A 461373-nucleotide genomic window follows, 5' to 3' on the forward strand; every position below is an offset into this window, starting at 1 on the left:
AAGGACTACAAAAAGCGGTATTAGCGCACAATGCAGATGTCGGTATCGCGCTTGATGGTGATGGCGACCGTATTGTGATGGTGGATGACTTAGGTCATCTAGTCGACGGTGATGGTATTCTCTATGTGCTCGCAACGCAAGGCAAGCAGCTGGCGAAAGGGGTTGCCGGTACCTTGATGAGTAACATGGGTCTAGAGCTGGCGCTGCAAGCGAAAGGTATTGAGTTTGCGCGAGCTAAAGTTGGCGATCGTTACGTGATGCATGAGCTAGAAGCAAAAGACTGGATATTGGGCGGCGAGCCCTCCGGTCATATTTTGTGTTTGGATAAGAGCCGCACCGGCGACGCGATTATAGCAGGGCTACAAGTACTCGCAGTGATGCAAGAACAAAATAGAGCCTTGAGCGCTTTAATAGAGGATTTCACAGTCTTACCGCAAAAGCTAGTGAACGTGCGTCTGGCGAAGATGCAAGATCCGTTTGCCAATCCAGAGCTGGTCGCAGCTTTTGATAAAGCCCGTACCAAGCTTGAGGGCCGTGGTCGCCTGCTTATTCGTCAGTCAGGCACTGAGCCGATGATTCGGGTAATGGTCGAGTCCGATGATGAGATAGAATGTGATGTGATGGCGAACGAGCTCGCCGATCAAATCAAAGCTCACTTGGGCTAGGCGCATTTAACAGTCACAAAAGGAGTCTTTATGAGTATGGATTTTACCGATCAGCGTTTGTCTTACGAAAAAGGTGAGTTGGATCAGTCTTTGGTACCAGAGTCGCCATTTACGCTATTTAAAGCTTGGATGAATGAAGCGCTAGAGCAAAAAGTACAAGAGCCTTATGCGATGAGTCTTGCGACATGCGGCGCAGATAACAAGCCTAGCGTGCGTATCGTCTTATTGCGGGAAGTGACGGATACCGGTATCGTCTTTTATACCAATTATGAGAGCGCAAAAGGTCAAGACATTGCCCAAAACCCGAATGCTGAGGTGCTATTTTTTTGGCACGAGCTTGAGCGTCAAGTGCGTATCAGTGGCTCTATTGCCAAAATAGCTGCTGATAAGTCGGCTGAGTATTTTCAGAAGCGCCCGCACGATAGTCAAGTTGGTGCTTGGGTGAGTCAACCACAAAGTGGTGAAGTGGCCAATCGAGAAGTGATGGAGGATAAGTTTGCTCAGTTATTACAAGAGTACCCTCAAGATACCAAAGTGCCAACGCCTGAATTTTGGGGTGGTTATGAGATTACTATCGAGCGTATTGAGTTTTGGCAAGGCCGTGCCAATCGCGTGCATGATCGTATCGTTTATAGCAAAGAAAACAGTCGTTGGACGACCAAACGCTTATTGCCTTAACTAGTGCATAGATTAGGGTCTGTTAACAGGCCCTAGTTTTATCATGACCATTTGAGCTAGTATTAGGGCGTGTTGAACATTCACAAATGCGCACTGCTGATAGCTAAAATAGTTCTAGTTTAAGTGAAAATTGCAGGTAATGCTTATTGCATTGGCTAGATTTTCGCAACGACTAGGGCGATTTTAGCATCAGCCTGCAGGGACAGGACTATTTTTTGCCGCTTTATTGATAAAAATAGACGCTTAGAACGACTAAACTTACCATTTTTATCTGCAAATCGCCTAAAAAATAGTCTCTGTCAGTGCCATGGTCGAATGTTCAACACGCCCTAGAGTGTTTTTTATTTATGTTCAAGGAATAGTGAAATGGATTTTGCTAATGCCATCCCGCCCAAAGCGCCTAGTGCTTGGCTTGATATGGACGCCCTCGATTATAATATCAGCCTAGTCAATCAAAAGACCCAAGCCGTCAAGCTGCTTAGCGACTAAGTCGATTCGCTCTATTGATATGCTCAACTACATCAAAGACAACTCGCCACATTAATTCAAAGATCAATTCGATAGCAAAGTGACGTTAAATGGCGCTTTTTATGTGCTATCTGAGATGGCAAGGATGAACCCAAACTGGACCAAAAAGGTCAGTCAAATATCTGCCAGCTCCATTCCCAATACTAAGCGCGAAGGTTACAGCTATGAAGTGTTTCCAACGCCGCGCGGCGTCAAATTCAACGAGTCAGAATACTTTATAAAGCTCTCTGATTTTGAAGCTTGTATCTCTGAGGTTAATGATATTTTATTGCAAGGTAATAAAGGCTCGCACTTTCCTATCGAGGTACGTACTCACAAGGGCGAGAGTGGTATGCTCAGTCCCACGCAAGGTGAGGACTGTGCGGTACTATCCTTTCACGTATATAAAGGCATGGATAGCGAACCGTTATTCGACTGGTTATATGAGTATATGAAAAAGTGGCAAGGCCGTCCGCACTGGGGTAAGGTCAATAAGTTAAATGCAAATGAGCTGCACGCTTTGTACCCTGATCTAAAGCGCTTTTTGGAAATCAGACAGCAGTATGATCCTGATAATATGTTTATAAATAGCTGGCTTGAAGAGAAGTTTTTAGGGCGTAAGATTTCACGTTAACCGCTGTTAAGCAAAAAAAACAGCTCAATGAGAGCTGTTTTTGACTTACTAAACATGAGTCATAGTAATATGCATTTTGCTACTTAATCATATTAGGTTGTACCGCTTCGTCATAGTTATCCTCGAGGCGCATCGCTCGCTGATAACTATCTAAGCTAGCTAGCTGCAAAGCGTATTGTTTGACATGGACATAGTCATCTAATTCTTTATTGCGTGCCATCAAAATTAAGTCAAAAGAGAGCATAAAATCGGCTCCACTCAACTTATTAGCAACGATAAAAGACTTATTTTCTACGACTTTATCTAAATAGCTGAGCAATTTATGCTTTTCACGCGCGATATAGCGATTTAACCACACATCATCGCTCTTTATAGAGCCGCGTGTAAACACCTCTAATAACATAGGCACCATAAGTGAGCTTTCAGCAAAATGTATCCATTGTAGGTACTCGCCATACTCTTTGCTATCGGGAGCTGGGCGCAAGCGTTTAGACGCAAAACGCTCAATTAGCAGCTCAGTGATAGCCCCTGATTCTGCAAGAAGTTGACCATCAACTTCTATAACAGGAGACTTACCTAAAGGATGCACCAGCTTTAGACTCTCTGGTGCCATAAAGGTCTTTGCATCCCGCTGATGACTGACGATTTCATAAGGGACGCCAATCTCTTCTAGCAACCACAGAACGCGCATAGAACGCGATTGGTTTAAGTGGTGCAAGCGAATATTACTATTAGGTTTGATACCTTATCTCCTCTAGGCATTGAGCTTGTTGAGCAAACGTTTGGCAGCGTCTTCTGATGACGCTGGGTTTTGACCGGTGATAAGCAGGCCATCTTCAACGACATAAGACTCCCAGTCGTTTGCTTTTTGATAGTCGCCACCGTTGGCTTTGAGCGCATCTTCTACTAAGAAAGGTACGACATCGGTAAGGCCGACAGCGTCTTCTTCTGAATTGGTAAATCCGGTGACAGTTTTACCTTTGACTAAGTACTCACCATCGACTTTGACGTTCTTGAGCGCTCCAGGAGAGTGACAAACAAAGGCAACGGGTTTATCTTGCTGTACAAAAGTCTCAATCAAACTAATCGAGTCTTTATCAACTGCTAAATCCCATAATGGACCATGGCCACCTGGATAGAATACGCTGTCGAAATCTTCAGCTTTCATATCCGCAAGTTTTTTGGTATTGGCAAGGTGCTTTTGCGCCTCGCTATCTTCTTTGAAGCGCTTAGTATCTTTGGTTTGAGCGTCTTCGGTATCGCTACTAGGATCAAGCGGCGGCTGACCACCAGCAGGCGAGGCGAGGGTGACATCAACGCCAGCGTCAATAAAAGCGTAATAAGGCGCAGCAAACTCTTCTAGCCAAAAGCCAGTCTTTTTACCAGTATCGCCTAATTCGTCATGTGAGGTTAGTACCATTAAAATCTTCATAGTTACCCTTATTGTTTGTTATTTTGCTAATCGTTTTAGAGTTAATGACCTGCCACTCGGTACATCCTAAAAATTGAGCCGTACCGAGAAACAGCGCCATATTGTTTGTAAACTAAGTGGTTTAACAAGTCAAGTTGAGTTATTTAATAAATTGAGCTATTGACTAAGCAACATCAGCGACTTTGACCACGGTTTTACCGAAGTTATCGCCATTGAGCATACCGACAAAAGCATCAGGCGCTTGATCTAAACCATCAGCGATATACTCTTTGGTTTTGACTTTGCCTGAGGCTACCATTTCGCTCATGGTTTTTAGAAACTCAGGGAAGTGCTCGCCGTACTCTTCAAAGATAATAAAACCTTTGACCGTCATACGTTGTCTTAAGATCAGACCCATCAATACACTTAAACGATCTTTACCATCGGGTAGTTCAGTCGCGTTATATTGCGAGACAAGGCCGCAAACAGGAATACGCGCATGGGCGTTCAATAACGGCATGACCGCATCAAAGACTTTACCGCCGACGTTTTCATAATAGATATCGATACCATTAGGGCAAGCGGCTTTTAGCTGCTCAGCGAAATCATCGGCATAGTGATCGATACACACATCAAAGCCAAGCTCATTGACAGCAAACTCACACTTTTCTTTACCGCCTGCGACACCGACAGTGCGTGTGCCATAGGTATTACCAACTTGTCCGACTGTCGCGCCAACTGGGCCTGTAGCGGCAGCAACGACTAGAGTCTCGCCTTTTTGCGGTTTACCGATGTCAGTCAAACCCATATAACCGGTAAAACCTGGCATACCTAAAACGCCTAAGCCATAAGAAGGATTGGCCATGTCTTTATCAAGTTTTAGTACGTCTTCGCCATCACTGACGCTATAATCTTGCCAGCCTGAGTTGGCGACTACCAAATCGCCTTCGCTAAATTTATCGATATTGGACTCGACCACTTGCGCCACCGTCGCGCCCATAATGACATCACCGACTTCTAGCGGATCAGCATAGCTTTTTGCATCGCTCATACGACCGCGCATATAAGGATCAAGCGATAAATAGACGGTACGCAGTAGCATCTCATTGCTACCTGCTTTTGGCATCTCACTTGTTGCCATCTCGAAGTTATCGGCGTTCGGCTCACCCGTAGGGCGACTGGCTAACTTAATTTGACGGTTCTGTTGTTTGTTTTGTTGTTTGTCAAAACTCATGAATGATCTCCTATTTTATTTATTATTGATCAACTGCATATCTACAACACTAAAACTCATGGTCGTAGACAAAAACTGATACATACACGGCTTAATAAGTAGCAAAAATTGATCCCAATAACCCATATTAGCAATTCACAGCGTATTACTCGTATGGGCTATTGAGGGTAAAGCGTTACGAAGCTTTACTGGTTGTTGCCCGCTCTAGAATACGGCGTGAGACTGTTAAGTCATTCTTATCATGCTCACCTAATTTGACCATCTTATGCGCCTCTAACTGCTCAATGATAGGATCGATAGCAGAGTCATCAAGATCGACGTCAGCTAGGCTTACGGGGAGACCTAAATCACGGAAGAAATCTTCGGTGCGAACAACAGCAGCTTCTATAACCTCATCATCGCTTTGGTTATTATTCGCTTCAATATTCCAGACATTACGCGCGTACTGTAGGAGCTTGTCTTTTTTGCTGTCTTTAAGCTCGCGCATGACTGACGGCAATACAATCGTCAAGGTGCGGGCATGATCGATAGCGTGTAATGAGGTCAGCTCATGACCTATCATGTGCGTGGTCCAATCTTGCGGCACGCCCGTACCAATCAAGCCGTTCAGCGCCATCGTCGCCGTCCACATGATATTTTTACGCGTTTCCATATTGTTAGGATCAGCTTTTACCGCATGGCCTTCTTCGATAAGTATTTTTAGCAGACTCTCAGCAAAAGCGTCTTGTACTTTGGCGTTAACTGGATAAGTAAGGTACTGCTCCATCACATGTACAAACGCATCTGCAACGCCATTCATGACTTGGCTATCGGGTAGGGTAAGGGTTTTGGCAGGGTCTAAGATGGAGAACTTAGGGAAAGCTAGCGGATTGCCAAAAGGCAGTTTGGCCTGACGTTCGCTATAGTTGACTACGCCGCCTGAATTCATCTCAGAGCCTGTGGCTGGAATGGTCAATACCGCACCAAGATCCACCGCTGAATCTAGTTTTTTGGTATAACCAATCAGGGCGTCCCATGCTTTTTCACGTGAGACTGTGCCTTCGTCTTCTTTGAGTGAAGACACTAAGGCGACAAACTTACTACCGTCGATAACTGAACCGCCGCCGACCGCTAAGATAAAGTCGATATTATGCTCATTCACTTGATCCGCAGCTTTTAACAAAGTAACAAATTCTGGATTGGGTTCTATACCGCCAAACTCAAAAACCTCGCGATTACCGTTCGCTGATAAGGCAGTTCTAACCTCGTCCAAAGTACCCGTACGCTCAGCTGAGCCGCCGCCATATGTGATAAGGACACGAGCATCAGTCGGCACAAGATCTGAGAGTTGTTCGATTTGGCCTTCGCCAAAGACGATACGGACAGGGTTGTAGTATTGAAAGTTATTCATAAAAATCCTAAATGATTAGCGTGATGATTTAATGTGAGCTGAGTAGTGATTAGCAGTGCTTTGTTAAAAGCTTTGACTAACCGCTATTTGATAAGTAGCGATAAGTAGCCATTAACTATCTTTTGATGAATAGCATTGTACAGAAATTAGACCAGTCGTCTAGTAAGTAAAGTAAAAAAATAGGCCTTAGTTACAAAACAACGTAAGAAAGAGAGCCCTATGAGATAGTTAGAGAATGCCAGTCGCCATAGTTAACGACTAATGACTAACGACCCAATTGGACCGTTGTCATCTGCCACACCTCTGCTAACGAAGTGTTGGACTGACTGATTTTGGCAATCAAGCTGGCGCCAAGCCAGGAAAAATACCAACGCTTAGCGATACTTTCAGCGGAGACATTGTCAAGCTTCGGAATAGATTGATCGCTCCATCCTGCCTTGATAAGCTCAGTTAACCAGTTAATCGTTTGTTGATAGCCGTTATTCAGAGCTTCTCGCATCGGCTCCGAGATATCAGCAACTTCAGCGCTGAGTTTAACGACTAAACACTTTTCAAGGTCACAGCCGTTTTGTTGGGTGTCGTACCAGTTCTGAAAATAGTCATAGATCTTTTGCTGAGCGCTACTGTTTTCGTCTGCAATAAGCTCTAAGCGTCTTTTATAACGAGTAAAGTAGTGGGTGATAATCTCTTCGCCAAAAGCTTCTTTGGAGGCGAAATAATGATAAAAAGAGCCTTTAGGCACCCCTGCTGTGTCTAGTATTTGCTTGATACCTACGGCAGTAAAGCCTTTAGAGGCAATAAGCCGATAACCCGTATCTAGCAGATGGGTCTTAGTGTTAGATAACGTTGTATCAGAGTGTCCACTATCTAAAGAAGGTAGTGAGTCAAAAGTAGCAGCGGTAGACATAAAAGTTATGTTCTCCTAATTTTATAATTTTGCTTATATTAGCGTTATCTCTTTAATTTATAGTCATTGTATTTTACTGAACTTGGTTACTCAAAGCACTGAAGACAGAATAAAATAAAGAGGCATCAGTTACGTTCAGTCAACAAACTTTAATGCAAAATAGTCTGAGTTTTAAAGCAGCTATGTTAGCATTAGACCAGTCGTCTAGCAAGCTGACTTTCAATGGTTGAGTAGTTATTGAGCTAAGAGAAGTGAGTTTAAACTCGTCCCAATACTACGAGTACAGCTACTAAAAATGTTAATAAAAGAGCCACTAGTAATTTATAAAGTTACTGAGCTACTGAGCTGCTTACAGATACCATGTCATTAGGGCGTGTTGAACATTCAAATATTAGGACTGCTGATAGATAAAATCGCACCAAACTAGGCGTAAACCGACGATAATGTCGAGGCCTTAGCTAGGTTTACAACACCGTTTGGGGTGATTTTAGCATCAGCCCTTTGGGGCGGGGCTCTTTTTTGCCAATACATGGCGAAATTGTCTATCCTAGAATGACTAGGCTTCGAAAATTTCACTGCGTATTGCCTGAAAAATAGCCGCCGCCAGTGCCACATTTGAATGTTCAACACGCCCTAACCTAATAAATAAAAAGGAAAAGTTATGTCAAATAATACTGAAACTAAAAAAAACGCTTATAGTGACTTTGACTTGCAGTACATTGCAGGCGAGTGGCAACAAGGGCAGGATGATAGCGTCAATACGAATACCAACCCTTTTACTGGTGAGACTTTAGTTAATATTCAGCAAGCGACAGAAGGTCAGCTTGATGAAGCCTTTAAGGCGGCGCAAAAAGCACAGCAACAGTGGGCACAAACGATGCCTACTGAGCGCTCAAGCCTACTATATAAGGTAGTTGAGATTTTAGATCAGCGCCAAGAGGAGATTGTCGATTGGCTGGTGAAAGAGTCGGGCAGTACTCGTATAAAGGCAATGGTGGAGTTTGGTAGTGCGCGCGCTATCACGGTAGAGGCAGCAACTTTTCCTAATCGTATGCATGGTGAGATTCGTCCGTCTAACATACCAGGTAAAGAAAACTTCGCTTATCGCGAGCCTATCGGCGTGATTGCGGTGATTAGTCCTTGGAATTTCCCACTGCACTTGACCCAGCGCTCTATTGCCCCTGCAATAGCCTTGGGTAATGCGGTGGTGCTAAAACCTGCTAGCGATACACCTATCACCGGCGGTCTGCTACTCGCCAAGATCTTTGAAGAGGCAGGCTTGCCAAAAGGCTTGCTCAACGTAGTCGTCGGCGCAGGTAGCGAGATTGGCGATGCTATCGTCACGCACGACATTCCAAGCTTTGTCTCCTTCACTGGCTCCACCGCAGTTGGCAAACACATCGGCGAGCTTGCTAATGGCGGCGATACTATCAAACCTGTCGCATTAGAGCTTGGCGGTAACAATCCGTTTGTGGTATTAGCAGACGCCGATCTAGAGAATGCGGCAAAAGCGGCAGTCTTCGGTAAGTTCTTGCATCAAGGTCAAATCTGTATTGCTATCAACCGCATCATCGTTGAAGATGCTATCTATGATGAATTCGTTGAGCGTTTCGTTGAACATGTAAAAACCATCAAAGTCGGTGATCCTAATGATAAAGATACGGCTGTTGGTCCTATCATTAATCAAGATCAGCTCGACTCTTTAAAAGATAAAATCGCTAAAGCTCAAGAGGAAGGCGCTAAGACATTACTCAGCGGTGAGATTGAAGGTCAAGTTGTGCCGCCTCATGTCTTCACTGAGGTAACTGCTGATATGGACTTATTCCGTAATGAGATCTTTGGGCCCTTAGTTGGCATTATTCGCGCACAAGATGAGGATGAGGCGTTGAAGCTTGCCAATGATACTGAGTATGGATTATCAAGTTCGGTGTTTACGACAGATATGGAGAAAGGCTTACGTTTTGCCCGTGGTATCAGAGCTGGGATGACTCATGTCAATGACATCACCGTCAATGACGAGAGCGTAGTACCATTCGGTGGTGAGAAAAACTCAGGTATTGGCCGCTTTAATGGCGAGTGGGTGCTAGAGGAGATGACGCGTCTGCACTGGGTGTCTTATCAGCACAAACCGCGTGACTATTCGTTCTGATCGTTCTGATCGTTCTGATCGTTCTGATGCTTTCTAATGCGTTCTAATTCATTTTCATAAATATTTTAACTCGTAAAAAGACTGCTCTAGTAGCAGTCTTTTTTTGTACCTAAGAGGGTTAATTTCACTCATAAACGAATGGGTTGAGTCTACTATTTTAGATTAAAGCCCAAAATAGATTGGATCTCCTCGACTGACATATTTCTGACTAACGCTTGCTCTTCGACATCTAAGCGGTTGCTGTGCTCTTTAATCAAAGTATAGATACTGCGGGAAATCTCAGCAGTAGAAGCATAGTACATTTGCGGTTCTTCACGGGTGAGCTGAGTCAAAAACCTATTGATGATTTTACGTTTTTCTGCCGAAGCATTGTCTTCACTCACAGTTATCTCCTTTAATTATAGTTATCAAGATCTGTTTGATGATTGACCATTTAAGCAGGCTGCTTGTTTGTAGTCAATGTTTATTCTAGTCGTTATATTTAAGACTATTCGCCAATACTAAGCCCGCTTTTAACACGCCATATACTGTATCTTATTTTTTATCACATTATAGTTACTCTCAACAGTAACTATGATTAGTTAAGGTTTAGTAATAGCTAAGCACAATTACAAATGGCAGATAAGACATGACTAATGAGCAAAATAAAAACGTAGTAATGGTGCTATTTCACAACGATTTGCGTATTCATGACAATGCGACATTGAGTAAAGCGGCTGAGCAGGCCAAATCAGGTAACCTTAAGTCAGGTTATCTACTGCCGGTATATGCTGTCGATTTGACTGAGGCGCTCAATCAAGAGGCTTGGGGTCAGGCTTATCATTTCGATAAGCTTGGGCATGCCCGCCAGCAGTTTATCAATGAAAGCTTGATCGATTTAGACAGGTCTTTGCAGAGTCTTGGGAGTCGATTGCTGTATTTGCGACAAGTGGATAAAGAATCAAGCGCCAATACTTTTAATCAGTTATGCCAGCTCATAGAGCAGCAGCAAGTGAGCGATATTTTTGTCAGTGATAGTGCCGATTATGCGCAGTTAAACGTTTATAATTTGTTGCGCGCTAAGTATGCTAATATTGCTTGGCATAGTGAGTCGATCAATACCTTGTATCCTATAATGCCGACCAAAGAGCTACCGCAAAGCTTTACTCAGTTTCGTAAAAAAGTCGAATATGCTCAAGATTTACTCAAAGCTGAAACAGATTTAGTAATAACCGAAACCCTAAGATCGCTGTCACCATTGCCTGCAGCACTGATTAATGAGTCAAAGTATGCTCTGCAATTACCCTCAGTTGACAAACCAAATCCTAATGACGAAAAAGATAAACCCAAATATCAAGGCGGTGAAAGTGCTGCGCTGAATCATCTAAAAAGCTATTTTGCTTCTAACGCCCCAAGCAGCTATAAAACCACCCGTAACGCTTTGGATGAGTGGACGCATTCAACGAAGTTCTCAGCTTGGCTTGCTAATGGCACACTATCAGTAAAGGTATTGCTCAATCGTCTGCGTCAGTACGAGCGCGAAGTCGTGACCAATGGCTCAACTTATTGGATCTGGTTTGAGCTATTGTGGCGTGAGTATTTTTACTGGTATGCCATAAAGCATCAAGAAGATTTATTTTTATTTAAAGGTATTGGCGATTATAGACCTTCGACGCGTCATGATGATCAGCGTTTAGCGCAGTGGCAAAATGGTGAGACTAAATATCCAATTATTAATGCTTGTATGTGCCAGCTCAATCATACTGGTTATATGTCGAATCGTGGTCGGCAGCTGGTGGCGAGCTGTTTTATTCATGAGCTAGATCTTGATTGGCGTTATGGCGCAGCCTACTTTGAGCAGCAGCTGATCGATTATGATGTTGGGAGCAATTGGGGCAACTGGCAATACTTAGCAGGAGTAGGGGCGGATCCTCGCGGCTCTAGGCAGTTCAATCTAAAAAAACAAACCCAGCAGCATGATCCTAACGGCGAGTTTATGGATAAATGGCTGTCATAATGAATTCTAATATGTAGTGTGAGTTGTCAATCATGAAAAAACTCAGTCCTTATCTAACCTTTGCCGGTAGCATTCCCTTTATCGCTTGCGCCATCTTACTCATAGTAGGAGTCGATAGTGTTTTAGCTTTAGGAAAAACTAGCAATATTCTAGCGACTTACGGCTTAGTGATTGCCACCTTTATGGCTGGGGCGCAGTGGGGTAATCATTTGGCTTTAGCGGACGATAACCCTTGGGCTGCAAGGTTGCCTATCTTGAGTAACCTGATAACTTTGGTATTATGGTTTGGCTTTTTACTGTTATCGACAGCGGCTTTTATTTGGCTGTTAGTGATAGGGTTTATCAGCTTACTACTCATTGATTATGGACTTAATCAAGCGAGTATCATCAACACTAAATACTTTAGCGTTAGAAAGTATGTGACTTTGATTGTTGTTATCTCATTGATAATTTCTGTAGTACAAATATAAATAATTAGGGCGTGTTGAACATTCACAAATGCGCACTGCTGATCGCTACTAGTTAATCAAAGCTGTGTTCTAGTCGTCGTTAAAATTGCAGATAATGCTTATTGCATTGGCTAGCTGATTTTATTTAAACAGTCGCAACGACTAGGGCGATTTTAGCATCAGCCCTCACGACAACAACAGGGACAGGACTATTTTTTGCCGCTTTATTGATAAAAATAGACGCTTAGAACGACTAAACTTACCATTTTTATCTGCAAATCGCCTAAAAAATAGTCTCTGTCAGTGCTATGGTCGAATGTTCAACACGCCCTAAGAATATTTCATTGAGTGCTATATATGAGCTACCATTTAGGTGGCTTTTTTTTGTGATTTAAAAATTCTAGCTAGCTTCTCACATATTAAAAGAATGACAGATATTGAATAACTTATAACATTCATTTAAAATGAACCTTAAATAACAGTTATTTAAATGAATCACTAATCATAAGCTGAACGCTATGCAAGCAATCAAATTACCGACGCAGCCACCAAGCTCACCGCACCCTATTCTCAATTTGAGCTTTCGCGTTTTCTTTAGTGGGGCGGCAGTCTTTGCAGTACTTATCATGACTTTATGGGCGTTCGTTTTTACCAGTCATACTGATATCGCCGCGCAGACATTGAATCCGCTGTATTGGCATGGTCATGAGATGATTTATGGTTATGCTTTAGCCGTGGTCGCAGGTTTTTCATTGACCGCTGTGCAGACTTGGACTGGGGTGAAGATGCCTCATGGCTATAAGCTGCTAGCTATTTTTAGCTATTGGTTAATTGCGCGCTTAAGCTGGCTAGCCTTTGGTTTAGGTCTAGATGTTGGTGCGGGGCTACTACTATTAGCGGCTATATTTGATATGTTGTTTGTCGCCTCAATGGCGTGGGTAGTGTTTCGAGCCGTACTGCAAGTTAAGCAATACAAGCAAATGGGGATTTTGGCCAAACTTGCGCTACTCACCTTAGGCAACGGACTGTGCTATTGGGGCATTTTTGCTAATGATATGACTGTCACTAAGATAGGGGTGTATTTAGGGTTTTATCTAATTATCGGCTTAGTGTTGACGATTGGCCGGCGCGTGGTACCGTTTTTTATTGAGCGCGGATTGGCCCATGATGGTATTGATGTCAAAGTACGCAATAGCAAATGGCAAGATGTCTTGAGTCTGGTTTTTTTCTTGACTTTTTTTATCATTGATCTATTTTATCCTAATAAATATCTGCTCACTATCACTGCTCTTGGCGTCGCTATAGTCAATCTCATACGTTTAGCCGGTTGGTATCACCCAAAGATTTGGCAAAAGCCTTTACTTTGGTCCTTGTATTTAGCGTTTTTGGGCATGTGTTTAAGCTTCGTCTTATATGCTTTGCAGCCTTGGCTTGGCTTTAGTCACAGTCTGGCGGTACACGCTTTATCTATCGCTGGCGTTGGTATGATGACACTGGCGATGATGGCGCGAGTATCATTAGGGCATACAGGGCGCAATATTCATCAGCCGCCAAAGATGGTCAATGTGATGTTTGCGCTCATGGTATTAGTATTTGTCAGCCGCGCATTTTTACCTATTATCGCTGTCGAACATTACTTATTATGGGTGATGATTGCGCAAGGCGCTTGGATTAGCTGCTTTGTACTATTTTGCATCAGCTATTTACCGATATTGTCCAAGCCCAGACCAGATGGTTTGTTTGGTTAAATTTGAATTGTTAAGGAGCATCTGCCCATGAAGTTGACGAACTATAGTGATTATGCGCTGCGCTCCTTAATCTATCTCGCCGTAAAGCCTGAGCCGCAGGCTTTAGCGAACATCAGTGATATTGCTAACAGCTATGATATCTCGAGAAGCCATCTGACAAAGATTATTCATCAATTAGGTCAATTGGGTTATATAGAGACGATTCGCGGTAAAAATGGCGGTATCAGGCTCGCCCGTGCGCCTGAAAATATCAATTTAGGTATACTCATTAAGCAGATAGAGCCGGACTTTGCGTTGGTTGAGTGCTTTGCGGCAACTGTACCTAAGACTGATGCCACGACGCAACAAGGCTTACCGATAACCTTGATTGATGAAACGGCTGATGAGACAGCTAACAAGGCCTCATCAGTTATAAAGCAAGGCTGCGTCATCAGTCCTGTATGCCGATTAAAGGGGGTGTTTTTTGAAGCCCTTACTGCTTTTGTGAGCGTTTTAGAGGGCTATACTTTAGCTGATATCATTAATAATAAAATTGAATTAAAGGCTTTGTTATCTTAATTCAGTATTCGTGCTAAACATCAGAAGCGATAAAACATCTGGCTCGGATGCATATAAGCAGCGATATCATGTAATAGCGTACTGCTTTATAGTAAAAGTTGTGCTATAACAATATATAACTAGCCTAAATATAGTCGATGCACTCTAAAAAGCGCATAGCGCTACTGGGATGAATTTTGCGCAGCCTCTGGGAACGCAGCACGCAAGTAAAATTTATACCAGTAGCGCGTTTAAATTTATATAACAGTTTTATTTTCAACTGACTATAGCTTCTCATTTCCCATAAAAGAGATAATCCGATGTTTAAAATAAAAGTAGAGCGTACCGTAAATAAACCGATTGATGAGGTGTTTGAAGCCATAAGCGATCATGCCAGTTATGGATTATTCAAAGCGGTAGGGACGGCTAAGCTACTAACAAAAGGCGATAACGAGCGTAACGGCGTTGGTGCTTTACGTACCATTCAGACGGGGCCAGTCAAATTTTGGGAGCGAATTACGGCGTTTGAGCGTCCGACTCATATGCAGTACAAGATTGAAAAAGCCAGACCTGTTAAAGTGGATCACCGCAAAGGGAGCATAGATTTAAAAGATTTAGGCGATGGTACTACGCAGGTAACATGGATATCTGAAGGTCGATTAGTGATACCATTACCCCTGATCGGCCGCTTGCTTGATCGCAAGATGCAAAAACAAGGTACGGTAGGATTTAGTAGTATACTCAAATCCGTAGAAAGCCGCTAATTTAGCGGCTTCGTCTATTTTAAATTTTGAGCTTTATCTCGTAATCTTATTCTGCTTTGTTCTTAGCCGCTTCAAGCTCATTGAAGCGCGCTAACTGCTCAGGTGTGGCTGGCTGTTGATACTTCTGCTTCCACTCAGAGTAGGGCATACCATAGATCAGCTCACGAGCGTCTTCATAGTCGATGTCGATACCACGCTCCTCGCCAGCCGCTTTATACCACTTGGACAAGCAGTTGCGACAAAAGTCAGCAAGGTTCATCAGCTCGATATTTTGTACATCTTTACGCTCGTCTAGATGAGCCAATAAGCGACGAAATGCCGCAGCTTCTAGTTCGATATTGGACTCTAGTTTTGCCATAGTTTTTCCTTATCTTTACTGTGCATCTATAAATGCAGAGGCTTTTATTAAACTTAATCTTCCTTAAGCATTTTCAAGCTTAGGGCGAGCCTTATTTACGGCTTTAAGTAACGCTTCTTCAAACTCGCCTTGTTTAAATTTGACTAAGTAAGAGTGCGCGGCGCAGAAGTTACGTACGTCCCAGTCATGAGCAATTTGAGTCGCCCAGTCACAGTACTCTTTACCTGCATTCGGCGCGTCCTTCAGCGCTTTTTTGGTTGTGGGATGCAGCATCACCTCTGGCAACATTTTTTCGAGCAATTTAGAAGGAGGGCTCATAAAGGTATCATCAACGTGCAAGCTTTTACTAGCAGGATGATAGGCTAATAACGAGCCTGCATGAATCATCTCATTAGCATGGATATAATCGATGCCTTGGGACATAGAGAACTCAAGCTCAGGATAGCGCTTAGCGACCACATCACTCTCGACCAAGTCTTCACTCCAGTCCACCTCAGGCACTTGTTTGGCGTGGCGAGTACTGCCGTAAAAGGTAGCTTGCGGGAAATCTTGTGCCATCTGTGCGCAGTGAACCGTGTGGAATGGATGTACGTTCAATACCGCTTCGACGTCTTGACCGTTATTAGTCAATGCCATCACTTTATCGCGCACTTCACCTGTCAGCTTATAGCTGTCTAAGAAGATAAACTTGCCGGACTCTAATTTGACAAGCGAGCACTGCGTACCGATATTGATAACGCCGCCGATGCGAAACTCGCCGCGTATGTTCCAAAACCCTGACCCTAGATCATGTATTTTTTCTGACATGGTTATTCTCCTTAATGATGTTAAGGCGTGTTGAACATTCGCAAATAGGCACTGCTGATCGCTAAAATTTTTCCAGACAAGGCACAAAGCGACGATAATGCAGATGCCTTAGCGAGATTTGTAACGCAGTATGGGGCAATTTTAGCATCAGACCTCACGACAACAACAGGGACAGGACTCTTTTTTGCCGCTTCATCGTTAAAAATAAGCGCTTAGAATGACTAAACTTATTATTTTTAACATCGAATCGCCTAAAAAATAGTCGCTGTCAGTGCCATGGTCGAATGTTCAACACGCCCTAATAATTTTAATTGTAAACTCTATGATAGTACATCATTTGATAAACAAGTCACTAGTAATTTGATAAACAAGTCACTAGTAAATAGTAATGGATTCAAGCCGCTAGTATCGTTACACAACTTTTGTAACTTGTCCCAAGCTTTACAGTTGCCGTAACTGCATATCGATTAGGCCTTTCGATTAAGTCTGGCTAGAGGCCGCTTCTAAATCAGCGCGCGCGTTATCAATTCTCGATAGCAATGCAGCTTCAAACTCACCTTCTGCAAAGACGACTAGACCAGAATGGGCCCCGCAAAAGTTACGCACCTCTCGCCACTCGTGAGCAAGCTTTGTCGCCCAGTCGCAGTACGCTTTGCCAGCGTCAGGCTCATCTTTTAATGCTTTAAGTGTGGTCGCATGTAGGTTGATACCGGCTTGCACATCATTAAACTTCTTTGATGGCGGTATCTCAAAGGTATCGTCGACATAGATGCTTTGACTAGCAGGGTGATAAACCAATAGTGAGCCTGAATGTACGGAGTCGTCTGGGGCGATGTAATAGATACCTTTTGGTTGTGAAAACTGTAGCTCAGGGTAGCGCTTAGCGACAGCGTCGCTTTCTACGTAATCCTTGCTCCAGTTGACCTCGGGTACCTGCTCATGATGGCGAGCGCTACCATAAAAAGTAGCGTGCGGAAAATCCTTGGCAACGCGCGCACAGTGTACGGTGTGAAAAGGATGTACATTGAGCACGGCTTCAATATCTTTACCATTATTGGTCAGCGCCAGCACTTGCTCGCGCACCTCACCAGTTAAAGTATAGCTATCTAGCAAAATAAACTTCCCTGATGCTAGCTTAACGAGCGCTGATTGATTACCGATATCGACCATACCATTTCTGACAAAAGAGCCTCTAATGTTCCAAAACCCAGCGCCTAGGTCATGTATCTGATCTTTTTTAAATTCTTCTGACATATAAGCCTCTATAGTGAATGACGTTCACGAATGTATAAACGTAGTTTTTTAAGTGGTTTTTGAATAATTCTTTTTATTCATTCGGGAACCATAATACGCTTAATTAGTTAGACTTATCCCTACAGTAACTTTTGTTGTACAGGGAACATACAAGCCAAGTATGTAAGTCAGTTACGGACAGTCAGCGTAATCATAATTCGATATACGCGGGCTTATGCTATAGTCTTCTCGACCACATAAGAACTGATCAAAGCGGGTATCGCCATTGATATGGCGCTGCATCCACGCGATACTAGGCTTGCTTAGTAGCTTTTCATTCAAGCGGTAACTTGGACAGAGATGGCTGGCGTTATTGACCTCAATCTTCATCTTAGGCCCTGTCGCTTGTTTATAAAACAAATTGGTATACTTGTTATTAGCCGCAATAACATCGTACTCACAGGAGATAACAAAAGTCGGCGTTGTTACTTCACCATAGCTTCTATCATGATAAGGGGCGAGTGGCATAATGGCGCGTACGTTGCTACGCGTAGATGCCAGTTTGAGCGCGCCGCCCCCGCCCATGGACCAACCAATTGCCCCTAAGCGATCAGGATCTACTATATTGCCTACGGTATTATCGCTGATTACATAATCTAAAGCGTGGCTTAGCTGCTTAGCGCGGCTATCGGGTCTATCATAAATAGAGTTGGTATTCATTGTAATCACGACAAAGCCCCAAGCAGCTAGGCGGGGTCCCAACCATTTAATCGATGATTCATAAGAGACGTAGCCAGGTATCACAGCAATTGCGCCCAAACGTCCGCAGTTGCCAGCGTTAGTCGGATAGTAAATAGTGCCACCGCCAAAGCCGTCTACTAACTCACGTGGTACTTTTTTGCTAGCAATGTTAAAGGGTCCGTTATTTTTTGTTTGACTTAAATTATCAGCGCTAATTGCACTGTCAGTAATACAAGTGACATCTTGGTTGAGCGATGCTACCGACGTTGAGGTTGGCGTTGGCACTATGTGTGTCGTTTCTGTTAGTGCAATCTTAGCTGAAGCAGGCGCTGTAGACAGTAGCGCGTAGGTAGCTATTGTGATTGTAGCTATACTCAAACGCGTTAGGCAATTTATCATAGTAGTTGTCTTTTGATAGTTGTCTTTTAAAAAGTTCAATGCATTGCTTAATAGTCAATCTTAACAAGAGAGTAAGCTGATAAAAGCCGATTTATAATAGGTTTTAATAGTTAATATGTCAAAGAGAGCGATGTATAAGCTTAGGACTTGTTGGACGTTGTTTTTGCTGGACGTTTAAGAATGTCCATACTCAGATAGAACACCGAGCCACTTGAGAGCCTAGGTGATAAGTATCAATAACATTTTGTGCCCTTAAAACCGATATCGCTTGTGCTATAGTGCTTCATTAATTAATAAGCGCTAAGGGTTAGTAGGTAATTAAAATACCTAGAGCGCTACTTTCTTTTTACTTACGCTTTTTAGCGTCCAATATAGTCAGTACTTTGTGAATCATTCTCTTAATCAAATACGAAATAGCTCGTCATCACTCAGCAACGCGCCCTCACTCATCCTAAAAATAACCATTGGTCTGATCGGAGTGTTTGCTTTTTTGCAAGTGTATTCTATCCAAGCGATTTTGCCTGTATTGATGGCAGATTTTTCGGCGACTGAGGTACAAGCAGGCATGGTTGTGGGCGCAACAATCTTAGCTATCGCTATTATGTCGCCGTTTTTGGGTATGTTGTCGGACGCAGTAGGGCGCAAGTCGTTTGTCGTTGGCGCTTTATTGTTTTTGACGCTACCTACTGCGCTGATTGCTCAGAGTACGACTATCGAGTGGATAGGGCTATGGCGTTTTATCCAAGGCTTGTCGGTGCCAGGTATTACTGTGGTCATCATAGCTTATATCGGCGAGGAGTTTGAGGGTTCAAGTGTGACTGAGCTGATGTCTTTTTATGTCTCAGGCTCGGTGCTTGGCGGCTTTATGGGCCGGTTTTTATTAGGCCACTTGCATGAGTTTTTTGGTTGGCGACAGGCATATTATGTGTTGGCTATATTGACGTTGATTAGTGCGCTTTGGGTAGCAAAGACGCTACCAAGCTCGAAGCATTTTGTAGCCAATCCAAACTTTCGCTCTGCCATAAAAACGCTCGGCTCGCATCTCGTCAATCGCTACGTGGTCACCGCCTGCTTACTTGGCGCTTGTGTGCTATTTTCACTGGTGGGCTGTTTTACCTTTATTAATCTATATCTCGCTGATACACCATACCACTTAGGTACCGGCGCACTTGCGAATATTTTTGCCGTTTATCTGATAGGGGTGATCATTACGCCGCTCTCGACTATTCTATTGCGCCGCTTTGGCTCAGCGCGCACGATTATAGTGGCGGTCATTATCTCGATGCTTGGAGTGCTGTTGACGCTAGCGACGCCTTTATGGCTGATCGTTATCGGCCTAGGGGTGATGTCCTCAGGGGTGTTTGTGACTCAATCGGCGACCATCAGCTATATCGCGGTCAATGTCAAACAAGGCCGCTCGCTAGCCTCAGGGCTATATTATTTGTTCTATTACGCAGGCGGCACGGTAGGCGCTTGGCTTTGCGGTCTAGCTTATGCTTATGGGCAATGGCAATTTACGGTATGGCTGCTATTATTCGTACAAGTATTAGCGCTGCTGATTGCAAGTTTTGGCATGATAAAAACCAAGTCAAAAGCTGCTTAGCTTGTACAGCTATGATCGCTTGTTAGCCTACCACTTACGCAAGCTCACTTTACAGCGCATTTAAATTTTTTTAGTATTAAGCGTATCTTGATTTGAAATTATTAGTATTCAAATGGCTAAAACCTGCAAACTGAATTACTAAGCCATGTTAAGACACGAAAATAACGAACACCCTCAAAGGAAATGAGATTTATGTCAAATGCTTATCATAGCGCCCCGTCTGCTTACGATTATCCGCTGATTATCAAGCAGCTATTGAACCGTGCTAAGACGGTCTCGCAAGCCCAAGAAATCATCTATGCTGACAAAAAACGCTTTACTTATAGCGAGTTCTTTACCCGTATTAACCGCCTAGCCAATGTCTTAGATAGTCTTAACCTGGACGCAGGGGACGTCATCGCTGTTATGGACTGGGACAGTCATCGCTATCTTGAGTCCTACTTCGCGATTCCGATGTCTGAATATGTGCTGCAAACGGTGAATATTCGTCTGTCGCCTGAAAAGGTGTTATATACGGTTAATCACGCCAAACCAAAAGTGCTGATGCTTAATTCTGAATTTGCGCCTTTAGTCAAAGACTATCAGTTTGAGAACTCCAGTATCGAGCACATTATCTGGCTTGATGATAATGGCACCACAGTTGAAGGGGTGTTCGGTGATAATCAAAGCCGCGTCATTGGTGAGTATGAGACGCTATTAGCAGATGCCAGTGATGAGTTTGAGTTTCCAGATTTTGATGAAAATACTATCGCCACTACCTTTTATACTTCAGGTACCACAGGTAATCCTAAAGGCGTTTTCTTTAGCCATCGTCAGCTAGTACTGCACAGCATGGCGGAGGCGGCAACCTTAGGAATGCTCCCAGATAAGCAAGGCGTCAGCTATGGCGACGTCTATATGCCGATGACGCCGATGTTCCATGTGCATGCGTGGGGCTTTCCTTATACTGCGACGATGACAGGCCTCAAGCAAGTTTATCCAGGTCGTTATGCGCCTGATACTTTGCTCGATCTCATCATCAATGAAAAGGTCAGCATTACGCATTGTGTTCCGACGATACTACAAATGGTGCTAAAAGAAGCCCAAGATCGTGATAAGAGCTTTGACGGTCTAAAAATGATCATCGGCGGCTCGCGATTGACCGAAGGATTAGCCAAAGCGGCTCTCGCGCAAGATATCGAGGTCTACACCGGTTACGGTATGTCAGAGACTGCGCCGCTCATTGGTCTGACCGAGTTCACTATCGATGAGCCTGAGATGAGTGTTGATGAAGATATCACCCGCCGCTGCATGTCAGGCAAGCCTGTAATGATGGTCGATGCGCAAGTGTGGAGTACCGATAATAAATCAGTTGGTACAGGCGCAGACAATACTGGTGAGCTGGTGCTACGTGCGCCTTGGCTGACGCAAAGCTACTTCAAAAACGACGATGCCGGTACTGAGCTGTGGGAAAACGGCTACATGCACACTCAAGATATCGCTTATATGACCAAAGACGGCTACTTCAAAATCACTGATCGTCTCAAAGACGTGATCAAATCAGGCGGCGAGTGGATATCCTCGCTCGAGATTGAGACTATCTTGTCGCTGCACCCAGCAGTAGCCGATGTCTCGGTCATTGGCGTCCCTGATAAAAAATGGGGCGAGCGTCCGGTAGCTCTGATCGTTCTCAAACCGAGCCATCAAGACACCACTGCTGATGATATTATAGCGGTTGCTGAGCAAGCGGTTGCTAAAGGTATCATTCCTAAATATGGCATCCCGAGTGAGTTTCAATTCTTAGATGATCTGCCTAAAACCTCAGTCGGTAAACACGATAAAAAAGTCATGCGTGACGAGTATAACGAGCAGAATAAAGGCTAATCGGCTTGCTTTAAGTGGCTGTGTTTATTTTATCAATGAATGATAAGTTTATTATCAGCTCGTAAAAAGCTCATGAGTATTCATGGGCTTTTTTTAGTTTAACAAGCGATTTGTATTCACTCACAGCCAGATGCCCTAAAGCGCTTGACCCTAATTTGACATTGTTGTTATAGTCGATGACCATCAAATTGTTAATCTACTCTTCACTGACAGCTCAATCGCTATCTTTCATAACATATTTTGTGATGACTCAAACAAGATAAGGATATCTTATGCATCATGTTCAACAGCTCATCAATGGTGAGTTCAGCCAATCTAACACTAGCGAATGGATTAACATTACTGATCCTGCCACCCAAGATATCATTGCTAAAGTACCACAAAGCACCGATGATGAGATCAATGAAGCCGTCGCCACTGCCAAAGCTGCATTTGCGACTTGGCGCAAAACGCCTATCACCACTCGTGCGCGTATCTTCTTAAAGTATCAAGCACTCATTCGTGAGCATATGGATGAGCTTGCGCAAATTCTAACCGCCGAGCAAGGCAAAACCCTTGCTGATGCGCGCGGTGATGTCTTTCGCGGTTTAGAAGTGGTCGAACATGCGGCGGGCATTGCTAACCTGCAAATGGGCGACTTTGTCGAAAACGTCGCCTCAGATGTCGATACTTATAGCATTTGGCAGCCGCTTGGCGTATGTGCTGGTATCACGCCGTTTAACTTTCCAGCGATGATTCCGCTATGGATGTTCCCGATGGCCATTGCCACGGGCAACACCTTTATCCTAAAGCCTTCTGAGCAAGATCCGATGGTGACTATGCGTTTAGTCGAGCTAGCAGTAGAGGCGGGCGTGCCAGAAGGGGTATTGAACGTAGTCCATGGTGGTAAACCAACCGTTGACGCTATCTGCGATCATCCTGACATCAAGGCGGTGTCTTTTGTCGGTTCTACCGCAGTTGGCAAACATGTCTATGAGCGCGCAAGTCGGTCAGGTAAACGCGCTCAGTGTATGATGGGCGCCAAAAATCATGGCGTCATCTTGCCTGATGCCAATAAAGAGCAAACGCTAAACCAGCTGGCAGGCGCGTCCTTCGGTGCAGCAGGACAGCGCTGTATGGCTTTGTCAGTTGTGGTGTTGGTCGGCGCAGCAGGCGAGTGGATCGATGATATCAAAGCCAAAGCTGAAACTTTAGTGGTCTCTGCAGGTAAGAACGACAAAGATCTAGGCCCGCTCATCTCGCCTGCGGCAAAAGCTCGCGTTGAGCATTTAATTAATACAGGAGTTGAGGAAGGCGCAAGCTTACTTTTGGATGGTCGCAGTATTCAGGTCGAAGGATTTGAGAAAGGCAACTTCGTTGGGCCGACGATCTTTGATCATGTCACCAGTGACATGCAGATCTATCAGCAAGAAATCTTTGGTCCGGTGCTTTGTATCATGCGCGTGGATAGCTTAGATGAAGCTATTGAGCTGATTAATAATAATCCTAACGGTAATGGCACTGCTATTTTTACTCAGTCAGGAGCGGCGGCGCATAAATTCCAGCAGGACGTCATGGTCGGTCAAATCGGTATTAACTTACCGATTCCTGTACCGCTACCTATGTTTTCGTTCTCAGGCTCACGCGCCAGCAAGCTTGGCGATTTAGGACCTTATGGCAAGCAAGCCGTGCAGTTCTATACGCAAACCAAAACAGTCACCGCGCGCTGGTTCGATGATGAAGCAAGCCGCGGCAAAGTCAATACCACCATCTCAATGTAAGCTGTATTGTAAGCTACATTTTGCCGCACTATTTAAGGATAACTGCATGGATTTTTCACTAACCGACGATCAAGTAGCTTTTGAGCACAGCGCTCGTCAGTTCGCACTAAAAGAGCTAAGACCCAACGCCGCCGAATGGGATCGCAGCTTGTACTTTCCTATTGAGGTCATCAAAAAATCAGGAGAGCTTGGCTTTTTAGGCCTTTATACCAATCCTAATTATGAGGGTTTAGGATTGCCGAGACTGGACTCAGCGATGGTGTTTGAGGCGCTAGCTTGGGGCGACACTGCGGTGGCGTCTTATATGAGTATCCATAACATGGTGTCATGGATGATTGGGAAGTATGGTCATGACGCGCTATGCCAGCAGTATCTGCCGAAGATGGTCAATGGCGAGTGGTTAGGCAGCTATTGTCTGACAGAGCCTAATGCAGGCTCTGATGCGGCGTCCTTACGCACCAAGGCGGATAAACAAGGCGACTATTACGTCCTCAATGGCGAGAAAACCTTTATCTCAGGGGCGGGGTCAACTGATGTGTTGGTCGTTATGGCGCGCACAGGTGATACAGGTGCTAAGGGCGTTTCTGCCTTTGTAGTCGATGCCCAAAGCGACGGCATTGAGTATGGTAAAAACGAGCATAAAATGGGTTGGAAAGCGCAGCCGACGCGTACGATTAGCTTTAACAATGTCAAAGTCCCTGCATCCAACTTATTAGGTGCTGAAGGTCAAGGCTTTAGCATCGCCATGAAAGGCCTTAATGGCGGGCGTATTAATATCGGTATCTGCGCGGTAGGCACAGCGCAGGCCGCGCTTGAAACGGCGACGAGCTACGTCAAAGACCGCCAGCAGTTTGGCAAGCCCATAGCAGGCTTTCAATCCGTACAATTCAAGCTTGCCGACATGCTCACGCAAACCATAACCGCAAGACAAATGATCTATCTGGCCGCTAGTAAAGTTGATAACAACGACCCGCAAGCGGCAACTTATTGCGCCATGGCAAAACGCTTGGCTACCGATTTGAGCTTTGAAGTCGCTAATGAAGCGTTACAACTGCATGGCGGCTACGGTTATCTCAACGAGTATCCGCTTGAGCGTCATGTGCGCGATCTGCGCGTGCATCAAATACTAGAAGGGACTAATGAGATCATGCGCGTCATCGTATCCCGGCAGCTGTTGCAAGACGACGGGCTTAGCTCTTTGCGTTAGTAGCCTTTTCTAGCCCGTTTTTAAATTCTATAAAGTTTCATAGGTCGTTTTATGAGCACAAATAATCAATCTAATAATCAAAGCATTGCTTCTCCAGAGCAAGAAGCTGCAGTACTTTTTGAGACCGAAAAGACGCATTGCGGTCATCAGCTTGGCATTATGACTTTAAACAGCCCAAAGTCGCTTAATGCTTTGAGCGTTGAGATGTGTCAACTGTTATCACAGCAGCTCGAAGCTTGGCAGACGGACAGCCAAATAGTCGCCATTATTCTTAAAGGCGCAGGTGACAAAGCCTTCTGCGCTGGCGGAGATATTCGCAAGCTTTACGACAGTATGTCAGAGTCTGCACCACTGCCCAATCCTTATGCAACTGAGTTTTTTGGGCATGAGTATCGCCTCTATCGGCAAATGCACTTTTATCCCAAACCGCTGATTTTATGGGGTGACGGGATTATTATGGGCGGCGGTATGGGACTGATGGCAGCTTGTAGCCATCGTATCGTCACCGAGCGTACTCGCTTTGCGATGCCTGAGATTACCATAGGTCTGTTCCCTGATGCTTCTGGTAGTTGGTTCTTGCAGCGTATGCCTGCTCATACAGGGTTGTTTTTGGGTCTGACCGGCGCTATGTGCCATGCCGGCGACGCCATCATTGGTAACTTGGCTGAATACTATGCCCAAAGTGGCGACTATGAATCTATCATTGAGCGCCTAAAAGCTGCCGATTGGCGCGCGGAGATGGAGCAAGGCTTTGGTAGGTTGCCAAGTGTTGCCAGCCGCGCTTTAGCGGCTCAGCCAGCGACTGACCTGCCTGAGAGTCATTTGGCCAAATATTGGCAAACCATCAATAAGCTTATGAATAGTGGCGGGCTGGCTGAGATTGATCATCTGCTACAAAACGATGACGCTCTAGCTAAGATTGATGCTGACTTTGCCGCCGATAAATGGACACAAAAAGCACTGGCAACTTATCGTCACGGCTGCCCAGTAACCGCCGCTTTGACTTATGCGCTGTATTATAAAGTCAGCGCTTTATCACTAGAGCAAGTGCTGTATTTAGAAGCCAATGTCGCCGTGCACTGCGCAGCCAATCCTGACTTTAGAGAAGGGGTGCGCGCGCTGCTCATTGATAAGGATAAAGCGCCGCAGTGGTCACGCACATTGGCAGACTGCCTAAGCGCTGAGGGACAAGCGTATATCGAGTCGCATTTTGACAACCCTTATGCCCCTTATCAGCATCCTTTACAAGACTGGCTTACCGCTGATGCTTTAGGCGCGCAGCATGTACGCTAGACTTTATTGAGTCAATAACCGATAACGACATCAAGGAATGATGGAATGAATAAAACTGCAAATGCAAGTGAGTCAGTCAAGGACAAAAAGCCTAACATCGCTTTTATTGGCTTAGGTAATATGGGCGCGCCAATGGCACAGAACCTGCTAAGCGCAGGCTACGCGCTGAGCGTCTATGATTTATCTTTGGCTGCGACCGAGCGTCTACAGCAAGCAGGCGCTAGGGTGGCAGATAGCCCGCAGCAAGCGGCTGCTAATGCGCAAGTAGTGATTAGTATGCTGCCCGCAGGCGAGCATGTGCTATCAGTGTATTTAGGAAGTAGCGAGAATAATCAAGAGCAAGCAGGCGGCGAACAGAAACAAGGACTGCTATCTCATCTTGCTAAAGACACCTTAGTGATTGACAGTAGCACCATTGCTGCAGCAGACGCTAGGCAAGTCGCAGCTGCGGCAAGTGCGCTTGGTATAGACTTTTTGGATGCGCCAGTATCAGGGGGCACCGGCGGGGCGATAGCAGGTAGTTTGACTTTTATTGTAGGCGGCGAGGCTAAGGCTTTTGCTAGAGCCGAACCTATCCTTGCTGCCATGGGCAAAAATATCTTTCATGCAGGCGAGCACGGCGCCGGACAAGTGGCTAAGATCTGCAACAATATGCTGCTTGGTGTCTTAATGACAGGCACGGCAGAGGCGATAAACCTCGGCGTCAAAAACGGCTTAGACGCCAAAGTACTCTCGGATATTATGCTACAAAGCTCAGGGCGCAATTGGACACTAGAGGTCTACAACCCGTATCCGCAAGTGATGGATAATGTCCCCTCTAGCCATCACTATCAAGGCGGCTTTATGAGTAAGCTGATGCAAAAGGATTTAAACCTTGCGCTGCAAACGGCTAGGCAGACTGAGGTCGACACGCCAATGGCACAGCGAGCCGCGCAGCTGTATAGCGCTCATACTGGCGAGCATGGTGACAAGGACTTCTCGAGCATTATGGCTATTCATGATCCATCAGTACTGCCTTAATAGCGTAGAGACGTGAGCACATTTTATTAGGGACACGCCCTAGAGTACCGCTACAGAGTGATAGCCACATCCGCTGATTATTTCATTTCAAACTCATAGCACAGCGTTTGGATATCCTGCGCCGCGACTCTAAGTCTGGGTACGTGTGTCTGAAGCGCTTCTAAAGAGACGCGGATAGTAGGTGCATTTACAAATAAAGACGCCAAATAGCGTGAGTCCTTATCGAGTATAGGCACGGCTACTGATACGGTCTCAGAGATAAACTCTTCGTTGTCTATGCCGACGCCTGACTTCGCGATAGTGTCTAATTCAGCAGTTAAAGCATCAACATCGGTAAAGGTGTTTTCAGTAAACCTATCAAGTGGGAGCTGTCGCAGCATCTTCGCACGGGTTTGCGTAGGCAGAAGACTAAGATAGAGCTTACCCGTTGCGGTACACCACATCGGCGACTGAGAGCCGGCTGGTAAATAGATCTGGATAGGCAGATCATTCTGTACGCGATTGGTATGTAGCATGCTCATCTGATGCGGTACAGCGATGCCGCAGCTCTCCTTTATATCATCCACCAATCCTTGTAGTATCAACTGCCGCTCCTGAAAGAACTGCTTTTGTTGCCACAGCTCTATACTCAGATTACGTACGCGCTTGCCTGGTATTATTCCGCCTCCTATATCTACGCCAATAAACCCTTCTTCGACCAAAGTCTGTATCAACCGGTGAATAGTAGGTTTTGGAATGTCTAAATCCTTTGACAGCTCAAGGGGTGAGAGCGGTCTTTGGGCATAAGACACGGCTTCTACAATCTCTAATACACGAGTAATAGATGATACTTTAGGCATAATATTGGCTCGATAGTTAAGGGGTGTCATTCATGCGATTGCTCAGCAGGCAACTCACTAATCTAGTGTTGCATAAAGAGTGTGGCTAGCTATTTCATCATCCAATTAGGGTATTATCAGCAAGCCATACTACTCATTTTGTCTCTCTGCCTCGCTAAGATACATCATTTCACATAACACAACAAACCGTAGTAATTAGTTATATAAGCTACACTGTTTAAAATCTTATAATAAGCCAAAATAGTATTCAGTTACTTAGATATGTCATTAAGAGTTTTTAGCTTACCGATACCACGTTTATTTACGCTTTTAAACGTTGTTCTCATTAGCGAGGTTACTCGCTTTGTAATGATGAGTTATTATTTACTAGATATATTGATACGCTAATTATTCTGTCTTGACATATCTTGTAACACTAATGCGTTTTATGACAGAGTGTAACGGCAATAATTACAATACCTACGTAATCTTTACATAATGGCAAACAAAAAGCGCTTCTTAGGGGGTGACTTTTAGAGTCAAAATTGTTTTAATCTGCTCAACAAAATGATGGTTTGTAAAAACGCTAAGTCATCATTCACTGTGGGCAAGCTACTTCATATTTTTAGGAGATTAATGATGAAACTTATTAAATTTACGGCAGTATCTGCCGCTATTCTAGGCTCAACTGCTGCTATGGCTGCCGATCCTATCGTTGTTGTAGATGATAATGATACGGTTGCTTACCCAGTAGCTGCTCCTGCGTATCAGTATAACCGAGATGCGGGTATCGTCCGCAATACTACTGGCGCAGTCGTTGGTACAACTAAGACTCTATTTAACACAGCAATCAACCCTGCTGCTGTTAGTGCAGAGATTGGTAGCTTAGGTTATGGCGCAAACCTCGCGTGGAGCATGAACGAGACTACTGAACTACAAGCCGGTTGGGCAGGTGGCGATGTATCTGATATCAAAGATGATTTCGACGTAGATGATGTTGAATATGAAATTAAAGATGCTGATTTTAGCAACCCATACTTAGGCGTACAGATGCGCCCTGCAGCGAACTGGTTTACTGTGGGTGCTGGTATCATTGTTCCTGATAACGATCTCGATGTTGAAGCTAGAGGTGAAGGCAATGACTTTGAAATTGGTGATATAAGCTACAATACAGACGAGGTAGGTACATTGGCTGGTACTGTAGAGCATCGTAATGATTTGGCTCCATACCTAACCATTGGTTTCCGTCCAAATATCTCTGATAGATGGGGTGTGTTCGGTGAAATTGGTGCAGCCTACATGGGTAAAACCGATGCCACAGTACGCGCTGTTGGTAACGGTGCTGAACTAGTCGGTTACATAGACGGTGCTGAAGAAGGTCAGGTTACGCGTGATGAAGTTGCAAGACGTGCTGAGCGTGAGCTTGAAGATGATGATTTGTTAGAGTGGTTCCCAATTGTTAAACTAGGTGCAACTTACCGCTTCTAATTTAAATACTGAATCTTTCTAATAGTTGATAAAAAAAGCGATCTTCGGATCGCTTTTTTGTGTTTTAAGTTTGCTTAAATGCTATAAGAGCGTTAGTTAAACTGAATATTACGCTAAATACTATTTATATCAGAATACTACTATCGTCTGATAGTTTGAAATATAAGCTACTCTACGCTGAGCGTCCTGGCTCAGCTCTATAAATAGCTCACGAGTAGAACTATTATTCTTAATAGTATCATCAGCACTATCATATTCGATAAGCATCTGAACTAGCGGTAGATCAGCGCGACCTAAACCTGCTGCAAGTGTTGTTTGATTGATTTTGATCAAACTCTCTTTGATTTGCCATATTAACCTGACCAGATAATCGCGTTTATCGAGTGACAGCTGCTCGAGCATAGCGATTTCACTGGGATGATAGAAGCGTTTGGCGACCTGCCATGCCACGCTATTTACCTCAATATCTATACCAATAGCGCTGTCAAAGCTCAGAGCGACGGCTACTCTATCTGCCGAATGACTGAAGCACACATAGTGGCGATGGTTTTTGAGTCGATAGGGGAACGCCGACTCATCTAAAGTATCTGCTATGCCAAGCTCAGCGAGTAATCTATTTAAGAGTATGCGTACGCCAGTACGTTGGCTTTGACGCTTAATTTTTTTATTTAATAAATCTTGCTTTGTAGCACCTAACGAAGAGAAGTCACTGGCTGGGTTATAACAGGGCGGCACGACACAAAATGTCTGCGAAGATAATGAGTCATGATCAAAGCCGCTAGTAGATAGAGTAATAGGCGTGAGGGCAGTCGAATGATCTCTCCATAATCGAGTGCCAATAGGCTGCAAGCGAGCAATAGCACAATGATGAGTCGCCGTAAGCTGCGTATAGTGGATGTCATTCAGTAAGATCATAAGGGCGAGTTAATACTATTAATAATCATAAGCGTATTATTATGGCAGGTATGAAGGATTAAGCGCAAAAATCCTTAGCTAATCTTATTGTAGAATACAAAAAAACCCAGTAATACTGATATTACTGGGTCAAAGTCAAAATACGAAATGAGATGAGAATAGGTTAATAACCAGTAAGCTGGCTATTAGTACGACAGCTCAGCACGGCGGTTTAAGGCGTAAGCCTCTTCAGTGTTACCAGCTGCTGCAGGACGCTCTTCACCGTAGCTAATAATACGGATATTATTGGCAGCGACGCCTTGCGCTGCTAGATAATTACGCGCAGCTTGTGCACGGCGCTCACCCAAAGCGATATTGTACTCGCGGCTGCCGCGCTCATCAGTGTGACCTGCGATTAGCACTTGTGTAGCTGGGTTTGCGTTTAGTAAGCCGACGTGTTGATTCAGTACGCTGGCAGACTGAGCAGTGATCTCACTACTATCAAATGCAAAATAAACCACAGCTTCCAGGTTCTCTGCAGCGTTGACAACGCCTACTTGGTTATCAACTACGACCGCGCCTGTATAAGCTCCTTGACCACCAGGGATACCTAAAGGCGCGACGACGACTTCAGAGGTAGCGCGTTTGGTGGCACAACCTGTAGTTAGGGCCACCGCACTAGACAAGACAGCTAGCGCAGTCATTTTGGCAAAACGGTTACTAAAAGAAGAAAGTTGTGACATTTGAAGCTCCTAAATAGGTAATTTATTTGTTGTTTTATATATCGCACAATAAACTTAGGTCATTGAGCTCTATCATAAAATCAATGTTACGTTGTGTAAGTAGCATTACTGTAAATAATACCAAGGTTCGGTAAATATTACAGTATGTGTCAGATAACTTATTCGTATAAGCTTTTATCTCTTAATTTTAGCGAAATTATCGACAACGCGTATAGATAAACTTGAGCCAGTGTTATTTATTACCAGCGATACTTATCCCAGTTTTCGGGATTGGCCCAGTATTTACTATTTAGCCAATTGGGCAGGCGTTTATAATCGTACAGATTAAACTGCCAAAGGGTTAAAGAAGAGGCTGATGGTAGCAGATGATCAGCCGTAGGAGAGTCTATGGCTGTGATAGCCGTGTCAACTGCTTGATCGCCTAAGATATCGAACGGCATAAAGCCGTACGCTCGCAGGTCTATCTTATCCTTGACAGCGATTAACAAATGAGCGGCGTACAGATCCCTATAACGCATTATAGTCGGTATAAATTGCTGCAACTGCTCGGCTGACATCGTAGGTAGCCAAAAGCAGGCAAGCTCAAAACGCTGAGGACTATACTGATGACTAAGCTTGGCTAAAGTGCTTATCTCAATATCTGGTTTTATACTATTTTCAACTCTGTTCTTTTTAGCCTTATTCTCTTCAGTCTTGTTCTCTTCATTTTCCTCTTTATCAGCATGACCATTCATAGCAAAGACCTCTTGCTCGTCTTGTTTTTGCAGCAGTAGGCTGAGACTATCAGCTTGCTGGCTATCTTCAACTGCCCAGAGTAGTTTGGGTAGCTTGAGTAGCTTGGGCGATGGGGTTGCCTCTTTTGTAACCTCTAATAAAGAGGGTAGAAGGGCTTGAGTGTAAGCTATCAGCAAGGCTGGGGTAAGAGGAGGAGAGTTAGGATTCATAAAAGGCGCCAAAGTGGTTAAATCGCGAGGTTGCTCTTGAAATTTACTTATTGAGGCCAATGTAGCGTTAAAGCTTAGCAGAATCAAACTTAATTTAATGAGCGCGTTTAAATAAGCGGCAATGACGCCGTATAAAAATAATAGACTCTAGCCTTCTTTAGAAAAACAATAGGATTATCAATGTCAACGACTCAAACTGATGCCAATATTATCAATGCAGACATGCCGGATGTTCCTACGCATATGCCCAGCAAAATCCATCTAAAAGACTATAAGCTGCCAAGCTTCGATGTTGATACCGTTGATTTAGATATTCAGCTGTTCGATGACCATGCTATCGTCGATAGTACTTTGGTGATGCAGCGGCAGAGCGATGGTGACTTAGTCCTCGATGGCGAGGAGCTTGAGCTGATAGCTATCACACTTAACGATGAGGTACTGTCTAATGATCGCTATCAGCAAGCTGATGGTAAGCTTATTATTAGTGATGCGCCAGATAAGCTGACTTTGCAGCTGCAAGTACGTATTTATCCGCATACCAATACTGCGCTTGAAGGTCTGTATATAGCCGGTAGTGGTAGCGATACGATGTTTGTCACTCAATGTGAGCCTGAGGGCTTTCGCAAGATTACCTTTTATCCTGATCGCCCTGATGTGCTATCTGTTTTTACTACCCGTATTGAGGCCGACAAGCGCTTTCCGACTTTACTTGCCAATGGTAATTTGATCGAAGCGGGTGAAGTTGCCGACGACAACACCCGTCACTATGCAATTTGGCACGACCCAACCAACAAGCCCAGCTATTTATTCGCGAGCGTCATCGCCGATTTAGAAGTATTGAGTGATAGCTATACCACTAGTGAGGGGCGCGAGGTCTTGCTTGAGCTCTACGCCAAGAGTGATGATATCGATAAGTGTCATGTGGGTATGCAGGCGCTCAAAGACTCGATGCGCTGGGATGAGGTCAATTATGGCCGTGCGTATGATTTGGATCGCTACATGATAGTGGCGGTCAGTCAGTTCAATATGGGCGCGATGGAGAATAAAGGTCTCAATATCTTTAACACTGCTTGTGTGCTCTCAAGTCCTGAGACGACGACGGACGCGCGCAGCTTCAGTGTCAAATCCATCATTGCTCATGAGTACTTTCATAACTGGACTGGTAATCGTATTACCTGCCGTGATTGGTTTCAGCTGTGTCTAAAAGAAGGGCTTACCGTCTACCGCGATCAATCCTTTTCTGCCGATCAGCAGTCAAGCGCGGTGCAGCGTATCGATGATGTTGCCACTTTGCGCGCGCATCAATTCAGCGAGGACGCAGGGCCACTGGCGCATCCGGTACGTCCTGAGAGCTTCGTTGAGATTAATAATTTTTATACCACGACGGTATATGAAAAAGGCGCTGAAATCGTGCGGATGATAGCCAATACTTTAGGCCCTAAAGATTTTCGAAAAGGTACTGATGAGTACTTCCGTCGTTATGACGGCCAAGCGGTCACAGTTGAGGATTTTTTATCTGCGCTTAGCATTACCGATAGTAAGATTGAGGACTTTATCGATTGGTATCGTCAGCCGGGTACGCCCGTAGTATCTGGTCATCAAAGCTATGATAGTAATTCACAGACTTTGACAATCACTCTTAAGCAGCAGACGCGCCACGTACCAGGGTTTGATGCACCAAAGCCGCTACCAATACCAGTGGCGACCGCGTTATTTGACAAAGATTCCGGCGCTATCATTGATGAGCGTATGCTGATGCTTGATCAGGCAGAGCAGACCTTTAGTTTTGATAATATTACGCAAGAGCCAGTGGTTTCTTTGCTGCGTGATTTTAGTGCGCCGGTGCAGCTCAATTATGATTATCAAGATGAAGACTTAGCGTTTTTGCTTGAGCATGAGACCAATGGCTTTAACCAATGGCAAGTGACACAGATGCTTGTCAATCGTATCTTGCTTACTACTCAAGGCAATAAAAAAAGCAGTCCTGATATCTATCTGCAGTCTTTAGCGAAGACCCTGCCTAAGCTTGCGGTCACTGATGCTATGCTCGCGGCGCGTCTGCTCGATATTCCATCGGTGCAGGAGCTGGCCTCAGCCATACACCAAGACTACGATCCTAAAGTGGTGAAACAGCAGCGCAATGGCTTATATAAGCAAGTGGCGCAGACGCTTAAACATGAGTGGACGGCTTTATATAATCAGTTGCCATTGCAGCCTTATTCAGATACGCCAGAAGCCCTTGGTAAGCGTGCCCTGCGTAATGTGGTCTTAGACATGGCATTGACTGCCGAAGTGGCTGGTGCAAAGGAGTGGGCACAGCAGCAATATGAGAATGCTAGCTGTATGACTGAACGCTTCGGCGCGTTAAAGGCGATGGTGAATCATCGAGTTGCTGGTGCAGATAAGTGTTTAGCGGACTTTTATCAGCGCTTCTATGGTAATGATTTGGTCATTGATTTGTGGTTTAGCGTACAAGCCTCGAGCGCTCATGTCACCACACAAGATATCAAAGCTTTACTCGTGCATGATGATTTTGACTGGAACACGCCTAATCGGATACGCTCAGTGATTAGCGCTTTCACCTCGCAGCCGACCGTACTTTGGACCGCTGAGGGCTTGTCTCTCTTTACAGGGGTAATCAAGACGTTAGATGGCACCAATCCGGTATTGGCATCTCGCTTGCTACAAGTGCTAGCGCGCTGGTATACGCTAGCAGAGCCGACTCGGCAGATGGCGCAAGATGAGCTTGTCGCTTTGCAGCAGCAAGTCTCCTCTAAAAACGTAATAGAGACGCTAGATAGTGTGCTCAGTGCCGCAGAGGCTTCTGCTTAATAGCTCAGAGCTGGTAGAACACAAAAAGCTCATCTTAATAGATGAGCTTTTTTCGTTAAGCAATACAACTAGCGATAATGTCAGCAACTATCGATTCGGCAGAATGTCTTTTACCGCGTCACGCAGCTCATGAAGAGCAGTCACTGTGCTGTCCCAGTCTAGGCAACCGTCAGTGATAGACTTGCCATACTCAAGCTGACTAAGATCAGCGGTGAGCTTTTGATTACCGCCTTTTAGGTGACTCTCAATCATCATACCGATGATGGATTTATTGCCATTTCGAATTTGCTCAGCGACGTTGTTGATGACCATTGGCTGCAAATACGGATCTTTGCCTGAGTTGGCATGGCTTGAGTCAATCATAATCTTCGTGCTGGTTTTGCCTTTTTTTAGCTCGTTTTCTGCAGCTGCGACAGCGGTTTCATCATAGTTTGGCTTACCATTGCCGCCGCGCAGTACGACATGGGCATAAGGATTGCCTTTAGATCTAATAATCGACACTTGACCATCAGCAGATAGACCTAAGAAGCTATGACCTGCTTTGACCGCTTGCATAGCGTTGACAGCGACAGTCATACCGCCATCGGTGCCGTTTTTGAAGCCGACAGGGCAGGACAAGCCTGAGCTCATCTCGCGATGCGTCTGACTCTCAGTGGTACGAGCGCCAATCGCTGACCAGCTGATAAGATCTTGCATGTACTGCGGCGTATTCGGATCGAGCGCTTCGGTCGCACAAGGCAAGCCTTTTTCGTTCAAATCGATCAAAAGCTTACGAGCACTGCGCAGACCTTTTTCGATATCGAAGCTGTCATTCATATCTGGATCGTTGATCATGCCTTTCCAGCCCACAGTGGTACGCGGCTTCTCAAAATAGACTCTCATCACCACAAAGATGCTGTCTTCGACTTCTTTGGCCAATACAGCCAAACGATCTGCGTATTCGTGAGCGGCCTTTATATCGTGAATAGAGCAAGGGCCAATAACCACAAATAAGCGCTTGTCTTTACCATCCAAGATGTCTTGAATCGTATGACGGCCTTTGAGTACGGTTTGATAGGCGGCATCGGTAAGAGGTAGCTCAGTTTTTAGCTCAGCGGGGGTGACTAAAGGGATGAATTGGTCAATGTTCACGTCATCAATGTCTGCATTGTGGATAACTGTTGTTGTCATGGGTATCTATCATTTAGCTGATTAGTGGGAATAATCATTATGAGGACAAAAGTGTGCGTTGACAAGGGTAGCTGTGCAGTTAATTGACTGATAACTGGAATGTGAAAACCAAAATTTTGTTATACTTGTTATTTTATGATTATATTAGGGCGTGTTGAACATTCACAAATGCGCACTGCTGATCGCTAAAATAGTTCTAGTCTAAGTGAAAATTGCAGGTAATGCAGATGCCTTAGCTAAATTTTTACAACGACTAGGGCGATTTTAGCATCAGCCCTAACTACAACAACAGGGACAGGACTATTTTTTACCGCTTTATTGATAAAAATAGACGTTTAGAACGACTAAACTTACCATTTTTATCTGCAAATCGCCTAAAAAATAGTCTCTGTCAGTGCCATGGTCGAATGTTCAACACGCCCTATTCTTTATTTCTATCATTATTGAAGGTTTGTCATGACTCGTTTTGCTAAGCCTACTCAAGCGGATGAACAGCGTGCACCCTTAGGTGAACAGGCATTATCTTCAGTGCCATCAAAAATGCCATCAAAAGCACAATTAACACCGCCATTGGTCATAGGGATAGTCGCCGGCGAGGTATCGGGGGATAGCTTAGGGGCAGACTTTATGCAGCAGATGAATAATCTGCGTGATGATATTGTTTGGGTGGGAGTGGGCGGACCCAAGATGCAAGCGCAGGGGCTACAAAGCCTGTTTCCTTTATCTCGGCTAGCCGTCATGGGTTTGGTTGAAGTAGTCGCGCAATTATCTGACCTTTTTAAAGCGCGCCGCGAGCTTTTAACTGCTTTTATGGATGCTCAGATAGATTGGTTTATTGGTATCGATGCGCCTGATTTTAATTTACGCGTCGCTAAGAAGCTCAAGCCCAAAGGCGTGTTCTGTGTCCAGTACGTCAGCCCTTCTATTTGGGCGTGGCGTGAGTCGCGTATCCACGGTATCAAAGAGGCGACTCATTTGGTGCTGTGCTTGTTTCCATTCGAGCTGCCCGTTTATGAGCGCTACAACCATCCGGCGATATGTGTGGGCCATCCGCTACTTAGAACGCTTGATGCTGAGCTGACTGAGACGCCGACCAATCAGCTACGCAGTGAGCTGGTTTGGCAAAACGATGGCTTGCAGCAGTTTTTTAGAGAGCGTTTTGAGGCAGTCAGTCAGCTTATCTGCGTCATGCCAGGCTCGCGCCGCAGTGAGATTACCGCTATTTTACCTTTGATGCTCGATGGTATGCAAAAACTGTTGTTAGTCGATCCCAAGCTGTGTTTTATTATCCCAACAGTCGATCAAAATCATCAATATATCGTGCAAGACGTGATAGATAAACGCTCTGAACCCCTGCGCGATGCTATTGCTGTAGTCTATGATGAGAGTCAGCCGAGTTTTAGTCAGCAAGCGATGGCGGCCTCCGATATGGTTATGCTCGCTTCGGGCACTGCAACGCTTGAAGCTATGCTGCTTGAGCGGCCTATGGTAGTTATTTATCAGCTTAATCAGCTGACTTATCAGATCGCTAAGCGCTTGGTCAAAGTTCCTTATGTGGCACTACCTAATATCTTAGCTGGAGAGAGGATAGTCACTGAGCTCATTCAAGAGCAGGCAACGGGCGAGAATATTTGCCGCACGCTGACTAAGCTTTTACAGCCGCGGGCCTATAATGAACAGCTACAGCATTTACTAGCGACTAAGCGCAATCTGCAGCAGCAGAGCAACCATGATCCCGCCAATAGCGTGGTCGAGCAATGGTTTGCCCAAATGAGAGCACGTACGCGTACCGCTCGCGATGCAACGTTCTAACAACCTCTCCAATCCTTATGATATAAAATAATTCCAGTGATAAAAATGAGTATTAATCCCCAAGTTTTGCCTATCGACACTTGTATTGAGCACATCACTATCAAAGGTCAATACACGTCCTTAGCCGCCCCTATAACATTAACTGGACAGTTACTTCTGTCGCAGCTCACAGCTGAGTATCCGCCGAGAGCGGTGCAAAGTGGCAGCTTACCCACATTACAGATAGGTATTGATGAAGCAGGGCGTGGGCCTTTGTTAGGGAGTGTCCATGTTGCGGCAGCTATTTTACCGAAGACTTGGTCAGATCTTATCGAAAACCAGCCGCTAAAAGACACACCTTTATCCATCTTGACTGACTCCAAAAAGCTCAGTGAAAAAAAGCGCGATACTCTTTATCCTTTAATACAACAGCACGCGCTTGGATATATTATCGCAGATATTCCAGCAGCGGTTATCGATCAGCTAAATATCTTGCAAGCGACAATGCTCGGAATGCGCTTATGCACGGAAGAACTGCTAGAGGCATTGGTTAGCAATGCTGCGAATATTCAAACAAGCCAAGTTGAGGTGTTAATCGATGGCAATCGCTGCCCTGAACTGAATTATGTTAAGTTGTCTGAATTTGGACTGTCCTCATCTGCTATTGATTGCCAAGCTTGGGTAAAAGGGGACGCGCGGCATACTAGTATAGCGGCAGCTAGTGTCTTGGCTAAAGTTAGCCGCGATCAGACGATGTACGCTTTAGATAGCAAGCATCCTGAGTATGCTATTGCTAAGCATAAAGGCTATCCGACTAAGGCGCACCTGCAAGCTATTGAGACTCATGGCGTGCTAGATGAGCACAGACGTAGTTTTTCGCCCATAAAACAAAGGTAGAGTATGTGAGTACTCCATCTACACTGATATATTTACCCTATAGTTATGCCACCACTATCATGTGAAATAGCCTAAGCGTGATGAGACAAATGTTTGAAATATAACATATTTTGGATATAATTAATTTAACAGAAAATGTCTCGTCACTATTGAAAACTGTTTGTCTTACGTTTATAGTTTGTAACTAGAGTCTAAACAGTATTCTAGTATTATCAAACATTAAGGACTGATGATGGTTTCAACATTGGCAGCGAAGCGCCTAAGCGCACTACTTTTTTCTGTTTTATTTCTAGCAGCATGTGGCGGCGGCGGGGGCAGCGATTCAGACACGAGTTCTGGCGCAGATGAATCTATTGAGCCTGAAGTAGAGAGTGATATTATAGTTTCAGACCCAATTGTTTCAGACTCAGATACGCCTAACACTGATAAGCCAGAGGACGAACAAGATGAATCAGTAGATCCCGCCCTACCAATCCCACCTACAGCAGATGATAAAGACCCGACTACCCCTCCAGCGACTCCGCCAGTAAGTAATAACCCTCAAGCGGTTTTGATCGCAAATAATGAGTTTAGTATTGCTCGTACCAGCTGTGGCCTTGGCGGACTGCAAATGGATAAGGAACTCGCTAGTATCGCCAGTCAGCATAGTCGCTATATCCAGCATGTGTTTGCGAATAGCACCCCAACCGTTTTTAATCCTCATTATGAAAATAAGATCAGTAATAACACTGATGTCACCGGCCAGAACAATCCATTTTTTGGCGGGGTTAGTTTTTCTGAGCGACTCGCAAACGCCCAGTACGAGAATCTAAAATACGGTGCGACTGAAAATATTGCCCAGACGATTTACTACAGCTCTTTAGGGACGCTTATCAGCGCTGATAACGCTGCCAGCTCGATGGCAAAGTCATTATTGGCAGCGCCTTACCATCTGCGTTCATTGATGCGAGCAAGCTCAAGCGTAGTCGGAACTGAGGTGGTCAGTTACAAGCCTTTTAATAAGGATCCCGAAAAAAATCAGGGTTATGTATTAGTCACTCATGCAGCAGCGACCGCGGCAAGTGTAAATGATACGGCGCAGGGGATTTTTACTTATCCTTGTGATGGCGTCACTGGCACAGTTACTGCACTATACAACGAAAGTCCTAATCCATTTAGAAATCCAAATGGTGGGCCTCCTACTCGAGATTTGAAAATCAATCCAATTGGCCAGCCTGTTTATATCAACATGCCTTCAGCTCAAAGCATCGAAGTGCGTAATGTTGAATTCCGTGATTTGAAACGTAAAACGAATGTATTGGTCAAACTGTTGGATAGTAATGATGATCCGTTTAAAGGGACTAATTTTGAACTACCAGCAAATGAGGCCTTTATCATGCCGCTCACAGACAGCCTAAAAAGCTGTGAGGCTAAACGTACTCAGAATCAAAGTCAGCAGTGTGGACTGTACGGTAATACTGAGTACCGCGTCAGCTTCGATGTGTTAGTCGATAATAAAGATCTACAAAGCAAATCATTTACCTTTAAAACCGGCGCTGTCAATTATTAGTCGCTATGGTTAAAATAAGCAGCAATAAGCAACGCTGAGATCCATTGGCTTTATAGCGTTAAGCTTGATGGCCAAACGCACTATTACAATGCACCGTCAATATTAACGACAAAACTTATGACTAAAAGGGGAGTCAGTGAGCGCTAGATCTTCTGCTATCATGCCGGTGTTATTATTGGCTTTGCTATTGCTAATACCTGCCGATGACGGAGTAAAAAGAGCCTATCTACCAGCACTTTATCTACAAGATGTAAAAGCGGCGATAGCACACTTGCAGTTAGAGGAGGCGTTTGCAGTCTTAGGTATAGAGATCGATGAGCAAGTTGATACGAGTATTTTAGCCCAAAAGGATAATAAGTTAAGCTCAGGTGAAAAGACTCAAAACCATGACAATAATGATAGTAATGACGATAATAACAGTAACGAAAGTATTAACGTCGATAATGATGATAATGCATCGGCTATAGCTAATAAGGTGTTTAATGACGCTAGAAGCCGCTGTGGCCTTGACACTTTATCGCCAGATGCTGAGCTTAAACAAGTCGCGTTAGGCCATGCGAACTATATTAAATACATTTTTGCTCATTCGCAGCCCTCGCTATTTTATCCGCACTATCAAAACGAGATTAAAGATATTAAAGCGGTTACTAGCAGCAATAACCCGCACTATAGCGGCCTAGATATCAAAAACCGCTTATTCAATGCCAGCTACGCCAATCTAAAGTATGGCTTCACAGAAAACATCGCACAGAGTATGTATTACCATTCTGCAGGCGAGCTACTCTCCGCAGAAGCGATAACCACTTCGATGGCTAGATCCTTGCTTGCCGCGCCTTATCATCTGCGCTCGCTGATGCAGCCAAGCTCGAAAGTAGTAGGGACGGCGGTCGTCGCCTACAAGCCCTATAATAAAGACACGCGCAATAATCAAGGCTATGTGCTAGTCAGCAACGCCGCTGCTACAGCTGACACGGTAGATGCTAACTATGCTGGTGTTTTAACTTATCCGTGCCAAGGCGTAACCAGCACAGTAACGGCTCTTTATAACGAAACCCCAGATCCAGTAAAGCATACCGGCCGCGACTTAAGTACCGATCCTATAGGTCAGCCTATCTATATCAAAGTGGCAGCAGCCGACACTATTCAGATTATCAACATTCGCTTTTATGATGAGCTGCGCAGAACAGCGATACCGACGCAAGTACTTGACTATCAATCAGATCCTTACCTAAATACAGACTATAAACTGCCCAAAAACGAAGCTTTTATCTTACCTATCACAGACGCAGTCGATAGCTGTAAGGCTAGCATAAAGCAGACAATGATAAAAAAAGCAAACAACTGCGGCTTGCAGGGCAACACTGAATATAAAGTAAGCTTCGATGTCATCATAAATGACCAACGCCTGATCAGTAAGTCGTTTAGCTTTATGACAGGCGAGGTGAACTACTCATAAATGAGCAGTCATCGAAAACTGAGTCGTCAGCATAGCCTTTTAATTAGGGCGTGTTGAACATTCACAAATGCGCACTGCTGATCGCTACTAGTTTATCAAAGCTGTGTTCTAGTCGTCGTTAAAATTGCAGGTAATGCTTATTGCATTGGCTAGCTGATTTTATTTAAACAGTCACAACGACTAGGGCGATTTTAGCATCAGCCCTTACTACAACAATAGGGACAGGACTATTTTTTGCCGCTTTATTGATAAAAATAGACGCTTAGAACGACTAAACTTACCATTTTTATCTGCAAATCGCCTAAAAAATAGTCTCTGTCAGTGCCATGGTCGAATGTTCAACACGCCCTATAATCCTTTAAGTATAGACCTCTAATCTGCGCCTAAAATGAAGAGCCCGGCTGCTGCAAAAACTCTTTTTCTTTGTCAGTCGACTCTCGGCCCAAAGTCTCATTACGATGCGGATAGCGACCAAATTGCTCAATAATATCTTTATGACGATGCTCAAACCCTAATGTACTTTCATCATTAAGCTGCTCAAATAATGGCAAATACTGCTCATGAATGGCTAAGGATTCAGAATGCATAAATGGCATGATAGTAAAGCGTCGCCATTCCATCGGTAAGCTATCAAAATGCGGCTGCTTGATCGCTTCTTGCGCAAGCACTACTGCCATGCCGTCTTGTGAAAAAGCACAAGGCTTGCCGCGGCATAAATTACGCGAGAACTGATCTAAGACAATAATCTCCGCCAAGCGTCCGGCGAGATTGGTAATGGAGCTATTGGCGTCGGCTTTATTGTCGCCGCGGCGCCAGTGAGCGCACTCACCATGTATAGCTGCTTGCCAAATTTTGCCAAACTTTGACTCAATACGCTGATCAAAATCGTCGTTTTTCTCAAACCAGTAAGGCTCGTTGTCTTCATTAAACCAAAATTCTAATACGGCACGCGCATCAGCATTGATATGTTGTAGATTAATATCTTCAGCATTTATTTTATTATGATTCGCTTGACTAGCGCTGGTAGAATAACCGGTTGAGAGTGACATAAGCTATTCTCCTAGTAATGAATTTAGCTTACTATAACTTAAATAGTAGCTACGGTCATGATGTTAAAATGTAGTATCCCTTGTGCTTGCAAAAGCGAATATAAACCTTATTATTAATCGCTACGAATGACCATCTGCCATCTGCTTCGACTCTTTAACCTATACTATTCCACTTTTTTGCTTATCTGATTTAGGCTGCTTTATATGAATTCAGTAAACCCATCCTTAAAGGCTTCCAAAGTGTCGTCTCAATTACCAGCGACTCCTTATTATTTACTCGATGAGGCGGCAATCGTCAGCAATATGCAGATTATCGCGCGTCTATGTGAGCTATCAGGAGCCAAGGCGTTACTCGCGCTTAAGTGCTTTGCAACTTGGGGAGTCTTTGACACGATGCAGCCCTATTTGCACGGTACAACTTCATCGTCACTCAATGAGGTGCGTTTAGGTTTTGAGACGTTTGGCGGCGCGCAAGATAAAGAGACGCATGCTTATAGTGTGGCTTATAGCAGTGATGAGATAGATGAGGTATTGAGCTATGCCGATAAGATTATCTTTAATTCTATCTCGCAGCTCACCGCTTTTAAAGAGCAAGCCTATGCACAAAACATTCCTGTAGGCTTGCGTCTGAACCCTAAGACCAGTAATTCTTCTTTTATCATTGCTGATCCAGCGCGCCCGTTCAGTCGTTTGGGCGAGCATGACAAAGATAAAATTGCAGCGGTGCTTGCTGATATTAGTGGCGTGATGATTCACAATAACTGCGAGAACGATAGCTTTGAGGCGTTCAGCGATAGTTTGGCAGATATCGAAGCGAAGTTTGGTGATGTTTTAGCTGAGCTCGAGTGGGTAAGTCTCGGCGGCGGTATTCACTTTATTGCGCCTGATTATCCATTAGAAAAACTGGCCGATAGGCTAAAAAGCTTTAGCGAAAAATACGGCGTGCAAGTCTATCTTGAGCCAGGCGAGGCGAGTATCCATAGCGCGGGCACGCTCGTAACAACGGTGCTCGATACGCTGCACAATGAAAAAAACATCGCAGTGGTTGATGCTTCTATCGAAGCACATATGCTCGATTTGCTTATTTACCAAGAGTCGGCAGCTATCGCGGCTATCAATGACGAGGCCGTCGATATCTTGCCCGCTGCAGAAATCTGTAATCAGCAGGCGCTAGACAATACCATCGTTTGTGGTCGTTCTTGCCTAGCGGGTGATATTTTTGGCGAATATGCGCTAGCGGATAAACTCAAGGTAGGCGACCAAATAAGCTTTGCTAATGCCGCAGGCTATACTATGGTGAAAAAAAACTGGTTCAATGGCGTCAACATGCCAGCCATTGTAATTCGCCGTTTAGATGGCAGCATTGATATCCAGCGTGAGTTTGATTATCAAGATTATAAAGCGAGCTTGTCTTAATTTTTACTCGCTAGATAGTGCTAAAAAAAGGATAAAATTGTTATAATTGCACTAGGTAAAGGTTATAAGACAAATAATAGTTTTTGCCCGACGGGTGTATGGGTTTTCCTCGGTCTTCCTTTTTAATTCATACACATCATTCATCTGTTACTGTTTTGCATAGCCACCTCTGTGGCATCGGCAGGAACACAAAGGAGGATTGTTCATTGAACATAAGTCAAACCAAGCTTAATAAAAAAGACGTTCTTATTATCGGCGCAGGCGGCGTGGCGCAAGTGGTCGCGCATAAATGTGCCATGCATAATGACGTACTCGGCGAGATTCATATTGCCTCGCGTACTAAGGCCAAATGTGATGAGATAGCGCAAAGCGTCCATGACAAAAACAGCTTTAAACGTCCAGCGACGTTGCACACTCATCAAGTCGATGCGATGGACAGTGCAGCGCTGATCAAACTTATCAACGACACGGGTATTGAGATCCTTATCAATGTCGGCTCAGCCTTTATTAATATGAGTGTACTAGAAGCTTGTATTGAGACAGGAGTGGCTTATATCGACACTGCTATACACGAAGATCCGCGCAAGATTTGTGAAACCCCGCCTTGGTATAACAATTATGAGTGGCAACGCAAGCAGCGCTGCGCTGATAATAATGTCACTGCTATCTTGGGCGCAGGGTTTGATCCGGGCGTGGTCAACGCTTACGCGCGCCTCGGCTATGACATGATGGATAAAGGTTCAGTCACTGATATCGACATCATCGATATTAACGCTGGCAGCCATGGTAAATACTTTGCAACCAACTTCGACCCTGAGATTAACTTTCGCGAGTTCACCGGCACGGTTTACTCTTGGCAAGATAGCCAATGGCAAACCAACGATATGTTCGAGGTCAAGCGTACCGATGATCTGCCTGTCGTTGGCGTGCAAAACAGCTATTTAAGCGGACATGACGAGATTCATTCGCTATCAGCCAATCTAGATGTACCGAATATTCGCTTTTGGATGGGTTTTGGTGAGCACTACATTAATGTCTTTACCGTCCTACAAAGTCTGGGCTTGCTCTCTGAGCAGCCAGTGACGACTGCCGAAGGTCAAGAAGTGATTCCGCTCAAAGTAGTCAAAGCGGTATTGCCAGATCCTAGCTCGCTTGCACCTAATTATACAGGCAAGACTTGTATTGGTGATAAAGTCAAAGGACAGATAGACGGTGTTGATTCTGAGGTGTTTATCTACAACGTCTCTGACCATAAAGAGGCCTATAATGAAGTGGGTAGCCAAGGTATCTCCTATACTGCAGGCGTGCCACCCGTCGCAGCCGCTATGCTTGTCGCGACTGGGGAGTGGGACACCGGCAAGATGGTCAATGTCGAGGAGCTAGACGCTAAGCCATTCATTAATCTACTTAATAAGATAGGTCTGCCAACGCGTATTCAAGACGCCAACGGAGACAGAGCGCTCGAATTTTAGGTTAAATATTAGTTTTATAAAAAAGCTTATCTGTTATAGATAGGCTTTTTTTGTAGACGCTGATATAGTTGATTAAGCTGATATATTTAATTAAAAAATATTAATAAGGACTAACCAATGGCAAAAATCCTAATTATTTTGGGAGCTATATTAGTAGTAATAGGGGCTATTTGGCTAGTGTTTCCAAGCCTGTTTTCGTGGATAGGCAATCTACCAGGCGACATCAAGCACAGCTCTGGCAATACCAAAATTTACTTTCCAATAATGACAATGATTGTGATAAGCGTTGTAGCAAGCATTCTGCTGAATCTATTTAATCGCTAAAAAGTCATGTCAGTTTTAGCCTAGAGTTTTGTTAAATTTTCTAAGCAGCGCTAGCTAATTCTGCTATAGTGAAATGACTGTATCGCGTTATATGATCGGTACTATCTATTAGTAAGCTATTAGCAAGGAGCGCTTTTCTCATGGAATTTGACTATGTCATTATCGGCGGCGGCTCAGCAGGATGCGTGATGGCCAGCCGCTTATCAGAAGATCCAACTATCTCAGTGTGCCTATTAGAGTTTGGCGGCGACGGCAAAGATTTGGCCGTACGTGTGCCTGCAGGCGTCATCATGATGATGCGCGACAAGCCAGTAAAGATCAACAACTGGGCATTCAATACTGTACCGCAAACCCAGCTCAATAATCGCATAGGATATCAGCCGCGCGGACAGTGTTTGGGCGGCTCATCCGCTATTAATGCGATGGTCTATACTCGCGGTAGTGCCAAAGACTATAATCGCTGGGCAGATAACGGCTGCGAGGGTTGGGGCTTTGATGATATGCTGCCTTTTTTCAAAAAAGCCGAAAACAATATTCGTGGTGGCGACGAGCATCACGGCGACTCAGGTCCCCTGCATGTGTCTGAGTTATTGAGCCCGCGGCCTATCTCTAAAGCCTTTGTTGATGCTTGTGTGGCTAATGGTCTCGACGCCAACGACGACTTTAATGGTACAAAGCAAGACGGCGCGGGCCTATATCAAGTCACCCACTTCCATGGCGATAAGCAGGGCCAGCGCTGTTCAGCCGCCGCCGCTTACTTGCACCCTATTGAAGAGCGTCCGAACCTCACCATCATCACCGGCGCTATGGTATCCAAGGTTATCATAGAAGATAAGCGCGCCACGGGTGTCGCTTACGTCAAGCATGGTGAAGAATATACGGTCAGCGCTCTCGAAGAGGTGCTACTATGCGCGGGCGCGTTCGGCTCTCCAAAGACGTTGATGCTATCAGGTATTGGTCCAAAAGAGCACTTAGAGCAGCACGGTATCGAGGTGATTCAGGAGTCGCCGGATGTTGGCGGTAACTTGCAAGATCACTTAGATGTGGTGTTCGATTATAAGGTCAATACCAAAGACATCATCGGTATCGGCCTAAGCACGGTTGCGCAGATGACGTCCGCCTTAGGACAATGGCGCAAAGATGGGACGGGCATACTATCGACCAATTATGCCGAAGGCGGCGCTTTTTATAGCGCTACGGATAAGACGCCAAAAGACTGGCCTGACACTCAGCTGCATTTTGTCATCTCGCGTGTGATTAATCACGGACGTGAGCTGAAGTGGGGTTACGGCGTTTCAGTACACAGCTGCTATTTGCGCCCTGAGAGCCGTGGCACAGTGAGACTGGCGTCAACCGATCCTAGCGAGCCGCCACTGATTGATCCCAATTATTTGTCAAACGACAAAGATGTAGAGTTTATGGTCGCGGGCGCCGAGCGTGCTCGCGCTATTATGGAAGAAGCGCCTCTTGCCAAGTTCATCACCGAGGACTATGCCGCGCCTTATATCAAAAAAGATGGCTTGCTTGGTTATATTCGCAATAAGTCCGACACCATTTATCATCCTGTCGGTACTTGCCGTATGGGCACAGATGAGCTGTCGGTTGTCGATACGGATCTGAAGGTGCGCGGTATTGAGGGCTTACGGGTGATTGATGCGTCGATTATGCCGACACTGATTAGCGCTAATACCAACGCACCAACCATTGCTATCGCCGAAAAGATAGCCGAACAAATGAAATCAGAACGTTATAGCAGTGGAAGCGTGCCGACGCAGATCACTAACTATGCCAAAGCTGAGCACGTAGCAGCAGGGTAATCAAGCTTTTGAAGCTAAACAAGCTATTAGAGTTTAAATAAAGTTTTCTAGTGTTTTAATACTAGAAGGCTTTTTAAGTAATCACAATTTTATCTTAATAGTTTTTATCATCTGCTTAAAAGGGCAATATAACGCTTTAACCGTAGGTGATATGAAGCTACAAACCGTCATAAAGCATGATTCGTTTTACAAAAAGCTAAGGCATGACTAGCAAGGGAGTATAGAGTTGTGCACTAAGAAGATGTAACAAAGTGATTTTGCAAGTGATATTTTAGACCTTGCAAACAACATTGAGTTTATGAGATATCAATTGGGGGTTTATGAAAATAGGTGATAGCAAAGAAAATAGGTTTGCAAATATAGAGCAGAGCAGCATGAACGGTTATGCACCAGAATATACAAAAAAAGAAAAAATAGTATTATTAGCTAAATATCTTACTATTGCAGCCGGTTCGATAGCTTTGATTGAGTGGTACTTACTACCCAAATTTAGCTTGTATATTGATAACATCAGTTGCTACGATTATAAATGGTTCACAGGTTTTGAGATTATGTTCTATGGATTGTTTGTAGGATTCCCTTTAGGGCTAGCAATAATATTGTTTTGTTTAGAAGGATTCAGAAATCTTAAAGTACTCCAACTAAATCAAAACCCTCTACCTAATGAGAAGGTTTGGAAACCGACCAAGTATAGTTACGGTTTAAAAGCAAAAGTAAAACCAATTGGTTTCTTTACTCTACTGACTTTACTGGTGCTGTTGAGTATTCTTGGCGCATATAAAGCAAGTCAGCTCCTCGCTAATGATACTCTCACAGACGATGCACCCTGTTTAGTCTAACTATAGTGATAATGCTCAAAGCAAGAGCCTAAATATAGCAGTTCAAGTAGAATGATTTAGCTCAAGCGCTATCGAATTAAAACTATCAATCCTCAACCTGCCTTTTATTACTCAAATAAATCAAATAAAGCGCGCCCGTCAGCCGAATCCCAAAAATACTGCTAATCACCTGATTTTCTCTCCTAAAGGCCCTAGAAATGCCGCTTCAGTGGCGAGCGCCATACCGCCCGATACTACGAATAACAATACCAAGATCTGCTTCATAGGCTGCCTTTATGAATCTTAGGGTTGAACGTTTTAAATCGTGCAATTGATAGTTTAAGTTTAAAAGCATTTCATAGTTTCGACGCATGTATTGTAGGGAGGGCGCGGGGTAAAGACAATAGTAACCGCGAGTGTTCATTTCCAATTAGCGATATAGAAAAATCAGTGACTGCGTAAACTGAGTATGAGATTCTATATAGTTCATGTTTTTGTTTCTGGTTTGGTATCGCTAGTAGATGTCAGCGTTAATAAGTGCTTACTTACGAATGAGAAGCGATTTGCTATAATTAGCCATAAACCGATTCATAAACGCGGCAAACTCTTATTTATTAACATTTAGCACCATCGTGCTCACTGTTTTGGTCACCTTATTATGCGTATACGTAAACTATTCAAATTTGAAAACGCTCACATCGTTCGTAACTGTAGCTCTGAGCGCTGCAAACACTCCATCCATGGTCACAGCTATCAGATTGAGCTGATTTTAGAAGCCACCCGTCTAGACCATGGGCAAATGGTTTATGACTTTGGGCTACTAAAATCTTCGATCAAAGATATTATCGACAGCTTTGATCATGCCATTTGTTTTTGGAACAAAGACGATCCTGAATATGTCGCAGCGTGTAAGAAATTTAGCGCACGTTGGATCAGCCTACCAGTCTCACCATCGGCAGAACAGTTTTCACGGGTGATATTTTTCTGGGCACAAGAAATACTGCGCCAGACGCAAATGCAAAATGGTGAAGCAGATGTCAGTGTGTATTCAGTGATTGCCCATGAGACCGCGACGGGTTACGCGCAGTGTTTCGCCGATGATGTGGCAAACGAGCAAATGGGTAAGCTGGTTTTAGAGGATTTTGAATTTAGTGAACAAGTTCGTGCTGAGTGGACGGACTCTGATCTGTATGCCAAGCTGATTCGCGGTGAAAGCTTCACCAACCCAACGGTGACTATGCAGGTTCAGACTGATGCATAATGATCAATCAATAGAAAACAGTGACACTGTGCAAACTTTGATACTGAACTCTGAGCAAGACACTCAGTCACTGGCTGAGCAATTAGCGACATTGCCGCTGACGGGCAGTGTATGGCTATCCGGGGATTTGGGCGCAGGCAAGACCACTTTGACACGTTATTGGCTACAAGCGTTAGGTCATAAAGGCGCGGTTAAAAGTCCGACTTACACCTTAGTGGAGCCTTATAGCATTGAGCAAAGCAATGGCACGATTAAGCCTGTTTATCATGCAGACCTATATCGTCTCCAAGATCCAGAAGAGCTATCTTTTATTGGTTTTGATGAGTATCTTGATGAGCCAAATGCGCTAGCTATTATAGAATGGGCGAGTCGCGCCGATAGCTATTTGCCGCCACCGGCTATATTTATCGATATGACGGAAGCCGATGACGGCGCGCGGCAGATTGAGTGTCGTCTCTCAAAAATAGGTCAAGCCCAAGGCTTAGACTTATCCACTTTGCACTTATAACTCTGCACTCATAATTCTGTTATGCTAGAAAATACCGCCATTAGTCGTATAAAAAAACTCTCGCCGCTACTGATCAATCAATTGGCGGCAGGCGAGGTGGTGACGCGTCCGGCCGCTGTGGTCAAAGAGCTGCTCGAGAACGCTATCGATGCCAAAGCCACACATATCGAGGTACATATCACTCAAGGCGGTATGGGAATGATACAGGTCGCGGACAATGGCGCGGGTATCCATCCAGATGATATGGTAATGGCCATTACTCGCCACGCTACTAGCAAGGTCGCTGATGTGGCTAACCTACAAGGTATCCGTACGTTAGGGTTTCGCGGTGAGGCCTTAGCCGCTACGGCTGCAGTCTCACGCCTGACTTTGATCAGTAGTCATGATGACAATGGTATAGGTCGACAGCTGCAAGTCTCAGGTGTACTTGCTGAGGAGCCGCCCTTGACGCCAGTGGTGCACAACCGCGGCACCACAGTCACGATTAAAGATTTGTATTTTAATGTGCCTGCTAGGCGCGGCAATCTAAAGTCTATCGCTACTGAATTTGCTCATATTGAAACCATAGTCCGTGAGGTTGCTTTAGCGCGTGCTGATGTGACGCTCGTTCTTTTCCATGATAATAAAAAACGTATCACCCTATCAGCAGATCGAGACGATGATACGACTAGCAGCGCCTCAGTAGCTAATATCCGCCAACATCTCCCTATCTCTCGACTAGAGCAAGCGCTAGGTTTAGCGCTACAAGAGAATGCTGTAGAAGTTGCTGTAGATTTATCAGGTCTACAGCAGCAGTACGCTGACTCGAGCAAGACAAGTCCATCAGCAATGACGCCAGCGCAAGTTAGCGGTTGGTTGTGGCCAGCTATGCAGCCGCAGCCCAATCTCCCAAAGCTAATCTATGTCAATGGACGCTTAGTCAAAGAGGCCATTATCAGCAATCAGCTCCGGCAATTAGCAGCAAGTGCTGAGATTGCGGCGCTGGGGTACGCGTTATACTTTGAGCTGCCATTATCTTGGTTGAATGTTAATGTGCATCCTAGCAAACAGCGCATCAAAATCAGCTCTCTCAATAACATCGTGGCGCATCTGAGTTATGCTATCAGCAACAAGCTCAAAAGCGCAGTGATAGACTATCCTTCGTTAGCATCATCAAGCCCAGAATTATTAGAGGACGAGATAAACGAAAATCAGCCTGATGACAGTGGGCATAATTTTTCGGCTTTTAAGCCGCAAGTACAGTCTGTTAAGCACTCTTATCAGCGCTCACAAGAGCCAGATACAGTTGCCAGTGGTGCCAATCAGGTAAATGACAACGCTGCGATAACGACAGCAAGCGATAAACAGTCCAGTACTCCCTCAGTATTACCTACAATAAGTGGCAAGCGTTCAATGCCTTTGCCATACTGTTTAGAAGTGATTACTGACTTGTCAGAGTATGAGCTTGGAGCTTCAGAAGATCTTGTGGGCGCAGTGAACGATAATGTCCCTAGCGCTTTGTCACCTTGGCTATTGTTTTATGCTTTAGTGCACAATCAAGGACAATTAATGGTGATAACAGAAGCGGAGTGGCATCAGCGGTTCGCTCGGTTATTTACAGCCAATGATTATCGGCAGTCTCATAAATCAGCCAGTCAGTTGACAATAAACCAAGAGATTAATGCGCAGATTAGCCATTACGCGGCACAAATGTCGACGCCAGATTTGCAAGCTTTTACCTCAGATATTATAGAGATACTCACGACCAAAGCCATTGTACGGACAGATAGCAAACCGTTAATTGGCTTATTATTATCGTCCGCTTTAGCTTAATCGTATTTAGCTTTATGCTGTCACACTCTTTATTAGGGCGTGTTGAACATTCGACCATGGCACTGACAGAGACTATTTTTTAGGCGATTTGCAGATAAAAATTATAAGTTTAGTCGTTCTAAGCGTCTATTTTTAACGATGAAGCGGCAAAAAATAGTCCTGTCCCTGTTGTTGTCGTGAGGGCTGATGCTAAAATCGCCCTAGTCGTTGCGACTGTTTAAATAAAATCAGCTAGCCAATGCAATAAGCATTACCTGCAATTTTAACGACGACTAGAACACAGCTTTGATTAACTAGTAGCTATCAGCAGTGCGCACTTGTGAATGTTCAACACGCCCTAAATGGTTAAACTCTTTTTATAGGCAACTTTATGTCAGACGCTCCTCATCCTATGTCAGATAATAGCGTCATTTGCTTAATGGCGCCAACGGCGAGTGGCAAGACCGCTTTAGCTTATGAGCTTTATGATAGTGGTCGTTATGAGCTTATCTCAGTAGATTCTGCGCTTATTTATCGTGGGATGGATATTGGCACCGCTAAACCTACGGCTGCAGAATTACAGCGTTATCCGCATCATTTAGTCGATATTATTGATCCAACACAAAGCTATAGCGTCGCGGAGTTTGTCAGCGATGTTGAGTGCCTGATTGATGAGTATCATGCAAAAGGTAAAATCCCGTTGTTAGTGGGCGGTACGATGATGTACTACATGGCACTAATAGAAGGCCTGTCGCCTGTTCCGGATAGCGATGAGCAGGTACGCAGGCAAGTCGAGCAGTGGCGACAAACAGCAGGTATTGGCGCTTTATACGATTATTTGGCTGACGTCGATCCTCAGAGCCATCAACGGTTAGCGCCTGCTGATACGCAGCGAATCACGCGAGCCGTCGAGGTATATAAACAAACCAATGTTCCAATAAGCGACTGGCAACATCAACCCAAACAAGCATTGGCCCATAATCCTAACCAGCAGTGGCATGTCTTATCCGTGCTACCGGAGCGTTCTTGGTTACATGAGCGCATTCATCAACGTTTAGATATTATGTGGCAAGAAGGCTTAGTGGATGAGGTAATCGGTTTACTTGAGCGCTATCCGCTGACCCCAAATATGCCTGCCATGCGCTGCGTGGGCTATCGTCAAGTGCTTGAATATTTAGTGCATATCGACCATCCAGTCTTTGAGCGCGCGCATTTAGATAAGTCGCTGTTTTATGAGGCTTTTGCTAATAGTACAGATGACAAGGTTAAGGTGTCTAATAACTCTGCAAAACCGATGCAGTCTCAGCAGCAGCATCTCGCTTGTGAAGCGATGCAAAATAAGGCATTATATGCTACCAGACAGCTGGCTAAGCGCCAGTACACTTGGCTGCGTAAGTTGTCCAAAGGCTTAGCGGTAGCAAATCAGTCCGCTATAGCGCCTGCACAAATTGATACAAGCATTACTGATACGCAACACAACATAGTCATAAGCTCATTTACTTCTATCGAGCAAGTGAGAGATTATTTAGGGTAGCCGCTACAGTACATTTATATAGCATCGCTATTTTGTATAGATAGATTAGTACAAATAGAATTAGCTAAAGAATAGAATTAGCTAAAGAGTAGTATGGTTGAATCGTTTTTATAACATTACGTAAGAAATGATGTGTAAGAAACGATTATATTAAATAACGATAAACGACAATAGAGCAGGGTGTTAACTGTTATAATTTAGACTGATTTTTCTTAGTATAAAATCACAGTACATTACAATAAAATAATAACTATTAGGAGAATTTTTATGTCAAAAGGACAGACTCTACAAGATCCATTTTTGAACTCATTGCGCAAAGACCGTATTCCAGTGTCCATTTTTCTAGTGAATGGCATTAAGCTACAAGGCCAGATTGAGTCTTTTGACCAATATGTGGTGTTATTAAAAAATACCGTTAGCCAAATGGTCTATAAGCATGCCATATCGACAGTAGTACCAGCGCGAAACCCTCGTAGCAGTACAGCGTCATCTTCTAGTAGCAGCGCACAATCCTCAGGCTCGGCTAGTGGCTACCAAGGCGGCGGCTTTGACCGAGGTAATCAAGCGGGCGGTATGAGTAGTGGCTACGAAGAGCGCGGCTTCCCTGCAAATCGTAGCGGCTTTAATCGTAGCGGTTTTGGACAAGATCGCGGGTTTGAGCGCGGCGGCTTTGGCCAAGACTCTAATCGTAGCGGCTTTGGAGCAAGCTCTGATCGAACGGGCTTTGGTCAGGATCGCGGCTTTGAAAACCCAGGCGAGAATACCGGCCTAAATGATACGCCAAAAGAGGACTTTAACGATAGCGACAATCATTAATCGCCATTATTCTTTCAAGTTTCCTAGGTCAGTTGGTATGGCCGATAGTTTCATGAAGCTGTTGTAGTAAATGAAGACCTACTCACGCAGTGGGTCTTTTTTGTATTTGCTCAACACATTATTGATCCCATTTAGAGCGCGGTTACTAAAGTAGTCGATAATATAGTAAAATAGGCCATCAAATAATCAATAATGAGTTATATATGAATAGCGGTAAAAGTCATCTCACTCATGAGCAGTTTATAGCGACTGCTATTGAAGCTATCAACACAGAAAAAACCGCCTTAGCGCTACTAACCGAGCAAATAGACGATCGGTTTGCTCAGGCTTGCGATATTATTTTGGCCTGCCAAGGACGCTTAGTGGTCACTGGCATGGGTAAGTCAGGACTGATCGGTCGCAAAATAGCCGCAACCTTTGCTTCTACGGGCACGCCGGCATTTTTTATGCATCCAGGAGAGGCCGGACATGGCGACCTAGGAATGCTAGTGCGCGGTGATGTGTTATTGGCCATCTCCAACTCGGGTGAGTCTGATGAGATCAAAACCCTACTCCCTGTCGTCAAGCGCCTTGGCATACCGCTCATTAGCATCAGCCGCGACAAGCGGGGGATGTTGCCTCGAGCGGCTGATGTCGTATTGACCTTAGGTCAGTCGCAAGAGGCGTGCCCGCTTAATTTAGCGCCAACCTCGAGTACGACCGCAACGCTCGCTTTGGGCGATGCATTAGCAGTGGCTTTAGTGCATGCGCGTAATTTCACTTCAGAGGATTTTGCGCTATCGCATCCTGCCGGTGCCCTTGGGCGTCAGCTATTAACGCGGGTTGAGGATCTGATGCACACCAGTAGTGAAAACCTGCCTTTAGTCAATCAGCAGGCGGTTCTCAACGAAGCGCTGTTTACCATGACTAATGGTCGTTTAGGTATGACGGTAGTCGTCGATGATAAAGATAAAGTAGTTGGGGTGTTTACCGATGGCGACTTACGCCGAGTACTTGAAAAAGGCATCGATTTGGCCACGCCGATGCGCGAGATTATGACTACAAATCCGCGTCATGTCAGTAAAACCATGCGCGCCTCTGATGCCTTAAGTGTGATGAATGAAAATGCGATCAGTCAGCTATTGGTAATGGATGAACAAGGTCATCTAGATGCTATTATTACCGTTCATGACTTATTGCAAGCAGGGGTAAAATAACCCCCTCTCACTGAGCATAAATTATAAATAAAAACTAGGGCGTGTTGAACCTTCGACCATGGCACTGACAGCGACTATTTTTTAGGCGATTTGCAGATAAAAATGGTAAGTTTAGTCATTCTAAGCGTCTATTTTTAACGATGAAGCGGCAAAAAAGAGTCCTGTCCCTGTTGTTGTCGTGAGGGCTGATGCTAAAATCGCCCTAGTCGTTGTGACTGTTTAAATAAAATCAGCTAGCCAATGCAATAAGCATTACCTGCAATTTTAACGACGACTAGAACACAGCTTTGATAAACTAGTAGCGATCAGCAGTGCGCATTTGTGAATGTTCAACACGCCCTAATAATAAGAGGTAGCCTATGCAAGATTTAATCGAAAAAGCCGGTAAAGTTAAAATGCTAGTGTTAGATGTCGATGGTATTTTGTCCAATGGGCAGATTATTTATGATGCAAACGGGGTTGAAATCAAAGCTTTTTCGGTACAAGATGGCGTAGGTATCAAGGCATTAGCACGTTATGGTATTTTGACCGCGATTATCACCGGTCGTCGTAGTCCTATGGTAGACAAACGCGCCAAAGAGATAGGTATCGATTATGTAGTGCAAGGCCGAGATGATAAAGTTGTGGCGCTAAAAGAGCTGATGACTATGGTGGATAAAGCTGCTGATATCACCACAGCAGACTGTGCTTATATGGGGGATGACTTGCCAGATATAAAGGCGATGCAAACAGTCGGGTTTGCGGCCACAGTACCTAATGCGCATTCCGAAGTTATCAATCGCAGTGATATGGTCACTACGCGCGCGGGCGGTTACGGTGCGGTGCGTGAGATATGTGACCTTATTTTGAAAGGTCACGGGCATTACGAAGCGTACATTGCAGGCTATACCTTAGAGGGTAGTGCTCCCCACAGTGCAGTGTCATCAGTAGGATAAATTATAGTGAATACTCGTGTCTTAATCATCTTGGCCCTAATCATCGCTGGTATCGCAGGATGGTTTTTTCAGCAGCAAGCAGAAGTAACGCCGCCAGTGAGTGTGGGTCCCTCAGAAGTGGACTACGAAGCTACTGATATTAAGGCGGTACAGACTAATGAGCAAGGCGAAACAGAGTATGAGCTCAACGCTGAATCGCTAAGGCATGATCCTAATACTAATCAGGACATAATGTCCGGTATTACTATGAACTGGGAGCCATCAGCTAAGCAGCTGTACCGTATTGAGTCAGGAACAGCAACGGTCAATCAAGAAACCGGTGAGCTACATCTGTACGGCGGCTTTAGTTTAGCTAGCCAAGATCAGCAAAAAACCACCAAAAATGGTGAGAAAATAGCGCCTATAACCGTGACAGGTGAAGCATTAAAAGGTAATACCCAATCAAAGCAAGTTTATAGTGAGCAGCCCGTACAAGTCGTCCAAGGCGCCAATCGTTTTGAAGCGGCTAGCATGACAGCCAATCTAGAAACGGGCGAGTATGAGTTTGAGCAAGTGGCCGTAATGTTTACTCCTGCTGAGCGTCAGGATAAGGCGCTTTTTTAACTCAGTATATTTAATTTTAAAGCGCTTTAACTATAAGTTATGAAATGTAAGTTGTTAACTATAAACTACCTTTCATTATAAAAATTTTAAAGTATAAAACGTCTAAAGTATAAAACCGTTATTGAATAATCACGACTACTGCTGCTTTTCATACCTATCATAAAAAGAGTATCCAAACATGAAATCAAGTCTTTTGCCTATAGTTCGTGCGCTAGCGCCCAAGCTATCAGCAGCATCTCATATAAGCGCCCTTCCAGTAGTTATGCTGCTAGCTCTGCCTATCTATAGCCATGCGCTACCTTCTGATGCCAATCAGCCTATCAAGCTACTTGCCGATCGTGCCACGTATAGCGAGAGTACTGGCGTAACGAGCTATTCAGGAACAGTGGTTATTACCCAAGGCACGCTCAAATTAACAGCGGATAATATTACGGTCAATCTCTCAGAGCAGCGCAGCATCCAATCAGCTGTGGCAACCGGTCGACCGGCGACGATGCAGCAAGTGGTGACCGCCGAAAAAGGCTTAGCAAAAGGCCGCGCTAATAAGATTGATTATAATGCGGTCACTGGCATCATGACTTTGACCGGCAATGCAAAATTAACGCAAAACGGTGCAAGCTTTGCAGGTAATGTGATTCGTTATAGTCTCAAAGCAGGGGATGTCGAGGCGACAGCGGGCGGTAATCAGCGCGTAGAATTGATCTTCCCGCCTAATAATAATACCAATCAGACGGGCATACGTTAGTTTACAGCCATTATTAAAACAGCCACTACTAAAATAACCACTACCTAAGACAAGTAGCGCATTATATTACGCCGGTAGCCTAATTATCGTTTTAAATTGACGCGTCTAGATAAGCGCTAAAGTGTATAAGACTTAAATAGAGCATGAGTAAGTTATGATAGACAATAATGAGAGCAGCACCTCATCAGCAGTGAGCCCTGCAGCGCCAGTACCCCTACGCTTATCGATGCAGAACTTAGGCAAGCGCTACGGTAAGCGCTGGGTCGTCAAAGACGTGTCGTTCTCTGTTGAACAAGGACAAGTGGTTGGCCTGTTAGGTCCAAATGGCGCGGGTAAGACCACTAGTTTTTATATGGTAGTTGGCCTCGTCAATATGGATAAAGGCCGCGTTAGCCTAGGAAAAATAGATCTATCTAAATATGCCATGCATGAGCGGGCGCGGGCAGGGATAGGCTATCTGCCGCAAGAGGCTTCCATCTTTCGTAAGCTGTCTATCGAAGATAATATACTAGCTATTTTGCAAACGCGCAGCGAGCTGTCTGCAAATGAGCAGCGCCAAGAGCTTGAAAAACTGATCGCTGAGTTCCATCTAGAGCATGTCCGTAGCTCTTTGGGCATGAGCGTCTCAGGGGGCGAGCGGCGCCGCTGCGAGATTGCTCGAGCTTTGGCTGCAGATCCAAAGTTTGTGCTATTAGATGAGCCGTTCGCTGGCGTTGATCCTATATCCGTGGGGGATATCAAAGAGGTGATACTCACCTTAAAAAATCGCGGTATTGGCGTGCTGATTACTGACCATAATGTTCGTGAGACGCTAGCGATTTGCGAAAAGGCGTATATTGTCTCAGAAGGCGCTATCATCGCTGAGGGCACTTCTCGTGAAGTGCTAGAGAACGAGTTGGTTAAGTCCGTCTATTTGGGTAAAGACTTTCAGGTTTAAAGTTTATTTCTGTTGATGAACTAGTATTTTATTTGTCATATCTTTCTTTTATGACGACTTTATTTTAATCGTTTATTAAACGACGTCAATTAGGTAGCCAAGTGGTCTTGGCTATCATCTCCTATCCTTTATTTTTACTACCTCCTTATTTAATACACTATATCTTCTTTTATTCCTAGACTTTTGAGCTTATATTCGTTTGAGCTCATAATTCACTTAAGGTGCATATACTATGGCAAAAAATAAAAGCAGCTACGTCTGCCAAAATTGTGGCGCTCACTTTGGTAAGTGGGCGGGGCAGTGCAGCGACTGCGGCGAATGGAATACCTTAGTCGAAGCGCCAGATGTTAGTATGCCGCATCATAATAAAAGCTCAGCTAAGTCGGCATCTAGCCGTGTTACGCCGCGTGCTAGCAGCGCCCCTGCAGGGAACTATTCGGGAACGCATAGCGCAGTGATGCCGCTAAATGCAGTGAGCGTCACTTTAGATACCCGCCTGCCAACTGGCATCAGTGAGTTTGACCGCGTATTAGGCGGCGGCTTAGTAGCAGGCTCGGTTGTGCTTATCGGCGGAGACCCTGGTATCGGTAAATCCACTATCTTGCTACAGACAGCGACCAATATGGCAAGAGCGGACTCATTAGCGGGTAGCGCGCTATATGTCACCGGTGAGGAGTCATTAGCGCAAGTTGCTATGCGCGCCAAGCGTTTAGAATTACCAGCAGACAGACTGCGAGTTTTGGCTGAGACTAATGTAGAGACCATTTGCGCCGCGTTGACTCAAGAGCAGCCCGCTATTGCCATTATTGACTCTATTCAGACGATCTACACTGATGCTATCAATTCAGCTCCTGGCGGTGTCAGTCAAATTCGTGAGTCAGCAGCGATTTTGACTCGTTATGCCAAGCAGACGGGGACTGCGCTGTTTTTAGTGGGTCATGTGACCAAGGAAGGTACCTTAGCAGGCCCTAGAGTGCTTGAGCACATGGTGGATACGGTACTGTATTTCGAGGGTCAGTCTGACTCGCGCTTTCGCATGATTCGCGCCGTCAAAAACCGTTTTGGTGCGGTGAATGAGTTAGGCATTTTTGGTATGACGGATATGGGGCTCAAGGAAGTCGCTAACCCATCAGCGATATTTTTAAGCCGTTATGATAAGCCCGTGGCAGGGTCGGTGGTCATGGTGAGCCGAGAGGGCACACGGCCACTATTAGTGGAGGTGCAAGCCTTAGTTGATGACTCACAAGGGCAGCCAAGGCGTATGGCACTAGGGCTTGATTATCAAAGAATGTCTATGCTGCTTGCGGTGATGCACCGGCATGGCGGTATCCATACGAGTGGGCAGGATGTCTACGTCAACGTCGTGGGCGGCGTAAAGGTGATTGAGACCGGCTCTGATCTAGCAGTGCTGCTCGCTTGTGCCTCTAGTATAAAGGAAAAACCGCTACCTTCGTCATTAGCGGTATTCGGTGAGGTTGGGTTGTCAGGTGAGATACGTCCTGTGCCGAACGGACAAGAGCGCCTAAAAGAAGCGATGAAGCATGGCTTTAAGCATGCCATCATCCCTAAGTCCAATGCACCCGCTGCCAACTCAGCTCAGTTTAAGGGCATCAATGTCATAGCCGTAGAGCGTCTTGACGATGCTATTGAAAGCGCCTTTGAGATAGACTTTTAGCTATTAATTGCTGTATCCGTTTATTATGCGCATCAAAAAGAGCGCCTAGTTCGTTAAACTAGGCGCTCTTTTTAGCTTAATAAAGCTATCCTTTGCAATAATAACAGCCAATCAAGATTAGGGACCAGCAACGCGTTCGATTGAGACGTTACCGACGCCTTTACTGGTGATGCCCAACTGCTTAGCTGCACCGTAAGATAAGTCTAAGACTCGCTTACCATGGAAAGGGCCACGATCATTGACTTTTACTACCACGCTTTTACCATTGTTTTTGTTGGTCACCTTTACATAGCAGTTCAGTGGTAGTGAGCGGTGAGCAGCGGTTAGGGCGTTCATATCGAAGGTTTCACCGCTGGCTGTTTTACGACCATGAAACTTACGACCGTACCATGATGCCAGACCCGTTTGCTTAAATTTGCCTACAGAATTGGAAGCCACAGCGGTCAAACGCTCTAGCACATCTTCGTCATTACTCGCCTGCGAGCTGTCGGCAGCTAGTAACGGGCTGTTTAATGCCAGTGAAGTTGGCTTGCGGGCTGATTTGACTAGGCTTGATGCACCATCGTGCTGGCGAGTTAACTCACCTAATACGCGATCAATATGGGAGGCGTTATCTTGAGATATTGCAGACAGCGCAGGACTCGTCTCTGCTGCTTGAGCATTAGAGATAACAGCAGAACCAGTAAATAGAACCACTGACATTGTCAGTAAACCAGATAGACGCTTATTCATATATACCTCTTTGACTTGTACTCTAAAACTTGAGCGCAGAAATATTAAATCATAATAACTTATGCCGATTACCAGTAGACCGGCTTTAATCGCGCTGGCTGTTTAGAGTGATACTGCTATGTATGCTAGTACTAGCAGATAAAAGCCATTATTTTTAAAGTAGAGTAAGTTTATCTTTATATAAACAATTCAATAACAAATAACATAATCAATGTCGGACTATACTTGCAAGTTATGGCTTCACTATATACTTATGAAAAGTTGCTTAGCAGCTCTGTATAAGTTATGTACCATATTACGATTTAAACAGGTTATCGTAATTGAACCGTAATGACAAGTAAAAAACCTTGCAATGTTATACAAATTACAGCTCTAGTTAAGTTTAGCTAATTAAAGCAACCTTTTTATAAAGTTACTCTGTTCTCAGCTAGTTTATATCTAGCGTCTATATAAGGACAAGGGACATAAAAATAAAGCTATTAAAGCACTGTAACTATAACTAAGACGTTAACTAAGACGTTGAATAAAAAGCGCTAGGCGGCTCTATGCGTATGGATAGACATTAGCAAACCGAAGCCTGCCATCAAAGTGACAATTGCCGTACCCCCATAGCTGATAAAGGGTAGCGGAACACCAACTACAGGCAGGATACCGCCGACCATGCCCACATTGACAAATATATAGACGAAAAATGACATGGCGATAGCCCCTGCCAATAGCCGACTGTAATTGTCTGGATGAGTAAAAGCGATGAATAGAGCACGGCTTAATAAACAGGCATAAATAAACATCAATAACATGACGCCGACTAAGCCAAACTCTTCTGAGAATGCCGCGATAATAAAATCTGTATGACCCTCAGGCAAAAAATGCAGGTGCGATTGCGTGCCGTCTAAGTAGCCTTTACCTGTTATACCACCAGAGCCAATAGCGGTCTTCGACTGTATAATATTCCAGCCCGCGCCTTGAGCATCTGCGTCTGGATTAAGCAAAGTCAAAACTCGCGTGCGCTGATAATCATGTAATAAAAAATACCAAGCAAAGGTCACAAGCGGTATTGATAGTGCGACAGCGCCAGCGATCATCCACCATGATAGACCCGCCAAAAATAACACAAAAATACCACTAGCTGCGACCAACAGCGACGTCCCCAAATCAGGCTCTTTGGCGATTAATAGAACAGGGATCATAATAAGCGCTAGTGTACCGACGATGCTCGTCCACGATGGCGGTAGCTCACGTCTAGAGAGAAACCAAGCGCACATCATCGGCATGCCAAGCTTCATAAATTCAGAAGGTTGTACGCTACCAAAGCCTGGTAAGTTGATCCAGCGCTGCGCCCCCATACGCACCTCGCCAATGAGCTCGACTAGTACTAATAAAAACAGCCCTAATACATAAAATATAGGTGTAAAGCTACGGTATATAGTTGGCGGTATCTGCGCCATAGTAAACATCACGGCAAAGGCTACCACGTAACTGACCATTTGACGCATGACCATACTTACGTTCTGAGTCGATGCGCTATATAAAATCGTCAGGCCGATACAGCACAACGCTAGCAGCAGTAAGGTGAGCCAAGGATCAATGTGGATGCGCTGCCAAATGTTAGGCTCATGACGCTGGCCGAGGTGATGGCTTTGACGTGAAAAACGATATTGCAAATTAGAGGACATAGATAGAGTCGATACTAAAGAGAGAAGGTCAATGAGACGTTACGGATAACGCTAAACTATAAAGAGGGCGCAAAAACACATGATTGTAAATGATTATAAAAAGTCACGTGATTATAAAGATTATGATAATAAATGTTAAAAGCGAAGCTATTGCTTATTATGATAGACGATATTTTAGCCTGCTTACTCAAAATTTGATAGTATCCATAGATTATACTACAGCTATAGACTCAATACTCTTTGTGAGTGCTTGCAAGCGATATTGACTTGATCATCTAGCGATAGGCGCTGTGTCTTAATAAATTCGATAAATATCTAGTGGTAATAATTGCATATGATAAACACAAAAAATATGGCAGCGCTTAGTAAGCTGATGTTATTAACGCTGGCGTGCACGACTAGTATCTATACGAATGCTGCTATCTTAAATGATAGTAGCGAGCGCCGTATTCAAGTACGTCAGGGCAGTAGTACGACTACTGGTCAGGTTTATATCTCCCCTGCCAATACCAGTGTCATCAGAGGCGACAGTATGCAAGGACTGATTGCCCAAAAAAACCGGCAGTACAATTTCGATGCCAAGCTCTCTATCGAAGAGAATCAGCGGGTTATCACGCCTAGCCGCTCACCGCGTTATAACACCTCTTATAATACTCAGTACGGCAGTCCGAATAACAACCACGACAGCTACTATGGTGATAGGAGTGCGGACTTCAATACTTGGTTAAACAGTAATCGCTTCCGCGCGCAGCAAGTCGCTGACTATCAGCGTTATCTCAGCTCACAGTTAGGGACACGAAACGTACCTCCGATGGAGCAGTTACTGACTACCGCTCGCAGCTGGGATCGCTGTGGTTATGAGCCTTTTCAGTTGCCGCCGCGGGAGCTTTGGTCAAATATGGTACCGACGCTAAGCTTATATAGTCAGCTAAAAAACCAAGGCGTGCTGCCTGCTAGTACCGAGATTCGTTCTGCCTATCGCAGTCCTAGCCTCAACTCCTGTGCAGGCGGTGCCAGAAATAGCAAGCACATGACGGCGAGCGCGATAGATGTTTGGGTGCCTGAATATGACGGAAATCTGTGGCAGCTGAGCCGTATGCAAGATAGCTTATGTCAGTTTTGGCAATATCAAGGTCAAGCTATGGACTTTGGTTTAGGATTATATTCGACAGGAGCGGTACATTTAGACTCGCAAGGTTACCGCAAATGGGGCTTTGGTAACACCAGTAGTAGCTCTTCTTGCCGCTACTAGTAAACCATTCTGAATAATTGTTTACCCTTTAGACCTATAGGTCATTTAATAATGTTTAATAAAAGCCTATAGTATGTTTTAATGCCTAGCCTGTTTTTGCAGAGAGGATAAGTTATTCCTCTGCTGTCATTGGGTAGTACTATCAAATATCAGAACTTACTATAAAATATTTTATTTTAAGGTTGAAGCGCTTAAAAAGGCTAAAAAAGCAAAGGGTATAACAGTGTCAGATAGACAATTGCCTCGAGTAGCGAACCGCTATTCAGCTCAGAGTAATCCGGTAGGGCTCACTAAAAAACACTCAAGCTTTTTGGCTCTAACAGTCAGTACAGGATTGCTCTTTATCTCTGCTTGTACTTCTGATAAGGCGAATTCGCCTATAGCAGATGAGCCAGCTGTAGTAAGAGAGCAAGTCCAGTCTGATATCGAAGATAAAATTGTGAACTCATACGCCCGTGTTGCTGCTAAAAAACCGGATCTATGCCCAAAGCTCGTTCAAAAAGAGGTAGATAATACTGTAATCGAACGCAAAGCTGAGGTTATGGTAAATAACAGCTGTGATTACTTCTTATATCCTAAAGTAGGCGAACACATAGCGGTCAGTCTTAATAACGATCAGATAGAAGCGTTATTGGTTACCCCAAAGATTTACAACTTTGCCAATGGCGACTACGAAGTGCTGTCTTACGACAAGCACGTGATACGCCTGTCTTATGATGGCGCAGGCTACAAGCCTGAGCAATTTAGTTATGATGTGACGATAGCCATTACAGAATAAGCTGTCTTGTTAGGGCGTGTTGAACATTCACAAATGCGCACTGCTGATCGCTACTAGTTAATCAAAGCTGTGTTCTAGTCGTCGTTAAAATTGCAGGTAACGCTTATTGCATTGGCTAGCTGATTTTATTTAAACAGTCGCAACGACTAGGGCGATTTTAGCATCAGCCCTCACGACAACAACAGGGACAGGACTATTTTTTGCCGCTTCATCGTTAAAAATAGACGCTTAGAATGACTAAACTTACCATTTTTATCTGCAAATCGCCTAAAAAATAGTCTCTGTCAGTGCCATGGTCGAATGTTCAACACGCCCTAATAAAAAATCAGCACAGCGCGTTTAAAGTTAAATGGCTATACGTTCAAACGCCCTACTAGGATTGTTTTTATCTTCCTGTCTTTTTATTCGCGCTTTACTCTTTAGCGCTATCGCCTTTATCCTGCCAAGGGTCATCCGCTCCCACAGTCACAATCAAAAACTTATTAGTATCTAATGTGCTGCGTAACGTTTCGTTGACTTCAGCGAGCTTGACGCTATCAATACGGCTCACATAATCCTTCAGATAGCTGTCAGGTAAGTGATAAAAATTCATCATCCCAAGCAAGCCGTTGATGCCTGCATTACTGGCGAAGCTCATAGGAAAGCTATTCTTTAGATTATCAGTGGTTAGGCGCATCTCATCTTTCGTAATTCCTTCCTCTAAAGTATCGTTAATCACGCCTAAGCTGGCATCGATAGCCGCGCGCGCTTTATCGTTGCGCGTTGAGAAGCCAATCTGATAGGGACCGCGCGCAAGCATTGGATTCATAGCGCCTGAGATACCATAAGTGTAGCCTAAGTTTTGGCGAATCTCAGTCATTAATCGCGCATTAAAATTTCCGCCTGCTAACACATCATTACCCACCGCAAAGTTGGTTTGCTGCTGCTGGGCAATAGGGTCAGTGGCACGCTTAGTACCCAGTTGCCCCATTAACACAGTGGTCTGAGTGCTGGGGAAGTCAATATGAATGTTTTGTGACTGCGTTAATGGCTTAGGCTCAGGTAATATCGGCGCCGTTTTGCCTCTTGGCAAGTTATTGGTGATGTCATTTGCCAGCCGCTTCGCTTGCGCTAACGTCAAATGACCTGTCATCGCAAGAGAGGCGTTATTTGCGACCAAATAGCGGTTCTGAAAGTCTTGCAAGTCTTTTTGGTTCAGAGTCGGCACCGTCTCAAGTGTACCAGAGGAGGGGTGAGCATAAGGGTGCGTGCCATAGAGCGCTTTGTTAAAAGCGAGACTGGCAAGGCTACCTGGATCTTGTTTTTGTTGCTGCAGACCGACTAGGAGTCTGGCTTTATTGCGGGCCAGTATTTGTTCATTAAAAGTCGGCTCAGTGAGCATCTGGGTCATCAAGTCGATAGCGGGGAGCAGATGCTCATCATCAGACAAACTTCTGAGCGAGACGATAAACATATCCTTATAAGCGCTACTATTTAGCGTAATACCTAGAGTCTCCACCGCGCGAGTGAAGTCATCTTCATCTCTGGTCTCAGTGCCCTGAGTGAGCATAGTGGCGACCATGTTAGCGATACCAAAACCTTGCTTGCGAATACTGCCATCACGGGCGCTACCGGCGTTGAAACGCAAATCGATATCGACGATAGGGAGGGCAGTAGTACGGACAAAGGAGACGGGTACGCCGGAGACAGTCGTGAAATGCTCAATATCAGGAACAGTCATTTTCAAAGGAGCAACGTTATCAAGGCTTGTGAGTTTTGACAGGGCGGCAATAGGCGCACGGCTATCAACATTTGCAGCTGAACCTTTATAGTCTTCAGCAATATCAGTATCGGCAAGAGCAGTATTAGAGAGCGCAGCTAGTCCTAACAGGAGGCTACTGGTTAAAGTGGTGAGTAAGGCGCTTGGCGTAGCCTTTTTGGTAGTTGACTTAGTGACCAATGACGGTTTTTTATTCATAGCTCTTTCTTATTTGTAGTAGGCATTTGAGTAGCAGTGTGCTCATTAGCGATGCTTTTTGACCGCATTATCAGTACTGGTGTTAGCCGTGCTGTTAGGCGGCACAATGTGCATAACGGTCAAATTGTCTTCGACGAGATACTTTTGACTGGCAGCCTGAATGTCAGCCACAGAGACTTCATCGAGCTTAGCTGGTAGGTTGGCGATTATTCGATCATCAATACCGATGGTCTGTAGCGAGCCAATCATACGCGCTTGTCCTGCCATGCTGTCTTGCGCGTAGACGAGACCGGTCACGGTATTGGTTTTTGCCCGAGCAATCTCGTCCGCCTCGATAGGATCGCGCATGAGCTTATCGATCTCATTGCTAATAGCTTGCTGCGCTTGCTCTAAGCTGACGCCTTCGCGCGGCGTGGCCTGAATAAGAAACAGACCATCGCCGCGATCAAACAAATCATAAGAAGTACCGACGCTCGTCAGTAAGTTCTGCTCCCGAATGAGCCGGCTCTCAAGTCTGGCAGAGAGTCCGCCATCGAGGACGTCTTGCGCTAACGATAAAGCATAGGCTTGGTTTTCGTGACCTAAGCCTACGGTCAGTAAGCTTGGCACGTTAAAGCCCATCAGCAGTACTGGCACTTTTACCGCTTGCTCTGAGTCGACCTTTTGATAGCCGCGAAAGCCTTGTTGACGAACGGATGGACGCTCAGGCAGCGTGCTTGGTTTAAGCTCACCAAAGTAACGTTTGACTTGTGACAATACCGCTTCAGGCTGCACATCTCCTACGATGACTAACGTAGCATTATTAGGCGCATACCAAGCCTGATACCAGTCTTTGAGCTCGCCTAGGGTGATAGATTCAAGCTCATCCATAGGCCCAATTACCGACTCGCCTTTAGGGCTATCAGGTAGGGCGAGCAGACGAAACGACTCATAAGCTTTGGCTAGCGGGTTATCATCGGTGCGTTGGCGGCGCTCCTCCATGACCACTTGATGCTCTTTGGCAAACTCCTCTTCATTGAACAACAAATTTGTCATGCGATCGGCTTCAAGCTCTAATGCGAGCGGCAAGCGATTGACCGGAAACAGCTCGTAGTAGCCAGTGTAATCGTAGCTAGTAAAGGCATTGTTTGAGCCGCCAAACTTAGCGATTAGACGCTCATAATCATCGCTTGAAACGTCAGCGGTGCCTTTGAACATCATATGTTCAAGTAAATGCGAGATACCGCCTTTATCCACGGGCTCATCTGTCGAGCCGACACGGTACCAGATCTGGGTCATAGCGACAGGAGCACGGTGATCTTCTTTGATAATGACTTTAAGACCATTATCTAACAGATACTCATGACGACCTGAGAGATCCATTTGTAAATCAGATGCGCTATTCGCCGTCTCGCTAGCCACGTTTGGTGAAGTAGCGGTCTGCGCTGCTGGAGTTGCAGTCACTGTTGTAGTCTGACAGGCAGCGAGCGTAGCTATCAAGCTTAGCATGCCCGCAGTTCGCCGTAATAAACGAGACGGTTTGGATGAATAATGGTAACGCTTCACAAGCATAATATTCTCAAATGTTAAAAACGATAAATAGGGCTATATCCATTAAAGTGCTACGCAATTAGATGGATTTATGCCCGCCAACCATGACGCTTGCGGTAGGTTTAAGACCTTGCGTAGTGTGACAACCACTCGTTACCAAAGCGGATGCCGCGATGGCTACAGCTAGAGCACCTGTCAGAACGGTCTTAGAAACAGTCGTTTTGGGCTGAGGTTTTTTATTAATGTTATGAGTGGATAGGGTAGATGACATGAGCGTTCCTGATAGTAAAAATCGAGTAATAAAAGCCTAGTAATAAAAGTCTGATCCTACTTGATCATAATGGCACTAAACAAATCGATGGCTAAGGATAGGCCAATCTTAATTAAACTGAGGTCGGAGTTTTGTGTCTAAATCTTAAGCGAAGCTTGCATAGCTCTTTATTTATTAAGTGTATAGCTAGTAACATATCTAATTGGTATCTCATTAGAATTTGGTAGCTGTGTTTTTATAAGCTTATTTTTATAAGCTTAGACAACTAGCATTAATGAGGCTGCACCGAATTATGCTAAACTAAGGTATATGCATCTATGCTTCTTATACGTTTCTTATAACACGGTAACTCATTAAAACTAGGGTCTATTAAACAGATCCCAAATAATACTTTGATCAATTTTAGGGCAAGTTTATGAATAATGCTGACAATCCCAATCGCGTGGTTATCAATCTAGATGGTGATCTAGATAATTTAGATGACGATGATATTACCTTACCCAGTTTGCCGGTGCAATCGGTCGATATTATTGATGAGGCGAAGTCTGCGAACACGACTCCTATTGAGCCTACAGAGGCTACGGAAACCGCATCAGATAAAGCTGCCAACGCTACGCAAGTGGGTAATATAGCGTTAGGATCCCCTATTGTGTCGCCGGAAGCAGACAGCGAAACGCCAAACCAGTCCACAGACGTAGCAGCTAGTGATGACAAGACTGATATCAATAATGACTCAGCTGAGTTTGATGTCTCTAAGGTTGACGTACCAAAAATGCCCTTACAAGCACAGTTAGGAGAAGCTACAAACGCTAGCAAAGAGGACGCTCATTTAGAACCAAGCACAAAGGCGACAGCGCAAGACGATCTACAAACCACTGAGCCTAAAGGCGGTAAAAAAGGCAGTTGGTTCAACCGGATGAAGTCAGGTCTGAGTAAATCGCGCAAAAATCTAGCTGAGGGGATGGTCAGTATTCTGATCGGTGGCAAAGAGATTGACGATGAGCTGCTAGAGGAAGTGGAAGATCAGCTGCTCGTTGCAGATATCGGGGTGAATGCGACTAATCGTATTATCAAGAGCTTAACTGAGCAGACCGCTCGTGGCGATCTGATTTATGCGCATTCTCTTTATAAAGCGCTACAAAACGAGCTGGTCGATATTTTGACGCCAAAAGTTGCGCCGCTGATGATTGATACTAGTAAAAAGCCCTTTGTGATTTTGATGGTTGGCGTCAATGGCGTGGGTAAAACCACGACTATAGGTAAGCTTGCCAAACGCCTGCAAGGCGAGGGTAAATCAGTAATGCTTGCCGCTGGAGATACATTCAGAGCGGCCGCGACTGAGCAGCTACAGATTTGGGGTGAGCGTAATAATATCCCTGTCGTGGCTCAAGGTCATGGCTCAGATAGTGCCTCGGTTATCTTTGATGCGATGCAATCGGCTAAGGCAAAAAACATCGATGTACTGATTGCTGATACTGCTGGGCGCTTGCAAAATAAAACCCATCTGATGAGCGAGCTTGAAAAAGTCGTACGGGTCATGCGTAAGGCGGATGAAACAGCGCCGCACGAAGGTATGATTGTCCTCGATGCTGGTACTGGCCAAAACGCGATTAATCAAGTTAAGCTATTTAATGAAGCAGTACCGCTGACTGGTATTACAGTGACTAAGCTTGATGGTACTGCCAAAGGCGGGGTAGTCTTCAATATCGCTGAAACTACCGATGTTCCTATTCGCTATATTGGCGTTGGCGAGTCTATTGATGACTTGCGCGCCTTTAGTCCTAAACAATTTGTCGCGGCGCTCTTTGAGACGGATGATAAAGAGTAGCAGCTGATGCTTAGTGCATTTACATAGGTCTTTGAGGACAAGAGATAATGATACTAGTTACCACGACCAAACTACAAACCTATAGGCTAGTCTTGATGGTGATTCAAAGTGAGGGCAGCTCAGCTGATAAAGACGAGCCGAAGCTTGTGCAAGTCAGCTGGCTGTCGCAGGATCAATGGTGGACGGACGCAAAATCATTTGCCAAGCTCAAAAAGCACTATCAATTGGCAGATAGCGACTTTAAGTTTATTGAAAAAAATAGCCTAAGCACAGACGAGCCGGCACAAGCGGTATTGATTGACGCTATTATTCAAATTCGGGAGTATGCGTTAGAAGAAAGGAGGGTTTTTGATTTGCCGCTTGACTTATCACTAGGGACTACATTTCAGCAACAAGTCTGGCAAGCGCTGCAAGAAATTAAGCACGGCGAAACCATAAGCTATGCTACTTTAGCGCGCCGCATCGGCAACCCCAAAGCGTTTCGCGCGGTCGCCAATGCCAACAGCAACAATCCTTTTAGTCTCGTTATTCCTTGTCACCGAGTCATAGCTAGCGATGGCAAACTTGGCGGTTATACGGGCGGCCTAGACAAAAAACAGTATCTGCTAGCGCTCGAAGGCGTGAAGTGCAAGAGGTAAAATTACGCTTAGGGCGTGATGAACATTCAAATGTGGCACTGGCGGCGGCTATTTTTCAGGCAATACGCAGTGAAATTTTCGAATCCTAGTCATTCTAGGATAGACAATTACGCCACGTATTGGCAAAAAAGAGCCCCGCCCCAAAGGGCTGATGCTAAAATCACCCCAAACGGTGTTGTAAACCTAGCTAAGGCCTCGACATTATCGTCGGTTTACGCCTAGTTTGGTGCGATTTTATCTATCAGCAGTCCTAATATTTGAATGTTCAACACGCCCTAGTTTTATATAAAAATAAAAGCTAAACGTTGTACACGTTTAGCTTCTATAAATATTAGAGTTTAATCAAATTGAGTCATGATGCACTTAGTTACTCTGACTCCAGCTGCGCCATAACCTCATCTGAGATATGGACATTGCTATAAACCTCTTGTACATCATCGATATCTTCTAGCATATCGAGCATTTTCATCACTTTTTCAGCGTCATCTACATTATCGATCTCCGCACTAGTTGCAGGGGCCATAGTGACCTCAGCACTGTCAGAGACTAAGCCTGCTTGATTAAGCGCATCTTTGACTTGACCGAAGCTTTCCCATTCAGTTGTAACAAGCAACGACTCGCCATCGTTCTCGACATCGAGCGCGCCAGCATCAAGTGCAGCCAGTAGCACATCGTCTTCGAGGCTGACATCATCGAAGCGAATCTCGCCGCGTTTGGTAAACAGATAAGCGACAGAACCGCTCGTGCCCAAGTTACCATCAAACTTAGTAAAAGCATGACGGACTTCGCTGACTGTGCGGTTGAGGTTATCAGTCATAGTCTCAACTAATACTGCTACGCCGCCAACACCGTAGCCTTCATAACTGACTTCTTCCATGTTTTCGTTGTCACCGCCGCCAGTGCCGCGATCCACCGCGCGATTGATAGTATCGCGGGTCATATTGACAGACAGCGCTTTTTCTACAGCGGCTCGAAGACGCGGGTTTTTATCAGGGTCAGGATCGCCTTGCTTGGCAGCTGACACAATCTCACGAATGACTTTAGTAAATATCTTACCTTTTATCGCATCCTGACGAGCTTTTTTGTGTTTAATGTTTGACCATTTGGAATGACCTGCCATATTACATCCTTAAAGTTTACCTAAACGGCTGATGTGTAAGTGTGCGATTTGTATATTGTTAAAAGCTATTTTTTGCTACACTGTGACAACCTGATTGTGGGTTAGTACGCAAATTAGCCTGAGTGAATGAGCAGTATTATAAACCACTTATAGCTATTTTGACAAAACTCCTCTTTGGCGACTAAGCCTATTTATCAGAATCACCTTCCGACTTAAGCCCTAAACTCTATGAAGCAACCAACCGCTGAAGCTATTACTCATATGCGTAATCGTATCCATGTCATCATTGAGGGCACAGATACGCGTCTAGGTAAGCTTTTTGATATCGTGTTACTGATTGCCATTTTGACCAGTGTCGCTGTGGTGATGCTCGATAGTGTGCTTTATATGCGTTTGCAATATGGCACTTTGTTTTTTTACGCTGAATGGTTTTTTACGATTTTATTTACCATTGAGTATTTGCTACGCTTATTTTCAGCGCCAAACCGCTTTCGATATGCCTTTAGCTTTTTTGGTATTGTTGACTTACTGTCGGTACTTCCAAGCTATCTAAGCTTGCTGTTTGTGGGCGTGCAGTATCTATTAGTGATCCGTATTTTGCGGATTCTGCGCGTATTTCGGGTGCTCAAGCTCAAAGCTTACATGCAGCAAGCGGGCTTTTTGGCCTCAGCCTTGAAGACCAGTCAGCAAAAGATTACCGTCTTCTTTTTATCCTTAGTGCTGCTCGTGACCATCTTTGGCTCGGTGGTATACGTGGTGGAGGGCCCAGAAAATGGCTTTACCAGTATTCCGCTTTCCATCTATTGGGCAGTAGTGACGGTAACGACTACCGGTTATGGCGATATGTCACCGAAGACACCGATCGGGCAAGCGATTGCATCGATGGTGATGATCACCGGTTATGCGATTATTGCCGTGCCTACGGGTATTTTTACCGCTGAGCTGGCGCGTAATATGCGCCCTCAGCTCAACCCTATTACTTGTCCAAACTGTGGTAAATTTGGTCATGCGGTAGGGGCTGGATACTGTGATCGTTGCGGCCACGCGCTACATGTTTAATCTAGTATCGGAGTGCTTAGTAGTAAGTCGTTTGTACTAAGTATTGGTACTAATTAATTGATGCTAAGACTAATACTAAAGCCTACTGATTTGGAGTCTCAGTAAGCTGCGGCGAGATAGGTGCTACCGACTCTGCTTTGGTTAGGTTAGCTGCTGAGGATTCTGCTGTCGTGACTTCTAGATATTCATCAACCAAAGGCGACAAATCAATCTCCACGCCAAGATTAACGAGATTCCAGTATTGTCCTGACACTGTCCGATCGAGCATCATCGTGGTCGCTGAGGGCTGAAACTGATTAAAGTACTTCAATGAAGTACGCATTTGCGTGATCGCTTCGTGATGGACTTGACTGCTTGCAAAGTCAAAATCGCCTTCGTGATAAGGGGCAATAGATAAAGGTTTAAGGCCGATAGCGAGCCACTGTTTATAAAACTCCCCTGGAATATCCGTATCATCGTCACGGCGTATGCCTAGCGCAATAAGATCTTGCTCAAGCGCGGTCACATCGCTGCGCACGGCATGCTGAGCAAAGCGGCGAAATAGCTGTACTTCATGATCACTATAGCTACGGATACCTCCGAAATCGTAAGCGATGACGCTGCCATCAGGACGAAACGCAAAATTCCCTGGATGCGGATCGCAGTGCATTCGGTACAAACCAAATAGTTGCCCGGCACTAAAATGAAATAGACGCTTAGCGATTTTTTGTTTGATATCATTATCCCAAGTAGCAGCGGTCGCTAGGCTCTCGCCCATCTCTTCGCTCAAAGTAAGAATACGCTTTGAGGAGTGACTGCCGATCACTTTAGGAATAACAAGCCCGGTATCGCTAGCATGAAACGCGCCAAACACTCTGAGGTTACTCGCTTCTTTAATATAATCTAGCTCATCATATAAGCTGCTACGAATCTCATCAAAGAGCTGATTTTGTAGCTCGCGACTCATATTGAGCACACCGGCGACTTTCAACGCCATTCGTACTTGCTTTAGGTCGCTATCGCAGTTTTCATCGACATTAGGGTATTGAACTTTGACGACTACGTTTTGACCTGAAGGCAGGGTTGCTTTATGTACTTGCCCGATAGAGGCGGCGGCGAAAGGCGTTTCTGCAAAATCAGCAAACAACTCACTAATAGGCGCTTTTAGCTCGCGCTCAACTTGCGAGCGTATCTGCGAGTAGGGCATAGGCGGTGCGTCTTTTTGTAGCTTCTCTAGAGCCTCTGCAACCTCTGGCGGAAAGACGTCTTTATATTGCGAAGCAATTTGCCCCACTTTCATCACCGCGCCTTTCATTTCACCTAGCGTCTCAGCGATTTGAATACCGACATCTTGCATCAGCTCTGATCGAGCTTGCAAGCGCTTTTCTTCATCGCTCGATAGATGTTTAAAAGAGTTTTTAGCGGCTTTACCTGCGATGCTTGCGGTCATACCTGCAAGCTTCATAAAGCGTTTTCCGGACGTTTTTGCCATTCATATCACCATCTATCGAGTATTGAGTCGTCACCTTTTTATTAAGGCGTTTTTGTTTTAATCAAGCGACTCTATTTATATTAATCACCAAAATTTAGGCTTAAAACACTCTGCTTAATCCGCTAAATTTGCTTGATATAAGTGAGCTAGCCAATACTCCAACGCCATCTGATAGCCTAAATGTCCAAGGCCGCAGATGACGCCGGTTGCAATATCGCTCAGATAAGAGTGCTGGCGAAACGGCTCGCGGCTATGAACATTGGATAAATGCACTTCGATGAAAGGCTTTTGTGTGGCGAGTAGAGCATCGCGGAGCGCCACCGACGTATGTGTAAAGGCACCGGGGTTAATAATGACGGCATCGACTTGTGTATCCTTATTCGCTAACAAACCATAGTGCTGAATCTCATCCACAAGTGTACCTTCGTGATTGGACTGAATACAGATAAGCTCAATATGATGTTTGGCTGCTTGCGACTGCAGGCGTGCTTCGATATCAGCTAAAGTCGTATGGCCATATATTTCAGGCTCGCGTTTGCCTAATAAGTTTAGGTTGACGCCATTGACTACGAGTAGCTTACGGTTATAAGTAGATGCATCCATACTGGCCTCAGTAAATAAAATAGCTCAATAACAATAAATAAAGGAGATAATAAGTAGATAACATAAGATAAAGAACGCTAGCGACAAAAATCTGACTTGCTAGTAACCAGTTATAATAACAGTTTAAGCAATATTGCTGAAAATTTATCCAAAAAGACTTTAACCCATAAAAATCGTACTAAAAGCCTTTAAGTTACTAAAAACCCGTGCTATGATATTTTTAAGCAACATAGGTTACAAATTTATTACTGGTGAGTTCAATAATAGTTTTGTCGTCTGCCTACCATTAGTTGCTATCTTATAACAATATAATAGCAACTAATGGGTCTGTAATTCTAATATCATTATCTTAGTACCCGTTTATATGCAATGTTGCAAAGGAATTTGGGGCTAAGCGCACTGTTTAGGAAGTTTTATTATGTCAGCTCGTGAGCAAGGTATCGTTAAGTGGTTTAATGACTCAAAAGGGTTTGGTTTCATTCAACGTGATGGCGGCGAGGACATCTTTGTCCATTTTCGCGCGATTCAAGGCGATGGTTACCGCTCTTTGAAAGATGGTGAAAAAGTGGAGTTCAGTGTGGTTGAAGGCGAAAAAGGCCTACAAGCTGAAGAAGTTAGAAAACTAGAAGAGTAGACGCTGCAGGCGTTATGGCGCTTTGTCATAATATTGGTAGCAACTACGCTATACTACCGAGTCAAACCTGTCTCATTTAGCCCGTATTGTATGTATAATCATATGTACAGGTAAAATGAGCCACTAGGTTTGGCTCTTTTGCGTTTTATAGCTAGGATATTGGCTTTTGCTTTGCACTAGTACTAGGGCGTGTCCCTAATTCAAGCGTTTATGACTAAATGGGCTAAAAATGGCTAAATCTTTGGCAAACGGTGTCAAATAGCTGGTCAATATCTTGATATTACCTGCGCTATTTTCCTTGTTTGCCTGCGATTTATCTCATTTTTATCACCATTTTTAAAATAGGGACACGCCCTAGCAGACGCTATCATTACTTTAAAAGTAATCGTAGTGAAAGTAGTGTTAGTGCTGATCAGCATGGGCTGTAGGCGTGTTAATAGACGCTTCACCTATAAGGATGATTTTTTGAGTAATTTTACCACTTTTAGTGACTTACCATTATCAGCGCCGACATTACGCGCTATTCAAGATTTGGGCTTCACTGAGCTCACCGCTATTCAAGCGCAAATATTGCCGCATACTTTAGCGCATCAAGACGCTATTGGACAGGCACAAACTGGTACCGGTAAGACCGCGACGTTTTTGATTACGATTATAGAGGCGCTACTGAAGCGACCTTTTGATAATGGCGAGGCGCGCTATCTAGGGGAGCCGCGGGCGGTAGTGATGGCGCCAACGCGGGAGCTTGCGCAGCAGATATTTGATGATTGTGTGGAGCTGACCAAATACACTGACTTGCATAGCGTTTGTATTATGGGCGGGACGAGCTATGATACTCAGCAGCATGAGCTTGAACGTAAATATATTGATATATTGATCGCCACTCCTGGACGTCTAATTGATCTGATGCATAAAGGGATGGTCTATTTAGATCGGGTAGAGGTATTGGTGCTCGATGAAGCAGATCGTATGCTCGATATGGGCTTCATCCCTGATATTAAGCGTCTAGTTGGCCGGATGCCAGCGAATAGTGATCGACAAAGCTTATTGTTTTCAGCGACTTTTAATCAAGATGTGATGAATCTAGCCTATCGCTGGCTACATGAGCCGCAGTTTGTCGAGATTGAGCCTGAGCACAAAACTAGCGAGCTGGTCGAGCAGCATTTCTACCTCTTGACCGAAGAGCAAAAGCTAGCTGCTTTGCAGCGTATCATTGCAGACAATAGTGTCGATAAAGTGATAGTCTTTGCTAATCGTAAAGATCAGGTAAAACGCCTTTATCATAAGCTGCGTCAAACACATAAAACCGTTATGCTATCGGGTGATGTCATTCAACAAAAGCGTGAAAAGTACTTGCAGCGCTTCAAAGACGGGAATGCATCTGTGTTGGTCGCAACCGATGTAGCAGGACGCGGCATTCATGTTGACGATATCAGCCATGTGGTCAACTATACTTTGCCCGATCAGCCAGATGATTATGTGCACCGTATTGGCCGTACCGGGCGCGCTGGACAAACCGGAATTAGTATCAGCTTTGTGAGCGAAGACGATGCTTTTAACTTGCCAGCCTTAGAGAAGCATTTGGATACTAAGTTTAGTCTTGAGCAGTGGCAAGAGTAGGGCGATATGTATCGTCTAGACTCGGGCGTGCCCTTATTTTTAAGCCATTTAGGTGACTAGCAATTAAATTAAGGACACGCCCTAATACAAAAAGCCCTTAATCTCAGTAGTGAGGTTAAGGGCTTTTGGCTAAAGTGTCTTAGTAAAATACGATTATTTCGAAATAAAGACGAGCCTTAGCTGTCGATAATTTTATATGTATGATGTCTACGAAGACGGCTCGTGGTGTGTATGATGACTCATGGCATCATCACTCATATCATGCATACTATGATCGACTGTGCTATCCATCTGGCTCATATCATGATGGGCTGTGCTGTCTGCATCAGACATCATCGCTGAGTGACTGCCATGATCCATTTGCCCATGGCCACCGCCGTGTCCACCGTGCATATTTGCCATGACCATAGGGATGGCAACGACAGCCAAGCCAGATAGCACCATGATTGCGCCATTGAGCTGTCTTAGATGAAAGCGGCCAATTTTTTCACGTAACCAGCCGACCGTCTCATGGGTGGCGACCAGCATCGGCACCGTGCCAAGACCAAAAACAAACATCAACGCTGCACCGCCCAAAGGATCATGAGCGACCACCGCGATGAGTAGGGCGCCATATACCAAACCGCAAGGCAAAAAGCCCCATAGTAGACCAGCTGTCAATGCACGTGGAAAGGTGTTTAGGGGAAAGACCTTTTGGCGTAGCGGGCTGAGGTATTGCCAAAAGCGCATACCAAAGCGCTCAAGCTTATTCAAAAAAGGCGCGCCAAGCATGGTCACACCCACAAAGACCAACACTGCGCCCAGTAAAATACGTGGCAAGCTATTGCCTTTCATGAGTGGCTCTAACACCGTCGTACCGATAAATCCTGCCAGCAGACCTAACAGTGCATAACTGCTCAGACGGCCAAAATGATAAGTAAAGACAAGAGCGCGGCGCTTGGCGGGGCTGACATCCTTCATCGATAGACTAAAAGCCGTGACTAAGCCTCCACACATACCTAAGCAGTGCGGAGAACCAAAAAAACCCATAAATAATGCGGCAATAAGTAAAGCTGTGGTCATACAGAACTTCTCCTAGCAAACAAGAGCACTGTCGGTCTTGATCTAAAGGTAGATAAAAATTAGGAGTTGGAGTGTGAATTATCTTCGTTGTTATCGATATGAGTATCAGCGGTATCAGAGGGTTGACTCGTGACCTCTTCATGGGCTTGAATCACCTGACGACGCTCTTGACGATCCTCTAAGATAATACGCTGAGAGGCGTTATCTAAATCCTCAAATTGATTGGATTTTACCGCATAACGCACCGCCCAAATGGCGACGACAAATAGCATCAAACTCAAAGGAATCAACAAAAAGATACTGAGCATCATAAACCTCTAACGGTTAACTCTAAAAAACGTTTGTCAGCGGTTATTATACGCTTAATAAGACTCAATTAGGAGAAAGGCACAGGCGAAAAATCTGTTATCGCTACTCATTGGTTTTTTGTGCTTTGCCTCTTGGGGTTAATAGCTGCTCTGTGCTTACCTCTTTAGCGTCACGGCAGTTATTCTGCGGGCGAATGATATCGCGTAAGTAGGCGGCAATCTCATAGACTGCACGCCTTGAATGGGTCAAGTTTTGCGCCGGCTCCATCCAATCTCGCTTAACCGGCAACGGAGCATTGAGAGCAGTACTTTTAATACCATTTAGAGCAAACTGCCTGCGCGCACGCGGCATGTGATAACGATCAGTGATTAAATAAACATGATGCAAAGGCACACGTTTCGCGGTAAAACGTGCGTTTTCGCAAGTATTCATACTGGCATTTTCGCTAATCAAACCATCGATACCATGCTCAAGTAGCCATTGGCCAAGCCAAGGGGCTTCTGCGCCACTAAGCACGATGGGTAAGGGTAGATCATGATACGCAGCTGCCGCAGTCTGTGCCCGGTTCAGGCTGTAGCTATTGAGAACAATTTGATTATTATTATCATTGGTCAAGCCGCCGCCTAGTACCACATAAGCGGTTGGCGGCGAGCTTATGGCCGACGAGGCCGTATTAGGGAGAGGCAGGCGCGTCAGCACGTAGACCACGGCTTGCGAAAATAGCGGCGTAAATAAGCTAATGAGTACTAAGACAACAGCAGTAGAACCCACTAAAAAGGTGATATTAATAATACGAAACACTTTGACCATACGCTCAGCTGCGCGCAGATAATAACGCCATAAACGTTTTGACAATGGTCGTTTAGTCGGCATGGCCACTTTGTCCAATACTAGCGTTAGTATTGACCCAAATAGGTTCGCGGGTTAAAGCGACCTTGAACTTATCATAGACTTGGCTACCAATAAACTCTTGGGATTTTGCGACATCTATTTGCCTCGCTTGGTAGGGCTGGTGATTGGTTAAGACTAAAGCTTGCCGCTGATGAGTGAGAATAGGCGCAATGCCGCCGCCTTTTAGCCCAGCATGCTCGATCAGCCAACCGGCAGCTACTTTGACCTTTTGCTCTGGCATCGGGTAGCCAACGATATCAGGATATCGGCTTTGCAAATCGTCGAACTGATCTTGATCGATGATCGGGTTTTGAAAGAAGCTGCCGCAATTGGGCAGCTGCTTAGGATCTGGGATTTTTTGCTGACGAATATGGATAATGGCCTGCATCACATCGCTAGGCGCAGGTTGAGACCGGTTATGCTGCTCAGCATAGCGCTGTGCTACCAATTTCACATCACCATAATTAACAGCGACTCGCGCCGGATCGGTATGCAAACGCAGGCTTACTCGGCTGATGAGCCAAGTATTGGGGCTGCGTTTAAACAGGCTGTCACGGTAGTCAAACTGACAGTCGCCAATGGACAAGTCATGCCAAGTTTGCGTAGGCAAATGATAAGCTCGCACTGATTGTAAGTAGTCTTCTAATTGTACCCCGTAAGCGCCGATATTTTGGACCGGAGCGGCGCCGGTTAAGCCTGGTATAAGGGCTAAATTCTCTAAGCCGTACCAGCCTTGAGTGACGGTATAAGTGACTAACTCATGCCAGTTTTCTCCTGCCATCACTTCGATATCGACATATTCTGCGGTCTGTTTGGTGACCTCAATACCGCGCATAAAGGGACGTAGCACAATAGCGTGCAGCTGCGCGGGGAGTAAGACATTACTACCGCCTGACAGAACAAATAAAGGTAGCTGACCGTCATCTCGTTTATTAAATTCCGCCATAAACGCATCTAGCTGAGACTCTTCAGTGATAGTCACCGCTTTGTCCGCTACGCAAGCTAGCGCCATAGTATTAGCATGTGACAAATCGTGTGCTAGATTATGGGAGAAGCTTAAGTCATTCGCACTAACGCTTGAGCGAGGTGGTAAAACTGAGGCCATAAATAGTCCTATGCGACTAATAAAGAATGATCTAAAAGTAAATGCGAAAAATCTTCAGTAAACCAAACAATCAAGGGAGGAGTATTATATAAGCCCCTTAATTCGTCTTCCAGCTCTCAATCCAAGCTTGCGTACTCGATTCAATACGTTCGATAACGTCCTCGAACGCTTCGCTTTCGCCTTGATAAGGATCAGGCACATCATCACCGCCATAAGTAGGATCTTCTTCACTAAACAAAGCCAGTTTTGCTAAGGTCTCTTCAGGCTCATCTATCCCGTCCTTTATCGCCTGCAAGTCCGTTAGATTTTGAGTGTCCATAGCCAAAATTAAGTCAAAATTCCGAAAATCATCGGCAGTCACTTGCCGAGCCACTAATTTACTAATGTTATAGCCGTTGAGTTTGGCATGACGCTGCGCGCGCGTATCAGGAGCGTGACCAATATGCCAATCGCCGGTTCCGGCTGAGTCTATCTTGATATCTAGACCAGCTATAGCAGCCTGTTGACGAAAAATCTCTTCAGCGGTAGGCGAGCGGCAAATATTACCCAAACAAACCAAGAGTACAGACGAGGGGGCAGAGGCTTTAATTGGCATAAAATAACCTTTTTTATCAGCATATTGATTATGCATTGACTCTATAGCGCGCAAGCTCCCCTAAAAAGAGCAGCTGGCGTCTACTTTCAATATAAAACGAATTATGGAATAGTGCTATGACTGAGCAACAATGTGCTTAAGTAAAAACGTAACGATCAATCACACTGTTATAAAATAGCCACTAGCGTAACGATAAATGATGACAAAGGCAAGAAGAGCGAAGAGATAAACGCTAGTAATAATAAGGGCTGTAGTGCTAAAGTATCAGTGGTTACTGACGTTATTAAAAGCTGATTTAGTCTTGTTTGTCTTTAAACCGCTGCAACTCTCGGCGCTGCTTTTTATTAGGCTTATTATCAGGACGCGCTAAATTGGCCAGTTTACGCTGCTCAGCATAATAGGCGCGGCGCTCAGTGCTTTCATCCGTCTCTGAATAGAGCATTTGCGCAGCAGAGGCGTTACCGCGCTGGGCGCTTAGGGCTTCAACGATGACCGTTTTTTCAGTCATTGCTGTCGCGGATCCCTGCCGAATCTGTAGCTCATCACCAACGGCAATCTCTTTGCTGGTTTTGACTCGGCTACCAGCATAATGCACACGCCCGCTCTCAATCGCTTCTTTGGCGAGCGTACGTGTCCGATAAAAGCGCGCCGCCCATAGCCATTTATCAATACGCATACGTACCGCTTCAGGTTGGCTATGGCTAGGCCGGTTATGGTTTTTGTTATGTTTACGCATCAAAACCTCATTAATATCAATAAACTATGATAGTAAATGGTGTTTTTTTTATAAATTAAAAGAGCGCTCGGTCTCTTATAAAAACCGCTATTTTAAAAACAGCTGATAAGCGACATTATCATTGAGCATAGTACAGTCATAGCCGATATCAAGTAGCGCATCTTGCAATTGACGCGAGTTGCTCATCGAGGCTTGTAGGCCAACCAACACGCGACCTTCAGCGGCGCCATGATTGCGATAATGGAACAAGGTGATATTAAAATCATCGCCAAGTTTTTCTAAGAAAGTCAGCAACGCGCCAGGACGCTCGGGAAAGACCACTTTTAGTAGCTGCTCGTTTTCGACATGAGCATGGCCACCAATGAGATGGCGGATGTGTGATTTGGCGATGTCGTCGTCGGTCAAATCGTGAGCGGTATAGCCATCATCTGCCAGTTGTTTGCTGATGGTGTGTCGCTCTTTTTCGCCTTCTTTTAGGGCGATACCGACGAAGATTGAGGCAGGCTCCATCGAGTCTGGTGATTTTTGACTATCGGCGCGGTAGTTAAACTCAGTAATATTACGTCCATGTAGGCTACGGCAGAAGTTTAAAAAAGCGCCAGTCTGCTCAGGAATGGTCACGCCAAAGATGGCTTCTTTTTTCTCGCCGATTTCGGTGCGCTCAGCGATATAACGCAGGCGGTCAAAGTTCATGTTGGCGCCGCAGATGATGCCGACGCAGTTTTTACCTTGCAAATCATGCGCTTTGATATATTTTTTCATACCAGCGACCGACAGAGCACCGGCTGGCTCAACGATACTACGGTTTTCTTCAAAGACATCTTTGACTGCTGCGCAGACTTCATCGTTAGTACAAGTCACGACCTCTGGTTCGACGATAGGCCCGGAGCCATCGCTTTTTTGCGTGCGCACCACATCAAAAGGCAGCTCACCGATTTGCGCCACAGCCACGCCATCGACAAACAGACCGACTTGCTCAAGCTTAACGCGCTCATTGGCTTCAAGAGCAGCTTTAAGCGAGGCGGATTGTTCCGCTTCTACAGCGATGACTTTGACATGCGGCGCAACTTCGCCTAAAAATGCGGCAACCCCTGAGATGAGGCCGCCGCCGCCAACCGCCACAAACACATAATCCATGTTGCGCCACTGCTGGGTGAGCTCAAGCCCTATGGTGCCTTGACCAGCAATCACCAACTCATCATCATAAGGCGGGATAAAGGTCAGGCCCTCAGCCTCGGCGCGGTTGATCGCATAGCGGTTAGCTTCATCAAAGCTGTCGCCGTGCAGATCGACATTACCACCTAAGGCGCGTACAGCCGCAACTTTGATATCGGGTGTGGTGGTAGGCATGACGATGATGTTATTAAGCATAAGCTTGCGTGCAGAATAAGCCACGCCTTGCGCGTGGTTGCCTGCTGAGGCACAAATGACGCCGCGAGCTTTTTGCTCATCGGACAGCTGGCTAATGCGATTATAAGCGCCGCGCAATTTAAAGGATTTGACAGGCTGCAGGTCTTCGCGCTTAAAGCGAATATCATTAGCAAAACGTTGGGTCAGCTTAGGAGCCGCTTCTAGTGGCGTTTGAATAGCAACGTCATAGACGGTGGCTTGCAAGATGGCGCGTACCCAATGTGACAGCATAATAATTCCTAAAAGAGAGTTAAAAAAGCAAATGGAGACAAAAAATTTAAATAGATTAGCCTATGCTGATTTTGCCTATCTTGCAAGACACAATTGCAGTTTTTATAGCAGTTTTACTGCCTTAATGGTTTTTGAGTAAAAAACAGTCTTCTTATAGGACTTAGATTAACACATGAAGTGCAATACCAAATGCAAGGTGAAAAAAAGACCTAGATGCGCTAGCATCAAAGTTTTTATCCACCGACCAAAGTGAGATTGCAACCATGAGCTATACGCATCTAAGCCTAGGGGAACGATACCAGATTTATGCCCTTAAAGGGGCAAAACATAGTATTAATTTCATAGCGAGGGCGTTAAACAGAAGTCCCAGTACCATATCAAGAGAGCTTAGGCGTAATAAAAGCCTACGAGGTTACCGAGCAAAGCATGCTAATAACAAGGCTTGTGACAGACGGGCTAACAACGCCACAACTATTGTGGCTGACCTCTGGGCATGGGTGACAGACAAGCTTAAAGAGAACTGGAGTCCTGAGCAAATATCTGGCGTTCATGCTGGTATCAGTCATATGAGCATTTATCGCTATATTTGGCGTGATAAGAGGCAGGACGGTACATTGTGGCAGTGTCTCAGACGTAAAGGAAAACCATACCGGCAGCGTCTAACCGCTGAGACTCGAGGCCGTATCAATGACAGAGTCTCGATTCATGAGCGCCCTTGTATTGTTGAAGAACGCTCACGTATTGGAGATTGGGAAGCGGATACCGTTATCGGTCAGCATCACAAGCAAGCGATTGTCACGCTCGTTGAACGTAAAACGGGGCTATTGAAGATGAAGCGTGTGGGTCATAAAACAGCACAGCAAGTATCAGAGGCAATGATAGAACTCTTAGCGCCAGTGAGGTTGCAGGTTAAGACCATTACCTCTGACAATGGTAAAGAGTTTGCTCAGCATAAGAAGGTGAAACAAAAGCTCTTTAGCCCTTTCTTCTTTGCCGATGCTTATGCGTCATGGCAGCGAGGAACCAACGAAAATACCAACGGCTTGATCAGAGAGTATCTGCCTAAAGGCTGTGACTTTAGACAAGTCTCTGATGATGAGATGCAGGACATTGAGAACAAACTAAATAACAGACCAAGAAAACGCTTAGGGTTTAAAACGCCTATGCAGGCGTTCTATAATATTAATTAGCGTTGCACTTGGTGTGTTAATCTAAGGGATGATGAATTTAAAAGTATTGAATTATTTTAATATATCTGTATTATTGGACATATGGAAATAACTAACGCTATCGCAAGCTTTGCCGCACTGTCTCAAGACACGCGTCTAAAAGCCTTTAAACTACTGGTCAGTCAGGAGCCTGAAGGCCTACCTGCGGGTGAAATAGCCCGTCAGCTATGTGTGCCGCATAACACCATGTCCGCGCATTTAGCCGTGCTGGCACGAGCCGGGTGGGTGGTGTCAAAACGCCAAAGTCGGCAAATTATCTATCGCGCGTCGTTGTCGCATATGGAGGCGGTCGTGCAGTTTTTATTGCAGGACTGCTGCGCAGGGCATCCAGAGCTGTGTGCTTCGCTCATAGATAGTTTAAGCGGCTGTGAGGCTGCCAAGTCTGATAAAAAAGACAGTCTGTAAAGCATACTCTAATAACTAGATTCAAAAAATAGGTGAAATCGCTATGAAACCCTTAATTTTTCACAATCCTAACTGCGGTACTTCTCGTAATACACTAGCTATCATGAAGGCGTCAGGCGAGCAACCAGAAGTGGTGGAGTATCTAAAAAACCCGCCGAGCCGTGACGAGTTGGTCGAGCTATTGGCAAAGATGAATATCTCGCCAAGAGAGCTATTACGTAGCAAAGAAGCTATCAATGATGAGCTGGGCTTAGACAATCCTGAGCTATCTGATGACCATATTATCGATGCGATGATCGCGCACCCTATCTTAATCAATCGTCCTATCGTGGTCACGGATAAGGGCGCAGCGTTATGCCGACCATCAGAGCGGGTGTTTGCATTGTTAGAAAACCCAGTGAGCAGCTTTACTAAAGAAGACGGCGAGACGATTTATCATGACAACAGCCAATAAAAACCAGCCTCACGCAGAGGGATCGTTAAAGCTAGATGACCTGCCTAATATTGATGCCAGTCAATTACAACCGATTGATATTGAGGCATTGATTGCACCAAATGACCCACGTCATCCACCTAAGATACTCGTCCTATACGGGTCGTTACGTGAGCGCTCATTTTCTAGATTAGCGGCTGAGGAGGCAAGTCGGCTGCTGCGTTGGTATGGCTGCGAGGTGCGGATGTTTAATCCGTCGGGGTTGCCGCTGCCTGATGACGCTGACAGCAATCACCCAAAGGTGCAAGAGCTGCGCGAGCTGGCGCAGTGGTCAGAGGGCATGCTGTGGGTGAGTCCAGAGCGTCACGGCAGCATCACCAGCATTATGAAAGCACAAATTGATTGGATACCGCTTGCACTGGGCGGCGTACGCCCAACTCAAGGCAAAACCTTGGCAGTGATGCAAGTGAGCGGTGGCAGCCAAAGCTTTAATACCGTCAATCAGCTGCGTATTCTTGGGCGCTGGATGCGTATGATTACTATCCCCAATCAATCATCGATTCCAAAGGCTTTTTTAGAGTTTAATGATGACAATCGTATGGATATGTCGCCCTTATATCTGCGCCTTGTGGATGTCTGTGAGGAGCTAGTGAAGTTTACGTGGCTCACTCGTGGACGCTCAGCCTATCTGACTGATCGCTATTCTGAGCGGGTGGAAAGTGCCGAAGCAGTGTCACAACGTGTCAATCAAAAGTCGCTGTAATATCTCCTAGTTATAATCAACACGCTGTAAATAAGGTTGCTCCATGCTCGCATTCATTATCTTTATCGTGACCTTGGTTTTGGTGATATGGCAGCCTAAAGGTTTGGGCATTGGTTGGAGCGCGCTGGGCGGAGCCTTGGTCGCCTTGGCTTTTGGTGTGGTGCAATTGTCCGATGTCGCTGTGGTGTGGGATATCGTTTGGGATGCGACCTTTACCTTTGTGGCGCTTATCATCATCTCGCTTATCTTAGATAGGGCAGGGTTTTTTGGTTGGGCGGCGCTTCATGTGGCCAGACTGGGCAACGGGCAAGGGCGTTTGTTGTTTCCTATGATTGTGATACTAGGCGCGTTTATCTCCGCGTTTTTTGCCAATGATGGCGCAGCATTACTTTTGACACCGATTGTCATCGCTATCTTGCTCCGGCTGAAGTTTTCACCGCCATCGGCATTGGCTTTTATCATAGCGACGGGCTTTATCGCTGATACCGCAAGTTTGCCGTTAGTGACTTCTAATCTGGTCAATATCGTCAGTGCCAATTATTTTGATATCGGCTTTGGGCGTTATGCGGCGGTTATGGTGCCAGTCAATATTGTCTCTGTCATTGCGACATTAGTAGTGCTATGGGTGGTCTATGCGCGCCAAATTCCAAAACACTATTCTATTGCCAATCTGAGCGCACCTGCATCCGCTATCGAAGACCCGCTGGTGTTTAAAGCCGCCTTTCCGCTACTTGCCTTATTATTGGTTGCTTATTTTGCCACCGAGTCATTAGGTGTGCCCATTTCCCTCGTCACGGGAGCGGCGGCCTTGGTATTAATGGCTATTGCAGGCCGCTGGTGGCAAGGCGGGCGAGATGCGGTTGTTTCGGTGTCTGATGTCATACGTAACGCGCCTTGGCAAATCGTCTTGTTTTCTGTGGGTATGTATTTGGTGGTATATGGCTTGGGTAACGCAGGGTTAACGGCTTATGGTGCCCAAATACTCAATTGGCTAGGGCAGCAAGGCAATATCATCGCCACAGTAGGCACGGGATTTCTTTCAGCGATTGTAGCTTCTATCATGAATAATATGCCATCTACCTTGGTAGGTGCACTAGCTATCGATAGCGCGCAAGTACCGGCTGCCACTCGCGAGCTGATGATTTATGCTAATGTCATTGGTAATGATTTGGGGCCGAAGTTTACACCCATTGGCAGTCTTGCGACCTTGTTATGGCTGCATGTCTTAGCAGAAAAGGACTATAAAATCAGCTGGGGGCAGTATATGAAAATCGGCCTGCTTATTACGCCGCCAGTATTATTAGCCACGCTGTTAGCGTTAGTGTTTTGGTTACCTCATGTTTCTGGGTTTTAAAAGGCATTTATATTAGTTATCAATTCCGGGTGGAATACCTCATTATTAGAATTGGTTTTACGCTGACATATATCAAGGTCATCGGTTATAATAGCCGCGCATTTTACCTTTTTTAGCCTTTAATTTTTTCAAGACGGTACGTTTGTTCTGCCAAGGATTTATGATGAGTGATCAGCAAGCACAAAAGCAAGCCGCAGCCAAAGCTGCTCTAAGTTATATCGAAGATGACATGATACTTGGCGTAGGGACGGGCAGTACGGTGAACTGCCTGATTGAGCTATTGCCGCAGGTCAAGCTTGCTGGCGCGGTGGCCAGCTCACAGGTGACAGAAGACAAATTGCGTGCTTTGGGTATCGAGATTGTCGATCTAAACTTTGCCGGCCAGCTTGATGTCTATATCGATGGTGCTGATGAAGTTAATGCGCATCTGCAACTCATCAAAGGCGGCGGCGGCGCGCTGACGCGTGAAAAAATCGTCGCTGCAGCGTCCAATAAATTCGTCTGTATGGTTGATGAGAGCAAACGCGTTGATATACTAGGCCGATCGTTTCCTGTACCGATCGAAGTCTTGCCGCAAGCGCGCTCCTATGTGGCACGTCAGCTAGCACAAATGGGCGGTGAGCCAGTCTTCCGTGAGGACTTTGTCACTGATTATGGCAATGTCATTCTCGACACTTATGACCTAGATGTCAGCAATCCTATAGCGCTTGAAAAAGAGCTAAATAATATCGTGGGTGTGGTCTGTAATGGTATCTTTGCCGCCAATCAAGCCGATGTTTTGCTAAAGGCGAGTAGTAATGGGGTTGAAACGATAACGCGTTAATAGGCGTCATTATTTATCGTTTAGCTTTTAACGCTTGAAGCTAGAACTTAAAACTTAAAACTAAGAAAAGGCAGACTACTATAAGTAATCTGCCTTTTTTGCTATCTGTTTTAAAAATATGTGCTTTTAAACAAATCGATTATCCATCAGTTAAACCGATAGTTTAATCTTATCCTTGAGCAAAAACTCCATCAAGGCCTTTTGCGCATGTAAGCGGTTTTCGGCTTCGTCCCAGACCACGGAGCGCGGATCATCAAGCATGTCGTGAGAGATTTCTTCGCCGCGGTGCGCAGGCAAGCAGTGCATAAAGACAACATCTGGATCAGCTTTATCTAATAGCGATGGTGTCACTTGATAGGGTGCAAAGCGGCGCGCGCGTGTATTTTGCTCAGACTCTTGACCCATACTGGCCCAGACGTCAGTGACGATAAGGTGCGAGTCTTTTGCCGCATCTTGCACATCTTCGACTAAGCTGACGCAATGCGAGAAACGCTCCATCAGCTTAGGATCAGGCTCAAAGCCATAAGGCGCGGCCACGCGTAGCTCAAAGCCGAACTGACTCGCCGCTTGCATAAAGGAGGCGCACATATTATTACCATCGCCGACCCAAGTGACGGTCTTGTTCTCGATACTGCCGCGATGCTCATAGAAGGTTTGCATATCAGCGAGGAGCTGACAGGGGTGAAAGTCGTCCGTCAAAGCGTTGATAATCGGCACACTAGAGTATTTAGCAAAGGTTTCGACTTTTTCGTGACCAAAGGTGCGAATCATTATGATATCGACCATGCTCGAGATGACGCGGGCTGAGTCCTCTAAAGGCTCGCCGCGACCAAGCTGCGTATCATTTGGTGATAAAAAAATCGCACTGCCGCCAAATTGTCCCATACCGGTCTCAAACGAAATACGCGTACGGGTAGAGGACTTCTCAAATATCATGCCAAGCGTCCGGCCCACAAAAGGCTGATAAATCTCACCTGCGTGTTGCATTTTACGCAGCTCGCTGGCTCGTTTGATTAAGGTTTCTAGTTCTTGTTTGCTTAAATCAGATAAAGTCAAAAAATGGCGCAAGCTCATAGCAGTCCTAGCAGTCGATCACGGTCAATTATAATGGTGGGCTATCAGCCGGTGTTGGTAGTTGTGCCTCAGCACACTGACCGCGGAGATAACAAACTTTTAGTATAGCGTAATTACCTTTAATGTAAATGCCCAATTTTTGCAGATTTCGAATAATAGACTAGGCTTAAAGATCAGACAGATTATATGGTTTGCACACGTGCAGGCCTTGCGCTTAAGCGGCAAAGAAGCTCATAACCGATAGTGCCTGCTTGGGCGGCGACGTCATCGACATGTGGCGCATTACCCCAAAGGACCACCTTACTATCTAGTGGTAACGCTTCGGGCAGAGCGCTGACATCGACAACGATCATATCCATCGCTACGCGTCCGCGCACCGGGCAAAGATAGCTTGTATAGCCTTGATCACTTTGATTACTTTTTTCTGAGTCCTCTGTTTTACTTTTAACCAGTACGCAAACGTGCGTCTCGTCATTTACTGCGCGAGGATAGCCATCACCATAACCTATGCTGACGAGTGCCGTTCTAGTGGGCTTATCCGCAATCCAGCGACTGCCATAACCAATAGCCTCACCTGTATTGACCGTAGATAACGCCATAATTTGAGCGCTAAATTCCATCGCCGGTTTTAAATTTAACTCGGACGCTGACTTATCAATGACGGGCGAGCTACCATAGAGCATGATACCGGGGCGTACCCAATCATAGTGGTGTTCAGGGAAGTTCACGAGTCCTGCTGAATTACATAGCGAACCTTGGATATCTTCGCTAACTGTCTTTTTTAATAGCGCTAGCATCTCATCAAAGCGCTGAATCTGTAGCGCATTTAACGGATGTTTGCGATCATCAGCATTGGCAAAATGCGTGGTTAAAATAAGCTGGAAACCGGCTTGATGTAGCTGCTTTGCCGCTTCAATTGTCTGCTGATAATCAAAACCCAAACGATTCATACCGGTATTATATTTAAGCCAAACTATTCGCGTCGCACTATCAGAGCTTGGGATATTCGCCAGCGCCCAATCAAGCTGCGGCTGATGATGAATCACGCAGCTGCAATCATAGTCGATAGCTTGTTGCCATTCATCCGCGCTGAATACCCCTTCGACTAAACCAATGCCTTTATCCCAGCCCAGCTGCCGCGCCTCAAGCGCCTCGGTAAAGCTTGCGACCCCAATACCATCCGCTTGCTGCAAGGCTGGTAATATCATAGCGACGCCGTGACCATAGGCATTGGCCTTGACCATCGCTAGTACCCTTGATTTAGGCGCTAAGCGTTTGGCTTGCATCAAGTTGTGAGTGAGGGCAAGAGGATCGATAGTGACGGTAGCGGTACGCATAATAGATTTCTTTTAGCAAAACTTTGCAGGGTTTTAGGTTAGGGCGTGTTGAACATTCACAAATGCGCACTGCTGATCGCTAAAATAGTTCTAGTCGTCGTTAAAATTGCAGATAATGCTTATTGCATTGGCTAGCTGATTTTATTTAAACAGTCACAACGACTAGGGCGATTTTAGCATCAGCCCTCACGACAACAACAGGGACAGGACTATTTTTTGCCGCTTTATTGATAAAAATAGACGCTTAGAACGACTAAACTTACCATTTTTATCTGCAAATCGCCTAAAAAATAGTCTCTGTCAGTGCCATGGTCGAATGTTCAACACGCCCTATATTCAATCGAAAATAAAATAGATACGATAGTATCATCGTGCTACTGGTACCAGTTTTTCTTTGCTTACTGTGCGCTTTGCACTGCAGAGGCTACGAAAAATCATCCTAGTAGCATCGTATCGGTTGTAAAGTGAATTGATTATATAAGTTTTTAAGTGAGTTCAAAGCCGCGGAACAAGTAAATAGCAAGCATTACTCATCATCAAAAGTCGCGCCTTGATAGTATTCAGGGGTTAAGTTAGTAAAGCGGGTAAATTGTCCCTCAAAAGCTAGGCGTATCGTACCGATAGGGCCGTTACGCTGCTTACCGATGATGACTTCGCCGACGCCTTTATGGTCTGAGTTTTCATTATAGACCTCATCGCGATAGATAAACATAATCAAATCCGCATCCTGCTCAATAGCACCAGATTCACGAAGATCAGACATGATCGGGCGCTTATTAGGGCGATTCTCAAGACTGCGGTTGAGCTGCGAGAGCGCAATAACTGGACATTCAAGCTCACGGGCAAGCGCCTTTAGACTACGTGAGATCTCGGAGATCTCGCCCACACGGTTGCCATCGAGGCTAGGAACTTTCATTAGCTGCAGATAATCGACGATAACCGCGCCAATTTTACCATCATGGTTTTTGGCGATACGGCGGCAGCGTGAGCGCAGCTCGGATGGGGGTAGCGCCGTACTGTCATCGATATATAGATGCTTGGATTGTAGATGCTGTATGGCGTTCATCATCTTCGCCCATTCATCTTCATTCATCTGCCCTGAGCGCAAATGTGTCTGGTTAATCGCGCCCCAAGAAGACAGCAGACGCATAACGATAGACTCAGCGGGCATCTCCATCGAGAAGACCACAACGGGTAACTCCTCATTAAATAAGATACCTTCCGCCAGATTCATCGCAAAAGTCGTTTTACCCATAGAGGGGCGCGCCGCGACAATAACTAGATCACCTGCTTGCAAGCCTTGGGTTTTATTATTCAGCTCAGTAAAAGGCGTTTGTAGGCCTATCATGCCATCAGGGTTGGATTTGAGCTCTTGTATTTGGTCGATGACATTGGTCAGTACCGAGGTGATACCGACAGGGCCGCGCTGTTCGGCGCGTTTATTATGCTGCTCGTTAATACTAAAGATAGTCGCCTCAACGCTGTCTAAAATATCGCTGACCGACTGATCTTTGGGGTTATAAGCGAGGCTGAGCATATCGTTACTAGCAGTAATGAGTTGGCGTAGCGTCGACAGCTCGCGAACCCGCTGGGCGTAAGCGGTCAGGTTAAATAGAGTCGCTGGGCTTTGGCTCAGAATATCCGCTAGATAGCTATCGCCGCCGGCGCTCTTAAGAAGCTTTTGCGCCTCTAACCAATCATGTACCATCACCGTATCATAAGGCTCGTTCACTGCCGCCAAGTGCGCAATAGCCGCGAAAATATGCTGATGACGGCCAGCATAAAAATCGTCCTTGGTAACAATATCGGCAATCTTGTCGTACGCCTCTTCAATACTCATCAAAGAGGCCAGCAAAGCCTTTTCGATATCGATATTGTGCGGGGGCTGCTGATTGAGTAAGTCGTCGGTTTTGTCGTTATCTGCCATGAGCGCCTAATATTAAAGTAAAAACAATACAAAATGATGCAATAACTACTATAGGTTTGAAGCCAATTATTGATAAGTGAGGAGTGCTGAGACTTCTAAAACGCACAATAAAACTCAGCGTATTGATGCTACAATTAACAGCGAAGTTTAACACATTATGCCCTTTTTTTAGCCATAATCGTTAAGTATCTTTATCTTGCTCAGTCGCTACTCACTGTTTCATTGGCTTTTGTGATTTAGGTAAAGACTAAGAGGATGTAATAAAAAAAATAATAAAATCAATGCTATAAATATAAGTGTTATAAATAAAAGGATGGTTTGATATGCAAGATCTATTAGCTAAGCGACCCTTACTCATTACTACCGGAGAGCCTGCTGGCATAGGCATGGATGTCGTATTAATGCTTGCTGATGCTGGTAAACTGCAGGATTTCGATCGGCCCATTTGGGTCACGGCTGACCACGAGGCGATGAGCGCGCGCGCTGATAGATTGCTCAAAGCCGGCACAATAAAAAACGATCCTAAATGGCAAGTGGTCGATTGGCAAATATTAGAAGACGATTTTGATAATAATAAAGATGACAGTGAAAAAACTATAGCGTCAGAAGGCGCGCAAAATAAGCTGAATGATAGCGGCTTTACCTTAATCAATATACCTTGTCATGCTCCGGTAGTGGCAGGTCGTATTGACACCAATAATTCCGCGATGGTCGCGCAGCAACTCGCTCTAGCGCACAAGCTTGCCACTAGCGCACAAATCGCTGCTATCGTCACCGGACCACTGCAAAAGTCTGCGCTAATAGATGCCGATATCAAACTGCCTGATGGCACTATGTTCAGCGGTCATACTGAGTTTTTTATGCAGCAAAGTGGCTGCGACAAAGTGGTAATGATGCTGGCTAATCAAGCCATGAAAGTGGCGCTAGTGACCACTCATCTGGCGCTCAGAGATGTAGCTGATGCTATTACTCCAGATAATGTGCGGCAAACAATACAAATCGTCCTCGATGATATGCACACAAAATTCGGTATGAATAATCCGCGTCTCTTAGTTTGCGGTCTGAATCCCCATGCTGGCGAGGGCGGTCATTTGGGGTTAGAGGAGATCAATATTATTAATCCAGTATTGCAGGAGTTTATCAATGCAAGTGTCGATATCTCTGAGGCGATGCCAGCTGATACGCTGTTTACCACTAGGCATCTAAAAGAGTGTGATGCGGTTATCGCTATGTATCATGATCAAGGTTTGCCAGTACTTAAGTCGCATGGCTTTGGCGATACGGTAAATCTCACCTTAGGACTGCCTTATATTCGCACCTCTGTTGATCATGGCACCGCGCTTGATTTGGCAGGGCGCGGCGGCGCTAACGACAGCAGTCTGTATCAAGCTTTATTGATGGCAAACGAGATGGCCAATGAAGCGTTATAGCTTGAGGGCTGCCACACACTATAAACGCTAGAGCCAATGCAGCTTAATTATGAGCTATGTTATAATTCTGATTACGTTAAGCGCTTAGGCTTATACAGCTTTGTTGCACAAACCCTGTATATCTATTCATTTTATATAAAGAACCTTTATGTCAAAACCTTCGTTCGATGCTAAAACTCTCTCGGCCAGTTTGCGCAGTGCCAAACACCAACCGCGTAAACGCTTTGGTCAAAACTTCTTGCATGATAGCAGCGTTATCCGTCAGATTGTCGATAGCATCCGTCTGGAGCGCGATGATAATTTGATTGAGATTGGTCCTGGTATGGGCGCTTTGACTGAGCCGCTGCTCGCGGAAGTCAATGCTATGAGCGTAGTGGAGCTTGATCGCGACTTAGCAGATAGCTTACGCATTCGCATAGGTGCCAATAGCCATCCTAACTTTACGATTATTAAAGCCAATGCCATGGATGTTGACTATCGCGAGTTGTATAGCGAAGAGAAAGGCAAGCTGCGAGTGGTTGGCAACCTACCTTATAATATCTCTACCCCAATTTTGTTTCATTTGCTTGAGTTTGCTGATGTCATTGAAGATATGCATTTTATGCTGCAAAAAGAAGTCGTTGAACGTATTACCGCAGATGTCGGTAGCAAAACTTATGGCCGTCTGTCGGTGATTATGCAGTATCACTGCGAGACCGACTATCTGCTGACAGTACCGCGCGGTGCGTTTAATCCGCCGCCGAAAGTCACAAGCGCGGTTTTTCGTCTGACGCCTCATACTACCAAGCCTGTAGTCGCTGAAGATGAAGATCATTTCGCTATCGTCGTTCGCGAAACCTTTAACCATCGTCGCAAAACGCTACGTGCTATTTTTAAGCAATCAGCCTTACTGCCCACACTAAACGAAGATGACTTTGCTGCTTGCGCTATAGATCCGCAAGCGCGGCCTGAGACTTTAAGTGTTAGCGACTTTGTCACCCTGAGTAATCGCTCGGGCACTTTAATGGTTACAGAGTAATAAAAACAAAGTAGGGTATTAGCGTTTTTTAGCTCTTTAAGACTTACTTTGAAAAATTAAGCTTTTCGTTTTAGCATTAATAATCAACTCTTGAGGTTTTATGAGTTTTCGTCATCAGTATGTCATAGGCGACCTACAAGGTTGCTATGCAGCCTTTCAGCAATTATTAAAGACTTTAGATTTTGATCCAAAACAAGACAAGTTATGGTTTGCAGGAGACTTAGTAGCACGCGGAGAGGATTCGCTAAACACTTTGCGTCACGTAAAGGTGCTGTGCGAGCAAGGCGCTGCTGCGACCGTGCTAGGTAATCACGATATCAATCTAATCGCGGTATGGCGCGGTGCGGCAAAACTTAAGGAAAAAGATAAAACCGCGCCTATCTTTGCCGCAAAGGACTGCGACGAGTTATTAGAGTGGCTGCGTCATCAGCCGATCTTAACTTATCCCAACGCGCAAACGGTGCTAGTGCACGCGGGTATTCCGCCGCACTGGAGTATTGATGAGGCGGCAGGCTATGCTAGAGAATTAGAAGCGCAGCTGCAAGGCAGTAAAAAGACTCTTGATAAGCTACTACCAAATTTATATAGCAAAAAAGCCGACGTTTGGCATGATGATATTAGTGGCTATACCAGATTACGCGCTATTAGTAATTACTTTACGCGCATGCGTTTATGCCAGCAAGATGGCAGCTTAGAATTTAGTTTTACCGCAAGCTTAGAGGAGGCCATGCCCGATGATTTTATGCCTTGGTTTGAATGGCAGGTGCCACGGACGCGTAAGATATTATTCGGTCATTGGGCAGCACTAAAGGGAGATGTGGACTTACCGCATGCGCGCGCGCTCGATGGTGGCTGCGTTTGGGGTAACTGTCTACTGACCTACCGACTTAGCGATGGCAAGGTAATCACCTCAAGCGCCCATTGTCCTAAGCCTTAGCACAGCGTCTGTATAAGGATAAAAGATAGTCTAATCTCCATTTGTTATCTTAAGACTAGAGCTAAACCGTCCAAACTACCTTAATTAATTGGGTAGTTTGGGAGGCTTTTTAGGTTTCGGCAAGGGCGACTTCGCATTACCAACGGCTTTATCACCAGATTGAGCTGCCGACTTTGATGTTACGGTTTTGGGCCCTGATGTCTCTGATTCTAAGTTTTCAGAATCTAAAGCCTTCGTCATTTGCTTATATTGGATATCATTGGCATAAGGCACGCTATTTAGCTCTTCATCTCTTAGCCCATCATCTAGATCGATAACTTTTTTGGAGTTATTAGCACCAGTGTGCTGCGCTGTATTTTGCGTATTATTTTGTACTGAAGCTCTTGTAACGTCTGCCTGCGTAGCAGAGGCGGGGTTGTTGTAATGAATATCGGTATTTTCTTGCGCGACCGATTGCACCACCTCTGGTGATATTTTGACATCAGATAGACGTCTTATTACATAGTTGCTTGGTAGGGCTTGGTTACCTTTTTGCGCCGAGCTGTCTTCAAATATCATGTGGCCTTGTCTATCGATACGAGCGTAACTCATCGGCTGAGGACGGGGCCAAAAAAAGTCAGAAGGATGGCTTATCACATGACCGAAAACAAGCCGTGTGAGGCGACTCCATTCAAAGAAGCGCACCTCTTTTGAGCGTAAGGCCACAAACAGCGCTAGCGAAAAGCTCACCATCAAATTGACAATACCGATTAAGGCCACTCCCAAAATCGAGATGGCAATTAAGCCCCAGCTCATATCAGCAGCGGGTAAATTAAACAGGCCATGAGCTAGGTTGGCTGAGGCAAAGGCGATGTGGCGAATATCAATAGGTAGACCAAAGATATAGCCTATCGTCGCGGTACTGCCTAAGAATACACCAAATAAAAAGTTGCCCATAATCGCGCCGAGATTGGCTTCTACAAAGCCGCCCAAACGCATGAGCCAAGATTTTGGTAAGATAAACTTTAGCAGCTTATGGCGCTGAATACGCGCGCCTATATGGTTATAAACCGCCAAGTTATCATAGTAGCCAGCGATAAGCCCCGATAAGAACAAATACACCCCAGCAATGGCAGCATGAGGCAGGGCAAGCGAGCGAAAGGGGTCGAGATCATGCAGTAAGCTGGCGGCTTTATCAGGATCGATCATCGGCACACCGCTGTATTGCCACCAAGCAAAAGAAATGAGCAGGGCGACTGGCATGGCGAGCATGATATTACCCATGATAGCGATAAACTGCGTGCGCAAAATATCGACGACCAACTCAGAGAGCTTGGTCAGCTGATGGGATTTTTTGCCAGAGCCATCAGAGATAGTCGATGCGATAGCCGCTGCCGTCATCGCTGGTTGTTTGGTCGCCACTGTACCATGGACGACGTGGATAAAGACAAACCCTAAGCCATATATCATGCTATTGACGAAGGCACGGCCCATAGGGGCAAGGGCTAAGTGATAAGCAGATATCTTCAAAGTCGCCATAAAGGCAATAAAGAAACCACCGATAGAGGCCTTTTTGAACATCTTTTTATAGCCGGCTTTGTCAGTGCTAATATAGTGCTCACCAACGCGGCTGGCATTTTCGGTGATTTTTTTGGAGAGCAGCTTAGTATTATTATCGATCAGATAGCCGATACTATAACGACGACTGGCGGTACTGATGAGTGATTGAATCAGCTCAATAATAGCGCCGTCACGCTTATGGTCTACATCTGAAACCAGCTCTGTTAAGATACGAATACGCTGCAGGCTTTGCTCAAGGCGCATCATCATATTGGTTAAGCGAATAGAGATACCCGTCTTATAGATACGCTTACGAACGGTCGCTACCGCCTCTTCACACTGCTCTAACATAACCAACAACGGGGCAGCATCCACCGCCTTTTCAGGGGTGATATCAGTTAAAGTGTCAAGCTCATGCACTTGACGGTACTGATTGACAAATAGGACCGCTTCTTGATTTTGTGCGACAAAAGAGGCGGAATAGTTCAGTATTTGTGGATAGGACTCCATAAGCTCAGGGTGTAGACCTATACCGCTGACTCGGTAGGAGAGGATAATAATAGCGTTTAGTATGCTGTTTTTGGCAGTAGCGACTAAGTATAAATGCTCCTCTTTAATCTGCAGGAGGGCAACTAGCGTATCCCATTTGTCTTTGTCGATATGAGCAAGCCAGCGCTCATCAGTGCTTTTGTCAAACAGATAGCTGACCAGCTCAACAACAGAGTCCTCTTGCGGCAGCAAAGGTAGAAAACGATGTCCTATCAGTCGTCGTAAACTACTAAAAAACCCCTGATCTGACATGATACCGGTATCGGTATACAAAGTAATTTGACGATATTCGGTAATTAGCTTTAACACAAAGCTGGCAAGCCCATCTCCGTATTCTGGATGTTGTTGCAAGATATCAATAAGTGCCTGTATCTTCTGATTGGCAAGCGCAGGCTTTTTGTCAGTGACTCGCAGCTCATCGATTAAGCGTTTGAGCACCGAAGGTTCTGGCACATCACTTAAAGCAGTAATCTGCTGTAAAATACGTTTTATTTCAGACACATGGCATCCTTAGTTGTTTTTATAGAGCAGGCCGTTTAGCGATAAAGATGAACAAACATTCAGTCAGCTGCTGATCTAGGTAAGCTCACACGATATTTTAATCGTAACCTAGCGTTTAAGGTTGATTATTTTGTTAGTAGTTATTTACGAGGCTCAAAAAGCAAAGTCACATGGACAAAAAACACGGACAAAAAAAGGACAGCTCGAAATGAACTGTCCTTTTTTATGAAATAGCTTTTAATAACTATTAGGCAACTATTATTTGGCAAGTAGCCCTATGAGTTAATAGCAGTCTCAAAATATGCAAGATCAAAGTCCATCATCGGATCACTACCAGTCTCGACCATCTGTACATGAGCATCGATGCGCGGCAAAATACGGCCAACGAAATAATCGGCAAGCTTGGCTTTATTGGTATAAAACTCACCCTCTTTACCGTCAGCAGCTTCGACCATCATCGCAAACATATACGAGTAGCATAGATAACCAAAGGCATGCATGAAGTCTACTGCACAGCCGTTGATCTCATTTTTGCGCTCACCGATATTAGCAAGTACCGTTGTGGTCAAGTTTTCAATCTTGTCAGTCGCTGCTAGTGTCGCTTGCTTCACTTGATGATCCGCTTGCATGTTGTTCACAAAGTCGCGAATCTCGCTTAAGAAGTTATTGATATATTTGCCATTATTACGCGCCACTTTTCGGCCTAATAAATCAAGCGCTTGGATACCGTTAGTGCCTTCATAAATCTGGGCGATACGCGTATCACGAACGATCTGCTCCATACCCCATTCGCGCACGTAACCGTGACCGCCGAAGACTTGCTGACAATCAATCGTGGCTTCAAGCGCTTTATCAGTTAAGAAACCTTTAGCAACAGGCGTCAATAAAGCCACGCGAGCTGCTGCTGCTTTAGCCACTTCGGGATCATCACTGAACTTTTCTTTGTCGAGATTCTGTGCCACATACATGGCAAAGCAGCGTGACGCCTCAGAGTTGGCTTTGGCATTAAGTAACATACGGCGCACGTCCGCATGATGGATAATCGCATCGGCAGGCTTTTCTGGGCTTTGTAATTGAGTATCGCTACGACCTTGACCACGATCATTGGCATAGATAACCGCATTTTGATAAGCCAGCTCAGTACCGCCAAGGCCTTGTAAGCCCATAGTGACACGCTCGTAGTTCATCATCACAAACATTGACGCTAGGCCCGTGTTTTCAGCGCCGACCATCCAGCCTTTAGCATTGTCAAAATTCATCACACAAGTGGCTGAGGCTTTGATGCCCATTTTGTGCTCGATAGAACCGACGGCTAAGGTGTTGCGCTCGCCTAAGCTGCCATCTTCATTGACCAAGAATTTAGGCACGATAAATAAAGAAATACCTTTTGAACCTTCTGGCGCGTTTGGCGTCTTGGCCAATACCAAATGAATGATATTATCAGTGAGGTCATGCTCGCCGCCAGTGATAAAGATTTTAGTACCAGAGATGTCATAACTACCATCATCGTTAGGCACAGCTTTGGTTTTGATAATACCCAAATCAGTACCAGCATGCGGCTCAGTTAAGCACATCGTACCTGACCATTCGCCGGCGTACATTTTCTCAAGATATGTCTCTTTTTGCTCTTCACTAGCCGCCGCGTTCATACATAGGGTTGCGCCAACCGTCAGGTTAGGGTAGAGGGCAAAAGATTGGTTAGTGGTAAAGATCATCTCTTCGGTCAGCATCGTGACCATTTTAGGAAAGCCTTGACCACCGTACTCAGGATCACCGCTCAAGCCCACCCAACCAGATTCAGCGTACTGCTTATAAGCTTCTTTGAAGCCAGTAGGAGTTGTGACTACGCCATCACCTTCAAAGGTTGCGCCTTCTTCATCACCGCTGCGGTTGATTGGTAATAAAACATTTTTTGATAACCTTGCCATCTCTTCTAAGATCATATCGACAGTATCCATGTCAACATGAGCAAGCTTATCAGTACTTTGCCAAAATTCATGGGCACGAAAGACATCGTTTAAGATAAAGCGCATGTCATTAAGGGGGGCATTATAAACAGCCATAAAAAATCCTTTCATTCAAATGTAGTAAAAAAATGGGCAAGTATCAGTGACGAAACTGGCCTAGAGTCCAGCTAAAATCAGATGATGATAAATGTGACAAGCTAGGTCAGCATATCGATTATCAAACAGACTAAGAGCATTGCAATCATTAAAGTTTAGCAAATTAGCGCATTATCATGTGTGTTTGTTCGTGAATACTGGGTGCACCAAAAGTTTTATAATAGACTTGTAGTTCTTAAGTAACACTTAAACCATAAAATTATAATTAAATATAATCTAATTAAAACATCTTATGTTAAAGTTTTGCAAAAACAAACAAAAACAGCGACATACCTAAGTATATCGCTGCTCTGTAAAGTAAGCAAAAGCTTGCTTCAACTCAATATTTTATGACAGTAGCTCAAAAGTACGGTCAGCTTAAAAAGAAAACTGTTCTGCATCCATACTCATAAACGGCTCAGCACCAGTACTGATACGTTGAGCATAAGTGCTGGTACGTGGTAGCAGCTTCGTGTAGAAGAACTGAGCGGTCTTGACCTTAGCATCATAAAACGCTTTTTCACTATTACCGTTGGCAATTTCAGTTTGGGCCACTAAGGCCATACGAGCCCATAAATAAGCTTGAGTGACATAACCACTAAAGTACATGTAATCAACCGCAGCGCCGCCTACTGCTTGTGGGTCTTGTGCTGCTTGCTCACCAATCTCTTTGGTCAGCTCGCCCCATTGCTTCACATGCTGCATCAGCGGACGGATAAACTGAGTCATGTCGCTATTGTCTTTATTTTCTTCACAAAAATCAGTAATAACTTTAGTGAAGTTGGCTAGCAATTTACCTTGTGAGCCTAAGACCTTACGACCAATCAAATCAAGCGACTGAATCTGCGTAGTACCTTCATAGATACAAGAGATAGTACTATCACGGACGTTTTGCTCTAAGCCGTATTCCGTACAAAAGCCACTACCGCCCATAACTTGTACGCCATGACCTGCCGCCTCTAAGCCAGTTTCGGTTAAGAAAGCTTTACCGATTGGTGTGAGCAGAGACAACATTTGATTGGCATATTCTTGGTCTTCGCCTTTACCTTTGGCGACGATATCAGCAAACTGAGACATATAGCCGATTAGCGCACGGCCACCTTCAGCGAACGCTTTGGTGGTCAATAACATATCACGAACTGCAGGATGGACAATGATAGGGTCAGCTGGCTTTTCTGGTGCTTTTGCGCCATCGAGTGAGCGGAAGGCTAAGCGATCTGTTGCAAAAGCTAAGCCACCTTGGAAAGCAAACTGAGCCGCAGTGACGCCTTGAATAGCGGTACCGATACGCGCCACGTTCATGAAGGTAAACATAGCGTTTAGGCCGCGATTTTCTTCGCCAATGAGCCAACCCGTTGCGCCATCATAGTTCATTACACAGGTCGCTGAAGCTTTGATACCCATTTTGTGCTCGATAGAGCCGCAAGAGACGGCGTTGCGTTCGCCTAAGCTTTGATCGTCATTGACCATGAACTTGGAGACTACAAACAATGACAAACCTTTAGTGCCTTCTGGAGCATTAGGTAGGCGGGCGAGCACGATATGGACGATATTCTCAGACATATCGTGCTCGCCAGCTGAGATCCAGATTTTGCTACCTTTGATGTTGTAGCTGCCATCATCGTTCGGCTCAGCTTTGGTACGCACTAGGTTTAGATCAGAACCACACTGCGGCTCTGTCAAACACATGACTCCTGTCCATTCGCCAGAGACTAATTTTGGTAGATATTTGTTTTTTTGCTCATCAGTACCATGATGTTCAAGAGTAGCGACGCAGCCCTCAGAGAGACCAGGATACATACCAAATGACCAGTTCGCAGTACCTATGAACTCAGAAATAGCTGAGTTAAGCGACATTGGCATATTCTGCCCACCAAACTCTTCTTCAGCTGTCAAAGAGGTAAAGCCAAGCTCACAGTACTGCTTATAAGCTTCTTTAAAGCCTTTGGGAGTAGTCACTACACCATTTTCAAAATGGCACCCTTCGGCGTCACCGCTTTGGTTCAAGGGCGATAGCTCATTTTCGGCGAAGCTAGCTGCGGTTTCTAGGTAGCTATCCACAATATCCGCTTCGATATGAGAATAATCAGCCATAGTTTGATAATGGGCGGTGCTATCTAGAAGCTCATGCATGACAAACTTCATATCACGAATAGGGGCTTTATATTGCATGGTGTCCTGTCCTTTTTTTGGGTATAACTAATGGCGGCTTATTGCCGTTACAGTTATTTAGTTGTTATATTTTGGTCATTGAAATCTATGGATTGAAAGCTGTTTAGCAGACGATATAGGCAGCCAATTATCAACTAAAAAGGCTTATGGCAGCTATCTAAAATTGCCATGATAACCATCAAAGAGGGATAACTATAATGATAACCATAGAGGTCTGAAAAATAGGCCGGTGACAGTATCACTCAACCTTCAACGCTTACCCCTAAAAGATAGGCTTTCAAAAGCAATTATACAAGTTTTGAGCTAATACTGATAAGTCATCAACCTGCCTTGCAACCTTTACGGGATAAGCATTAGCGTCAATTATTTATTCAAATATTGTAGCTTGAGCTAGTGATTTGAGCTCTCAAGCAGTTGAGTGGCAGCTTGTGCATCAACCGGACGGCCGAGCCAATATCCTTGTCCATATAAGCAGCCCATCTTACGCAGCTGCTCATAGTGTTGCTTCGTTTCTATGCCCTCAGCGACAGCTTGCATATCCAAAGCAAGCGCTAAGTCTAATATCGCTTGCACAATAGCTTGCTGAGTTGGGTTTGAGTCAAGCTCAGAGACAAAGCTTTTATCAATCTTGATGAAGTCAAAAGGGTACTGTTGTAAATAACTCAAAGAGGCGTAGCCGGTACCAAAGTCATCTAGCGCAAGACAAACCTTGAGTGCTTTGAGCTCGGTGAGGCGCTGCTTTATATTATCATTGCTAGGCAGCAGCGATGATTCAGTCATCTCTATATGCAGACGATACGGATCGATATGATAACGAGCTAATAACTGGCTAATGATTTTGTTAAAGTCAGGATGACTAAATTCGGTAGCATCAGCATTGATGCAAATATGCTGGGTACATTGCATGCCTTGCCATTGAACTAACAGCTGCGCGGCTTGCTCTGATAACTGAGAAAATAGCGCAAAGGAGAGACCATAACTGATGATATCAGCGATAAAGTCTTTGGGTTTTAAAACCCCGCGAGTTGGATGTTGCCAGCGAACTAAAGCCTCAAACCCCACAATAGATTTGGTCGCTAGATTGAATTTTGGCTGATAGTATGCGACGAATTGATTATCAGCAATAGCTTGGGCAAGTAGCTGCTTTTGATCGGGTAGACTTGCTGAGGGTTTGTTATTGGTATAAAGATTATCTGTCTTATCTTCACCTAGCAAGTACTCTGATCGCGGCTCTTTGACTTGGTTGCAGGTAGGGTCTTGTAGCGTACCAATATAAAAAACCTTATTGTCGATGGTAGACTGTTGAAAGACGATAAGGTAATCTAAAACTTGATGGTCTTTATTGGGTAAGGTAAAGGTTTTTTTGTAGCTATTATGATGTGCTAGATGGCTAGCCAAGTCTTTTAAAATTTCAGGCTTATGTTTTGTGAGGCACTGAGTGATAAAAGTGCCAAAAGGATAGCCAATAAGCAGATTTTCACGGTAGCCGGTGAGTCTCTCATAGGCACTATTCATCGATACATAGCGCTTGTCCGCGTCCAAAATAAAGACAGCTTGATCTTGCTGCTGATAATAGTTAGTGAGCAGATGTTGTTTGGACATGACTGAGAGAGGCTCAAAAGGCGTCATGGCGAATGTCGTAATAAAAACATAGGCTGTGTACCAATTAGTGGTGTCAAACAACCATTATAAACAAAAAGGTTTATAAAAATGTTGCTGTAGACTGAACGAACTATTGTTTTATAGTGCTTGACTTATCCTTGTTTAAAAGTGCTAGTCTATACCGTTAAGGCTCAGCGGACTAAGCCTGAGACAAAGCTGATTGTGACAGAGCATATAAAGTAGACAGCGCGACGACGGGCGCAGTTTCAGTACGCAGTACGCGCTCGCCGATTTGCCAAGGCAAAAACCCGACTTGCTCTGCTTGCTGGCATTCTTCGACGCTTAATCCTCCCTCAGGGCCTATGAGGAGCTGCAGATAAGGATTTGGTATCGCTAATACTTCTTTGAGCGCAGCTGGCATCAAAGGCTGATCGGCGGCAGGTACGCTCAATTGCAAACGCAAATCCACGGGGCGCTTAAGTTTCTGATAATACTCATCTTGGCTTAGAGTAGAGAGGTTGGCGCTGACTGCTGATGACAAGGATGATGATGACATATCTGCTGCATCCATACTATTGTCAGCCTCGTTTTGCGTTAACCACTGCTGAATGGGCAAAGGAGCTAAGATTAGTGGCACGCGATTCAAGCCACATTGCTCACAGGCGGCAATAGCAATTTGCTGCCAGTGCGCAAGCTTTTTCTCGACTTGCGCCGGCTTGAGGGTGACTTCGCCATGCTGGCTGCTGAGCAGTTGAATCGCGGTTACCCCAAGCTCTGTTGATTTTTGGATTGCATAATCCATACGCTCTCCGCGGCTCATAACTAAGCCGATCTTAGTCGTCACGGGGGCTACGCGATCGATATCATGATAAGCGAGTAGGGTAGCTGTCGCTTGTTTTTTGCTAATGGTTTGTAGCTCGACTTGATATTCGCCGCCAAAACCGTCGAACAGTATACCTTGATCGCCGATATTGGCTCGCAGTACGCGGCACCAATGGTGAGCGATGGCCGCAGTCAGCTCAAGGTTTTGGCCTATGGCTATGCTGCTAAGCTTTGGATATTCATTGTTATTAGTGGCATAAAAAAAACGTCGCACGCTAAAGAGTTCCTATCAGGATAAAATACGATAAAAAGACCAACCAAAAAAAACTGGCACTCCAAGAGTACCAGTAATTATACTTGCTTAAGCTAATATAGCAATGAGCGACTTTATCTATAGCTTTATACGCTAGCTGATTCAGAGCTCAAGGTTTTAGAGTTCAAATCATTAGAAACCAACTCATCAGAGACGAGACCTAAAGCCTCAACCAAGCGCTTATTTGGCTCAACCTTGTTCATACTATAAAAATGCATCGCCGGTACGCCCTCGGCAATCAAGCGCTCACAGAGACGGTAGACAACATCAAAACCAAACTCGCGAATGGCTTTGCGATCATCGCCTAAGTCAGCTAGCTGGCGGCGCACATAACGCGGAATATCAGCGCCGCAGCTGTCGGCAAAGCGTATCAGATTGCTCGAGTTGGTAATCGGCATAATACCGGCGACCAAGGGCTGCGCTACGGTATCAATACCGCGCTGCTCGAGCGCGTCACGTAGGTGCAAGTAGCTATCCGCGTTATAAAAGAACTGCGTAATCGCTGTATCTGCGCCCGCTTTATACTTATTGACTAAGTTGTCAATATCGAATAAGAAGCTTTTGGCTTGCGGGTGCATTTCAGGGTATGCGGCGACTTCGATATGGAAGTGATCGCCTGAGTGCTCGCGGATAAACTTGACTAAATCCAAAGCAAACGGCAGCTCACCCATACCGACTTGACCTGAAGGTAAGTCGCCACGTAGCGCCACTAAACGGTTGATACCTAGACCTTTATAAAGATCTAGCAGCTCAGCAATCTCTGCCTTATCGTCACCGATACAAGAGATGTGCGGAGCCACTGGCGTATCACTGCGCTCAAGTAATGCCTGTACAATACTCAAAGTACGATCACGAGTCGAGCCGCCAGCGCCATAGGTCACTGAAAAATACGTTGGTGACAACTGATTGAGCTCATCAAAGGTAGTGAGCAGCTTCTCATGTCCCTGCTCAGTTTTGGCCGGGAAAAATTCAAAGGAGAAAGCAGGCTTACTCATAGTCACATTCCTTAGTCATTACTATCAGATTTAGTATTTGTATTCTTCAGGCTTGAACGGCCCTTCGACAGGTACACCTAGATACTCGGCTTGTTTTTCGGTCAGCTTCGTCAAGGTACCGTTAAAGCCCGCTACCATAGCGGCGGCAACTTCTTCGTCAAGCTTTTTCGGTAGTACTCTGACATATAAGTTATCAAAACGCTCATCAACGGGCAGATCAGCGAATTTTTCTTCAAACAAGTACATTTGCGCCAAGACTTGGTTGGCAAATGAGCCGTCCATTACTCTCGATGGGTGACCGGTTGCGTTACCTAAGTTGACCAAGCGGCCTTCAGCGAGCAAGATCAAATAATCATTGTCATCGTCTGAGCGGAAGATTTGATGGACTTGCGGCTTAACCTCACTCCAGCGCCAGTTATCACGCATGAACTGAGTATCGATCTCGGTATCGAAATGACCGATGTTACAAACCACAGCGCCTGACTTCAATGCCGCTAGCATGTGCTTGTCACACACGTGATAGTTACCGGTAGTGGTAACAATTAGATCGGTATCTTGTAGTAGACGCGTGTTGATGCTGTCGCTACCACCAGTATTATCGCCATTGATATAAGGTGATAATACCTCATAGCCATCCATACAAGCCTGCATGGCACAGATAGGATCAACTTCTGATACTCGTACGATCATGCCTTCTTGACGTAAGCTTTGTGCTGAGCCTTTACCGACATCACCATAACCGATGACTAGAGCGCGACGACCAGCTAAGAACATATCAGTGGCGCGTTTGATAGCATCGTTTAAGCTATGGCGGCAGCCGTATTTATTGTCGTTCTTAGATTTCGTGACCGCGTCGTTGACGTTGATGGCCGGTACTTTGAGCTCGCCTTTATTCAGCATCTCAACCAAACGGTGTACACCAGTGGTGGTCTCTTCAGAGATACCATGGATAATATCGAGCATTTGCGGATAGTCATTGTGAACAAGTGCTGTCAAATCGCCGCCATCATCTAAGATTAAGTTGGCATCCCAAAGCTGGCCTGATTCTTCGCCGCCAACGTGGATTTGCTGACGCAAGCACCATTCGTACTCCTCTTCAGTCTCGCCTTTCCAAGCGAACACTGGGATACCAGCTGCTGCAATAGCGGCGGCTGCATGGTCTTGGGTTGAGAAGATATTACAAGAGGTCCAGCGTACTTCGGCACCAAGCGCGGTTAGCGTCTCGATAAGTACAGCAGTCTGAATAGTCATGTGAATACAGCCGGCGATTTTAGCGCCTTTTAGTGGCTGATCCGCTTCGTAGCGGCGACGCAGACCCATTAAGGCTGGCATCTCAGCTTCAGCAAGGGTGATCTCGCGGCGACCATAATCAGCAAGGCTGATGTCAGCGACTTTATAGTCAGTAAAAGAGGGATCGATCGTATGGGCAGAGGGAATGTTAGACACTGCGTCCATAATATGCTCCTATCGTTGATAATGATAAAAAGAATAAAAACGCAGGTGCCGTTGTTCATGCTTTTGATAAAAAGCTACCGAGCCTAACGCAGCATGTTCTAGCTGCGGTGCAACACCTCTCGGAGGTCGTTATTGTAATATATGCGCTGCAGATTGTCACCTTTTGGCTGTTATTATAATGATAAATAGCTATTTGCTAACATAAAAAAGGCTATCCATGGATAGCCTTAAGGATTGATAATTTAAGTTTGATTGGCGCTAGAGAAGCTTATTTCCAGTTATAAGTTAGTGAGGTAAAGAAGTTGATGCCATCTTGGTTATAGCGAGTACCAAAGCTCTCATTAGTCGTGTAGTCTTGATTAGTTAAGTTCTCAATACGGCTATTGACTGTCAGATTAGGGTTTAGATAATAATTGCCACTTATACTAAATAACGTGTAATCGTCCATAAAGGTATCATTGCTGGCAGAGGTATAGATCTTGCCGACATACTCTGCTTCTAGTCGAATATCATAGTCTAAATCTTGATAACCAATGTATGCGAGTGCGGTATTTTCAGGACGATAAACTAATTGCTTGCCTTTGTTATCACCTGAGCGCTCTTCTGCATCAGTATAAGTATAGTGACCACCGAACAATACGTTATTTAGTTGCCAATCTGACGTTAAGCTATAGCCTGATAATTTTGCTTCACTTATATTTACTGCTTTAAATTTGTTGGTAGCAGGATCAAAGGCATTATTAATAAGACCATCGACATCACTTCTAAACCCTGTAAGACGCGTGGTTTGTATAGCGGTATTAGACTCTATAAATGCTTCTAAATTATCACTTTTTTCGACGTCTAAGTTTTCGTTAGGTACATAAAAAGAGCTTTCTACATACAAATCATTCAATGAGGGCGCTCTATAGCCAGTAGCAAAGCTGGTACCTACACGCAAGCTTGGCAGTATTCTGAAACCATAACCAATACTATAAGTGGTTTCATTGTCAAACTGAGAGTTATCATCGTAGCGGATATTAGCTTGAAAGTCATGAACGTCTTTATTAACTTGATACCCTAAAAAACCACTTTTGATAGTGCGATCATTGATCTTATAACTGTCCGTACCATTTGCTGGTGTATTATCATCAATGTCAATCTCCTGCTTTAGCCATTCTGTACCAGCTTGTAATTGACCGACAGGCAGCTGATAGATACTTAATAGATTGGCTTGTCTTTGTTCAGTTTCAAACGCATCACCAACATTATTATCAAGCTTATCTAAGCTACTACCGACAGATAAGCGCAGGGTCAAATCGTTTTTATCGTATTCTGAAAAGATAGATACTGCGCCATTTTCTTGATCAATCTCTGCATCTGCTACATTGGTAAAGTTATCAAACTCAGTTTTTGATTTGGCATACAGTCCAGTTGCGCCAATACGAACATTATTTGTCACAGGCATACTAGCATTTAAAGAAAAGTTATTACTTTCAAAACCATCATCATCTCTATTAGCACCAGTGGCATTTTCAATAGCACTAATGCCTTTAGTTTGATTACGGCTAGCAGACAAGCTAAGACTTGCACCTTGTTCATTAGCAAATTGCGCCGCTGCACCGTATAGATAATGATCGTTAGAACCAACACCAGCAGTGACTGAATAGCTCGTCTGATTCGTATTTGAGCCTTTAGTAAAAATCTGAATAACACCGCCCATGGCATCTGCGCCATAGATACTAGAACCTGAAGCACCATATAATATTTCAATACGTTCAATTTGCTCAGCAGGTAGTAGCGCTAGAGTAGGTTGACCTGTTGACATAGAGCCGTAGCGTATGCCATCGATTAATACGAGCACTCTCTTACTATCATAACCGCGAACATAAAAGTTACTACTTTGACCCAAATCGCCATCTTGCTTGATATTAAACCCAGGTTGACGCTTTAAGACTTCTATTACACTTTGACCTTGATAACGTTGTAGCTCTTCCTTATCAATCACCCGTGTCTGCGCAACCACATTGCTTGTTTTAGTCGGTGTACGCGTCGCAGTGACCACGATCTCGTCAAGCTCAACCTGTGGCAACGAGTCATCGCTAATTGGGTTGGTAGGCGCTGCGGTAGCACTCATAGCGCATAAACCGAGTGTGCTTAAAATGCAAAGTCGTAGATAAGAGGCGGGAGGAGCTAAAAACAGCATAGTGTTTTCCAAAATTATCAAATCAAAAGGGAGCCGAAAAAATACCAATCACAAAGAAATGGTTAAAAATTATAAGAGTAAAATAAAGGCTTGAAAGAAACAGAACAATGCTGGCGCTGCTAAAAAAGCAATGCCTTTATAAAGCGTTTATTATTGCTGAATTATAACGGTTTGCAAGCGTTTTTAAGCCAATAATTATTCAGTATAAGCTGAGTGCTGCTCATTTTGATAAGTAAGCAAATGAACTAAGATAAGTCTGGCCACGAACTGGCAGGCGAGTTTTTTTATTAACTGAATCGAGGTTTTTGTAGCTTACAAAATAATGTGCCTAAAAAAAGGTAAACATAAATACTTCAGTAATAAATAATTGTTATCATATAGTGTATTAAATATAAAAATGTTATAAGATAAAACATCTCAACAGATATACTCAATTATCATGACTTACTCACTAGATTATCGCAAACAAGTTCTTAAAAGCTTAGCAGATGGCATGACTCTTTGCCGAGGCAGCCTCTTTTTTATGACATTAGTCCAACCACTATTCAAAAGTGGAAGAAACGGCTGCATAGTAAGAGCACTCGCAATGTTACGCCATCAAAAATACCGGATGATGCACTACGCAAAGACGTTGAGCGTTACCCTGATGACTATCACTATGAGAGAGCAAGACGGTTCAACTGTACTGCCCCAGCCATTTTGTGAGGCTTTAAAACGCCTAGGCATCAGTCAAAAAAAAAGACCTTAGAGCATCCAAAAGCATGTCCAATAAAAGAGCGGCGTATCAGAGTAAGCTTGATAACTTTAAACAGCAAGGTTACCCCATTGTGTATATGGACGAAAGCGGTTTTGAAAGCCAGACCATTCGTCCTCATGGTTATGCACTGATAGGCAAACCCTGTATCGACAGCTACAACTGGCAAGGTAAAAAGCGAACCAACGTCATTGGGGCTCTATATGAAAAGATGCTATTTGCACTGGATTACTTTGAACACAACATTAACAGCGGCATATTCTACGATTGGTGCAAACACACCCTAATCCCAAGCCTTAAAACCAAATGCGTGATTGTCATGGATAACGCTCGGTTTCATAAAAGTAGACGTATCCAAAAATTACTGAACAGGCATGGTCATCGTATTCTATGGCTGCCGCCGTACAGCCCAGACTTGAACCCTATTGAGAAAAAATGGGCTCAAGTGAAGTTTCTACGCCAAGGGTGGATGGAAAATGACTTATCCAAATTATTTTATGATGTTTGTCCTAGCCATAACACTTTTGTTTTGAACTGACTATAGCAAGGGTTTCATGCTGCAGTGTTCTAACTATTCTGTACCCACTCAAGTTTATACTCACTCAAAATCAGCTTACCGAGCCCAATAACTAAATGATGAGGTCCGTTTTGTCTATCGCGCGTCACAAAGAGTCAGTCACAGCACCGACACTGTCACTCAAGATCTTCACGATGATTACGCTACTGCTAGCGACACTGTTAGGAGTACCATCGGCGCCTGCATTTGCAGCAGAGCCAAACGCTTTGGGCGTCGGCAGTAATAATGCTAGTGAGGATAGTGAGGGTAGCGCTCGTGCCCCAATACCAGACTCTTTTGGGCGCGATACCCCTAGACAAACGGTACAAAGCTTTATCAATGCTTTGAGCGATAATGATTATTTACTGGCGAGTAATTATCTGAATTTGTCCAAATCAGATAACCCAACGCCTATCGTTCGTCAGTTCAAGCAGGCATTAGATGCAGGAGGGCGTTTTCAGCCTGATTTGCAAATCAATAATACGCCAGAGGGCAACCTTGCCGATCAGCTGCCGTCCAATCAAGAAAAAGTCGGTAACATCAATATCAACGATAAGAATGTCTCGCTCATACTAGAGCGAGTCGTCGCTGAAAATGGTAAGCAGTACTGGCAGTTCTCTAGCGGTACGCTAAGCTTAGTGCCAGATGTGATTGAAAACACGGAACCGACGCTCATCTCTCGCTATACCATGGAGAGCTTAGAGGACGAAAAGTTATTCGGCTATCAGTTGGCAGATTTGGTGGCTGCTATCATGCTAGCTTTGGGTAGCTTTTTAGTCACTTATATCGCAGTATGGCTCTGCTACCACTTTTTGCGTATCGCTTATCCTCGAGTGCGCGGTCAGCCTTTACCGCTACCAGATAAAATTATTCTGCCGCTTTCAGTCGTCATCATGGCATTGATACTCTCTGAGGTCATGGTCTACTCGGGAGTGTCTGTGACGCTGCGTGAGCCAATCAATCGCTTCACGGATATTGCTTCTTGGGTCGCGGTGACTTGGCTGCTGCTACGTATAGTAGATGTGATATTTACTCGCGCCGTCAATCTAAGCTATAAAAAGAACTACATTGAGCGCGTCTCTATTCTAGGTCTGATGCGTAAGTTAACCAAAGCGCTGCTGCTTATCTTTGCCGTAATTGCCATCTTTGGTAATTTGGGCTTTGATTTGACCACAGGTATTGCTGCTCTAGGTGTCGGTGGTCTAGCTTTAGCACTTGGTGCGCAAAAGACTATTGAAAACTTGGTCGGTAGTGTCGTGGTGGTCGCGGACTCGCCGGTACGCATAGGCGACTATTGTAAGTTTGGTACTTATGAGGGGACTGTTATCGATATCGGTATTCGCTCTTCTCGCGTGCGTACTTTAACCCGAACGATTGTCACTGTACCTAATGGAGACTTTTCTTCCATGCAAATTGAAAACTTTACCTCGCGTGATATGTTCCAGTTTTTGCATAATTTATATATTAAACGCAGTGCCGATATCAATGAGATCTTTGAGATGGTCAACGATTTAGATACGCTACTCAAAGAGCATGAACTGACCAACAAAGAATGGAATCAGGCCAATATCTTGGAGCTGCGTCAAGACTGTTATGTTATCCAGCTACGAGCCTATATCAACGCCAATAACGTGATGGAGTTTTATGGCAAGCAAGATACCTTATTAGTCGATGTATTGAGCAAAGTCAAAGACTACAAAGTGGAGCACGCACTACCCACGCAGCAGTTACTTGTCAATCAAGGTGATTTCGATAGCCATTCAGAGCCTAAGACTGCTGATGCTATCTCTGATGAGCAAACTGACACTACTGACAATGGCTCAGCGGACGAAGTAAACAGGCAAGCTGTAATTGCTCAAAAGGATAGCGATGCGCAGTTTGCCGAGACATCGGCTCAGGCAGATAGCTCTGATAGTAGTCAGATGGATAGCAAAACAGATAGTCGCAAGAGGGCGACAAAAGAGAAAAAAGTGGCAAAGTTGGCCAAAAATAAAGTCAGTAATCCCAATAAGTCTAAGCAAATTACCACACTGAGACTGGCCAAACGCCACTTTGAGCGCACTAAAAAAAGCTTCAATATCTCTATCTGGAATCAGCCTTGGAACAAGCATTAACTCTCATTACTTATGCACAAAACGGCGATGAAATAAGCGATTATAGCGACGTTACCGGTACTTATACCGGCATCGCTTCTTTGTCTTTTAGCCCGCCATAGTATGCCCACAGCAATAAGCTTGCGGCGCTAAGATAAGGCGACCAAGATTGCGTTGCTACTTTGAGCTGTTTTGGAGTAGGGCGCTCGGGCAACTCTAGCAGTGCCATGGCAGCGACTCGAATCGCTAAGTCATCGACAGCCAAGATATCAGCGCGGCCCAAAGAGAAGAGTAAATACATCTCAGCGGTCCAGCGCCCTATACCGGTAACTGCAGTCAAAGTGGCAATGACCTCGCCATCACTCATTGTTGTGAGTGCCTGATAGTCGATATCATGATCTACCAAAGAGCGCACATAGCGGATTTTTTGTCTGGAAAGTCCTTGCGCTCTTAAGTCATCATCATCGGCTTGTATAAGCGTCTTTGGCGTTATTAGGTTTGTATCCACCAACCTTTGCCAAATACTACTAGCCGCCGCCACGGATAATTGCTGCCCGACTATCGCTCGTAGTAAGGCTGCAAACCCGCCTTCATTACGCCGTAAACTTGGCACACCGACTTGTTCATAAACAGGCGCAAACCTGGGTTCTAATTCGATAAGCGCTTGAATATGTGTTTTTAGCTCAGCTGAGCTATCAAGGGTAGTCATGCTCATAATGGGCGCTCCTAATTATAAACGAGCTGTAAATTATCCATAAACCAGTCACAAAAAAGGACCGCGTTATGCAGTCCTTTATTAACATACTTATACTTTATTCACTATCTGCTTTAGGTTTCTTTAGTAGTACTAAAACCGCACCGTTACCGCCATCTTTTGGCGGCGCTGAACAAAACGCTAGCACTTCTGGAAGCTGACGTAACCAACCATTAACGCAAGTCTTTAAGATAGCCTCAGAGCCTTTACCATGGACAATTTTTACGATGGTTTCGTTATTTCGCTTAGCTTGCACCAGTAGCTGAGTCATGGCTTCGCGCGCCTCTTCGATGGTGCAGCCGTGGATATCTACCGCGTCATACCAACGAAGCTTACCTTGCTTAAGCTGAGTGAAGACTTTGTTTTGTAGCGTTGGCTGCTTATAAGAGAGATAAGCTTCGCTCGCAACTGGGTTCAATAGCGCTTGCATATCTGATAGGCCAGTACTTAGATCACCGTCTTCGTTGCCTTGCGCAGCAGCACGTTTCGACAAGGTCGCCGCGTCAGGTTTGCCGGCTTTATTCGCTTTGACTGGTGAGCGTACATTTTTGTCTTCTAGTTGCTGAACACCATGCATCGCTTGCATAAACAGCACTTTATCATCGTCGACATGCTCGCTGTCCATTTGTTTAACGGTTTTTTTGACTTGCTTTTGCGTTGGCAAAGCGACAGGCTCAGTAGGCTTTTGATTTTCTCCTTCAGGGCTATTGGTATCACGGCCTTTACTGAGTTGTCCTTTGAGCTCTTTGAGCTGATCTTGCATTTCTTTTGAAAATAGAGAGTTTGCCATAATAAGTATAAGTCTGTTTTGTTGATAAAATAAATAAGGAAGCTTTTAAGCTGCAGTGCTCTCACAGCGCTATAAGTAGGTGTACTTTACTACTTTACGCTTGTGTATTGACGCTCGCAAGTAAGGATTGTAACGCTTGTCCTGGATGATCGGTTTTCATAAACTGCTCACCGATTAAGAAGTGCTGAATACCTTGCGCTAGCATCAGCTCGATATCATCGCTGCTATGAATACCGCTTTCAGTAACGATAAGGGGTTCTATAGCCGAATCATCGTCAGCTAAGGTTTTAATCAGACTATCTTTAAGCTTTAGGGTGTTTTGTAGGTCCACCTCAAAAGTATTTAGATCGCGGTTATTAATACCATAGATATTGTGCTTGGAGCGTGGCAGTTGTAGCGCGCGCTCAAGCTCATCACTCGTATGAACTTCTATCAGCACATCCATACCCAGCTCAAGGCTTAGCGCGTGTAGCTGACCAGCTTGCGCATCGTCAAGGCAAGCCATAATCAATAAGATACAATCCGCGCCCAGCAAGTACGACTCATAGATTTGATAGATATCAATCATAAAGTCTTTGCGTAATACCGGCAGACTTGCCGCATTATAAGCTTGCAATAAGTACTGATCATCGCCTTGAAAATAGTCACGATCGGTCAGTACGGATAGACAACTAGCGCCGGCCTGCTCGTATTGCTGGGCAAATAAAGCGGGCGAGAAATTATGATTAATAATCCCTTTAGAAGGCGAGGCTCGTTTGATCTCAGCGATAATCCCGATGTCGGCTGCGCGTAAAGCATTGGCAAAGCCGCGGCGAGGCTGCGTCTCTTTTTCAGCTTTGGCTTGTAGCTGTGCTAGTGAGCGCTGTTCTTTGGCGGCAGCTACCTCTAGCTGTTTGGTGGCGACAATGCGCTGTAACACTGAGGGAATGTTGCTATCGGTTGTGGTACTTGCAGTCATGGTGATATCCATAATTAGGGATAATAATTAAAACGATAGATAAGAGCGATTGAAAAGGAGCTAAATGACAATTAAGCTTGCGCGGCGAGCTGCTGAGTGTAAGCGGCTAAGGAATTAAGCTTAGTCAAAGCACTGCCGTTTTGGATCACCTTCTGCGCACGGCTGACGCCATTTGGATAGTTGCTCGCGAGCCCTGCGGTATAGATAGCGGCGCCGGCATTGAGGGCGATCATATCACGCGCTTTTATAACAGAGCGGTCATGAGTTTCTTCACCAGATAAAGCCGCTTTGATAAGCTCAAGACTTTGCTCAGGAGAGTCGACATCGAGGCCGATAAGCGTTTGTGACTCCACTCCAGCATCTTCTGGCATCATCTCATAGACCGTGATCTCGCCGTCTTTGAGCTCAGCGACGGTAGTGGAGGTGGCAAGGCTAATTTCATCTAAACCGTCTTTGGCACCGACGACCATCACGTGCTCGGCGCCTAAGTTTTTCATAACCTTAGCCAGCGGCTCACACAGCTGAGCGGTAAAAACGCCAATAACCAGATTAGGCACGCCAGCAGGGTTAGTTAAAGGCCCCAAAATATTAAAGATAGTCCGTGCTTTTAAGGCGCGGCGCACCGGATTGGCGTAACGCATGGCGCTATGATGATTGGGAGCGAATAAGAAGCCAATCCCTTCATCTTCGATACACTTAAGCGCTTGGGCAGGGTCTAGCGCTAAGCTGATACCGGCTTGCTCTAATAAGTCTGAGCTGCCAGATTTGGTTGAAACTCCGCGGTTGCCGTGTTTGGCAACTTGTGCGCCTGCAGCCGCGGTGACCAAGGCAGAGGCGGTGGAGACGTTAAATAAATTTGCACCATCACCGCCAGTACCAACGATGTCGACTAAATAATCGCAACCTTTAGGCTCGATGTTCGCCGCTAAATTACGCATGGCGCTCGCAGCAGCGGTAATCTCGTCGATAGATTCGCCTTTCATTCGTAGACCAGTCAAGATAGCACCCATCAAAGCATCGCTACATCTGCCTTGCATGATGATAAGCATCACCTCGCGCATCTCATCAAAGGTCAGATCAATCCGCTGTAATATCCGATCTAAAGCCGAGGTCAGCAACTTGTGGACTTGCTCTTCTGAGAGTTCGGTAATCTGCTCTGGCGTGCTTTGGGTTAGGGAGTCAGTCGTATTTTCGGCGCTCATGATACCTCACTTATTATTATGTGTTTTGTTTAGGGCGTGTTGAACATTCGCAAATAGGCACTGCTGATCGCTAAAATTGTTCCAGACAAGGCACAAAGCGACGATAATGCAGATGCCTTAGCGAGATTTGTAACGCAGTATGGGGCAATTTTAGCATCAGCCCGCAGGGACAGGACTCTTTTTTGCCGCTTCATCGTTAAAAATAAGCGCTTAGAATGCTAAACTTATTATTTTTAACATCGAATCGCCTAAAAAATAGTCGCTGTCAGTGCCATGGTCGAATGTTCAACACGCCCTATTATCATTGGATGTAATAGCAAGCTATCCGTATTGACAGCTATTAACCCACTTGCGGTAACTCATCTGCGTCTAAAACTGCTAGATTATGAGTTTGCAAAAAGTTATTTAGCAGCTGGTAGCCTGCTGTACTTAAGATTGATTCTGGGTGAAACTGCACTCCTTCAATGGCGAATTGTTTATGACGCACGCCCATAATCTCCTCAATGCTACCATCAGTGTTTTGGGTCCAAGCGGTGACCTCTAGGCAATCGGGCAGGTTCGCTTTGTCTACAACTAATGAGTGATAACGAGTAAAATCAGTCGGGTTTGCTAAATTCTTAAACACGCCTTGGTGGTTATGATAAACCGAGGACACGCGGCCATGCATGACTGCGCCGGCTTTGACGACTTGACCGCCAAAAGCTTGGCCGATAGCTTGATGACCCAAGCAGATACCTAATATCGGAATCACACCTTTAAAGGTATCAATCAGCTCCAATGAGATACCAGCACGATCGGGATCGCAAGGGCCAGGACCGATGACAATAAGCTTAGGGGCCAGCATTTTGACCTGCTCGATTGTGGCTTGATCGTTACGCCAGACGGTGATGTCCTGCTGTAGTTCACCGAAGTACTGTACAATGTTGTATGTAAAGCTGTCGTAATTGTCGATCATTAGAATCATTAGTGTTTACTCATATTAAATGGACGGTTTGCTGCTGGTGTTTCGCTTTGCTATCTTACCACTATTTTTTGCGCGAGCAAATTTCTAGGGTGTTAACTCGTAAGCGCATCGGCTAGTAAAGTAATGCTGCCAATGCGCTTTGTCTATTTAAAAATAGCTATCGTGGAGAGATAGTATAGATTGAAGATAGTCAGATGCACTATTAATTAGTTGTATCACTGATCAGCTGCACTGTTTTGGCATCTAAATTCAAGAAAGCACTTTTATAGTGCGTTTTTGCGTTGTAAAGAGGCTTTTTTTAACAAGGTGAACAATGATAAAAGCGAAAGCTGTCCTCTTAATATGATAAATTAGCTTGTTTTAGGGCGTATCCACTGGCAAAATGCCTGTTTATTATGATTTAACCTATATATTGGCACAGCAGTTGCACAATTATTGTCATAGTCAGCTGTTTGCATTATCTTATAACAGTTGAGCAGCATCGATTAGGGCGTGTTGAACATTCGACCATGGCACTGACAGAGACTATTTTTTAGGCGATTTGCAGATAAAAATAGTAAGTTTAGTCGTTCTAAGCGTCTATTTTTATCAATAAAGCGGTAAAAAATAGTCCTGTCCCTGTTGTTGTAATGAGGGCTGATGCTAAAATCGCCCTAGTCGTTGTGACTGTTTAAATAAAATCAGCTAACCAATGCAATAAGCATTATCTGCAATTTTAACGACGACTAGAACTATTTTAGCGATCAGCAGTGCGAATTTGTGAATGTTCAACACGCCCTAGATATTGTTAAAATAGTGCCTTAGTATATTTATACATAAAGCAGTTTAGGATATAGCAAAGTTTGTTATAGTAGCTTGTCAAATAAGTATCGCGGTATAGGCAACGACTTTTTAGAACCAAATTTGAATGCCAAAAACGATAGTAGATGTTAATTACTAAATCCTGACAACCCCAACGGAGACTATTCATGTCGAATAAATTATTAGATCTTATCAAATCCTCAAATGCGAAATGGGTGGATTTTCGCTTTACCGATACTCGCGGTAAAGAGCAGCACATCAGCTTTCCAGCGCATAGCGTTGACGAAGAGGTGATGGAAGATGGCAAAATGTTCGACGGCTCATCCATCGCAGGCTGGAAAGGTATCGAAGCGTCAGATATGATCTTGCGCCCTGATCCAGAGACCGCTTTTGTTGATCCGTTTTTTGATGCAGTGACTGTCGTTGTGACTTGCGATATCATTGAGCCCTCAACACTACAAGGCTATGATCGCGATCCACGCTCTATCGCACGCCGCGCTGAAGAGTACTTAAAGTCGACTGGCATTGGTGATACCGCTTACTTCGGTCCTGAGCCAGAGTTTTTTGTATTTGACGATGTTAAATGGTCAGTCGATATGTCTGGCGTGAGCCACAAGATCACTGCTGAAGAAGCGGCTTGGTCAACCAATGAGACGTACGAGTGGGGCAACATGGCGCATCGTCCACGCGTCAAAGGCGGCTATTTCCCAGTCCCACCAATCGATAGCTCGCATGATATGCGTTCTGTCATGTGTGAACGCGTCGAAGAAATCGTTGGTGAAGGCCGCGTAGAAGTTCATCATCACGAAGTGGCTTCTTGCCAGTCTGAGATCGGTGTTGCATTCAACACGATGGTACGTAAAGCGGATGAAGTTCAGCAATTGAAATATGTTGTCCATAACGTGGCGCACCAGTTTGGTAAAACAGCGACCTTTATGCCAAAACCAATCGTTGGTGACAACGGTTCAGGTATGCACGTACATATGTCAATCTCAAAGGACGGCGTAAACACCTTCTCTGGTGATGAGTATGCTGGACTATCTGAGACCGCATTGTACTTCATCGGCGGTATCATCAAGCACGCTCGTGCATTGAATGCAATTACCAACCCATCAACGAACAGCTATAAGCGCCTTGTGCCGCATTACGAAGCACCTATTAAACTTGCTTATTCAGCGTCTAACCGCTCAGCGTCTATTCGTATTCCGCACGTGAGCAGTCCAAAAGCGGTACGTATCGAAGCGCGCTTCCCTGATCCAACGGCGAACCCATACCTAGCATTTGCTGCGCTATTGATGGCAGGTCTTGACGGTATCCAAAACAAAATGCACCCAGGCGAAGCAGCTGACAAGAACTTGTATGACTTGCCACCAGAAGAAGAAGCTCAAATCCCAACGGTTGCAGAGAGTCTAGATGTTGCGCTACAAGCACTAAAAGATGACCATGACTTCTTGTTAAAAGGCGATGTGTTCACTAAAGACATGCTAGAAGGGTTTATTGCTTTGAAAGAAGAAGAAGTACAACGTCTGAACGTAACTGTGCATCCTGTTGAGTTTGATATGTACTACAGCTGCTAGTAGCTAGCTGATAAGCGCAACCAATTAAGATAAGCAAAACCAGCTAAGGTAATCTTGGCTGGTTTTTTTGTTCAGACATATTGGAGAGTCTTAAATTTATATCGTTTTTTCATCGTTTCAAAGCAATTACGGTAATGGCCTAAACAATAAAGCATAATAATAACCATCACTATTATCTAGGCTAACCGACTATGACGACTATACTGAAACAAAAATTTGTGATAAAACAATCAGCAATAAGTCTGCTGACGTTTTTTACTATAACAACGGTTGGGAGTTTTATGCTAGCGGCTCATGCGGCTCCTATTTATAAAGTCGTTGATGAGCGTACCGGGCAGGTAACCTTTACCGATAGTCCGCAGTCGTATGAGCAGCAAGCGGACAAGCAGATCAGCCAAACGGGTATCAGTACTGGCAGCACTACTAGCAATAGCAGTAGCGTTAATGCTGCTAGCGGCAACCGTGCAGATACTAGCGTAAATAATAAGCAGACCAGTCAACCGGCAGCAGTACCAAAACCGACCCTGCAAACCGCCGTCAATTACCAGCTGACTATGATTGAGCCAAAGGCTGAGCGCGCTTATCAGCGTCCAGGACAAATTATCACCGTGAATTTACAACTGAGCCCAGCGCTGCAAGCCGGTGATAGCATCAGTATCTATCTAGATGATACTTTGATCTCGCAAGGCATAACCGCATCTATCGCTACAATCGACCTCAACCCAGGAGAGCATACGATTCAGGCGATAATAAAAAATAGCGCAGGACAGGTTGTCAATCGAATTAGCCGCAGCGTTTATGTCATTCAAAACACGGCAATATTAAGACAAAAAAAGCAACTTGCGCAGCAGCTGCAAGCCTATCAGCAACTGCCTTGGCAACAAAAACTATTACTGAAACTTCGTCAAAAAGAGAGTATCAATAACGATAGCCAATAAGTTACTGGGCTGAAGTGTGCTGAACTGAAGTGAACTGGGTTTTATTTTCTTATTCAATTTAATTGTCAGCGCGGCTATCATTGAACTACTCATTAATGGTGTGCTATTATTCTTAATAAATCTATCGTGGGTTTAATTGATTGGTCATGTTATTTTTATAATGAATATTGTGACCAATCTTGCAACTTCCAGCACGATATAAAATAATACTGGTAAAGCGCATGAGCTGGTACTCCGACACTCTCATCTGTGCCTAATTTGTTTGTCAAAACATATAATGACAATCCTTATCACTTATTGTCGGAGTTGCAGGAGTTCACCATGCCCACCAGCTCTCACTTGGCAGCTACCCAGTATAGCTGCTCTTCTATATATACTCGCCACTACCAGCCGCGTCATCTGCTAGCTTTGCAAATCATTCAGCAAATACATCAGCTTAATCTGCGTCCACAACACATCACCCGCATGCTCGGTTATCCGTCTAAGCATACTCTACCTGCCTGCGAGCGCTTGCGGCATGTATTGTCGAGCCCCTATTTAGGGTTAGATGGCAGTTATATTGATGGGCGCTTTACAGCGCAGGAGTTTTTAGCCAAGCTGTTCTTTGCGGTACAGATCGACTATGAGACAGTCGAAGATGACCTAGCTCACATTCAGTATCAACTAAGTATTGAAGCTGATAAGAGAGCGAATACTGACAGTGAAACGGATACTGTTAGTTCGCAGCAGAAGTGCTCAAGGGTAGAGCTAAAGACTGACTATAGTTAAGCCCACTGAAAGCAAGTTAAGTGGGCTTGAAGTATAGAGTAAGAAGGGATGCACTTGACTGCGAACTAAACAATTGGCTGACTAATCAGTCACTTAGTAGCTGACCATAGGTTCGGTACTAGGGATAGTACTTGCTATGTTAATTCGATCGGCGGTAGCGGCATCAGTTATGGAGAGCGAGATAGGGGCGGGCATAGCTGGAGTCAGCTCTTGTCCGCGGCAAACATCATCGCTTGGATCTAAGGATTTGTACTGCTCATAATAGCTGACTGCCAGCTCTTGCATCGCTAGACTAGCGGCTGAGTCATTGGCGTTGACAAAAGTTTCGCGCGCTTGCTCAAGCCAGCGATCCGCCATACGAAAGTGAGAGCCTGAGCTACGAAACCCATGCTCGCAGTGGTCGGCGGCAGCCCACACTAAACTGACCTCACTAAAAGCAAGCTCGCGCGGCGCACTAGCGATACCGCCGCTATCTTTGAGGGCGCTAATATTGGCCCAAAGATCAGGGCGCATCAGTGCTGAGGTCTCAGGAATATCAGTCATCAAATCTAGCTTATCTTCTTGGCCCTCTTGTAAAGCCTGTAAAATCATTTGTGCATCATTAAAAGCGTAGTCACCAGCGGCAGTCGTGCTATTAATACTGTCTTCGTGATTGGCATAATTGAGCCAAGCCTGCGCCTTATAAGCAAAGTACTGCTGCTCGGCGTTCATGCTAGCGAGCTGATACTCTTTTAGCTGTAACTGCATACAAGCGATTGCGCGCTGGCGAGGACTTTGGAAGGTGGTATAGCGAGACGCTGGCTCATTATTATCAGCGTTATCGTTGCAGTAGTTAGCAGTTGTTACTGGACTGATCTTCGCGTTTTCATTGAGCGAGATAGACGCTTGTGCGGAGGTAAGGGTAGTCAGTCCTAGTGCTAGTAGTAGTGAGGATGACAAGCTTACTGAGAGCATCGCTGCTCTCAAAGGTGGGCGTTTATTTACTATAGTAGTCATAGAGCAGACCTTAAATTAAGGTAAAAGTAATGTTAGATGGCTTATAAGGTAGAGTTAGGATCTAAGCGTGGGTTAGTGCTCGTATCATTACCTTTAAATAAGTCTTCGTCAAACTTAAATCGTAATCTAAAGTAAGCGCCCTGCTGAGTCGTGTCGTCATAAGCGATGTCGTCATCTTCAAAGCCCATAAAGTTATAGCCAAGTGATAACCAGAGGTTAGTCATCGGGCTGTAGCCAACTTCAGCGCCAAGCATGTAGGACATGTCATCGGCTTGCTCATTCCAGTAAGTGCCGGCCTGTAGGCCAATATCCCAGCGCTCAGTTAAGTCGTATAGACCTCGACCATATAGAGCATGGGCAGTGTTATCGCTACTGATGCCATCAGCACTAAATTTAGTATATTTACCGGCATAACGACCAGACAAGGTAAGCGGGCGAGTTGGGTGATAGTTACCATTCCATGACCAGATAATCGCATCTTTTTGATAGGTATCGTTGCTAATATTATTATCGTCTAAACGATATTCAAGTTTGGCGAGCATATCGAGCTGATTGCTATCATAGTCACGATAAGCTGCGCCTAACTGGAAACGATTGATAGTACGATCACCATCATCATAATCTACTTGTGAGTAGATGTCTTTAGCAAGCAAAGTTATCTCATCAGTGTAGCGATAAGCAATACCAGCGCTACCGAGTAGCGTATCGCTAGTCTCGCCCCAACGTTTCTCTAAGCGACCTGATACCTTGTAATCTTCCTGCGCTAGGTACTCAGCGCCTACGCCTAATGCAGTAGCGGTGTTTTCCGACTCACCTTCTAAGGATTCGACACGCTCAAATAACGTGCTTAGGGTCAAGCCTTCTTGCACGTACCATTTGTTTTTGAGGCCAATAGCGGCTTCTGCTTCGCGAGCGCTGATCGCATCGCGCATACGGTATTCGCTATAGACCTTACCATCTTTCATGTAGTTGGCGTCAAAACCAAATACCGTGCGTTGACGCTCTTCGGTATCATCAAGGCCGTAGCTGCCAGATAGGCTATTGATTAGATCATGACGAGCATATAAACGGCCCAAATTACCAAGCGGCGTCTCACCACCGATAGAAGTAGCATTGCGCTCACTGTTATCGATATCTTGCTCGTATTCTGCAAATACTAGCGAGTTATTGAGCTTCGGCAGGCGCGCGGTAATACGAGCGCGGGCAGTAGTGCCTTCGATGTCCTTATCCGCATTGCTAACACCATTCAGTGCTGACTGGTTGATAATGTCATCGTTAAATAACGTATCGTCAGTGACGTCTACGACATCTGTGGCAGCTTGAGTGTTGCGCGAGGCGGCTGTCGCGTCTTGTTTATAGTAACGGACACCAATCTCGCCGACGACATTAGTGCTGAGGCGCTGCTCGATACTGGCAAGCACTCCTTGACGGCTCGCTTCGGTAGTATGGTCTTTAGTGCGCACGCCTTCTAGTTTAAGCGCGGTCTTTTTATCATTGATGAGATGCGCGACCTCAAAGCCTGACTCTTGACGACCAGCAGTCTGCGGAGAAGCACCAGTGACAAAGCCTTCATCTGTATCATTATAATACGCTTTGGCGCGAGTGTTTTTCTTATCATCATAATCCAGCTCTACGCGTAGCGCATCGCCGTCAGCGTCTTGAATATCTAGTTTTTCAGCATTGATCTGATTGCTAGGCTGGAAGTTTGGATTATCAGCCTTATTCATCGCATATTCAGCGACCAGCTTTAGCTTGTCATTCATCTTGATAACGGTATTAACACTAGCAAGCTGTTCTTTATTAAGCGGATCATCACTGTTGACATAGCTGCCGCCGATAGCGACTTTATCCGTAAGCTGATGCTTAACGGCTACGCCGCCAACCAAATAATCGTCACCACCTTCGTCGACTTCTACCGTGACGCGTAAATAGATAGGATTACCCGCTAAGTCTTGGCTAGCGATAGGCGATTTCAAAAATAAGCTGCGGCTGATTGGGTCAATCTCATAATCTGCAAAACGCGTGAGGGTCTCACGGTTGACGATTAAGCCAGGGTTATTACGGTCGCGAGTGATCACTTCGATAGTTTCTGAGTTCTCTAACACGGCATCGAAGTCTTCAGCTAATGGGTAGGGACCTGAGATACCTAAACCGCGAGTTTCATTAACGCGCTGTGACGTGCTGGTCTCAGCGGCAAAGGCAGTCACACGCGTATTATCATCTTCATACTGGGCTTTCAGGCCCGTCAAAGTACGGTTGTACTGACCAAGCTTGATGCCTTCATCATTATCAATTTGCGTTTTTAGATCGCCGTACATGGCGAACGAGCGGCCTTTATCAACGCGTACATAGAGCTTGCTAGTTGACTGCGCGTCAAAACCTTTGGCTGAAGAGTCGCCGTAGACCGGATAATACTCGCCAGGCTCGATATCACGGAACAGGCGCTCGCCTTTTTTATCGCTGTCATAAGCGAGCGTTAATAGATAATCACCGCGTACTTTGCCTTTTAGGAACATAGCGGCGCGGCCTGAAGCGGCATAATCGTCATTACCTGATATCTCATGAAGCTCTTCTTCAAAAGCGCCTTGAGCGTCAGTGATTTGACCGCCATCAAAGTCTTTAAGCGAGATCGCACCTTCGACAATACCGACCGCGATCAGTGGACGTAGCTGCGCGGTAAACTGTAGCGGAATCACTTGTTTTTTGCTACCGGTATCGATGACCAGCTCGCCTTTACCCGGTACGCTTGGCGCGGTGACGGGTATCAGTAGCTCACCACCATTGACGGTAATCTGGGTGCCTGCCGCTTCTTTACTACCGTCTTTTAGGTTGATACGGCCGATATTGGTATCGATAGTAATCGGCGTAGAGGCGACATAAGGACGACCATCACGATCTTTTAGGCTGATGACGATTTGATATTCACTCATGCCATCGGCTGGGACTAAGCTATCTTGAGTACGATAGTCAATCGCTTGCAAGCTATCGGGCGTCAAGACGTTGATCGTCTTCTCAGAGATGACTTTGCCATTGACGTCAGTTGCCACGCCGCGCAAGGTGTTGCTGCCGCGCTTCAAATCAACCGCGTAATAGTCAAAAGCGGTTACTTTTTGCTTTTCTTGCTCGGCGGTTTTACCGATTTGCTGCTCTGATACGGCTTTGCCATTAGCATAAAGGGTAAAGCTGCTGCCTAGTGGCGCTTGTACTTGTACCATTTGCTTATAGCTGCTGAGCTGCTGGCCTTCGCTTAGATTAATAAAGGCAACATCGTTATTAGCAACCTCTTTTAGAAACTCTTCGAGTACTTTTTCTTTCGGTTGAGTGATAGTATTGACTTTTAGGTCGATACGTTCGTTAGCTGGACTGACCATCTCATTGACGATAGCTGAATCACATTGGATACCTTGATCTAGCGCGTCGTTAGACTTACAGCCGCTGGCATCGACGTTATCATCGTAATCGCGATCGTAGATAGGCTCTAGATCTAGCTTGCTCTTAATCGCTTGCTCAAGCGCGTTATTTTTTGCGCTGATAGACTTACTACGAGCGATGAGCTCTTCGTTTAGACGCTCAGTGCTATCACCCATACCGCCGACGATACCGAAATCGGCACGGTGCAGCTCGCCATATTTCAAATCGACGAAACGGCTACCAGCATCGCCAGTATTACGGTTGCTTTGAATCACTAGTTCTGTAGCGTTTGGAATAGTGGTGCGATCGACTTTTAACACGTGCGTCTTAGCGCTGACACCATAGAAGTTATACTTACCTTCAGGGTCGGTGACGATGAAGTTACCGTTTTCCATATAGATGCGCACACCTGCCACGCCAAGCTCGCCGTCTTCTTTTTGCTGGATGCCATCGCGGTTGATATCGTGGTAGACCTTACCGATGATGATACCGTCAGTGTTCATCACGCCGCGCTCAACCTCAATCTGCCACTGCGCTTCTCTTGAAACAATACTTTGGCCTTGCTCGTTATTGGCTACAGCGATAGCGCGGTTGATACCGTCGCCGCCTAGTGCAGAAGCACCGACCAATACGCGATAAGTGACATTTTTAGTCTCGCCAACAGCTAGTGTACCTAAGTTTAGAACTTGATATTTGCCATCCGCTTTAAACTCAGTCGTCTGTGCCTGATTAATATCAAGATCGGTATCCGCATCGCCAGCGCCTTGAGTGATACGAGCACTGCCCTCGATGTAGGCAAAACCTCGAGGCAGAGCATCTTTTAACTCGACATCGTAGGCAGTCGCTGCACCGTTATTGGTAATGTTAATGCTGTAGTTGACATAATCACCAAGCTCGGCAGTTTTAACGTCACCTTCTTTAGTGACTTGTAGACGAGCTGACTGATCCATCACAGTGATGTTGCTACTGATATTGCTATCGATGTTAACGCGATCACCCTCTGGCGTGATGCAGGCATCAAGCGTTACCGCTAGGGTATCGCCTTGCAGCGTCTGAATGATCTCATCATCAATAGCATTAGCATTGTTTTGGGTAGGCGCCGCGACTTGATATTTACCTGTGTTGTCGCCCGTCTCTGTGGCTTTTAGAGAGTACTTATCACCGGTAAGCTCTGAGGTAATCGTTATCCACACTTGATCTTTAGCATTAGGCTGCACGTTACACTGTGCGTAATTGGCTTCAACAAAAACATTTGAGCCGACTTGCGTAGTATTTTGAGTGGTGTCAAAGTTTTCATCCGTAAAACCAATACTTGGTCTAATGATAGTTAGTTTATCAGTCGCTGCAGCGGTCACCGACTCATCTTGGACGACGACTGCACCGATTTTGATCTCAGCAGTATCGTCACTAGCGGCGTTGCGATCGGTTAACGCCTGTACGATAAGCTGAATACTCTCGGCTTGACCCAAGGCAATTTGAGCAGTTAATCCGTCTAAGGCCAGCTGTTCATCAGTATCATCTATAATGCCATTATTGTTTATGTCTTGATAAACAACAAAGTTAGACAAAGTATTCGGGTAGTCGAAGCTGACAATAACGTCTTCATCATACGTGCCGTTATTCGATAGTACATTAATCCACTGAGCTGTATCGCCAGCATTGACAGTCTGCAGGGGAGGCTCAGTGATACTGACGTCATACTCAGGGAGCGTCAAGGATTTAAAGCTGACCTGATTTGAGGTGCCTGTTTGCGTGCTATTGCCGACTTTATAATTGGTCTGTGCAATGTTATTAATCGTTGTTACGCCCACGCCATCTTCGGCATGAGCGATATTTGCTTGCATAAGTAGCATCGAGGCTGCTAACGTCGTCAGTGCAGTTAGTGCACCTGTACGGTTACGAGGGTTACGAGACGAAAATACAGCTTGACGCATATTCGGTAATCCTACTTATGAAAGAAAATATAATGGATATAAAGATAAAGGGTAAAAGGGGAGTTTTCTTAACCAGATTAAGAAAACTCCTTTGATCATGAATTAATAATTATGGAGTTGAGTTAGTACCTGTCTGAGAGATCTTGGCAGAGAAATAGATAGTACCAACTTCTTGACCCGTTAGGGTATCAAACGTACCACCGATATTCTGACCTGATATGTTAGATGACGCCGGATCTGAGTTATTTGACGTAGTAGACGAAAAGTCGCCTTCATAAGTCAAAGTTTCAGCCAAAGTATCAGATAGAACGACACTAGTGATCTCAGTATTAGAGAAAGTATTCGTAGCCTCTAACTTGTAAAATGCACACTGATCAGCAGTAGCAGTCACGTTAGTCGTTACCCAGTTGCTTATCGATTGTGGATCAGTACCACAAGCTGCCGCTGCTTGGAATTTGAATAAATCAATACCTTGCATGGTTGTCGTTGACTCAGCACTAACATCGACAGGAGCAGGTGTACCATCTACATCACCTTGTGGTAGCACTGTGATGACGATCTCTTCAAATTTACCAATATCGCTGTCCTGATCGTTATTGCTGCCTGAACCATTAGTATCGACAACGACACCGATAGTCACTGACTCATCAGGAGCAAGACCTGCGTTGACTGCGTCATTTAAGTCATATTGCCCACTACCATTCGGTGTTAGTACGACTTCACCAGCATCAAATAAGCCATTGTCATTGGCATCTACAAACACAGTAACTGTATCGATCTCATTGATATCGATAGTTGGTGTCACTGTGAAGAAAACTTCATCTTCCGCGTCGGCTTCGGTTACATCAGTACCAGCATTGGTGATGGTATAAGTGTAAACATTGTCAGCGCTTTGTAGCGCAACTTCTTTGTCGTCGTCATCAGTAATGGTCAATGAACGCGTCTGATTCTTTGGCGTGACAGTAGCATCATCGTTGTTGTCTTCACCAACATCAGGGTTAGCTGGATCTTCGAAGTTATCTTCTGTGGTATTGTTATCATCGCCGTCACCTGAACTATCGGTTAGATCGATGTCACCATCATCATCAACATCGTCAGTGACAACAGCATAGTTGACAAAGTCGCTACCGACTGTTGCATTGTCAGCTGCTCTAGCACGGAAAGTAATCGTAATGGTATCGTTTTGATCGATATTTTGACCAGTCAAGGTAATCGTTCTACCGTCGCTTGAGATATCAGGAGTACCTGTGCCCGTAGTAGTCGGTGCTTGATAATTAGCTTCGCCATCTTGGATAGCAATTAGACCAGCAGGCAAATTATCAGTAATAGTAACGTCAGTACCATCAGCCGTACCTTCGTTTAGCACAGTAATCGTGTAGTCCACATAAGCGTTGGCATTATTCAGATCGATAATCTTGGTACCAAGATTGCTTTGCGCTGACTTCGTAATCGCATAGATAGGCGTCACTGTGATTGCATTATCAGTGTTAGTAGCGACAGCAGGCTGACCAAGATCATCTAGATATTTACTCGTTGAGGTAACTGTCAATATGCCATTGTCACCGATCACACGATCATCATTAGGATCTGTAACCGCGCTGATAACGATATCAGCAGACTGATCTGGATCGAGCTCTATAGTACCGCCATTCGCGACAGTTTCAACGTTACCAACTGGGTTGCCATCAGCATCACGGACTTGATAGGTAATCTCGCTATTGGCAATATCAAAGTCATAGTCATCGTTATCTTCATTTGAGATGTTGATAGTATAAGTATCGGTGACGTTACCGTCATTTGAGAGAGTATGAGTAAATTCAACAGACTCACCTGCCACTGGATTGACATCGATATCTTCGTTTTCATCATCGCCAGGGTTACCATCAGCAACAGTAGCAATCAAACTAAATGCTCCTGTCTCGCTGACAGTGATAGTCACCTCATTCGATTCGGCAGTTTGTTGAGTATTGTTGCCTGTGACATTATATGTCGCTGTAGCGATGTTCTTTACAGCAAAGGCATCGTCCAAGCTATAGGTGACATCATCAGCATTAGCAGTGCCAGCGATACCCATAGCAGCGATGACGCCGACGGTAAGCACTGAGTATTTAAAAGCGTTAGGTTTCATGCGGTAAATCTCCTAAAGGATATAAATGAGTAGTTCAAAACGAACTATTCAACGATGGTGTTCAGTGCCACAGCGGCAGACTTCTTAGCGGGTAGTAATTTAATATTCCAACGTAGAGTACGGTACTCAGAGTATGGAATCTTGACCATCTTGCCATCAACTTTGCGCATAAGCGGCATATCGGCGTAGTTCTTACCATCGATACTTGCCTGAGCGCTAGCGGGCGTTGCCTCACCATTAAATACCATGTTGGCAGGAATGGGCAAAATAACCGCTAAATCGTTGATGTCTTTATTGATAGTATTGGTATAGTTGGCTTTGTACTGAATAACAGTACCAGCGGGCGCTGTGCTTACAGGGGCATAGCTCACTTTGCCGTCAGTATTCTTGATGACTTTATTGGCAGTCAATTCCATTTCTAAAGCATCTTCAGCATAAGCGGTACTTAATAAAGTTGCAGATGCTAACGTTGCTAGTAGAGTTGTACGGAGTAGTTTAGAGATTTTCATATCATAAGCCTTGTTAAATTTACTGCTCATATAACTATATATTGTATTTATTCCTACAATATCTGTGCCATATTGAAAAATCAGGATAGATAGAAATAAGCAAGATAGTATACAAATTTAATAGTGACATTATCATGAATTAGTAACAATTAGTCATCACAAAGAAGATAAGTGGTAGATAGCGATAGTTGAACGGTAATACTGGCAAGTTAATCTACATAATTGAGAGTAATTTCCTTGAATAACAGTCATTTATAGGTCAACTAGTAATAGTTTGAATATACATCAGTTAATTTATAGTAATTACATGTTTTTTATGAAGTGACAAAAATAGACAGTCAAATGCCCAAATATCAGTAGTTTATAGGTAGGTAGTGAGTAAATTGTCACATAATAAAATAAAAGATAAATGTAATTTTTTTTACATATTATACACAAAAATACCCATAAGCACATCTAATACTTATGGGCATCTCTTTGTCCAAAAATAATATTAACGATCTGTTTTAATCTGCACCGAGAACGTCATCGTTGCGGTACCTTGCGGTACTAATGGATCAAGCGTGCTTTTAATAAAGTTCTCATCCGCTGTACGCGCTGCTTGATCTGTAATGATAGTGCCAGTACCTGTACTAGTCGTTGATGCCAGATCATCCCCTCTATAATTAGCAGTCGCTGAGAAGTTAGACGTCGCATCTGAGATGACTAGGTTTTGGATATTAAATCCTCGCTCTGTAGAGGAGGTATTGGTGGCTAAGATTTGATAAATAACACATTGACCAGGCGTAGCTGCCAATGGATCTTCAGAGCTACTAAAAGCGGTATCGGCAGTGCCGTCACACGTGTCATCTATTGCTTGACTCTTGACTAAAGTAACTCCTCTAACAAGAGTTGTATCTGTTACAGAGTCGATATTTGTAGGAGCGCCTTCACCACCAGCAGATAGCTCGACCACTGTAGTCTCTTCACTACCAACAACAGCACTAGTAGATGCCATATTGTATCTAACTTCCACTTTGTCACCTGGGTTTAAACCTGCGCCGCCAGGAAACTGATCGCCAGTGATGGTATAGACACCTCCAGCCTCGGTTGGTGTTACTGAAATGGGCTGGCTAGGTGTACCATTCGCTGGAGTATAAATTAAGAAGAACTCACTAAGCACAGGATTCACAGCGTCATTACTACCATCAGTAATCGTAAGGACTAGTGGGTTAGTACTATTACCTTCAACATTTTGACCCTTGTTGGTGATAATCGTCTGATGCGTGACTTGACCTGCTGTACCTGACGTTGGTGCAATCTCTTTAATCGTCGGATTGCTTAGCTCTAACTCACGTTTGATGGTCGCCAGTGGCTGAGTTGAGTCATTGCCATCATTACCAGTAGCATTGGTACCGTCTGTAAAGTCGGTATCATTGACAGTATAGAAGTCACCAACGTTCTCAACTGAGCTATCAGTACTATCGATTAGCGTATTATCAGTAGCTGCATTATTGTCCAGATCATCAGTAACTTTGACATGGTTCAATGCATTATTGGCTAAAGCAGCATTAGGATCTTTTTTGACCGTAAAGTTGATAGTAATACTACCGTTCACTGGGATGTTTACTCCCGTTAGCTCAAAGCCTTTGTCTGTCTGACTCAATGCGCCTTTAGTCGCGCTACCATCAATAGTTATACTGTTTGTGGTCAAAGCTTGAGCAATGAGTAGGCCCGCTGGTAAATCATCAGTGATAGTGACGTCGGTTGCATCAGCAGAATAGTCAGTCGATGGGTTTTTAATGACAATCTGATACGCCGCAGTGTCATTACTATCGTTTAGATCCAGTGCGTTAGTTACGGTTTTGACAATACTAAAGGTTGGCAACGTAGTCACTGACTTATCAACGTTGGTCAGCGTTTTATTAGCATCAGGCAATAATGAGCTAGTAGCAGTCAGGGTTAGATCTTGTGTATTACCACCTTTATTGCCTAAGGTTTTGGCGTTAATAGTAATGTCAATGTATTGCCCTGCTTCTAGTGGAATGGATTGATTGTTCCAAGTAGACACTGGAACATCTGTACCAGAGTATGCTGGATCAGTAATAGGTGTGCCATCAGCGTTGTAGCCTTGATACGTCACTGTAGAGTTATCTACATCGTACTGAGCGTCGTCACCTGTTTCTACGTTGCTTAGATTTAAAGTATAGGTATCTTTACGGTTACCAGTATTCTCAAGTCTATGTTCGAACGGGATAATACCATTAGGTGACACATCACCGCCATTATTGACATTATCGTTTAAATCACCGTCGTTATTTTGTGCCAGTAATGAAAAAGACAGCTGTTCTGATACTCGAACAATCACTTTATTAGAGACTACCTCTGGCTGCTCGACTCCCGCCACATCGTAACTTGCGACTGCAACGTTTTCGATATCGATAATATTAGTTGTCGTACCAGAAGTGGTATTAGTTGCGACAGCATGAGTAGAAAGACCTAAAGCGGCGGTAACGCCAACAGCGATCAAGCTATGTTTAAAAGGGTTCGGTTTCATAAAAAGATCCTAGCCAAAGTGGGTAAAGGGTTGGGTGATCAAATAATACAAATAGATATTATTTTGCTTAGCTGACGGTCGTATTGAGCGTCATCAGCATAAGCGGCACCGAACAAAACGGTAGAGGTAACCGCTATGAATACTGTGGTACGTAAAACTTTAAAATGTGACATATCAAAATCCTTTATATAACCGTGATGATCAGATTCTCATAGCAAAAAGCTTTCGAGATAAAAGATATGATGAAAACAAAAAGAGATAACGAGCTCTGTGCTAACTCCTGATGATAGTGCTATAGATTTTTTGTTGCTGCATCATTACAAATTGATAATCACAAGTCATTTAAAAGATGATGAATGGACGTTTACAGTCGTTGAATGGTATTACTGTCTATTGAGTTGAGTGAGAAGAGCAGCTACGACTGTGGTCTTAAAGTCTTGGTAAACATACCTGTTTGCAAATGAAGCTATAAAAAAACAGCCTGCCTAATAGAATATTAGGCAGGCTGTCTACAATTAGTAAGAGAGGAATATGAACAGGCTACTGACTCGTGCCGTACTTAGTATTAAAATAAAAATTACGTTTAGATCGTGGTTCTAACACTAAGTTTTTTGTTCGGACGGTACCGTTTTCACCTATAGCAGGACTGCTATTAGCACCACCACCCGTAATATAGTCAGCAGTAGCAAGCGCAGGATTGGCGAGTACCGAAGTTACAAGAGCACCGCCTGTCCCTTTTTTTTGTAAAACATCTTTCATAATGAAGTTATCAATCTTTGTGTTAGCGCGGTTGGTCGCTGTAATCTTGTAGGCAATACATCTGCCAGGTGCAATACCTTCAATCATTGCTGTACTAAATCCTGTGAGGGGAGTAGGCGCGTCATTAATACTGGCATAATCTAAAGTAGCAGGACAATCGTTTATATATTGAGACTTTTTGAGTACTAAAGCTCTATTCGCTGCAATCACTCTGCCGAAGTTATTATTTGGATAGTTATAAGTAGTCGCTGAAAATCCAGTATTGCGACTGTCACTAGTAGTACGAATAGGGTAAGTATTTCCTGTTCTACTCTCAACTAGGCAAAGATTTGTATTACTACCTAAAGTAGTTTTAGGAATACTAATCTGATAAGCACCAGTCGGTGCCTCAGGTTTGAGAACTGATTGGGTTGGATAAGTAGTTCCGTTTGCACAATTTGCCAACCTTACCGTACTTCCGCTAATACCTGACTCTTGAGGAGGATTAAATACGCCATTGAAGTAGTTCGGACGATTGGCGTAGACACCCGTGGTTAGATTGTCTTTAGTCGCGTCAGCTTCGGCATCGATAATACCACCAGCATCGTTAAAAACAATGCCTGAGAAAATGTATTGTGGAACGTAGCAATAGTTGTCTACTCTAAAAAATATTTGCTGATTGGTTGGATTTCTATAACTAGTACGATAATTGGCATTGGAGTAGCGAATTTTTACCGAACTGACGGGTTCTGAAAATTGTACTGAACCTTGACAGTCTACATCTAAATTGGTACCTGGGCACTCAGTGGCAGTGTTAGTATTGATGGTATATAGACCAAGGCCTGGAGTATTTGGTCGAGTATCTGGAAAAGGTCGGATATTTGAGCCTGCTGCCTGTAGAGATTGATAAGATCCGTTTATAGTATCGCCACTGGCAGTTACTCCTGAAAACAATACATAATCATCAAAGGCATTGCTATTATTTAATGCAAAGTCAATGTCAAAAGCACTCATAGCCACATTGGTCAAAAAAATAGGTTGCTCCGTTATACTGTTACGAAAGTCAAGATCAACTGAGGTAACAGAATCTACAGAAGGGAAATTGCGAAAAAGCTGAAATGCGCTATCATTACCTACCGTTGCTACAGCAAAGCTGCCACTAGTAGGAGGACCATTTTTTTCTGAAATCGTCATCTTTATCTGCAAAGGAATAGCGCCCGATGAATTACCAGCGATATTGACATAATCATTGCTATTGACTAGATTGGTATAGTCGCTGGACGTCAGGCTACCTTGAGCAAAGTTGCTATCACAAACCGCGCCAGGGTTAGGAGCAGCTGCATAAGACGACTGACTACTAAAAAATAGAGTCATAAATACAATAGAGACGAGTACTCTAAAGATAGACATACTCGTAAAATATGAATATAGAGAATGATGAGTGTTGTACATATTCTTGTGTCCTATGATCTAACTTTACCGAGTAATAAGCCATCTAGTCAAAACGATACTGCTAATATAACAAGCTATACTAGTCATAGTCGTTACGAAAGACTAACACTATATTATGAAAGGTAGATATAGTAGGACGAAGTGCAAATGAAGTGAAATTTTATATATAAATGGGCACTTTTGGAGATAAAAGCGCCCATTTAGAGTAGAAGTAAAAATTGAGATAAACCGATAACTATCAATTAGTTCGACTGAGTCGTACCGTACTTGGTATTAAAATATAAGGTAGCAGAATTGGGTTGGCTTGCGGTCACAGGCGTAGCTGCTAAACTAAATAAATTGGATAAGATGGTGCCATTGGTATCGTAAGTAACGCTTGGACTAGCAGTTGAAGTCGGAATAAACAACGGCGCTGGGCGCTTGAATACTGAGACCACAGTATCAGATTGTAGCTCGTCACTAATCTGCACTTGCTGAAGTCCGATATGACCACGGTTATAAGCCTGAATGCGATAAGCAATACAATTACCTGGATCGACATCGCTAATAGGGTTGATACTAAAGCCTAGCGTTGGATTCTCACTGCTACCAACACTTTGATAGTTAAGGCCATCATTACATTCATGAACGTACTGAGACTTGATCAGTACTAGAGCAGCATTTTCAGCGCGTACTTCGCCAAAATCTAAATTGCGAGAACCATCGCTCTCAGTTTTATAGTCAAATACACCATTGACTAAGGTAACTTCACGCTTATCTGGCGTGGTATCTACCGTATAATTCCAAGCGCTTGGCTCATTTTGCACCACGCAGACGCGAGTTCTATTGGTAAGCGCGTTGGCGGGTACAGTGAAGTTGTACCTGCCTCTAGTCGCTTGTATATTTGAGACAGGCTGCGGATTGGCTGAGGTAGTTGTGATATTGGTACCATTACAATCAGTTAAACGTATGCTCATGCTCGCATCATAAATGCCAGATTCAGTCGCACTATCAAAGACTGTATTAAAGTAACTGGCATTACTCGTAAAAGTAGAGGATATATTTTGTCTAGTGGTGCTGCTTGCTGTAATGCCGCCATTATCGTTGAAGACGATGCCTGAGAATGTATATTGAGACGGTGTGTTAGTAACGTTACAAGTGATTTCATCACCGTAGCTTACGTTATTTATCGCAAACGTGCGACGCGTACCGGCATTGTTAATTAACATCTCGCCACTGCTAAAGACCACATCCGTACCAGTGGTTGCGTTTGAACAGGTATAAGTGGTTTGGTAGTCAAGTAGATTACCATTGATGATTTGCTCAGAGATCGTATAGTTAACTCCTTCGGTCAGGGTAGTGACTGTGGTTGTGTTGTCAGTGACTACATCATTAGATCCAGTCGTCGTAAAAGCTTCTACAAAGGCATTGTTATCCGTGCGCCGCAATTCAATACGGAACTGATCATCACCGTCCACGCGGCTACCATCTAACAGTTTGTTCACGATAATCTTCGGTGGTGCAAGGCAGAAGAAAAAGTCAGAGTAGCCGATAGTATGTGGGCTATTTCTTTGAGTGAATGAGTTGTTATGTTTCAAGTTGAGTGCAGTGTTGGCGAGTTTATAATTCCAAGCTGCATCAATTGTACATTGTCCAGTACTACAATTGAGACCAGAACGACCTGTCACAACGTTACCAGCCGCGTTTCTAGTATGGAAATTTGCATTAAATGTAAGTTGACCTTGATTGGCAGAGACGTCAACTTGCTCAATATAGGGTACTCGTCCAGTAGTACCAGTAGAATCCAAATCCTGTATCTTGTAACCTACTTTAGTCACAGATCGATTGACACTTACATTCATACTATGATTGGTTTTGACTGCTGGTGAGTCGTGATCAAGGTTGATTGCATTCGTAGTGATGCCATTCAAAGAACCATAAAATGGTGGTACATCAAAGAAGTTATTTAGGTCTAACAGAATGGGGAAGTTGATTACAAATTCTTTATTACCTGAGGCTTCTGTGAACGTAAACGTTCTTGTAGTATTGCCAGCAGTCCAATTAAGCGCTTGAGAGGTAACCGGAAAGTTTTGAGTAGAGGCAGGCGGGGTAGCACCGATATAATACATCTTGTGATTGAATGGACAGGCTGCAACGGCAGAAGTTTCATTAGATACAAAGTTAGCCTGAGCCGAGCTTATACTCAGTCCTATAAATAACAGCATGACACTAAGTAGATTAATTAATCGCAAATCTTTCCGCTCGTAGTCTAGACGCATCATAGTCCCTTAAAATCGACTTTAATTTGTAAGAATGATTGTTATTCATCATAGAGTGAATTGTGATTACTTAATACTATTAAATGAAAACATATAATCTTTTATTAATAAGACGGCGTATTCATTACAACGATTTGTTTATTAATAATCAAAGACCAGTATTAGGTATCATATACTAAGCCTAAAGTTATCAATATTCACCTAATTACTATTCATTATTTCTTTGCTAAATACCTGTCGATTTGTCATTTCTTTAAAGCCATAAACAATCTAGCATTATGTGCCTATAATAGATAGATATAGTCTCCTAACTATTGAATAGTTTTCACAAGTTATTTAACAGTAACTGATACGACCATTTTATTCTAACGATAATCTGTCAGAAGACAGACAAGACCTAAAAAGGATTGACCAAGATGAATTATTACAAGGATGCCGATAGCACCGAAACACAGGAATGGCTAGATGCTTTTGAATCAGTGATTAAGCATGCCGACAAGGATCGTGCCCAGTTTTTATTAAAAGCGCTCTATAACATGTCGGTACAAGAGGGCTTGCCATTTAACCGTTTGGACACCGCTTATATCAATAGTATCGCAGTCGAAGACGAGCCGATGTACCCCGGTGATTTGGGCATAGAGCGTAAGATTCGGGCGCTCATTCGCTACAACGCGCTGGCTATGGTGATGCGCGCGAATAAGAACGATGATGATTTGGGTGGTCACTTAGCGACATTCGCTTCTAGCGCTACGCTGTATGAGACAGGTTTTAATCACTTCTTCCGTGCCGCTAATGATCACTTCGGTGGTGATATGATCTATTATCAAGGTCACTCCGCGCCCGGTATCTACGCGCGCTCATATTTAGAAGGGCGTTTGAGTGAGGATCAACTAGAGAATTTTCGCCGCGAAGTTGGCGGCAAAGGCTTGTCGAGCTATCCGCATCCTTATTTGATGCCTGATTATTGGCAGTTCCCAACGGTGTCTATGGGTCTGGGCCCCATCATGTCGATTTATCATGCGCATGTGCACCGCTATATGGAAAACCGCGGCTTACTTGAGTTTGAAGGCCGCAAGATTTGGACTTTCTTAGGGGATGGCGAGACTGATGAGCCAGAGAGCTTGGGAGCCATCTCTCTTGCTGGCCGCGAGAAGCTTGATAACCTCATTTGGGTCATCAACTGTAATCTGCAGCGTCTCGATGGCCCAGTACGTGGTAACGGCAAGATCATTCAAGAGCTAGAGTCGGTATTTCGCGGCGCCGGTTGGCACGTTATCAAGGTTATTTGGGGCGGTCAGTGGGATAATCTACTCGACAAAGATGACACTGGTGTACTCAAGCACCGTATGGAAGAAGTGGTCGATGGCGAATATCAGCTCTATGAGGCACGCGATCCTAGCTTTGTGCGTAAAGAGTTCTTTGGCAAATATCCTGAGCTTGAAGAGATGGCCAATGAATTATCTGATAAGGATATCTCCCGCTTGAATCGCGGCGGTCACGATCCGGTGAAAGTCTACGCCGCCTTCAGTGAGGCGATGAAGACCAAAGGTCAGCCAACCGTTGTACTAGTAAAAACAGTCAAAGGCTATGGTTTATCGACGCAAGCGCAAGCGGTCAATAAATCGCATCAGATCAAAAAGCTCGATCATGAGTCGTTGATGTATTTCCGTGATCGTTTTGATTTGCCGTTTACGGATGAGCAATTAGAGACGCTGCCTTTTTATCGTCCAGAAGAGGATTCTGCGGAGATGAAGTATCTAAAAGGTCGCCGTGAAGCGCTAGGCGGACATCTGCCTAACCGCCGTAGTGGTCATATCCCGCTTAATATTCCGGATTTGTCTATCTTTGATCGCGTGCTTAAGGGTAGTAAAGGTAAAGAGCAATCAACGACGATGGTGTTTGTGCGTCTGCTATCGGCGATGCTAAAGGACAAAGATATCCAAGACCGCGTCGTGCCTATCGTTCCTGATGAAGCGCGTACCTTTGGTTTAGAAGGCATGTTCCGTCAGTTAGGGATTTATTCTGCTTCTGGACAAAAATACACGCCAGAGGATAGCGAAGCGCTGATGGGTTATAAAGAAGCTATCGATGGTCATATGTTAGAGGAAGGCATCAACGAAGCAGGTGCAATGAGTACTTGGATTGCGCTGGCGACCAGCTATTCAGTCAATGCGCTGCCGATGATTCCGCTATATATTTACTACTCAATGTTTGGTTTCCAGCGTGTCGGCGATCTGGCTTGGGCAGCAGGCGACTGTCAAGCGCAAGGCTTCTTATTAGGCGCCACCGCAGGCCGTACCACCCTAAATGGTGAGGGCTTACAGCATCAAGATGGCCATTCGCAGATTTTATTTGGCGTTGTGCCCAACTGCGTGAGCTATGACCCGTGCTTTGGTTATGAGCTAGCCGTCATTATGCATGATGGTCTGCGCCGGATGTATGGCGAGGGTGAGCGCGTCTATTATTACTTAACGCTGATGAACGAAAACTATGAGCAGCCAGCGATGCCAGAAGGCGTAGAGGAAGGCATCAAGCGCGGCATGTACTTGCTTGAAGATAATGGCTCAAGCCAAGTGCAGCTATTAGGCTCAGGGGTCATTTTGCGCGAAGTACAAAAAGCGGCGCAAATCCTCAACGATGAGTTCAATATTACCGCAAACGTCTGGAGCGTGACCAGCTTCAATGAGCTGACTCGTGATGGTATGGCTTGTGATGACTACAACCGCTTGCATCCTATGCAAGAGGAAGAGGTCGTGCCTTGGGTCACAGAGCAATTAGCGCCGCATGAAGGTATCGTCGTGGCTGCCACAGATTATATGCGGAATTACTCTGAGCAAATTCGAGCATGGCTACCAGATAATCGCCCGTATATCACTTTAGGTACCGATGGCTATGGTCGTTCAGATACTCGTGAGCAGCTGCGTAGCTTCTTTAACGTTGATGCCGCTCATATCGTGGTGGCGACGCTCAAGCGCTTAGCAGACGAGGGCGAGGTTGAGATGCGCTTAGTCAAAGATGCGATCTCAAGCTTCGGCATCGAAGTCGATCAGCCGCCTGCTTGGCAGCAGCAGCCCCATTATGACCATTTCCCAGACGCTCCAGCACCTGATAACGTCAATCCAAATCCTGTTCCTGATTTTGTCGGTGAAGATGATGATGAAATCTCTAGCGAAGGCCGCGCCGAAGATCAAGCCGACGCCGAATTGCTAAATGATGATGACATCAAAGAATAGCCCACAATTACGTGACGATATAATAAGGAGAAACTAGGATGGATATTAAAGCCCCCGATTTAGGTGTCGAGAGCGCCGAAGTCAGTGAGATCATGGTAGCGGTCGGTGATGTCATTGCTAAAGACGACAATATCATTTTATTAGAGTCTGACAAGGCATCAGTGGAAGTACCAAGCTCTGCTGCTGGTAAAGTCAGCAAAATCAACGTTGAGGTTGGTGACCAAGTGAGCGAAGGCATGGTGCTGATCGAGGTCGATAGCGATGCCGATAGCGGCGCAGATGATGAGTCTGATGATAGCTCTAAAAATGAGCAAAAACAGCCTGAAGCGGATACAGAAAATAGTAAATCTACAGAAGCAGCTGCTACAAATAACGATAAAGCAGAGCAGACAAAGGATAAGTCTGATACTTCTGAGCCTGAAGAGAGTACTGGTCGTGCAACGACTCACGCGTTGCCAGACTTAGGCGTCGAAGAAGCGCAAGTGGCGGAGATTATGGTCAGCGTGGGTGATAAGGTCACCGCCGATGACTCTATATTGCTCATCGAGTCTGATAAAGCGTCGGTGGAAGTGCCCGCACCCGAGACCGGTACTATTGAGAAAATCCTCGTGCAAGCAGGTGACATGGTCGCCAATGGCCAAGACTTTATCGTGATTGTTGGCAGTAGTGCAGATAACACCAATAGTTCAGATAGTTCGACTGCTGATAATCAAACGTCTAAAAAGGACTCAGAAGCTAAGCAATCAGCAAACGAGAGTATATCCTCAAAGCAGCAGACAACGGGCGAGCCCAAACAAGCTGCAGCGCCATCGGCAAGTAAGTCGACTACTACTGATAGTCAGACTAAAAGCTCTGGCGATAAACTTACCGAAGCGCAAGTGAATGAGAAGTTCACGGAGGTGTATGCCGGTCCCGCCGTACGTAAGCTGGCGCGTCAATTGGGCGTAGATATCACCCAAGTATCCGGCTCAGCGCTCAATGATCGTATCTTAAAAGAAGATCTATTTGCTCATGTCAAAGAAAGCTTAAGCAAACAAAAAGCTGCGACGACTAGCGGTAGTGTAGAGCGTGGCAGCTTACCAAGCTTGCCAGATATGAGTAATAAAGAGATTTGGGGCGAGACTGAAATAGAAGACTTAAGTCGTCTACAAAAGGTCTCGATTCCGCAGCTCAATTACAATACTTACTTGCCGCAAGTCACACAGTTTGATTTGTCCGATATCACCGAGACTGAAAAACTGCGTAGTGAGCTCAAAGGCGGTATGAAAGCTGAAGGTATTGGCTTTACTATCCTAGCCTTTGTGGTAAAAGCAACTGCTCATGCCTTGACGCAGCATCCACGCTTTAACAGTCATTTGAGCGATGACAATACTCAGATTATCGTACGCAAAAGCGTCAACATGGGTATCGCGGTGGCAACCGATGACGGGCTTATTGTGCCAGTGATAAAAAACGTTCAAAACAAAGGTCTCAAACAAATCGCTATCGAGATTGGCGAGCTGGCAGGTAAGGCTCGTGATAAGAAGCTTGGCGCTAAAGACTTGCAAGGCGCGAGCTTTACGATTTCGAGCCAAGGGAACTTAGGCGGTACGGCATTTACGCCGCTGGTCAACTGGCCACAAGTCGGTATCTTAGGGGTGTCTGAAGCCAGTATGCAGCCGCGCTGGAATGAGAGTAAGCAGACTTTTGAGCCGCGTCTGATGTTACCGTTATCTTTATCGTATGATCACCGAGTGATCAATGGTGCTGATGCCGCGGTATTTACTCGCTACATTACGACTTTGTTAGCGGATCCGCGCCGTATTTTATTATAGATAGCTTCTATCTAATATTTACCATTAATGTTATCAAAAGATCGTCTAAGGACGGTCTTTTTTATACTTGTTGTGCCCGTCGTTTTTAATATAGGATTTGGATAACCGTTTATCTAAATGCAAAACCCAAAAAAGCCAGCAAGTAAGCTGGCTTTTTCTAGCGTCTGTGATAAGACCTATTAGCGATATTAGAACTGTTTAACAAAAGCAATGCCATAAACCCAAGGGCTGATGTCTACTTCGCCGATGTCAGTACCGTCAAGCTTGGCATCAGTTTTGATATCCATGTAGCGCGCATCGATACGGAAGGCTTCTGTTGGTGCAAATGGGATGTCAAGACCGATATGACCGGCAACGCCTACGCTGTCGTCAAGCTCTAAGTCGCCGTCGCCAAGAGCAACCTTTTCTTCAAAGAAAGTGGTGTAGTTCACGCCTACGCCTACAAATGGCTTAAGGTTCATTGGCATATTATAGCCATCGAAGTGATACTGCAGTGATAGCGTAGGTGGTAGGTGCTGGGTTTTACCGTCAACTGTGTCGCCGTTTGCATCGGTCAAAGTGATGTCATGATGAAACGGAATAGCGGCTAGTAGCTCAATACCAACGTTATTGGCGATAAAGTACTCACCACTGATCGTCGGACGGATATCATCATCAACTTCAACAGAAAAAGCACCGTCAGCCAAAGTACCATTGTCGCTTTTTGGGTCAACCATATGAGCACCGGCAGCGATACTCCAAGTACCAGCAGGTACGGCAAAGGCGGAAGTCATAGTCAGGGCAGTAGCAGCAGCTAAAACTAGGGATTGTAGTTTCATCATCTGATCCTTAATGTAATAAGTGACTATCAGCGAATTACTAGTGAGGGATGACACCAGTTCTGATATCCTATGTTACAGTGATAAGATAAAGTGTTTATCTTGTGTTTATTATACTATAAAAACCTTACAAAGAGTAGTGAATTAAAATATAACAGTAAGGTTTTTATATTATAGATGAGTCCCTAAAGAATTTAGATGAATATTAAAGCTACGAAGAGAATGGATATAAAATATAATAGCGCTTTGTGATAAGGAGGGAGAGATGACAGGTTATTGTAGTAATTCGCCGCTTCGTTGTAGCAAAGCGATGTCAATGACAATCTTAAGTGAGACAAGTAATAGTTGCCCTCAGTGTGGTCTCGCTTTAATATCTGATACTAGCAATAGCAGCTCAGTTATAGAACAGCGCGCGCTACAACTAGGGTTGGTCGTCTTTATCCTTTTGCTGTTAGCGCTCATTTACATTTATTATGAAATATTAATCTAAAAGAGTTTTCTTTATAAGTAATGAACGATTCCGTGTGCTAAATCAGTTTTGATATAGTCGAACCACTATTAAAGTGTTACAGCGTTAGACTCGTTTAGCCTACTACTGTAGTACTTGCACTCGTCTGCCTTGTACCACTTTTAATATTGATTGACTATAAGCACTGTAAGTTTAATAAGCCTTAGAATTTTGATAAACCCTAGAATTTTGATAAACATTGAAAGCTTATCAATCAGTGTAAACAGATCTTTTAAGCTTTGGGCTTTTAATGAAGTTAGTCACTATTTGCCATAAATTTCATTTTACTACATACCAGCTATGTGCTTAGAGTGGTAAACTTTAAACCTCGTAACGTCTTCTCTGTATTTAACTGTTTTAACTATTTTAACTATCGCTCTTGTTAAAAGGATCAGCATGGCCTTTCACCCCATCAGGCAAACTCGGCTCTTCGTCTATAATATTTTGCAAAACGATGAACATGACACGCTAGTTAGCCGTAGTGTTGATTACTTCCTAATTTTCTTAATCATGGCTAACGTCACAGCGGTGATTGCTGAGTCTGTTGACCAGTGGTATTACCCTTATCAAGAGTATTTTACGTTATTTGAAAACTTCTCAATCGTGGTGTTTTCGTTAGAGTATTTACTGCGGTTATGGAGCGTGGCCGAGGCAAAACCTGATAATACCACTTGGCGGCAACGCTGGGAGTGGCTAAAGAGTCCCTCAGCCTTGATCGACTTGATCGCGATTGCGCCAGCTTTCTTAAACTTCTTTGTGACTATCGATCTGCGCTTCTTGCGGATACTGCGCTTATTCCGTATTTTGAAGCTTACCCGCTATTTTGCTTCAATGCGTATTTTACTGGTGGTCATCAGTAAGGAAAAAGGCTCGTTCCAAGCAGTCATTTTTATCTTAATCATTATGATAGTGACAGCGTCTAGTGGTATCTACTTAGTGGAGAATCACGCCCAGCCAGAAGAGTTTGAGTCGATACCTAAAGCGATGTGGTGGGCGGTGGTGACTTTAACAACGGTTGGTTACGGGGATGTCATACCGATTACCAACGCTGGTAAAATATTAGGCGCGATTATTACCATCTTAGGGGTAGGCTTGGCGGCGCTACCCGCGGGTATTTTGGCCACAGGCCTTGCTAATGAGCTGGCGCAGCGCCGTGATGAGCTAGAACAAGACTTTCGTGAGCAGCTGATTGAAAGTGATTTTGATCTGGTGCAAAATCAGGCGATGATCGACAAAATCCGCCGCGAGCTGGGGCTGGATCGCGAGCAGGCGCAAGATATTGTGCTACAAGTGCTGCGTGAGCAGGAGCTTGAGCGCCGCGAAAAAGAAGTCTCTAAAGCAAAAAACTTCTGCCCGCACTGCGGAGAGGCACTACGCTAACGGCTCTCTAAAGAGGAGTGGCCGTTGGCTGTGCAATCGGTAGCGCGCGAGCAAGTTCGTGGGCGACTTGCTGCGCTAATTTTTCGATATCTTCAGCTGCTAGAGGTAGCTGCTGCACCGTTATATACCAGTCATCAACTCCGCGGCGCAAGTTTGCGACCCAAAGTCCGTAGCAGTCACGCGGCAGCTGTTTTAGATCGACAGTAAAAGCTCGGTTGTATTCGTCGTCACTCAAGTGCACTTCACCGACTTCTACGCCGGCAAGCGGTTGTTGATTGTAGGAATGAACAATCATAGCCACATGACGAATATGAGCGGGAATATGATCTAAATATAGGCGGATCTGTTCTTGATCTAAGGGCGCATTATATAAAGCCTGCTCACCGCGATCTTTACCATTTAGGCTATCGCCTTGATGCCTTACTGACTCCGCTTTATCACGCAGCTGCTTGAACCATACGATATCATCTATGACACAATCATCATCATAGAGTACGCAGGCAATATCGACATCGATAGCTTTGTCATTTTGTTTGAGGCGTTTTTTTAGTCCGGTCGCTTTTGGCGGCGTGAATTGATAATTCATCGCAAAAAACAATCTATCTGTGGCGAAACCAAGAGCGCTTAAGCTCTCTGATAAAGGCAGTGTAGGGGTGGAGGCTGACATAAATATCCTTCAATAGCGGCGGTTTTAATTTGTTTGAGCCTAATGAGTTTGGTAAAAGCTTATAGCGGATTATGACTGTTTCCTAAGACCGCTTGATAAAGCAGATCAGGTTTGGCAGCTAGTAAACCGTCACCAAAGCCGCGCAGCCACCAGACCAATTGTGAGGTCATATTGACGGTCGCTTTCACGCTCAAAGTATCGTCATCATTGATAGTGACGGTTTGATCTTCACTGAGCTGGCTTTCGGTCAAGCTTTTACCTGCCCGTCTTGTAAAGGTCAGTTCGACAGCAGTATTCTTGCCATGATCGGGTAGCTGGCTCAGTAGCGGATGACTAAAGCCCATACCGCCAGCATCTAAATAGCTGTCTAATAGGAAATCCTCAGGCGTTATCGCACTGGTCTCTAATATCTCAACACTCGCAAACCGATGCAGCGCAAAGGTGCGAATAATGAGCTCAGGGTCATCTGTACGCGTGGCTAACAGATAGATAATAACCCCGCGCTGAATAATGGCAATAGGGTTTAGAGTATATTCGCTAGCCTCACTTTTATTGCTACGCGTGTAACACGCTTTGATTTGTTGTTGATAAAATAGCGCATGATAGATGTTGTCTTTACTTTCTATATCGATAGGCGGCGCGATTAGCGGCTGCGTCGCCGGCTCAATACGCACGCGGTCGAGCCATGAATGGGTAACTTTGCTGTTTTTGAGCTGACGGCGCGCCAGATCAAACCAAGGAAATAACTCATCTAAGATAGCGGGCGGCAACAGCTGGGTCAGATTGGCCTCGACCATGTTGAAGGCGACCGCTTGCGATAGATTCATATGCGGCAAGCTCTGTAATGGCGCATCGTCACGCCAGCGCCAGCCTTGCGGATTGGCATTGTTTTTCTCAATAGGAAAGCGCTTAGCTAAGGCGTTGAGATCGCGCTGTACGGTACGCAAGCTAATATCAAATCCGGCTAACTTTAGCTGCTCATAAATATGAGTCGTACCGACCCAGCGATTGCGCTGTAGTTGCGATAATACTTGCCATTGCCGCGCAGTGGTAGCGGCACCATGGCGGCTAGCTGCCGAATCAGCCGCAAGATCGCCAGCTGAACTCATAGCATCAGAGTCGCTCAGTGGTTTTTCCATATTCTTTATGGTATCGGTGTCAGTCGCCTTAGTATGTTGCGCAGTCATTGGCTGATAACCTATATAAAGTCAAAACAAAATCAAAATTTGATATCTGAAGATCAAAGCTCTAGTGCAATATCGACTATAGCATCAAATCTGCTTTGCTTGTGTAGAGCAATACGAATTGACGCGCCATAATCGAAGGGTTTTATCATCGCAGAAAACATGACTAGCGTCTAGGGATGATTGCGCATGCTAAACTATCTGATACGCCTTATCGCTCATCGCTATCTACATTGTCGCTGCAGGCTAAATCATCGTTTGCTTGGCTTGAGCTGTTATTATCGCGATCACGTTTTTCGCTGAGCTCATCACGGCGCTTATCTGCCTTTATCTGGCGTTTGGCTTTGCGCTTTTTTTTGGCCTTTTTATCAGCTTTTTTGTCTTCGATCAGCTCATCTGCCGCTTGGCTCTCATCCCATGATATAAACCGCCTTAAAATTTTGCCAAATAAAGTGTCTTTATGATAGCGACCTTTTTTATTGAGAGTGTCAATCGGTAGGCCGGTCATCAAAGTGAGCGCTTCATTGATAGTACGCACGCCATAAACGTAGAAGCTACCAGCTTCGACCGCTTTAATAATATCGTCACGGAGCATAAGATGGTTGACATTGGCCATAGGAATGACCACCCCTTGCTCTCCTGTTAGCGCTTGCTCGCGGCAAGCGTCAAAGAAGCCGGCTATCTTGGCGTTGATGCCGCCAACGGCTTGTACTTCGCCTAATTGATTCATCGAGCCGGTAATCGCAAAGGCTTGGTTAATAGGCACGTTGGCAAGTGCTGATAGGAGTGCACAAGCCTCGCTCACAGTAGCGCTATCGCCATCGATATGAGCGTAGCTTTGTTCAAACGCTAAGGAAGCGCTAAAGTTCAGCGCATGATGTTCGCTAAATAGTGCGCGCAGATAGCTGGTCATAATCAGCATGCCTTTTGCGTGTAAGCTGCCGCCTAGATCGACATCACGCTCGATATCTAAGATATCTCCTGCGCCGGTGTTAGGCTGAATCACCGCCGTCAATCGCGCAGGCATGCCAAACTCACTATCAGCGTAGCTGACGACCGTTAGCGCATTGACTTGCCCAACGGCTACTCCCTTCGTTTGAATCAGTTGCTGACCGTTTTTTAACTCATCCCAGTACAAGTCGCGCAGGTAGCCTGAGCGTTCATCCATATCGTTAATGGCTTGCTTGACATGCTGAGCGCTAACGATTGTCTCATTAGTTTGATTCGTGCTTTGCTGCGTAGAAGTCTTGGTATCTAAACGCGCATGACGATGGGACTCGTGTAGCAGCTTGATCAAGCTATCACTATGTAAGCTAAGCCGGTTTTGATCTTCTGCTTGTAAGCTTAAATGCTCTAAAAGCGCCGCTTGTGCGTAGCTATCGAACGGATACAGATTGGCATGATCAATAATATCAGCCATCTTCGCGACTAGCGCAAGCTCATGCTCTTGACTGCGAATGACGTCGTCATGAAAGTCTGCGCGCACCTTAAATACCGCATCAAACTCCGGCTCTAGCTCTAACAGCTCGTAATATAGATCCGCTTCACCCAGCAAGATAACTTTGACATCGAGATCGATAGGGGCAGGCGCTAAAGATAAGCTACCGGTCAAGGTGAGCATTTGCTCAAGACTTGAGAGCTTGATCTTGCGCGATTGCAGCGCGCGCTTGAGACCTTGCCAAGCATAAGGATGCTCAAGCAAGTGGCTGGCCTCTAGCAGTAGATAACCGCCATTGGCGCGATGTAGGGCGCCGGCACGTATCATACTGACATCGGTCGTCACTGTACCTAACTGAGTGATTTGCTCCACATGACCAAGTAGGTTTAAGTGAGTCGGTAAGTCTTCAAATATCACCGGCGCGCCGCTATTAGGCTGATGACTGACCATGACGTTGACCGCATATCGACTCGGTGTGGTGGCCAGTAGCGCTGTGACAAACTCTTCATCATCCCCATTGACGATGTGCGGCGCGTGCGCGATCATATCGTTAAGTAGCGCTTGCAGATAATCAAGCACAGATGATTGGTCCGCGAACTGCTCGCGTACTTCAGTGAATAAAGGCTGCAGCGCTCGCTCGGCGATATCGTGATGCAGAGTTTCAATGGTGTCATTGGCTTCATCTTCTAATTGCTCTAAGGCAATGGTTAGCTGATTGAAGCGTTTTTGCATATGGTTTTTATGAGTGAAGTGACCTTTATTGTTATCAGCTTGCGTATTTGTATTGGCTCTGTTTTGCTCAGTAGCGTTATTTTTGGGGGCATCATCAGTACAGCTTTCAGCTGCTGATGCCAATTGGCTAGGATGCACAAACATCGCTTTATTGTCCGAGGCGCGAAAACTCAAAGCTAAGTCATATTGTTTGCCTTCAGCGTTTAAGGCCTCGTAAGCATGGCTTTCTTTTTCATGCGCGTCATTTTTTATCGCTTCAATCTGGCTTTGATAGTAGTCGCTACGAAAGCGCTGACTTAAGCGTTTTTTGGCCTGTAGCCATAAGCTATTGACTTGTTGCTGCAACTGCTTAGCTTGTCCTGCTGGCAGATGTAAGGACAAAGGCGTACGCGGATCGGCAAAATTATGCACATAGACCCAATCATTAGGCGTAGGGTTTTGAGCGGCGATTTGCTGCAATAAACGGCTAATGATGGTACGTTTGCCAAGCCCATTTTCGCCCGCGGCAAAAACATGGTAGCCACTAGCATCGATATCGATTGCCGTCTGCAAAGCTTTGATAGCACGCTGCTGACCAAAGCCGATATCTAAGGGCGGCGCACAGCGAGAATTATTAGGTAAGGGGTGAGCTTGAGTGTAACGCTTCAATTGCTTGGTATCGATCAGGCAGCGCTGTTTGGTTGCAGCGAAGACAGGATGAGAGGCTATTGATGCTTTATATTCACTCTGATTGGTATGAGTTGAAAGCTTCGATGGTTTGCTAACAGCAGTGGACGGTTTGATCATAGGGTATAGTAATCATCTAGATAAAAGAAATGTGGTGAAAAAACAATGTTAGGAGTAAAAGTGATAAGTGCTAGGAATAAACGTGATAAGTAGCAAAAGTAGCAAAAGTAACTATGACTAACATAACTCAATATAAGGTAGATAGTATAAGATGACCAAGATTGACGCAATCTATAACTATTCAAGTGTTGAGGTGCATGATAAAATAATCGGTTCAATTAAATATCGGTTCAATTAAATATCGGTTCAATTAAATAATGGATAACGTGTTATATGTCAGCTTCTGCCACTTCCTCATCCGCCAGCCTTACTATTGACCCTACTGGATTTGCAAAGCTTGGCCCGCAGTTGCCGCTACTCGCAGATATCTTGGCGCAGTCAACTGAGCAGTTATCTTTAACACTATCTGCGACCCAGCAGCGCCAGTTATTATTATACTTAGACCAGCTTTTATTGTGGAATAAAGCGTATAATCTAACCGCCATCACTGATCCTGTCGACGCCCTTATCAAACACGTTATCGATTGTTTGGCTATTATAACGCATTTACCAGCCGGGGATTTGTTAGATATCGGTACGGGTGCAGGCTTGCCAGCAGTGATTATTGCCATTTGTCAGCCTGAACGCCACTGCACCGCGCTCGATAGTAATCAAAAGAAGATCCGTTTTATCAGACAGATCAGTAGTCAGCTTGGTCTGAGTAATGTGCAGCCTATTGCCGCTCGTATTGAAGCGCACGAAGCACAATATCAAGTAGTGACCTCGCGAGCTTTTGCCAGCTTAACCGATTTTGTATCGGTGGCGCAGCCGCGATTAGCCGAGCAAGGCTATCTGTGTGCAATGAAAGGTAAAGCGCCAAGCGCCGATGAATTATCAGCGCTAAAGCCGGCTTGGCAGATAAAAACTATCAAACTAGCTGTGCCTCGGTTGGAGGATAGCCGACATTTAATTGAATTATGCAATAAAAGTGTCTAAGCTGTCGCCACTTTGTGTATGATAAAGCAGTCGTTATCAAGATAAGGCGACATGGTTAATAATAACAGCCTAGAAACAAAAGCTTGGCAATATTTGCTGCAAGCAGCCTTAGTACTAACCCTATGTTAAAATAAAAAGTTTGATATCAATACCAGTAATAGACCTAATAAATTGAGTGAGTGTATGGAAATCATAGCCATTGCGAATCAAAAAGGCGGCGTCGGTAAAACCACGACGGCTGTGAACTTGACCGCAAGCTTAGCCGATAAGCGTCAGCATGTTTTGCTGATTGACTTAGATCCGCAGGGCAATGCCACTACCGGCACCGGTCTGCATAAAAACGAGCTTGAACTAACCATAGCCGATGTGCTGCTTGATGGTGTGTCGTTGCAAGAAGCGATTGTTAAAAGCCCAGCAGGGTTCGATGTCATCGCGGCAAACCGTGAGCTGGCTGGTATGGATATTGCCCTGATGGGTCAGGCCAATAGCCATGAGCTGCTAAAATCAGCATTGAGCGACTTAGTGGCAGAGCAAGCGAATCAGCAAAGCCAGCCCTACGATTATATTATTCTGGACTGCGCGCCAAGCCTGAATCTTTTGACGGTGAATGCGCTGGTGGCGACAGATGGAGTGATCATCCCGATGCAGTGCGAGTACTATGCGCTAGAAGGGTTAGCCGATTTATCACAGACCATAGAGCGCTTAACTGAGCTCAACCCTAAGCTGCATATTCGCGGCGTCGTGCGTACCTTATTTGACGCGCGTAATACCTTAGCCAATGACGTGTCGCAAGAGCTAGATGCGCATTTTGGTGATATTATGTATCGCACCCATATTCCTAGAAACGTGCGTTTGGCAGAAGCGCCTGCGCATGGCATACCGGTATTGGCTTATGAGCGTTGGTCAAAGGGCGCTAGAGCGTATCAAAAGCTTGCGGACGAAGTCATTGAGCAAAGCAATTAAGATTGCAAGGTCTTTAAAGATAAGCCATTGTTAGAAATAAACAGTCGTTAAAGATAAAGATTGAACGCTGTTAGTCTTGAGTAGTATTTTTATAAGTGATGGCAGTGTCAAAGAGTCAGTCAATGTCTTCATCATTATCATTTGGTTTTTATTGTAGCGTTAGAGGATAAGGAATCATGGCGAAAAAACGAGGATTGGCTGCCAATCGAGGTTTAGATGCCTTATTAGGGTCAATAAAAAAAGAAAAACAAATCACCGCCTCAGCCTTGCAAGATGACATGGCAGCGCGCGCTGTTAATGCTGAGAACGATGACGCCAATGATGACCTTGCCAGTGATAACACGGCTCGTAAGGGTAAGAGTGCTACCACTTCTACAAGCGATAATGTGACAAGCAGTAAAGCGGCAGCGCCAAAATCGATAGCTGCCAATCAAGATGCCGTTGTTGATACTGATGCTAATAATGATATTGAGCCAGCGCCAGCTAAGCGATTAGCGCGTACTACTCGTAACCCTGTTAAGACGCGCAATAATAAACCTCGCAGCAATGAGCAAGATAGTACAGCGACTGAGGATCAAATCAGCTTAGTACAAATAGATGTGGGTCGCCTGCAAGCGGGTAAGTACCAACCGCGCCGCGATATGAGTGAGACGGCGCTCGCAGAACTGGCGGCTTCTATCGAGCAGCACGGCGTCATGCAGCCTATTGTGATAAGACCGCTACTCGCCAATGAAGATAAAAGTACGGATGAGGTCACGCACGAGATCATCGCCGGTGAGCGTCGTTGGCGCGCTGCAAAAATGGCGAATAAAACAGTGATACCAGCGATAGAGCGTGCCTTGTCCGATGAGCTTGCTATAGCGCTAGCTTTGATCGAAAATATTCAACGCGAAGATTTATCCGTTATCGAACAGGCAGCAGCGCTACAACGCTTTCATACTGAGTTTGGTATGAGTCACGCTATGATTGCTGAGGTAGTAGGGAAGGCGCGTACCACAGTATCCAACTTACTACGGCTCAATCAGCTTCATGATACGGTCAAAGACCACCTTTCAAATGGCGCGCTTGATATGGGTCATGCTCGTACGCTTTTGGCTTTATCCTCCAAGCAGCAGCCCATCATCGCCCAAAAAATCATCGATGGGAATATGACGGTGCGCGAGGCTGAAAAGCTGGTGAAGTCTATCTTGCAGCCTACCCAAAAAGCGCAGGATAAAAACGCCGCACAAACTCACGATGTCGAGCGCCTGACCCAGCGTTTGACAGACGCGCTAGGGGCGCAGGTTAAGCTCAAACACAAAAAAGGTGGTCAAGGTAGCGTTGAGATATTCTTCCACAACCAAGACGAGCTATCCGCTCTCATCAAACATCTAAACGTGCAAAGCTAGCCTGTATTGCTGTTATTGATACAGAAACTAATTAATAAATAAAGCATATTAAAAAATCTCAAAAAAGAGAAGCCTTATGTGGGAGTTGGTAAAAGCAGGTGGTTGGTTAATGATGCCCATTGTCATCTGTTCAGTTGTGGCGCTTATTATCATTATCGAACGGAGTAGTACTCTGCAGTTCAATAAAGTGGTACCGATAAAACTGCGCGAGCAGCTGATCAATCGCTTACGCGAGAACGGAACTATCGGCCGCACTCAGCTGGTCAATGTCAAAGAAAAAACTCCTTTAGGCGATATTCTGGCGACCGGTTTGCTCTATCGCCAGTATGGGCTTGACTCTATGACAATGCATATGCAAAACCGGGCGAGCGTGCAAATTCATCAATTGGAAAAGAATATCAATATGCTCGGTACAATAGGGGCTATAGCGCCGCTATTAGGCTTGTTAGGAACCGTACTGGGTATTATTTCATCGTTTTTAGCCATTACCGATGGCGCTATGCAAGATCCGACTTTGCTGGCCGCTGGCGTCTCGCAAGCGCTGATTACTACTGCTGCTGGGATGATTGTCGCTATACCGGCGCTGGTTGCCTACCGCTACTTTCAGCGGCGTATCGTTGATATTAACGCTCATTTTGAGACTGAAGCGGGGCTGATGATTCAAGAGCTTTATGATTATAAGCTGCTAAATGTCGCTCATAATTCAGCCTATGATCCAGCTCTGTTAGCAGGCGATAAAGCTGGTGTAGAGCGCTCAAATACTCAGCACAGCCATGATCATTCTTTAAACAAATCTTTTAGCTTAGAGTCTTAGTTAAAGATTGGCTCAAATACTGAAATATTGACACTACTTAGCACTATCAAAGAGATTGCTATGCGTTTTAGAAAGCCTACTGTCGAGCCGCTTGAGATCAATCTGACGCCAATGATTGATTGCTTGCTGTTTTTGATTATATTTTTATTGCTTGCAACCTCGTTTAATCACTTCAGCCGCCTCAATATTATCCTGCCTGAAGCAGAGGGCGTTGATGTTGTGGAGCAGCAAGAGAGTATCGAGGTGGCGGTACAAGAAGACGGTAGTTATCTGGTCAATGGTATAGCACTTGCCAGCAGTAATGCTGCAGAATTGACCAGTTTACTTCAGCAAGAGGCAGGGAGTAATCGTCAGCTGCTGTTCGTGATTGCCGCTGATGCAAATGCCACTCATCAATCCGTAGTACAAGTGATGGATGTCGCTGGCAAACTGGGATTTTTAAATATTAATATCAGTACTGTCGTGCCGCTAGGTCAGCCGCTGCCGCCCTAATTACGCGCAAAACGACAGAAAAACCAGTATTATCATTGAGTCATTAAACCATTGATAATACGTTTGTTCATCTGCCATACCCTATATCCACCGTCTTTTGCAGACATAGCTATCTTCTCCCTCATGATGGTATACTTTGTCGCAGTTTTCAGCCGCTCTGGTAAGAGTAATTCCTTTTGTTTTAACTTGGGGCTTTTATGAGCCAATCTCGCCTATCACATACTCATAATAATAAGGCTAAAGCTCAGCCTGAGCGAGTAGCACCGCCCAAACATAAGACCTTACTGCGCTTGCTACGTTATTTAAAGCCATATTGGTGGGCACTATTACTGACTGTGCTTGGCTTTGCGATTAATGCGGCTACTGAGATTTGGATTGCTAAGCTGCTGCAGTACATTACTGACGCGATTAACCAAAACGATCAAGCCAAGCAAAACCTATTTCCTTTGTTGATTATTGGTTTATTTTTCGTGCGCGGCGTCGGGAGCTTCTTAGGGAACTACTATTCAGCGCTAGTGTCCAGAAACTTAGTCTATGAGCTGCGAGTAGAGGTCTTTAACAAGCTTTTACGGCTACCAAGCTCGTTTTATTTGGCCAATCCTGCCGGTACCATCTCCTCAAAGCTTATCTTCGATGTCGAGCAGGTCACTGCTGCCAGTACCGATTCTATGAAGACAGTGTTACGCGATGGTCTAACGGTTGTGGCTTTGATAGGCTTTTTACTCTACAGTAACTGGCGATTGACCCTGATTTTGTTTTTGGTTCTGCCGCCTATCTTATGGCTGATCCGCATCGCCTCTAAGCGTTACCTTAAGCTCTCAAAGGGTATTCAACAAACGATGGGCGATGTCAGTCATATCACCAATGAGGTCATTGGCGGCTATCAAGTGGTCAAAAACTATGGTGGTCAGGCTTATGAGTCGAAGCGCTTTGATAAGACGTCTAAGAAAAACCTACGTCAAGGCATGAAAGTTGTTGTGACCAATAGTATTAATACTCCAGCGGTGCAGCTACTGATGGCGATGGCGATGTCGGTGGTGGTGTGGTTGGCGCTGCGTCCGCAAGTCATCAATAACATCTCGGCAGGGGAGTTTATCTCTTATATTGCCGCCGCTGGACTACTGAGTAAACCGGTACGCTCATTGACAGACGTCAATCAAAAATTGCAAAAAGGCATCGCAGCTGGTGAGTCGATATTTGCACTGATCGATGAGCCTGAGGAGCAAGATACCGGCACTTTAAACCCCAAACTCTCAGGCGCTCTACGATTAGATAAAGTCGGCTTAGTTTATCCTGACTCAACGGTAGCTCTACAAGACTTTAGCTTAGATATAAAAGCAGGCGAAACGGTAGCGCTAGTCGGGCGCAGCGGCGCTGGCAAGTCATCATTGGTCAATTTGTTGACGCGGACATTAGCGACGTCTTCAGGTCAGATCACGATGGATGGCATGCCTATTGAAGAGATTACTTTGGAGAGCCTACGCTCGCAGATTGCGATGGTCAATCAGCAAGTGGTGCTGTTTAATACGAGTGTCTTTGAGAATATTGCTTATGGTAGTTTGGCGACCAAAAGCCAAGCTGAGGTTGAGCGCGCGGCAAAAGATGCTTTTGCCCATGAGTTTATTATGAAGATGCCGCAAGGTTATCAAAGCCAAATAGGCGCAGAAGGACTGCAGCTCTCTGGGGGCCAGCGCCAGCGCTTGTCGATTGCGCGTGCGCTACTAAAAGACGCGCCTATTTTGATCTTAGATGAGGCAACGAGTGCCCTTGATAATGAGTCGGAATATTATATCCAGCAAGCGCTCGATAATGTTATGAAAGATCGCACCACCTTAGTTATCGCTCACCGCCTGACCACTATCGAGTCCGCTGATCGCATCGCTGTAATGGATGGCGGGCGTATCGTTGAGATTGGTACGCATGACTCGCTGCTACAACAGCAAGGCTATTACGCGCAGATGTATGAGCGCGATTTTGAGTAGTAAAAGATAAGCGACTGCTATATAGTCAGTTCGAAATAAAGTCGATACGCTTAATATGAACGCGCAACTGGTATTCATTTTTCTTGCATGCTGTGTCTTCGCTGTTTCGATGTTGCGCAAAATTAATTCCAGCTGCACTGCATCGGTTTTAAAGTGATTCAACTATACTTCCCAAATCAGATGGCAACCTAAGAGCATCGTTAGCGCTATGAAACTAGAAACACTAATTACTAAAGCATGGCAGCGAGAAGCGCTTTGGCTTTGGTTGTTACTGCCGTTAAGTGCGCTATACGGACTACTAACTGCTATACGCCGTAGAGCCTATCAGCTAGGATGGCTGAAAAGCTACCGCGCTCCTGTGCCGGTTATGGTCATCGGTAATATCAGCGTAGGCGGTAGTGGCAAAACGCCATTAATTATCAGCTTAGTGCACTATCTGCAGCAGCGCGGCGTCAAAGTCGGCGTCATCAGTCGCGGCTATGGTGGTGATACTGCGCAAATGCCAACGCTGGTGACTAAAGATAGCCTGCCAAGTGCCGTCGGCGACGAGCCTTGTTTGATCGTTGGTACAACTGGCGTGGCTATGGCGGTCTGCCCGAATCGTAAGCAAGCGATAACCACTTTGCTTGAGGCTCATGGGGATATCCAGCTGATTATCGCTGATGATGGCTTACAACATTATGCTATGCAGCGCGATATTGAATGGATTGTGGTGGACGCTGCACGCGGCTTTGGTAATCGCCAGTTATTGCCAGTAGGCTATCTACGCGAGCCGCTATCACGGCTCAAAGACAGCACAGTCATTTACCACCAAAAACTTGACGGTCTCATCTTAAGCGATAGCCAGCTAGCGACAGATAAATTAACTATGCACTTGCAGCCGAGTCCATTAAAGCAGCTGCTAGCGCACGAATTATCACAGATCGGTACGGTCAGTCTCAGTCAGCCTGTAGCACCTGAAGCTGGCAGTACGGTACACGGCGTTAGCGGTATTGGCTATCCGCAGCGGTTTTTTGATACTTTGCGTACGCTTGGTTTACAAGTCATTGAGCACCCTTATCCTGATCATTATGATTTTAGCTTAACTGAGCTGTGGCAATACACTGAGCATCCTATCGTAGTCACTAGCAAAGATGCGGTGAAAATAAAAGCGTTATGGCTGCAACAGCAACAACACGCTGCGAGTAGCGAAGCAGCTAAGATTGATCAGGACTGGCATGCGCTCGCTGCTAGGCTTTGGGTGTTACCTGTAAGCGCAGAATTATCCGCTGCTTGCTATCAGACGCTAGAGCAGCAACTCAAAGCGTTAGGTATTAACACTGCATTAATAGATACTGCCGCTTACGACTGAGCGCTTAACCCACAGTTTTAGGTCTGTGATTTATTATGGAAATAGCTATGACAACTGTACCTTTTAAGACTCACATCGTCATTCCGGCGCGCTTTAAAAGCACGCGCTTACCGGGGAAGCCGTTATTAGAGATACATGGCAAGCCTATGATCTTATGGGTGGCAGAAAAAGCCCGAGCAGCAGATTTTGCGGATGATATGTGTATCGCAACTGACGATAAGCGCATTGCTAAGCTTTGCATAGAAGCGGGCTTTGAGGTGGTTATGACCCGTCACGATCACGCTTCAGGCACTGATCGTCTTGCAGAGGTCGCTGCTATTAAAGGCTGGGGCAAAGAAGATATTGTCATTAATATGCAAGGCGATGAGCCGTTAGTGCCACCTTTGCTGTTAGAACAAGTCAAAACGCTACTGGTTAAGGATAGCGCTAGCGTCATGGCAACTTTATATGAGCCAATCGAAGACTTCGAGAGCTTTATGCGCCCCTCAGTGGTCAAAGTCGTGAATGCTACCGTCAATCAGCAACAGCGCGCGCTTTATTTCAGCCGCGCGCCTATCCCTTGCGATCGTGACCTAGCTTTAGCGATGGCTTGCGATAATAAAGACGGAGCATCACTAGATATAGACCCTAAACCGCCAAAAGCAGCTTATCGTCATTTGGGTTTATATGCTTATAGAGTCAGTCTACTAGAGCAGTTCGTGGCGTGGCCACAAACACCGCTTGAAGTGCTTGAGAGCTTAGAGCAATTGCGTATTTTAGAAAACGGTGGTCACATTGCGATTGCTGCTGCCGCGTTACAATTACCGGCGGGAGTAGATACGCAGGACGACTTAGATCGGCTCAACGCTATGAGCATAATTGATTTCCAGCAATACCATAACTCATAGGTTTCTAAAACTAATAGTTAAATAACCTAAGCAAAACGTTTGTGAAAACTCATTTGCAGATGCCGGTTGAGGGTAACAATTAAAGGTAATAAGGAATATGACCGACAGTATTTATTTTGCGCCGTTATTACCTTGGCAGCAGTCGCTATGGGATCAGCTGACTGAGCGCTTACTCATGCCGCCGCATCACTTACCGCATGCATTGCTAGCGGCAGGGATGTCAGGGATGGGTAAACGGGCGTTTGTCTGGCGCTTTGTCGCTTGGCTACTGTGTCACCAGCAAGCCAGTCATCGGCAAGGCGCTTGCGGTCATTGTGAGAGCTGTCAGTGGCTAAGATCAGGGACCCATCCAAGCTTACAAGTATTGCCTTTAGCAAGTTTGCCGCTTGCAGCTGAGCCAGATAATGCTCAAGAAGACACTAAGTCTAATTCTAAAAAATCGAATAGCAGTAATAAGTCATCCAAAGCCAGTAGTAAGGCGCAAGTCACTATCAAAGTCGATGATATTCGCGCGCTGCAGCCTTTTATTTATCAAGGCGGGCAGGGGGTGCGGATTTGTGTATTGGACTATGCCGAGCAAATGACTATCGCCGCCGCTAATGCGCTATTAAAGACATTGGAGGAGCCGCAAGCGCAAGTCCATCTATTTTTACTCAGTGATACGCCGAGCAAATTACTTCCGACTATCAAGAGCCGAGTACAGCAATTGCCTTTGCAGCATATTGAGCCTTCAGTGTCAGCCGACTATGTACAGCAGGCGCTTGGCAGCACCATCAATCGCGAAGCGGTCAGTATTGATGAGATCCAGCAGCTTCTTCAGCTCGCCAATGGTGCGCCTTTAGCTGCGATCGCTTTGGCACAAGCTGATTGGTATAGTAAACGCGCACTATGGCTGACGACTTGGCAGGCTCTGCGTAGCGGCAAGCGGAGCAGCCTAGCGGCAAGCGACTATTGGCAGCAGCAGCTGAACCTTGCCGACTTTATCAAATTAACCGAGCTTATGCTTTTGGATATTCGCCGGATAAATATGGGATTAGCAAGTATTCAAAACGATACTGAACTACCCAAAGCGCTAGCGCAGCACCAGCCAACAGAGATGTCGATGCAGGATATTGTCGATAGCTTGCAACACATTAAAGTTTCTCTACAACAAAATGTCCAAGAGAAGTTCGCCTATGATAAGCTCATGCAAGCATTAGCAGAGTTATAACATATTGACCTTAAAAACTGCAGTGAGGCGCATACAACTGCTTTAGCTGTTATAAATATATGGTCGATTCTAAATAAAATAGAGACATAGTTTTTCAAGGCGGAACTGGTATAAATTTTACTGGCTTGCTGTGCCTACGCATACAGAGGCTGCATAAAATTCATCCCAGTCCCGCTGTATCGTTTTTATAATGAACTTACTATAGTCAAATCTGCAATAAACCTTATATTCAAAAGCCTAACCTTCAAGGAGCTGATTATGGCGATGCCAGGACGCGGTGGAATTCTTACTTGTCATATCGAAGATATCACCACCTTATATGCCAGTTATTTGTCTTTTGTCGACAACGGCGCTTTATTTGTACCCAGCAACCTCGAGCAGCGTTTAGGCGATGAGGTGTTTGTGGCTTTTACTCTGCCAAACTCAAAAGAGCGTTTGCCAATGAGTGGCAAAGTAGTCTGGATCAATCATAAAGCCAACGCCCACCGCCCAGCAGGATTCGCGGTGCAAATCGGTAAAGATGTCACTGGCCAAAGAATTAAGAACGAAGTAGAGCGGCTGCTTGCCGGCAAGATAGACAGTCAACAAAACACTTATACGATGTAGGTTTTTGCCCTATTCTAAAAGATGTAGATTTTAAGATAGTCTACTATCTCTCAAGACCGTTCAATACTGCTCAATAACGCGATGGCACGTACATATCATCGGGGATAGGCTCGCGGTAGTACTCGTCATCACGCTTACGATCCGGCAGATCTACCTCTTCACGTGGTACTTCGACATAAGGGATTTGCTCTAGTAGATGAGCGATGCAATTAAGCCGCGCGCGCTTTTTATTATTACCCTCAACCACCCACCAAGGCGCTTCTGGGATATGAGTGCGCTCAAACATCGTCTCTTTGGCTTTAGTATAATCTTCCCAGCGTCGACGCGATTGTAAGTCCATCGGTGATAGTTTCCACTGCTTTAGCGGATCATGGATGCGGCTCATAAACCGTGAATGCTGCTCATCATCAGTAATTGAAAACCAGTATTTTACGAGGCGGATACCTGAGCGCACTAGCATACGCTCAAACTCAGGCACCGATTGAAAAAACTCTTCGTACTGCGCATCACTGCAAAACCCCATGACGCGCTCAACACCAGCACGGTTATACCAGCTACGATCAAATAAGACAATCTCGCCCGCCGCTGGCAAGTGTGCTACATAACGCTGAAAATACCACTGTGATTGTTCACGCTCGGTAGGCGCAGGTAGGGCGGCTACTCTACAAACCCTTGGATTCAGCCGCTGAGTGATGCGCTTAATCGCACCGCCTTTACCCGCAGAGTCGCGTCCTTCAAAGATAACGACAATGCGCTCGCCGCGATCGACCACCCAGTCTTGTAGCTTGATAAGCTCGCGCTGCAGGCGCACCAGCTCCTGAAAGTACAGTCGGCGATCCAGCCTTTCTTGTTCGCTCATCTCCCGCCCATCAAAACGAAAATCACGCACATAATCATCTATTTCGTTTTCTAGCTCTTCATCATAGGTATCGATTAAGTCTTGGTGCATTTTTCGACGAAGCTCATCGTCAAGAATGTCTTTTTCAATACGTTCGGCTAGGATGGCCTGTTCCTGATTGTATTGATCTAATTGCTCATGAGTGGTTAGAGATTGAAATTCAGTGGTTGTAAGTGGTTCTGTCATCACCTGTTTGTCAGAGCCAAAAATGATTTGTTTCATTTTTCTTAATAAAACTTTCGTCTTACCCATAAACATTACCTTTGTTTGACGTATCAGCTTTTTTTAATTACTATCTTGGTCGGTTCTATCATAGCAAAGTAAAGACAATAAAAAATGCCCTTTAAATACATTAAAGGGCATTTCTTTTGTCAACAAATATGTATTGATTAGAAGAACAGTTCAGCTTGTCTTCTTAACTTGAGAGGTATTGAGCTTACTTCTCTAAGATACAAGTGACGCCTTGACCACCAGCAGCGCAAATAGAGACAAGCGCACGGCCTGAGCCTTTTTCGTCGAGTAATTTAGCCGCTGTGGCTAAGATACGACCACCAGTTGCAGCAAAAGGATGACCAGCTGCTAGTGATGAACCGTTGACGTTAAGCTTGCTACGATCGATGGAACCTAGTGGCGCATCAAGACCTAAACGCTCTTGGCAGAAAGTCTCATCTTCCCAAGCGGCAAGCGTTGATAGTACTTGTGAGGCAAAAGCTTCATGAATCTCGTAGAAGTCAAAGTCCTGTAGGGTAAGACCTGCACGCTCAAGCATACGCGGTACGGCGTAAGCAGGTGCCATGAGTAAGCCTTCAGTTTCGCCAGACTTACCGATGAAATCTACCGCAGCGGTCTCTTGATGGACGATATAAGCCAATGGCTTTAGACCGCGCTCTTTGGCCCACTCATCGTTGGCTAATAGTACACATGATGCGCCATCGGTGAGCGGCGTTGAGTTCGCAGCGGTCATCGTTGGGTTGGCGTTTTTCTTGCCAAATACTGGCTTGAGCTTAGCGAGTTTTTCTAAAGTGGTGTCTGGGCGTAGGTTGTTATCGCGAGTCAGACCTTTATAAGGAGTGATCAAGTCGTCAAAGAAACCTTCGTCATAGGCACGCGCCAAGTTTTTGTGGCTATTGAATGCCAGCTCGTCTTGATCTTCGCGGCTGATGTTCCATTCAAGAGCAGTGATCGCTTGATGATCGCCCATAGATAGACCAGTACGCGGCTCGCCGTTTTGAGGAGAGTCGATGATGTCTTTTGGATTCAGACCCATCAGCGCTTTTAGACGCTGCTTGTTCGTCTTAGCCGCGCCTAGTTTGATCAAGACCTTACGTAGGCCATCACCGACTGCGATAGGCGCATCAGAGGTGGTATCAACACCGCCAGTGATAGCTGAGTCGATAAGACCTAATGCGATTTTGTTCGCTGAAGCAAAGGTCGCTTGCAGACCAGTACCACAAGCTTGAGCGATATCATAAGTTGGCGTATGCGGGTTTAGTGCAGTATTCAGCGCCGCCTCACGAGTCAAGTTTAAGTCGCGGCTGAGCTTAAGAACCGCGCCGGCAACCACTTCGCCTATTTGCTCGTCTTGCAAGTTATAACGCTCGACTAGACCATTTAAGGCTGCGGTAAGCATGTCAATATTACTGGCATCGGCATAGGGACCGTTTGAGCGTGCAAATGGAATACGGTTACCCCCTAAGATTGCAACGCGCTGCTGGCCTGTGCTTGACGCTGAACTTTTCTTTTTAGGCGTAGTTCGGGGTTTTTTGCTGACGGCTTTTGTTTCGTCTTTTTTATCTGTCATAGCTTCTTTCTCGTTAGTGTTGTTTTTAGTCGAGGTGCTTGTTTTAGTGCTGGTATTAGTGCTTTTGCTAGCAGTTGTGCGCTTGCTGGCTGGTTTTTTGTCAGCGCTGTTTTTACTAGAGCTATTCTTATCAGTGCTGTCTGTTTTGGCTTTATCAGCGCTATCCGTTTTTTCTTTGTCAGTGGAGGTAGACTCAGAAGCCGCACCAAGAGTAGCCAGCTCTTCCTCTTTAGCCGCTTTTTTATCGCTCGCTCTGTCTTCCGTGATCTTTGCTTTTTTATCCGCTTCAGCGCTATTCGATTGCTCGGTAACCCGATTGCCATCGGCATCAAGAATATCGATATGCTGCTTTAGGTCAGCGATAGAGTCATACTGCGTGTCGTTGTCTGTAGATGGCGTCGCACTTTGGCTGCTAGTCGTCGATTTTTTGGCGCTATCATCGTCACCTTTGACGACTGTCGTTCCAACAATAGGGCTGTCTTTTTTGTAACTCATAAAAGTATCCTTAAAGTAGTAGTGAATGTTAGGGTATAAAAGTATTCGTCAATAAAATCAGTCAATACATAATATGATAGCTGCTAATCACAATAGTGTTAATAACCTTCTTGTAGGGCTTTAGCAAATATTTACAGGGTAAAGCAACAAGAGTGCAAAAAATAACCTGCAAAGATTAGACTGAGCAGTATCGACTAGGCTGAATACTGAGTGGCTCATTCAATAATATATTGTTATCATTGACAGTGCAGATCATAACTTATAGTAAGTACCGATTAGATTTTAACATAAGCGGATTTTTTTTAAATGATTATAGAGTAACTGTGCTGTCTACGTTTGTGCTTGCGGCGGTCTATTGACTTTTATCTGGTTTGCAGATGGGGCTGGTAATTCGTTACTATAGACGCTTTAGACGCTTTAGACGCTTTAGACGCTTTAGACGCTTTGGTAAGACGAGTTAAAAGCGGTTTAAGACGGTTATTAATAAATAGGGTTACGGTCGACAAGCGCTAACGTTAGCGATGACAAATTGGTCAAACTCTATAGTAGGCTTATTGTGGCCAAAAGCTGTATAGCCGGAATTACTAAACACTTATAATCATCGCCCAAGTGAGTCTTTATAATAGGTATTGTTTTTTAGACTCTATTTTTATCTTTATATACAGGAGTATTTTATGTCAGACCGTTATGGTGATTTTGTACAGTCTTCAATTGGCAAAAAAGTAGCCAAAAACTTAGGGTTGCCGCAGCCGGTAAGTCTAGATCGTTTTGAGAGCGGTCAACGTTTGGTACGTGGTAGCGTCTTAGTTGGCCGTGCCGAAGGCGATGACATGAGTGTCAGTAACTCAGTTGCGCGTATCTTATCTGACTTGCATGCTGAGGTTTATGTCAATAGCCGTGATGACGCCAAAGATGCGTTGATAGAGGCAGGTATCGAAGCCAAAGCCAGTACAGGCAGCAAAGATAAGTTTAAAGTCTTACTATTTGATGCAAGCAATATCAGTAACGCCGATCAGCTCAAGCAAGTGTATGAGTTTTTTCATCAAGTCGCGCGTAGCGTTGAAAAGTCTGGCCGCGTGGTCATCATTGGTCGCCCGCCTGAAGATATCGACGATGTGCAAACCGCACTTGCTCAGCGCTCGCTTGAGGGCTTTGTGAAATCAGTGGGTAAAGAGTTCAAACGCGGTATCACCGCACAGCTCATTTATGTGTCTAAAGGTAGTGAGAAGAATCTAGATTCAGCGCTGCGCTTCTTTACCTCAGCTCGCTCCGCTTATGTTTCAGGTCAAGTTGTCCGTGTTGGCGCAGGTAACACCATCGATATCGATTGGTCACAGCCGCTTGCGGGCAAAACGATGCTCGTCACTGGCGCAAGTCGCGGTATTGGCGAAGCTATCGCACGGGTATTAGCTCGCGAAGGCGCGCATGTGATTTGTTTAGATGTGCCGCAGCAACAAGCGGACCTACAAAATGTCGCTAGTGAAATCAGCGGCTCGACCTTGACTGTAGATATCACTAGCGCCGATGCAGGCGAACAGATCGCTGATGCTGCGCAAAAGCGCGGTGGCCTTGACGCTATTATCCATAATGCTGGTGTGACGCGTGATAAGACGCTTGCCAATATGGATGAGAAAAAATGGGATATGGTTATCGATATCAACCTAAATAGCGTAGCTGAGCTCAATAAGTACTTACTTGAAAAACAAGTGCTAAAAGATGATGCGCGTATCGTCTGCGTCTCTTCAATCTCAGGTATCGCCGGTAACTTAGGTCAGACTAACTATGCGACTTCAAAAGCAGGTGTTATCGGTTTAGTCGATGCAACTGCCAGACAGTTGGCTAATGAGGGCAAAGGCATGACCATCAATGCGGTTGCCCCAGGCTTTATTGAAACACAAATGACAGAAGCTATCCCGTTCGCTATTCGTGAAGCAGGTCGCCGTATGAACTCTATGAGCCAAGGCGGATTACCTGTCGATGTGGCAGAAACCATCGCTTGGCTGGCGTCTCCTGCCTCTGGCGGCTTGAACGGTAATACGGTACGCGTCTGTGGTCAAAGCATGTTAGGCGCTTAATATACAGATTTTATGCAAGCTACTGATTTTATTAAGATAATTTGAGTCAGCTCACATATACTTACGAAAAAAATACTAATAATTGTTAAGAAAGCTGCCCGAGGGTGGCTTTTTTATGATAAAAACACAGGAATAGATAGCTATAAGACTTAAACCGTCAGCTCATTCGTTTTATTAAAAGTTTGCTAAGCCCTACCTAGGATAGATTTATGTCAGATACCCATTATGATGCCCTGCCAAAAGCGCATACCACATATGCCAATATCATCAAAAGCTTACTGCCAATCGGTGATAACACTAAAGTTAGTAAAGATGCATTGCCATCAGCTACTTATACTGTAGACGATTTACATATTGATCAAAGCAACTTGGATGATTATCGTAAAATTTGCGGCTTTAGTGACAACGGCAAGGTGCCGATTACTTATTTTGCGGTGCTATCACAGACCCTGCAGATGAATATGATGGTCAAAGAGCCATTCCCATTTCCGATGCTAGGGTTAGTACACGTTGATAACGTAGTGACTCAGCACCGTCCTATCGGTGAGCGTGAGACGGTGACCTTGTCAGTGAGTTTTGCCAATTTGCGTGATCATGCGCAAGGTCAGCAGTTTGATTTTGTGACGACGGTAAAATCGCAAGAAAACATCATTTGGGAGGGTACGTCTACTTATTTGGCTCGCGGTAAAAAACCTAAAGCCAATAGCATTGAGAGAAGTAAACCGCGCCCAGTGACCGTAAAGCCTATGGTTAATGAAAAAGGGGTGCATAAAGTGTTTGAGGTGCCAGAGGATATCGGTCGCCGTTATGCTTTTATCTCAGGTGATTTTAATTTGATTCATCTGCATCCTTTATCAGCAAAAGCATTTGGTTTTCCAAAAGCTATCGCGCATGGCATGTGGTCAAAAGCAAAGTGCTTAGCGCTGATGAATGATCTGCCGGATGCTTATAGCGCTGAGGTGTCTTTTAAGTTGCCTATCTTCTTGCCTTCAGAAGTAGAGCTCATCGCTGAACCTGTCGATCAACTCGAAAGTAGCGATGATCGTTGTAATTTTGGCCTATATAGTGCCAAAAATGACAAGCCGCACTTAGCTGGCGTCGTCAAGTTAATAGAAAACTCGCAGTAATAAACAGCACCGTTTTATTTATATTGAAGTAACTCACATTTGAGTAAGTAACGCTGATAGATATTCGCTATCAGCGTTAAATTGCTTTAATTTCGGCACTAAATACGCTCAGTATTTTATCGGGTTACCGCACTAAACATACCACTGTTCAGCGCCAAGACAGCTAACTCAGCCATTCTTAATTATTCACTTACTACTTATCTTCTTTTATCATTATGAGCCAAAATACAACTCAATCGACACCATCACAAGATGCAGATACTCGCTACGACTCTGATAATGGCGTCGTCCTCACCGAGGCGCTGTCGCCTTATTTTCGACCTGCTGAGCAGACTATCGTGTGCGGAGCGCTTGATGAACAAAAAGTGAGCGCTCTTGCGCAGGCAGGCGTGGAGCTCGTCATCAACTTACAAGCCGATGAAGAGCTGGCCTTCGATGAGGCCAAAGCCGTTCAACAAGCTGGCATGGCTTACGAGCATTTGCCTATCGCTAGCGCCGCTGATCTCAAGCAGCTCAACATCTTAGCCTTTGATAATATTTTGCGTCAACATCACGGCAAAAAAACCGTCATGCACTGCGGCTCCGGCAGCAGAGTAGGCGCAGCTGTTGCCCTACGTGCAGGCTGGTTACGTGGCCGGAAGATGGATACTGCTATGGAGCGTGGTCATAGCCATGGACTCACTGAGAAGCTTGAGCAAGAAACTTATAATCGGCTACTAGTACCGCGTTAAGCGATAACAGTTGCTAGCAGGCACATAGACGTTATAAATAAACAGGCGACCTATATTATATAAGTCGCCTGTTTATTTATAACTAAGTAATTTTATTAGCATAATTTTAAGGAAGAAATAACGATGAGCAAGAGTGTCAATAACGAGCTGCAACAAAAACTGCAACGCTTACTCAATGATTTGCAGCTAGAGGACGCGCCAGCAGGTGGCTCGGTAGTGGTTTATCAGGCAGGCGAGTTCGTAGCTGCTGCTAGCATAGGCCAAGCACAAAGCAATGATAAGTGGCAAGCAGATACTTTAGCGCTTAATTTTTCTACGGGTAAAGGCGTACTGGCGACGCTAGCGCACGTTTTGGTCTCTGAGGGTATGCTGGCTTATGACGAGCCGATTGCCAGCTATTGGCCTGAGTTTGCGGCTAATGGGAAAGCAAAGATTACGCTACGCAAGCTGATGTCGCATCAAGCCAGTTTGTTCGCCATTAGTGCTATCGATGTGGATAACGCGACTTTATTAAACTGGCCGAGAATGCTTGAAGAAGTGGCGGCAATGCCGATCAATGAGATTGATGCTGCTGATCAGTTTGTTAGTGCCTATAGCGCGCTGGTATATGGATGGATACTAGGCGGCTTGATAGAAAAAGCGACTGATATGACGCTAGCTGCCGCGCTAGGCAAGTATCTGACTGAGCCTTTAGGCATCGCGGGCAGCTGCTATTTTGGCGTGCCTGCAGATCAAGTCGATAAGGTCGCTAAATTAGCGAAAGACTTTATCAATACTGCGTCAGAGAATCGGTCACTGCCAACAAGACGCCATAAGCCAGTACTAAAAGCGGAGTCGGAGCAGACGTTAGCGGCTTATAGGCAGCTGCCAAGCTATGAGTGTTGGCAACAACTGGCTGACGAGAAAAAGTCTATATCACCAGCTGATAAAAAACAGCACGTTACGTCATTGACCGCTACGAAAATCAACCGTCTATACTTCGATCATAGCGCTATTAATGCCAGCAATTACCGCGCCGCACTAGTGCCAGCAAGTAAGCAGCCTATCGATTACTATGACGCACAAACGCTGCAAGCGGTTATACCTGCAGCCAATGGCGTCGCTTCAGCGCAAGCTCTCGCCACTATCTACGGGATGCTCGCTAATGGCGGCGTATGGCAAGGTAAAACTTTGATAGATGCAGAGACGTTTGCACAGCTGTCTCAGCCGCAAGTGATAGGGATGGATGCAGTGATGCCTGCTTCGATGAATTGGCGCTTGGGTTATCATAAGCTCTTTAGTATATGTCAAAGTAGCGATGATAGCGTGACTCCAAGCACTGAGCAAGGGTTTGGTCATATGGGTTATAACGGTTCAGTGGCTTGGTGTGAGCCGTCGCGGCAGTTGTCTTTTGCTTTTATTCATAACTTCGATGTCACAATGCTAAATGATATTCGTCAATTTGCGCTGACCGAAGCAGTGATAAAGATGATTGATACGCAGGATTAAGCACACAGTCTTTACCGGCGTGATTTATCTGGTGTCATATTCAATAGTGACGGCGCGCTTAGCCCATGAATGAAGATAGAGATCAAGATGACAATGATGCAAACTATCCAAAGCTTAGTGGCATCAGCTTCGCTAAATAGATCTTTATTAAGCGCATAGGATAGATAGTACAGTGTACCAATACCGCGAATACCAAGCGCAGAGATAGCATACTTTTCGGTATGATGCATATTCAGCCCAGTGAGTCCTATAACGCCGCCGATGGGACGTATGAGAAACAAGAAGGCCAAGCTGACAAGGTACACCGACCACGTCAGCTCAATGTCAGAATGTAGCCATTGACCAATAAGCATACCAAAAGCTACCAAGATCACTGACATCAGCAGGCCCTCAGATTGCTCTGCAAAGTCGTGTAGCTTTTGATGGTATGAGTGTTCATGTTCTGAGCGGCGAAAAGCAAAGGCGGCGATAAATACCGCGATAAAACCATAACTATGCACGTATTCTGCTACCCCATAAGACAGCAAGGTTAACGCAATAACAGTGTAGCCCTGCGAGATATTGGTCTCATCAGAAGGCTTCGAAAAAACAACTTTTGCTAAGAGTTTACCTACTAAGATACCGACGACAACGCCGGCTAATATCTTCCATAGTACCTCATAAGTAAACCACGACCACAACAGATCCCCAGTAATGCGCTGACCATCATTGTAGGCCTCAGCAATATTAATCGCTAAATAAACAAAGGGAAAAGCAAGACCATCATTGAGACCAGCCTCTGAAGTCAAAGTGAAGCGCGGGGTATCCTCACCGCCGCTATTTGGTGGCCCTACTTGAATACTAGACGCTAACACCGGGTCCGTTGGAGCGAGCACTGCGCCCAATAATATCGCTGCGCCTATAGTCAGTCCAAACGTGTAATAGCCGAGTACTGCCATAGCAAAAATACAGATCGGCATAGTGACCAGTAATAAGCGCAGCGTAGGACGCCATAAGTCCCAAGCCAGCTCAGTGTCTATCTTGATACCTGCGCCAACTAAAGACACCAATACCACAATCTCAGTCACCTTTTCGATGAGGAGGCCATTGTCTAAAGGGTTCAAAAAAGATAACGTTAGCCAAAAATAGCCAACGATCATCCCAAAGCCGACTTGCAGCATAGGCAACGAGATAGGGACGCGTTTGGAGATAATAGGAAAGATAGCCCCTAGTAAAAACGCGACGCCGCCTATCAACAGAATATAGTTATAATTTTCGATCATAAAAGTTGCGTATGCCTACAAGTTAGTATTCGCCAGTATCTAAATGGGCTGAATCGTTACTTATCATGTAGAAAAAGGCTAAACATTTCCGCAAAAAAACGTTATCACTTTAAAAAATACGTTGGTTTTTGGTAATAGCGCGTAGAGCAAACAGCGGCTACTGATAATAAGCCAGCTTATATAGACAACAAAAAAGCCAGCACTTAGGCTGACTTTTGAGGCGATAGCGTATTTATAAGTAAGCGATTAGCGCTCCACTTGACTGACATCACGTACCGCGCCAGTATCAGCGCTCGTCGTCATCGCCGCATAAGCACGTAGAGCAGGGGAGACGTGACGGGCGCGATCAACGGGCTTCCATGCGTCGCGGCCGCGTGCTTCCATCTCTTCGCGGCGCGCTGCTAAATCCGCATCGCTCACATCCATATTGATAGTACGGTTGGGGATATCAATGTGAATCGTATCGCCCTCGACCACTAAGCCAATAGCGCCGCCCTCAGCGGCTTCTGGGCTGGCGTGGCCGATAGATAATCCTGACGTACCGCCAGAGAAGCGGCCATCGGTGAGTAAAGCGCACTCTTTACCTAAGCCTTTAGACTTCAAATAAGTGGTCGGATAGAGCATCTCTTGCATGCCAGGACCGCCTTTAGGCCCTTCATAACGAATAATAACCACGTCACCTGCTACGATCTCATCGGATAATACCGCCTCGACAGCCGCATCTTGCGACTCAAACAGACGCGCGCGACCGGTGAATACTAAGATACTCTCATCGACGCCTGCGGTTTTGACCACGCAGCCTCGCTCGGCGATATTGCCGTAGAGCACAGCAAGACCGCCATCTTCTGAGTAAGCATGCTTAGCACTGCGGATACAGCCTGACTCGCGGTTGACATCGAGGTTAGGCCATTCTTTATCTTGCGAAAACGCTTCTGTCGTACGCACGCCGCCAGGAGCTGCTATATAACGCGCCCGCGCTTCAGTATTATCAGGATTCATGATATCCCATTTATCAAGAGCTGCGCGCATTGATGGGCTATGAATGGTAGGCACCTCTGTGCTCAATAAGCCAGCTCTATCTAGCTCTGCTAGTAGTGCCATAACCCCGCCTGCGCGGTGTACATCTTCCATGTGGTACTTTTGCGTGGCAGGCGCGACTTTTGATAGGCAAGGCACACGGCGGCTGAGTCTATCGATATCAGCCATCTTAAAGTCAATTTCTGCTTCATTTGCCGCAGCGAGCAGATGCAAGATAGTGTTGGTTGAGCCGCCCATTGCGATATCGAGGCTCATAGCGTTTTCAAACGCCGCTTTGCTAGCGATAGAGCGCGGTAGTACCGAATCATCATCTTGCTCATAACGGCGTTTCGCCAAATCGACGATAGTACGACCTGCTTCTAAAAATAGCTCACGGCGTAGCGCATGTGTGGCAAGCAGTGAGCCATTACCCGGCAGCGATAGACCTAGCGCTTCGGTCAGACAGTTCATGGAGTTTGCGGTGAACATCCCTGAGCACGAGCCACAAGTTGGACAAGCAGAGACTTCGATCTCTCGTACATCTTCATCGCTGATGGTATCGTCAGCGGCGTCCATCATTGCGTCGACTAGATCTAATTTGCGAATAGCGCTACCTTGCGAGTCTTCATTATTATGGCTTTTGCCGACGGTACTAGCGACGACTTTACCCGCTTCCATTGGGCCGCCTGAAACGAAGACTACAGGAATATTGAGACGCATCGCTGCCATCAGCATACCGGGCGTGATTTTGTCACAGTTAGAGATACAGACCAACGCATCAGCGCAGTGAGCGTTGACCATATACTCCACAGAGTCCGCTATCAAATCACGGCTCGGCAACGAGTAGAGCATACCGCTGTGACCCATCGCAATACCGTCATCCACCGCGATAGTATTGAACTCTTTTGCCACGCCGCCTGCGCGCTCGATCTCACGTGCGACCAATTGGCCAAGATCTTTTAGATGGACGTGACCGGGTACGAACTGCGTAAAAGAGTTGGCAATAGCGATGATAGGCTTACCAAAGTCGCCATCCGTCATCCCCGTTGCGCGCCATAACGCTCGTGCGCCTGCCATATTGCGGCCACCAGTAGAGGTTTTTGAGCGATAATCCATGTGTTATTCCTTACTAATCTAATAAAGGGTACGTTTGTTTTTTGATGCCATCGTTAGAATGTAACAGTGATAATTTGTATTGATATCAATAGCAGAGTGCCAGATAGCGCGCGGCACATAATCAGTGGCTAACGCTACTCAATGCGTTCTAGTATAGCCGCCTCAAACCAAGGCAGCTTAGGTTTGTGCTCTTCAAGTTTTGAGAGGATGCTTAGAGCGTGGGTAGCGGGTAACAGTTGGTAGTCATTGCCCGCAGCAATCGTCAGCACCCAATCATCGACACTGCTATCTTTATCGATACTATACTCATCGATGCTGATTAAAGCTTGTTTGTCGTTTTTGTAGAGCACATCAACGCGGCCAAAAAACTGCCAATCTTTAAAGGCAGCAATCACCGCATCAGCTTTGTTTTGGGTGTAAATTTGCTCAGTCGTTTTGGCTGTATTGGTCCAATGTAGCCGCACTGCTAATTGCAGCGCTTCACTAAAGACTACTAACGAGCCGATCACTTTGACATGCCAAGGCGTCGCTATCAAATCGGCGCTGATGCCCAAAGCTGCTGCCGCTTCTTTAGCACTCATCAGAGTATTAAACTGTGCCAGCAGCTTTGGCGTCAAAGGATGGGCCTGTTTAATAGCATCATCAAGGCTATCATAGTGATATAAGAATTGCAGCGGCAACTCCTGACTAACGGTTTTTTCGCTGATTTTGCAGTTATGAATGCGCCAGCTAGTAGCAGTATCCGTGAGCGCTTGTGCCAAGATAATCGCATTAGGGTCAATGACGTTTGCTTGCTTTTGTGACGTACCATCTTCAGCCTTAGCAGTAGATGTCATGTTATCTGATGACGCTAAGTTTGAGGAGTTTAAGGGAGTATTTTGATCAGTAGTCATATTCGTCGCTGATTGAGTCGGCAAGGCAGTTAAATCCATAACAGTTGTGTTATCAGAGTAGAGGTTTAATATAACATTGATAGCTAGAAAACGTTAATAAATTAGTGGAGTGACAAGGCAAAAGATTGGTTATAACTCTTTACTCTATCTAAAAAGCTGTCAGTCATTATTTATGCTCTCTTGCTATTTCGCTCACTATATTGCAGACTTCTTTTGTATTTGGATCGACGTTTTCAAAATATTTAGAACTAAAAATTACTATTAAGGATATAGACTATGAGTCAAAACAATCAACCTAGCCGCTACGATGACAGTAATATCTTCGCCAAAATGCTTAATGGTGATATTCCTTATCATAAGGTGTATGAAGATGATAAAACGCTAGCGTTCATGGATATCATGCCACAGGCCAAAGGTCATGTACTGGTCATTCCCAAACAAAAAGCAATCGATTTGGCTGATTTGGAGCCAGAATATGCGGCAGCGGTACTGATGACTGCCAAAAAAGTCATGCAAGCGCAGCGTCAAGTGTTTGAGCGCGAAGGTATCATCCAAATGCAGCTAAATGGTTCGCAAGCTGGGCAGACAGTGTTTCATTATCATGTCCATCTGATTCCATCGAGTATTCATGAGCTAGGCCGTCATGCCGTCACCCAAGCGGATCAAGGCGAGCTGGCAGATCTGGCGCAACAGCTTGCCGCAGTTATTGCAGGATAGTATGGCAATTGCAGACAAACAGATATATTTTATATATTAAAGGCGGCTAACAAGCTGCCTTTTTTGTTGCTTGGTAATAGTCATGTAACAATCGTTAAAGTAGAGTTACAAAGACAGAGATTGTCTGGGGTTTTTTAAAAGAGTGTGATAAATATCATAATGGCTGACTGTTGGTTAAACAGTTTTGTCTTTAAAACCCATTCATCAGACCAGTGCCTATAAGCAGTACAATGTCTGAAGTCAAAAATGTAGTATCAAACATTTATCAGACAGACATTTTATGCAAAAAATATTTTAACAAGCACGGTTGGTCGGTTTTGTCACTTTTTGAGGATATCACTTTTATGAGTAAATTACCTCGCTCCACTATTTTGTTGCCAGTTTTTGTCCCAGCGGCGGCTATCATGCTGCTATTGGTGATTGGTACCGCTATCAATCCAGAGGCGGCCGGCGAGCTGTTTAGTGCCGTCCTGGCATTTACCACCGAGACGTTCGGCTGGTTTTATATGCTGGCAGTTGCTATATTTTTGATGTTTGTCATCGTGTTGGCGTTTTCGCCTTATGGCAGTATCAAGTTAGGCCCTGACCATGCAGAGGCTGAATATCAGTTTCTCGAATGGTTTGCTATGCTGTTTTCGGCAGGTTACGGTATTGCCTTGCTCTTTTATGGTGTCGCCGAGCCGGTCTTACATTTTGCCAGTCCACCACTCTCAGAGCCGCAGACGATTGCGGCGGCCAAAGAGGCGATGCAGATTGCCTATTTTCATTGGGGGTTTCATATTTGGGCGATATACGGCGTCGTGGGGCTGTCATTGGCGTATTTTTCCTTTCGGCATGGCTTACCGCTGTCGGTGCGCTCAACCCTCTATCCCTTAATCGGTGACAAAATCCATGGGCCTATCGGACATACGGTGGATGTGTTTGCGATTTTGGGTACCATGTTTGGTATCGCCACCAGTTTGGGTCTGTCTGTGGCTCAGATTAATGCAGGCTTGAATTACTTATTACCCGATATGATTCCAGTGAGCACCACCGTACAAGTCATCATCATTGCGCTGGTGACCACCGCAGCACTGGTGTCTGTACTGGCTGGGATGGATAAGGGCGTCAAACGCCTGTCTATCTTAAACATGGTGCTGGCCACGGCTTTGATGCTGTTTGTGTTTGTGGTTGGGCCGTCGATATTTATCCTAAATGCCTTTATGGAAAATACAGGCAGTTATTTGGGCAATATCGTTGAGCGCACCTTTAGCCTACAAGCCTATCAGTCGAGTGATTGGATCGGTAGCTGGACGCTCTTTATCTTTGCATGGACGATCGCGTGGGCACCTTTTGTCGGACTATTTATCGCCAAAATCAGTCGCGGCCGTACCATTCGTGAGTTTGTGCTGGGCGTGATGCTTGTGCCAACACTGTTTACCTTCTTTTGGTTTTCGGTATTTGGGGATACCGCGCTGCATATGATTATGGTCGATGGTTATGAGGCGCTGATCGGCGAGGTACAAAACAACCAAGCCATTGCTTTATTTAAGTTGCTAGAAAACTTACCCTTTACTCAAATTGTCTCGTCATTGACCGTCCTACTGATTATTACTTTTTTTGTGACGTCATCAGACTCAGGGTCATTGGTCATCGACTCGCTCGCCGCCGGTGGTCGTAGTGATACGCCGTGGTGGCAGCGCTCATTTTGGGTAGTTACAGAAGGTGCTGTGGCGTCGGTGCTGCTGATCGCAGGTGGCCTAAGCGCCCTGCAGACAGCGGCTATCGTCAGTGCCTTGCCTTTTGCAGTGATTATCTTAATTTCGACATTTGGTATGTGGCGTGCGCTACGTATCGAGGGGCATCGTAATCAAAGTCTGGCCACTGACAACCATCTACCACCGCATCTGCTCAAATTAGACGCATGGCGTGATCGTATTGATTATATTACCAATCAGCCAACGCGCGAAAAGGTGCTCGGCTATATCAAGGGCACGGTGATGTCATCGATGCAGGAGGTTGCAGAGAAATTTGCCGAGACAGGCTGGTTGCCTGAGGTTAACTATGATGAGGTAAACAATCGAGCGGTACTAGAGCTAAAACGCGGTGATAATGTCGAGTTTTGGTACGAGGTGCGTCTATCAGAGCATGAAGTTCCTGACTATTATACTGAAGATATGGCGGGTAATCTGCCACAAGAGCACCATCACCGTGCCGAGGTCTATCTGCGCCGCGGTGGCCAAACCTATGACTTGTATGGTTATCAACCAGAGTCGGTGATCAATGATATCATCGATCAGTTTGAAAAATATCTGCATTTCGTCAATGTTTCGCCCGATATTTTGCCTTGGCGTATGCAGGAGCATGACGATGATATTACCCTAGAGCAGGGCAGTGTGTTTGATAAGTAAGCGGCGCATCGCCTATTTGGAAGTCATATTGAAAGTCATAGCGGCAAAGGATTGACGTGAATGGCTTGCAATATGCGTACGAACCCTTAGAATAACGGCTTGTTTTCTATGCAAATCAAGCCGTTTTTTATGTCTATAAATACTTCTGCGAATTCTGCGATGGCTGATTCTTCAGCACCAGTTGCCGCTCAGCATCCCTTATTACAGCCGCTTGATATCGGTGGTCTGAGTATCGAAAACCGTCTGATGGTCGCGCCCATGGCCGGCGTGACGGACAACCCTTTTCGTAGACTGTGCAAATCTTTTGGCGCAGGGCATGCTGTCAGTGAAATGATCATCGCCGATACCGCGCTCTATGCCCGTAAAAAATCTTTATACCGAGCCAATTTCGATGGTGAGATTGCGCCAATATCAGCGCAGATAGCGGGCGCTGAGCCGGATAAACTTGCTGAGGCGGCGCGTTATCAGATCGACAACGGCGCCCAGATTATCGACATCAATATGGGCTGTCCGGCTAAAAAAGTCTGCCGTAAGCTTGCAGGATCGGCGCTATTGCAGGATGAGGATTTGGTTGCGCGTTTGCTTGATGCGGCGGTAAATGCCGTTGATGCGCCTGTGACGCTAAAGACGCGTTTGGGCTTTGAAAATGGCCGTGAAAATATCTTGCGAGTTGCCAAGCGCGCAGAGCAAGCAGGCATAGCGGCTATCGCCATTCATGGGCGTACGCGCGAGGATATGTACACAGGTAATGCCCGTTATGAGCTTATCCGCGCGGTCAAAGACAGCATCAATATTCCGGTGATTGCTAATGGCGATATCGATAGCGCGCAAAAAGCGCAACAAGTGTATGAGCTGACCGGCTGTGATGCGGTGATGATAGGCCGCGCCGCACAAGGCCAGCCGTGGCTGTTTCGCGATATTGAGCACTACTTGCGTACCGGTGAACAGTTAGCTGCGCCTACTATCCGCGAGATCAAAGATATAGTGTTAGCGCACTTGCAAGAGCTGTATGACTTTTATGGTGAGTATTCAGGATGCCGTATCGCGCGTAAACATATCGCTTGGTACACCACAGGTATTCCTAGTTCTAACGCCTTTCGTCAAGCGATGTATGGCGAGGAGAGTACAGCAGGACAGTTTCGAGTAGTGGAGGAGTTCTTACAAGCGCACGAATGATAGTAAGCCTTTATTTTTCTGCTCAAAGGGTATGCAGCGTCAAAGCTGAGATGAAGTCACTAGACAAAATACTCGCTAAGCACCTTTTACGCTTAAGAGTGTCTCGATGACCATTGTATATATTCTCCAAATCAAGTAAAGTCAAAGATGCAGGTCTTGCTATGTAGTCTTTATAGGAGTAGGGGCTATATTTTGCTCGAGGTTACGCTGTACATACAGCCAGTCACATATACAATAATTAAATAACAAGGATGTTTTATGGCAAACCCTTCAAAGAAAAAAATTAGCAAAGTCGTCAAAGGTAAAAATATCATCATCACCGGTGCTTCAAGTGGCATCGGTGAGCGTACGGCTTTTTTACTTAGTGAATGCGGTGCACACGTTATCTTACTTGCCCGTACTGAAGAGAAGCTAAAGGTCGTCAAAGAAAATATCGAAGTATTAGGCGGCAAGGCCAGCTACTATCCTTGTGACTTGACCGACATGGACGATATCGAAAAGACCAGTCAGCTCATCCAAGAAGACTTCGACAGTATCGACGTACTCGTCAATAATGCAGGCCGCTCCATTCGCCGCTCCGTTCACGAGTCAGTCAATCGCTTTCATGATTTTGAGCGCACGATGGATATTAACTACTTTGGCGCAGTTAAGATTATCTTGGCTTTCTTACCCGGCATGATAGAGCAAAAAACCGGTCAAATCGTCAATATATCCTCGATTGGTGTACTAGCCAATAGCCCACGTTTTGGCGCTTATGTCGCCTCAAAATCTGCTCTAGATGCTTTTAGTCGCTGCTTAGCTGCTGAGGTCAAAGGCGATAACATTACCATTACCAATATCTTTATGCCGCTAGTACGCACACCAATGATTGCACCGACCAAACTATATCGCTACATGCCAGCACTGATGCCTAATGAGGCGGCTATGATGGTAGCCAAAGCTATCGTGAAAAAACCCAATAGTATCGCCAGCGGCATGGGTAAGTTTGCCTCTGCAACTTATTCGCTAGCGCCAGCCATCAACGTTGGCATTCAGTCTATCGGCTATCGTATCTTCCCAAGCTCATCGGCCGCGCAAACGACAGATACTAAGCCTACTTTAGCGCAGCGCGCCTTTGCTAGAATCCTGCCAGGCGAGCATCATTAAAATAGCATTTTAGTTGACTTGGTATGAATAAAAAGGATGCTTCAGCGTCCTTTTTAGTTTGTCGTCAGTTTTGTTAAGGGAACAACGAGTGGTTCCCTAGTGAGGACTTGAATCTTGGGCTATAAGCTAATGATATCAATATTTTGACTTTCTTAAATAGTCACAGTGTACTTCTTGGTGTACTTACCATAGATATTCTATCTATGATCGGTGCGCTAGTGAGGACTTGAAGAGACCATCCCAGATTCTGTGTAACTGACGTTTAGATTAAATACTTACACAAAATTTAGGAAGGTCTCCCAGATTCTTATCAAAGACTTCATCATCTATTATTCGCCAAACGGCAACTTGCTGATGGTCTTTGGTGGTGACTAGATTTAAAGTTTGTTCAATCATTGCTTGAGGTCTCATATCCTTATGATGTTTATTTGCTTCAAACCCAGTTACTTTACACTTAGCGGTTTAATTAAGCTACTTACTTGAGCTATTTGCTTCAGTTATTAGGCTTGGCTACTTACTCAACTTCAATATTCTAAAGGCGCCCTGAATAACTAAAGCAAATACGATGCTACCAATAATCAAATCAGGCGTACTAGAGTGTAACCAATTAACCAAAATCCCTGCAACAATTACCCCTAAATTGATAATCACATCGTTTGAAGTGAAAATCATACTGGCTTGCATATGGGCTTCTTCTCCTTCTTTGCTTTTCGATTTTTGTAGTAAATAGAGGCAAATCAAGTTTGCAATTAGCGCAAGAATCGATATGACTATCATGGTAGAAAAGTCAGGTAACTGCTCATTGCCAAAGAAACGTCTTAGTACTTCTAAAAAACCAAGAATCGCTAGCGTAATTTGAAAATATCCGGCAATTCTAGCAATCCGTTTTTTCTTAATGACCGTTCCACCGACCGCAAATAAGCTAATTCCGTACACCAAGCTATCTGCTAACATATCTAAGCTGTCGGCGACCAACCCCATCGAACGAGAAATCAGTCCCGTGCTCATTTCAATAATAAAGAAAGCAAAGTTAATGACCAGCACTATCCATAGTAGCTTTCTTTGCTCAGCATCTTTTTTGTGACTAGAGTCAGCATCAATTTTAAAATTATTGTTGGGATCAGAGGGGTCAATGGTTTCGGTCGAGAGTAGGGTGTCTCCTAATTTTAGGTCATGAATAGCAGTCTCTATCCCTTCTATATTGTCATGATGAAACACAGTTAATTGACGGTTAGGAATGTCGAACTCAAGATGTTCAATATTCGAGTGGCCCTCTAATTTCATTCGGATTAGGTTTTCCTCCGAAGGGCAGTCCATCTTCGATATTTTAAAAGTTGTTTTATTCATAGTTACATTTATATCCGGGTGGTGGTTCAAAAAGTAGGCTGTCTAAGTGACAATATAAAGAAAAATGGTTTCAAAAGCTATACCCCAAGGGAACCAGCTAATTCACTCTTCAAACCTATTTAAAGACTACTTAAAACAGACCACTATTAAACAACCACCTATAACAGACTCACGAAACTGTCATCTAGCCAAAAATACGCCACAATATCCAAAACAACCCTAGCATCACGACAGCGATAATCAATAGGCGTTTAGCCCAATAGGGCAGTAGGGGTTTTTTATAGCCGATATCATCGAGCTTACTATCGACACCGCGCTGCAAGCTCTTAAACCCTGATTCAGGAGGCGTAGATTTCACCCATTGTTTTTGTAGAGGCGCAGTATCTTCATTAGCGACCTCTCTATCTGAGCTAATAGCACTATTTGGAATGCCTTGCTTACTGGCGATAGAAGTGAGTTGTTGGTGTTGTTTGGTTTTGAGGGCGGCTTCATATTCATCGATACGCGCTTTAGCGGCGTCCATACTGATACCCTCGTCAGCGGCTAACGTCTTGATGGCCATGACAAGATTACCTTTTTCGATCATAATGACGACCGACTTTGGCAGTTTTTTACGGATGGCTTGAGAGCTGGCGTCTGGATTAAACATAAGGAGCCTTTTTTGATAGTAATATTTGGTCAGATAGCGTTTATTATAGCAACTCTAAAAGCGCTAAGGGACAAGCAAATCGTTACCCAAATCTTCAAAAAAAATGCTGCAACCCATTCGGATTGCAGCAAATAAAAGCTCGCTCTTTTTAAGCAACATAATGACTGTTAAATGAAGAGCGGCGTCATAAAACGCAAGTATTCACTTATAGATCTTTCCAGCGCTGGATAGACTCTTTGATCACCTCTTTGGCTTCCGCGACGTCGCCCCAAGACTCAACGACCGTAGTACCGGCTTTTTTGAGGTCTTTATAGTGACTAAAGTGGAAGTTTAGCTGGTTGATCAGCTGCTTAGGTAAGTCCTCTAAGCTGTTATAAGCGTTGCCCGTATCACGATCATCAGCAGGCACGACAACGATCTTGTCATCGACTTCACCATCATCAACGAACTTCATAACGCCGATAACTTTAGCTTTCAAAAAGATACCTGTTGGCAGTGGCTGCTCAGTGATGATTAGCGCATCAAGCTCATCGCCATCTTCGTCAAGGGTTTGCGGGATAAAGCCATAGTTACAAGGCTTAGCAAAGATTTGCGGATCAATACGATCAAGCTCGAATACAGCAAGCTCACGGTTCCATTCGATTTTGTGGCTACTACCAGTAGGTATCTCAACGACTACATTGATAACGCCGCCATCAACATCACCGGCGTCCAAAATCTGATTAAAATCTGCCATAAAGGGTCTCCAACTGTTGCTATTATTGAATATTAAAAAAGAATATTTGTGTTTATACCGCGCCATTAAACCACAAATCTCGCAGTGCTTAATGGCTGCCGAGTGCGAGTATAACAAGTTTGTATTTATTTTTCTTGTTTGCCTTAAGTCTATACTGGCACGATATTATGCAGTCTAAGACTTTGGCGGTACAGGACGCAGAGCAATATCGCCGGCGTGGCGCTGTGCAATATTATCAATAAGCATCTGGCTGACTCGCTTGTAACTGAGCGTCGCTTCGTTATTATTCATTTTGTGGTTATCCACGTCGTTATTATCAATAGAGACAAAATCTGCCAAGCGCAGCATTTGCATGCCCGCGTAACCGCAAGGGTTAATGGCGTTAAAAGCTGATAAGTCGCAGTTGATATTGAGCGCTAAACCATGATAGCTAAAACCGTGCTTTATTTTGAATCCTAATGAGGCGATTTTACCGAGCATAATATTATCAGTTGTCTGAGCTTCAGTATTAGCGTCATCGGTAACTGTCCCTGAGTAGATGTAGACGCCTGGGGCATCACGCCGGGCTTTGGCTTTAAAGTCTGATGCTGCGCTTTCACTGGAGCAGTGACTCTTGAGGCAATCATTGATCACGTCTTCTAAGGCTTGCTCTGCGTGAGAAACTAAATTGCGTACGCTCCAGCCTAAGCTGTCTAAGTCGAACAGCCAATAGATCACTAACTGGCCATGTCCATGCCAAGTCACTTGTCCGCCGCGATCGGTTTGAATGATAGGGGTATCTGTTTGCTGCAATATGTGCTCGGGTTTGCTGGCTTGACCTAAAGTATAGACATCGTTGTGATCGACAATCCATAGCTCATCGGGGGTCCGCAGCCCTTGCTGTTGTTTCACTTCGATGCGCTTGAGTATGCTTGCGCGCATTGCATCGCTCGTTGCCACATAATCAGCATCAGCAAAGGTGCGACTAATCAGAGTATCACTAAGAGGCTGCATAAGTCTCGCTATTTTAGAGGGTGTAGAGTGAGGTATATCCTCATAATAAAGGCTAAAAATAATCATTAAGTGTAGCAGTTTTTTTTATCTAATGAATATAGATATAGCGGTAAATTAAGTGCTTTTATGAGCTTAAGACAAAATTAGTAGCCGTTTTTAGTGCTCGTGTTTATATAGTACTACTTTAGCGCTCATGTATATCCGGTAACAAAATGATTAGCTGATGCGAACCTATAAGTCTGATAATCGTGCTTTTCATTCGCCAGTCAATACGCTACATTAGAGAGCAACCCGCTAGTGCGTCTTGACGCTAGCTTTTATGACAAGGATGACAAATGACAGATACACAGCAAAACAACTATCAGGCCGATGATCAGATTATTGAGCAAACACGTCATCATATGGCAAACGAGACGAGTCAGTCGCTGAGCATTGCAACGACCATTGATGAGATGCACGCGCAGTTTTCGCACTTATACAAGCTAAGTCGCGATCAGCCTATCAATGATTGGGCCACTCGCGCTGAGCAATTGGATAACTTGGAGCTGATGCTAAGCGAAAGGCAGGATAGCTTAGCGCAAGCGATCAGTGCCGATTTTGGCTATCGTAGTGAGTCTGAGACGCAATTTGCAGAGCTATTCCCAAGCTTTACCGGTATCAGTCACGCTAGAAAATACGGCAAAAAATGGATGAAACCGCGCCGTGCTTCCATCTCAGCACTTTATATGCCCGCTCATAATGAGATTCAGCCGCAGCCGCTAGGCGTGGTTGGTATTATGGTGCCTTGGAATTACCCGTTATTTTTGGCGGTAGGGCCGATAATAGATGCGCTTACGGCAGGTAATCGCGTCATGGTAAAAATGAGTGAAGCGGCGCCGAAATTTGCGCAAGCGTTTGCAGAGGCCGTGGCGCGCTATTTTTCGCAAGATATGGTCTGCGTAGTGTTAGGGGAGGTTGATATTGCTCAAGAGTTCAGCAAGCTGCCCTTTGACCATTTGCTCTACACTGGCTCAACCGCTGTCGGCAAAAAAGTCATGGCAGCTGCTGCGCCTAATTTGACGCCAGTGACGCTTGAGCTTGGCGGTAAGTCGCCGGTTATTGTGCTAAATGGTGCTAATCTTGAGTCAGCGGTTAACCGCGTGATGATGGGCAAAACTCTCAATGCGGGTCAAACCTGTATCGCACCTGATTATGTGCTAGTACAGCGTAAAGATCATGAGGCGTTTATCCGCTTAGCCAAAGAGTGGATGGATAAGCACTATCCTAATATCGCGGATAATCCAGACTATTCACGGATTATTAATAATCAACAGTTCAAACGCGTGAAAGGCTATCTCGATCAGCTGCCCGGTGAGGATGTGCATCTACTAACCGATGCCGAGCCGAATATCGACACGCGCTTGATGCCGCCGATTATCGTCAGCGAGCCTAACGATGATAGTGAAGTGATGCAAAATGAGATCTTTGCTCCTGTGCTGCCGCTAGTGCACTATGACACGCTAGAAGACGCTATCGATTATGTCAATGCGCGTCCGCGTCCTCTTGCATTGTATGTCTTTGGCGATGATCAAAATGAGATTGAGCAAGTGCGTTCACATACCGTATCAGGCGGCCTATGTATCAATGAAGTAATATTGCACGTCGTGCAGCATGATTTACCGTTTGGCGGTGTTGGTCATTCAGGTACGGGTGCTTATCATGGCCAAGCAGGATTTGAGCGCTTGAGCCATATGAAGCCTATTTTTGTACAAAATAAATTAAATGGTATGAATTTACTATTGCCGCCTTATGGTGGTTTTTTCAAAAAAGCAATGGGCTTAATGCTGAAATAGCTCTTTTTAAATGAATAAAATAGGGCGTGTTGAACATTCGACCATGGCACTGACAGCGACTATTTTTTAGGCGATTCGATGTTAAAAATAATAAGTTTAGTCATTCTAAGCGCTTATTTTTAACGATGAAGCGGCAAAAAAGAGTCCTGTCCCTGTTGTTGTCGTGAGGGCTGATGCTAAAATTGCCCCATACTGCGTTACAAATCTCGCTAAGGCATCTGCATTATCGTCGCTTTGTGCCTTGTCTGGAACAATTTTAGCGATCAGCAGTGCCTATTTGCGAATGTTCAACACGCCCTAATAAAATAGCGTTTATTTTGATAAGCGCTATTTTTTTGAAAAAATACTGTCAAAACCTGCAAAGGTTCTACATATAGTCAATCAATATTAAAAGTGGTACAAGGCAGACGAGTGCAAGTACTACAGTAGTAGGCTAAACGAGTCTAACGCTGTAACACTTTAATAGTGGTTCGACTATACTATTCATTACTCATATTTCATACCCATCTTTTATGGCGCTGCGATTACCGTCTCATAGCTACCAGCGAAAGGCTATACAAGCTAATAGTTATAAACATAAATAGTCATAAAAGCTCGCTTTGATCATAAGTAGTCATCGCTAAAACCATATATAGGATTTATTATGCGCCAATGTATTGCTTTTAGCTTACTCCTATTAAGCTCACTATTACTGCCTTTATCTGCCTCGGCTGCAGCTTCCACATCGTCTTGTGAGACCCCCATTAAGTTTGGCGCGCTTACTTGGGAGAGCGGGCAGTTCACTACAGGCGTCCTCAAGTACATTACTGAGAGCGGCTACGGCTGCGTCGTTGAAGAAGTACCAGGAGCGGGGCCAGCGCTTGAGAACGCGCTATTGCAAGATGACATACAAGTCATCGGCGAGCAGTGGATAGGACGCTCACCCATCTTAGAGCAAGCTATTGAAGACAATAAAGTGACGATCATTGGCGATACGCTAAAAGGCGGCGCGACGCAAGGCTGGTATGTGCCGCAATACGTAATGGACGATAATCCTGGTCTACGTCATTATCAAGACTTGCCAGAGTACGCTGAGCTATTCACTGATCCTGAAAGCCCTGATGAAGCCCGTTTTATGAATTGTCCTGCAGGCTGGACTTGTGAGATATTCAATGTGCGTCTACTCAAAAACACCGGCTTAGATCGTATCTTTAATATCACAAGCCCCGGAACAGGAGCGGCGCTCGACGCTGAGATCTCCTCCGCCTTTGAGCAGCGTAAGCCGTTGTTGTTTTATTACTGGCAGCCGACAGGACTGATGGCGAAATACGACTTTGCAGCGCTCAAGTTCCCTGAACACGATAAGAGCTGCTGGGATGATCTATTATTAGCCAATGGTACCTCCGACTGTGTGACTGGGTTTCCTGTGTCACCTTTAGCGATTGCGGTATCGACGCCATTTCTCGATAGCAATCCAGAGCTCAGCCAAGCCTTCAAAAAAGTACAGTTCACTCCAGACCAGCTCAATGGCGCGATATTGGAGATGAGCGAAAATAAGCGTAGCGGTGATGAGCAGGCCTTGCTGTTTTTGCAACAAAACCCTGACATTTGGCAAAACTGGCTCTCTGCAGAGGCTGCCACGGCATTGGCGACTGATCTAGATATTCGTTTGACAGGTACGACTGCTGGAGATACTCGTATTGACTCGCCGCTAAATGATGAAACGGCATCAGATAATTTACTAGGGCTATCGTCAAGCTTCCCAGAATGGTCGCTTGAGACCCCGCTGAATAAGGCGCTAGCAACGGTAGTAAGAGATTACGGAGAGGTGTTTCGTGGTATTAGCAGCGTAACCTTGACTTATTTATTATTGCCTATTGAGCGCTTGTTAACCGTCATTCCCCCTTGGCTGATTATCGCTTTAGTGACGGTATTGGCTTGGTTTGGGGTGCGCAAAATATGGTTCGCTGTCGCTTGCGGCGTAGGGCTGTTTTTGATTGGCGCATTTGGGCTGTGGGGCGCTTTGATTGATACCTTGGCGCTACTGATTGTCTCAGTGCTCATCACGGTCGTCATCGGTATACCTATCGGGATTGCGATATCAGGGAGTGCCTTATTACGCAAAATTGTGACCCCCATTCTCGATGTTATGCAGACTATGCCAAGCTTCGTTTATCTGATTCCAGTGCTGATGCTGTTTGGTATCGGTAAAGTGCCGGCGTTATTTGCCACCATAATATATGCGCTGCCACCTTTGATACGTTTGACGACGTTAGGTATTACCCAGGTCAATCATGAAATGATCGAAGCGGGCCGCTCATTTGGTAGTACACACTGGCAGCTACTGATCTGGATTAAACTGCCGCAAGCGCTGCCGAGTATTATGGCAGGGATTAATCAGGCGGTGATGATGTCGCTTGCGATGGTAGTACTAGCTTCAATGATTGGCGCGCCGGGACTGGGCGAAGATGTGCTGCAATCTATTCAAACGCTCAATATCGGTCAAGGTTTGCAGGCAGGTACGGCGATTGTCATTGTAGCGATTATTATTGACCGTATCAGCCAAGCATTTGGTCAAGGTAAGCGCGCGCGGCAAAAGACCATCGAAGAAGGTCGCCGCCCAACGATAGGTTAAGCTGACCTTTTTATTCGCCCTTATGAGCAACAACTAAATAGCAAACACGGGCATAAATAATAACTATTGAGAAAAATGATGGATCATATCAAATTAGAAAATATCAGTAAGATTTATAATGCAAGCCCAAAGCAAGCACAGTCTGCCTTAGACTTATTGGCTGACGGAATGGACAGTACGCGTGTGAAAGCACAAACCGGCTATTCGGTCGGGCTATACGATGTCAACTTAGCGATAAAGGCCGGCGAGCTACACTGTATTATGGGTTTGTCGGGTTCAGGTAAATCAACGCTGATACGCCATCTTAATCGCTTGATTGATCCGACTACTGGCAAGATTTGGGTCAATACCGACATGCGAAATGACAAAGCTGCTAACATTAGTAAGCCCGCGGCTGCCGATACACATACGAGCCATTCAGCCATAAATATCTTAGATCTGGATGATAAAGGTTTGCAGCAGTATCGCCAGCATACGGTCAGCATGGTGTTTCAGCATTTTGGTCTGATGCCGCATATGACTGTGCTACAAAACGTCGCTTACGGACTGCGCGTACGCAAAATGAGTGTCAGCGAGCGTCATGAGATTGCTCGTCATTGGTTAGCTGAGGTTGGTCTGCCTAATTTGGAGAGCAGCTACCCGGATGAATTATCGGGCGGTATGCAGCAGCGGGTAGGGCTGGCGCGCGCTTTAGCCACAGATAACCCGATACTGCTGATGGATGAAGCCTTCTCCGCACTCGATCCGCTCATCCGTGGCCAATTGCAAGATCAGCTATTAGAGCTACAGGCTCGGCTGCATAAGACCATCGTCTTTATTACTCATGATATCGATGAGGCAGTCAAAGTCGGGCAGCGCATTAGCATTTTAAACGGCGGACGCTTAGTACAAACCGGCACACCAAATGAGCTGCGAGACAGTCCTGCCGATGACTATGTCGCGCAGTTTATGAGTGCGAAGCACTAAAGCGATAATAAATAAAGATAGCTACCGCGAAAGAACCTGCCTGCTTAAAGGCGGGTTTTACACGCTATATTTTAAAGTGAGTCTCTTCTCTGGTTAACACAATCTTAATGCCTAGATAGTCGTATTAACATTAGCTCATTGTTTTAGCCTCGTAATGCTCGTAATATGAGGCTAAAATAAGTCACCCAAAGTAAACCAAAGCAAAAAAATTCAACGAAAGCTCGTTTTATCTACGATATCTTATCCAAAGTCCTTTTCAAGTCGTCTCTAGCTTTTCAATGATTGGTCTGTATTTTGGTCATTTTTTATCCCTATCAGTGTCAAGCCGCAATTAGGGTACGCGCCGTTAATGAAGTTGCTCCAGTCATGAGTGTATGCTAACGGTTTTGAGGTTATTAAGCGGCAGATAAGCAAATGCTAGATAATGGCGTTATACTTAAGCTCTGTTTTGTTTACTGCTATTGTTTGCTAGAAAACTCTTTATTATAAAATCCACACGCTAAGGTTACCGTATGGCTGTTACTCATACCCCAATTATCACCTCTTTGTTAGACAATGATCTCTATAAGTTCACTATGCTACAAGCAATGCTGCATCAGTTTCCGCAGACGCATGGGGTGTATCGTTTTCGCTGCCGCAATAATAATGATGCTGCTTATCCGCTAGCGACCATCAAAGAATCATTAGAGCAGCAGCTAGATAGTCTTTGTGAACTGCGGTTTTTGCCTGACGAATTAGAGTACTTACGAACCTTACGCTTTATGCGCTCAGACTTTGTCGATTATTTAGAGCTATTTCAGCTCAAGCGTCGTTTTATTACCGTCAGTACTGATAGTAAAGGGCGTTTATTCATCGATATCGAAGGGCCAATGATTCAAGCGATGTTTTTTGAGGTATTTGTACTGGCTATTGTCAATGAGCTATATTTTAATGCTTTATCTAATCCGCAAGTGATCGCCGAGGGACAGCGCCGTTTAGATGCTAAAGTGGCTTTGCTACATCAGTATGCCGAGCAGCAAGTCAATAATGAGAGTGATACGCCGCCCTTTATCGTTGCGGATTTTGGTACGCGCCGGCGCTTTAGTAAACGCTGGCAAGCGCACGTGGTCAAGACCTTGCATCAGGCTGAGCCCAATATTATCAGCGGCACGTCCAATGTATTGTTAGCCAAGACACTGGAGATGACGCCAATAGGTACGATGGCGCATGAGTTTATGCAAGCGTTTCAGGCCTTAGACGTGCGTTTGCGTAACTCGCAAAAGGCGGCATTAGAAGCTTGGGTGCATGAATATCGTGGCGATTTGGGTATCGCTTTGACTGATGTGGTAGGCATGGATGCGTTCTTACGCGATTTTGACTTGTACTTTGCCAAGCTCTTCGATGGCCTGCGTCACGATAGCGGCGATCCTTATATTTGGGGTGATAAAGCCATCGCTCATTATAAAAAACTAAAAATAGATCCAAAAACCAAGATTATTACCTTCAGTGATGGCTTAAACCTAGAAAAAGCCTGGGAGCTGCATCAGTACTTTAAGGATCGGATCAAAACCAGCTTTGGTATTGGCACGAATCTCACTAATGACATGGGTCTGACGCAGCTCAATATTGTACTCAAACTAGTAGAGTGTAATGGTCAGCCGGTAGCGAAAATATCAGATAGCCCTGGCAAAACCATGATCAATAATGACACTTATTTGGCGTATTTACGGCAAGTGTTTGAGGTTGATGACCCGGAGTAGCGTAATAGTTTAGCTTTATATTATTTATGTAGGCTGGGTTTTTAACCCAGCAAATTCTTATTTGAAGTTGTAATGTCGAAGAAGAGTGGATAAGTCTAATCAGTCATCTTCATCAGTGACGACGACTTCCTCAGCAAAAGCAGCATCTAACGCTTGCTGCACGGCATTGATACGCTCTTCGCAGACGCGATAAGCGGCGATAGACTCTTCAACCGTCGTCATTAGGTTGTCGATATCTGGCTCGTCTTGCTGTTGTAATTCTGCAGCATTGGTTTTTAGAATATCATAGGCCGCCTTAAAGGTTTTTGGGGCGGCTTTTTTACGTCTACGAGTCGAAGTGGCCATAGGGTTTCCTTTACTATTTTAAATTAAAAATCACTGTAAATTGTCATGAGTGGGGCTATAAGCTTCTAAGCTTTTGACACTTAAGATCTGCGCGGTCGCTTGCCCATCTTTTAGCATAATGTTGATGGTTTGATCAGCATAAAGCTGGCTGCTACTAGTCAATACCTGCTGACCTTTATTGTCCATTAGCATGCTATAGCCTTGTTTTAGCACTCGCGTAGGCCGATGCAGTAGGACGATATCACGTAGATGTTCACTATCGCGCTGAGCTTGTGCTAGCTGCTGCTCGCTACTATGCATTATTGTTTTTCGATGATTTTTGGCGGCAATACTAGCCGCCGTCAATTGCTGATGCGCGCCTTGCTTGATTTGAGCTTGCCAGTCGCTAGTCACTCTAGCCGCTTGTTTGACTTGTCGCTGCGCGCTTTGCTGAATACTTTGCCAAGCGTAGTTGCTGTCTTTTTTCAGCGCGGTGAGTTGCCCGATAGTCTGTGATTGCAGTTGGCTGAGTTGTCTGACGCTTTGCTGCTGAGCGACTTTGAGCTGACGCTGCGCTGCTTGCTTGATCTGTGATTGATAGTTCAAAGTTTGCGCTATTAGGCGAGCTAAGTGAGCGATAATCGCCGCTATCACTTTAGATGGCGTATCAAAGCTGCTATGTGCTACTTCATCAAGGATGACTTTGTCGCGCTCATGGCCAATACCGACCCAAACTGGCACTGGCTGCTCAGCGACCAAGGCGGCAAGTTCGTAGTCATTGAGGTAAGCTAAGTCGCCAACCGCGCCGCCGCCGCGAATGATCACCAGTAGATCAGGCAGGCGCTGATAACTATCAAAAAAGCGCTGCTGAGCGCTGACGATCGCTTGACGAATCTCGGCGGGCGCATGATTGCCCTGAAAGGTAGCGTGATGATAATGAAATTGACAAGCGCCCGTATTAGCAAGACGATCGGCGTCCGCTTGAAAATCGCCTAATCCGGCGGCTTTTTCTGGGGCAATGACAATCACGTGCTCTATATCAAAAGGGGACTCTAGCTGCTGATTGAGGTGCATCAGGCCTTCACCGCTCAAGCGATCGACCATCTGCGCGTATTGCCGTGCCAAATCTCCTAGGGTATAGCTCGGATCAATATCTTCAATCGTCAAGGAAAAGCCATACTGAGGATGAAAGTTCGCTGATACTTTAAGTAAGACGGTCAGATCACGGCTGAGCGCCATACCCGTCGCGCGTTCAAACTTAGCGAGTACACGCGCCGCTTTAAAGCGCCAAAGGTTGCCTCGGCAGCTAGCAACGACTTTGCCGTCATCGTCCTTTTCGGCCAATTCAAAATAATAATGGCCGCCTTTGCTCGAGAGGTTGCGAATTTCAGCTTTAACCCAAACTCGGTGGGCAAAGGTTTGTTTAACCACCATCTCAACCGCGCTTAAATAATCACTAAGTCGTAGCACGGTATCTTCAAGATTGTTTTCTAAACTACTCTCGACCTCGGCCAACTCTGCTTCCAAAGTCGCTAAATCTTTGGCAGGCGTTAAAGTTTTTGCATTGCATGATTTAACAGAATTAAGGTTAGGTTTGCGCATAGAATCAGACCGAATAGGGAATATAAAATGAAGAGGTAATGGTAAGCTAAACCATATTAAATTGAAACAATAGCAAACAGCCAAACTGGTTTTGCCACGATATTAGAGCCTTCTACTTTACCTCAAAATCTAAGGCTAAGCGAAGCCAAGTTGATCAAAAGATCCAAGCTTGCAAGAGAGAGCTTAGGTATGTCAAAAAAAGATCAAATGCTCGTTAGGCCTGCGTCTTTACTGACAGCGAAAACTAATCATATATTCATAATCATCGTCGCGTGCTAGCTCAGGCGAGCCAGTCCCTAGTATAGCACCTACCATCGCGCCAGCTTGCCCGACCATGCGTCCAGTACGCTCATTCAAAATCCCATTATATCTAACGGTGTCTTTGACGACGATGACTTGTTTACCGCGACACGTTTTATCAGCGGTAGCAATGGCATTTTGCTGAGCTTGTATCTTGGTTGCGCCAAGGCCTGTGGTTTCATAAGTGGAGTCAGCACGCTGAATAACAGGGGAGGAAGGCGTACTCTGACAAGCGCTCAGCGCTAGTGCTACGATCATCGTTGACGCTAGAAGCGCTGTTTTTCTAGTAGAGCCGAGATTGTGGGACTGATCATTGGATTGATTATAAAGGTTGTTCATAAGATGCTCCTTTACTACAACTGAGTCAAGATTAGCAAGATGAAATGACTAGGTTGCTTAGGTTGCTTAGGATGCTTAGTCATCTTTACAAGATTAGCTTACTACTACTCTTTACGTCACGTCTATAGATGTCGTGTTTGTAGTATTGCGCTTTTTTAAATTTTTAACGAGACTGTTTGCTTTTAATAAGACTAAAACAGCAAATCACTTGAAATATAGCAGATTTCTAGCATAATTGATCTCACTCTTTTAATCGGTCGTTATTATTATGCCTTTAATTCCTGCTCCTGCTGGCGTGTTAGAAGTTGATGCGCTTTGGCAACAAGACAATCCTTGTGATCCTAATACCGATACTGTGGCGCTACTGTGTCATCCGAACCCGTTATTTGAGGGCACGATGAATAATAAAGTGGTCACGACTATGTACCGTTTTGCCCGCGACAACGGTATGCACGTGGTACGTTTTAACTTTCGCGGGGTAGGGCAGTCGACAGGAGAGCATGACTACGCGGAAGGTGAGGTGGTCGATGCTATGACCGTGTTACAATGGATTGCCGGGCAGAGCGATGCTCGCAAACTGTGGCTAGGCGGCTTCTCTTTTGGCGGCTATGTGACGGCTCGTACCGCTGAGCAGGTCTTAGTGTCGCCGCATGTCTGGGGATTAAGCGACTTTGAGATTGCCAATGTCGCGCTCATCTCGCCTTCAATTGAAAAAAACGATAGCGAGCATATTGCTTTGCCGATTGAGAAGACGTTTGAGATCTATGGAGATGCCGATGAGGTCATCTCACCTGACAATATGCAAGCTTTTGCTGAGCGTTTAGAGATTGAGGTCAGCGTAGTCGAAGGTGCGGGGCATTTTTTCCATGGGCGTTTGACGGAGTTAAAAAAGCTATTAGAGCAGCACAGTTTCGGTTCTGATAGCTAACTGAGAGCCTAAAAGCGCAGATTTTATTTATAGAGTACAAGTTATAGAGTACAAGTTATAGAGTACAAGTTATAGAGTACAAGTGCTACATAGTAGTTATCATAGAATAGCTATAGCATAGTAGCATTAGAGCACGTTATAGTATCCGTATATCTAAAACAATAATTATCGCTTTACATAAGCTGCATTATAGTCGTAAACATCGAGCCGTGTTGGCCTAGAGAATAAAGCTGGTATAGCAAGCACCACTGCTTTGACACCATTTATTCTGACGAATCTGTCCTTATTGTCTCAGTGCAAAAGACATAAGCGAATAAGAGTAGACGGCCAAAACACTTTTTTTATTTTGTTAAATATGAGTCGTATTATGAGATTATCTCCATTACAGCGCTACGAGCAAGCCATCAGCTCTGAAGACTTTACCCGAGATGAAAAACAGTATATAGCCATGAGCTATCTTGATGATCTTTATCATAAGCTTAATAATACGGTCGAAGAAAAAAAGGGCATTTTTGGGTTTTTTAAATCTAAACCTGCCGCGCCAAAGGGCTTGTATATGTGGGGCGGCGTTGGCCGCGGCAAGACCTGGATGATGGATATGTTTTATGATTCGCTGACTATAGAGCGTAAGATGCGTCAGCATTTTCATCACTTTATGCAGCGAGTGCACAAAGAGCTCAACCAACTACAAGGCCAAAGCGATCCGCTAGAAAAGGTTGCTGATATTATCCATAACGAAGCAGTAGTTATTTGCTTTGATGAGTTTTTTGTCTCTAACGTCTCTGATGCGATGATATTAGGCGACTTATTTACCATGCTGTTTAATCGCGGGGTGACTTTGGTTGCTACCTCAAACATCGAGCCGGCAGGCTTGTACAAAGATGGTCTGCATCGAGACCGTTTTATGCCGGCTATCAAAGAGGTTGAGACACATACTACGGTGATGAATATCGACTCTGGTATCGATTATCGCTTGCGTGTCTTGCAGCAGGCGGAACTATATAAATCGCCTATGACGCGTGAGAACCATAACTGGCTTGCCAACCGCTTTGCGAGTTTATCGAACAATCTCAAAATCAGTAGCGAGCCTATCACGGTTAATGGCCGCGAGATTAAGATCAATGCCCGTACCGAAGACATCTTGTTTTGTGACTTTCGCCATTTGTGTATGCAGCCGCGCTCCGCTGCTGATTTTATTGAAATTGCCAATCGATTTAGCACGGTCTTGATCAATGCCGTACCAGCGTTAGACGACGATCTGCGAGATCCAACTCGCCGCTTTATTTACTTAGTCGATGAGTTCTATGATCGTCGGGTTAAGCTGTTAGTACGTGCTGAGCAGTCTATTCTTGATCTTTATCAAGGAGAGAAATTGGCCTTTGAGATTGAGCGTACTCGTTCACGCTTGCTTGAGATGCAATCAGAGGATTATCTAAAGATGCCGCATCGACTCGATGACGCCGCATAAGGATCTTATGGATTTAAATATCTGACAATTTAAATGATAACCGCGTAAAACTTCTTTATAAAATGATAGCAATAATAATGATAATAGCCGACGATGATAAAAGGATGACAAATGAGTACGCCAAGAGAGCGTTTAATCACCGAGGAAGATGAATTAAGCGTAACAACCAAAGAAACTTCTAATCATGAGAGTGACAGCCGTGAAAATGACAATCATGAGAGTGACCGCCTTGATAGTAGCAATGAAAGTGATGTAGAAGATAAGCAGCTGCTAGATGAGATAGCACTTCGCCAGAGTATCATAATGAGCGATGAGCAGCTCATTGAGTGGATTAAGTCTAGGCGCACTATTGGCAATCTACAAGAGCCGGCACCGACTCACGAGCAAATCAGAGCGGCGATTGACTGCGCGGTGACTGCGCCCGACCACAAAAAACTACGACCTTGGCGTTTTATTATCAGCGAAGGCGAAGCGCGTCAACAGCTGGGGCAAGCATTACTTGAGGCGGCAGAAGCGCAAGCGGCGAGAGCAGGTGAGACACTATCGGATAAGACCCGTAAAAAAACTGCCAATCTGCCAATGCGCGCGCCAGTGATTATTACAGTCGTCACTAAGATGCAAGAGCACAAGAAAGTCCCGCCGTTTGAGCAGATGCTTAGTGCCGGGTCAGCCGTGCAAAATCTACTATTAGCGTTAATGGCGCAAGGTTTTGGCAGCGTATGGCGCACAGGTCTGCTGTGCAATGAGCCTGCGGTAAAAGATTATTTTGATGTCGCGGCTGATGACTATGTTGTCGCCTTTATTTATACTGGTACGAGCCCAAAACCCAAACCTCGCAGAAAACCTATGGATATAGAGCCGCTGCTGCGTTTTGAGTCTTAAAGATTTATTGCGGTTAAGAGTAATAATGGCTGACCTATATTTGCGCCAAAAAGTTTTTACTAAAGCTTTTTTGGTCGAAACTTTTTCAATAAGTATAAAGGGCGTAATAGCTAATAGCTACTTGGTTCATCCTTTAAGCACTGACAATATGGATATAAGTATATGACAAGCTCCTCAGATGAAGATAAGCAAAATCAAAATGCTAATAACGCTGACACTGTAGGTCGCGACAAGAGTAATAATAGCGAAAATAATAACAATAATAATAACAATAGCAATGAGAACAAATCAACTGGCCTGATAGCCAGTATCCTTGACCGAGCCACCAAATCAGGCTTTGGTCGCAAAAAATTGAACCCTAATAAAGTTGAGGCGGCGGTAGCCAAACAAATGGATCAAATACATAAGAGCCCAGAAAAGATACGTCTAACAGTACTTGGCGGCGGTAGTTTCGGTACAGCAATGGCCAACCTAGCCGCGCGAAATGGCTGTGATACTACCATTTGGGTACGCAATAAGCGCACCGTCAAGTCTATGGCAAAAACGCAGATGAATAAGAAATATCTGCCAGGGTACAAGCTCGATAATCGCTTAAAGTACAGCTACGACTTAGAAGCTGCGGTAAAAGACAAAGATATTATCTTTTTAGCCGTACCTAGCTCAGCCTTTCGCGAGACTCTCAAAAATATCAAACCATTTATCAGTGGTCAATCGATTGTTTCGCTCACAAAAGGTATGGAAAAAGACACGTTTGCTTTGATGAGCGATATCATTAAAGATGAGCTGCCGGAGGTGAACTTTGGGGTGATGTCAGGGCCAAACCTGGCGGTTGAAATCATGAAAAACATGCCGTCAGCTACGGTCATCGCCAGTGAGTCAGAGCCGCTACGCCACGCCGTACAAGCGGCGCTACATAGTGCTTTTTTCCGAGTGTTTGCTAGTGATGATATTCGCGGTGTCGAGCTTGGCGGCGCGCTTAAGAACATCTATGCTATCGCTATGGGCATGGCTGCTGCCTACGATGTCGGTGAAAACACTAAGGCCATGCTGTTGACACGCTCGTTGGCTGAGATGAGCCGTTTTGGCGTAGAAGAAGGCGCCAATCCGCTTACTTTCTTAGGTTTGTCTGGCGTAGGCGATCTTTATGCCACTTGTAACTCAGAGCTGAGCCGCAACTTTCGAATTGGTAATATGCTCGGGCGCGGTATGGATATCGATGCGGCGGTCAAAAAGCTAGGCCAAACCGCTGAAGGGGTCAATACTATTCAGCAGGTCCATGAAAAAGCCAGTAAGCAAGGTATCTATATGCCTATTACTCATGCTCTACATGCGGTCATCTATGAAGATAAGGCAGCGCTAGGAGTCGCTCTACACTTGATGGAAGCCGGATTTCGTAGTGACGTGGAGTTTGTGATGCCGCATGACCATAGTAATGCGGCCCTTACCGCGCAGATGAGCGCTGCGAGTAGCGCAGACGACAGCGAAGGCAACACCGATAAAAAAGACAGTAATAACCTTAAGAATAAATAATCCTCATCAAAAATAAAGCAAATAAAGATGAGCAAAAGGAGTGCTATGAAGATTATACTGATGCGACATGGACAAGCTGAAAACGAGAGTCGCCCAGATAGCGCACGGCAGTTGACCGAATACGGTCAGCAGCAAGCCGCGCAGACGGCTGAATATCTTATAGAGCATTATCGTCCTGATCATTTTGTGGTCAGTCCGTACGATAGAGCGCAGCAGACCCTAGCAGAACTGCAAGCGCGTGCCACCGATGTGCCAGCTAGTGTACAAGATAATATCACGCCCTCAGATGACGCTCATGCAGCACTGATAGAGCTTGGCCATATTGAAGCAAACTGTCTGGTGGTGGTTTGTCATATGTCTATTGTCGCTAATATTGCCAGCTTACTCACTGGCGCAAGTCCTGAGTCGTTTTCACTAGCTGAAGCGCGAGTGTTTGAGATGGAGTTTGTGATGTCAGGAATGGCCGAAGAGGTTGATCGTTTTGTACCTATGCAGCCGTAGATAGCCTTCGGTAGCTTAGATCAGCGTTAATAAATTATCCACTTTTAAATAAACTGTCAACTTCAACCGCTAACTACTAAAGGACATCTCTATTGTTACATGTTTGGTTAAGAGATCAGCATAGCCCACTTGCGGTCTGGCAAGCAGATGCTAAGCAGTGGCAGCTAGTCGATGACTGGCAGCAATTGCAAGAGCATTATATTAGTTATAAAAGTGGTAATGATAAGCGGCTTTGTTTGTATTTTCCATCTAGCCATTTGCTCCAAGTAGATACTGAGCTCAGTCTTAATCAGCTCAAGCAGCTAGGCGATACTGGCAAGCAGTACTTATTTGAAGAAACGTCAATTACCCCAGTCGAGCAGCTGATGGTGCGTCAGCAGAGTTATGCCAGTCACCATCATCTCTACGCGCTCGCAAAAGACGATAGTGACTCATGGCAACAAAGCGCAATACTGGCAGGGTTTAATATTGGAGCTTTGCTGCCTGATTTTTTATTGTTGCCGGTGCCTGAGGAAGGCGCAGGTCAGCAAGTAGTGCTGTATCAAGATAAACACACCACTTTGCTGCGGCAGTCGTTGCAGCAGGGCATGGCAGTCAGCTACTTGCCCTTAGTGGTTGAGCGCTTGCCTCATCTCAGTGAGATATGCCGAGTAAGTGCTATCGATGAGTCTGTAGCGAGTATAGAATCGCCACAGCTCTCCGCGCCGCACCTATTACTCACTCAGATTGCCGCCAAGCCTGAGCCCATAGATATACCTGATCGTCACGCTCTGAACTTCTTTACTAAGACCTCAGACACAAAGCTCTCTCCTTATTTGCGAGTGGCGGCTATGGTGGCGCTATCAGCATTGGTATTACAAATGGCTACCGATGGCTTACAAGCGTACCGCTATAATCAAGCAAGTGCGGCAACCCAAAGCGCTATCGGCAAACAATTTCAATCTTGGTTTCCAGAAGATCGCTTAAATTCGCGGACATTGTTACAGACGCAGATGCAAGACAAGCTGCGCACAGATAGTCAAGCCCAGTCGGCGCATATGACAATCCTAGCGCGTATATCACCTCTCATTAAGCAGTCTTCACTGACTGCGCAAAGCTTAATGATGCAGCCAAGCTCTCTTAGTTTTACGCTTATTGCGCCTAATCGCAGCAGTCTTGACGAGTTTGCTAATACGCTAGTTACTCAAGGAATAGCGGCCAGCTTATTAAGCGTTAACGGTAATGAGCAAGGCGAGTTCAGTGGGCAGATAACCGTAAATATAGCGGATAATAGCGCTGAGGCTGGCGAGTTATCTTCCTCTTAACCCGGCTCGTCAATGTCATGTGATCATGTGGTATGTTGCTTTTGACGATTTATAACTTATTAAATGTTTTTATAGCTTCTTAAAATTTAAGTAAAAAAAGGCTCAGTGATGAATAAGCCGCAGCGCCGTACTAAACCTAGCCGTACGAAAGGTAATAGTACAAGCTCTTCAAGTTCTTTAAATACGGCGACGAGTAGTCCTGCCTCTAGCAATACTTGGTCTGAGCGTTTAAGCCGTTACCAATCGACATTAGCGACACGCTGGCAAGCACTGTCTCCACGCGATCAGTTGGCCTTAGGCGTTTTATCGCTATTTTTATTAGTGTTTCTCGGCGGTTATGGCAGCTATAGTGTCAATCAAGCGGCGAAAGACAGCAAAGCGCAGTACCAGCAGCAAGTAGCCGATTATTTTTGGTTACGTGCGCAGGCGAGCAATATTGACAACAACGCGCTCAATGCCAGTACTGATGGCCAGGTCGTTGCCCCTGCCACTGCGGTTAATTCGCTGTTAACCAATGCCGGTATTGCTAATGCTCAAGTAGCGGCCGTTGGTGATACTGTGCAGTTAAGCTTTACTAACCCAAGCCAAGCGCTTATCAGTAGCGCGCTTGGTAAGCTGAGCGAGCAGGGCTGGCAGGTCACTCAGCTCAATATGCAGCAAGATATCAACACCAAGCAAATTCAAGTACAAGCCACGCTTGCTTCTTAACGATTAGACTGGCATTCAATCTCAATCTTGAAAATCGTCTTTATAACCGCAATATTAGATAAATGAGCGCTACTGAGTATTTGAGTGTTATCATCAAATCGATAGCTCGATCTTATGGCTAGGCGCTGCAATTTGCCATCATTACCGTCAAGTGTGATAGGGATACTTATTATGAGCTCACCTTCTAACCCTAATTCTGATAACTCTGATGATTTTGTATCTCGGTCAACCTTAGACAAATCAGAGTCTCGCTTTGAAAATAGCATTCATGCCCAACAGACCCATGAGCTTACACGCTCAAGACAAGATACTGCGCTTAGTGATAAACAGCAGCGCTCACTGATCACTTATAACCATCTTACCTATCTGCTTTATGTCATTAGCTATTTGACGGCAGGGCTGTTGTGGATTGTGCCTATCGCTATGAATTATGCTAAGCGTCACGATGCTGATGGTACTTGGTTGGCCACGCATTTTGATTGGCAAATCAAGACTTTTTGGTATAGTATCATCTGGTTTGTGATCGGTCTTATCATAACGCTAGTAGCCGTTGGCGGCTTAGGTATCAGTGTGCTAGCTGAAAGCAATAATCTTGCTATTGGCTCAGGGCTATTTACCGGATTAGGTATCTTAATTATCTTGTTTACGGTTATTTGGCATGTATATAGAATTGCCCGTGGCTGGATTGCTTTGAGCGATAAGCGGCCTGTGCCTTGATGGCGGTTTTGTTTGAAAATTAATGTCTGATAAATAATGTTGAACAACGCTCAGTCTATTTAGTTATAAAGTCGTTAATTGCTAGGGCGTGTTGAACATTCGACCATGGCACTGACAGAGACTATTTTTTAGGCGATTTGCAGATAAAAATGGTAAGTTTAGTCGTTCTAAGCGTCTATTTTTATCAATAAAGCGGCAAAAAATAGTCCTGTCCCTATTGTTGTCGTGAGGGCTGATGCTAAAATCGCCCTAGTCGTTGCGACTGTTTAATTAAAATCAGCTAGCCAATGCAATAAGCATTATCTGCAATTTTAACGACGACTAGAACACAGCTTTGATAAACTAGTAGCGATCAGCAGTGCGCATTTGTGAATGTTTAACACGCCCTAATATTTATAGCATAATATTTGCGGTTATTTTGGCTAAGCCTATAGCAAGCTGATATAATCGCAGCGCTTTATGGCAGCGTTTTGCCTTTTCTATTCACCACTTAATCAGGGTTTGTTGTCACTATGTCCTACGCCTTACTTCGTCCGTTTTTATTTAAGATGGATCCTGAGCGCGCTCATGATATGACGCTGTCTTTATTGGACAAAGCACACAAAGCCCGCACTTTAGGGTTGGTATATGGTCAGCCGATGCAGCCCACCACTTGCATGGGTCTGCAATTTGCCAATCCGGTAGGACTAGCGGCCGGCCTCGATAAAAACGCAGATTATATCGACGCGCTAGCCGAATTAGGTTTTGGTTTTATTGAAGTTGGTACGGTGACGCCGCGGCCACAAGTCGGTAATGACAAACCGCGTTTATTTCGACTCAGACAGGCCGATGCTATTATTAACCGTATGGGGTTTAATAACCAAGGGGTTGATTACCTTATAGATAATGTCAAACGCTGCAAGTATAAGGGTAATATCGGTATCAATATCGGTAAGAATGCGAGCACGCCTGTTGAGCAAGCCGCTGATGACTACGTGTATTGTTTAGAGCGCGTCTATCCGCATGCTTCTTATATTACGGTCAACATATCCTCTCCGAATACTGCTAATCTGCGCGATTTGCAAAGCGGTGAAGCCTTGACTCAGCTACTAGATACTATCAAGAACCGTCACAGTCAGCTGGCCACTGAATATGGTTTTTACGTGCCTTTAGTATTAAAAGTCGCTCCTGACTTAGAGCCGCTGCAGGTCGATTATATCTCGCAGCAGCTGATAGATTTTGACATTGATGGTTTGATTGCCACTAATACCACTTTGAGCCGAGTCGGGGTAGAGGACTTACGCGACGGGGATCAAGCGGGCGGTTTATCCGGTCGTCCGGTGAGCCATACGAGTACCCAAATCTTACAGCAATTCTCAGATCAGTTAGAAGGCAAAGTAGCACTGATTGGCGTGGGTGGTATCGATAGCGGCGATAAAGCCGTCAAGAAGATCAAAGCTGGCGCGGATTTAGTGCAGCTTTATACTGGCCTTATCTATCGCGGGCCTGGGCTAGTACAGTCTTGTATTCAAGCTATCGGCGGTTATTACGATGCCATTTACGATACCAGTGACAATACTACGAAAGAGTGATGTATAACCGTTTATTTGCCTATTTGACTGATAGAGCCAATGATAGCTGAGTATGATAATACTTTTCACCCTTTCCTTAAACGAATGAGGCCGTAGAGATGAGTGGTTTAGATATTATCATTGCTATCGTGGTGCTCATTGGTTTATGGCGCGGCTTTCAGGCAGGGTTGATAAAAACGGCGGTGGGACTTATGGGCTGGTTTGTCGCTCTAATTGTCGCCACTCGTTTAGCTACGTCGATTGCCCCGCAGTTATCAAGCTTAGTTGCCAATCCGGTACTGCAGACGGCATTAGCTTTTTTGATAGTCGTGATTGTTATTTTAGCCATCATGCACTTGCTAGCGTTTATTTTCTCAAGCGCACTCAAAACGCTAAATCTTAGCGTACTCGATAAGGTGGCAGGCGGTGTATTGGGAGCAGCCAAAAACACCTTAATGGTGTTGGTAGTACTTAGTATTAGCGCGCCTTTATTGGTACAGCTGCCGCAGTGGCAGACCTCAGTGCTTGCCCCTGAGCTGATGCCTTATGCACCAATGGGTAAAGAGCTAGCTACCGATATGCTAGGTATGGCTTGGGGACAGATTAACCAATCATAATAGCTCTGAGCCGACGATGATATTTATTTACTCTTATTGGTTTTTCTATAAGGTTAGAGCATGTAAGCTATCTAGGCTTTGGCATAGTAGTGTTATAAAATAAAAAAAGTTTTCTTATAGAACTGCGTCATCAGGATTATGCTATCAGAGTGATGTTATTACCGTAGTATTCGCTCTTTAAATATAGACGCATCGATATTGTATATCAGTTGCATTGTTTCTAAATTTTCAAGTTTCTGACTTTTCAAGTTTCTAAATTTCTAGCTAATACGAATTCATTGCTATCAGAATTCATTAGTGCCAAACCGCTAGTATGAATAAACGCTATACCTTCTCGTTACTAATCTTTGCTCTAAAATAGGACATAACTATGTGTGGAGTCGTTGGGGTTGCAGCTCATGAGCCCGTTAACCAAATTCTTTATGATGGCTTGACTATGCTTCAGCATCGCGGTCAGGATGCAGCCGGTATTGTTACCTTGCAAGATGGGCGTCTGTACCTGCGAAAAGAAAACGGTATGGTGCGCGATGTGTTTATGAACCGCCATATGATCAAGCTAGTCGGTAAGTTTGGTATCGGTCATGTGCGCTATCCGACTGCTGGCACCTCTAGCAGTGCTGAGGCGCAGCCGTTCTATGTCAACTCGCCTTATGGTATTACCTTGGCGCATAACGGTAACTTGACCAATGCGGAAACCTTAGCCAAAGAGCTATATATCGAGGATCGTCGTCATCTCAATACCGATTCAGATTCTGAGGTGTTACTTAACGTGCTCGCCCATGAAATGCAGAACTTAGGCAAGACGAATCCTAACGCTGATGATATTTTTGAAGCGGTAAAAGCGGTCTATCATCGCTGTGAAGGTGCGTATGGCGTAGTGGCTTTGATTACCGGTCACGGTTTATTAGCTTTTCGTGATCCTAATGGCATCCGTCCACTGGTCTTCGGTGAGCGCTTGGCGGCTAATGGCGGTACAGAATATATGGTGGCCTCAGAATCAGTGGCGCTAACAGGCTCAGGGTTTACGATTATTCGTGATGTCAAACCCGGCGAGGCGATATTTATCGATTTAGACCATAACTTGCACACTCATCAGTGCGTTGAGCAGCAAGAGTATACGCCTTGTATCTTTGAGTACGTCTATTTTGCGCGTCCAGATTCGATTATGGATAATATCTCAGTCTATAAGTCGCGTCTGCGTATGGGCGAAAAACTAGGCGATAAAATCTTGGCCGAGTGGGGCGATGATCATGATATCGATGTGGTCATTCCTATTCCCGATACGTCGCGCACCTCAGCGATGGAGCTGGCGCTGAAGATGAATATCAAATATCGCGAAGGCTTTATGAAGAACCGTTATATCGGACGCACCTTTATTATGCCAGGCCAGCAGCAACGCAAAAAATCAGTACGGCAAAAGCTCAGTGCCGTGCCGCTAGAGTTTAAAGGCAAAAACGTCTTGCTAGTGGATGACTCTATTGTACGCGGCACTACTTGTCATGAGATTATCCAAATGGCGCGTGATGCGGGCGCGCGTAAAGTCTTCTTTGCTAGTGCAGCGCCGCCAGTCAAGTACCCTAATGTCTATGGTATCGATATGCCAGTACGTAGCGAGCTGATCGCTTCGGGACACAGTGTTGAAGAAGTGCGTAAGATTATCGGCGCGGATCGTCTGATATTCCAAGATTTAGATGACTTGATTGATGCGGTAAAAGACACTAAGCATAGTAAAGTGGAAGGCTTTGATTGTGCGGTATTTAATGGCTGCTATATCACTGGACAAATCAATGAAGCTTATCTTGATCATCTGCAGGCTCAGCGTAATGATACGGCTAAGACTGGCAAGAAAGGCGTACAAATTGTTGCTGATACGCCAGTCGATATGATGGGTATTGAAGAGATATAATTCTTATCTTGATATCATCATTGTTAGTTATCGAATTAAAAAGAGCTTCTCTATGTTAAGTAGAGACGCTCTTTTTTTATGCCGATATTTAATTGTTCAGTGTTCAGTGTTCAGTGTTCGGTGTTCGGTGTTTGATTGTGCGCTTTCAGTAGGTTTTAACTTAAGAGCTGAGCAAATACCCAAAGCAGACCATTTAAAGTCGCTATACCGACGATCATACTCACTAGTAGCTGCTTGCTAAAATGATAAACTAAAAATACCAGTGCTAATGCACCAATCTGAGCTAACAATAGATGCACCTCAGGACTGGCTAAACTATGGCTCAGCGATAAGTCTTGATAAGCCAAGCTAGTCAAAATAAGCAGCACCATCACTGATAAAGGTAAGCTTTCATTAAGCCTGTGGAGCCAAGGCGTGTCTAGTATTTTTTTGGGAATTAAGGCAGGGATAGCTCTAGTGACAAAAGTCACCGCTGCCATAGCGAGAGTAGCTATAATTAGATATTGACTAGTCATCAGAGTGGTCTCCTGTAACAGAGTACTGCAGCCAAAATCCGCGCGCTAAAATCAGCAGCATACAAAAGCTAATAGCGACTAATAATAGCCAGTCACTAGTGAACAAGGAAGCCAGTATCAGACCAATGACAGCGATAGCGATAGGAAATAGCCGCTTCACATTTTGAAACTGCTCATAAGCTAATATGGCAAACAAACAGACTAAGGCGAAATCTAAATGCGGCACTAAGTCGTTGAGAGCGCTACCTATCATCACCCCAATCAGAGACGCCGCCACCCACCAGCTTTGATTAAATAGACTGATAGGCAGTATTAACGCTTGTCGCTCCTCAGCAGGCAGGCTAGTCATTACCGAAAAGGTCTCATCGGTTAGCGCAAATAAGCAATAGGTCTTAGCCAGCTTTTGGGTGGGCATAGATTGCAATAATGGCATAGCATAAAAGACATGACGCAAGTTAATCGCAGCAATATTGGTTGCGATACTACCCACAGGCAGACCGGCGCTTAGCATGGGCAAGCACGCATACTGCGCTGCGCCTGCATAGAGAAATAAACTCAGCATCAAAGTTGCCCAAATAGGAATGCCAGCGACTTGAGCAAGAACGCCAAAGGCAATACCAGCAGGCAAATAGCCCATTGCCACAGCTAAGCTTTTTTTGAAGCCATCAGCCCACCGATAGGAGGCCTGTGTTTGTTGTTTGGAATAAGAAATGGTCACGTGAGGTCCTGAGATTTTCGATGTTGTTATATGTGACATCCAGCTTTTATTTTTAGGATTTAGCGCTTGTAGTCACGTTTTATTTAAATTTATTCTAGTTTTATTGAGGTTGTAGCTTGTCGTAATTGCCTGTCAGGTAAGCACGATATAAAAACGCGCCAAGAATCACTAGTCTTAGGGCTAATAGGCACCAAACGCTGAGCCAAATCCCTGTCATATCGTAGCGCTCATAAAGTAGCCAGCTGATAGGAAAGAAGACCACGGCTAATAGCAGGGCCGCATTTCGAATGACACTACCGGCAGTGAGACCGAAAAATATACCATCGAGCCAGTACGCGCCTACGCCTATCAGCGGCAGTAGTATCGCATAATTCTGATATTGGCGGGTAAGGGTGAGCACCGGTTCGATATTGGTCATTGTCTGCAAGTATGTCGGCATTGCTAGGAACCAAAGCAGACTTAAGAGCAGTGCCAAAGCGTAGCTGACAACCCCAGTACGCTTGACAATAATAGCAAAGCGTCGCCAGTCTCGTCGCCCTGCGGCCTGTCCTGCAAGTGTCTCTGCTGACACCGCTACGCCATCTAAAGCAAAGGCTGAAATACTGAGAACTTGCAGAAGAATAGCGTTAGCGGCCAAAACTAAGTCGCCACTTTGTGCTGACAATCTTGTGACCCAAGCAAAGCTCAAAGTCAGAATAAGGGTGCGAATAAAAATATCTTTATTTAAAGAAAATAGCCTAAGCATCTTTGAGCGCGTAAAATACTCAGCGTCAGTACTAAATAGAGCTGACCACGACAGTTGTAAATGCTGGCGACTTAGCCAAAGTGCTAGCCCCACTCCTGACCAAAAGGCGATAGTAGTCCCTAAAGCAACACCGACTAATCCCAGCCCCATACCATACACAAAAAACAACGTCAGTATAATGTTTAATAGCGCAATAAAACCTTGCTGATAGAGCATGTAACGCGTCTTACCTTGCCCTGCGAACCAGCCAATAAAAGCAAAATTCATCAGCTCAGCGATAACGCCCCAGAAGCGCACGTCTAAGTAAGTTTGGGCAGCGACGCCACTAGCAGGATTCGCCGACAATGCTTGCAAACCGTATTCGATCAGCCAAGGTTTTGCTAAGAGTAATAGCGCCCCGATGATAAAGGCGAGTACTAAAGCGCGCTGCAAAATAGAGAGTAGGGCCGAGGCCATTTGCTCTGAGCCTGAGCGGTTACTTGAGCCATTATCAGTTGTATCCTCAGCTGCCGCACTGGCACTGGCACTGAGCTGACCCAGAGCCTGAGCCGATAATCCAGAGGAGGCGTACTGCAAAAAGTTAAAACTGACTAATAATAGCGATAAAAGCTGGATTGCAAGTCCCATGCCCGCAAGATTGGCCGCCGCACTCATATTACCAACGACAGCAGTATCAATCAGGCTTTGTAGCGGCATCGCTAGGTTTGCCAACATAACAGGCACGGCGATAGAGATGATACGCCGATAGCGGGTATCGATAGGTTGGGGCGCTGCTGTTGAGGTTGTGGCCATAAAATATCGCTGTTACTGAGATAAAGGCTAAACGCTGTAATACATAATACAAAAATAAAAGCACCCAACACTCATCGATAATGAGTCAGGTGCTTTTATAATAACTTTTTAGCGAATAGCTATGAATAACTATTCGCCAATTCACTTATTTACAATAAACTATTCAAACATTTTTGGGTCATTAAAGCTAACGATCTCTTCTTCAAACTCAGGTTTTACTTTTACCACAAAGTCATCGCGTGATAGACCCATCGCTAGCGGAATAGAGCTTGCAATATAAGTAGAAGAATAAGTACCAGCAAGCAAACCGATAAATAACGCCACTGAGAACCAGTATAAGCCATCACCGCCTAAGAACATCATAGCCAGCACGACTAAGAGCACCGTTGAGATAGTCATGATCGTACGGCGTAAGGTTTCAGTCAATGACAAGTCAATCGTTTGGCGCGGCGTGATACCGCGAACCCGGCGGAAATTCTCACGGATACGGTCATAGACAACGATAGTATCATTCAGCGAGTAACCAATCAGCGCCAGTACCGCCGCCAAAACCGTCAAATCAAATGGGAAGCCAAAGAGTGCAAATACCCCAATTGTCACAATCGCATCATGAAATAATGATAATACCGCCCCTAATGAGAGCTTAAACTGGAAGCGTAGCGCGACGTAACCTAGCATACAGACTAAGGCAAGAGCTAAGGCCATCACCGAGTTCAGATAGACCTCGTTACCCACTTGGCTACCTATAATATTGACGTTGCTAATACTAGCTGGATTATTAGGCAAGTCTAATGCGGTATCCAAGCTAGTATTGAGCCCATCGATATTGTCAGATTGCGGCGGTAGGCGTACTAGCAGCTCTTTATTAGTGCCTAAGTACTGCACGACAGCGTCATCAAAACCGTTATCAGCTAAGGCCTCAACCACAGCCACTTGCTCAACCGATTGCTCGTAGCTGACATCCGCTGAGACGCCGCCGGTGAAATCAAGACCTAGGTTTAAACCATTAACGGCGATAGCAATGATACTTGCGATAACCATAAAGATAGAGAGTAGGCCCATAGGCTTCTCTAATTTCATAAAGGGGATAATACGCTGATCGCCAATGGCTTTTATACCGCCTTCAGCTGCTGCTGCTGCGTCATCAGCGGCGTCGCCCTCAAAGTGACTAGGATCTACAGCATTAGCGGTTGCTAGGGCTTGTGAGCCTTTAGCATTGTCACGCTGAGCTCCTTTAGACCCTTTAGTCGTTTTATTTAAGTTATTGGTTTGAGTATTGCTACCTTTACCATCACGGCGCGGCTTATTACGGCGGCGACGCTTATTGCCTTGCGAGTTAGTATTCGATCCGCTGTTACCTGACTGATTGCCTGAGCTGTTCGAGGTCGGCAGGTTGTCTTTATTGTTCGGGTTATTCTGATCGATCGCCATAGTAGTCTCCTAACCGATGCTCAAACGTTTGATAGATTTGCGCTTACCATAAGCGATTTGTACTAGCGCTCGCGTCACCAAAATAGCGGTGAACAGTGAGCTGACAATACCAATCGCTAAAGTAATAGCAAAGCCTTTGATCGGACCGGTACCGATAGCGAATAAGATAAAAGCCACTAGCAGCGTGGTAATGTTAGCATCGAAGATACTACTAAACGCACGATCGAAGCCGGCCACAATGGCGGTTTTTGGCCGCACACCGTTGGCTATCTCTTCACGTATGCGCTCGAATATCAGCACGTTAGCATCGACCGCCATACCGATGGTCAAGACGATACCAGCGATACCAGGCAAGGTAAGAGATGAGCCTAATATCGACATGATTGAGATGATAATGATGACGTTGACAGCTAACGCAACGTTAGCAATGACGCCAAACAAGCGATAGAAAATTATCATAAAGATGAACACGAGTAAGTAACCGACTTGGGTCGAAAATAAACCTTTATCGATATTTTCTTGCCCAAGTGAAGGGCCAATAGTGCGCTCTTCGACAAAGTACATCGGCGCCGCTAGCGCCCCTGAGCGTAGTAGCAAAGCAAGCTCGGCCGCCTCAGCGCTACTATCTAAGCCCGTGATACGGAACGAGGAGCCAAGTACCGCTTGGATATTGGCACGGTTGATGACTTTAGTCTCCGCGTAAGGCGTCCGAACTTCAGTCGTCTCACCCGTTATTGGATCTTCTTCATAAGTGATGCGTTGTTTGTTTTCGATAAACAGCACCGCCATTTGCTCACCAACTGAGGTGCGCGTGGCGTTTTGCATGAGTCTACCGCCAGCGCTATCTAAGGTAATATTCACCTCAGGTGTACCGCTCTCATCAACGCCTGTCTGCGCGTTAGTGACTTTGTCACCGGTAACGATAGCTTGACGCTCTAACAGAACCGGCGGGCCATCTAGTGATTGAAAAGGGAAGGCCTCAGTGCCAGCAGGAGGAATACCGCCGGTGTAGTTTTCGGCATCTTTTGCTACCATGCGAAACTCAAGGTTGGCAGTACGTCCAAGTACCCGTTTGGCCTCGGCAGTATCTTGTACGCCCGGTAGCTCCACCACGATACGGCTAGCGCCTTGCGACTGTACTAATGCTTCTGCGACCCCAAGCTCAGCAATCCGGTTACGCAAAGTCGTCAAGTTTTGATTGACCGCGTAACTGTTAATCTCATCGACCATGGCATCGTTATAGGACATGACTAGCGCAGGGCCTTGGTCATCAATGGTTGATTGCACCGTAAAGTCATTACCCATTGACGCTTGTAGGATGTTTTGTGCGCGTCCACGGGCGTCAGTGTCAGAGAAGTGCAGAATGATGCTTTGACCTTCAGTTTTAGTACCGGTCACCGCTACGCGTTCAGCGCGCAGCTCTCGGCGCACGTCACGGCTAGCGCTGCTAAGACGCTGCTCTAGCGCCTTATCCATATCCACTTCTAGTACAAAACGCACCCCGCCGCGAAGATCCAAACCGAGCTTCATAGGCTTAGCGCCGATATCGCGTAACCACTGCGGCGTGGTTTGCGCTAAGTTGAGCGCGACGACATAATCATCGCCTAAGTTTTGGCGCAAGACTTCCTGAGCTTTTAGCTGCTCATCTGGAGTATCTAAGCGTACCAAGGCACTGTTGTCCTCAAAGCTACCATCGTGAAAGTCGATATTGGCTTCACTAAGCAGACGCTCAGACTCCGTTAATACGCTCTCAGACAGCTGAGTACCTGCTGCAGCACTCGTAATCTGCACCGCAGGCTCATCAGGATAAAGGTTTGGAGCCGCGTAAAGACCTGCCACGATAAGCACGACAATGATAACTAGGTATTTCCATGCGGGATATTGCATAATGACTTCTTTATATTGATAAAAGACTGGTGATGCAGACCATGAGTGAATAGATAATAGGGTAGCTAATAGCCAAAAATGACCGCAATTAGTGAACGGTCATTACAATATATGTGACTATAAATATATGACTATAAATAAGTACTATAACCTATAGCTGACTACAATCTAACTCATCGTCAAGCAGCACTAAGGTAAGACTTAAACGCTCTCAATAGTGCCTGCAGGGAGTACTGAGATTACCGATGCGCGTTGCACTTTGACATCTGTATTGTTGTTTAAGCTCACAACAGCATAATCGCCTTCGATTTGCTTGATGCGGCCCATGAGGCCACCAGCAAAAATAACTTCGCTGCCAACGGTAAGCGAGCTTACCATCGCGCGGTGCTCTTTAGTACGCTTAGACTGCGGACGAATAACCAAAAAGTAAAAGATAGCAAAAAAAGCGACTGGCAGTAGTAGCTGACCAAATAGTGACGCGCCACCGGCGGCATCGCCTGCTGCTTCAGCAGCATGGGCTGACTGGATAAATAAGCTCATAATTTCTCTCGATAAGTGAGGTACAAAAATAAAATTAGACGCATAGTAACAAAAAATCTAACACTTAGTAACTGTTAATCATAGCACAAGCGCATTTTTCTTAGCCTGACAATAAGCATAGCGCTAATGGTAGCAGCTATGACGGTACGCATTAGGGCAGATAAGTGCTTCTAAATACTGGTTTTAGTCTTAGGTTTTAGTCCTAGATTGAGACTAACTATCAAGGGCTCAAAATAGATAAGCGTTAGTATACCGATAAAACGGCTCATAGGACTGCAAAATTTAAGGCTGAATGGCCCGTGGTTTCATCGTATGAAGACAAAATATTGTGTAACCTGAGTATCAATGATAATATCGAATGCTTATAAAAGTGTTGGCTTTATAGCAGCGCTTTATTTTTCGCTCCACCTTTTATTAAATCATTATTTAGGTTACCCGACTTGCTGCTTACCTCTTTGGTTACTTCTCGTTTATATCGCTTACGTGCTTGTCGTAAACAAGCTTCAGCGGAGCCTCCCCCTATAAAAAACGCTAGCTCTTATCACTGGATTTTATCGGTTTGCACTGCCATATTCAGTGCGACATTGCTTTTGTTGCCGACATCTGTACTAGCAGCGAGCTCAGCTGCAGCGACAGAGGTCGCAGCACAAGCTACAGCAAGTAGTGTGCTACTATTAGTGCTGTTTGTACTCTTAGCAATTGGTGTCTCGTTTGTCTGCTCGCTTGCAGAGTCAGCGCTACTGACTATGACACCCTCTTACATCGCTGATGTACAAGAGAGAAATCCCAACAAAGCGGCCATGCTCAAACGTCTTAAGGTCGATAACATCGATCAGTCGCTGGCGGCTATTTTGACTTTAAATACCGTAGCGCATACCGTCGGTTCTATTGGTGCCGGTGCGCAAGCCACGATTGTCTTTGGTAGTGCTTGGTTTGGTGTGTTCTCAGCGTTTATGACATTGGCTATTTTGTTTATATCTGAGATTATCCCCAAAACCTTAGGGACCGTTTATTGGCGTCAGCTTAGCGGTGTAGTAGCGTACTTCGTTCGCGGTATTATTATGCTTTTATATCCGCTGATATGGATATCTGAGCGTATCACTAAGCTGCTGGTCAGAAGCAAAGAGACCGATGTCTTTAGTCGCCGCGAGTTTGCCGCTCTTGCTAGTATAGGTGAGGAGGCTGGTCAAATTGACCCGCTAGAGTCGCGTATTATTCGTAATTTGTTAGCCTTTGGGGCGATAAAAGTCGAAGATATCATGACGCCGCGCTCAGTAATGCTCGCTTTTGAACAAAACAAAACCGTCACTGAGCTATTAGCGGATCGCCCTAAGCTGACTTTTTCGCGCCTACCTATCTATGATGATGATTTGGATAATATTACTGGGTTTGTGCTAAAAACAGATATCTTATTAGCAAAAGTAAATCACGCGACCCATAAGCCTTTGACGCAGTTTCAGCGAGAGATCACTTTTGTTTTCTCCAAGATGAAATTGTTTGACTTGTTAGAGCTGATGCTAAAAAATCGTATTCATATTGCCATTACTGTTGGCGAGTATGGCGAAGTCAAAGGACTTGTGACCTTAGAAGATGTGTTTGAGACCTTATTGGGCCTTGAGATTGTCGATGAGATTGACCGAGTTGAAGATATGCAAGCACTGGCTAGGCAGATGATGGATCGCCGTGTTGAGCGCTTGGGGATGAAACTTAGTGACGATGAGCATGACAATGACGCTAGAGTAGATGAGAGTCATAATACTGACAAATCTAAGTCTTAGCGTGTTATCGATACTGTGTTAATGATATTAGGAGTTCGACTCTAGCACTAACAAGGACTTTTTTTAGATCAATCAATAAGATAAGCCTAGCCGATTAGATATGCAATTATCACACAGGGAGTTACATGACTGTGAGAAATTACTGATAGGCTAAAACTTTCAAGATAACCGCTAAGGAAGAAGATGAAACGTTTGGGGAATACACGTTTGGGGAATACACGTTTGGGGAATACACGTTTGGGGAATACAGGGTTACTAGCGTTGATAATCAGAGGCGCTAGTCTCACAGCATTAGCTACCGGCGTAAGTGTAGTCGCTGTTAACGCACAGGCCGCGACGATGAGCGAGGGCTTAGTACAAAACTATGCCAGCTCCATGAAGACGGCGGCGAATAATAAAAACATTAGCCAAGTGTCGCGTTTGGTGTCTGACGATGCGCTTATCTCTTTATCCAGAAAAGGTAAAACGACCAGCCTAGATAAAGATGCGTATCTAAGACTGTTACAAAACAGTTGGAATCAGACCTCAAACTACCGCTACGACATTAATATCGATAATATCGTCATTACTGGAAACCAAGCTAAAGCTAATGTCAACACCACAGAGAGCTGGGTTAAAGATGGCAATAATGTCTCATTCGTGACTAATTCAAGAGTAACCTTAACCTTATCAACGGGTAACGCCATACTATTAAGAGCGGTATCACAAGTGACTATTAATTAGTAGGTAATTAATAGCTCATTAATAGATTGTATTGATAGGCTATGGTTTGACTAGTAACTTATGCGCCGTAACTTATAGGTCAAAGATCATAAATTATAAGTCACAAATCATTATCGTTGTATGATAAGCCATGAATAATAATCAATGAGTTAATATGATTAATTGAGTTATTCGTTCAAGCTTGCGATAGTTATAATGTTTATCTTATGCTGCGTCTTACACTGTAATAGCGACAAGTTATCTTTACCAAAAGCTATCTAAGCTATGCTGAATCAAGAGGGTAATGCTATGCTCTAATAAACGCTTACTGTTATGTAAAATATAAGCCTTGAGAATTTACTTTCAGTCAGCTATTTTTATCCATTGTTATTTTTATCTATTTTTGTTGCTAGGAAGCCGCCATTATCATGTCTATCGTGCCGTCAAACTCTCGTTTACCTATCGCTTTGCCTTTGACCCTTGCCGTATCTGCTCTACTTGTCAGTGCTTGTAGTAATACGTCAGCGGTAAAAAACACTGGGGTTAAAAATACTCGTACGCCTGTGGTCACTAAGCGCCCAACTGCGACCCCGCAAACTCCTGCTAGCGATGACTATTCAACGGCTTATTTAGATGAAGAGAGCTTAGATGAGCTCGCGGATTTATTAGAAGCCAGTGACATGGCTATGGTTGAGGGTAATAAACTTGCCATTCAGCAGTACGGTGATTTATGGAACCGCCTGCGTGCCGGTTATCGGATGAACGCTGGTCGCCCTATCTACAATCAACGTATCGAGGGGCAAAAAGGCTGGTTTACGAGTAGACAAGATTACTTAAACCGTTTGACCGCGCGAGCCAGTCGCTATTTATATCATACTGTGCGCGAAGCGGAGCGCCGCAATATTCCGACCGAGTTGGCATTATTGCCCGTTATCGAAAGCTCGTATGATCCTAGTGGTACGAGTAGTGCGGCGGCTGCAGGCTTGTGGCAGTTTATCCCAAGCACGGGACGCATCTACGGTCTCAATCAAAGCAGTACTTATGACGGTCGCCGCGATGTTATCGAGTCGACGCGCGCCGCTTATGACTTCTTGACAGCGCTGCATAACCAATTTGGCAGTTGGGAGCTGGCTTTAGCAGCTTATAACGCCGGTCCTGGACGGGTACAAAAAGCCATTGATGCGAATGCGGCGCGAGGATTACCAACAGACTATTGGTCGCTGAGACTACCTACTGAGACGATGAACTACGTGCCGCGCTTTTTGGCAGTTGCTGAGATCGTCGCTAACCCCTCACAGTTTGGGGTTTATCTACCAGCTATCGCCAACCGTCAGCATTTTCGTAGTGTTCCTGCAAACTACGGCGTCAGTCTGGCTGAAGTCTCACAGCTTACAGGCGTCAGCTACGACGAGCTTGAAAGATTAAACACCGCTCTCACTTCTGGCCGTATTGACGCCTCAGGCCCACAGCGAGTCATTATCCCGAACGATGTCGATGTCAACATCGACGCCAAACTCAGTGCACTGCGAGGTAATGGCAGTAGTAATGTCATCGCCTCTAGCACACCTGCTACGCCAAGTACCTCAGGATCAACATCTTATAATAACAAGCCCTATAGCAGCGGCTCCCTACCTTCAACGGGAAGCGGCCTAGCTGAATATGCGGCTAGTGCTAGTGTGCCGCAACAAACGACCAGTTATATCTCTCCAGCTGCTACGCCGTCTAGTAGCTCAGTGTATAGCAGTAATAACAATGCTAGAACTGAGCCGCCTATTACTAGTAGTGAAACGCAAAAAATCAATGCGGAGCTAAAAAGCAGCAACAGCTTACCGACGACTTCTGCGCAGATCACAGGTAACAATACTATCGTACAAGAGCCGCCACTGAGCCAAGAAGAGCGCGACTTTATTGCTAGACAGATTCAATCACAGACTCCAGATCAGCGAGAGGTGATCAGCGCGGTCGATGGTAATATTAAACTGTCCGCTGTACAGACACAGCAATCTGTGTTGGAGGCTAGCGGTAGAGAGAAAAAGCTTAGTTTTGCAACCAGCGCTAATAGCAAGGCAAAACCACAAGGCAAACGCAGCACCTATACCGTAAAACGTGGCGACACTTTGTCTAATATCGCTAGCCGAGCAGGGGTGAGCTGGCGTGAAATCGCCGAGTGGAACCAGATAGATCCTAAGGCTAACTTACTCTCTGGCAGTACTCTGTACTTGTATAATGCTAAACTTATCGAGCCTTTAAAGAGTAGCAATACGCCAGCTCAACCCGAAAGCTATGTGGTACAAAGCGGCGATACATTGATAGGTACAGCAAATCGTTTTGGCTTATCAGTCACTCAGCTAGCGACTTATAATAATCTCAGTAGCCGTGCTGATTTGCTGCGCGGTCAAAAGCTGTGGTTAGTGCCAGGTAAAGTTACTGCGCCTGCGGTGACTCCTGCTGCTCCTTCGCGTAAACGTGCACAGTCAACTACCGCTACTAAGAACTACAAAGTCCAATCAGGTGACGGTCTCATCGCCCTTGCCAAACAGTTTGGTATCTCAACCCAAGCTTTAGCCGATCTCAATGGTATCGGTAGTACAGATTCGCTGTACGTCGGTCAGACGTTAAAGATACCAGCAGATGCCAATACGACATCTTCATCAAATAGCTCAGCTAGTCGTTCCAGTAGCTCGGCTGTAACCAGTAATTACAAAGTAAAATCTGGTGAGACGCTCATAGGTATTGCCAATAGTTTGGGTGTGAGCGCGGCGCAAGTAGCAGCGGTTAACAGTAGCTTTGATGAAAGAGCTCGCCTACAACGCGGTCAAACCATTAAGGTACCTGTCTCAGCTTCACAAGTGGACAATAAGCTCAATGACAAACCCATCAGCTATAAGATCCGCTCTGGTGATACGTTAATTGGGGTAGCCAACCGCTACAAAATCGGCGTTAGTGACTTGGCCGCAGCCAATAATCTAAGCACTAACTCGAACCTTATCTTAGGACGCAGTTTGACGATTCCAGCTGCGGGTAATCGCTCTACTGCTACGAGCGCAACTAGCACGAGCAGCGCTGCATCGACGAGTACTGCTAGTACAGGTAAAAAGCTAGACAACACTGAGAATTATAAAGTACAGTCAGGCGATGGCCTAATTGCGTTAGCTCGCCGCTTCGGAGTATCTGTATCCGATCTAGCAGCCACAAACAATCTATCGACTAAAGCGCAGCTACAGCGCGGTCAGACGCTTAAAGTGCCAAAAATGACGGTTAGCTACCAAGTGGCTTCTGGAGATAGTTTGATTGGCTTAGCGCGCAAATACGGCGTCTCGACAAAAGAGCTGGCTGATATGAATGATATCGCCCCTGATACGATGTTACAACGCGGTCAGCGCTTAACCGTGCCTAATCGCTAAGCATAATTTCAGTGAGTCCGTTAAGCGGATTGATGGCTCACTGAGCTAATGCGCATAGAATAAAAAAGCTGCTCTTAATACTAAGAGCAGCTTTTTATTACTAAATACATTTTAAATCAGATGCTTTATAAGCTAAACATCCTAGTTATTACACGCTATAGGTCTTGATGGTTTCAAGATAGCTTCTGATATTACTGACGTAATGCATAGCTTGACCGTAGCGGCTATTCGAAGCTCTATTGTCTGATAAATAAGCATATACGTTCGCCCAGCTCTTATCATCGATGCCTTGCTCACGCAGTTTACGCTGAATACGTTTGACTGCATTAGGCCCCATATTATAGCCGGCAAGTGCGAACCAAATCCGATCCGGCTTTGGCACATCAGCAAAGTCTGCTTTTACTTGCTCCAAGTAGCGAGCACCGCCGCCGATGCTTTGATACGGATCAACGCGATCAGAGACGCCCATCGCTTTTGCCGTGCTATTGGTCAGCATCATGATGCCGCGTACCCCAGTAGGCGAGACGGCGTTAGCATCGAGATGCGATTCTTGATAGCCCATTGCAACCAGCAGCTCCCAATCGTGATTATAGTTCTGAGCTTGCTGCTCGAACTGCGTCTGATAATCGGGTAGCTTCTCTGTCAGCGTCTGCTGAAAGTGATTTTGACTATAAGCATCTTTTAGCAGTTTTTGATTATAAAAAGCCGCTAATTTCTGGGTATTATTGATTTTGATATTATCACACAGATAGCTACTAGCCGTTTGTGACAGCAGATCACTGGAGTCCTTAAACGTCCAGCTCACTTTCGGGTTTAGACCGTTATTAGTCAAACTAGTATCATAACCACAGCTTAGATTCACTGAGGCAAGATTGAGCTGATTGGTAAGCTGAGTACTAGCCGTAGTCAAGGCCATATCAGCCTCACCGTTTTTTAGTGCCGCAAGTGCCGTCTCTTCTGTTGCATAAGCTTTTAGGTCGATAGTAACGCCAAGCTCATCAGCATAGCTACGCACTAAATCATAACCAAAACCATGCTGAAAACCGTCAGTAGCAAAATAAGTGCTATCACCAGGCACAGCGGCTATGGTTAGAGTCTTATCTAGCATGACCTGATCATAGGCCGGTACTGGTACCTCCATAGTGGTAAGACTTCTAGCAGGCAAAGATAATAATGCGATACTAGATACTTGGGCAATTTTTTTGGATTTGGCAAAACGAGTTACTTTAGCCGATGGAACGATCTTACTTTTGGTGCTAAGTGTGCGATTGGCTGGACGTAATAAGTATGAAATACGACGTCTAGCTCCTTGCGCGGATACTTTTACACGATAAGTAATACGCTGCATGGATGTCTCCTAATTGTAGCCATCCTACTTACCCTTAGACTGACATTCATACGCAAAGACATCTGTCTTTATATAAATGTCGATCTTTGACACTTTTATACTCATCGCTAAGATACTAGTTCAATTATAGTAGCTCGATAAACAAAGTGTCGTTTGCTACCTATACAAGATAGTCGACTGAATAAGATTGTCGAAACTGCTGGTTAGAGCAGCACTATCAATAGCCTTTGATATCCCTAAGCTTCAAAACGCACTAAAATGGATGAAGAGAGTAACTTGGTATCGTTTCTTCACCAGTCGCTAAATACTTAGATATGTTAAATACTTAGGTATCAAGACTAAAGGTACTAAGGTAAGGTCATGAAAAAGTTATTGTATAAAAGCAGAAGCTTTAGATCTGATTAAAGCTAAAATAATAGATAACCCTTTAATCAGTACTTCTTTCTATAAACAACGAGCCGCTAACAATACTGCGACTGCCACTTATAAGCTCTTATCCAGCGCTAATATTAGCCCTTTAACGACAACAATCTACCGAAGTAGAGCGTCTTTAAAGAGCTAATATCTTATGCAACATCGAAATGAATACCTTTAGCGTTATAGAAATTATCATAACCAAAAGCTAAAACGGCACTCAACCAACGTCATAACCGGAGGCTGTATTAATGGAAAGTCTCATGACAAAACATTCTCTTACAATTATACTTTATGAGGAATATATAGCAATTATTCAAGTTACGTTAACAAAGCAGTAATAAAACTTAACGGTCATGCAGGGTTGACAATATCGACAAAAGTAACCGGCAAATTAAACTGTTCAGCGACCAATTCTCCTAGCGCTTGTATACCGCCGCGTTCAGTCGCATGGTGACCACAAGCGAAGTAGTCAATACCCAATTCACGAGCACTGTGCGTGGTACGCTCAGATATCTCTCCTGAAATATAAGCGTCGCAATCCATAAGCGCGGCTTGCTCAATCATATCTTGCGCGCCCCCGGTACATATGGCGATCCGCTCAATATGCTTGGACGCAGTTGTTACTGCAGAGGTAGTGTCTATCTGCTGGTTTTCTTTACTAGAGACAAGTGACTGATCAGTATCGCTGCCAGAAAGCGAAAAGTCACTTGCAATATGCAGAGGTTTACGCTCTAGAGTTTGAGTAATCGTCTCTATCAGATTTGCTGCACTTTGCGGCTTGCCAATGGCTATATTGCCAACGGGATGCGTCTCATTAGGGTAGAGAGCACCAGTGATGGTGAGTCCTAAACTTTCGGCAAGCTTAGCGTTATTGCCTACGATTGGATGCGCGTCAAGGGGTAGATGATAAGCGATTAAAGAGATACCATGCTGCATAAGCTTGCGGATACGCTTGCCTTTCATTCCGGTGATAGGCTCAGGCTCACCTTTCCAAAAATAACCATGATGGACCATAATGGCGTCAGCGTCAGCATCAATGGCTGCATCTATTAGCGCTTCACAAGCGGTCACGCCAGTGATAATACGCTGAATAGGCCGTCCGCCGTCGACTTGTAGACCATTAGGGCAGTAGTCTCTAAATGCATTGGCGTCAAGATAATCATCACAAAATTTGGCTAAGGCCTGTGCGCTTATCGATGGCGCTGCACTAGGACTACCGTTGTTAGTAGCCGGGCTAGTCGATTCTAAATTATGCTTTTGGTTCTTTTGGTTCATGGGTTCTCCTTATTACTTTTTTATAGCTTACTTTATTGCTTAAATTTTTAGTGGTTTGTCTTCTTTATATAAGTAGGACAGAGGTTTTATGTTGTAGCTGAAATGAGGCACTTAAATGAGGCTTAGTTTATCATATTGCTATTAAGCCAATTTATTACGCTTAGTTGGAGCAGCTAACTGAGCTGATAACTGAGCTAATAGTGTGATAGTGAATGTAGTGAGTATATTGAGTACTCATAGTTAGTTTAAGGTCTCATAAAACTACCTTTGAGCATAATAACTGAAAGGCTACACGATGCCGCAGTACTGTATAATAAGCCCAGTTATAATTGGTGAGCGCAGCTATGTCAGTAGATAGGTTCTATAGCTTAATTTCGTTAAGCTCTTGCCTTTAAAAAATTTTATTGCAGCCCTATCTAAACTATAATATTTACTAGCGCTTTATTCATTAGCATAACATTTACAGAGGTTCTCTATGTCGTCTTCCCCAAACGCCAATAACAAGGCATCGCTATGGCAGTGGTTGCCTTGGGTTTTATTAATAGTAGTAATTGCAGCGTTTGTTTGGCTATTTATGAGTATGAAGACGCCATCAGAGGCGACATGGGAGCCGCCAAGGACTCCGCCAGCTGAGCAAGAGGCCTCAGCGCCAGTTGCTGATACGCCAGAGCCGATCTCTTCTTATCATAATGCAGTAGCGCGCGCCTCCCAGTCAGTGGTGAATATTTATACGACGCAGGCGATGGCAGAGCATCCTTACATCGATGATCCAGTACTGCGCCGATTCTTTGAGAACCATGGTGACCAGCAGCAAGGCCCAGGATCTACTAACTTAGGCTCAGGCGTTATTGTCTCTGAAGATGGGTATATCGTGACTAATGCGCACGTGGTCGAAAAAGCCGATGAAATCACCGTTGCCTTTAGCGATGGGCGTAAAAGCCGAGCTAAGGTCATCGGTACCGATCCAGATAGTGATTTAGCAGTGATTCGCGTCGATATGACTGGGCTTACGCCATTAGGGTTTCGTGAAGAGCCTATTCGCGTTGGCGATCTTGCGCTAGCGATAGGTAACCCCTTTGGCGTGGGTCAAACGGTGACGCAAGGTATTATCTCAGCCACAGGTCGTACGGGCCTTGGTGTCAATAAGTTTGAGGACTTTATCCAAACCGACGCCGCTATCAACCCAGGTAACTCAGGCGGTGCGCTAGTCGATGCTAGCGGTGAGTTGGTCGGTATTAATACTGTGATTTTCTCGCGCTCAGGCGGCTCAATGGGTATCGGCTTTGCTATTCCAACCGCGCTTGTTGAGCAAGTGATGAACGCGCTGATCAAAGATGGCCGCGTCAGCCGTGGCTGGCTTGGCATTGAGATTCAGTCGCAATTGCGTGATCCGACTCAGCTTGAGACCTCAACTGGTGTCGAAGTGCTTAATGTGGTTCCGCAAGGTCCTGCCGCGATTAGTGGCCTAAAGACCGGCGATATTATTTTGACTATTGATGGCGTTGAGATGACCGATGCCAATACGCTGATTCAGTATGTCGCACGCAAACCGCCCAACACGGTGCTCAATACTCAAATACTACGCAATGGTAAGCACGCTGAAGTTCCTGTAACCTTAGCTGAGCGCCCGTCACAAGAAGTCGTACAACGTCCCGTTATTATGGAGGGTGGCCCTGAACAGAGCTATCACGGCGAGTCACAAGAGCGACCGATGATGAGTGAGGAGGAGCGTGACCGTATGCGTGAGGAGCTGATGAAGCTATTTGAAAACAATGGCGCACCTCAATAATAGCTTGCGTTACTTCAGCGCTACTGTCTATGTAGCATTAGTTAATAGCAACATGACTGAACATCAAAAAACGCGCTGTCTTTCAAAGACAGCGCGTTTTTTATGAGCGAATGGTTTATGAATCACTCAGTCTTTTACCAGCTCATGATCGATATAGATAACACCTTGAACCCGGCAGCAGCAGGGCAATATCTCATTATCCTCAATCATCGCAAGCGGCGCAAAAGGATACTCCACCACATGCGAGCTGGCGATACGGCGTACGCGGCAGCTACCACAATAGCCCTCACGGCACTGATAGTTGATATCGTGCCCAGTACGCAGTAAGCCGTCTAGCAAGGTCTCGCTATCATGCAAATAAAAGCGCTGTTTGCTAGTCACTACCCACGTCATTGCCCAAGCTCCTGATGGTCATTTTTATTGGTGTTTTTTGCCTTGATGATAGCGCGCCTACATGACAGCGATATGTCATCGACGCGCTAATAACATCTAAAAATTACAGCTCAAAGTCATCAAAGTCGCTATCGGACAAGTCTGAGTTGATCTGACCGACCAGATACGAGCTGATCTCAGTCTCTTGCGGCGCGACTTGCACGTTATCAGAGGATAGCCAGGTATTGATCCAAGGAATCGGATTAGACTTCGAATTTGGGAAGGCTGAGGGTAGGCCAACCGCTTCCATACGCAAGTTGGTGATGTACTCGATATATTGGCAAAGGATATCTTTATTAAGTCCGATCATTGAGCCGTCTTTAAATAAGTATCCCGCCCATTCTTTTTCTTGCTCAGCGGCCTTACGGAAGATCTCAATACCTTGCTCATGACATTCCTCGGCAATCTCAACCATCTCAGGATCATCTTTGCCATTACGCATCAGGTTCAGCATATGCTGTGTACCAGTCAGATGCAGTGCTTCATCACGAGCAATCAGTTTAATAATCTTGGCATTACCTTCCATCAGCTTGCGCTCAGCAAAGGCAAACGAGCAAGCAAACGACACATAAAAACGAATCGCCTCAAGCACGTTGACCGCCATGATGCACAGATAGAGCTGCTTCTTTAATGAGCGCAAATCAACACTGATTTCTTCGCCATTGACCTTATGCGTGCCGGCACCGTACAAGCTATACAGCTGCGAGTTACGGTACAGCTCATCATAGTAGCCTGCGATGTCAGAGGCGCGCTCTAGGATATGCTCGTTCTGCATGATATCATCGAAGACAAGCCCTGGATCATTAACGATATTACGAATGATATGCGTGTAGCTGCGCGAGTGAATGGTCTCGGAGAATGACCAGGTCTCAATCCACGTTTCAAGCTCCGGTATCGACACCAGTGGCAGCAGCACGATGTTGGGGCTACGACCTTGAATGGAGTCGAGTAGGGTCTGATATTTGAGGTTACTGATAAAGATATGCTGCTCGTGCGAGGATAAATTACTAAAGTCGATACGGTCTTTTGAGACATCGACTTCCTCAGGACGCCAAAAAAACGACAGCTGCTTTTCAATCAGTTGCTCAAAGATCGGGTGCTTTTGTTGATCGTAGCGGGCGACATTGACCGGCTGACCAAAAAACATCGGCTCTGTAAGCGCATTATTCGGGGTTTGATTAAAGATTGAATAAGTCATGAAACTGCCTTTTTAAATATCTAGTTGATTGATATATTGATATAAACGTTAAATACATTCTATAGGGTGTCTTACCCAATAACCTACAAGTTCTCCAAAGATATCTGCCCTTCGTTGACATAAGCTTTGAGCATCTCGCTAAGCTCACCATCATCCAAAGCGTCTAGTTCATCGATAGCGCTTTTACGCTGCGGGCTTAATCCTTCGTCTTGAGGCAGTTTTGCCGCTGTTTTTTTAGTGACACGCTTTGCTGGTTTTTTCCCAGCTTTTGCGACCTCTTTTTTTGCGCTTTCTTGATTTGAGGCAACGTTTGAGTCGAATTGCTCGCGCACCGCTTCGATATCGACTTCTATTTGTACGATGTGCGAGCTACCGTCATTAATATCTGAAAATACGTTAGGGATAAACAACCCACCGTCTTTGATGATTGCGGTATATTGCACGTCTATGACCTCCGTCATTTTTATTCTTTATGTGTTGCGATTATAGCGGTAAAGTTAAAGGGTTTTTTTGATTATACTTGAGCTATGGTTGGCGTACTGCAAGGCTCTCATATACCTTATTGTTTTCTCTTTTGCCTACGGCTAGTACATAAACGACCACTACATCATCTTTGACGGTATACACCAGACGATAGCCTACAGTACGCAATTTGATTTTATAGGTATCTGGATGTCCAGAGAGTTTTGATGCAGGCACATGAGGGTTGGATAATCGCTGCTGCAGCTTTTTTTAAACTGCTGCTGAATACTGGGCGCGAGCTTTTTCCATTCTTTTAATGCGAGAGGATGAAACTCAAGACTATAAGTCATCCAAGGTAACCTTTATCGGTGTCTGCCCGTCATTCATTCGTGCGCTAACGGTTTGGCTGAGTGCCATATCATCCATGGCTTCCATCATACGCTCGTACATGTCTGTGGAAACTAAGTAAGCCACGGGTTTATTGTGATTTAAAATGGCAATCGACTCACCATCTGACTGTTTGATTAAAGCAGACGGGTTATTTTTTAGCTCTGAGATACTGGCTGTTTGTGTCGCAAATATCGGTTGCATGATTCATTCTCCGCTAATATTGTGTCCTAAATATAGGGCTAATTTTAGCACGAAAATTCGGTCTTACTTGTTACTGTGTTAAATTAAATATTTTAGTAGCCAATCCCGCCTACCGCTTGTATCTGCCTAGCCGCTGGCGTGCAGTCTATCTTGTCTGACCGCATTCCTGTTGTCTCGATACTACGTTCAGTCACAGACTGCATCGCCATCGTCGTCAGCAGGATACCGCTATAGTCGGGGCTAAACGACCGTGTTAGGGCGTCTTTCTTTTTACTTAACGACTCTTCCGTTTGGACGTAATTTTTAGAGTGCGCTGGGCGCATCCTACAACTAGATTTTAATGTCAAACTGGTCTTTCAGGATTTTTACAAGATATATAAATTGCGTATCGTCATCAGGTATTAACTTTCTAAATTTTAAAATATTTCTCCTATCAAGAAATATTTTACTGTCTATCATTATCTCATGGGTTTGATTAATTGTACGGTCAAACTCACCGACTCTCTTAGACCATCTATCAAGTTGACTGCTACTTAAAGAACTAACATTTAGGTTCAATAGCTCATCCAAAGGGTTTTTGAAATCCTCAGCATACATTCTCAGATTATTCTCATGATATAAAAATGCTAAGCCATCAATAGTGCCTATAGGTATCTCTTTATACCTTGACGGTGCTTTTACTCCACTAGTCTTTAAGGTTTCATATTCTTCTTTGCTAAGCTTTATAGTCTTATAAATAGTAGGGTTTCTGTTTTTTACCATAAGCTTAATCATTTCAAGGATAAATGAGGGACAGCCTCTTGAAGCATGAGTAAAAAACTGCTGTAGCTTATGAATATGACCAATCTTTCCATACATATTTTCTATAACTACTACTTTTTCAAGGTATTGGCTCGAATTACTCTTGAAGCTTGCTATTTTTTCTTTCGCTTGTCTATCTCTATACTCTCTGTTGAAGCTTTTCTCTAAAGTTTGAAAGATAACACCAAAGTGATTTTTACCACATATATGTCCTACGTTTGTTAGCTTGCCTGTGTCAGTTTCGACAATATATCCATTATTATGAGCTGTGCCACAGTTTGAGAGCCCACACTTTCCTGTGGTCGGAAGCGTATACTTATCGATAACTCTTTTTAGCTTTTCCTTCTTAGGATCTAATGAGTCAGTATATCCACTCATTTTATAAATATCATCCCAAGTATTAATTCTCAAAAAATGCTTTTTACTAACTGAAATATTCAAATTCTTATTCCTCTTAGCCACTTATACTTAATAGTGCTAAGGTGTCGAAGCACCCTAACACTAAACCATTTAGGTCAGACCAAACACCTATGCTATTTTTCTAGCATAAGTATGTTTAGCGTTTAAGTTTATGTATCCGTTAAGACCATTTCCTGTTCTAGCTAGTCTTATCATATTGTTGACATGATAAGCGCCAGTTTTGGAATAGTTATATAGATACATACCACCTTTCGTAAAACGCACAATTATAGAGTCATCACCGACCTCGAATGCGCTTACGCCAGAGTCGCCATGTATATCACGATAAACTTCCATACTCATTACTCCTGAGTAGAAATATTTGTGACTACCTTTTCACGGTTTTTTTGGACAAGTGGTAAGTTTTAAATTAGAATGTCTGCTCTGAAAAAGGAAATTCATTCTATTGGCCTATCACTTGTGGACGTCGGTAGTCTCAACTTCCTGATACTAAATATTGACGTATTTAGCATCTCCAATGGCATAGTTGATTACTCTTCTATGCCATTTTTATCTTCTACTATCTACCTCCTGTGCTACCCCTTTATAACTACCTTTCATACCACTCATAAATCGACCTGTAGCAGCGTCTCTCTTAAGCGAATGCTTAGGGTTACTAGGATGCTTCATTTGAGTTCGAGCTTTTACCGAACCTCTGCGAGTACTACGGCCTGTGTTCTTAGCCATAATTAAATTACCTCTCTATTAATTAGCTTTAGTGGTTTTATGCTATCTATATTTTAGTTGCACCTCCTTTTACTAGACCAAGTTATCTATTAGGCTCTCTAAATTAGATCAGAGAGCCTAATGGCCAAATTTTTAAATCTTACAAGCCCCGCCAGCACAATCATCTTCCATATCCGCTTGTGCATCGTTCGCTCCATCACGCGTGTTGTGATAATACAACGTCTTCACACCCATTTTATAAGCGTTGAGCAAGTCTTTTAGCAATATTTTCATCGGTACACGGCCACCTTCATAACGCACCGGATCGTAGTTGGTATTAGCCGAGATACTTTGATCGACGAATTTTTGCATGATAGCGATAAGCTTGAGGTAGCCATCGTTATTTGGCATTTGCCACAGTAGCTCGTATTGACCACGTAATTTCTCAATCTCTGGTACCACTTGCTTGAGGATGCCATCTTTTGACGCTTTGATAGAGACCAGACCACGTGGTGGCTCGATACCGTTAGTGGCGTTGGCGATTTGGCTTGAGGTCTCAGACGGCATCAAGGCGGTTAGGGTAGAGTTGCGTAAACCGTGTTCGGTAATCTCACTACGTAGCGTTTCCCAATCGAGATGTAGTGGCTCTTGGCAGATGTTATCCAAGTCAGACTTATAAGTATCGATCGGCAAAATACCTTGCGAGTAAGTGGTCTCATTAAAGGCAGGGCACGCGCCTTGCTCGCGGGCGAGTTTGTTTGACGCTTTGAGTAAATAATACTGCAGCGCTTCAAAGGTTTGATGGGTCAGGCCTAGTGCTGAATCATCTGAATAGCGCACGCCATTTTTGGCCAAGTAGTACGCATAGTTGATCACGCCCACACCTAAGGTACGGCGGCGCATACTGCCATTTTCAGCAGCTTTGACCGGATAGTCTTGATAGTCGAGTAGGGCATCAAGGGCGCGGACGATTAATTCTGCGGGCTCTTCGATATCGCTAACGCTCTCGACTTTACCCAAGTTGACCGCTGATAGGGTACAAAGCGCGATTTCACCTTCTTCGTCATTGATATTATCAAGCGGCTTAGTCGGTAGCGCAATCTCCATACACAGGTTTGACTGGCGAATCGGTGCAACGCTCGCGTCAAACGGGCTATGGGTATTGCAATGATCGACGTTTTGGATGTAGATACGGCCGGTGCTAGCACGCTCTTGCATCATCAGGCTGAACAGATCTGCCGCTGGAATCTGGCGCTGACGTACAGAAGGGTCGCCTTCGTACTTGGTGTAGAGCGCTTCAAACTTCTCTTGATCTTCAAAGAACGCATCGTACAGACCTGGGGTGTCATCCGGCGAGAATAAGGTAATGTCTTGGCCTTTAATCAAGCGCGTGTACAAGGTTTTGTTGATTTGTACGCCGTAATCCATGTGACGCACACGGTTGTCTTCGACACCGCGATTGTTTTTGAGTACAAGGAGTGATTCAACTTCTAAATGCCATAGTGGATAGAAGAGAGTCGCGGCCCCGCCGCGCACGCCGCCTTGCGAGCAGCATTTGACTGCCGTTTGAAAGAGCTTATAAAACGGGATGCAGCCGGTATGCTGCGCTTCACCGCCGCGGATAGGGCTACCCAAGGCGCGAATACGGCCAGCGTTGATACCGATGCCAGCGCGCTGCGAGACATAACGCACAATCGCGCTGGTGGTCGCGTTGATAGAGTCGAGGCTGTCACCGCATTCGATAAGTACGCACGAGCTGAACTGGCGCGATGGCGTACGTACACCTGACATGATAGGCGTCGGTAGGGAAATTTTAAATTGTGAGGTCGCGTCATAAAAGCGTTTGACGTAGCTTAAGCGCTCAGCTTTATCGTAATTGGCAAATAGACACATGCCTACGAGCATATACAAAAACTGCGGGCTTTCATAAACGCGCTTGGTGACGCGGTCTTGTACGAGGTACTTGCCTGCCATTTGCTCTACCGCGGCATAAGCAAGGTTCATATCGCGCCAGTGATCGAGGTAGGCTTCTAGCTCATCAAACTCGCTACGGCTGTAGTCGGCTAGGATATGCTCGTCGTACTTACCTGCTTCAGTTAGAGTTGTAACATGATCGAATAGGTGCGGCGGCTCAAACTGATTATACGCAATCTTACGCAGATGGAAGATAGCAAGGCGCGCGGCGAGATACTGATAGTCAGGCGTGTCCTCTGAGATGAGATCGGCAGCTGACTTGATGATAGTCTCGTGGATATCACGGGTTTTGATGCCTTCATAAAACTGAATGTGCGATTTAAGCTCCACTTGTGACACTGACACATTATCTAAATCGTGCGCGGCCCATTCGATTACCTTATGGATTTTATCCAAATCTATAGGCTCTAGGCGTCCGTCGCGTTTGGTTACTTGAATATTATCAATATGTGTCATACCGCCCTCGTAAATTATCAATAGTTAGTCGTATTACTCAGTCAAAACTGTCCTAAGTCAAAACTGTCCTATAGTGTTATCGACTTCTTTTATTAAGCAAGCTATAACCAAAAGCTTCTGTGCTTTTTTTTAGGCAAAAGAATACCGAAGGCTCTAGTCAGGTAAAAAACCACTGAGCACTACATATAGCGTATTTGTTAGTAAGTAGACACAATATAGCGGGAATAATTTGAAAATGCTATATTGATTTTAGATTGAATTTATGTTGTTGAGGTGCTAAATTTCAGCAAAGAGCGATGGCATAAGGCCTAGAAGATATGTAAAGAATCATAAATTTTTTTATAAAAAACAGCTTGCTTTTCACTTTTGCGAATTTGATATCTTTGCTACTGATAAAGCAGTGGGAAGCGTAAAATAGCGGCACAGATTGTACCCGATAAGCACGGTCAATGCCATAAAAAATCGTCACCTAAACAGTGACGATTTTGGTTGTGCTTTTCGATGTATTAAGAGGAAAGACTCGCCAAATAACAACTTAGATAGAGCGCTGACTCGTTGTAGCCGCTTCTAGCAAGAGGTTTGCTGCTTATACCACCATACGTACCGTTTGCGCGTTATCAAGCGCTGCATAAAGCTCATTCACTTGCTCAGCGCTAGTCAGATACAGATTAACCCGCGCTGAATGAAAGCGGTTGGTCTTTGAAGGCTTGACTTCAATAGAGGCTAAGTCGAACTCAGGGAACTGACTGCCCAAAATGAGTTTTAGCTCATTGAGTAATGTTTCGTGTTCGCCTTCATGACCGATCACACTCATCGGATAGTTCATGGGAAATTCCCACAGCTCTGGGTTTTGAATATCCGTTTTTTTACCTTTTAAGATGCCGTTATTAGCGACTAATTCGGTGACTTTGACGTCTCTTTTGCTGGCTTGTTGATCGTTAGCGTTGTTTTTTGGATCGTTACTCATAATGAAACCTTTGTTGTTTTTTCAATATTAATGCTAGAGCCGCACACAAAAAAGCTGAGACTCGCTCAGCTTTTTTACTTATTGCCTGCTACTGTCTTGCCTCCTTTATGAGGCTAAAATAGCGTTTTTTCAAGCTGCTATATCAATCATTCTCAAGGAATGAACGCAAGTGCTCAGAGCGCGAAGGGTGGCGCAATTTACGCAGCGCTTTGGCTTCGATCTGACGGATACGCTCACGGGTGACGTCGAACTGCTTACCGACTTCCTCTAGCGTATGATCGGTTGGCATATCGATACCGAAGCGCATTTTGAGCACACGCGCCTCACGTTCGGTCAAATTGCCTAATACATCACGCGTCGCTTCACGCAAACCTGCAGATGTTGCATCATCGACAGGGCTTGAGATCGTCCCATCTTCGATAAAATCGCCTAAGTGCGAGTCTTCATCATCACCGATAGGCGTTTCCATAGAGATCGGCTCTTTGGCGATTTTTAGCACTTTACGGACTTTGACTTCGTCCATCTCGAGACGTTCGCCTAACTCTTCAGGCGTAGGCTCACGCCCCATCTCTTGCAACAGCTGACGCGAGACGCGGTTTATTTTGTTAATCGTCTCAATCATATGCACCGGAATACGGATGGTGCGCGCTTGGTCAGCGATTGAGCGGGTAATCGCCTGACGGATCCACCAAGTGGCGTAAGTTGAGAACTTATAACCGCGGCGATACTCAAACTTATCGACCGCTTTCATAAGACCAATGTTACCTTCTTGAATGAGATCCAAGAACTGTAGACCACGGTTGGTGTATTTTTTGGCGATTGAGATAACCAGACGTAAGTTAGCCTCGACCATCTCTTTTTTGGCACGGCGGGCTTTGGCCTCACCAACTGCCATACGGCGCGCGACATCTTTCATATCAACGATTTCCATGTCGAGCTGCTGCTCGTAGTCGCGGATTTTACGCTGCAGTAGAATCACATCATCAGTGACTTTTTCTAAAGTTTCGGCAAAGGCTGGCTTGCCTTTTAGGCGCTCTGTGAGCCAATCGACGTTAGTCTCGTTACTTGGGAAGGTCTTACGAAACTCGCTACGCGGCATACGGCCACGGCGGATGACCAGGCGCATAATTTGGCGCTCTTGCTTACGCACATCATCATAGACATCGTGCATGATGGCCATGACTTGATCGGACATGCGATTGTTCAGTTTGAGCATCATAAAGCGCTCAGCGAGTAGAGCATAAGCGGCTTTTGCTTGCTCGCTACCACGGCCATATTCAATTAAGGCTTCTTTAGCAGTAACAAATAAGTCTTCGATCTCCTCGATACGCAGGCGTACGGCTTCTGGGTCGATACGGCCGCTTTCTTCTTCAGCTTCTTCTTCCTCGACGTCATCTTCGTCTTCATCGTCTTCGTCATCGAGCTTGCTCTTATCTTTAGCTTTGAGGACAGGTGCTTTTTCTTTCTCCTCACGGGCCTTTTCTTTTTCTTCTTTAACGCGATCTTTTTCTTCTTTAGCTGCCAGACGATCTTCTTCAGTTTCAGGATCTAAAAAGCCGGTAATCACATCAGAGAGTTTTTTCTCACCCTCTTGAACCTTTTGGTATTCATCAAGCACAAACTGTACCGTACCAGGCCAGTAGGCCATCGCATGCTGCACATCGCGGATACCTTCTTCGATACGTTTAGCGATAGCGATCTCGCCTTCACGAGTCAGTAGATCAACAGTACCCATCTCACGCATATACATACGTACAGGGTCAGTGGTGCGTCCAGGTTCTGTCTCAACAGAAGCGAGTACGGCTGCTGCTTCATCCGCTGCCATATCATCATCGCTTGAATCATCGCTCATCAAGATATCATCAGCATCAGGAGCAGATTCAAAGATTTTGATCCCAACGTCCGTCAGCATCTGCACGATATCTTCGATCTGATCGCTTTCGGTAATAGAGTCTGGAAGTTGATCATTCACCTCAGCATAGGTGAGATACCCTTGCTCCTTACCCATCTGGATTAGGGTAGCTAGCTGGGAGGTGGAATTAGATAAGGACTTATCGTTCATAATTACTCGCTTGCATCGGGCATTGTCATAACAGATATAAAGGCTAAATGCTTGGATTGACCTATAAGCTTAGCAATTAGTCATCCTCTACTATGACAATGAGTTGATATGAATAAGGGCTCAAAAGCATCAATGCTATAAATAGACTACAATTCAAAATAGCAAAAAAATAAAAAATTGGTTCAAATTGCTCAAATCAAGCTGATAACGGCGTAGTTTAACACAGACCTATGAAAACAGAATACGGCTAATCAGCGCAGATACTAGAATCTCTTGTTTTTTAACCGCTGATTTGAAAGCTTATTGAGCATTATCATAGATGATGGGGTCAGCTGCTAGGGTTTTAAAGGGTTTGGCTAGGATAAAAAATAAATTAAGCCCGTCCTAGGGCGTGTCCCTATTTCAAAAATGATGATGAAAATGAGATAAATCGCAGGCAAACAAGGAAAATAGCGAAGGTAATATCAAGATATTGACCAGCTATTTGACACCGTTTGCCAAAGATTTAGCCATTTTTAGCCCATTTAGTCATAAACGCTTGAATTAGGGACACGCCCTAGATCATTTGTAGGCCAGACTCGTCGCACCATCTACTTAGCTGCCCATCATTTGCGCGGATTGTTCGGCTTGCTGGGCCCGCATCCAATCATTGAGGTGCTGGGTTTGTTTTCTAACGATGGCGAGTTTGACATGATTGGGGTTTTTTATCAGCTCTTGGGTCTTTTTTTGCATATGCAGCTGCAGTAGCTGCATAACTAGTGTCTCAATCAGCGCATCCAAGCTTAAGATATTTCTGGCGTGTAAGGTCTTATAAAAAGGACCCCAGCTACGACTCAGCGACTCTTGGGTACTCGCGGTAAGATTAGATAATATAAAATGCGCTGCCGCATTGGGGTCTTTTGGCAAGTAATTGATACAGCGCTTGATGGTACTGACTACATCTATCAAAGGAGCATCTTGCAAATCCTCCCAAACCAAAGCGCGCATGGCGTCAGCCGAGGCTTTTTGCTGGATATGGGCAGGCAGGGATAAGCTTGTGAGCCCTGCTTGCTGCCAAATCATCTCAATCGGATCTTCGCTTAACGCTAAGGGCTGAAACAAAAAGCACAGCTGCAGCTGCTGACTGATGGTCATATCACCATCAAAGTCTAACAAGGCATCTTTAGCTTCACTGTTTTGACTGCGTTTGCCGCCCAGCTTTTGATAGATATCATTGTTGAGCAGATAACGAAAGCTACTGCCTTTTGGCAAAGAAGCTGTCAGTGTTCGCACTTGCGACATCAGCTTCGCTTTGCCTTCTGCTAAGCTCATATCATAACGCTCACTTAAGTAAGCGAAGATATATTGCGACAGCGGCATGGCGTTTTTGATCTGCTCGCGCATAGCTTCATTGCCGTGCGCTTTAATAAAAGTGTCGGGATCATGGTTGTTCGGTAAGGTCAAAAACCTAAGCTCTTTGTCATCGGCGAGTACCGGTAGCGCCACCTCAAGCGTGCGCCAAGCCGCTTTTTGTCCGGCGCTATCGCCATCAAAGCTTAAGGTGAGCGTTGGGTTTAAGGTCAAAAGTTTTGAGATTTGACTCTCATTAATCGCTGTACCCATAGAGGCCACCGCGCCATAAATGCCTGCTTGATACAGCGCGATGACATCCATATAGCCTTCAACGACGAGCCAATCCTTAGCCCGCTGCTGGCGCGACTCATAATAACCATAGAGTACATGCTGCTTGTGAAAGACGGGCGAGTCTGAGGAATTAATATACTTAGGCTTGACTTCATCATCGAGCGCGCGGCCACCAAAGCCAATTGTGCGTCCTTGATTGTCACGAATCGGGAAGATGACGCGATCACGCAATAGATCATAATCACGACCTGACTCTGACTGGCGCACAAGCCCTAGCGCCTTTAGCCCTTCTATATCTTGAGGAAACTCATGCTCAAGGTGCTGCCAGCCAAAAGGCGCGTAGCCTAAACCAAAATCCTCAAGACTTTGCTCAGTGATACCGCGGGCGGCAAAGTAATGCTTGGCATGCGGATGCGTGTGCAGATTACGCTGATAAAATTGCTGAATCTGCGTCAACAGCTCGTATAAGTTGCCGTCTTGCTCACTGGCACTATCAGCGCCGATTGGCATTGAGTAGTCATCAGCCATAAGCCAATCTGGCGGCTGTTGGTCATCGATAGGGTTGTAATCAGGATAATCCATAGCCGCGGACAAGTCGCTAGTATAGTTATCAAAATAATCACTACTTGCGTGGCTGGCATAGAATGCATCATCATTATGATAGTCAGGCGCGGTAACAGAAGTTTGCTGCACCGGCGAAGATGTGTTGTCCACTACCTTTGGAGGCATAGGCTGAGCAATGGGCCTCGGCTTGCTGCGCTGGTAGCTGACGTTTTTTTGCTCGTCTTTCGGGACTTCGATGCCGGTCTGCTTAGACAGCTCGTCAACCGCTTCCATAAAAGTGAGGTTTTCATAATCGCGCAAAAAACTAATCGCATTACCGCCGACGCTACAACCAAAGCAGTGGTAGATGTTTTTTTGTGGATTGACATAAAAAGAAGGCGATTTTTCACCATGAAAAGGGCAGCAGCCTTTAAACTCGCTACCTGCTCGTTTGAGCGTAGTATGCCGACCAATCATGCTGATCAAGTCAGCTTGGCTATTTAATTGCTCGAGAATATGGTTAGGAATACTCATAAGGATAAATATTTTAGCACAGAGACTGAGCAAGATTATGCTCAGCTTTTAATTTTGGTGAAATATTTAGAGGTGGCTTTACTCATACCTCATCATGAAGCGCGCTAGTATTTAATATTAGCTTAAAATAAATAAGGCCAACGATAGCGTTGACCTTATTTATTTGCATTTTTATCTACTGACATCGTACTTTGATACAGTATTAGTCAGCTGATTATATCAGTAAGCCGACTATTCAGTGTCTTCTTCGATGACATCCGTATCGGCAGGCGTGAGCTGAATACGCTCGCTAGTATTGTCATCAGGTAGGGTTGCGCGGCGCACAGGATTGGTGGTTTGCGGATTAACAATAGCGGATCTAGCAGTAGAGCCGGTGCTTGCTTGGTCAGTGATGCGCTCGCTTTCATTTTCAGGCAGACCTAGACCGATATTGACACCGCGATTGTCGCCGGTGACTAGGTTATTTAAAGAAGCATTAGCACTGCTGGCAGCAGCATTGTCGCTTGGCAGGCGTAGCTGAGTGGCGCTACGAATGATCTGCTCTTTGGTTGCGCCAGTATATTGACCCGTCGCTATCGAGGACTCGCTAATACCTGCGCGACCAAGCTTACCAAAGGTTAGCTTGTTTAACCAAGAGCTATCACGTTTGGTATTGAGCTTAACGCGGCCATCATTGGTCAGCCAGTTTGGATAGTTAATCTGAAGGAGCGTTTGGTACTCTTGGGCCAGATCAGTGATACCAAGCTTTTGATGCGCGTAAGCCAAGATAGCTAGCGCTTCAGGAACAGACTCACTCAATGGATAATATTGTACGACCCATTTGGCACGGTTGACGGCCGCGACATAAGCTTCGCGCTCGATATACCAGTTAGCCGCTGTCAGCTCACTTTGTGCAAACTGATTGTAGATAAAGGTCATACGCTGAGCAGCATCAGGAGAGTAGGGGCTATTGGGGTACTTATTGACCAGCTCTTGGAAGTTGGCAAAGGCAAGACGTAAATAGGCTGTATCACGCTCTGCTTGATTGACTTTAAAGATTTTTAGGCCATCAGATGAGCCTTCCATATTGGCCACGCCGCGTACGTAATAGGCGTAACTGACTTGCGGATTAGAAGGATAAAGACGAATGAACTGCTCGGCGCTGGCAGCAGCGAGCTCATAGCTGCCACTAGCGTACTGGGCATACATCACATCGAGCAGTGCTTGCTCTGCATAAGGACCGGTAGGATAAAAAGTGCGCAAGTTATTTAAGTCTTCGATGGCTTGGTTGTAACGACCTTTGTCGATTTGTGCAATCGCATCATTATAATAAGCTTGTTCAGACTTTTCGGCCGTCTCGACGGCGTCTACGTCATCGCCTGTTAGGTTTTTAAAAGTCTGGCAGCCAGCCAAGCTCACACTTAAGGTAAGCAAGGTCATTGAAGATAGTTTGATAAACGTGTTGCCTACAGGGCGCATACTTCTCTCCGCACAAAAGGCATAATAGCAGCGACGCTACTATGCAACATAACAGGTTAATAATAAAAGTCAGTAGTAGCACCAATCGATAGGCTACTAGCAAAAGTTCTGCCTACTTTATAGAATAATACAAGCTTCGTCTATTTTTTCACGGTTTATTTTCGCAAGCTGAGCGATTTTGCTGACTATAAAGTTGGCTTTAAACCATACTCGGCTCCAAATAAACTACAGCAAAGTGATTATCAATTATATCACTAAGTTTAATTTAAAACAGATAACTGAGTGATGCTGTAGGGTCTGAGCATTTGCCATGCTACAATATATCCCTAATTAACGGATACTTTATTTTGATAGCCAGCGCGCTAAATTATCAAATAACTGTCTACATTTCTATAAAGTGCACTATGGTGACTTTACGACGACTGAATATGCTATGAATGATAATGCCACAAGTACAACACTAAATGCCGATAATGAGATGATTGAAAACGAAGCAGCGTTAGCAGAATTCGATGAGGACTCTCTTGCTGATGATGGTCTTATGGATGAAGAAATAGAAGACGATGATGAATCAGGCGATGAGGATCAAAGCTCTCAACTGCCAGGTCAACGCGTATTAGAGGTCATCGATGTGACGCATACCGTGACTGAAAAAGAGTCAGGCCTACGTATCGATAAGCTTGCTTCACAAGTCTTTACTGATTTTTCGCGCGGGCAGCTTCAAGGCTGGATCGCTGACGGTAGCTTACTGTGCAATGGCAAAGTAGAAAGGCCCAAATACCGCGTTAAGACTGCTGATGTATTGCATTTGTCCACGACGCTGCAGCAGCATAGTGAAGATCAGCCAGAGAATATCGCCATCGAAGTCGTCTATGAGGATGAGGCGGTACTCGTCATCAATAAGCCAGTTGGCATGGTGGTGCATCCAGGCGCTGGTAATCAAACCGGCACGTTAGTGAACGCATTATTATATCACTACCCGCAGCAGCACCATTTGCCGCGCGCAGGACTTGTGCACCGTATCGACAAGGATACCTCAGGGCTGCTCTTGATCGGTAAAACAAAACCGGCACAAATGGCGCTAATGGAGCAGCTCAAAGACAAAAGTGTCTATCGCCATTATCAGTGTGTGGTTGCCGGAGATCAAGCCAGTTTAAGGCGGCATCAAAGGATCGATGCACCTATCGGGCGTCACCGCAATCAGCGTACCAAAATGACGGTGATGACCGCTGGACGCGAAGCGGTCACCCATCTATTGAAGATTACCCCGCTCAATGAAAACTACTGCTTATTGGATGTCGGCCTTGAGACCGGACGCACGCACCAAATCCGAGTGCATTTAAGTCATATAGGTCACCCTATCGTCGGTGATCGCGTCTATGGCGGCCGTCGTCAGCTACGTGCAGGCTTAAGCGAAGAGCAGCGCCAAACTATCGGCAACTTCCCGCGTCAAGCTTTGCATGCTTATGCCTTAGGGTTTGTGCATCCGATAACTGATGAAGACATCGAAGTCACCGTGCCGATACCGAAAGATATGCAGCAGCTCATAGCGGTGCTAAGCGACGATTATGGTTTGGAATAATCGCTGAGCTGATTTTTGAGCCAATGTGCTGTGTCAATTTAGAGTAATGTCAGTTTGGACTTATATCAACTTAGACTTAGGTGAAGCGCAGAATATGACGAATAAGACAGCTGCTTTAGGCAAGCCACCAGTGCGATTAATCGCTCAGCTCGATGGTGTCTCTATTTTTCAGACAACAGCGCTGACAAAGACGATTGATAGTGATGATGGCGAAGCAGTTGCTGCAAGCAAGCAACAACTGCAAAAAGGGCAGGCAAGCTACGGCGAGTTTAATCTTGGCTTACATGTCAATGATGCTAGCCTGACGGTGTTGATGAACCGTATGCGTTTATTGAGCGCAATCAATGATCAGTTAAACGCACAACAGGCAAGCGCGCAACCTCTAATGGTTGAGCGTGTACACTGGCTCAATCAAGTGCATGGTAAGCATGTCTATGACGTTGATCATAGCACTGATGAGGCGCATCGTAACGCCAAGCTGAGTATGCGCCCAGTAGATGCTGATGCGATGATTAGCCGGCAAACTGGTACGGCTTTAGCGATTATGACCGCAGACTGCGTGCCTATTGTTTTGTACCAGCCGGCGACTGAGCAGATTGCAGTGATTCATGCGGGCTGGCAAGGGCTGTCTTGCGGTGTTATCAAAGCAACTACTGAGCGTTTCGATAGCGATGCCCCTATCATCGCTTGGATAGGGGCTTGTATTAGCCAAGCCAATTATGAAGTCGGTCGCCCAGTATTAGAAAAATTAGTAGCAGGCTGCACTGATAATCAGTTACTAGACTCGGCAACTCTAAATGATTTTGACGCTTTATTTAGTTGCTCAGCTTTAATAGAAGGCGAGATAAGTAAAGACAGTAACTCAAGGCATAAGGTCGGTCGTGATGATTTATACAATAGCGAATTACATAAGAGCTATAAGAGCCATAAAAGTATGGATAAATTATCAAATCGCGCTACTCTAAGCACAGAGAATATATCTGCGAATAAAGTCATGCTCAACTTACCGAAGCTCGCTGTTGCACAGCTCGAGCATTTAGGGGTAAATGTGGCGAATACCACCGCTATTGATTGTAGCTATGACGATATAAACTACTACTCCTATCGTCGTCAGACCCATCTACAACAGCCAGCGACTGGGCGTATGGCTTTACTCATTGTCCGCGGCAGCTATGGTTAAGTGAAAATAAAACTGTCATAAATTGAAAGGCACTACTGGTATAAATTTTCCTTGCGTGCTGCGTCCCTTCGATGCTGCGCAACATTCATTCCCGTAGCGCTACAACATTTTTATATTGAATCTAGGGCGTGTTGAACATTCGACCTTGGCACTGACAGAGACTATTTTTTAGGCGATTTGCAGATAAAAATGGTAAGTTTAGTCGTTCTAAGCGTCTATTTTTATCAATAAAGCGGCAAAAAATAGTCCTGTCCCTGTTGTTGTCGTGAGGGCTGATGCTAAAATCGCCCTAGTCGTTGCGACTGTTTAAATAAAATCAGCTAGCCAATGCAATAAGCATTATCTGCAATTTTAACGACGACTAGAACACAGCTTTGATAAACTAGTAGCGATCAGCAGTGCGCATTTGTGAATGTTCAACACGCCCTACTATAAGTGCTACGGAATCCATAAACCAATTTATTATTAGAGCTCGTATGACTACATCTATAGCCGCGACGGCAAATCTCGATAGAACATCTAACTTATCCATAGCGGTTGTTTATCACAGTAATTATGGACACACCAAGCGCGTTGCTGAAGCCATTGTTACAGGTGCTCGTCAGCAGTTAGCAGAGACACAAGTAAAAGCTATCGATGTCCATGATGTCGATTGGGACTTTTTGGATCAAGCCGATCTCATTGTGTTTGGTAGTGCGGTGTATATGGGCAGCTTGACTGCTGGACTCAAGATATTTATGGAAGAGACCTCAAAGCGTTGGTTCCATCGTCAGTGGGAAGGCAAGTGGGCGGCCGCCTTTGCCAACTCTGGTGGACTGAGCGGCGATAAGCTTGCGGTACTACAACAAATCAATCTATATTGTATGCAGCATGGGATGAATTGGATTGGCTTGCCGCTTATGCCGACAGGACACGGTGAGAATGATCTAAACCGGCTATCGAGCTATTTGGGCTTAATGACGCAATCTGCTGATGGGCCACCGGAGGAAACGCCTGGCAAGGGTGATATAGATACTGCGATATGGTTTGGCAACCACTTAGCCAAAACTATTATCAAGCACCAACCGGCAAATGATTGATAATAAATAACAGCCCACCACGCAGCTAGACAAATAAGTAAGAAGGCGGATATCTCATTGATATCCGCCTTCTTGTTTGTGACGCTTGTGACGTTTATGCCAATGTCTAAGAAGTGGTTTTGAGCAATTGTCTAAAATTTAGGTTAAAGCGCTAAGCTAAAGTTATGGCTGAGCGTAGGCACTGTAAGAGATGACAGGAATGGGGCTAGCACCGAACTGCATAGACTGGCAACCGCTTTGCAGCGCTGCAGATACAACGACCGCACTTAGGGTAAGCGCGCGGATAGCGGTGGCTTTGAAGATCGCTTTCAAAATAATGAGTCTCTTAAAATTTAACAACAATAGATAAAGTATACCTGATAGCAGTAGAGACGGGGGTATTTGCTATTAAAACAAAACGTTTGTACAGAGATGGACTATATAAACTAGTCTAACTTTTGTAAAGTATTTAAACGAATACGTTAATAAACTAGCAACACTGCAGAAATAATATAAAGTCGACTCATAAGGTATTAAATAACGTTGACACGGCTCAGTATGCAAATGCGATAGCTTTTAAGAGCATTGTATTCAAAGCATTATATTGACAACCCTGTGCTGCTTCATCAACGCAAAACAACGAATTAAAAATCAAGCTGCTAGCTATACGAGGATATTATGAAGCCACTTTATCTGATGCTATCGATGTTTGCTATCGGTCTCACTTCTACCGCCGCATTAGCTGAAGCTACAAGTATTCCTGATGCTGCAAGCCTACCTAATGTCAGCCCTGCCAACAGCGATCTAGTCAACCGCGGTGCGTATATTGCCCGCGCTGCTGATTGTATGGCCTGCCACGGCGATGACTACGTCGGCGGTAACGCGATTGAAACACCGATGGGTGATATTTATTCCACTAATATTACGCCCTCAAAACAGTATGGTATCGGTAAATTTGACCCCTGCCGTCAATCCCGTATATATAAACTTGGGAGATTTTAGTTACGCAGCCTGACGATAATAATCAAACCACACCTGTCTTGGTGATTTATAACCCAAACCCTTTTGAATCCTCGTCTGATTGTAGTACAGCTCGATGTATCTAATAATATCGTTGATCGCTGCAAATCTAGTCTTATAATCCTGATGATATACCAGCTCGTTCTTTAAAGTGCCCCAGAAGCTTTCTATTGGAGCGTTATCGAAACAGTTGCCTTTGCCGCTCATTGAGCCTATAAATTGATGCTGCTTAATGGTCTTGTGGTAGGCGTGACTGCAATACTGACTGCCTCTGTCAGAGTGAACGATTAGCTCTTTGCTGGGCCGTTTATTTTTAATTGCCATATTGAGTGCACGACATACTAAATCTGCGGTCATGCGTTTGTTGATGGCATAACCAACCAGCTCTTTGGTGTATAAGTCTTTGACTCCTGCTAAGTACAGCCAGCCTTCATGTGTCCAGATATAGGTGATGTCACTGACCCACGCCTGATTAGGACACTTGGCATCAAACTGCTGATCCAGCACGTTATCATAGACCAGTTTGTTGTGATTAGAGTCAGTGGTGACTTTAAAGCGCTTATGACGACGACATTTAATGCCGTGTTCCTCTTTGATGCTTCTTACCATATATAGGCTAATGTCATGCCCTTGCTCGCTTAGATGAGCATGCAGTCGATCTACGCCATAACGTTCTTTCGTTTCATTGTGAGCGGCTTTAACCAGTAACTCGCACTGATTACGATGTATCTGCTGACAGCTGATATGACGACCTAGCCAGTCATAGTAGCTTGAGGGTTTAACCTGTAGTACGCGGCACATGCTACTAATGCTAAAGACTTGCTGATTGTCTTTAATAAAGGCGTACTTCACTAACTGTCACTTCGGGCATAGCCCTACGCCTTGCGTCACTAAAACAGTCTCCCAGACTGTTTCTTAACGTTCCTCATTGGCAAAGTACGCCGTCGCCTCATTCGAGCATAGCTCTCATCTTGCGTCGGGGCGAAGCAGTGCTTCGCTTTATCCCTCCTCATTTAAGATCTCGCGCTCCTCTTCAGCCACTTTAAGCTGCCGCTTGAGCTGCTTTATTTCCTGAAGAGCCGTCATAAGATCAGGATCGTATTGTTCAGTGCCCACAAGCTTGCCTTGATTGGCTTTATTCTGCCAGTTAGATAAGGTTTGCATGGCGATCCCGAGCTGCTTTGCAGTAGCTGAAATATTGCCATTATTATCCGCTATCTTTTTAACAGCTTCGGCTTTAAATTCTGTGCTGTAAGTTCTAACTTTCTTGGTCATGGTAAACTCCTGTCAATACGCTTAGTTTACCAAGTTTAGTTGTACGGTTTCTTCAGCATAGCTCATATAAAGTTTAGTATATTTATGACGACAAGCTTTTTATCTGTTTGAGCTCAAACAACAAAGCGCCTAATAAACCATTAGGCGCTTTGTTGTTTTTAGGGTTATGAACCTGTAGAGCGAACGCGCATTTGCTATTTGATCTATCCGCTATTTCGGACTGGCTGACCAAACAGGTGAGCGCACAGTGCCACTACTAGGTACGTTTATAGCGCTACCACCAGCGAGAGGTTTAATCGTCAAGACCCCTTTGCCGCCTTGTCTTGAAGCATAGACCACACGCTTGCCATTGGGTGAAAAGCTAGGTGCTTCATCGATACCGGTGTTGCCTAAATTTGCGGTGACCGCACCGCCACTATCCATAATAGCTGCAGAGCTGCCGTTCAAAAAGGCAATCTGTGAGCCGTCACTACTGAACTGCGGGCTTGTCGCGTAGCTGCTGTTAGAGACTTTAGTGACGCGCCCTGAGCCAAACTCATAACGATAGATTTGCGGTCTGTTAAAACCTGCTTTGTCGGAGACAAAAACAAACGATTGACCATCAGGAGCGTAGTTTGGCTGTACTTCGCTGCTCGGCCAGCTGACAAGCTTTTGAAGGTTGCCGCCATTAGCGCTTATCTGATAGATATCCGCGCTACCCTCAAAGCTGCTAGAGAAGAGGATTTTGCTCCCATCAGGAGAGAAGGAGGGGCTTAGATTGCTACCTTGATAGTTAGCTACCGCAGTAGCGCCGCCGCCACTCACGTTTTGAACATAGATGATGGGATAGGACTTCTCGCGCTGGATGGAGTAAGCGATACGGTTGCTATCAGGGGACCAAGCTGGCGAGAAGATAGAGCCTTTTACCTCTGTCATGACTCTCACATTCTCACCATCAGCGTCCATGACTTTTAAACGTGAGATTTTGTCACTGCCAACGCTAGTCTCTTCGATATAAGCAATACGGCCCGAAAAGTCACCTGGCGTACCAGTGATAAGCTCGTAGATTTTGTCAGCTATCACGTGACCGGCATAGCGCATACTCTGCGCGTCATTGTTAGCCGTCAAGCTTTGTTTGCCTTGGATGATACGACCAGACTTAACATCGATAACCTCATAATCTGTGATCACTTGACCGCGATTGCTGCGAGTACTACCGACGACTAAATAAGGGATACCTAAGCTTTGCCATACTGGCAGAGTACCTGCAAGCTCACCACTATTACGTGGCTGCTGCGGTAAGCCTTGGCTGGTGACCTTTAATTCGGTTCGGCTCAAATCATTTAAGATAATAGAAGATAAGACATTGTCACCGGCAAAGGGGACAAAGGCGACTTGGTTTTGTTGTCTTGGCGCAACCACCGTAACGTCGATCTCCATAGGTGCAGCAGTAGCAGAATATAAAGGAGCGAACAGCAGTGGCGTGAGCAATAGCGAAGCCGAAGCTAGGTTTAGCGCGGAGAAGGTAGTGAGCTTTGAGGTTGGTAGCTTTAAAGATAATAGTTTCATAGGTGAATACCCTAAGTTAAAAATTTTAAAATAATCGGCGGCAAGAGATAAATATCAGAAAGCTCCAGTGTCGACTTATTTGACACTAGGCTTTAAATCCTTTTTACCTTAATCTATTGAACCATAACGTTGATCGTTAAAGCCGCAAATCTGCTAGGGTTGGTCAAATCAATAGGTAGAGGGCTTGCGGCAAAAGCGGCTTGTTCTGCCGCATCATTAACCGCACTATTAGCGCCGGTAGCTTTGGCGGATAATACGTTACCTTGATTATCTAATCTTAAAGCTACTTTAGCAGTAATACCTTGGGTTTCAAGCGGTGCTTTTAAGTTTCTCTGAATTTTAGCAGCTATGCTGTTCTTAAAATCGCCCGCAGAAGCCGAAGCGCTACTACGGGTACTGGCAGGCTTGCTATCAGCTGGTCTGCTATCAGCCGTTGATTGACCGTCTGATAAGTCAAAGGTTTTGTTTGCGCTGCTAGGAAGTCCTGTCTCTATCTCTATATTACGATCCGTTTTGCTCGGGCGATTGATTCTAGGGTTTGTCGTATTTTTTTGTTTATCACGATACTCTTTGAGTCGTTCACGCTCTTTTGCATCATCTTCTTGCTGACGTTGTTCGACTTGCTCAAGTCTCTCGCTCGCTAATGCCTCTGCCTGAGCATTCCACTCTGCTAGATTGCGCTCATAAGCGGCCGATTGCTCAGCCAATCGTTGCTGCTGATTTTCGCTCATCAGTATAGGCTCATCGGCAGCGTCATCAGAGCGCATAAATACAGGTACTCTTTGTGAGCTTGATCCTGCAGACTCTGAAGGGGCTGTAGGCGGGGTGCTAGCCGTACTAGCTGTACTTTCAGAGGTTTCAGCGGGTAAGATGCTGTTCGCTTGACTGGCCGCTTGGGCTGCTGCGCGGTTACTCAATATCTGAGCCTGCATCTCAGCTAACTGCTCAGGCGATACCATAGTGGTCTCAATCGCGCCGCTTGTCTCTAGACTTGGCTGCTGATAGGTGTAGATCAGCAGGCCAATCACTATACCGTGCGCCAACAAGCTGAGCAGCGTAGGCAAGGTTAGCCCATCACTGTCAGGCGGAGTAGGTATATAGACGAGAGGTGCGTTATTCATAAGTATGAGTAGTCGTGTGAGCTTAAAGGTAGATATCTAGAACAATTCAGCTAAGGCTAAAAAGTAGCCGTATAGACCACTATTATAAAGGATAACGGTAGCATTTACTTATTGCGGCTTCTTACTGCGGCATAGGTAAAGGCGGGCCGGTGAGTAGTCCGACTTTTTCGATACCCGCTTGCTGCAAGCTTGCCATGAGTGCCACGATAGCGCCGTATTGATTGTTTTGATCGGCATTGATCATAATCTGTATGGGCTGGCCTGTTTCATTATTACTTTGAGTTTGTAGATTGAATAAAGTGTTAATCAGCTCAGGCTCACTGACAGGCACATCTACATTATCCTCATAACTGATAAAAATCTCACCATTATCAGTTAAAGAGACGATAATTGGCAGCTGGTTTTGGCTCATGTTTGCTGCTTGCTCTTTGGGTAAGTCTACTTCTACGCCTGTGGTCAGCATCGGCGCGGTCACCATAAAAATCACTAACAGTACGAGCATCACATCGATATAAGGCACGACGTTCATCTCGCTGTTGAGCGTGGCATTTTGGCGCTTATAAGGACTTGGCTTCATAGCGGATTGCTCTGATTAATGTGCGCAGTACGAGGAGTGGCGATTTTGCTTTCGGTACTGGTTTCGCGCTGTAGCATACCGGTCATCTCATCACAAAATAAGGCACGCGACTCGTAGAGCCGTGCCGACTGAGCCGTGAAGTGATTGAAAGCTAACACTGCTGGAATCGCGGCAAATAGCCCCATAGCAGTGGCAATCAATGCCTCAGCGATACCAGGTGCGACAGAGGTGAGGGTAGCTTGCTCGGTTTGTGATAAACCTAAAAAAGCATTCATAATACCCCAAACGGTACCAAATAAACCGACATAGGGCGCGACCGAGCCGATACTTGCCAGCGTAGTCAGACCTGACTCTAAGAGCTGCTGCTGACGGCCAAGACCAACTCGCAGCTTACGCTCAACGCCGTCGATAATATCGTCTTTAGGTTGGCGCTTTTTGTGCATTCTTAGATATTCAGAGAACCCCACATAAAAAATCTGCTCAAGGCCTTGTCGATCAGGCGAGCCTTGAACGCCTTGGTAGAGCTTTGCTAGATCTTCGCCTGACCAAAACCAAGTCTCAAACTGCTCATCGAAGCGTTTGGCACTGCCTAAACGTGCGCTGAGCCGAAAGATAACCACCCAACTGAGCAGTGAAGCCAATAATAATAAAGCCATCACGATCTGTACCAGCAGGCTCGCTTGGGTGATTAGGTCGATAATATTTAAAGATTCAGGCATCTAATGGACTCACATAATGGACGATAGCTAGCAATATAAAACAATAGTATTGACGTTATGAAGCAAGTTCAGGCAATAAAGCCAAAAACAATCAGCATGCAAAGGCTTCTAAGTCATATTCACTCGTTAGTGTACGTTTAAATGATAAAAAGGTCATTATTAATGTGTTTAATAATTGCTAATGATTGATTTTTCCAAATAACGAGTGACAAGAAGTCGTAAATATAATAGAGTTTCGCTTGCAGGTTGAATTGTAGTTTTAACTTACCAAATTGTCACAGAGTATGTTTTTTTATATACTAGGCCGTGAGGCAAGTTATCACTAATTTTTAAACGTGCTTATTCTACAAAGTACCACTGCCGATAGCGACAACCTTGTCATAGCTAAAGCACTGCAAAACGCAAAACCGGAGGTATCACCAAAGGTTTTATCACTGAGAATGAGATCATAATGACGTCAACTTTATCTTAAAGACGGAGGCGAGACTTCTAAAGACGTTACGCTATCAACTCATTCGGCTAGAATGACTAAACTAGATAAGCTTCTTCTCGTATCGCTTAAAAACCATTCTACACCCCATCATGCATTATCAGCATGATGATAGAACATGTTTAAAAATACCTTCTCTGGGTTATCTCTACCAAAACAGTTTTTGGTAGAGATAACGCCTTGATTGACCTGTTAAACACTAAGGTTTTAGTTTGGATGCGATACTTAATTAATGCAACTGGGAAGCGACACTATGAACGCAATTAAAAGATATTATGGAATCACAGGTGATAACACCACCATAAAAACAGAACTACTCGCCGGTTTAACTACCTTTTTGACCATGGCTTATATTATCTTTGTCAACCCGAACGTCTTAGCAGATGCGGGTATGGATAAAGGCGCGGTCTTTGTCGCGACGTGCTTAGCTGCGGCGATTGGTTGTTTTATTATGGGTATTTATGCCAAGCTGCCAGTCGCGCTAGCTCCGGGCATGGGTCTTAACGCCTTTTTTACTTACGGCGTAGTACTTGGTATGGGCTATACTTGGCAGATCGCACTTGGCGCGGTATTCTTATCTGGGTGTATCTTTGTACTTTTGAGTCTGTTTAAGATACGCGAAATCATTATCAACTCCATACCCAACTCACTAAAGCAAGGAGTGGTCGCTGGTATTGGCGCGTTTTTAGCTTTCATTGCACTTCAAAGTGCTGGCGTCATCGTCAATAACGACGCCACTTTGGTTGGCCTAGGGGATATGACGACCTTCTCTCCTGCTATGGCAGCTTTTGGTTTTATTGTTATTATCGCTTTGGCTTATAAAAAAGTACCAGGCGCGGTAACTATAGGTATTTTACTCGTCGCGCTTATTAGCCTATTAACTGGCAATACTCAATTCACCGGTATTGTCTCAGCGCCGCCTTCTATGGCACCGACTTTTATGCAAATTGATATTGCAGGCGCTCTAAACGTTGGCATGATCAGTGTTATCTTTGCTTTTTTATTCGTTGATTTATTTGATACTGCAGGGACTTTGATTGCGACTACCAGTCAAGCCGGCTTAGTCGATAAAAATGGTAAGATTCCTAATATGGGCAAGGCACTGTTAGCGGATTCTACAGCGACAGTTGCTGGTGCGGCGCTAGGTACTTCATCGACAACCAGCTACGTTGAGAGTGTCTCTGGTATTGCAGCGGGTGGTCGTACGGGCTTAGTCGCGGTGACGGTTGGGGTGCTATTCCTACTCAGCACCTTCTTTGCACCACTTGCTGGTATGATTCCCGCTTATGCTACTGCCGGCGCTATCTTTTATGTCGCAGTACTGATGCTAGCTACGCTAAAAGACGTAGAATGGGTAGATTTAACTGAGGCTGGACCCGTCGTTGTCGTACTACTATTTACGCCTTTAACGTATTCTATCGCCGATGGTATCGCGCTTGGATTTATCACTTACACGGCTGCTAAGGCGTTAACCGGTAAGTTTGCTGATATTAGTATAGCGGTCTGGATCTTAACGATAGTACTGCTTGCTAAGATTATCTTTGTTTAGAGTCTAGAGAGTCGTTATAATTTTATAAACTTATAACTCTATCAAAGCTTTATCATCATCTAACCCTTTTTATCAGAACTTGATAAGAAGGGTTTTTTTATGCAGCTTTGAGGGCTCTTTTTTGAGAGGTTTACCGGATGAAACGCACTGATTTATAGGGTACAGTTGTCGTTTATTAGCCATAAACTGTCTGATTATGAAAGTGGGTATAGGCACAGAGTAGTCAAAGAGTAAATAGAAAAGGGTACCTTAAGCGTCAATAGCAAGATGAATATGGTATCTAGCTGTTTTTAAAGGTAATAATGATTGAAAATAAATGTTGGTTGGGCATAGTTTGAAAATTTTTTTCGTGATAATATGGCGACGTTAAGCGCATCACCTCAAGCAACGCCGTAGAGGTTTTTCTTACAGTGAATTGGCGACACCCTGATCATGTTTTTGCTGCTATTAGACCCATCCGCTCAGACTATGATCGCACTCCTTCACTACCGACAAGAAGAAGGCACTAATGCCGCTTAACGTTAATTTGCCTTTGTATTGTTAACGTAGTCCGTTTAACACGCAACGATCTACTTAACCGTATCCAGCTTTTGCTGGATTTGCTCGTTTTGTGATAGCGCTGTCTGATCTTTTATAATTTGGTTTTTTTGTCTTTATCTATAGCTATTTTACAGATTGCTTTTGGAGAGTTATTTATCTTCTCTATATAAGCGGATAGTTATATTTTATATCGTTTTAAATAACTAAAAATACCAGTATAAAGATATGAGATTATAAAAATCCTGACGCTCTATTTATCATAGTTTTTAGACGATAATTATGGAGTTGGTATGCACCCAATAGATCAGTTTACCCCACAAGAGCCTATACTATTTCAGCCAACAGAGCTGCTTTCACCTGATTATATTAAGCAATCAAGCGATGAGCTGTATGCGCGTATCTCGCCATTATACAGTGTCGATGAAGAGCGCTGGCTATCAGAGCTACTACCTTTGGCAAAGCCGACCGAGGCTGAGCGCGATGCAGCAAGTGAGCAGACGCGCAAGCTCGTTGAGTATGTGCGCCGTGATAGTAAGTCAGTCAAGATGGTGGACTCGCTTTTATTAGAGTACAGCTTAGATACGCAAGAAGGTATCTTGCTGATGAGCTTGGCTGAAGCCTTAATTCGTGTACCAGATAACTATACGGCTGACGCGCTGATTCGCGACAAGATGAGCGTGGCCGATTGGAAAAAACATCTCAAAGATAATAATGGCATGATGGTCAACGCCTCGACTTGGGGGCTGATGATGACCGGGCGGGTGGTTAGTATAGATAGCAGTACGACCGCGTCAGGGTTTTTGGATCGCATGACCAAAAAGATGGGCGAACCTATGATTCGCGCGGCCATGCAAAAAGCGATGCGCATTATGGGTCATCAGTTCGTGCTTGGCGAGACGATTGAGGAGGCGAATCGTAATAGTCAGCCTTATCGCAATAAAGGCTATACCTATTCATTCGATATGCTCGGTGAAGCGGCCATTACCAATAAAGACGCTGAAAAGTACTTCAATGATTATCTGCATGCGATTAAATCTACGGCGAATATCAAAGTAAAGGAGGGCATGCCTAAGCCTTCGGTTTCTATCAAGCTATCCGCGCTACACCCGCGTTATGAGGCAACCCAAGAAGCACAAGTGTTTGGACGCTTGCGTCAGCGCTGCCTGCTACTCATTGAGGCGGCACGCGAAGTCAATGTTGATTTGAGTATTGATGCCGAAGAAGCCGATCGCTTAGAGATCTCTTTAAAGCTCTTTGAATCGCTATACCGCGATCCTATCACTGCTGGCTGGGACGGTCTGGGTCTTGTGGTACAGGGCTACTCAAAACGTGCCATCGCAATCTTTGCTTGGCTTGCGCGCTTAGCGGCTGAGGTTGGCGACCGTATTCCGCTACGTCTGGTTAAAGGCGCTTATTGGGATACTGAGATCAAGCTTGCGCAACAAAAAGGCCTATCAGGCTATCCGGTATGGACACGTAAAGAAGGCACAGATACTGCATATTTAGCCTGCGCACGTTTTTTACTCTCAGATCATCTGCGTGGTTTGATTTGGCCGCAGTTTGCCACTCATAATGCGCATACTCTGGCGTCTGTCATGACTATGAGTAGCCACAGAGACTTTGAGTTCCAGCGTCTACATGGTATGGGCGACGCACTCTATGATCATATTTTACAAACCTATCAGATACCAGTACGTATTTATGCCCCAGTCGGCGCGCATCAAGACTTGCTGCCGTACTTAGTGAGACGTTTACTAGAAAATGGTGCCAATAGCTCATTTGTACATCAGCTATTAGATAAGTCTTATCCGATCGATAAGCTCACTGTGCATCCGTATGATAAGCTCGTAGCGAATGAGCACTTACACAACCCAGAGATTCCCTTACCGCTAGAGATATATGGCGAGCGTGAGGCAAGCTATGGCCCTAATATATTTGTCGACTCCCAGTGGCAGCCTTTTGAAGCGGCGATTGCTGAACAGCGCAAAAAGACTTGGACAGCGACCTCAATCATTGATGGTCAAGCAATTAGCGAATATACAAAAGAGGGCGCTACTCATCAGCTCGAGAGTCAAAATGTCCTTGCGCCTTGGAATCATAATGTAAAAGCTGGCGAGGTTCAGTATGCCAATGCTGAGATTGCCAATCAAGCAATTGAGGCAGCCGTTGCCGGTCAAGCCGCTTGGCAAGCGGTTCCTGCCGCAAGACGCGCTGAGATACTACGAAAAACGGCAGACTTGTATGAAGAAAACTACGCGGAGCTGATGGCGCTTTGTCAGCTCGAAGCGGGTAAAACTATGCAAGATAGTATCGATGAGATCAAAGAGGCGGTGGATTTTTGTCGCTTCTATGCGGATGAAGCCGAGCGTTTAGCAGCTGAGGTCCATGAGATAACTGACTTATCAGGCAAATTGCTTCGCCAAGTCTATAAAGCTCGCGGTACTTTTGTTTGCATTAGCCCATGGAACTTCCCTTTAGCGATTTATACCGGTCAGATAGTTGCCGCGCTCGCTGCGGGTAATACGGTGGTGGCAAAGCCAGCTGAACAGACCAGCTTGATCGCGCATTTCGGCGCTCAGCTCATGTATCAAGCAGGTGTGCCGTTCGAGGCACTACAGTTCGTCGTTGGCGCAGGAGAGGTTGGCGGCACTTTGACGGCATCAGATCAGATTGCAGGCGTCATCTTTACTGGCTCAACGCAAACTGCTCAGCGCATTAACCAAAGCCTCAACAATCACGCGCAGACCAGTGGTGAGCTGCCGATATTGATTGCCGAAACTGGCGGGCAAAATGCAATGATTGTCGATTCAACCGCATTGCCTGAGCAAGTGGTGACTGATGCGGTATTATCTGCGTTTGGCTCAGCCGGTCAGCGCTGCTCAGCTTGTCGTATCTTATGCGTGCAAGAAGATGTCGCCGATGGCATTATCGAGCTGCTACAGGGGCATATGGCAGAGTTGGTCGTGGGCAATCCGACTTATGTCTCAACCGATGTCGGCCCTGTGATTGATAGTGATGCCAAAAAAGGACTAGAAGCCCATATCGAACGTATGCAGTCTGAGGCGACCGCGACTATCTTGGGGCAGACCCCTATGAGCGCAAGCTCAGTCGTTAGTGAAGATGAGGCAACCTTTGTACTGCCTACCGCGATTGAAGTAAACAGTATCGATGTTATCGGTGGTGAGCACTTTGGCCCGATATTGCATGTACTACGCTATAAAGCGCGTGACCTTGATAAGCTAATAGATGCAATCAATGGTACAGGCTTTGGTCTGACTTTGGGTATCCATAGCCGTATAGAAAACATCGCCGAGCATATCGAGCGCCGAGTAGTCGTTGGCAACACTTATGTCAACCGTAACCAAATCGGTGCAGTAGTCAACGTTCAGCCTTTTGGTGGTACAGGTCTCTCTGGTACAGGACCTAAAGCTGGCGGACCACATTATGTTGCACGTTTAATGAAGCTTAGCACTGAGCAAGGCGCTGCAGGCAATACTACTCATAGCACAAACACTCAATCAACCACACAGACACAGCTCGCATAAGGAGTAGCAAGATGGCAAATGAATTCAAAAAAAATCATGCTGAGGTTTGTGAAGCTTGGCGATTATTAGGCGCAGTTGAGCGCTCGGTGTACTTAGAAGCTGCGATACCTAAGCTTGCGCTGTTAACAGGTGATGCCAATAAAGCGCGCAAGCTATTTTATCATTTACTTAGCAGCGCGCCGAAGCTTGATGAAGTGCAGCGGATGATCGGCGCTACGGGCGAGTCTAACGATCTATACGTCACCGCTCGCGGCAAAACTATGGTTATCGGCGGCGAATCTGCAAGAGCGATGGCGGTATTAGGTCAGCTCATTGCAGCACTACTGACCGGTAATGAGGTAATTCTGCACTGCCCAAGCCAAGTCGATATGTGCGAAGAGGCAGCTAAGATACTCTACAATGTCGGCATCAGCGATGATGTGCTGAGTGTTGCTAATGACTCACAAACGATCACCTTGTTGTATATTGATCGCCTTGCACAAGTAGCAGTCGCAGGTAGCCAAGCAGAGGTGCAAAGTATCAGTCAGGAGCTTGCCAACACAGATGGTATTTTGACACAAGTGATAGCAGTGACTGATATGGAGGGCTTCTCTGAGATGTTAAGCCTCGATTATCTGCACCGCTTCGTCACTGAGCGTGTCATCACTATTAATACGACCGCTATCGGTGGTAATGCCAGCTTACTTGAGCTTGGTAATGACTAATCGCTCAAAGAAAGGTCTGTAAGTTTAGAGGTTTCGGCCAGCGTTTGTTTATCAGTTGTTTTGATAAATGAGCGCTGGCCTTTTTATGCCTTGACCAATAATAGATGCTAAGCGTTTTAGAGTTTAGGCGTTTTATATGCCAAGCGTTTTAAGTTTTTTAATATAAATGCTGTTTTTGAGTTGTATAATAATTAAAGATAATGCTAACATTACAATGTTAACCAAATAGTCAGCTTTAACAAGTAGCTTTGACTGGTTAATCAAAATACGGAATAGTGATTGGCTACAAGCCAAAGTAAACGGACGTTTTTTCAATCTTCGTAGCTATATAAGCGCTTAAAGTGCATTGATAGATACTGAAGCTCCATCCTCAATCAAGATTAAGTCTGAACCAGTCAGCAGTCTCATAGGCAGTCAGCTTATTCAATACCTGTATAGCTATCAGTATTGATGTAGGTATGATGATCGTCGTCGTATAAATTTTATTATTACAATAACTGAATACTACCTTATGGCAGTGTCGCTGCGTGCGCCTGACCTTTGATATATTGATTGTTAACGTATTATTATCCGATTAAAGATAAATTTTATTTTATCTCCTTTTTATCCAGACAGCCGAGTACAGCTATGATTCATTTTTATCTAAATGGCAAGCCGCATCAAGTGCGTGATCTTAACCGTTCCAAAAATCTTACTCAAACCTAGCCAATATTGACTATTAGATAGGTTTGACGTTTTCTTTCTGCTTCATTGTCACGCGCTATTTCTCATTTGAGATTTAGACTGACCACGACTCCACAGACTTTTTTAATTGGCGATGGAACTCACCGTCCAATAAACAGGATTATGCAGCTGTTAAAATAACAGTCGCGTTATTTGTACATGATGCTGGCGTTGAGGTCACGGTCATGAGAAACCTGATGCTGAGGTGGCAACCGACTACGCATTTTCAATGTTAGCTCATCTTTACCAAGGATATGATTGCAGTTTGAACAGGCGATTTCTGCAGTAGGGTCCGACTGATTTCACAACTCTTGCCTTGCTCAGTGGCTTTGTAGATAAGCTGTCGCTTAAACTCAAAGAAACCCAAGTCACTGATAGCTCTTGATAGCCGCCTGTTCTTAACCATACCTTTGACATTCAAATCTCTCAATCGCAATCACATCGAACTCATTAACCAGACTTGTTGTGATTTGATGGAGAGAATCTTTGCCTAATACACCTGATCTTATAGTAAACTGAGAGAGCTTGGTTTTCGCTTTTCTCTGTTTTTACTGCCTTTTTAGTGCGACTGAGCGCTTTGTTTAGCGTTCTTAGTTTTTTAAGGTTTGCTTGAAGTGGTTTTGGCGCTTTACTTAGTGCCGTCTGATAAAACCAGTAAGTCGGTAATACCAAGATCACCAACGCTTTTACCTGTCTTTTAGTAGGAATTACAGCTTTTTGTATTTCAACAGCCACACTAACAAACCACTTACCGCCACGTTTAGAGATGGTGGCTGACATGATCTTGTGCAGCCGTCAAAACGTAAAGCTTCTTTTAAGCGAACCCAGCCCAAGTTTGGGATACGAATGGATTTACCTTTAATGGCAAATTGGTCGTTGGATAAACTGAATCTATCGTCACGGCCTTTTTACGAGCGGTTGGGTATTTCGCTAAGCCTTTAAAGAAGCTGTTATAAGCATCACCCAACTGCATGATTGCCGCCTGCGGAGCGCATTTGTCACTTCCAGCATATAGGGGAATAATTCACGCTTAATGGCGTTCAATTCGCGTCTGAGCTTCGCCTGTGAGGGCTTGTTTTAGATTTTTAGTATCAAACTAACGCCTGCGGCCAAACACGCATCACGGTACGCTTTGTCAAGCAGCATACTGCCGCTGCCACTCATGCAGCTTTCCTCCAGTTGTAGTTTTTTTCTCGCCACGCCACAAGCACGAGCAAGGTGATTTGCCTGTACGTTGTTTGGTTTGAGTCTTCGATAATGTGTCCACGGATCATACCGCTTTTTTTTAACCGCCTCTATTAATTGTTGGTTTTTCTTGCTGCGAGAGCCGTATAGCCTCGCTGAAAATATGGTGATAATCTCCAATACATCTGGCTAATTCTTGCTCAAAACTCAATCACCTGATTGATTATTACCACTTCAACGTCACGAGCCTCACACAACATGAAAACCAGTTCTGCACCAAATCGTAAAAGCCTGTCTTTATGGGTAATTACCAGCCGTTCAACTTTATTGCCCAGTATGTCATCAAGCAGGTTTTAAGCCTTTCTTTTATAATTCATTCCACTACCAAGATCGGTAATCGTCTCAAAGTCCAGCCTTGCCTGGCACAATAAAGTTCCAAAACTTGAGACTGGCGAAGTAAGTCGTCTTTTTGATCACGACTCGACACACGAGCATAAGCAATGGTTTTTCGGTCTAATTTAGGTGGTGTATTCATGAATGCGGTCTGATTTCACTTAAATCATATCGCCTATGCCCGTTTTCGGTCTGCCGGGCGACTAACGTACCATCCTCATCCCAACGTCTTGAATGTGGATTGAGCAACCCCGAAATGTTTGGCAGCCTCCAATACTAACCAGTTTCCCATAACTTGCTCTCTATATTATAGATATAATCTATCTATTATAGTAATAAATAGGTAGTTTTGTATATATTTTATTTAACTGTTTGCAACCCTAATACTACCGTGCTTGAATATTTGCGCTTGCACGAGCGTCAAACCGATACCAAAGAAGGCTGCGGTAGTGGTGATTGCGGGGCTTGTACCATCATGGCTCAGCGCTTACCGTCGCAAGCGGGTACTGAGAGTGAGCCTTTTTTTACTTTCAACTCTTGTATCACACTACTGTCATTAATGGATGGTCATCATTTATTGACAGCCGCCTACCTAGCAGATAACCCTGAAAACCATCCTGATCGGGCACTATTGCATCCTGCGCAGCAAGCGATGGTTGAATGTCACGGCTCGCAGTGCGGGTTTTGTACGCCAGGCTTTGTGATGTCATTGGCGAACCTATACGAAAACAATCGCCTGCAGACACAGGATAATGCAAACGCCGCTAATTTTAGCTACGATGAGATCGTCGCTTCTATATCTGGCAATCTATGCCGCTGTACCGGCTATCGGCCTATTATCGATGCTGGTTTAAAAATGCAGCAAATCGGTCAACAGCTCGATAGCGCAAATACGCCGTCCAAAGCGCTCACTCTAGCAACAGATGCTATGACGAGTCATGCTGCTCAGAAAACCGATACTGATAAGGCCGAGTCAAATACTCAACTACGCCCCATAGAGCCTGCCTTGATTAATGGCTCAAAGCAGCTATTTATACCACGTACTGTCAGCGAGCTGAACCAATTACTCGTTGTGTATCCTACTGCCACAATATGGGCGGGAGGTACTGATTTGGGACTGACCGTTACTCAGCGCTTGATGGATCATGAGGTTATTATTCAGCTTTCAGCGCTCGATGAGCTACAGCAGTGGTCGCTCTCAGAGTCTGCCGATAATCAAGAGTTAACGTTCGGCGCGGGCATGACTTATAAGCAAATGCTGCCGATTCTAGAGCAGCACTTTCCTGCTTTTGCTGATTTATTTGCGCGAACGGCCTCACCGCAGATCCGTAATATGGGTACGCTTGGCGGCAATATTGCCAATGCCTCACCGATTGGTGATCTGCCGCCTGTGTTGTTAGCATTAGAGGCGCGAGTGCATCTACGCCACTGTGATGTCATCAATGAAGAGACGGATGCTGATAACGATAGTAAAAAATCATTTGCAGTCTCTGATGAAACCATCTCTTTGGCTGAGTTTTTCCTAGATTATAAAAAAACCAAATTGCGTCCAGGCAGTTATGTAGTCGGGGTGCATATTCCTTTAATGCAAGCGCATCAGCACCTATTTATTCACAAAATTAGTAAACGTTATGAGGACGATATCTCAGCTTGTCTATTGGCAGCGAGAATTGATTTATCAGCAGATAACTCATCGATTGCTAATGCCAAAATCGGTTTAGGCGGTATGGCTGCTATTCCTCTGTTAGCGCAGCATTGCCAAGACGCGCTTATCGGTCAGAAAGTTAACATCGCAAGTTTTAAGATGGCAGCAGATGCCATGCCTTTGGATGTGTCACCCATGACGGATGTCAGAGCCAGCCGCGAATATCGTATGCATGTGGTGCAGCGCTTACTAGTCAAGTGCGCCAAGCAGTTAATGACTGAGTTACCAACGCAGGGAGCAGCATAATGAGTCATCATTCAAGCCTTTTTGATAGCTATAAAATCCGCCGAGTACGTCCACCCAAAAACAAAATCGGCAGCTCCGCTAAGCATGATAGTGCCATTAGTCACGTAATGGGAACGGCGACCTACGTCGATGATATCTTAAAGCCGCAAGGTACGCTGCATCTGGCAGTGGGCAAAAGCACGCACGCTCATGCGCGTATTATCAGTATGGACTTAGATGCGGTGAGAGCGGCTGACGGGGTGGTTGATGTTTTAGTGTTTAAAGACTTGCCTGCGGCAACGGATATCGGACCTGTGTTTGATGGTGATCCTTTGATGGTAGATAGCATCACTGAATACGTCGGTCAGACGCTATTTGCAGTAGTGGCAACGAGTCACCGCGCAGCAAAAAAGGCCGTTTTGGAAGCGAAAGTCGAATATGAGCCGTTGCCTGCGATAGTGACGGTTGAGCAAGCGCTTGAGCAAGAGCAGTTTGTACGTCCAAGCCACTTTATGACGCGAGGCGATACGCAGTCAGCTTTAGAGAATGCTCCTAAGCGCTTGCAAGGTCATATCCATATGTTAGGGCAAGAGCACTTCTATCTAGAGGGGCAAGTGTCTTATGTCACGCCTTGTGATGATGGCGGCCTTGAGGTTTATACATCCTCTCAGCATCCAAGTGAGGTGCAGCAGCTAGTCGCTGAAGTCACCGATCTGCCTTTTCATGCAGTCAGTACGGTCGTGCGCAGAATGGGTGGCGGCTTTGGCGGTAAAGAGACGCAAGCGGCGGCTTGGTCATGTCTGAGCGCTATCGTTGCCAAACGTCATAATGTGCCTGTGAGTATGCGCTTGGATCGTCAAGACGACATGGTGGTCACCGGTAAGCGTCATGAGTTCTCTAATCGCTACGAGGTCGGTGTTGATGAGTCTGGACAGATCCTAGGCGTCGATATGCAGCTGTCAGGGCTGTGTGGTTATTCCCCAGATCTATCTGACGCTATTGTCGATCGCGCGATGTTCCACTGTGACAATGCTTACTATTATCCTGCGGCAAAAGTTGCCGGCCACCGCTGCAAAACGCATACGGTCTCAAACACCGCTTATCGCGGATTTGGGGGGCCACAAGGTCTAATGACTGCTGAATATATGATGGATCAAATTGCTTATACGTTAGGTAAAGATCCGCTAGAGGTGCGCCTAAATAATCTTTATCAAGATGGTCAAACCACCCATTATGGTCAGCCAATTGAGCATTTTGATTTGGCCACTTTGATGGACAATCTAGCGAAAGACTGTGATTACGATAAGCGTCGTCAGCAGATAATGGCGGCTAACGAAAAGGCTCAGGCTGAAGGTAGCGACAAGCGTTTAGGCATAGCTTTAACGCCTGTCAAATTCGGCATCTCTTTTACTGTGCAGCATCTTAACCAAGCAGGCGCGCTAGTGCACATCTATACCGATGGCACCATTCAAATCAACCATGGCGGTACAGAGATGGGGCAAGGCTTATACATTAAGATTGCCCAAATCGTCGCCAATGAATTCGAAGTGGACTTAGATACGGTCAAGGTCACTGCAACGCGCACTGATAAAGTACCGAATACTTCGCCAACCGCTGCCTCTTCAGGTACGGATATCAATGGTAAAGCCGCGCAAAACGCTTGCCTTACCATTAAAGGGCGCTTAGTTGAGTTTGCCGCTGAGCACTTTGCAGTGCCGTCTGATAGTATCAAGTTTGAAAATAATCATGTGCAGATTGGCGATAAAGAGACCTTAACGTTTGCAGAGCTGGTACTCCTTGCCTATCAGCACCGCATTAGCCTCTCTGCTACTGGCTACTATAAAACGCCAAAGATATTTTACGATCGCTCCAAAGCTTGGGGTCGGCCTTTCTTCTACTTTGCCTTGGGCGCGTCTTGTGCAGAAGTAGAGATTGACACTATGACGGGCGAATATAAGGTGCTGCGCTGCGATATCTTGCACGATGTCGGGCAGTCAATTAATCCCGCTATTGATATTGGACAGATTGAAGGCGGTTTCGTACAAGGTATGGGCTGGCTTACCACAGAAGAGCTGACATGGGATGACAAAGGCACGCTAGCTTCGAACAGTCCTGCTAATTATAAAATTCCAACGTCGCATGATCTGCCAAAACAGTGGAGCGTCAAGCTATTCGATCGCAAAAACGAAGAGCAGACTATTTATAACTCAAAAGCGGTAGGCGAGCCGCCCTTTATGCTAGCCGCTAGTGTTTGGTGCGCGATCAACAATGCGGTGGCAAGCTTAGCGGATTATAAGGTAAACCCTGATCTGACTATGCCTGCCACTAGTGAAGCGGTGCTAAAAGCAGTAATGCGCTTGCAAGGGGAGGAGTGGGAGATACCTGTAAGAAAAAATCCTACTGATGACATAAATACCGATAGTCACCCAGAAGTCAAAGAGCAGTTCAGCGCCGATGGGAAAGTGAAGATGGATAATAAAGATAAAGCGCAGCCAGTGCCACACGCTGAGGACACCAGTCCCCCTAAATCGGCAGGCGAGCACGATGACGAGCAGCCTGAGGCAATAAAAGATCCTAATGTCTCAGTCGCTAGGGGTCCGGCCCACAGTGAGTAATTTATCTGTATCGGCCATGCCGCCTGAACGTTGGTACGAGGCTCTAGCGCGCTATCAGCAGCAGGGGGCTGCGCATGTATTGGCGACTGTCGTTGCTGTCAACGGTTCAGCTCCAAGGGCGCTGCAGGCGAAGATGGTTGTGACCGGCGATGATTTTAGCGACACGTTAGGCGGCGGCGGCCTTGAGCATGATGTCATCAGCACCGCAAGACAGCTGCTCACTGGCGAGCTTGAAACCGATGTGGGCACAACCGCCAAAACATCACAAAAAGCGCGCTCTGAGAAGGCAAAAGCTGCGCGCCGTGATGCGGTCTACACTAAACACTATCCATTAGGCGCTAAGCTGGCCCAATGCTGCGGTGGTAGTGTGACTGTTATGTTTGAGTGCTTTAATATCACGCCGCCTTTGTCGATACTAGTATTTGGCGGCGGTCATGTGGCAGCGGCTTTGATGACGATATTAGCAGAGCTGCCTTGTCAGGTAGATTGGGTGGATAGCCGAGCTGAGAGGTTCGATCAGTATCTATCGGCTGAGTCTACGATTAAGAGTACACAGAATGTAGATGAGCCTACTTATCGCTTGCCAAAGCACATTCGCGTACATATCGATGACGAGCCTGTGGATTTTGTTCGCCCTTTTATAGAGCAAGGCGGTAAACGCTTTATGCTGGTTATGACCCATGATCATAATCTTGATTTTGAGTTAGTGCGTGCAGCATTAGACGTACTCAAAGCGGACGACGAGAGAACCTTTGAAGATAGCTCAATGCTTGATAAAAATAATACTGAGCTCGTAGATAACTCTATCAAAGGATCGTCTCCTTATATTGGCTGTATCAGTTCTGCGACTAAGGCTAAGCGCTTTTGTGATCGCTTGCTACAGCGCGGCTATAGTGAGTCATTAGTTAAGAGAATCACTATGCCCATAGGCTTGCCTATAGGCGGTAAAGAGCCGATGGCAGTGGCGGTATCTATCGCTGCACAAATTATGCAGCAGTATCATCAAGCGTGAGCAATCCATATACCACTCCCGGCTGTTTAACTTTACAATCTATCACTACTGAGCTATCTGTAAGTGCCAATTAAGAGTGCAACATAGCCATAAAAAGTAACTTTTTAAACGACTTTAATCCTTTTTTATACCGATCATAGCCTATGGACATCAGTGCTATGAATAGAGTGGTGAGACTTTTTTATGACTATCCATATTTATCAAGCGCAATTATTACATTACCTGACCCAAGATGATTATGACGAAAGAATAGCACGCACTAATTCTGAGAGCTCGGATGATCTCGAGACTACAGTTGTCCAAAAAAACATAACGCTATTACCGGTAGTGGCTGGCGTAACCGTCTATCCTGAATATATCGCCAAGGGTGCATTAGTCGTCGATGACGTCACGGGTCTCGTGGTTGATTACGGTCATAAACACGCTATTTTATTGAGTTACGCTAATGATCAAGAAGGTCAGGAACCCGTAAAAATCCATGATTATCAAGATAAGCTAATCATGCCAGGTTTTATTGATACTCACGTACATTATCCGCAGATAGACATGATTGCGTCTTACGGTGAACAGTTGCTTGATTGGCTCAATAACTATACGTTTGTCACCGAAGCAAATTTCGGTGATCCAAAAGTTGCACATGATACGGCACAGTTTTTTTTAAATCAGCTTTTTGCTAATGGTACGACGACCGCGCTAGTATTTGCCACAAGCCACCCTGAGTCTGTTGAGGCGTTCTTTTTAGAGAGCGAAAAACTTAAGACGCGGATGATTACGGGTAACGTACTGATGGACACTAATGCGCCTGAGCATCTGTGTGTATCTACAGAGCAGGGTATCCGCGATAGCCAAGATATCATCGATAAGTGGCATAATCGTGGTCGTCAGCATGTCGCTATTACTCCAAGGTTTGCGATTACCTCAACGCCTAGACAGCTGCAAATGGCAGGCGAGCTTTACGCCAGCTATGATGACGTGTACTTACAAACCCACCTAGCCGAAAACCGTGATGAAGTCGCTTTTGTCCGTGAGCTGTATCCCAATCACAAGGGCTACCTCGATGTCTATGCGGATATGTCCCTATTGGGCCGCTATACGACGCTGGCACACGGTATCTATCTTGAGACATCAGAGTACGAAGTGCTGCGCGATACTGGCACTCAGATCGCTCACTGCCCAACGTCCAATTTGTTTTTAGGTAGTGGGCTATTTGATTTGCCAAAGACGTTGAGCTACACCGGAGTCAGTATTGCCACCGACGTCGGCGCGGGCACCAGTCTATCAATGCTGACGACGTTAAATGAAGCCTATAAAGTCCAGCAACTCCAGAGCAATCCGCTATCCGCGCATCAAGGCTTGTATCAGATTACTTTAGGTAACGCGCAGTCACTAGTACTAGACGATAAAATTGGTAACTTTATGCCGAATAAAGAAGCCGATTTTGTGGTGATTGACTTAGCAGGCACAGCGTTATTAGAGCGCCGCATGAGTCAGACGAAAACTCTTGAGGAGCAGTTATTTGTCTTGATGATGCTAGGCGATGACCGAGTGATTGATGAGACTATCATTGCTGGGGTGAGTCGATATAAAAAGCTTAGCGCTTAAAAGGCGACTTTAGAGATAGGGTTTGGCATAGCGCTATAATTTGATATAGTCAGAGTATGTTTACTAGGGCGTGTTGAACATTCGCAAATAGGCACTGCTGATCGCTAAAATTGTTCCAGACAAGGCACAAAGCGACGATAATGCAGATGCCTTAGCGAGATTTGTAACGCAGTATGGGGCAATTTTAGCATCAGCCCTCACGACAACAACAGGGACAGGACTTTTTTTTGCCGCTTCATCGTTAAAAATAAGCGCTTAGAATGACTAAACTTATTATTTTTAACATCGAAACGCCTAAAAAATAGTCGCTGTCAGTGCCATGGTCGAATGTTCAACACGCCCTAATCTACTTATAGTTAGCTGAATGTAAAACTGTTATGGATTTAAACGCGCTACTGGTATAAATTTTACTTGCGTGCTGCGTTCCCAGAGGCTGCGCAAAATTCATCCCAGTAGCGCTATGACATTTTTAGAGTGTATCGACTATAGTAAATATGCTCTGGCTTTTTTGTATTTATAAGCTTGAAATCAGCTTTTTTCAAAGCGGTACTTTGTCTCAAATGACGGTCTCAAATGACGGTCTCAAATGACGCCTAATCTACTAAATTTAATGAGTATCTATTAAATGCAAAAACGCTTAGTCAAAATTCTATTATTTGCTATTCTGGCCTCAGGCATTTCATTGGCTGTATTGATAGTCAGCTCAAGGTATTTGAGGATTTAGGACATGTACCGCATGAAGAAGATCCACAAGCGACAGTCGCTGTGGTCAAAGACTTTTTAGCGCAGACTGATTAGCGCATCAGCCTATTAGCAATTAATAATTTAATAAGGTTTACTATTAATGATAGCTCTAAATTGACACATACTGATAATAATGAAGAGGGTGTGGTAATCTAGTGTCAGTATAAGTGTTGCAACCAAAGCAAGGGGCTGGTATGGCTTTAAATATGTACTACAAGAACGGCTTGTTTCGAAAAACACGCTGCCAAATCTCTGATAAGCTCGTACCTACGCTGTATCAGGTTCATAACAATGCCGACTTTCCGCAATTAACTTGGCTTATCGATACGCTCTATGACAACCCACAGATCGAACCTGACATCGCCAAGGCTTTAGCTGAAGAGATGGTAGCGTTTGAGCGAGTGATACTCTCTTTGCAACTGCCTTTTCCTAGAGTCCCATTACAAAAGCTGCAAGACTTCTTTGCAAAGGCAGCTAGAGATCAGCGGACGATTTATAGCAGTAGCGATTGATTATTTCAACAGCTCCTATATCTTTATAGTGTTTTTAAAACAGCTTTCTAAAAGGTTAAAAGCTAATTTAAGCTACCAAGCAAACACCTTAACCACCTTGAATCCCGCCGAAAATACCCCCATACTCTTAGCACTTATAAACAATAAATAGCCTAAGCAAATATGTCTAATACTTTGAAAGATGCGCCAAACTTAGCAGAGAATAACTCAGCAAAAGATCTAAATGATACGATTCGTAATCTAGCTCAGATAGCAGACAAAGATAGCCTTACAGAACTACCTGTGTTGGCAAAAGATAGCCACTACTTAAGCCGGTTAGAGCGTGAGCTGGCACGCGCGGCGGTATCAAAAAACAAAAATTCAAATACTGATAATAAGCAAGACAAAGCGCAAAAAGAGCTGGCTAAAAAGCGTGCGCAGTACGATAAAATCAAAACGCGCTCACAGCAGGTTGTGCAGTCGCGTATCGATAGTATCCCAGACAATTTGCCAGCCACCTTAAACCTAGATTTGCCTGTCAGTCAGCGCGCTGATGACATCGTGCAAGCCATCATTGACAACCAAGTCATCATCGTCGCAGGGGAGACAGGGTCTGGTAAAACCACGCAATTACCAAAGCTTGCGATGCTAGCGGGCCGCGGTATAACAGGGCAGATTGGGCATACGCAGCCGCGTCGTCTTGCTGCACGTAGCGTCTCTAACCGTATTGCCGAAGAGCTTGGCGAGAAATTGGGTAATACCGTTAGCTTTAAGATTCGCTTTAACGAGCAGGGGTCAGCGCAGTCGATTGTCAAATTGATGACCGATGGTATCTTGCTCGCTGAGCTTGGTCATGACAGGTTTTTGAGTAAGTACGATACGATTATTATCGATGAGGCGCATGAGCGTAGTCTTAATATTGACTTTATTATGGGCTATCTCAAAAAGCTGCTGCCTAAGCGCCCTGATCTCAAAGTTATTATTACCTCAGCGACACTCGATACCCAGCGTTTTAGCGAGTACTTTAGTCATTATGATAACAAGCTCAAACGAAAAATCCCTGCGCCGATTTTTAACGTTGAGGGTCGCAGCTTCCCCGTTGAAGTGCGTTATCGTCCGCTCACTGATGAGCCAGTGACTAGCTCAGATGATGACAGCTATGATGACTTCGAGGAAAACCTACCGCGAGCAGTCGTTGCCGCAGTGGATGAGTGCTTCACCGACGCACAAAGCAAAGGCCACGCCGATCAAGCAGATATATTAATCTTTGCCGCAACCGAAGCTGAGATTCGAGAACTGCAAGATGTACTGGTTCGTCATGGACCTAAGCATACCGAAGTGCTACCGCTGTTTGCACGTCAAACTTATGAAGAGCAGCAGCGCATCTTTCAGCCCTCTGGCCGCGGACGCCGTATCGTCATCGCCACTAACGTTGCCGAGACCGCTCTAACGGTACCCGGTATTCGCTACGTGATTGACTTGGGCTTTGCGCGCATATCACGCTACTCTTATCGCTCGCGCGTACAGCGTTTGCCGATTGAAGCGATCTCACAAGCGGCTGCCAATCAGCGTAAAGGTCGCTGTGGTCGTGTCGCACCGGGCGTTTGTATTCGTCTGTATTCTGAGGAGGACTTTAGCGGTCGCCCTGAGTTTACCGAGCCTGAGATACTGCGAACCAATCTTGCATCCGTTATATTGCAGATGGCAAACCTGCGTTTAGGTAGCGTCGAGAATTTTGAATTTATCGAGCCGCCCGATAGCCGTTTGGTGACTGATGGTCATAAATTGCTTGACGAGCTTGGCGCAATTACCGCCAAAAATGACAAAGCTAACCTACCCAAACGCAAACAAACTTTGGATCATCTGCGTCTGACTCGTATCGGGCAAAAGATGGCGCGTATGCCTATCGATCCAAGGCTGGCACGTATGCTGGTTGCCGGTAGCGACTACGATTGTATTCGCGAGATGCTGATTATTGTTGCGGCTCTAGCAGTGCAAGATCCACGCGAGCGTCCTGCGAATAAACGCCAACAGGCCGATCAAAAGCACGCTGAATTTCGTCAAGATGACTCGGACTTTTTGTTTTACTTGAGTCTTTGGAAGGCGCTATTTGAGGCTGACGAGCACGGCAACAAACTCTCTGGCAATCAGCGTAAAAACTTCACCAAAAAGAACTATCTTAGCTTCCCGCGCGTGCGTGAGTGGAATCAAACCCATCGCCAATTGGTGCAAATGGTCACTGATTTAAATCTAACCGATGTAAAAGAAGTAAAGGGTAATAGTAAAACTAAGCAAAAAAACGCTAAAAACAATAACGATGCTAAAACTACAAGTAAAAAAATAAGCAATCCAAAAAAGCTAAGCGGCGATCCCACGCTGATTGAAGATGAAGACATCAAAGCGGTTAAGTACGCCAATCTACATCGGGCGCTACTGACAGGCCTGCTCTCGACCATCGCGCACAAAACAGAAAGCCGCGGCGAGTATCTGGCCGCGCGTCAACAAAAAGCCAAAATATTTCCCGCTAGTACTGTATTTAAACAAGTACCGCCTTGGGTGATGGCTTTTGAGGTCGTCGAGACCTCGCAGGTGTTTATGCGTACCGTTGCCAAGATAGAACCTGAGTGGATTATCGCTGAAGCGGGTAATTTGCTCAAATATCATTACTTCGAGCCGCATTGGTCAAAGAAGACCGGACGCGTCAAAGCCTACGCACAGATCAGTCTGTTTGGCCTGATTATCATCTCTAAGCAGCTGACCAACTATGAGCAGGTCAATTTGGCAGAGTCGCGGGAGATATTTATCCGTGACGGTTTAGTAACGGGTAATTTGGGTCGGCAAGCGCCGTTTTTGCAGCACAACATGGATAAAATTGCTCATGTTGAACGCATTGAGGACAAATTGCGGCGCCGCGATTTACTCGTCGACGAAGAGGCGCTGTATCAGTTTTATGATAAAAAAGTTCCTGAGAACGTCGCTAGCCGCAAAGCCTTCGAAGATTGGCGAGCGGAGATGGAAAAAAGCGATCCTAAGTATCTATTCTTTACCGATAACGATGTGCTTAACAGTCAAGCACCGACTACCGGCGACTTCCCTGAGATTTGGCAGTTAGGCGATTTGCGCTTGCCACTGCGTTACGTGTTTGATCCTGCCAGCGACGATGATGGGGTGACCATTCGGGTGCCACTTGCTGCACTACCGCAGCTTGATGCTATCGAGCTGTTATGGGGCGTACCGGGTTGGCGCTATGAGCTAGTACTGCAACTGCTCAAATCCTTGCCAAAAGACATTCGCCGTCAAATCGTACCGATTCCAGATACCGCGGATAGTTTGTTTGATGAGCTCAAGCCTGAGGGCGAGCAAGGTCTGCTTAAGCAGCTTTGCCATGCGCTGAATCGCCGCGGTATTACCTCGGTGACGCCCGACAAATTTGATCCCTCATCTATCGATCGTTACTTGCAGCCGCAGATATCAGTCGTCGATGACAAAAACCGTATTATCGAAAAGGGGCGTGATCTGCAAACGTTGCAAATCCGTCATGCCAGTGAGACCAGTCAAGCGGTGACCGAACAGCAAGGCGCGCATACGAGTTTCCCTGAGCACTTTACCTTTAGCAAAAACCGCCATAGCGCAGGCGTGGTGATGAAGCAGTTCTCTGCTTTGGTCGCCGACGAAGCAGGTACCGCGGTATCGATTCATCAATATACTGATGTCAATGCCGCCTTGGAGGCGCATCGCACGGGAGTATTAACCTTAATCAAAGCTAAGCTTGGCGCAAAGAAAAAACAGCTGACTAGCCAAATCGATAAGATATTCAAAATGGCTTTTGCACCTTTAGGTGATATGGAAAAGCTGAAGACTATCGTTATCGATGCCGCGCTCGATGCCACTTTAGAAGAGCACTATGTCTTATTCGATCATAGCTCTGACTTACCTGAGAGCGCTGATAGTATCGCGGTTGACTTGAGTGAGGAGCTGCCTTTTACAAGCGAGGAGTACCAACAGACTGAAAAAGTTGTAGTCAGTAACTTCCTGCTGACAGGACAAAGCGTCATCAAAATCCTCAAAGAAGTCTATACGCGCTGGCAGCGTATTCGTCAGAGCCTATTGATGCTCGATCAAGAAGTGTTTGGCGAGTCCATCGATGATATCGAGGATCAGCTATCGGACTTGTACTTAGCGGATTTTGTTTATCGTATGGACTACAGTCATTGGCAGCAGTATCCGCGTTATCTAGAGGCACTAGAGTTGCGAATTGAGCGGCTTGAGCATAACCTTGAGTCGGATCTCGAAGGCGTTTATGCGCTCGATGTGCACATGGAGCGACTGGCTAATCGTGCGAGCGACGCTGCTATCAGGAAGTACCGCTGGATGGTGGAAGAATACCGTATTCAGCTCTTCGCCCAACCGATGAAAACGCGTATGGCGGTCTCACCAAAGCGTCTTAAAAAGGTTTGGGATGAGACGCGTTAAAAAATTACATGCTAATTTTAGCGTCGCAAGTAAAAATTCCTTAAAGGGAATTTTTTGGACGCGTTAAAAAATTACATGCTAATTTTAGCGTCGCAAGTAAAAATTCCTTAAAGGGAATTTTTTGGACGCGTTAGAAAATTGCATGTCGCCAGAAAATCATAGATTTTCTCTTGCGCTAGGATAAAGGTCCCCCAAACCTTTATTATTTCCTAGCTCATAGCGTCGCAAGGAAGCTTTTGTTTAAGCGAGATTTAAATAGATTTTTTTGGACACGTAAAAAATTGTACTGCTCACTCCAAAACTTGACATGTTGCTCTGATTAAAGTTCTTACTTATAAGTTTGCTAAACAAGGATAATAATATGTGGGATGAACGCTACAGCGAACCGGGCTTTGCTTATGGCACTGAGCCTAACGATTTTTTAAAGGAAGAATACAAGCGGATACCTGCAGGCGGGCGTGTCTTATGCCTAGCAGAAGGCGAGGGCAGGAACGCTGTTTTCTTAGCCGAGCAAGGTTATGAAGTGACCGCCATGGACTTATCTGAAGTTGGGTTACACAAAGCGCAGCAATTAGCCACTGATAAAGGCGTTACTATCCGCACTCAAGTCGCTGATCTGGCTGATTATGAGTTTGGAGTCAATAGTTGGGATGCTATCATCTCCATTTATAGGTAGAGAAAAAACAGTCTTAAGGGATGTCATAGTCAACTGATTATTTAGTAAATATTTCTGCCAAAAAAAGGTGATAGATTTAGTATCTATCACCTTGTTTATTTTTGAACAGAGTCTTTACGATTACATCGTGCAGTTTACGCTGTATTCTTTACCATTAGCGAGCTTCGCGCTGATGACACCGTAGTCTGCTTTTGTCTGCCACTGTAGGTTCATCTTAGGATTGTCATTATTAACATAGCGCGTGCCAGAACCAGATACCGCTTGCGTCATGATAACTTTTTGATTGCTAATACCGAATTTTGGCATAGTAATGTTTAAGTTAGCAGCGCTACCATCTGCAGCATAGGCAGCGGTAACTTTACCATTGCCTTCACAAGTATAAGAGTTGACGACTTGATTTGTAGCACCTGTCTGATCGCTTCCCACGAATGGATTATTGGCACAAGCAGCTAAAGCTAAAACCGCTGGCGTTAATACTAGTAATTTTTTCATAATTGTCCTCAGAAAATCTAAGAATGAAGTGTTTAAATGCCAACGAGTATCCTACACTTTAATAAAACTATACTAGTTATCATTTGATACCTGTCTCGTAACCATCGTATTTCAAAGTGTATAAGTTTAAATTTTAAACGAGCCAGGCTTGGATAATTAGGCTCCGATTATGACTCTACAATGACAGCAGAATCTTTATTATTAGGCTTTTTATTAAGCACGAATACTAATACTGCTCCTAGAATAACGATACTTGCGATAATAAAGCGTAAGCTCAGAGTTTCTGACAAAAACAAAACGCCTCCTAGTGCTGCGATTATCGGTACACAAAGCTGCACCACTGCCGCTTGAGTGTTTTTTAACAAGGGCATAGCCACATACCACATACAGTAGCCGAGGCCAGAAGTAATCGCGCCTGATATTACTGCTAGCACCACGCCTTGCATACTTATCCCAACCCAATGGCTGATAGCGACTATCAACAAAAAAGGAATAGCGACTAGGCTTCTGATAAAATTAAACCCCGTAGCTCGTAGCGGCGAGAGACAAGCTTTGCCGCGTATACTATAGATGCCCCAAGCTATACCGCTAAGTGCCATAGTCAGAGCGCCTGTAAAAGAAGGTATGGCTGCTGAAGGGAGCATCAAATAGACAAAGCCAATCAGCGCGCAAGCTAGCGCGAGCCACTGCAGTACAGTTAATTGCTCCTTTTGGTAAATACCCCAACCTATCATCGTCAGTTGCACAGCAGCAAATAATATGAGCGCCCCAGTGCCGGTATCTAGATCCACATAAGCAAGCGAAAAACAAAGCGCGTAGACCACTAAACTGATACTACTAAGCCAGCTGCCTTTATCTGCTAAAATAGCAGCAACAGTAGCGTTATTATTGTCAGTGTTAGAGTCGCTGTTAAAAGAAGTCGCGGTTTGTGTCTGATGTTTTAGACGATGTGTATGAAGGGTGATGATAATACCTAAACAAATAGCGCCGCTCAGTAGTCGTAAAATCGTAAAGTTCCAAGGATCGATAGCCCCTTCCATCAATGCCATTCGGCATAGAAGAGAATTGGCGGCAAAGGCGAGCAGAGCAATGATAGTATAGAAAGTAGCTGTCAAGAGAACCCTTTAGAATTAGAATATTAGGGCGTGTTGAACATTCAACCATGGCACTGACAGAGACTATTTTTTAGACGATTCGAAGGTAAAAATAGTAAGCTTAGTCGCTCTAAGCGTCTATTTTTACCAATGAAGCGGCAAAAAAGAGTCCTGTCCCCTGCTTTTATCGTTGGGGCTGATGCTAAAATTGCGCCATACTGCGTTACAAATCTCGCTAAGGCATCTGCATTATCGTCGCTTTGCGCCTTGTCTGGAACAATTTTAGCGATCAGCAGTGCCTATTTGTGAATGTTCAACACGCCCTATAAGTAATGACATTGATTAATGCTTTTTGGTGTCGCCTACGATTTTATCCATGAATGCAAACAATAAACCTGAGAGTACAAAAGCCATGTGAATAATCACTTTCCACATGAGCTTATCAGCATCGAGATCACTCATCTTGCTAGATATATCCATAAACGACTTGAGAAGATCAATGGCTGAGATAGCAACTATCGCGCCTATTACTTTTAGCTTTAGGCCTGAAAAGTCCACTTTTCCCATCCAGCTTGGACGATCGTCGCTTGTGCCCGTATCGATTTTGGAGACAAAAATCTCATAGCCGCTAAAGATAATAATGAGCAATAAACTAGCTACCAAGGAAATATCAACTAGTACCAAGATATCTACAATAACATCAGATACTGGGGCGTCTACTACATAAGTCATCATTCCTACTAGCTTTTGTACGAACTTAATAAATAGCAAAAAGATACCTATTACTAAGCCTAAATAAAACGGTGTCAATATCCAACGACTATTGAAGATGGTCTTTTCTAAATAAAATTCAATTTTTTTTATCATTGAGGTCTCTTTAGTGTTAAGTCAAGCGATCTTATACCAGTCAATTTTACGGGTCATGATCATTACGCAGGCAAGTAGTATAAAGCAGAATACCGCACCTAACAGTAAATTTAGATCTTCAGTGGTGAGAATGCCATAAAAGGCGGCGTAGAGACCGGCTAAGATAGCGGTAAAGATAACCGCTTGCCTGACGCCGCCGAGCACATAATAAGTGTACCAACCGATCAGCCCAACGCAGCTACTACCTGCAATAGCATAAGCTTGCCAAAAAGCGATTTGCTCAGCTAATGGCAGTAATAACACATAAAACGTCAATAGCGCGCAGCCTACTAACAAATACTGAATCGGATGGATGCGACTCGATTTAATCACTTCAAATAAAAAGAAAGTGCCAAATGAGATCAAAATTAATAGTAGAGCGTATTTCATGGTACGTTCTGTTTGCAAATAAACATCGTTAGGTTCTGCGAAACTGACCCCAAAGCTATTAAGACGCACGCTATTTAGGTTGCCGTGATTGGTGCTACCTATGCTACCGGCAGCTTCTTGTCCGACGACTGCTGCCGCCTCATAATCAGCATGATTGCCACTGTCTAAGCGCGCTCTGCTATCAACGGTGCAGCTATTGTTTGCCGTGCTCAAGCACTGCGATAAATACTGATTATTAGCCACAGTCAGGTACTGGTTCTGCCAGTTAGCAGTAAATCCCTCAGCACTAAAGTCTTTAGTATTCGGCAAAGCTTTACCTATAAAGTTTGGTGCATGCCAGTTGCTTTGCATACTCAGCTTAAAGTTTGAGCCGGTAGGGACTGTGTTTAAGTTACTAATACCGGCAAGCGGTAAATCAATAGTAATATCAACAAGGAACCATTTATGGATTGGGCGAGTATTTTTATTTATGATACCACGTGGGCATTTGTCCTAGAGATATTGGTACGTGTGACTGTGATGTTTGTACTGATTATTATGTTCTTGCGCTTTACGGGTAAGCGCGGCGTCCGTCAGTTATCTATATTTGAGCTGACTATCATTTTGTCATTAGGCTCTATCGCTGGCGACCCGATGTTTACTGAGGATTTACCGATCATCCAAGCGGTGCTGATTATGAGTACCGTCATCTTGCTGTATCGCTTGTGTACGTGGGCGATGATGAAGTTTCAGCCGTTTGAAAATTTGCTAGAAGGAAGATCGCTGTATATCGTAGAAGATGGGATGCTGGTGCTCGACAAAATCAAAAAAGGCAAGATGTCGCACGATGAGTTTTTTGCTGAGATGCGTCAGCAGGGCGTGGAGCATCTAGGGCAAGTGCGTACCGGCCTGCTAGAAACCGATGGCAATTTTAGCGTCTTATTATACCCACCTGAGCAAACAGGCTACGGTATGCCGCTTTTTCCTAAGCAGTATCAGCCAGTGGAGCAGGTAGAGTCAGGCGTGCATTATGCTTGCATGTACTGCGGTTATATCGAGCATATCACAACCCCTAATCAAATATGCTCGCGCTGTCAGAATAACTGCAAAAACTGGGCAAAAGCGCTCAATAGCCAGATTGTCAGATAAGCCATACCAGTCATTGTTTTTATTAAAATAGCCTAAGCAAAATTTTACACACAATAAAAATTGTTTAACCACTCTGCTACCTGCATAACACGAGTCTGTCTACCACCACCAATACGTCTAAATGACTTGTGATGAATACTAAGCTGATCTGCAAAGTAGCGGCTAATCTCATCACGCTCATGCGGCGCATCACGCAAATCATCAGCGACCCAAGGCGTGTCTACTTCTGTTAATAGTATTAAATCGTAATGATGAGCTAAGGCGGCTTGCGTCAGCTCTGTCGGGCAGTCGCCATAATACCAATTGGCATAAACCATCAGCTCAAAGAGACTAGTATCACAAAATAAATAGCCTTTGTTGGTATGGTTGGTTTGCGCGACTTGCTGAGCGAGTTTATTTTCAAGCTTGATTTGACCTTGGGCTATAGGAAGTAAGTCCTGCCAAGTGCAAGTGGCTTGCTGTTGGTTCCATTTGTCTTGCAAGTAGTCACGCATATATTCAGGCACCCACGCACTAGTCCCTTGACGACTAAAATGCTCAGCCAAATCCTGACACAAGGTTGTCTTACCGGTACTCTCTGCACCTAAGATAGCAACAGTAAAGACTGAATCAGGCGTATGCTGTCTTAACTGTGGATTGACTGCGATAGCGTTGTTGCCATTCATAATAAGCCCAAATTGCAATGAGTGTGAAAATCACGTATTGAAACGCGGTAAAAGTAAAGCCTTTATAAAAGTACAAAGGCACGGAGATAGCGTCAGCGACGATCCACAGTAGCCAGTGCTCGATTTTTCGCCGCGCCATCAGCCACATTGCCATCAAAAACAGCGCTGTGGTGAGCATATCGGTATAATCTACCCAAGTGAATAGATGAAGGCCTAATACGACGCCATCGAAGCTGAAGTTATTATTAATAACAGGCCGAAAATAATACACTAGCGCCATAAAGGCGATAGTTGCTACTGCTAAAAGCGCTAATATCGGCAGATCCTGTTTATTAATATGCTCAACTTGTACCTCAGATTGTATCTCGGAGCCAGACTGAATGTCTTTTTTGGCACGGTTCTGAAGTTGTGCTTTATTTTTTGTCCAGTTAAACCAGCCATACAAGCTCATGACAGTATAATAGGCATTGATAAACATATCGCCAAACAACTGCCACTGCCATAGCAAATAAACAAAGATCGCCGTACTGATCAGACCGATAGGGAAGACTAAGACATTGAGTCGACTCGCCAGCAGCACACTTGCAACCCCGCAGCTGACGGCGATGAGCTCTAGACTGATAAATAAGGTGGAGTAGTCCGCATATTGACCAAAAAACCAATTAAAAATCTCTACCATCAGGGTTTCCAGTAGTATAGTCGAGTTGAGTCAGTATCAAGGGGGAGGTTCAGTTGCTCTATTATATAGTCGAACCACTATTAAAGTGTTACAGCGTTAGACTCGTTTAGCCTACTACTGTAGTACTTGCACTCGTCTGCCTTGTACCACTTTTAATATTGATTGACTATAGCTCAGCTGAAGACAAGAGTCGGGCAAAACCTAAGGTTACATCGCAGTTAATAGTTATTTGTAACAAACTATTAGCAAAATTATAATAATCAGGCATAATAACAATAACCGTTTTAGTTTACAGTTATTCACTGAAATAAGAGTTATGCAATAGCCACTTCTTATTTTACCCATTTTACGCTTATCAAAGACACCTAGTAGTAGACAAGGAAGCTTATCATGACGACTTGTATCACCGGCACTGGCCTGTATATCCCTCCCTATAGCATTAGTAATGAAGAGCTAGTTGAGTCCTTTAACCAGTATGTAGAGAACTACAACGAGCAACATGCTGACGAGATTGCTAATGACACTATCACGGCCCTTGAGCCTTCATCGGCTGCATTCATCGAAAAAGTCTCAGGCATCAAATCCCGTTATGTGATGGAAAAATATGGCATCCTTAACCCTGAGATCATGGCGCCCGTTATCCCTTATCGTAAGCTTGGCGAAGAGCTATCGGTTATGGCAGAGATGGGCGTGGCGGCATTGAATGATGCCCTAGCGGACGCTGGACTTGAGGCGAATGATCTAGACGGTATTATTCTAGCCTGTTCGAACTTTCAGCGCACTTATCCTGCCGTCGCCATCGAGATCCAAGAGGCAATCGGCATGGTAGGCGGTTTCGCTTATGACATGAACGTCGCTTGTAGCGCTGCTACTTTTGGTCTGTCACAAGCGCACGGCTCAATTATCTCAGGACTGGCTAAGCGCGTCGCCGTCGTCAACGTCGAGATTACCTCAGCGCATCTGAACTGGCGTAACCGTGATAGCCACTTTATCTTTGGTGATGTGGCAACCGCTAGTATTGTTGAGGAGTTGGACACTCCTAAAGGCTATGAGATTCTAAATTCTAAGCTATTTACCCAGTTCTCAACCAACATCAAAAACGAATACGGCTTTATGGATCGCTCCGAGTACTTGGCCGCTGAGACTGAGATGTATCCAGATCTTAAAGCACCGGTTACTGACAAGCTGTTTTTGCAAAATGGCCGTAAAGTCTTCCGTGAAGTTTGTCCGAAAGTGTCGGAGATTATCACCGAACATCTAACAGAAAACGAGCTATCAGCGGATGATGTGAAGATGATGTGGCTCCACCAAGCCAATGCCAATATGCTTGATTTAATCTTGCGTACTGTCGTTGGGCGTGATGCGGACAAAGCCATCGTGCCAAGTGTTATCGACGAATTTGCTAATACCAGCTCGGCAAGCCCGATGATTGTTTTCCACCGCTATAAAGATCAGCTACAATCGGGCGATTTGGGCGTCATCTGCTCGTTTGGCGCTGGTTACTCAATCGGTTCGGTACTGGTGCGTAAAGTGTAAAACGTAATTAAGCTTAGTAAGCCTACTCAGTTTAGTACTTATATTCTTAAAAATAGCTAAGAGCACTCTTAGCTATTTTTTTTGGTTTTAGCTTTAAACAAGAAGATTACTGAGTGTTTTTAATATAAGGGTAAAAATTTGCTATAATTGCTCTCTTATTTTACTTAGCTAATAAAAAGATTTTTTATGAAAGAATCCTTACGCCTGCGTTTAGACCAAATGGTAGACCGTTATGAAGAGGTCACCGCTTTATTATCTGACCCTGATGTCATCAGCGATAATAATAAATTCCGTGAGCTGTCGGTTGAGCATAGCGACTTGATGGAAATTACGACTTTGTGGCTCAATTATGGCCGCGCCGAAACGGATCAAGCTGATGCGCAAATGATGCTTGAGGATGCATCAGACCCTGAAATGAAAGAGATGATGCAAGATGAGATTGATAGTGCTCGCGCCGCCATCGCCAAGATGGAAGAAGATCTCAACGTCATGATGCTACCAAAAGACCCTAATGACAAAGTGCCCGCGTTCCTAGAGATTCGCGCTGGTACTGGCGGTGATGAAGCGGCTATATTCTCAGGCGATCTGTTTCGCATGTACCAAAAATATGCGCAAAATCAAGGCTGGACTGTCGAAGTGCTGTCTGCTAATGAAGGTGAGCATGGCGGCTATAAAGAAATCATTAGCCGCATATCAGGCAATAGTGTCTATGGTCGTCTAAAGTTTGAATCAGGCGCGCACCGTGTACAGCGAGTACCTGAGACCGAAAGCCAAGGCCGAGTGCATACCTCAGCGTGTACGGTAGCAGTGATGCCAGAGGTTGAGATTGATGACAGTGTCGATCTTAATCCAGCGGATATTAAGATGGATACGTTCCGAGCTAGCGGCGCCGGTGGTCAGCACGTTAACACTACTGATTCAGCAGTACGCTTAACTCATATTCCTACTGGGGTAGTCGCCGAGTGTCAGCAAGAGCGAAGCCAACATAAAAACCGCGCTAAAGCGATGCAAATGCTGATCTCACGTATTCAGCAAGCCAAAGTACAAGCACAGGTCGATACGGCAGATGAGATGCGCCGCGACCTTGTTGGTAGTGGCGATCGTAGTGAGCGCATTCGTACTTATAACTTCCCGCAAGGGCGCATGACCGATCACCGTATTAACTTGACCCTTTATAAGCTAGACTCCATCATGGAAGGTGATTTAGATGAGCTTTTAGATGCGCTATTACGTGAGCATCAGGCTGATCTGATGGCGAGTATTGGCGGTGAGTAGTACCATCCTATTGTCTATAAGCTAAGTGATAAGCGCAGGCTAGGTTTTATCCTAGTGTTTTTCAACCAGTGCTTTTTAACCTAACCGTTTTAATCTAGTGTCATAGTGTTAGAAGTGTCCAACAAGAACAAAACCCATCAAATTTGAGAATGTTATGTCAAAAAATAACCAAAACCAACAAGAACAAGCGCCTACTGCTGAGGAAGCTAACGAACTTATCGCGCAACTGCAAGCTAAGCTTGATGATATTAGCGCTTCTGGTAAGACCCCTTATCCCAACCAGTTTAAGCGCACTGACTATGCACAAGATTTGCAAACGGCCTTTGAAGGCATTGATAAGCAAGAAATAGAAGAAAAAGCGGCGAATGGAGAGAAGACGCAAGTGAATGTTGCAGGACGCGTCATGCTCAACCGTGGCTCGTTTATTGTTATTCAAGATATGACAGGCCGCATTCAGCTTTATGTCGCTCGTAAAGAGCTAGATGAAGAGACGCGCGCCCGCATAAAATCACTAGATCTAGGTGATATCGTTGGAGTATCAGGCTATATCGGCCGCTCAGGTAAAGGCGATCTTTATGTACATATCGAAGAGTTTACTCTACTTACCAAAGCGCTACGTCCAATGCCGAATAAATTCCACGGTCTCGCTGATATCGAAGCGCGGTACCGTAATCGTCATTTAGACTTGATGACCAATGAGTCGACGCGCGATACTTTTATGATTCGCAGTCAAGTGATTAGCGGCATCCGCCAGTTTATGCTGAATGAGCGTTTTATGGAAGTTGAGACGCCAATGATGCATCCGATACCAGGCGGCGCAGTAGCCCGTCCGTTTGAGACTCATCATAACGCTTTAGATATGCCACTATATCTACGTATCGCTCCAGAGTTATATCTCAAGCGCCTAGTCGTTGGCGGTTTTGAAAAAGTCTTTGAGATTAACCGCAGTTTTCGTAATGAAGGCGTATCGACTCGCCATAATCCTGAATTCACCATGATTGAATTTTATCAAGCCTATGCTGATTATCATGACCTAATGGATTTGACCGAGCGTTTATTCCATAAGTTAGCGATTGATATTTTGGGCACTACTGAGCTGACTTATCAAGACGAAGCTATTAGTCTCAAAGCACCGTTTGCGCGCTTATCGATGTCCGATGCGATTGCTCAATATGCCGAAGGCTTTGATATGGCTCGTATCGATGATCGTGACTATCTGGCTGACTATGTCGAAAATACGTTAAAACAACCGGTAAATGATGTCTTTGGTGTTGGTAAACTTAAAACTATCGTCTTTGAAGAAACTGCTGAGCATCAATTGCGTCAGCCGACTTTTATTACTGAATATCCAGCAGAGACCTCACCGCTGGCACGCCGTAATGATGACAACCCTGAGATTACTGACCGCTTTGAGCTGTTTATCGGTGGCCGAGAGTTGGCGAACGGTTTTAGCGAGCTGAACGATCCTGCTGATCAGGCGGAACGTTTCCGTGGTCAAGTCGCTGAAAAAGACGCGGGCGATGATGAGGCGATGCATTTTGATGAAGAGTATATAGAAGCTTTATCCTATGGTTTACCGCCAACGGCAGGCGAGGGTATTGGTATCGATCGTTTAGTGATGCTATTTACCGACTCAGCTAGCATTCGCGATGTAATATTGTTCCCGCATATGCGCCGCAAAATCGAAGACTAGTCTGAGATAAAGCCCGTGAAGTTAGGTGCGTAACGCGTTGCTTATTAGACATTAATCTACTATAAAGTTTAATTAACGATATAATAATCGTTATTTTCTAAAATTTAGTTTCTAAAAGTTAGTTTCTAAGAAGTGCTTGTGATTAGTCATTTAGGAATGTGTTCGATACTACCTTATGCTCCTTAGTTACAAGCAGCAGTCACAAGCAGCGATTTTAAGGATGTTATTTATAGGGATATCATTTATAGGAATATTATGGAAAATTCGCATAGCGCTTCATCTTGGCAAACCCTGATTCTTCAAAGCTTTTTATCTTTATATCAAATCAGTGCTAAAAACACGACTAGTAGAGACTATTTTCAAGGCTATGACTTTGTTTTTGAATTCTCCGAAGCGGTGCTTTATGTATTGGTGAATGAAGTCACCGCTGAGGTCAGTCAGTACGATATAGACGCCTCGCAGGTAAGAGTTTGGAGAAAGGATGTCGTTAATCAGCTGATGAAGCGCCATGCGCAGGTCTACTCAAGCAACCATAGTCTGACTGATAGGCAAAGTCCTGCTAATGCAGACAAAGCCGTATACTTTATCGGTTTAACGTCCTTGACGATTAAGCATTCAAATAATCAAAGCCGCGCCCAAGCCAATAGCTCGTTACATGATGTGCAGTACGAGTACGGTAGTCAGTTCTTTGCAGAAGATTGTGTATTAGATCTGGATGATGAAAAAAGTATTTTACAGATATTTAGTCTGCAAAACTTTAGTAAAATATTAAAGCAACTACAAACTCCTGCTGATGTTACGGCGTTTTTACAGTTTCATCGAAGTCATCTGACAGCGATGCAATCTTTTGATGATGAGTCGACATTGTTAGAAGGGTTTTTACAATCATCAGACTTTTATAAAAAAGCGCTACAAGTACAAAAGCAGCTAGTAGATAACAACCTATTAGAGCAGGTAGAGCCACGCTTACTAGAGATAATGCACGCTTCGACACCCGCATCTATTGAGAAAGTATCAGCCGATATCATTAAAAAGTCGGACATGTGGTGTAAGCTTTTTAATAGCCTTGTGCAGCGCTACTATGAAGCAGGAGCACCTCTGCCCAAAGCACAAGTTGAATTACTAGTCGATGAGTCTCTCTATACTTGTGCCAGTTTAGTCGAGCGGATATTAGACTATAAGTATAAGGATGCGCAATCGCGTTGGAATGGTTATATCGATCATCAGCCTTCTTACAACCGCTCTGGCTGTCACTATATGCTGGTGTTTTACGCACAATACGAAAGTAGCCCGCTTAGCGCAGATAAGGTTCGTAGCAACTACCAAGATTTATTAGCAGAGCTCAACGCTCATCTACAAGAGCCCATAATGGAAGATTTATTCTTGATTGGAGTCGAGCACAGAGACTCTAGGGATAGCGTAAACACTGAAGTTATGATTGATATTTTCTATCAAAGTGGCTGTGTTATCAATGCAGAAATGCAGCGCTTATATGAGCAATTAGCTGAGCTCAAATCACAGTCTTGATAGCTGTCACTGACTCAATCATTGACTTGCTCTAGGTAAACACTATAAACAATGACTCATCGGTACTTTCGAACGCTCTATAGTTTTTTGCTAAAAAACAGATATTCTTTCAAATAGGAAGGACTAAAACAGGCATTAGGCGTAGAGGATACTAGAAAGATGCATTACTAGAAAAATAGTATCGATACCGAAGCTCATCCCTTTGTAATAAACCTCTGTACCCCTTATTTAGCACTGCTATATTGGCAACTATTATGACGCAACAGTATCAAGTTTTAGCACGAAAATACCGCCCTAAAAACTTCCATGAGCTTGTAGGGCAAACCCACGTCTCGCAGGCCTTGATTAATGCGATTGACTATAACCGTCTGCATCATGCTTATTTGTTTACTGGTACTCGCGGTGTCGGTAAAACTACAATCGCGCGCATTTTATCAAAATGCTTAAACTGTGATACCGGTATTACTAGCACACCTTGCGGAGTATGCGACAACTGTGTGGCCATCGATCAGGGCCGCTTTATTGATCTAATCGAGATCGATGCCGCCTCTCGTACCAAGGTCGAGGATACCCGTGAGCTATTAGATAATGTGCCTTATGCACCAAGCCAGGGACGCTACAAGGTTTATCTTATTGATGAAGTGCATATGCTATCGACGCACAGCTTCAACGCACTATTAAAGACCTTAGAAGAGCCACCTGAGCATGTCAAGTTTTTACTTGCGACCACTGACCCGCAAAAGCTGCCAGTCACTATCATCTCACGCTGCTTACAGTTTGTGCTTCGACCCTTGCCGCAGACTTTGCTTTGTGAGCATTTGGCTAAGGTACTCACTCAAGAGCAAGTGGCGTTCACCCAGCCGGCGCTTTGGCAGTTGGCAAGCGCGGCAAAGGGCTCAGTGCGTGATGCTATGTCGTTGACCGATCAAGCGATTGCTTTTGGGCAAGGCGCGCTTGATGATGAGACGGTCAACGCTATGCTTGGCTTGATTGATGCTGCAGACTTAGTGCGCTTAATAACAGATATCTATCATCATGACAAGTCGGCAGTAGCTGCACACATTGAGCAGATGCGCGCGCAAATGGTTGACGCTACTAGTATGTTCGATGGATTGGCTGAGCTGCTACATCAATTGGCGTTGACTCAGCTGTTGCCTGAGGTGGCTCTAAACGTTAATGAGACGCAAGCGCAAACGATCAATGAGTTAGCGCAGCGTATTAGCCCTGATGTATTACAGCTGTATTATGAGATTGTGGTGCAAGCTCGTGAAGGTATTAAGCTTGCGAGCACTCCTATGCAAGCGCTTGAGATGTGTATTTTGCGCCTGCTGGCGTTTCGTCCGCTGCCGACTGATGAAGTAGTGATACCTAGTAATAATGATGATGAGACTGCGACGGCTTCAATGCCCTCAGTAGATCATATTGTCACCTCAAATCAGAACTTAACGTCCTATGAGATCGAGCATAAGAGCGCTCTTCATCCAAGCGATGATGAGCAAGACGTCAAAAACACTAACACTGAGAGTCAGTCTGACTATGAGCCAACGTCAGAGCAAAAACAATATATAGATGACGACCCTGTTGACGTTGCTCAGCCACTAATCGCAACCTCTAGTGAACCTGAACCTGAACCTGAACCTGAACCTGAACCTGAACCTGAACCTGAACCTGAACCTGAACCTGAACCTGAACCTGAACCTGAACCTGAACCTGAACCTGAACCTGAACCTGAACCTGAACCTGAACCTGAACCTGAACCTGAACCTGAACCTGAAATTCAATCAACACACGATCAGGAACAAGAGCTCGATAACGCAGCGGTTGAGATTAGTGATTCGTCAGTAACTGCTGCTGAAAAAGAGAGTCAGGCTGCTGCCCAGCTACAGCCTAGCGCTAATCTTGAAGCTACTGAAGGCTTACAACAAACCAGCTCGCAAAATATTCAACATTCCTCTCATTTAGCAGTCGATGATCCTAGAGCATTATTGCGCTGTGCACCGCAAGAATTAGTCGGCGAGTGGACGCCTGAGAAGTGGGACTACTGGTTACAGACGGCGCGCGAAGAGGATATTCTAGCCTCAGATGAGCTCGCTTTAGCTCGTCAAGGTATGATGACGGGTCTGTGTGATGGTCCATCTGCTTTTGTGACTAGTATTGATAGTAAGCATTTGCAAGCTACTTTTCAGCAGCTGGCGGCGACGTTGAAACAACAGTTTACGCAAGCAGATATCAGTTTAGAGATAGACGATAGTGCCCAGAAAACTGCAGACAAGACGCCTGAAAGTCGCCAGAAGTTACGACTGGAGCAAGCAGCAAAAAGCGCACAAGAGCTACTATTAGCGTCGCCAGTGATGCGCTATTTGACTGAGCGCGGCGAGGGCAAAATGGGTAAGGTGAAGCTCACCTAAGTTTGAAGATACACTGATATGATACTCATCAAGAGACAAGCTCAATAAATAAAGATAACTTAGTCAATGTGCTAAATGCTATTTTATCGATATATAGCATATTATCAAAATATGCGACTCATTAAGTGTACGCTTTAGATATATTAAAGATAGGTAAAGTTTTTTTAATTAGTTATAATGGTTAAGTTATATTAAAAATTAAAAAAGAGTTTAGGTGACAATATGTTAGATAATTTGCGCGGTATGGCTGTGTTCGCGAGTGTGGTCGAGCACGGCTCTTTTAGTGGTTCAGCTCGGGAGCTTGGGATTACCACTAGTGCCGTCAGCCAACAGATACGTTCTTTGGAAAATGAGCTGGGCGTAGTGCTACTACATCGATCTACTCGTAAGCTGAGCTTAACGGAGGCGGGCGAGAGCTTTTACGAGTCAGCAAAAGATGTCGTGAGTGCCGCTGAGCAAGGCCGTATCAAGGTCAATCAATTACGCGATGAGCTGGCTGGTAGCTTGCGTATTGCGACCACGCCTGAGCTTGGCGTGCACCATATATTGCCGGCGTTATCGACTTGGATGGCAGCTCACGATGATTTGAGTATTACCTATCTAGCAGATAACCGCTATGTGGATATGATTGATGAGCGCATCGATATCGCTGTGCGTATGAGCCCAAGTATCGATAACTCTGCGCTGAGTAGTCACCCTTTATCAGATGTGCGTCAGCTACTAGTGGCCTCACCGCAATACTTGCGTCAGCACAAAAAAATAGAGAGCCCAAAAGATTTAGCCGATCATCAGCTCATCTGTATCGATATTATGCAAGATGCAAGCTATGTTGAGCTATCAAAAACGGAAACCAGTAAAAAAACGCGTATCAAAATGGACTCGCGTATTCATACCAATAACGTTTTTATGGCACTAACTTTGGCAAAAGAGGGTCATGGTATCATCAGAATTATGGAGATGGATGTTAAGCGTGAGCTTGAAAACGGTACCTTAGTAGAAGTATTAACTGGCTATCAATTACCAAGTTTTGTACTGTATGCGGTGACCTTGAATCGCGAACAGCAGCCTGCCAAAATTACTCGCTGCTTAGAGGTATTAAAAAAGTACTTTCATGCGAGTTAATAGGCTTTGAATGGCTTATCATTTTGACTATGCCATCTCGATTAATTAGGGCGTGTTGAACATTCACAAGAAGGCACTGCTGATAGCTGCTAGTTAATCAAAGCTGTGTTCTAGTCTAAGGGAAAATTGCAGGTAATGCTCATTGCATTGGCTAACTGATTTTATTTAAACAGTCACAACGACTAGGGCGATTTTAGCATCAGCCCTCACTCTAACAACAGGGACAGGACTCTTTTTTGCCGCTTTATTGATAAAAACTGACGTATAGAATGACTATACTTACCATTTTTATCTGCAAATCGCCTAAAAAATAGTCTCTGTCAGTGCCATGGTCGAATGTTCAACACGCCCTAGTACGCTTATAGAGTTAAAAAGCCTTTAGAGCTATGTCATCTAAAGGCTTTTTTTTAATTCTGTTTTTTGAGGTTTCAATAAAAGCTTAGCGTTAAAGTCGCGGTTTTAATAAATTATGCAGACGCTCAACCACTTGCGTGCTTTCATAACGGCTGATGTTGAGTGGCGGCAGTAAACGAATGACATGACCGCCAGTGACGTTGATGATAAGCTGCTGCTCATCGCGAGCAAGATTAACCAGTTGACTACAATCCGTATCTTCTGGCAAAACGATACCGATCATCGTGCCGGCGCCGCGCGTGGTAACACCGTATTGCTGCAACTCACTAGCTAAGCTGTCGCGAATAAACTGACCTTCAAACACAGCGTTGTCCATTACGCCGCTATCAGATAACACCTCGTACACGCTATGGACGACGCGGCTTGCTAGCGGAGTGCCGCCGTAAGTAGAGCCATGGCTGCCTGCACCGAATAAGTCTTTAGCTCGGCCACGTACCAAGCAAGCACCTACCGGAAAACCATTGCCTAAGCCTTTCGCTGTGGTTAATACGTCAGGACGCGCTTTACTGTGCTGATAAGCAAAATATTTGCCAGTACGGCCATTACCTGTTTGTACTTCGTCGAGCATAAAGAGCCAATCGTGAGCGTCACATACCGCTTGCAGCTCTTCTAGATAAGTAAAGCCGTTAGCCGCAGTATTAAGGCCGCCTTCACCTTGAATGGGCTCTACCAAGATAGCGCAAATCTCGTCATTGTCGCTAGCGGCTTGTCTGATAGCTTCGATATCACCAAACGGCAACCGGATGAAGTCCTCATCTAAAGTAAAGAAGCCTTCACGTGCCTTTGGATTAGCTGTGGCAGACAAAGATAGTAAGGTACGACCATGAAAGGAGTGTTCCATGACGATAACTTTAGGGCGTTTAAAGCCTTTATTATGTGCATAAAGTCGTGCCATTTTCAGCGCCGCTTCATTAGCCTCAGCGCCACTATTAGCAAAGAACACGCTATCCATCTGCGCCGCTGTACATAGCGCTTCACCCGCGCGCTCTTGCCAATCGATACCGAATAGGTTACTGGTATGCATCAAAGTGGCGGCTTGCTGCTGAATGGCTTCGGTGACTTTTGGGTGACAATGGCCTAAACCACAAACGGCAATACCGGTCAGCGCATCTAAATAAGGGGTATCGTCCTTTGTATAAAGCCAACTACCTGAGCCGCGCATAAAGCTTATCGGTTGACGATTATAGGTAGGCATCAGATAAGTCGCTGACATACGGACATCCTTAAAATATAAATGTGAGAGGGTAGGTTCTGGGGTGATTTGTTATAATAATGGGCTCAATTGTTAGGTGCTACCATACTGACCACAAAACGTTAGCGTTATAATTCATCAGAAAATGGAGTGGACTCAGCGGGTAAAGTGTATTCTTCACTGGCCCAAGCGCCTAAGTCAATGAGCTTACAGCGCTCACTACAAAAAGGCTTGGATTTATTATCTTGCCAAGCTGTGAGGGTGCCGCAGCGCGGGCAAGGATAGCTTTTTGGTGGGGTAGTGTCAGTCGTGTCAGTCATAAGCACAGGGCAACTTTTTAGATTTTAATAAATAGCAGCCGTTATAATAGCATGTGCTTTATAAAAGACAACGCAGACTAAGGCGCAAATGCCAAAAATAGAGACAAAAAAACCTAAAGAGAAATCAAGAAAGAAATAACATAATACAGCGAACTCAAATAGCCTAAGCAAAAAATAAATTAAAAAATATACATCACGCACAAAGAGAAAATAATGACTAACGAAAAACATTTATCACATAAACAAAGCAGACCCTTCCAGCCTACAAAATTATCAAAACCGCGTAACTTTGTTATACCTGAGATACTAACCAACAAGCAAAAGAGTAGCCCACCTATCGTTATCGAAATCGGGGCAGGGAAGGGTATGCACGCGCTAAGCTTTGCTAAGCAAAACCCTGATAAACATTTGATTGCCATTGAACGTACGCGTAATAAGTTTGAGGCTTTCTCTAAAATAGCTAAGACGCAGCAGTTAGCAAACCTTACTCCTGTCCACGCCGACGCAATCGCTTGGATAGTGCAAGCAATAGCCCCTAACAGTATCAGTCAAATATACTTACTCTATCCCAATCCTGAGCAGCATAACCCTAATCAGCAGTGGTTAAATATGCCGTTCTTTGAGTTCTTACTATCACGCTTGCAAACCGGTGGCAAGATCGTGTTAGCAACTAATATAGAGCAGTACATGGCCAATGCACAAGAGCAGGCCGGCACGCTGTGGTGTCTACCCAACACAAGAGCAGAGGTTCCGGCAAACAGTCAGCGTACGCATTTTGAGATCAAATATCTAGCTCGTAAAGAGACGTGTTGGCAGTTGACTATGGTTAAACCTAAAGGTTATCAAACTAGGTTCGATACTTGGCAAGTGAGCTAACTTTATTAGCACAAAGGGGGCGAAAAAAGCAGAGATAGCGTCAATGGAGAGGCTGTCACACATAGATTGTAGATATAAAATAGCCTAAGCAAATAAAAATGAATTAAAAAAGACCGCCACTAAAGGACAGTCAAAAAATCTGGCTTATTTTTATACTATAAAAATGGCTTAACCAGTTTATCAGAATCAGTATGAGCATCCAAAACCGTTAAAAAAGTATAAGCACCAATAAACTTACGGCTAATAAACATAAACTCTTTGGGTGGCAAATTAAACTCAAAAGACTGCATAGCAGTAGTAGCGGCGGCAGAGATGCGCGAGTGTAGCTTACTGTTGGACCAAATATAGCGCTGATTATCATCTAAGACTTTAGTAGGGATGTCTGGATTACTTGCCGTATCGCTAAAGGGCTCGGTAGCTAATAAAAATATATTAGCAATATCAGAGCTGACTTTTTGGCTCATGGTATCAAAGAACTCATAGCCTGTCATAGCGTTCATCATCGCTTGGTGATCATGATAATAACCCGCCTTTAATAAGCCATGAGCAATCGTTAATAGCTCATAATCGAACTGGCGAATGGCTCCAAAGTCGAGCAGTACCAACTTATCAGGCTCATCCATGCTATCGCTAATGCGTACTAGATAATTGCCAAAGTTGGGGTCGGTTTGCATCTCGCCCCATACAAATATCTCTTGCATCATAATCTCGATAGCTGCTTGGCCTATAGCATTACGCCGCTCAGCAGATAACTCTTTTAGTCGTGCAGAAGTCACTGGAACGCCGGATTCATAAGACATACATAATAAGCGCTGACTTGAGAAGTCGCGGTATATCTTAGGCACAGCATAACGCGGGTCATCTTGTAGCCGCCCATAAAAACGCTCAGTGGTCGCCGCTTCGATATTATAATCAACCTCAACGTGCAGTAGATCTCGAATCTCTTCAAACCAAGTATCTAAAGCACGAGTTTGCGGTACGGCATTACTCACTTTTAGCAAGCGTTTGAATAGCGCTAAGTCTGAGTCGATAGCATCGGCAACGCCTGGATACTGAATCTTTAATACCACCTCTTCGCCAGTCGCTTTTATGGTAGCGCGATGTACTTGGGCGAGGGAAGCGGTACCAATAGGCACTTGATCGATATCAAGCTCATTGAACTTTTCGCCTAAAGTACGGCGTAACGTCTGCTCAATTCCTGGCCATGCTAAGGTTGCCGTATCGTCGTTTAAGGTTTGTAGCGCGCGAGTAATCTCAGGAGGTAGAATATGCTCACCATACAAGGCTAGCATCTGTCCGATCTTGACTACTGAACCCTTAAGCTTACCAAGCTCTTCTGCCACATAGTTAGCTTGTGCCTCCATAAACACTTGGTTGCGCGCCGAGCGAGCTTCTTTACCCAAAAACATGCCAGACACACTATTACCTGCCCAGCGGCGACCAATATTCAAAGAAGTCTTAGCAATAGACATCCGACGCTCAAACCCAGAGGTTTTTAGGTTATCAATTGACTGCTTATTATTAGTAGGTTTATACACATCATTTGCCATAAATATAATCATTCACTAGGTTAATAATGATTTGTGGGTGCGCCGCTATGAATGCAAGTCAAAAACCTTACGAGTGCACAAAATTGTATCACAGCAGCACAACCTTGCCGACAATAAGGGTGTGGCCACTTCCCAGCAAGCATTTATTGTTTATTTTGAGCTAGCTTTAGTCTTCGCGAGCAATCGCTTGATAACCAATATCACGGCGATAATGTGCACCCTCAAAGCTAATAGCGCCTGCAACGCTTAATGCTGCTTGTTGTGCATTTAAGATGCTATCAGCGAGCGCAGTCACACAAACAACACGACCGCCATTCGTGACAATTTCTTTATCGCTATCGTTTTGAGCATTGGCACTTTGAGTATTGATATTGATATCTAAATTTTCTACTTCTTTAGTAAAATCAGTCCCCGCATGAAATACTTTTACAGACTGCTGATCGTCAAGCTCAGGTAGGCCTGATATTACATCGCCTTTGGATGACGTTTCTGGATAGCCTTTTGAGGCGATAACGATACCTAGAGCAGGGCGCTCATCCCAATTCGCCTCTTTTGGTAGCTGACCTGCTAGCCCTGCTGTCACTAAATCTACTATTGATGATTGCAAGCGCATCAGGATAGGCTGCGTCTCTGGATCGCCAAAACGGCAGTTGAATTCAATGACGTAAGGGTCGCCTGCATCATCAATCATTAAACCTGCATATAAAAAACCAGTATAAGGGTGGCCAGCGGCATTCATCGCATCAACGACCGGCTGAATGACCTGCGTTATAACTTTGTTATGGACCTCATCGGTGACGACCGGTGCAGGAGAGTAAGCGCCCATACCACCAGTGTTCGGGCCGGTATCACCTTCAAAGGCACGTTTATGATCTTGGCTAGTGGCCATCGGCAAAATGTTGTCGCCATCAATCATACAAATAAAGCTGGCTTCTTCGCCTTGCAAAAATTGCTCAATAACCACGCGGCTACCGGCATCGCCAAACTTATTATCAGCTAGCATATCATCAATAGCTACATGGGCCTGCTCAGTAGTCTCAGCGACGATAACGCCTTTACCTGCGGCAAGGCCATCGGCTTTGATAACGATAGGCGCGCCTTGTTCGTCGACATAAGCTTTGGCACTGGCTGCATCCGTGAAGCCTTGGTAAGCTGCCGTCGGAATATTGTTGTTTTGCATAAACTCTTTGGCAAAGGTCTTTGAGCCCTCTAGCTGCGCGCAATAAGCAGTCGGCCCCCAAGCTTGCACGCCTGCCTTGCGGCAAGCATCGATTATACCAGTCACTAAAGGCGCCTCAGGGCCAACGATGACGATATCGATATCATTATATTGACAAAACTCTATAACGGCGCTGTGCTCATTATCAGTGTCTTTATTATCCAAAACGATATTTTGGCATTTAGGCTCCAGCGCCGTGCCTGCATTACCTGGTGCGACATAAACGGTCTCAACATTGTTATCTTTGGCACACTGCCAAGCCAATGCATGCTCACGTCCACCGGCACCTATTACCAAAACCTTCATCATACGTTTCACCTTTATATCGATTTAATCGACTATGTTGTTTATTGAATGCATTTATTGAGTGTTGTTATTGTCAGTTCTTAATGACGATCAAGCATCATGGCTTATGTATAACTCTGCAAGCCCGCCTCATTTACTATGGCGTATTCTAACAAATAATTTGTATGAATTGTTATGAGTATAAAACCCACCGCGCACGCAAAAATAAACTCTGCTGAGCGCTAATAGTAAGTAGTGACTCGCTCATCTTTCGGTCTTGACTTTAAGCTCAGTGGTCTCATTAGCAAAGGTTATTAACGACTGCTTAATGCATGAAATAATGTTGAACGCTACAGCTGAGCGCATAGGTGCGTTACACTTCACTAAATAAGCGCTTTAATAAAGACAGTAACGTCATTACTCATTCTGAGTCGTTAGCCGTATTCAACCATACTGGCTCAAAATACATAAAACCGAAAAACACCGTGATAAACAAAATCTATAATAAGGAAAACGCTATGCCAAACTCTTTGAGTATCAGTAAAGAGGATATTAGCCAAATCAGTGACATTGCCACAAGTTATGTGCAAAAGGATAAGTCACTGGTAGAGCCGTTTATGCAAAGCTACTATCGCACTTTGCATCACGAAATCGCTGATCAGATTGACAATGTCGATCTAGCCGGCATGGCACTACACCACTTTATCTTGTTGAAAGCTTATAAAGGTGACAAACCGCAATTAAAAATACTAAACCCTATTGCCGAAGAGCAGCATTTTCATAGCTCCCATACCATCATTCAGATGGTTGCCTATGATCGCCCCTTTCTGGTGGATACTATCTTGATGAGTCTTGAGGCTCAAGGCATAAACGTACACCGTACCTACAATACGATCATAAGTGTAGAGCGCGATGACGACGGTCATATTACTCAAATCGATAGCGCCACTGAGAGCGCAACCTCGCATCTATCACTGATCCAATGCGAAATTGCTTATCAAGACGATAGCGCATTGGCGGATCTACAACAAATGCTGCTAGAGAAGGTGGATACACTAGATACGGTAGTTGGCGACTGGCAGCAAATGCATGAGCGCCTAACGCAGATAAAAAACGAGCTATCAAAACAGACTTTGCCTGAGGTGTTTTACTCGCAGCAAGAGATTCAAGCCTTTTTGGATTGGATATTAGATGATAATTTTATATTTTTAGGCTACCGAGAGTATCGCTTAGAAAAAGAGGGGATGAATGAGGTTAATAATGAGGATTTGAATCTATACTCTATTGGTAACAGCGGCCTTGGCTTATTACGCGGCAGTAGTGAAGATAGCTTGTCGGAGAGTTTTAGCCAATTGCCAACAGAGCTCAAAAAGCTGCTAACAGGCCCGCGGGTACTAATGCTATCAAAATCAAGCCACGTCTCACCTGTTCATCGTCCGGTCTATATGGATTTTTTGGGTATTCATAAGTTCGATAGTCAAGGCAAACTCATTGGTGAGTATCGCTTCATCGGCCTATTGACCTCACAAGCGTATCAACTAACAGTCAGCAACATTCCACTACTGCGCGAAAAAGCCAATAAAATCATGGCAATGACCTCCATTCCTAAAGACGGTCACGCCTATCATAAGATGACTCATATCATCAACACCTTACCGCGCGACGACTTGTTTCAAGCCAGCGTCGAAGAGCTGTATCCGATGGTGACAGGCATCTCACAACTGCAAGATAAAAAGAGCCTACGTCTATTTAGCCGCGTCGATCACTATCAGCGCTTTGTCTCTTGCCTAGTCTATATTCCAAGAGACAAGTTCAATACTGAGCTACGGATTAAAGTACAAAATGTGCTAAAAGAAGCTTATGGTGGCACCTCATCTGGGTTTACCACTGAGTTTAATGAATCCGATCATGCCCGCGTTCATGTGCATGTTCGCACAATCCCAGGACAAGTCAATGAGGTTAATACTAGCGATTTAGAGGCAGAGCTCACCGGATTGATGCAGTCATGGAGCGATCATTATCAAAAAATGCTACTCGATAACGTCGGTGAGCAACAAGCCAATGCGCTCATGCGCCAATTTCTAGCGTTTATACCAGCTGCTTATCAAGAGCGTTTTGATGCGCGTACCGCGGTTGAGGACACCAAACGCTTGCAGCGTCTGATCAGCATGACAGATGATGAGCCAATGATTTGGCATTTATATCAGTCTACTGGCGATGCCAGCAATCAGCTGCATCTAAAACTTTATGGCCATCAGCAGCCTGTTATTTTATCAAAGGTATTACCCGTACTAGAGAATTTTGGTGTATCGGTAGTCTCCGCTCAAACTTATGAGTTTGATCTGCCTGAGCAGCCAATCTGGATGCAAGAGTATGAGCTGACGCTCGAGCATGTCGATACCGTCGATATGCGCGTAGTCCGCGATCAGTTTGAAGATAGCCTGCAGCAAATATGGACGGGGAGAGTGGAGAGCGATCCCTTTAATGAGCTCGTGCTCATTACCGAGTTAGATACCTATGATGTCGTTGTTTTACGGGCGCTTTCAAGTTACATGCGTCAGGCGAAAGCGCCATTCTCGAGCAGCTATATTCAGCAGACCGTCCTCAAATATAACGCTATCAGTGTCGCTTTAGTCAAGCTCTTTGATGCGCGTATGAATCCTAGGCACAGTGAGGACAGCCGCAAGGAAAAAACCGCGCAAATTCAGCAAAACATCCTTGAAGACTTGGCTGCAGTTGATAGCTTGGATGAAGATCGCATCCTGCGTTGGTACTTAGACTTAATCAACGCTATGGTTCGAACGAACTTTTATCAGGTCGATAGCGAGGGCGGACGCAAAGATAGAGTGTCGTTCAAGTTTTTCGCGGCAGATATCCCTAATCTGCCGAAGCCGAAGCCGATGTATGAGATATTCGTCTATTCACCAAGAGTCGAGGCGGTACATCTACGCGGCGGTAAAGTTGCCCGCGGCGGTCTACGTTGGTCGGATCGCATGGAGGATTTTCGTACTGAAGTGCTTGGACTGGTCAAAGCCCAAATGGTCAAAAACGCAGTTATCGTACCAGTAGGCTCGAAAGGCGGCTTTATCGTTAAGACCAAAACAATGGCCGATGGCCGCGAAGCTTTTCAAGCTGAGGGTATCGCTTGCTACCAGACCTTTTTGCGCGGGATGTTAGACGTCACTGATAACATCGTTGATGGGCAAATTGTCCCGCCAGCCAACACCGTGCGTCATGATGACGATGATCCGTATTTAGTAGTGGCGGCTGATAAAGGTACCGCCAGCTTCTCTGATATCGCCAACGCGCTATCTAGCGAATATAACTTTTGGCTTGATGATGCTTTTGCTTCAGGCGGCTCAGTCGGTTACGATCACAAGGCAATGGGCATTACGGCACGCGGCGGCTGGGAGTCGGTCAAACGCCACTTCCGTATGCTAGGTCAAGACATCCAAAACCGCGACGACTTTACGGTAGTTGGTATCGGTGATATGAGTGGTGACGTCTTCGGTAACGGTATGCTGCAATCAAAACATACTAAGCTTGTCGCCGCCTTTAACCACTTGCATATCTTTGTCGATCCAAGCCCTGATCCCCAAAGCTCTTATGCCGAGCGAGAGCGTTTATTTAATACGCCGCGCTCGACTTGGGATGACTACGACAAGTCGCTCATAAGTGCCGGCGGCGGGGTGTTTGCGCGTACCGATAAAACCATCGCCATCACCCCTGAGATGAAAGCGATATTCGCTATTGAAGACGATAGCTTAGCGCCTAATGACTTTATCAGTGCCTTACTACGAGCACCAGTCGATCTCATTTGGAACGGCGGTATCGGCACTTATGTCAAAAGCGTTAATGAGAGTCATGCCGATGTCGGCGACCGCGCTAATGATGCCGTGCGAGTCGATGGCGGAGAGCTGCGCGCTGCAGTAGTCGGTGAAGGCGGTAACTTAGGCTTCACTCAGCAAGGACGTATCGAATACGCGCAGACCGGTGGGCGCATCTATACTGACGCTATCGACAACTCAGGCGGCGTCAACTGCTCGGATCATGAAGTGAATATCAAAATCTTGCTCGGTAAAGTGGTTGAGCAAGGCGATATGACCTTAAAGCAGCGCAACGAGCTGTTAGAGTCGATGACTGATACCGTAGCGCAGTTGGTATTGCGTCAAAACTATCTTCAGCCACAAGCGCTTGAGCTCAGTCAAATACGCGCCGCTGATAATCTGAGCGATCACCAACGCTTCATTCAGCTGTTAGAGTCTGAAGGTCGCCTTGATAGAGCGATTGAATATCTACCCTCTGATGAAGAGATTGCCAAACGGCAAAAAGCCAATACCGGTCTGACCAATCCCGAACTAGCAGTGGTTATGGCTTATGGCAAAATGTGGGTCTATGATCATCTGCTATTATCGGACTTGCCTGATGCGCCATATTTCGTCAATGAGCTGCGTAAGTATTTCCCTGATGAGCTGGTCGGACGTTTCTTCGATGAGATGACAGAGCATCGTCTAAACCGCGAGATTATCAGTACTTATCTGACCAACAGCGTGGTCAATCGCCTGGGTATCGAGGCACTGTTCCGTCTCTTCGAAGAAACAGGGCAGACGCTCGCCACTATCATTCGTGCTTATGCGATTACTCGTGAAGTGTTCGAGGTAAAAACAGTATGGCAACTGCTTGAATCGCTTGATAATAAAGTCGATGCCAAGCTGTTATTAAAGCTTGAGCTGCGCTTACGTGATGCCTTAGAGGGCGGCGTAGTGTGGTTTATCAATGCCTTTGAACAAGATCTGCAAGTGGCTGATATGATCGAGCGTTTTGGCAATAGCGTCGCACAGCTTACCAAATCAAACGGCTTTATTGAGCAGCAGTTTGCTCAGTATCTACAAGACGATACGGAAAGCCTCACCGCTGATGGCCTTGAGGACAATGATGCGGCGTTATTTGCTATCTTGCCTTATCATGTTGATGCCTTAGATACTGCCTTACTCGCTGAAAAATATGAGCGTTCAGTAGAAGATATCGCATCCTTGTACTTTGAAGCTTATCAAGTGCTACAGTTCGATTGGATGATGGATCATATCGCCACTTTGCCGCAGCAAGACTACTGGGATCGCCGTGCCCGCCACGCGCTCGTCAATGAGCTGACGCGTAGTTTGCGTCTGCTTATGAATGCACTACTGTCAGAGCCTGATGCCAAAGGTGCTTTTGACGAGTGGATGTCACGTCATGAGAATGCACTGAGCGCTGTCACAACTGAGATGCAAAAGCTAGATAACAATGATAGCGTTATTAGTCTGTCCACGCTGTCAGTGCTGATGAGCGAGCTGAGCAGTCTAGTCAGTAAATAAACAATCAAATCATCAATGGTATAGAAAAAAGCCACCGCTTATGAGCGGTGGCTTTTTAATAAATAGTGTTTGGTTATTTAACGATAACTACAACCAGATGCTTATAAAGAGATAAAAATCAGCATCGTTGCTATCGCAGCTATTACAAAAACTGTGACCGGTAGCAAATGGCGAGGTTTCGTTATTGGCGATATTGGTCTAGACACCTGAGCAATTTTGTTAATAACCATAGCCATTTTATTCTCTTTTTTATTAGGAGCTTGCAATATGATAACAGCCTTGGCCAGTAATTTGGCTAAAACCGCCGGATAGTTTTTTGACTTGAATCTGCGTCAAAATCCTTTCTTTTAGCGCTTGTACATGAGAGATGACGCCGATTAACTTGCCTTCTTGTTGCAAGCTTGTTAGCGTATCTAGCGCAATGTCAAGCGACTCTTCATCTAGCGTACCAAAACCTTCATCCAAAAACAATGAATCGACGCGGATATTCTGACTGGCCATCTTCGATAGACCTAAGGCTAGAGCAAGACTGATAATAAAGCCTTCTCCGCCTGAGAGATTCTTGGTACTGCGAATCTCGCCACCTTGATAGTTGTCTATTACATTGAGCTCAAGCGGACTGTTATCATCACGCGCCAGCAAATAACGATCACTCATCTTGTGTAGTTGGGTGTTGGCGTGATTGACCATAATATCAAAGGTCAGGCCCTGCGCGAACGCCCGGAACTTTTTACCGCTACTCGAGCCTATCAGTTCATTTAACTGACGCCAAACTTGTAGATTCTGTTTTTGCTCAGCGATGGCTTTGAGCTGGGATTGCTGACTGCCTTTTTTATCTTCGTTATCTTTGAGCTTTTGCGTCATCGCGCCGATCGACTCTATTAGTCGATTAGACTCGCTTTGTGCTTGCTGCTGCTCATCTAACAGACTGTCTTTTCTCTTTAAGGTGAGCGGATTAGCTTGTTTGTCTGCAAGTGCTTGTTCGGTCTGCTGCAGTAGGGATTTTGCTTGCTTTAACTGATAGTCGATTTGCTGCTGCTGCTCGCTTAAGTGGCTGCGCTCATGCTGCGATAGGCGCGCGCTGACAAAGTCCGTCTCAATAGCAAAGTCAGAGCTCGCTAGCGCCTCTTGAAAGATGTCTTCTTGATCCTCTAAGGTGGTTTTTGCAGCCAATAACTCACTTGAAAGTCGTGTCTGCTGCTGCTTGGCTATTTGCAATAGCTGCTGAGCACTATCGATGTGCCTTTGTACCGAGGACTGCGCGGTTTTGGCTTGTTCAAAGTCTAAACGTAACCGATCTTCCTCTGCATCGACATTTTTATCAGCAAATAGGGTTTGTCTGTCTTGCTGTAATTCGGCGATAGCTTTTATCTGCTCGGCAATAGACTGGCTTAAAGCGTCAAGCTCAGTGCTCTCTTTATCTAACTGTGATTGTTTGGTCTCAATCTGAGTAGTTAAGCGACTCAGCTCAGTCGTTAGGGTTTGCTGCCGCTGCTTTTCTTGATTGTATTTCTGTTTTAACTCCAGCATATGAGTGCGATGCTGACGCAGAACCGTTAACTGCTGCTCGATCTGTACATTATTTAATACGGTTTGCTCATCGATACTCGCTCGTAACAGCTGAATCTCAAGGCCTGTTTGCTGAGTTTGCTCAGACGCCCAGTGACTAGCAGTGTATTTATTAATAATACTGATCAAATCCGCGATAAGTGTTTGTAACTCGGTAAAATGAGCTTTAGTATTGTCTTGCAAGCCATCGAGCCTTTGCTGATTGAGCTTATTATCATTATCGAGCAAGCTGATTTCGCTTGCCAGCTGATACTGCTGTTTCTCAAAAAGCGCTAATTCTTTTTCAACCTTCGCTATGGAGTCGTTCAGAAATTCGTAATCGGTTACAGACTTTTTTACTCTGTCTTTATATTCAAGCAATTGCTGTTTGGCTTGATGGCATAGCTCAGTGATCGTATTAATGAGTTCAGCGTTTACCGTTTTAGAATGTAGACTCTGTTTCAGCGTTTCAATAAGCGGACTAATCTCATTAAGCGCTTCGATGTTAGTTAACATGGCATGACTATAGTTTTCATTGTCAGTCGTTATGCTATTGCTCATCTCTTGAATATCGCCGCTAAGCTTAGTGGCTTGAGCAATCAAGGCTACTATATGCCGTTGCTCCTCCTTCGACTGATTGGTCGTAGTCGCGAAGGCAATTTTATACTGTGACAGCTCACTCTCTAAATCTTCTATTACTGAGTTACTGTCGGTGAGCTGCTGCTCAGTGATTGAAATTTGCGAAGACCCATCTGTCGTTGTACGATTCGCATTCGGATGTTCTAAAGCGCCACAAAGCGGGCAGGGCTGACCGTTTTCTAACTCATCAATGTAGTGCTCAAGGCTCGCAACTTTTTGGAGTAGCGTCAACTGCGTCTGCTTTTCTAGGCGCTTATCCTTGGCTACTTTAATCGCTTCTTCAGTATCAGCGATGGATGCTTTGAGAGTCGCTAAGGTGTCACTGTTACTAGGCTGCGATGATTGCAGGTTTTTGATTTGAGAGGTGAGCGTGCTTAGCTGCTGATTGCTATATAGCTGTGGCTCAATTTGACTGATGATATGTTCAATCTGCTGCTGTTCAGCTCGCTGATCCGCCAATGATGTGGTCGCAAGCACTTGCTGCTGTTGCTGTAGTAACTCATTAAATTGTTTTTGAGTCGCTGCAATTGAGGTCTCTTGCGCCTCTTGCTGTGATATAAGCTTGGCTTTGTCTAGCTGGTACTGCTGGGTTTGCTCCGCTAGAGCCTTTTTTTGCTCCGCTAGAGTCATATTATCTTGCAGTAACGTCTTAAGCCTGCGACCGCTATTCTCAAAAGTGGCTATGTCAGTATCGATATCATTAAGCTCGCTATGCGTCTCTAGATACTCTACCGTACTCGCCAGCTGCGACTCACTTTGCGCAGCTAGGGTTTGATGCGATGTTATGTCTTGCGTTAAGCGCTGCACATTAGCGGATAGCGACTCTTGACGTTGGCGGCTATCATTTAGACTATAGCTGTGCTGCTTGATACTTGCATCCAGCTCGCGGGTTTTAGCGATTTTAGGCAAGCCCTCTTGTAGTGCTTGTTGGGCCTGCTTATAGTTTTGATCAATGCTTTCAAGCTGAGTTTGCAGTTGCTGTAAGTCAGACTGTTGCGTAGGTAGTTTTGCTGCTACTGTTTGCTGCTCGTCGGACAAGCGCTGCACAGTGTCACGACTGCGACTGAGTTGACCGAACTGACTCTCTAACTCCAGCGCTTTTATCGCAGCCTCTAAGCGCTTCGCATCAGAGGTGAAGTCTTGTTTTGCTTGTTCAGCTTGAGTTAAGTCGCTTTGGTAAGCGGCAAGCCTACCTTGCAGCTCGTCAACCGCCTCTAACCACTGAATCTGCTCACTTATTTGCTGATACTGTTGTTGCTGTTTGGCTTGTGCTGCTTGAGACGTTGTTAACTCCTCATAAATGTGCGCTTCTTCTTCAGTAGTCAATAAAATCAAGCCATCCAAGCCATACTGTAGTTTGCTTAAAACCTCTTCCTCAGAGCGCTTCTTTTCAAAGACATGAGTCGATATCGTCGCGTAAATATCCGTGCCTGTAATCTTTTCTAAAATATCGGCGCGCGCGTCCGCTTTGGCCTTTAAGAAAGCGGAAAAACTGCCTTGCGCGAGCAAAATGGAGCGCGTGAACTGCTCAAAATCCATGCGCGTAAGCGCTACGATCTTCTCTTTAGTACGTGATAGCTTACTCTCTAAAATCTCATCGTCACTATTCTCATTGTCAGTTTGAGTATTAACCAAGGCTATCTCGTGAGTTGCGTCCTGCAAATTACCATCAGGCTTACCATAAGCGCGGCGCTGACCCCAGCGACAGCGGTATTGGACACCATTAAGATCAATGACTACCTCGGCAAAGCACTCTGCTGTTTGCCGAGTCATCACCTCATTACTGCTTTTACTAATGCTATTAATCCTTGGCGTTTCGCCATAAAGCGCTAAACAAATCGCATCTAAAATCGTGGTTTTGCCCGCACCGGTCTGTCCGGTGATGGCAAAGATGCCTTCGTTAATAAAAGCAGAATCAGCGAAATCGATGTGCCATTCGCCTTTGAGTGAGTTGAGGTTTTTGAGTCGCAGTTCGATGAGGCGCATGAGCAAGTCTTATGATTTGGATGGTTCAAAATTTTAAAATATGGATGATGTTTTTTAGAAATTTAGCTATTTATTCAGCCCGACTATCATCATGATAAATAGTATGCAGAATCTGCTGATAAGCCTCTAATAACGACCGTTTTTGTGACTCTGGCACTTCATTGATTGTAAGACAGCGTTCAAATACATCTATCTCATTTAGGTCTTGCAGCGTCTCAGTGCTTTGTTCTTGATTCAGCACTTTATTATAAGTGCGTGTATTTCTTATCTTTAATACTTCACAAGACAACCCTTCTATCATAGCAGCGACTTCTTCACGCAGCTCAGTGACAATGTCCTCACCATCATAAATAATCTCAAGCCATATCGACTCCGTTTGGTTTAAGTCTTTGATGGTATTAGCAATAGTGGCCAAATCGCCTGATATTTGCGCGAGTTTTTGAAAGCAAGGAATAGCTAGCGAGACGACTTGCATATGACTGTTGTCATCTGAATATAGGACTTTATAATCATTAGGTGTGGATTGGGTTGCATTTATTTCATTATTTTTTGATGAAATAGGAGCATCTTTTTTATTGTCCGTAATGTCTGTATCCTCAAAACCAAAAAGATCATCGGCAAACAAATCATGGTTAAGTGTGGACGCTTTTTTAGCGACTTTTTGAACCGGTTCTACTGTAACCTCTGCTAACAAATGAGTTGGTTCTTGTGTTTGCGGCTCTATAATGGATTTATCCAACCCTGCGCCAAACTGCACGAGTAGCACTTGCTTTTGCTGACGGGCTTCACCAAAGCCCATGGCGATAGGCGAGCCTGAATAGCGAATATGCTCTTGTCCGCCAACGCGCTGCGGCACATGCAAATGCCCAAGCGCGACATAATCGAAGCCCTCATCGAACATCTCAGCTGATATTTGACCGAGGTTACCGACATAAAGATCACGCACGCCATCATCTTCAGTGGTTTTGCTACCAGCTGCGAATAGATGACCGGTTGCGATGATAGGAATATGGCGCTGATGTCTCTCGCACAATGATTGTTGTGCGGCTTTGGCTAAGCTTGCGACTTCATCGTAGTGCGCGCGGATACCTTTAATAACATTAGTATCTTTGCTATCAGCTGACTCGCCAGCACTGCTGCTACGCACATCACGATCGCGCAGATAGGGCACGGCGGCAATGATGCAATGTGGATCACCGTCACTATCATCTAATATTAACACCTCATCGTTTAAGTCCTCACAAGCAGTGCCAATGACATGCACATTTAAGAATTTGAGCACTTGGCTTGGCGCATCGAGAAAAGTAGGGGAATCGTGATTGCCGGCGACGATGACAATATGCTCACAGCATAAAGTTGAGACTTTGCCCAAAAATTCATAATACAGGGCTTGCGCCCGATTGCTTGGCGTCATGGTGTCAAAGATATCACCGGCAACGATCAGTACATCGACATTTTGCGCGCTGATGGTCGTCTCAAGCCAAGCTAGAAAAGCTTCAAACTCTTCATAACGCATACGACCATACAGTCTGCGCCCTAAATGCCAGTCTGAGGTATGCAGGATTGTGAGCGGCTTAACGGGGTTTTTAACAATATCAGCTGCGGACATAGGTAGACTTAATAGCAATAAATAAAAAGGGTTTTATTCTAGCAAGAATTGCTGAGGTTTGCTGTGCTTGAATGATTAGAAGGGTCTAATATGAACTAAAATAACCGTCTATTAAGACTGAGAGAATTAGGAAAACGAAAAAGCCACCTTAATAAATGATTAAAGTGGCTCCGTTCAATAATGACAATAAAGTGATTATCCAATAACCAACTGCTCTAAACTATCCTCTTTTGATTCAGAAAGAGTAGCAATCATCGATAACGCATGAGCTTGTTGGTCAACAGCTTGACCCTTAGCTTGACCCTTTGGTGTTGTTGCTGTCCCGCCACGCAGCCAATTACTTTCAGTATTAGCTAGACTTTGCTCATGCTGCTGCAGATGTAGATTGTACCAAGCTAAATCATGATGCAGCGCCACTACATCACCCATAATGAGTAAGGCAGGCGTTGGCAACTGCGCTTGTTCTTGTCGCTCTACGATACTAGCCAGTGTACCGGTCAGCACTTGCTGATTAGGCATACTAGCGTTGGAGACGATAGCGATAGGCGTCTCACTGCTACGGCCTGCCTCGATTAAACCTTCAGTCAAACGCTCTAGCGAATGCAAGCCCATATAGAAGACCACCGTCTCATCGGTATCGAGCAGATTCTCAAACTTTTCATTAGGCATGCCAGCCTTTAAAAACCCTGTGACAAAACGCACCGACTGAGAATGATCGCGGTGGGTGAGTGGAATACCAGCGTAGCTCGCGGCAGCATTAGCAGCAGTGATACCTGGTACCACTTGATAAGGCACACCGTGCGTGCGCAGGCTCTCAATCTCTTCACCGCCGCGTCCAAATATAAACGGATCGCCGCCTTTGAGACGCACGACTCGGCGACCTTTTTTGGCCTCGTTGATTAACAACTCATTAATCCCTAATTGCGCGACCGTGTGATTGCTACGTTTTTTGCCAACATAGACTTTGTCCGCATCACGGCGGCATAAATCTAATACTTGCGGGGAGACGAGCGCATCATAAAAGACGATATCGGCTTGCTGCATGAGACGTAGCGCTTTAAAGGTTAATAATTCCGGATCGCCTGGGCCTGCGCCTACGATATAGACTTCGCCAACAGGATTTTTGCCTTTATTGCTGATATCTGAATCTGTATCTTGATTGTCTAAGTTTGCTGCAGAGTTTGTGGCCACTTCTGTATCATCGCTATGTTGATTGGCAATCTTTGTAGCAGTCTCAGCTAAGTCTTTTTGCAATTGCGCAGTCGCCTCAGTTTCGTTGCCGGCAAAGATGAGCTCACTGACCTTACCTTCAAAGGCGCGCTCCCAAAACTGACGACGACCCGTAAGCGTTGGGATTTTATTTTTGACCTCGCTACGAAACTCGCCTGCCAGTTTTGCCAATTTACCATAACTTTGCGGGATCAGCGTCTCAAGTCGTGCCCGCAGTAAACGCGCCAGCACGGGCGCTTTACCATTCGATGAGATACCAATAACAATCGGATTGCGATCAACGATCGCGGGAAAAATAAAGTCACATAAATGCGGGGTGTCAACGACGTTGACCGGAATATTGAGCGCGGTTGCATCGGCATGAATGTGATGGTTCAACGCCTCATCATCAGTGCCAGCGATGATAACGCGCGCGCCTTGCATGTACTTTTTATTATAATTTTCATAAATAAGAGTATGCTTCTCATCACTTAATAACGCGTGCAGCTCATCACAGATACTAGGGGCAACAATAGTAATAGCAGCACCGGCACGGCTAAGCAAATCCGCCTTTCGCAGTGCCACATCGCCGCCACCCACGATCAATACTTTGCGGTTATCGAGTTTAAAGAATAAGGGAAAGGTATTCATAGGAGCACCAAAGATTATGCAAATTTATGTATGGCGTCATTATGAAGTATCGCGCGCGCTATGTCACCTAATGGATTGGCATTAGTGTAGTTATATTTTTCATAAGAAAAGCGATTTTTGTTTAATATAGGAATGAGTGAGGCGAGTTCTTTACGTATTTAAAGTTAAGCAAACATACCCTAACATCGATATTCGTTTAACTGTGTTAGCATATTTTCAATAAATCAATAATCAAAGCGCAAACATGCTCTCGCCAGGCTTTATCGAAACGCCAATGACTGACGGTATCGATGATGAGCGTTTAGATCGTATCCCTGCTCAGCGTGCTGGCAAGCCAGAAGAGATTGCTGCATTGGCAGTATTCTTAGCGTCCGATGACTCAAACTACATGCATGGTGCTAATGTCTTTATGGATGGCGGCTGGGTGCTTGGCCGTAAATAGCAATTCCTCTTTTTAGCAGTCATAAATAAAACAAATAGATAAACCAAAAAAAAGCCCTCTCACCTTGAGAGAGCTTTTTGATTTTTACAAATTATAGATGAGTACTAAAACCTACAGCTGGGTGTGTAGTCCGCACTCGCGGTGCTCTTCAACCTTAGTCGGATCAAAATAATCAAACTCGTTAGGCAAGTTGTGCTCATCTAAGTACTTATCTAAATCACTATCGGTTTTTTCAAACAGCGGCGCAACTTTTAGCACACCGTCTTTTGAGAGGCTTAGAAAATCGAGACCTTGGCGGAATTCGGTTTGGTCTTTGCGGATAGCGTTGAACCAAACGTCAGGCTTTAGCTCATCAAGGGCGCGGCGAAACGGCTCAAGTTTGACTTGCTCAGTAAATTTGTCGTGTAGCTCGTCATTGACGCCTGGGATACCACCCAGAGTGACGTCACGGTGGGCCGCCGTCTGCTTAGGAATATAAGTAATGACGTTTAGGTTTAAGTCGTTGATCACTTTATTAGCGAAACGATAAGTGGCATCGGTGTTGTAGCCTGAATCTACCCATAATACGGTGATGTCAGGGCGCAGTGAAGCGACTAAGTGCAAAATGGCAGACTCATAAGGGCGAAAGTTAGTGGTGATAATAGGGTTTTTAGCTTGCGATAGCGCCCACTCAACGATCTCTTCAGGCGATTTGCCTTGCAAGTCTTTATTAGCTTGGTCGATGTCTAGGTTTGGATGTAGTTGGCTCATGGTTATGTCCTTAAATTAGAAAATTAATGTCATTGTTAAATAGAAAAGTAAAAACTAAGCGCCTGCAAACATAGGTAGTGCGGAGGCATCACGGCCCCCATAACTACTGGCAAGCGCGGTAAAGGCCTGTTCGATATGAAACTTGGAGTCCGGATGTACATCATGTTCGCTCAGTACAAAGCTATCGACGCCGACGCGCAAAAGATAAGCGATTTGGTCACGGCCAAACTCGCCTGCGACCCGAATCTCTTTTTTGTAGCCCAATTGACGTAAGGTTTGTACAAAGCTAAAGCCGCGACCATCAGCAAACTTGGGCACATGAATGACAATCAGCGTTTGCTTCAATAACAGCTCGCTAAGTTTGCTTAGGACATCGGCATCAGTATCGGCAGTAATCCACACGCCAAGATGACTGCTGTGCTGAACGATAAGCTCATACACCTCGTTCATCAGCCCGCCTGCAAGCGCGCCTTCAGTATTCAGCAGATCGGCTAGCGGCACGATAACCTCAGACTTTTCTTGCCGGTGTAGCAGCTCAAGCAAAGTGATCTCACTCAAAGCAATACCGCCGGGTAGAGTATCAGTGCTTAGTGCCAGCCAGTTATCTTGCGCGCTAATATCACCGCCTTGACTATCTAAGATATGATGATTAGCCATAGACCTTCTCCTTAAACGGATCAAGACCGACGCGCTCTACCAATTCGCCAAAGCTTTCGACATCGTTATCCGTAGTTGCGCGTAGATCGACATAGACATCAACGATCTGTTGAATGGTGTCCGCCACCGCTTCGGTTGGGACAGAGCGGCCAAGTATTTTGCCTAATTTAGCATCGTTACTTGAGTTACCGCCAAGGCTAATCTGATACCAGTTCTCGCCCTTTTTATCGACGCCGAGAATGCCGATATCGCCAGTATGATGATGCGCACAGGCATTGATACAGCCCGACATATTGAGTCGAATATCACCCAAGTCATACAAGTAGTCCAGATCGCTAAACTGCTTCTCGATTTGCTCGGCGATGTTATGCGTCGTGGCATTAGCGAGCGAGCAGTAATCCCAACCGGGACAGACGATCATGTCGGTTAAGGTATTAATATTAGGACGCGCTAAGTGCAGATCTGATAATTGCTGCCACAGCTCGTATAGCTTATTGGTTTCGACATCAGCAAAAACCAGGTTCTGCTGATAGGTACTACGCAGCTCACCGAAGCTGTACTCATCTGCAAGATCGGCTAGCGCATCCATTTGTGAGTCGGTAACGTCGCCTGAAGGCACGTATTTACCGTCAACCAGTCCTGCTTTTAAGGAGATGACCACCGCGCGGTAACCTGCAATTTTATGCGCGACGGTGTTTTGCTGATACCAATTGGCAAAGTCTTTATTGTCCGCAAGCTGCTGCTGCAGCTCAGACTGCACTTGTAGCCCATCAAACGTCTTGTAATCAGGTTCGCTAAAATAACTGGTAGCCGTCGCAAAATTGTCATCAGTTAAGGTGAGCGGGCCATCTTTGGTATTCGCTTCCCACTCGGCATCAACGAGCTTAGCAAACTCGCGCCCGCCTAAAGTATCGACCAAGATTTTGATGCGAGATCTATACTTGCTACCTTTGTCACGCCGACCATGCAAGTTATAGACTCGTAAAATAGCATCTAAATAGCTGAGCAGATGCTCGCGCGGCAGAAACTCATTAATGACTTTACCCAGTACAGGGATACGACCAAGACCGCCGCCCACTAGCACCTCAAAGCCAAGCTCGCCGGCGTCATTTTTCTTAACATGAAGGCCAACATCGTGGACTTGCGTGGCTGCGCGATCGGTCTCTGTACCGATAACCGCAATCTTAAATTTACGCGGCAAAAAGGCAAATTCGGGATGAAAGGTTGACCACTGACGAATAATCTCACAGTAAGGACGCGGATCGGCGATCTCAGCCTGATGAATACCAGCATAAGGGTCAGTGGTGGTATTACGAATACAGTTGCCAGAGGTTTGGATGGCGTGCATCTGCACGGAGGCCAGCTCCGCTAGGATATCAGGAACCTCTTCTAATTTTGGCCAGTTGAGCTGAATATTGGTACGCGTGGTAAAGTGCCCGTAGCCTTTATCGTATTTACGGGTAATCTCGGCAAGTTTACGCAGCTGATAGCTGGCAAGTAGGCCATAAGGGATAGCAATCCGCAGCATCGGCGCATAGCGCTGAATGTAGAGACCGTTTTGCAGTCGTAGCGGTAGATACTGATCCTCTGGCAGCTCGCCTGCCAAAAAGCGTTCGGTCTGATCGCGGAACTGCGCAACGCGTTCTTCTACCAGCGTTTGATCGGCGTAGTTATATTTATACATGACGTCATCTCAATAGTGATTTGCGTGTGTAATAATTCTAGAGTGTGCTTTGGCGCTAATCTAGGGCGTGCTTCGACACTGAGCTGTTCAAAAATGGGCTTAAAGCAATATAGGCTGACATCATATAACTGTGCGCGGATAAATATAAATTCCTATAAGTTATATCCATATCCAAAGTCAGCATAAATTTTCATAACCAAAATTGGGTAGCCTAGGCGTCATCCATTAATTGCTCACAACCTAAGGGTATAAAACACTATGACTTCTATTCCTGCCCAATCAACATCAGATGATCAATCACAGTCCAAGCTAGTACCGCCGCATGGTAGCGAGACTCTAAAGCCGCTGCTATTAAAAGATAGCGCGCGCGAAGAGGCGCTGAAGCTTGCCAGCACCCTGCCGACCATTACCTTAAGCTCACGCGAGCGCGGTGATTTAATTATGCTAGGTATTGGCGGTTTTACACCACTAGATGGCTTTATGAATCAGGCGGACTGGCAAGGGGTGGTCGATGAGATGCGCCTAAAGTCAGGTGATAATGCTGGTCTGTTTTGGCCGATTCCGATTACCTTATCTGCGCCTAAAGTATTAACCGACACTCTTAATCAAGGCGATAAAGTTGCGCTTGTAAGCGAGGACGGCGAGGTGATGGGTATTATCACTGTCGAAGAGACTTACGATATCGATAAAGATCACGAGTGCCAGCAAGTCTTTACTACCACTGATCCTGAGCATCCAGGCGTGCAACAAGTGCTCAATCAAGGCGAGGTCAATGTCGCAGGCCGCGTCGAGGTGCTTAGTGAAGGCGAATTTCCTGAGCTATATCCGGAGATTTACAAAACCCCAAGTGAGACCCGTGAGATATTGAGTAATAAAGGCTGGAAAACGGTTGCTGCTTTTCAGACGCGTAACCCGATGCACCGTTCGCATGAGTATTTGGCAAAGATTGCTATTGAGATTTGCGATGGCGTACTCATTCACTCCTTGCTTGGGGCGCTAAAGCCAGGTGATATTCCCGCTGAAGTACGTCAAGAGGCCATTAAGACACTGATAGATAATTACTTCAGAGCCGATACCGTGATTCAAGCGGGCTATCCGCTAGATATGCGTTATGCAGGCCCTCGTGAAGCTTTATTACATGCCGTATTCCGTCAAAACTACGGCTGTAGCCATCTCATCGTTGGCCGTGATCATGCCGGTGTTGGTGATTACTACGGCGCGTTTGACGCACAAACTATCTTTGATTATGTTGGAAAAGACGATTTGATCACTCAGCCGCTAAAAATTGGCTGGACCTTTTGGTGTAATGCGTGTCAAGCGATGGCCTCTGATAAAACTTGCCCGCACGATGCAAGCGAGCACGTCAAAGTATCCGGCACCAAACTGCGTAAAGCGCTATCAGAGGATCTTGAGGTACCTGATAACTTTAGCCGCCCTGAGGTGCTTGAGATCTTGCGTGAATACTATGCCGGTATCGCTAAAGAAGAACGCGCTGAGGTTAAGCTGACTGGCGCTTCTGCAGTTTAAGATAGTTTTAAAATCTTCAAGCATAAAAAAGGTGTCAGACCATGAGTTTGACACCTTTTTTATCATTAAAACCTAACCAAACCATTATAACGCTTGAGCGTTAATTCAATTCGACTTCTCCTGCCAGCTTTTGATAATCGCCAACGATTGAGCCGCCACCAGAGCAATAATAATTAAGCGCGTACTTATCATCGCTATCTATCGTCAGCTGATCACCTTGAAATTGTAAAAATACTTTACTGTCATTAGCTGTGGTCTCAAAGATAATCCCGTGTGCTTGATCTTGACCCATGAGTTTTGCTTGGCCATCAAAGGTGCAAGTTGGCTTTTTTATATCATCACGAGAGCGCACTGTTATATGAACGCTATTCTGATCATTCTCATCTGCTTGCACCTTCACGGCGACCCAATCATAGCCTTGATGACGCTGACTATAGCTATCTGACACATAATCACCGACTACCACTTGTACGGCAGGAGATACGGCGGCTACAGTTGCTAAGCTAGCTGTTGCCATAGTGTTAGTACTAGTAGCGGATGAGGTGTTATTGCAGCCTACTAGCGATGCGCTACTGATGAATACTGCGGTTAACATGGCAAGCGATGTATAAGGTTTTTGAGAGGCGCGCAAGATCATATATAAGCCTTAATACTTAGAAAGTTAGTATTAGAAAGATAGTAAATAAAAAGATAAAGGTAAAACCATTAGATTAAAGCAGCATAGCTAATAACGTGGCTGATGCCAAGATATTCCTTTAATTAGCTTTTTTGATATTTTCATACTCATATATTCCATTTTGGCAGAAACATACACATATTCATCATTAAAGATAATATGCAGACGCTGTTAGCATACTTGCATGATTATTCAGCCGCAGGGCAAAACCTATTCCCTTTTTTTTATTGAACATTTATCAATGATCTATTCGAGTCGAGGCACTTATGACCAAAAGCTACTCTGTAAATAAAACCCACTTATTTAAAAACAAAACGCTAAGCGCCCTCAGTATCGCAGGCGTAGCAGTCACGCTTGGCCTAGCAGGCTGTAGCAATAATGAGACCGCAGACACGGCAACCAGCGCTGACTCTGCGGCAAGCGGGGAGGCGCAAAACATTGAGCTGTTAAATGTCTCATATGATGTAGCGCGTGATTTTTATAAAGATTACAACCCGATGTTCGTTGAGCATTACCAAGCCGAAAACCCTAACGCTACTATCAATATCAAGCAGTCGCACGGTGGCTCAAGTAAGCAAGCATTGTCTGTCGCAAATGGTCTACAAGCTGACGTGGCAACCATGAATCAAGGCTCAGATATTGAGCTATTACAAAAAGAGGGCTTGGTCGCGGACGATTGGGAGCAGCAGTTCCCAGATAACGCGGTACCTTTTACCAGTACGATCGTCTTTTTAGTGCGTAAAGATAACCCTAAAAACATCAACGATTGGGAAGATTTGACCAACGACGGTATTGAGATTGTCATGGCCAATCCAAAGGTGACGGGTAACGGTCGTTATGCCTTCTTGGGCGCTTATGGTTATGGCTTACACGCTTTTGATAATAACGAAGATAATGCGCAAAACTACGTCAGAGACATGCTCAAAAACGTTAAAGTCTACGAGAATGGCGGACGCGCGGCAACCACAACCTTCGTACAGCGCGGTATCGGTGATGTGCTTGTGACCTTTGAGAATGAAGCGAACCTAGCTGCAACTAAGTTTGGACAAGGACAAGTCGATATCGTGTACCCTGATTATTCTATTAAATCAGAGAGCCCTGTCGCTGTCGTTACTACCGTTACTGATAAAAAAGGCACGACAGACGCCGCCAAAGCGTATCTAGATTACTTATGGAGCGAGCCGGCTCAGCAGCTAGCGGCTGATCTATACCTGCGCCCAAGTGTGCAAAGCGTCCTTGAGAAAAACGGCGACAAATTACCACCGGTTGAGACTTTCCGTCCAAATGATACTTTTGGCTCTTGGGATGAGATTATGGGTAACTTCTTTAGTGATAACGGTGTCTTTGATCAGCTGGCAGTGAATGCTCCGCAGTAGCGCTTACCATAACGGCTAGCCATTATTATTGTCTTTATGAGCTGTCTTAACAGACAGACAAATCCAAAATGTTCATCATAAATAAATAAGGACATGGCCACCTGCGCTATGTCCTTTATACCGTAAGCTGCCTAGATGCTCACCACAAATTCAAGAGCACTAAAAGACAAAGCACTCATAATCATCAATAAGTGCTGATAACAATACAGACAGCGACGTAATAATTAGGATATCACTATGAGCGCCACGACACCTCCAGTCAGCCCCTCGCCCAAACCTGCAAAAAAAAGCTGGCTGACCCGTATGCGCCAGCGTAATGTGTTACCGGGTTTCGGGCTTAGCATGGGTATTAGCGTTTTTAGCTTGTCCTTGCTGGTGGTGTTGCCGTTTGCGATGATGGCATATACAACGACGCAGATGGGCTGGAGCGGGTTTTGGGAGACCATCTCACAGCCGCAAGTGACTGCTGCTATAAGGCTAAGCTTGTGGGTGTCGTTTCTTGCGATGCTGACCAATATGGTGTTTGGTACGCTTGTCGCTTGGGTGCTGGTGCGCTACGAGTTTTGGGGCAAATCTTTAATCAATGCCTTAGTTGATCTACCATTTGCCTTACCAACGGCGGTAATCGGTATCTCGCTTGCCACGCTTTATGCGCCTAATGGTCTGATAGGGCAGTGGTTTGCCAAATTTGATATTCAAGTGGCGTTTACACCGATAGGGATTTGGCTGGCTTTAGTCGTCGTTAGTTTTCCCTTTATCGTGCGCGCTGTACAGCCGGTACTTGCCGAGCTATCGGTTGAATTTGAAGAGGCCTCAGCGGTATTGGGCGCTAATCGATTAACGACATTTGGTAAGGTTATCTTGCCTGAGCTACTACCAGCGTTATTTATGGGCGCGGGCATGATGTTTGCTCGCGCAACCGGCGAGTACGGTTCGGTTATTTTTATCGCCGGTAATATCCCAATGCAGTCTGAGATTTTGCCCCTCATTATCATCAGTAAGCTTGAGCAATTTGATATTCAAGGGGCATCGGCTGTCGCTTTATTTATGCTGATGATCTCGTTTGTTATTTTGCTCAGTATCAATATCGTACAGTGGAAGCTGTCGCGCCGCGTAGGAGCACGCTAAGATGCAAATCGCCAATAGTTATGATTATCAAAGCAATCCTGCTACCAAAGACGCGCCTTGGATCAGACGCTTATTTATCGGTATCGCCGTATTATTTATGATTTTGATGCTGGTTATACCACTGCTTGCGGTGTTCTATGAAGCGCTAAAGGGCGGCTGGGATCTATACATCGCCTCGCTTGTGGAGGATGAAGCCCTACAAGCGATTAAGCTGACGCTACTAACTGCCGCTATCGTCTTACCGATCAACATGGTGATGGGTATCGCTATTGCGTGGCTGGTGACGCGTTATCAGTTCAAAGGTAAGCAGCTAGTGACCACCTTGCTCGATCTGCCGTTTTCGGTGTCGCCTGTGGTTGCAGGTCTGATGTTTATCTTACTGTTTGGTCTGAACTCTCCTGTTGGCGGCTGGCTTGAGAGTCTTGGCTTTCAGGTTATCTTTGCAGTACCGGGTATTGTGCTGGCAACGTTATTTGTCACTTTTCCCTTTGTCGCGCGCGAGCTAATACCTTTGATGCAGACCCAAGGCGACTCGGAGGAGCAAGCGGCACTAACATTAGGGGCTAGCGGTTGGCAGACGTTTTGGCATATTACTATGCCTAATATTAAATGGGCGCTGCTGTATGGTCTGATTTTGACTAATGCGCGAGCCATGGGCGAGTTTGGCGCGGTGAGTGTGGTATCTGGACACATAAGAGGCGAAACCAACACTATGCCGCTACTGGTCGAGATTGCTTATAACGAGTATAACTTTACCGCCGCCTTTGCTTTATCTAGTATATTGGCAGCGCTAGCACTAGTGACGTTATTGCTACAACAGGTGATGACGAAGATGCAAGAGCGCAAATTCGCTAAGTCTGCGCGTCTGGTTGCTGCTCCTGAGCTACCTGCCAGCGCCAATGACACACCTACACGGCATAAGCCTGAATAACAAATAGCGTAAGCCATTTATATTATAAGCAAATAAGAGATACACGTATGAGTATTGAAATTAGAGATGTTAATAAAACCTTTGGTGATTTCACCGCTTTGAATAATATCAATATCACCGTACCTACAGGTAAATTGACGACACTGCTTGGCCCCTCAGGCTGCGGTAAAACCACGTTATTACGCATTATTGCTGGCTTAGAATATGCAGACTCTGGTCAGATACTATTCGATGATTTGGACGTGACTAATATTCCGGTACAAAAACGCCATATCGGCTTTATGTTTCAGCATTATGCGCTGTTTCGTCATAAAAACATCGCCGATAACATTGCCTTTGGCCTAACATTACTACCTAAGTCTGAAAGGCCTAGTAAAACCGATATTAAGAAGCGGGTAGCGGAGCTATTAGAGCTCGTACAATTACCACAGCTTGCCAATGCTTATCCGCATCAGCTCTCAGGCGGGCAGCGTCAGCGTATTGCACTAGCAAGAGCCTTAGCGGTCAAGCCAAAACTCCTGCTATTGGATGAGCCATTTGGGGCGCTTGATGCTAAAGTGCGTAAAGAGTTGCGGACATGGCTAAAAGACATTCACCATGAACTAGGGGTTACTAGTATTATGGTAACCCATGATCAAGAAGAGGCGCGGGCAATATCTGATGAGATTGTGGTGATGAATCATGGCCGTGTCGAGCAAGTTGGCACCTCAGAGCAGCTTCTTAACCAGCCCGCCAATAGCTTTGTCAGAGACTTCTTAGACTTGGCATAGTGTTATGGTCTATAAAAAAAGACCTATAGCTCATTATTAGCTATAGGTCTTTTTTTGCTTTTTTATAAGATGACATAAGCTCTTATATTACGTGGCTCTACCTGATAAATAAACTATCAGCGCAGTTACGCATCAGCACTTTGAGCGGTACTTATCTCTTTTATAGGTGCGTTTTGTTCTTTTAGTGTCTGATAAGTGGTCTCAAGGATAGTGGCACACCAGTCAGGCATGTCATTCGACACTTTATACCACATCCACGTCCCATCACGCACACAGCTAAGGATACCTAGCTTTTTGAGATGGTTTAGATGCCGCGATATCGTTGGCTGCGGCTGATCTAGCATATCGACTAATTCGCCTACGCAGCGCGCTTCTTTTTTGTATAAAATCTGGAACAACTTCAAGCGCGTAGGGTCTGACAAGACTTTGAACAGCTCAATGGGCTGTATAGCATTATTGGGGTTAGACATATAAAGGTCTCTTGGATGATAGCTTATCTGCTCACAAATCTGTTCACAAAAAAGTCAATGATGGGTGAATAAACCCATCTAAAAAGAAACAATAGGATATCGGCAAATACAGGGTATTAAATCAGTAAATACTCATAAATGATAGCTCAGAAATAAATTATGACATTCGTTTATAGTACTGACATAACTTATATACTAAAAATAATATTAATCACTATTTGTAATAGCGACGATATTCTAGCTTTCATGGTGTTTGAGTGTCAATCTATAAAAATAACCGTTCATCGGCAATTTGCTACACTTCATACTGCTTATTCTACCAAATTAAGTAACGAATTTATATGCGATTAAGTAAATATTGCTAAGTAGAGCTACAAAATTCTTTAGTTATCGTCTTTTATGAGTTTCATTGCTGATTATCGCTATAAAGGCGATCTGTTATCTCAATGACAGCAAGCATGATTAGAAAGAAAAAGAGATAAAGGGTGGTTATAAAAGTTATTGTAAATGCTAATAATTATCATTATAATGGTTTTAAGCCAGTTTATAGTGATTGGCATACCAATAGCATTAAGAGCTTAAAGTAGGGGTAGTTATATGTACGTTTGCATCTGTAACGACGTCAAAGAAAAACAAATTCAAGCCGCCATAGCTTCAGGTATTGACACGCTTGATGGCCTAAAAGACACCCTTGATGTCGCTACTTGCTGCGGCTGCTGTGAGCCTATGGTCAATGACTATCTTGATGAGCATCACGCCAAACTTGATGTATTAGCGTATGCCGTATAGCGCTAGGTATCGCCCACTTGATTCGCGCTCTTTCCTATAAATAATCTATAAACTGCTAGTCAGATATGAGTCAGCCGTCCATTGCTTATCACAGCAGGGCGGCTTTTTGATGTGTGCAGCTAGGTGCATAAAGCCTCAATCAAAAGTAAGGCTGAAACCTAAGAGCGCACTAAAAGTAGCGGCGACTTATGCTCATAATAATTTAGTCTGATAACAATTATCAGTTAGCATCTTATTCTTAGTTCTTAATATTACAAGCCCCGCGCTGTCTTTATGTTAGACTCAACAGTTGATTCATTACGTTTTAGCTTGCGGTGTTATTGACAGCGCTAATAATGATAAAAGCAAATAAACAAAGGAGTAGCGATTATGAAAGGCAGCCAAAAAGTTATCGATTATTTAAACTTTTTATTAGGCGGTGAGCTGGCGGCGCGGGATCAGTATTTTATTCATTCTGAGATGTATGCTGAATGGCATTATGGCAAGCTTTATGATCGTATCCACCATGAGATGGAGGATGAAACCCTGCATGCGCAAGCGATTATTCGCCGTATCTTAATGCTCAGCGGTACGCCTAAAATGACGGTGAATGAGATCCGTATCGGCAGCACTGTACCTGAGATGCTACAGTTTGATCTTGATCTTGAATACAAAGTGCAGCAGCACCTAAAAGACGGCATTGCCTTATGCGAAGAGGAGCACGATTACGTCACTCGTGATATCTTGGTAGAGCAGCTGCAAGACACCGAAGAAGATCACGCGCATTGGTTAGAGCAGCAGCTTCGCCTGATTGATATGGTGACTTTGCCTAATTATCTACAAAGCCAGATAGCAGAAGTACCGCCAGAATTAACCCAAGGCTAGAAGTCGGGTGATAGGCTAATATCAGTTATGTAAATGCTTACGTTTTTTAGATGCTTAGGAGAGAAAGATGAGAGGCGATAAAGAAGTAATTAGAGCCCTAAACAAGGTACTTGGACAGTCGCTAATAGCGATTAATCAGTATTTTTTGCATGCGCGTATTGCGCGTCATTGGGGTCTTGAGGCTTTAAATGAAAATCAGTACAAACAGTCTATCTATGAGATGAAATGGTCGGATGAGCTGATTGCGCGCATTTTGCTATTAGGGGGTCTGCCAAACTTGCAGGACTACGGCAAGATGTTTATCGCAGAAGACGTGCCTGAGATGATTGAGTGCAATCTGCGCTTAGAGCGCCAAAAGTTCGACATCATCACCGATGCGATTACCCTGTGTGAGCAGCACAAAGATTATGTCTCACGTAAGCTACTTGTCGAGCTAAAAGACGGTAATGAAGAGTACGACGATTGGTTGGATACCCAGCAAGATCTTATCCGCGATGTCGGCGTGCATAACTATATTCAATCGCAGATTAATGACGATCATACCCCGTAAGTATGCAAGCTTTACTAACTATAGTTCTCTATTAACTATAATTGAGGTTTATTCCTAAAAGCTCTTGTAATACGGTTAATAAAAAAACCAGCCTAAGCCTTGTGTGCTTAAGCTGGTTTTTTTTAAGTTTATATCTTTAGACAACTAGGGCGTGTCCCTATTTTAAAAATGGTGATAAAAATGAGATAAATCGCAGGCAAACAAGGAAAATAGCGCAGGTAATATCAAGATATTGACCAGCTATTTGACACCGTTTGCCAAAGATTTAGCCATTTTTAGCCCATTTAGTCATAAACGCTTGAATTAGGGACACGCCCTAATACAAGCCATCGCCATCATTGGGCTTAAGACGTAAAAAATGCAGCCCTGATAAAATAGTCAAGATGCCAAGTACCCAGTAAGTCGTCTGAAATGCCATCAGCATATCGAGATCCATGCGCTCACGCAATAAGTTGAGTACCGCCGCGCCAAAGGCAATCCCAAAACCGATCGCAAGCTGCTGATTAACCGCCATTAAACTATTGCCGCTACTGGTCTGTGTGCCTTCCAAGTCACCTATTGTAAGAGTGTTCATAGCGCTAAACTGCATGGAGTTACAAGCACCCATAATGATCAAAATAGGGATATACCATATCCAATAAGACGGATCGTTGAACTGCGCTAGAATAATAATCAAAATACCTAATAAAATCGTGTTCACCACTAATACCTTACGGTAGCTGTAGCGCTGGATGATTTTACTGACCCAGGGCTTGATACCCATAGCGCCAATAGCTATAGGCGCAAGCAACCAACCCGCCTGAGAAGGTGAGTATTTAAACACCACTTGCAGCAGCAGCGGCAACAAAAAAGGCACCGCACTAATTCCTAAGCGAGTAAATAAATTACCAACAATGCCGATTCGAAAGGTGCGAATACGAAACAAGCTCAAGGGAAATAGCGGTGCTTGCCGGCGCTTAGCATGCCAGACATAAGCGCCTATCAATACTGAAGCAATTAGCGCGAGTATCAGTCCATATAAGCCGCGACCAGTTTGTGAGCCAAACTCTACAGCTAAGGTAAAGCCGCAAGCTGCAGCGGCAAATAAAGCAAAGCCTGCCCAATCTAAATGCTTGGCATCTTCAAACAAGTCAGGCACCAGTTTTTTGCCCATAACGTAGCCTAGGATACCCATAGGAATATTGATTAAAAATATCCAATGCCAACTGAAGTATTGTACGATATAGCCGCCGAGCACTGGGCCTACTAATGGGGCAATCAGCGCCGGAATCACCGCAAAGTTCATCACCGTTAAAAGCTTATTGCGCGGATAAGACTTGACTAAGATCAGCCGTGCAACTGGCGTCATCATCGCCCCGCCAATCCCTTGTATCACACGCGAGCCAATCAAAATATCGAGCGTCGGCGAAGCGGCACACATCAGCGACCCGACAGAGAAGATAATAATAGCGGATAAAAATACCTTACGCGTGCCGTACTTATCCGCCAAAAAACCACTAATCGGAATAAAGATCGCTAAGGTTAGCGCATAACTGATCACCGCCCACTGCATTTTGAGTGGCGACTCTCCTAGAGCCTCAGCCATCTGCGGCAGCGACGTGTTAAGAATCGTCGCATCAAGGATCTGCATAAACAGCGCTACGGCTAACACATAAGGTAGGAATTTATCTTGCGCTGGGGTTAGCGTTACCATGTAGACATCACCATCGCTTACTTTATAAAGTGTTAAATTTATGAAGTATTAAATTATAGTTTGAGGTTTGCGCGTAGTATAGGGACAATCAGGCAGTAGTTAAAGAAGGGTAAAGTAACGGTTAGCGGCCAAAGCTCAGTCTCAAAGTGCAGTTACAGTCACGCTGATAACGATACGTACGGATATTAATCAGGTTAAATGACATAACTTGCTTAATAATCGCTACATTAAAGCTCTTTTCTAGCTAGAGAGCTATCCGCTATAGTGGACTCTCAAAACTGAAATGAATGTTAAAATTTAAAGCTGGTAGCAGCTTTGATATAGTCGAACCACTATTAAAGTGTTACAGCGTTAGACTCGTTTAGCCTACTACTGTAGTACTTGCACTCGTCTGCCTTGTACCACTTTTAATATTGATTGACTATAATTTTATGAAGCAAAGTTTATAATAAAACAGGATAACCCTTATGAGTGATAATAATGATAACCCCTATAAACCCGCAAAAGTTTGGACGAATGATAAAGAAAACGGCGGTAAGTTTGCCAACACCAATCGTCCCACCGCAGGCGCGCGCCACGAGCAAACATTACCAGTAGGGGATGCGCCGCTACAACTCTACTCATTGAACACGCCAAATGGTGTCAAGGTCAATATCTTACTAGAGGAGCTGCGCGAGCTTGGGGTAAAAGGCGCAGAATATGACGCCTATAAGATCGATATCTCTGAAAATGATCAATTCGGCTCAGGCTTTGTCGATATCAATCCCAATTCTAAAATTCCAGCCTTAGTAGATTATTCAGCAGTAGAAGATGGTGAGCCGATTCATATCTTTGAGTCAGGCGCGATTTTACTGTATTTGGCAGAGAAGTTCGGTAAGTTTGTACCACTAGAGCAGGGCCGATCGCGGACTGAGTGTCTGTCCTGGGTGATGTGGCAGATGGGCAGCGCACCGTATGTAGGCGGCGGCTTCGGTCATTTTTATTCGTATGCCCCTGAGCCGATGGAATATCCGATTAATCGCTTTACAATGGAGACCAAACGTCAGCTTGATGTGTTAGATATTCACTTACAAGACCGTGATTATATGTGCGGTAATGGTGAACAAAGTTACAATATTGCTGATATGATTATTTGGGCTTGGTACGGCCAACTTGTGCTCGGCGATCTCTATGAAGGCTCGGCTGAATTTTTACAGGTTGATAGCTATCAGCATTTGCAGCGCTGGGCTAGAACCATAGCGCAGCGCCCGGCAGTAAAAAGAGCGGTTGATCTTCCGCTACAATCTATTCATTCCTAACTATCTAATCTGCGATAAAGCCTTAAAATTAAACCATTTATTAAAATAAAGAGCCGATAGCTTAAGTTATCGGCTTTTTTATGGGCTTAGCCAATAAGCCAGAACAAACATACAAGGAGTGAGCAAGACTAGCCATCGTTAGGCGTCAATAGTCTATGGTAGTGAGTGGTTATAGAGACTAAATACTGATTTTAGGACGATTTAATAGAATTTATATCCCTTTTGTCTATTACACAATGATATATTAGAATAACAAACGGTAACATTAAGCGTTTAAGATAGTAGCTCGCCCATGTTAAAAATTTGCACTGATGTCTTATAAGTTTAAGAGTATCCCTTATGAAATATACTAATAATAAAAAAAATTGCCTTGATAATAAGCAGCGGCGCGTTCATCCTACGAGCGTAGCTCTGGCTATTGCGTCTTATACTCCCAAGGAGTACCTCAAAAAGTATTTATCATTAGGCTTATTCGCCATTAGTGCTATGGCTGCTAGCACTATGGGTAATACGGCCACGCCGGTAGCGCTTGACTCAGAAGATTGGCAAGTCGCTTGTGACAACACTCGAACCTGCCGGTTAGCAGGGTATCAAAGTCAGAATAATATTAAGATGCCAGTCTCTGTGTTATTGGTTCGCCGCGCTGGCGAGGCGGCAAAGGTTGATGGCAGAGTAAAGCTTGGCGGGTCTAAAGAAGGCTCAGCCAAATCCTTGCTGCAACTAGGTAACCGTCACCGTATCTCGCTTATTATAGATGGTAAAGACTATGGTGAGGCGCAGCCATACTCTAGCACTACTAATGACGCCGTCTTAACCCCTGGGCAAGTGAGCGCCCTGCTAGAGGCCCTGACCAAAGAGAGCAAGATCGAATTTGTGCTTCGTAATACACGCTGGGAGCTGTCCGGTGATGGTGCAATGGCAGTCATGCTAAAGGCAGATGAAGCGCAAGGGCGAGTTGGAACGAGTGGGGCGTTAGTGAAGAAAGGGAGTAAGCCTGACAGTCAAGTGTTAGCTGCCAAACCTGCCCCGCAATTACGCTTAGTGCCACCAGCAACAAGAATGGTCAAAAAAAAGAGCTTTAGAATAGACGCCTCAGACCTTACAGCTATAATGAAAAATACCCTAGCAGATGCAAAGCGCGATTGTCCAAGCTTAAGCGATGATTCCGGCTGGCGTGTGCAGCGCCTAAATGGCAATCAGCTACTCGCTCAGCATAAATGCTGGGTCGATGCTTATAATGTTGGCCATGGTATGTGGGTAATGAATGACAGTGCGCCTTATAACCCAAAATTGGTCACTAATAGTGCTACTAGCTATGACAGTGGCAAAATAAGCGCTATCCAAAAAGGCCGCAGCCTTGGAGATTGCTTAGAAAAGACAGACTGGGTCTGGACGGGTCGTCGTTTTGAGAAAAGCTACGAGAGCACCACAGGTCTTTGCCGTATGGTAGAGTCTGGCGGCGCTTGGGATTTGCCAACTTATGTCTCGGATGTTAAACGTTAAGCTTGGTAGTATTTTTATAGTATGAGCGCTTATCCTCCATATTCAGCTTAGCACTGATAATCAGTACTGCTTAGTACTGTTACTTAGTACCGAGTTGGCCTCTAGCGCTTAGCATTTTGTTTGCTAACCCTTAGTATTACTGGTGAATGCACTATGGTTATGAATATAAAAAAATAGATAGGGATAATAAATAAGCTGTGATATACTACGTCGCCACGTTAGCTTCGACTACGTGTATTATGAGATTGATAACATCGCCTGCGATTTTGAGCCTAGGATGGCTATGAGTAATTGTTGCCGATGATTTTGTGTACTTAAATAGCTTTTATTGATAGCGCTATTTTTGACTCATATCTTATCTACTAGCCTAAAGATTGGCTTAAATTGGGTGTTACTTGCCTTTATCTACTTTGGACAAAGTAATGATGAAGTTAGAGTAACAAACGAAGATAAGACACTCGGCACTACCACCAAAATACGTCAGACATCATGCAGATACTTTACCATTTTGATTGGTAAATAGGCTGTTTGATGAACGGTTATCAGTGGTAGGCATCAAGCACGCTGAATTTGCAGCGGCTCAACTACCAAGGATACTCATGACTGACATCTTATCTACTATCGCCGCCCAAAACGGCATCCTCGAAAACAACGACACTCAAACAACCAACACAGCAGCAGAACAGGCTCAAGCCGCTACTACTGACGCGTCTGAGACTACTGAAGAAAACCAAATCACCTTTGCTGATCTTAACATTGCCAAGCCTATCTTAACCTCGCTTGATCGCAGTGGCTATACAAACCCGACACCTATCCAAGCGCAGGCTATTCCTTTTGCTCTACAAGGTCGTGACTTATTACTATCAGCGCAGACTGGTAGTGGTAAAACAGCAGCTTTCGTTATTCCACTGCTAGATCGCTTAAGCCGTGCCACAAGCTTTGACAAACACACTAAAGCCCTTATCCTAACGCCTACGCGCGAGCTTGCTCAGCAGGTTCATGATAGCGTGCGTACGTATTCGCACGATATGCGCGGTCTATTTTGTGTACCGCTAGTCGGCGGCGCGCCGTATAACGGTCAGATTCGCGCGCTTAAAAAAGGCGTACAAGTGATTGTCGCAACCCCAGGTCGTCTGCTCGATCATATTAAAGCAGGCCGTGTTGATTTATCACACTTAGAAGTGCTCGTGTTAGATGAAGCCGACCGTATGCTTGATATGGGTTTTGCTGATGATATCAACGATATCCTAAAAGCGGCACCAACCGACCGTCAGACGGTGATGTGTTCAGCCACTTGGGATGGCCCAGTTGGTAAGATCGCTGCAAGCTTCACGAAAAACCCAGAGCGCGTGTCTATTAAAGTAGAATCGGCTCATATCGATGAAAAAGTCTACTACTGTGATGACTTTAATCATAAGAATAAAATCTTAGACAAAGTCGTTTGTCAACCAGAGATGGACCAGATCATTATCTTTGCGGCAACCAAGCGTAGTACTGAAAAGCTTGCCAGCCAGCTTAAAGAAGACGGCCATAAAGCCAGCTTCTTGCACGGCGATCTGCCGCAAAGCAAGCGTAACCGTATCGTACAAGACTTGCGTAATGGCAAATGCAAAATACTAGTCGCAACTGACGTCGCTGCTCGTGGTCTCGACGTACCTGCAATCTCGCATGTCATCAATTATGATCTACCGCGTCAGACAGAAGACTATGTCCACCGTATTGGTCGCTGTGGCCGTGCTGGTCGTACCGGTGTTGCCATCAGCTTATGTAGCATGGATGATCGTCCACAGCTAGCAGCTATTAATCGCTATCTTGATCGTAAGATGGACGTAGAAGTTATTGAAGGGCTTGAGCCAAAGAAAACTTACGTACCAAGTGCGAATAAACCTAAAGGTCGCGGCCGCGGGCGTGGTCGCTCAAATGGTGGTGGTCAAGGACGCGGACGTTCAGGTGGCTATGCCGGTAAGTCTAACGGCGGTGGTCAACGCGCTAGCAACGACAGCGGCAGCGGTTATCAAGGCCAAGGCCAAGGCGCAGGCAAGTCACGTGACTCATCTGGTAAGCCAAAAGACCGTTTCGGCGGCAAGCCTTATCAAGGCAAGCGCAGTGGCCCTAATCGCGGCGATGGCACGAGTGCCCCGCGTGGTGATCGCGCAGCAACCGGACGTGGTCGCCCAAGCGGTAGCCAAGGCCGTCCAGCCAATCGCTCAGGCGGTAATGGTCGTCCAAGTGGTAATCGCGGCAACCGTGGTGGCAACTCGTAATAAACCATCATTTGGTCTGTTGAGCTAAACCTCTATTGAGGTTTACGAATAGTGTAAAAAGCCAGATATCTAGTGAATAGCTAGTATCTGGCTTTTTTTAGGTCAATAAAAATAGGGCGCTCTTATGAGACGACCTTGCGCTCATTTTCGTGCTTCTCTATACTGCAATGCTTATTCACTTCCTCTCAATTGATCCCGCTTGGAGCTATTAGATGCTCGCTATTTCTGACTTAAAGATAGACAGCCTACCGTTAGCTTTTGGCATTATCATGGCTATTATTGGTTTGGTATTTTATACCCAAGGGCTGCCGGGTAAATTTTGGCGGCGCTTTTATGCCGTGCTGCCAGGTATCGTGCTGTGCTGCTTTATACCGGCGACGCTCAATAGCTTAGGCGTGTTTGCTGATGGCATCGGCTCGCAGATTTATGGTTTTACCGCCACTTATCTGTTGCCAGCAAGCTTACTCCTGATGACGCTGTCAATGGATGTGCCCAAGATATTGGGCTTGGGCTGGAAGGCGATTGCCATGTTTTTTGCTGCAAGCTTAGCTATTATTGTTAGCGGGCCTGTCAGTTTAGGGTTAGCAAAATGGGTGTCACCTGAGATGTTCACAGATGACACCTTGTGGCGCGGGTTTTCGGCGGTCGCAGGAAGCTGGATCGGCGGCGCGGCCAATCAGGCAGCGATGAAGGAGCTGTTCGGGGTTAGCGATGATTTATTCGGCATGATGATCTTGGTGGATACTACTAATGCATCATTATGGCTGTTAGCAATTTTAGTGTTAGCCAAGCATAGCGATAAGGTAGATCGCCTGTTAAGAGCAGATAACAGCAGCATAGAAAAAGTCATCAAAGCTGTCGAGAGCTACGAGCGCAATCACGCGCGTCCGGCCACTTTGAATGATTTAATGGTGATGTTTGGGCTGTGCTTTGCCATGGTTGGGGTAGCGCATTTTGTCGGAGAACAGATTGCAGGTTTCTTTGCGCCCTATAGCTGGGCGGTGCAGTATAGCTTTGCCAGTAGCTTTTTTTGGATGGTGGTGATTATTACCTTAATCGGGGTTGTCTTCTCCTTTACCAAAATCCGTCGTCTGGATCATGTCGGCGCCTCCAAAATCGGTACGGTGTTTATCTTTGTACTTATTGCCGCTATCGGTATGCAGATTAATCTTGCCGGCATCATCTCGCAGTGGCGCTTACTCTTGATTGGCCTGGTGTGGATGAGTATTCATGTGGCTATCATCTTTATTGTCGCAAGGCTGATCCGTGCGCCGTTTTTCTTTTTAGCGGTTGGCTCAAATGCCAATACCGGCGGCGCGTCATCAGCGCCTATTGTCGCCACCGCTTTTCATCCGTCACTTGCGCCGGTTGGTGTGTTCTTGGGTATTTTGGGGTATGCGGTTGGTACCTTTGGCGGTTATATCAGTACACAGATGATGCGTTTGGTAGTGGGGTAGTAGCGGTTAAGAATAGCTTGTTTGGTACTAAAAAAGCAGCATAAACTCGTTTTATGCTGCTTTTTTTAAGCGAATAAATTATCAGCTTTGAGAATAACGATAACCGTCAGCTATTATTATTCAAAATGAACTACTGAGCGAATGCTTTCTCCTTTATGCATAAGGTCAAACGCTTCATTAATGTCCTCGATAGGCATCGTATGGGTAATGAAGTCCTCTAAAGGAATATCGCCTTGTAAGTAACTCTCAACGTAGCCGGGTAGTTCACTGCGGCCTTTGACACCGCCAAATGCCGAACCTTTCCAAACGCGGCCTGTGACAAGCTGGAATGGACGGGTGGAGATCTCTTGTCCTGCGCCAGCGACACCGATAATCACTGACTCGCCCCAACCTTTATGACAGCACTCGAGCGCTGAGCGCATGACATCGACGTTACCGATACATTCAAACGAATAATCGACGCCGCCATCAGTCATCTCGACGATAACGTCTTGGATAGGCTTGTCGTAGTCTTTGGAGTTAATACAATCGGTTGCGCCGAGTTTTTTGGCCAACTCGAATTTATCTTCGTTGATATCGATAGCGATGATGCGGCTGGCTTTGGCCATTTTTGCGCCGATGATGGCAGCAAGGCCGATACCACCAAGCCCAAAAATAGCAACAGTAGAGCCTTCTTCTACTTTAGCAGTATTCATAACTGCGCCCATGCCGGTAGTCACGCCGCAGCCCAGTAAGCAGACCTTTTCTAGAGGTGCCTCTTCATCGACTTTGGCTAAAGAGATCTCAGGTAGAACGGTGTACTCAGAGAAAGTGGAGCAGCCCATGTAGTGATAAATAGGCTCGCCATCTTTATAAAAGCGCGTGGTGCCATCTGGCATTAGGCCCTTACCTTGAGTTTCACGTACTGCCGAGCACAGGTTGGTTTTTCCCGAGCGGCACATTTTACAGACGCCGCACTCAGCGGTATATAGAGGTATCACGTGGTCGCCGACGGCAACGCTAGTCACACCTTCGCCGATTTGCTCAACGATACCGCCGCCTTCATGGCCTAAGATAGCGGGAAACACGCCCTCTGGGTCTTCACCGGATAAAGTAAAGGCATCAGTATGACAAACGCCGCTGGCTAGAATCTTTACTAGCACCTCACCTTTACGCGGCAGCATTACATCTACTTCTTCGATAGAGAGTGGCTGTTTTGGGCCCCAAGCGACAGCGGCTTTGGATTTGATAAATTCATCGGTAGTATTGTCTTGTTTTGACATAGCTTCGCTTCCTTATTTTTAATTTTAACGAGTGTTTAGGATGATGGTGACTATTTTATATTATTTCTAGAGTAATGATAATATAGTAAAATTGAAAAAATCTTTTACAAGGTGGTAATAATCATGCAGTGGGAAGGCGTTAATGAGTTTGTTTATGTTGCCGAGTACGAAAGCTTTACCAAAGCGGCCAAAAGGCTAGGAATTTCCACCGCGCAAGTCAGCCGGCAAGTGAGTGCTTTGGAGGCGCGTTTGAACACCAAGCTTCTCTATCGTACCACTCGTAGGGTATCATTGACAGAGGAGGGCCGGGTATTTTATGAGCGCTGCCGAGTGGTGCTAGATGAGTTGAATGCCGCGGAACAGGCAGTCAGTAACTTGCAGTCTAAACCTCAGGGTAAGATAAAACTAACTGCTCCTGTCACTTATGGCGAGCAACAACTCTTACCGCTTGTGAATGATTTTATGCTGCGATATCGGGATATTGAGGTCACGGCTTTTTTGAGCAATCAAACCATCGATTTAATCGAAGGCAGTTATGACTTAGCGATACGCATTGGACACTTGCATGACTCAACTTTGATGGCTAAGAAACTAAGCAGCCGCACTAGTTTTGTCTGCGCATCGCCTGCTTATTTAGATAAGTATGGCGCGCCGCAGCAACTAGCCGACCTTAGTCAGCATCATTGTTTACTTGGAACGTTAGATTATTGGCGTTTTAAAAGCGCTGGGAAAGAAAAAAAGGTGCAAGTCAGTGGTCCGGTGCGCTATAACAGTGGCTACAGCTTAGTGGATGCAGCATTAAAAGGCCTAGGTATGGTCCAGCTTCCTGATTATTATGTGCAAAAATACCTAGCAAGTGGCGCGCTAGTCAGTCTGCTCGATAAATACCGAGAACCTAAAGAAGATATCTGGGCCGTCTATCCGCATAATCGTCATTTATCATCGAAAATCAGGCTATTAGTCGATTACTTGGCAGAGCATTTGAGCAAATAATCTTCTAACCACATCAAAAATTCATCACTAGTCGTTGATACGTTTAGTCGCAAATGTGTTGAAGCCCTAGCGTCTGGGTAGAACAATTGCCCGGGAGCAACTAACCAGCCATCCTTATAAGCATCTAGTGCCAGCTGGCTAGTATCTAGCCCGGTATCTACCCAAACGAACAGTCCTGCCTGCGTATGCTCAGGATATGTGATGCCAATCTTGGGCAGCGCGCTACGTAGTCTTTGATGCGCAGCATACAGCTGCTGTTGTACTTTTTTAATTTGTCGACGGTATTCGCCGTGCGTCCATAGACGGTGAATAACGCGCTCACCAAACTCTGGGGTATTTAGAGTACTCAAAGTTTTTATTCGCAGTACGTCATCGATAAATTTATTAGGATACACTAGCATACCGACTCGCCAGCCTGACGCCATCGACTTTGAAAACCCCGTGGCATAAAGCACGCGCTCAAACTGATCGAGACTGGCATAACGCAGCACTTGTCCACCCGGTACAAAAGTGGCGTACAAATCATCCTCAAAGATATAGGCATCGTATTTGTGAATCAGATTAAGGACTTGATGGGCGCGGGCAGGATGCAGATTATAAGAGGTCGGATTGTGCAGTACACTATTGGTCAAATAAAGCTTGGGACGATGCGCGGCAAATAGCTTTTGCATGTGCTCAATATTTGGACCTTGATGATCACGATCTACAGCAACGACATTTAGACCTTGTTGTTGCAGGCTGCTCGATAGCCAATACCAACCCGGACCATCGACGATAACAGTATCACCTGCTTGAGTCAGTAATTGCGCTACCATCGTCACCGCCTGCGACACCCCTGCTGTAGTGATGACATTATCGACATGGGTATGCATCCCTTGCGTATTTAGCTGCTGCACGAGCTGCTGGCGTAGCGGCAAATAGCCTTGAATATCTCCGTAATTATAAACAAAACTGTCCGCTTGCTGCGTCACCTGCCGGATCGCCCATTCCATCTTTTCATTACGCACCCACTCACTAGGCAAAGTGCCAACGCCCGGTGAGCAGTGGTGCGGAATATTACTAAAGACTTGTTGCACTAGCCATCGCGTATCAATGGCTGGGTACTTAACCGCTTGTTTTTTGGCGTTATTTGACGGTGCTGGATTTATTTGAGTACGGACGTAATAGCCAGAGCTGGGCTTCGCGATTAATACATTGGTAGCGACCAGCTGCTCATAAGCTTGTACCACCGTAAAGCTCGATATATTCAAGAGCTTGGCCAGTTTGCGTACTGATGGCACGCGCTGATTAGGCAGGTAGATTTGCCAATCAATACGCTGCTGGAGCCATTCAGCGACAGCCGCAGTCTTGGTTAAATTGGGATTGAGCTTATAGGTTTCGACCATGATGCGCCACTCTTGTTTTGTTTAAGTGTTGATTTCAGCTTGCTCACTCCGAGACAAAGTTAAAAGAGCAAACCAGTCAATTGTTATGTCCATGGTAACTATACACTTTGTTCACCAATCGTGAAACTGTATCGGGTCCGTTATGGGTATTTAAATTAAAGTTGGTCTTATCAATAACGTTCAGCACTATTAGGGTGGAACAGCAGATGGACTTAACAGCGAGCCTTGAAGGCAGTATCACGGCACTGGCACTTTTTATGCTAGTCAATTCCATCACACCTGGGCCCAATAATTTAATGTTATTACATGGAAGTATCAAGCGCGGATTTTGGGCATGTCGCTGGCATATGCTTGGTATTACGGCGGGCGTCACCGTTATGCTGTGGCTCAGCTATTGGGGTATGGCGGCGTTGGTTGTCAGCTTCCCTGCTGTTATGTTGATTATAAAAGTGTTGGGAACGCTGTATCTATTATGGCTCACTTACCAGATGGCAAAAACCGATTTCACCGCTGTTGTCAATGATGCTCTAAAGCATGAGCAACACAAGCAAGCGAATGCAACCGTTATTGAGGCTAAAAAACGTTTTGGTGAATTACCTTTAAGTTTTGGACAAGCACTACTGTTTCAATGGCTCAACCCTAAAGCATGGACAATGACAGTAGTCGCACCGAGTCTAGCGATGTTCCATGCCGGTAGACCGTGGCTGGATAATTATCTGCTGCTTGCTATGTGTGCGCTTATCAACATTTTATCCATCAGCTGCTGGGCGGCAGGGGGTCATTGGCTACGAAAGCTGGTGCATCTGCCGCGAGTGATGAAGATGATTCATGCAGTAATTGTACTCATGACGCTGTATTGCGCAGTAACGCTTTGGCTGTAGATCAAAGCTATAAAACTATATAGAAAGCTCAAGCATGAATAACGACAACTAAAAACTATTATTTAGGACAACCCTATGACCTCAGTCCACATCACCTTAGCTGTATTGGTTGCCTTCATTTGGGGCGTGAACTTTACCTTTATTGCATGGTCACTTGAGAGCTTTCCACCCTTGATGCTGACTGCCATGCGCTTCTTCTTTACAGCCATTCCACTGGTTTTATTCTTGAAGCCACCTAAGCTCAACCGTACGTTATTTATCTATGCCATTGGTACTTTTGTACTGCAATATGCCTTTGTATTTACCGCTATGCATTTAGGTGCATCGGCAGGATTAACAGCGCTGTTATTGCAAATGCAGATTTTTATAACCGTATTGCTAGCCTATTTTATATTAGGCGAGACGGTAAGTCGCAAGCAAATCGTTGGAATGATAATTGGTTTGTTAGGGTTAGCAGTAATTGCATTAAACCTTGGTGGCGATATGCCGTTGCTTGGCTTTATTTGTATTTTAATTGCTGCGATAGGCTGGAGCTTTGGTAATATTGCGTCCAAGCAGGCCTCAAAACAGGTTTCAAAGCCATCCAACTTAAAAAACACGCAGCAGGATACTAGTGCGACTTCTATTTCGTCTGCTCATGGCAAGAATAAAACAGCAGCACTGTCAGCGCTAGCACTAGTAGTCTGGGGAGGGCTAATAGCTTGTGTGATTTTGACGCTATCTTCTCTCATATTTGAGATGGATGCATGGACGCTGACAACGGTTACTCAAGCCTCCCTCAAGTCTTGGCTGTCACTTGGGTTTATCGTCTATATCTCAACGTTGATTGGCTTTGGACTCTGGGCGCACTTACTGGCGCAAAATACCGCTTCTAAGGTGATGCCATTTGCTTTACTAGTGCCTATATTCGGTATGGCGACCTCTATGCTACTCACAGGGGAGTCGCTGACGTGGTGGAAGCTGCTGGCGATGGTGCTTATCTTATCGGGACTGATATTAGCAAATGTAAGGATAGGACTTAGAAGAAAGATTGTTAGTACTTAGATCTATGTGCTACTAAACACTTTTGGGTAGAACCATATGATTATCAAAGTTATTCTTTTGTCTCTCTATGCAAGTATACGTAAGCCTAGACCGAACTACTCATAGTTACTGTTAGAATACGGGGGACAAATAGATAATGACATATAGATAGAGACAGGATGAATAATGACTGATAAAAATAATAAAATCTTAAACTATACTAATAATCACGTGCAAGTCCGAGGCGCGCGCGTTCATAACCTCAAAAACGCCGACGTTGACCTGCCACGTGATGCGCTAGTGGTTTTTACCGGGATATCAGGCTCAGGGAAGTCGTCACTGGCGTTTGGTACTTTGTTTGCTGAGTCGCAGCGGCGCTATTTAGATTCGGTAGCGCCTTATGCTCGCCGTCTGATTGACCAAGTGGAGGAGCCTGATGTCGATGCGATAGAAGGCTTGCCACCAGCGGTCGCTTTGCAGCAGCAGCGCGGAACGCCTTCAGTGCGCTCATCGGTGGCAAGCGTCACCACCATCTCTAACGCGCTACGGATGCTGTATTCGCGGGCAGGGGATTATCCGGCCGATCAAGAGATGCTCTATGCCGATGCGTTCTCGCCCAATACGCCAGAGGGCGCTTGTCCAACGTGTTCAGGTATTGGCCGAGTGTTTGATGTGACTGAGGATATGATGGTGCCCGATGCGACCAAGTCCATTCGTGAGCGTGCCATTGCTTCATGGCCGGGCGCTTGGCAAGGTCAAAATCTAAGCCGGATATTGACCACGCTTGGCTATGATATTGACACCCCTTGGAACCAGCTGCCCAAAGAGTCTCGTGACTGGATCTTATATACTGATGAGACGCCAACCGTGCCGGTCTATCCTGAATATAGCCTTGAGCAAACGCGTGCTGCGATCGACAAAGGTGAAAAGCCCAACTATATGGGCACCTATATCAGCGCCAAAAACTTTATTTTGCAATCATTTACCACCACTCAAAGCCCGCGAGTCAAAAAGCGCGTCTCGCAGTTTATGCAAATCTCTGTATGCCCAGAATGCCACGGAAAAAAGCTCAAAAAAGAATCGCTAGCAGTCAAATTCGCAGGCCTTGATATTGGCGAGCTGTCACAGCTTACCTTAACCGATCTGGCGCTCGCGCTGCAAAAAACAGCGCATACAAAAATCAAAGATGATACTCCCAACCGCGAAAAAGCCATCGTCGCACAGCGTATTACTAGCGATATCCTCGCGCGCGTTGAGGCGTTAACCCGGCTAGGCTTAGGTTACTTGTCGCTTGAACGTACCACGCCGACCTTGTCGCCAGGAGAGTTGCAGCGTCTTAGATTAGCCACGCAAATACGCTCGCAACTGTTTGGCGTCGTCTATGTGCTTGATGAGCCCTCCGCTGGCTTGCATCCTGCTGACACACAAGCCCTGCTCGGTGCTCTGGATGAGCTGATAGCCGCTGGCAATTCAGTGTTTGTGGTTGAGCATGATGTGAGCGTCATTCGGCATGCCGATTGGGTGGTTGATGTCGGGCCTAAGGCTGGCGTGCATGGCGGCGAAATTGTTTATAGCGGCCCTGTAGCAGGATTGCAAAATGTGACAGAGTCATCGACAGCGCGCTATTTATTTACTGATAAAGACGGCGCAAACAAACAAGTCCTTAGAGAGCCGAGCGCTTGGCTTAAGCTTACTGATATAGAACGCAATAATATACAAGGATTAAGCGCCGAGTTTCCGCTTGGGGTCCTCACTAGTGTTACTGGCGTATCTGGATCAGGTAAGTCAAGTTTGGTCAGTCAGGCACTAGTTGATCTAGTCAATGAAGCATTAGGGAAAGAGGTAGTGACTGAGGCACCAACTGATGAGGCAGGTTTGCTAGAGCAAGAGTTTGAAGCGCCAACCGGCGGGCGTATCGTATCTGGCATGGATAAAGTGAGCCGGCTTGTGAATATTAACCAAAAAGCCATTGGCCGGACACCGCGCTCAAACCTTGCCACTTATACCGGACTCTTTGATTATGTGCGTAAATTATTTGCCGCGACCAAGACTGCTAAAGCGCGCGGTTATGATGCAGGCCGCTTCTCATTTAATACGTCAAAGGGTCGTTGCCCAAATTGTGAAGGACTGGGGTTTGTCAGCGTTGAGTTGCTATTTTTGCCGAGTGTCTATGCGCCCTGTCAAGTTTGTCATGAACAGCGCTATAATGACGAGACGCTAGAGATCACTTATCGCGATAAAAACATCGCGGAGGTGCTAAATCTAACGGTTGAAGCAGCTTATGAGTTTTTTGCCGAGGAAGCGCCTATCCTGCGCGCCCTAGATGCTCTACTGCAAGTTGGCCTGGGCTATCTGCGTTTGGGTCAGCCCGCCACCGAGCTATCAGGCGGGGAGGCGCAGCGTATTAAGCTTGCCACTGAGCTGCAACGTACTCAGCGCGGCGATACGCTTTATATCCTTGATGAGCCGACCACAGGCCTTCATCCTGCTGACGTCTCTATGCTCATGGCGCAGCTAAATGGGCTGGTTGACGCAGGCAATACGGTCATTATGGTGGAGCACGATATGCAAGTGGCAAGTAATAGCGACTGGGTGATTGATATGGGTCCGGGAGCTGGAGATGCAGGCGGGCAGATTGTCGTTCAAGGGACGCCAAAAAAAGTGGCTGAGTCGAAGGTGAGTCGAACCGCACCGTTTTTAACGGTTTAACTTATCGAAGGCTACAGGCAGCATTAATGGATATTAGTGTTTGGCTATCCTCATTAGTTCTAGCCCAGCATTTCTCTAACTGTATTGAACGAAAAGAAGCAGGAATGTCATCAGGAGTACACTCTTAAACTTCTCTATTAGCGATAAGGTAAGGATATAACAACCATGTTTGAGATGATAAAAGAATGGCGTGATCAGCGTATTTTAGATAATAGCGAGTTTACAGTCGCTGACTGGCAGCAAGCGGCCGGACGCATCCCCATACTAGACCGTCTTACCGATGATGAGATGAACGAGTTGTTTGAGTTAGCAACGCTGTTTTTGGCGGATAAATCTATTACCGGCGCACAAGGGTTCGAGGTTACCGATAAAGTTAGACAGTCTATTGCGCTACAAGCTTGTCTGCCGATTTTATATCTTGGTCTTGAGTGGTATAAAGGCTGGTCGTCAATTATCATCTATTCAGGGTCTTACAAAAGCGAAGCTAAAAGCGTTGACGAATACGGCATCGTCCACGAAGGTCAACAGCACCGTAGCGGTGAAGCGTGGCAACGCGGGCCCGTTATTCTGTCATGGAAAGATGCTAAGCACTCAGGCGAGCGTGACGGTCATAACGTCGTCATTCACGAGTTTGTGCACAAGCTAGATATGCTAAATGGCCGTGCTAATGGCTTTCCGCCGATGCAGCCAGACATGGATCCTGAACGCTGGACCAAGATTATGAGCCGTGATTTTGAGGATTTTCAAACCCATCGCAAATCAGGACTCGATCGTTATGGCGCAACCAATCCGGCGGAATTCTTAGCTGTACTCAGTGAAGTGTTTTTTGAGACGCCGAAAAAGCTCGTAGACGCTTATCCTGATATTTACGACATTATGGTGAAGTTTTTTCGGCAGACGCCACTATAGTATATAATAAAATATGAATATATAATATTAGGTAGAAGCTGTTAACAGACATAAAGGGCAGGGTATTGCCCTTTTATTGACGGTTTCCAGTCGACTTGGACTAGGGCGTGTCCCTAATACATTAAACCGTCCACTGATCAGAGATAATAGCGACTAAATAGCGCCTGCCTTTATACTCATCAAAAACTAAGCGCATAGCACGCCAGTCCATGCCGCTGTATTGTTCGCTGCCATCATGATAAAACTCAACATAATCGTTGTTTTGATATATTTTTCTCAAGTTGTCGATGCTATTGCCACTAGCTTGGCTATCGTTGATGGTTAGGGTTGACTCGTCACCGAATTCATCTGCATGAACCCAAGTCTGCAAATAGTCAGGTAATGGCGTGATTAAAGGCTTTCCTGAACCATCTTTTTTGCCCCAAGTGAAGCGAATATCGGACTCTTGCAAATACTGAGCAAACTGGGCTCGGCTAAAGGCCTTATCAGATTCTGGGCGCACATAAGCATACATTGAGAAGCGTACGCCGTGTATCGGATGAATATCATTAGTAATGCTAGCGTAGTCGCCATTAGCCAAAGCTTGTTGAATACGTAGAGCCTGTTGTTCAAGTGTCTGCGCCGAAGCTGACGTAGATCTTTGGTCTTCAATCACAGGAGTGCTAATAGCTGAGTTACGTTGCGCGGCGCTGTTTTGCGAATGAATGGTAGGCTGACAACCAACAAGGATCAAGAACACAGCTGCAGCGATGCATTGTAAAAATTGCAAAGTATGAGAGCGTTTGGTCATAAAAATATCCTTAACGAAGTAAAAATTACCGCAAGCAATAATTATTTATAATAATGGCGATTTTATAAAGACTTAACTATAAATTCAGCATACATAAGCTAATTATAATTATAATTATAAAGGCTAAGTATAAAAGCTAAAGAAGCATAGCAAATACTATGTAAACAGCTTCTACTGTAATAAGCAAAAGCCGTTGGTTTGTTTTCGCATAATGTATATTATGTTAAATAGACTATATCAGAGTATGGTTTGGTCTAATGTTTGACTTATTGTTATTGAATAGCTCTTAGAGCTCATCAATCTATCATAATTCCTATTATCTCTAAACAATATGACTCTGCCCTTGATGGGTAAATTGCTTGGTTAGATTCGTAAAGATAACTTTATGGCGTTTTCACAGCGGCGTCATCACTTGATTTTATAAGGCTGTTCTAGTCTTTAAGGCAGTACTTATTTTGCTTGAAGTTCAGTCGATTTTTAGCCCTCAAGCGATAACATATTCATAATCAGCTTAATCAGCGTCTCTTTTTGATTAGGATCCGACTCTGCTACTAGCAAGGTTAAAGCCGCAAGTCCGGTATTATTGATGACCATATCGCCTTCATCGTTGAGCAACCGACCATTACGATGCAAAAAATCAACGAACAAGAAAGCGCCGCTGCGCTTATTACCATCGGTAAAAGGATGGTTTTTGACCATAAAATATAATAAGTGCGCCGCTTTACTTTCAATCGTTGGATACGCAGGTTCGCCAAATACCGTTTGCCTCAAGTTACCCAGCACACTGTCCAGACCATCACCGCGAGGTCTAGCAAATAGCTCAGTGGCTTCACCGCGCGCCATTAACTGTGATTTTAGATCCTCTAATGCTGTCATGGCCTCGTGAGTGGTTGGCAAAACGCCACCCGCCTGCCCTGCTGGATCGTCCAATAAGCCCTCATCATAGCGCTGTAGCCATAAAAAGGTCTGAGTATAACGGCTGATGATTTCGATCAGTCCGCGCCCTTCATCCGTCTTTAGTTCAGGACTTTGGGCGGTTTTTTTAATTAAAGCCAATGCTTGTTGTAATTCACTAGAGTTTTTATCAAACCTTTGTTTGTTTAGCGTGTAACCTTGCACTAAATATTCACGCAGACGCTGAGTGGCCCAAATACGAAACTGAGTGCCTTTTTTCGAGTTAACACGATAACCTACAGAGATAATCGCATCTAGATTATAAAAGCGAATTTTTCGACGTACTTGACGCTTACCTTCTTGTCGAACTACCGAGGATTCCTCGGTAGTTGCTTCTTGGTTAAGCTCGCCTTCGTTATAGATGTTTTTTAGGTGCAGACTGATAGTATCCGTATCTTTTCCAAACAACGCTGCTAATTGAGCTTGTGAAAGCCATAAAGTATCATTCTCTAAACGAATTTCTATTGCAGATTGTCCATCAGCTGCTTGGTAGATCTCTATCTTTGCTTGGTTATTATCTATATTACTGTTATCTATGCGATCGTTGGTTGTCATTGTTATCCCTTTCAAGATAAGGCTCTATGAATTAGGCAGGCTTTAAGCTATTAATATGCATTCTAACCACACAGTATCAGTTTTAAATTGAGTCAGCACTATGACATATAAAAAAAGACCACAACGCTAAGCTGTAGTCTTTTTAACATCAACATAAACTATTAAAAATATGATGGCTTAGACGGTATCTGTCGCCCTTGACGACGATCTGCCAACATGCCACGCTCTATAATAAACTCAATGATCTCTGCCACGTCAATGACGTAGATGGTCAAATCTGATAGCTCAGGGCTAAAAGTCGCCGCTAAGTTCATTGAGGCATTATACCACTAATCTATCTAAACGAGCTCTATTAGTAATCACTCTCGCGATACAAGGTAGTTTGTGCTTCCTTGGTAAAGTCTTCATAGCTGACGCTAGCGGACTCTTCATTCTGCAAAACTTGCCCTTCAGCTACCTCTTGGTTGGATGTTAATGGCGGCTTAGTGACTGACGGACCTTTGTCCTCTTCACTATCAATACTAGCAGTAGCGTTTTGGACAGCAGTAGCGTTCGAGCTCTCACTTTCATCAGCATCACTAGCCAGCTCAGTCTTTTGCTCTGGCAGGATTACTTGGTTATCTTCGTCTGAGCTGCTAGAAGGTGTCACAGTAGCATGGTTATCGGCGACGCTCTCTTTAATAGAGGGTTTATCCTCAGCGGCCGCTACATTTTCGCTAGTCGATGAGCTATTGCTGGTCATTAAACTAAAAATACCGGCAATCATGACCAACAAAATTAAAACGACCCCAGCAGCAATAACTATTACCTTAACGCCCTTTTTAGTCGTGTCGTTAGGGTAGTTTTGGGTTTGCTGCAATAATAGGGTGTCAGCTTCAGCAGGCTAATGATCGCTATCAGAAAGCTTTAAGACGGTTCAAGAAGATATCGTTACTCTGTATGTCACCTCATAAACTATCGTTAAGACAAATGGTCATTTATAAAGCAGGTGTTTGTAATATTAAAATCTAATAAGCGCTGTCACGGTATACTACCGTCTGTGATTCTGCTTTAAAGCTATCGTAACTGATAGTAGGCTCTACGATAGTAGGCTCTACGTCGGTCTCTCCAAGCTGCATTGAGCGTACTCTAGTTGTCATTCTAGCTTCAGGGGCAGTTTTTGCTAATTCAGCGTTTAGGGCAAGGCTATTTAGACTGTGTTTCACTCGCGCTAATTCTCTAGCATTGGCGGCATTTGTTGCTCTTTCTTGTGCCATAGCGATAGTATTCGCTAATGAGTTTTCTTTACCTATGACTGATATATTATTACTGACCTCAGACAGCTGACTGTCAACCGCTGTGATGCGATCGTTCAAGGTGTCAGTAGCACTAAATAAAATAATCACTAACGCTAGCAGTAATAAAGTGCAAGACACACCAATGATAGTCAGCAGCCTAGCACTGTTGTTTGAGCTCTCCTCAGTGGCTACGACCATTCTATTGGTCGCAATCATCCGGTGACCATTATCTTGGGTATGATCTTCTAAGGAGCTGTTCGGGTAGTGAGCAGCGTTGTCTGTACCTTTATTTAGATCTTGATTGATACTTGCCATCGTTTTTTTGAGATACTGCTCGTACACGCTCAGACTACGGCTATTGATACTAGGTTTAATACCGTTCTCCTCAGATGACATCTGACTGTGGTTATGACGATTATTATCTTTATAATTCATAAGGCAATATCCAATCAGCTCCTGATTCAAGCTACAAATATTATTGCAACAGTGCCTATTGCTGTTTCATACAAAAGCGCTCTAACATAGGTATCAGCGCCATAGGCAATCATTCGCTTAAACCAATAATTACCTCATTATTGACCAAACAATATCGATAGACCAGCAGAAATAGTACTGAAGGTAGCAAAAACCTGACCAGCAGCATTTGTATTTACGAATATAGAGTTTTAAAGGAGTTTTCATGGATTTAAAACAGCTTAAGGCGTTTATTGCCATTGCTGAGTTACGAAGCTTTAGTGCGGCTGCAAAAGTCACCGGAATATCGCAACCAAGTCTTAGCCGATTACTTAAGCAGCTAGAGACAGATATGAATGTCGACTTAATTGATCGCTACCACAGACCGCTGCAGCTAACGACTGCAGGTTTATTTTTCTATGACAAGATAGATGCTTTGTTGACAGAGCTTGATGCCATTACGCATATGACCCAGCGCCTGTCTGCTCCTAGTAAAGGCTTGAATATAGGCTTTGTACCTTCTGTGCTTTATGGCCTATTGCCTGAGGTCATTGCAACCTTTAAGCAGCAAAACGCTGATACTGAGGTTAATCTCAAGGACATTAGCTCTTATCAGCAGATAGAGGCACTGAAGTCTGGTGAGATTGATGTGGGTTTTGGGCGCTTTGCTCATCAAGATCCGTGGATACAGCAAATACTACTGCGCCATGAGCGCTACCTTGTCGCACTGCCAAAAGCGCATCCGCTAGCTGAGGTCAAAGAACAGCGCTTACTGGATTTGGCCAATAGTCGCTTGATTCTTTATCATCAAACTCACCTGCCTGGCCTTATTAATACTGACTCTATTGCTGCTGATATGAGTACGAGCGCTCGAGATAAACGTATAAAACAGACTGCCAAACCCGAGGCAGCCTCGGTTACGGATTCAGTTACTGAGCCTTTACTATATTTATTTGCCCAGCACGGAATTACCCCGCTTAGAACCAGTAAAGTGAGTGATCTGCAAGTGGCGCTTGGCCTTGTCGCTGCAGGAGAAGGTGTCACCTTAGTGCCTGCAAGCCTACAAGTGATGCGCACTAAACAGATCAGCTATCAGCGCTTGATCCATGAAAACGTCACCTCCCCTATTTACTTACATACGCTAAAAGACTTTATTCATCCAAAAGTAAATGACCTACTCACTGCTATCTATGAGATCTACGAGCAGCGCGGTATCACTTATCGGCGTCAGCAGTTTGTCTAAGGTAAGCTAATAGTTATTATTCGCAAACCTGCTAGGTGTGCTAAAGTCACCAAAAAATTTTCGCACCATTAAGAGCGCTATATTCTCTTCCGCTATTTTTAATAATGATCATTTTAACTTTATGGGCGAGCTATCACAGGTCAGTGATAGCTTGCCTGATGTAAACTGAGGTATCTATGACCACACAACGAATAAATAACCCGGATATAAATAGCCAAAATGATGGTCACGCGCCTGCAGGTTTTAGTTGGCGCATTTTTGGTCCAGGTATATTGATGGCGACAGCGGCTATCGGCGGCTCGCATCTGATCTCATCGACGCAGGCAGGCGCGCTATATGGCTGGCAGTTGGCGATCATGATTGTCTTAGCTAATGTCTTTAAGTATCCGTTTTTTCGCTTCGGCACTGACTATGTCTACGATACCGGCGAGAGTCTGATAGCAGGCTATGCCAAGCGCTCAAAAGCCTATCTTTGGATCTACTTTATCCTCTCAATCTTATCCGCCATCATTAGTACTGGCGCGGTGTCTTTGATAGCCGCGGTGATTTTAGGATTTATGCTGCCTGCCTCAATTGGGCTCTCAACAATTAGCTTGTCGCTCATTATCGTCGCAGTCTCGTGGTTATTTTTGATTGCCGGTCATTACAAGTTACTCGATGGCGTGACCAAGTGGATTATGATTGCGCTGACCGCAGCTACAGTCGTTGCCGTACTTATCGCTGCTGGCAAGCCTACAGTGATGACTGCTGACTTCGTTGCCGCTTCGCCTTGGAATCTAGCGACTCTAGGTTTTATCGTCGCGCTTATGGGCTGGATGCCAGCGCCATTAGAGTTTGCCGCTATCACCTCAATGTGGACCTCAGCGAAAAGAAAGACGGAACACACCACCCATCGTCAAGGCCTATTGGACTTCAATGTGGGCTATGCGGTTTCGGCGATTTTGGCTTTATTCTTTTTATCGTTAGGTGTCTTTGTACAATATGGCTCTGGTCAAGAGATTGAGCTGGTTGGCGGCGCTTATATCGGTCAGCTGATCAGTATGTATACCAACACTATTGGTGAGTGGTCGCGTTTATTAGTCGCCTTTGTCGCCTTCATGTGTATGTTTGGCACGACGATTACTTGCGCTGATGGCTATGGCCGTGCCAATGCTGAATGTTGGCGACTGCTTAAAGGTCAAAGCGAGATCAGTAAAAAACAAGTCGCCTTTTGGACCACTTATGCTATCGGCGGCGGCTTGGTGATTATTACCTTTTTTACGGGTCAGCTTGGCGCTATGCTCAAGTTTGCCATGATATCCGCGTTTGTCTCCGCCCCTATCTTTGGTTGGCTGAACTACTCTTTAGTGCGTAAACATCAAAAGCTCTCCGCTGGCATGAATGCTTTATCAATTGCCGGTTTACTGTTCCTAGGCGGCTTTGCGCTCCTATTCTTGGCTAATCTGTTTGGTCTGCTCGGTTAGTCTCTTCTCACTATGAGATAAAGTGCTAATTATTGTTTACGATTCTACGTTACTCTCTAAAGTCCTACTACTTAAAGCCCTTTTAGCTTCGCTATAAGGGCTTTTTTGCTGACTATGGAAAGTACTAGCGATAGCTTATTCTCTACATTATAAAAACCACATTGACAGTATCGATATAATTGTAACTAAATGTAACATTGGAGCGTTCAATTAATCTATCTCGCAAAGTAATTTGAATACTATAATGAGGTAATCGGCAATAATATGAATATAATTATTCAAAAAATAAATAGTATTAATTATTCTAAATTAGTATTTCATTATAAATTAACTGCCTGCTGCATTTCTCACTTTGCAATATCAGTGATTGAGTGTACTCTTAAGCAATAAATCATATCGCACACTTATATTTAACCCTTAATATTCAGACTTCCTACGTTAAGTCATCTCTTTTATGCAAGGATTCTCACATGAGCTCATCAGCTGGCGCACGCTTTCGTAGTGCAATGCAACAACAAAACGCCAATGACCTGCCTTTACAAATCGCTGGTACTATCAATGCTTACACTGCCATGATGGCCACCCAAGTCGGTCATAAGGCTATTTATCTCTCTGGGGCTGGCGTGGCGAATGCCTCTTTTGGCCTGCCTGATTTGGGCATGACCAGCCTTGATAATGTACTAGAAGACGCGCGCCGTATCACTGATGCTGTTGACACGCCGCTATTAGTAGACATCGATACCGGTTTTGGCGGGGCCTTTAATATCTCGCAAACCATCAAAAAGATGGAAAAAGCAGGTGTGGCAGCGGTACATATCGAAGATCAAGTCGCGCAAAAGCGCTGCGGCCACCGCCCGAACAAGGAGATTGTCAGCATCTCAGAGATGGTCGATCGTCTAAAGGCCGCTATGGATGCCAAGACCGATCCTGACTTTGTGGTGATGGCGCGTACCGATGCCTTATCAGTCGAAGGTTTGGACGCCGCAGTAGAGCGCGCCGTTGCCTTCGCTGAAGCTGGCGCGGATATGATTTTCGCCGAAGCCTTGACCGATATCGAGATGTATCGTAAGTTTACCGATGTATTAGACATTCCTGTCCTTGCCAATATGACAGAGTTTGGTCAAACCGATCTATATACCACCGAGCAGCTGTACGGTGTCGGTGTCGATATGGTGCTCTATCCTTTATCGGCATTTCGAGCGATGAATAAAGCGGCGCTTAATGTCTATCAGCACCTATTGGACGATGGCACGCAAGAACAGGTTGTCGATACAATGCAGACACGCATGGAGCTATACGACTTTTTGAATTATCATGAGTTCGAGCAAACACTAGATAAATTGTTCGCGGATAATAAGTAATATAGCTGTTGATACTCACCGAACTTTAGGGTCTCTATGTCAGTTGTTATTCATATTAATAAGCAAATCTTATCCAAAGTCTCATTAGGCTGTGCTTTAGCTGCTGCGGTATTTATGACCGGCTGTAATGATACTGCTACCACTGAGACGGTGGAAGGCGTCGATACGGTCAACGATACGGCCGTCGTCGCTAGTGAGGATGTCGATACGAATTCTAGTGCTAGCGCTGATTCAGATGAGCTGGTCATGACGACGATAACGCTAGATACCGTCGATCAGATGTTATTTGTACCGCTACTTACCAATGGTGAGCTGAGCCAAGAGCAAGTCAGCTGTCTTGAAGCTCGAGATAAAGATTTGGGTAAGTCGGAGGTCGATGCCTTTTATAAAAGCAAATTTAGCGATGCTGAGCTTGCGTCATTAAACGAGTTTTATGCTTCAGATGTCGGTCAAAAGCTACTAGACTTCGGTAATGAGCAGCTCCTAATTATGAACGGCCAACAGGTCGCTGAACCTATGCCTGATCCTACTCCTGAAGAGATGGCTGAGATTCAGACCTTTATGGAGTCGCCACTAGGCGTTAAGTATATGGAAGTCAATAATGCTGAGGGCACTGGCAGTGCTATGGAAGTAATAAACGCCCCTATTAACGCCGAATTTAAGCGTTGTAACATCGATATAGAGCTATAAGTTTTTAGTGAAGCAAATCCGTTTATTTTATTAGTAGAATTTTTTATTCAGTTATCAAGTTCAACCCCCAAAAGCCACCAAAAGGAATTTAATCATGGCAGCACAAAACCAATCTGGAAAAGTATTATCAGGCGCAGGTCTACGCGGTCAAGTCGCAGGCAAGACAGCGCTCTCAACCGTTGGTAAGTCAGGTTCTGGCCTGACGTATCGCGGTTATGATGTCTCAGAGCTTGCAGATAAATGTGTCTTTGAAGAGGTCGCCTATCTACTACTTTATGGCAATTTGCCGACTCAAAGCGAGCTTGATGACTATCAGGCCAAACTCAAAAAACTTCGTGGCCTGCCGCAGCCGCTAAAAGATGTGCTTGAGCGCATTCCAAAGGACGCGCACCCGATGGATGTGCTGCGTACCGGCTGCTCGATGCTCGGTAACCTTGAGATGGAAACCGACTTTGAGCAGCAAAATGATAAAACCGATCGCATGCTGGCGGTGTTCCCATCTATCATTAACTATTGGTACCGTTTCACGCACGACAATGAGCGTATCGAAACGGAAACTGATGACGATACAATCGGCGGTCACTTCCTGCATCTGCTTAAGGGTGAAAAACCAAACGAGCTGCATACTAAGGTGATGAACGTCTCGCTTATTCTTTATGCTGAGCACGAGTTCAATGCGTCTACCTTTACTGCTCGCGTTTGCGCCTCAACTCTATCTGATATTCACTCTTGTATTACCGGCGCGATTGGCTCACTACGTGGTCATCTGCATGGCGGCGCGAATGAAGCAGCTATGGATATGATCGAGGGCTTTAGCTCACCTGATGAAGCCGAGAAAGAGATGATGGCGATGCTCGAGCGTAAAGATAAGATTATGGGCTTTGGTCATGCGATCTACAGCGAGTCTGATCCGCGTAACGTGGTGATCAAAGGCTGGGCTGAGAAACTAGCTGACGATGTTGGCGATACGGTATTGTATCCCGTATCTGTGCGCTGTGAAGAAGTGATGTGGCGCGAGAAAAAACTATTCTGTAATGCTGATTTTTTCCATGCGTCTGCTTATCACTTCATGGGTATCCCAACTAAATTATTCACACCGATCTTTGTGTGCTCGCGCCTAACTGGCTGGGCGTCTCATGTCTTTGAACAGCGCGCGAATAACCGTATTATTCGCCCAAGCGCGGAATATACCGGTGAAGAGCTGCGTCCAGTGCCTGATATCAGCGCTCGTTAATCTGTATAGCGTTTATTTTAAAGAATAGGTTTGTAAGGTGGGTTAGCAAAGCGTAACCCACCGATCTGATTAGCGCACCCTACAACTTATTTCAATTCAATTTTTCCTACCCTTTATTTAGCAAAGTTTATGTTAATTGAATCCTGTCACAGGAATAATTTTTGCTAAGTAAATTATTTTTTATACCTACTCTCAACCCATCTCACTTATAAAGGAAAGCCCGCCATGAGCGATGATAGCAAGCAGCCTTTAACGCAAGTTAATCCGCAAACCATGAATAATGAGTATAAAAAACCATTACCAGCTTTGGATGGAAGCAGTACTGACCTGCACTATTTCGATGTCGAGCAAGCAGTTAATGAGATTGAGCCAGGCGCTTATGCCAAACTGCCGTTTAGCTCAAAGGTGCTATGCGAAAACCTCGTGCGCCGCTGTCCGCCAGAGGATTTGACCGAAGCACTGTCACAGCATATCTACCGTAAGCAAGAGGTTGATTTCCCATGGTATCCTGCCCGCGTGGTTTGCCACGACATCTTAGGGCAGACTGCGTTTGTTGATCTTGCAGGACTGCGTGATGCTATCGCAGCGGAAGGCGGTGATCCTGCCAAAGTGAACCCCATCGTACCGACACAATTGATCGTCGATCACTCTTTAGCGGTTGAGCACGCAGGCTTTGAAGAAGACGCATTTGAGAAGAACCGCGCGATCGAAGAGCGCCGTAACGAAGACCGTTTTCACTTTATCAACTGGTGTCAATACGCCTTTGATAACGTCAACGTGGTACCGCCTGGTAACGGCATCATGCACCAAATCAACTTAGAGAAAATGTCGCCAGTGGTACAAGTGGTGGCGGATCAAGACGGCGATGCCATCACCTTCCCTGATACCTTGGTCGGTACCGATAGTCACACCCCGATGGTCGATGCGCTTGGCGTTATCTCTATCGGTGTCGGCGGCCTAGAAGCCGAAAGCGTGATGTTGGGCAACCCTTCATACATGCGTTTGCCAAACATCGTTGGCGTTGAGCTAACAGGTAAGCTGCAAGAAGGCATTACTGGTACGGATTTGGTACTAGCAATGACGGAATTTTTACGCGAGGAAGGCGTGGTCTCAGCCTACCTAGAGTTTTACGGCGAAGGTGCGCGCAATCTGACTGTTGGCGACCGTGCTTCTATCTCCAATATGACGCCAGAGTACGGCGCAACTGCTGCGATGTTCTCTATCGATGAGCAAACCATTGATTATCTGCGCCTCACCGGTCGCAGCGAGCAACAAATCAAAATCGTTGAAGCTTATGCCAAACAAGTTGGTCTGTGGGCGGATGGCCTAAAAGATGCTGAATATGAGCGCGTGCTGCATTTTGATTTATCAAAAGTGGTGCGTAATATCGCTGGTCCTTCACGTCCCCATGCGCGCGTATCAACGACAGACCTTGTCAAGGAAGGCATCGCCCACGGTGAAAATGAAAAACTACCAGAACCAAAAGATGGGCTAATGCCAGATGGCGCAGTCATTATCGCTGCTATTACTAGCTGTACTAACACCTCAAACCCGCGCAATATGGTGGCCGCTGGTATCGTCGCGCGTAACGCAGTAGAAAAAGGCCTTATTCGTAAGCCTTGGGTGAAGTCCTCACTAGCCCCTGGCTCAAAAGCCGTTAAGCTGTATTTAGAAGAAGCCAACCTATTGTCCGAGCTACAAAAACTGGGTTTTGATGTCGTCGCCTTTGCTTGTACCACTTGTAATGGTATGAGCGGTGCGCTGGACCCAGAGATCGAGCAAGAAATCATCGAGCGCGATTTGTTTAGTACCGCCGTATTATCAGGTAACCGTAACTTTGATGGTCGTATCCATCCGTATGCCAAGCAAGCGTTCCTCGCCTCGCCGCCTTTGGTTGTGGCGTATGCTATCGCTGGTAATATCCGTTTTGATATCGAAAAAGACTCACTCGGCAAAGACCAAGATGGCAACGATGTTTATCTAAAAGACATCTGGTTTGAGGATAGCGAAGTCGATGCGATCGTCGCCGAGTCAGTTAAGCCTGAGCAGTACAATCAAGTATACATCCCAATGTTTGATGAAGCCAAAGCACAGGCAGATCGTAATGAGGCATCGGTCATCGATCCTCAGTACGACTGGCGTGAGATGAGTACCTATATCCGTCGTCCGCCGTATTGGGAAGGCAAGATGGCGGCGATGAACCGGCTTAAAGGCTTACGTCCACTAGCGGTACTTGGTGACAACATCACCACCGACCATATGTCACCATCTAATGCGATTATGGGCGACTCTGCGGCTGGCGAGTATCTTGATACTATGGGTCTGCCAGCGGAAGACTATAACTCATACGCCACGCACCGCGGCGATCACTTAACCGCGCAGCGAGCCACTTTTGCCAATCCAAAACTGCTCAATGAGATGGTACGTGACGAAGACGGCAACGTCATTCAAGGGTCACTTGCGCGCGTGGAGCCAGAAGGTCAAGTCATGCGTATGTGGGAGGCGATCGAGACGTATATGAATCGTGAGCAGCCACTCATCATCATCGCAGGTGACGGCTATGGCCAGGGCTCTAGTCGTGACTGGGCTGCCAAGGGCGTGCGTCTTGCTGGTGTGGAAGTCGTCGTGGCTGAAGATTTTGAGCGTATCCATCGTCAAAACCTCGTCGGTATGGGCGCTCTCCCCGTGCAGTTTGCGCCTGGTATCAACCGTGAGACGCTCAACATCGATGGTACAGAAATCTTCGATATCGAAGGAGATGTCTCTGCTGGCGGCGAGATGACACTGGTGATTCATCGTAAAGATGGCACAGTCGATAAAGCGCCCGTTATCTGCCGTTTAGATACCGCTGATGAAGTAAAAATGTATAACTCTGGCGGTATGCTGCAGCGCTTTGCCAAAGAGTTCTTAGCGGGTGAAGTGGCCTAAGCGTTTTGAGCGTTTAAGGTTTAGCGCATAAGTAATACAGAGCCGATGTTGTATAGAGTGTCTATATGGCATCGGTTTTTTTAAGCTTATACTCTCTAACTATTTGAATTTGGCGTAGGCTAGGTTTTTAACCCAGCATCACAATTTTGCAGAGTTACTATAGATTGTATTTTATTAAAATTTTATATTAAGAAAAATATTATGAAAGTTATCAGCTTTACAGACGCTAATAAAGACTTTAAAGCCGTTTTAGATACGGTGAATAATGGTACCGATGCAGTAGTCATAAATCGTCAAAAAGATAATGATGCAGTTGTTATGTCGAGTGCTCATTACAATGGTTTGATGGAGACGCTGTATTTATTAAAGTCATCTGCTAATGCTGCCCATTTGGCTAAGTCTGTTGAGCAATATGAAAGTAGCAAGTTAAATTCTAAGACTAAATAATATTTACCCACATTTGTAAGGCTCGACTCGACCAGCCTCGACTTCATCTTGAGCGATGAGTAATTGACGCACAAACTCATAAGACAAGTCAGGGTTATCTTGCATAATACGTTTAATTTTAGCTGAGCTTTCGCTAGGATTATTGTCTCTATCCATGATGACCTCTATCTTTAGCTACTTTATCTCTATTTATACCACCAATAATACAGAATCAAATCATAATTATATTAAGGACTCCTGGTAATGACACAAGCCACCCAATCAAAACCAAAATTCGCCCCGCAAATCTCCGTCCCTGCCACCTATATGCGCGGCGGCACGTCAAAAGGTACTTTTTTTAAATTATCCGACTTACCTGAGCGTTGCCAAGTTGCAGGCTCGCCGCGAGATAACTTTTTACTACGTGTTATCGGCAGCCCAGATCCTTATGGTAAGCAAATCGACGGCTTAGGTAATGGCAGCTCTAGCACATCAAAAACGGTGATTTTGTCTAAAGCGTCGTGCGCCGACCATGACGTCAATTACTTATTTGGACAAGTTAATATCGCAAAGCCGATGATTGATTGGGCGGGTAACTGCGGTAACTTAACCGCCGCCGTGGGTGCTTGTGCGATTAATATGGGCTTGGTCGATGCAGACAAGATAGCTAGTAGTATTGATAAAGACGCGGACAGCGGTGTTTGTGAAGTGCGTATCTGGCAAGAGAATATCGGCAAGACCATTATCGCCCATGTGCCTGTATACAAGGATGAGAATGGTCAGGTGCAAGTACAAGAAACCGGCGACTTTGAGTTAGACGGCGTGACCTTCCCCGCTGCTGAGGTCAAAATTGTATTTATCGATCCGGTTGACTCATCCAGTGATATGTTCCCGACCAACAACCTCGTCGATGACTTTGATGTCTCTGGTTGTGGCCTCGATAAGGACAGCGTCAAAGCGACCTTTATCAGCGCCGGCATCCCCACTATCTTTATGAAGGCAGAAGACCTAGGCTTTAGCGGTACAGAATTACAAGGTGATATTAATAGTAATGACAAACTATTAGCCAAGTTAGAAAAAATACGTGCGCGTGGCGGCGTGGCGATGGGGCTGTTTACCGATGAATCTGAGGCACAAGCCAGCCAGCATATCCCCAAAATTGCTTGGGTAGCACCAGCACGAAGCTATACCTCGTCAAGTGGTAAAGAAGTTAAGGCAAATGATATCGATTTAGTGGTGCGTGCCATGAGTATGGGGCAACTGCATCATGCGATGATGGGTACCGCAGCGGTCGCCATTGCGGCAGCGGCCACCACGCAAGGGACATTGGTCAATGAGGCGGCAGGCGGCGGCGAGCTGTCCGAGGTGCGTTTTGGTCATCCATCAGGGACGCTACTGGTCGGCGGTAAGACCGAACAAGTCGACGGACGCTGGCAAGCCAAAAAAGTGTCGATGAGCCGCTCAGCCCGCCGTATTATGGTTGGAGAAGTTTTTGTACCAGCGGATGCTTTTTAAGCCGCAATATTAAGCTACTGTTTTAGTCTCGCCATATATCATTAATATACCACCAAGAGTCACTAAAGCTAAGCCGATGATTTTATAAATATCTATTGCTTTAACTTCTAAACCAAACAAGCCCGTTTGGTTTAGAATCAGGGCAAAATACATTTGCCCAAGAAAGACCCAAAGCAGTGTATTTCCTGCACCAATCTTGGGCGCGGCAATAAACATAAATAAAATATAAAAGCTGCCCAAGAATCCTGGTAACCACATCCACCATGCCGCATTTTCAATTATTGGCGGTTTGATACCACCACTCATCATATAGGACAGCACTAAAGAAGCCAATGCACCTCCTAAGTATAAATAAAAGGTAGATTGGATTTGAGAGGCTTGCGTACTTTCTCGAAAAGCGTTGACAATAGCCAGCTGGAGCGGAACAATGGCACCTCCTAATAGGCTAATCAAGATATAAGGGAGTATTTTCAAACGGCGTTCACCAAAAGATAATAAAGAATATCTCCATATAATACCAAACTTAATTTTTATATTTAATATAAATATAATTTAGTGAAATATTCAAATCAATGAGCTAATTTTTTATGACAACCTCTCCCCAGTTTCGCCGCGTGATGTTAGACAAAAAGCCGCCAGTCAAAAAGACTGAGCGGCGCGCTTTATTGTGGAATATTCTCAAAAAGCTGGCGGTGTTTGCCGCGCCTTATAAGCTTTTAATCATTGCCACGCTGATCTTGACCGTACTTGGTTCCTTTACCGCGCAGGTCAATGCTTTTGTGTTGCGTTATGCTGTCGATACTTTGACTGAGATTGCCACACTTGCCGAGCCTTGGGAAGCGGGCGTACGTATGCTTGGCATTATCAGTGCGGTACTACTGACCAAAGAGATACTGTCGATATTTATCTCTTTCGGTCAGCGTTTTTTTGGCGAAAAAATCCGTATTAACTTGTCGCGGGATTTATCACAAAAGATTATCGAGCGCATTTTGACTTATCGCATGGCGTTTTATACCAGTAGTGAAAACGATAGCGGTAAACTACAAACTCGTATTGATTATGGGGTTAGTAGCCTAACAAGTTTGGTGCAAAACTTCTTTATCGATATGCTACCGCTGTTTGCCAGTGCCATTGTCTCGCTCATTATTATGTTCTCGACCAACTTTTGGATTGGTCTGGTTGGACTGTTTATTATTCCGATTTACTTTTTTATTAGTCAAAAACAAGCCAAACGTCTGCAAGGGTTTCGTCGGCAAATGCGCGGCTTTCGCGAAGCCAAAAGCGGACTGGTTATCTCGCTTATCAACTCAATTAGTGTGGTCAAATCCTTTGTCCGCGAGCCTATTGAAGCGCAAAAGCATCTAAAGATTCAAAAAGAGATGACCGATAATCAGCTGCGTATTCGCAGTATTGGCTTTATTTATGATGCGGTGAAAACCTTTATTGAACAAATCGGCGTCGTGGTCATCATCTTGCTGACTTCTTACTTTGTGTTGCAGGGCCAAATGACCATTGGCATGATTTTATTTCACGTTATGCTATTTCAAAACGTCGCTGCCCCTATTCGCCAGCTGCACCGTATCTATGATCAGATTAATAATGCTTTAACTTATGCTGAAGGCTTTTTTGATATCTTAGAAGATGAAAGCCAAGTTGAGAATATCGATGGCATCAGTAGCAAAGATCTAAAGGGCCATATCGAGTTAAAAAACGTCGACTTTACTTATCCCAACGGTACCCAAGCGCTAAAAGATGTCAGCTTTGAGATTCGCTCTAACCGTATCACTGCGCTTGTGGGGCTTAGCGGCGCGGGCAAGAGCACCATTATCAATCTATTGGTCAAATTTTATGAGCCAGATGCTGGTATGATTTGCTTAGATGGTCATAATTTAAAAGACTGCGATACTCATGACTTACGTCAGAATATCGGTCTGGTATTACAAAGTAATCATATCTTCTCAGGCACTATTAGTGAAAACATCCGTTATGGCAATATGAATGCGACTATGGATGACATTATAGTTGCAGCCAGAAAGGCTTCGATTCATGAGCAAGTGATGCAATTAGCAGACGGTTACGAGAGTACGGCCAAATCGCTATCGGGCGGTCAGCAGCAGCGTATTGCGCTAGCACGTATGTTCTTAAAAGATCCACCGATTGTATTTTTGGATGAGCCAACGGCGAGCCTCGATGCCATCGCCAGTCAACAGGTCAAAAAAAGCTTAGATCTTATCAAGCAAGATCGTACGGTAATTATGGTCTCGCATAACATCGCGCAGATCATTGACGCTGATGATTTGGTAGTAATAGAAAATGGTCAAGTGGTTGAGACGGGTACCCATGAAGCGCTCTATGATAAAGGCGGTAAGTATTACGAGATCTTTAGTGCCATGTCCGATAGTTTAAATCTAGATAAGATCAGTCAGACGATTCAGGGTTAATGTCTTATAGATTATTGCAAAAAGTACGTTTTAATAATAGGGCGTGTTGAACATTCACAAATAGCCTCTGTCAGTGCCATGGTTGAATGTTCAACACGCCCTAATCTAAGCGACGTCGTAGGCTGGTGCTTTTAGCCTAGCACCATAAACCCAAAAGCATTAAAAATATGCCTTCATTCAAACGCATTATTATCATCTCATTTGCAAAAGCCAAAATATTATGACCACCCAATTTTCTATAAAAACCTTTGATGAGTTAACCTCCGTCGATATCTACCATATTCTAAGAGCGCGCTCGCAGGTGTTTGTGGTGGAGCAAAACTGCGCTTATCAAGATATGGATGAGCTTGACTTTGATTGTCTGCATCTCGTCGCGCATCAAAACGAAGCGCTCGTTGGCTATTGCCGTATTATTCCACCTGAATACAACAGGCTCAGATCTAACTTGAGCGCCGCCGATACCGATTCGCTTAATACCGCTATGTCTGCTATTGGACGCGTGCTGGTATTATCAGAGCATCGCGGTCAAGGCATAGCAAGGCAGATGATGATTCAAGCTATCGCTCATTGCCGCAAAAAATATGGCAAAAAGCGTCCTATTATTATCTCCGCACAGACTTATTTGCTCAGCTTTTATCAGTCCTTAGGGTTTGTTCCTGAAGGAGATTACTACCTTGAGGATAATATCGAGCATGTAAAGATGGTGCTGCGAGTGGCCAAAAAGAGCAAAGTTAAAAAGGTCAGTGCTGCAAATGGTAGTAAGTCCTCAAAGATTTTGAGCGCTCTACTCTTTATATTGGTGGCACTATTTATTCTCGGGCTACTTTATTTGATGATTTAAAATGAATCAGGATTTATTTAATAGACTTTATATATTAAGCAGATAAGGTTTTAATTTTTAACATAATTCAGTTTGGTTGTTGGCTTTTGCCTATGCTACTTTGAGATATGACTTATTTTTAAGTGCTTCTGTGGACGCTTTGATTGACAAAAATCAGATAAGTCGACTAGTTAAATAATAACTCACTCAAGGAAGAGGAGACGATCATGTCAAACACCCAATCTGATAATCAAAACACGACGGTAGAGAGTAACGTTCGTCCCGAGTACGATAGAGAAATCCAAAAAATCGCCGATTATGTGCTAAGTTATTCGGTAGATAACGACTCTAAAAATAGTGAAGAGGCTTGGACTACCGCGCGCCATTGTCTGATGGATACCCTTGGCTGCGGGCTGCTTGCACTACGTTTTCCTGAATGCACCAAACACCTAGGTCCTGATTGCGAAGGTCATCTGACGCCTAATGGCGCACGAGTGCCTGGTACCACCCATCGACTTGATCCGATCAAAGCTGCTTTTGATATTGGCTGTATGGTGCGCTGGCTCGACTATAATGATACTTGGCTCGCCGCTGAATGGGGACATCCTTCTGATAATTTGGGCGGTATCCTTGCGGTAGCCGATTATATCAGTCAGCAAAACATTAGCCGCAACCTTAAGCCTTTGACCATGCGGGATGTGCTTGAGGCGATGATTATGGCACATGAGATTCAAGGCGTCATGGCGCTGGAGAATTCCTTTAACCGTGTGGGTCTCGACCATGTATTCTTAGTTAAATTAGCCTCAACCGCAGTCGTCGCTAAGCTCTATAACTTACCACGCGAGCGCATCATGGCGGCGATATCACAAGCCCTTGCCGATGGGCAGGCTCTACGCACGTATCGACATGCACCCAATGCCGGCAGCCGTAAGTCATGGGCTGCAGGTGATGCCACTAGCCGCGCGGTTCGGCTGGTCGATATTACTCGCCGCGGTGAGATGGGCATTCCAGGGGCTTTGTCCGCGCCGCAGTGGGGTTTTTATGATGTGCTCTTTAGCCATACCAATAAAGACTTAGCGACCAAACCTGAAGAAGATCGCCACTTTAAATTCCAGCGTGAGTTTGGCAGTTACGTGATGGAAAATATCTTGTTTAAATTAAGCTTCCCTGCCGAATTCCATGCGCAGACTGCTTGTGAGGCGGCGGTTATCTTGCATCCGCGTATCGATGATAGAATTGATGAGATTGAGAAGATCGTCCTCACCACCCATGAGTCTGCTATTCGTATTATCTCCAAGGAAGGTACACTCGCCAATCCTGCTGACCGCGACCACTGCTTGCAGTACATGGTAGCGGTGCCTTTATTGACAGGCGATTTGATGGCGGAGAATTATGAGGATGATTACCATGAGCAGCATCATATCTTAATCGACGGACTACGCCGAAAGATGGTGGTGGAAGAAGATGTCAGTTACACCAAAGACTATCACGATCCTAGCAAGCGCTCGATTGCCAATGCGATTCAGGTTTTTTTCAAAGACGGTACCTGTACGGATAAAGTGGTTATTGAGTATCCTATCGGTCATAAACGCCGCCGCGCTGAGGGTATTCCTATTCTAGAAGCAAAATTCCGCGCCAATCTAGCCACTCGTTTTATTGAGAGTCGCTGTGAGCAGATTATTGAGCTATGCGACAATCAAGCAAAACTAGAGCAAACGCCCGTGCATGAGTTTATGGATTTGTTTATGACAAATTAATATTGTTTAATCGCTTTTTTATGAGCTAAATCTATACCAAACAAAAGGGTTTGTCGTTACTCAATCAACGACAAACCCTTTTGCTTTTTCTGCTTCTTGTCACTGTGTTTTTGTGTTAAGTGTTACCAAGGTATCGACTCCCCTGCCCAATCAACGAAGCTACCGGTCTGATCGCTACTCATATCTGCGAGCACCTCTAATAAGGCCTCAGCGCTATAAGCTGGCGAGAACAGATGACCTTCACGTACGTTGGCTTGAAACGGTGCGGACAACTGCGTATTAACGGTACCAGGCTGCATGACAACCACGCAGACATCCTTTAATGAGCGTGACCATTCGATACTTAAGGTTTTCATTCCCATATTGAGCGCCGCTTTACTCATACGGTAGCTGTACCAGCCGCCAAGCTCATTATCGCTGATACTACCGACTCTAGCTGATATCGTCGCAAATATCGCCGGATTATCGGTACTACGCTCAGCGTTTTTGAGCAGCGGCTTGATGTGTTTGGCAATGAGCATGCTGGCAAGTGCATTGACCTGCATATTCTGTAGAAAAAACTCAGTCTGCATCTGCCGCAGCGCTTTTTCAGGCTTGTTATGCTCGGTATGCAGCAGACCCACACAATTGATTACCCAGTCGATATGGTTGCTATGAGTTTTTATAGCGTCAATACTCTGCTTGATACTGTCCTCATCGCAGATATCCATCTTTAGCCAATACAAATTATCAGCCTCAATCTCAGGTACGCCATTATGATAAGTCGCAAACACCGCTATGCCCGTCTGTATTTTATGGGTCATCTGGATTAGCTGCTCGACCATAGCTTTACCGATGCCGCCTGTACCACCGATGATAAGATACGTTTTTTTATTCATAACTGGCTCCTAGTTTGTTATCACAGTTGCGTCATTACCGTTTCGTTATCACTGTTATCACAGTTATCACTATGAATATAAGTTAGCATGGTTTGGCACTGTATTTGGTATTGTATTTGGTATGGTTTTGAGGTTCGTGAGCTCACATTATTTAATGAATATCGTTCAATAATAACCATTATCGAGATTAGATTTACGCTACAATAATCTGCAGATGTCATTTTACTCATTTATCTTCTCTTTTTACTTGGATCTTATTACTTATGCTATCCCCGCAAGATCAGCTGACTGAGCTGGTACGAAACCTTGAGAGCAACAATCATGTGTTTGCCACCGATCCGCTATTGGTGACCGAAAAGCTGCAAAATGAAGATGGCTCGCCAAAACAAAAGCTACATCGGCGCGCCAAACGAATCGATAGTAATGGGAAGCTTGCAAAAGTCCTAGGTAAAATTGATGCTCGTATCAAGAGCATCATGGTCATGATGAGTGTGGTCTGGTGTGTTTCAGGATTCCTAGGCTTATTCACTCTATTGCAGGCCAACGTTGTCAATTTCTTTTATGTGCTTGTCTGCTTACTCGGCTTTCATACCCTTATGCTTGTTGGCTGGCTGCTCCTTACTTTTATCAATCGCGGCAAGCAATCGGCCAATTGGTTTGCAAGCCTGGTTAGTCCAAGCTACTTGATTCGCGGTAAAGACGATGTCACTCAAGCGGCGGTTAGTCTCTATGAGCAGCAGCTTGAGCATAGCGGTATGCGCTGGTATCTCGGCAAATTCAGCCATCAGTTATGGCTTGCTACTTTGACAGGTATGCTGCTTGCGATCATATTCTTACTAGTCGTGCGTCAGTACAGCTTTAGTTGGGAATCCACGCTGTTATCGGATAATGCCTTGATTGGTTTGACTCAAACGCTAGGCTGGCTGCCGAGTTTAGTAGGGTTTAACGTTCCTGATAGTGCGGCTATTATCCAAAGCCGCTTAGTGACTGATGCGCTGCCTTTATCGGTGGCGAGGCAATGGGCAAGTTTGCTCGTGGGTAGTTTATTGATGTATGGCATTGTGCCGCGGGCAATTGCTTGGGTGTTTTGTGCGCTGATGTTCCGCCGCAAAAAAATGCGCCTTGATATCAAGCTGCCTTATTACCAAAAAATCATTAGCTTCTGGCAGCGCAAAGTCATTGATGCCGATGACTTCAAAGAAGCGCCCGCTCCTATTGCACCAAAAGCTGAGATAAGCCAAGCCAAAAAGCTCGTCGCCCTACTCGAATATCCTAGCGCGCATCAGCAGTGGTGGCGGGCAGGCGCAGCAATCGAAGCTAACGAAGCGGTTGAGAATTTCGGTATCCTTGATGATCGTGATGATATGGCACGCCTAAAGGATTACTTAGATCGTCATCCTGTGCAAGTGTTGTTAGGCATTCATAGTAAAGCCCTACCTGATCGCGGCACTCTGCGTAAGTTGGATCAAATTGCCACTCATGCCAAGCATGGTTTAATTGTACAATTACTAGATGATGATTCGGATATAGATGCTGATACTGAGCTTACTACCGAAACTTATAAAAACGATAATGTGCGCTACCAGCAGTGGCAAACGGCGCTGGCTGAGCGACAAATCGGTTTGGTCGCTAGTCATTAAGCGTTCATCATTCATTATTGAATTAAAAAGCACTATTTTGATAACCTGTAAATAAGACACATTATGAATAATAATACTGACAACGAAAATAATGAAAAGCCAGTCGGACTGTTTGCTGATAAAGCATTAAAAGATGATCCGGCTCCTGCGGTGGTGCCTGAGTCCACTGCTAGTAAAGAGTATGCGACTACGAATCTCACTGATACGAACTTCACTGAGACAGATAAAGCGGATCAAACCCCCGATAATGATAATGTCAATGCTCCTAACCCTTCCAACCTTCCGTCTAACCTCAAAAAGACACTTGCTACTGGTGAGCCGTTAAAGCTTGCCGTGGTTGGTCATACCAATACCGGTAAGACGTCGATTTTGCGCACCTTACTGCGTGATGTTTATTTCGGCGAAGTCAAAAACGAAGCCGCAACCACGCGTCATGTGGAGCGTGCGCAATTGACCGATAGCCAGACAGGTGAGGTTTTAGTTGCTCTTTATGATACGCCAGGACTTGAGGATGCTTCAGGCTTGATGGATTGGCTTGAGGACAATACAGCCAGTCGCCGTGATGGCATCGAGCGCTTGCAGCAGTTTTTGGCAGCAGATATCGCCACTGGCGCTCAAGGTGCCGAGGACTATAGCCAAGAAGCTAAAGTGATACGCCAACTACTGGCAAGTGATATGGCGGTTTATGTCGTCGATGCGCGAGAGCCTGTGCTCGGTAAGTACAAAGATGAGCTTGCGATTTTGTCTTGGGCGGCGATACCTGTGATGCCGGTGTTTAATTTCACTGATAGTCAAGAAGCTAACATCGATGAGTGGCAGACGATGCTGGCACGGCGTAATCTGCATATCTCGACGCGCTTTGATTCGGTCGCGTTTGAATTTGAAGATGAGATGCGACTTTGGCAAAACTTAGCTACCATGCTGACGCACTCAGAGATGCTTGAGCAGCTGATGCAGCGCCGTACCGAGGATTGGGCGCAGCTATATGATGAGGCGAAAATTATCATTGCAGATTTCTTGTTAAATGTGGCCGCTTTTGTGCGTGAGATTAGTGAAGATGATGATCCTATGCCGGTACTACAAGATATGCAAGAAGCCGTTAGGCAAACAGAACGTACGATGCAGCATCAGCTACTTAATCTGTATAAGTTTTATGATAATGCGGTGGCCGCAACGCCACTTGAGTTACAGGCTTATCAGCAAGATCCCTTTGATCCAGAACTGCTCAAAAGCTATGGTATTCGTACCACTTCTGGCGCGGCAGCAGGCGCGTTATTAGGATTAGGGATTGATGCGGCAGCACTTGGAACGACTTTAGGATTGGGTGCTGCACTAGGAGCAATAGGCGGTGGCCTATTATCTAACACCAGCAGTATCGCCGATAAGATCACTGGGGTGAAACGTTTATATATCGATCCGGCGACTTTGACGCTGCTTGCCACTCGTGCCACTGACTTATTGACCGCGCTGCGCCATCGCGGGCATGCGGCAACAGATGCCACACAATTGCTCTATCAAAATGAGAGTATTGATGATGGGGAGATATCAACAAGCAGCCAAGACGATGGTCTAGAAGAAGAGGATAATGCGATCACTCTTTGGCCCCCTCACAAACTACCAAGTGAGCTTAAAAAAGCACGGGGCAAACCGCAGTGGTCATCTTTGAGTAGCGGTAAATCAGAACAAGCGCAGAGCCTGCGCATGGATACAGCATGGTCTCTGGCGAGTAAGCTATAGGGTGCATTGCTTATAGGTTTAACTTTTAGGTTTATTATCTTAATAGCTCACTCAAAGCTTCAAACCCTCGTATATCAGTCTGCTGCAAGTATATTGCAGATAACGGATAGCGCTTAAAGGTAGTCGCGATATCATCCATGATCTGCTGCTGCCTATTAGCGCGCTGCTGCCAAAACGTGTCTTGTTGCTCGGGATGAATCAACTGATTGACAACGATGGCTGCAGGTTTAAGATTAGCGCTTTCTAACTGTTCAATAGCGCGTTTGGTTTCAACTAACGGCAAAATATCAGCGGTCATCACTAAGACGATAGCGGTTTTTTTGTGGTCATGTAGAAGCTGTGCCGCTTGACGAAATAATGCCTTGCGCCGCTCCAATACTGCTACCGCTTGCTCCCAGCGATCAGGCTTTTGTTTCTCAAAAGGATTGGCAACGTCTTTGTCTTTTAGGCGATTGTTTTTATCATCATTTTTGTCTAAACGTGTTGCGACTGAGCGTAGTTTGGCTTGGCGTCGTTGCTGCGCCAATAGACCATCTGTCCAAGCCCCCATCATCTCAGGCAATACCAGTAGACGTAGCGTATGTCCCGTCGGCGCAGTATCAAAGATAATATGCTCATAACCCTCCTCGGCGGCAGAGACTAAATGCTGGCACATAGACTCAAGCATAGCCGCCTCCTGTGCTCCAGGCGCCGACTTTGATAGGCGCAGATGCTCGCGAATTTTTGGCATCATATCCGGATTGGCATAGGCCGTAATAGTGCGCTCCACTTGCGCAAAATGGGCATCTACAATGACATCGGGATTGAGCTCAATGGCGTCAAGATATGGGCTGATCGCTGTTTTTTTATTATTAAGTTTGGTGCTCAATACATCGCCCAAGCTATGCGCAGGGTCTGTTGAGATGATAAGCGTCTTTTTCTGCTGGCTTGCCAACTGGCTGGCAAGTGCTGCCGCTGTAGTGGTTTTTCCCACTCCGCCTTTTCCGCCTACAAATATAATCGGCTGCTGTGACAATTGAGTGACTAATGTTTTTAACGAGGTGTGCTCTATAGACTGCGTCGCCATGCTTTTCTCTATATTCAATGACTATCTATTGTCTGATTGCTATTGTCTGATTGACTCATTTTGCCGCTATTTATACTTATGATAAATGTATACTTAGAATAAATCTGTTGAGCTAACAGCAGCCGACATGATCGAACGGGCATTTATCCATACCCATACGGGTATGCCATTCATGGAAATTCTCTAAAAATAGTGGCTGTAGCTCTAAGGTGTAAAAGCTTGCCGGGTTATCAATGCCTAAGCTCTCAGCAAACATCATTAGCATAAAAAAATCCTCTTCATCACGAGCAGCGCGGGCCATCGTTTGTCTATAAGGCGCATGATAGAACTCGCTTAATCCAGCAGAAAACCGCTGCCACCAAGAGGCGTTAGATTGTGGCTTTTGCTGCTCATTGTCCTTCATATCTTATCCTAGTTGTGCTCTGATAGTATTGAGTATATTCACATTTGCTGAGAGTTAACTTATATCTTTATTCCTTACTATACCTTATGTTTGTTCAATAAAAAACGCCAGCAATCGCCAGCGCTTTATTTAACTTAGTATCTAATTCACTGATAAACGATAGGTTAGATATTCTTCTTAGCTTTATGTTCGCCCCATTCTCGGCGCAATACTGAAAAACTCTCAAAAGTCACTAACACCGAGGCGATTAAGATAATCAAATCCATCGCAATCAGTAGCCAGTTGCCATCATCATAGAAGGTTTTGAGCTGAATCAATAAGGCAAATAGCGTCATCACTAATAAGAAACACAGCGGCGCTAAGGTGTACCAGACGGTCTTGCCTTTACGCAGTAAAATAACGGTTACAATCATCAGCGTTAAGGCGGCCATGAGCTGGTTGGTCGTACCAAATAGAGGCCAGATAATCATACCACCAGCACCATCGATACCACCGGCACCGAATGCTAATAGCAAGCAAGTCCCTACGGCCAATAAGGTCGCTATCCAGCCCTTGCTCAGTGCCGGCAGGTTATAAAACTCGCCAAACTCTTGAAAGATATAACGCTGCAGGCGTACACCAGTATCCATAGTTGTTCCTGCGAACAGCGCTGCCATCACGGTGAGCATCGTTTGCGATAGCACTACATCGATACCGACACCATTACTTAAAATAGTAGCGCCACCATCAATAAAAGCACCGATGGAGCCATCACCAAAGTTTTGATAAACCGCCTGCCAATCGCCTAAAGTTGCAAAACCTGCGGTCGCCGCTAAGATAGCCCCAAGCGCCAGCATCCCCTCACCTAGCGCACCAAAATAACCAACGAACCGTGCATCCTCTTCTTTATCGACCTGTTTAGATGTCGTACCTGTAGCGACTAAACCATGAAAGCCCGATATCGCCCCGCAAGCAATAGTTACAAATAGTAAAGGCACAATTGAGGGCGCGCTCATCGGCAAGTCGCTGTTGATCGCAGGCGCGACTATATTAGGCGTTGAGATAAAAATAGCAGCATATAATAATATTAGGCCAACGAAAAGCTGTAAGCCGTTGATATAATCACGAGGCTGCAATAACATCCATACCGGCAATAATGACGCGACGGCAGCGTAAGAAAATAGGATAATAATCCAAACAGCGTTATCAGGTAAGCCCATAAAGGTCTCAGGCAGCACTACTGGAAACATAGGCCCTAGATAGATCAGTCCGTATAAGGCCGTTACTCCAATAATAGAGACCCAAATAAGGCTCATATTGTAGCGATAGATACACTGCCCAATGATAAAAGCGACCACTAATGCGCCCCACACTGGCAGTACTGCGGATGGCGTTTTGATAAGCATATTAGCGATAGCCACACCGAACACAGCATTGACCATCAGTAGTAACAAGAAAATCACTACCATCATCAAGCTACGCACACTCGAGCCCATTACCGTACCGGCAATTGAACCAATAGATTGACCACGGTTACGCATACTTGCCCAAATGGCAGACATATCATGGACACCTGCCATAAATATCGTCCCAAAAACCACCCAAAGCACAGCAGGTACCCAGCCCCAAATTACGGCAATAGCAGGACCAATAATCGGTGCCGCCCCTGCGACTGAAGTAAAATGGTGACCCCATAATACATATTTGTTAGTAGGAACATAGTCCACACCATCTTTCATGGTGTGGGCTGGCGTGGGCAGACTATTGTCTAACCCTAATATTTTACTCGCTATAAATTTTGAATAAAAAAGATAACCGCATAGCATCATACCGATGCTGATAAGCAGTACAATTGCACTATTCATATCATTCATCCTTGCATACTTACTCTCTTTACATCAGCCAAAAAGGCTGCCTTTATCACTTATAGATGTTATAAAAACGCGAACACTTCATTAGTCATTTTAATTTATAGTCTACAATTGTCGTAGTATCACCCTATATCATCGCAGTGGTCAATTATAACCTGCAAAATTGATCGCACTTAAACGATATCTACTAAAACTGCGGTTAAATAAACAATTATTATCCCAGATATTGATGTTATAGATAGTGACTGCAGCTGATAAACGAATGCAACGTCACTAGTTTTTTACGTATACTGTTCTATTTGATTTAAAATACTCATTTAATAAGATTCAAGGAAAAGATATGGCACACTATTTCGGATTTCCACCGTCAGAGAAACTCAAACAATTAATAGAAGAAGCGGCGCAAGCGGAGGCATCGGATGAGCATGTTGAGTACTACAAACATCGCGATGCACTAACTCACCAAACTGCTAGAGATTTGATCGATAATTTGCTGGTAGGCTTAGTAGAGATTATCCCTAACCCTGAACGTCAAGCCTCCATGCGCAAAATCGTTGGCACCATTGAGCGCTCAGCTGATACGCTACTTAACATCTTATTAAATAAAGAGAATAATGAAGATGTCTTGCCAAGCTTTCACTTCCTGCGCGACCGAGCCACTTTTATTGATAATGAAGGGGTCAGTCGGGTCGGTTTTAAGCTCTCCGAGGATAGTGCTCAAAAAATCACAGAAGGCTTTGCTTCAGTAACTCCTGATGATGTCGATATGAGTAAATTTAAGTTAGCATTAGAGACGATGAACGAAGATACGCTCACTCATTTTATCACTCGTTATGCCGAGACCCTTAAACTTGGCATGATTAAACGCAAATCAGTGCCCGTTACCAAAGCCGCTATCGATAAAGGTATGAGCATGGCATTGAATAAAATGCTACCTGACTTACCTATGAGCTCATTGAACCGTTTGGCCAATTATTATCGTCCTTTTATTGTGGAAAAGGCAGATTAATTAATATTAGGGTAATGGCGGTTTGCGATTAGGTAAATTCGCTAAAACTTGCTAAAATATGTGGCACTTTTATCAAAGGCGCACCCTACTATGACTCAAATCAGTAATCAAGAGATCGAACAAACTCTACGTAATTCAGAGTGTCTCATTAGCAGTATCGAAGTTGCGGCCGCTTACGAGCGTCTTGCTGCCCAGCTTAATTTGCATTATGCAGGCCTGAACCCTATCGTTATGGTAGTGATGAACGGTGGCCTTATCCCAGCAGGACAGCTACTGACTCATCTGACTTTTTATCATCGCATGCATTACATTCATGCGACGCGCTATCGTGACAATGAAGGGACCAGCGATCTTGATTGGAAATTTAAACCCGATGTCAGTATCGAAGGCGAGCATGTACTACTCATCGATGATATTTTTGATGAAGGTATCACGCTCAAAGCTATCGTTGAAGAATTAGGTAAAGAAAAGCCCGCTTCAATCGATTCTTGCGTCCTTTTAAATAAAATGCATGATCGCAAAGTTGCTAATTTCGATGTGGATTTTGTCGGTATCGATGTTGATGACCGTTATGTCTATGGCTGCGGTATGGACTTTCATGGTTACTTGCGTCACCTGCCAGGTATTTATGCGATTAAAGAAGACAAAGTGTAGTATTTTATTCTACACAATAAAAAGCATCCGTTATGGATGCTTTTTTTGCGTTTATAGAGCTTCAAACTGTAGTGATAACCCTGTATAGCGCTCAGTTGGGGTCTGCACTGCCTTCTCAAAGGCAGACTTGGTGCTATATATACTGACCTGTTTTTTGGCGCGAGTCACTGCCGTATAGATAAGCTCTTTACTGAGTAGCCTACTATGACTAGTATCAAAAGTAATCGCAACATGAACAAACTCAGATCCTTGCGACTTGTGAATAGTCATAGCGTAGGCAGTAGATACGAGCTCATCATTTAATAGACTAACGGCGATGCCCTGAGTTTTATTTTCAAAGAAGACTTCTAGTGGCGCGCCATCTGTCCCCGTCTGCAAGCAAAAACCAATATCCCCGTTGAACAACCCAAGCTCATAGTTGTTTTGTAGCATCATAACAGGCCGACCATGAAACCAAGTATTTTGACCTAGCGGCAGTTTTAACTCAGCCAGATGCCACTGTGTTAGGTAGTTATTAATATAATGATCGCCCCACTCTCCATTATGTCCAGCCGTAAGTATTCTAAATTGATTGAAAGTTTGTACTAGAGAGGTAATTGTTTCTTTAACAACTGTTGGCACGGATTTTTCTATTGGATCTTCTAATAGTACATTGATTTTTTTTATGTATTCTTGGTAGTTTAGAATTATTTTTTTAAGATTTTCTAAATTGCTTAGGCTATTTTTTATCTGGTTATTTGGATTTGTTTGCGCAGATTGCGTATTTATATTCGAAAAACTCAGCGCCTGATCTTGCTTTAATAACTGCCAAATGCCTTGCGTGTCTGTATCTATATTATTGATTTGCTGAGCCAACTTACCAATACCAGAGTCTTTGCTAAATCTGCGACTCTCAGTAAGCTCTACGTGTACGGGTTGCAGGCTTGGTATGCGGCATAGGTCGGATAAGACGGCACCTGCATCTACTGCCGCAAGCTGATTGGCATCACCCAGTAATATAAGTCTCGCGCCTTTTTTTACTGCACTAACCAGATAATTTGCCAGCTCTACTCCGAGCATAGAGGCCTCATCAACGATGATGATATCTTCGCCAAGCGGATTGTCTGCATCGTAGCGCGGTCTACCCGTTCGCCCAATGCCTAGTAAACGATGGATGGTTTTTGCTTCTTCTAGTTGCATATCAACATTTGCCGCATCTAAAGCCGCTTGCAAAGATTCCTGCATACGCTGTGCAGCCTTACCAGTCGGCGCAGCCAACGCTAAGCTTGCGCTATCGGTGCTAAACTTGATAGGTGCGTCATCTTCCCTACTCTGTGCTGCTTGTTGCAGAGCAATAACGAGCTGCGCCACAGTATAAGTCTTACCTGTCCCAGGTCCACCCGTGATGATACTAAAAGCGTTGTGATTAGCCACATTAATCGCTGCTATCTGTCGTTTCTCCAGATTATCTGGTATAGCAATTGAAAGAGGGGTTATCTGCTGATTTATAATTGAATTGATGCGCGTAGCTAAGCTAAATTCTGCTTGCCAGGTGCGGTGTAGCCAAAGGGTGGCTGATGTATTTTGATTGTCTTCTTTTTGAATTTGATAAATGATTGGTTTGTTATTTTTGCTTAGGCTATTTCTATCATCCTTATTAAGATATTCAACATTACTGAACAAGTCATACTGACCGATTGAGTGAATAAAAGCATCTAGATCTGTATTTCTTAGCCGCTGATATAACGCAGTGATGGCATCTAAGCGCTTCGTCAAAAGCTCTCTTTCATAATTAGTCAGCACTGACTGTGACCATAGTTGATGTCTTTGAGCAACTATAATGCTTAGTAAACTAAAAAGTGAGGGCTCTGTAGCCACTTCATCTGCTATCAGCTGGTCGATTTGTCCCTCTGCCAATACCAGAAGTGGCGTGGCTAGCATCTCTAGCAGCTTCAATTGCCAAGCATACAGAGTCACTGATTCGCCCCCGATATCCCCCTGCACAGGCCTTTCATCCTTAGCCTCTTCCAGCGTTAATACTGTATGCCCTTGTTCTAAATGCGTCGTCAACATGACAAATACAGCGCTAAATAAGGCTTTATCTTGCACCCCATCTACTTGTTCGGTCTCGATATTCGTCTCAACATCAGACACGTGATATGCTGACTGCGTTTGCTGACGACGCAGCAACAGATAATCACTAAGATTGCTAGCCCAACTTTCGTGTAGGCTAATGGCTGCCCTACTATTACTGTTATTCATAATATTTTGTCTCTTATGTCTGTCTTTATGGCTATCTAATAAATCGCTGTTGCTTTATTTTTGGTAAATAGGTTATCTATTCTGAGCCCTAACTCATTAGTCTGGCAAACCAAGCAAGGTATCTAAAGCTTTGATGAAGTCGATGGGTATGTCCCAGATGACTAACCCAAAGCGCTTATTAGTAACTACATTACAATCGGCCGTATTTTTTTTATTTTGCCTAGCACTATCTAAAGCACTATCTGATGTCGACGCATCTGCATGATAGACCCCGCGTAAAAACACATACTCGACAGGACCAAGATATTTATCTTCATTACCGTCATAATCGCTGACTCGCATACTTAAGAAACGATGCAATGCAACCTGATAAATGGCGGCTTGTAGCCAATACCCAGCCTTTGACATGGCTTGTTTAAGCGTCTTTTCATCATAGCTGCTTAGGCTATTTCCTAAATAGTTACTTTTGTAGTCCACCACATAATATTTACCTGCGTGTTCATAAACTAAGTCAATCTCGCCGCGTAGATAGCGATACAAGTGTGCTTTATTTTGCGCCACTAAAGTCACGTGCTTGTCCGGTTCGTTTGGTAAGTGCTCTGCAAACAGAGTAGTGATATCCTCTGCTCTAAAGTGCTCTGACAAGCCCATGTTGAACTCCAGCTCAGCAAAGCGCTGTGTAGTATCAATTGACTCTAACGGCTGGTTAGAAGCTAATAGCGGCGTCTGTAGCACCTCTTTGATCCAACCCATTAACGCTTCATGTTGGCTCGCTACTATCGTATCTGTATCGACAGACTGACTACTCTGTTTTTTATTTGCCTGTAATACACGCTGCTGCTGCTCTGCGCTACTATAAATCAGTGGCAGCTGATAGCTACTCACCGCGCGGTCGATGACTTGAGACCACTGAGATTGATTATTAAAGTCAATTTTTTCAAATATTTCATGCAAAAATGTACCGGCATTCGCGCCTTTGACAAAAGTAAAGCGGATACCATCCTCTCGCTTAAGCTCCAAGTCGCAGCCCGGCTCGAAACCTTCATTGCTATCTATGACTCCTACTGGCTCTTTCGTTTTTATATCTATGGCATCATCAATGCGCTCATCGACAACCGCCATAATCTGTGTTGATTCATCTAACTGGCGCGCCAAAGCGGTAAAACTGGTCTTCGCCCAGCCAAAGAAGTAACGACTGCGCATAACTTCCAAGAACGGTGCGTATTCAATCTTCTGTGTCGCTAGTTTCGTTGTGACAGTAGTCAAACCATTTGCCGTATTGGCCTTATTCGCTTGGCCCTTTTCATGATACTCATTAATTTTATGAGCTCTAATCATCCCTATCGTGCCTTTGAGCCTATCTGGCAACTCAATATTCTTAGCCGGTACGTCTAACCAATAGCAGACTGGTCTCAAGCACGCGTTCGTATTACTATAAGCATCTTTTAAGACCACATAAAGCTGCTCACTAGCACGAGTAAAGGCGACGTAGCCCAGGCGACGTAGCTCATCAAAACCTTCTTGGGTTTCAAACTCAGTGTAATAGTCTGCTTTAGTGGCTGAGCCTTGCACGGGTGAGAAACGGCGCTGATTGCTAACTGTATTTGGTTGTTGTGAGTTACGGTTCGATTGGTCATCATATAGATATAAACCATACTGCTCTTTATTACCGGATCTTCTACTGGCATCGCCCATACCCAGTACATAGACAATCGGGAACTCAAGCCCTTTAGACTTATGAATGGTCATCAGCTGCACTCCTGACTCCGTCGGGAGCGGATATTGCTTCGCCCAATCGCTGTTAGGGGCAGCGTCAATGTTTTGCCGAAACCACGCCAAAAGCTCATGCTCGCCCATGCCGCTGCCGTACTGCGCCATAACATCTAGCACATGACGCAAGTCCATAATATGACGATCGCCTTCTGGATGATTCGCAAGTGCCTGCCAAACGCCTTGCGACTGGACCGGGCTCTTATCTAACAAATAATGTAGCGCTGACAAAATCCCAAAATGCTGCCAACGCTGCGCGCCTTCTTTTATATAAGCAATAAAGTCTTGGTAGCTTTGTTTGTGAGCGCTATCACTACGGTTAACAGCGCCTGACTCATGATCTATCATCATTGCTCTAACGGCCTTGATATTTAGACCATACAGATGACTGGTTAACACGCGATTGATCATGTCATGACGATAGGGATAGAGCATAGCGCTCAGTAGCGCGGCCACATCCTCTGCCATGATGGTCTCAAAGATACTGACATCACTAGTCGTCAGCGTAGGCACTTTTAGCTTCACCAGCTCATCTTCAACCTGCTTTAAGTCTTTTTTGGTACGTGCCAGCACACCGATATCACTTGGTTGAATAGGCACGCCTTTTAAGGTCTGATTGCTGCTTAATAAGGCCGCAATATGACGCGCGGTAATCTCATACTCATCGTACTCAAGCTCGTTGTCATATGGTAAGTGTAATAAGCTCACTGGCTGAGCTGAGAGCACCTCCGTCACTAAATCAGTCACTAAATCATGGGTTTCAGAAGCTGCCATATTAGACCAAGACAACTGGCTATCTGGTTTTGCCGCTTTGATATGCTGATAATAAATCCCTGCACCTAACTGCGACAGCTTATTATCACCCGTGCTAGGCGTTGCCATACCAAACCAGCAATTGAGCGCATGGATGACGCCTGCATTTGAGCGGCGATTGACATCTAGCGTCCAAAAGCTTTGCTTATCAAACTGAGCTTTCATGTCGTTATAGTTGGCCACATCGCCACCGCGAAAGCCATAAATCGCTTGCTTAGGATCGCCAACTAATAACAAAAACTCATGACTGGTTTTTTTCGCGCTAGATTGCTTATCGTTGGCCGAAGCTGCGCTCTTTTTATTGGCTAAATAAATACTTTTAATCATCAATGCTTGCTCGCCATTGATATCTTGCGACTCATCAATAAGCGCAATGGGATAATGATGGCGAATATAACGCGCCAGCTTGAGCCCTTGCTTGCCTGTTAGTGCCTGATTTAGACGCACCATCTGTAGACCAAAAGTCGTCTCACCGCGCTCCTCTAAAATCACCGGCAGCCTATCCCGAACCGCGAGAACAATATGACGGTTTAGGTTGGCCAACAATGAAATAATATGTTGGTCTAATTTTTCGACCATATCTAAAATGGCCATTAACTTGACTATTGTATCTAACCCAAAAAGAGCCTGATGTTCCTTTTCTCTGTCTTTATTGAAATTTTTAATCTTGCCTTCTTCATTGGGATATCTAGAGTCCTGTAACGAAGTCAGAATTTTATTTTCACGCTCGTCTAAATAGCTAGTAAAGGCTAGCTGATGTTCTGCTATTTTATGATGTACATCAACTAAGGCGTCAAAATGATTGATTAAATTAGAGTTACCACGAAACCCTTGTGACTTCCTATAGTCAGAATTTAAATATGGCTGAATATCTGCTAAATCTAATTGAGCAAATTCATAAAGCATCTTCTCGTACGCACTAAAGTCAAAGTCTTGATCTAGTTTCACCTCATCAATAAGCGCTGAGATAAAATTCAGCGAGCGCGTGACAAAACCCTTATGATCACCGATATCAGTAAGTTTGCCTTGCTGCTCTAGTAACGTATAGAGTTTAGGCTGCTCATGATAGAGGCGACTTTGAAATTGGCGTAGCTCATCATGAATGATGCTATCAGTGACTTGCTCGATACTGCTGTCTTCGATGATACCCATGCCCTGCTGATGACCGGTCTCGCTACTGTATTCCGTCAGCCACTTCTGCGCTAAGCTATCAAGCGTACCCACAAATAGATTATCAAGCGTCGTGAGCACCAATGCCGTGCGCCGAATAGCCTCGGTCATCGGGTAGCTATAGACATGATCGAGTAGATAGCTGATTAAATGTAAGTTGATTGGATCTTGCATTAGGCTATCTAAGCGCGCATAACTGGCTTGCTGTATGAGCCAAGTATTGCGCTCCTCTTTGGCTTTAGCGCGGTTTTCGCGAGTAGTGGTTTGACTGTTTTGTTGTTCATAGTCAAGATCTTGGTTTAGCTCCTCGCTCTTCTGACTGGGGTTCTCTTTGGACTGACTTTCTGAATTGATTTGTTCAGGGGTTACCTGTAAGGATTTTGGATAGAGCATATCTTTATTATTAACATCACTGCTTAGGCTATTTACCCATTGTAATAACTGATAAAACTCAACTAAACGCTCGTGGATACGCTGACGCATCTCGGCGGCTGCGGCACGAGTGAACGTAGTGGCGATGATTTGTTCAGGGGCCCGTCTTGCCTCAATCAACAAACGCAGGACGATGCCCGTTAGCGTCCATGTCTTACCGGTACCCGCTGAGGCTTCAATCAGGTGTTGACCGCTGAGCTCAACCTCAACCGCCGGTACCTTTTCGGATGATTTTCTAGATAATTTTTCAGATGCTTTGTCTGCTTTATTATTATTTGGCATATCAGCACTTCTCACGGCGCTTTGCGACTCGTATAAATGCCCATCAGCGAAAGGCAGCTGTTGCGAGCTCTCCGCAAAATCAGGCGTATCGGTAAACTCTGTCATATTGGCGTACACTTTAAATTATTATCAATTTAATTTGGATTACAAAATTAGCTATCTTAAGCGGTATAAAGGACTAACCGTCTAACCCTTCCAAAGCGTCAAACATTGGCTCATATAAAGGCTGTGTGATAGTCGTCAATGCTGTAGCTAAAGCTTTAAAAGTATCTTGATCGCGCAAGACGTATTGCCATATAGCATGCTGCGAACAAGTATCATAAATCATATCTGCCTGATAACTCGGCCTTAGCCAGTCTGAGAAATCTGCGCGTTTTGGCCAATAGTTGCCACTATCACTGTCCTGCGATTTTTTCTGTTTTTCTAGATAACTGAGCGCATACTCTGGCAGTATCGTAATAGGCACTTGACCGACGAGCTGGGCAAAGATTGCCCACTTTATCAGCTCTAGTATGGCGTCTTCATAGACGATAGGAGCGATCTTAAAGGCAACTGACTTCTCAAACTTCTTCACCCCTGATCTAGACTTGTTAAAGCGCCATATGCTCACACCATCATTCAAGGTGACTTGCGCGGCCGTGGTACGTCTTGCGACTTGCCAGTATAAATGCGATAACCAGAACTTGAGTAAATGTTTGGGACTAGCCGCATTAGGCAATACATTGAGCCACTGCTTAGGCGATTGCTCGCTATAAGCAGTATTGGAGTGCAAATGAATATCCTCGCCATGAGCCGCTATCGGTACCTGCCCTTTTAATTTAATAACTTTAGGTAATAATCGCAGTAGGGACTCATGCTGACTGCCGGGCTCTTTATCAGCGCTATTTAGATCGCTATTAAAAACGGTTGCTAACTCTACCCGCACAGGATGCTCAGTGGTTGGGGTTATCAGTCGTAAGACACTAGACTTGTCCTCTACTCTTGCTAGTAACACATCTGTGTTAGCAAAACCATTAGCCATCAGCTGCTCTTGAAACTCTAGACACTGCTGTTGGAGCTTTTGCCGCTCATTTACTAAGGTGGTTTGCCGTGCGATACCTGCCGGCATGATCTTTTGGTACATTAAAGTTGAATAACTCGCTTGAGCATCAAGTTCAAAGTTAGCAGAGTTGTGTTCAGAGTTAGCAGAATAGCTATCTGGATTGGTATAAACGGTACTAGTAGCGAGCTCATTAATGAGATGATCTGTAATCTGATAATTGCTTAAGCCGTCCAAAAATAGTGGCTCTTGCTGCGCCCTTGCTTGCTCCCCTTGCATGACATGCACCTCTTGAGCGCGCAAAAAGGCCTTGGCAGGATGACGGACTTGATAGGCCAGCACGCCTTCTACGTCTATCTCATGAATATCAAATAGGGTTTGACTGAGCATAGTCGTTAAGTCTGCATTATTTGTGTCGTGTGCATTGGTTTTCATATCGAGCGCCAGCAGTTCGATCAATGCTTGCAAATCTTTATAATCGACTTGTCCAAGCTCACCTAAACTGCGTCCAAGTACTTGAGCGATCGCTTCATATTGCGATTTTGTGGGCAAACCAACGAATTGCAAGCGTTTGCTTGGCACGCGGCTCTTTAGGGTATCAAAAACAGCTTGCCAAATCGGTGCAGGTGGAAATTGCTTTTTTTGTGCCAGCTTAGTTTTTTGCATAGCTTGATCTAAGAGTGCATCTAACTCATCGCTAGCGTCAGTGGACGCATGGGCGTCAAGGTTGGCAGTATCCGCCACTTCGCTTTGCTTGTGAGCATCAACACTGTTTGTTGTATTAAGAGCCCCATCCTCTTCAATCATAGATTCAAACAGACTCTCGTGGAAAGGTAGAGCTGGATGCTCAGTGACTAGCCACTGCTTGATGAGCTTAGGCAGATAGCGCTTTAGCTGCTCAGTAGTCGCGTCAACACTCTCAGGCAATGCCTCTAATGCTTCAAGCGAGCTGACTTGCCATTGTACTTCACCTTGCAAAAACTGTAACAACTCACTGACAGGATTGGCGGGTAGATGCTCATGAGTATCGGTGAGACTTTGACCGTTATAAAATATCCAGCAGGCACTGCGCGCACATAATAGCGCATCTAAAAACGCACCGTTATCGTCATCCTCACTGACTCTATCTCCGCGGCGAGCCATAGTAGTTTTCATCAAGTCATAGCGGTTGTTACGATCGCGGTCCGGGAACTCGGAGAGATTCATATTGAGCATGACAACCAGCTCAAACGGTACGTTTCTAAGAGCGCCAAAGCGACCAAAGGTAATCACTCCCGTCGGCTCGGCACTGACTTGCTGACTCTCAAGTTCAGCTTCGATACTATCAAGCATAAAGCTTAGCTTAAGCGGTAATTGCTCAACGCCCGCAAGCCGTTGTTCTACCTCGTGATTGTCAGTATCGTCACTCGCGTACTGCCGGTAATGACGATTGGCGCGAAGGCTAGATTTAAAGCCATTCATCGCGTTGTAGATCGCGCGCATCGTACGCGTCTGATCGACCTCACCGAAGTAGCGATGGATCACTTGCGTCTCGATTTGGGACAGCCACTCTTCAGCTTTTTTCTTTTGAGTGTGATCATGACGGCGCTCAGTCAAGCCTGCATAGATACGACAAAATGCCTCAACGATCATGCCATCATCCAAACTCATCTGCGGTAATGGCAGGCTCATCTCAGGCATAGCCGTACTCGGCCAGTCTGCCTCTGCAAGAGGATACAAACAATCACTCGCGCTTGCCTCAGGCATAATTAAGCCAAGAGCCAATCTATCTAATGCTTGAGCGAAGCTGAAGCGGTAGTCATAGTCGTTGGCGTCTAGAGTCTGCTTGAGGTGCTGCTCATCAAAGCCGCGGATAAACCCCGCCTCTACTAATAAATCACAGCCGCGGCTCATCTGCTCATGCGTCAGTCCAAAACTCTCATACAAAGGTGGTAACATGAACCAATCAAGAACCTCAGCGGCCTCAAAACGCGCGCTATGACTACCAAGGAGCTTATAAAAACCGATAATAGCTTCCCACAGTTGGCGAATATCGGTATCGACCACGCCAGTCACTTTGGCTGGCAAAGTCAAACCATCTTGCCCTTTGCCACTGACAAAAATAGAGCTGATCAGTTCATGATGGCGCTCAACATCAGGCATCAGCACGACAATCTCTGAGATATGGCGTTTTTTTTCGCCCGCTCTGATCGGCTCGTTAAGCCAGCGCCCAATCATAATACGTAGCACTTCTAACTGGCGCTGCAAATTATGGCAAGAATGAATGCTTAGGCTATTATCTTGAGCCGACATCTCCCAGTATCGCTGTTTGTCAAAGCGCTTGTTCTCTAATGCCTCATCATCAAACCACTGCACTTCTTGCTCAAAACTTAGCTCTATTTGCTCATTGACTGCTTGCGAGACTTGCACAGCGGTTGCTTGCTGGGTCGCTTGCTCATCGAGCATCAATACATCATTTTGCAAACGCCTGAGTAAACTCGAATTATTTTGTGCACTATCTGCTTCAACAGTCCATTCCTCACTGCTATAAGCATGATCGATGAGACCCTCAGCGCTCGTATCGAAATTATCGTGCCATTCTACTAAGTCTTCTTCATATTGCTCATTGCCTGATAAATTCGCCAGCATAGCGAAAGTATCACGCGACTGCTTACCCAAACGCGACAGCAAACTATGACCATAATCGCGTAAGAACACACTTTCAGGGTTAATAATCTGCTGGCGCTGCAGCCAAGACTTATCGACGATATCCGCCCAAAATAGCTTTGAGGGATTGTAGTGCAGCAGGGTGATATCCATGTATTTCGACAAGCGTTGCAAGAAGTCAAGCTCCGTCTGCGGCAGTTGCTGAATGGTAAATATGCGTAGCACAGTAGGTAACGGTTCACGCTCATTCGCCTTATTATGCTCAAGAGCTGACCAAAAGGTATTTTCAATCTCAACGCGGTGCTGGTGCACATCAGCAAACAAGTGTAGCCATAAAAAACGCTGAGCGACTTCTAACTCAACATAATGTGCTACTAGCCAATCAGGGGTGGCGCGAGCATACTGATCAAAACGCAGCGACAAAGCATCTTTGTCAGCTATCAGCTTATCGACATCTAATAGCTTGTTCTGGGACCAAAGCGCTAGCCAGTCCTCACGGTGGGTTAAGTAGCGATTAAACACTCGCGCCAAATCACTTGCCAGCTGCCAAATACGCACGTCTTGCTGCGCTTTATCAGGTATGCTGCCCTCTTGCGGCTTCTCGATTAGCGGTGCTAGCAGCGAGTGCACTGGATGCTTGTCATCTTTGACAATCAGCTCTTGATAGTACGTCAAATACCCAAACAGACGCCACTGCATTACTGTAGGCGACAATACCGCCACTTCAGGTACATTCAAGGTTGACGCTTCAGGATTATGCGCGAGCAGATACTCATTATGACGCGCTAACACCTTTTGCATCAAAGTCCACTGATACTGGCCCCAAAAGGTCGTCGTCACTAACGTACTAATACCCGCTTGGCTAGCAATAGATTTATCGAGCCAGTCGCCTAATACCATTGAAGGCACGATAACGATAAACTCAGCAAAGACTGGCTGGTTTTTCGATTGATAATCGGTGAGTAGCTCTGCAACTAAATGCTCAGTGCGGTGCGATTGAATAATTTTAAACATAGATAGCGATCTGATTCGAGTAAAAGACAAGATGAGGTAATAGCGAGATAAAAGATAAGTATTGTAGTCGTGGCCGCTTTTTATTTCTGTTAAGATATGGCGCACAGCCGCTTTAGGAGGCGAGCTTGTTACCTTAATAGTTGTCTTATGAGTGAGGTAACGCTTAAGTGTGCCACTGATATCTCTGATTTACCAGTATACTATTTCAAAATGAGTCAAATCCAACATCGCTTGCGACAACTAGTGTCGTAAGTGCGATAAAACACCTTATTATAAGAGCCATATTTTATGAGAGACTACAAGCTACTACTTGCAGGGATAATACTGTTATTGCTTCTTATTATTGTCGGGGTTATATCATGGTTATGGCTGAACAATAGTAAAAATATCGATCCCTTACCGATTTTGAGCCGTGAAGACGTCAAATCATTACAGGGCGAATCAGAAGAAGATAGCGACGCCGTCAAAAACGATGCCGCTGCCAATACGCTATATATTCAAGCGCAGCAGCCTCTGCAAGTACCTTTAGACGATGTAATCGTTAGCTTCGAGGCGCGTTATCCGCATATGCAAGTATTAACCAATTACGTGCCAGCTACTGACCTGTTAATTTTGGACAATACTCATCCTACTGACTTAGTCATTGCCGATGATAAGTTATCTGATTCGTTATTAGCGTTATTAGAAGATGAGCTTAATAGTAATGTAAAAAATAACATCGTTAATGCACCATCATCAACAAAAAACAGCTTAGTGACTGATGTCAAAAACCCAGAGTCTCAAACAACAACCGAGAACCAGGAGGCCCGAACGCTCAACCCGTTCGGTTATGCGATGAGAGAGTCGCAAACCGTTGAAGGCGTCATACTCAGTGATAAACCACTCGCTATCAACTTCCGCAACTTCCTTATTTCAAGCACTGGGCAAGACATTCTAAGACAGCATGAATTCGACAATATTGATGGCTATCAAAATAGTGTAGACGACTTATTCAACCCGACTTCAAATGGTAAAACGGCAGTAGAAGACACTGAGATCGTCACTGATTCTATAACCAATAGCTAATGACAAGTCGCTATTTTTAATAAATCTCTCTTTCTATTCACTAGAAGGTTAAGATTGATTTTATCACGCCACTTTTTTACAATAATGCTTTGAAATGCGCCTATAGCTCAACAGGATAGAGCAGTTGCCTCCTAAGCGATCGATCGGGGTTCGAGTCCCTGTGGGCGCGCCAATCACTGTATTTAGAGCCAACCTCGCATTACCTAAAACCCTCCGACCCCCCCTATCATGACTAAGCGGCAGTCTTTATTAAATACTTTGAAGTATTCACCATTCTGGAAAAAAAGAGGCGCTCCCAAAAAAGTAAATATAGCTATATTTGAGCGTTCACTTTCTCACTCAGAGATTGGGATAATTTAGTTTAGATAAAAAAGGCTTGCCCGCTCATATTGAAGCGGTAACCGATAACCATAAATAAAAGAACAGAACCTGCTATTTACACTGTTACTTACAGACCCCTTTTGCCTTATTATTTAGCTGGATGACCCATGATCAAAAAGATAGTTTTAATAGTAGCCGTATTGGTGTTAGCCCTCGGCTTTTTTTACTTTGACCTCAATGAGTTGTTGACGCTTGAAGGTCTAAAGGGCTCAATGGCTCAGTTCAATCAATACCAAGCACAGACGCCTTGGTTGGTCATTGGTGGCTTTTTTTTAGCCTATATTGTTGTTACCGCCTTATCCTTACCTGGCGCGGCGATTATGACTTTGGCTGCTGGTGCATTATTTGGGTTGGTACAAGGTCTGCTTATCGCCTCTTTTGCCTCAAGTATTGGGGCGACATTGGCTTTTTTGACCTCGCGTTATTTATTACGAGACTCTATCAAACAGCGCTTCCCCGAACGCTTGGCCGCTATTGATGCTGGTGTAGAAAAAGAAGGGGGGTTTTATTTATTTACTCTACGCTTAGTGCCGATATTCCCCTTCTTCTTGATCAATCTGTTAATGGGCGTCACGGCGATCAAGGCTCGAACTTTTTATTGGGTCAGTCAACTCGGTATGCTCGCAGGGACCTTTGTCTTCGTAAATGCCGGTACCCAACTGGCGCAAATTACGAGCTTATCCGGCATTTTATCGTTCGACTTAATAGCCTCATTTGCGCTACTTGGGTTTTTTCCATTGATCGCTAAGGGCATACTCAATCTACTAAAAAAACGCCGCGTCTATAAAAACTATACTAAGCCCAAAACGTTCGATCGTAATATGATTGTGATTGGCGCTGGGGCTAGTGGACTCGTGACCAGCTATATTGCGGCCACAGTTAAGGCCAAAGTCACCCTCATCGAAGCAGGTGAGATGGGCGGCGACTGCCTGAACTATGGCTGTGTACCCAGTAAAGCTTTAATCAAAAGTGCCAAAGTTGCCGAGCAAATGCGCAATGGCGAGCGCTACGGCCTCGATAATACCCAGCCAACCTTCTCATTCAATAATGTCATGAGCCGCGTGCATAAGATCATCGCAGATATCGCCCCAAACGATAGTGTCGAGCGTTATACTGAACTGGGTGTCGAAGTCCTCAAAGGCTATGCCAAACTCATCGATCCATGGACGGTAGAGATTACGCTGAATGAGGGTGGCACTCAAAGACTCACCGCACGCTCCATTGTTATCGCAACTGGCGCGCGCCCGTTTATACCAGACTTACCAGGTTTAGAGGAAACGGGTTATGTGACTAGCGACACGCTTTGGAATACATTTGCTGAGCTTGAGGAAACTCCCAAAAAGTTGGTCGTCCTTGGCGGCGGCCCTATTGGCTCAGAGCTGGCACAAGCCTTTGCGCGCTTAGGCTCTAATGTGACGCAGATAGAGCGAGGCGAACGCCTGATGAAAAAAGAAGATAGTGAAGTTTCAGAATTTGCCCAGCAAGCGCTCATTAACAGTGGTGTCACGGTCTTAACTTCAAGGCAAGCGACACGCTGTGAGATACGTAATGGTAAAAAATATATCATCGTTGAGGCCCATGGTGATCATACAGATCAGCAAGAAACCGCTATTGAATATGACCAATTAATCTGCGCTGTAGGTCGTAGTGCCCGCTTAGAGGGCTACGGGCTTGAAGCTTTGGGTATCGAGACCGAACGCACCATAAGCACTGACGACTATCTAGAAACCCTCTACCCTAACATCTATGCGGCAGGCGATGTCGCAGGTCCTTATCAATTCACCCATGTTGCCTCTCATCAAGCGTGGTATGCAGCAGTTAATGGCTTGTTTGGGCAGTTCAAAAAATTCAAAGTAGATTACCGCGTCATTCCTTGGACGACCTTTATTGATCCAGAAGTGGCGCGAGTCGGTCTAAATGAGCAAGAGGCAATCGATAAAGGTATCGACTTTGAAGTGACTCGCTATGACTTTGCAGACTTAGATCGTGCGCTAACAGAAAGCGCGAACCAAGGCTTTATCAAAGTTATCACCCCAGCAGGCAAAGATAAGATATTAGGCGTCACTATTGTGGCTGAACATGCCGGAGACATCATGCCTGAGTTTATACTGGCTATGAAGCATGGTTTAGGGTTAAATAAAATACTTGGCACCATTCATATGTACCCTACTTGGGCGGAAGCTAATAAATATGCCGCAGGTGAATGGAAACGCAATCATGCGCCCGAAAAAGTATTAAACTTACTTGAGAAGTACCATACGTGGCGCCGAGGTTAGTGATTTATATGAGCAGCCCCGCTAAAAATATAGACCTGCTAAAAGTATAGACCCGCTAAAAATATAAAACGATAATGAAACCTCAAATGCACGTAATGAACGCTTTGCTAGCTTCACCGACCTTTCAGACACTCCGTCAATATAGTCGCTATAGCAGTTACGCTATCGCGCTTAGCTTTTGTCTAGGTATCTCTGCTAGTAGCGCCTCGACGACTCGCAGCGCGGCAGGTCGTAACGTACAGTCGTCTTGGGAGCAACTGTACGAGCGCGGCAAAAACCAAGACGTTTATTTTCATGCTTGGGGCGGTGATCCGCAGGTAAATGCTTATATACAGTGGGCGGCAGACGCCGTTGAAGATAAATACCTAACGGCTATCATAAAACCAATACTAACGCCGATAGCCGCCACCTTACATAAGCGCGGCATCACGGCTGACCAATTGACGCTAGCTGGGTTTCTTATTGGCATAGTAGCGCTACCACTACTGGCTTATCAGCTATGGTTGCGATTATACTCAACCGTGTTTTTGATGGCTTAGATGGCGCTCTTGCTCGTTATGCCAACCAAAGCACAAGCGCTGGTGGCTACTTAGATATTACCCTCGACTTTTTATTTTATGCCGCTATTCCGCTTGGCTTTATCTTCGCTGATCCTAAGCAAAACGTCATTGCCGGAGCGCTATTGCTTGCTGCCTTTATCGGTACTGGCTCTAGCTTTTTGGCCTTTGCCATAGCCGCTGAGAAGTTTGAACTCGACAAGCCGCAGTTTAAATACAAGAGCTTCTATTATTTAAATGGACTCACCGAAGGTACTGAAACCATAGCTTTATTTATTGCCTTTTGTATTTGGCCACAGCACTTTGTGCTCTTAGCCAGTATCTTTGCTGCAGCCTGTGCTATCACTATCGTGACTCGTATCTACGGCGGTTACCATACTCTCAAACGTTTAGAAGCTAAATCGTGAATGCTGATAAGTACAATAGAAGGTCGACTCAAAATATAAGCTTTGAGTCGACCTTATTACTGAACGAACGATAATGAACTAGCCTACAGACTTATCGTTACGTAGCCCCTCTATTGAGAAAGCCATATCTTCAGCCAGTGCACGTACCGCGGCACTATCAACATCACGCTGCGCGAAGGCTCGCAAACCCATGACTTCTGCCTGCAATCGACGTGCTAACCTTAGCGGATCAAGCTCAGCATCAAGCTCCCCTAAACGCTGTGCCTCTACAAAACATTCAGCAAAACGCGACTCCATGCCAGCCAATAGTTTCTCGACTTTCTGTAATGCCGCCTGCTCGCGAGCGCCAAGCTCAAGTAAGCTTTTGACCAACATTTTACTTTTTAGTGTTTTGGCATGTTATTGGTTTAGTCGCACTTTGTCCAAACGGATTCGCCTCGTTCAACTTAAAGTACACCGTATGAGCGAAGGAAATTATCTAGCTGGGGATGACTTATCACAGTTAGGAGATGATGAGCTTGGCATACTCGCAAAAGATGTTGCAGGTTTGTCTAATAGACTGGCTGATAGCGAGATGTCTCGTAAGCAGATGCTCAGCGACATCTCTCATGAGTTACGCTCGCCACTAGCGCGTCTTGAAGTGGCGACTGAGCTGACTCGGGATTATGCACCCAATGCGACGCATTATCTTGACCGTATTCAAAAAGAGTCCACTCGAATGAATGAGCTGATTGGACAAATTATTCATATTCAATCACTGCAAATGCAGCGCTATGTGGCGCGCCCTGAGGACTGCGAGTCGATAGATATAGCAATGCTCCTTGATGAGATTGGTCAGGACGTGAGTTTTGAGTTTTATGACAAGCACGTTGAATGGCAATGTTTGAGAAATAAGGACAATAGTAGTGATGATGAGCTTTCATACCTTATAATCGGTAATCGAGAGCAACTGCATAGCGCTTTTGAAAATGTGATTCGTAATGCCTTTATCCATTCAAACTCACATTCTATCGTCTCATCTAAGATTGAAACTATTAAGCTTACACATCAAACATCGACACTAAAAATAAGCATTATAGATCAAGGAGCAGGCATAGATAATGATAACCTAGAGCGTATATTTCAGCCTTTTGTACGCCTAGATGCGTCCAGACAACGCCCAACAAGCCCTACTGCTAACAGCATTGCTAATAAAACCAGTAAAAAAGAAGACGGTTACGGGCTTGGACTGGCTATTGCCCAGGCGATTATTGCCGCGCATAAAGGACAGATTAGCGCGCGCAATCGTGAAGATGGTGTCACAGGGCTCGTGGTTGAGATAGTATTACCCGTATCTACTTAACGATTATTTTAAGCGTTAAAAAAGGTTTTAGACATTAGCCATCAAGCTACCGCAAATCATCAACGACCGCTAACATAGCAAGTAATGAGGCTTCTCCCAGTTTCATAGAACGCTCAGGCGACCAACCTGTATCGGCATCAGGCACATTATCATTATCCTTAAACGGCATCTCTAAAGTATTGGCCAGACAGTCAAAATGCTCCGCTACCCAATTAGTGGCAACTGTCATGTTCGCTGTGCCCGGTGCATCAATCTCATAACCATATTCCGACTGAAAGTCAGCGCTAGCGAGTTTCAATACCTCGGTGAATCTATCACGCAAATGTGCGAGGCGCTCACTATAACTTGGTGCCCCTTGAGAGCCTGCCAAAAACACATAAGGTAGCGCTTCATCACCATGCACATCATAAAACAAATCTACACCTGTGGCCTCCATTTTGTTGATGACGTGAAAGACCTCAGGGCTTCTCTCCAGACTTGGATTTGACCACTCACGGTTTAGATTAGCCCCTGCAGCGTTAGTACGTAGATGTCCGCGCACACTGCCATCTGGGTTCATATTTGGCACGATATAGACATTCGCTTTTTCTAACAGCTGTTTAGCCGTGGCATTGTCCTCATCGAGTAGGCTGTACAGCAGTCCTTCAATTAGCCATTCGGCCATCGTTTCGCCCGGATGCTGGCGCGCAATGATCCAAATGCTGCGTTTATTTACATCACTACTGCTATCGCCATTACCTATTTTTACTAATGTCAAGTCGCGCTTATCAAGCGTTTCACCCAAATGCTCTAAAGTTGCTAACGGGTGCATTTGTACCGTCGCTAATAAATCTTGATGGCGCTCATAGCTGTATGGCGCAAAATAAACAATTTGTATATTGTCATAAGCCATATCCACAGTTATGCTCAACTTGCCGTCTTTGTAGGTAGTGGGCAGACGAAACCAATCTTCGCGATCGTAGGAAGCGACCGCTTGGTAATTCTCCCAGCCCTTAACATAAGACGCCTCTCCTGCATTCATGATATTAAGAACATAATGGTCGCCAATCTCACCTGACAGGCGAAAGTTAAACCACTGAAAAAACTCGCCACCAGCGTCCGGTCGTATGGACAGTTGGATATCTTGTTTGTTCTCTAAACTTATAACCTCGATGTTACCGGCATCAAAATTGGCAGTGATACGCATATTTTTTCCTTAATATTACAGATAAATAGCACAGCTTAATGAGCAAATGCATTATTTCGCAAACTTTCTATAGAGGTTGCCATATCCTCAGCTAATGCATACACCGCTATATTATCTACATCACGCTGAGCAAAAGCACGTAAACCCATCACCTCAGCTTGTACTCGGCGCCCAAGTACAACAGGGCAACTAGCTTACGGCTGCTAACTTATGGCTACTCAGTATGACAGTGTCAAGCACTGAGCCAGCGTTAACGCTACGGACTATCAGGCACAAAAGGTAAAAGGAGTTCATTGGACTGCTACTATCTAGCAACAGGAGCCGCCCTGACATGATCAGCTGGGAAGTTGGCGCTAAAGGTTGAGCCCTTCCCTTCTACCGACTCAATCTGCAAAGTGGTGTCGTACTGATAGAGCACGTGCTTGACAATCGCCAGTCCCAATCCCGTGCCGCCCGTAGCGCGACTGCGCCCGCTATCCACTCGATAGAAGCGCTCAGTCAATCGGGCGACATGCTCTGGAGCAATACCAAGCCCATCATCGGTGACTGCAAACTGGCAGCCATCTGATGTCTTAGTCCAACTGATGACGATGTTGCCAGCTTTTGGGGTATATTTGATAGCATTAATCACCAAATTGGATAACGCACTGTTCAAATACATCTCCGAGCCGTAAAGACCATCATAGGTATCTATCTGTAAATGCAGCGTATGGCCATATCCTTGGTTGTAAGCCTGCGCATCATCATAGACATGCGTGAGCAGCTTGGTCATATCAATATAATGTAGCTCATGGGTCTCTTCAATCTCAATCCGAGACAGCAATAATAAATCGTTAACGACTCTATTCATCCGCGCAGTCTGCTGCGTCATAAGCTCAAAACCGCGTCGCCAGCGCGGCGGCATATCAGGCTGATCTGAGAAGTTTTCTAGATAGCCCATCAATACGGTTAATGGCGTTCGCAGCTCATGAGAGACATTGGCCACAAAGTCGCGGCGCATCTGTTCTAAGTGCTGTAAACGAGTTACATCATAAATGATAAGTAACTTCTCGTCGCCAAAAGGCGTAAGCTCACATTTTAAATATCGATTGGGATCGCGCCATGACGCTATATGGACACCATCATTGGGTATCGTCATAGTCTGATAATATTGCCGGAACTCAGGAACGTCAATAAAGTCAAAAATACTTTTGCCATGGTCCGCTGACTGTAGCAATAATAAATCTTCGGCGGCCTGATTCCACCACTCCAAACCATCATCGTCATTGAGCAAAATCACTGCATCTCGCAGAGCTCCCAAGGCGCTACTGATCTTTTTGAGTTGCTTGGTACTGTTCTGAGTAGATACTTGCTCCTGACTGTTTTTTTGCACATTGTCTTTTTGCATAGGTTTTGTCTCTACACTGACCTTCGGCGTTAGCATGTTTATTGACTATCCTTAATATTGGCTACATTACAATCGATACGGTTTTAAACAGTACTCTCGTTATTCAATCAGACCAGAAAACCGATACCCTGTACCGCGCACCGTTTGAATAAACGTATGGCAGCCAAAGGGCTTTAGTAACTTACGTAAACGGCGAACGTGCACATCAATCGTTCGATCCTCAATATAGACATTGCCGCCCCAGACCTGATCTAGCAGCTGGGTGCGGGTATAAGCGCGCTCTGGATGGCTCATAAAAAACGCCAATAAACGATACTCTGTAGGACCTAAATCGATAACCTGATCATTCGCTGTCACTCGCTGGCTTTTGGGGTTTAGGCTCAGTGCACCTATTTCGATAAGTCTATCACTACTGAGTGCACTACTACGACGTAGTACCGCCTTGATCCTAGAGATCAATTCTCGGGTGGAGAAAGGTTTAGTCATATAGTCATCAGCGCCAGCATCGAGCCCGTGTACTTTGCTATCTTCTTCGCTTTTGGCAGTCAGCATAATGACGGGTATCTCAGCGAGCATCTCATCATTTTTTAGCATACGGCAAAAATCAATGCCGCTCTTATCTCCTGGCAACATCCAATCTAGCAAAATTAGCGCAGGCCTGTGATCAACGACTTGCTGATGAGCCTCTGAGATATCGGCCGCCTGCAAACTCTCAAAGCCTGCCATCTCTAGCGTCATCATCACCATCTCACGAATTGCAGGTTCATCATCAACAATCAAAATTTGCTCGTTGTGCATACTACAGCCTTGTTTTTTAACGTACTAATAGGAAATAAAAAGTCGATAAGTACTGATTAGCGTCTGTCCATTAAAAACAATAATTATGACAGTTTAATGACAGTAATCCTATCGCCAAACCGCTCTCAAATAAATCTATCCCTGCCAACCTCATAAGAATGAAGCGTGACATATTTTTTTGAGGCGATCTTTATTCATAAAAACACTCTATGTCATCAAACTGTCATATTTGCTCGGCATAATGTGCTCATCAACCGCCAAGACAGGTTGTCGAAAAACACAAGTAGCAATACCGCAGTAGCGGAAGTGTTAATTATAATTGCTCAATAATGACAAATAGTGAACTTTAGGAGAAACAATGCGTTATTCATTTATGGCTGTCGCCATCATAAGCACTCTAAGTTTAACCGCTTGCAATAGATCTGCCGATAGTAACTCAAGCACTGAATCAACTGCTTCAGCCCAATCGAGCGCGGCCTCTACTCAGCGCGCTAATGCCGCATCAGCTGAAAACGTGTCGATGAATATCACCGGCGCAGGCGCATCGTTCCCACAGCCTATCTACGCTAAGTGGTCAGCGGACTACAATAGACTTCTTGCATAAGTCATTGCTAGCCCTTATAACTGCGTCAGTGGAAGTCAATAAACTGATACTTTTGCAAGAGGTCTAATGCAGCGACCAAAGGCCAAGTGAACTATCAGTCTATCGGCTCATCAGGCGGCATCAAGCAAATCACTGCAGGTACGGTTGATTTTGGGGCATCGGATGCGCCAATGACGCCAGAAGAGCTAGAAAAAGAAGGCTTGATTCAGTTCCCAACCGTTATCGGTGGCGTGGTTCCTGTCGTGAACATCGAAGGCATCGAGCCTGGCGCACTAAAGCTTGACGGTAAAGTATTGGCAGACATCTATCTTGGCAACATCAGCAAGTGGAATGACGCGGCAATCAAAGCGCTAAACCCAGACTTGACGCTACCAGACAGCCCAATCACTACTGTATTCCGTTCAGACGGCTCAGGCACGACCTTTAACTTCACGGACTACTTGGCAAAAGTATCACCAGAGTGGCAAAGCAGTGTCGGTGTGGACAAAACCGTTAAGTGGCCAACCTCTGACCGCGGCGCGGCAGGTAAAGGCAACGAAGGTGTGGCAAGCTACGTGAACCGTATGCAAAACTCTATCGGCTATGTGGAATACGCGTACGCGAAGCAAAACAACATGTCACACGCGACCTTGAAAAACGCAGCGGGTAACTTTGTACAGCCGTCAATCGACAGCTTTGCTGCTGCAGGCGACATCGATTGGTCTCAGCAAGAAGGCTTCTATAAAGTCATTACCAACTCAGAAACTGAACAAGCATGGCCAATCGCTGCGGCGACCTTTATCTTGGTTCACAAGCAGCCACAAGATCCAAAACAAGTGGCAGGCGTGCTGAACTTCTTTAACTGGGCGTACGACCAAGGCGACGCGGCAGCTACAGATTTGGACTACGTGCCATTCTCAGATACTGCTGTGGCACTGTTTAAAGACAGCTGGAAACAAGTGGTTGATAAAGATGGCAACCCTGTCTATACCCCACAGTAAGAACCGTTAACGCATGACGTCTGTAACCAAGCCGAGGGGCGGATCGCAGGCGTCGTTGCATCGCTTGTATTTAGCGCATTTATTCGAGTAATGAGAGCAACGTTGAGGTGACTATGGCAGGGCACAATCTGCAAACACAATTGGCAAAACAAAAGCGCTGGGATGCTGTCTTTGTAAATACCACCAAAGCAGCGGCGGTGTTTGTGCTGCTGAGCTTAGGGGCAATTTTGGTCTCCTTGATTGTTGGTGCATGGCCAAGTATGCAAACCTTTGGCTTTGACTTTTATACCAGCAACAACTGGGATCCTGTCGCAGGCGAGTACGGGGCGCTGGCACCGATTTACGGTACGGTGATGACCTCGATTATGGCGATTGTGATTGCAGTGCCTATTAGCTTTGGTATTGCCATCTTTTTGACTGAGCTGTGCCCAACCTTTTTAAAGAAGCCTTTGGGCATCGCTATTGAGCTGCTCGCGGGTATTCCCTCTATCATCTATGGCATGTGGGGTCTGTTCGTATTTGCGCCGTTTTTTGGTAATAACATCCAGCCGTGGCTGACCGAGCATTTGGGCGATTTGCCTGTGATTGGCAAGCTGTTCGTCGGTGCGCCGATGGGTATTGGTCTGTTTACCGCCGCGCTTGTTTTGGCGATTATGATTATTCCCTTTATCGCCGCGACCATGCGTGATGTGTTCTCAGTGGTGCCCAATTTGCTCAAAGAATCAGCCTACGGTATGGGCGCGACCACATGGGAAGTGATGTTTAAAATCATCTTGCCTTACACCAAAACAGGGGTGGTTGGTGGCGTAATCTTAGGTCTTGGCCGGGCGCTTGGCGAGACCATGGCGGTGACCTTCTTGATTGGTAATACCTTTAACATCAACCCAAGTATGTTCGCCTCTGGCGTGTCGATTACCTCGGCGCTGGCTAACGAATTTGCCGAAGCCTCTGACCCACTGCACTTGGCGTCACTGCTACACCTTGGCTTGATTCTATTTATGATTACTTTCGTGGTACTGAGTATCTCGCGCTTGATGCTACGCAATATGGACAAGCGCGCAGGACACTAAGTCGCTGCGCACGGTTTACTACTTTTAATAAGCGTTATGTTGTATGAACGGTCAATCCAGCGACCGATGAATCAAAAGGAATATGTGCATGTCTAGCTTGACTGCTGTGTCACCTGTCTCAACCCCGCCCGCGCAAAAGATTGACCGCGGCTTATACCGCCGCCGCCGTATGTGGAACAAGGTCGGACTGGGCTTTGCGTCTTTTGCCATGGTCTTTGGTTTGTTTTGGCTGCTTTGGATTTTGGTCACGCTCGGTATCGAAGGCATGAGCGGCTTGATTGAGATGCCAGTATTTACCGCAGACACGCCGCCGCCGATGACAGAGGGTGGTTTGCGAAACGCCATCGTGGGTTCAATTATGATTGCCAGTAGCGGTTTGTTTATCGGTGCGCCGATTGGCATGTTGGCGGGTATTTATTTGGCGGAATTTTCAGACGGCAACAAGCTAGGTCAAGTCATTCGTTTTTTAAATGACATTTTGCTGTCGGCACCCTCTATCGTGATTGGTCTATTCGTCTATGCCTTGATGGTAAAAGGCGGCAGCTTTTCAGGTTGGGCAGGGGCGTGCGCTTTGGCACTTATCGTGATTCCTGTAGTAGTGCGTACTACTGAAAACATGCTGCTGCTCGTGCCCAATACCTTACGCGAAGCGGCGTATGCGCTTGGTACGCCTAAGTGGAAGCTGGTGTTAAGCGTGACGGTAAAAGCAGCGCGTGCAGGCTTGACCACAGGGGTGCTGCTCGCATTCGCCCGTATCACGGGTGAGACCGCGCCTTTGCTATTTACAGCGCTGAACAACCAATACTTTAGCTTAGATATGAGTAACGCCATGGGCAACATGCCAAACACCATCTATCAGTTTGCCATGAGCCCTTATGACAACTGGCATGCTTTGGCTTGGGCAGCGGCGCTATTGATTACCTTTACGGTGCTTGCGCTCAATGTCATCGCCCGTTATATCGGTGCGCGTGAGCGTCATTAATCACGGCCGCGACTCAGCCATTGCCACACAAACGCATATCAGACAGAAAAAAAGGATACTCCCATGACCGACACCGCTATCAAGACACCAAAGACCAAATCCGTATTTACAGAAGAAAGCACTGCCGTGAACACAAAAACCACCCAGCCACCTGTATCGGCCCCTGTTATCAACACACAAGCCAACACACAGACGCAGGCAGGTGCCAGCAGCACAACAGAAGAAGCAACGCCAGCAGCGAAAATGCAAATCCGTGATTTAAACTTCCATTACGGTGATTTTCATGCACTAAAAAACATCTCTATCGACATTCCAGATCGCAAAGTGACCGCGTTTATCGGGCCATCAGGCTGCGGTAAATCAACCCTGCTGCGCACCTTTAACCGCATGTATGATTTGTATCCCAACATGCGCGCGGATGGGCAAATCATCCTTGATGGGCAAAATATCTTAGACAAGTCGGTCGATGTCAATTTGCTACGCGCTCGTGTCGGCATGGTGTTCCAAAAGCCAACACCGTTCCCGATGTCTATTTTTGATAATGTTGCCTTTGGTGTGCGTCTGTACGAAAAACTGTCTAAAGCGGATCTGGCCGAACGTGTCGAATGGGCACTTAAAAAAGCGGCACTGTGGGATGAGGTTAAAAACAAGCTAAACGCCTCAGGTCTGTCACTCTCAGGTGGTCAGCAGCAGCGCTTGTGTATCGCGCGCGGCGTGGCCACCAAACCTGAAGTATTGCTGCTCGATGAGCCAACCTCCGCCCTTGACCCCATCTCAACAGGCGCGATTGAAGACTTGATTGAAGATTTAAAACAAGACTACACCATCGCGATTGTGACCCACAATATGCAGCAAGCGGCGCGTATCTCAGACTACACCGCCTATATGTATCTGGGTGATATGGTTGAGATTGGCAAGACCGACCAAGTCTTTACCAACCCTACGCAAAAAGCGACCGAAGACTACATTACAGGTCGTTACGGTTAAGTTGCCATAATTGCTACCGATGCCGCTCTGTTGCGGCATCTTTTTTGTCTTATTTTTGCCTTATGAGGACACCATCATGCCGCATCAAATGGCGCACACCTCGCGCAGCTTTGACCATGATTTAAAAGAAACCACGACCTTATTTTTGCACATGGGCGCGCAAGTGGATGAGCAGGTAGCGCATGCCATGCGCGCCTTGATTGAGAGCGATAGCACGCTAGCGGAGCAGGTGATTGAGCACGACAGCCATATCAATCAAATGGAAGTGCAAATTGATGAGCATATTTTGCTGCTCTTAGCGCGTCGCCAACCTGCCGCGCGTGATTTGCGCTACGTGATGGCGATGAGTAAAGGCGTAGTCGATATCGAGCGCATCGGCGATGAAGCGACCAAAATTGCGCATATGGCCAAACAAATCGCCGCCGAAAATCACAACACCTATTGTCACCATGAAGTACAGCACCTGAGCAACCAAGTACGCTTGATGCTGAACAATGCGCTGCTGGCTTTTGAAAAACTACACGCCAATGAAGCATTTGAAGTGATGCGCGATGATGGTAGTGTTGACTTCGAGTACCAGTCGGCGGTAAGGGCGCTGATGACGTATGTCATGGCAGATGCGCGTCAAGTCACACAAGTGATGAATTTGATGTGGGTACTGCGCGCGCTTGAGCGTATCGGCGACCATGCGCGCAACATCGCCGAGCTGGTAATTTATATCAGTAGCGGCACGGACGTGCGCCACAGCGATTTTCATACCGTCAAGCAAGCGGTCGATGCGTCAAAAGACAAGGGGCTGTCCTAGATAAGCAAAATTATTTAGGATAGCACTATGAGAAAGAGTAAACTAAGTTGGCATAAACAAAACAGACTCATCGAGTTATTTAATTTAAAAGGTTTACTAGGTACCATAAACACCCTTCTTGCTGGCACACGAACGGCTAAGTCTTTACCCCCACCGCTCCCAGAGCAAGCAAACATGAACGTCTGCATGCTCTGGAAGGCGCGCTGCGAGCATACAACCTGCCGAACCCCACCAACCACGACATAATCAAATTCTATTTTGATATTCTTGTGGTATGCACGCTTGAATTATAATAGTAATTGTAATTACCTTATTGCTGGTTTATAACTATAAACTAAGCATATTATTTACTGCTTTTATTCTAGATATCCCACTGACTTATTACAATAAAATGCTTTACAATGGTAACTGTTATTATCATCACTGAATAGTTTGAGCGAAAAGTTAGTTAAATAATGAGCCTATAAGGAACAATAAGATATGCCACCTACTCGATCAAAGCTGTCCTCTAACTCTAATCGTAAAAATAAAACTGACCAACCAAAGAGCAGTAAACTTAAAAAAGACACGCGTACTACGCCTTTAGCTATAGCGCCTCTGAGTGATATGCGTCCTGCGACATTAGAGAAAGTAGAAAAAGCGGTTCGTCTGCTTTTTGCTGATAGTGATGCCAGCGATATTACTATGATACAAATTGCCAAGACGGCAAATGTGTCACTGCAGACGCTCTATAAGTACTTTGGCGATAAGCAAACGGTACTTTATACCATTATGGATTTAGTGCTAGGCAGACTTGCCACTAGAATGATGGATCATCTGCAAGGTATCGATAGCGTTGAAGATCGCCTGCGTAAAACACTATGGGTATGCTTAGATTTTGTCGATACGCATCCAGACGCGGTAATGGTGCTCTCTAAAGTCTCGATAGCGCGTTTTCATAACATCGCAATTTATAACAATAAAGAGCTAATTAATGCATTTTTAAGCGTGCTTGAAGATGGTCAAAAGCGCGGAGTATTAGTAGACACTGTGCCACTACATATCTTATTTGACGTGTTTATGGGCTTTATTAGTCGCCTAGGTATTATGCAAACCATTCGTCAAGCAGAAGCACCACTAAACGCAAATTTTGATGCTTTATTTAGTATCTTGTGGCGCTCTATGTCGAAGCCCGAATTATCCGATTTATAAGCAGATCATTCATTCAAACCCAACTATTAAAAAGCTAATTTAGTTAAACTCAGCTTTTTAATAGCCTTTAAACTAAAGCATTTTTTACGCTTTATTGGCCGCTTTTCTCAGCTCATGACGTAATATTTTACCGACAGTAGGTTTTGGCAGCTCGTCTATAAATTCGATATGGCGAGGACATTTATAGCCGGCTAGATTTTCTTTACACAGCATTTTTATATCCTCCGCCATTAAGTTTTCATCGGCCTTAACGATATAGGCTTTGACCGACTGTCCTTGGCTTTTATCAGCAATACCAACGACAGAGCACTCGGCAACTTTGGGGTGAGTCTCGATGACGTTTTCGACTTCATTAGGATAAACATTAAAGCCGCTGACGATGATCATATCTTTTTTGCGGTCGTATATTTTGATGGAACCTTGCTCATTCATCGAGGCGATATCACCGGTTTTTAGGTAGCCATCAGCAGTGAAAAATTTGGCATTATCGATATTATGATAGGTTGTGATGACGTTATCGCCTTTGATACACATCTCGCCCACCTCATTTAAACCTAGCACCTCATCCTCATCATTGCGAATACTAATATCCACACCAGGTAGCGGCAAGCCGACGTTGCCCGTGTACTCGGTACCATCAAATGGATTGGCAGTTCCTACGCCTAGTGTCTCAGACATCCCCCAGCCTTCCAAAATAGGCAGTCCTGTGATTTCAAGCCAGCGTTTGGCCGTCTCAGGCGTGGCTGCCATACCGCCCACTACCGTTAATTTACATTCTGAGAAATCCAGTTTACGAAAGTCAGGATGGCTGATAAAGGCTTGAAACAGCGTATTCACCCCTGGCAGCAGATGAAAAGGACGTTTGGCTAAAATTTTAATAAAGCTATCAATGTCACGCGGGTTAGTGACTAAAGTCAGATGCTGACCGACCGTTAAGCCGACTATCGAGCAGATAAAAGCATAGATATGATACAGCGGCAGGGCAATATAGCTATGACTGAGCCTTTAGCGAGTCCCAAATTTTGAATCCAAGCGGCAATCTGCAATGACATGCTATCGATTTGCGCATAGGAGTAGCTGACGCCCATATTGCTAGTAAATTGACGATCAGCGAACGCTTGCAATTTATCGTCGAATATATCTAGCACGGTACTATGTGGTCGATCTATATGGGCATTAACTCCCGCTGGATAGCCCTGTGTCCAAACCTTATCCATAATTTACCTTCCTTACCCCACTCTCAACTTGAAATAAGCAAATCAAACTGAAGAGGCGGGTTACCAAGTTTTTTGTTGAGTACAAAGCACAGATTGTGTGAAAGAATCTTACGAATCAATCGATGAGACAAATGCCATAAATCTCTTGCTCGTACCTTTTGTATATTAAATCGTTCTGATAACTGACCAATGACTGTTTCAACGATACGGCGGGCTTTCATTAGCCGCCTTACCACAGGTTTGGGTCTATCCTCTTTCATGTTGGCTCTGAGTGGCGTTTGTAAATCCACGCCTTGAGCGTCGTAGTACGATGTCAGACTAGGGCTGATATACCCTTTATCAGCGCCAAGTAGCCCATGAATATGAGTGGTGATTTCTGGGGCAACCGCTCTTTCATCAACATTGGCAGGAGCAAAGGTAAAGCCTTTAATCATGCCCGATAAGTTAACAAGCAAATGTCCTTCAAAGCCATAGTACCTCTCTTGCTTAGCCGCACAGTAGCTAAAAGCCGCTAAGTCTTGATAGTTTTTATGCCGATAAGCGCGTCCATAATGACAGACGGGTATCGGAAAGCCATCCATAAAATGAATGTTGTCACGGCCCTCAAGTTCACTGACTTTATCTTGTATCTGCTGTTTGACTTGCCACAGATTGGCGCAGTGCTTTGCGAAGTTAGGGTATGAGCCGATGGCTGGAAACCAGTCTTGCCAATGCTGGGTAAAGTATTGCCAAATTTGTTTGTCTTGATCAAGGTGTAAAAATTCACCGACCATCTCCATGCAAATAACCTCAGGATCACTTAGCTTTGGCGCGTAACCTGCACTTCGCAAGGGTTTGGTGACGACTATTTTGTAATATTGCTCTACCATTAAATAGATATTGATGATAAATTCGTCTATGGGCATCTCACAACTCCATTGTATTCTTGGTCGAAAACAATAGATTAGTGAGGTGCTCTTCTTTTTTCAATCACTTTCGAAGTTGAGAGTGGGGTTTCCTTGGTAATCGATTTATAGTAGATAATGTTGACCCTGCATCCACAAAACCAGCTTTTAAATTCAGTCTTTTATAACTTGCCATCCTAACGTTGTCTGGTGCTCATCTTGATGGGCAAATAATGGATGACTCTTGGCCTCCTCTAAGCTCAGTACTGGCGTTACACAGACATCGGCTGACGCGAATACTTGCTGCCAAAACTCAAGCGGTTGACTGGCAAATTTATCGCTGACTTTTGTGGCCGCCTCACGGCTTTCAGGCAGGTTTGGCATCACCCCGCGCTGCCAATGCGCGTCTTTGAGCTCAGGCAGCTCTAATACCTCACACAGCCCTTGCCAGAATTTTAGCTCAAGTGATCCTACCGCTATGTAGCGATTATCAAACGTTTGATATAAGCGATAACAAGGCAATAGTCCACCCAAAAAGTCATAATTTGGCGACGGGTTTTGTCCTGAGAAGCTTTTGACGAGCTCCCCTGTCGCTTTTGGCATGACCATATGGTTATACAAGCTATGAGTCATACTCACTGCAACATGGCGACCTTTACCTGTGCGCTGTGCGGCGAATACCGCTGCTAACAAGGCAATTACTGCCGTATCACTACCACCTGCCAAATCGGCAAACTGAATGTTAGGCATGGCCTGCTCACCAGTTGCGGTACGCAGCTGATCAAGTACGCCACTCATCGCCATAAAGTTGATATCATGACCGGCTTTATCTGCCCAGTCGTGAGCGATTTGAGCGTTATCACTATCGTTAGTCATGCCGTAACCCGTAATAGAGACGATAACCAATTTTGGATTAATAGCATGTAAGGTTTGGGCGTCTAACCCCATCCCTTTTAGCACCCCAGGGCGAAAGCTATCGAGCATGACATCAGCGTCTTTGAGATGCGCTTTGATAACCTCTATGCCTTTGGGGTCGCGAAAATCAACCTTACCGATAGTTTTGCCGTGATTTAAAGCTTCAAACAAGCCGCCTAAAGCGCGGGCAGGATCGCCGCTTTTTGGCTCAACCTTGGTAATCTCAGCGCCCAAATCCGCAAGCAGACGCGTGGCAAAGGGCCCAGGTAGGTTGCGCGTCAAATCTACAACGCGCAGTCCTTGTAAGCAGTCGCTCATACCCTCTATTGCGTGAGCTAAATTAGCCATCCACAAACTCCTCGCCACTTGCAGCCATATCTACCAAAATCTTAGCCGGTTCAAAACGCTCGCCATATTGCTTGGCTAGCTCACGGCTACGAGCGACAAAGCGCTCGACACCCATGGAGTTGATAAACTGCAAAGTGCCGCCTTGGTTTGGAGCAAAACCCCAACCAAAGATAGAGCCGATGTTGGTATCTGCGACCGAGCGCACCACGTTTTCTTCAAAACATTTCGCCGACTCGTTGGCTTGAATAAACATCAAGCGATCGACTAGATCTTGTTGCGAGGGCTGCTCGCTACTGGTTGGATAGAGCTCGGTCAGCTTAGGCCATAGATGCTTGTCGCCTTTGTCTGGATAGTCGTAGAAACCTTTACCGTTCTTTTTACCTTCGCGCTCATGCTCTTTGACTAAGGTTTTAAGAATGTCGTAAGAGGGACGCATCGCCATGGTCTTACCCTCGGCCTCCATATCTTTTTGCTGTTGCTCGCTAACATGCAGCGCTAAGCTTAACGACACCTCATCTTGTAGCGCTAAGGGCGACATAGGCATACCCGTCTTTAGACCTGCGACCTCAATACTGCGGGGATGCACGCCTTCGCCTAGCATAGCGATGCCTTCTGAGACATAAGTACCAAACACCCGCGAGGTATAAAAGCCGCGACTATCATTGACGACGATTGGGGTTTTGCCAATTTGCAATACATAATCAAAGGCTTTGGCTAAGGTCTCATCACTGGTTTGCGCGCCTACGATAATCTCAACCAACGGCATCTTATCAACTGGCGAGAAGAAATGCAGACCGATAAACTGCTGCGGGCGCTGGCTGGCCTCAGCCAGTCCGGTGATAGGCAGAGTTGAGGTGTTAGACGCATAAACGGCCGTTTGTGGTATAACGGCTTCCGCTTGCTCAGTACACTTAGCTTTGATTTCACGGTTTTCAAACACCGCTTCAATTATCAAATCACAATCTTTTAGGTCGTCATAGGAGACGGTTGGTTTAATACGAGCTAGCAGCGCTTGTTTTTTGTCCTCGGTAGAACGTTTACGGCTGATGGCTTTATCTAAAATAGTCTCAGAATAGGCTTTACCCTTTTCAGCTCCTGCTATATCTGTATCGAGTAAAACCACATCGATACCGACTTTAGCCGTGACATAAGCGATGCCTGCGCCCATCATACCCGCACCTAAGATACCCACCTTTTTGGTTTGATAGCGCTCAAAGCTATCAGGACGTGATTGGCCTTTTTTGATGTTGTTAAGCTGCGTCCAAAGCGTGCTGATCATATTTCTAGATTCAGGCGATAGCACACAAGCGGCAAAATAGCGCGACTCAAGCTCAAGGCCAGTGTCGATATCGACAATGCAGCCTTCAAAGACGCAAGACATTATATGGGTGATCGCCGGATAATTACCATGCGACTTTTGATTCGCCATCGCAGGCGCGATAGAGAATACTTGTACTACTTTTGGATGCTTGCTATCACCGCCGGGAATTTTAAAGCCCTTTTTATCCCAAGGCTGCTTTGCTTGCGGATTGGCTTTGATCCACGCTTTGGCTTGCGCTAACATATCTTCATTGTCCGTCGCTATAGCGTCGATAAGACCGATATCCATTGCGGCTTTAGGCCGTAGCTCTTTGCCTTGGGTCATTAGCTCTAGCGATTTTTGAATGCCAACTAGCCTTGGTAGACGCTGAGTACCACCGCCGCCAGGTAGCAAGCCAAGTTTGACTTCTGGCAGACCCAGCTTAGTCTTTGGCGAGTCGATCGCAATGCGATAATGACAAGCTAATGCCAGCTCCAACCCGCCGCCAAGCGCCGTTCCTGTCATCGCAGCCACGACGGGCTTGCCTGCGGTCTCAAGCCTGCGGAGGCTGCCTTTTAATTCTTCAACCAAGTCAAAGGCTTGCTGCGCGGTTTGTATATTAGAGAGCTGATCGATATCTGCGCCAACCACGAAACTGTTTTTTGCCGAGGTTAGAATTAAGCCTTTCGCAGAATCATCACCAATAAAGCTGTCCGTCACAGTCGCAAAAGAGTCGTTAAAACCATCGCCGATAACGTTCATTTTACGATCGCTTTGATCGATAGATAAGGTGATGATGCCCTCATCATCCCGCTCAGCTGAAAAATTTGCTAGCTTGTTTATTGCATCAATGCTGTCTGTAGTCGTTGTCATTTTTTGTCCCTTAAATGATCTCTTAGTTATCACTATCTATTTAACAGGTAGAGTGTTATACGCGCTCAATGATGGTGGCAATACCCATACCACCGCCGACACATAAGGTAAGCATGGCGGTTTTAAGATCACGGCGCTCAAGCTCGTCGAGCACCGTTGTCATCAGCATCGCACCTGTAGCACCAAGCGGATGACCCATAGCGATAGCGCCGCCATTGACGTTGACGATATCAAGCGAGATGCCAAGATCATCCGCTGTATTCATAGGGACAGCGGCAAAAGCTTCATTAATCTCCCAAAGATCGATATCGGAGGCTTGCATACCCGCCTTGTCGAGTGCTTTTCTACAAGCAGGGGTTGGACCTGTGAGCATGATCGAAGGCTCAGAGCCTATGACTGAGGCCATCGTAATCTTGGCTCGTGGTTTCAGACCGGCTTTTTTGCCTGCAGCAGCGCTGCCGACTAGGCATAACGCGGCACCATCGACGATGCCTGAGGAATTGCCCGCATGATGCACATGATTGACAGTTTCGATAGTGGTGTATTTATCTAAAATCACACTATCAAAACCCATTTGACCAGGCATAGCAAAAGAAGGGTTTAGGCCTGCTAGCGTCTCAGGCGTCGTGCTGGGACGAATAGTCTCATCTTTCGCTAATAGCAGCATACCGTTGAGATCTTTGACAGGTACTACTGACTTATCAAAATAGCCGTGCTCCCAAGCTTTGGCAGCTCTTTGGTGTGACTGGGTAGCGAACGCATCGACATCGCTGCGACTAAAACCTTTGAGCGTGGCTATGGTATCCGCGCCCACCCCTTGTGGGACAAAACCAGTACCGTCATTGACCCGTGGATCCATGTACCAAGCACCGCCATCAGAACCCATAGGTACACGGCTCATTGACTCGACGCCACCAGCGACGACCATGTCCTCCATACCCGACATGACTTTTGCTGCGGCAAGGTTGATCGACTCAAGCCCTGAGGCGCAGTATCTAGACAGCGTGACGCCTGCAACGCTTTGATCCCAATCGGCATCGAGCACGGCAATACGCGCGATATCAGAACCTTGTTCGCCAACGGGTGTCACACAGCCGAGTACCACATCATCGACTAGACTTGTATCCAAATGATGACGCTGCTGCATCTCTTTTAATAAACCACGCACCAGCCAAATCGGCGATGCTTGATACAAAGAGCCGTCCTGTTTACCCTTGCCGCGCGGCGTACGGATACTGTCAAAAATATAAGCCGTCTCAGTCATAAAATTCCCTTTTTCTGTCTTTTGAATAAATAATAGTTTAAATCTAAAGCTGGACTTATTTATCATAAATCCAATTTTAGCTTTTATATTAGCGATAACGCCTATAAGAGCCGTTACATAAAGCGTGACGCCAGCTCTTTCATAATCTCATTAGTGCCGCCGTATATTTTTTGTACCCGAGCATCGGCATACATGCGAGCGATTGGATACTCTGACATATAGCCATAACCGCCAAACAGTTGCAGACACTCATCCATCGTTTTGCACTGTTTCTCGGTTACCCAGTACTTAATGAGCGAGGCTTGCGCGGCATCAAGTTTACCTTCTATTTGTGCCTCTACTGCTGAATCGCATAAGGTTTTTACCGCTAAATAATCCGCTTGCACCTCAGCGAGCTTAAAGCGCGTATTTTGGAACTTCCAAATCGGTTTGCCAAAGGCTTCACGCTGTTTGACATAATCAAGTGTCAGCTCTAAAGCCAGTTTCATAGCGCCGCAGCCACTTAGAGCAATAATCAGGCGCTCTTGCGGCAACTCCTGCATCATATGCATAAAGCCTAGACCTTCCATACCGCCGAGTACGTTTTTTTGGGGCACACGGACATTATCGAAGAATAGCTCTGAGGTGTCTTGTCCAGCAAGACCCGTCTTTTTGAGGTTACGACCCCGCGTAAAGCCCTCTAGACCATCCGTCTCAACAAGGATCAAAGAGACGCCTTGCGCGCCTTTGTCACGATCTGTTTTACACGCGAGTAGCACAACATTGGCATGCTGACCATTGGTGATAAAGGTTTTCGAGCCGTTAATGATATAATCGTCACCATCTTTTGTCGCATACGTCTTAATGGCCTGTAAGTCAGAACCCGTACCCGGTTCGGTCATCGCAATAGCACCGATATACTCGCCTGTTGCCATCTTTGGCAACAAGGACTTTTTCTGATCTTCGGTGCCAAGTTTATAGATATAGGGTGCCACAATACCTGAATGCACCATACCGCCATAACCAGCTTGGTTCGCTTGCGATTGCGCCAAAATGATAGCCGCTTCATGACCAAAATCACCGCCACCGCCGCCGTATGCTTCTGGTATTGACGCACACAAAAAGCCCATCTCGCCCGCCTCTTCCCAAGCATCGCGATCGATCATGCCAGCCTCGCGCCATCCTTCGTCTCTGTCTTCCCAGCTTTGAAACATTTTTAGAGCACTGTCGTATACCATTTCGTGCTCTTCGGTCATCCACTTTGCTGAAAATGTTCTGATGCTCATAATGTCTTTCCTTGACAAGGTTTTCTAGTAATAATTAAATCAATAATGATAGTGCAAAACTTTTTATGGCGGGTTAACAATAAATAGTAATATTTATTACCCTTATAAATTCTTTGATACCGTCTTCAGATATCAAGCCATGCGATTTATACTAGAATAGTAAGTATTATGTTGCAACTCATATTTAAACAATGGTAATTATAATTACCATTGTTTAAATATGAGTTAATAGTTTGTGTCAGTAACGCGATTACTCATACTGATTATGAAAAAGTAAATAGCCGCGGGGTAGCAGCATAGGTAGATAAAATTAGATAACTGAAATGAGACTGAGATGAGATTGCTGGAGCTTTAAGAATTCTATATTAAAAGTCTTAAGTAAAGATGCTTGGTTAAAGAAGCTTAGTTGTGGAAGCTCGATTAAAAAAATGAAAATAAATCAGCATATAAGGGCCATATCGTTGATAACCTATCAAAGAATAGATAAGTAGCACAAGGTGAAAAAACAGGCCCTTTTGCATGAGATTTGAGAGATGAATTATAGGCTTAGACCCGCTCTATGACCATAGCCAGCCCTTGCCCGATACCAATGCATAAGCTAACGACCGCGTATTGTCCGCCCGTGCGCTGTAGCTCGCGCGCCGTACTTAAGGCTATGCGAGCACCTGACGCACCAAGCGGATGACCGACCGCAATCGCGCCGCCATTTGGGTTAACGCGGGTGTCATCAAAGTCGATATCCAAACCCTTTAGGCAGCCTAGTACTTGCGAGGCAAAGGCTTCATTAATCTCAATGATGGACATATCATCAAGAGTCAAGTCAGCGCGTTTGAGTGCTAGCTTTATCGCCTCAACAGGACCCACGCCCATAATATTTGGCTCAACGCCCATCGCGCCAGAGGATAAAATCTTAGCAATAGGTTTAAACCCTAACCTTTCTTCTGCCTGCGTTGAGCCAATAATTAGCGCCGCTGCGCCATCGTTAATACCCGACGCGTTGCCTGCTGTGACCACGCCATTCTCATTCAAAGGTTTCAGTTTTTGCAAAGCATCCACAGTAGAGCTAGCGCGAGGATGCTCATCTTCCATTATCGCTTCGTCTGGTAATTTTTTACCTTGCGATACCCTAATGGGCGTGATTTCATCGTCAAAGAACCCGGCTTGTTTAGCAGCTTGATATTTCGCTTGCGAGGCGGCTGCGAATTTATCTGCTTCTTCTCGGCTGATATCGTATTTGCGCGCGACATTATCGCCCGTTTGCGGCATACTGTCGCTACCAAATGCTTTGGTTAAAACAGGATTGGGAAATCGGCTACCAATAGTGGTATCAAATACTTTAAAGTCGCGACTAAAAGGCTGCTCAGTTTTGGCAAACACAAATGGCGCGCGGGTCATGGACTCAACGCCACCTGCCAAAAATACATCCCCCTCGTTACAAGTGATACTACGAGCGGCATCAATGACAGTAGATAGCCCTGACGCACATAGACGATTGACGGTTTGACCGGGCGTTGTCACATCTAATCCCCCTAGTAATGCGGCATTGCGAGCAATATTGCGTGAGTCTTCACCCGCTTGGTTGGTATTGCCGATGAGCACTTCATCAAAGATATCGCTGGGCAGTTGGTGCTTTTCAATCAAAGCTTTGATCACTGCCGCGATCATATTATCGGGACGCACGGTGGCAAGTGCGCCGCCATGGCGACCAAAAGGGCTTCTTAAGCCATCATAAATATAGGCATCTAACATCACTTATCCTTGTTGTGTTTTAAGAGTGTATTTGATTAAAATATGGGATTTCGTAACTATACTTGGGCGCGCTAAGTCATTAATAAGCCATTAACCTAAATAGTTGTTTTGTTGAGTAAACAGAGAAATACTAAGCTTAGCGCGGCGCTGTAGCCAAGGGCTGGGACGATAGCGCGGATCACCTGTTAGGGCGTAAATACGCTGTAAGATAAGTAAAATACGCTTGGCTCCCAGCGCATCGCCCCACGAAATCGGACCGTACGGATATCCCAAGCCAAGCTTGATAGCATTGTCGATATCCTTTGGTGTAGCTATGCCTTGCTGCGCCATATCACAGCCCAAATTAATCACCATCGCCACCACTCGCTGCGCCACAAAGCCCGTGCTTTCTTTAATTAGCGAAGCACCATCTGAGCCTTCATCCAAACTTTTACCGAATAAAGTATAAGCCTGCGTGACAAATTTGTCCTCTGTGACGATACTGGGCATCAACGTACGATGCTTAGATAAGTCCGTTAGCATATCGATAGCAACTGCTTGCTTAGGATCAACTTGATAACGCATAGCGGCGTTGGTGGTATCTTCGCCATAAATTGCTAGTAATATTAAACTGTTAGGGTCTGGGGTATCGTTATCGTCGATAGTGATGTCATTAGCGTTTAGATAATCAACCAGCTGTTGTTTATCTGCCGCTAAATCTGCGCCAATCCAAACTGAATTAACGGCTTTGTCAAACACAGCGTTAGACAAAGACTCTTGAGCGATATCTGCTGTTGCTTTTTTACCGTCTTGCTTTTTACCATCTATGTACTGATAAAACCCTTCGTCAACTTTACGACCAAGCTTGTTGCCTTCTAACATTTGCCGCGTCAACGGATGCGGGCGGTAGCGCGGCTCGAAGTAGTATTGGTTATAAATCGACTCCATGACGGGATGGGAGACATCGACCCCTGTCAAATCCATCAGCTCAAACGGTCCCATACGAAAGCCTGCGCCATCGCGCAAAATACGGTCAATCTGCTCAAGACTGGCAACGTCCTCGCCTAGTATTTTTAGCGCCTCTGTACCAAAAGCTCTACCACCATGGTTGACGATAAACCCTGGCGTATCTTTTGCCACGACACCTAAATGTCCCATACGTTTGGCTAAACTGGTCAGTGTCTCTACAACACAATGGTCAGTAGAGATGCCCGGAATCACCTCAACGATTTTCATTAGCGGCACAGGATTAAAGAAGTGAAACCCTGCTACCCGCTCTGGATGCTGACAAACCGAGGCAATGGCAGTCACTGATAGCGATGAGGTATTGGTTGCTAAAATGGTGTCGATAGGAATAAGGCTGTCTAATTGCTTAAACAGCTGCTGTTTTATCTCTAAATTTTCAATAACGGCTTCGATAACGATGTCTACTTCAGCAATTTGCGCGATATCTTCAATCACGGTTAAGTTTGATAGAGTCGCTTGCAATTGCTCATCAGTAAACTTCCCCTTAGCCGCAAGTTTTTCAAGCGTCGCTTGAAGCGCTTGGCGTCCTTGCTTAGCGGATCCTGATTTGGCATCAAATAACAATACGTTAATGCCTGCTTGCGCGGCGATTTGGGCGATGCCCATACCCATGATGCCCGTGCCAATAATGGCTAATGATTGCATATCTGATGATGTGATAGTCATAATATTCCTTTATATGATTTAGCAGTGTCTTAAACCCTTAAACGACTACTGTCCTTTGTAGTTGGCATCGCGCTTTTCCAAAAAGGCTTTCGCGCCTTCTTTTTGATCTTCGGTATCGAATAAAATCTGAAAGGCTTTACGCTCTAAGGCCAATGCCGCGGGTAGTGGCATGTCCACCCCAAGGTTGGCGACTTCTTTGATTTGGGTTAAAGCAATGGGCGAATAGCTTGCCAACTGCTCAGCAATCTCGATAGCGCGTTTAATTGTCGCCTCATCGTCCACCACTTCAGACACTAGGCCCATTTGATCCGCCTGATCAGCGCTTATCATATCGCCCGTTAAAATGAGCTTCATAGCTTTATGTTTACCAAGCAAGCGAAACAATCGCTGCGTGCCGCCCGCGCCTGGCATTAATCCTATTTTTATTTCTGGTTGTCCAAACTTAGCGGACTTGCCCGCGACAATGATATCGGCATGCATGGCAAGCTCACAGCCACCGCCCAGCGCATAACCATTAACTGCGGCGATAATAGGCTTACGGCAATCAGTGATGGCATCCCAATAGCGTTCGCTATGACGCAAATAAACATCGACGGTCTTTGTAGTCAAAAAGTCGTTAATATCCGCGCCCGCGGCAAACACTTTATTGCCGCCAGTGAGCACAATAGCCTTGGTCTTTGGGTCATTGTTTAATTGGATAAACCTCTCTGCCATCTGTGCGCGTAACTCAGCGTTTAGGGCGTTGCGCACTTTGGGGCGATTGAGGGTTATGACACTTACGCCATTATCTAGCGTCTCACAAGTAATAATGAGCTCTTCCATGATGCTATCCTTAATAGGTACTTGAGTAGTAGGTTTTTATAGCCAATCCAATATAAGATAAATACAGTGCTACTGGGATGAATTTTGCGCAGCCTCTGGGAACGCAGCACGCAAGGAAAATTTGTACCAGTAGCACGCTACTGTAGCTATACTCTTTTTATTTAAGATTAGCTATATGACAATTATCCATAAATATCGCACTGCGGTTTTCATAACTGAAATCATTGTAATATGCTTTAGTATAGATTATGCTATTTAGCTCATACAAGCGCTTTATGTAAAACAGTTATTTGTACTATTAGTCATAAACGTCAAACTTATCCAAATGTTTAACATTTACTCCCATCAGACAAGGAAGTCCTATGATTAGAGATCAAGAAGTCCTCGACCACATCGTCGACACCGTGCGCCAGTTTGTCAATAACCAGCTGATACCTATGGAGGATTGGGTCGCAGAAAATGATCGCCTGCCAGAAGAGATTATCGATCAAATGCGCGAGCTGGGTCTATTTGGGCTGACCATTCCAGAAGAATACGGCGGTCTTGGACTCACGATGGAAGAAGAAGTGATTGTCGCTTTTGAGATGGGTCGTACCTCCCCTGCGTTTCGCTCACTTATCGGTACCAATAATGGTATTGGCTCTTCAGGTCTGGTCATCGACGGCACCGAAGAGCAAAAGCAAAAGTACCTCCCCAAACTTGCCAGCGGCGAGATCATTGGCTCGTTTTGTTTGACTGAGCCTGAAGCAGGCTCGGATGCTGCGTCGCTTAGAACCACCGCTATCAAAGACGGCGATACTTATGTCATCAACGGCACCAAGCGCTATATCACTAACGCGCCAGAGGCCGGTGTTTTCACTGTCATGGCACGTACGGACCCTGAAAACAAACGCGCGGGCGGCATCTCCGCCTTTATCGTTGAGAGCGATACCCCAGGTATTACCTTAGGTAAGTGGGATAAAAAAATGGGGCAAAAAGGCGCCCATACTTGTGATGTCATCTTTGATAACTGCGTGGTGCCAGCGAGTGCTTTGATCGGCGGCGTCGAAGGTATCGGCTTTAAAACGGCGATGAAGGTGCTGGATAAAGGTCGCTTGCATATCGCAGCGGCCAGTACTGCCGCTGCCACGCGTATGTTAGATGATGCGCTGCGTTATGCGGTGGATCGCAAACAGTTTGGTCAACCGATTGCCAGTTTTCAGCTCATCCAAGCAATGCTCGCAGACTCAAAGGCGGAGATTTATGCCGCCAAATCTATGGTGCTTGATGCCTCGCGCCTGCGTGATGAAGGTAAAGATGTGGTGACTGAGTCCTCCTGTGCTAAGATGTTCGCCACTGAGATGTGTGGCCGCGTGGCGGATCGTGCGGTGCAGATACATGGCGGCGCAGGCTATATTGCGGATTATGGTATTGAGCGCTTTTATCGTGATGTGCGTCTGTATCGTCTCTATGAAGGCACCACGCAAATCCAGCAAATCATTATCGCGCGCAACATGATAAAAGAAGCGAGCGAATAACCTTAACCTAGAATACTACCTACAATACTACGCCCTATGACGATTCGTAATACTACGAGCAGCGCTCTTGAGCTGCTAGAGCCTATAAGTGAGATGAAAGATCAAAGCGATCGGCAATTCGTCACCGCGCTCGCTCGCGGGCTTGAGCTACTCCGATGTTTTACTCCGCAGCAGCCCATGCTTGGCAATCAAGAGCTCAGCCAATTAACGGGACTACCGAAAGGTACGGTGACTCGCCTGACCTACACCTTAGTCAAGCTTGGTTATCTAAAGCAGGCGACAAACAAAGGCAAATATCAGCTAGCGGCTGGAGTTTTAGGCTTTGGCTATACGATGATCGCAAATATGGCTATCAATAACTTAGTCACGCCTTACATGGAGGCGCTAGCAGATTATGCCGATAGCGCCGTCGCTATGGCAACCCGCGATCGGCTGATGATGGTGTATCTCAATGTGGTACAAGGCGCTAGCGCCACGACGATGCGGCGTAACGTTGGCTCATATCTACCTATGTACTCAACAGCTATGGGCCGCGCGTGCTTAGCAAGCATGCCACCTGCTGAACAAGATTTTATGATGAATGCGATACGTCATAAGTACGATAAAGACTGGTTAAACATCAAGTCAAGCCTAGAGCAAGCGTTTAAAGATTATGAGGATTTTGGCTACTGCTTCTCATTTGGTGATTGGCAAAAAGAGGTCAATGCCGTTGCCACAGCTATCATGCACCCTACCGAGGGTCTACTCACCTTTAACTGCGGCGCGCCAAGTTTTGTACTGAGCTGTACTAAGATTGAAGAGGACATTGCGCCGCGTCTACTGCATATGAAGTATAATATTGAAAGCAGCCTTTAGTTCAATCAAGAAAAACGAGCACTTACACTCAAACCAACTACTGTAAATAACCGCCCTCAGACATAAGCTCAGGCGGCAGATCCGTTTCGCCCAGAGCTTCTAGCAAATTGATCTCGATAGTGCGAGAAATAGAAGTCAAAGCCAAATTATTAGCATCCACGCCAAATGGATTGGTAATTTCCTCATTGAGAGCATCTAAGCCAAAAAAGGTGTACGCAATGACGCCGCAGACTAAAGGGGTGACCCAGCCTAAAGACGTCGCCAAGCCAAAAGGCAGCATAAAGCAGTACAGGTAAGTGGTACGGTGCACCAGCAAGGTGTAAGCAAATGGCAATGGCGTGTTATGAATGCGCTCGCAAGCTGCCAAAACTATAGTCATCGAGGTGACGCGTTCGTCCATATTTTGGATCATAAGATCAGATGTCAGCTGCTCACGTCGACTACGGCTAAGCTCTTTGCCGATTAATCGCAAGAGATATTCAGGAAGGTTACCGGCTTTATGCATACTGGCGTGATGCTCCGGCGCTACAAAACGCTCAACATCTTTCCAAGGAGAAGTGCTGCGAAGTCTGTGCCTGAGGGCGTGAGTAAAAGCAATCGTCAGCTGCACCATAGAGCGCTGCGCGCGCTGTCCACTATCAGTGTCGTCTATAAAGGATAGTACCTGCCGAGTAAAGCTACGAGCATCGTATACCAACTGACCCCATAAGCAGCGACCCTCCCACCAGCGCTGGTAGCTGGCATTATTCCGAAAGCCGAGAAACAAAGATAAAGCAATACCCAGTAAGGTAAAAGGCGCAGCACCATAAGAGGGAAAGGAGCCTGGAATCCAGTGCTGGACGGCTGAGATGACTGCGCTAAGTAAAGTAATCAGTAAAACTTGCAGATAGATATGAGGAATGACAGAACCGCGTAAGGTGAAGAGTATTCTAAAGGCATTCGGTTTTTGCCAAACGATCATGACAGCTTCCTATAAATCTGATATCGAGGTACGCGGGGTCAACTACTTGGGTGCTAGCTACTGAGAAATAATGACTGGCGATTTTAGCACGAAACTTTTCCATGCGGTGGCAGTGCTTAGGTAATAACTTGCATACCGTTATTAATCATTAGAATATTCGACTAATCATGACAAGAATCATCCGCAAGCGCGTGTAGTATCCCGCACGATTCAGCAGGTGCCTCTGTTGTACACTTTTGGCGCAGCTGTATTAAGTGCTGCTTTAATTGCCGCAATTCTTGCATGCGTGTCTCTACGGTTTCAATATGCTCCTCTAATAACTCATTGACCTCTCCGCAGTTTTTATCTGGAGTATCCCAGTACTGCAGTAACACGCGCACTTCATCCAAACTCATATCAAGCGTACGACAGTGCAATATAAACTGCAGGCGCTCGATGTGCTCTTCACGATATAACCGATAATTGCCTTGGCTACGAAAAGGCTCCGGCAATAACTGCTCTTTTTCATAATAACGAATGGTCTCAACCGTCGCCCCTGTGCGCCGAGCAAGCTCACCGATTTTAATGGGTGCTTTGATTGCTGCTTTGACTGCCATTACCCTCCCCTTTTATTGCTCAAATCTATATTGCTTAAATCTATGTAAGTAGCCGTAAGGTTCATTATAAAAATCTGGTGTGCTGCCATTAACACCTTGACCCTAAAGCCGCTATAGGGTTCATAATACCTTTAATAAGAGGATAAATCACTATGCAATATCATATTGAAGGTATGGACTGCGCCAGCTGCGTTAACAAGATCGAAACAGCTTTAACCCGTATGCCAGGCGTCTCTGACGTTCAGCTCAACTTTGCGACACAAAAGTTAGCGCTCACCCTAGCGCCTGATGCCACGACTGAGGTCAAAGATATCGAAAGGACCATCAAACGCCTTGGGTTTGGTATATCAGAATTAACCGAACAACAAGACGAAGTCGTTGGTCATGAGGCCAATGTAGACGATCAGCACTGGTGGCAGACGATGAAGGGCAAGCAGGTCATCGGCATTGGCTTACTGATGAGCGCAGCCTATATGCTGTCTTTGGTATTTCCTGCATACGGCACTTGGGCTTTTATTATCGCTGTGGTGATTGGCGTGCTTCCTTTTGCACGAAAAGCCTCGACACTGGCTACAACAGGTTCTCCCTTTTCGATTGAGATGCTGATGTCTATCGCAGCGCTTGGCGCCCTTATCATTGGCGAGGCTGAGGAAGCCGCTGCGGTTGTTTTCTTGTTCTCCGTAGGTGAATTATTAGAGAGCGTTGCCGCTGATCGAGCGCGTGCGGGCATTAGAGCACTAGCCTCACTGGTGCCAAAAAGAGCCGTGTTACTTGATGAGCAAGGCGCGCCGCGTGAAGTTGCTGCCGCATCACTACAGGTAGATGACCGAGTACTCGTCCGTCCTGGTGATAAAGTCTCTGCTGATGGCATTATTATTCAAGGCTCCTCCAGCTTAGATGATTCGCCGGTAACAGGAGAGTCGATACCGGTTGTCAAAACCGTCGGCGATGAGGTGTTTGCAGGTTCCATCAACGTCGATAGCGCCCTACACGTACGCGTACAAAAAACAGCGGCTGATAATACTATTGCGCGTATTATTGAGCTTGTGGAGCAAGCACAAGCCTCCAAAGCCCCTACCGCTCGTTTTATTGAAAAATTTAGTCGATACTATACGCCCATCGTGATGGCTGTTGCCGCCTTAGTGATTATCATGCCGCCATTGTTGTTAGGCGGAGAATGGGGAACTTGGCTGTATCGCGGTTTGGCACTGTTACTGATTGCTTGTCCTTGCGCGCTAGTACTATCTACTCCGGCGGCCATTGCCTCAGGCTTAGCAGTTGGTGCGCGCCGCGGCTTATTAATCAAAGGCGGTAGCGCCCTAGAAATCATTGGCCGTGTCAATACCGTGGCCTTTGACAAGACGGGCACTTTAACCGAAGGCAAGCCGCGCGTCACTGACGTCGTTGCCTTTACAGAAGGAGGCACTGAGGTAAGCGGGACAAATGAGGTATTAGCGTTGTTCGCTAGCGTTGAATCCGGCTCTAATCATCCGCTTGCCAAAGCTATCGTAGAGCGTGCAAAAGTAGCTAAGGTTGCCATTCCTATCGCTGCCAATGCCTCTGCAACTGCTGGTAAAGCGGTACATGCCACGGTCAATGGACGCTCTTTAGCCATAGGCTCTCCTATCTACGCCGCTGACGAGAGCTTACTTCTACCCGAGCAGCAGGTACAGATTGAGTCGCTGCAAAGTGAAGGCAAAACGGTTTCAGTGCTATTCGATGAACACAGCGCTGAAGTGATTGGTTTAGTGGCACTGCGCGATGAGCTGCGTGACGATGCGTGGCAAGGTGTGGCTCAGCTGAGCGCCATGAACGTGCGCTCGGTGATGCTGACAGGTGATAACCATCTCACCGCGCAGGCGCTTGCTACGCCTTTGGATATAGAATGGCGAGCTGAGCTGTTACCCGAAGACAAACTACGTTTACTCAGCGAGATGAGGGACAATAATAAAATAGCGATGGTGGGCGACGGAATTAATGACGCGCCAGCTCTAGCCAGCGCAGATGTCGGCATCGCGATGGGCGGTGGTACCGATGTGGCTATCGAAACCGCTGACGTTGCTCTATTACAAAGCCGCGTCACTGACGTCGCTCATCTTATTGCTCTGTCACGCGCGACCTTAGCCAATATACATCAAAACGTCATTTTTGCGCTCGGTCTAAAAGGTATCTTCCTTATTACTACCATACTCGGTATCACAGGTTTGTGGATTGCGGTCTTAGCCGACACTGGCGCAACGATACTCGTGACCCTGAATGCCTTGCGTTTGCTGCGCTTTAAAAAGACCCTATAAGTTATCTTGAACTTATAGGGTCTTTTTAAAGCTATATTTATTAAGAATTAACGCTCTAAATGTAGATACTGCAAATGGCGCTCATACTGATGCAGAATATCGACCAGCACCTGCTCTTTGGTGTAGCCTACCAAGTCGTACTCTTGCGAGCCATTGCTTAAAAACACCTCAGCACGGTAGTAAAACTCAGCATGTTTGGTTGAGGTATTCAGGGTAAAGTTTGGACGCTCAGCTTTGATGAGATTGACCTCATAAATAAAGTCATCTTCATCGCCATGACCGACGCGCAGCTTGATACCATCTATTTGACCATTGTCATCGTCTAGACCTGCATCGAGATCGTCACCAATATTGGCCAGATTTCGCACATCCAATGACGTCTTTAGACCGCCAGCTCTTAGCTCTTTTTCGACATCACTCATGGCAGGTTTGACAATATTTTGTAAAAACCGCTCGACTTGCGTATGGCTTGGAAAACTAACAATACGCTGCAGACGCGCTTTCCAGCTCTTACCACTGTCAAGCACGTTTGCGGTGCCGACCGTACTGGCTTTACGCTTATTGCCCTCTTCTTTTAGGCTGCGCCACATCGACATCATGTAAAGCACCAAAATCAGCGAAAATGGTAAACCTGCGATGACAGACACTGACTGCAATGAAGCAAAGCCGCCTGCGAACAGCAAACCTAAAGTGATAAGACCGGTCGCCGCTGCCCAAAACAAACGCAGCCAAACCGGCGCATCAGTATCATTGGTCATACCTTTTGAGCTAAGATTGGCCAGTACTAGTGCACCAGAGTCCGCTGAAGTCACAAAGAAAATAAGCCCGATGACCACGCCAGCGAATGATAAAACATCACTAAAAGGGAAGTACTCAAACAAGGCAAACATGCCCATCGCCGCATCATTGATAGCGATTTCACCCAGCTCTGTCGCACCATTGGCGACCAAGTCTATCGCTGAATTACCAAAGATAGAGAACCAAGCAAAGATAAAGCCCAGCGGGATAAACATCACACCAAAGACAAACTCACGTAAGGTACGGCCACGGCTGATACGCGCAATAAATAAGCCGACAAAGGGTGCCCAAGCAACCCACCATGCCCAGAAAAATATCGTCCAGCCTGATTTCCAATCGGCACCAGCGCTGCCGTCATAGGCATAGACGTCGAATGTTTTAAAAACGATGGTTTGGAAATACTGACCGATACTTTGGGTAAAGGTATTGAGCAAGTACACAGTATTGCCCATCACCAGTATCGCGATTAATAGCAATATCGACGAGAGCATATTGAATTCAGATAGACGGCGTACCCCTCGCTCTACACCAGTCATCGCTGAGATAGCCGCAGCTAAGACCACGCCCAATATAATCAGGCTCTGCACCATCTTGCTCGACTCGATACCGAAGACATGCGTCAAACCCGCATTAGCCTGCAACACCCCGATGCCTAAGCTGGTGGCAATCCCCATCAACGTGCAGACCACACCAAAGGTATCAATGCCATCACCCAGCCAGCCTTTGACTAGGCGCTCGCCAAAGATAGGCGTCAGCGGTGAGCGTAGCGCCAGTGGCATGTTTTTGCGATAGGCAAAGTACGCTAGCGCCATACCGATAAGCGCATAAATACCCCAGCCATGCAGACCCCAATGCAAAAAAGTCTGAGATAACGCTTCACGCATGGCCGCCTCACTGGCAGGCTCGAGTCCCGTATGCGGCGTCAAATAATGCATCAATGGCTCAGAGGCACCAAAAAACAATAAATCGATACCAATACCGGCCGAAAATAGCATCGCCGCCCATGCTAAAAAAGGAAACTGGGCTTTTTCGTGATCTTGCCCAAGCTTGATATCGCCGTATTTTGAAAAGCCCACAAACAAAGCAAATATACTATAAGCAGCCACCACCAGCATGTAATACCAGCCAAAGCTCTCTGATACCCACGCCATGCTCGCGCTTAATAATGCCTCACTATAATCTGGCAAGGCAATCGTCCAGATAATCAATAAAATAGAAATAATCGCAGAGCCTAAAAAAACTGTCTTATTTAGGCTCAAGGGTTTCGTCGCATCTTTTGATGGCGAGCTGTACATAAAAGACCTCAATAGGTAAATGAAACAGGATCTGATAGTGCTTTGTCCGTCATAACATAGTGCAGAGTTACCACGTTATCTATATAAGCGCAGGATGCACAAAGCAGTACCAATCAATAAAACCTGCTAAACAGTCCGCAGACTCCTTAGCAACACCGTTAAAAAACAATGAAAATATAGCCAGCACAAAATAAAGCCGATATGCTCATTTGCGTGCGGTACTGATGATGTCAGTGCTCACAAGGGTGCCAGCAAAGTTGCACTGATAAAAAAGACCTTTACGTTGAAAGGCCTTTTATTTGAAATTGACGTTATATTATCCTTATATCGTGCCTACTCGCTGGCACGTTTGTTTATACAGTCGTATGATAAGCACGCATCGGCTCGGCTCGAAGTGATGCGCCATTGGCGACATAATAATCCGCTGTCGAGCGTGGTAATTGTCTACCGCGCATCTTGTCAACGATTTTTTCGGCCAGCATAATGGTGGTAGCATTTAAGTTACCACTGATGATATTTGGCATAATCGACGCATCGACCACGCGCAGACCATCGATACCGTGTACCAGCCCTTCACCATTGACCACCGAATCATTACCCTCACCCATCGCACAGGTACACGACGGATGATAAGCGGTCTCGCTATGATTGCGGACATACTCATCGAGCTGCGCATCGGTCACCAGATCATCGGTCGGCGCGATAGCACGGCCGCGATATGGGTCAAGCGCTGGCTGATGCATAATCTCGCGAGTGATACGCATCGCCGCGCGGAACTCTTGCCAGTCCTGCTCGTGCGACATATAGTTAAATAAAATACTTGGATGCGCATTTGGGTCTTTTGAGGTGAGCTTGACGCGGCCACGACTCGGTGATCGTAATGAGCCCACATGCGCTTGGAAGCTGTGCGATTTCACCGCACTACGACCATCGTAACGCACCGCTAATGGCAAGAAGTGATACTGGATATTGGGGTGCGTAAATTTCTCATCAGTACGGATAAAGCCGCCACCCTCGAACTGATTGGACGCGCCAAGACCAGTACCATTAAACAACCACTCAGCACCAATCGCAGGTTTATTCCACCATTTATTGGCAGGGGCAATCGACACGGGCAGTTTACATTCGTACTGCATATACAGCTCTAAATGGTCTTGTAGATTATTACCGACACCCGGTAACTCTAAAACCTCATTAACGCCTACGTCTTTGAGCCACTGACCAGGGCCAATACCAGAGCACTGCAATAATTGCGGCGAAGCGATCGCCCCTGATGAGACGATCACTTCACGAGCGGCATAGAATTTTTTGGTTTGACCTTGATGCTCAACTTTAACGCCGACCGCGCGCTTACCATCGAATAAAATCACATCGGTCAAGGCACCGGTCAAAATGGTGATATTGCTGCGCGGTTTGGCACGGTCGAGATACCCACGTGCCGTTGATGCGCGGCGACCATTTGGCGTGACAAAACGATCCATTGGCCCGAAGCCTTCTTGCTGATAGCCGTTTAGATCCTCTGTACGCGGATAGCCTGCCTGCACGCCCGCTTCAATCATCGCTTCAAACAGCGGATTGACCCCAGGTTTTGAGGTGGTCATTTCTACCGGACCACCGACGCCATGATAGTCGTTTTCGCCTGCGTCGCAGTTCTCTGATTTTTTAAAGTACGGCAAGCAGTCGAGATACGTCCAGTCTTCTAAGCCTTCGATTTTGGCCCAGTCGTCAAAATCGAGCGCATTACCACGGACATAGCACATGCCATTGATGAGTGATGAACCGCCCAGCCCTTTACCGCGGCCACAGTCCATGACGCGGTTATTCATATATGGCTCGGGATCGGTTTTGTAGCCCCAGTTATAAGTAGTGCCTTGTAGCGGCATCGCGAGCGCCGCTGGCATCTGCGTACGAAAGTCTAGTCGATAATCAGGTCGACCCGCCTCTAATAGCAACACCTTAATGTTGGCATCTTCGGTCAAGCGCGTGGCCAGCACGTTCCCGGCTGAGCCTGCACCGACAATGATGTAGTCATACTCAGGTGTGGTTGATGTCATAAAACGCTCCATAATATTGAAAAACAAATCGTTAAATATCAGTATGAATGAATCAAAAAGACAAATTAGCCCAAATAAATCACTCTCACTGATTAAGAGTTTTCTCAATACAAGTTATTAAAATACCGACTCAAACTTACCCAGCTCGACTTGGATAGATTTGGTCTGCGTATAATGCTCAAGGGCTTCGATGCCGTTTTCGCGGCCGATACCTGAATGCTTATAACCGCCAACTGGCATTTGCGCAGGCGACTCGCCCCAAGTATTTAGCCAGCAGATACCCGCCTCTATCTGTCCGATGACGCGATGCGCGCGGGTTAGATCTTTGGTTACCACCCCTGCCGCCAAGCCGTACTCGGTATCATTGGCACGGCGAATGACTTCTTCCTCAGTCTCATAAGTCAATATCGACATCACTGGACCAAATATTTCCTCACGTACAATCGTCATGTCATCGCTGCAATCGGTAAACACCGTCGGTGCGACATACGCGCCTTTAGCCAGCTCGTCGGTCGTCACGCGCTCACCGCCCGCCAATAGACGCGCGCCGCCTGCTTTACCTTGCTCAATATAGCCAAGCACTCGCTCCATATGCGGGAAGCTCACTAGTGGTCCCATATTGATATCTTCATCCATCGGATCGCCGAGTTTGATACGTTTGACCCGCGTCAAGATCGCTTCTTCAAACTTAGCTTGTAGCGCTTTTGGGATAAATACACGCGTGCCATTGGTACAGACCTGACCGGTACTGTAGAAGTTCGCCATCATGGCGATATCTGCTGCCATATCGATATCGGCATCGTCAAAGATAATCAATGGCGACTTACCGCCCAGCTCTAAGGTTACGTCTTTGAGAGACGATGATGCCGCGCTTGCCATGACTTTTTTGCCCGTTGGCACGCCGCCTGTAAACGAGACTTTGGCAATATCAGGATGCTGAGTTAATGCTTCGCCTACTTTATAATCGCCTTGTACGACGTTAAATACGCCATCTGGCATGCCCGCCTCAGTAAAGATTTCCGCCAGTTTAAGCGCCGTCAGTGGCGTGACTTCTGAGGGTTTAAAAATCATCGCGTTACCAGCAGCCAACGCTGGCGCAGCCTTCCACATCGCGATCTGAATCGGATAGTTCCATGCGCCGATACCAGCGACGACGCCGAGTGGCTCACGGCGCGTATAGACAAAGCTGCTATCACGTAGTGGAATCTGACGACCCTCAATCATTGGCGCAAGCCCTGCATAGTATTCAACAACATCGGCACCTGTGACGATATCGACATACTTAGTCTCAGACAGCGCTTTGCCGGTGTCCTTGGTTTCAAGCAATGCTAGTACATCATTACGCTCGCGCAATATCGCAACTGCCTTTGACAAAATACGGCCACGCTCAACTGCGGTCATTGCCGCCCACACTTTTTGCCCTTGTTGCGCCGCTTTTACCGCTTCATCGATTTGCTCGGCAGTGGTTTGCTGAATGCTCGCCAGCACTTCACCTGTCGCTGGGTTGATATCGTCAAAAGTCGTTAAAGAATCATCGACCGCTAGATAGCGACCGTTAATATAAGCGGTCTGCGTTTGTGTTAAGTCGATAATGTCTTGTAAATTATTTACGTTTGTCTGAGTAGTTGTCATAAGTTTTCCTTAAGGCGACTGAGAATTTATAAAAAAGCGTTCAGTCAATCATGCCGTCATAGGTTAAAGATAAAATTTTCTATGTGCGTGTTATTGACCAAAGCTGTTTATCAAGTTATTGGTCAAAGTCATTTATCAAAACGGTTTATCAAAGTCTTGCTGCGTCATATTTATCAAGCGCTCACGTATTGAGGCCTTGTCCGAGATATCGATACCCGAAAAGTCAGAGAGCCAAATACCATCGGCGACCAGACGTACCATACATAGCGTTTCGCTATTGTCAGTATCCGCGTGTTTTTTTAGCTGCTCATTTGACCACTCAGCCCAGCGTTCGCGTAGCATCCGGTCTCCTAGCATCAACACATACAAAGTCGCTTGGCTATTAAACTCGGCCTGCCCTTTTTCGCCCAAGCTGATGGTAGCGTCGATATAAGCGCGGGTAAACGAGCCGTAGCTGACCGGATCCTTTGCCATGGCAGCATTGACTTCTGCCTTAAACTTGGCCATCGCATCATAAAACACCTCTAAGATAAGCGCGTCCTTGGTAGCAAAATGATGCATCACTCCGCCTTTGGTCACGCCGACGGCATCTGCCACCGCTTGAAAAGTCACTTTAGACAAGCCTTGCTCTAGCGTGATACGTGCTGCCTCATCGAGCAGCGCCCGCCGCACCAGCTCTGGCTGTTTTTTACGTTTATGCGCGTTTTTCGTTTCCATTTTTGTGTCCATGTTCATTTTTACCTACTTGTCAGTGCACCACCGAGTTTGACAATACGTTCATCACCACCACGCCGCCGACGATCATCGCAATACCGACCACCGCCGCGGTATCGAGACTTTGCTTAAAAAAGAACACCCCGACTAGTGAGGTCAGCACAATCCCCAAACCGCCCCACAGCGCATAGGCGATGCCAAGTGGTATGGTCTTGATGGTCTGGGTCAATAAATAAAACGAGATGGCATAAAGCACGCCCATAATCAAGGTCGGCACCAAACGGGTAAATTGCTCTGACTTGACCAAAAAGGTCGTGCCAACCACTTCACAAATGATAGCGATGGCGAGATAACCGTAAGCAATGATGGTAGGACTCATAGCTAAAACACCTGTGTTAAATCCAGCGTACACGCTTGATTGAGTGAAATGGATAAGCAATAAATAATAGAATGCAGCCCCCAAAGAAACCACACGGTCGGTATTTTATAGAAATAATCCAGCAATGTGAAGGGCTGGTATGCCGTTTAGCTGACCTAGACAGTATTTATGCCATACAGTCATACCTATTCAATCTATTTTAACGACCAATTTATACGATATAAAAAAACCGATCTACTTATAGATCGGCTGTTAGCTTCAAAGATAAAACTATTTAGAGGTAGTATTTTGGAATCTGCTGTATTGCGTCAACATGCTGGATGTGTACGTTGTAACCAATGTCTGCGGTGGTATGGCCTAAATTGCACAGCATAAATTCAATACGTTTTATAAAAAGTTGAAACTGTTAAACGCACTTAGTGTCTAACTTGCGGCTGCCATTTTTTGTTGTCTTGTTTAAAGTACCAAGTCATGATGGTAGGCGCAAGAATGCTCAGCCAAATACCGTAGGTAATAGGTAAGCCTTGAGTGACTGCCAGATAACTTAAGCCAACGATAATAGTGGCAAAGATAAGAGCGATGAGATTGTGACTTGATTGTCGGCACATTAAGCTGCGAAGTAAGGTTAAGCTCATTAAAAACGCCAACAGCATAACCATTAATAGCCCCATAGCATAAGGCTGCGTAATGCTCTGATCCATCGTATCCGCCCGAGCATTAGTCACTAAGTCCAATGCGCTGCCAAGAGCCGCAAGGGTTGCTAAAACAAAAAAGTGCCCATAACCGAATAAAAAAAAGTCATAACGGCGGCGCACATTATCTAAGATAGTACCAAAGGGAATAGTAAAGTATAGCCACCATAATGCAAACACTAGTGCCACTAGGCTTGAGCCTACTAAAATAATGACACTAGCCGCTGAATCGGAGTTCACTAAAAAGTACTGAATACTATTGCTGACGCCGAGCACGCCCTCGCCTAAAACAATAATAGTCAACAAACCATAACGCTCGGCAATATGACGGGGGTGCCAATTGAGGTTCTGCGCTGCACGCTCCCATAGCGGCATCACCAACTCAGCAATGATAAAGATAAATAACGCTGGCATCTGCATCGAAACAGGTAAAAACAGCCAAAGGATCCACAGGCTTTGTAAAAGAAGTAATCCGACAATACTGCGGCCTGCGACCCGCTGATGACCGTCGACTTGTTTATAGACGCGCCACCACTGACTACAGCTGGCAAGGCGCATAATCGCGTAACCAGTGACCCCTATCCACGTCAGACCCTGCTCAAAAAACTGCTTGCTTTTGCTTATCACTTATCCGCACTTATAGAGGGTTATCCCAGTAAGGATCATCACCCAAACGCTCAGCAATAAAGTCAATTAAGTAGCGGCAGCGCTGCGACAAAAATCGATTTTTTGGATAGACAGCATAAGCATTTAAGGTCGGCAGTTGATAGTCCTCAAGCAAAGATACCAAATCACCGCTTGCCAAGGTCTTATAGGTAATAAAAGTAGGCAAAAAAGCAATACCTTGACCGTTCCAAAAATCTTACTCAAACCTAGCCAATATTGACTATTAGATAGGTTTGACGTTTTCTTTCTGCTTCATTGTCACGCGCTATTTCTCATTTGAGATTTAGACTGACCACGACTCCACAGACTTTTTTAATTGGCGATGGAACTCACCGTCCAATAAACAGGATTATGCAGCTGTTAAAATAACAGTCGCGTTATTTAAAATATTGATGCTGGCGTTGAGGTCACGGTCATGAGAAACCTGACAGTTAGGGCACAACCACTCACGCATTTTCAATGTTAGCTCATCTTTACCAAGGATATGATTGCAGTTTGAACAGGTTTTTGAGCTTGGGTAGAAGGGTCCGACTGATTTCACAACCTTGCCTTGCTCAGTGGCTTTGTAGATAAGCTGTCGCTTAAACTCAAAGAAACCCAAGTCACTGATAGCTCTTGATAGCCGCCTGTTCTTAACCATACCTTTGACATTCAAATCCTCAATCGCAATCACATCGAACTCATTAACCAGACTTGTTGTGATTTGATGGAGAGAATCTTGCCTAATACACCTGATCTTATAGTGCAAACGAGAGAGCTTGGTTTTCGCTTTTTCTCTGTTTTTACTGCCTTTTTTAGTGCGACTGAGCGCTTTGTTTAGCGTTCTTAGTTTTTTAAGGTTTGCTTGAAGTGGTTTTGGCGCTTTAATTTTAGTGCCGTCTGATAAAACCAGTAAGTCGGTAATACCAAGATCAACACCAACGCTTTTACCTGTCTTTTTAGTAGGAATTACAGCTTTTTGTATTTCAACAGCCACACTAACAAACCACTTACCGCCACGTTTAGAGATGGTGGCTGACATGATCTTGCCGTCAAAACGTAAAGCTTCTTTTAAGCGAACCCAGCCCAAGTTTGGGATACGAATGGATTTACCTTTAATGGCAAATTGGTCGTTGGATAAACTGAATCTATCGTCACGGCCTTTTTTACGAGCGGTTGGGTATTTCGCTAAGCCTTTAAAGAAGTTGTTATAAGCATCACCCAACTGCATGATTGCCGCCTGCGGAGCGCATTTGGTCACTTCCAGCATATAGGGGAATAATTCACGCTTAATGGCGTTCAATTCGCGTCTGAGCTTCGCCTGTGAGGGCTTGTTTAGATTTTTAGTATCAACCTCAACGCCTGCGGCCAAACACGCATCACGGTACGCTTTGTCAAGCGCATACTGCCGCTGCCACTCATGCAAAGCCCAGTTGTAGGCTTTTCTCGCCACGCCACAAGCACGAGCAAGGTGATTTGCCTGTACGTTGTTTGGCTTGAGTTCGATAATGTGTCCACGGATCATAATGCTTTTTTAACCGCCTCTATTAATTGTTGGTTTTTCTTGCTGCGAGAGCCGTATAGCCTCGCTGAAAATACGGTGATAATCTCCAATACATCTTGGGCTAATTCTTGCTCAAAACTCAACTCTTCACCTTGATTGATTATTACCACTTCAACGTCACGAGCCTCACACAACATGAAAACCAGTTCTGCACCAAATCGTAAAAGCCTGTCTTTATGGGTAATTACCAGCCGTTCAACTTTATTGCCCAGTATGTCATCAAGCAGGTTTTTTAAGCCTTTCTTTTTATAATTCATTCCACTACCAAGATCGGTAATCGTCTCAAAAGTCCAGCCTTGCCTGGCACAATAAAGTTCCAAAACTTGAGACTGGCGAAGTAAGTCGTCTTTTTGATCACGACTCGACACACGAGCATAAGCAATGGTTTTTCGGTCTAATTTAGGTGGTGTATTCAAGGAATGCGGTCTGATTTCACTTAAATCATATCGCCTATGCCCGTTTTCGGTTCGCTTGGCGACTAACGTACCATCCTCATCCCAACGTCTTAATGTGGATTGAGCAACCCCGAAATGTTTGGCAGCCTCCCCAATACTAACCAGTTTCCCCATAACTTGCTCTCTATATTATAGATATAATCTATCTATTATAGTAATAAATAGGTAGTTTTGTATATATTTTATTTAACTATTTGCAACCCTTTACTGCCATATCGAGTAAAAAGTCGCCGTTATTGGCTTTTACTTTTGATTGAGTAGCGACTGTATGCGTTTTACCTTCGGCGTCCGTTAGCGCTATGCTGCTATCTTTGCCAAGGCCATACTGCAAAAACTGATGCTCCTTGAGATCTTCTAAAGTTTTTGGCGTGCCCATTTTTTTTAGATAATCAGGACTCGCGCACAGAGCGTAACGAATCAGCGCTAAACGCTTGGCTTGATGTGTAGAGTCTTGCAATTCTCTAATACGAATGGCCAACTCAAAGCCCTCTTCGACCAGATCTACATGACGATCAGAGAAGTCCAGCTCAAAGCTCAAGCCGGGATGCTGATTGGCAAAATCATCAATTACACCGCTAAGATGCATCAAACCAAAAGTCAACGGCGCGGTCATCTTCAGTGTACCTTCGATACGCGTAGGCGAGCCGCTGGTCTGCTCGTTGAGCGCGTCAACTTCGTTCAATATACTGCACGCTCGCTGATAGTACTGCTCGCCAGCCTCAGTCAGATTAGATTGACGCGTGGTTCGGCTGATAAGCTGATTACCTAAGCGCATCTCTAAATCTTTTAGGCGCCGACTTACCGCTGACTTAGCGATATTTAATTGCTCAGCGGCTTTGGTGATACTACCTGCTTCGACAACACGTACAAACATCGACATGTCTTCAAACTGTCCCATGTTAACCGCCTTATTATGGTTTATTTCAAAAAAGTAAGGGAGATTCTATCTAGAGAACCTCCCTTACTCAATCAAAAGTTAGCTGACAAACTAAGTTAGCACTTAAAAGCGGCTATTTGAGATCAGCTTGTTTGCTACCCTCAACCTGCACCACTAGCTTGACGTTTTTCATGATACCGCCGTCTGTGTAGGTATCGATACCCCATTTGGTTCTGTCGATAGTGGTTTCAAAATCACCACCGCAAGCCTCGACGCCTAATACTGGGCTGTCGTAGCAATTGAACTTAGTGGCTGTCAAAGTTACCGGATGCGTCTCCCCTAGTAAGGTCAGATCGCCGGTGACTGTTTTGACTTTATCACCATCAAACTGCCAGTTGGTAGATTTGAAATATGCCGTTGGATATTCTTTGACATTAAAAAAATCTTCAGATTTTAGATGATTATCAAAGGCTTTGAGTCCTGTGCTCAAGCTGCCCATAGGAATAGTAATGCCAACGAAGCCCTTTTGTGCTTCAGGCGCGTACTCAAGGATACCTGACAAATCGTAGAAACCGCCTGCATTGGTAGAAGTACCGAAGTGATCTACGCTAAAGCGTACCGCAGTGTGCTTGGGATCGAGCTCATAAGTTGCAGCGTGTCCAACTGTGCTAAGTACACCAAGACCACTGACAGCGGCGATAGCGACAGCGCGATTGGCTTGTTTTAAAAATTGTGAGGCCATATTAGATCATCCTTTTATTGAGTACAGACTAATTAAGTCAAACCGTTTAAGTACAAATCAGTTAAGTGCAGTTAAGTTAAGTTAAACGAGCTAAGCACAGAGATTTGCATTCATGTAAATGCACGCTTTATTAAGCATGCCTAATAGATTAAGACACTAATTTTAGCAAAAACTAGAAAAAATAAATGCCGAACCTGCTAAAGATATGTGTCATTGCGTTGCTTTTTGTATGGTTTTACCAAAGCCACTTGTCAAATGTTTATTCTTACTATATAAGCCCTATACTAATTGCTTAACTACTATATTAGTAGCGCAATTAATAATGCAATTTCAGTATCTTTAACACACATAACTTTTGGCACTTATAACTTAAAACACATCAAAGCTTGATATCTCGCAGAAGCGCTATTTTTGACCGCTTTTATGATTGCAACAAGAAAAGAAGCCATGATTCGTCATGGCTTCTTTGTTGGCTATTACTATCGTACTATCTATATCGGCTTAGCAGCTTAAGTTAGTACCTTGATACCTTAGCTTAATACCTTAGCTTAATACCTTAGCTTAATACCTTAAGCTGTTGCGTCATGAAATACCGAATTGGCTTGGTATTCTGGATGCTTGTCGATATAGGACTTTACATAAGGACAAGTGGGTTTGACCCGTAAACCTTTAGCCGCTGCATCGTCTAAGATATATTTGACTAAGTAGCCTGCGATACCTTGGCCGCTAAGCGCATCAGGCACTTCAGTATGTTTATACTCAATACCCTTCTCGCCTTGAGAGGTGGTAAAGAATTCGTAATCCTCTAAAGCGATTTGATCATCGATATGAATTTCAAAACGTTTTTTGTCTTTATTATCAATAACTTCGTAATTCATCTCACCTTGATTCGACATTGTTATTCTCTTTTTATGGTTTGGATTTAATACGCCAATTCATATTAGGGCGTGTCCCTATTTCAAAAATGATGATGAAAATGAGATAAATCGCAGGCAAACAAGGAAAATAGCGCAGGTAATATCAAGATATTGACCAGCTATTTGACACCGTTTGCCAAAGATTTAGCCATTTTTAGCCCATTTAGTCATAAACGCTTGAATTAGGGACACGCCCTAGTAGCTTATGTCAACAACAGCGCAGATATTATAGTACGTCAATTGTATGCTTTTTTTAGCTTAGCCTCTTTAAACTTGATAATAGCGATAAGCGTTTGATAACGGACTAAAATAACAATCATCACTAATCATAGCTCCCCTGCAAACTGATAGCGCTCGCCGGCATGCCACATCTTTACCACCGTTAGCACCTTACCCGCTGAATAAGTCTGGCGCTGGAGCATTAAAGTTGGCGAATTAGGCGCTATTTGTAGAGCTTGAGCGATATCTTTAGGCGCCGCTAGCGCTTGAATAGTATAGCTACCTCGCTCTAATGGAGTCTGCTCAATCAGATAGTCACTAGTATTCACGGCCCTAAAATCTTGCTCTATAAAATCAGGCAACTGCTGCGCGTCAACCCAGCGCTCTTCGAACTGTATTGGTAGCCCATCAGCCAAATGGATAATTTTCACCTCATATACTAGTGCTTCTGGCAGATCCTCTTTTGCTAACTGAGCGCTATTACTTTGCTTAGACTTTACTAGGATATCGCTAAACCTATCGTGCACTTCTTTAGGCAACTCGTTTGCTAAAGTTTCTTGGGTAAGACTTCGCGTGCTCACCACTTGCGCTTGATAATCGCGATTGGCGGACTTTAGATCCTCAGCGATATTACGCACCTCGACAAAGGTATGATTAAACTGCTGCTGCGCTACAAAGGTGCCAGAGCCTTGGCGGCGCTCTAATACCCGCTCTTCACTGAGCTCTTTTAACGCCCGGTTGACCGTCATACGCGACACCCCAAACTCTTCTGCGAGCGCCATCTCGGTCGATATCGCCTCTCCTGCCTGCCATTTACCGCTATGAATGTTATGCAGAATTGCTGTCTTAATACGCTGATACGCCGGGCTTTTTTTACTATTTTTGGTAGTCATTTCAATTATACCTATTGCTTCGCCCTGTCGTTACAGGGCATCAGCCTGCACTGAGAGCACATTCTTATGAGATTATGAGCCTTACTATAACCATCATTATACGATTTTGACAGAGTCAATAATGATAAAAAGTACTTGCAAGCCGATTCAATTATTGATAATTTGTATATACAACTTTTCGTACAAATATGTATAGCGTAATTATTTACTAATACCGAAACTGCTTTTTAGATAATCATAAGGAATGATGATGACTACTCCATTAGCCCCTCAAGAGTCTACCTTTACTCGCCGTGATGACAGCCGTGAAATCGCTGCGCCTACTGGTAGCGAGCTGCACTGTAAAAGCTGGCTGACCGAAGCGCCGTTTCGTATGCTACAAAATAACTTACATCCCGATGTCGCCGAAAACCCAAAGAGCTTAGTCGTTTATGGCGGTATCGGCCGCGCGGCGCGCAATTGGGAGAGCTATGATCAGATATTAGAATCTCTCAAAGAACTTGAAGATAACCAAACGCTGTTGGTGCAATCTGGCAAACCGGTGGGCGTATTTCAAACTCATGAAGACGCGCCGCGCGTCTTGATTGCCAACTCAAACCTAGTACCGCGCTGGGCGACATGGGAGCACTTTAACGAACTCGATCGTAAAGACTTATTTATGTATGGGCAGATGACAGCGGGGAGCTGGATCTACATCGGGACTCAAGGCATTGTACAGGGCACTTACGAGACCTTTGTCGAGGCAGGTCGTCAGCATTATGATGGCGACTGGAGCGGACGCTGGATCTTGACTGCTGGACTTGGCGGCATGGGCGGCGCGCAGCCGCTAGCGGCGACTTTTGCCGGCGCAACCTCCTTGAACATCGAATGCCAGCAATCAAGCATCGATTTTCGTTTGCGTACCGGTTACGTCGATAAGCAAGCGGACGATCTCGACCATGCCTACGAGCTGATCAAGCAGCACACTGCCGCAGGCGAAGCGATCTCTATCGCCCTACTCGGCAATGCCGCCGATATTTTACCCGAGATAGTTAAGCGCGCTCGTGAAGGAGACATCAAACCTGATTTGGTGACCGATCAAACCTCAGCGCATGACCTGATCAATGGTTATCTGCCAAGCGGCTGGAGCGTTGATGAGTGGAAGGCGGCGCAAGAAGACCCAAGTCAACACCAAGCTCTGACCAAAGCGGCGGCGCAGTCTTGCGCGGTGCATGTACAGGCCATGCTAGATCTACAAGCGATGGATATTCCAGCGACTGACTACGGTAACAATATCCGCCAGGTCGCGTTTGATGAAGGCGTCAAAGATGCCTTTAATTTCCCAGGCTTTGTCCCTGCTTATATCCGCCCGCTGTTTTGCCAAGGTAAAGGGCCGTTTCGCTGGATCGCCTTATCAGGAGATCCTGAAGACATCTACAAAACCGATCAGAAAATCAAAGAGCTGTTCCCAGAAAACACCCACGTACATCGCTGGCTTGATATGGCAAAAGAGCGTATCCACTTTCAAGGCTTGCCGGCGCGGATCTGTTGGCTTGGTCTTGGTGAGCGTGACAAAGCGGGTCTGGCCTTTAACGAGATGGTCAAAAACGGCGAGCTCAAAGGCCCCATCGTCATCGGCCGTGACCATTTAGACACCGGTTCGGTTGCCAGCCCCAACCGTGAGACCGAAAGCATGAAAGATGGCACGGATGCGGTCTCTGATTGGGCGCTACTCAACGCTATGCTCAACGTTGCAGGCGGCGCCACTTGGGTATCGCTGCATCACGGCGGCGGCGTTGGTATGGGCTACTCACAGCACTCAGGTATGGTGATTGTCGCTGATGGTACAGATGCCGCAGCCAAACGCTTGTCACGCGTGCTCGTCAATGACTGCGGTTCAGGCGTTATGCGTCATGCCGATGCAGGTTATGAGCTGGCGATCAAAACCGCTAAAGACTACGGCTTAAATTTGCCAATGATGAAATAAGTAGCAGTCGACTGCCCTATAACATACTCATATTAATTGAAATTCTAAAAAACCTACTTACCAGGATAGCTTTCATGACCACTATAAAGAAAATGACCCTAACGCCTCGCAAGCTTAGCTTTGCTATGCTCCGCGATATTTATGACAATCCGGTGACGCTAACCCTACCTGAGAGTGCTTACGCGGATATTGACGCCTCTCATAACAATGTCAAAACCATTATTGAGCGTGATAAGAGCGCCTACGGCATTAACACCGGCTTTGGTCTGCTTGCCAAAACCCGCATCAGTGATGACCAGCTTGAGCTGCTACAGCGTAACCTAATCATTTCTCACTCGGTAGGTACGGGTGACGCGCTACCAGAGGGCGTGGTGCGCCTGATTATGGTGATGAAAGTTGCTAGCCTAGCACAAGGTGTGTCTGGCGTACGTCGCGAGGTGGTAGATAGTTTACTTGGTTTAATCAACAATCAAATCACCCCAAATATCCCAGCCAAAGGCTCAGTTGGTGCCTCTGGTGACTTAGCGCCACTATCACATATGACACTTGCGATGATGGGCGAAGGTGATGTGTTTGTCGCTGGTAAAAAAGTGCCAGCTGCTGATGCCCTAGCAAAGCATGGACTTGAGCCTATTACTCTTGCAGCCAAAGAAGGGCTGGCACTGATCAATGGCACTCAAGTGTCGACCGCTTTGGCACTACGCGGTTACTTCTTAGCGCGTGACCTACTCGAGACCGCTACTATCATAGGCTCGATGTCGATCGATGCTGCTAAAGGTTCAGATGCCCCGTTCGATGCGCGTATTCATGAAGTGCGTGGTCATCATGGGCAGATTCAGATTGCTCAGGCGCATAGAAGCTTGATCGAAGGCAGCGCAATTCGTGCCTCACACGCGGGCGAGCAAGATGATCGCGTACAAGATCCCTACTGTCTGCGCTGTCAGCCGCAAGTGATGGGTGCTTGCTTGGACATTATCAATCAAGCCGGGCAAACGCTACTTATCGAAGCCAATGCAGTGACTGATAATCCGCTGATTTTCAATAATGAAGATGGCCCCGTGGCAATCTCTGGCGGTAATTTCCATGCCGAGCCGGTGGCTTTTGCCGCTGATATCTTGGCATTAGCGATCGCTGAGATCGGCTCGATGTCAGAGCGCAGAGTTGCCCTACTGATCGATGCGACTTTATCCGCAGGCTTGCCGCCATTCTTGGTTGAGAACGCGGGAGTCAATTCAGGCTTTATGATTGCTCATGTCACTGCCGCAGCGCTAGCTTCAGAAAACAAATCTATCGCCCATCCTGGTAGCGTCGATAGCATCCCAACATCTGCTAACCAAGAAGATCATGTATCGATGGCAACGTATGCAGCGCGCCGACTATATGAGATGGTACAAAACACATCGACCATTGTCGGTATAGAGCTGCTGGCTGCCGGACAAGGTATCGATTTTCGACAAGGTCTTGATACCTCAAAGCCCCTGCAAACCGCTCATAACAGCTTGCGTGATAAAGTGAGCTTTTATGATAAAGACCGCTATCTTGCGCCTGATATTGAAGCGGCCAAACAGCTGGTATTAAGTGGTGAGCTCACGCGCCACTGGCAAGATTTGCGCGCAGACTGGTATCTATCAAAGTAGCGCCTTGTATTAGCAGCGCCTTGTATTAATAGAGCATTGTAAAGGAGCCCGATCATGCCAGCCATCATGGTACAGCATACAAAAGCGGATATGAGTCTGTGGACAGGCCGCGTTGAGCCATTCGAGACACAGCGCGCCCGCTATTGGTATCAGCTTGCTCAGCCCTATGATTTTGATAAAGCAGGTCAGCGCGTTGGCTTAGTAGGCTTTGCTTGCGATCAAGGCGTGCGCCGCAATCAAGGTCGCATTGGCGCACGGGCTGCACCGCCACTACTAAAAAGCACTTTTGCTAGTCTCCCTGTTATCAAAGAGATTCAAGACAGCTTTGAGGGTAAGCTGACAACTTTAATGGCTGATGCCGGCGACATCGAGTGTGAGGACAATGATGAGTTTGCTGAACAAATCTTGGAGGAGGCGCAGCAGCGCTATGCTGATGTCATTACAAGTGTGATTAAACAAGGCAGCCTAGCGATCGGGCTTGGCGGTGGTCATGCCATAGCTTATGGTAGCTTTTTGGGTCTATGGCAGGCGCTGCAAATAAAGCATAATAATCAAGATCAGATAAAGGCTCAAGCGATGCCTACTATTGGTATTATTAATTTTGACGCGCACCTTGATATTCGTGCCTCTGATGTTGCCACATCCGGTACGCCTTTTCGGCAAATTGCTGAGCATCTACAAGCCTTTAATCAGCCTTTTCATTACTGTTGCATTGGCGTCAGTCGTCTATCAAACACTGCTGCCCTATTTGATCGCGCCGATGATTTAGGCGTGCAAATCATTAGCGATGAAGACTGTAATCATAAAAAATGGAAAAAGCTAGCGTCGCAAATCACTCACTTTATCGAGCAAGTGGACATTATCTATCTTACGATTGATATGGATTGTATGCCAGCAAGCGTGGTGCCTGGTGTTAGCGCTCCGGCAGCTTATGGTATCAATTTGGGTTTTGTGGAGCGCGCGGTCAAACTCATCATGGACTCAGGCAAAGTTAAAATAGCAGATATTGCCGAGATTAATCCCACTTATGATATTGACAACCGCAGTTGTAAGGTGGCGGCGCGTCTATTATCTACCATCGTTGAGCGCTACTTACTGACTATATAATTTAATAAAACCTGAATAATTTAATAAAACCTGAGTTAAATAGTGCATGAAATGCACTCTACCCCGTTTCGATTGAAAACTATAAACGCGCTAGCTTTCACCTAAAATAAGCAGGAGCATATTATGACCAACTCTACCAAACAGATCAATAATGATAACGCTATGACATCGTTTGACAGCCTTATTATAAATGCCAATCTCGCGACTTTTTCGGCTGAGTATGGCTTTGATATAAGTGCAGATAATAACAGTCATAATATGCCCTACGGTCAGCTAGAAAATGCCGCTATCGGTATTAACAATGGCAAAATTGCTTGGATAGGCGCTCAAAATGAGATATCAAGCTTTTTATCTAGCTATCAAAACCAGCAGATTACTGATGCTAAGGGCAACTGGATAACGCCAGGTCTCGTTGATTGTCATACTCATCTGGTATATGCCGGTAACCGCAGCAACGAGTTTGAAGCGCGCCTACATGGTGCCAGCTATCAAGATATCGCCGAGCAAGGCGGCGGTATCGTCTCAACAGTGAGATCTACCCGCGCGGCTAGTATTGATGAGCTATTCGCGCAAAGTGAGAAGCGGCTACTTGCACTCATGCGCGAGGGCGTGACTAGTATCGAGATCAAGTCCGGCTATGGTTTAGATTTGGAGACTGAGCGTAAAATGCTCACCGTCGCCCGTCAGCTTAGCGAAAAACATCATATCGATGTCAGCACCAGCTATCTTGCCGCCCACGCCTTGCCTCCAGAGTATACAGACCGCGCTGATGAATATATCGAGCAAGTGTGTGAGTGGTTGCCTATCTTGCATCGTGAGGGCTTAGTCGATGCTGTCGATGGCTTTTGTGAAGGGATAGCTTTTAGTAGTGAGCAAATCAGAAAGGTTTTTGGAGTGGCGCGCGCGCTTGAATTGCCGGTCAAGCTGCATTCAGAGCAGCTCTCTAATATTGGCGCGAGTGCACTGGTCGCTGATTATCAAGGACTATCTAGTGATCACTTAGAGCATTTATCAGAGGACGATATCAAGAAGATGGCCGCAAGCGACACCGTCGCAGTATTATTACCCGGCGCATTTTATACGTTACGTGATACTAAGCTGCCACCGATAGAGACTTTGCGTCAGCACAAGGTTTCAATGGCTATCTCCACCGATTGCAACCCTGGCACCTCACCCCTAACTTCTTTGCTGCTCGCGATGAATATGGGCTGTACGTTGTTTTACTTAACGCCAGAAGAGGTGCTCGCAGGAGCTACGGTTCATGCGGCCAAGGCACTAGGATTAAACAACAAGGGCAGAATCGCTGTCGGCTGCGATGCAGACTTAGTACTGTGGGACATCGCCCGCCCTGCTGATCTGGCTTATCAGATCGGGCTCAATCCTATCTTAGGAACGATGTATCAAGGTCAATGGCGCTAATTTATAACCATAAGACTTATGACTTAGGTCTTGTTGAATATAATAACCGCTTGACGCTATCGTTAAATAGCGCCAAGGGGTTTAGTTTATACTTAGAGTTTAGCTAAAACCGCTACTCTGCAACCTCTTCCTCAACAGCTTCTAGGTTCGTCTGTTGATACTGTGCTGGCTTTACGATTCCACTGTACATGGTCTTGGCCATAGGCAAAGTGCTATAGAGCATTTTCCCAATTGCAGTACCATTGCCTTCTTCATAATACTGCATCAGTTCACGCCCGTACTTCCTGATATCGATACTATTACTAGCATTGGGGATTTGTTTATCCGCTGGCAAGTTTGGGAACGCTATAGCTGAGGAGACAGGCATATATTGCTGCAGAACATCGATTGTCAGCCCTTTATTGACTTTTTGTGAGTCTGCATATTGGCTACGCTGATGCTGCCATTGTATCTGCCCGCGTGGGCTCAAACCATATAGCGTTTGAATCATTGGCTGCTGGTTTGCAACTTTATTATTCATCGCTTCATTATCAGAACGCGCTGCGCCTTCGAATACGTCATTGACGATACTATCTGCTTGTCGATCGGTGACGTTTTTCATCAAGGATAAAGCTTGCTGCACGAGTACTTTGCTAGTGAGCTTAGTCGCATCAGGGCGAGGAGCGCTTGGCTCATAAGCCTTGGCTTCTTTTATAAGCTCAGGATACTGATTAGTCATCCGCTCATAAAAGATACTGACGTAATCTTTATAAAACTGCTCATAGCTCTCAGCACTTTGTACGCGGCGGATGACTTGCGGCGTTTGCTGCATAGTATTTAGCTGCGGCGTAGGCAGTTTGGGCGATAGAGTCGCTAAAGTCGTCGGCGCAATATAGTCAAACTGACTCTCGGGCGCCGCTTCATAAGTGCGGTCTAAGGCTTCAAAGTGCGCCTTAATCACTGACTTACCGAAGCCTTTGGGCAAGCTACCATCATCAAGCGCTAAGCGTAGCCATTTGTTTTGCCACTGAGTGCCAAGCTTATCATCGGCAAATTCAGAGGTCAGTAGTGCAAAGTTATCAGCCCATAGATAGATATTACCGGTCTTAAAATCGACATAGATAGGCTGACTAATAGTAGTACGATTATTACGCGCATGATACTGAGCGCTCATCAGCATCGTAAACCTGCCAGCTAGCGGCTGATAAACGCCTTGCGCATTGATGGATAAAGGCTTGAGCAAATACGCGTCAAGCAATTGCGCTTTTTTAATATCGAGTGGCGTTGATTTATCCTCATAGTTATCAAATAGCTGCTGATAATAAGGGCTTACCGCCTGTGAAGTACTTCCATTCTGTTTTTCATTAAGAGGATTGCCCTTTATCGTACTGGTTTCAAGGATAGTGGCGCCCTCTTGCCCTTCCGCTTCGATAGCTAACGGTTCACTGACTTCGACTATAGCTTCATTCTCGTCACTGTCATAGTCATCATAATAGTCATCATAGCTATCATAATAGTCATCAGCTCTCTTAGCCTGCCAAGCTTGATAAGCGTCCCTACACGCTAAATATTTGTTTTTAAGTGCGCTGCGCTGTACCTTATACTGCGGTGCGGACAGCTCTAAGTTTTGCGCTTGTGCTTGGGCAATCAAATCTGCATAGGCCTGATCATGGGTCTCTTCACAATACCTGGCGGCAGTCTCTGCGGCGACTAGTTGCATTTGGTCTACATTGGTAAACTGCTGCTCATTGCTGATCTCAATGTTGCTATGGTAACTAAACGAGCTACGGCGCTGTTTTTTTAGAGCGCTCTCTAAGCTTGTTTTTGCCGCGTTTTGACTGGCGGCAACATTAGTCACACTGCTTGGGTTGGTACTCATAGACTGGCAACCCGTTAGCGCTACACTACCGACCAACAAGGCGCTACTGACTAGCGAGCGCTTAGCCATAATGGTATTTGTAGCTACAGATAACGCTACTGGCTTGATTTGAGTTTTCATTTTTTATCCTTAAAAAGCTTAATACTAATTTTAAATTAGTTATATCCTTTATTAATCTGCGCTATTAGTAGCGTTATCCATGTCGTTGTCATCGTCAGCACTTTCATAGCCATTTTCGTATGCATCTTCATAAGCGTAGTCATAACGTGCGTAGCGAGCCTGCTCTAATCTTTGTTTTTGTTGATGTTGCTCGGCAAGCCAAGCGTTGCCATCAAGTGCGGGCTGCGAGTTTGCGCCAAATGTTTGCGTCAGTAGTGGAGTTAATGGACTACTCTCAAAGCTGCGGCGATCATAGCGTACTTGGTTCAATACAGTCGTGTTTGAGCCCATCAAGTCGCCACCGAAATTGATCCGTTGCTGCTTAGCCAGTAACTCATCTGAGCTATCAAGGTAGTAGTAATTCACTTGATTAAAGGAGATAGGGAAGATCGCTTCTACCAGCTGCAATAAGGCACCGACATCAGCGCTTTGATAGCCCTTATTGTAGAGCTGTATTTTATCTATTGCCTTTTTTAGCATAGCGTTATCTGGGTACTGAACAGGATTAGCGTCGACATATTGTTGTAGCGACTGGCTCATATATTTGAGCATTTTGCCGATGATCTCGCCTGTTTGCTTGCTACCAAAGTTAACTTTGACTGCTCGCGCGGCGCCCACTTGTTTTGCAAATTCATCTTCTCGAATATCAACGGCGCTGAAGTGTTCGGGCGCCAACTCTGCCATGCTTGCCTGCATAGCATTGATAGCAGCGTCATAGATGACTGCAGTTGGCACTTGAGAAGTGATAGCCTCAGGTAAACCAAAGTCCACCGTATGCGCTGTCATCTGCGTTGGCGTATCCTCAGGATTGGCTAAAGCCACTAGCGGCATGATAAGCGCTGGATCTAAGGTGACTTTACTGGTATTGAAATCTAAAGCTAACGGCAACTGCACCGATGAGCTGATAGTAGGTGCAGCGTAATCGTAGCTGTAGACGCTCTTAAACTGGCGCTGTTTTGGTAGATATTGACTAACGCTATTAAAGGTCAAATATTTATACTGATAAGCGTTGGTAGCTGCGACTTGCTCGGGGGTTTTATGCAGCATATCTAAAACCATACTGATAGCGCCAGGAGTGGAGGATTTGACCGGATTGGCTGCAGGGTTGGTTGGTTTAACCTTCTCGCTTTGTTTGGCCGCTTGCAGTGCTTCAAAATCTGCCAACCACTGTTTTGGATTGTTACTGGCTATACGCGCGCGCAAGCTAGTATCGCGGCTGCCATTGTTATAACCCTCTGCGGTTTCACCGTAGTAATCATAGCCGCTGCGATCATAACCGTATTCGTCATAACCATCGATATCGTAGCCATCGCTATCATACTCATAACCATCCACTTCATAAGCGACTTCAAAGTCAGCCGCTGCGCTCACTGCATCTGCAGCGGTTTCGTTATGGCTTTCATAGTCGTTATAGTTATTATAGTCATCATAGTCATAATCGCTATGATTTTCGTAATCATCATTCTCTTGCGCTTCGCGATGGCCGTAGACTTCAAGAATCGTTCTGAGTAACCCTGTCGAGCCAGCATCGATACTATCGGCATCGATAAAAGGCACGGCATTATAGTTAGCCTGTGCCACCGCGACATGCTCAGTCGCTAAATGTTGACGAATAGCACTTATTAAATGACGTTTGGCTTGGCTATCACTATTAGGGAAGCGGGTTTGATCGAAGAGCTGCTCATAACGCTCGTCGTGCGCTTGTAGGCTTTGATTAAAAGCTTCACTTTGTGCTTGCATAACCGCAGGGTCGACAACGCTAAAATCGATGAGCGCAGCGGAGCTGTGATTAGAGCTATCTAACGACTTATTAGACTGACAACCGCTCATAACCGCAGAGCTACTCGCTAATAGTAACGTATAACTGGCGCGCGATAGCCATTTGCGTTTGGTACGCTGCGGATGCGCCATCGGCATAGAAATTGGCATCAACTTTAGCATTGAAAGTGAATATGGTGATTTCTTGTGATGAATAACTGACATAAAAATCCCTTTTTTTGTTTTAAGTTATCTAGTGCTATACAGGGTTGCTACCATTTGCTTCGGTTAATTTAGCTCCATTGTAGTTGCTTGATACAATAAACGTTACGATTGAGCAACATATCAGCAAGTTTAAGGGATATTACGAAAAAAAGGAGATATTTATTCAAAAAAATATTAGGGACACGCCCTAATTCTGTTCATACAAAAATTGGCTAAATAATCCCTAGAACTAATGTTTGATTTTATTTATCTTAACGCTTTATAGTTGTGGTAGGATTTGTTAGTACTTTTACATCTGCGCTTATTGGTCAGTTGTCATTTTATCACTCGTATCTGAACCTTATTGACTATGTCTATATATCAGCTAAAGACTCAATTTCAAAATCAGTTGCGGCCTATCAGTGATGCCTTGGTAAGTTTTGGCGTGAGTGCCAATCAAGTCACTGTTAGCGCTATTGTGCTTAGTGCTGGTAGCGCTTATGTTATAGCCAATATAGCGCCGCAAGCGAATAATAACACCCTAACGAACAACCCTACTGAGCGAAATGCGCGTATCTGGCTCATATTACCTGTAGCGCTCTTTATACGTATGGCATTAAACGCCATCGATGGCATGATGGCAAAGGAGCACCAGCAAGCCTCAAATCTAGGAGCGGTGCTCAATGAAGGTGGTGATATAGTCTCAGACTATTTATTAATAGCGAGTTTGTCCCCGCATATACCTACCACTACTGGCAACAAGCTATATTTTAGTCCTAAGGCTTTACAGCTTCCACAGGATCTGTCTTCCGCCAAACTCTCCAATCACACTCATCTAAAGCTCATTAATAGCTTAAGTATGCTAACGGAAGTGGTGGCCATTAGTGCCAGTCTAACCACTGGTGAACGCGCCAATCATGGGCCATTGGGTAAAAGCGATCGAGCCTTTGAGTTAGGCGCTATTGGGTTTTTTATGGCCTTTGCTCAGCCTTGCGTTAATTGTATGGCTCATCGTCAGCCTCGTATTGGTTATATAAAGCCTTTATTTTTGCTCAATCAGCTATTACTCATCAAGACCTCGCTTAATCGCCTCGCTTTTATCGCAAAGTTTTACTTCAACCACTATCATCCGCCGCCAATAGCCAAGTCTGTCGAGGCCTCTTCCACCATTCGTTCACAAGGACGCGCTAATATGCCAACCGAACCTACTCATAAAGCTGAAAAAAACTCTGTCAAAGCATCAGCCAATACCGCTAACATATCAGCTCGTATTATCACTGAGCACAGCTGCTTTAATGCTTACGATGGTACGGCGCTCTATTATCGCTATTGGTTAACCATGCCATTAGCGCAATTGGCTAATCTATCTAAGCAACAGTCCGAGCAAAAGCAAGTCATCCTCTTGCACCGAGGTCATGAGCATTCGGGACGTTTAACAGAGTTAGCAGAGCGCTTTGTCCAAGCCGGTTATCAAGTGTTTGCTTGGGATGCACGCGGTAATGGGCGCTCAGGCGGTATCAAAGACCACGCCGATAGCGTTACAGAGCTTGAGCGCGACCTCAATGACTTTGTGACCTTAGTCACTCAGCAAACAGGTATTGGCTTAGAAGATACTGTGATCGTGGCCAGTAGTATAGGAGCGGTATTAGCCGCGGCTTGGGTGCATGATTATGCGCCAAATATTCGCGGTATGATCCTTGGCACGCCGGCGCTCAGCATCCGTCTATATATTCCCTTTGCGATTCCGGCTCTTAAAGTCGCGCGTAAATTTGGTTTGATGTCCAGAGTATCGAGCTATGTCAAAGCGCAAGTCCTGACCCATGATAAAGACGCGCAAGCCGCTTATAATGCAGACCCACTGATTTCAGGATCAATATCAAGTGACTTGCTTATTGACACTCATGCAACCGGTCAACGTCTGCTTGATGATGCTGGCGCTATTACCGCGCCAACTTTTATACTATGCGCGGGCAAAGACTATGTGGTCGACAAGCAAGCTGAACGTCAGTTTTATGAGCAATTAAGCTCACCTAATAAGCGCTGGCAGCTATACCCAGATAGCTTTCATGCGATATTTCATGAGACTAATAAGGCTGATATCTTCGCTGATTGTATCGACTTTGCCGATAGCTTATTCGCGAACAGCACTGATAAAGTGGATCTAACCGGCGCTCACCTCAATAGCGCCAGTAAAGATAAAGTCGATCGCCTCGCGATTAAACCCTTTAACCCAAGCTTTGCTATGACCCGCTTTGCTATGCAAAAATTCGGCCATGTCAGCGATGCTATCGCTACCGGCCTAGAGCATGGTTTTGACTCTGGCAGCTCGCTTGACAAAGTCTATGCCAACACGCCGAAAGGTAGCAATGCTTTTGGTAAAGCGGTCGATAAGTTTTATCTGAGCAATATCGGTTGGCAAGGGATTCGGATACGCCGTCAGCATTTGTTAGAGCTTGGGCGAAAGGCACTGGATCAGCGTATGCAAATCCTGACTATAAACAGCGAAACCGAAAATAATGAGTCAACGTTAAGTATTCTCGATATTGCTAGTGGTAATGGTTATTACGTTTTTGATTTATTAGCAGAGTATGAGCAACTACAAGCTGAGATGCGCGATTATGACGCGCACAATGTGCAAGTGATCACAAATAAGGCAGTCAAATTAGGCTTAGATAATCGGGTCAATGCGGTGCAAAAAGACGCTTTTGATGATGCCAGCTATAAAGATAATCAAGGCAATAATTTACCAAATGTCAAAAATAGTGCCGCAAACGCCTTCGATGTAGCAATCGCTTCAGGGGTGTTTGAATTATTCTCCGACAATACCTTGGTCAGTACTGCGCTCGCAGGTATAAATGACAGCTTAGCGCCTAACGGTTATTTGCTTTATACCAATCAGCCATGGCATCCTGAGCAAGAGTTTATCAGCAAAACCTTAAACAATCATCGCGGCAGTAGCTGGGTGATGCGCTGCCGCTCGCAAGCAGAGATGGATCAGCTTGTCACGCAGGCAGGGTTTAAAAAGATTGATATGCGCATCGATCGCTTTGGTATTTTTACCGTATCTTTGGCGATAAAAGTGGACTAGTCTCCAATGAATAACGATAGCTTACTTGAGTCCAAACCTTATCAACGCGTGCAGCTATTCTCGGGTGGTGGCTACCGTTTTGGCTACTATTTAGGCAGTTACGCCGCTTTGTGTGAGTACGGCCTAAAGCCTGATTTGATACTAGCCACTTGCGGCGGGAGTCTAGCCAGCCTTTTAGTCAATATCGCCCCAGACCCAGAAGATCTAAAACTATTAATTGAGAGTAAGGCGCTCTATAACGTCGTAAAATCCAGTCGGCATCGGCAAGATTTTACGCTAAGCGCAAAACAACGAAAACCTAGCTATTTTTATCAAGGGCTAAAACGCTTAGGACTATCAACAAGCGCTTCTAGGACTTTAAAATTACATCAGCGCGAAACTTATGATGAGCTGTTGGCAGAATTACATAATTTTGCCATGTTTGAGATTGCCGACGAGACGACTTGGCTAGATGAATTGATCCAGCTACAACCAAGCCTTGACATGAATGCTTTTCCTGATACTGCGATTATTGCTAGCCGTCTTGTGCCCACAGAAGACTCGCTAAAACAAATGCATCAAGCAAAAAACCTGCAGCTGGCTGCCAAATTACAAGAAGTGTTATTCACCCCAGATCATCTGCGCGCTTGTATCGATAAGCAAACTTTAGCTTGCCCTACTCATCGCTATGCTCCTATGCGTATTATGCAAGCGCTTCATCTTGTTACGGATTGGGATATTGCGCAAGCGGTCAGAGCATCGATGGCAGATATGTACTATCTGCAGCCGACGTTTATCGAAGGGCTGGGTTGGAGCTTAGGCGGCGTTATAGATTTGACACCTATCGAGTTGGCAGCTCAGTTTGGCAATAGCGTATTTGCTGAAACCAAAGCGGGCTATGATAGAGTACTAGCGGCACCTGCGATTCAGCGTATTTTTGGCTTTGATCCTAATGAAAGATTAGCTGAGGTTTTGTCCTTTAAGGCTGATAAGAATAGTACTAACGATATTGAGCAAAATAAGATTCATTGGTTGCCCTTCGCTGATAATGGCAAAGCCCTAGCCGGTCAACATGCACGTAAACGACTTAATGTACGGCAAGGACGAATTGATCTCATTCATGCTGATTACGACGACTTTGTACAGCAAATGCAAGCGCAGTGGCACTATGGCCATCAGCGTACGCTTAAATATTTACAGGCGAATGACTTGGCTTAGTTATTTTTATCTCCTATAGAGCGCGTCCTCATTTTGAGAGGATATAAACTCTATCGTTAACTAAAATACCTGCTCGCTAGCCTCTACTCTAACTCGTTAAAAGGACGTTACGATGATACCTTCAAAAATCAATTTTAACAGGGCTACTTTACTTCTGAGTAGTACCCTTTTGCTAGCAATATCTGCTCACAGCGCGGAAAACCGCCCAGTAGTGACGAATAACACCGCTATCAATACTAGCGCTATCAACTTAGCGGCTATGACTGAGAACCCAACCCTCATCTCTGAAACTCAGCGCGTAACTGTAGCTAAGTCAAATGCGGCACCCAACGCTTTGTCCTCTCCTGCTACCGCTAAAGCCGAACAAGCTATCTATTCAGGCGCGGCTATTCAGCATCCGTTATGGGCCAAAAACGGCATGGTCGCAAGCCAAGAAGCACTGGCCTCAGATATAGGGCTACAAATTCTAAAAGACGGCGGCAATGCTGTTGATGCAGCGGTCGCGGTAGGTTTTGCTTTGGCCGTGACCCTGCCGCGAGCCGGTAATATTGGCGGCGGCGGTTTTATGATGATTTATGATGCCAAGCAAGATAAGACCATTGCCCTTGATTACCGCGAAAAAGCGCCTAGTCGTGCGACGCGCGATATGTATTTGGATGCTAATGGCGAAGCAATCAGTGATTTGTCGCGTTATCACGGCTTAGCGGTTGGCGTGCCGGGTACCGTTGCCGGACTACTTAAAGCGCTTGAGGATCACGGCACTATGACGCGCCAGCAAGTGATGGCACCTGCTATAGCGCTGGCAGCTGATGGTATTGACGTCACCGCAGGCTTGTCTGAATCTTTGGAGGCTTTAAAAGAGCGGCTACAAAAGTGGCCAAGTACCAAAAAGATATTCTTCAAACCTGATGGCAGTACCTATCAGCCTGGTGAGCGTTTGCGTCAGCCAGAGCTTGCGCGCTCGCTACAGCTTATTGCTGATAAAGGCGCAGATGGTTTTTATAAGGGAGATACTGCAAGCAAAATCGTGAAAGCGGTCAACGCGGCTGGCGGTGCTATGAGCTTGCAGGACTTAGCAGATTATGAGGCCATTGTTCGCGAGCCTGTGACCGGCAACTACCGCGGCTATGAGATTGTCTCTATGCCGCCGCCGTCCTCTGGTGGCATTCACATCGTACAGATATTAAATATCCTAGAAGGCTATCCGCTCAAGGACTATGGACAAAATAGCGCGCAAACGATTCATCTGATGAGCGAGGCGATGCAGTTGGCTTATGCCGATCGAGCGGAGTATTTAGGCGATTCTGACTTTGTCGATGTGCCGACTAGCGGACTGACCGCCCGTCCTTACGCCAACAAACTACGCAGCCTAATCGATCCTAATAAGGCCACGCCAGCGGCTAGTATCAAAGCCAATAACCCACTGCCCTATGAGAGCGATCAAACCACGCATTTTTCTATCGTTGATCAAGCCGGTAACGCAGTAGCCAATACCTATACGCTCAATTTCTCTTATGGCACCGGCCTTGTCGCCGAAGGTACAGGCATACTGCTCAACAATGAGATGGATGATTTCTCTGCTAAGCCTGGCACCCCAAACGCCTATGGACTTATCGGCGGCGCGGCAAACGCCGTTGAAGCGGGCAAACGTCCTTTATCTTCTATGAGCCCGACCTTAGTATTTAAAGACAGTAAGCCCTATATCGTCACTGGCAGTCCCGGTGGTAGCCGTATCATCACTACCGTTACCCAAATCATCTCAAACGTTATCGACCACGATATGAATATCGCTGAGGCCACGCACGCGCCGCGTATCCATGATCAGTGGCTGCCTGATGAGATTCGTGTTGAGAAAGCTCTCAATATCGATACGGTAAAAAAGCTAGAATCTATGGGGCATAAAGTCAGCCCCAAAGACACTATGGGCTCGACGCAGTCTATTATGCTGACACCTACTGGAATTTATGGTGCTTCTGATCCACGTATTGTCGATGCGGCGGTGGTTGGCTATTAGTGGTATCAAGCTATGAATGTGGCCTATAAAATAAACGTAACGAGCCCTCTTTACTATGCAGGTATAGAAGGCAGGTATAGAAGGCAGGTATAGAAGGCTTTTGTCGTCGCTAATAAGCATAGAACACTCATACGTTTAGATGCGCTACTGGTATGAACTTTACTTATTTTCTATTTGCTTGCTGCTTGCTTCCTACCTGTCTTTGATGCTGCGCAAGCTTTATTGAAAATTAAACCTCTCAGTCGTACGTTATCGTTTATAGTGTATTCACTATATGTTATCCATTTATCTTCTGAGCTTCTTACGCCATCAATAGCGTTTGAAAATGTAGCTGTCAGTATCAAAAAATGCTATCATTAACGGCTGACACAAAAGCTGTCGCTATTGTATGAATAGCGCTTGTTGCGAGGTAAGTTCCTGATAATAAGCACTATTTTTTATAAGAAACTCATTACAACGTGATGAACACAATAGCAAAATAGCACCTTTATCTGATCTCCAACTCGCTTTTCTCCTGGCTTTTAAGAGTACCCTATGGCATTTGTACACCTTGGCATTCATAGCGAATATTCTATTACTGACTCTATCGTGCGTATCAAGCCACTTATTAAGGCGGCGGCGGCAGATAATCAGCAAGCACTAGCACTGACTGATTTATCCAACCTTTATGCGACAGTGAAGTTTTATCGCGGCTGTTTGAACGCTGGTATCAAGCCTATCATCGGCAGCGAAGTCATCATGGACGATGAAGACACGAGACTGACGTTACTGGCTATGGATAATGAGGGCTATCAAAACATCACTCGTATCGTCTCGCTAGGCTTCACCGAGGGCCGCGCTGATCCTGCCAATCATGGCACCCCTATCGTCAAGCGTAGTGACATCCTTGCTCATGCCGCCGGCGTTATTGTCTTATTTACTGAAAAATCTGATGTCGGACAGGCGCTTATTGGCTCTATGCCAGAGCGCGCAGATGAGCTCCTTGTTGAATGGCAGGCCAAATTTGCCGATCGCTTATACTTTGCAATAAAACGTACCAATCGCAGCGGTGAAGATGCGTTTATTCAAGCGGCTATTCATGCTGGCGCTAAGCATCGTATAGCACTAGTGGCTCACAATGACGTGCGTTTTTTACAGCAAGAGGATTTCGATGCTCATGAAGCCCGTGTGTGTATTGCCGGCTCTTACGTGTTAGCAGATGCCAATCGTCCGCGGAATTATTCTGATGAGCAGTACTTAAAAACTCAAGCACAAATGCAGCAGCTGTTCGCTGATATTCCGCAAGTTATCGATAATACCATCCGCCTAGCCACCCGCTGTAATGTGACACTGACGCTAGGCATCAACGTGTTGCCTGATTTTCCTGTGCCTGAGGGCGAGACCATAGAGTCGTTTTTTCGAGCCGAATCGCAGCGCGGTCTTGAGCACCGACTGGACAAGCTGTTTCCTGTGGCTGAGCGCGACGAGAGCTGGAGCGACTTTCGTAAGCAGTACGATGAGCGTTTAGAGTATGAGCTAGAGATTATCTTATCGATGGGCTTTCCTGGTTACTTCTTAATCGTTATGGACTTTATCCGCTGGGCAAAAGCCAACGGCGTGCCTGTCGGTCCGGGGCGTGGCTCTGGCGCTGGCTCCTTAGTGGCCTATGCACTGAACATTACTGACCTTGATCCCATCCATTATGACTTGCTCTTTGAGCGTTTTTTGAACCCTGAACGGGTATCGATGCCCGATTTCGATATTGACTTTTGTATCGAAGGTCGCGACCGCGTCATCGATTATGTGGCGCAAACTTACGGCCGTGAAGCGGTCTCACAAATCATCACCTTCGGTACTATGGCGGCAAAAGCGGTGGTGCGTGATGTGGCGCGGGTACAAAGCAAGTCATACTTTTTGGCCAATAAAATCTCTAAATTGATTCCTAAAACGCCTGGCATCACTCTCAGCCAAGCGCTAGAGCAAGAGCCGCAGCTCAAAGACTTAATCTCCAATCCAGACAATATGGACTATGAAGATGCCATCGAGATTTGGGAGATGGCGGTCAAATTAGAGGGCGTGTGCCGTAACGTCGGTAAGCATGCCGGCGGCGTACTGATCGCGCCGCATAGGATCACTGATTTTAGCGCTATTTATTGTGATGACGAAGGTCACCGTGTTAGTCAGTTTGACAAAGACGATGTCGAAGATGTCGGACTAGTGAAGTTTGACTTTTTGGGACTACGTAACTTAACTGTCATCGATGCGGCAGTGAAAAACATCAATGAGCGCCGCGCTCGTGAAGGTAAAGAGGCTTTAGTATTAGAAGATTTGCCACTAGATGACAGCAAAGCCTATAAACTACTTCAAGATGCCAAAACCACCGCCGTGTTTCAGTTAGAGAGCATGGGTATGAAAAAGTACCTAGCCAAGCTGCAACCAACGAACATCGAAGATGTCATCGCGATGTGCGCCCTCTACCGTCCCGGCCCTCTCGATGCCGGCATGGTAGAGATGTACATTGACCGTAAGCATGGCCGCGAAGAAGTCATCTACGATCATCCCAATCTTGAACCGATACTGCAAAACACCAACGGCGTTATTGTCTATCAAGAGCAAGTAATGCAGATCTCGCAGGTCATGGCCGGTTACAGTCTCGGCGGTGCGGATATGCTGCGCCGAGCTATGGGTAAAAAGAAACCCGAAGAGATGGCCAAACAGCGCGATATCTTTGTCACTGGTGCCACCGATCAAGGTATCGATGAGGTCACCTCAGGCGGTGTATTTGATTTGATGGAGAAGTTCGCCGGTTATGGTTTTAACCGCTCGCATTCTGCTGCTTATGGGGTGCTCGCTTATCAGACCGCTTATCTTAAGCAGTACTACCCTGCCGAATTTATGGCTGCGGTACTGACATCCGATATGAACAACACCGACAACGTGGTGTTCTTTATCAATGACTGCCGTGAAAACTTTGGATTGACTGTAGACAATCCATCGGTAAACCGCAGTGAATGGCACTTTGTCGCTGACACCCCGACCAATATTATCTACGGCCTAGGCGCAATCAAAGGCGTCGGAGAAGGCGCGGTTGAATCTATTGTTGAAGCGCGTCGCCTTGATGGACCTTTTACCGACTTATACGACTTTTGTCGCCGTGTCGATATTAAAAAGGTCAATAAACGCACGCTTGAAGCTTTGGTCAGTGCCGGCTGCTTTGATGACTTTGCTGCTACGCTACGGCCTGACTTGCCAAGCGATGCCGCTTATGAGATACGCGGCGCATTGATGAGTCAATTGCCAAGCGCGGTGCAAGCCGCTGAACAAGACCGCAAAAATGGCGAGCTTGGCATGATGGATCTGTTCGGTGAGATGGACAGCGTGGTTGCTGCGCCGCCGCTGAAAATGACGCCCGAGCTAATTTGGGGCGATAAGCACCGCCTAAAAGCTGAGAAGAATACTTTAGGCCTGTATCTCACCGGTCACCCGATTAATGAGTATTTAGATGAGCTCAAACGCTATACTTCAGGGACGCGGCTCAACAAACTCACTGACACCGGCTATAACGGTAGCTGTTATTTCGCGGGTCTGATTATCGACATGGCAAACTTTGGTAATCGCCATGTCATTACCTTAGATGATGGCACCTCACGGCTTGAGGTCAGCTGCTATGCTGAGCGTTTTAATCGCGTCAAAGAGCAGTTAAAAGTCGATGAGGTGGTCATCATTAAAGGCAGTATCCGTGAGCGTGATGGACGCCTATTTGCTCGCCTTGATAATGCGTTGACGATGGTCGATGCGCGTCTGCGCTGGCTTAAAAAGATCAGTATCAAAGTGCACCATGAAGATCTTAATCTGCTTGCTCGCTTGCAGCCTTTATTAAAATCAGCACAAGCTGACATCATTCCAGCGCCAAGACTATCCCACTATGGCGAGGATGATGAGCTAGAAGGCGGCGCTCAAGACTATTACGATAGCGCTATGGGTGCAAGCTTATATGACGAGGACGGCAATGACCTTATGGCCTTAGATACAAATGCTGCTAATACTGCTGAAGATAATTTTACTTCTAATGATGGCGTCATAAATGACAACTGTACGCCGCTTGGCCTCAGCGTCTACGCCGATTATGGCATCGCCAATGTCGGCTTATCAGAGCATTGGCGCGTCTATCCTAATGATGATAATCTACAACAGTTGAAAACAATGATCAGTGATGACAACCTACATTTTCATTATAACTAAAACCTATACCACTGATGGCAGTATAAGTCGTTAGTAAACTTAACTTAGTCCACTTTTTCTTACCCTTATTGGACCTTTTTATCATGATGGATGCTGAGTACAAAAACATTAACACGATTGGCGATAGCTACCACGATGGCGCTCACGCCATCATTGATGATGCCCAGTTCGAAGAGATGCGCGACTTACTAGAAGAAGACTTTGCCGATTTAGTACAGACCTTTATCGACGATAATAAACAGCGAATTGTACTGATGCAAGCGGCGCAAACCAATAACGATAATGCCAATGGCTTTGAATTTGCTCACGCCTTAAAGGGGGCTAGTGCTACTTTAGGCGCTATGCAATTAGTAGCGCTCAGCGAGCAGCTAGAGAGTGCTTGTCGTAGGCAGCAGATAAGCCACCAAAGTGAGCTAATTACGCGCTTGTCAGCTGCACTTTTGGACGTCGAACAAGAGATCAACCAACGTTTAGGGTTATAGATATGACATCTACCTCTTCCGCACCCAGCGCCCTAAAAGTTAGCGATTATTTATCCTGCCTGCAAGTTGTGATGGTCAATACCACCCTACCTGCCAATATCGGTTCAGCAGCGCGAGCTATGCATACTATGGGTTTGTCTCATCTGACGGTCGTCGACCCTAAGCTGCCGATAGATGAAACTAGTGTCTCGCACGCAGCGGGTGGTAGTGAGATATTAGCAGCTGCTAAAATCGCACCGACTCTAGAAGAAGCAATTGGTGATTGTCAGCTAGTGTTCGCCGCCAGTAGTCGTAGTCGTCATCTGCCGCGCCCCGTGGTGACTCCGACGCAGGCGGCTAAGATTATGTTGGACTTTATAGATACGCAGACTGATATTAGCGATCAGTCCGAACTCTCAGCAGCGAGCCGCCCTAAGATTGCTATCCTCTTTGGCCGTGAAGACCGAGGCCTCACCAATGAAGAGCTGGCCTTTGCCGACTATCATATCCAAATCGACGCCAACCCTGATTATCCAGTGCTCAATGTCGCCTCAGCCGTGCAAGTCATCGCAAGCTTTATTTTCGCGTATGCGCAAACTCATAAAGCGGGTGCGAATCCTGAGCTCATTGATGAGAGCAAAACAACCACTAGTAGTCATGACGAGGACCAAACTGCTTCACCCCTAGTCAACACTTATATCCGCCAACAGTGGGATGAGCCCGCTATTACTCAGCAACAACTGCAAAGTCTCACGCAGCGCAGCACTGAGCTGATGGTAGCGCTCAATCTTGCTAATAGCGAGCACCTAAGATCCCTGCCAGCACGCTTATCGCGCCTAGGCTCACGTCTTCAGCTTGATCAAAAGGAATATCAGCTGCTAAGTGCTTTAATAGCTAAACTATCCAAGGATCGCTAAACTCATAAACACCTAACGCTGTTATATCTTAAAGCGCTATGCACTAAAAACTAAAAGGAGTTCATTATGAATTGGACAGTATACTTATCAGGCGAGATCCACACAGACTGGCGCGAGCAAATCATGCAAGGCGCAAAAAATCATGGCCTTAATATTAAGTTCACCTCAGCCGTGACTGACCACGACGCTAGCGATGCTGCAGGTGATCTATTGGGTGAGAACGACAAACAGTTTTGGCGCGATCATCAGTCATCTAAGGTCAACTCCATCCGCACTAAGACCTTAATCCAGAACTGTGATATTGCCATTATTCGTTTTGGTGATAAATACAAGCAGTGGAACGCAGCCTTTGATGCCGGCTTCTGCGCCGCCTTAGATAAGCCCTACATCACTCTACATAATGACGATATTATTCATCCGTTAAAAGAAGTCGACGCGGCCGCTATGGCATGGGCGCAAACCCCTGAACAAATCGTCGAGATTCTTAAATATATTACTAGTAATACTTAAGCAGTCGCCATTTAAAATAAAACTAAGCAGAATGTTACGATGAGCTGTATGGCTAGGTTGTGCGCCTGTCAGCATAACGACACTATACATTCTGCTTTTAGTAAATAAATCTACATTATCTATGAATCTGTTATTATTTATGGCTTATAGCTATATTTTGTCAGGCAAAGCTGCTATAACTAAAATGATAAACAAGCAGTTTCATTCAGTATGTCATCAAAGAATATGATAGGACGCGTTATGCCATCGCCATCTACCCTACTTAAATCGCTCAAGACGTTCAAAAAAGATCTTAAAGAAGACATTGATGCGGTCTTTAAGCGTGACCCTGCCGCCCGCAATAGCTTAGAAGTTATTCTGACTTATCCCGGTATTCATGCCTTGATACTACACCGCGGTGCCCACTACTTATGGAATCATGAGCAAAAGCTCGCTGCGCGCGTGATCTCTTACGGCTCACGTATCGTGACCGGTATTGAGATACATCCTGCCGCGCGGATTGGGAAACGTTTTTTTATCGATCATGGCGTCGGCGTGGTGATTGGCGAGACCGCTGAGATTGGCGATGACGTCACCTTATATCACGGTGTCACTTTAGGCGGGGTCTCACAAAATAATGGTAAACGTCATCCTACGCTAGAAGATGGCGTCACCGTTGGTGCGGGCGCAAAAGTTTTAGGCCCATTCGCGGTCGGCAAAAATGCCAAAATTGGCTCGAATGCGGTAGTGGTCAAGCCGGTACCTGCTAACGCCACTATGGTCGGTAGTGCCGCGCGTATGATCTCTGAGTACCACGATGAAAAAGGCAACCCTATCGTTGCAAAAATCAATGACTCTAAGCAACAAGAAAAAGCGGCCAAAGGCACTATCACTGATAAGGAGGAGCCTAAGAAAACCGAACAAGCCGGAGACGATAAGCCTTCTACAACATCAGCACGTGATACAACTTTCCAAGCTTATGGTATCGATCCTTATTCACAAGACCCTGTTGCTGAAGCTTTTGCCAAAATGCTTGAGCATATTCAGCAGTCTGAAACGCGCTTAGACCAGATGCAGCAAGCTATGTGCAAGCTCGATCCTGAGTTTTGTCAAAAACAGTACGATAAGCTGTGTTTAGAAGATATCGATGTCATTGGCCAAAGTGATCTGGATAAAGCGGATACAGCTGAAAAATAGTCATCGATATAATTAGTAAAGTGAGGCGTGATGTCTAAACCACTTCTCACTTTTATTCACTCTTGAAATAATATTGCATTTTATATCGTGCATAAAGAATGACTCCTTTATAGAACACTACCTGTATTTAAACCTTTAAAATGATGAATTCGGTTGTGTTAAAAACTCTAGCTCTTTTTTGAGCGCTTTTATCCCAGTCATCTCATGGTTTGCAAAAGGAAAGCGCTCCGCTATAATAATCCATTTATCCTTACTACTGCTTAGGCTATTTTGTTGATCTTCTAGCTTAACCATCAAAATATCGATATCCATACTCACTTTGGTAACTGCTACTTGCTGACCGGAGCCTTGTGACTTCTGTGCACGCGCCCTACCACACTCGTCTTCTAAGTTTTTACAAAACGTCTGTAGCTGCCCTAAAGTCATATCTTTGTGCAAAGCTAAATAAACGCTTTGATTGATATAATCAGGTTTTGGCTGCTCTTTGCTAGCGGTAATATCAGGATTTTTAATGGCACAAGATAGCTCAATTTCGCCAAGCTTAGCTAGAGTTGTCCGGACATTCGCCAAGTGATGATTCGCTTGATAGTTACTGCCTAAAGCTAACCATACTGCACTCACTGGCAGTGCTTGCAGTTTACCAAAACTAATCTTTGGTAAATGCTCTAGCGGCAAACCCACTAAATTATTATTGCTCATTGTTTACACGTTGCCATTTTTTGCAAAACGCGTGATTTGTACCCCTACTGCGTTTGCTTCTTTAATAGCTGTCGGCTTAGCGACGCTTAGGGTCAATTTTTGGCAGTTATATTTGGCTAATAGTTTCTCGGCAAGTTGTTCGGCTAGATGTTCAAGCAGTTTGGCTTTGAGCTCTTTGCACCATTCTGCCACATCATCACAGACGTCTTTATAGCTCAAAGCATCTTTGACGTCATCTGATAGCGCTGCTTTACTGATATCGGTTTCAAGCGTAATATCTATCATGATCGGCTGTGTGATTGCGCGCTCCCAGTCGAAGACGCCAATGACTGCCTCAACGCTCAAGCCTTTGACAAATACGACATCTGCTTCGTTAGGTAACATGTGCTTATCCTTAAAGTTCTCTGCTAATAGTCATATGAATGCATTAAGATTACAAATTTTATAGGATTAGTGTTTGGCTTTTAGCATTTTACTTGGACGATGTCGCCATAAATCGATGCTAAATAATAATAAGCCGAACCATATCAAGCCAAATACGGCTAAGCGATGCAGATCAAACGGTTCTTTATAGTAAAACACCGCTAAGAAAAAGATAAAGGTCGGCGTCAAGTAATTCATAAAGCTTAGAATACTATAAGCGACGAGCTTAGTGGACTTATTAAACAGCAGTAAGGGTATCAAGGTAATCGGCCCTGCCAGCATCAATAGCCAGATATTGGAGGTGAACCAAAAGCTGATCTGACTACTGACGACATCCGACTGCCAAAACCACCATACGCATATCGGTACGAGCATCGCGGTTTCGATAAACATTGCATCAACGGCAGTTAGCGGGGTTTGCCGCTGAATAGTGCCATAAGTGCTAAAACTAAAAGCCAATATCAATGATATCCAAGGCAGGCTCCCTAGCATAACGACTTGAATGAGCACCGACACCAAAGCAAAGCCAATCGCTACCCACTGCAACGGCCGCATACGCTCTTTAAATAAGATCATCGATAGCGCCACGCCGACCAAAGGCCCGATAAAATACCCTAAACTGGCTTCTAGTATCTGATCGTGATTCACCGCCCAGACGTAAGTGAGCCAATTAGTTGCGATAATCAAACCAGATAAAAAAGTTAGCGCTAACCATTTTGGGTTTTTTTTAAGGGTGTTAATCCATTGCCAACGTTTGGTTACGACTAAAACCACTAATAAGCATAAAAATGTCCAAATAATACGATGACCGATGATCTCGGTCGCGTCATATGCGCTTAGTTGCTTAAAGTACAGCGGAAACGTGCCCCAAATCGAGAACGCTATCAGCGCCGTAATAATGCCGCGTCTTGTGGTTTGCACTACGGCTACTGGTTTTTTTAGCACATTTTGGGTAGTCATACATCAGACAACTTATTTAGGCAAAGCGCATTTTATGCTCTTTTATATCTCCTGCATTTGTTTATAGGCAGGTCAGTAAAAGGAGAAAGATGCGTTTGTGAGATAAAGAGTTTTATTATTTGGACTTTGTTATTTTGGTTTTATTATTTAGATTTTATTACTTAGATTTTATTACTGAGCGCTTATGACTTAAATAGAAAAGCAATGCGTCAACGTCATAAGGACATCAACACATTGCTACTTACCAATTACTTATATCATTAAGCTTTTTTTAATCGCACTTTAACTGATCAATAATAAAATATAGCAAGCTTTAGGCGTTATCAGTTTCAGCGCCTTTATCTACCTCAATAGACATACCTACTTGATTGGCGAGCTCTGCAAAACCTGGGAAGCTGGTATTCACCGTCTCCACGCCTTCGATAATGATTTGCTTGGAGGCACGCAGGCTCGCAACCGCAAAGCTCATCGCGATACGGTGATCGTGATGCGAGGTGATATGACCACCGCCAAAGACAGGCTGCTGGTTATCCATCTCATCGCTTTGACCTTGTGTGCCCTTGCCCTCAATGATTAGCCCATCTTCAGTTACGGTGCAGTCAATCCCTAAGGTTTGTAAGCCATCGGCCATGACCGCGATACGATCAGACTCTTTTACTCTTAGCTCTTTAGCACCTGTTAATACGGTACGACCCTTTGCACAGCTGGCAGCGACAAATAATACTGGGAACTCATCGATTGCCAGTGGCACTAAGTGCTCAGGTATCTCAATGCCTTGTAGGTTTGAGGAGCGAATAGTAATATCAGCGACGGGCTCGCCGCCAACATGAGTTTCATTGCTTAGACTGATATCTACATTCATCAGCTTTAGGATATCGATAACGCCAGTGCGCGTTGGGTTGATACCCACTTGACTCAAAGTCAGCTCGCTACCTTGACTGATCGCTGCCGCCACCATAAAAAATGCCGCTGAAGAGATGTCGGCTGGCACGGCGATATCGCCAGCGGTTAACTTACCGCCGCCCTCCACGCTGATACGATTGCCATCGACGCTCACGTCATAACCAAAGGCTGATAGCATACGCTCAGTATGGTCACGGCTGACTTCCGGCTGCGTCACTGTCGTTGTACCCTCACTCCACAGACCAGCTAATAACAAGCAAGACTTGATTTGCGCAGAAGCCACTGGCATCTGATACTCAATACCTTGCAGCGGCTTACCCGCTTTGTCGCGGCCGGTAATACTAAGCGGTGAGGTACCGCTAGTGCCCGTGCTTTGGATGATAGCGCCCATCTGCCGTAGTGGCGAGGCTATACGCTCCATTGGGCGTTTATTGAGGCTCGTATCACCGGTCAGCACGCTATCGAAATCTTGCGCGGCTAAGATACCAGCCAGCAGGCGCATACTGGTGCCAGAGTTGCCCATATAGATAGGTGTCTTGCTCGGCTTTAGCCCATTCATCCCCACGCCATGAATAGTGAGCTTACCGTTGTCTGGCCCTTCGATAGTCACGCCCATATCTCTGAATGCTTGTAGCGTCGCTAACGCATCTTCCCCTTCCAAAAACCCAGTCACGCGCGTGACGCCCTCGGCGATACTACCGAACATGATACTACGGTGCGATATCGACTTGTCACCTGGAATGGTGATCGTACCATTGACGGCATTACTGGTATTGGGAGAAATAATATAAGAAGCTGACATAGCAGAGGTATCCGTATAAGGGGTGCTGGTTAGCATATGACCAAAATGTCGCCGTGCGGCTTGCGCGCGGCCCAAAAGGCCCATCAGGGCAGTTGAATCTTTATCAATAATAAGCTTACGTATATTTTGTAGATAATCGCTGTATTCATCGAGTGCATCGATTATCGCATTTTGATTGGCAAAGAAGATATCATGCCACATCTTAGGGTCACTCGCCGCGATACGGGTAAAGTCGCGAAAACCGCCAGCGGCATAGCGAAACATATTTAAATTGTCATCGTGGCTGGCCAGTTGATCGACTAGATTATAAGCCAATAAGTGCGGTAAATGACTGGTATGGGCCAGCACCGCATCATGATGCTGAGCGTCCATCGACATCACACTTGCCCCGACCGACTCCCATAACTGCCGCAACTTAGTGATAGCTGACTCATCGGTGCTCGCTAATGGACAAATAATGACGCTATGGTTAATAAATAAATCGCTGCGGCGGGCATGATAGCCTGAGTTCTCAGCGCCAGCAATTGGATGCGCAGGTACCAATCCAGTAGGCAAGCCCTTTCGTGAAGTCGCAAAAACATCGTTAGCAGCGGCGATGACATTGGCTTTGGTGCTACAAACATCGCTGATCACACAGTCATAGGCAAGTATACCGCTCTGCATTGCCGCTTTAATCTCAGTGAATGCCGCTGATACCGCTTGCACTGGGATGGCGATAACGATCAAATCAGAGCCACTCACGACTTGGGCTAGAGAGCTACCGCCAGCATCGAGCAAACCCTGATCAAGAGCGGCGCTGATGCTCGGCTGATGCTTATCGACAGCGACTAGGCGTTTGCTTAGGCTATTATCTTTAATCGCTTGCGCAAGACTAGCCCCAATCAGCCCTAGACCTATGATACAGACTTGCTCAAATAACGGCTCTGTAGTGAGATGGTTTGTGGATTTTAGATAGCTCATGGATCTCTTATTATAGGTATCTTATTATATGTATCTTATTATATGTATCTTACAAATTGATCTAGTGTCTCGGCTAAGGCGTATTGAGCAGTCATCATAAAGCATATCAAATCTTCAACCCGGCCTAGTTTAATACCGACTAGATGGAATAACTAATAGATATAAATGAGTGACTATTAAAAGGGGTCACTCTGCATTTAAGATAGATTTTAAAGTATCAATCAAGCGTGTATTATCTTCTGCTAAGCCTACGGTAATTCGTAACCAATCCTCTAGACCATAGCCTTTTAAAGGCCGTACAATCACCCCTTGCTCTAATAACGCTTGGTTAATATCAGCCGCACCTTCTATTTTTAGCATAATAAAATTGGCATATGATTTGATAAATTCAAGTCCTAGCGCATCAAACTGCTTCTCAAGCCAGCGCATTTGTCCGGCGTTGATTTTTCGCACTTCGCTAATAAAGCTTTGATCCGTTAGTGCCGCTGCTGCTGCCGCAAGAGCGATACGGCTAACATTAAATGGCTGGCGAATACGATTGAGCAAATCCGCCACTAGCGGCGAGCTGAGCGCATAGCCGACACGTAAGCCGGCTAAGCCATAAGCTTTGGAGAAAGTACGTACTATCACCACATTATCAAACTCGTCTAATAGCGCCCGATTATTACTCTCAGGACTATACTCGATATAGGCTTCATCTAGTACCACTAATACTGAAGCTGGCATACTCGCGACAAACTCGCGTAGCGCCTCGCTGTCTAACAAAGTGCCCGTTGGGTTATTGGGATTGGCGATGAATACGATCTTGGTATTGGCATTATCTAGGACAGCTTGACGCATCGCTTTTAGATCATGACCAAAACGCTTCGCTGGTACCTCAATACCAGTCGCGCCCTGCATCTTCGCTAGCATCGAATACACCACAAACCCGTACTGACTATAGACGATCGCATCATCAGCACCGACGAAGCTTCGCGCTAAGATATCGAGCAAGTCATTAGAGCCATTGCCTAAAGTGATGCTATCGATACTCATATCGGTAAAGTCTGACAGCGCTTGCTTGAGATAATAGCCATTACCATCCGGATAACGCGCCAACTGACTTAACTGCTCCGTTATCGCTAAAGTCACCTTTGGTGAGCAGCCCATAGGGTTCTCATTACTTGCCAGCTTGACCACATCTGAGACGCCATATTCACGCGTCAGCTCTTCTACCGGCTTACCCGTTTGATAAGGTGCTAGCTCCATTAAACTCTCGTAGGCTGGCGTTAGTGGCTGAAGCGTCTTAGCTTGCAAGTTTTTGGCAGATGGCATGGCTTTGTCCTTTTTTACGCTGACTCAAATAGATATCTTGTTACGAATGACCACACTCTATATCTTAAAGCACCGCTTTTGGATAAGAGCCCAAGATGCGCACGTCTTTGACCAATGGACGTATATCAGCGATAGCGGCGCTGACGTTAGGACTATCAATATGGCCTTCCATATCGATAAAGAACACATAAGCCCACTTGTTCGGGCGCTCAGGACGGGTCTCAATACTAGTCATCGACACACCATGATAAGACATCGGCTTAAGTATTTCGATCAAGGCACCAGCTTTGTCATGAGCGGAGACCACAATAGAGGTCTTGTCTTGGCCAGATGGCGCGATAGCTTCGTGGCCGATGACTAAGAAGCGCGTGGTATTGCTCGGGTTGTCTTCGATATTCGAGTACAGCTTATGCAGATCATATTCAGCGACTGCCACATCTCCGGCAATAGCAGCTGAATGCCATTCGTTCTTTAGGCGGCGAGCGGCTTCGCCATTACTTGAGACGGCCACACGCTCGACACTAGGATAGTTGACGTCGAGCCAATGACGACACTGCGCGAGAGACTGTTGATGCGAATAGATACGGCTGATACTGTCGATCTTAGTATGCTCAGCGACCAAGAAGTTTTGATGAATCGGCAGCTCAACCTCGCCGATGATCTTCAGCGATGAGGATAAGAATCCGTCTAAAGTATGATTCACCACCCCTTCAGAGGAGTTTTCGACAGGTACGACGCCATACATCGCTGTACCCGCTTCGACTTCACGAAACACATCGGTAATCGTAGTCAGCGGCATAGTGTCCGCCGCTTTGCCAAAGTGTTTTAATGCAGCCGCATGAGTGAAAGTGCCAAGCGGTCCCAAAAAGGCAATACGCTGCGGCGCTTCTAAATCTAGACAAACCGACATAATCTCACGAAACAGACGCGCCATTTTTTCATCAGAGATAGGCCCCTCGTTACGCGCCATCACCGCTTTTAGTACTTGCGCTTCACGCTCAGGACGATAAAAGATAGGATGGCTATCGGACTTTTGCTCCGCTAGATGCTCTTTTTTAGCCACCGCTACTTTTTGGGCTAATTTTGCTCGATTATTAATCAGCTTATGAATCTCATTATCCACTGCGTCTATGTCTTGACGCAGCTGATTCAAAAGCTGTTGATCGGTTGCAGCGCCGCTGACATCAGTACTTACTGACGTCATATTGTCTGGTTTTTGCTCTGCCGGCGACTTACTCATATCCTATATCCTTTTTGAAACGGTTAACGTTTGCTATATTGAAGAAAACTAACGTCTAAATCTAGTGATTATCGCTTGATTCTAAATTTAGTCATTCACTTTTTATTATTGATGTTTGGTTATTATTAATATTCGATTATCATTGATAACCTATCGGCTCTATTATCCGCTTTACTCATAAAAGAATCGGCCAATAAGGCAGGTAAACGATGGATCGCCCCTACTATAGCAAAAACTGCTGACAGTGCCCATGCAAAATAGCTATCAATAGCTGAAATAAAGTAAATGAGGGCATAGCTTTTTGTGGTATGCGCCTTATCATAAGAAATACTCGCAATCGCTATGACTAGCAGTAACCCCACACGCAAATCTGTGTTAGAGTCTTAAAGACAATCTACGAGTAACCCCAAGGTTTAACCCTTATTATAATGACAAGGATATTTAATGAGCGCATTACAACAGCTTCGCACTATGACTACTATTGTCGCTGACACTGGCGATCTAGCCGCTATTGAGCGTCTCAAGCCTATCGATGCGACCACCAATCCAAGCCTCATCACCAAAGCGCTGATTCACCCTGATAATCAATCGATGCTAGCAGAAACGATGAGTCGTCAGCAAGGTGATGTCGATGCCGTTATCGATGCCTTAACGATCCAAATCGGCTGTAGTATTTTAGAGCTTATCGAAGGCCGGGTATCGACTGAGGTAGACGCGCGCTTGTCTTATGATACTCAGGCCACTATCGATAAGGCTTTGGAGTATATAGAGGCTTATCAAAAGGCAGGAGTTGATTCAGATCGAGTACTCATCAAGATGGCAGCAACTTGGCAAGGTATTGAAGCAGCCCGCTATCTTGAAACTCAGAACATACACTGTAATCTCACCTTGCTATTTGGTCAGCATCAAGCAATTGCATGTGCTGATGCTGGTGTCACGCTGATATCGCCATTCGTTGGACGTATCTTAGACTGGCAAAAACGCCAACAAAATCGCCAAAACGTCCCTGTCGCCGATGATATGGGCGTGCAATCGGTCAAGCTTATTTATCAGTACTACAAACAACACGGTTATCAAACGCAGGTAATGGGCGCAAGTTTCCGCTCGGTAGAGCAAATATTAGCCTTAGCGGGCTGTGATTTATTAACTATCGCGCCAAACTTAATAGATGAGCTTGCCAACATGGATGTCGAGGTCACCCGCCAGCTCTCGCCTACGATGTCGACGGATCTAGATGCTATGAGTAAAGTCAGTTTAACCCATGAAGAGTTCAGCGCCGCCTATCAAAACGATAAAGTGACCCAAGATCTATTACCAAAAGGTATTGATGGCTTTATTAGCGCTCGTGAAGAGTTGGCGCAAGCATTAGCAGCTATGCGTTAGTTCAAGTAGATAATCCAAACAAACTGAATCACCCGAAAAGCGCTCTATTTCGAGCGCTTTTTTATCTAAATACTTGTTTTGCAATATCAATACTTGCTTTGAAAGTCTACTCAGGCTTTTAAGACCGTATAAACCGGCACTGGGAACTCGCCATGCAAGTCGACTAAGTCTAATAATACCAGCGCCCCTACCACATTATGATCCGCGGCTTTGCACAGCTCATAGGCGGTGCGCAAAGTGCCACCAGTGGCCAAAATATCATCAACCAAGAGTAAACGCTCAGGGGGCAAGTTACTTTGCATCTCAAGCGTATCTTTACCGTACTCTAGCGCATAAGCCTTATTAGCAACTGGTGGTGGCAGCTTGCCGGGTTTACGAAGTAGTATCATGCCTTTACCTAAGCGGCCTGCTAGTAAGCTTGCAAAGACAAAGCCGCGCGCCTCAACTGCTCCTAAGCAGTCCACCTCATCCATGAGACCCTCTGGCAATGCCGCTAACAGTGCATCAATTACCTCATCAATATGACTGCGCAGTAAAGGGGTGATATCATAAAAGTCTATACCTGGCTTAGGAAAGTTGGGTACAGTACGAATAATTTGCCAAAGCGGATGCTCTTTATTGATGACAGTAGTGTCGTTAGTAGCAGTCTTAGCGGATGATGTCGCTTTTGTAGCGCTCATAAAAGTCCTTATAGGATAAAAATATAGCGATTATAACCAAAATTTAGCGGTCATCATAATCGCTCGTTATAGTAGCATAATTGCTGTACTAACAGTGATGACAGCTAAAAATGACGGCAGCTTCACTATTGAATATAGCGATAGGGCTTTAATAAAGGCATACTTATCTCAATATACAAGTGTAAACTTAAATGAGCTAAGCGGCGATATATGCTACACTACGCGCGCTTAGATCGTCTTAAAACCCTAATGATAAATGAGCAATGATAGATAGGATTATGTATGAAACGTTATGAATGTATCGTCTGTGGCTGGATCTATGATGAAGAGCTGGGCTGTCCTGAAGAAGGTATTGCCCCTGGTACCCGCTGGGAAGATGTTCCTGATGACTGGATCTGCCCTGAATGCGGTGTGGGCAAGCTTGATTTTGAGATGGCAGAGTTTTAGAGCTAGTACCTTGATAACTAGGTAACTTGGACCCTCTAAATAGGACACGTTATGACGAATTCAAACTCTTCTGATACAGATAGCAGCGTTGATAGTAGTATTAACGAACATCGTGTCAACGCTAGTCACAGCATGGCTAGTGACGACACTACTAATCATGACGCGGTGAATACTGCTACTACTAAAAAACAAGTGCAGTATCCGACTTCAGACTGGCAGAAATTCGGTGAGCATCATTGGACACCCTCAGATCTGAGTAAAGATCTGTATCAAACAATGATAGATATTGGCGATGGTATCGAGCTTTGCGTCGAAGCTGGCGGCAACCCTGATAATCCGCCACTGCTAATGATCATGGGCTTAGGCTCACAAATGATCTTTTGGCCCAATAGCTTTATAAAAAGGCTCATTGACGCCGGCTTCTTTGTGATACGTTTTGATAATCGGGATATTGGGCTGTCCTCGAAAGTGCAGATTGATGGGTTACCACGCGTCAATCAGCTAAAGATGATGTTTCGTCTGCAGGCAGGTCTGTCCAATAAAAGTGAGCAAGTCGCTTATAAGCTTACCGATATGGCAGAGGATACTGTGCGTTTGATTAAGGTTTTAAACCTTGGGCGTACGCACCTGATAGGCGCTTCTATGGGCGGTATGATTGCCCAAATTGTCGCCGCGCGTTATCCAAGCTTAGTTGATCGTATGGCTTTGATGTTTACTACAAACAATCGCGCCTTTTTGCGGCCACCGAAACCCAAACAATTATATACCTTAATCAATCGTCCTGAGAGTCACTCTGAGCGCGATATCGTCCGTCATAGTGTTTGGTTTATTAAGACGGTTGGTACGCCTGGGCATATAGATATTCGGGCAGTACGTGAAGTGGCAGAGCTGCGCTATCAGCGTAGCTTTCACCCGCTAGGCACGCTGCAGCAGCTCAATGCTATTTTGGCGTCTGGCTCCATTGCGCGATTTAGTAAAAAAGTAAAAGCGCCGACTATCGTTATGCATGGTAGCGCCGATGGGCTCTTGCCTGCATCGCAAGGCAAAGTAGTGGCTAAGACTATCCCTAATGCCAAATTTTATCTCATCGATGGTATGGGTCATGACATTCCAGCTTACTATCAGCCTTATATGGTTGATCTGATTCGTAATCATCTTTTAGGGTAACTCATATTGCTAACGGCCTAGTTTTTTAACAAAAAAAGCGGCGTATTACCTAGGGCGTGTTGAACATTCGACCATGGCACTGACAGCGACTATTTTTTAGGCGATTTGCAGATAAAAATGGTAAGTTTAGTCGTTCTAAGCGTCTATTTTTATCAATAAAGCGGCAAAAAAGAGTCCTGTCCCTATTGTTGTAGTTAGGGCTGATGCTAAAATCGTCCTAGTCGTTGCGACTGTTTAAATAAAATCAGCTAGCCAATGCAATAAGCATTACCTGCAATTTTAACGACGACTAGAACACAGCTTTGATTAACTAGTAGCGATCAGCAGTGCGCATTTGTGAATGTTCAACACGCCCTAATAATGCGCCGCTTTACTCATTTAATCTTGCTCATTTCTACTTTGGGGACTATTCATCAATCACAGCCAACATTGGTGCCTGCTTTATCAATACACATCTTATCGCCATTTTGCAGACTGCCAATCCAAGCTTTTCCTTGCTTAAAGACAAAAGAAGGCGCTTCTCGATAGCTGCCACTGCTCGCTACGCCCTCCTCCTCAAAACGAAAAGGAATCACCAGCTCCCCGCCTAAATTGACAAAACCCCATTTACCGTCGATACGCACGCCTGCTAGACCTTCAGAAAAAGGACGCACGGCATCAAACGAATAGGTAATCATAGTAATATTACGATCATCGACAAAGCCCCATTTACCATCGCGCTGATCGGCTTGCAAAGTAGTAAATGATGCGCGGTTAACAGCCGCAGTATCGTTATTTGTGTCGTTAGCATTATTTTTAGCACTGACAGGACTGGGGTCTGAAATAGTATTACCATTTTTATCGAGCCAGCTGATGGCTTGACCTTTACGCACCCGCGCTTTACCGCCCTTATAATTATCGATATCGCTGATAGAGGCAGAAAACGGCACTATGATGTTGTTCGCTGTATCTATAACGCCATATTTACCGCCTTTTTTGACCACGATGCGTCCATCTGTCGCCGCGCGCGCCCAGCCAGATGATTCACCCAACTTATCATAAATCAGTGGCACCACTTCGCGTCCTTTCATATTCACATAACCAACCTTATTACTGCGCTCAACAGGTATCAATCCGCCCGCTAGCTTGTCGGCGTCTACCTGCTGATAGCGCGACAAATCAACGACCCGCTTACCTTGCTTGTTGATTAAAGCAACTGGCGCACCAAAATCTTTAATCGCTAAAAAATAACGACTGTTAGCAGTGCAAGAGACGTTTTTGTAATAGCTTTTGGGTAGCTTACAGCTCGCCGCTTGTGCGCTTGGCATAACAAGCATTAGGCCAGCCGACATCAGCATTCCTGTAGCGAGGTACCGACCGGTCAGTGCAGATAGCGTATTGGGCGTAGATCTAAGTAGTGACATAGATAATGTATATACCAGTAAGTTATTAACAAAAATTTGAATAGCGTTTTTGATTGCTCATAAGGCCGAAAACTCATCAAAGGCTTGTTTATTATAAACTGCTAGACCCACAAATAGCGAATAAGGAGTCGGCTATACAAAATTATCGTTATGCCATTTAGATTTTCAATCAAAAGGTATACACTTGTGCTCTTTTTTAGGCTTATATTTTTGTAAGCGCAAAGTCAGTGCAATATCATAGTCGTTTGTAAATCAATCAGACCCATAAGCAGGTCAATAAGTCAGAGGGGAGCTTTATGTCCAATACCAACACGCGTACTGCTACCATTGGCTTGGTCATAGGTTGTATTATTTTTGGTTTAGGTAGCCTTATTGTCGCCCATGTCGATGTCGGAGGCTGGGCGATGTCATTTTGGCGTCTGGCTATCTCAGGGATCGTTTTTGCAGTATTAGCCAAGATAGCCGGACAACGCTTGCCACGCTCGAGACCCGCTATTTTTTATGGGTTATTGTCAGGCGCGTTTTTGGGCTTGGACTTAGCGCTTTGGCATGAGAGTATCTATGCAGTCGGCCCTGGTATCTCAACGCTGCTTAATAGTTTGCAGATTTTCTTTTTGGCGGCGATTGGGTTTTTGTACTTCAATGAGCGCCAGTCTATTTTGCAATTGATTAGTTTATGTTTAGCGATGCTAGGCGTCGCTATGATAGGTAGTCCAGAGTTTGCACAAAATTCTGCGGCGACTTGGGGTTTTATCACTGGTATCGTCTCAGGCGGTATGCTAGCCGCTTCGATGACATTTATTCGTAAGACCCACGATACCGAGCCGACTCCTATACTGGTACTAATGCAGCTGGTCAGTATTGGCGGAGTACTGGCGATGATAGTCCCGATGCTTATACTAGATAAAGGTAATATTATTCCCAGCACTTTGTCAGAGGTGGGCTGGATACTGGTCTATGGCGCTGTAATGCAGTGCTTAGCTTGGGGCTTGATTGCCTACTCTATTCCTAAGCTGTCGCTGGCTTTGACCGGATTATTACTGTTGTCTGAGCCGGTTGCCGCTTTGCTTATTGACTATACTTGGCTAGATAAGCCCATTAATGCTTTGCAATGGATCGGCGCACTATTGACGATGTTGGCTATTTATTTGGGCTCACTAAAGCCCAAACCTCGAGCGCTACGCCGCTATCGGTTTTTTGCGCGGTTTTATAATAAGAAGTATTAGCCTAAAAAAAAGAGCGAGCCTGATAACAGACTCGCCTTTTTATTCTCAATGCTAAAAGCTCTTAAAGATATAAGATCAGTTTTTTTGACGATTAAATAAAGCGTTGAGTACGATGGCTGCTAAAGTGGCGGTACCTATACCGCCCAAATCGAAACTACCGAGCATGAGACTGAAATTACCTGTCCCCATAATGACGGTCACAGCAGCAATAACAAGATTGCTGTTTTTAGTGAAGTCAATATTGTTATCCATCCAAATCTTCAAGCCTGCAATAGTAATCAAACCAAATACGACGATAGAGGCACCGCCTAATAATGCAGCTGGAATGGTCTGAATAATCGCGCCAAACTTAGGCGACATGCCTAGCATCACTGCGACTACCCCAGCAATGACAAATATCGTGGTGCTATAGACTTTAGTGACTGCCATAACGCCAATATTCTCAGCATACGTGGTCACTCCAGTACCGCCAAAGCCGGCCGAGAAT

356 protein-coding genes, 1 tRNA gene and 6 pseudogenes (2 of these 363 running past the window's edge) are annotated in these 461373 nt (G+C 45.3%); 187 read left to right on the forward strand and 176 right to left on the reverse strand.

The annotated features are described in order from the left end of the window. From glmM to JMY03_RS06585, 4 genes are all read left to right on the forward strand, one after another. Positions 1 to 665: the final stretch of a phosphoglucosamine mutase gene (gene glmM / locus JMY03_RS06575; protein ID WP_201602296.1), read on the forward strand. The gene continues 709 nt to the left of window position 1, outside the view; only the last 665 of its 1374 coding nucleotides appear in the window; its start codon lies beyond the left edge, outside the window; it ends in the stop codon at positions 663 to 665. Positions 666 to 701: 36 nt separating this feature from the next. Beyond that, entirely contained in the window at positions 702 to 1343 is a 642-nt protein-coding gene (pdxH, locus tag JMY03_RS06580; RefSeq protein WP_201603217.1) for a pyridoxamine 5'-phosphate oxidase, read from the forward strand. 366 nt (positions 1344 to 1709) lie between these two features. Then, positions 1710 to 1832, forward strand: coding sequence for a hypothetical protein (locus JMY03_RS13270; protein WP_265089614.1), 123 nt, complete (start codon positions 1710 to 1712; stop codon positions 1830 to 1832). Between the two features lie 79 nt (positions 1833 to 1911). Continuing rightward, the gene (locus JMY03_RS06585; protein WP_227675529.1) at positions 1912 to 2484 is read left to right on the forward strand and encodes a D-arabinono-1,4-lactone oxidase; all 573 of its coding nucleotides are present in this window, start codon (positions 1912 to 1914) and stop codon (positions 2482 to 2484) included. Between the two features lie 79 nt (positions 2485 to 2563). On the opposite strand, the gene JMY03_RS06590 is transcribed toward JMY03_RS06585, so the two are convergent. The 5 genes from JMY03_RS06590 to JMY03_RS06610 form a co-directional block, all read right to left on the reverse strand. Then, entirely contained in the window at positions 2564 to 3226 is a 663-nt protein-coding gene (locus JMY03_RS06590) for a glutathione S-transferase family protein (protein WP_265089629.1), read from the reverse strand. Positions 3227 to 3238: 12 nt separating this feature from the next. Beyond that, positions 3239 to 3916, reverse strand: coding sequence for a type 1 glutamine amidotransferase domain-containing protein (locus tag JMY03_RS06595; protein WP_201602300.1), 678 nt, complete (start codon positions 3914 to 3916; stop codon positions 3239 to 3241). Positions 3917 to 4079: 163 nt separating this feature from the next. Further along, complete coding sequence (locus JMY03_RS06600) at positions 4080 to 5129, reverse strand: NADP-dependent oxidoreductase (protein ID WP_201602302.1); 1050 nt, start codon at positions 5127 to 5129, stop codon at positions 4080 to 4082. A 175-nt stretch (positions 5130 to 5304) separates the two neighbouring features. Next, the gene (locus JMY03_RS06605; protein ID WP_201602304.1) at positions 5305 to 6519 is read right to left on the reverse strand and encodes an iron-containing alcohol dehydrogenase; all 1215 of its coding nucleotides are present in this window, start codon (positions 6517 to 6519) and stop codon (positions 5305 to 5307) included. Between the two features lie 265 nt (positions 6520 to 6784). After that, the gene (locus JMY03_RS06610) at positions 6785 to 7426 is read right to left on the reverse strand and encodes a TetR/AcrR family transcriptional regulator (RefSeq protein WP_201602306.1); all 642 of its coding nucleotides are present in this window, start codon (positions 7424 to 7426) and stop codon (positions 6785 to 6787) included. 661 nt (positions 7427 to 8087) lie between these two features. On the opposite strand from JMY03_RS06610, the gene JMY03_RS06615 reads away from it, so the two are divergent. Next, positions 8088 to 9575: an aldehyde dehydrogenase family protein gene (locus JMY03_RS06615; RefSeq protein WP_201602308.1), complete on the forward strand. Its 1488-nt coding sequence runs from the start codon at positions 8088 to 8090 to the stop codon at positions 9573 to 9575. Between the two features lie 152 nt (positions 9576 to 9727). On the opposite strand, the gene JMY03_RS06620 is transcribed toward JMY03_RS06615, so the two are convergent. Continuing rightward, entirely contained in the window at positions 9728 to 9958 is a 231-nt protein-coding gene (locus JMY03_RS06620; protein ID WP_227675531.1) for a hypothetical protein, read from the reverse strand. A gap of 245 nt (positions 9959 to 10203) precedes the next feature. Between JMY03_RS06620 and JMY03_RS06625 the strand changes: the two genes are divergently transcribed. The 5 genes from JMY03_RS06625 to JMY03_RS06645 all read left to right on the forward strand — a co-directional run bounded on the left by JMY03_RS06625 (position 10204) and on the right by JMY03_RS06645 (position 15069). Beyond that, the gene (locus tag JMY03_RS06625) at positions 10204 to 11571 is read left to right on the forward strand and encodes a DASH family cryptochrome (RefSeq protein ID WP_201602310.1); all 1368 of its coding nucleotides are present in this window, start codon (positions 10204 to 10206) and stop codon (positions 11569 to 11571) included. A gap of 32 nt (positions 11572 to 11603) precedes the next feature. Beyond that, positions 11604 to 12041 carry a DUF3429 domain-containing protein gene (locus tag JMY03_RS06630; protein WP_201602312.1) on the forward strand — a complete coding sequence of 146 codons (438 nt, stop codon included), beginning with the start codon at positions 11604 to 11606 and terminating at the stop codon, positions 12039 to 12041. 497 nt (positions 12042 to 12538) lie between these two features. Beyond that, positions 12539 to 13768: an NnrS family protein gene (locus JMY03_RS06635; RefSeq protein ID WP_201602314.1), complete on the forward strand. Its 1230-nt coding sequence runs from the start codon at positions 12539 to 12541 to the stop codon at positions 13766 to 13768. 27 nt (positions 13769 to 13795) lie between these two features. Next, positions 13796 to 14326, forward strand: coding sequence for an Rrf2 family transcriptional regulator (locus JMY03_RS06640; protein ID WP_201602316.1), 531 nt, complete (start codon positions 13796 to 13798; stop codon positions 14324 to 14326). Positions 14327 to 14625: 299 nt separating this feature from the next. After that, positions 14626 to 15069, forward strand: coding sequence for an SRPBCC family protein (locus JMY03_RS06645; RefSeq protein ID WP_201602318.1), 444 nt, complete (start codon positions 14626 to 14628; stop codon positions 15067 to 15069). A gap of 46 nt (positions 15070 to 15115) precedes the next feature. Here the strand turns inward: JMY03_RS06645 and JMY03_RS06650 are convergent, their stop codons facing one another. From JMY03_RS06650 to JMY03_RS06665, 4 genes are all read right to left on the reverse strand, one after another. Further along, the gene (locus JMY03_RS06650; protein WP_025646541.1) at positions 15116 to 15427 is read right to left on the reverse strand and encodes a DUF1244 domain-containing protein; all 312 of its coding nucleotides are present in this window, start codon (positions 15425 to 15427) and stop codon (positions 15116 to 15118) included. A gap of 63 nt (positions 15428 to 15490) precedes the next feature. Then, the gene (locus JMY03_RS06655) at positions 15491 to 16234 is read right to left on the reverse strand and encodes a hypothetical protein (protein ID WP_201602321.1); all 744 of its coding nucleotides are present in this window, start codon (positions 16232 to 16234) and stop codon (positions 15491 to 15493) included. A gap of 480 nt (positions 16235 to 16714) precedes the next feature. Further along, the gene (locus JMY03_RS06660) at positions 16715 to 17488 is read right to left on the reverse strand and encodes a hypothetical protein (protein WP_201602323.1); all 774 of its coding nucleotides are present in this window, start codon (positions 17486 to 17488) and stop codon (positions 16715 to 16717) included. Between the two features lie 171 nt (positions 17489 to 17659). After that, complete coding sequence (locus JMY03_RS06665) at positions 17660 to 18493, reverse strand: dienelactone hydrolase family protein (RefSeq protein WP_201602325.1); 834 nt, start codon at positions 18491 to 18493, stop codon at positions 17660 to 17662. Between the two features lie 499 nt (positions 18494 to 18992). On the opposite strand from JMY03_RS06665, the gene JMY03_RS06670 reads away from it, so the two are divergent. The 6 genes from JMY03_RS06670 (at position 18993) to mmsB (ending at position 27353) form a co-directional block, all read left to right on the forward strand. Then, positions 18993 to 20210, forward strand: coding sequence for an MFS transporter (locus JMY03_RS06670; RefSeq protein ID WP_201602327.1), 1218 nt, complete (start codon positions 18993 to 18995; stop codon positions 20208 to 20210). Between the two features lie 192 nt (positions 20211 to 20402). Next, on the forward strand, positions 20403 to 22073 hold the full coding sequence (locus JMY03_RS06675; protein WP_201602329.1) for a fatty acid--CoA ligase: 1671 nt from the start codon (positions 20403 to 20405) through the stop codon (positions 22071 to 22073). 272 nt (positions 22074 to 22345) lie between these two features. Beyond that, on the forward strand, positions 22346 to 23833 hold the full coding sequence (locus JMY03_RS06680; protein ID WP_201602331.1) for a CoA-acylating methylmalonate-semialdehyde dehydrogenase: 1488 nt from the start codon (positions 22346 to 22348) through the stop codon (positions 23831 to 23833). 46 nt (positions 23834 to 23879) lie between these two features. Further along, positions 23880 to 25040 carry an acyl-CoA dehydrogenase family protein gene (locus JMY03_RS06685; protein ID WP_201602333.1) on the forward strand — a complete coding sequence of 387 codons (1161 nt, stop codon included), beginning with the start codon at positions 23880 to 23882 and terminating at the stop codon, positions 25038 to 25040. A 51-nt stretch (positions 25041 to 25091) separates the two neighbouring features. Continuing rightward, positions 25092 to 26333 (forward strand): enoyl-CoA hydratase/isomerase family protein, encoded by a 1242-nt coding sequence (locus JMY03_RS06690; RefSeq protein ID WP_201602336.1) that lies wholly within the window; start codon positions 25092 to 25094, stop codon positions 26331 to 26333. 45 nt (positions 26334 to 26378) lie between these two features. Next, positions 26379 to 27353 carry a 3-hydroxyisobutyrate dehydrogenase gene (gene mmsB, locus JMY03_RS06695; protein WP_201602339.1) on the forward strand — a complete coding sequence of 325 codons (975 nt, stop codon included), beginning with the start codon at positions 26379 to 26381 and terminating at the stop codon, positions 27351 to 27353. A 77-nt stretch (positions 27354 to 27430) separates the two neighbouring features. Here the strand turns inward: mmsB and JMY03_RS06700 are convergent, their stop codons facing one another. Continuing rightward, entirely contained in the window at positions 27431 to 28192 is a 762-nt protein-coding gene (locus tag JMY03_RS06700) for an IclR family transcriptional regulator (RefSeq protein ID WP_201558415.1), read from the reverse strand. Between the two features lie 618 nt (positions 28193 to 28810). Here JMY03_RS06700 and JMY03_RS06705 point away from each other — a divergent pair. Further along, a complete protein-coding gene (locus JMY03_RS06705) occupies positions 28811 to 29659 on the forward strand; it encodes a hypothetical protein (RefSeq protein ID WP_201602342.1) in 849 nt (282 codons plus the stop codon). Positions 29660 to 29788: 129 nt separating this feature from the next. Here the strand turns inward: JMY03_RS06705 and JMY03_RS06710 are convergent, their stop codons facing one another. From JMY03_RS06710 to JMY03_RS06720, 3 genes are all read right to left on the reverse strand, one after another. Further along, the gene (locus tag JMY03_RS06710; protein ID WP_201602345.1) at positions 29789 to 30574 is read right to left on the reverse strand and encodes a 4'-phosphopantetheinyl transferase family protein; all 786 of its coding nucleotides are present in this window, start codon (positions 30572 to 30574) and stop codon (positions 29789 to 29791) included. A gap of 185 nt (positions 30575 to 30759) precedes the next feature. Beyond that, the gene (pal, locus tag JMY03_RS06715; RefSeq protein WP_390880042.1) at positions 30760 to 31296 is read right to left on the reverse strand and encodes a peptidoglycan-associated lipoprotein Pal; all 537 of its coding nucleotides are present in this window, start codon (positions 31294 to 31296) and stop codon (positions 30760 to 30762) included. A 239-nt stretch (positions 31297 to 31535) separates the two neighbouring features. Beyond that, positions 31536 to 32240 carry a DUF6231 family protein gene (locus JMY03_RS06720; protein WP_201602348.1) on the reverse strand — a complete coding sequence of 235 codons (705 nt, stop codon included), beginning with the start codon at positions 32238 to 32240 and terminating at the stop codon, positions 31536 to 31538. 180 nt (positions 32241 to 32420) lie between these two features. Here JMY03_RS06720 and pepN point away from each other — a divergent pair, with 180 nt between their 5' ends. Then, positions 32421 to 35072: an aminopeptidase N gene (gene pepN, locus JMY03_RS06725; RefSeq protein WP_201602351.1), complete on the forward strand. Its 2652-nt coding sequence runs from the start codon at positions 32421 to 32423 to the stop codon at positions 35070 to 35072. 87 nt (positions 35073 to 35159) lie between these two features. Here the strand turns inward: pepN and JMY03_RS06730 are convergent, their stop codons facing one another. Beyond that, positions 35160 to 36242: a 3-deoxy-7-phosphoheptulonate synthase gene (locus JMY03_RS06730; RefSeq protein WP_201602354.1), complete on the reverse strand. Its 1083-nt coding sequence runs from the start codon at positions 36240 to 36242 to the stop codon at positions 35160 to 35162. Between the two features lie 540 nt (positions 36243 to 36782). Between JMY03_RS06730 and lpxB the strand changes: the two genes are divergently transcribed. From lpxB to JMY03_RS06750, 4 genes are all read left to right on the forward strand, one after another. Then, entirely contained in the window at positions 36783 to 38054 is a 1272-nt protein-coding gene (gene lpxB / locus JMY03_RS06735; RefSeq protein ID WP_201603224.1) for a lipid-A-disaccharide synthase, read from the forward strand. A gap of 45 nt (positions 38055 to 38099) precedes the next feature. After that, entirely contained in the window at positions 38100 to 38930 is an 831-nt protein-coding gene (locus JMY03_RS06740; RefSeq protein WP_201602357.1) for a ribonuclease HII, read from the forward strand. A gap of 229 nt (positions 38931 to 39159) precedes the next feature. Next, the gene (locus JMY03_RS06745; protein ID WP_227675532.1) at positions 39160 to 40479 is read left to right on the forward strand and encodes a CAP domain-containing protein; all 1320 of its coding nucleotides are present in this window, start codon (positions 39160 to 39162) and stop codon (positions 40477 to 40479) included. Between the two features lie 136 nt (positions 40480 to 40615). Continuing rightward, positions 40616 to 41935, forward strand: a complete 1320-nt coding sequence (locus JMY03_RS06750; RefSeq protein WP_201602360.1) for a CAP domain-containing protein — start codon at positions 40616 to 40618, stop codon at positions 41933 to 41935. A 383-nt stretch (positions 41936 to 42318) separates the two neighbouring features. Here the strand turns inward: JMY03_RS06750 and JMY03_RS06755 are convergent, their stop codons facing one another. Next, on the reverse strand, positions 42319 to 42900 hold the full coding sequence (locus JMY03_RS06755; protein WP_227675572.1) for a DUF924 family protein: 582 nt from the start codon (positions 42898 to 42900) through the stop codon (positions 42319 to 42321). Positions 42901 to 43188: 288 nt separating this feature from the next. Between JMY03_RS06755 and nspC the strand changes: the two genes are divergently transcribed. From nspC to radA, 16 genes are all read left to right on the forward strand, one after another. Further along, positions 43189 to 44400: a carboxynorspermidine decarboxylase gene (gene nspC, locus JMY03_RS06760; RefSeq protein ID WP_201602364.1), complete on the forward strand. Its 1212-nt coding sequence runs from the start codon at positions 43189 to 43191 to the stop codon at positions 44398 to 44400. 206 nt (positions 44401 to 44606) lie between these two features. After that, the gene (locus JMY03_RS06765) at positions 44607 to 45872 is read left to right on the forward strand and encodes a saccharopine dehydrogenase family protein (RefSeq protein ID WP_201602366.1); all 1266 of its coding nucleotides are present in this window, start codon (positions 44607 to 44609) and stop codon (positions 45870 to 45872) included. A gap of 117 nt (positions 45873 to 45989) precedes the next feature. Next, positions 45990 to 46196, forward strand: coding sequence for a DUF2905 domain-containing protein (locus tag JMY03_RS06770; protein WP_025646563.1), 207 nt, complete (start codon positions 45990 to 45992; stop codon positions 46194 to 46196). Positions 46197 to 46336: 140 nt separating this feature from the next. Continuing rightward, entirely contained in the window at positions 46337 to 48013 is a 1677-nt protein-coding gene (locus JMY03_RS06775; RefSeq protein ID WP_201602368.1) for a GMC family oxidoreductase, read from the forward strand. A gap of 320 nt (positions 48014 to 48333) precedes the next feature. Further along, entirely contained in the window at positions 48334 to 48852 is a 519-nt protein-coding gene (locus tag JMY03_RS06780; protein ID WP_051397468.1) for a hypothetical protein, read from the forward strand. A gap of 637 nt (positions 48853 to 49489) precedes the next feature. Continuing rightward, positions 49490 to 50092 (forward strand): 6-pyruvoyl trahydropterin synthase family protein, encoded by a 603-nt coding sequence (locus tag JMY03_RS06785; protein ID WP_058024076.1) that lies wholly within the window; start codon positions 49490 to 49492, stop codon positions 50090 to 50092. After that, positions 50085 to 50600: a tRNA (adenosine(37)-N6)-threonylcarbamoyltransferase complex ATPase subunit type 1 TsaE gene (gene tsaE / locus JMY03_RS06790; RefSeq protein WP_201602370.1), complete on the forward strand. Its 516-nt coding sequence runs from the start codon at positions 50085 to 50087 to the stop codon at positions 50598 to 50600. The genes JMY03_RS06785 and tsaE overlap by 8 nt, the downstream gene beginning before the upstream one ends. A gap of 21 nt (positions 50601 to 50621) precedes the next feature. Continuing rightward, positions 50622 to 52412 carry a DNA mismatch repair endonuclease MutL gene (mutL, locus tag JMY03_RS06795; protein ID WP_201602372.1) on the forward strand — a complete coding sequence of 597 codons (1791 nt, stop codon included), beginning with the start codon at positions 50622 to 50624 and terminating at the stop codon, positions 52410 to 52412. 370 nt (positions 52413 to 52782) lie between these two features. Continuing rightward, complete coding sequence (gene miaA / locus JMY03_RS06800) at positions 52783 to 53925, forward strand: tRNA (adenosine(37)-N6)-dimethylallyltransferase MiaA (RefSeq protein WP_201602375.1); 1143 nt, start codon at positions 52783 to 52785, stop codon at positions 53923 to 53925. A gap of 267 nt (positions 53926 to 54192) precedes the next feature. Next, the gene (gene hfq, locus JMY03_RS06805; protein WP_025646569.1) at positions 54193 to 54741 is read left to right on the forward strand and encodes an RNA chaperone Hfq; all 549 of its coding nucleotides are present in this window, start codon (positions 54193 to 54195) and stop codon (positions 54739 to 54741) included. Positions 54742 to 54944: 203 nt separating this feature from the next. Then, a complete protein-coding gene (locus JMY03_RS06810) occupies positions 54945 to 55937 on the forward strand; it encodes a KpsF/GutQ family sugar-phosphate isomerase (protein ID WP_201602378.1) in 993 nt (330 codons plus the stop codon). A 359-nt stretch (positions 55938 to 56296) separates the two neighbouring features. After that, positions 56297 to 56872, forward strand: a complete 576-nt coding sequence (locus tag JMY03_RS06815) for a KdsC family phosphatase (protein WP_201602381.1) — start codon at positions 56297 to 56299, stop codon at positions 56870 to 56872. Positions 56873 to 56878: 6 nt separating this feature from the next. Next, positions 56879 to 57475, forward strand: coding sequence for an LPS export ABC transporter periplasmic protein LptC (lptC, locus tag JMY03_RS06820; protein ID WP_025646572.1), 597 nt, complete (start codon positions 56879 to 56881; stop codon positions 57473 to 57475). Between the two features lie 262 nt (positions 57476 to 57737). Further along, entirely contained in the window at positions 57738 to 58220 is a 483-nt protein-coding gene (gene lptA / locus JMY03_RS06825) for a lipopolysaccharide transport periplasmic protein LptA (RefSeq protein WP_227675573.1), read from the forward strand. A gap of 226 nt (positions 58221 to 58446) precedes the next feature. Continuing rightward, on the forward strand, positions 58447 to 59157 hold the full coding sequence (gene lptB, locus JMY03_RS06830) for an LPS export ABC transporter ATP-binding protein (RefSeq protein ID WP_227675574.1): 711 nt from the start codon (positions 58447 to 58449) through the stop codon (positions 59155 to 59157). A gap of 232 nt (positions 59158 to 59389) precedes the next feature. Then, positions 59390 to 60832: a DNA repair protein RadA gene (gene radA, locus JMY03_RS06835; RefSeq protein ID WP_201602386.1), complete on the forward strand. Its 1443-nt coding sequence runs from the start codon at positions 59390 to 59392 to the stop codon at positions 60830 to 60832. A gap of 117 nt (positions 60833 to 60949) precedes the next feature. Here radA and JMY03_RS06840 read toward each other — a convergent pair whose 3' ends face one another. Together JMY03_RS06840 and rodA are read right to left on the reverse strand one after the other, a co-directional pair. Continuing rightward, positions 60950 to 61564 carry a septal ring lytic transglycosylase RlpA family protein gene (locus JMY03_RS06840; RefSeq protein ID WP_025646576.1) on the reverse strand — a complete coding sequence of 205 codons (615 nt, stop codon included), beginning with the start codon at positions 61562 to 61564 and terminating at the stop codon, positions 60950 to 60952. Positions 61565 to 62097: 533 nt separating this feature from the next. Further along, complete coding sequence (gene rodA / locus JMY03_RS06845) at positions 62098 to 63240, reverse strand: rod shape-determining protein RodA (RefSeq protein ID WP_025646577.1); 1143 nt, start codon at positions 63238 to 63240, stop codon at positions 62098 to 62100. A gap of 334 nt (positions 63241 to 63574) precedes the next feature. On the opposite strand from rodA, the gene JMY03_RS06850 reads away from it, so the two are divergent. Further along, a complete protein-coding gene (locus JMY03_RS06850) occupies positions 63575 to 64492 on the forward strand; it encodes a D-Ala-D-Ala carboxypeptidase family metallohydrolase (protein ID WP_201602388.1) in 918 nt (305 codons plus the stop codon). A 223-nt stretch (positions 64493 to 64715) separates the two neighbouring features. Beyond that, positions 64716 to 65270 carry a hypothetical protein gene (locus JMY03_RS06855; RefSeq protein ID WP_201602390.1) on the forward strand — a complete coding sequence of 185 codons (555 nt, stop codon included), beginning with the start codon at positions 64716 to 64718 and terminating at the stop codon, positions 65268 to 65270. 412 nt (positions 65271 to 65682) lie between these two features. On the opposite strand, the gene JMY03_RS06860 is transcribed toward JMY03_RS06855, so the two are convergent. From JMY03_RS06860 to JMY03_RS06870, 3 genes are all read right to left on the reverse strand, one after another. Continuing rightward, on the reverse strand, positions 65683 to 67227 hold the full coding sequence (locus JMY03_RS06860; protein ID WP_201602392.1) for a M16 family metallopeptidase: 1545 nt from the start codon (positions 67225 to 67227) through the stop codon (positions 65683 to 65685). 45 nt (positions 67228 to 67272) lie between these two features. Next, a complete protein-coding gene (locus JMY03_RS06865) occupies positions 67273 to 68715 on the reverse strand; it encodes a M16 family metallopeptidase (protein ID WP_227675533.1) in 1443 nt (480 codons plus the stop codon). 121 nt (positions 68716 to 68836) lie between these two features. Further along, the gene (locus tag JMY03_RS06870; RefSeq protein ID WP_156923985.1) at positions 68837 to 69028 is read right to left on the reverse strand and encodes a hypothetical protein; all 192 of its coding nucleotides are present in this window, start codon (positions 69026 to 69028) and stop codon (positions 68837 to 68839) included. Positions 69029 to 69944: 916 nt separating this feature from the next. Between JMY03_RS06870 and ftsY the strand changes: the two genes are divergently transcribed. Together ftsY and JMY03_RS06880 are read left to right on the forward strand one after the other, a co-directional pair. Next, a complete protein-coding gene (ftsY, locus tag JMY03_RS13275) occupies positions 69945 to 70856 on the forward strand; it encodes a signal recognition particle-docking protein FtsY (RefSeq protein WP_238063290.1) in 912 nt (303 codons plus the stop codon). Between the two features lie 47 nt (positions 70857 to 70903). Then, positions 70904 to 71494 (forward strand): methylated-DNA--[protein]-cysteine S-methyltransferase, encoded by a 591-nt coding sequence (locus JMY03_RS06880; RefSeq protein WP_269117165.1) that lies wholly within the window; start codon positions 70904 to 70906, stop codon positions 71492 to 71494. Between the two features lie 367 nt (positions 71495 to 71861). On the opposite strand, the gene JMY03_RS06885 is transcribed toward JMY03_RS06880, so the two are convergent. Next, complete coding sequence (locus JMY03_RS06885) at positions 71862 to 72614, reverse strand: YebC/PmpR family DNA-binding transcriptional regulator (protein WP_201602397.1); 753 nt, start codon at positions 72612 to 72614, stop codon at positions 71862 to 71864. Positions 72615 to 72842: 228 nt separating this feature from the next. On the opposite strand from JMY03_RS06885, the gene JMY03_RS06890 reads away from it, so the two are divergent. Beyond that, positions 72843 to 73673, forward strand: coding sequence for an ion transporter (locus tag JMY03_RS06890; RefSeq protein ID WP_025646585.1), 831 nt, complete (start codon positions 72843 to 72845; stop codon positions 73671 to 73673). An 82-nt stretch (positions 73674 to 73755) separates the two neighbouring features. Here the strand turns inward: JMY03_RS06890 and JMY03_RS06895 are convergent, their stop codons facing one another. After that, positions 73756 to 75144 (reverse strand): ABC1 kinase family protein, encoded by a 1389-nt coding sequence (locus tag JMY03_RS06895; RefSeq protein WP_201558279.1) that lies wholly within the window; start codon positions 75142 to 75144, stop codon positions 73756 to 73758. Positions 75145 to 75258: 114 nt separating this feature from the next. Further along, positions 75259 to 75747 carry a type II 3-dehydroquinate dehydratase gene (gene aroQ / locus JMY03_RS06900; RefSeq protein ID WP_201558277.1) on the reverse strand — a complete coding sequence of 163 codons (489 nt, stop codon included), beginning with the start codon at positions 75745 to 75747 and terminating at the stop codon, positions 75259 to 75261. 418 nt (positions 75748 to 76165) lie between these two features. Here aroQ and JMY03_RS06905 point away from each other — a divergent pair, with 418 nt between their 5' ends. Then, on the forward strand, positions 76166 to 76381 hold the full coding sequence (locus JMY03_RS06905; RefSeq protein WP_025646588.1) for a cold-shock protein: 216 nt from the start codon (positions 76166 to 76168) through the stop codon (positions 76379 to 76381). Positions 76382 to 76846: 465 nt separating this feature from the next. Beyond that, positions 76847 to 78001 carry a DEAD/DEAH box helicase gene (locus tag JMY03_RS06910; RefSeq protein ID WP_201602399.1) on the forward strand — a complete coding sequence of 385 codons (1155 nt, stop codon included), beginning with the start codon at positions 76847 to 76849 and terminating at the stop codon, positions 77999 to 78001. Positions 78002 to 78208: 207 nt separating this feature from the next. Here the strand turns inward: JMY03_RS06910 and JMY03_RS06915 are convergent, their stop codons facing one another. The 7 genes from JMY03_RS06915 to ilvA form a co-directional block, all read right to left on the reverse strand. Beyond that, positions 78209 to 79063, reverse strand: a complete 855-nt coding sequence (locus JMY03_RS06915) for a sulfite exporter TauE/SafE family protein (protein ID WP_201602401.1) — start codon at positions 79061 to 79063, stop codon at positions 78209 to 78211. 59 nt (positions 79064 to 79122) lie between these two features. Beyond that, on the reverse strand, positions 79123 to 79371 hold the full coding sequence (gene ccoS / locus JMY03_RS06920; RefSeq protein ID WP_025646591.1) for a cbb3-type cytochrome oxidase assembly protein CcoS: 249 nt from the start codon (positions 79369 to 79371) through the stop codon (positions 79123 to 79125). 103 nt (positions 79372 to 79474) lie between these two features. Beyond that, entirely contained in the window at positions 79475 to 80245 is a 771-nt protein-coding gene (locus JMY03_RS06925) for a YdcF family protein (RefSeq protein WP_025646592.1), read from the reverse strand. Continuing rightward, a complete protein-coding gene (murB, locus tag JMY03_RS06930; RefSeq protein ID WP_201602403.1) occupies positions 80235 to 81368 on the reverse strand; it encodes a UDP-N-acetylmuramate dehydrogenase in 1134 nt (377 codons plus the stop codon). The genes JMY03_RS06925 and murB overlap by 11 nt, the downstream gene beginning before the upstream one ends. A 97-nt stretch (positions 81369 to 81465) precedes the next feature. After that, positions 81466 to 81963 (reverse strand): low molecular weight protein-tyrosine-phosphatase, encoded by a 498-nt coding sequence (locus JMY03_RS06935; protein ID WP_201602405.1) that lies wholly within the window; start codon positions 81961 to 81963, stop codon positions 81466 to 81468. A 295-nt stretch (positions 81964 to 82258) separates the two neighbouring features. Beyond that, on the reverse strand, positions 82259 to 82699 hold the full coding sequence (locus tag JMY03_RS06940; RefSeq protein WP_025646595.1) for an RNA-binding S4 domain-containing protein: 441 nt from the start codon (positions 82697 to 82699) through the stop codon (positions 82259 to 82261). Between the two features lie 87 nt (positions 82700 to 82786). Further along, positions 82787 to 84340 (reverse strand): threonine ammonia-lyase, biosynthetic, encoded by a 1554-nt coding sequence (ilvA, locus tag JMY03_RS06945; protein WP_201602407.1) that lies wholly within the window; start codon positions 84338 to 84340, stop codon positions 82787 to 82789. Between the two features lie 263 nt (positions 84341 to 84603). On the opposite strand from ilvA, the gene JMY03_RS06950 reads away from it, so the two are divergent. The 6 genes from JMY03_RS06950 to rpiA all read left to right on the forward strand — a co-directional run bounded on the left by JMY03_RS06950 (position 84604) and on the right by rpiA (position 89347). After that, positions 84604 to 85530: an IS30 family transposase gene (locus tag JMY03_RS06950; protein ID WP_201599989.1), complete on the forward strand. Its 927-nt coding sequence runs from the start codon at positions 84604 to 84606 to the stop codon at positions 85528 to 85530. Between the two features lie 81 nt (positions 85531 to 85611). Beyond that, entirely contained in the window at positions 85612 to 85974 is a 363-nt protein-coding gene (locus JMY03_RS06955) for an ArsR/SmtB family transcription factor (protein WP_201602410.1), read from the forward strand. A gap of 43 nt (positions 85975 to 86017) precedes the next feature. Next, positions 86018 to 86428 carry an arsenate reductase (glutaredoxin) gene (gene arsC / locus JMY03_RS06960; RefSeq protein ID WP_201602413.1) on the forward strand — a complete coding sequence of 137 codons (411 nt, stop codon included), beginning with the start codon at positions 86018 to 86020 and terminating at the stop codon, positions 86426 to 86428. Continuing rightward, positions 86412 to 87170, forward strand: a complete 759-nt coding sequence (gene arsH / locus JMY03_RS06965; RefSeq protein ID WP_201602416.1) for an arsenical resistance protein ArsH — start codon at positions 86412 to 86414, stop codon at positions 87168 to 87170. Before arsC ends, arsH begins: the two co-directional genes overlap by 17 nt. 43 nt (positions 87171 to 87213) lie before the next feature. Then, positions 87214 to 88524: an arsenic transporter gene (locus tag JMY03_RS06970; protein ID WP_201602418.1), complete on the forward strand. Its 1311-nt coding sequence runs from the start codon at positions 87214 to 87216 to the stop codon at positions 88522 to 88524. 163 nt (positions 88525 to 88687) lie between these two features. Beyond that, positions 88688 to 89347, forward strand: a complete 660-nt coding sequence (rpiA, locus tag JMY03_RS06975) for a ribose-5-phosphate isomerase RpiA (protein WP_201602420.1) — start codon at positions 88688 to 88690, stop codon at positions 89345 to 89347. Positions 89348 to 89497: 150 nt separating this feature from the next. Here rpiA and argF read toward each other — a convergent pair whose 3' ends face one another. The 3 genes from argF to dnaB all read right to left on the reverse strand — a co-directional run bounded on the left by argF (position 89498) and on the right by dnaB (position 93685). After that, the gene (gene argF, locus JMY03_RS06980) at positions 89498 to 90421 is read right to left on the reverse strand and encodes an ornithine carbamoyltransferase (RefSeq protein WP_025646602.1); all 924 of its coding nucleotides are present in this window, start codon (positions 90419 to 90421) and stop codon (positions 89498 to 89500) included. A 182-nt stretch (positions 90422 to 90603) separates the two neighbouring features. Beyond that, positions 90604 to 91758 carry an alanine racemase gene (gene alr / locus JMY03_RS06985; protein ID WP_201602422.1) on the reverse strand — a complete coding sequence of 385 codons (1155 nt, stop codon included), beginning with the start codon at positions 91756 to 91758 and terminating at the stop codon, positions 90604 to 90606. A gap of 526 nt (positions 91759 to 92284) precedes the next feature. Further along, on the reverse strand, positions 92285 to 93685 hold the full coding sequence (gene dnaB / locus JMY03_RS06990) for a replicative DNA helicase (protein WP_201558253.1): 1401 nt from the start codon (positions 93683 to 93685) through the stop codon (positions 92285 to 92287). A gap of 323 nt (positions 93686 to 94008) precedes the next feature. Here dnaB and pdxA point away from each other — a divergent pair, with 323 nt between their 5' ends. The 3 genes from pdxA (at position 94009) to JMY03_RS07005 (ending at position 97070) form a co-directional block, all read left to right on the forward strand. Then, a complete protein-coding gene (pdxA, locus tag JMY03_RS06995) occupies positions 94009 to 95115 on the forward strand; it encodes a 4-hydroxythreonine-4-phosphate dehydrogenase PdxA (protein WP_201602424.1) in 1107 nt (368 codons plus the stop codon). Positions 95116 to 95263: 148 nt separating this feature from the next. After that, on the forward strand, positions 95264 to 96133 hold the full coding sequence (rsmA, locus tag JMY03_RS07000; protein WP_201602426.1) for a 16S rRNA (adenine(1518)-N(6)/adenine(1519)-N(6))-dimethyltransferase RsmA: 870 nt from the start codon (positions 95264 to 95266) through the stop codon (positions 96131 to 96133). A gap of 100 nt (positions 96134 to 96233) precedes the next feature. Then, positions 96234 to 97070: a symmetrical bis(5'-nucleosyl)-tetraphosphatase gene (locus tag JMY03_RS07005; RefSeq protein WP_201602428.1), complete on the forward strand. Its 837-nt coding sequence runs from the start codon at positions 96234 to 96236 to the stop codon at positions 97068 to 97070. Positions 97071 to 97154: 84 nt separating this feature from the next. On the opposite strand, the gene JMY03_RS07010 is transcribed toward JMY03_RS07005, so the two are convergent. The 8 genes from JMY03_RS07010 to JMY03_RS07045 form a co-directional block, all read right to left on the reverse strand. Continuing rightward, a complete protein-coding gene (locus JMY03_RS07010) occupies positions 97155 to 99659 on the reverse strand; it encodes a site-specific recombinase (protein WP_201602431.1) in 2505 nt (834 codons plus the stop codon). A gap of 275 nt (positions 99660 to 99934) precedes the next feature. Continuing rightward, positions 99935 to 101722 (reverse strand): acyl-CoA dehydrogenase C-terminal domain-containing protein, encoded by a 1788-nt coding sequence (locus JMY03_RS07015; RefSeq protein ID WP_201602434.1) that lies wholly within the window; start codon positions 101720 to 101722, stop codon positions 99935 to 99937. A 417-nt stretch (positions 101723 to 102139) separates the two neighbouring features. Then, positions 102140 to 103933 carry an acyl-CoA dehydrogenase C-terminal domain-containing protein gene (locus JMY03_RS07020; RefSeq protein ID WP_201602437.1) on the reverse strand — a complete coding sequence of 598 codons (1794 nt, stop codon included), beginning with the start codon at positions 103931 to 103933 and terminating at the stop codon, positions 102140 to 102142. A gap of 390 nt (positions 103934 to 104323) precedes the next feature. Further along, positions 104324 to 105562 (reverse strand): EAL domain-containing protein, encoded by a 1239-nt coding sequence (locus tag JMY03_RS07025; RefSeq protein ID WP_201602440.1) that lies wholly within the window; start codon positions 105560 to 105562, stop codon positions 104324 to 104326. A 172-nt stretch (positions 105563 to 105734) separates the two neighbouring features. After that, entirely contained in the window at positions 105735 to 106631 is an 897-nt protein-coding gene (locus JMY03_RS07030) for a 16S rRNA (uracil(1498)-N(3))-methyltransferase (protein WP_201602442.1), read from the reverse strand. A 125-nt stretch (positions 106632 to 106756) separates the two neighbouring features. Then, positions 106757 to 107665, reverse strand: coding sequence for a methylenetetrahydrofolate reductase [NAD(P)H] (gene metF, locus JMY03_RS07035; protein ID WP_201602444.1), 909 nt, complete (start codon positions 107663 to 107665; stop codon positions 106757 to 106759). A 30-nt stretch (positions 107666 to 107695) separates the two neighbouring features. After that, positions 107696 to 109120, reverse strand: coding sequence for an adenosylhomocysteinase (gene ahcY, locus JMY03_RS07040; RefSeq protein ID WP_201602446.1), 1425 nt, complete (start codon positions 109118 to 109120; stop codon positions 107696 to 107698). Between the two features lie 268 nt (positions 109121 to 109388). Further along, positions 109389 to 111236, reverse strand: a complete 1848-nt coding sequence (locus tag JMY03_RS07045; RefSeq protein WP_227675535.1) for a TonB-dependent receptor plug domain-containing protein — start codon at positions 111234 to 111236, stop codon at positions 109389 to 109391. A gap of 570 nt (positions 111237 to 111806) precedes the next feature. On the opposite strand from JMY03_RS07045, the gene JMY03_RS13100 reads away from it, so the two are divergent. The 3 genes from JMY03_RS13100 to JMY03_RS07055 all read left to right on the forward strand — a co-directional run bounded on the left by JMY03_RS13100 (position 111807) and on the right by JMY03_RS07055 (position 114729). Then, complete coding sequence (locus tag JMY03_RS13100; protein WP_227675536.1) at positions 111807 to 112010, forward strand: IS630 transposase-related protein; 204 nt, start codon at positions 111807 to 111809, stop codon at positions 112008 to 112010. A 56-nt stretch (positions 112011 to 112066) separates the two neighbouring features. Next, positions 112067 to 112597 (forward strand): IS630 family transposase, encoded by a 531-nt coding sequence (locus tag JMY03_RS13105; protein ID WP_227675537.1) that lies wholly within the window; start codon positions 112067 to 112069, stop codon positions 112595 to 112597. 110 nt (positions 112598 to 112707) lie between these two features. Continuing rightward, entirely contained in the window at positions 112708 to 114729 is a 2022-nt protein-coding gene (locus tag JMY03_RS07055) for a mechanosensitive ion channel family protein (protein ID WP_227675538.1), read from the forward strand. Between the two features lie 61 nt (positions 114730 to 114790). On the opposite strand, the gene JMY03_RS07060 is transcribed toward JMY03_RS07055, so the two are convergent. From JMY03_RS07060 to JMY03_RS07080, 5 genes are all read right to left on the reverse strand, one after another. Then, on the reverse strand, positions 114791 to 115423 hold the full coding sequence (locus tag JMY03_RS07060; protein ID WP_227675539.1) for a DNA-3-methyladenine glycosylase family protein: 633 nt from the start codon (positions 115421 to 115423) through the stop codon (positions 114791 to 114793). 97 nt (positions 115424 to 115520) lie between these two features. Then, a complete protein-coding gene (locus JMY03_RS07065; RefSeq protein WP_201602450.1) occupies positions 115521 to 116252 on the reverse strand; it encodes a Smr/MutS family protein in 732 nt (243 codons plus the stop codon). A 94-nt stretch (positions 116253 to 116346) separates the two neighbouring features. Beyond that, positions 116347 to 117210 carry an indole-3-glycerol phosphate synthase TrpC gene (trpC, locus tag JMY03_RS07070; protein ID WP_201602452.1) on the reverse strand — a complete coding sequence of 288 codons (864 nt, stop codon included), beginning with the start codon at positions 117208 to 117210 and terminating at the stop codon, positions 116347 to 116349. A gap of 71 nt (positions 117211 to 117281) precedes the next feature. Beyond that, the gene (gene trpD, locus JMY03_RS07075; RefSeq protein WP_201602455.1) at positions 117282 to 118412 is read right to left on the reverse strand and encodes an anthranilate phosphoribosyltransferase; all 1131 of its coding nucleotides are present in this window, start codon (positions 118410 to 118412) and stop codon (positions 117282 to 117284) included. Between the two features lie 340 nt (positions 118413 to 118752). Then, a complete protein-coding gene (locus JMY03_RS07080; RefSeq protein ID WP_201602458.1) occupies positions 118753 to 119376 on the reverse strand; it encodes an anthranilate synthase component II in 624 nt (207 codons plus the stop codon). A 968-nt stretch (positions 119377 to 120344) separates the two neighbouring features. Between JMY03_RS07080 and glnA the strand changes: the two genes are divergently transcribed. The 3 genes from glnA (at position 120345) to JMY03_RS07095 (ending at position 123460) form a co-directional block, all read left to right on the forward strand. Beyond that, positions 120345 to 121754 carry a type I glutamate--ammonia ligase gene (gene glnA / locus JMY03_RS07085; RefSeq protein ID WP_201602460.1) on the forward strand — a complete coding sequence of 470 codons (1410 nt, stop codon included), beginning with the start codon at positions 120345 to 120347 and terminating at the stop codon, positions 121752 to 121754. Positions 121755 to 122035: 281 nt separating this feature from the next. Further along, positions 122036 to 122692, forward strand: a complete 657-nt coding sequence (locus JMY03_RS07090; protein WP_201602463.1) for a DUF4124 domain-containing protein — start codon at positions 122036 to 122038, stop codon at positions 122690 to 122692. Between the two features lie 321 nt (positions 122693 to 123013). Beyond that, positions 123014 to 123460 (forward strand): hypothetical protein, encoded by a 447-nt coding sequence (locus tag JMY03_RS07095; protein ID WP_201602465.1) that lies wholly within the window; start codon positions 123014 to 123016, stop codon positions 123458 to 123460. Positions 123461 to 123553: 93 nt separating this feature from the next. On the opposite strand, the gene JMY03_RS07100 is transcribed toward JMY03_RS07095, so the two are convergent. The 7 genes from JMY03_RS07100 to JMY03_RS07130 form a co-directional block, all read right to left on the reverse strand. Continuing rightward, complete coding sequence (locus tag JMY03_RS07100) at positions 123554 to 124456, reverse strand: hypothetical protein (RefSeq protein ID WP_201602467.1); 903 nt, start codon at positions 124454 to 124456, stop codon at positions 123554 to 123556. Positions 124457 to 124497: 41 nt separating this feature from the next. Beyond that, on the reverse strand, positions 124498 to 129801 hold the full coding sequence (locus tag JMY03_RS07105) for a DUF11 domain-containing protein (protein WP_201602469.1): 5304 nt from the start codon (positions 129799 to 129801) through the stop codon (positions 124498 to 124500). Positions 129802 to 129910: 109 nt separating this feature from the next. Next, positions 129911 to 131929: a DUF11 domain-containing protein gene (locus JMY03_RS07110; protein WP_201602471.1), complete on the reverse strand. Its 2019-nt coding sequence runs from the start codon at positions 131927 to 131929 to the stop codon at positions 129911 to 129913. Positions 131930 to 131973: 44 nt separating this feature from the next. Continuing rightward, positions 131974 to 132438: a hypothetical protein gene (locus tag JMY03_RS07115; protein WP_201602474.1), complete on the reverse strand. Its 465-nt coding sequence runs from the start codon at positions 132436 to 132438 to the stop codon at positions 131974 to 131976. A gap of 493 nt (positions 132439 to 132931) precedes the next feature. Then, complete coding sequence (locus JMY03_RS07120) at positions 132932 to 134974, reverse strand: hypothetical protein (RefSeq protein WP_201602477.1); 2043 nt, start codon at positions 134972 to 134974, stop codon at positions 132932 to 132934. A 540-nt stretch (positions 134975 to 135514) separates the two neighbouring features. Then, positions 135515 to 137122 carry a hypothetical protein gene (locus JMY03_RS07125; RefSeq protein ID WP_227675540.1) on the reverse strand — a complete coding sequence of 536 codons (1608 nt, stop codon included), beginning with the start codon at positions 137120 to 137122 and terminating at the stop codon, positions 135515 to 135517. A gap of 284 nt (positions 137123 to 137406) precedes the next feature. Then, positions 137407 to 139395, reverse strand: coding sequence for a hypothetical protein (locus JMY03_RS07130; protein WP_201602482.1), 1989 nt, complete (start codon positions 139393 to 139395; stop codon positions 137407 to 137409). Positions 139396 to 139838: 443 nt separating this feature from the next. Here JMY03_RS07130 and aceE point away from each other — a divergent pair, with 443 nt between their 5' ends. Next, positions 139839 to 142655: a pyruvate dehydrogenase (acetyl-transferring), homodimeric type gene (aceE, locus tag JMY03_RS07135; protein ID WP_201602484.1), complete on the forward strand. Its 2817-nt coding sequence runs from the start codon at positions 139839 to 139841 to the stop codon at positions 142653 to 142655. 38 nt (positions 142656 to 142693) lie between these two features. Continuing rightward, the gene (locus tag JMY03_RS07140; RefSeq protein ID WP_201602486.1) at positions 142694 to 144469 is read left to right on the forward strand and encodes a 2-oxo acid dehydrogenase subunit E2; all 1776 of its coding nucleotides are present in this window, start codon (positions 142694 to 142696) and stop codon (positions 144467 to 144469) included. Between the two features lie 188 nt (positions 144470 to 144657). Here JMY03_RS07140 and JMY03_RS07145 read toward each other — a convergent pair whose 3' ends face one another. Then, complete coding sequence (locus JMY03_RS07145; protein ID WP_201602488.1) at positions 144658 to 145287, reverse strand: OmpW/AlkL family protein; 630 nt, start codon at positions 145285 to 145287, stop codon at positions 144658 to 144660. Between the two features lie 904 nt (positions 145288 to 146191). Between JMY03_RS07145 and JMY03_RS07150 the strand changes: the two genes are divergently transcribed. Next, on the forward strand, positions 146192 to 147175 hold the full coding sequence (locus JMY03_RS07150; RefSeq protein ID WP_201602490.1) for an ion transporter: 984 nt from the start codon (positions 146192 to 146194) through the stop codon (positions 147173 to 147175). A 7-nt stretch (positions 147176 to 147182) separates the two neighbouring features. Here JMY03_RS07150 and JMY03_RS07155 read toward each other — a convergent pair whose 3' ends face one another. The 3 genes from JMY03_RS07155 to JMY03_RS07165 form a co-directional block, all read right to left on the reverse strand. Continuing rightward, the gene (locus JMY03_RS07155) at positions 147183 to 147842 is read right to left on the reverse strand and encodes a TerD family protein (RefSeq protein WP_201602493.1); all 660 of its coding nucleotides are present in this window, start codon (positions 147840 to 147842) and stop codon (positions 147183 to 147185) included. 59 nt (positions 147843 to 147901) lie between these two features. Beyond that, on the reverse strand, positions 147902 to 148951 hold the full coding sequence (locus tag JMY03_RS07160) for a helix-turn-helix transcriptional regulator (protein WP_227675575.1): 1050 nt from the start codon (positions 148949 to 148951) through the stop codon (positions 147902 to 147904). Positions 148952 to 149237: 286 nt separating this feature from the next. After that, on the reverse strand, positions 149238 to 151904 hold the full coding sequence (locus JMY03_RS07165) for an AAA family ATPase (protein WP_449314256.1): 2667 nt from the start codon (positions 151902 to 151904) through the stop codon (positions 149238 to 149240). A gap of 351 nt (positions 151905 to 152255) precedes the next feature. On the opposite strand from JMY03_RS07165, the gene rsmG reads away from it, so the two are divergent. The 10 genes from rsmG (at position 152256) to JMY03_RS07215 (ending at position 162650) form a co-directional block, all read left to right on the forward strand. Beyond that, complete coding sequence (gene rsmG / locus JMY03_RS07170) at positions 152256 to 152957, forward strand: 16S rRNA (guanine(527)-N(7))-methyltransferase RsmG (protein ID WP_201556627.1); 702 nt, start codon at positions 152256 to 152258, stop codon at positions 152955 to 152957. 183 nt (positions 152958 to 153140) lie between these two features. Beyond that, positions 153141 to 153920, forward strand: a complete 780-nt coding sequence (locus JMY03_RS07175; RefSeq protein WP_201602497.1) for a ParA family protein — start codon at positions 153141 to 153143, stop codon at positions 153918 to 153920. A 176-nt stretch (positions 153921 to 154096) separates the two neighbouring features. After that, positions 154097 to 155308 (forward strand): ParB/RepB/Spo0J family partition protein, encoded by a 1212-nt coding sequence (locus JMY03_RS07180; RefSeq protein WP_201602499.1) that lies wholly within the window; start codon positions 154097 to 154099, stop codon positions 155306 to 155308. 76 nt (positions 155309 to 155384) lie between these two features. Next, a complete protein-coding gene (locus JMY03_RS07185; protein ID WP_025646642.1) occupies positions 155385 to 156122 on the forward strand; it encodes a MotA/TolQ/ExbB proton channel family protein in 738 nt (245 codons plus the stop codon). 60 nt (positions 156123 to 156182) lie between these two features. After that, positions 156183 to 156614: an ExbD/TolR family protein gene (locus JMY03_RS07190; RefSeq protein ID WP_025646643.1), complete on the forward strand. Its 432-nt coding sequence runs from the start codon at positions 156183 to 156185 to the stop codon at positions 156612 to 156614. Positions 156615 to 156811: 197 nt separating this feature from the next. Next, positions 156812 to 158596 carry a lipid A export permease/ATP-binding protein MsbA gene (gene msbA / locus JMY03_RS07195; RefSeq protein WP_227675541.1) on the forward strand — a complete coding sequence of 595 codons (1785 nt, stop codon included), beginning with the start codon at positions 156812 to 156814 and terminating at the stop codon, positions 158594 to 158596. A 208-nt stretch (positions 158597 to 158804) separates the two neighbouring features. Beyond that, positions 158805 to 159947 carry a tetraacyldisaccharide 4'-kinase gene (gene lpxK / locus JMY03_RS07200; protein ID WP_201602501.1) on the forward strand — a complete coding sequence of 381 codons (1143 nt, stop codon included), beginning with the start codon at positions 158805 to 158807 and terminating at the stop codon, positions 159945 to 159947. 47 nt (positions 159948 to 159994) lie between these two features. Then, a complete protein-coding gene (gene kdsB, locus JMY03_RS07205; protein ID WP_227675542.1) occupies positions 159995 to 160834 on the forward strand; it encodes a 3-deoxy-manno-octulosonate cytidylyltransferase in 840 nt (279 codons plus the stop codon). Between the two features lie 97 nt (positions 160835 to 160931). Beyond that, complete coding sequence (locus tag JMY03_RS07210) at positions 160932 to 162044, forward strand: DNA polymerase III subunit delta' (RefSeq protein ID WP_201602505.1); 1113 nt, start codon at positions 160932 to 160934, stop codon at positions 162042 to 162044. A gap of 258 nt (positions 162045 to 162302) precedes the next feature. Further along, the gene (locus JMY03_RS07215) at positions 162303 to 162650 is read left to right on the forward strand and encodes a PilZ domain-containing protein (RefSeq protein ID WP_201602513.1); all 348 of its coding nucleotides are present in this window, start codon (positions 162303 to 162305) and stop codon (positions 162648 to 162650) included. A gap of 70 nt (positions 162651 to 162720) precedes the next feature. On the opposite strand, the gene ppk2 is transcribed toward JMY03_RS07215, so the two are convergent. Further along, positions 162721 to 163800, reverse strand: a complete 1080-nt coding sequence (gene ppk2, locus JMY03_RS07220) for a polyphosphate kinase 2 (RefSeq protein ID WP_264673184.1) — start codon at positions 163798 to 163800, stop codon at positions 162721 to 162723. Positions 163801 to 163984: 184 nt separating this feature from the next. Beyond that, positions 163985 to 165349 (reverse strand): acetyl-CoA C-acetyltransferase, encoded by a 1365-nt coding sequence (locus JMY03_RS07225; RefSeq protein WP_449314257.1) that lies wholly within the window; start codon positions 165347 to 165349, stop codon positions 163985 to 163987. Positions 165350 to 166518: 1169 nt separating this feature from the next. Between JMY03_RS07225 and JMY03_RS07230 the strand changes: the two genes are divergently transcribed. The 4 genes from JMY03_RS07230 (at position 166519) to JMY03_RS07245 (ending at position 171265) form a co-directional block, all read left to right on the forward strand. Then, positions 166519 to 167919 (forward strand): 3-oxoacyl-ACP reductase, encoded by a 1401-nt coding sequence (locus JMY03_RS07230; protein WP_201602515.1) that lies wholly within the window; start codon positions 166519 to 166521, stop codon positions 167917 to 167919. Between the two features lie 209 nt (positions 167920 to 168128). Beyond that, the gene (locus JMY03_RS07235; RefSeq protein ID WP_201602517.1) at positions 168129 to 169046 is read left to right on the forward strand and encodes a MaoC family dehydratase; all 918 of its coding nucleotides are present in this window, start codon (positions 168129 to 168131) and stop codon (positions 169044 to 169046) included. A 215-nt stretch (positions 169047 to 169261) separates the two neighbouring features. Further along, positions 169262 to 169777, forward strand: coding sequence for a phosphatase domain-containing protein (locus JMY03_RS07240; RefSeq protein ID WP_201602519.1), 516 nt, complete (start codon positions 169262 to 169264; stop codon positions 169775 to 169777). A gap of 123 nt (positions 169778 to 169900) precedes the next feature. After that, positions 169901 to 171265, forward strand: a complete 1365-nt coding sequence (locus tag JMY03_RS07245; protein ID WP_201602521.1) for a serine hydrolase domain-containing protein — start codon at positions 169901 to 169903, stop codon at positions 171263 to 171265. Positions 171266 to 171276: 11 nt separating this feature from the next. Here the strand turns inward: JMY03_RS07245 and JMY03_RS07250 are convergent, their stop codons facing one another. The 3 genes from JMY03_RS07250 to JMY03_RS07260 form a co-directional block, all read right to left on the reverse strand. After that, positions 171277 to 172527 (reverse strand): cation:proton antiporter, encoded by a 1251-nt coding sequence (locus tag JMY03_RS07250; RefSeq protein WP_201602523.1) that lies wholly within the window; start codon positions 172525 to 172527, stop codon positions 171277 to 171279. A 246-nt stretch (positions 172528 to 172773) separates the two neighbouring features. Continuing rightward, positions 172774 to 174660: a dihydroxy-acid dehydratase gene (gene ilvD, locus JMY03_RS07255; RefSeq protein WP_025646656.1), complete on the reverse strand. Its 1887-nt coding sequence runs from the start codon at positions 174658 to 174660 to the stop codon at positions 172774 to 172776. Positions 174661 to 174794: 134 nt separating this feature from the next. Beyond that, positions 174795 to 175592: a hypothetical protein gene (locus JMY03_RS07260; RefSeq protein ID WP_201602525.1), complete on the reverse strand. Its 798-nt coding sequence runs from the start codon at positions 175590 to 175592 to the stop codon at positions 174795 to 174797. 237 nt (positions 175593 to 175829) lie between these two features. On the opposite strand from JMY03_RS07260, the gene JMY03_RS07265 reads away from it, so the two are divergent. The 4 genes from JMY03_RS07265 (at position 175830) to JMY03_RS07280 (ending at position 180982) form a co-directional block, all read left to right on the forward strand. Next, positions 175830 to 176270, forward strand: a complete 441-nt coding sequence (locus tag JMY03_RS07265; protein WP_201602528.1) for an HIT family protein — start codon at positions 175830 to 175832, stop codon at positions 176268 to 176270. Positions 176271 to 176614: 344 nt separating this feature from the next. Further along, positions 176615 to 178660: a BCCT family transporter gene (locus tag JMY03_RS07270; RefSeq protein ID WP_201602531.1), complete on the forward strand. Its 2046-nt coding sequence runs from the start codon at positions 176615 to 176617 to the stop codon at positions 178658 to 178660. Positions 178661 to 178789: 129 nt separating this feature from the next. Continuing rightward, positions 178790 to 179836 carry a tRNA dihydrouridine synthase DusB gene (gene dusB, locus JMY03_RS07275; RefSeq protein WP_084212653.1) on the forward strand — a complete coding sequence of 349 codons (1047 nt, stop codon included), beginning with the start codon at positions 178790 to 178792 and terminating at the stop codon, positions 179834 to 179836. Between the two features lie 258 nt (positions 179837 to 180094). Then, the gene (locus JMY03_RS07280; protein WP_201602533.1) at positions 180095 to 180982 is read left to right on the forward strand and encodes an SDR family NAD(P)-dependent oxidoreductase; all 888 of its coding nucleotides are present in this window, start codon (positions 180095 to 180097) and stop codon (positions 180980 to 180982) included. Between the two features lie 267 nt (positions 180983 to 181249). On the opposite strand, the gene JMY03_RS07285 is transcribed toward JMY03_RS07280, so the two are convergent. From JMY03_RS07285 to lipB, 5 genes are all read right to left on the reverse strand, one after another. Further along, positions 181250 to 181393 carry a hypothetical protein gene (locus JMY03_RS07285; RefSeq protein ID WP_178377961.1) on the reverse strand — a complete coding sequence of 48 codons (144 nt, stop codon included), beginning with the start codon at positions 181391 to 181393 and terminating at the stop codon, positions 181250 to 181252. Positions 181394 to 181492: 99 nt separating this feature from the next. Continuing rightward, positions 181493 to 182329, reverse strand: coding sequence for a cation transporter (locus JMY03_RS07290; protein WP_057758797.1), 837 nt, complete (start codon positions 182327 to 182329; stop codon positions 181493 to 181495). A gap of 184 nt (positions 182330 to 182513) precedes the next feature. Then, positions 182514 to 182978, reverse strand: a complete 465-nt coding sequence (locus JMY03_RS07295; RefSeq protein WP_201602535.1) for a hypothetical protein — start codon at positions 182976 to 182978, stop codon at positions 182514 to 182516. Between the two features lie 205 nt (positions 182979 to 183183). After that, positions 183184 to 183714, reverse strand: a complete 531-nt coding sequence (locus tag JMY03_RS07300; protein ID WP_025644142.1) for an inorganic diphosphatase — start codon at positions 183712 to 183714, stop codon at positions 183184 to 183186. A gap of 174 nt (positions 183715 to 183888) precedes the next feature. Beyond that, complete coding sequence (gene lipB, locus JMY03_RS07305; protein WP_201602537.1) at positions 183889 to 184707, reverse strand: lipoyl(octanoyl) transferase LipB; 819 nt, start codon at positions 184705 to 184707, stop codon at positions 183889 to 183891. Between the two features lie 401 nt (positions 184708 to 185108). Here lipB and JMY03_RS07310 point away from each other — a divergent pair, with 401 nt between their 5' ends. The 4 genes from JMY03_RS07310 to pncB all read left to right on the forward strand — a co-directional run bounded on the left by JMY03_RS07310 (position 185109) and on the right by pncB (position 191858). Further along, a complete protein-coding gene (locus tag JMY03_RS07310; RefSeq protein WP_390880188.1) occupies positions 185109 to 186539 on the forward strand; it encodes a coniferyl aldehyde dehydrogenase in 1431 nt (476 codons plus the stop codon). A 643-nt stretch (positions 186540 to 187182) separates the two neighbouring features. After that, positions 187183 to 189153, forward strand: coding sequence for a glycine betaine ABC transporter substrate-binding protein (locus tag JMY03_RS07315; protein WP_201602541.1), 1971 nt, complete (start codon positions 187183 to 187185; stop codon positions 189151 to 189153). 78 nt (positions 189154 to 189231) lie between these two features. After that, positions 189232 to 190119: an ATP-binding cassette domain-containing protein gene (locus JMY03_RS07320; protein ID WP_201602544.1), complete on the forward strand. Its 888-nt coding sequence runs from the start codon at positions 189232 to 189234 to the stop codon at positions 190117 to 190119. Positions 190120 to 190631: 512 nt separating this feature from the next. After that, entirely contained in the window at positions 190632 to 191858 is a 1227-nt protein-coding gene (pncB, locus tag JMY03_RS07325; protein WP_201556661.1) for a nicotinate phosphoribosyltransferase, read from the forward strand. Between the two features lie 99 nt (positions 191859 to 191957). On the opposite strand, the gene xseB is transcribed toward pncB, so the two are convergent. From xseB to JMY03_RS07340, 3 genes are all read right to left on the reverse strand, one after another. Next, positions 191958 to 192203 (reverse strand): exodeoxyribonuclease VII small subunit, encoded by a 246-nt coding sequence (gene xseB, locus JMY03_RS07330; RefSeq protein ID WP_025644148.1) that lies wholly within the window; start codon positions 192201 to 192203, stop codon positions 191958 to 191960. 30 nt (positions 192204 to 192233) lie between these two features. Continuing rightward, positions 192234 to 193784, reverse strand: a complete 1551-nt coding sequence (xseA, locus tag JMY03_RS07335; RefSeq protein WP_201602547.1) for an exodeoxyribonuclease VII large subunit — start codon at positions 193782 to 193784, stop codon at positions 192234 to 192236. A gap of 228 nt (positions 193785 to 194012) precedes the next feature. Next, positions 194013 to 194342: a hypothetical protein gene (locus tag JMY03_RS07340; RefSeq protein WP_037058683.1), complete on the reverse strand. Its 330-nt coding sequence runs from the start codon at positions 194340 to 194342 to the stop codon at positions 194013 to 194015. Positions 194343 to 194691: 349 nt separating this feature from the next. Here JMY03_RS07340 and JMY03_RS07345 point away from each other — a divergent pair, with 349 nt between their 5' ends. The 11 genes from JMY03_RS07345 to purF all read left to right on the forward strand — a co-directional run bounded on the left by JMY03_RS07345 (position 194692) and on the right by purF (position 206534). Continuing rightward, positions 194692 to 195351 carry an alpha/beta hydrolase gene (locus tag JMY03_RS07345; RefSeq protein WP_201602550.1) on the forward strand — a complete coding sequence of 220 codons (660 nt, stop codon included), beginning with the start codon at positions 194692 to 194694 and terminating at the stop codon, positions 195349 to 195351. Positions 195352 to 195718: 367 nt separating this feature from the next. Beyond that, on the forward strand, positions 195719 to 196819 hold the full coding sequence (zapE, locus tag JMY03_RS07350) for a cell division protein ZapE (RefSeq protein WP_201602553.1): 1101 nt from the start codon (positions 195719 to 195721) through the stop codon (positions 196817 to 196819). A 111-nt stretch (positions 196820 to 196930) separates the two neighbouring features. Next, positions 196931 to 197701, forward strand: coding sequence for a nitroreductase family protein (locus JMY03_RS07355; protein ID WP_390880078.1), 771 nt, complete (start codon positions 196931 to 196933; stop codon positions 197699 to 197701). A 162-nt stretch (positions 197702 to 197863) separates the two neighbouring features. Further along, a complete protein-coding gene (locus JMY03_RS07360; protein WP_201602556.1) occupies positions 197864 to 199231 on the forward strand; it encodes an NAD(P)H-dependent glycerol-3-phosphate dehydrogenase in 1368 nt (455 codons plus the stop codon). Between the two features lie 45 nt (positions 199232 to 199276). After that, the gene (gene sixA, locus JMY03_RS07365; protein ID WP_201602559.1) at positions 199277 to 199732 is read left to right on the forward strand and encodes a phosphohistidine phosphatase SixA; all 456 of its coding nucleotides are present in this window, start codon (positions 199277 to 199279) and stop codon (positions 199730 to 199732) included. A gap of 92 nt (positions 199733 to 199824) precedes the next feature. Beyond that, positions 199825 to 201036: a type II secretion system protein GspL gene (gspL, locus tag JMY03_RS07370; RefSeq protein ID WP_201602561.1), complete on the forward strand. Its 1212-nt coding sequence runs from the start codon at positions 199825 to 199827 to the stop codon at positions 201034 to 201036. A 108-nt stretch (positions 201037 to 201144) separates the two neighbouring features. Then, the gene (gspM, locus tag JMY03_RS07375; protein ID WP_201602563.1) at positions 201145 to 201744 is read left to right on the forward strand and encodes a type II secretion system protein GspM; all 600 of its coding nucleotides are present in this window, start codon (positions 201145 to 201147) and stop codon (positions 201742 to 201744) included. A 171-nt stretch (positions 201745 to 201915) separates the two neighbouring features. Next, positions 201916 to 202461: a DUF4870 family protein gene (locus tag JMY03_RS07380; RefSeq protein ID WP_227675544.1), complete on the forward strand. Its 546-nt coding sequence runs from the start codon at positions 201916 to 201918 to the stop codon at positions 202459 to 202461. A gap of 512 nt (positions 202462 to 202973) precedes the next feature. Beyond that, positions 202974 to 204032, forward strand: coding sequence for a quinone-dependent dihydroorotate dehydrogenase (locus JMY03_RS07385; protein WP_025644168.1), 1059 nt, complete (start codon positions 202974 to 202976; stop codon positions 204030 to 204032). A gap of 98 nt (positions 204033 to 204130) precedes the next feature. Further along, complete coding sequence (locus tag JMY03_RS07390; RefSeq protein WP_201602565.1) at positions 204131 to 204628, forward strand: CvpA family protein; 498 nt, start codon at positions 204131 to 204133, stop codon at positions 204626 to 204628. Positions 204629 to 204998: 370 nt separating this feature from the next. Continuing rightward, positions 204999 to 206534 carry an amidophosphoribosyltransferase gene (gene purF, locus JMY03_RS07395; RefSeq protein ID WP_201602567.1) on the forward strand — a complete coding sequence of 512 codons (1536 nt, stop codon included), beginning with the start codon at positions 204999 to 205001 and terminating at the stop codon, positions 206532 to 206534. A 155-nt stretch (positions 206535 to 206689) separates the two neighbouring features. Here the strand turns inward: purF and JMY03_RS07400 are convergent, their stop codons facing one another. From JMY03_RS07400 to yajC, 6 genes are all read right to left on the reverse strand, one after another. Next, complete coding sequence (locus JMY03_RS07400; protein ID WP_025644174.1) at positions 206690 to 207049, reverse strand: AzlD domain-containing protein; 360 nt, start codon at positions 207047 to 207049, stop codon at positions 206690 to 206692. Next, positions 207042 to 207686, reverse strand: a complete 645-nt coding sequence (locus tag JMY03_RS07405; RefSeq protein WP_084212601.1) for an AzlC family ABC transporter permease — start codon at positions 207684 to 207686, stop codon at positions 207042 to 207044. The genes JMY03_RS07400 and JMY03_RS07405 overlap by 8 nt, the downstream gene beginning before the upstream one ends. A gap of 181 nt (positions 207687 to 207867) precedes the next feature. Further along, positions 207868 to 209304: an MATE family efflux transporter gene (locus tag JMY03_RS07410; protein ID WP_201602569.1), complete on the reverse strand. Its 1437-nt coding sequence runs from the start codon at positions 209302 to 209304 to the stop codon at positions 207868 to 207870. Between the two features lie 159 nt (positions 209305 to 209463). Beyond that, positions 209464 to 210735, reverse strand: coding sequence for a protein translocase subunit SecF (gene secF, locus JMY03_RS07415; RefSeq protein WP_201602572.1), 1272 nt, complete (start codon positions 210733 to 210735; stop codon positions 209464 to 209466). Positions 210736 to 210744: 9 nt separating this feature from the next. After that, positions 210745 to 212622, reverse strand: coding sequence for a protein translocase subunit SecD (secD, locus tag JMY03_RS07420; protein ID WP_201556679.1), 1878 nt, complete (start codon positions 212620 to 212622; stop codon positions 210745 to 210747). A 201-nt stretch (positions 212623 to 212823) separates the two neighbouring features. Continuing rightward, positions 212824 to 213162, reverse strand: a complete 339-nt coding sequence (yajC, locus tag JMY03_RS07425; protein ID WP_025644181.1) for a preprotein translocase subunit YajC — start codon at positions 213160 to 213162, stop codon at positions 212824 to 212826. Positions 213163 to 213752: 590 nt separating this feature from the next. Between yajC and JMY03_RS07430 the strand changes: the two genes are divergently transcribed. The 3 genes from JMY03_RS07430 to JMY03_RS07440 all read left to right on the forward strand — a co-directional run bounded on the left by JMY03_RS07430 (position 213753) and on the right by JMY03_RS07440 (position 219046). Beyond that, positions 213753 to 214940 (forward strand): CNNM domain-containing protein, encoded by a 1188-nt coding sequence (locus tag JMY03_RS07430; RefSeq protein WP_390880084.1) that lies wholly within the window; start codon positions 213753 to 213755, stop codon positions 214938 to 214940. A 183-nt stretch (positions 214941 to 215123) separates the two neighbouring features. Further along, on the forward strand, positions 215124 to 215663 hold the full coding sequence (locus tag JMY03_RS07435; protein WP_227675545.1) for a nuclear transport factor 2 family protein: 540 nt from the start codon (positions 215124 to 215126) through the stop codon (positions 215661 to 215663). Between the two features lie 407 nt (positions 215664 to 216070). Further along, a complete protein-coding gene (locus JMY03_RS07440; RefSeq protein ID WP_201602575.1) occupies positions 216071 to 219046 on the forward strand; it encodes a LysM peptidoglycan-binding domain-containing protein in 2976 nt (991 codons plus the stop codon). Between the two features lie 148 nt (positions 219047 to 219194). Here JMY03_RS07440 and JMY03_RS07445 read toward each other — a convergent pair whose 3' ends face one another. Continuing rightward, entirely contained in the window at positions 219195 to 220394 is a 1200-nt protein-coding gene (locus JMY03_RS07445; RefSeq protein ID WP_201602578.1) for an MltF family protein, read from the reverse strand. A 768-nt stretch (positions 220395 to 221162) separates the two neighbouring features. Next, the gene (locus JMY03_RS07450) at positions 221163 to 222086 is read right to left on the reverse strand and encodes a Nif3-like dinuclear metal center hexameric protein (RefSeq protein WP_201602588.1); all 924 of its coding nucleotides are present in this window, start codon (positions 222084 to 222086) and stop codon (positions 221163 to 221165) included. Positions 222087 to 222561: 475 nt separating this feature from the next. Between JMY03_RS07450 and JMY03_RS07455 the strand changes: the two genes are divergently transcribed. After that, on the forward strand, positions 222562 to 223875 hold the full coding sequence (locus JMY03_RS07455; protein WP_201602590.1) for a S1C family serine protease: 1314 nt from the start codon (positions 222562 to 222564) through the stop codon (positions 223873 to 223875). Positions 223876 to 224001: 126 nt separating this feature from the next. Here JMY03_RS07455 and yfaE read toward each other — a convergent pair whose 3' ends face one another. The 13 genes and pseudogenes from yfaE to JMY03_RS07520 form a co-directional block, all read right to left on the reverse strand. After that, a complete protein-coding gene (gene yfaE / locus JMY03_RS07460; RefSeq protein WP_025644195.1) occupies positions 224002 to 224268 on the reverse strand; it encodes a class I ribonucleotide reductase maintenance protein YfaE in 267 nt (88 codons plus the stop codon). A gap of 103 nt (positions 224269 to 224371) precedes the next feature. Then, positions 224372 to 225505: a class Ia ribonucleoside-diphosphate reductase subunit beta gene (gene nrdB / locus JMY03_RS07465; protein ID WP_201602592.1), complete on the reverse strand. Its 1134-nt coding sequence runs from the start codon at positions 225503 to 225505 to the stop codon at positions 224372 to 224374. Positions 225506 to 225588: 83 nt separating this feature from the next. Continuing rightward, positions 225589 to 225966, reverse strand: a complete 378-nt coding sequence (locus JMY03_RS07470) for a hypothetical protein (RefSeq protein WP_227675546.1) — start codon at positions 225964 to 225966, stop codon at positions 225589 to 225591. 64 nt (positions 225967 to 226030) lie between these two features. Continuing rightward, positions 226031 to 226317, reverse strand: a pseudogene (locus JMY03_RS07475) (type II toxin-antitoxin system RelE family toxin). After that, on the reverse strand, positions 226307 to 226558 hold the full coding sequence (locus JMY03_RS07480; RefSeq protein ID WP_201577588.1) for a type II toxin-antitoxin system Phd/YefM family antitoxin: 252 nt from the start codon (positions 226556 to 226558) through the stop codon (positions 226307 to 226309). The pseudogene JMY03_RS07475 and the gene JMY03_RS07480 overlap by 11 nt, the downstream one beginning before the upstream one ends. Positions 226559 to 226650: 92 nt before the next feature. Next, entirely contained in the window at positions 226651 to 226881 is a 231-nt protein-coding gene (locus tag JMY03_RS07485; protein ID WP_201602594.1) for a hypothetical protein, read from the reverse strand. A gap of 7 nt (positions 226882 to 226888) precedes the next feature. After that, positions 226889 to 227800, reverse strand: coding sequence for a hypothetical protein (locus tag JMY03_RS07490; RefSeq protein WP_201602596.1), 912 nt, complete (start codon positions 227798 to 227800; stop codon positions 226889 to 226891). An 87-nt stretch (positions 227801 to 227887) separates the two neighbouring features. Then, positions 227888 to 228115: a hypothetical protein gene (locus tag JMY03_RS07495; protein WP_201602598.1), complete on the reverse strand. Its 228-nt coding sequence runs from the start codon at positions 228113 to 228115 to the stop codon at positions 227888 to 227890. A 522-nt stretch (positions 228116 to 228637) separates the two neighbouring features. Next, positions 228638 to 230914 (reverse strand): class 1a ribonucleoside-diphosphate reductase subunit alpha, encoded by a 2277-nt coding sequence (gene nrdA / locus JMY03_RS07500; RefSeq protein WP_201602600.1) that lies wholly within the window; start codon positions 230912 to 230914, stop codon positions 228638 to 228640. 586 nt (positions 230915 to 231500) lie between these two features. Further along, the gene (locus tag JMY03_RS07505; RefSeq protein ID WP_201602602.1) at positions 231501 to 231881 is read right to left on the reverse strand and encodes a YbeD family protein; all 381 of its coding nucleotides are present in this window, start codon (positions 231879 to 231881) and stop codon (positions 231501 to 231503) included. A gap of 142 nt (positions 231882 to 232023) precedes the next feature. Continuing rightward, a complete protein-coding gene (gene rpoD, locus JMY03_RS07510) occupies positions 232024 to 233943 on the reverse strand; it encodes an RNA polymerase sigma factor RpoD (RefSeq protein WP_201602604.1) in 1920 nt (639 codons plus the stop codon). 594 nt (positions 233944 to 234537) lie between these two features. After that, complete coding sequence (locus tag JMY03_RS07515) at positions 234538 to 236643, reverse strand: DNA primase (protein WP_201602606.1); 2106 nt, start codon at positions 236641 to 236643, stop codon at positions 234538 to 234540. 231 nt (positions 236644 to 236874) lie between these two features. Further along, entirely contained in the window at positions 236875 to 238101 is a 1227-nt protein-coding gene (locus JMY03_RS07520) for an outer membrane protein assembly factor BamD (protein WP_201602608.1), read from the reverse strand. A gap of 478 nt (positions 238102 to 238579) precedes the next feature. Here JMY03_RS07520 and JMY03_RS07525 point away from each other — a divergent pair, with 478 nt between their 5' ends. The 3 genes from JMY03_RS07525 (at position 238580) to JMY03_RS07535 (ending at position 241942) form a co-directional block, all read left to right on the forward strand. Then, complete coding sequence (locus JMY03_RS07525) at positions 238580 to 239683, forward strand: RluA family pseudouridine synthase (protein ID WP_227675577.1); 1104 nt, start codon at positions 238580 to 238582, stop codon at positions 239681 to 239683. Between the two features lie 94 nt (positions 239684 to 239777). Further along, on the forward strand, positions 239778 to 240863 hold the full coding sequence (locus tag JMY03_RS07530; protein ID WP_201602611.1) for a polyphenol oxidase family protein: 1086 nt from the start codon (positions 239778 to 239780) through the stop codon (positions 240861 to 240863). 476 nt (positions 240864 to 241339) lie between these two features. After that, entirely contained in the window at positions 241340 to 241942 is a 603-nt protein-coding gene (locus JMY03_RS07535) for a flavodoxin family protein (RefSeq protein WP_201602614.1), read from the forward strand. Positions 241943 to 242104: 162 nt separating this feature from the next. Here the strand turns inward: JMY03_RS07535 and JMY03_RS07540 are convergent, their stop codons facing one another. Then, positions 242105 to 242254 carry a hypothetical protein gene (locus tag JMY03_RS07540; RefSeq protein WP_201602617.1) on the reverse strand — a complete coding sequence of 50 codons (150 nt, stop codon included), beginning with the start codon at positions 242252 to 242254 and terminating at the stop codon, positions 242105 to 242107. Positions 242255 to 242599: 345 nt separating this feature from the next. Here JMY03_RS07540 and JMY03_RS07545 point away from each other — a divergent pair, with 345 nt between their 5' ends. Then, complete coding sequence (locus tag JMY03_RS07545; protein WP_227675547.1) at positions 242600 to 242923, forward strand: hypothetical protein; 324 nt, start codon at positions 242600 to 242602, stop codon at positions 242921 to 242923. On the opposite strand, the pseudogene JMY03_RS07550 reads toward JMY03_RS07545, so the two are convergent. The 5 genes and pseudogenes from JMY03_RS07550 to tolQ all read right to left on the reverse strand — a co-directional run bounded on the left by JMY03_RS07550 (position 242924) and on the right by tolQ (position 248181). Continuing rightward, positions 242924 to 244216: pseudogene (locus JMY03_RS07550) on the reverse strand (IS3 family transposase). Positions 244217 to 244426: 210 nt separating this feature from the next. Then, on the reverse strand, positions 244427 to 245764 hold the full coding sequence (locus tag JMY03_RS07560; protein ID WP_201602620.1) for a PD40 domain-containing protein: 1338 nt from the start codon (positions 245762 to 245764) through the stop codon (positions 244427 to 244429). Positions 245765 to 245877: 113 nt separating this feature from the next. Then, positions 245878 to 246885: a TonB C-terminal domain-containing protein gene (locus JMY03_RS07565; RefSeq protein ID WP_201602622.1), complete on the reverse strand. Its 1008-nt coding sequence runs from the start codon at positions 246883 to 246885 to the stop codon at positions 245878 to 245880. 121 nt (positions 246886 to 247006) lie between these two features. Continuing rightward, a complete protein-coding gene (tolR, locus tag JMY03_RS07570; protein ID WP_025644235.1) occupies positions 247007 to 247462 on the reverse strand; it encodes a protein TolR in 456 nt (151 codons plus the stop codon). After that, on the reverse strand, positions 247459 to 248181 hold the full coding sequence (gene tolQ / locus JMY03_RS07575) for a protein TolQ (protein WP_201602624.1): 723 nt from the start codon (positions 248179 to 248181) through the stop codon (positions 247459 to 247461). The genes tolR and tolQ overlap by 4 nt, the downstream gene beginning before the upstream one ends. Before the next feature lie 743 nt (positions 248182 to 248924). Between tolQ and JMY03_RS07580 the strand changes: the two genes are divergently transcribed. From JMY03_RS07580 to JMY03_RS07590, 3 genes are all read left to right on the forward strand, one after another. Further along, positions 248925 to 250220, forward strand: coding sequence for an NCS2 family permease (locus JMY03_RS07580; protein ID WP_201556717.1), 1296 nt, complete (start codon positions 248925 to 248927; stop codon positions 250218 to 250220). 830 nt (positions 250221 to 251050) lie between these two features. After that, positions 251051 to 254305, forward strand: coding sequence for a bifunctional proline dehydrogenase/L-glutamate gamma-semialdehyde dehydrogenase PutA (putA, locus tag JMY03_RS07585; protein WP_201602626.1), 3255 nt, complete (start codon positions 251051 to 251053; stop codon positions 254303 to 254305). Between the two features lie 11 nt (positions 254306 to 254316). Next, positions 254317 to 255009: a 1-pyrroline-5-carboxylate dehydrogenase gene (locus JMY03_RS07590; RefSeq protein ID WP_201602628.1), complete on the forward strand. Its 693-nt coding sequence runs from the start codon at positions 254317 to 254319 to the stop codon at positions 255007 to 255009. 1173 nt (positions 255010 to 256182) lie between these two features. On the opposite strand, the gene JMY03_RS13110 is transcribed toward JMY03_RS07590, so the two are convergent. The 3 genes and pseudogenes from JMY03_RS13110 to JMY03_RS07600 form a co-directional block, all read right to left on the reverse strand. Beyond that, positions 256183 to 256512: a hypothetical protein gene (locus JMY03_RS13110; protein ID WP_227675548.1), complete on the reverse strand. Its 330-nt coding sequence runs from the start codon at positions 256510 to 256512 to the stop codon at positions 256183 to 256185. A 34-nt stretch (positions 256513 to 256546) separates the two neighbouring features. Then, positions 256547 to 256705 (reverse strand): hypothetical protein, encoded by a 159-nt coding sequence (locus JMY03_RS13115; protein ID WP_227675549.1) that lies wholly within the window; start codon positions 256703 to 256705, stop codon positions 256547 to 256549. Positions 256706 to 257013: 308 nt separating this feature from the next. Beyond that, a pseudogene (locus tag JMY03_RS07600) lies at positions 257014 to 257594 on the reverse strand (IS607 family transposase); the annotation flags it as partial. A gap of 65 nt (positions 257595 to 257659) precedes the next feature. Between JMY03_RS07600 and JMY03_RS07605 the strand changes: the two are divergent. The 7 genes from JMY03_RS07605 (at position 257660) to JMY03_RS07635 (ending at position 270853) form a co-directional block, all read left to right on the forward strand. Next, on the forward strand, positions 257660 to 259261 hold the full coding sequence (locus tag JMY03_RS07605) for a xanthine dehydrogenase small subunit (protein WP_201602630.1): 1602 nt from the start codon (positions 257660 to 257662) through the stop codon (positions 259259 to 259261). Further along, complete coding sequence (xdhB, locus tag JMY03_RS07610; RefSeq protein WP_201602632.1) at positions 259261 to 261855, forward strand: xanthine dehydrogenase molybdopterin binding subunit; 2595 nt, start codon at positions 259261 to 259263, stop codon at positions 261853 to 261855. The genes JMY03_RS07605 and xdhB overlap by 1 nt, the downstream gene beginning before the upstream one ends. Beyond that, a complete protein-coding gene (locus JMY03_RS07615; RefSeq protein ID WP_227675550.1) occupies positions 261848 to 262867 on the forward strand; it encodes an XdhC family protein in 1020 nt (339 codons plus the stop codon). Before xdhB ends, JMY03_RS07615 begins: the two co-directional genes overlap by 8 nt. 183 nt (positions 262868 to 263050) lie before the next feature. Then, positions 263051 to 264469 carry a guanine deaminase gene (gene guaD, locus JMY03_RS07620; RefSeq protein WP_201602634.1) on the forward strand — a complete coding sequence of 473 codons (1419 nt, stop codon included), beginning with the start codon at positions 263051 to 263053 and terminating at the stop codon, positions 264467 to 264469. A 938-nt stretch (positions 264470 to 265407) separates the two neighbouring features. Further along, complete coding sequence (locus tag JMY03_RS07625) at positions 265408 to 265725, forward strand: hypothetical protein (protein WP_201602637.1); 318 nt, start codon at positions 265408 to 265410, stop codon at positions 265723 to 265725. Between the two features lie 162 nt (positions 265726 to 265887). Further along, on the forward strand, positions 265888 to 270177 hold the full coding sequence (gene hrpA, locus JMY03_RS07630; protein ID WP_201602655.1) for an ATP-dependent RNA helicase HrpA: 4290 nt from the start codon (positions 265888 to 265890) through the stop codon (positions 270175 to 270177). A gap of 361 nt (positions 270178 to 270538) precedes the next feature. Then, on the forward strand, positions 270539 to 270853 hold the full coding sequence (locus tag JMY03_RS07635) for a class I SAM-dependent methyltransferase (protein WP_201602658.1): 315 nt from the start codon (positions 270539 to 270541) through the stop codon (positions 270851 to 270853). A 120-nt stretch (positions 270854 to 270973) separates the two neighbouring features. Here the strand turns inward: JMY03_RS07635 and JMY03_RS07640 are convergent, their stop codons facing one another. The 4 genes from JMY03_RS07640 to JMY03_RS07655 all read right to left on the reverse strand — a co-directional run bounded on the left by JMY03_RS07640 (position 270974) and on the right by JMY03_RS07655 (position 274209). Then, on the reverse strand, positions 270974 to 271345 hold the full coding sequence (locus tag JMY03_RS07640) for an MliC family protein (RefSeq protein ID WP_025644261.1): 372 nt from the start codon (positions 271343 to 271345) through the stop codon (positions 270974 to 270976). A 167-nt stretch (positions 271346 to 271512) separates the two neighbouring features. Next, a complete protein-coding gene (locus JMY03_RS07645; protein WP_201602661.1) occupies positions 271513 to 272460 on the reverse strand; it encodes a DMT family transporter in 948 nt (315 codons plus the stop codon). Between the two features lie 321 nt (positions 272461 to 272781). Next, positions 272782 to 273306 carry a TIGR00645 family protein gene (locus JMY03_RS07650; RefSeq protein WP_025644264.1) on the reverse strand — a complete coding sequence of 175 codons (525 nt, stop codon included), beginning with the start codon at positions 273304 to 273306 and terminating at the stop codon, positions 272782 to 272784. Between the two features lie 21 nt (positions 273307 to 273327). After that, positions 273328 to 274209 carry an inner membrane CreD family protein gene (locus tag JMY03_RS07655; protein ID WP_201603257.1) on the reverse strand — a complete coding sequence of 294 codons (882 nt, stop codon included), beginning with the start codon at positions 274207 to 274209 and terminating at the stop codon, positions 273328 to 273330. Here JMY03_RS07655 and JMY03_RS07660 point away from each other — a divergent pair. Further along, a complete protein-coding gene (locus JMY03_RS07660) occupies positions 274180 to 274863 on the forward strand; it encodes a DUF421 domain-containing protein (RefSeq protein ID WP_025644268.1) in 684 nt (227 codons plus the stop codon). The two genes, JMY03_RS07655 and JMY03_RS07660, sit on opposite strands and share 30 nt — an antisense overlap. Positions 274864 to 274907: 44 nt before the next feature. Here JMY03_RS07660 and JMY03_RS07665 read toward each other — a convergent pair whose 3' ends face one another. Beyond that, positions 274908 to 275528: an AAA family ATPase gene (locus tag JMY03_RS07665; protein WP_201602664.1), complete on the reverse strand. Its 621-nt coding sequence runs from the start codon at positions 275526 to 275528 to the stop codon at positions 274908 to 274910. Next, the gene (pnuC, locus tag JMY03_RS07670) at positions 275473 to 276207 is read right to left on the reverse strand and encodes a nicotinamide riboside transporter PnuC (RefSeq protein ID WP_201602667.1); all 735 of its coding nucleotides are present in this window, start codon (positions 276205 to 276207) and stop codon (positions 275473 to 275475) included. The genes JMY03_RS07665 and pnuC overlap by 56 nt, the downstream gene beginning before the upstream one ends. Positions 276208 to 276597: 390 nt before the next feature. On the opposite strand from pnuC, the gene JMY03_RS07675 reads away from it, so the two are divergent. From JMY03_RS07675 to JMY03_RS07700, 6 genes are all read left to right on the forward strand, one after another. Further along, complete coding sequence (locus JMY03_RS07675; protein WP_201602670.1) at positions 276598 to 277743, forward strand: beta-ketoacyl-ACP synthase III; 1146 nt, start codon at positions 276598 to 276600, stop codon at positions 277741 to 277743. A 186-nt stretch (positions 277744 to 277929) separates the two neighbouring features. Next, positions 277930 to 279018: a peptide chain release factor 1 gene (gene prfA / locus JMY03_RS07680; RefSeq protein ID WP_025644276.1), complete on the forward strand. Its 1089-nt coding sequence runs from the start codon at positions 277930 to 277932 to the stop codon at positions 279016 to 279018. A gap of 154 nt (positions 279019 to 279172) precedes the next feature. Continuing rightward, positions 279173 to 280711 (forward strand): lysine--tRNA ligase, encoded by a 1539-nt coding sequence (gene lysS, locus JMY03_RS07685; RefSeq protein WP_025644278.1) that lies wholly within the window; start codon positions 279173 to 279175, stop codon positions 280709 to 280711. 255 nt (positions 280712 to 280966) lie between these two features. Next, the gene (locus tag JMY03_RS07690; RefSeq protein ID WP_201602672.1) at positions 280967 to 282238 is read left to right on the forward strand and encodes a hypothetical protein; all 1272 of its coding nucleotides are present in this window, start codon (positions 280967 to 280969) and stop codon (positions 282236 to 282238) included. Positions 282239 to 282492: 254 nt separating this feature from the next. Continuing rightward, on the forward strand, positions 282493 to 284646 hold the full coding sequence (gene dnaX / locus JMY03_RS07695; protein WP_201602674.1) for a DNA polymerase III subunit gamma/tau: 2154 nt from the start codon (positions 282493 to 282495) through the stop codon (positions 284644 to 284646). Between the two features lie 222 nt (positions 284647 to 284868). Further along, a complete protein-coding gene (locus tag JMY03_RS07700) occupies positions 284869 to 285768 on the forward strand; it encodes a LysR family transcriptional regulator (RefSeq protein ID WP_201602676.1) in 900 nt (299 codons plus the stop codon). Positions 285769 to 286213: 445 nt separating this feature from the next. Here the strand turns inward: JMY03_RS07700 and JMY03_RS07705 are convergent, their stop codons facing one another. Both JMY03_RS07705 and JMY03_RS07710 read right to left on the reverse strand, forming a co-directional pair. Then, positions 286214 to 287395 (reverse strand): aspartate aminotransferase family protein, encoded by a 1182-nt coding sequence (locus tag JMY03_RS07705; protein ID WP_201602678.1) that lies wholly within the window; start codon positions 287393 to 287395, stop codon positions 286214 to 286216. A gap of 107 nt (positions 287396 to 287502) precedes the next feature. Next, positions 287503 to 287694 carry a DNA gyrase inhibitor YacG gene (locus tag JMY03_RS07710; protein WP_025644288.1) on the reverse strand — a complete coding sequence of 64 codons (192 nt, stop codon included), beginning with the start codon at positions 287692 to 287694 and terminating at the stop codon, positions 287503 to 287505. A gap of 213 nt (positions 287695 to 287907) precedes the next feature. Here JMY03_RS07710 and JMY03_RS07715 point away from each other — a divergent pair, with 213 nt between their 5' ends. Continuing rightward, positions 287908 to 288570 (forward strand): DUF938 domain-containing protein, encoded by a 663-nt coding sequence (locus JMY03_RS07715; protein ID WP_201602680.1) that lies wholly within the window; start codon positions 287908 to 287910, stop codon positions 288568 to 288570. A gap of 155 nt (positions 288571 to 288725) precedes the next feature. Here the strand turns inward: JMY03_RS07715 and JMY03_RS07720 are convergent, their stop codons facing one another. Together JMY03_RS07720 and purD are read right to left on the reverse strand one after the other, a co-directional pair. Next, entirely contained in the window at positions 288726 to 290120 is a 1395-nt protein-coding gene (locus JMY03_RS07720; protein ID WP_201602682.1) for an ABC1 kinase family protein, read from the reverse strand. Between the two features lie 166 nt (positions 290121 to 290286). Next, positions 290287 to 291645, reverse strand: a complete 1359-nt coding sequence (purD, locus tag JMY03_RS07725; RefSeq protein WP_201603260.1) for a phosphoribosylamine--glycine ligase — start codon at positions 291643 to 291645, stop codon at positions 290287 to 290289. Between the two features lie 497 nt (positions 291646 to 292142). Here purD and JMY03_RS07730 point away from each other — a divergent pair, with 497 nt between their 5' ends. Then, positions 292143 to 296978 carry an NAD-glutamate dehydrogenase gene (locus JMY03_RS07730; protein WP_201602683.1) on the forward strand — a complete coding sequence of 1612 codons (4836 nt, stop codon included), beginning with the start codon at positions 292143 to 292145 and terminating at the stop codon, positions 296976 to 296978. A 252-nt stretch (positions 296979 to 297230) separates the two neighbouring features. Here the strand turns inward: JMY03_RS07730 and JMY03_RS07735 are convergent, their stop codons facing one another. The 3 genes from JMY03_RS07735 to cysG all read right to left on the reverse strand — a co-directional run bounded on the left by JMY03_RS07735 (position 297231) and on the right by cysG (position 304620). Further along, positions 297231 to 301151, reverse strand: coding sequence for an AAA family ATPase (locus JMY03_RS07735; RefSeq protein WP_201602687.1), 3921 nt, complete (start codon positions 301149 to 301151; stop codon positions 297231 to 297233). A 70-nt stretch (positions 301152 to 301221) separates the two neighbouring features. After that, positions 301222 to 302760, reverse strand: a complete 1539-nt coding sequence (locus JMY03_RS07740; RefSeq protein ID WP_201602690.1) for an exonuclease SbcCD subunit D C-terminal domain-containing protein — start codon at positions 302758 to 302760, stop codon at positions 301222 to 301224. A 195-nt stretch (positions 302761 to 302955) separates the two neighbouring features. After that, the gene (gene cysG, locus JMY03_RS07745; RefSeq protein WP_201602693.1) at positions 302956 to 304620 is read right to left on the reverse strand and encodes a siroheme synthase CysG; all 1665 of its coding nucleotides are present in this window, start codon (positions 304618 to 304620) and stop codon (positions 302956 to 302958) included. Positions 304621 to 304864: 244 nt separating this feature from the next. Here cysG and JMY03_RS07750 point away from each other — a divergent pair, with 244 nt between their 5' ends. Beyond that, entirely contained in the window at positions 304865 to 305062 is a 198-nt protein-coding gene (locus JMY03_RS07750; protein WP_025644300.1) for an SDR family oxidoreductase, read from the forward strand. A 111-nt stretch (positions 305063 to 305173) separates the two neighbouring features. On the opposite strand, the gene JMY03_RS07755 is transcribed toward JMY03_RS07750, so the two are convergent. Genes JMY03_RS07755 through JMY03_RS07765 form a run of 3 tightly spaced genes read right to left on the reverse strand, consistent with a single transcriptional unit; the run spans position 305174 to position 308153 of the window. Then, the gene (locus JMY03_RS07755) at positions 305174 to 305812 is read right to left on the reverse strand and encodes a phosphoadenosine phosphosulfate reductase domain-containing protein (protein ID WP_201602695.1); all 639 of its coding nucleotides are present in this window, start codon (positions 305810 to 305812) and stop codon (positions 305174 to 305176) included. A 54-nt stretch (positions 305813 to 305866) separates the two neighbouring features. Beyond that, entirely contained in the window at positions 305867 to 306469 is a 603-nt protein-coding gene (locus tag JMY03_RS07760) for a DUF934 domain-containing protein (protein WP_201602698.1), read from the reverse strand. After that, the gene (locus tag JMY03_RS07765; protein ID WP_201602700.1) at positions 306462 to 308153 is read right to left on the reverse strand and encodes a nitrite/sulfite reductase; all 1692 of its coding nucleotides are present in this window, start codon (positions 308151 to 308153) and stop codon (positions 306462 to 306464) included. The genes JMY03_RS07760 and JMY03_RS07765 overlap by 8 nt, the downstream gene beginning before the upstream one ends. A gap of 258 nt (positions 308154 to 308411) precedes the next feature. Here JMY03_RS07765 and sat point away from each other — a divergent pair, with 258 nt between their 5' ends. After that, positions 308412 to 309680 carry a sulfate adenylyltransferase gene (gene sat, locus JMY03_RS07770; protein ID WP_201557334.1) on the forward strand — a complete coding sequence of 423 codons (1269 nt, stop codon included), beginning with the start codon at positions 308412 to 308414 and terminating at the stop codon, positions 309678 to 309680. A 100-nt stretch (positions 309681 to 309780) separates the two neighbouring features. Here sat and JMY03_RS07775 read toward each other — a convergent pair whose 3' ends face one another. Beyond that, a complete protein-coding gene (locus JMY03_RS07775) occupies positions 309781 to 310317 on the reverse strand; it encodes a hypothetical protein (protein ID WP_201602702.1) in 537 nt (178 codons plus the stop codon). Between the two features lie 305 nt (positions 310318 to 310622). On the opposite strand from JMY03_RS07775, the gene JMY03_RS07780 reads away from it, so the two are divergent. From JMY03_RS07780 to JMY03_RS07795, 4 genes and pseudogenes are all read left to right on the forward strand, one after another. After that, a complete protein-coding gene (locus tag JMY03_RS07780; RefSeq protein ID WP_025644307.1) occupies positions 310623 to 311732 on the forward strand; it encodes a sulfate ABC transporter substrate-binding protein in 1110 nt (369 codons plus the stop codon). A 303-nt stretch (positions 311733 to 312035) separates the two neighbouring features. Beyond that, positions 312036 to 312860, forward strand: coding sequence for a sulfate ABC transporter permease subunit CysT (gene cysT / locus JMY03_RS07785; RefSeq protein ID WP_390880190.1), 825 nt, complete (start codon positions 312036 to 312038; stop codon positions 312858 to 312860). A 1-nt stretch (position 312861) separates the two neighbouring features. Continuing rightward, positions 312862 to 313791: a sulfate ABC transporter permease subunit CysW gene (cysW, locus tag JMY03_RS07790; protein ID WP_201602706.1), complete on the forward strand. Its 930-nt coding sequence runs from the start codon at positions 312862 to 312864 to the stop codon at positions 313789 to 313791. A 47-nt stretch (positions 313792 to 313838) separates the two neighbouring features. Further along, positions 313839 to 314558: pseudogene (locus tag JMY03_RS07795) on the forward strand (sulfate/molybdate ABC transporter ATP-binding protein); the annotation flags it as partial. A 128-nt stretch (positions 314559 to 314686) separates the two neighbouring features. Here the strand turns inward: JMY03_RS07795 and JMY03_RS07800 are convergent. After that, on the reverse strand, positions 314687 to 315031 hold the full coding sequence (locus JMY03_RS07800) for an ArsR/SmtB family transcription factor (RefSeq protein WP_201557323.1): 345 nt from the start codon (positions 315029 to 315031) through the stop codon (positions 314687 to 314689). A 597-nt stretch (positions 315032 to 315628) separates the two neighbouring features. Between JMY03_RS07800 and JMY03_RS07805 the strand changes: the two genes are divergently transcribed. The 3 genes from JMY03_RS07805 to bfr (JMY03_RS07815) all read left to right on the forward strand — a co-directional run bounded on the left by JMY03_RS07805 (position 315629) and on the right by bfr (JMY03_RS07815) (position 317234). After that, positions 315629 to 315820, forward strand: coding sequence for a (2Fe-2S)-binding protein (locus JMY03_RS07805; protein ID WP_025645200.1), 192 nt, complete (start codon positions 315629 to 315631; stop codon positions 315818 to 315820). Between the two features lie 369 nt (positions 315821 to 316189). After that, entirely contained in the window at positions 316190 to 316684 is a 495-nt protein-coding gene (gene bfr / locus JMY03_RS07810; RefSeq protein WP_201602709.1) for a bacterioferritin, read from the forward strand. Between the two features lie 67 nt (positions 316685 to 316751). Further along, entirely contained in the window at positions 316752 to 317234 is a 483-nt protein-coding gene (gene bfr, locus JMY03_RS07815) for a bacterioferritin (RefSeq protein ID WP_201602712.1), read from the forward strand. A 316-nt stretch (positions 317235 to 317550) separates the two neighbouring features. Here bfr (JMY03_RS07815) and JMY03_RS07820 read toward each other — a convergent pair whose 3' ends face one another. Then, positions 317551 to 318927 (reverse strand): DHA2 family efflux MFS transporter permease subunit, encoded by a 1377-nt coding sequence (locus tag JMY03_RS07820; protein ID WP_201602715.1) that lies wholly within the window; start codon positions 318925 to 318927, stop codon positions 317551 to 317553. A 467-nt stretch (positions 318928 to 319394) separates the two neighbouring features. Here JMY03_RS07820 and yghU point away from each other — a divergent pair, with 467 nt between their 5' ends. From yghU to JMY03_RS07840, 4 genes are all read left to right on the forward strand, one after another. Beyond that, positions 319395 to 320225 (forward strand): glutathione-dependent disulfide-bond oxidoreductase, encoded by an 831-nt coding sequence (gene yghU, locus JMY03_RS07825; protein ID WP_201602718.1) that lies wholly within the window; start codon positions 319395 to 319397, stop codon positions 320223 to 320225. A 339-nt stretch (positions 320226 to 320564) separates the two neighbouring features. Further along, complete coding sequence (locus JMY03_RS07830) at positions 320565 to 321728, forward strand: DUF1176 domain-containing protein (protein WP_201602721.1); 1164 nt, start codon at positions 320565 to 320567, stop codon at positions 321726 to 321728. 599 nt (positions 321729 to 322327) lie between these two features. Then, positions 322328 to 323992 carry a DEAD/DEAH box helicase gene (locus JMY03_RS07835; protein ID WP_201602723.1) on the forward strand — a complete coding sequence of 555 codons (1665 nt, stop codon included), beginning with the start codon at positions 322328 to 322330 and terminating at the stop codon, positions 323990 to 323992. Between the two features lie 212 nt (positions 323993 to 324204). Then, entirely contained in the window at positions 324205 to 325449 is a 1245-nt protein-coding gene (locus JMY03_RS07840) for a DUF819 family protein (RefSeq protein ID WP_201602725.1), read from the forward strand. A 116-nt stretch (positions 325450 to 325565) separates the two neighbouring features. Here JMY03_RS07840 and JMY03_RS07845 read toward each other — a convergent pair whose 3' ends face one another. Then, on the reverse strand, positions 325566 to 326678 hold the full coding sequence (locus JMY03_RS07845; protein ID WP_201603263.1) for an S-(hydroxymethyl)glutathione dehydrogenase/class III alcohol dehydrogenase: 1113 nt from the start codon (positions 326676 to 326678) through the stop codon (positions 325566 to 325568). Positions 326679 to 326834: 156 nt separating this feature from the next. On the opposite strand from JMY03_RS07845, the gene JMY03_RS07850 reads away from it, so the two are divergent. Continuing rightward, a complete protein-coding gene (locus tag JMY03_RS07850; RefSeq protein WP_201602727.1) occupies positions 326835 to 327704 on the forward strand; it encodes a LysR family transcriptional regulator in 870 nt (289 codons plus the stop codon). Here the strand turns inward: JMY03_RS07850 and JMY03_RS07855 are convergent. Further along, positions 327677 to 329089 (reverse strand): aminotransferase-like domain-containing protein, encoded by a 1413-nt coding sequence (locus tag JMY03_RS07855; protein ID WP_201602729.1) that lies wholly within the window; start codon positions 329087 to 329089, stop codon positions 327677 to 327679. The genes JMY03_RS07850 and JMY03_RS07855 overlap by 28 nt on opposite strands. Before the next feature lie 206 nt (positions 329090 to 329295). On the opposite strand from JMY03_RS07855, the gene JMY03_RS07860 reads away from it, so the two are divergent. The 4 genes from JMY03_RS07860 to JMY03_RS07875 all read left to right on the forward strand — a co-directional run bounded on the left by JMY03_RS07860 (position 329296) and on the right by JMY03_RS07875 (position 334611). Beyond that, positions 329296 to 329970 carry a LysE family translocator gene (locus tag JMY03_RS07860; RefSeq protein ID WP_201602731.1) on the forward strand — a complete coding sequence of 225 codons (675 nt, stop codon included), beginning with the start codon at positions 329296 to 329298 and terminating at the stop codon, positions 329968 to 329970. A gap of 75 nt (positions 329971 to 330045) precedes the next feature. Then, positions 330046 to 331014 (forward strand): EamA family transporter, encoded by a 969-nt coding sequence (locus JMY03_RS07865; RefSeq protein ID WP_201602733.1) that lies wholly within the window; start codon positions 330046 to 330048, stop codon positions 331012 to 331014. Between the two features lie 165 nt (positions 331015 to 331179). Beyond that, the gene (gene uvrA, locus JMY03_RS07870) at positions 331180 to 333702 is read left to right on the forward strand and encodes an excinuclease ABC subunit UvrA (RefSeq protein WP_201602736.1); all 2523 of its coding nucleotides are present in this window, start codon (positions 331180 to 331182) and stop codon (positions 333700 to 333702) included. Positions 333703 to 333867: 165 nt separating this feature from the next. After that, complete coding sequence (locus JMY03_RS07875) at positions 333868 to 334611, forward strand: M90 family metallopeptidase (protein WP_201602739.1); 744 nt, start codon at positions 333868 to 333870, stop codon at positions 334609 to 334611. A 121-nt stretch (positions 334612 to 334732) separates the two neighbouring features. Here the strand turns inward: JMY03_RS07875 and JMY03_RS07880 are convergent, their stop codons facing one another. From JMY03_RS07880 to JMY03_RS07900, 5 genes and pseudogenes are all read right to left on the reverse strand, one after another. Then, a complete protein-coding gene (locus JMY03_RS07880; protein ID WP_201602742.1) occupies positions 334733 to 335401 on the reverse strand; it encodes a hypothetical protein in 669 nt (222 codons plus the stop codon). A 477-nt stretch (positions 335402 to 335878) separates the two neighbouring features. Beyond that, complete coding sequence (gene rhuM, locus JMY03_RS07885) at positions 335879 to 336910, reverse strand: RhuM family protein (protein ID WP_201602745.1); 1032 nt, start codon at positions 336908 to 336910, stop codon at positions 335879 to 335881. A gap of 248 nt (positions 336911 to 337158) precedes the next feature. Next, positions 337159 to 337221 (reverse strand): annotated as a pseudogene (locus tag JMY03_RS13425) (urease accessory protein UreG); the annotation flags it as partial. Positions 337222 to 337262: 41 nt separating this feature from the next. Continuing rightward, on the reverse strand, positions 337263 to 337769 hold the full coding sequence (locus JMY03_RS07895) for a hypothetical protein (protein ID WP_201602748.1): 507 nt from the start codon (positions 337767 to 337769) through the stop codon (positions 337263 to 337265). A gap of 148 nt (positions 337770 to 337917) precedes the next feature. Next, entirely contained in the window at positions 337918 to 338622 is a 705-nt protein-coding gene (locus JMY03_RS07900; protein WP_201602751.1) for a hypothetical protein, read from the reverse strand. Between the two features lie 244 nt (positions 338623 to 338866). Here JMY03_RS07900 and JMY03_RS07905 point away from each other — a divergent pair, with 244 nt between their 5' ends. The 7 genes from JMY03_RS07905 to JMY03_RS07935 all read left to right on the forward strand — a co-directional run bounded on the left by JMY03_RS07905 (position 338867) and on the right by JMY03_RS07935 (position 348006). Next, positions 338867 to 339883: a LysR family transcriptional regulator gene (locus JMY03_RS07905; protein WP_201602754.1), complete on the forward strand. Its 1017-nt coding sequence runs from the start codon at positions 338867 to 338869 to the stop codon at positions 339881 to 339883. A 176-nt stretch (positions 339884 to 340059) separates the two neighbouring features. Beyond that, the gene (locus JMY03_RS07910) at positions 340060 to 341346 is read left to right on the forward strand and encodes an NRAMP family divalent metal transporter (RefSeq protein ID WP_227675551.1); all 1287 of its coding nucleotides are present in this window, start codon (positions 340060 to 340062) and stop codon (positions 341344 to 341346) included. A 470-nt stretch (positions 341347 to 341816) separates the two neighbouring features. After that, positions 341817 to 342707 carry a methylisocitrate lyase gene (gene prpB / locus JMY03_RS07915; RefSeq protein ID WP_025646999.1) on the forward strand — a complete coding sequence of 297 codons (891 nt, stop codon included), beginning with the start codon at positions 341817 to 341819 and terminating at the stop codon, positions 342705 to 342707. Positions 342708 to 342743: 36 nt separating this feature from the next. Continuing rightward, positions 342744 to 343397, forward strand: coding sequence for a DUF2059 domain-containing protein (locus tag JMY03_RS07920; protein ID WP_201602757.1), 654 nt, complete (start codon positions 342744 to 342746; stop codon positions 343395 to 343397). 94 nt (positions 343398 to 343491) lie between these two features. Next, positions 343492 to 344631 carry a bifunctional 2-methylcitrate synthase/citrate synthase gene (gene prpC / locus JMY03_RS07925; RefSeq protein ID WP_201559557.1) on the forward strand — a complete coding sequence of 380 codons (1140 nt, stop codon included), beginning with the start codon at positions 343492 to 343494 and terminating at the stop codon, positions 344629 to 344631. A gap of 273 nt (positions 344632 to 344904) precedes the next feature. Then, positions 344905 to 347559 carry a Fe/S-dependent 2-methylisocitrate dehydratase AcnD gene (gene acnD, locus JMY03_RS07930; protein WP_201603266.1) on the forward strand — a complete coding sequence of 885 codons (2655 nt, stop codon included), beginning with the start codon at positions 344905 to 344907 and terminating at the stop codon, positions 347557 to 347559. 201 nt (positions 347560 to 347760) lie between these two features. Continuing rightward, complete coding sequence (locus JMY03_RS07935) at positions 347761 to 348006, forward strand: type II toxin-antitoxin system Phd/YefM family antitoxin (protein WP_201602759.1); 246 nt, start codon at positions 347761 to 347763, stop codon at positions 348004 to 348006. Between the two features lie 3 nt (positions 348007 to 348009). Here JMY03_RS07935 and JMY03_RS07940 read toward each other — a convergent pair whose 3' ends face one another. Then, positions 348010 to 348162, reverse strand: a complete 153-nt coding sequence (locus JMY03_RS07940; protein ID WP_201603318.1) for a hypothetical protein — start codon at positions 348160 to 348162, stop codon at positions 348010 to 348012. An 87-nt stretch (positions 348163 to 348249) separates the two neighbouring features. On the opposite strand from JMY03_RS07940, the gene prpF reads away from it, so the two are divergent. Next, positions 348250 to 349500 (forward strand): 2-methylaconitate cis-trans isomerase PrpF, encoded by a 1251-nt coding sequence (gene prpF, locus JMY03_RS07945; protein ID WP_201602761.1) that lies wholly within the window; start codon positions 348250 to 348252, stop codon positions 349498 to 349500. Positions 349501 to 349509: 9 nt separating this feature from the next. Here the strand turns inward: prpF and JMY03_RS07950 are convergent, their stop codons facing one another. Next, positions 349510 to 349974: a DMT family transporter gene (locus JMY03_RS07950; RefSeq protein ID WP_201585858.1), complete on the reverse strand. Its 465-nt coding sequence runs from the start codon at positions 349972 to 349974 to the stop codon at positions 349510 to 349512. Between the two features lie 143 nt (positions 349975 to 350117). On the opposite strand from JMY03_RS07950, the gene JMY03_RS07955 reads away from it, so the two are divergent. The 3 genes from JMY03_RS07955 (at position 350118) to JMY03_RS07965 (ending at position 354518) form a co-directional block, all read left to right on the forward strand. After that, positions 350118 to 351941: an ABC transporter ATP-binding protein gene (locus JMY03_RS07955; RefSeq protein ID WP_201603269.1), complete on the forward strand. Its 1824-nt coding sequence runs from the start codon at positions 350118 to 350120 to the stop codon at positions 351939 to 351941. 220 nt (positions 351942 to 352161) lie between these two features. After that, positions 352162 to 352782 (forward strand): GNAT family N-acetyltransferase, encoded by a 621-nt coding sequence (locus tag JMY03_RS07960; protein ID WP_201559132.1) that lies wholly within the window; start codon positions 352162 to 352164, stop codon positions 352780 to 352782. A gap of 206 nt (positions 352783 to 352988) precedes the next feature. Beyond that, positions 352989 to 354518, forward strand: a complete 1530-nt coding sequence (locus JMY03_RS07965) for a bifunctional 2-methylcitrate dehydratase/aconitate hydratase (RefSeq protein WP_201602763.1) — start codon at positions 352989 to 352991, stop codon at positions 354516 to 354518. Between the two features lie 122 nt (positions 354519 to 354640). Here JMY03_RS07965 and JMY03_RS07970 read toward each other — a convergent pair whose 3' ends face one another. Beyond that, positions 354641 to 355396: an SDR family oxidoreductase gene (locus tag JMY03_RS07970; RefSeq protein ID WP_201602765.1), complete on the reverse strand. Its 756-nt coding sequence runs from the start codon at positions 355394 to 355396 to the stop codon at positions 354641 to 354643. Between the two features lie 263 nt (positions 355397 to 355659). Here JMY03_RS07970 and JMY03_RS07975 point away from each other — a divergent pair, with 263 nt between their 5' ends. Further along, complete coding sequence (locus JMY03_RS07975; protein ID WP_201602767.1) at positions 355660 to 357036, forward strand: DUF2868 domain-containing protein; 1377 nt, start codon at positions 355660 to 355662, stop codon at positions 357034 to 357036. A 63-nt stretch (positions 357037 to 357099) separates the two neighbouring features. Further along, a complete protein-coding gene (locus JMY03_RS07980; protein WP_201602769.1) occupies positions 357100 to 358773 on the forward strand; it encodes a DUF3482 domain-containing protein in 1674 nt (557 codons plus the stop codon). Positions 358774 to 358807: 34 nt separating this feature from the next. Here the strand turns inward: JMY03_RS07980 and JMY03_RS07985 are convergent, their stop codons facing one another. From JMY03_RS07985 to JMY03_RS07995, 3 genes are all read right to left on the reverse strand, one after another. Further along, positions 358808 to 359839 (reverse strand): ArsA family ATPase, encoded by a 1032-nt coding sequence (locus JMY03_RS07985; RefSeq protein ID WP_201602772.1) that lies wholly within the window; start codon positions 359837 to 359839, stop codon positions 358808 to 358810. 112 nt (positions 359840 to 359951) lie between these two features. Continuing rightward, positions 359952 to 360242 carry a cory-CC-star protein gene (locus JMY03_RS07990; RefSeq protein ID WP_201559115.1) on the reverse strand — a complete coding sequence of 97 codons (291 nt, stop codon included), beginning with the start codon at positions 360240 to 360242 and terminating at the stop codon, positions 359952 to 359954. A 164-nt stretch (positions 360243 to 360406) separates the two neighbouring features. Further along, positions 360407 to 362086 carry a carbon starvation CstA family protein gene (locus tag JMY03_RS07995; protein ID WP_201602775.1) on the reverse strand — a complete coding sequence of 560 codons (1680 nt, stop codon included), beginning with the start codon at positions 362084 to 362086 and terminating at the stop codon, positions 360407 to 360409. Between the two features lie 346 nt (positions 362087 to 362432). Between JMY03_RS07995 and JMY03_RS08000 the strand changes: the two genes are divergently transcribed. Next, positions 362433 to 363101, forward strand: a complete 669-nt coding sequence (locus JMY03_RS08000) for a hypothetical protein (RefSeq protein WP_201602778.1) — start codon at positions 362433 to 362435, stop codon at positions 363099 to 363101. A gap of 90 nt (positions 363102 to 363191) precedes the next feature. Then, positions 363192 to 363755, forward strand: coding sequence for a hypoxanthine-guanine phosphoribosyltransferase (locus JMY03_RS08005; protein ID WP_025646983.1), 564 nt, complete (start codon positions 363192 to 363194; stop codon positions 363753 to 363755). Positions 363756 to 363806: 51 nt separating this feature from the next. Here the strand turns inward: JMY03_RS08005 and recD are convergent, their stop codons facing one another. The 3 genes from recD to JMY03_RS08020 form a co-directional block, all read right to left on the reverse strand. Then, positions 363807 to 365996: an exodeoxyribonuclease V subunit alpha gene (gene recD / locus JMY03_RS08010; RefSeq protein ID WP_227675553.1), complete on the reverse strand. Its 2190-nt coding sequence runs from the start codon at positions 365994 to 365996 to the stop codon at positions 363807 to 363809. A gap of 96 nt (positions 365997 to 366092) precedes the next feature. Beyond that, positions 366093 to 370568 (reverse strand): UvrD-helicase domain-containing protein, encoded by a 4476-nt coding sequence (locus tag JMY03_RS08015; RefSeq protein ID WP_201602781.1) that lies wholly within the window; start codon positions 370566 to 370568, stop codon positions 366093 to 366095. A gap of 73 nt (positions 370569 to 370641) precedes the next feature. Next, positions 370642 to 375162 (reverse strand): exodeoxyribonuclease V subunit gamma, encoded by a 4521-nt coding sequence (locus JMY03_RS08020; RefSeq protein WP_201602784.1) that lies wholly within the window; start codon positions 375160 to 375162, stop codon positions 370642 to 370644. A 288-nt stretch (positions 375163 to 375450) separates the two neighbouring features. Between JMY03_RS08020 and JMY03_RS08025 the strand changes: the two genes are divergently transcribed. The 5 genes from JMY03_RS08025 to JMY03_RS08040 all read left to right on the forward strand — a co-directional run bounded on the left by JMY03_RS08025 (position 375451) and on the right by JMY03_RS08040 (position 379848). Beyond that, positions 375451 to 376227: a hypothetical protein gene (locus JMY03_RS08025; RefSeq protein ID WP_201602787.1), complete on the forward strand. Its 777-nt coding sequence runs from the start codon at positions 375451 to 375453 to the stop codon at positions 376225 to 376227. 96 nt (positions 376228 to 376323) lie between these two features. Further along, positions 376324 to 376399 (forward strand) — tRNA-Arg (locus JMY03_RS08030). 316 nt (positions 376400 to 376715) lie between these two features. Then, positions 376716 to 378884, forward strand: coding sequence for an FAD-dependent oxidoreductase (locus tag JMY03_RS08035; protein ID WP_201602790.1), 2169 nt, complete (start codon positions 376716 to 376718; stop codon positions 378882 to 378884). Positions 378885 to 378970: 86 nt separating this feature from the next. Continuing rightward, positions 378971 to 379423, forward strand: a complete 453-nt coding sequence (locus JMY03_RS13285; protein WP_265089616.1) for a hypothetical protein — start codon at positions 378971 to 378973, stop codon at positions 379421 to 379423. Then, positions 379384 to 379848 carry a CDP-alcohol phosphatidyltransferase family protein gene (locus tag JMY03_RS08040; protein ID WP_265089617.1) on the forward strand — a complete coding sequence of 155 codons (465 nt, stop codon included), beginning with the start codon at positions 379384 to 379386 and terminating at the stop codon, positions 379846 to 379848. The genes JMY03_RS13285 and JMY03_RS08040 overlap by 40 nt, the downstream gene beginning before the upstream one ends. A 78-nt stretch (positions 379849 to 379926) precedes the next feature. On the opposite strand, the gene JMY03_RS13130 is transcribed toward JMY03_RS08040, so the two are convergent. Continuing rightward, complete coding sequence (locus JMY03_RS13130; RefSeq protein ID WP_265089618.1) at positions 379927 to 380223, reverse strand: TetR family transcriptional regulator C-terminal domain-containing protein; 297 nt, start codon at positions 380221 to 380223, stop codon at positions 379927 to 379929. A gap of 85 nt (positions 380224 to 380308) precedes the next feature. Here JMY03_RS13130 and JMY03_RS08045 point away from each other — a divergent pair, with 85 nt between their 5' ends. Further along, positions 380309 to 381190: a sensor histidine kinase gene (locus tag JMY03_RS08045; protein ID WP_227675554.1), complete on the forward strand. Its 882-nt coding sequence runs from the start codon at positions 380309 to 380311 to the stop codon at positions 381188 to 381190. Positions 381191 to 381236: 46 nt separating this feature from the next. Here JMY03_RS08045 and JMY03_RS08050 read toward each other — a convergent pair whose 3' ends face one another. The 3 genes from JMY03_RS08050 to phoB form a co-directional block, all read right to left on the reverse strand. Then, a complete protein-coding gene (locus JMY03_RS08050; RefSeq protein WP_201602795.1) occupies positions 381237 to 382376 on the reverse strand; it encodes a M14 family metallopeptidase in 1140 nt (379 codons plus the stop codon). Between the two features lie 304 nt (positions 382377 to 382680). Then, positions 382681 to 383799: a phosphate regulon sensor histidine kinase PhoR gene (gene phoR / locus JMY03_RS08055; protein ID WP_227675555.1), complete on the reverse strand. Its 1119-nt coding sequence runs from the start codon at positions 383797 to 383799 to the stop codon at positions 382681 to 382683. Between the two features lie 63 nt (positions 383800 to 383862). After that, positions 383863 to 384561: a phosphate regulon transcriptional regulator PhoB gene (gene phoB, locus JMY03_RS08060; protein ID WP_201602797.1), complete on the reverse strand. Its 699-nt coding sequence runs from the start codon at positions 384559 to 384561 to the stop codon at positions 383863 to 383865. A 358-nt stretch (positions 384562 to 384919) separates the two neighbouring features. Here phoB and pstS point away from each other — a divergent pair. The 6 genes and pseudogenes from pstS to JMY03_RS08090 all read left to right on the forward strand — a co-directional run bounded on the left by pstS (position 384920) and on the right by JMY03_RS08090 (position 391180). After that, positions 384920 to 386145 (forward strand): annotated as a pseudogene (gene pstS / locus JMY03_RS08065) (phosphate ABC transporter substrate-binding protein PstS). Positions 386146 to 386258: 113 nt separating this feature from the next. Continuing rightward, positions 386259 to 387215, forward strand: coding sequence for a phosphate ABC transporter permease subunit PstC (pstC, locus tag JMY03_RS08070; RefSeq protein WP_201602799.1), 957 nt, complete (start codon positions 386259 to 386261; stop codon positions 387213 to 387215). 169 nt (positions 387216 to 387384) lie between these two features. Next, positions 387385 to 388197, forward strand: coding sequence for a phosphate ABC transporter permease PstA (gene pstA, locus JMY03_RS08075; protein ID WP_227675579.1), 813 nt, complete (start codon positions 387385 to 387387; stop codon positions 388195 to 388197). Between the two features lie 63 nt (positions 388198 to 388260). Continuing rightward, the gene (gene pstB, locus JMY03_RS08080) at positions 388261 to 389184 is read left to right on the forward strand and encodes a phosphate ABC transporter ATP-binding protein PstB (RefSeq protein ID WP_201559310.1); all 924 of its coding nucleotides are present in this window, start codon (positions 388261 to 388263) and stop codon (positions 389182 to 389184) included. Positions 389185 to 389260: 76 nt separating this feature from the next. After that, positions 389261 to 389989: a phosphate signaling complex protein PhoU gene (gene phoU, locus JMY03_RS08085; protein ID WP_201559309.1), complete on the forward strand. Its 729-nt coding sequence runs from the start codon at positions 389261 to 389263 to the stop codon at positions 389987 to 389989. A 480-nt stretch (positions 389990 to 390469) separates the two neighbouring features. After that, on the forward strand, positions 390470 to 391180 hold the full coding sequence (locus JMY03_RS08090; RefSeq protein ID WP_201602801.1) for a TetR/AcrR family transcriptional regulator: 711 nt from the start codon (positions 390470 to 390472) through the stop codon (positions 391178 to 391180). Positions 391181 to 391264: 84 nt separating this feature from the next. On the opposite strand, the gene JMY03_RS08095 is transcribed toward JMY03_RS08090, so the two are convergent. The 10 genes from JMY03_RS08095 to JMY03_RS08135 form a co-directional block, all read right to left on the reverse strand. Further along, the gene (locus JMY03_RS08095; RefSeq protein WP_227675580.1) at positions 391265 to 392167 is read right to left on the reverse strand and encodes an AMP-binding protein; all 903 of its coding nucleotides are present in this window, start codon (positions 392165 to 392167) and stop codon (positions 391265 to 391267) included. Then, the gene (locus JMY03_RS13140; RefSeq protein ID WP_227675556.1) at positions 392122 to 392397 is read right to left on the reverse strand and encodes a hypothetical protein; all 276 of its coding nucleotides are present in this window, start codon (positions 392395 to 392397) and stop codon (positions 392122 to 392124) included. The genes JMY03_RS08095 and JMY03_RS13140 overlap by 46 nt, the downstream gene beginning before the upstream one ends. A gap of 23 nt (positions 392398 to 392420) precedes the next feature. Beyond that, positions 392421 to 393302, reverse strand: a complete 882-nt coding sequence (locus tag JMY03_RS08100) for an IS982 family transposase (RefSeq protein WP_201595979.1) — start codon at positions 393300 to 393302, stop codon at positions 392421 to 392423. 153 nt (positions 393303 to 393455) lie between these two features. Beyond that, positions 393456 to 394544, reverse strand: a complete 1089-nt coding sequence (locus JMY03_RS08105; protein ID WP_201602803.1) for a CaiB/BaiF CoA transferase family protein — start codon at positions 394542 to 394544, stop codon at positions 393456 to 393458. Further along, entirely contained in the window at positions 394537 to 396717 is a 2181-nt protein-coding gene (locus JMY03_RS08110; protein WP_201602804.1) for a 3-hydroxyacyl-CoA dehydrogenase NAD-binding domain-containing protein, read from the reverse strand. Before JMY03_RS08110 ends, JMY03_RS08105 begins: the two co-directional genes overlap by 8 nt. A gap of 55 nt (positions 396718 to 396772) precedes the next feature. Beyond that, entirely contained in the window at positions 396773 to 397981 is a 1209-nt protein-coding gene (locus tag JMY03_RS08115) for an acetyl-CoA C-acetyltransferase (RefSeq protein ID WP_201602806.1), read from the reverse strand. Between the two features lie 113 nt (positions 397982 to 398094). After that, on the reverse strand, positions 398095 to 399246 hold the full coding sequence (locus JMY03_RS08120; protein WP_201602809.1) for an acyl-CoA dehydrogenase family protein: 1152 nt from the start codon (positions 399244 to 399246) through the stop codon (positions 398095 to 398097). 546 nt (positions 399247 to 399792) lie between these two features. Continuing rightward, positions 399793 to 400995 carry a 3-oxoadipyl-CoA thiolase gene (locus tag JMY03_RS08125; protein WP_201602811.1) on the reverse strand — a complete coding sequence of 401 codons (1203 nt, stop codon included), beginning with the start codon at positions 400993 to 400995 and terminating at the stop codon, positions 399793 to 399795. A 90-nt stretch (positions 400996 to 401085) separates the two neighbouring features. Beyond that, positions 401086 to 402666, reverse strand: a complete 1581-nt coding sequence (locus JMY03_RS08130; protein WP_201602813.1) for a 3-hydroxyacyl-CoA dehydrogenase — start codon at positions 402664 to 402666, stop codon at positions 401086 to 401088. Between the two features lie 45 nt (positions 402667 to 402711). After that, positions 402712 to 403488, reverse strand: coding sequence for an enoyl-CoA hydratase (locus JMY03_RS08135; RefSeq protein WP_201602815.1), 777 nt, complete (start codon positions 403486 to 403488; stop codon positions 402712 to 402714). Positions 403489 to 403850: 362 nt separating this feature from the next. Between JMY03_RS08135 and JMY03_RS08140 the strand changes: the two genes are divergently transcribed. Together JMY03_RS08140 and JMY03_RS08145 are read left to right on the forward strand one after the other, a co-directional pair. After that, on the forward strand, positions 403851 to 405005 hold the full coding sequence (locus tag JMY03_RS08140) for an acyl-CoA dehydrogenase family protein (protein WP_025646955.1): 1155 nt from the start codon (positions 403851 to 403853) through the stop codon (positions 405003 to 405005). Between the two features lie 36 nt (positions 405006 to 405041). Beyond that, positions 405042 to 405860 (forward strand): IclR family transcriptional regulator, encoded by an 819-nt coding sequence (locus JMY03_RS08145; RefSeq protein WP_025646954.1) that lies wholly within the window; start codon positions 405042 to 405044, stop codon positions 405858 to 405860. 37 nt (positions 405861 to 405897) lie between these two features. Here JMY03_RS08145 and JMY03_RS08150 read toward each other — a convergent pair whose 3' ends face one another. Both JMY03_RS08150 and cadR read right to left on the reverse strand, forming a co-directional pair. Then, positions 405898 to 406821, reverse strand: a complete 924-nt coding sequence (locus JMY03_RS08150; protein ID WP_201602817.1) for a bestrophin family protein — start codon at positions 406819 to 406821, stop codon at positions 405898 to 405900. Between the two features lie 161 nt (positions 406822 to 406982). Continuing rightward, positions 406983 to 407417 carry a Cd(II)/Pb(II)-responsive transcriptional regulator gene (gene cadR / locus JMY03_RS08155; protein ID WP_269117136.1) on the reverse strand — a complete coding sequence of 145 codons (435 nt, stop codon included), beginning with the start codon at positions 407415 to 407417 and terminating at the stop codon, positions 406983 to 406985. 152 nt (positions 407418 to 407569) lie between these two features. On the opposite strand from cadR, the gene JMY03_RS08160 reads away from it, so the two are divergent. Next, entirely contained in the window at positions 407570 to 409711 is a 2142-nt protein-coding gene (locus JMY03_RS08160; protein WP_201602819.1) for a heavy metal translocating P-type ATPase, read from the forward strand. A 47-nt stretch (positions 409712 to 409758) separates the two neighbouring features. Here JMY03_RS08160 and betT read toward each other — a convergent pair whose 3' ends face one another. The 13 genes from betT to JMY03_RS08225 form a co-directional block, all read right to left on the reverse strand. Then, on the reverse strand, positions 409759 to 411804 hold the full coding sequence (betT, locus tag JMY03_RS08165) for a choline BCCT transporter BetT (RefSeq protein ID WP_201602821.1): 2046 nt from the start codon (positions 411802 to 411804) through the stop codon (positions 409759 to 409761). A 353-nt stretch (positions 411805 to 412157) separates the two neighbouring features. Further along, a complete protein-coding gene (betA, locus tag JMY03_RS08170; RefSeq protein WP_201602824.1) occupies positions 412158 to 413858 on the reverse strand; it encodes a choline dehydrogenase in 1701 nt (566 codons plus the stop codon). 117 nt (positions 413859 to 413975) lie between these two features. Then, positions 413976 to 415490: a betaine-aldehyde dehydrogenase gene (gene betB / locus JMY03_RS08175; protein ID WP_227675557.1), complete on the reverse strand. Its 1515-nt coding sequence runs from the start codon at positions 415488 to 415490 to the stop codon at positions 413976 to 413978. Between the two features lie 135 nt (positions 415491 to 415625). Then, on the reverse strand, positions 415626 to 416207 hold the full coding sequence (locus JMY03_RS08180) for a TetR/AcrR family transcriptional regulator (protein WP_201602827.1): 582 nt from the start codon (positions 416205 to 416207) through the stop codon (positions 415626 to 415628). Between the two features lie 31 nt (positions 416208 to 416238). Continuing rightward, the gene (locus tag JMY03_RS08185) at positions 416239 to 416583 is read right to left on the reverse strand and encodes a DMT family transporter (RefSeq protein ID WP_100749782.1); all 345 of its coding nucleotides are present in this window, start codon (positions 416581 to 416583) and stop codon (positions 416239 to 416241) included. Positions 416584 to 416999: 416 nt separating this feature from the next. After that, complete coding sequence (locus JMY03_RS08190) at positions 417000 to 417902, reverse strand: low temperature requirement protein A (protein ID WP_227675558.1); 903 nt, start codon at positions 417900 to 417902, stop codon at positions 417000 to 417002. Between the two features lie 10 nt (positions 417903 to 417912). After that, the gene (locus JMY03_RS08195; RefSeq protein WP_227675581.1) at positions 417913 to 418116 is read right to left on the reverse strand and encodes a LysR substrate-binding domain-containing protein; all 204 of its coding nucleotides are present in this window, start codon (positions 418114 to 418116) and stop codon (positions 417913 to 417915) included. Positions 418117 to 418290: 174 nt separating this feature from the next. Then, positions 418291 to 419445 carry an RNA-guided endonuclease InsQ/TnpB family protein gene (locus JMY03_RS08200; protein ID WP_093071385.1) on the reverse strand — a complete coding sequence of 385 codons (1155 nt, stop codon included), beginning with the start codon at positions 419443 to 419445 and terminating at the stop codon, positions 418291 to 418293. Next, positions 419442 to 420053 (reverse strand): IS607 family transposase, encoded by a 612-nt coding sequence (locus tag JMY03_RS08205; protein WP_201602830.1) that lies wholly within the window; start codon positions 420051 to 420053, stop codon positions 419442 to 419444. The genes JMY03_RS08200 and JMY03_RS08205 overlap by 4 nt, the downstream gene beginning before the upstream one ends. A gap of 76 nt (positions 420054 to 420129) precedes the next feature. After that, the gene (locus JMY03_RS08210; RefSeq protein WP_201602833.1) at positions 420130 to 420837 is read right to left on the reverse strand and encodes a LysR substrate-binding domain-containing protein; all 708 of its coding nucleotides are present in this window, start codon (positions 420835 to 420837) and stop codon (positions 420130 to 420132) included. 112 nt (positions 420838 to 420949) lie between these two features. Further along, complete coding sequence (locus tag JMY03_RS08215; protein ID WP_201602836.1) at positions 420950 to 421558, reverse strand: YceI family protein; 609 nt, start codon at positions 421556 to 421558, stop codon at positions 420950 to 420952. A gap of 569 nt (positions 421559 to 422127) precedes the next feature. Continuing rightward, positions 422128 to 422454, reverse strand: coding sequence for a GNAT family N-acetyltransferase (locus JMY03_RS08220; RefSeq protein WP_201602838.1), 327 nt, complete (start codon positions 422452 to 422454; stop codon positions 422128 to 422130). Between the two features lie 347 nt (positions 422455 to 422801). Further along, complete coding sequence (locus JMY03_RS08225; RefSeq protein ID WP_201602840.1) at positions 422802 to 423587, reverse strand: UTRA domain-containing protein; 786 nt, start codon at positions 423585 to 423587, stop codon at positions 422802 to 422804. A 250-nt stretch (positions 423588 to 423837) separates the two neighbouring features. Between JMY03_RS08225 and hutU the strand changes: the two genes are divergently transcribed. The 4 genes from hutU (at position 423838) to hutI (ending at position 429716) form a co-directional block, all read left to right on the forward strand. Then, positions 423838 to 425553 carry a urocanate hydratase gene (gene hutU, locus JMY03_RS08230; RefSeq protein ID WP_201602842.1) on the forward strand — a complete coding sequence of 572 codons (1716 nt, stop codon included), beginning with the start codon at positions 423838 to 423840 and terminating at the stop codon, positions 425551 to 425553. A 74-nt stretch (positions 425554 to 425627) separates the two neighbouring features. Further along, positions 425628 to 427190 (forward strand): histidine ammonia-lyase, encoded by a 1563-nt coding sequence (gene hutH / locus JMY03_RS08235; protein WP_201602844.1) that lies wholly within the window; start codon positions 425628 to 425630, stop codon positions 427188 to 427190. Positions 427191 to 427244: 54 nt separating this feature from the next. Continuing rightward, the gene (gene hutG / locus JMY03_RS08240; protein WP_201602847.1) at positions 427245 to 428297 is read left to right on the forward strand and encodes a formimidoylglutamase; all 1053 of its coding nucleotides are present in this window, start codon (positions 427245 to 427247) and stop codon (positions 428295 to 428297) included. A 123-nt stretch (positions 428298 to 428420) separates the two neighbouring features. After that, positions 428421 to 429716, forward strand: coding sequence for an imidazolonepropionase (gene hutI / locus JMY03_RS08245; protein ID WP_201602849.1), 1296 nt, complete (start codon positions 428421 to 428423; stop codon positions 429714 to 429716). Between the two features lie 112 nt (positions 429717 to 429828). Here hutI and JMY03_RS08250 read toward each other — a convergent pair whose 3' ends face one another. Further along, positions 429829 to 431694 (reverse strand): hypothetical protein, encoded by a 1866-nt coding sequence (locus tag JMY03_RS08250; RefSeq protein ID WP_201602851.1) that lies wholly within the window; start codon positions 431692 to 431694, stop codon positions 429829 to 429831. A gap of 51 nt (positions 431695 to 431745) precedes the next feature. Further along, on the reverse strand, positions 431746 to 433662 hold the full coding sequence (locus JMY03_RS08255) for a hypothetical protein (RefSeq protein WP_201602854.1): 1917 nt from the start codon (positions 433660 to 433662) through the stop codon (positions 431746 to 431748). A 478-nt stretch (positions 433663 to 434140) separates the two neighbouring features. Here JMY03_RS08255 and JMY03_RS08260 point away from each other — a divergent pair, with 478 nt between their 5' ends. From JMY03_RS08260 to cysE, 8 genes are all read left to right on the forward strand, one after another. Next, entirely contained in the window at positions 434141 to 436783 is a 2643-nt protein-coding gene (locus JMY03_RS08260) for an alpha/beta fold hydrolase (protein WP_201602857.1), read from the forward strand. 6 nt (positions 436784 to 436789) lie between these two features. After that, on the forward strand, positions 436790 to 437980 hold the full coding sequence (locus JMY03_RS08265; RefSeq protein WP_201602860.1) for a patatin-like phospholipase family protein: 1191 nt from the start codon (positions 436790 to 436792) through the stop codon (positions 437978 to 437980). Positions 437981 to 438092: 112 nt separating this feature from the next. Then, positions 438093 to 439994: a gamma-glutamyltransferase gene (gene ggt, locus JMY03_RS08270; protein WP_201602863.1), complete on the forward strand. Its 1902-nt coding sequence runs from the start codon at positions 438093 to 438095 to the stop codon at positions 439992 to 439994. A 534-nt stretch (positions 439995 to 440528) separates the two neighbouring features. Then, the gene (gene dnaE / locus JMY03_RS08275) at positions 440529 to 444215 is read left to right on the forward strand and encodes a DNA polymerase III subunit alpha (RefSeq protein WP_201602866.1); all 3687 of its coding nucleotides are present in this window, start codon (positions 440529 to 440531) and stop codon (positions 444213 to 444215) included. An 83-nt stretch (positions 444216 to 444298) separates the two neighbouring features. Beyond that, a complete protein-coding gene (locus JMY03_RS08280; protein ID WP_227675559.1) occupies positions 444299 to 444697 on the forward strand; it encodes an Hpt domain-containing protein in 399 nt (132 codons plus the stop codon). Positions 444698 to 444699: 2 nt separating this feature from the next. Further along, the gene (locus tag JMY03_RS08285) at positions 444700 to 445593 is read left to right on the forward strand and encodes an RNA methyltransferase (RefSeq protein WP_201602869.1); all 894 of its coding nucleotides are present in this window, start codon (positions 444700 to 444702) and stop codon (positions 445591 to 445593) included. A 66-nt stretch (positions 445594 to 445659) separates the two neighbouring features. Beyond that, the gene (locus JMY03_RS08290) at positions 445660 to 446103 is read left to right on the forward strand and encodes a YtoQ family protein (protein ID WP_025646932.1); all 444 of its coding nucleotides are present in this window, start codon (positions 445660 to 445662) and stop codon (positions 446101 to 446103) included. A 240-nt stretch (positions 446104 to 446343) separates the two neighbouring features. After that, entirely contained in the window at positions 446344 to 447279 is a 936-nt protein-coding gene (gene cysE, locus JMY03_RS08295) for a serine O-acetyltransferase (protein ID WP_201602872.1), read from the forward strand. A 135-nt stretch (positions 447280 to 447414) separates the two neighbouring features. Here the strand turns inward: cysE and JMY03_RS08300 are convergent, their stop codons facing one another. The 6 genes from JMY03_RS08300 to pheA form a co-directional block, all read right to left on the reverse strand. Beyond that, entirely contained in the window at positions 447415 to 447978 is a 564-nt protein-coding gene (locus JMY03_RS08300; RefSeq protein WP_201602875.1) for a 2-amino-4-hydroxy-6-hydroxymethyldihydropteridine diphosphokinase, read from the reverse strand. A gap of 3 nt (positions 447979 to 447981) precedes the next feature. Then, the gene (gene folB / locus JMY03_RS08305) at positions 447982 to 448362 is read right to left on the reverse strand and encodes a dihydroneopterin aldolase (protein ID WP_201602878.1); all 381 of its coding nucleotides are present in this window, start codon (positions 448360 to 448362) and stop codon (positions 447982 to 447984) included. A gap of 66 nt (positions 448363 to 448428) precedes the next feature. Then, complete coding sequence (gene rarD, locus JMY03_RS08310) at positions 448429 to 449361, reverse strand: EamA family transporter RarD (RefSeq protein ID WP_201602881.1); 933 nt, start codon at positions 449359 to 449361, stop codon at positions 448429 to 448431. 313 nt (positions 449362 to 449674) lie between these two features. Next, positions 449675 to 452026 (reverse strand): bifunctional prephenate dehydrogenase/3-phosphoshikimate 1-carboxyvinyltransferase, encoded by a 2352-nt coding sequence (locus JMY03_RS08315; protein WP_201602884.1) that lies wholly within the window; start codon positions 452024 to 452026, stop codon positions 449675 to 449677. A 186-nt stretch (positions 452027 to 452212) separates the two neighbouring features. Then, positions 452213 to 453340 carry a histidinol-phosphate transaminase gene (gene hisC / locus JMY03_RS08320; RefSeq protein WP_201602887.1) on the reverse strand — a complete coding sequence of 376 codons (1128 nt, stop codon included), beginning with the start codon at positions 453338 to 453340 and terminating at the stop codon, positions 452213 to 452215. Positions 453341 to 453404: 64 nt separating this feature from the next. Continuing rightward, positions 453405 to 454544, reverse strand: a complete 1140-nt coding sequence (gene pheA / locus JMY03_RS08325) for a prephenate dehydratase (RefSeq protein WP_025646925.1) — start codon at positions 454542 to 454544, stop codon at positions 453405 to 453407. Positions 454545 to 455024: 480 nt separating this feature from the next. Here pheA and JMY03_RS08330 point away from each other — a divergent pair, with 480 nt between their 5' ends. Beyond that, a complete protein-coding gene (locus JMY03_RS08330) occupies positions 455025 to 455963 on the forward strand; it encodes a transaldolase (RefSeq protein ID WP_025646923.1) in 939 nt (312 codons plus the stop codon). Positions 455964 to 456073: 110 nt separating this feature from the next. On the opposite strand, the gene JMY03_RS08335 is transcribed toward JMY03_RS08330, so the two are convergent. Further along, positions 456074 to 456643, reverse strand: a complete 570-nt coding sequence (locus JMY03_RS08335) for an adenine phosphoribosyltransferase (protein WP_025646922.1) — start codon at positions 456641 to 456643, stop codon at positions 456074 to 456076. Between the two features lie 282 nt (positions 456644 to 456925). Here JMY03_RS08335 and JMY03_RS08340 point away from each other — a divergent pair, with 282 nt between their 5' ends. Both JMY03_RS08340 and JMY03_RS08345 read left to right on the forward strand, forming a co-directional pair. Then, positions 456926 to 457090 (forward strand): rubredoxin, encoded by a 165-nt coding sequence (locus JMY03_RS08340; RefSeq protein WP_025646921.1) that lies wholly within the window; start codon positions 456926 to 456928, stop codon positions 457088 to 457090. A gap of 276 nt (positions 457091 to 457366) precedes the next feature. Then, on the forward strand, positions 457367 to 458257 hold the full coding sequence (locus tag JMY03_RS08345; RefSeq protein WP_051397510.1) for an alpha/beta fold hydrolase: 891 nt from the start codon (positions 457367 to 457369) through the stop codon (positions 458255 to 458257). Positions 458258 to 458670: 413 nt separating this feature from the next. Here the strand turns inward: JMY03_RS08345 and JMY03_RS08350 are convergent, their stop codons facing one another. Then, a complete protein-coding gene (locus JMY03_RS08350; protein ID WP_201602890.1) occupies positions 458671 to 459660 on the reverse strand; it encodes a WG repeat-containing protein in 990 nt (329 codons plus the stop codon). 296 nt (positions 459661 to 459956) lie between these two features. On the opposite strand from JMY03_RS08350, the gene JMY03_RS08355 reads away from it, so the two are divergent. Further along, on the forward strand, positions 459957 to 460886 hold the full coding sequence (locus JMY03_RS08355) for a DMT family transporter (RefSeq protein ID WP_201602893.1): 930 nt from the start codon (positions 459957 to 459959) through the stop codon (positions 460884 to 460886). Positions 460887 to 460961: 75 nt separating this feature from the next. On the opposite strand, the gene JMY03_RS08360 is transcribed toward JMY03_RS08355, so the two are convergent. Then, positions 460962 to 461373: the final stretch of a solute carrier family 23 protein gene (locus JMY03_RS08360; RefSeq protein ID WP_265089632.1), read on the reverse strand. Its footprint extends 908 nt past the window's final position; 412 of the gene's 1320 nt are visible here — the last part of the coding sequence; its start codon lies beyond the right edge, outside the window — the gene reads right to left on this strand; it ends in the stop codon at positions 460962 to 460964.

The sequence above is a fragment of the Psychrobacter submarinus genome (assembly GCF_904846685.1).
Taxonomy (GTDB): domain Bacteria; phylum Pseudomonadota; class Gammaproteobacteria; order Pseudomonadales; family Moraxellaceae; genus Psychrobacter; species Psychrobacter submarinus.

Bases quoted from the DNA above. Each gene is read 5' to 3' on its own strand.
- JMY03_RS06740 (WP_201602357.1), top strand. From the start codon at position 38,100: ATGAGTATTAATCCCCAAGTTTTGCCTATCGACACTTGTATTGAGCAC.
- JMY03_RS08120 (WP_201602809.1), bottom strand. From the start codon at position 399,246: ATGAGCATCAGAACATTTTCAGCAAAGTGGATGACCGAAGAGCACGAA.
- JMY03_RS07900 (WP_201602751.1), bottom strand. From the start codon at position 338,622: ATGAATTATAAAGATAATAATCGTCATAACCACAGTCAGATGTCATCT.
- JMY03_RS07145 (WP_201602488.1), bottom strand. From the start codon at position 145,287: ATGAAACTACAATCCCTAGTTTTAGCTGCTGCTACTGCCCTGACTATG.
- JMY03_RS07515 (WP_201602606.1), bottom strand. From the start codon at position 236,643: ATGAGTATTCCTAACCATATTCTCGAGCAATTAAATAGCCAAGCTGAC.
- JMY03_RS06840 (WP_025646576.1), bottom strand. From the start codon at position 61,564: ATGAATAAGCGTCTATCTGGTTTACTGACAATGTCAGTGGTTCTATTT.
- pheA (WP_025646925.1), bottom strand. From the start codon at position 454,544: ATGACGTCAGTAAGTACTGATGTCAGCGGCGCTGCAACCGATCAACAG.
- JMY03_RS08340 (WP_025646921.1), top strand. From the start codon at position 456,926: ATGAAACGTTATGAATGTATCGTCTGTGGCTGGATCTATGATGAAGAG.
- argF (WP_025646602.1), bottom strand. From the start codon at position 90,421: ATGAGCTTGCGCCATTTTTTGACTTTATCTGATTTAAGCAAACAAGAA.
- JMY03_RS08225 (WP_201602840.1), bottom strand. From the start codon at position 423,587: ATGACTACCAAAAATAGTAAAAAAAGCCCGGCGTATCAGCGTATTAAG.
- JMY03_RS06720 (WP_201602348.1), bottom strand. From the start codon at position 32,240: ATGAATCCTAACTCTCCTCCTCTTACCCCAGCCTTGCTGATAGCTTAC.
- JMY03_RS07875 (WP_201602739.1), top strand. From the start codon at position 333,868: ATGTTTGAGATGATAAAAGAATGGCGTGATCAGCGTATTTTAGATAAT.
- JMY03_RS07715 (WP_201602680.1), top strand. From the start codon at position 287,908: ATGACTAACGAAAAACATTTATCACATAAACAAAGCAGACCCTTCCAG.
- rhuM (WP_201602745.1), bottom strand. From the start codon at position 336,910: ATGACAACCAACGATCGCATAGATAACAGTAATATAGATAATAACCAA.
- JMY03_RS07120 (WP_201602477.1), bottom strand. From the start codon at position 134,974: ATGAAACCGAACCCTTTTAAACATAGCTTGATCGCTGTTGGCGTTACC.
- JMY03_RS07355 (WP_390880078.1), top strand. From the start codon at position 196,931: ATGAGTACGCCAAGAGAGCGTTTAATCACCGAGGAAGATGAATTAAGC.
- JMY03_RS07840 (WP_201602725.1), top strand. From the start codon at position 324,205: ATGCTCGCTATTTCTGACTTAAAGATAGACAGCCTACCGTTAGCTTTT.
- JMY03_RS07565 (WP_201602622.1), bottom strand. From the start codon at position 246,885: ATGAATAACGCACCTCTCGTCTATATACCTACTCCGCCTGACAGTGAT.
- aceE (WP_201602484.1), top strand. From the start codon at position 139,839: ATGAATTATTACAAGGATGCCGATAGCACCGAAACACAGGAATGGCTA.
- JMY03_RS08330 (WP_025646923.1), top strand. From the start codon at position 455,025: ATGAGCGCATTACAACAGCTTCGCACTATGACTACTATTGTCGCTGAC.
- xseB (WP_025644148.1), bottom strand. From the start codon at position 192,203: ATGGCCACTTCGACTCGTAGACGTAAAAAAGCCGCCCCAAAAACCTTT.
- secF (WP_201602572.1), bottom strand. From the start codon at position 210,735: ATGGCGATCGATCAGAATAACCCGAACAATAAAGACAACCTGCCGACC.
- cysE (WP_201602872.1), top strand. From the start codon at position 446,344: ATGCCATCGCCATCTACCCTACTTAAATCGCTCAAGACGTTCAAAAAA.
- JMY03_RS07150 (WP_201602490.1), top strand. From the start codon at position 146,192: ATGGCCTTTCACCCCATCAGGCAAACTCGGCTCTTCGTCTATAATATT.
- ftsY (WP_238063290.1), top strand. From the start codon at position 69,945: ATGAAGTCAGGTCTGAGTAAATCGCGCAAAAATCTAGCTGAGGGGATG.
- ahcY (WP_201602446.1), bottom strand. From the start codon at position 109,120: ATGGACGCAGTGTCTAACATTCCCTCTGCCCATACGATCGATCCCTCT.
- putA (WP_201602626.1), top strand. From the start codon at position 251,051: ATGCACCCAATAGATCAGTTTACCCCACAAGAGCCTATACTATTTCAG.
- lpxK (WP_201602501.1), top strand. From the start codon at position 158,805: ATGAAACTAGAAACACTAATTACTAAAGCATGGCAGCGAGAAGCGCTT.
- prpF (WP_201602761.1), top strand. From the start codon at position 348,250: ATGACACAAGCCACCCAATCAAAACCAAAATTCGCCCCGCAAATCTCC.
- JMY03_RS07310 (WP_390880188.1), top strand. From the start codon at position 185,109: ATGGCAAACGAGACGAGTCAGTCGCTGAGCATTGCAACGACCATTGAT.
- JMY03_RS07065 (WP_201602450.1), bottom strand. From the start codon at position 116,252: ATGGCAAACTCTCTATTTTCAAAAGAAATGCAAGATCAGCTCAAAGAG.
- tsaE (WP_201602370.1), top strand. From the start codon at position 50,085: ATGCATAATGATCAATCAATAGAAAACAGTGACACTGTGCAAACTTTG.
- lysS (WP_025644278.1), top strand. From the start codon at position 279,173: ATGTCAAAAAATAACCAAAACCAACAAGAACAAGCGCCTACTGCTGAG.
- yfaE (WP_025644195.1), bottom strand. From the start codon at position 224,268: ATGACGTGGGTAGTGACTAGCAAACAGCGCTTTTATTTGCATGATAGC.
- lptB (WP_227675574.1), top strand. From the start codon at position 58,447: ATGCAGAACTTAGGCAAGCGCTACGGTAAGCGCTGGGTCGTCAAAGAC.
- JMY03_RS06710 (WP_201602345.1), bottom strand. From the start codon at position 30,574: ATGATCTTACTGAATGACATCCACTATACGCAGCTTACGGCGACTCAT.
- JMY03_RS06890 (WP_025646585.1), top strand. From the start codon at position 72,843: ATGAAGCAACCAACCGCTGAAGCTATTACTCATATGCGTAATCGTATC.
- JMY03_RS06625 (WP_201602310.1), top strand. From the start codon at position 10,204: ATGACTAATGAGCAAAATAAAAACGTAGTAATGGTGCTATTTCACAAC.
- JMY03_RS07290 (WP_057758797.1), bottom strand. From the start codon at position 182,329: ATGAATAAAACAACTTTTAAAATATCGAAGATGGACTGCCCTTCGGAG.
- JMY03_RS06595 (WP_201602300.1), bottom strand. From the start codon at position 3,916: ATGAAGATTTTAATGGTACTAACCTCACATGACGAATTAGGCGATACT.
- JMY03_RS06645 (WP_201602318.1), top strand. From the start codon at position 14,626: ATGTTTAAAATAAAAGTAGAGCGTACCGTAAATAAACCGATTGATGAG.
- hisC (WP_201602887.1), bottom strand. From the start codon at position 453,340: ATGCCATCTGCCAAAAACTTGCAAGCTAAGACGCTTCAGCCACTAACG.
- JMY03_RS07525 (WP_227675577.1), top strand. From the start codon at position 238,580: ATGATTGAAAACGAAGCAGCGTTAGCAGAATTCGATGAGGACTCTCTT.
- prpC (WP_201559557.1), top strand. From the start codon at position 343,492: ATGGCAGCACAAAACCAATCTGGAAAAGTATTATCAGGCGCAGGTCTA.
- JMY03_RS07260 (WP_201602525.1), bottom strand. From the start codon at position 175,592: ATGGATTTAACTGCCTTGCCGACTCAATCAGCGACGAATATGACTACT.
- JMY03_RS08350 (WP_201602890.1), bottom strand. From the start codon at position 459,660: ATGTCACTACTTAGATCTACGCCCAATACGCTATCTGCACTGACCGGT.
- JMY03_RS06895 (WP_201558279.1), bottom strand. From the start codon at position 75,144: ATGGCAAAAACGTCCGGAAAACGCTTTATGAAGCTTGCAGGTATGACC.
- nspC (WP_201602364.1), top strand. From the start codon at position 43,189: ATGAATTCAGTAAACCCATCCTTAAAGGCTTCCAAAGTGTCGTCTCAA.
- JMY03_RS07105 (WP_201602469.1), bottom strand. From the start codon at position 129,801: ATGCGTCAAGCTGTATTTTCGTCTCGTAACCCTCGTAACCGTACAGGT.
- JMY03_RS07230 (WP_201602515.1), top strand. From the start codon at position 166,519: ATGTCAGACCGTTATGGTGATTTTGTACAGTCTTCAATTGGCAAAAAA.
- JMY03_RS08115 (WP_201602806.1), bottom strand. From the start codon at position 397,981: ATGACTGAGACGGCTTATATTTTTGACAGTATCCGTACGCCGCGCGGC.
- glnA (WP_201602460.1), top strand. From the start codon at position 120,345: ATGTCGAATAAATTATTAGATCTTATCAAATCCTCAAATGCGAAATGG.
- xdhB (WP_201602632.1), top strand. From the start codon at position 259,261: ATGAGTCATCATTCAAGCCTTTTTGATAGCTATAAAATCCGCCGAGTA.
- JMY03_RS07970 (WP_201602765.1), bottom strand. From the start codon at position 355,396: ATGAATAAAAAAACGTATCTTATCATCGGTGGTACAGGCGGCATCGGT.
- JMY03_RS06970 (WP_201602418.1), top strand. From the start codon at position 87,214: ATGCTCGCATTCATTATCTTTATCGTGACCTTGGTTTTGGTGATATGG.
- JMY03_RS06685 (WP_201602333.1), top strand. From the start codon at position 23,880: ATGGATTTTTCACTAACCGACGATCAAGTAGCTTTTGAGCACAGCGCT.
- JMY03_RS07960 (WP_201559132.1), top strand. From the start codon at position 352,162: ATGACCACCCAATTTTCTATAAAAACCTTTGATGAGTTAACCTCCGTC.
- JMY03_RS07505 (WP_201602602.1), bottom strand. From the start codon at position 231,881: ATGAGTAACGATCCAAAAAACAACGCTAACGATCAACAAGCCAGCAAA.
- bfr (WP_201602712.1), top strand. From the start codon at position 316,752: ATGAGAGGCGATAAAGAAGTAATTAGAGCCCTAAACAAGGTACTTGGA.
- JMY03_RS07440 (WP_201602575.1), top strand. From the start codon at position 216,071: ATGTCTATCGTGCCGTCAAACTCTCGTTTACCTATCGCTTTGCCTTTG.
- JMY03_RS06810 (WP_201602378.1), top strand. From the start codon at position 54,945: ATGAATAGCGGTAAAAGTCATCTCACTCATGAGCAGTTTATAGCGACT.
- radA (WP_201602386.1), top strand. From the start codon at position 59,390: ATGGCAAAAAATAAAAGCAGCTACGTCTGCCAAAATTGTGGCGCTCAC.
- JMY03_RS07910 (WP_227675551.1), top strand. From the start codon at position 340,060: ATGACCACACAACGAATAAATAACCCGGATATAAATAGCCAAAATGAT.
- JMY03_RS08110 (WP_201602804.1), bottom strand. From the start codon at position 396,717: ATGACAACGACTACAGACAGCATTGATGCAATAAACAAGCTAGCAAAT.
- JMY03_RS07235 (WP_201602517.1), top strand. From the start codon at position 168,129: ATGTCAGATACCCATTATGATGCCCTGCCAAAAGCGCATACCACATAT.
- ilvA (WP_201602407.1), bottom strand. From the start codon at position 84,340: ATGCTGTCACATTGGGTACGCGCCATCTTGCAAGCCACCGTCTATGAC.
- pstB (WP_201559310.1), top strand. From the start codon at position 388,261: ATGACCGACACCGCTATCAAGACACCAAAGACCAAATCCGTATTTACA.
- JMY03_RS08300 (WP_201602875.1), bottom strand. From the start codon at position 447,978: ATGAGCAATAATAATTTAGTGGGTTTGCCGCTAGAGCATTTACCAAAG.
- ggt (WP_201602863.1), top strand. From the start codon at position 438,093: ATGATACCTTCAAAAATCAATTTTAACAGGGCTACTTTACTTCTGAGT.
- JMY03_RS08090 (WP_201602801.1), top strand. From the start codon at position 390,470: ATGCCACCTACTCGATCAAAGCTGTCCTCTAACTCTAATCGTAAAAAT.
- JMY03_RS07160 (WP_227675575.1), bottom strand. From the start codon at position 148,951: ATGAGTTCAGCTGGCGATCTTGCGGCTGATTCGGCAGCTAGCCGCCAT.
- JMY03_RS07640 (WP_025644261.1), bottom strand. From the start codon at position 271,345: ATGAAAAAATTACTAGTATTAACGCCAGCGGTTTTAGCTTTAGCTGCT.
- JMY03_RS06850 (WP_201602388.1), top strand. From the start codon at position 63,575: ATGATAAACACAAAAAATATGGCAGCGCTTAGTAAGCTGATGTTATTA.
- JMY03_RS07115 (WP_201602474.1), bottom strand. From the start codon at position 132,438: ATGAAAATCTCTAAACTACTCCGTACAACTCTACTAGCAACGTTAGCA.
- JMY03_RS06870 (WP_156923985.1), bottom strand. From the start codon at position 69,028: ATGTCATCTACCCTATCCACTCATAACATTAATAAAAAACCTCAGCCC.
- JMY03_RS08125 (WP_201602811.1), bottom strand. From the start codon at position 400,995: ATGTTAGATGCCTATATTTATGATGGCTTAAGAAGCCCTTTTGGTCGC.
- nrdB (WP_201602592.1), bottom strand. From the start codon at position 225,505: ATGACTTATTCAATCTTTAATCAAACCCCGAATAATGCGCTTACAGAG.
- JMY03_RS07385 (WP_025644168.1), top strand. From the start codon at position 202,974: ATGTCCTACGCCTTACTTCGTCCGTTTTTATTTAAGATGGATCCTGAG.
- hutU (WP_201602842.1), top strand. From the start codon at position 423,838: ATGACTACTCCATTAGCCCCTCAAGAGTCTACCTTTACTCGCCGTGAT.
- JMY03_RS07635 (WP_201602658.1), top strand. From the start codon at position 270,539: ATGTGGGATGAACGCTACAGCGAACCGGGCTTTGCTTATGGCACTGAG.
- JMY03_RS07110 (WP_201602471.1), bottom strand. From the start codon at position 131,929: ATGAAACCTAACGCTTTTAAATACTCAGTGCTTACCGTCGGCGTCATC.
- JMY03_RS08290 (WP_025646932.1), top strand. From the start codon at position 445,660: ATGAATTGGACAGTATACTTATCAGGCGAGATCCACACAGACTGGCGC.
- JMY03_RS07985 (WP_201602772.1), bottom strand. From the start codon at position 359,839: ATGGCGACGCAGTCTATAGAGCACACCTCGTTAAAAACATTAGTCACT.
- tolQ (WP_201602624.1), bottom strand. From the start codon at position 248,181: ATGCCTGAATCTTTAAATATTATCGACCTAATCACCCAAGCGAGCCTG.
- JMY03_RS08025 (WP_201602787.1), top strand. From the start codon at position 375,451: ATGAGAGACTACAAGCTACTACTTGCAGGGATAATACTGTTATTGCTT.
- JMY03_RS07175 (WP_201602497.1), top strand. From the start codon at position 153,141: ATGGAAATCATAGCCATTGCGAATCAAAAAGGCGGCGTCGGTAAAACC.
- prpB (WP_025646999.1), top strand. From the start codon at position 341,817: ATGAGCTCATCAGCTGGCGCACGCTTTCGTAGTGCAATGCAACAACAA.
- JMY03_RS07435 (WP_227675545.1), top strand. From the start codon at position 215,124: ATGAAACGTTTGGGGAATACACGTTTGGGGAATACACGTTTGGGGAAT.
- betB (WP_227675557.1), bottom strand. From the start codon at position 415,490: ATGACAACTACTCAGACAAACGTAAATAATTTACAAGACATTATCGAC.
- mmsB (WP_201602339.1), top strand. From the start codon at position 26,379: ATGAATAAAACTGCAAATGCAAGTGAGTCAGTCAAGGACAAAAAGCCT.
- JMY03_RS06655 (WP_201602321.1), bottom strand. From the start codon at position 16,234: ATGTCAGAAAAAATACATGATCTAGGGTCAGGGTTTTGGAACATACGC.
- JMY03_RS07080 (WP_201602458.1), bottom strand. From the start codon at position 119,376: ATGATTCTAATGATCGACAATTACGACAGCTTTACATACAACATTGTA.
- JMY03_RS07100 (WP_201602467.1), bottom strand. From the start codon at position 124,456: ATGACTACTATAGTAAATAAACGCCCACCTTTGAGAGCAGCGATGCTC.
- dnaX (WP_201602674.1), top strand. From the start codon at position 282,493: ATGACGCAACAGTATCAAGTTTTAGCACGAAAATACCGCCCTAAAAAC.
- JMY03_RS08215 (WP_201602836.1), bottom strand. From the start codon at position 421,558: ATGGCCTCACAATTTTTAAAACAAGCCAATCGCGCTGTCGCTATCGCC.
- msbA (WP_227675541.1), top strand. From the start codon at position 156,812: ATGAGCCAATCTCGCCTATCACATACTCATAATAATAAGGCTAAAGCT.
- JMY03_RS07315 (WP_201602541.1), top strand. From the start codon at position 187,183: ATGCGCCAATGTATTGCTTTTAGCTTACTCCTATTAAGCTCACTATTA.
- JMY03_RS07830 (WP_201602721.1), top strand. From the start codon at position 320,565: ATGAAATATACTAATAATAAAAAAAATTGCCTTGATAATAAGCAGCGG.
- JMY03_RS06680 (WP_201602331.1), top strand. From the start codon at position 22,346: ATGCATCATGTTCAACAGCTCATCAATGGTGAGTTCAGCCAATCTAAC.
- phoB (WP_201602797.1), bottom strand. From the start codon at position 384,561: ATGCACAACGAGCAAATTTTGATTGTTGATGATGAACCTGCAATTCGT.
- JMY03_RS06705 (WP_201602342.1), top strand. From the start codon at position 28,811: ATGAAACTTATTAAATTTACGGCAGTATCTGCCGCTATTCTAGGCTCA.
- JMY03_RS07020 (WP_201602437.1), bottom strand. From the start codon at position 103,933: ATGCAATATAAAGCCCCTATTCGTGATATGAAGTTTGTCATGCATGAG.
- JMY03_RS08285 (WP_201602869.1), top strand. From the start codon at position 444,700: ATGACATCTACCTCTTCCGCACCCAGCGCCCTAAAAGTTAGCGATTAT.
- rsmG (WP_201556627.1), top strand. From the start codon at position 152,256: ATGTCAGCTTCTGCCACTTCCTCATCCGCCAGCCTTACTATTGACCCT.
- JMY03_RS07940 (WP_201603318.1), bottom strand. From the start codon at position 348,162: ATGGATAGAGACAATAATCCTAGCGAAAGCTCAGCTAAAATTAAACGT.
- lptA (WP_227675573.1), top strand. From the start codon at position 57,738: ATGCTGCTAGCTCTGCCTATCTATAGCCATGCGCTACCTTCTGATGCC.
- JMY03_RS07775 (WP_201602702.1), bottom strand. From the start codon at position 310,317: ATGATCTTGCGCGCCTCTCAAAAACCTTATACATCGCTTGCCATGTTA.
- guaD (WP_201602634.1), top strand. From the start codon at position 263,051: ATGACTATCCATATTTATCAAGCGCAATTATTACATTACCTGACCCAA.
- aroQ (WP_201558277.1), bottom strand. From the start codon at position 75,747: ATGGATGCATCTACTTATAACCGTAAGCTACTCGTAGTCAATGGCGTC.
- JMY03_RS08105 (WP_201602803.1), bottom strand. From the start codon at position 394,544: ATGGCTAATTTAGCTCACGCAATAGAGGGTATGAGCGACTGCTTACAA.
- JMY03_RS07995 (WP_201602775.1), bottom strand. From the start codon at position 362,086: ATGAATAGTGCAATTGTACTGCTTATCAGCATCGGTATGATGCTATGC.
- bfr (WP_201602709.1), top strand. From the start codon at position 316,190: ATGAAAGGCAGCCAAAAAGTTATCGATTATTTAAACTTTTTATTAGGC.
- JMY03_RS07905 (WP_201602754.1), top strand. From the start codon at position 338,867: ATGGATTTAAAACAGCTTAAGGCGTTTATTGCCATTGCTGAGTTACGA.
- JMY03_RS06770 (WP_025646563.1), top strand. From the start codon at position 45,990: ATGGCAAAAATCCTAATTATTTTGGGAGCTATATTAGTAGTAATAGGG.
- JMY03_RS07800 (WP_201557323.1), bottom strand. From the start codon at position 315,031: ATGTCTAACCCCAATAATGCTATACAGCCCATTGAGCTGTTCAAAGTC.
- JMY03_RS07240 (WP_201602519.1), top strand. From the start codon at position 169,262: ATGAGCCAAAATACAACTCAATCGACACCATCACAAGATGCAGATACT.
- JMY03_RS07880 (WP_201602742.1), bottom strand. From the start codon at position 335,401: ATGACCAAACGCTCTCATACTTTGCAATTTTTACAATGCATCGCTGCA.
- JMY03_RS08020 (WP_201602784.1), bottom strand. From the start codon at position 375,162: ATGTTTAAAATTATTCAATCGCACCGCACTGAGCATTTAGTTGCAGAG.
- JMY03_RS07675 (WP_201602670.1), top strand. From the start codon at position 276,598: ATGACGACTTGTATCACCGGCACTGGCCTGTATATCCCTCCCTATAGC.
- JMY03_RS07140 (WP_201602486.1), top strand. From the start codon at position 142,694: ATGGATATTAAAGCCCCCGATTTAGGTGTCGAGAGCGCCGAAGTCAGT.
- JMY03_RS07495 (WP_201602598.1), bottom strand. From the start codon at position 228,115: ATGGAAGTTTATCGTGATATACATGGCGACTCTGGCGTAAGCGCATTC.
- JMY03_RS07450 (WP_201602588.1), bottom strand. From the start codon at position 222,086: ATGAACCAAAAGAACCAAAAGCATAATTTAGAATCGACTAGCCCGGCT.
- JMY03_RS08280 (WP_227675559.1), top strand. From the start codon at position 444,299: ATGATGGATGCTGAGTACAAAAACATTAACACGATTGGCGATAGCTAC.
- pdxH (WP_201603217.1), top strand. From the start codon at position 702: ATGGATTTTACCGATCAGCGTTTGTCTTACGAAAAAGGTGAGTTGGAT.
- JMY03_RS06635 (WP_201602314.1), top strand. From the start codon at position 12,539: ATGCAAGCAATCAAATTACCGACGCAGCCACCAAGCTCACCGCACCCT.
- JMY03_RS07025 (WP_201602440.1), bottom strand. From the start codon at position 105,562: ATGACGCCTTTTGAGCCTCTCTCAGTCATGTCCAAACAACATCTGCTC.
- JMY03_RS07320 (WP_201602544.1), top strand. From the start codon at position 189,232: ATGGATCATATCAAATTAGAAAATATCAGTAAGATTTATAATGCAAGC.
- purF (WP_201602567.1), top strand. From the start codon at position 204,999: ATGTGTGGAGTCGTTGGGGTTGCAGCTCATGAGCCCGTTAACCAAATT.
- JMY03_RS13115 (WP_227675549.1), bottom strand. From the start codon at position 256,705: ATGCAGTTGGGTGATGCTTATAACAGCTTCTTTAAAGGCTTAGCGAAA.
- JMY03_RS06745 (WP_227675532.1), top strand. From the start codon at position 39,160: ATGATGGTTTCAACATTGGCAGCGAAGCGCCTAAGCGCACTACTTTTT.
- secD (WP_201556679.1), bottom strand. From the start codon at position 212,622: ATGCAATATCCCGCATGGAAATACCTAGTTATCATTGTCGTGCTTATC.
- JMY03_RS07095 (WP_201602465.1), top strand. From the start codon at position 123,014: ATGCCCACCAGCTCTCACTTGGCAGCTACCCAGTATAGCTGCTCTTCT.
- JMY03_RS06650 (WP_025646541.1), bottom strand. From the start codon at position 15,427: ATGGCAAAACTAGAGTCCAATATCGAACTAGAAGCTGCGGCATTTCGT.
- JMY03_RS06675 (WP_201602329.1), top strand. From the start codon at position 20,403: ATGTCAAATGCTTATCATAGCGCCCCGTCTGCTTACGATTATCCGCTG.
- JMY03_RS08135 (WP_201602815.1), bottom strand. From the start codon at position 403,488: ATGGAAGAGCTCATTATTACTTGTGAGACGCTAGATAATGGCGTAAGT.
- JMY03_RS08040 (WP_265089617.1), top strand. From the start codon at position 379,384: ATGGTTGCGATTATACTCAACCGTGTTTTTGATGGCTTAGATGGCGCT.
- JMY03_RS07560 (WP_201602620.1), bottom strand. From the start codon at position 245,764: ATGAAACTATTATCTTTAAAGCTACCAACCTCAAAGCTCACTACCTTC.
- hfq (WP_025646569.1), top strand. From the start codon at position 54,193: ATGTCAAAAGGACAGACTCTACAAGATCCATTTTTGAACTCATTGCGC.
- recD (WP_227675553.1), bottom strand. From the start codon at position 365,996: ATGAATAACAGTAATAGTAGGGCAGCCATTAGCCTACACGAAAGTTGG.
- JMY03_RS07485 (WP_201602594.1), bottom strand. From the start codon at position 226,881: ATGCGCCCAGCGCACTCTAAAAATTACGTCCAAACGGAAGAGTCGTTA.
- JMY03_RS08100 (WP_201595979.1), bottom strand. From the start codon at position 393,302: ATGCCCATAGACGAATTTATCATCAATATCTATTTAATGGTAGAGCAA.
- JMY03_RS07295 (WP_201602535.1), bottom strand. From the start codon at position 182,978: ATGTTTAATCCAGACGCCAGCTCTCAAGCCATCCGTAAAAAACTGCCA.
- JMY03_RS07345 (WP_201602550.1), top strand. From the start codon at position 194,692: ATGCCTTTAATTCCTGCTCCTGCTGGCGTGTTAGAAGTTGATGCGCTT.
- JMY03_RS07700 (WP_201602676.1), top strand. From the start codon at position 284,869: ATGTTAGATAATTTGCGCGGTATGGCTGTGTTCGCGAGTGTGGTCGAG.
- JMY03_RS08045 (WP_227675554.1), top strand. From the start codon at position 380,309: ATGAGCGAAGGAAATTATCTAGCTGGGGATGACTTATCACAGTTAGGA.
- JMY03_RS07470 (WP_227675546.1), bottom strand. From the start codon at position 225,966: ATGACGGAGGTCATAGACGTGCAATATACCGCAATCATCAAAGACGGT.
- JMY03_RS07060 (WP_227675539.1), bottom strand. From the start codon at position 115,423: ATGAGCATGACTACCCTTGATAGCTCAGCTGAGCTAAAAACACATATT.
- JMY03_RS08355 (WP_201602893.1), top strand. From the start codon at position 459,957: ATGTCCAATACCAACACGCGTACTGCTACCATTGGCTTGGTCATAGGT.
- JMY03_RS08345 (WP_051397510.1), top strand. From the start codon at position 457,367: ATGATAGATATTGGCGATGGTATCGAGCTTTGCGTCGAAGCTGGCGGC.
- JMY03_RS07990 (WP_201559115.1), bottom strand. From the start codon at position 360,242: ATGAAGGACAATGAGCAGCAAAAGCCACAATCTAACGCCTCTTGGTGG.
- arsC (WP_201602413.1), top strand. From the start codon at position 86,018: ATGAAACCCTTAATTTTTCACAATCCTAACTGCGGTACTTCTCGTAAT.
- mutL (WP_201602372.1), top strand. From the start codon at position 50,622: ATGCTAGAAAATACCGCCATTAGTCGTATAAAAAAACTCTCGCCGCTA.
- hutG (WP_201602847.1), top strand. From the start codon at position 427,245: ATGCCAGCCATCATGGTACAGCATACAAAAGCGGATATGAGTCTGTGG.
- lpxB (WP_201603224.1), top strand. From the start codon at position 36,783: ATGCCATCAAAAGCACAATTAACACCGCCATTGGTCATAGGGATAGTC.
- pnuC (WP_201602667.1), bottom strand. From the start codon at position 276,207: ATGGTAGAGATTTTTAATTGGTTTTTTGGTCAATATGCGGACTACTCC.
- JMY03_RS07455 (WP_201602590.1), top strand. From the start codon at position 222,562: ATGTCGTCTTCCCCAAACGCCAATAACAAGGCATCGCTATGGCAGTGG.
- JMY03_RS07480 (WP_201577588.1), bottom strand. From the start codon at position 226,558: ATGCAACCGATATTTGCGACACAAACAGCCAGTATCTCAGAGCTAAAA.
- hutH (WP_201602844.1), top strand. From the start codon at position 425,628: ATGACCACTATAAAGAAAATGACCCTAACGCCTCGCAAGCTTAGCTTT.
- JMY03_RS07005 (WP_201602428.1), top strand. From the start codon at position 96,234: ATGAGTTTTCGTCATCAGTATGTCATAGGCGACCTACAAGGTTGCTAT.
- nrdA (WP_201602600.1), bottom strand. From the start codon at position 230,914: ATGACACATATTGATAATATTCAAGTAACCAAACGCGACGGACGCCTA.
- JMY03_RS06905 (WP_025646588.1), top strand. From the start codon at position 76,166: ATGTCAGCTCGTGAGCAAGGTATCGTTAAGTGGTTTAATGACTCAAAA.
- JMY03_RS06690 (WP_201602336.1), top strand. From the start codon at position 25,092: ATGAGCACAAATAATCAATCTAATAATCAAAGCATTGCTTCTCCAGAG.
- folB (WP_201602878.1), bottom strand. From the start codon at position 448,362: ATGTTACCTAACGAAGCAGATGTCGTATTTGTCAAAGGCTTGAGCGTT.
- dusB (WP_084212653.1), top strand. From the start codon at position 178,790: ATGTCTATAAATACTTCTGCGAATTCTGCGATGGCTGATTCTTCAGCA.
- JMY03_RS07300 (WP_025644142.1), bottom strand. From the start codon at position 183,714: ATGGCAGATTTTAATCAGATTTTGGACGCCGGTGATGTTGATGGCGGC.
- JMY03_RS07740 (WP_201602690.1), bottom strand. From the start codon at position 302,760: ATGTCCGCAGCTGATATTGTTAAAAACCCCGTTAAGCCGCTCACAATC.
- miaA (WP_201602375.1), top strand. From the start codon at position 52,783: ATGTCAGACGCTCCTCATCCTATGTCAGATAATAGCGTCATTTGCTTA.
- JMY03_RS06880 (WP_269117165.1), top strand. From the start codon at position 70,904: ATGATACTAGTTACCACGACCAAACTACAAACCTATAGGCTAGTCTTG.
- JMY03_RS07265 (WP_201602528.1), top strand. From the start codon at position 175,830: ATGAGTCAAAACAATCAACCTAGCCGCTACGATGACAGTAATATCTTC.
- JMY03_RS06785 (WP_058024076.1), top strand. From the start codon at position 49,490: ATGCGTATACGTAAACTATTCAAATTTGAAAACGCTCACATCGTTCGT.
- JMY03_RS07190 (WP_025646643.1), top strand. From the start codon at position 156,183: ATGCGTTTTAGAAAGCCTACTGTCGAGCCGCTTGAGATCAATCTGACG.
- JMY03_RS07705 (WP_201602678.1), bottom strand. From the start codon at position 287,395: ATGTCAGCGACTTATCTGATGCCTACCTATAATCGTCAACCGATAAGC.
- JMY03_RS07270 (WP_201602531.1), top strand. From the start codon at position 176,615: ATGAGTAAATTACCTCGCTCCACTATTTTGTTGCCAGTTTTTGTCCCA.
- JMY03_RS06780 (WP_051397468.1), top strand. From the start codon at position 48,334: ATGAAAATAGGTGATAGCAAAGAAAATAGGTTTGCAAATATAGAGCAG.
- murB (WP_201602403.1), bottom strand. From the start codon at position 81,368: ATGGCCTCAGTTTTACCACCTCGCTCAAGCGTTAGTGCGAATGACTTA.
- JMY03_RS07410 (WP_201602569.1), bottom strand. From the start codon at position 209,304: ATGGCCACAACCTCAACAGCAGCGCCCCAACCTATCGATACCCGCTAT.
- JMY03_RS08160 (WP_201602819.1), top strand. From the start codon at position 407,570: ATGCAATATCATATTGAAGGTATGGACTGCGCCAGCTGCGTTAACAAG.
- JMY03_RS06885 (WP_201602397.1), bottom strand. From the start codon at position 72,614: ATGGCAGGTCATTCCAAATGGTCAAACATTAAACACAAAAAAGCTCGT.
- arsH (WP_201602416.1), top strand. From the start codon at position 86,412: ATGACAACAGCCAATAAAAACCAGCCTCACGCAGAGGGATCGTTAAAG.
- JMY03_RS08315 (WP_201602884.1), bottom strand. From the start codon at position 452,026: ATGAGCTATCTAAAATCCACAAACCATCTCACTACAGAGCCGTTATTT.
- JMY03_RS07390 (WP_201602565.1), top strand. From the start codon at position 204,131: ATGAGTGGTTTAGATATTATCATTGCTATCGTGGTGCTCATTGGTTTA.
- ilvD (WP_025646656.1), bottom strand. From the start codon at position 174,660: ATGGATTATCGCTCAAAAACCTCTACTGGTGGCCGCAATATGGCAGGC.
- rodA (WP_025646577.1), bottom strand. From the start codon at position 63,240: ATGTCCTCTAATTTGCAATATCGTTTTTCACGTCAAAGCCATCACCTC.
- JMY03_RS08210 (WP_201602833.1), bottom strand. From the start codon at position 420,837: ATGGGACAGTTTGAAGACATGTCGATGTTTGTACGTGTTGTCGAAGCA.
- JMY03_RS07280 (WP_201602533.1), top strand. From the start codon at position 180,095: ATGGCAAACCCTTCAAAGAAAAAAATTAGCAAAGTCGTCAAAGGTAAA.
- JMY03_RS07045 (WP_227675535.1), bottom strand. From the start codon at position 111,236: ATGAGTGCTACCGCAGCGCCTACCAACCCAATTAGCGATGACTCGTTG.
- JMY03_RS08035 (WP_201602790.1), top strand. From the start codon at position 376,716: ATGATCAAAAAGATAGTTTTAATAGTAGCCGTATTGGTGTTAGCCCTC.
- JMY03_RS07820 (WP_201602715.1), bottom strand. From the start codon at position 318,927: ATGGTAACGCTAACCCCAGCGCAAGATAAATTCCTACCTTATGTGTTA.
- JMY03_RS07760 (WP_201602698.1), bottom strand. From the start codon at position 306,469: ATGGCTAATCATCATATCTTAGATAGTCAAGGCGGTGATATTAGCGCG.
- JMY03_RS08140 (WP_025646955.1), top strand. From the start codon at position 403,851: ATGATTAGAGATCAAGAAGTCCTCGACCACATCGTCGACACCGTGCGC.
- xseA (WP_201602547.1), bottom strand. From the start codon at position 193,784: ATGCGCAAACCTAACCTTAATTCTGTTAAATCATGCAATGCAAAAACT.
- JMY03_RS08205 (WP_201602830.1), bottom strand. From the start codon at position 420,053: ATGGGGAAACTGGTTAGTATTGGGGAGGCTGCCAAACATTTCGGGGTT.
- JMY03_RS07935 (WP_201602759.1), top strand. From the start codon at position 347,761: ATGAAAGTTATCAGCTTTACAGACGCTAATAAAGACTTTAAAGCCGTT.
- JMY03_RS07180 (WP_201602499.1), top strand. From the start codon at position 154,097: ATGGCGAAAAAACGAGGATTGGCTGCCAATCGAGGTTTAGATGCCTTA.
- yghU (WP_201602718.1), top strand. From the start codon at position 319,395: ATGAGTGATAATAATGATAACCCCTATAAACCCGCAAAAGTTTGGACG.
- JMY03_RS07225 (WP_449314257.1), bottom strand. From the start codon at position 165,349: ATGACAGATAAAAAAGACGAAACAAAAGCCGTCAGCAAAAAACCCCGA.
- JMY03_RS06940 (WP_025646595.1), bottom strand. From the start codon at position 82,699: ATGCGTAAACATAACAAAAACCATAACCGGCCTAGCCATAGCCAACCT.
- pstC (WP_201602799.1), top strand. From the start codon at position 386,259: ATGGCAGGGCACAATCTGCAAACACAATTGGCAAAACAAAAGCGCTGG.
- JMY03_RS07245 (WP_201602521.1), top strand. From the start codon at position 169,901: ATGAGCAAGAGTGTCAATAACGAGCTGCAACAAAAACTGCAACGCTTA.
- gspM (WP_201602563.1), top strand. From the start codon at position 201,145: ATGAATAAGCCGCAGCGCCGTACTAAACCTAGCCGTACGAAAGGTAAT.
- JMY03_RS08220 (WP_201602838.1), bottom strand. From the start codon at position 422,454: ATGTCGAATCAAGGTGAGATGAATTACGAAGTTATTGATAATAAAGAC.
- JMY03_RS06730 (WP_201602354.1), bottom strand. From the start codon at position 36,242: ATGACAACAACAGTTATCCACAATGCAGACATTGATGACGTGAACATT.
- alr (WP_201602422.1), bottom strand. From the start codon at position 91,758: ATGCGTACCGCTACCGTCACTATCGATCCTCTTGCCCTCACTCACAAC.
- trpC (WP_201602452.1), bottom strand. From the start codon at position 117,210: ATGACTGCAAGTACCACAACCGATAGCAACATTCCCTCAGTGTTACAG.
- betT (WP_201602821.1), bottom strand. From the start codon at position 411,804: ATGTACAGCTCGCCATCAAAAGATGCGACGAAACCCTTGAGCCTAAAT.
- JMY03_RS08180 (WP_201602827.1), bottom strand. From the start codon at position 416,207: ATGGAAACGAAAAACGCGCATAAACGTAAAAAACAGCCAGAGCTGGTG.
- pncB (WP_201556661.1), top strand. From the start codon at position 190,632: ATGGCTGTTACTCATACCCCAATTATCACCTCTTTGTTAGACAATGAT.
- JMY03_RS07155 (WP_201602493.1), bottom strand. From the start codon at position 147,842: ATGTCAGCCTCCACCCCTACACTGCCTTTATCAGAGAGCTTAAGCGCT.
- sat (WP_201557334.1), top strand. From the start codon at position 308,412: ATGACTTCTATTCCTGCCCAATCAACATCAGATGATCAATCACAGTCC.
- JMY03_RS07980 (WP_201602769.1), top strand. From the start codon at position 357,100: ATGAATAATAATACTGACAACGAAAATAATGAAAAGCCAGTCGGACTG.
- hrpA (WP_201602655.1), top strand. From the start codon at position 265,888: ATGTCTAATACTTTGAAAGATGCGCCAAACTTAGCAGAGAATAACTCA.
- JMY03_RS06860 (WP_201602392.1), bottom strand. From the start codon at position 67,227: ATGAATAAAAAACCGTCATTGGTCACTAAGTCAACTACCAAAAAGGCT.
- JMY03_RS07850 (WP_201602727.1), top strand. From the start codon at position 326,835: ATGCAGTGGGAAGGCGTTAATGAGTTTGTTTATGTTGCCGAGTACGAA.
- pdxA (WP_201602424.1), top strand. From the start codon at position 94,009: ATGCAAGATCTATTAGCTAAGCGACCCTTACTCATTACTACCGGAGAG.
- JMY03_RS07780 (WP_025644307.1), top strand. From the start codon at position 310,623: ATGACCAAAAGCTACTCTGTAAATAAAACCCACTTATTTAAAAACAAA.
- pepN (WP_201602351.1), top strand. From the start codon at position 32,421: ATGTCAACGACTCAAACTGATGCCAATATTATCAATGCAGACATGCCG.
- JMY03_RS08335 (WP_025646922.1), bottom strand. From the start codon at position 456,643: ATGAGCGCTACAAAAGCGACATCATCCGCTAAGACTGCTACTAACGAC.
- JMY03_RS07380 (WP_227675544.1), top strand. From the start codon at position 201,916: ATGAGCTCACCTTCTAACCCTAATTCTGATAACTCTGATGATTTTGTA.
- yajC (WP_025644181.1), bottom strand. From the start codon at position 213,162: ATGAGCTTATTTATCCAGTCAGCCCATGCTGCTGAAGCAGCAGGCGAT.
- JMY03_RS06815 (WP_201602381.1), top strand. From the start codon at position 56,297: ATGCAAGATTTAATCGAAAAAGCCGGTAAAGTTAAAATGCTAGTGTTA.
- ppk2 (WP_264673184.1), bottom strand. From the start codon at position 163,800: ATGGGTAAGACGAAAGTTTTATTAAGAAAAATGAAACAAATCATTTTT.
- trpD (WP_201602455.1), bottom strand. From the start codon at position 118,412: ATGAGCGCCGAAAATACGACTGACTCCCTAACCCAAAGCACGCCAGAG.
- JMY03_RS13130 (WP_265089618.1), bottom strand. From the start codon at position 380,223: ATGTTGGTCAAAAGCTTACTTGAGCTTGGCGCTCGCGAGCAGGCGGCA.
- JMY03_RS08005 (WP_025646983.1), top strand. From the start codon at position 363,192: ATGACTCAAATCAGTAATCAAGAGATCGAACAAACTCTACGTAATTCA.
- phoR (WP_227675555.1), bottom strand. From the start codon at position 383,799: ATGCTAACGCCGAAGGTCAGTGTAGAGACAAAACCTATGCAAAAAGAC.
- cadR (WP_269117136.1), bottom strand. From the start codon at position 407,417: ATGGCAGTCAAAGCAGCAATCAAAGCACCCATTAAAATCGGTGAGCTT.
- JMY03_RS07520 (WP_201602608.1), bottom strand. From the start codon at position 238,101: ATGCGCCCTGTAGGCAACACGTTTATCAAACTATCTTCAATGACCTTG.
- JMY03_RS13110 (WP_227675548.1), bottom strand. From the start codon at position 256,512: ATGTCAGCCACCATCTCTAAACGTGGCGGTAAGTGGTTTGTTAGTGTG.
- ccoS (WP_025646591.1), bottom strand. From the start codon at position 79,371: ATGCTCAGTATCTTTTTGTTGATTCCTTTGAGTTTGATGCTATTTGTC.
- JMY03_RS07580 (WP_201556717.1), top strand. From the start codon at position 248,925: ATGAACGCAATTAAAAGATATTATGGAATCACAGGTGATAACACCACC.
- cysW (WP_201602706.1), top strand. From the start codon at position 312,862: ATGCAAATCGCCAATAGTTATGATTATCAAAGCAATCCTGCTACCAAA.
- JMY03_RS06925 (WP_025646592.1), bottom strand. From the start codon at position 80,245: ATGCCGACTAAACGACCATTGTCAAAACGTTTATGGCGTTATTATCTG.
- JMY03_RS06660 (WP_201602323.1), bottom strand. From the start codon at position 17,488: ATGTCAGAAGAATTTAAAAAAGATCAGATACATGACCTAGGCGCTGGG.
- JMY03_RS07965 (WP_201602763.1), top strand. From the start codon at position 352,989: ATGTCAAACACCCAATCTGATAATCAAAACACGACGGTAGAGAGTAAC.
- JMY03_RS08145 (WP_025646954.1), top strand. From the start codon at position 405,042: ATGACGATTCGTAATACTACGAGCAGCGCTCTTGAGCTGCTAGAGCCT.
- prfA (WP_025644276.1), top strand. From the start codon at position 277,930: ATGAAAGAATCCTTACGCCTGCGTTTAGACCAAATGGTAGACCGTTAT.
- JMY03_RS06610 (WP_201602306.1), bottom strand. From the start codon at position 7,426: ATGTCTACCGCTGCTACTTTTGACTCACTACCTTCTTTAGATAGTGGA.
- JMY03_RS08015 (WP_201602781.1), bottom strand. From the start codon at position 370,568: ATGACAGAGTTTACCGATACGCCTGATTTTGCGGAGAGCTCGCAACAG.
- JMY03_RS08150 (WP_201602817.1), bottom strand. From the start codon at position 406,821: ATGATCGTTTGGCAAAAACCGAATGCCTTTAGAATACTCTTCACCTTA.
- rsmA (WP_201602426.1), top strand. From the start codon at position 95,264: ATGTCAAAACCTTCGTTCGATGCTAAAACTCTCTCGGCCAGTTTGCGC.
- JMY03_RS07535 (WP_201602614.1), top strand. From the start codon at position 241,340: ATGACTACATCTATAGCCGCGACGGCAAATCTCGATAGAACATCTAAC.
- JMY03_RS07445 (WP_201602578.1), bottom strand. From the start codon at position 220,394: ATGCAGCGTATTACTTATCGTGTAAAAGTATCCGCGCAAGGAGCTAGA.
- JMY03_RS13285 (WP_265089616.1), top strand. From the start codon at position 378,971: ATGCACGTAATGAACGCTTTGCTAGCTTCACCGACCTTTCAGACACTC.
- JMY03_RS07215 (WP_201602513.1), top strand. From the start codon at position 162,303: ATGGCGATGCCAGGACGCGGTGGAATTCTTACTTGTCATATCGAAGAT.
- cysG (WP_201602693.1), bottom strand. From the start codon at position 304,620: ATGAATACCTTTCCCTTATTCTTTAAACTCGATAACCGCAAAGTATTG.
- JMY03_RS07015 (WP_201602434.1), bottom strand. From the start codon at position 101,722: ATGGCTGTTTATAATGCCCCCCTTAATGACATGCGCTTTATCTTAAAC.
- betA (WP_201602824.1), bottom strand. From the start codon at position 413,858: ATGACATCAACCACACCTGAGTATGACTACATCATTGTCGGTGCAGGC.
- JMY03_RS08050 (WP_201602795.1), bottom strand. From the start codon at position 382,376: ATGCGTATCACTGCCAATTTTGATGCCGGTAACATCGAGGTTATAAGT.
- JMY03_RS07765 (WP_201602700.1), bottom strand. From the start codon at position 308,153: ATGTATAAATATAACTACGCCGATCAAACGCTGGTAGAAGAACGCGTT.
- rpiA (WP_201602420.1), top strand. From the start codon at position 88,688: ATGAGTGATCAGCAAGCACAAAAGCAAGCCGCAGCCAAAGCTGCTCTA.
- JMY03_RS07285 (WP_178377961.1), bottom strand. From the start codon at position 181,393: ATGAGACCTCAAGCAATGATTGAACAAACTTTAAATCTAGTCACCACC.
- JMY03_RS07340 (WP_037058683.1), bottom strand. From the start codon at position 194,342: ATGATCGTAGCACTAGCGCTGAGCGCTTGTCAGAGTACGCCTTCCTCC.
- JMY03_RS08000 (WP_201602778.1), top strand. From the start codon at position 362,433: ATGGCACACTATTTCGGATTTCCACCGTCAGAGAAACTCAAACAATTA.
- JMY03_RS07185 (WP_025646642.1), top strand. From the start codon at position 155,385: ATGTGGGAGTTGGTAAAAGCAGGTGGTTGGTTAATGATGCCCATTGTC.
- JMY03_RS07735 (WP_201602687.1), bottom strand. From the start codon at position 301,151: ATGCGCCTCATCGAACTGCGACTCAAAAACCTCAACTCACTCAAAGGC.
- JMY03_RS07730 (WP_201602683.1), top strand. From the start codon at position 292,143: ATGCCAAACTCTTTGAGTATCAGTAAAGAGGATATTAGCCAAATCAGT.
- JMY03_RS07860 (WP_201602731.1), top strand. From the start codon at position 329,296: ATGGACTTAACAGCGAGCCTTGAAGGCAGTATCACGGCACTGGCACTT.
- JMY03_RS06865 (WP_227675533.1), bottom strand. From the start codon at position 68,715: ATGCTAAGCTTGATAGCTACGCTCGCTGCCTGTCAGACTACAACAGTG.
- JMY03_RS08200 (WP_093071385.1), bottom strand. From the start codon at position 419,445: ATGATCCGTGGACACATTATCGAACTCAAGCCAAACAACGTACAGGCA.
- JMY03_RS07855 (WP_201602729.1), bottom strand. From the start codon at position 329,089: ATGGTCGAAACCTATAAGCTCAATCCCAATTTAACCAAGACTGCGGCT.
- JMY03_RS06955 (WP_201602410.1), top strand. From the start codon at position 85,612: ATGGAAATAACTAACGCTATCGCAAGCTTTGCCGCACTGTCTCAAGAC.
- JMY03_RS13140 (WP_227675556.1), bottom strand. From the start codon at position 392,397: ATGGATAAGGTTTGGACACAGGGCTATCCAGCGGGAGTTAATGCCCAT.
- purD (WP_201603260.1), bottom strand. From the start codon at position 291,645: ATGAAGGTTTTGGTAATAGGTGCCGGTGGACGTGAGCATGCATTGGCT.
- JMY03_RS07545 (WP_227675547.1), top strand. From the start codon at position 242,600: ATGAAGCCACTTTATCTGATGCTATCGATGTTTGCTATCGGTCTCACT.
- JMY03_RS07625 (WP_201602637.1), top strand. From the start codon at position 265,408: ATGGCTTTAAATATGTACTACAAGAACGGCTTGTTTCGAAAAACACGC.
- dnaE (WP_201602866.1), top strand. From the start codon at position 440,529: ATGGCATTTGTACACCTTGGCATTCATAGCGAATATTCTATTACTGAC.
- JMY03_RS07835 (WP_201602723.1), top strand. From the start codon at position 322,328: ATGACTGACATCTTATCTACTATCGCCGCCCAAAACGGCATCCTCGAA.
- JMY03_RS07805 (WP_025645200.1), top strand. From the start codon at position 315,629: ATGTACGTTTGCATCTGTAACGACGTCAAAGAAAAACAAATTCAAGCC.
- JMY03_RS08250 (WP_201602851.1), bottom strand. From the start codon at position 431,694: ATGAAAACTCAAATCAAGCCAGTAGCGTTATCTGTAGCTACAAATACC.
- JMY03_RS07360 (WP_201602556.1), top strand. From the start codon at position 197,864: ATGACAAGCTCCTCAGATGAAGATAAGCAAAATCAAAATGCTAATAAC.
- JMY03_RS06775 (WP_201602368.1), top strand. From the start codon at position 46,337: ATGGAATTTGACTATGTCATTATCGGCGGCGGCTCAGCAGGATGCGTG.
- uvrA (WP_201602736.1), top strand. From the start codon at position 331,180: ATGACTGATAAAAATAATAAAATCTTAAACTATACTAATAATCACGTG.
- JMY03_RS07920 (WP_201602757.1), top strand. From the start codon at position 342,744: ATGTCAGTTGTTATTCATATTAATAAGCAAATCTTATCCAAAGTCTCA.
- JMY03_RS07865 (WP_201602733.1), top strand. From the start codon at position 330,046: ATGACCTCAGTCCACATCACCTTAGCTGTATTGGTTGCCTTCATTTGG.
- JMY03_RS13105 (WP_227675537.1), top strand. From the start codon at position 112,067: ATGTCCAATAAAAGAGCGGCGTATCAGAGTAAGCTTGATAACTTTAAA.
- metF (WP_201602444.1), bottom strand. From the start codon at position 107,665: ATGAGTAAGCCTGCTTTCTCCTTTGAATTTTTCCCGGCCAAAACTGAG.
- rpoD (WP_201602604.1), bottom strand. From the start codon at position 233,943: ATGAACGATAAGTCCTTATCTAATTCCACCTCCCAGCTAGCTACCCTA.
- JMY03_RS07125 (WP_227675540.1), bottom strand. From the start codon at position 137,122: ATGTCTATCTTTAGAGTACTCGTCTCTATTGTATTTATGACTCTATTT.
- JMY03_RS13270 (WP_265089614.1), top strand. From the start codon at position 1,710: ATGGATTTTGCTAATGCCATCCCGCCCAAAGCGCCTAGTGCTTGGCTT.
- JMY03_RS07690 (WP_201602672.1), top strand. From the start codon at position 280,967: ATGGAAAATTCGCATAGCGCTTCATCTTGGCAAACCCTGATTCTTCAA.
- JMY03_RS08185 (WP_100749782.1), bottom strand. From the start codon at position 416,583: ATGAGTCCTACCATCATTGCTTACGGTTATCTCGCCATCGCTATCATT.
- JMY03_RS07250 (WP_201602523.1), bottom strand. From the start codon at position 172,527: ATGATCGAAAATTATAACTATATTCTGTTGATAGGCGGCGTCGCGTTT.
- zapE (WP_201602553.1), top strand. From the start codon at position 195,719: ATGAGATTATCTCCATTACAGCGCTACGAGCAAGCCATCAGCTCTGAA.
- JMY03_RS07650 (WP_025644264.1), bottom strand. From the start codon at position 273,306: ATGATAAAAAAAATTGAATTTTATTTAGAAAAGACCATCTTCAATAGT.
- JMY03_RS08255 (WP_201602854.1), bottom strand. From the start codon at position 433,662: ATGCCAATTTCTATGCCGATGGCGCATCCGCAGCGTACCAAACGCAAA.
- acnD (WP_201603266.1), top strand. From the start codon at position 344,905: ATGAATAATGAGTATAAAAAACCATTACCAGCTTTGGATGGAAGCAGT.
- JMY03_RS06605 (WP_201602304.1), bottom strand. From the start codon at position 6,519: ATGAATAACTTTCAATACTACAACCCTGTCCGTATCGTCTTTGGCGAA.
- JMY03_RS07720 (WP_201602682.1), bottom strand. From the start codon at position 290,120: ATGGCAAATGATGTGTATAAACCTACTAATAATAAGCAGTCAATTGAT.
- tolR (WP_025644235.1), bottom strand. From the start codon at position 247,462: ATGAAGCCAAGTCCTTATAAGCGCCAAAATGCCACGCTCAACAGCGAG.
- pal (WP_390880042.1), bottom strand. From the start codon at position 31,296: ATGTCACAACTTTCTTCTTTTAGTAACCGTTTTGCCAAAATGACTGCG.
- dnaB (WP_201558253.1), bottom strand. From the start codon at position 93,685: ATGGCAGATAACGACAAAACCGACGACTTACTCAATCAGCAGCCCCCG.
- JMY03_RS07955 (WP_201603269.1), top strand. From the start codon at position 350,118: ATGTTAGACAAAAAGCCGCCAGTCAAAAAGACTGAGCGGCGCGCTTTA.
- lipB (WP_201602537.1), bottom strand. From the start codon at position 184,707: ATGCAGCCTCTTAGTGATACTCTGATTAGTCGCACCTTTGCTGATGCT.
- JMY03_RS06615 (WP_201602308.1), top strand. From the start codon at position 8,088: ATGTCAAATAATACTGAAACTAAAAAAAACGCTTATAGTGACTTTGAC.
- JMY03_RS06640 (WP_201602316.1), top strand. From the start codon at position 13,796: ATGAAGTTGACGAACTATAGTGATTATGCGCTGCGCTCCTTAATCTAT.
- JMY03_RS07660 (WP_025644268.1), top strand. From the start codon at position 274,180: ATGGATTGGGCGAGTATTTTTATTTATGATACCACGTGGGCATTTGTC.
- phoU (WP_201559309.1), top strand. From the start codon at position 389,261: ATGCCGCATCAAATGGCGCACACCTCGCGCAGCTTTGACCATGATTTA.
- hutI (WP_201602849.1), top strand. From the start codon at position 428,421: ATGACCAACTCTACCAAACAGATCAATAATGATAACGCTATGACATCG.
- JMY03_RS06950 (WP_201599989.1), top strand. From the start codon at position 84,604: ATGAGCTATACGCATCTAAGCCTAGGGGAACGATACCAGATTTATGCC.
- JMY03_RS06600 (WP_201602302.1), bottom strand. From the start codon at position 5,129: ATGAGTTTTGACAAACAACAAAACAAACAACAGAACCGTCAAATTAAG.
- JMY03_RS07210 (WP_201602505.1), top strand. From the start codon at position 160,932: ATGACCGACAGTATTTATTTTGCGCCGTTATTACCTTGGCAGCAGTCG.
- JMY03_RS07975 (WP_201602767.1), top strand. From the start codon at position 355,660: ATGCTATCCCCGCAAGATCAGCTGACTGAGCTGGTACGAAACCTTGAG.
- sixA (WP_201602559.1), top strand. From the start codon at position 199,277: ATGAAGATTATACTGATGCGACATGGACAAGCTGAAAACGAGAGTCGC.
- JMY03_RS08265 (WP_201602860.1), top strand. From the start codon at position 436,790: ATGAATAACGATAGCTTACTTGAGTCCAAACCTTATCAACGCGTGCAG.
- JMY03_RS07090 (WP_201602463.1), top strand. From the start codon at position 122,036: ATGCTAGCGGCTCATGCGGCTCCTATTTATAAAGTCGTTGATGAGCGT.
- JMY03_RS07400 (WP_025644174.1), bottom strand. From the start codon at position 207,049: ATGACTAGTCAATATCTAATTATAGCTACTCTCGCTATGGCAGCGGTG.
- JMY03_RS07530 (WP_201602611.1), top strand. From the start codon at position 239,778: ATGACGAATAAGACAGCTGCTTTAGGCAAGCCACCAGTGCGATTAATC.
- rarD (WP_201602881.1), bottom strand. From the start codon at position 449,361: ATGACTACCCAAAATGTGCTAAAAAAACCAGTAGCCGTAGTGCAAACC.
- JMY03_RS07665 (WP_201602664.1), bottom strand. From the start codon at position 275,528: ATGAATGGCAACAACGCTATCGCAGTCAATCCACAGTTAAGACAGCAT.
- JMY03_RS06935 (WP_201602405.1), bottom strand. From the start codon at position 81,963: ATGCCAATTAAAGCCTCTGCCCCCTCGTCTGTACTCTTGGTTTGTTTG.
- JMY03_RS07590 (WP_201602628.1), top strand. From the start codon at position 254,317: ATGGCAAATGAATTCAAAAAAAATCATGCTGAGGTTTGTGAAGCTTGG.
- JMY03_RS06700 (WP_201558415.1), bottom strand. From the start codon at position 28,192: ATGCCTAAAGTATCATCTATTACTCGTGTATTAGAGATTGTAGAAGCC.
- JMY03_RS06915 (WP_201602401.1), bottom strand. From the start codon at position 79,063: ATGACCACAGCTTTACTTATTGCCGCATTATTTATGGGTTTTTTTGGT.
- JMY03_RS07710 (WP_025644288.1), bottom strand. From the start codon at position 287,694: ATGACTGACACGACTGACACTACCCCACCAAAAAGCTATCCTTGCCCG.
- JMY03_RS08130 (WP_201602813.1), bottom strand. From the start codon at position 402,666: ATGACTATCACATCATCAGATATGCAATCATTAGCCATTATTGGCACG.
- JMY03_RS07755 (WP_201602695.1), bottom strand. From the start codon at position 305,812: ATGAGCCAACTACATCCAAACCTAGACATCGACCAAGCTAATAAAGAC.
- cysT (WP_390880190.1), top strand. From the start codon at position 312,036: ATGCGCCAGCGTAATGTGTTACCGGGTTTCGGGCTTAGCATGGGTATT.
- kdsB (WP_227675542.1), top strand. From the start codon at position 159,995: ATGACAACTGTACCTTTTAAGACTCACATCGTCATTCCGGCGCGCTTT.
- JMY03_RS06630 (WP_201602312.1), top strand. From the start codon at position 11,604: ATGAAAAAACTCAGTCCTTATCTAACCTTTGCCGGTAGCATTCCCTTT.
- JMY03_RS07750 (WP_025644300.1), top strand. From the start codon at position 304,865: ATGCTCTCGCCAGGCTTTATCGAAACGCCAATGACTGACGGTATCGAT.
- JMY03_RS07405 (WP_084212601.1), bottom strand. From the start codon at position 207,686: ATGGGCTATTTGCCTGCTGGTATTGCCTTTGGCGTTCTTGCTCAAGTC.
- pstA (WP_227675579.1), top strand. From the start codon at position 387,385: ATGTGGAACAAGGTCGGACTGGGCTTTGCGTCTTTTGCCATGGTCTTT.